Origin of the sequence: Amycolatopsis sp. NBC_01480 (assembly GCF_036227205.1) — a bacterium.
Taxonomy (GTDB): Bacteria; Actinomycetota; Actinomycetes; order Mycobacteriales; family Pseudonocardiaceae; genus Amycolatopsis.
On sequence record NZ_CP109442.1, the window covers coordinates 8576319 to 9037691 of the forward strand.

A 461373-nucleotide genomic window follows, 5' to 3' on the forward strand; every position below is an offset into this window, starting at 1 on the left:
GAACACCAAACCGTCCATTAAGGACCCAAAGATACAGAGCGGCCCTCGTGCGAATATCCGCACGAGGGCCGTTCACCGGGTCGTGGCTCAGATGCCGAGCGCGTGCACCCCGCCGTCGACCATGATCATCGAGCCCGTGGTGGCGGGCAGCCAGTCCGAGAGCGCGACGCAGACGGTCTTGGCCGTCGCGGTCGGGTCGGCGCTGTCCCAGCCGAGCGGGGCGCGGTCGCCCCAGCCGTCTTCCAGCTCGCTGAAGCCGGGGATGGACTTCGCCGCCATCGTCTTCATCGGGCCGGCGCTGACCAGGTTCACGCGGATGCCGCGCGGACCGAGCTCCTTGGCCAGGTACCGGTTCACCGACTCCAGCGCGGCCTTGGCCACGCCCATCCAGTTGTAGACCGGCCACGCCACGCGCGCGTCGAAGTCCATGCCGACGATCGACGAGCCCGGCGCCAGCAGTGGCAGGGCCGCGACGGCCAGCGACTTGAACGAGAACGCCGAGACGTCCACCGCCACCTTCACGTCCTCGCTCGGCGCGTCCAGGAACGGCGCGCCGAGACAGGTCTGCGGCGCGAAGCCGATGGAGTGCAGCACGCCGTCGAGGCCGTCGACGTGCTCACGCACGCGGTCGGCCAGGCTGTCGAGGTGCTCCTGATTGGTGACGTCCAGCTCCAGGACGGGCGCCTCCTCCGGCAGCCGCTTGGCGATGCGCTCGACCAGCGAGAGCCGGCCGAAGCCGGTGAGCACCACCTTCGCGCCCTCCTGCTGCGCGATCTTGGCCGCGTGGAACGCGAGCGAGGCGTCGGTGATGACGCCGGTGATCAGCAGCCGCTTGCCTTCGAGCAGTCCGGGCAACGGGTTCCTCCAGGTCGTGGGGTCAGCTCGGAAAAACGGGACGAGATCAGTGGCCGAGGCCGAGGCCGCCGTCCACGGGCAGCACGGCGCCGTTCACGTAGCCGGCGTCGTCGGAGGCCAGGTACCGCACTGCGGCGGCGATCTCCGACGGCTCGGCGTACCGGCCGGTGGGCACCTGGGCGAGGATCTCCTTCTTGCGGTCTTCGCCCAGCGCGTCGGTCATGTCGGTGCGCACGAAGCCGGGCGCGATGACGTTCGAGGTGATGTTGCGCGAGCCCAGCTCCCGGGCCAGCGAGCGCGAGAAGCCGACCAGGCCCGCCTTCGAGGCCGCGTAGTTCGCCTGGCCCGCCGAGCCGGAGAGGCCGACCACCGAAGAGATGAAGATGAACCGGCCCCACTTGCCGCGCAGCATCCCGCGGGACGCGCGCTTGGCCACGCGGAACGCGCCGGTGAGGTTGGCGTTGATCACGCGCTCGAACTGCTCTTCGGTCATCCGCATCAGCAGCGTGTCGTCGGTCAGCCCGGCGTTGGACACCAGCACCTCGACCGGCCCCTGGTGCTCCTCGACCTGCTTGAACGCGGCGTCGACCTGCTCGGTGTCCGTGACGTCGGCCTCGACGCCGAAGAGCCCTTCGGGCGCGCCGGAGCCGCGGTGGGTGACTGCCACCTGGTGGCCCTGCCCGGCCAGGTCCTGCGCGATCGCCAGACCGATCCCCCGGTTGCCGCCGGTGACCAAGACCGACCGTCCCACTGCGACTCTCCTCTGTTCGACCGAACGTGCCGGCACGAGGCTATCGCCCCGGTCCGGGCGGCTCCGCACCCGCCGCCACCTCAGCCTCCCGGCGCGGCGCGGGTGTCCTAAGGCGAGGTAAGGAACCGCGCTTCGACCTTGATGGTTACCCGCCGGTTGGTCACCGTGAGTCGCGACACAGGAGGTCAAAGATGACTACCCGGATCCACGGCGAGGCCGGCCCCGCGAGCGAGCGGCGGGTCGTGGCGAACGTGCTGCGCGGCTCGATCGGCAATCTCGTCGAGTGGTACGACTGGTACGCCTACTCGGCGTTCACCATCTACTTCGCCAAGTCGTTCTTCCCCGGCGGGGACGCGACGGCCCAGTTCCTCAACACCGCGGCGGTGTTCGCCGTGGGCTTCCTCATGCGACCGCTCGGCGGCTGGATGCTCGGCCGGTTCGCCGACCGGTTCGGCCGCCGCTCGGCGCTGGTGCTGTCGGTGTCGATGATGGCGTTCGGCTCGCTGATGATCGCCGCGACGCCGGGCTACCAGACCATCGGCGTCGCCGCGCCCATCCTGCTGGTGCTCGCGCGGCTGTTGCAGGGGCTGTCCGTCGGCGGTGAGTACTCGACGTCCGCGACCTATCTGTCCGAAGTGGCCACACCGGGCAAACGCGGTTTCTACTCCAGCTTCCAGTACGTGACGCTGGTCGGCGGGCAGCTGCTCGCGCTCGGCCTGCAGCTGATCCTGCAGAGCGTGCTGACCGAGGCCCAGATGGGCGACTGGGGCTGGCGCATCGCGTTTGTCGTCGGCGCCATCGCGGCCGTGGTGGTGATGGCGCTGCGGCGCGGGATGGACGAGTCCGAGAGCTACCAGCGCGTCTCGGCCGAGACGGGCTCGGGCAAGGAGGCCGGGGAACGCGGCACGTTGCGCGCGCTCGTGAAGTACCCGAAGGAGATCGCGCTGGTAGTCGGCCTGACGCTCGGCGGCACGGTCGCCTTCTACACGTACGCGACGTACACACAGAAGTTCCTCGAGAACACCGCCGGCATCCCCCGCCGGACGGTGACCGTGATCCTGTTTGCCGCGCTGCTGGTGTTCGCCCTCATCCAGCCGCTCGCGGGCCGGCTCTCGGACCGGATCGGGCGCCGGAAGCTGCTGATGTTCTTCGGCATCGCGGGCACGGTACTGACCGTGCCGATCATGACCACGATGGCGCACACGAAACAGCCGGTGCTCGCGTTTCTGCTGCTGCTCGGCGCGCTGGTCATCGTCACCGGCTACACCTCGATCAACGCGATCGTGAAGGCCGAGCTGTTCCCGACGAAGATCCGGGCGATCGGCGTCGGCCTGCCCTACGCGCTGACCGTCGCGATCTTCGGCGGCACGGCGGAGCTGATCGCGCAGGCGCTGAAGAAGGCGGGCCACGAGTCGCTGTTCTTCTGGTACGTCGCGGCCTGCATCCTCGTGTCGCTGGTGGTGTACGGGACAATGCGCGAAACGTCGCGTTCGTCCGCCCTCGAACGCGAAGAGGACTGAGGCGGGGGGATGGCCGTGCGGGTGCTGCTCGTGGAGGACGACGCCGGGGTCGCCGGCGCGCTCGCCGAGACGCTGCACGCGCACGGCCACGCCGTCACCAGCGTCGGCCGGGGCGCCGACGCCCTGCACCGCCACCACGGCGCGGACCTGCTGCTGCTCGACCTCGGCCTGCCGGATCTGGACGGGCTGGACGTGCTGCGCAAGATCCGGCAGGTCTCGGGCGTGCCGGTCATCGTGCTCACCGCGCGCGGGGACGAGCGGTCCGTGGTCCGCGGGCTGCGCCTGGGCGCCGACGACTACCTGACCAAACCCGTCCGCCTGGCCGAATTGCTGGCCCGGATGGACGCCGTGGTCCGCCGCGCGCGGGCCCGCGCCACCCCGGCCCCGGACGCGGTGGTGCGGGTCGAGGACGTCGAGATCGACCTGGGCGGGCGGCAGGTGCTGGTCGCCGGGCGCGACATCGGGCTCACCACCAAGGAGTTCGACGTGCTCGCGGTGCTCGCCGCGCGGGCCGGCACGGCGGTCAGCCGCCAGCAGCTGATGGACGAGGTGTGGGGCGACGCCCACCTGGCCGTGTCCCGTTCGCTGGACGTGCACCTGACCCAGGTGCGCGCGAAGCTCGACCGGCCCGGCCTGCTGACCACGATCCGGGGCTTCGGCTACCGGCTCGGCCGGGGCTGAGGCGTGCGCGCCCGGCTGCTGGCCGTGCTGGTGACGCTGGCGCTGCTGGTCGTCGCCGCGTTCGCCGGGCCGCTGCTGTCCTCCACTGCCGAACAACGGACGCAGGAGCTGGTGATCTCGCGCAGCAGCGACGTCGACCGCTTCGTGGTGCTCGCGCAACAGGCGGTCGATTCGCGCGACCCGGCCGCGCTGGCGGCGGAAGCGGCGCAGTATTCGTCGTTATACAGCGAGGCCGTGGTGGTGGTCGACGCGCAGCGGGCGCCGCTGGTGCAGACCGGCGGGATGACCGCCGCGGAGCCCGCCGTGCACGCCCTGGTGGAGGCGACGATGCGCAACGAGCCGCCGCCCCGGGCCGAGGCGCTGAGCCCGTGGTCGGCCACGCCGGTGCTGTTCGCGCGCCCGGTCGGCACTGGGACGCGGGTCTCGGGGGTGGTCGTGCTGCGCGCGTCGGTGACTGCGGCCGCCGCGGACGTCGCGGACGCGTGGAGCGCGATCGCGGCGGGTGCCTTGCTGGTGGCGGCGTTGTTCGTGCTGCTCGCCGTGCTGCTGGCACGGTGGATGGTGCGGCCGCTGCTGGAGCTGGAGACCGGCGTGCTCGCCGTCGCGGGCGGGCACCGGGCGCAGGTGCCCGAGCGCTCCGGCCCCCGCGAGCTGCGGACGCTCGCCGCGTCGGTGAACCGGATGTCGGACGCCGTGGTGGAGGCCGCCGACCAGCAGCACCGGCTGGTGGCCGACACCTCCCACCAGCTCCGCAACCCGATGGCGGCGCTGCGGCTGCGCGTCGACTCCCTCGGCGCCGAACTGGACGACCGGCACGCCTACCACGCGACCGTCGCGGAAGTGGAGCGCCTGGAACGGATCCTCGACGGCCTGCTCGCCCTCGCGACCGCGGAAAGCACGGCGACCCGGCTCGCCGCGGGCGGCGCGGACGACCCCGCCGACCTCGCCTCGGTGATCGCCGAACGCGTCGACGCCTGGCGCCCGGCGGCGGACCAGGCGGGCGCCGACCTGGTGCCGTGCGCCGCCCACGACGAGCCGGTGCTGGTGCGCGCGCCGGAGAACGAGCTGGCCCAGATCCTCGACGTGCTCCTGGACAACGCCGTCCATTACGCCGGCAGGGGCGCCACCATCACCGCCGGCTGGGAAATCCAGGATCGGGCGGTCACCCTGGTGGTGGCCGACAACGGCCCCGGACTGTCCACAACGGACCGCGCCCGCGCGACGGAGCGGTTCTGGCGCGCGGGCGGTGAAGGTGCGCCTCGCGGCACCGGGTTGGGCCTGGCGATCGTCCGCGAACAGACCCGCGCCCGCGGCGGGACGCTGGAGCTGCGGGCCGTCGAGCCGCGCGGGCTGGAAGTCCGGGTCACGCTGCCCGCGGAGGTGACGCCATGAGCATCACCCGCCGCACGGCCCTGCTCGGTGGGCTCGGCCTCGCCCTCGCAGGCTGCGCCACCGGTTACCGCGGGCCGAGCCGGGACGTAACCATCGCCGCCGGCGAACCAGGCGGCTTCTACCTCGCGTTCGCCGAAGTGCTGGCGGCCGAGGTGACCCGCGCGGAGCCGTTGCTGCGCTGCACTGCCGTGCCGACGGAGGCGAGCGTCGCCAACGTCGGGCTGGTGCGGGACGGGAAGGCGGACCTCGGGCTGGTGCTCGCGGACGTCGCGCAGTCGGCGCTCGCGGGCGCGGCGCCGTTTCCCTCGCCGGTGCCGTTGCGGGCCCTCGGGCGGGTGTACGAGAACTACCTCCAGCTCGTCGTCCGCGCGGCCGACGGGATCACCAGCCTGCACGCGCTCGAAGGGCGGCCAGTCTCGCTCGGCGCGAACGGGTCCGGCGCGGCGCAGCTGGGCGAACGGGTCTTCGGCGCGGCCGGCGTGCGCGTCGAAGCGCAGCACTTGCAACTCGCCGACGCCGTCGCGGCGCTGGCCGGCGGGAGCATCGACGCGCTGCTGTGGTCCGGTGGCGTGCCGACCCCCGCGCTCGCCGACCTCAACCGCCGGACCCCGCTGGCGCTGCTGCCGTTGAACGCCGTCATCCCCCAGCTGCGGGCGGCGCACGGGCCGGTCTACGAGCCGGTCCAGGTGCCCGCCGACGCGTACCGCGGGGTGGGCGCGCCGGCCACCATCGGCGTCGCGAACCTGCTGGTCTGCTCCCCCGCCCTGCCCGACGAGGTCGCCGCCGCGGTGGTGCGGGTGCTCGCCGGGCGGGCGGCCGACCTGGTGCCCGCGCAGGCCGTCGGCACGCAGTTCCTCGACGTCCGCACGCTGATCGGCACCCAGCCCGTGCCGTTGCAGCCGGGGGCGGCCGAGACCTACCGGGCGCTGCACGGCTGATCGGCCGCTCGCTAGATTGGACGGATGAGCCCCGCCCGCCGTCCCCTCGCCGAGATGCCGCTGCGCGTGCGCTACCACGAGTGCGACGGCCAGGGCATCGTGTTCAACGCGCACTACCTGGCCTATGTGGACATGGCCGCGTTCGCGGTGGAGAAGGCGCTTTTCGGCTCACACCAGGCGTTCCTGGCCACCGGCATCGACATGGTCGTGGCCGAGTCGAACCTGCGCTACCGCGCGCCGTGCCGCTTCGACGACGAGCTGGTGGTCTCGGTGTTCCTCGGCCACCTCGGCACCACGTCGATCGTCTTCGAGTCCGAGATCCGCCGGGACGGCAAGCTGACCACCGAGGCCACCCTCCGCTACGTCTTCGTCGACCCCGCGACCCTGCGCAAGTCCCCGCCGCCGCCGGAGGTCCGCGAGGCCTACGCGGCGTACCTGCCCGCCCCCGCCACCTCGTAAGGCCAGCCATGTTCCGCGTGCTCTTCTACCACCCCGAGATCCCGCCGAACACCGGCAACGCGATCCGGCTGGCCGCCAACACCGGCTGCGAGCTGCACCTGGTGGAGCCGCTCGGCTTCACCTTGGAGGACAAGCAGCTCCGCCGCGCGGGCCTGGACTACCACGACCTCGCGCGCGTCCGCGTGCACGCCGACATCGAGGCCGCGTGGCACGCGCTGCTGCCGGCCAAGGTGTACGCCTTCAGTGCGTCCGCCACCCGGCTGCACACCGAGGTGGCGTACGAGCCCGGTGACGTGCTGATGTTCGGCCCGGAGTCCGTCGGCCTGCCCGCCGAGGTCCAGCACGCCCCCGAGGTCACCGACCGCGTGCGGCTGCCGATGCTGCCGACCAGCCGCTCGCTCAACCTCGCCAACACCGCGGCGATCAGCATCTACGAAGCCTGGCGCCAGAACGGGTTCGCGATGCCCGAGACGCCGTGAAGGCCTGGGCCCGGATGCTCTGAAGGCCACCTTGAGGGCATCACAGTCCCTCATGGTGGCCTTCAGAGCACGCTCGTCGTCTCGCGCTAAGGGATTCTCTGGCCGATCAGCAGCGAAGCCGCCGCGCCGATCATCAGCACCAGCGTGCCGATGACAAGCCACGGCTTGCTCGCGTCGGCGTCCTTCAGCTCGTAGCCGATCTGGTCGCCGAGGTCGGCGTACACCTTCTTCAGCTCGTCCGCGCTGGCCGCCTTGTAGAACTGGCCGCCGGAGAGCTGGGCGATCTCGCGCAGGGACTCGTCGTCCACGCGCACGTCCTGGGGCCGGCCTTCGATGTCGACCGAGCCGTGGGTGGTGCCGAACGAGATCGACGAGATCGGCGCCTGCGCCTGCTTCGCCGCCTGCGCCGCGGTGTACGCGCCGCGCGGGGCGTACAGGTCCTCGGGCACGGTCTGCTTGCCGTCGCTCATCAGCACGATCCGCGCGGGCGGCGGCCCGTCCGCGCCGCCGACCACGGCGGAGAAGCTCTCGATCGATTGCAGGGCCGCGAAAATGCCCTCACCGGTGGCCGTGGACTGCGCGAGCTTCAGGTCGCTGATCGCCTTCACCACGCCGGCCCGGTCGGTGGTCGGGTTGACCAGGACCGTCGCCGTGCCGGCGAACGAGATCAGGCCCAGGTTGACGCCCGGGGTCATGTTCTTCGCGAACTGGGTCGCCGCGTCCTGCGCCGCCTTGAGCCGGGTCGGCGTGACGTCGGTGGCCTCCATCGACAGCGAAACGTCGATCACCAGCATCACCGTGGCGCGGTTGCGCGGCACCTTCTGCTCGGCGGTCGGCCCGGCCAGCGCGACGGTGAGCACCAGCATGGACAGCACGATCAGCACCGCGGGCAAGTGCCGGATCCAGCCCTGGGTCTTGGGCGCGACCTTGTCGAGCAGCTCCAGGTTGGCGAACCGCATCACGCGCTTGCGCCGCGCCCGCTGGGCGAGCAGGTACGCCACGGCCACCGCGGCGACCGCGATCAGCAGCAGGAACCACCACGGCGCGGTGAAACCGGTCAAACTCATGCCACACCCCCGGACCAGCGGCGCTTGCGGGCCACGACGAACCGCACCATGTCGGCGATCCAGTCCTGGTCGGTGCGCAGCACCAGGTGGGCCGCGCCGGCCCGGCGCAGGGCGGCCGCGACCTCCTGCCGGTGGGCGTGCGCCGCGGCGCCGAACTCCTTGCGCAGCAAGGCGGAAGCGTGCACTTCGCGCTGTTTCCCTGTCTCCGGGTCGGCCAGGACGACGGTGCCCACGTCGGGCAGGTCGATGTCACGCGGGTCGAGGACCTCGATGGCGATCAGCTCGTGGTGCCCGCCGAGCGCGCGCAGCGGCCGCTGCCAGTCCGTGGGCCCGAGGAAGTCGGACATCACCACGGCCAGGCCCCGCCGCCGGGGCGGGCGGCGCAGCTGTTCCAACGCGTCGGCCAGGTCGCCGCGGACGCCCTCGGCCGCGCGCGGCGTCTCGGCCAGCCGCCGGATCAGCCCGCGGGCGTGGGCGAGCCCGCCGCGGGCCGGGATCCGGTCGGTGCGCTCGCCGTTCGACACCAGCGCGCCGATCCGGTTGCCGCCCCCGCCGGTCAGGTGCGCGACAGCGGCCGTCGCGCACACCACCAGATCGCGCTTCTCGCACAGCGCAGTGCCGAAGTCGAGGCTCGCCGACAGGTCGGCCACCAGCCACGTCTCCAGCTCGCGGTCGGCCACGGTCTCGCGGATGTGCGGGGTGGTCGTGCGGGCGGTGACCGCCCAGTCCATCCGGCGCACGTCGTCGCCCGGCTGGTAGATCCGCGCCTCGCCCGGCTCCGAGCCCGGCCCCGGCACCAGGCCGAGGTGATTGCCCTGCAGCAGGCCGTCGAGGCGGCGGCGCACGTCGAGCTCGAGGGTGCGCAGGCCGGCCTCCAGGCGGTCGCCCCGCAGCACCGGCGGCGCCCAGCCCGGGCGCTCGCGCTGCTCCTTCTTCGCCACCGGCCTACCTGACGGGCGCGCCGGCGGGGACCGGGGTGCCCGGCCCGTTCCCGCCCTGCGGCCGGGCGGAGACCTGCGGCAACGGCACGGTCTGCAGCACGCGCGTGATGATGTGCTCCACCGGGACGCCGTCGGCCAGCGCGTCGTAGGACAGCACCAGGCGGTGGCGCAGCACGTCCGGCACGACGTCGACCACGTCCTGGGGCAGCACGTAGTCACGGCCGCGGACCAGCGCGAGCGCGCGGGCGGCGGCGATGATGCCGAGGCTCGCGCGCGGCGAAGCGCCGTACGACACCCAGCCGGCGACGTCGGTGAGGCCGTGGTCGGCCGGCGTGCGGGTGGTCAGCACCAGGCGGACCACGTAGTCGACCAGCGCGTGGTGCACGAACACCTGCGCGGCGACGCCCTGCAGCCGGACCAGCTCGCCCGGGCTGAGCACCTCGTGCGGCACCGGCGGCGTGACGCCCATCCGGTAGATGATCTCGCGCTCTTCCTCGGCCGTGGGGTACTCGACCAGGATCTTGAACAGGAACCGGTCGCGCTGGGCCTCGGGCAGCGGGTAGACGCCCTCGTTCTCGATCGGGTTCTGCGTGGCCAGCACCAGGAACGGGTCGGGCATCGGGAAGGTCTGGCCGCCGATCGACACGTGCCGCTCGGCCATCACCTCCAGCATCGCCGACTGCACCTTGGCCGGCGCGCGGTTGATCTCGTCGGCGAGCACGAAGTTCGCCACCACCGGGCCGAGCTCGACGTCGAACACCTCGGCGCCCTGGCGGTAGATGCGGGTGCCGAGGATGTCGGCGGGCACCAGGTCGGGGGTGAACTGCACCCGGGAGAACGAGCCGCCGACCACCCGCGCGAAGGTCTCCACGGCGAGCGTCTTGGCGACGCCGGGCACGCCTTCCAGCAGCAGGTGGCCCTTGGCCAGCAGCCCGACGAGCATGCGCTCCACCAGCCGGTCCTGGCCGACGATGATGCGCTTGACCTCGAACACGGTCCGTTCCAGCAACTGGGCGTCCCGCGCCGGCGTGCCGGGCTGCTGCCCGTTCGCGCCCTCGGCGTAGCCGGGCTCGGTCACTCTGCCTCCTGTGGTTCTGTGCTTGCGGCTCGCCCCGCGACCGTACTGCTTCGCGGGGACCGTCGTTCGCCCGCCACGCTCACCCAGCCGGAACACGACGGTCCGTCCGGTAATGCAACCGCACCAGCGGTATGACAGCTGTGAAGACGCCCTAGCGGTGGCGCTCCAGGTCCGCCGGCGTGTCGATGTCTTCGCTCTCGCCCGGCTCGGCCGGGACGTCCACGAGGGACAGCCCAGCCAGCGACCGGCGCAGCGACGCGTTCTCCGGCGGCTCCGGGATCGCCTGCCTCAACGCCGGCAGGCGCCAGGCACCGAGCAGCCACTGCCGCTCCCCCGCCGCATCGACGAGCACGGCCCCGTCGGCGTCCGCGAGGGCCGCCCGTAAACGGTCCACTGTGGACTTCCGGACTCCGGGCAGGTCGGCGGCCAGCACGACCACGACGCCGTCCCCGGGCACCAGCGCGAGGCCGGCCGCCAGCGCGGCCACCGGGCCGGTGCCGGGCACAGGCTCGCGCGTCCACCGCACCCCCTCGTGACCGGGCCGCTCCGGGCCGACCACCACCACCGGGTCCGCGCCGTCGACGGCGGCCACCGCCCGGGAAAGCAGGGACGAACCGCCCACGACCAGCCCGGGCTTGTCCACACCGGACAGCCGGCGCGCGGCCCCGCCGGCGAGCACGATCCCCGCGTACGGCATTCGCGCCTCCTGCCCCTTCGGAAAACCGCTCCCCTGGCGGACCCGGTCCACGCTAGCGTCCGGGAATGCCCGACGCCGCGCGGCTGCTCGCCGCCTATGAAGAGCAGGTCCGCCACGCCGAGCTGACGATCCCGGAGCCGGGCCTGCGGCTGGACCCGGACGGCCCGGTGGTCCGGGTGACCGGCGGCCGCCGCGGGTTCGTCACCGGGCGGCCGGACCTCGGCGTCACCGGGCCCGAGCTGGACGAACTGATCGCGCGGCAGCGGGACCACTTCGCCGCCCGCGGGGAGACCGTCGAGTGGAAGACGCGTGGCCACGACCGGCCGGCGTCGCTTCCGGAGCGGCTCCTCGCGGCGGGCTTCGAGCCGGAGCCGCCGGAGACGGTCGTGATCGCGGCGGTCGCCGATCTGGGGCTGGACTCCGCGCCGCCGGACGGAGCGCTGGTGCACGAAGTACGCGGTGAGGCGGACCTGCGGCGGATCGCCGCGCTGAGCGCCGAGGTGTTCGGCACCGACGAGGACGTGCTCGCCGCCGACCTGGTCGGCCGCCCGGACGCCGCAACGCACGTGGTCGCCGAGGCGGACGGCCGGTTCGTTTCGGCCGCGCGGCTGGAGTTCGTTCCGGGCACCGAGTTCGCCGGCCTCTGGGGAGGCTGCACACTGCCCGCGTGGCGCGGCCGGGGCCTGTACCGGGCGCTGGTCGCGCACCGCGCCCGGCTGGCCGCGGCCCGCGGCGTCCGGTACTTGCAAGTGGACGCCTCCGAGGACAGCCGCCCGATCCTCGAACGGCTCGGCTTCACGGCCGTCACCACGACCACGCCGCACGTCTGGAGCCCGTCGGCGAAGGCGGTCCGATGAGCCGCACGCCCGAGCCCACCGCAAGGCTCGCGTTCCGCGAAATGACCCCGGACGACCTCGACGACATGGCCGCGCTCCTCGGCGACCGGGACGTGATGCGGCACTACCCGCGCCCCCGGGACCGGGACGAGGCCCTGGCCTGGATCGACTGGAACCAGCGCCTCTACCGGCGCGAGGGGTTCGGGCTCTGGCTGGTCACGCTCCGGGCCACCGGCGAGTTCGCCGGCGACTGCGGCCTGACCCCGCAGGAGATCGACGGGGCCACCGAGATCGAGGTCGGCTACCACTTCCGCACGGACCTGCAGGGCCGCGGCTACGCCACCGAAGCGGCGGCCGCCTGCCGCGACCACGCCCGCGACGTGCTCGGCGCGAGCCGCCTGATCGCGATCATCCGCCCGGACAACACCCCGTCCCGGCGCGTCGCCGAGAAGATCGGCCTCCCCCACGAACGGGATACCGTGTCCCGCTCGGGCCTGCCCGTCTGTGTGCACGCTGCTGCTCTGTGAACGGCACGGCCGGTGAGCCGCGGGTTCCGCTGACTCCAGCCCGTCCGGCAGGCACAATGGCGGCATGAGCCCCGACCTCGACGAGCTGCGACGGCTGCGGCGTGCCCGCGACCGGATGGACCGCGAGTACGCGCAGCCGCTCGACGTGGCCGCGCTCGCCCGGACCGCGCTGATGTCGGCCGGGCACTTCAGCCGCCGCTTCCGCGACGCGTACGGCGAGACGCCGTACTCCTACCTCATGACCCGCCGCATCGAGCGGGCGAAGTCGCTGCTGCGCCGCGGCGACCTGAGCGTGACGGACGTCTGCTTCGCCGTCGGGTGTACGAGCCTGGGCTCGTTCAGCGCTCGCTTCACCGAACTCGTCGGCCAGACACCCAGCTCCTACCGCGCGGGCAACCACGAGGAGCTGCGGGTGCTGCCGGGCTGCCAGGCGATGGTCCTGACCCGGCCCCGGCGGGTGAAAGCCGGGGACAGCTCCGGAGACGCTCCCGCAGTCGCACCCGCCTGACCTGCGCGCCGCGATCAGCAGAAGGCAGGCGTCAGAGCCAGCCGCTCGTTTCCGCGAGCCGGACGGCCTCCGCGCGGGTGCGGGCCTGGGTCTTGCCGATCGCCGACGACAGGTGGTTGCGCACGGTTCCTTCGGACAGCCCGACGGTCCTGGCGATGTCGGCGACTGTGCCGCCCTCCGCCGCGGCGCGGAGCACGTCCGCCTCCCGGTCGGTCAGCGGGCTGGCACCGCTCGCGAGGGATTCGGCCGCGAGGGCGGGATCCACGAACCGCAGTCCGGCGTGGACCCGGCGGATGGCGTTGACCAGCTGTTCGGGGCGGGAGTCCTTGACCACGTAGCCGGCCGCGCCCGCGGACATCGCGCGGGAGAGGTATCCGGGCCGGCTGAAGGTGGTGCAGATGATCACCCGGCAGGACGGCAGGGCGTGGCGAAGTTCGGCGGCCACGGCCAGCCCGTCCCGGCCCGGCATCTGCACGTCGAGCAGCGCGACGTCGGGCGCCGTCCGCTGCGCGGCGGGCAGCACCTCGGTGCCGGTGCCGAGTTCGGCGACCACTTCGAGGTCGGGCTCGAGCCGCAGCATCGACGCCAGCGCACCGCGCACGAGCGCCTGGTCGTCGGCCAGCAGGACGCGGATCATGCGGGCTCCGTTCCGGCGGCCGAGACCGGCTGGGCAGCCGACTGTGGGACCGGGACGCGGGCCAGCACACGGAACCCGCCGCCGGGAGCCCGGCCGTGTTCGAGCACGCCGGACACCGCGTCCAGCCGTTCGGCGAGACCGGTCAGCCCGTGCCCGGCCACGGCTTCGGCCGAGACGGTGCCGTCGTCGGCGATCTCCACCCAGTCGCGGCCGAGCCGGATGCTGCAGCGTCCGGCATCGGAGTGGCGCAGCACGTTCGTGACCGCTTCCCGGACCACGTAACCGAAAACCCCGTGCAGCCCGGGCAGCGCCTCGTCAGCCGTCGCGGGCAATTCGGCCCGCACGCCGGCCGCGCGCAGGGCCATCCGGGCACCGGCGATCTCACTGGTCAGCGAAACCGTGCGGTAGTCCGAGACGGTGGCCCGCACGTCGGAAAGTGCTTGCCGGCACAGGCTTTCCAGCTCGACGACCTCGGTCATGGCCGGACCGGGGTCGCGGCCGGACTCCAGGATCCGCCGGGTCAGCCCGAGCTTGACGGTCATCGTCGAGAGACTGTGCCCGAGGATGTCGTGCAGGTCCCGGGCGACCCGCTCCCGTTCCTGGTCCACGGCCAGGCGGCGGACTTGCGCACGCGCGGCCCGCAGCTGGCCGATCGTGAAGACCAGCGCGAACACGACGCCGAGGGCGGCGGTCACCGCGGCCAGCGTGGCCACCAGCGCCCAGTTCACCCGGCCGCCGGCCAACTGCATCCAGCCGATCTGGGCCAGGGCGGTGGCGAGGCCGAGCAGCAGGGAGTACCGCAGCGGCAACAGCATCAGCCCGGACGCGATGGCGTACGTCAGGTCGGTCAGGTAATCGGGCGAGCCCAGCAGTACGGCCGGCGCCGCCCCGAGTACGAACAACGCGGCCACGATGGCGATCCGCAGCCGGTGCGACGCCGGCGGCCCGAACCACGGCGCCAGCACGCAGCCCACGCCGTAACAGACGACCAGGCCCAGCGACACGCCGGCGAGCACCGGGTCGCGCCCGCCGTCGGCGACGCCGACGAACCGCGCGATCAGGAAGAGCGAGGAGAGATTCGCCAGCGCGACGACCGCGATCGCCCGGCGGCCGCGCCGCCGCTGACCGTCCAGCGGTTCGCCCCGGAAACTCCAGTCCGGCCACGACCGGATGGAGAACTCCTCGGGTTCGTCTTGCACCACCGCGGTGATGCTACGGGAGCGGCCCGGCGATTCGATCATGCGACAAGCGTCCAGGCTGGACGCCTCCCCGTCCCGCCCATCCGTCACTCGACGGGCCCTGACATCCGGCAGGGGTCTCCCCGGTCGCGTCGTGCTGTCCCCGGCGTGCGTCAACCGGCGCGACTGGCCGACGACGGTTCCGCGTGCCGACGGTCGTAGCCCTGCTGGGAATCCTGGATCTCGCCGGTGTGGGCGACCGTCCAGTCGTAGAGCCGGCCGAACGGCTCGCGCAGAGATTCGCCGAGCGGCGTCAGCGAGTACTCGACCCCGACCGGCGAGGTGGGCAGCACGCGGCGCTCGATCATCCCGTTGCGTTCCAGGCGGCGCAGGGTCTGGGTGAGCACCCGCTGGGTCACGCCTTCCAGGCGGCGCTTGATTTCGTTGAAGCGGTGGGGTTTCTCCAGCACGGCCAGCACCATCATCGACCACTTGTCGGCGATCTGGTCGAGGATCGGGCGGCTGGGGCAGTCGGCCCGGTAGACGACGCCGTCGGGGCCGGGATCGGTCCGGGGACTGGCCATCCGCAGTATCCTCCATGATCCTTGCGATGCTTGAAGTGCGTTATTGACGGCGGAGACCCGCCGTCCCAGGCTAGGTATACATCAGGAACCTAGCAATCGGAGCCCTCCATGCCCCACCCCGCCTACGCGACCCTGCGAGTGAGCCGCGAGGCCGGCATCGTCCGCGTCACCCTCGACAACCCGCCGGTCAACGTGCTGGACGTCGCCCTCATGACCGACCTGCGGCACCTGCTGGCGGCGCTGCGGGACGACGATTCGGCGCGGGTGATCGTGTTCGACAGCGCCGACCCGGACTTCTTCATCGCCCACGTGGACATGTCCCTTGTGGACACCCCCGACGCGTTCGACGGGCTGGCGGCCGGCATTCCCCGTGGTGTCAACGTCTTCCAGGCTCTGGGCGAACTGCTGCGGCACCAGCCCCAGGTGACGATCGTCAAGCTGGCCGGCCTGGCGCGAGGCGGCGGGGCGGAGTTCGTCGCGGCGGCGGACATGGCCTTCGCCGCGATCGGCCGCGCCGGCCTCGGCCAGATCGAGGCGCTGATGGGGATCGTCCCCGGAGGTGGCGGCACCCAGTACCTGGCCAACCGCGTCGGCCGCAATCGCGCGCTGGAGGCGGTGCTGGGCGCCGAGCTGTTCGACGCCGAGACCGCCGAACGCCACGGCTGGGTCAACCGCGCCGTCCCCGCCGAAGAGCTCGACGAGGTGGTCGACCGGCTCGCCCGGAACATCGCCGCCCTGCCGGAAGGCGTGGTCGCCGCGGCCAAGCACGCCCTGACCCCGGACGACCTGGCCGCCGGTCTCCAGCGGGAAAACGACGCCTGGGCCGGCCAGTTCGTCCGCCCCGCGGCCGAGAAGCTGATCCGCGGGGGCCTCGCCCACGGCGCCCAGACCCGCGAAGGCGAACGTGATCTCGAAGGCCTGCTCCGCGGCCTGGCCGGTTGATCAGCGAGAGTCGGCTGAGAGCGTCTTCATGGTGACGTAGCTGGTCACGGCGGCCACGCTGGGCAGGCCGGCCAGGCGGTGGGCGTGGAAGTCCTCGTAGGCGGGCAGGTCGGCGACCTCGACGTGGAGCAGGTAGTCGTAGTCGCCGGTGACGTGGTGGCAGTGCACCACCCCGGGCAGCCGGACGACCGCGCGCTCGAACGCGACCACGTCCGCGCGCCCGTGGCGCACCAGCCGGACCCCGGCGAACACCCGCAGGCCGCGGCCGACGGCGGCGGGATCGAGCACGGCCCGGTAGCCCCGGATCACCCCGGTCTCCTCCAGCCGGCGCACCCGGCGCAGGCACGGCGACGGCGACAGGCCGACCCGCGCGGCCAGCTCCGCGTTGCTGATCCGGCCGTCCGCTTCGAGCACGGCCAGGATCGACCGGTCCACCTCGTCCATGAGGCAGATTATTGCGCGCTCCGGCGCTCTAGCACATCGGACGGCCCGGACGGTGACGCTACTTGCTGCCAAAGTTGCGCCGGATCGTTCCGATGGCGGCCGGTGGCCGGGCACTCTGGTGGGGCCGGTGATCCACTCCGGGAAAGGGGAACCATGCCTGGCCGCAGCACGGTCGCCATCCACGCCGATCGGGACGTCGCGCCCAGCCGCGCGGTGGCCCGGCCGATCTACCAGTCGGCGGCCTTCGCGGCCGAGGACGCCGAGGCGTTCGCCCGGGTCGCGGTGGACCGGCGGGGACACGATTTCTACACCCGGTACGGCAATCCGAACCACGCGCAGGTCGCGGCGGTGGTCGCGGAACTGGAGCACACCGAGGCGGCGCTGGTCACCGCGTCCGGGATGGCCGCGCTCACCACCGCCGTGCTGGGCCTGGTGTCGGCCGGCGACCACGTGATCGGGCAGAAGTCCACCTACGGCGGCACGGCGTCGGTGCTGCTGAACCTGTTGCCACGCCTGGGGATTTCGGTCACGCAGGTCGACCAGACCGACCTCGCGGCGTTCGGCCGGGCGCTGACGCCGCGGACCCGGCTGATCCTGCTGGAGTCGCCCAGCAATCCGCTGCTCCAGATCACCGACCTGGCGGCCGTCGCCGGCCTGGCCCGCGCGCACGGCGCGTTGACCATGGCCGACAACACCTTTGCCACCCCGGTGAACCAGCGGCCGGCCGACCTCGGCGTCGACCTGGTCTGGCACAGCGCGACCAAGTACCTCAACGGCCACAGCGACGTTTCGGCCGGAGTGCTGGCCGGATCGGCGGAGCTCCTGGACCGGATCTGGGACGTCGCGCTGCTGACCGGCGCCGTGCTCGGCCCGTTCGACGCCTGGCTGCTGCTCCGCGGCCTGCGCACCCTGCCCCTGCGGATGCCCCGGCACAACGCGAACGGCCAGGCGCTCGCGGAAGCGTTGCAGGATCACCCGGCCGTCGCGAAGGTGCACTACCCCGGTCTCGTCACCCACCCTCAGCACGCGTTGGCAGCCCAGCGGATGAGCGGCTTCGGCGGCGTGCTGGCGGTCGAGCTGGCCGCCGGTTTCGAGGCGGCGGAAGCGTTTCTGGGCCGCCTGCACTACGCCCGCCGGTCGGCCAGCCTCGGCGGTGTCGAATCGCTGGCCGTGCACCCGGCGTCCATGTGGCGCGGAATGCTCAGCGAGCGGCAGATCGCCGAATCCGGCGTGCCGCTCGGCCTGGTCCGGCTGGCCGCCGGCACCGAGGACACCGAAGACCTGGTCGCCGACGTGCTCGCCGCGGCCGACTCCCTGAACTGACCGAGCCCTGAACTGACCGAGAAAGGCGTTCACCCGATGAAAACCCTGATCACCGGCGGCACGATCCTCAGCCTGGACCCGGCCGTCGGCGATTTCGCCCGCGGCGACGTGCTGATCCGCGACGGCATCATCGAAGCCGTCGCGGAACGGATCGACGCGCCGGACGCCGACGTGATCGACGGGACCGCGCGGATCGTGCTGCCCGGCTTCGTCGACAACCACCGCCACTCCTGGCAGACGGCGTTCCGCGGCATCGGCGCCGACTGGACGTTCGACGACTACGTGACGGCGATGCACGGCACGTTCAAGCCGCACTACCGGCCCGAGGACGTCTACCTCGGGAACCTGCTCGGCCGGCTGGAGGCCCTGCACTCCGGCGTGACCACCATGCTGGACTGGTGCCACGCCGGGCAGCGCCCCGAGCACGCCGACGCCGCGCTGGCCGGTCTCCGGGACGCGCCGGGGCGGTCGATCTTCTGCTACGGCGCGGGTTACCGGACCGCCGACCGGATCGAAGCCGAGCTCCGCCGCGTGCGATCCGGGGTCACCGATAGCGGCCTGGTCACCATGGCGCTGGGACTGCGCGGCCCGGGCGAGGTCACCATGGACACCGTCGCCGGGGACCTGAAGCTGGCGGCCGAACTCGGGCTGCGGACCAGCATGCACGTGATCGGCGGGCCCGCCGGCCGGCCGGTCGCCGAGCTCCGGGCGCACGGGCTGCTGTCGGACACCACGACTTTCGTGCACGCCAACGGGCTCGGCGACGACGAGCTGCGGATGCTGGCCGACGCGGGCAGCTCCGTGTCGATCAGCCCGGACGTCGAGGCGAAGATGGGCTTCGGCTGGCCGGAGACCGGCCGGGTGCTGGCGGCCGGCCTGCGCCCGACGCTGTCCGCCGACGACTGCCCGTCCGCCGCCGGCGACCTGTTCGCCGCGATGCGCACCGCCTTCGCCGTGCAGCGCGGGCTCGACGGCAGCCTGAATTCCCGGGACCTGCTGGACTTCGTGACGGTCGACGCGGCCCAGTCGTGCGGTCTCGGTGCCCGCACGGGAAGCCTCACTCCCGGCAAGGACGCGGACGTGATCCTGCTCCGCGCCGACGACCCGACCGTCTTCCCGGTCACCGACGCCGCCGGCACCGTCGTCACGGCCGGCCACCCCGGGCTGGTCGACACGGTTCTCGTGGCCGGTCAGGTGGTCAAGCGGGACGGCCGCCTGCTCGGCGTCGACCTGCCCGCGCTCCAGGCGCGGCTGCTGGCCTCACGCGACCGGATCGCCGCGGCCGCCGGTGTTCCGCTCGACGGCAGCTGGCGCCCCGGGCCGAGTCGCGGCTGATGCCGCGCGGTCAGCCGATCAGCCGGGTCGCGTACGGCATGATGCCGCCGTAGCGGACGGAGGTCACGCGGACGTACGAGCCGGACTGCGGGGCCTCCACCATCTGCCCGCCGCCGAGGTACAGGGCGACGTGGTGGATGCCGCCGGGGCCGCCGTAGAAGAGCATGTCGCCGCGGCGCATCTGGGACAGCGGCACGCGGCGGCCGGACGTGTACTGGTAGCCGCTGTAGTGCGAGAGGGACTGCACTCCGGCGAAGGCGTAGATCATCAGGCCCGAGCAGTCGAAGCCGATCTTGCGGTAGTCGCCGTACATGTCGGCCACGCCGCCGTCGCGGATGCCGCGGGTCGGGCCGCTCGCGTTGCCGCCGCCCCAGGCGTACGGCAGGCCCACCTGGGCCAGCGCCCGCGCGATCACCGCTTCGATCGAGGAGCCCGCCGCGGGGGAAGGACGGCTGCCGCCGGACGGGCCGTCGTTGCCGCCGCCGCTGTGGCTGGCGGCCAGCGCCGCCTGACGGGCGCGTTCCTCGTCCTCACGCTGCTTCTGCGCGACCCAGTCCTGGTACCGCTGCCGCTGGCCCTGCAGGCCGTTGACCTTCGACTGCGCGGCGTAGAGCTGCTGCTCCACAGAGGACTTGTTCGCCTCCAGCTGCGTGTTCTGGGCGGCCTGTGCCTGCTGCGCCTCGACGGCGGCGGACTGCGCCGCGTCCGCGCCGCTCTTGGCCTGCCGCGCGGCCGCTTGCTTCTGCTGCGCGACGTCGAGGGCCTTGCGCGCGGCGGAGTCCTTGTTGGACTTGTCCGTCTGCGCCTGCTGCAGCCGGTCCAGCGCGTTCAGCCGCGAGCCGCCGATGGAGTCCAGCAGCTGGGCGCGCGCCAGCAGGTCCTGCGGGCTCTGGGCGGTGAGGTACGCGGAGATCGAGCCGATCGTGCTGCCCTGCTCGAAGCTCGCCGCGGCGAACTTCTTCAGATCCTCGCGGGCCTTTTCGATGGCGGCCGCGGCCGTGTCGGCCTGCGTGCGCGCGGACTGGGCGTCCTGCTCCGCCTGCGTGGCCGCGTCCTGCGCCGTCTGCAGGTCGACCAGCGCCTTGTTGGCCTGCTCCTGCTTCAGCTCGAGGTCGTCCTGCAGCGAGCTGAGCTTCCCCTCCGCCTGCGCGAGCTGGTTGGTCAGCCGGCCGACTTCGCCGGCCTTCTCGTTCGCCGCCGCCTTCGAGGAGTTCAGGTCCGAGTCGCTCGGGTTCGGCGGGGGCGGCGGTACCGCCAGACCGGTGCCGGTCGCGCCGAACAGCACCACCAGGGCGAACGTGCCGACGGTCAGGCCGCGCCGCACTCCGGGCCGGGCACCGCGTGCACTCCGGATCGCCACGACCCGCCACCTCCGTTCACAGGGACAACGCCCACCAGGCAAAACTCCGCAGCGTGCACACCGCATGCCACTGCAGTCACACCACTATCACAAGCCTCAGGCGGAACTCACACACCGTAGGTATCAATTCCCCTCATCGGGGGACCCCCGCGGCGCGGCGTGTCCGAATGGCCCAGCTCACTGCGCGTGTCGTCTTGAAGTTAATACAGGACACGCGTACTGTTTGGAGCGACGGACGAGGTGTGCCATCCCGATTCCGGTCCTACGGTGGGGGTGCGCAAGACTCGGTCGTGGTCGGCCCGACGACCCCACAACACACCGAACTGACCCGGGACCCCGGCCCGCGAGGGCGGGGGTCCACGCCACTGGAGTTAGACGTGACTGCACCTGCCAGCAAGGACAGCTTCGGCGCCAAAGACACGCTGAAGGTGGGAGACGCCTCGTACGAGGTCTTCCGCCTCAACAAGGTCGAGGGCTCCGAGCGCCTGCCCTACAGCCTGAAGATCCTGCTCGAGAACCTGCTGCGCACCGAGGACGGCTCGAACATCACCGCCGACCACATCCGCGCGCTCGGCAGCTGGGACCCCAGCGCCGACCCGTCGATCGAGATCCAGTTCACGCCCGCCCGCGTGATCATGCAGGACTTCACCGGCGTGCCGTGCGTCGTGGACCTCGCCACCATGCGCGAGGCCGTCACCGATCTCGGCGGCGACCCCGACAAGGTCAACCCGCTGGCGCCCGCCGAGCTGGTGATCGACCACTCCGTGATCATCGACGTGTTCGGCCGCGCCGACGCCTTCGAGCGCAACGTCGAGATCGAGTACGAGCGCAACCGCGAGCGCTACCAGTTCCTGCGCTGGGGCCAGGGCGCGTTCGACGAGTTCAAGGTCGTCCCGCCGGGCACCGGCATCGTGCACCAGGTCAACATCGAGCACCTCGCGCGCACGGTGATGTCCCGCAACGGGCAGGCCTACCCCGACTCCTGCGTCGGCACCGACTCGCACACCACCATGGTCAACGGCCTGGGCGTGCTGGGCTGGGGCGTCGGCGGCATCGAGGCCGAGGCGGCCATGCTGGGCCAGCCCGTGTCGATGCTGATCCCGCGCGTGGTCGGCTTCAAGCTGACCGGCGAGATCCCGACCGGCGTCACCGCGACCGACGTCGTGCTGACCATCACCGAGATGCTGCGCAAGCACGGCGTGGTCTCGAAGTTCGTCGAGTTCTACGGCGACGGCGTGGCCTCGGTGCCGCTGGCCAACCGCGCCACCATCGGCAACATGAGCCCGGAGTTCGGCTCCACCGCGGCGATCTTCCCGATCGACGAGGAGACCGTCCGCTACCTGAAGCTCACCGGCCGCTCGGCCGAGCAGGTCGCGCTGGTCGAGGCCTACGCCAAGGAGCAGGGCCTCTGGCATGACGCCGCGCACGAGCCGGCCTACTCGGAGTACATCGAGCTGGACCTGTCCACGGTCGTCCCGTCGATCGCCGGCCCGAAGCGCCCGCAGGACCGCATCGAGCTGTCCGACGCGAAGTCCTCGTTCCGCAAGTCGGTGCACGACTACGTGGACGACGACCAGCGCACCCCGCACACCAAGCTCGACGAGGCCGTCGAGGAGTCCTTCCCGGCCAGCGACCCGGCCTCGCTCTCGTTCAAGGACGAGGACGCGGTCGACATCCAGTCCGCCGCGAACGGCGCGTCCGGCCGCCCGTCCAAGCCGGTCACGGTGAAGACGAGCGACCGCGGCGAGTTCGTGCTGGACCACGGCGCCGTGGTGATCGCCTCGATCACCTCCTGCACCAACACCTCGAACCCGTCGGTGATGCTCGGTGCCGCGCTGCTGGCGCGCAACGCCGTCGACAAGGGCCTGACGGTGAAGCCGTGGGTCAAGACCTCGATGGCGCCGGGCTCGCAGGTCGTCACCGACTACTACACCAAGGCCGGCCTGTGGCCGTACCTGGAGAAGCTGGGCTACCACCTGGTCGGCTACGGCTGCACCACCTGCATCGGCAACTCGGGCCCGCTCTCGGACGAGATCTCCGCGGCGATCCAGGAGAACGACCTCACCGCCGTTTCGGTGCTCTCGGGCAACCGCAACTTCGAGGGCCGGATCAACCCGGACGTCAAGATGAACTACCTGGCCTCGCCGCCGCTGGTCATCGCGTACGCCCTGGCCGGCACCATGGACTTCGACTTCGAGCACCAGCCGCTGGGCCAGGACACCGACGGCAACGACGTGTTCCTGAAGGACATCTGGCCGACCCCGCAGGAGATCCAGGAGACCATCGACTCCTCGATCACGCAGGAGATGTTCACCAAGGACTACGCGGACGTGTTCGACGGCGGCGAGCGCTGGAAGGCGCTGCCGACCCCGGAGGGCAAGACCTTCGAGTGGGAAGCCGAGTCCACCTACGTGCGCAAGCCCCCGTACTTCGAGGGCATGCAGGCCGAGCCGGCGCCGGTCGCCGACATTTCCGGCGCGCGCGTGCTGGCGAAGCTGGGCGACTCGGTCACCACCGACCACATCTCCCCCGCCGGCGCGATCAAGGCCGACACCCCGGCCGGGCAGTACCTCACCGAGCACGGCATCGGCCGGAAGGACTTCAACTCCTACGGCTCGCGCCGCGGCAACCACGAGGTGATGATCCGCGGCACCTTCGCCAACATCCGGCTGCGCAACCAGCTGCTGGACGACGTGCAGGGCGGCTACACCCGCGACTTCACGCAGGAGGACGCCCCGCAGGCGTTCATCTACGACGCGGCGCAAAATTATGCTGCGGCGGGCACCCCGCTGGTCGTGCTGGGCGGCAAGGAGTACGGCTCCGGCTCGTCCCGTGACTGGGCGGCCAAGGGCACCTCGCTGCTGGGCGTGCGCGCGGTGATCACCGAGTCGTTCGAGCGGATCCACCGGTCGAACCTGATCGGCATGGGCGTCATCCCGCTGCAGTTCCCGGCCGGCGAGTCGGCCGCGTCGCTGAAGCTGGACGGCACCGAGACGTTCGACATCGCCGGCATCACCAAGCTGAACGACGGCGAGACCCCGCGCACCGTGCACGTCACCGCCACCAAGCAGGACGGCACGAAGGTGGAGTTCGAGGCGGACGTCCGGATCGACACCCCGGGCGAGGCCGACTACTACCGCAACGGCGGCATCCTGCAGTACGTGCTGCGCAAGATGACCCGCAGCTGATTTCCGTTACACCACAAGCGAAGGCCGTCCCGGTTCTCCCGGGGCGGCCTTCGCCGTTGTCGGATGCCCGGCTCAGGCGGGCCGGTACCGCAGCTCGACGGCCCGCAGCGGATCACCGTCGTGGATCCGCTCCCACCGCACCGGGTCGATCCCCGGCGCGTCGAACAGCCGCACCCCGGAGCCGAGCATGACCGGCGCCAGGTGGACGTGGAACTCGTCGACCAGGCCCCGCTCCACGCACTGCCGGGCGATGTCCTGGCTGTGGATCTCCAGGTCCTTGCCCGCCGCCGCGACCAGCCCGATCGCCACCGCCTCGGCCACGTCGCAGTCGAGGAACGTCATGCCGGGGTCCGGGATCGCGTCCCCGGGATGGTGGGTCAGCACGAACACCGGCCCGCTCCACGCGCCGCCGTACGGCTGCCGGCTCGCCTCGCCCGGATGCCGCGCGGCGATCGCGTCGTAACCGCGGCGGCCGCCCAGCACCGCCCCGAGACTGCCGATCGCCTCCTCGTGGCAGCCCGGGCGCACCGTCGTCCCGCCCGCCCAGTCCAGCGAATGCCCGGGCCCGGCCGCGAACCCGTCCAGCGACATCATCAGGTGCCAGCGCACCTTTCCTTTTGCGGTACTGCCCTTTGTGGTGCTGCCTTTTGCGGTGCTGCTCATCGGAGCCTCCCGTGGTTTCGCGTCTTGCCCGGGTAGACCGGGCCGGGCGCGGAAACTCATCGGTGCGCGGGAAACCCCGCGGCCACATCCCAGCGCACGCGGGAGACCGAAGGCTCCAGCGAAAGCCGCGAGACGGCCGACTCCATCTGGGCGTCGTCACGCTGGTCGCCCGCGAGTTCGGCGCGGACCTCGACCGTGCCGTCGGCCGGGCGGTCGACGCTCTCCACCGAAAGCAGGCGGAAGTCCGTGCGGGTCAAGGCTTGCACGAGAAGGGCGCGCACGTGGGCTTCGTCTGCGTCGCGGGTGACGGCCTCGAAGGAGTAGCGCGCCGGAGTCTCGTCACCGGTCTCCGGACGCCGGTCGACGATCCGGCCCAGAGCCCGCAGCAGCACGTTCACCGCGACGACCACGGCGGTCCCGGCCACCGCCACCCGGTACAGCCCGGCCCCCGCCAGCGAGCCGACCGCGGCGGCGCACCACAGCGTCGCCGCGGTGTTGAGGCCGCGGACGTTCAGGCCGTCGCGCAGGATCACGCCGGCGCCGAGGAACCCGATGCCGGACACGATCTGCGCGGCCACTCGCGTCGGGTCGGCGTTCCCGGTGCCGGACAGGCCGCCGAAGCCGTGGGCGGACAGCAGGACGAACAGCGTGGCCCCGACGGCGACCAGCGCGTTGGTGCGCAGGCCCGCCATCCGGGCGCGGTACTGGCGCTCGAACCCGATGACGGCACCCAGCCCGACACCCGTGCCGACGCGCAGCAGCATTTCGAAAGTGGTCATGATCCGGCTCTTTTCCGGCGTGCGCACACAGCCAGACAGGGGCGCGCCGGAGCCGCCCCGCGCTGGATCAGCGCCCGCGAGACCCGCGGGTGAGGGCGATTCCGGTCCGCACAGGACTGTCTTCCGGCATGTGCCGCTCACCTCGCTTCCGTGCTCGTGGACTGATCAACTCGGTCACTGTACGCGCCGGCCCCCGCTTCGGCCGAGGGCCTTGTGACCACCGCCTCGTCTTCCGTCAGCCCTGGTCAGGGGACGACAGCGCCGGTTTTCGGGTCCAGCTTCAGGGTTTTCGCCTTCGGGGACGAGAAGTCGAACATCCCGGTCAACGGCGCGGCGAGCGCGTCGTAGGAGCTGTCGCCGATGCGGCCGAGGTGCCAGTTGTCCTCGATGAACCGGAGCACCGAGGTCTGGTCGGTCATCGTGTGGTCGACCCGGTTGACCTTGCTGTACGGCGAGATCACCAGCAGCGGCAGGCGCGGGCCGTAGCCGCAGCGGTCGGCGTAGCCGCCCAGCTTCACCGGGTGTGAGGTGCAGATCGGCGAGTCCTGCGCGGCGTCGTGCGAGCCGTTCACGATCTTCGGGGCCTGGTGGTCGTACCAGCCGTCGGAGTCGTCGTAGGCGAGCACGATCGCGGTGTCGCGCCAGTGCGGCGAGGCCTGGATCTTGTTCACCTCGGCGGCCACGAACGCCTGCTCGTCCAGCGGGTCCGAGTAACCGGCGTGACCGTCCTGATAGGACGGTGCCTTGAGGAAGCTGACCGCCGGCATGGTGCCCGCGCCGAGGGCGTCGTTGAAATCGCTCACGTCGTACTGGTGGTTGGCCTGGTCGGTCTGGCCGACCGCGTGCAGCGAGCTGGGCGGCAGGTGCTTCGGGTTGGCCGTGGACCGGTAGTACTGGAACGGCTCGTGGTGCGGGCTGTAGTCCACCGACGCCTGGCCGCCGACGTTCGGGTGCTGGGTGCCGCAGACCGCGTACCCGTTGGCGGCACCGGTCGGCTTGAAGCCGCCTTCGAACCAGCCCCAGGTGACGTTGCGGGCGTTGAGCAGGTCGCCGACGTTGCGGCCCTGCAATGCCCCGAGGTTGTCGGTGGCGGTGTGGTTGTTGTCGGAGCAGTCGTCGAACGCCGGGTCCGGGTCGGTGATCATGGTGCCGACGCCCTGGGCGTCCGGCGAGGCGGCCGTCTTCGGGTCCACCTTGGGCTCGCCGGTGACCGAGTCCACCGGCTGGAGGCCGTGGGTCTGGCCGGAGACCAGGTTGACCGCGCCGGGGCTGGACGGGCCGAAGACCGCGTCGAACGAGTTGTCGTTCAGCGCGTAGTGCTGGGCGTAGTTCCACATCGCGGTGACGGTGTTGCCGTCGAAGTAGTCCATCACCAGGCCGGGCTCGCCGAACAGCACCGGCTGCCCGGTGCATTTGTCCTTCTCGGTGTGCTCGACGAACTTGTCCATCTTCCCGCCGTTGAAGGCGGCCTGCTCCTTGTTGTAGTCGTGCGCCTGGTCGCAGGTCAGCGCCTGGTCCGGGCTGAGCCGCTTGGGGTTGTACGCGTTGGGGTTGTCGGTCAGGAGCTTCGGTGTCAGCCCGTTCACCGCCGGGGTGCCGGGCGCGGGCCGGAACGGCGTGCCGTTTTCGTTGGTGGCCTTCGGATAGGTGCCGAAGTAGTGGTCGAACGAGATGTTCTCGCCGAAGATCACCACCACGTGCTTGATCGGCGTCGCGGTGGCGAAGCCCGCCGCGTCCACCGCGTGCCCGGGCACCGGTGCCGCCTCACTGCTCGCGCACGCCGACGCCAGCAGCGCGGCCATGGCCAGCGCGCCCGCGGCGAGCGCCGTCCTCCTCCTGCTCCTGCCCACAACCTGCCCCTTTCCGCCCAGTGGTGCCTAACCCAGTAACGCCCGGCCGAAGTGGTCGGCCGGGCCGGTCACGCCGGGCAGCAGGTAGAAGTACCCGCCCCCGAACGGTGAGACGTAATCGGTGAGCGGCTCGCCGGCGAGCCGCTGCTGCACGGTCTCGAACTGGCGCTCGAGGTCGCGCTGGTAACAGGTGAACACCAGCCCCATGTCGAGGTTGCCGTTCGAGTCCACACCACGGTCGTAGTTCACCGCGCGCCGCAGGATCCGCTCGCCGTCGGTCTGCGGCGTGCGCGGGTTGGCGCGGCGGATGTGGCTGGTCAGCGGGATCACGGTGCCCACGGGGTCCTGGCCGTAACGCGGCTCGTCGGACTCCCGGTCGCCGTCGAGCGGGGCGCCGGTGTCGCGCCGGCGGCCGATCATGTTCTCCCGCTCGGAAAGCGAGACGCGGTCCCAGAACTCGACCAGCATCCGGATCAGCCGGATCACCTGGTAGCTGCCGCCCTCGTCCGTCCACACCAGACTGTCCAAGGCGGGCGGCTCCGGGTTGGCCGTGCCGTCCTTGAAGCCCAGCAGGTTGCGCGGTGTGCCCGACGGACGCGGGGGTGCGGTGAAGCCGTCGATCTTCCAGCGCAGCTGCATCCCGCCGCGGGTGGCGCGAGTGAGGTCACGCAGGGCGTGCAGCACGGTGTCCGGCTCCTCGGCGCTGAGGGTGAGACTCAGGTCGCCGTGGCACCAGGCCGGGTCGAGCGCGTCGTCTGGGAACATGGTCATCGGCTTGAGCTTCGCGGGTTTGCGCGACGCGAGGCCGTAACGGCCGTCGAACAGAGACGAGCCCGCGCCGAGCAGCACTGAAAGCTCTCCCGGCGGCACCTCGGGCCCGAGCACACCGGAGTCGGCGGGCGGGCCGGTGATGCCGACCGCGGCGGGCGCTCCCCCGCGGGTCAGGAACCGGGCCCGGTCGGTCAGCTCGTGGAACAGGCCGGTCAGCTCGGCCCGGTCCTGCGCGACGACGTCGAAGGCCGCGACGATCGTGTGCCGCGGCGGGTCCGAGAGGATCGCCTCCTGCCGCCGGCCGTAAAACGGGGTGCCGCTGGAGCTCGCCGCCGCGCTGCCGGCCATCCCGGCCAGGCCCGCACCGGCGCCCGCGGCCGCCGCCCCGCGCAGGAACGCGCGCCGCCCGAGCGTCACGAGACCCTCCGCGGCTCGGCGATCGCGGCGATCGGCGCCAGGCGCTCGGTGAGTTCCGAGACGTCGGCGTTGACGCGTTCGCGTTGTGGCTGCGCCAGTTCCGCCAGCGAGCTGCCCTCGACGGCCTTGAGGTCGCGCTCGGTCCGGTCGAGCCAGGCGTCGAGGTCCTTCAGACCCGGGAAGCGGGTGGCCAGCAGCGGCCGGAGCACGTCGAGCACGGCGCGGGTGCCGGTGACGTTCGCGCCGGCGGTGGCCAGGCTGCTGCCGCTGCCGTAGTCGGTGCGGCCGGTCAGCTCGGCCTGCAGGGTGTTCTCCATGATCTCGTGCGCGCGCAGGCCGAGGTCGTTCTGGTCGATCTGGGCGTCGGCGAACGCGGTCTTGAGAGCTGACACGTCGGCGTCCAACTGGTCGGCGACCGGGGCCAGGCTGCCGAGGCTTTCGTTGTGCCACAAGCCGTTCTCGAGCCGGTGGAAGCCGGTGAAGCCCGGGTCCGCCGCGCCGCCGGGCAGGCCGTCGGTGGTGCCGTTGATGGCGCCGTCGGAGTCGCCGAACGCGTCGTAAGCGGCGCCGAGGCGCTCGTAGGTCAGGTGCGCGGTGAGCCAGTCGCGCCGGCTCGACTCCCGGTTTCCACTGTGGACGGACCGCTTGAGCGCGGCGGTCTGGCCGGCCAGCGTGCCGAGCCCGTCGGCGACGTAGGCGTGGTACTGCTTGAGCGGGCCGAGCAGGTCGGCGTTCGTCACGGGCACCACCGCGGAGCCCGGCCGGTCCGCGCCGCCGGTGACCTGCACCGTCGCGCCGACGAACGGGGTGCCGTCGTCGGGGATGCAGCGCAGCGCGTAGCCGCCGTTGCCGAGGTTGACCGGGAGCGCGCGCGTGGTGCCGGCCCCGACGCCGTCCAGCTCGCCGAACACCGTGCCGGTGGCGGGGTCGATCACCTCGACCTCCACGGTGACCGCGGCGTTGTTGCGCACCTGCAGCGTCTGCGAGCCGGGCCGCGGCGCGGTCCAGCCGTTGCCGCACACGGACCGCGACACCTCGATCGGGGCGGCCGCGCCGGTCTCGTCCCCCGGCATCAGTGACACGGCCACGGTGGCGCCCACCACCACGACCAAGAACCCGGCAGCACCCAGCAGGACCACCGAGCGCCGCACGTCAACTCCCCTCCGGTGAACTTCTGGCGGCTACTTTGACGGCTTGGTGTCCGGGTGACAAGAGGCTCGTCCCGTTATGCCCGATTTTCCGCCGAAACTAGCTCGGCGCAGAGACGCGAAACCGGGCCGCCCGCTCGGTCGCGGACGGCCCGGTTCGTGCCGCGCTCAGCCCTGGGCGGTCGCCGGGGTCTCGAACGGCTGCGTATCGGGCTGGAAGACCTGGCCTTCGGCAGGCACCTTGAGGTCGGTCAGGTAGTCGCCCGCGGCCTGCTCCACGGTGCGGGAGTTGCCCAGGATGCAGTGGCCGAAGGAGTCGACCGAGAGCAGCCGGGAGTTGCCCAGCTCGGCGGCCATGCGCTTGCCGAACGCGTACTGCGTGGCCGGGTCGTAGAAGTTGCTGATCACGAGCACGGGGACGTCGGTGTTCGCGTGCCACGGGCCCGAGTACCGGTCCGACTTCTTCGCCGACGGCCAGACCGGGCACGCGGCGATGTCGGAGAACACCTGGTAGCGCCCGAAAGTCGGCGACTGCCGGTCCGCCTTCCCGGCGATCCCGGGCACCTGGGACTGGCTGATCCGCATCGGCTTGTCCGCGCAGTTCACGCCGAAGTAGGAGTCGTCACCGGTGTACGGGCTGTCCGGGGCGAGATCGGCCGTGCCGGCGCTGTCGACGAGGCCGTTCTTGGCCGTGCCGAACGTCTTCAGCCCGTGCGACGCCAGGCCCTGCTGCTGTCCGGCCGGCGGGTGGATGGCGTCGTACAGCGTCTGCAGGTCGGCGGCCAGGTTGGCGAACCCGGCCGGCGAGTACAGCGTGCCCGAGACCGTGCCGGTGAAGCTGTTGATGTCCACGGCCGGGACGCCGGGCAGCTGGATGGTGTGCTGGTCGCGGAGGTAGTTCCGCAGCTCGTCGAACTTGGCGCGCGGGTCGCCGGAGCTGAACGCGCACTTTTCGCCGGCCTGGTCGCAGCGCTTGAGGAAGGCGTCGAGCGAGATCTCGAAGCCCTGCGCGCGCTGGAGGTCGTAGGTGACGCCGTCGGTGGTCCGCAGCTGGGGGTCGACGTTGCCGTCGATAACGATCGCGCGGGTCTGCTTAGGGAACATCGCGGCGTACGTCGAGCCGATCAGTGTGCCGTAGGAGAAGCCGACGTAGGTCAGCTTCTGGTCGCCGACGGCGGCGCGGAGCTGGTCCAGGTCGCGCACCACGTCCTTGGTGGACATGTGGTTCAGCAGTGCGCCCGCGTTGTTCTTGCAGAACTGGCCGTAGTCCTTGTACGCCGCGAGCGTCGTGGAGATCTCGCTGCGCGACAGCGGAACCAGCGTGGTCGAGCCGAGCACCTCGTTGGCGTCTTCCGCGGTGGTGAAGCAGCGCAGCGGATTGCTGTCGCCGACCCCGCGCGGGTCGAACCCGATCAGGTCGAACCGGTCCAGCACCGAGCCCGGGAAGTAGGCGGCCCCGGCCAGCGGCATCCGCAGCCCGGACCCGCCCGGCCCGCCGGGATTGAGGAACAACGACCCGATCCGCTGCGCGGGCACCTTCGCCGCGCGCTTGAGCAGGGCGATGTCGATGGTCCCCAGCGCCGCGTCGTCATGGTCGATCGGCACCCGGTAGCGGGCACAGCTGTACAGCTTCAGCTCGTCGGCGGGCACCCCGGCCAACGTCCCCTTGGGGCAAGCGCCCCAGGAAACCCCGGCCACTGCCCCGACCTGCGCCGCTTGAACTCCGGCCGTTGCCGTGTCCGCCCCGGCCGCTGCCGCGGAGCCCGCGCCCGCGAGCGCCACCCCCGCGCCGAGCGCGACCACCAGCGCGGCCGCCCGCACTCTTCTGGATCCCCGCACGCCCTCACACCCTCCCGTTTCACGTCCGCACCCACGCGGGCACGGTCCGTCAGCACGGGCGAGACTCGCACAACCGGTCAAACCGGGGCACCGGCCGAAAGGAGGAGATCACGACACAAAAAGGCCTTGCCCAAGACAACCTCCGGCCACCACGGCCGGGCGCTCCTCAGGAGGCCGGCCAAGCCCGCTCTCTCGCACCCGGCCGGGCCTCGTTGTTCCGCCCCAGCCTTGGTTGCTCCAGCCCTGCCCCACCACCACCCTCAACGGAGGCGCTCCGCGCCCAGCCCTCATTCCACGCACCCAATGTGGCGTTCGGTGCGTTGAGCGCACCGAACGCCACATTGGGGCGCAGTTGCCGTGGCGGGGAGCCGTCGCGGGAACTACTGCGGCGAAAGCACGAACACCGGCAGCGGCCGCCCCGCTGCCACCCGCTCCATCTCGTAGCCGGGCCAGAATTCCAGCAGCTCCGCCCACATCCGCTCGTACTCCTCGCCCTCCAGCTCCCGGACCTTCACCGGCACGACCCGTCCCCGGATGGCCACCTCCGCCTCCGAGAGCGCGCGCAGGTTGAACGTCCAGGCCGGGTTCCGGGGCCGGCCCCAGTTCGAGCCGGTGAGCACGAAGTCCGCGCCGTGCGGGAAGTACAGCAGGTTCGTCGAGCGGGGCAGCCCGCTCTTGCGCCCGACCGTGGTCAGCCGCAGTGAGGGCAGCCCGGCGATCCCGACCAGGCTCACCTTCCCGCCGAACCACCGGTGGAGCTTCTTGTCCGCCCAGATGATGCCGCGGGAGGCCTCCATCACCCAGGGCTGGGTGCCGAGCTTGCGGGCGAGGGTCGCGAGAGGGTTAGCCACGGACAGATCTTGCCAAACTCACCCCGAACCGCTGCTGGGAGTCGGTCCACCACCGTTCCAGGCCGAACCCGGCGGCCTTCAGCTCCGCCTCGACGCCGCCGGGCCGGAACTTCGCCGAGATCTCGGTGCGGATGTGCTCGCCCTCGGCGAACCGCACCTGAAGGTCCGCGCCCGGGATGTCCACGGTCAGCGCCCGCCGCGCGCGCAGCCGCATCTCGATCCACTCGTTTTCGCTGTCCCAGTAGGAAACGTGCTCGAACGCGTCGACGTCGAAGTTCGCGCCCAGCCGGCTGTTGATCACGCGCAGCACGTTGCGGTTGAACGCCGCCGTGACCCCGGCCGCGTCGTCGTACGCGCGCTCCAGCGTTTCGCGGTCCTTCACCAGGTCGGTGCCGAGCAGCAGCCACTCGCCCTCGTCGAGCACCTCGCGCACCGAGCGCAGGAACGTCGCGCGGTCCTCGGGCAGGAAGTTGCCGATCGTGCCGCCGAGGAAGGCGACCACCCGCGGCCGGCCGCCAGGCAGCAGGCCCAGGTGCTGGGTGAAATCGCCGACGACACCGCGGACCTCCAGCTTCGGGTAGGCGGCGGCGATCGCCTCGGTGGCCTCGGCCAGCGCGGACTCCGAAACATCGAGCGGCACGAACGATTCGAGCGTGCCGTGCCCGGTCAGCGCGTCGAGCAGCAGCCGGGTCTTCTCACTCGACCCGGACCCCAGCTCCACGAGCGTGTGCGCGCCGGTGAGCTGCGCGACGTCGCCGGCCCGCGCGGCCAGCACCTCGCGCTCGCTGCGGGTCGGGTAGTACTCCGGCAGCGCGGTGATCCGCTCGAACAGCTCGCTGCCGTCCGCGTCGTAGAACCACTTGGGCGGCAACCACTTCTGCGCCGCGGTGAGCCCGGCGCGGACGTCTTCGCGCAGCTCGCCCGTCACGTCGCTGCGATGGCTTTCCAGGTCGGCCTCGGTCATCAGGGGGTACTCCGATCGAAAGTCAGGGGGAAGAGTTCGGCGCCGGCCGCGGTGACCCGCACGGCGTGCCGGTCCGGGACCGCCGTCCAGCCCGGGTCCGGGTCACACGGCTCGGACGCCAGCACGACCCCGCCGAGGGTGCGGAGCATCGACAGCGCGTGGGTCCACGTGGTCGCGACGAGCGTCTCGCCGTCGGTGAGCAGGAAGTTCAACCGTGAGCCCGGCGCAGCCGCTTCGACCTCGCCGACGAGCGCGGTCACCGCGGCCAGCGGGTCCTGCCCCGCGCGCAGCCGCTCGCGCAGCAACGCCCACAGCAGGGCCGAGTCCGTCGGCGCCTCCAGGGTGAGCAGCTCGGTGACGTCGAGCCCCGCGGCGAGCCCGGCCATCGAGCCGGGCCAGCCGCGGACGACGCCGTTGTGGCTGAACAGCCAGCGGCCCGAGACGAACGGCGCGGCGGCCGCCTCGGTGACCGGCATCCCGGTGGTGCCGTTGCGGGCCGCGGCGACAAACGCCGTGGTCCGCGTCGCGGCGGCCAGCGCGGGCAGCGCCTGATCCGTCCACAATGGACCTTGACGCCGATAACGCAGCGGCGGCGCACCCGGTTCCGGGTACCAGCCGAGGCCGAAGCCGTCGGCGTTGACCGACCCACCGCCCCGCATGTCACGCGGGGCGTAGGACTGCACGAGCAGCGCGTGCGGGGCGGCGAACATCAGCTCGGCGGGCGACGTGGGCGCGCCGAGGTACGCGAGGTGCCGGCACATGCCGCCTAGACCACCTCGCCGGGACGGGGGTCGCGGGCGCAGCGGAAGCCGGCGAAGATCTGCCGCCGGATCGGGTAGTCCCAGTTGCGGAACGTGCCCCGGATCGCCGCGGAGTCGGTGCCGAACGAGCCGCCGCGCAGCACCTTGTACTCCGGCCCGAAGAACACCTCCGAGTACTCCCGGTACGGGAATGCCGAGAAGCCCGGGTAGCCGTAGAAGCTCGTGCTCGTCCACTCCCAGACGTCGCCGATCAGCTGGTGCACCCCCAGCGGCGACGCGCCGGCCGGGTACGCGCCCGCCGCGGCCGGGCGCAGGTGGCGCTGGCCGAGGTTGGCGTGCTCGGCTGTCGGCTCCTCGTCGCCCCACGGGAACCGGCGGGACCGGCCGGACACCGGGTCGTGCCGGGCCGCCTTCTCCCATTCGGGCTCGGTGGGCAGCCGCTTGCCCGCCCACCGCGCGTACGCCTCGGCCTCGTGGAACGACACGTGCACCACCGGCTCGCCGGACGGCACCGGCTCGTGCACCCCGAACCGGGTCCGCCACCAGCCACTGGGTTCGCGGCGCCAGAACCGCGGCGCGGTGATGGCGTGGTCGTTCAGGTACGCCCAGCCTTCTTCGCTCCAGAACCGCGGGTCCCGATAGCCGCCGGACTCGAGGAAGTCGACGTACGCGCCACAGGTGACCGCCGCGGTGTCGAGGACAAACGCCGGCACGTCGACCTCGTGCGCCGGGCGCTCGTTGTCCAGCGCCCACGGCTCGGCCGTGGTGCCCATGGTGAAGCGGCCGCCGGGGATCAGCACCTCGGCGGGCAGCCGGGCCGCGGGCGGGCGCGGCGGCTCCGGCGCCTGCAGCACCGGCTCGCCCTGGCGCAGCTGGTGGGTGGCCAGCATGGTCTCGTCGTGCTGTTGCTCGTGCTGGGTGATCATGCCGAAGGCGAACGCGCTTTCGGTGAGCCGGCTGCCTTCCAGCGGCGCCTTCTCCAGCACGTCGAACGCCTTCTCGCGGACCTCCCGCACATACGCGCGGGCCTCGGCCGGGCCGAGCAGCGGAAGGGACGGCCGGTCGGCGCGCGCGTGCTGGAACGCGTCGTACAGGTCGTCGATGTCCGGGCGCAGCGGCTCGCGGCCGCCGACGTCGCGGACCAGCCATAATTCCTCTTGGCTGCCGATGTGCGCGAGGTCCCAGACCAGCGGCGACATCAGCTTCGAGTGCTGCCGCACCAGGTCTTCGTCGTCGACCGCGTCGGTGAGGGCGATGCTGCGGGCCCGGGCCCGGGTGAGGGCTTCGGCCGCGTGCGCCCGCAGGTTCTGCGGGCTCAGTTCGAGCAGCGGGTTGTGCTCCGGGGTGACACTCATGGTTACTGACTCCTGGATCCGTTCACGCGTGCGCGCACGCTCCCGGTGATCTCCGTGATGGTCTCGGCGGGCAGGCCGGTGGTGCCGAGCTCGGCGATCCCGAGCTCGGCCAGCTCCCGCGCGACGGCGGCGAGGCCGGCGTCGGCCAGCCCCAGCCGGGCCGCGTCGGCCCAGCGCCCCGCCACCGGCGCGCACAGCTGCCGGACCCGGTCCACTGTGGACGGACGGGCGAGCAGGGCCGTGACGAGCGCGACGGGGGGCAGCCACTCGCCGGGCGGCTGGGCGTCGAGGTACCGGATCTCCAGGTACCCGTGCGGCCGCACCGGCGTGAACATCGTGGTGAGGTGGTAGTCGAGGTCCTCGGTCGTCGGACGGCGGAGCATGCCGGCCGCGCCGCGGCCGCCGATCCAGTCCGCGAAGGTGAGGCCCTCGGGCGCGTCCCACGGCCGTTCGCCGCGGGGCAGCACCATCAGCGGGGTGTCCATCATCCGCCGCGCCCACTCCGCCGCCGGGTCTGGCCCCAGCTCGGCCGAGACGGTGCGCACCGGCTCGGTTTCGAGCACGGCGAGCCAGCGCGCGGACGCGAGGCCGGTTTGCCGGCCGGCGTGCACGGCGGAATTGGCGAACAGGGCGAGCAGCGGCGGGCCCATCTCGTGGGCCGCCGCCCAGCGGGCCGCGTACTGGTCGGCCTCACCGGCGTCGACGCAGATCTGCAGGCCCGCGGTGCTGCACATCATGGTGATGCCGCCCTCGCCCAGCGGCGCGAACCGCCGCTCCATCGCCGCGTACCGCGGGGTGCGCAGCGCCCTCCGCGGCGCCCGGTGGGCGTCGATCGCCGACTCGCCGAGCACGAGGCCGTGCCGGGCGAGGAGGGTGACGAGGTAGTCGAGGTCGGCCGAGACGACTGCGTGCAGCTCGCGCAGCGAGGCCTGGGGAAGGGCGGAGATCTCCACCTGGCAGCCGGGCTCGAGGCTCAGGGGCGAACCGGCCGGGAGCGGGGCCGCGGGACTGTCGGGGCGCAATGTCCGCGGGGTGTGCGGGCCGAGCGCCGTGGCCAGGAGGTCGGGGTCAAGGGGGCGGGCCGGGTCGCCGGTGTGGTGCACCGTGAACTCCAGCTCCACGCCGAGCAGTCTCGGTGGGCCGTGTTTGAAACACACCGAGGCGACGTACGCCTCCCCCGCCGCGCGGTCGGAAAGGACCCGCGCGGTCAGGTTCGACGCACTCCCGGATTTCTCCGGAAAATCGTGCACCGTAGTCATCGATCGCCGTCCACTGAATCGTCCTAGGTGAAGGGGTCCGCGGGGTGGGACCACCTGTCTTCGGACGCTACACGGGGGGTCCGACAAAAACAGCGGCACAACGTCGCGAGCGAGATCCATAAGCAGCTCGTAAGGTGCTGTGAGCAGGCAGTTCATCCCGATCGCCGGCACCGCTGCGCCAACCGGATGATCAGGGCAGCGCGGGTTCGGTGCCCAGTCCCAGCTCCGCCGCGGCGGCCTGCACCGCACCGATCACGAGGTGCAGGGACGGCCGCCGGATCTCGGTCCGGCGGTAGGCGATCGAGACCGTCCGCAGCAGTGGCGTCGTCAGCGTCACGACGTCTATCCCGGGCGGGCGCAGCAGGCGCAGGCCGAGGTCCGAGACGAGCGTGACGCCCAGCCCGGCGCCGACCATCGCCATCGCCGTCGACTGCTCCTCCACCTCGTGGTTGATCTTGGGCGAGAACCCGTGCCGGTGGCACGCCATCCGCATCGCGCGGCCGAAGTGCGACTTCGGGCTGGCCAGGATCCACGGGTGCTCGGCCAGCTCGTCCAGCGACGCCGTCCCGGCCGGCACCGCGCCCGCGGGAACCGCCGCGTGCAGCCGTTCCACGGCCACCACCGCGCGCTCGAGGCCGGCGTCCCACTGCATCGGGGCGTCGGAGTAGTCGATCACGAACGACAGGTCCAGCGTGCCGTCGCGGACCGCCTCGGCGGTGTCCTCGGGGGCCAGCTCGCGGGTGCGGACCTGGATGCCCGGGTAGTCGGTGGCGAGTGCGGTCAGCGCCGTGGGCAGCAGCCCGGAGGCCACCGACGCCCACACCCCGGCCGTCAGCCGGACGGACAGCGCGCCCTGCGCCTCTTCCAACGCGAGCGTCGCGCGCTCGACCGACCCCAGGATCTCCTCGGCGTGCTCGGTGAGCAGCACCCCCAGCTCGGTGAGCTGGACCCGGCGGCCGAGCCGTTCGAACAGCTTCGCGCCGACATCCCGTTCCAGCTGCGCAAGCTGCTGCGACACCGCCGAAGCGGTGTAGTGCAGGGACACCGCGGCCGCCGTCACCGTGCCCCGGCGGTGCAGCTCGCGGAGCATCCGCAAGCGGTGCAACGAAAGCTCCATGCAGCAACCCTAAACAACTTCGTGCAGCTTCGTTAAATGGACGCGAAGGCACTTGCGCGCGCACGCTCGTGGAGTGGCGGCCGCGACGGGCCGCCCCGGACTCTTGGAGGTGAGTGGCCTGATGATCTCGCAGAACGCTGAACCGCTGATGAGGCTCACGTGGACCGATCCCGTGACCGGCGCGCACGGTTACCTCGTGGTGCACACCCTGGTTTCCGGCATCGCCACCGGCGGCACGCGGATGCGGGCGGGCTGCACCATGGGCGAGGTCGAGGACCTGGCCCGTGGCATGGCGAACAAGACGGCCACGTTCAACCTCCCCGTCGGCGGCGCCAAGGGCGGCGTCGACTTCGACCCCAAGGACCCGCGCGCATTCGGCGTGCTCACCCGGTTCTGCGAGTTCCTGCGCCCGTGGCTGGATTCGCGCTGGGTGACCGCCGAAGACCTCGGCGTGCCGCAGCACCTGATCGACTCCGTCTTCGAGAAGCTCGGGCTGGAGCAGTCGTACCACGCCGCGATCGGCCGTTCGGCGGACCCGGCCCGCACCCTGCGCCGTGTCCAGGCCGGCCTCAACGCGCCGGTGCCCGGCGGGCTGCTGCTCGGCGACGTGATCGGCGGCTACGGCGTCGCGCAGGCCTGCCTCGGCGCGGCCAGCGCCTGGGGCTGGACGGCGCCGGAGACCACCGTCGCGATCCAGGGCATCGGCACCATGGGCGGCGGCGCCGCCTGGTACCTGCACGAGGCGGGTGTGAAGGTGGTCGCCGTCGCGGACGCCGCCGGCACGCTGTACGACCCCGAAGGCCTCGACATCCCGGCGCTGCTCGAACTGCGCGACCGCTTCGGCGAAGTCGACCGCTCGGAGCTCCCCGAGAATGTGCGTCTGCTGCCGCGCGACGCCGTGGTCTCCACCGAATGCGACATCCTGGTGCCGGCCGCGATCTCGTACGCGCTGCGCGTGGACAACGAAAACCTGGTGAAGGCCAAGGTCGTCGTCGAAGCGGCGAACGCGGCCACGACGCCGGAGGCCGAGGCCTCGCTTTCCGCGCGCGGGGTCGCGGTGATCCCGGACTTCGTCGCGAACGCGGGCGCGGCGGCGTGGGCCTGGTGGCTGCTGCTCGGCGAGGTGGGCGCCGACCCGGCCGACTCGTTCCTGCGGCTGCGCACCGAAATGCAGTCGAAGGTCGCGCTGCTGCTGGCCGAGTGGCACCTGGACCGGGTTCCGCCGCGCGTCACCGGGCTGCGGCTGGCCGAGACGACGCGGGCGGCGCGGGCCGAGGAAGCGATGGCGGAAGAGGGCGCGCCGGCGCTGCTCATCCCCTGACCGGCTCTCCGACGCAGCGGATGACGCTTTCCCCTCGCTCAGCGAAGCGGAAGCGTCATCCGCTGCGTTTTCAGCAGCCCGGACCGGCCGCGAACCGGTCGGTCGCCCCGACCAGCACGTTCTGCATCGCCTCGGTGGACGTGGTGTGCCCGGTGCCGCCGACCAGCACCAGTTCGGCGTCCGGGTACGCCCGCTCCAGCAGCCACGGCGTGCCAGTGAGGCTGCTGAGATCGAGCTGCCCCTGGGCCAGCACGGCGGGAATTCCGGCGAGCTTCGCGGCGTCGCGCAGGACCGCGCCGTCCTCCAGGAAGCAGCCGTTCGAGAAGTAGTGCGTGACCAGTCGCGCGAAAGCGAGCCGGTACACCGGGTCGTCGAACCGGGGCGACGGCAGCACCCCGGGCTGCATCGCCTCCTCCCAGTCGCACCAGGCGCGCGCGGCGCGGTCGTGGACGGCGGGGTCGGGGTCCATCAGCAGGCGGTGGTAGGCCGCCGCCAGGTCGCCGTCCCGCTCGGCTTCCGGGAGCAGTTCGCGGAACCGCGCGAACTCGGCCGGGAACATCCCGCCGAGCCCGCCGGCGAGCAGGGCGATCTCCAGGTGCCGGTCGGTGGCCAGGCCCATCAGGACCAGTTCGGTGACACGCTCGGGATACCGCACCGCGTACGTCAGCGACAGAACCGAGCCCCACGAGCCGCCGAACAGCTGCCACCGTTCGATGCCGAGCGTGGTGCGCAACAGTTCCATGTCGGCCAGCAGGTGCCCGGCAGTATTGGCCGAGAGGTCCGTGACGGGCTCGCCGGCGTGGGGTGTGCTGCGCCCGCAGCCGCGCTGGTCGAACAGGACCACGCGGTACCGGTCGGGGTCGAAGTAGCGGCGCAGGCCCGTCGAGCAGCCGGAGCCGGGTCCGCCGTGGACGACCAGCGCGGGCTTGCCCGCCGGGTTGCCGCAGAGCTCCCAGTAGACGGAGTGGCCGTCGCCGACGTCGAGTTTTCCGTGGTCGTACGGTTCGATCTCGGGATAGAGGCCGGGCACGGGCGAGTCCTTCCGTCGAGTTATGACAGCGCCGTTATATTAGCGCTGTTATAACCCGGCGGGGCTACTGGTTTTCCGTGCCGCTCAGCTGCCCTCTTGGCGGGTCACCAGATCGGCCAGCCGGTCCAGGCCGTCGGCGGCTTCACGCAGCTCCCCCGCAGCCTCGGCGACGCCACTGAAATCGCCACTGCGCTGCGCCTCGGCGAGCTGCACGGCGACCTTGTTGACTTCGAAGATCGACAGGTTGAGCAGGGCGGCGGGCTGGGCACTCTCGGCGGCTTCCACGACGAGCACTCTATCCGTTTCCGCGGCGGGCGCAGGCTGCTCAGCCGGCCAGTCCGGCGGCCAGCTCCCGCAGCGCGCGGCACAGCTCGGCCGGGCCGGCGGGGCCGAGGTGGATCACCGCGTCCGCGCCCTCGCCGACGGTGTAGCTCAGGTAGCGGCCCCAGTCCGTGTCGGCGTAGTGCAGGGGCTCCTCCAGGCAGACGTACCGGCCGAGCTCGTCGCGACGGCCGGCGTACAGCTCGCCGCTGCCGTGGACCGGCCGCTGCACGAGGCTGACGACGTCGGCCAGCGCCGGGTCCAGCGGGTACGCGTCCTCCCCGCGGCGGGCGGCGTCGTCGAGGTCGGAAACCCTTACCGTGCGCGGGTTCCCGCCGCCGGCGACCACGGCGGGCAGCTGCTCGACGAGGGTCTCCACCAGCCGTTGCCGGTCGATCTCCTGGACGCCGACCTGCTCGCCGTCGGACACCGCGAGCACCGCCTGCAGGCCACTCGCCGCAGCCAGGACGCCGTACGTGGTGTCGCCGACGCCCACCCAGCCGTAGTACTCCAGCGACGGTTTCACCAGCAACGGCAGCCAGTCCAGGAAGTCGACGGTGGCGCGGCCGCGGCCGTCGACGAGCCCGGCCACCGCCAGCGCGTCGTCGACCCGCTTGGCCGCCTCGTCGTGCTCGGTGTCGGAGAACCAGACCGGCTCCGGGCGCAGGGTCACGTGCAGCCGCCCGACCTGCTCACGCTCGGCGAGCGCCGCCAGCGCCTCGATCGGAACGTCGACCCGTCCCGCCACCGCGGTCACCGCCTACTCTCCGATGACCGGCGGGCTGGTCCGCTGGTCGGTGCCGAAAATCGCGTCCGGGTCCGCTTCCACGAGGTAGTCCGGGCGCTGGTGCTCCTCGTCTTCGTCGCGTTCGCCGCGGCGACCGCCCGCGCCCATTGGGCCGCCCGCCGCCCCGGCGCGACCCTGCGCCGCCCGAGCCGCCGCGGCCTCCTGCGCCGCGGCACTGCCCATGCTTCCGTAGCCCGAACGCGAGCCCGCGCCACGCTCGGTGGTGCCGGCCACCCCGCCGCGGCCGCCGGGACCGCCCTCGGGATCCGTTACGCCGGAAGGGTTCTGGCCACTGGGGCCGCCGGGCACGAACACGGCCGAGCCGCCGGGACCGGTCGTCCGGCCACTGTCCACACTGGGCGACGGAGGCGTCCCCGGCGGGAACACGGACGGACCGGTCTTGGTGCCCTGCGACGTCGTGATGTCGCCGGTCGTGCCGCCGCCCGCGGTGCCTGTGCTTCCTGTGGTGCCGCCACCCGTCGTGCCTGTGGTGCCGCCGCCGGTCGTGTCGTGGTGACCGCCGCTGGTCACGCTGCTGGTCCCGGTGTGGCCGCCCGATCCCCCGCTGGGCACCACACTGCCGCCCGACGAAGTCCCGCCCTGACCACTGCCGCCGCCGAACTGCGCAGGAGTTCCCGCGCCGGGCGGAGCCACGTGCCCGGGCGCCACCGGCGTCTTCAGCGAAATCGCCGCGCCGTCGGGCTCGAGCGTGCCGTAAACGGTCGGCAGCACGGACTTCGTGCTGGTGGTGACGCCGTTGTACTGGTCCATCACCCGCACGTTGGTCTCGTTCGCGGTGTTGTACCGGTTGAGACTGTCCTGATAGGACTTCTCGTCGCCGGCCGCCATGAACGGCCCGGCGATCGGGATGGCCGCCTTGAGCCCGGTGGTCCAGGGGTTCGGCTTGTCCGGCTTGGGCGGCACCTCGACCACCGAGTGGCTGGAGTCCTCGAAGCTGCTGGCCTGCATGTCCACCGACGCGGTGGTCATGTCGAGTGGGTCGGCGGTGTCGTGGAACGCCAGCTCCAGCGGCCCCGCGCCCGCCTTCGCGGCGTCCGCGGCAGCGCCGGTCCAGGATTTCGCCATCCGGTCCTGCAGGTCGCGGATCCCCTGCGCGCGTTCCAGGTAGGCGGCCGAGAGCTGCTGCACCTGGGTGGCCGCGCTGCGCAGGCCCGCGGTGTTGCCGTTTCTGAAGTTTTCGTAGATCTGCTTGCCGTCCACCTAAGCCCCCTTGAGCGTGCTGACCACCGCGGCCGCGACCTTCCCCGCGGCCTGGCAGGAATCCTGTTGCCCCTGGTACCCCTGCGCGGACACGGAGAACACGAGATCGTCGGCGACGCCCACGTCCAGGCTGCAGTCGCCGCTCGCGCGCCGGTCCCGCAGGTCCGTGTAGACGGCGGGGTAGCCCGCCACGTCCGGCGCCGGCTCCAGGAACCCGACCTGGCCCGAGGCCTTGCCCGCGTACAGCCCGGCGAGCCCGCCGATGCCCCGGTCGCGGTTGCCGGTGAGCAGTCCCACTTGGACACTCAGTCCCTCCGCGCCGGCGATCCAGGCGCAGTACGGCCCGGCCGCGGTGTCCCCGGCGGACCCGGTGTGCGGCTGGCCGGGCGCGGTGTAGTCCAAAGAGGACATCACCGCGGACGGAACCGTGTCGCAGGGTTTTGCCGTGTAGGCGGAGACATCCAGCGGCGCGGCGACCTTGGGCACATTCGGGTCGGCGGACGAGGACGGTGCGGGCGCGGGTGCCGCCGTACCGCCCGTCGTGCCGGAGCAGGCGGACACGCAGAGGGTGGCCAGGACCACGGCGGCCGCACCGCAATACCGCGGCACCACAGTCACTGGGCCCGGCCGAACGACTCGCCGCCGGCCTGGTCGGCCGCGACCGTCTTGTCCCTGGCCGCCTGGAGCTTCTTGATGTACCCCTGCACGTACACCTTCATCGAGTCGTTCTGCTGCTGGAGCGCGGCCAGCGAATCGAGGCCGGTGGTGGTGTAGCCGCCGCTCGCCGGGTCCTGGCCCGGCGGCTTCAGCGCGTCCGAGATGGCCTTGATCGTGACCCCGTCGGCGGTGATCTTCTCCAGCTGGTCCTGCCACAGCCCGATCACCGACGCCAGTTCGGCGGCGTCCATCTCGAACCGGCCGCCGCCCCCGGTCGACCCGCCATACACCGGGCCGCCGGGCCGGACGTCGCCGAAGACCGCCCGTGCCGCCCAGCCCGCTTCGCCGATCATCAAGGCCGTTCCTTTCCCCAGTCTCACTCACCGTGATGGTGCACAGAGTAGTCACGGGTTTCGCCCCTGTCAGCAGTACACGCGCACTGCGCAGCGGGCATGGGACGGCGAAAAGCGCCGATCGGTTCCGGCGACTCCACGTCACAGTACGTACGTACGGATTGCGAGAACCCTGTCGCGGATGTCAGGATTTCAGGATGCCACGGGTCAGCCAGGATCACCTCGACGCACGCCGGCGCCAGATCCTTGACGGCTCGCGCGTCTGCTTCGCCCGCTACGGGTACGAGGGTGCCACAGTACGCCGCCTCGAAGAAGCGACGGGCCTGTCCCGCGGCGCCATCTTCCACCACTTCCGCGACAAGGAGTCGCTCTTCCTCGCCCTCGCGGAGGACGACGCCGTGCGGATGGCCGACGTCGTCGCGGAACAGGGCCTGGTGCAGGTGATGCGCGAGCTGCTGGCCGGCGACAGCGAGCACCCCGCGGACTGGCTCGGCACCCGGCTGGAGGTTTCGCGCCGGCTGCGCACCGACCCCGAGTTCCGCGCGCGCTGGGCCGAGCGCTCCGAACAGCTGACCGTCGCGACCCGCGAGCGGCTCAAGCGCCAGCGCGACGCCGGCAACCTGCGTGACGACGTCGACGTGGACGTGCTCACCGCGTTCCTCGAGCTGGTACTGGAGGGCCTGGTCTCGCACCTGGCCATGGGCCTGCCCGGCGACGACCTCGGCCCGGTCCTCGACCTGGTCGAGGAGACCGTCCGGCGGCACCGGCCCGGCGCCACCCGATAGGTTCCCCGCGCTGCGCCGCCCGCGCGTTCGTGTTGAATGTGCCCGTGGACCTCCTCGACGCGCACGGCCGGGCCCTCGACGTGTTCGACCGGACCGTGCACGAGACCGGCCCGGGCGACTGGCGCCGCGGCACCCCCTGCACCGAATGGTCCGTCCGGGACCTGGTCAACCACCTCGTCGCCGAGCAGCTGTGGGTCCCGCACCTGCTCGCGGGCGCGACGCTGGACGACGTCGGCGACCGGTACGACGGCGACGTGCTCGGCGACGACCCGGTGGCCGTCTGGGAGCAGGCTTCGGCGGCCGCCCGCGAGGCGTGGCTCTCCCCCGGCGCCGTCCAGCGCACGGTGCACGTCTCGTTCGGCCTGATCCCGGCCGAGGAGTACGGCTGGCAGATGGCGCTCGACCTCGCCGTGCACGGCTGGGACCTGGCCACCGCGCTGGGCGCGCCCAACCCCGTGCCGGGCGAGCTGGCCGCGCGGCTGCTGGACATGCTGCGCCCGATGGTCGAGGAGTGGCAGGGACTCGGCGTGTTCGACCCGCCGGTGGCGGTCAGCCGGACCGCGAGCGCGCCCACCCGCCTCGTCGCGCTCCTCGGGCGCCACCCGCGCTGAGCCGCCCGACACACCCCGGTGGCCCCCGCCCGGTGTGCGGAACACGTTAAGATTGTCGGCATCGTCGCAGTACAAGCCGATTTCCTACGAGGAGTGACTCCATACGTGCGCGCTGCGCAGTCGCCCGGTGACAGTACCGGGCCGGGTGAGCAACCCGGCTTCCCGATAGCCGTTCCCCCCGCCACGAAGGGCGGCGCGGCATGACCCACGCCCTGCTTTCCGTCCTCGGCGTGCTCCTGTTCCTCCTGCTGACCGTCGGCACCGGCCTGGCCGTGGCCGCGGAGTTCTCGCTCACCGCGCTGGAGCGCAGCACGGTCGACGCCGACGTCCGCCAGACCGGCGACCGCCGCTCGCTGGCGGTGCAGAAGGCCCACCGCACGCTCAGCTTCCAGCTCTCCGGCGCCCAGGTGGCGATCACCCTGACCACGCTGATCACCGGTTACCTGGCCGAGCCGCTGATCGGCGACCTGGTCCGCCCGCTGTTCGACGGGCTGTCCGAGGCGGTCGCCGAGGGCGTGTCCATCGCCGTCGCGCTGGTGGTGGCGACCTTCCTGTCGATGATCCTCGGCGAGATGGTGCCGAAGAACCTCGCGATCGCGCGCCCGCTGGCCACCGCCCGCGCGGTGACCGGCTACCACTCGCGGTTCTCCGCGCTGTTCCGCTGGCTGATCACGCTGATGAACAACAGCGCCAACTTCCTGGTGCGCAAGTTCGGCGTCGAGCCGCAGGAAGAGCTGCGCTCGGCGCGTTCGCCGCAGGAGCTGGGCTCGATCGTCCGCTCCAGCGCCGAAAGCGGCACGCTCGACACGTCCACTGCGGAACTGCTCGACCGGTCGCTGCGTTTCGGCGAGCGCACCGCGGAGGAGCTGATGACCCCGCGCGTGCAGGTCGAATCGCTGACCGTGGACGACACCGTGGACGACCTCATCGAGCTCTCGCGCCGCACCGGTTTCTCGCGCTTCCCCGTGTACACCGAGGATCTCGACGACGTCCAGGGCGCGGTGCACATCAAGCAGGCCTTCGCGATCACCGCCGAGGAGCGGGCGACGATGCGGATCGGCTCGGCCATGCGGCCGGTGCCGACCGTGCCCGAGTCCCTCTCCGGCGACGCGCTGCTCAACCGCCTGCGCGACTCGCGCTACCAGCTCGCCATCGTCGTCGACGAGTACGGCGGCACGGCCGGGCTGGTCACGCTCGAGGACGTGGTCGAGGAGATCATCGGCGACGTCCGCGACGAGCACGACGAGGGCGAGGCCCCCGCGTCCCAGCAGCTCGGCACCGACAGCTGGCTGGTCTCCGGCCAGCTGCGCGCCGACGAGGTCACCGACGTCACCGGCTTCCGGATGCCCGACGGCGACTACGAAACCATCGCCGGACTGGTGCTGGAACGGCTCGGCCGCATCCCCGCCGAGGGTGACGCCGCCGAGGTCGACGGCTGGCTGCTGACCGTCACCAGCATGGACCGGCACCGGATCGCCGAGGTCCAGGTGCGGCCGGTGGACCGCGCCGCCGAGGCGCAGGCCGACGGGCAGCCGGCCGCCGCGGGACGGGAGGTGCCGGCGTGAACGACTGGCTGAACATCGCGCTCGTCGCGGTCCTGCTGCTCACCAACGCGTTTTTCGTCGGCGCCGAGTTCACCCTGATCTCCTCGCGGCGGGACCGGCTGGAAGCGTTGCTGGAACAGGGAAAGACCCGCGCGCAGATCGTCATCAACGCCAGCCGGCACGTCTCGCGGATGCTCGCGGGCGCGCAGCTGGGCATCACCATCTGCTCGCTGCTGCTGGGCCGCCTCGGCGAGCCCGCGGTCGCGCACCAGCTGTCCGGGCTGTTCGACCTGCTGGGCCTGCCCGAGCAGCTGCTGCACCCGATCTCGTTCGCCATCGCGCTGGCCTTCATCACCATGCTGCACGTGCTGATCGGCGAGATGGTGCCGAAGAACCTCGCCATCGCCGAGCCCGAGCGGCTCGCGCTGTGGCTGGTGCCGGTGCACGTGGGCTGGGTGAAGCTGGCGAACCCGATCATCTGGTTCCTGAACTTCGTCTCGAACTCGCTGCTGCGCGCGGTCAAGGTGGAGCCGAAGGACGAGCTGGAAACCGCGTACACCTCCGACGAGCTGGCGGAGCTGCTGAGCGAGTCCCGCCGCGAGGGGCTGCTCGACCAATCGGAGCACCAGCGGCTTTCGCAGACGCTGTCGTCGGTCGAGAAGACCGTCGCCGACGTGCTGGTGCCCACCGCCGAGCTGACCACCCTCCCTTGTGGACCGACGCTCGGCGACGTCGAGCGCGCGGTGTCCTCCACCGGGTTCTCGCGGTTCCCGGTGTGCACCGACGACGGCACGCTCACCGGCTACATCCACGTGAAGGACGTGCTCGACCTGGTCGGCCAGAACCCGTCGACCTCCGTGCCGGACTCGAAGACGCGCCCGCTCACCGAGCTGTCCTCGGACGCCCGGCTGGACGTCGCGCTTTCGGCCATGCGCAAGGAAGGCAGCCACCTGGCCCGGGCGCTGGACGCCGCGGGCAAGGCGGTCGGCGTGGTCGCGCTGGAGGACCTGGTCGAGGAGTACGTGGGGACCGTGCGCGACGGCACCCACGTGACGGCATGACCGGCCCGGTCGTGTTCGCCGAGCCCGAGTGGCTGGCCCGCGAAAGCGCGCACGCCGAGCGGATGCGGGCCTGGACCGGGCCGCACCAGGAGCGCCGCGCCCGCGGCGAGAAGCACCCCGTGCTGGACTTCCTGTTCACGTACTACTCGCACCGGCCCGGGCACGTGGAGCGCTGGCAGCCGGGCCCGGGGGTTGTGCTCGCCGGCCCGGCCGCGCGGCGGTTCCTCGATCGGCCGGCCTTCACCGAGACCGAAGGCGGTGTGACGCTCGACGCGGCCGCGTTCACCGGACGGCGGGCCCGGACCGCGGAGTTCGTACTGGACCTGCTCTCCGCGACGGCCTCGCGCGCGCCGCGGCTGAGCTGCTTCGGGCTGCACGAGTGGGCCATGGTCTACCGCGAGCCCGCGGATTCGGTGCGGCACGCGCAGGTGCCGCTGCGGCTGGGCTCGGCGGGCACCGACACCGTCGTCGAATCGATGGACATCCGGTGCGGGCACTACGACGCGTTCCGCTTCTTCACCGATCCCGCGCGCCCGCGCAACGGCCTCGCGCCCAGCCGCGAGAACCAGGTCGAGCTGGAGCAGCCGGGCTGCCTGCACGCGAACATGGACCTGTTCAAGTGGGCGTACAAGCTGGACCCGTTCGTGCCCGCCGAACTGGTCGGCGACTGCTTCGAACTGGCCGCCGACGTCCGGGCGCTGGACATGCGCGCGAGCCCGTACGACCTGGCCGCGTATGGTTACCCCGCGGTCCGCATCGAGACGGCCGAGGGACGGGCGGAGTACGTCCGGTCCCAGGCCGCCTTCGCCCGCCGGGCCGAGCCGCTGCGCGCACGGCTGATCTCCCTGTGCCGGGACCTGCTGGGCCGGAATAGCTGAGCTGTACCGCGAAAGCCACGCTCGGTAACGATATTCACGCAGGGTCGCTGGCCTGTTAGAGTGATAACGATGTGATTGCGTAGCTGTGCGTGTGCGCACATACCGAAAGGACAACGATGGGGCGACACAGCCTGGCCGAGGAGCCGGTGCCGCACCCTCTCGACCCCCCGAAACCCCAGCAGGGGCGCAGTGAGACGACCGGCTCGCACCGGATCGTCGCCAAGAAGGCCCCCCGCCGCCGGATCGCCGGCTGGCCGATCGCCGTGGCCGGCCTCGTGGTCCTCATCGTGCTCGGCGTGTTCGGCTGGAACTGGGCCGACAGCGTGCTGAACAACCGCGCGGAGGCCCAGGCGGCGAGCTGCACGGGCGGCCGGGAGCAGATCCGGGTCGTGGTGACCCCGCAGATCGCCAAGCCGGTGCAGACCGCCGCGGCGCGCTGGAACTCCGACCTCACCGTCGTGCACGGCAGCTGCGTCCAGGTCGACGTCGAGACCAAGGACTCGTCCGACGTGCTGAGCGCGCTCACCGGCAAGACCGCGCTGGACAGCATCGGCGGGCTCCCCGACGGCTGGATCCCCGAGTCCTCGTCCTGGTCCCAGCAGCTCTCGGCGGCCAAGCCGGACCTGATCGGCTCGCCGTCGATGAGCGTCGCCTCCTTCGCGCAGTCCGACTACCCGTTCATCGGGCTCGCGGGCGCGTCGATCGACGACACCCAGCAGCGCGGCACGCAGAGCTTCCGCGCCTATCTGAAGGAACCGGCCCAGCAGGCCGACTTCACGGCCGCGGGCATCCGGCCGTACTGAGCCGCTGCGGTCTTGGAAGCGCCGGTTCCCTTCACGGGAGCCGGCGCTTCTCTTGTGCCGAGGGCGATTCAGGCCACCGTGTCCGGGTCCGGCCCGGTGCGCGTGCCATTGTCCAGTTCGGACAGTGCGGCCAGGTCGTCGTCCGCCAGCTCGAAGTCGAACACGTCGAAGTTCTCCCGGATGCGCGAGGGCGTGGCGGACTTCGGGATCGCGATCGTGCCCAGCTGGAGGTGCCAGCGCAGCACCAGCTGGGCGGGGGTCTTGCCGTACTTCGCCGCCAGCGCGGTGATCACGCCCTCGCCGAGCAGCCGTCCGCGGGCCAGCGGAGCCCAGGCCTCCGTGGCGATGCCGTGCTCAGCGTGGAACGCGCGCAGCTCCGTCTGCTGGAGCCAGGGATGCAGCTCCACCTGGTTCACCGCCGGGACGACGCCGGTCTCGTCGAGCAGCCGGCGCAGGTGCGTCACGCCGAAGTTGGACACGCCGATCGCGCGCACCCGCCCCTCGCGCTGCAACTCCCCCAGCGCCCGCCAGGTCTCGACGTAGCGGTCGAGCCGCGGCTGCGGCCAGTGGATCAGGTACAGGTCGAGCTGCCCGAGCCCGAGCGCGTCGGCACTGCGGTCGAACGCGCGCAACGCCCGATCGCGGCCGTGGTCGGTGTTCCACAGCTTGGTGGTGACGAAGAACTCCTCGCGCGGCACGCCGGACGCCCTGATCGCGGCGCCGACCTCCGCCTCGTTGCCGTAAAGCGTCGCGGTGTCGATGCTGCGGTACCCGACCTCGATGGCCGTGGCGATCACCTTCTCGGCCTGGGCGGAGTCCACCTTGTAGACACCGAAGCCGAGTTGCGGGACGGTCACTGCGTTGTTCAGGGTGAGCAGGGGCGGCATGGCCATGGAGGCGGATCCTCACTGCGGTTTCCCGGACGGTCACCGTCGATCCTGCCACCGCCGGCCCGGGCCCACCATCTCGTGGTCCCGGATCGCGTCTCAGCCGACCGCGCGCTCGCGCAGGTACGCCGCCGTCTCCGGGTCCGCCGGGTAGAACGACTCGATCACCAGCTCGGCGACGGTGACGTCGAGCGGGGTGCCGAAGGTCGCCACCGTGCTGAAGAACGTCAGCTCCGTGCCCTGGTGGAGGTAGCGCAGCGGGACGAAGATGTCGCCAGGGCCGGGCAGTTCGACCTCGGGCACCGGCTGGTCGCAGGGATAGCCGCGCAGTTCGGCCAGCAGTTCGGCGAGGCCGGCGTCCGCGGTCGCCTCGACCTGGCGGCGCAGGCGGCCGAGCAGGTGGGCACGCCACTCCCCCAGGTTCAGCACGTTCGGCGCCATGCCGTCCGGGTGCAGGGTGACCCGCAGGACGTTCACCGGCGGCGTGAGCAGTTCCGGCGCGATGCCGTCGACGAGCACCTGCAGGCTCGCATTGGCGTCGACCAGGTTCCAGGCCCGGTCGACGACCGCGGCCGGATACGGTTCGTGCCCGGTGAGCAGCTGGCGCACCGCCTCCCGCACGGCCTTCAGCTCCGGCGCGGCCAGCTCGCTTTCGCCGTACGCGGGCGCGTATCCGGCCGCGAGCAGGAGCTGGTTGCGCTCCCGCAGCGGCACGTCGAGGTGCTCGCCCAGGCGCAGCACCATCTCGCGGCTCGGCCGGGACCGGCCGGTCTCCACGAAGCTCAGGTGCCGGGTCGAGATGTCGGCGGAGATGGCCAGGTCGAGCTGGCTGATCCGCCGCCGGTCGCGCCATTCGCGCAGTAGAACGCCGACCGCGCTGCGCGCCGGGGCCTTCACCGAAGTCGTCACCCCCAGGACGCTACGGCCAACGCGGAACCGGGGCCATTACCTTTCGGGTAATGACCCGCGGGCCGGATCCGGAGCCGCGGGCGTTACCTCCGGCGTAATCGACCCGGTGCCGCGCTCCCGGCAGTCTTGGCGGCAACGAGGACAGCGAACCCGTTGTCCCCCAGGAGGAACAGGAGCAGCACAGTGTCCGATGTGCACAACACGGTCGAGCAGTACATCGCCGTCTGGAACGAGACCGACGCCGAGCGCCGCAAGGCCCTGATCGCGGAGCTGTTCACCCCGGAGGCGACCTACACCGACCCGCTGGGCGCGGTCCGCGGCCACGACGGGATCGACGGTTTCATCGCCGGCGCGCAGGAGCAGTTCGCGGGCCTGTCCTTCCGGCTGCCCGCCGCGCCGGACGCCCACCACGACCTGGCGCGGTTCCAGTGGTACCTCAGCGCCCCGGGGGTGACCGAGCCGATCGCGATCGGCTTCGACGTGGTCGAGCTGGACGGCGGCCGGATCGCCAAGGTGCACGGGTTCCTGGACCGGGTCCCCGGCTGAGCGGCGCCGTTTTCCGGCGGCAGGCCCGAATCCCGGGCCTGCCGCCGGGAAAGTTACGAGGTCTGGACCAGTCAGCTTTACGCCATCTGGTCCAGACCTCGAGCGGCTACATGGTCCAGACCTCGATACAGGAGGTCCGGACCACCTCGCGGCATCAGGAAAGAACGACCCGAAAATCCGCCTGAGACAAGAAAACCCGGCGAGCCGAACGGCTCGAGCCGGGCCCTCCCCGCTCTGTCCGTACCCCGAGGGGCGCCTGAGAGTTTCACCCGCGTGGTGAGCCGGGTTTGCACCGTCGGCGGGATCGGCGGGTGGTCACCTGCCGATCCGCTTTCCAGAGGCGTCTGGTCCGCGCGGTCCGGGGTGCCTGAGAGGTTCCGGGGAGGAGTTGCTCCTTCGGCGCCGAGCTCGTGGATGCCGGCTCGGTCTCTCCCGCGCGGGTTCGTCGACCGCACTTCGTACTCTACCCCCGGCCCGCGGCCGATGATCAGCCGGTGCGGCGGGCGTTGCGGCGCTGGGTGAGCTCGTCCGGCTCGACCGACTCGACGACCCCGCCGTCGGCGCGCTCGGCCTGGAACTCGTGGATCGTGCCGCTGATCTCCTGCATGGCGCCGCTGACCGCGATGCCGAACACACCCTGCCCGCCCTGGAGCAGGTCGACGATCTCCTCCGGCGAGGTGCACTCGTACACCGTGGTGCCGTCGGAGAAGAGGGTCACGCGCGCGAGGTCCCGCACGCCGCGCACCCGCAGGTGCTCGACCGCGACGCGGATGTTCTGCAGCGAGACCCCGGTGTCGAGCAGCCGCTTGACCACCTTGAGCACCAGGATGTCCTTGAACGAGTACAGCCGCTGCGAGCCCGAGCCGTGCGCGGTCCGGATGCTCGGGGCCACCAGTTTCGTCCGGGCCCAGTAGTCGAGCTGCCGGTAGGTGATCCCGGCGATCTGGCACGCGGCGGGGCCGCGGTAGCCGACCAGCTCGTCCGGCAACGAGGCGTCGGGGAACAGCTCGCCCTGCTCGCCGTCGGCGGCACGAACAGGCGGCCTCTCCGGACTACCAGCCTCGACCACGCAAGCCTCCCCTCGCCCGACCTGGCGGCCGGCGAATGACAGCCGGTCGAGCCCAGAGCGGGATCGGCCGGGGAGAACCGCCACGATCGCGCCCCAGTCAGCGAATCACATCGTGGCGATTTACCGCCTTTGACGGTAAGCCCGAGCCGCGGGGCGGTCAACGCGACGCGCGGCGCACCTCAAGCCCGTCTTGAGCCTTTGGTCCGTTCGCCGTACGGATTGCCAGGATTTACTCAGCCGTGTTACTTTTTACTCATGCGAGTAAACTTCGACACGCAGGCCGAACTGGGGCTGAGCGTCACGGAGGCGACGACCCGCGCGCAGATCATCAGCGCCACCATCGCGACGATCGCCGACCACGGGTACCGCCGGACCACCTTCTCGAAGATCAAGGAGCGCGCGGGCCTGAGCAGCACGCGGATGATCTCCTACCACTTCACCAGCAAGGCCGGCCTCATGCAGGCCGTGCTGAGCACGGTGTCCGAGACCAAGACGATGTTCCTGCAGCACCGCAGCGCCGGGGTCGATCCCGGCGACCGGCCGGCCAACCTGCGCGCGCACATCGAGACCTCGGTGGCGTTCCTGCGCGACTATCCCGAGTGCGTGCGGGTGCTGGTGGAGTTCGGCGCGAACGCCGACGACGCGGACGGCTGGGCGATGACCTCGGTGCTGGTCAGCGAGCTGCGCGTCGGCGCCGTGCACCGGCAGCTCAAGCAGGGCCAGGCGGAGGGGGCGTTCGGCGAGTTCGCGCCGGAGGTGATGGCGATGTCGATCGCCCAGGCCATCGACGGCGTGGCGGCGGCGTACGCGGCGGACCCGTCGATCGACCTCGACCGCTACGGCCGCGAACTGGCGGACCTGTTCGAGCGGGCGACCGCGCCGACCGGAAAGAGCTGATCCCGGCGAAGTCCCTGAAGGCCACCATGAGGGCATTTCCGACCCTCATGGTGGCCTTCAGGGCCCTGGGGATCGGGGCCGCCGGCACGGCGGCGGCTCGAAGTGGCGAACGTGTCCGGTCCGGCCGCCTGGCTCAGGTGTCGGCGCCGCGGAAGTCTTCGGGGGACACGGAGTCGAGGAACTCGCGGAACTTCTCGACCTCGTCCTCCTGCTCGTCCGGGATGATCAGGCCGGCCTCTTCCAGCACCGCGTCCACGGCGTGGATGGGCACGCCGATCCGCAGCGCCAGCGCGACGGAGTCGCTCGGGCGGGCGGACACCCGGATGTCGCCGTCGAAGACGAGCTCGGCGAAGAAGGTGCCTTCTTTCAGGTCGGTGATCACGACCTGCTCCAGCTCGCGGCCGAGCGCCCCGATGACCTCTTTGAGCAGGTCGTGGGTCAGCGGCCGGGCGGGACGGACTCCCTGTTGCTCCAAGGCGATCGCGGTGGCTTCGACCGAGCCGATCCAGATCGGCAGGTACCGCTCGCCGTCGGTCTCCCGCAGCAACAAGATCGGCTGATTCGCGGGCAGCTCCACCCGCACGCCCACGACGCGCATCTCGCTCATCGGGCTTCGCCTCCCTCTCGTGCGCACGGGCCGCAGCGCTTCACGACGTACTCGCGCCGATGGTTCCGACGCTACCCGTCCTGCGGGCGCTGTGCTCGCTAGTGGCGGACTTTCTCGGTTCGCGGCGCCGCAAACCGTTCCCTCACGGTACGGCATACGGACGCGAACATTCAGTCATTGACATTCGAAGTAAAAGGGGATCGTGGGCGGGACAACCGGTTCAGCCCCCGGTGACGCCCCGGATCCCGGCTTTGACGAGCAGCGTGTGCAGCGTCACGGTCAGCGCCGCCAGCTCCCGCACCACTTCGTCGGCCCGGGCTTTCGCGCCGGTGTCACGGTGGCGATACACGGGCGTCACAATCTGCTCGAGCAAACCGACTTCGCGATCGGCGGCGGCGCGGAAGGCCCGCAGATGCCGCGGCTCGATACCGAATTCGGTCATCGCCTTCACGGTGCGCGCGACGTGCACCGCGTCCGGGTCGAAGAAGCCGGCCGCGCCGGGCCGCACGAGCCCGTACTGCTGCAGCTCGGCCAGCGTCGCGGCGTCGATGCCGGCTTGCGCCAGCAGCTCCTCCTGGGTCAGCCGGACCTCGCGGTCGGTCTCGAAGTCCGACGGCCCCGGGAGGCCGCCGTTCTCCGCCGGCGCGTCGAGCGGCACCAGTTTCCGCGGCAGCCGCGGAGTGATCGCGGCGGGCTCCGCCCCGGAGTCCGCCGCGTCCAGTTGTTCCTTGATCACCTTGAGCGGGAGGTAGTGGTCCCGCTGCGCGGACAGCACGAAGCGGAGCCGCTCCACGTCCGCCGCGGCGAACTGCCGGTACCCCGAGGCGGTCCGGCCCGGCAGGACCAGGCCTTCCGCCTCGAGGAACCGGATCTTGGAGATGGTGACATCGGGGAAGTCGCCGCGCAGCTGCGCCAGCACCGCCCCGATGCTCAACCCGTCGCGCCGGGCCTCCGAACGACCGGGCTGCCCGGCCGCCGTCACTGCGCCCCCTGGCCCCCGTGACCCGGGCCGGTCAGGAAGACCAGGCGGAACTTCCCGATCTGCACCTCGTCACCGCCGGCCAGCACGGCCTGGTCGACCGGCTCCCGGTTGACGTAGGTGCCGTTCAGGCTGCCGACGTCGATCACCACGAACTCGCCGCCCTCACGCCGGAATTCGGCGTGCCGGCGGGAGACAGTGACGTCGTCGAGGAAGATGTCGCTGTCCGGGTGCCGCCCGGCGCTGGTGGTGTCCCGGTCGAGCAGGAAGCGCGAACCCGCGTTGGGGCCGCGCTTCACCACCAGAAGCGCGGAACCCGGCGGCAGGGCGTCGACGCCCTGGACCGGTGCCTCGGCAGCCGGGGCGGACTCGTGGCCTTCGACGTCGGCCAGGAAGTCGGCCCGGAAGACAGAGGTCCGCTCCGGAGACTGCTCCGGGGGAACGCCGGGCCCGTCGTTCGTGCTCACCTGAGCTCTCCTCTACACAAGATAAAACCATTGACCAAGAACGTGTAGCTGCCAACGTACCGTGCCTGATCGGTTCCGGACCCCGGGGCTCCCCCTTCCGCGAGCGGACGCCCCGGGCCAGGTGCGAACCGGGCTCAGCCGGCGATGAGCGCCTGGTAGGCCTCGGCTTCGAGCAGGGCCTCGAGGCCCGCGCTGTCGTCGAGCCGGATCTCCACGAGCCAGCCCTCGCCGTACGGGTCGGAGTTGATCAGCTCGGGCGACTCGGCGACCGCGTCGTTCACCGCGACGATCTCGCCGTCCACGGGCGCGAACAGCTCGGAGACGCTCTTGGTCGACTCCACCTCGCCGAACACGTCGCCGGTGCCGACCTGCTTGCCCACCTCGGGCAGGTCCACGAACACGACGTCGCCGAGCTGGTCCTGCGCGTACTCGGTGATGCCCACCCGGACCACGGAGCCCGCGCGCGTGGCGACCCACTCGTGTTCCTCGGTGTAGCGGAGTTCTTCCGGAGTGGACAAGGCCGCTCCCCTTCCTCGTGCCGTCTGCTACGGGCAGTCTTCCATCACCGGGGGCGCAGCGCGCGCACGACCTGCACGACGTACAGCACCCCGGACCAGAGGTAGAGCACCCCGCCCCAGATGGTGAACGCGTACGCGATCGGCCGGGCGACCGCGGCCAGGTCCGAGCCGCCCTGGGTGAGCAGCAGGAACGGGAAGGCGTACATCAGCACGAAGGTCGCGCCCTTGCCGATGTAGGTGACCTCGGGCGGCGCGAAGCCGCGGCGGCGCAGCACCAGCACGCAGACCGCGAGCACCAGCTCGCGCAGCACCAGCGGCACCACCACCCACCACGGGATGATGCCGCGCAGCAGGAACGCCACCAGCGTGGCCAGGATGTACAGCCGGTCCGCGGCCGGGTCGAGCAGCTGCCCGAGCCGCGACATCTGGTCCAGCCAGCGGGCGAGCTTGCCGTCGAGCCAGTCGGTCAGCGCGGAGAAGACGAGCACCGCCAGCGCCCAGCCGTCCTCCTTCGGGCCGAGCAGCAGCCACAGGAAGACGGGCACGCCGGCCAGCCGCAGCAGGGACAGCATGTTGGGGACGTTGAACGCCTGCCGCAGCAGGGAAGGCTCCGTCTTGGGCTCGGGGACCGTGGTCACCCGCCCAGCCTAGAGGGGCGGGCAGGCGGGGGAACCGATGGTCACGCGGCCGGGCGCGTCGGCTGGGTGGGGTGCCCGAGGCGCGCGCGGCTGGGCCGCACTGGTCGAGGCGGCGGGGTGCGGTGGGCACGCGCGGGCCGGGATAGCGGCGACGGGGGCCGGTCGCGCCGAGAGGCGTCAGGCGGAGGGATGGTCACGCGGCCGGGGCGCGGGCTCTGCGGCGCCGCGACCCGGCCGCGGGGTTCTGGGGCGTCAGCAGGCGCGGCGGCGGCTGTGGGTCCAGCCGCGGCGCTGGACCTCGGCGCTGCTCAGCGCCTCGGGACGGCCGCGGTAATCGGTGCCGACCCAGCGGGCGCGGCCGGGGCGGCCCTCCAGGACGTAAGGGCGTCCGTCGCACCACACGACGCTGCAGGGGACGGTCGGCGGGGTGGTCGGGGTGGCTGACGGCGGGGCGCTGGGCTCGCTGGCTGCTGAGGTAGTCATCGCTCTCTGGGTTCGGGACGGCGGGACATCGGGGACCACGAACGCTTCAGGCGCTCACCTTGTTCTTCGGCAACCGGGGCGCCCGCGTTAACCGCCCCGGCCCTGATTCGTCCGATCGATTCGGGATGACCGCCCAGTGTTTCCCTGTGTAAACGCGAGATTAATCGTCCACAGTGGACAGTGCGTCAGCGGGACCGGCGCGGCGGGACCACCCGGGCGGCGGTATCTTCGCCCGCCCGCGCCGGGTGTCGGTGCGCCTCGTGTCCGCTCGCGCGGGTCAGAATGACCCGGACGAACCCTTGGCGGAAAGGACTGACGGTGCCCCAGTCGCAGCCTGTGTGGCGGCCGCTGCTCGCGGCGTGGCTCCTGCTGCCGGCGCTGGCCGCCTGTTCGGGTGACCCCGCGCCGCAGTCCTCGCCACCGCCTGTTCCCGCGCCGGTGACGACCTCGTCCGCGGCCCCGTCCACGACCGCCGCTCCCCCGCCGCTGCCGGACACCGCGAAGCCGTCCTCGAGCGCGCCGAAGAAGCCGTCCGCCCCGGCCCCGGCCAAGGCCCCTGGCGCCTGCGGCACGGTCACCGCCGCCAGCGGGCTGACCCTCAACGTGTTCGACAGCCAGGCCGGCGGCGTGCCGTGCGCCGAGGCGATGCGGCTGGTGAAGGAGTTCCACGCGAAGATCGCCGGCCGTCAGGGCTCGGGGTCGAACGACGCGGTGAACGACACCGTCGAGGGCTGGCTGTGCACCTCCGGCCCGCCCGCCGCGCAGGGCGGCACCACCTGCGGCAAGGGCGAGCAGACGGTTTTCGCCGCCGTCGTCCCGTCCGAATAAGCCCCGTCCGAATAACGGCCGGACAGATCAAGCCTTCAGGTCGGGGAAGTCCTCCTCGCGGAACTCGCCCTTCGGCCGGGCGTCGGGGTGCTCGCGACCGCGCAGTTCGACGCGGCGGATCTTGCCCGAGATCGTCTTCGGCAGCTCCGCGAACTCCAGCCGGCGAATCCGCTTGTACGGCGCCAGGTGCTCGCGCGCGTAAGCCAGCACGGCCTTCGCGGTCTCCGCCGACGGCTCGTGGCCGGCGGCGAGCACGACGTACGCCTTCGGCACGTTGAGGCGGATCGCGTCCGGGGCCGGCACGACGGCGGCCTCGGCGACGGCCTCGTGCTCCAGCAGCACGCTCTCCAGCTCGAACGGCGAGATCCGGTAGTCCGAGGCCTTGAACACGTCGTCGGTGCGGCCGACGTAGGTGATGTAGCCGCGTTCGTCGACCGAGCCGACGTCGCCGGTGTGGTAATAACCGCCGGCGAAGGCTTCCGCGGTCCGCTCGTCGTCGCCGGTGTAGCCGGTCATCAGCCCGACCGGGCGGTGCGCCAGGTCCAGGCAGATCTCGCCCTCGGCCGCGCGCTCGCCGGTCACCGGGTCGACCAGGGCGACGGCGAACCCGGGCAGCGGGCGGCCCATCGAGCCCGGCACCACGTCCTGGCCCGGGGTGTTGGCGATCTGGACGCTGCTCTCGGTCTGGCCGAAGCCGTCGCGGATCGTGACGCCCCAGGCCTGCTCGACCTGCTCGATCACCTCGGGGTTCAGCGGCTCCCCCGCGCCGACGACCTTCTTCGGCGGGGTCCGCAATGCGCTCAGGTCGGCCTGGATCAGCATCCGCCAGACCGTGGGCGGCGCGCAGAAGCTGGTCACGCCGCAGCGGTCCATCTGCGCCATCAGGGCCGGCGCGTCGAACCGGTTGTAGTTGTACAGGAACACCGTGGCCTCGGCGTTCCACGGCGCGAACACGTTGCTCCAGGCGTGTTTCGCCCAGCCCGGCGAGGAGATGTTGAGGTGGACGTCGCCCGGCTCCAGGCCGATCCAGTACATTGTGGACAGATGCCCGACCGGGTACGACACGTGCGTGTGCTGCACCAGCTTCGGCTTCGCCGTGGTGCCGGAGGTGAAGTACAGCAGCAGCGGGTCGCCCGCCGGGGTGACGCCGTCCGGGGTGAATTCCGCGGGCTCGGCGTAGGCGGTGGAGTACGAGTGCCAGCCCTCGACCGGCTCCCCGACCGCAATGCGCGTGTAGTCGCCCTCGACGCCTTCGAACTTCGCGGTGTCGGCGGCGCGGATCACCACGTGCTTGGCCTGGCCGCGCTCGACGCGGTCGGTCAGGTCGGCCGGGCCGAGCAGGGTGGACGCCGGGATGATCACCGCGCCCAGCTTGACCGCCGCGAGGATGGTCTCCCACAGCTCGCCCTGGTTGCCCAGCATCAGGATCAGCCGGTCGCCGCGCCGCACGCCGAGGCGGCGCAGCCAGTTCGCGACCCGGTTCGAGCGGGCGGCCATCTCCGGGTACGTCCACCGGTTCTCGGTGCCGTCCTCCTCGACGATCCACAGCGCGTACCGCTCGGCGTTCGCCGGGTCGCGGGCCACCACGTCGAACCAGTCGAGCGCCCAGTTGAACTCGGTCAGCTCGGGCCAGGCGAACTCGCGGACCGCGGTGTCGTAGTCCTCCCGGTGCGCCTGCAGGTAGTCCCGCGCCGCGCGGAACGCCTGATAGCTCTCCGAAGCGCCATTGCTCACGTCGTACTCCCTCGTCCTCGCGGGTCGCCCCCGTTTCTACTCGCCCTTGAACTCCGGCGCCCGCCGCTCCATGAACGCCTGCACGGCTTCGGCGAGATCCTTGCTGGGCAAGAAGGCGGCGTTCCAGGCCGCGACGTACCGCAGCCCCTCGGCGACCTGGCGCTCGGTGTTCGCCGACACCACCTGCTTGGTGCCCTGGACGACCAGCGGCGGGTTCGCGGCGATCTCGGCGGCCAGCTTGCGCGCCTCGGTCAGCAGCGTCTCCTGGTCCTCGTAGACGTCGTTGACCAGGCCGATTTTCTCGGCGCGGGCGGCGTCGATGTCCTTGCCGGTCAGCGCCAGCTCGCGCAGGTGGCCCTCGCCGATGATCGGGGCGAGGCGCTGCAGGCTGCCGATGTCGGCGACGATCGCGACCTTCACCTCGCGCACGCTGAACTTCGCGTCGGCGCTGGCCAGCCGGATGTCGGCGGCGGTGACCACGTCGACGCCGCCGCCGATGCACCAGCCCGAGATCGCGGCGACCACCGGCTTGCGGCACTCGGCGATCGAGCTGACCGCCTGCTGCAGCCGCTGGACCTCGGTGTGGAACTCGGTGCGCGGCCCGGCCAGCGCGTCACCGGCCAGCAGCGGCGCCCAGCCGCCCATCATCGCGGGCAGGTCGAGGCCGTACGAGAAGTGCTTGCCGCTGCCGGTCAGCACGACCGCGCGGACCCGCGGGTCGGCGTCGAGGGCGGCGAAGACCTGGGGCAGCTCGCGCCAGAAATCGGGCCCCATGGCGTTGCCCTTGGACGGGCCGAGCAGGGTGACCTCGGCGACGGGGCCGTCGAGGGCGACCTTCAGGGACACGAGATCGGGCAGGACATCAACGGGTGCGCTCATGGTGGTCATCTTGACTCATCCGGTTGACGCTGTGCCAACGCGGCCGGGAGATGCTTTCCTGGACCAGGAAGCACCGGCCCGACCGCAGCGGAAGAAGGTGGCCCTCATGGCTCCGGCCCAAGCACCGGCGGTGGACGAACCGGCCCCCGAGCCCCGGCCGGTCCGGCGCACCCGCCCGATCGAGCTGTCCGGCTCGTTCCAGCACGAGGGGCAGCGGCTCTGCTACACCGAGTTCGGCGCCGGCGACCGGGTCGTGGTGCTGATGCACGGGATCATGCTGACCCGCCGCATGCACGCGCCGCTGGCCCGCCGGCTGACCCGGTCCGGCTTCCGCGTGGTCACGCTCGACCTGCTCGGGCACGGCGACTCCGACCGGCCCGCCGAATCGTGGCGGTACTCGATGCCGGCGTTCGGGCAGCAGGCGGTGGCGCTGCTGGACCACCTGGGCATCGAGCGCGCGGTGATCGGCGGGACCTCGCTGGGCGCGAACGTGGCGCTGGAGGTCGCCGTCTCGCAGCCCGAGCGCGCGCTGGGGCTGGTGGTGGAGATGCCGGTGCTGGACAACGCGATCGTCGCCGGGCTGCTGACCTTCGCCCCGCTGCTGTTCGCGGCGCGCTTCCTGCCGGTTTCGGTGCGCGGCGTCGCGCTGGCGGCCAACCTGGTGCCGCACGGCAGCCAGTGGGTGGACGTCGTGACGGACACGCTTTCGCAGGAGCCCGCGTCGATGGCCGCGCTGCTGCACGGGGTGCTGTTCGGCCGCATCGCGCCGCCGAAGTCGGTCCGGCGGCAGATCGCCGTGCCCGCGCTGGTGATCGGGCACGAGGGCGACCCGATCCACCCGTTCGGCGACGCGGACACCCTGGCGCTGGACATGCCGCACGCGCAGTTCGTCCAGGCCCGCAGCCCGGTGGAGCTGCGCTTCGACCCGAAGCGCCTGACCACCGCGATCAGCGAGTTCGCCGAGGACTGCTACTCGGACTCGTGAGTGTTCATGACGGTTCTAACCGTCATGAACACTCACGAGCCCAGCCCGGCGACCGGGCCGAACACGATCACCGCAGGCGGACGCACTCCGGCAGCCGCCGCGTCGTCGGCCACCGTGGCCAGCGTCGAGCGCAGCACGCGCTGGGTGCGCATCGTGCCGTCCACGACGACGGCGACCGGGGTTTCGGCCGGGCGGCCGCCTTCCAGCAGTGCCTTGGCGAACTGCGGCAGCCGCTCGACGCCCATCATCAGCACGATCGTGCCGCGCATCCGGGCCAGCAGGGACCAGTCGACGAGCGAGCGGTCGTCCCCCGGGGCGACGTGGCCCGAGACCACCACGACCTCGTGCGCGACGCCGCGGTGGGTGACCGGGACGTCGGCCACCGCGGGCACCGCGAAGGCGCTGGTGATGCCCGGGACCATGGTCACCGGCACGCCCGCTTCGACGCAGGCGAGCACCTCCTCGAAGCCGCGCCCGAACACGTACGGGTCGCCGCCCTTGAGCCGGACGACGAACTTGCCCGCCTTGGCCTTCTCGATCAACGTCCGGTTGATCACGTCCTGGCTCGCCGCGCGGCCGTACGGGATCTTCGCCGCGTCGACGATCTCGACCTCCGGCGCCAGCTCGTCCAGCAGCTCCCGCGGCGCGAGGCGGTCGACGACCACCACGTCGGCGCGCGAGAGCAGCCGCCGTCCGCGGACGGTGATCAGGTCCGGGTCGCCCGGCCCGCCGCCGACCAGCGCGACGCCCGGCAGCTCGGCCTCCTCGCGGCGCGGGGCGCGGCCATCGGCGACCGTGCCCGCGTGCAGGGCGTCCAGCACGCTGTCGCGCACCGCCGCGGACCGCAGCGGCTCGCCGCCGGACAGCACGCCGAACAGCAGCCCGCCGTGGCGGCCGGACGCGGGAGTCACGGCGCTGCCGGACTCGCCCTCGTCGGCGCGGACGCAGAACACCCGCGAGCGCTCGGCTTCGGCGCAGACCGCGGCGTTGACCTCCGGGTCGTCGGTGCAGGCCAGCGCGTACCAGGCGTCGGCGAGATCGCCCTCGGCGTACCGGCGCTGGTGCCAGACGATCTCGCCCGCGTCCGCCATGCCGCTCACCGACGGGCTCGTGTGCGGGGACACCAGTTCCACTCGCGCGCCCGCGCGCACGAGGCGCGGCAGCCGGCGTTGGGCGACGGTGCCGCCGCCGACCATCACGACGCGGCGGCCGGTGAGCTGGAGTCCGGAGAGGTAGTGCGGGTCGTCCATGCCGGGAAGTCTGCCTGGCCGCGCTCGTCAGCGCTCGAGCAGGGCCAGCAGCTCGGTGTTGCCGAACATCGTCGCCGCCTCGATCGCCGACGGCGTGCCCGCTTTCGGGTCCGCACCCCCGTCGAGCAGGGCTTTCACCACGTCCGGCTCGTTCTTGAACACCGCGCCGGCCAGCGGGCTCTGGCCGCGGTCGTTCACCCGGCCCGGGTCCGCGCCGCGCTCGATCAGGGCGGCGACGGCCTCGGCGTGCCCGTGATATGCGGCCAGCATCACCAGGGTGTCGCCGCGATCGTTGGTCAGGTTCGCCGAAATCCCGGCCTCGACGTAGGCGATCAGGCTCTTCGTGTCGCCCGAGCGCGCCATGCCGAACACGCGGGCCCAGAGGTCGAGCAGCTGCGGGTCGATTTCGTCGTCCGGCGTGGTCATGGGCACCAGTTTTCCACAACCGCGGCCGGCCCTCCCGGCGTTCCGGGAGGGCCGGTCCGTCAGCCCCGCGATGACGACGGGTACGGCAGCAGCGCCATCTCGCGCGCGTTCTTGATCGCCGTGGCCACCTGCTTCTGCTGCTTCGGCGTCAGCCCGGTGACGCGGCGGGCGCGGATCTTGCCGCGGTCGGAGATGAACTTCCGCAGCAGATCGGCGTCCTTCCAGTCCACGTGCGTGATCTTGTTGGCGTGCAACGGGTTCGCCTTGCGCCGGAAGACGCGCTCGCGGCTCACCAGCTGGACTTCGAAACGCCGGGCAGCTCGCCGTTGTGCGCCATCTGCCGCATGCGCACCCGGGACAGGCCGAACTTGCGGAGGTAGCCGCGCGGGCGCCCGTCGGCGGTGTCGCGGTTGCGGACGCGGGTGGCGCTCGCGTCGCGCGGCATCTTCTGCAACGCCACCACCGCGTCCGCCTTCTCCTGCGGCGAGGACGCGGGCGAGGCGATGACCGCCTTGAGCGCCCGGCGGCGTTCGACGTAGCGCGCGGCGACGACCTTGCGCTGCTCGTTCTTCGCGATCTTCGACTTCTTCGCCATCAGCGCTCTTCCTTGAACTCGACGTGCTTGCGCGCCACGGGGTCGTACTTGCGCAGGACCATCCGGTCCGGGTCGTTGCGGCGGTTCTTCTTCGTGACGTACGTGTATCCGGTGCCGGCGGTGGACCGCAGCTTGATGATCGGCCGGATGTCGGTGCTCTTCGCCATCTAGAGCTTCACCCCCTTCGCCTTCAGCTCGGCCACGACGGACTCGATGCCGCGCTTGTCGATCGTCTTCATGCCCTTGGCCGAAACCTTGAGCCGCACCGTGCGGCCGAGGCTGGGCACGAAGTAGCGGCGGGTCTGCAGATTCGGCTCCCAGCGCCGCGACGTCCGGCGGTGCGAGTGCGAGACCTGCTTGCCGTAGCCCGGCTTGCGGCCGGTGACCTGGCACACGGCTGACACGGACCCTCCCGAGTTGGTAGTGACATTCGTTTTCAATTACGCTGCCACCGTACCCCGCCCCGTCAACTGGAGCTTCAGTGACCCAACACCCGCGTGTCCCGCTCGTCCTCGTCAGCGGGCTCGCCCCGGAACCGAACGACGAGCTGTCCGAACTGCTGCGCCGGGCCGGCCCCGGGATCGCCGTGGTCCACCACGATTTGCGTCAAATCGGCGACGGCGTCGTGCGGCGGCGAATCCGGCTCGGCCCTCGCGACGAGCTGACCGCCCTCGAACTCGCGCACGGCTGCGTCAACTGCACGCTGCGCGAGGACCTGCTGCCGCTGCTGCGCCGGCTCGCCCGGATGCCGCAGGTGAGCGGGATCGTCGTGCGGCTCGACGAGGCCATGGAGCCCGAGCCGGTGAGCTGGGCGATCCAGCACGTGCTGGTCGGCGACCGGCCGGTGAGCGAGGACGTCGAGATCGAGGCGGTGTTCACCGTCCTGGACTGCGCCACCTGGCTCGACGACGCCACCGGTGACGAGCTGCTCGTCGAGCGCGCTCTGCAAGGCAGCCCCGAAGACGAGCGCACCGTCGCGCAAGTCGCGCTCGCACAAGCCGAATTCGCCGACGTGCTGGTGCTCGCCGGCGCGGCGACGGACGCCTGGAACGCGGCGAAGTCGGCCGCGGTGCTCGATCGCGTCGCCCCGTCGGTGCCGCGCGTCGAGCTGAGCCGGACCGATGTCGCCGGGCTGTACGCCGCTGTTCCTGCCGACGCGCGCCGCGGCGAAGTCGGCGACATGCACGGCGCCCTGCTGCGCGGCCAGCCACCGCTGCACCCGGACTGCGGCATCGAGCTGCTCGTGTTCACCGCGCAGCGGCCGTTCCACCCCGAGCGCCTGCACGACGCGATCGACCTGCTGCTCGACGGCGTCGTGCGGACTCGCGGCCGCGCCTGGGTGGCGAGTCAACCGGACGTGGCGTTCTGGATCGAGTCGGCGGGCGGCGGCCTCGGCATCGGGCACGCGGGGCCGTGGCTCGCCTCCCCCGGCGGCCCCGATTGGGTCGAGGTCTCCCCCGAGCGCCGCACGCTGGCGTCGCTGCGCTGGGACCCGGTGCACGGCGACCGCGCGCAGGAACTCGTGGTGGTCACCGACCAGGCGGCGCCCGAGGAGATCGAGCAGGCGCTGCTCGGCGCCTTGCTGACCGACGAGGAGCTGGCCGAGGGCGAGACAGCCTGGCGCGACTACCCCGATCCGTTCGGGGAATGGCACGAAGACCCGTGCGAGGACACCGAAACCGAGGCGGACCGGCACGCGACGGCCGCCCAGCGAAAGGACGAAACGCAGTGAAACCCGGCATCCACCCCGACTACCACCCCGTGGTCTTCAAGGACACCTCCACCGGCGACGCCTTCCTGACCCGCTCCACCGCCACCTCGGACAAGACCATCGAGTGGACCGACGGGCACACGTACCCGCTCGTGACGGTCGACATCAGCTCGTGGTCGCACCCGTTCTGGACCGGCAACCAGCGGATCATGGACTCCGCGGGCCAGGTCGAGAAGTTCCACCGCCGCTACGGCCGCCGCACGCCGGGCGGTGCCCGCTGATGGCCGTCCCGAAGCGCAAGAAGTCGCGCAGCAACACCCGGTCCCGGCGCGCGCAGTGGAAGGCGGCCGTGCCGGACCTGGTGCCGATCACTGTGGACGGTGAGCGGAAACTGGTGCCACGCAAGCTGATCAAGCACTTCCAGCGGCTGGACCGGTGACGGTCACCGTCCTTTCCGGATTCCTCGGCGCCGGGAAGACGACGCTGCTCAACCACATCCTCGCCAACCGCGCGGGGCTGCGGGTGGCCGTGATCGTCAACGACATGAGCGAGGTGAACATCGACGCCGCCCTGCTGCGCGACAGCGTGTCGCGCACCGAGGAGCGGCTCGTCGAGCTGACCAACGGGTGCATCTGCTGCACCCTGCGCGAGGACCTGCTCGACGAGGTGGCCCGCCTCGGCGCCGAGGGCCGGTTCGAGCACCTGCTCATCGAGTCGAGCGGGATCTCCGAGCCGATGCCGGTGGCGGCCACGTTCGCCTTCACCGGGGACGACGGCGGGCCGGTGCTGCGCGACGCCCGGCTGGACACCATGGTCACCGTCGTCGACGCGGTGAATTTCGGCCGCGAGCTGGCGGGCGGCGACTCGCTCGTCGAGCGGCACCTGGACCAGTACGAGGGTGACGAGCGCACGGTCAGCGACCTGCTGATGGACCAGGTCGAGTTCGCGGATGTGCTGCTGCTGAACAAAACCGACCTGGTGCCGGCCGCCGAGCGGGACCGGCTGGTGGCCGCGCTGCGGCGGCTGAACCCGGCGGCCGACGTGGTCACGTCCAGCTTCGGCCGGGTGCCGCTGGACCGGGTGTTCGGCACCGGGCGTTACGACGCCGAGCGCGCGCAGGAGGCGCCGGGCTGGGTCGCCGAGCTGAACGGCGACCACGTGCCGGAGACCGAGGAGTACGGCATCTCCAGCGTGGTGTTCCGCGCCGGGCGGGCGTTCGACCCGTGGCGGCTGTGGGACTTCGTGACCTCACGGCTCGGTCCCGGTGAGTCGGGCCCGGGTGAATTCGGGACTGTGCTGCGGTCGAAGGGGTTCTTCACGCTCGCCTCCCGGCCGGGCACGCTCGGGCTGTGGTCGCAGGCGGGCAGCGTGGCGCGGTTCGAACCACAGGGGGTCGCCGACGGGCACCGGCAGGAGCTGGTGTTCATCGGCGTCGGCCTGGACGGCGACGCTCTGCTGGCCGCGCTCGGCGGGTGTCTCACCGACGAGCCGGTGAGCGGCGACCCGTTCCCGGAGTGGGCACCGGTCCACGTCCACTGAGTTCCGGGCAAACCGGACCCGGTGTCACATTTCGCGGGGCTGTCCCGTCCCCGGGTGGACAGCCCCGCGGAAAGGACGTCCATGTACGCCGCCTATCTCACCGTCACCCTGCTCACCTCGGTGTTCACCGGCACCGCCGCCACGTTCTACCTGATCCGGCACGACTACCCCTTGGCGCAGGCCGATATGAAGGGCGTTCCGCGGTCGTGGGTGCCGCTGCTCGGCGCGGCGCTGGCGGCGGGTTCGCTGGGGTTGCTGGCCGGGCTCGCGGTGCCGCTGCTGGGCGTCCTCGCCGCCGGCGGACTGGTGCTGTACTTCCTCGGCGCGCTCGCCGCCCACCTGCGGGTCGGCTCCCGTCAGCTCGTCGGCGGGGTCGTGTTCCTCGCCTTGGCAGCGGCTTCCCTGGTGCTGAACCTCGGCTCCCCCACCGTCTGACCGAACTGCGCTTTTCGGTGCGGTCAGGGCGTTTCGTGAAGGTTGATCAACCCAGGTTTATCAGTCTAGGTTGACGATCGTGACGGAGCGGATCGGCAAGGAGCTGCTCCAGGCCGGCACCGACCTGCGGGTGGTGCTCGGGCGGCTGGTGCGGCGGATGCGGCAGGGGTACGTCGTCGGCGAGGCGACGCTGACGGAAAGCTCGGTGCTCTCGCGGCTCGACCGCGACGGCCCGGCCACGCCCGGCTGCCTGGCCGAGCTCGAACGGGTCAAGCCGCAGGCCATGGGCGTGACGCTGGCCGGGCTGGTCGAGCGCGGCCTGGTCTCCCGCAGCCCGGACGCCGCCGACGGGCGGCGCGTGGTCATGTCCGTCACCGGCTCCGGGCGCAAGCTCCTGACCGACCGGCGCTCGCACAACACCCGGCGGCTCACCGAGGCGCTGGCCGGCAAGTTCAGCGCCGACGAGCGCCGCAGGCTCATCGAGGTGATCCCGTTGCTCGAACGGCTGGCGGACGAGCTGTGACCACCACGGCCACGGCGCCGGGCGGCCGCTACAAGTGGGTCGCGCTGTCCAACACCACCCTCGGCGTGCTGATGTCGGCCCTCGACGGGTCGATCGTGATCATCTCGCTGCCCGCCATCTTCCGCGGCATCGGGCTGGACCCGCTGGCGCCGGGCAACATCGGCTACCTGCTCTGGATGATCCTGGGCTACCTGCTGGTCTCGGCCGTGCTGGTGGTGACGCTCGGCCGGCTCGGCGACATGTTCGGCCGGGTCAAGATGTACAACGTCGGGTTCGTCATCTTCAGCGTCGCCTCGGTGGCGCTGTCGTTCGACCCGTTCCACGCCGGCAGCGGCGCGATGTGGCTGATCGGCTGGCGGATCGTGCAGGCCGTGGGCGGGTCGATGCTGACCGCCAACTCGGCCGCGATCCTCACCGACGCGTTCCCGCGCGAGCAGCGCGGCATGGCGCTGGGCATCAACCAGATCACCGCGCTGGCCGGGCAGTTCCTCGGCCTGGTCGTGGGCGGGCTGCTGGCCGAGATCGACTGGCGCGCGGTGTTCTGGGTGAGCGTGCCGTTCGGCATCCTCGGCACGGTGTGGTCGATCCGCAGCCTGCGCGAGATCGGCGAGCCGCGCCGGGCCCGGATCGACTGGGGCGGCAACATCACCTTCGCCGTGGGCACCGCGCTGCTGCTGGCCGCGATCACCTACGGCATCCAGCCGTACGGCGGCGCGGCCACCGGCTGGGGCAGCCCGTGGGTGCTCGGCGGGATCGGCGCCGGGATCCTGCTGCTGATCGCCTTCTGCGTGATCGAGACGCGGGTGAAGGCGCCGATGTTCCAGCTGTCGCTGTTCCGGATCCGGGCGTTCAGCGCGGGCAACCTGGCCGCGCTGCTCACCGCGATCGCGCGCGGCGGGCTGCAGTTCATGCTGATCATCTGGCTGCAGGGGATCTGGCTGCCGCTGCACGGGTACGACTACGAGAAGACCCCGCTGTGGGCGGGCATCTACCTGCTGCCGCTGACGATCGGGTTCCTGATCGCCGGGCCGGTTTCGGGTTACCTGTCGGACCGGTTCGGCGCGCGGCTGTTCTCCACCGGCGGGCTGGTGCTCGTCGCCGGTTCGTTCCTCGGGCTGCTCGCGCTGCCGGTGGACTTCAGCTATCCGGCGTTCGCCGCGCTGCTGGTGATCAGCGGGCTCGGGCAGGGCATGTTCTCCGCGCCCAACACCTCGGCGATCATGAGCAGCGTGCCGGACCACCAGCGCGGGGTCGCCTCGGGCATGCGGGCGACCTTCCAGAACTCCGGCACCGCGCTGTCGATCGGCGTGTTCTTCTCGCTGATGATCGCCGGGCTGGCCGGCTCGCTGCCGCAGACGCTGACCGGCGGCCTGCTGGCCCACGGCGTGCCGGCCGGCGTGGCCACGAACGTCGCGCAGCTGCCGCCGGTGAGCACCCTGTTCGCCGCGTTCCTGGGCAGCAACCCGATGGCGCACCTGCTCGGCCCGGGTGTCCTTTCCGGACTGCCGCCGGCCGACGCGGCCGCGCTGACCGGCAAGGAGTTCTTCCCCGGCCTCATCTCCGGCCCGTTCCACCACGGGCTGGTCACGGTCTTCACGGCGGCCGCCGTGATGGCGCTGGTCGCCGGGCTCGCCTCGGTGTCCCGCGGCAAGCGCTACTTCCACGCCGAACCCGTCCAGGACAGTTCCGCCCAGCAGAAGGAGAACGGATGAACGACACGCTCACCGCGGGCACCGTCACGATCACCGGGCACGGCGGTGACGAGATCGAGGCGTACCTGGCCCGCCCGCTGGACCCCGCGCCGCGCGGTGGCGTCGTGGTGATCCACCACATGCCCGGCTACGACGCCTCGACCAAGGAGATGGTGCGCCGCTTCGCCGCCGAGGGCTTCGCCGCGCTGTGCCCGAACCTCTACTCGCGCGAGGCGCCGGGCGCGAGCCCGGACGACGCCGCCGCGGCCGTCCGCGCCGCCGGCGGGGTGCCGGACGAGCGGCTGGTCGGTGACGTCGAGGGCGCGGCCGCGTACCTCAAGGCGCTGGACAACGCGAACGGCAAGATCGGCGTGATCGGGCACTGCTCCGGTGGCCGCCAGACCTTCCTGACCGCCTGCTCGCTGCCGGTGGACGCGGCCGTGGACTGCTACGGCGCGTTTGTGGTCAACGAGCCGCCACCCGGCATGCCGGCCACGATGAAGCCACTGCTCGGCCTCGCGCCGCGGCTGTCCGCCCCGCTGCTGGGCATCTTCGGCGCCGAGGACAAGTTCCCCGCGCCCGAGGAGACCGCGGTGCTCGCCGCCGAACTCGACCGGCTCGGCAAGGAGCACGAGTTCCACACCTACGACGGCGCCGGGCACGCGTTCTTCGCCGTCGACAGGCCGAGCTACCGCCCCGAGGCGGCCAAGGACGGCTGGGCCAAGATCCTCGAGTTCTACGGCCGCCACCTGGCCGCCTGACCATCCGACCGTCTCACCGTCCGGAAAGGACACTCCGAGCATGTGCACTTACCTGACCGAGAAGATCGCCGTCGAGGGCAGCGGCAAGGGCGCCCAGGGCTGGTTCGGCCTCAGCGAGGCCACGGTGTACGTCGACCACCCCACGCACGCCGGCTACGCGCACACGGTGAACATCGACTTCCTCAACCCGTCGATGGGCCCGTCCGCGCGCGTCGCGCTGGAACTGACCGAAGAGGACGCACTGGCCCTGGCCGACGCGATCCACACCGCGCTGAACGCCGCACCGGCGGGGCTCGCCTCACGCAACCAGTAACCGCCCCGCGCCGGGGTGGGCGCGGGGGACGGGGCGTCAAGGACTCCTTGCCTGCCTTGAGCGCGGGCAAGGAGTCCTTGACGGCCACGGGAAAAGATCTACAGGCCCATGCTCGAGCCGAGGGTGTCCAGCGCCTTGGAGACCAGGGCCTGGGCGTTGGCGTTCAGGTTGCTGTTGCTGCCGTTCACGACCCAGTCCGAGCCGGAGAAGATCACCACGGTCACGCCGTTGTCGACGCCGCCGTCGGTGCCGCTGCTGTTGATGCCGAGCAGCGAGGCCGCCTTCACCGACGCCTCGCCCAGCTCGCGGGAGTCGTTGTCCGAGGTGGTCTGGTCGTTGCCGGTCTGGGTGTCGCCGAAGATCGAGCCGATCACCTTGCCGTTGTAGAACATCAGGGCGAACTGGCGGCCCTTGATGTTGTGTTCCTTGTAGAAGAAGTGCGGGCAGGGGCTGGTGTTCTCGTAGCAGTCGTCGCCCAGCACGTAGAACGGCACGTGGTGCGCGCCAAGGGCTTTGCCGTTGCTGTCGTTGAAAGTCGTCGAGCCCTGGTGGTCGGGATCGGGGTCCGGGTCGCTGCCGTCGGTGTCCACGGCCAGGCTGGAGCTGTAGGCGTAGACGCCCTTGGCCACCTGGTACGCGTTCACGTTCTTGGCCCGGGTCATGGTGTTGATGTGGGGCTTGGAGTTGACCTGGTTCGCCTTCGTGCTGTTCTTCTTGACGCCGGCCAGCACCTGCGCGGCCGTGTAAGACGGGGCGGCGGCGTTGGTGGCTGCCGCTTCCGACGTGACCGCCGTGGCGGCGTCGGCGGACCTGACAGCGAGCGGTGTGGCGAGTGCCAAAGCAGCGCCTACCACCGCGAAACGCCTTCGGGGAGATGACATGACCGGGCGACCTCCAGGGTTCATTAGGAAACCTTCCTAACATAGTGAACCACTTGAGACCCCGGTCACGTAAGAACCTCACGGAGATTTCAAGGAGATGTCCCGCTCTCCGGAGCACGCACGACAGCTTCACCTGGTCGGAGGGAAGGCCGGGGATGACGCCCGCACCGGCGCCATCCCCGCCCGCCGCACCCGCGCCGGATCCGGGCTCAGCCCAGCTGGATTTCCGGGTGGTAGAGGTCGACCCACGTCGCGATGTCGATCGTGCGGTCGAGGGCTTCCCGGGTGCTGTCCGAGATTTCCTTCGGGTCCATCCGCACGACCTCGGCCAGCCAGGCGCGGTTCGTGAACTGGAAGACGGGGTGATCGGCCTCATGGGCCAAGTCCCCGGCCATCTGCTGAAGCTCGGCGGCGTACCGTTCGTCCTGGGTCGAGGGAAACGGGCTCTTCACCCGGTCCCGGACCGAGGCCGGCAGCAGATCGCCCGCCGCCGCGCGCAGCAGGCTCTTTTCGCGACCGTCGAAATTCTTCATCGCCCAGGGTGTGTTGTAGACGTATTCCACCAGGCGGTGGTCGCAATACGGCACCCGCACCTCCAGGCCGACCGCCATGCTGATCCGGTCCTTGCGGTCGAGCAGCATGGGCAGGAACCGGGTGAGGTGCAGGTGGCACATGACCCGCATCCGGCGCTCCTGCTCGCTTTCGGCAGGAAGCGACTCGACCGCGGCTGCCGCGTCGCGATAGGAATCCTTGAAGTAGGTCTCCAGGTCGAGCGCGGCCATCAGATCCGGATTCATCATGTCCATGGCGTTCGAATCGTCCCATTCGGCGAGAACAGGGACCATCCACGGGTAGATGTCGGCGTTCGCGAGCTCGGGAACGTGGAACCACGGATATCCGGCGAATACCTCGTCCGCCCCCTCCCCGGACAGGGCGACCGTGGAGTGCTCGCGGATGGCCTTGAACAACATGTACAGCGGTACGTCGACGTCCGCCATGCCGATCGGGAGATCGCGAGCCGAGATGACCGCCTTGCGATTGTCCCAATCGGCCATGGCGGTATACGGCAGCACGATGTCCCGATGGACCGCGCCGATGTGGTCGGCCACGGCGTGCACATACGGTGAGTCAGGGGTGGCTCGCATCAGGTCGGGCCGGAAGGCTTCGTTGCGGCCGACGAAGTCGACGGAGTAGGTGTGCACGCGTTCGCCTTGAGCGGCCAGCTGCTGGGCCGCCACGACAGTGAGCGAGCTGGAATCCAGCCCGCCGGACAGCAGGATGCACTGCTGCACGTCCGCGACCAGCTGGTGCCCGACAATGTCGTCGAGCAGCTCGCGAGTGGTCGCGATGGTCGCGTCGAGATCGTCGGTGTGCTCGCGAGGCCCGAGCGTCCAGTAAGTGTGCTCGCGCAGACCGGAGCGGTCGACCACCACCAGGCTGCCCGGACGGACCTCCCGCATTCCGGACCAGATCGAGGCCCCGGGGGTATTCCAGCCGTTCAGCAGCTCGCGCAGACCGTCGGTCCCGATCACCCGTTTCGACAGCGGGTGGGCCAGGATGGCCTTCGGCTCCGAGCCGAAGAGCACGCCGTCGGCGGTGGGGTAGAAGAAAAACGGCTTGATGCCCAGCCGGTCGCGGACCATGACCAGTTTGTCGTCACGAGAGTCCCAGATCGCGAACGCGTACATGCCGTCGAGCCGGTCGGCAAGAGCCTCGCCCCACTCGAGATAGGCGTGCAGCACGACCTCCGTGTCGCTCGAGGTCCGGAACCGATGGCCCCGCCCGTGCAGTTCGGCACGCAATTCGGCGAAGTTGTAGGCCTCACCGCTGTAGGTCATCGCCACGGGCCCGTCCGGGGTGTCCACGGTCATCGGCTGCGCGCCGCCGTCGAGATCGATCACCGCCAGCCTGCGGTGACCGAGCGCGACGTGCTGGTCCACCCAAGTGCCCTCGGCATCGGGGCCGCGGCACGCCATCGTCCCGGTCATGGCGCCCACTGCCGTCCGGTCAGTTCTCAGGTCCCGCTGAAAGGACAGCCACCCGGTGATACCGCACATTCTGCCCGCTCCTCTCGAGTGCGGGCGCGAAGTACGCCCGCCACGGACCATTCCACGACGGGAACGGTGAAACTCCCAGTATTCGGCCGGGTCAGGCCGTTCTGGCTTGTCTGGCCAGTTCGGCGATCCGGCGGACCGTGGCGTCGCGAATGATTTCCGGCATCCGCCCGGTGAAGACCCGCTCCCCCGCCGGTCCGACGACCTGGCGGGCCACCATGGCCACCATCGTGATCAGCGAAACCGAGTCGCCGCCCAGGCGGTGGAAGTCGCTCGCACTCTCGATCGCGCCGGTCTCGACGCCGAGCACCTGCGACCAGACCTTGGCGACCTCGCTCTCCACGTCGTCCAGCGGCCCGGTGCCGGTGGCGGCCGGGGTTCCGGCGGTGGCAAACGGATCCGGCAGCGAGCCGACCGCCACCTTGCCGTTGACCGAGCGCGGGATCTCGTCGACTTCGAGCAGCACCGCCGGGACCATGTAGTGCGGCAGCCGCTCTTCGAGGTACGCCATCAGGTCCGGGATCCCGACGTCCGCGACGGTCAGGAAGTACCCGCACAGCGCCTTGTCCTTGCTGCCCGGCCGCGGGCGGGCGACGACCACCGCGCTCGCGACGGCCTCGTGGGTCTCCAGGGTCTGCGCGATTTCCGCCGGCTCGATCCGGTGGCCGTGGATCTTGAGCTGGTCGTCGATCCGCCCGCAGAACTCGACGGCCCCAGACTCCAGGCGCCGCGCGATGTCGCCGGTGCGGTAGACCCGGCTGCCGTCGGCCATCCGCACGAACCGCTGCCGCGTGAGGTCCGGCCGGCCGCGGTAGCCCCGGGCCAGCTGGACCCCGCCGATGTACAGCTCGCCGGTCTCCCCCGGCGCGACGAACTGCCGGTCCGGCGACAGCAGGTGGAACGTGACGCCGTCGAGCGGCTCGCCGATCGGCACGGCCGCGCCGGTGTCGCGTTCGGCGTCGAAGAAGTGGTGGCTGACGCCGATGGTCGCCTCCGCCGGCCCGTACAGGTTGATGATCCGGCAGTCCGGGCCGAACAGTTCCCGCGCCCGCACCGCGACCGAGCGGGTGAACTGCTCGCCGATCACGATCAGCGTCCGGACGTCACGGGGTTCGAGGTCGAGCCGGGTGATCAAGTCCAAATGAGACGGGGTGAGCGACAGCATCGTGGCCCCGTTGTCCAGCACCTCCTGGATCGCGACGTGGCTGAGCTCGTCCTTCATCAGCAGCAGCGTGCCGCCGACCAGGAACGGCAGGATCAGCGAGATCTCCGCGACGTCGAACGACAGCGAGCACAGCAGCGGCAGCCGCGTCGAAGCGTCGATGCCGTGGTCCCGGACGGCCCAGCTCGCGTAGTTGCTCAGGCTCCGATGCTCGATCTCGACGCCCTTGGGCTTGCCGGTGGACCCCGAGGTGTAGACGACGTAGGCGAGGTCGCCGCCCGACGGCGTCCCGTCGATCTCCGGCGGCTCGGACGAGAACGGCAGGTCGTCCAGGACCAGCCGATCGCAGGCCTCCGGCAGGCAATCCCTGCTGTCGTGGGGTTTCTGGACCAGGCAGACCGGGGACTTGGCGTCCTCGAGGAGCGTGCGGACGCGGCCGTCCGGGTGTTTGGTGTCCATCGGCAGGTACGCCGCGCCGGCGAGCAGGACACCCCAGGCGCCGGCGACGGCCGCGACCGTGCGGTCCGCCAGCAGGCCGACCACGGTGTCCCGTCCGATCCCGCGGTCCCGCAGCGCGGCGGCGACCACGCGCGCCCGCCGTTCCAGCTCGGCGTAGCTGATATCGCCTTCGGGGCCGCTGATCGCGACGGCGTCCGGGGTGGCCTTGGCCTGGGCCCGGAACTGGTCGACGACTCCCCGGCCGGCGGGCATCGCCGGGGTTCGAGGCGGTACCGGCGAAAGGATCTCGCTGTAGTCACGGTTTTCCGCCGGTGACAACATTTCACAGAGGTCGTCGAGCAGGGCATCGGCGCGCTTACCCTGTTCGGCGCCCGCCCACCACGCCAGCGTGAGCTCGGTACGGCTGTCCGTCTCGGTCACGGCGAGGCTCAGCGGGCTGGCCGGTTCCTGGCTTTCGAGCAGGTACATCCCCGTGGCTTCGAACTCCCCGGTGCTGAACGCGAGCGGGTCGAGCCTGCCGAGATTGTTGACGTTGACGAGCAGGGAGAACCGGTCGCGGCGGCGCGCGCGGCGGTCGAGTCCCCTGATCACGACCCTCAACGCCGCCAGCGGCGTGCCGAGGATCTCCGGACCGGGCGCGTGGACCTCGCCGGAGCGCTCCGACAGCATGGTGAGCACCTGCGCGTAAGTGGCCTCCCAGCCCTGGCCGGCCGGGATGTCCAGCGCGACGGTCAGGGAGAGGTTCGACGTCGACCGGACCGACTGCACCTGCGGGTGGAACGGCCGCAGGTCGACCGGGAAGCTGATCGAGGCCCGCGGCCGGCCGCTGTTCGCGGCGATCCGGCTGGCGATTTTCGCGGCCAGGGCCGGAAAGGTGCCGTCGATCGTCCGGCGGCGCCACTGCAGCCCGGCCTGCCCGGCGTCGGCCGGTATGCCCAGCAGCGACGGGGTGGTGTGCTCCTCCTTCGAGACGTCGGCCTTGCGGTAGAGCGGGTCTTCCAGGTCCAGAATGGTCACAGTGGACGGTGCGCCGGCCGTCGCTTCGCCGCGCAGCGCCCGGAAGACGTCGGCTATCCACAGCAGCATCCCCCGCGCGTCCATCACGATGTGCGACACGCGGAAGACGAGCGCCGACGACGGGCCATCGAACAGCAGCACCTCGCAGTTGGCCCCCGTGCCGTCCGGCAACGGGGACCGCAGCTCCGGGATTTCGTGCAGCGCCGAGGGATCCAGGTCACGGCCCTCGACGACGCGCACCGGCGGGGTCTCGCCGCTGTCGATCCAGTTCCGTCCACGCAGGCGGAGCCGGGCACCGGGACACGCTTCCGACGCCACGGCCACCGCGTCGCGCAACTGCGCCAAGCCGACCTGCCCGACCCCTTCCACGCAGAAGGTCATCACCGGAGCCATCGACTCGGGAAACGCCAGGTACCAGCGTTCGAACGGCGCCACCGGCCGGGTGAACGGGGCGGGTGCGCTCGCGGGTTCGTTCCTGTCACCGCTCATCCGGGTTCAGCTCCTCAGTCCTCCGACGTGGGGCGCGGCCGGACTGCCCCGAAAGGACTCGACGCTCCGCTCGCCCGAGCGACTATGCCCGGCTGCGACTGCGGTTCTCACTAAACCTCGAAGCCCGACACTAGAAGTAACCCGAGAACTTCGGTGTTACGGCGGCTGGCCGTAAAGCACAGCCGCCTCGCATGATGCCGGTCAAGCGGTCTCAACAGCTCCCCGGACGGCCGCGCTCCCGCCCCCGTTGTCGGAAGGTGACCGTGACGAACACCGAACTCGACCGTGATCTCTGGGTGCGGCACCCGGCGGTGGCTCGTCCCGGTGCGGTGCGGTTGATCTGCCTGCCGCACGCCGGGGGCTCCGCGAGCTTCTACGTGCCGATGGCCAAGCCGCTGGCGCCCGGGATCGACGTGGGCCTGGTGCAGTACCCGGGGCGGCAGGACCGCCGGCGGGAACCGTGTATCGAGGATCTGGGCCAGCTCGCCGACGCCGCATTCGAGGCGCTGCGCCCGGAACTCGACGGCCCGGTGGCGTTTTTCGGCCACAGCATGGGCGCCACGCTCGCGTTCGAGATCGCCCTGCGGATGGACCAGGCCGGTCTGCCCGCCCCGGTCCGGCTGTTCGTCTCGGCCCGGCGCGCGCCTTCCGCGCATCGGGACGAACGCGTCCACCTCAAGGACGACGACGGGATGATCGCCGAGATCCGCGCGCTCAGCGGGACGGACTCCCGCGCGCTGGGCGACGAGGAGATCATGCGGATGGCGATGCCGTCCATCCGCGCCGACTACAAGGCCGCGGAGACCTACCGGTACCTGCCGGGCCCGAAGCTGCGGTGCCCGATCTCGGCGCTCACCGGCGACAGCGACCCCAAAGCCACCGTCGACGAGGTCGAGCGGTGGCGCGAGCACACCACCGCCGAGTTCGACCTGAACGTCTACCGGGGCGGCCACTTCTACCTGACCCAGCACCAGCAAGCGGTCCTGCAGGTGGTCCGCGACCGGCTGGGGACCACCTGACCACCTCGACCACACAGTTGCGGGGAGTTCACCCATGACCGCGATCGGTTCACACCGGCGGCCGATGATCGAAGCCGTCGGCGTCAGCAAGAAGTACGGTTCGGTGCGCGCCTTGGACTCGGTGACGCTCTCCGCTCCGGAGGGCTCGGTCCTCGGCCTGCTCGGGCACAACGGCGCGGGCAAGACCACGCTCGTCAACATCCTCACCGCGATGACCCCGCTGACCTCGGGCACAGTCCGGGTGGCCGGCTTCGACGTCAGCGCCGAGCCGAAGAAGATGCGTGAGGTCATCGGGCTCACCGGCCAGTTCGCCTCGGTGGACGAGAGGCTGACCGGGCGCGACAACCTGGTGCTGATCGCCCGGCTGCTCGGCGCCGACCGCAAGGCCGCCAAGCGCCGGGCCGACGACCTGCTCGAAGCGTTCGGCCTCACCGCGGCCGCGACCCGGCTGAGCCAGACCTACTCCGGGGGCATGCGCCGGCGGCTCGACCTGGCCGCCTGCCTGGTCGGCAGCCCGGAGGTGATCTTCCTCGACGAGCCCACCTCCGGGCTCGACCCGTCGAGCCGGATCAACCTGTGGGAGATCGTCGAAGGCCTCGTCCGCGAAGGCACGACGGTCCTGCTCACCACCCAGTACCTCGACGAGGCCGACCGGCTCGCGGACTCGATCGTGATGCTCTCGGCCGGCAAGGTCGTCGCTTCGGGCACCGCCGCCGAGCTGAAAGAGCAGGTGGGCCGCCGTTCGGTCACCGTGGTGCTCGAACCCGGCCACGAGCCGGGCACCGCCTGCGCCGCGCTGGAGCACGCCGGGATGACGCCCTCGATCGGGCCGGACGGCAGCACGATCATCACCCCGGTCGGCGCCTCGAAAGATCTCGCCGCGGTGATCCGGGCGCTGGACGACGGCGGGATCGAGGCCGCCGAACTGGCCTTCGGCGAACCCACCCTGGACGACGTCTACCTGGCGCTCGCCAACAAGTCCGCGCCCCATCCGGCCCAAGCCTCATGGAGTCCCGTATGACCTCGACCGTCGCCCCCGCCCCAGGAAGCGCGACCCGGGCGCGCTGGCCGGGAAGCTCGGTGGGGGCCCAGATCCTGATTCTCACCGACCGTTCGCTGCGCGCGCTGATCCGGGAGCCGCAGCTCGTGGTTTTCGGCCTCATGCAGCCGGTGATCCTGCTGTTCCTGTTCACCCAGGTGTTCGCCAACCTGCTGATGACCCCGCACTTCCCGCAGGGCATCTCCTACGTCGACTACCTGGTGCCGGCCGTGCTGATCGACAACGCCGTGCAGTCTTCCCTGCAGAGCGGGGTCGGGCTGGTGGAGGACCTGAAGAACGGGGTCGTGTCCCGGCTCCGGTCGCTGCCGATCCAGCCGGCCTCACTGCTGATCGCGCGCAGCCTGTCCGATCTGTGCCGCAGCGCGGTGCAGATCGTCCTCATCCTGGTGCTGGCCATCGCCTTGCTCGGCTACACGCCGAAGGGCGGGATCACGGGCATCCTGATCTCGATCGGCCTCACGCTCGTGGTCAGCTGGGCACTGGGCTGGGTCTTCCTGGCGGTCGGGACCTGGATCCGCAAGGCCGAGCCGATGCAGACCATCAACGGCATCGCGCTCTTCCCGCTGATGTTCGCCTCGAGCGCCTACGTGCCGGTGGCCGATCTCCCGACCTGGCTGCAGATCGTCGCGCGGGCCAACCCGCTGACGTACGCGGTGGACGCGACCCGTGCGGTCGCGTTGGGCATCCCGGGGTCGACCGCCCTGGCGCCCGCGGTGGTGATCAGCTTGGTGATCGTGATCGTGTCGTTCGGCTTCGCAGTGCTGGGTTTCCGCCGTCCGCTCACCGCCTAGATGCTCGTGAGTGTTTATGACGGTTAGAACCGTCTGTTGCAGTTCAGGACTTCGTGGACAGTTGATGTTTCAGGACATCGTGGACACTGACCGGCCTGTCGGCGTGGTGACCAGGGCGTGTGTGGTGATCATGCGGCGATGGGCAGAGCAGGGTTTTCGATGGATCCTGAGTTCGTTGCCGCGGTCGCGCAGGTCGCGGCGGGCGAGAAGGTCAACATTGCGCGGTTCTGCCGCGAGCACGGCGTGTCCCGGGGGTGTTCCACAAGTACCTGGCCCGGTTCCGGGCCGAGGGCGTGGACGGGTTCACCCGCCGCAGCACCGCCCCGCACCACCATCCGAGGGCTCTGGGCGCCGGGGTGGCCGAGGCGGTGCTGCGAGCGCGCAAAGAACTAGCCGGTGAGGGCCTGGACAACGGGCCGATCTCCATCCGCTGGCGGCTCGAGGACACCGGGGTCACCCCGCTGCCGTCGCAGTCCGCGGTCTACCGAATCCTGTGCGAGCACGGCCAGATCGTCCCGGAACCCCGCAAGAAGCCCCGGACCCGGCGCCGGTTCGAATACGCCGACCCCAACGGCTGCTGGCAGATCGACGGCATGGAGCACTACCTCGCCGATGGCACCAAGGTCTGCATCATCCAGATCCTCGACGACCACTCCCGCCTCGACGTCGGCTCCTACGCCGCGGCCAGCGAGAACGGCGCCGACACCTGGACCGCGCTGCAACACGCCTTCGCCGGCTACGGCCTGCCCGTGAAAGTGCTGTCCGACAACGGACTGGCCTTCTCCGGCAAACACCGCGGGAGGACGGCCGAGCTGGAACGCCACCTCGCCGAACGAGGCGTGGCCGCCATCGCCTCCTCGGTCTATCACCCGCAGACCTGCGGGAAAAACGAACGCTCCCACCAAACCCTGCAAAAATGGCTCCGCGCCCGGCCCACGCCCACCACGGTGCCCGAGCTGCAACAACTTCTCGACGAGTACCGGACGATCTACAACCACCGCCGCCACCAAAGCCTGGACGGCGAAACCCCGCAGCAACGCTACGACGCCACCCCCAAAACCGCCCCCAGCACCGCCGCCCACCGGCCCAGCGGCGTCACCACCCGCCCCGTCTCCACCACCGGCGTGATCGCCTTCTCCGGCTGCTCCATCGTCCTGGGCCGCGCCCGGGCCGGCCACACCGCGACCGTTTACTGGCAAGGCGACCGCGTCACCGTCATGATCAACAACACCGTCGCCCGCCACCTCACCCTCGACCGATCAGTACGCTACCAACCACTGACCAGCCACAAACCGTCCACGAAGTCCTGAAACACATCTGTTCACGAAGTCCTGAAACATGACACCCGGTTCTAACCGTCCTAGCCACTCACGAGCTTTTGCGGACAGCACGGCCGCCAGCCCCTCCTGCAGGTCCTTCACGAAATACCCGGGCACCTCCAGCGACGGGAAATGTCCCCCGGCTTCAGGCTGGCGCCAGCGGACGATCTGCCGGTACCGCTCCTGTGCCCAGGGGCGCGGATACCGTTCGATGTCGCGGGGATACATGGTGATCGCGGACGGGACGTCGACCCGGAGTTCCGGATCCAGCGAGTTGTGGCTTTCGTAGTAAATGCGGGCCGCCGAGGCGCCGCTTCGGGTCAGCCAGTACAGGGTGACGTCGTCGAGAATGCGGTCGATCGAAATCGTCTCGAACGGGCTGTCCTCGGTGTCCGACCATTCGGCGAACTTGTCGAGGATCCAGGCCAGCAGCCCGACCGGTGAGTCGACGAGCGAGTAGCCGATGGTCTGCGGCCGGGTCGCCTGCTGCTTCGCGTACGCCGCGCGGTGACGCCAGAAATGGCGGGTTTCCTCGGCCCACTGGCGTTCGAGCTCAGTCAGCCCGTCCGTGCTCGCCCCGGGCAGGCCCTCCGCGAACGTGGTGTGGATGCCGAGCACGTGCTCCGGGAACCGGCCGGCGAGCACCGTGGTGATATTGCCGCCCCAGTCGCCGCCGTGGGCGAGGAACTTGCCGTAGCCGAGCCGGCCCATCAATTCCACCCAGGCGGCCGCGATCTTTTCGGTCCCCCACCCGGTGGTGGCCGGCTTGCCGCTGTAACCGAAGCCCGGCAGCGACGGGACCACGACGTGGAACGCCGGCCCGTCTTTCGGCTCGGCCAGCTCGTCCACTACATCGATGAATTCGGCGATGCTGCCCGGCCAGCCGTGCGTCAGGATCAGCGGGGTGGCATCCGCGCGCGGGGATCGGCGGTGCAGGAAGTGGATGGCCAGGCCGTCGATGGCGGTGCGGAATTGGCCGATTTCATTAAGGCGCTTTTCGAACGACCGCCAGTCGTATCCGGTGCGCCAGTAGTGCACGACGTCGACGAGATCGGCAAGGGGAACGCCCTGGTCCCATCGGTGTGGATCGGGCGCGGGGCGATGGACCGTCTCGGCCTCCGGGAGGCGCGCGGCGGCCAATCGGGCGCGCAGATCGTCGAGGTCGGTGTCGGGTGCGTGGGCTCCGAATGGCTGGACGTCGCTGGTCGGGCTGGGCATGGGGCCTCCTGGTCGTCGTGGAACCGGCTTAGACGGTTCTAACAGACGGCGGCGTTTCGACGCAACCTGCTAAGCTGGTTCCATGCGTGTGGAGTTCCCGGAATTTCGGCTCGGTACCGTGCTGGCGACCAGCTTCACCGGGACTTTGTCGGAGCGTCAGGGCGACGAGGTGGAGCGCATTCCCACGCCGGGCCGGCTCGCCGATTGGCTGGCCTTGAGCGGCCTCTCCGTGGACTCCTGCACCGAGGCTCAACTAGAGCGCGCGCGGGAATTGCGGGAATCGATCCACGCCGCGGCGACGGCGGCCGCGATCCAGGAACCCCTCCCCCCGGCGGCCGTGCAGGTCATCAACGACTACAGCGTTCAGGGCCGGGCCGCGGCGATCCTGACGCCCGACGGCAAACGACGCTGGCAGCTCAGCTCGACGTCGTCGGTGGAAGACGCCCTCAGCGTGATCGCCGCCGACGCGATCAGCATCATTTCCGGTGAGCGCGACGGAAAACTGGCCTTGTGCGCGTCACCGACCTGCCAGGCCGCCTTTTTCGACACCAGCCAGAGCCGCACCCGCAAATGGTGCGAGATGAACACGTGCGGGAATCGTCAGAAGAAGGCACGGTTCATGGCCAACCAGCGTAAAAACCGCAGTTCGGCGGAGTGATCGTCCGACGGCCGGGAGTCACGACAGGCCCAGCTGGTCGTCGAGGAGGCGGAAGACGTCGTCGTCGCTGGCCGTGTCGAAGTCGAACTCGGAGTTCTCGGCGTCCGTCGACCCGGTTCGCAGTGCCGCCCACTTGGCGCGGAGCACTTCCAGGCGTCCTTCGATCTGCTTGAACAGCTTCTCGTCGACGTCCGCCGCGGCGATGGCGCTCTCCAGCTGGTCGAGGGTGCCGATGAGGGAGGTGGATTCCGGGCCCGCCACCACGAGTTCGCCGCGCAGGTGCTCGACCAGCTCGGCCGGGGTCGGGTAGTCGAACAGCAGCGTGGCGGGCAGGCGCAGGCCGGTGGCGGTGTTCATCCGGTTCCGGAACTCGACCGCGGTCAGCGAGTCGAAGCCCAGGTTCCGGAACTCGCGGTCCGGCTCGATCCCGGTGCCGTCGGCGTGCCCGAGCACCAAGGCCGCCTGGCCGCGGACCAGGTCCAGCAAGACCTCGTCGCGGCCGTCGTCGTCCAGGCCGGTCAGACGGCCGACCAGGGTGTCCACCGTGATCTGGCCGGCGGCGGAACGCCGGGACGACGTCCGGATCAGGCCGCGCAGCAGGGCCGGGATCTCGCCCTGCGCCCGCAACGCGGCGAGGTCCAGCCGGGCCGGCACCACGGCCGCCGCGCCGGTGCCCAGCGCCGCGTCGAAGAGCGCGACGCCTTCTTCCGCTGTCAGCGCGGGCATACCCGACCGCTGCAGCCGTTCGAGGTCGGCCTCGCTCAGCGAGCCCGTCATCCCGGCGCCCTGCGCCCACGGGCCCCAGGCCAGCGATGCCCCCGCCAGTCCGTCGGCCCGGCGCCGGGCCGCCAGCGCGTCCAGGAACGCGTTGCCCGCGGCGTAATTCGCCTGGCCGGCACCGCCGAAGGTGCCCGCGATCGAGGAGTACACGACAAACGCCGCCAGCGGGCGCTCGCGGGTCAGCTCGTGCAGGTGCCAGGCGGCGTCGACCTTCGGCCTGAGGACGGCGGACAACCGTTGCGGCGTCAGCGATTCGACCACACCGTCGTCGAGCACACCGGCGGTGTGCACCACCGCGGTCAGCGACGGCACGGTGGACAGCAGCTCGGCCAGCGAAGCCCGATCCGACACGTCACAGGCCGCCACGGTCACGTCGGCACCGTGCTCCGTCAGCTCCTCGACCAGAGTCTCGGCGCCCGAGGCGGCGAGGCCGCTGCGGCTGACCAGCAGCAGGTGCCGGACCTCGCGCTCGGCCACCAGATGCCGGGCCAGCAGCGCGCCGAGCCCACCGGTGCCGCCGGTGATCAGCACGGCGCCGTCCGGATCCCAGGCCACGGCCTCCCCGGCGGCCGCCCGGACCAGCCGGCCCGCGAGGACCGTCTCGTCCCGCACCACAACCTGCGGCTCGTCGGCACCGAGCGCGGCCAGCAGCACGGACCCGGACACCGGCCCGGAATCCAGCAGCCCGAACCGGTCCGGATGCTCCGACTGGGCCGAGCGCACCAGGCCCCACACGGCCGCAGCCGCGACGTCGCCGCCGTCGACCGCGCCTTCGGTGACGAAGACCAGTCGCGAAGCCGCGAACTCCTCCTCGGCCAGCCACTGCTGGACCAGGCCCAGCACCCGCGAAGACAGCTCGTGCGCCGAAGCGGGCACGTCGGCCGAATCACCGCGGACCGGGACCAGGACGACCTCGGGCACCGCACCGTCCACAAGCGACGCCAGGTCGGCGGCAGCGCGCACGTCGTGACCGCTCAGCGCTTCGACGAGCGCGGAACCGTCGGCGCCGAGCACAGTGATCGAGCCGGGAACCACGGGCTCCGCAACGACACTGACCCAGTCCAGCTGGAACAGCGCGTCATCCTCGGCGCTGCGCAGCTGGTCGGCGGCGACCGCGCGGACCAGCAGCGAGTCGACCGAGACGACCGGCTGCCCGGAGGTGTCGGCTACCGCGATGGCCATCGATTCGTTCGAAGTACGCGTCAACCGCACCCGCACCGCGGACGCACCGGAAGCGTGCAGCGAAACCCCTTCCCAGGAGAACGGCAGTCCCCCGCCCTCGCCGTCACCGGTGGCGAGCATCGACGCGTGGAGCGTGGCGTCGAGCAGGGCCGGGTGGACGCCGAACGCGGCCGCATCGGACCCCGCCGCCTCCGGCAGCACGACGTCGGCGAAGATCTCGTCGCCCCGCTGCCAGGCCGCGCGCAGGCCCTGGAACGCCGGCCCGTAAGCGAAACCGGCCTCGGCGAATTCCTCGTAACAGTCCGCCAGCGGCAGTTCCTCGACGTCGGCGGGCGGCCACACGGTCGCATCGAACACGGCAGTGTGACCCGCGACGGCAAGCACCCCGCTCGCGTTCTGGATCCACGGCCGCTCGCCATCACCGTCGAGTCGCGAGTGGACAGTGATCGGACGGCGGCCGGACTCGTCGACGTCGCCGACCCACAACTGCAGTTGCACCGCGCCCGACGACGGCAGCACCAGCGGCGCGGCCAGCGTCAGCTCGTCGACGCGGGCGCAGCCGACCTCGTCAGCGGCCCGCAGCGCCAGCTCGACAAACGCGGTGCCGGGCACCATCGCCGCGCCCATCACCACGTGATCGGCGAACCACGGCTGGGTCCGCAGGGAAAGCCGGCTGGTGAACAGCATTCCGGCCGTCCCGGCGAGCTGGACGGCGGCGCCGAGCAGCGGGTGGCCGGTCACGCCCAGCCCGGCGGCGGTGACGTCGCCACCGGAGAAGTCGGGCGCCGGCCAGAAGCGTTCGTGCTGGAAGGCGTAGGTCGGCAGGTCAACGCGCCGGGCGCCGGGCCAGAACGCGGAGAAGTCCACCTCGGCGCCGTGGACGTGCAGTCCGGCCAGCGCCGTGGCCAGCGACTGCACCTCGGAACGGTCTTTGCGCAGGACCGGAAGGCTGACCTCGGTGCCGGACAGCGTTTCGCCGGCCATCGCCGTGAGCACCGCGGCCGGGCCGAGTTCGAGGAACACCGTGACGCCGTTTCCGGCCAGCGCCTCGACTCCGTCGGCGAAGCGCACGGCCTCGCGCACGTGCCGGACCCAGTAGTCCGGGGTGCCCAGCTCCCCCGGCTCCGCGGGGCGGCCGGTCAGGTTCGAGATGACCGGCACCGCGGGCTCGGCGAACGACACGCCTTCGAGCACCGTCCGGAAGCCCTCCAGCATCGGCTCCATCAACGGCGAGTGGAACGCGTGGCTCACCGGCAGCCGCTTGGTCCGCCGTCCTTCGCCCTCGAAGTGGTGCGCGATCTCCTCGACCACCTCGGTCCGGCCGGACACCACCACCGACAGCGGCCCGTTGACCGCGGCGATCCCGGCTTCCTTCTCCCGGCCTTCCAGCGCGACGGTGACCTCGGTTTCGGAGGCCTGGACCGAAATCATCGCGCCGGTGGCCGGGAGTTCCCTCATCAGGCGGGCCCGCGCGGCGACCACGGCGCAGGCGTCCTCGAGGGTGAACACACCCGCGGCGTACGCGGCGGTGAGTTCGCCGATCGAGTGGCCGCCGAGCTGGTCGGCGGCGACGCCGAAGGACTCCACGAGCCGGAACAGCGCGACCTCGACGGCGAAGAGCGCGGGCTGGGTCCAGCCCGTGTCGTCGAGCAGTTCGGCGTCCTCGCCCCAGATCACCTCACGCAGGGGCCGGTCCAGGTGCCGGTCGAGTTCGCCGGCGACCGCGTCGAAAGCCTGTGCGAATACGGGGAATCGCCCATACAGCTCGCGGCCCATGCCGAGTCGCTGCGAACCCTGGCCCGAGAAGAGGAACGCGGTCTTCCCGCCGAGCACCGATCCTTCGGTCAGCCCGGAGTCCGGCTCACCCGCGGCCAGCGCGGTCAGGCTGCGCACCGTTTCGTCGTGGTCTCCGGCGAGCACCACCGCGCGGTGGTCGAAGCGGGACCGGCCGTTGGCGAGCGAGAACCCGACGTCGACCGGGCGCAGACCGTCCATCCGGGACAGCAGGCGCCCGGCCTGCGCCCGCAGCGCCGCCGGGGTCCGGGCCGAAAGCACCCACGGCACCACCCCGGCCGGAACCGGCTCGGCGTCGACGATCACGGCGGGCACAGTGGGCTCAGTGGGCACCTCGATGATCGTGTGCACGTTCGTCCCGCTGATGCCGAACGACGAGATCCCGGCGCGGCGCGGCCGGTCGGTCTCCGGCCACGCGGCCGGCTCGGTGACCAGCTCGATGTCGCCCGCCGTCCAGTCGACCTCGGCCGACGGCGCGTCCACATGCAGGGTCCGGGGCACCACGCCGTGGCGCATCGCCATGATCATCTTGATCACGCCCGCGACGCCGGCCGCGGCCTGGGTGTGGCCGATGTTGGACTTCACCGAGCCCATCAGCAACGGCGTCGCCCGGTCCTGGCCGTACGTCGCCAGCAGGGCCTGGGCTTCGATCGGGTCGCCGAGGTTGGTGCCGGTGCCGTGGGCCTCGACCACATCGACGTCCGAAGTGGACAGTCCGGCGCTGGCCAGCGCCTGGCGGATCACCCGCTGCTGCGAGGGGCCGTTCGGCGCGGTCAGGCCGTTCGACGCGCCGTCCTGGTTCACCGCGGAGCCGCGGAAGACCGCGAGGATCTCGTGGCCGTTGCGCTCGGCGTCGGACTGCCGTTCGAGCACCAGCATGCCGATGCCCTCGGCCCAGCCGACGCCGTCGGCCGCGTTCGCGAACGCCTTGCAGCGCCCGTCGGGCGACATGCCCTTCTGCCGGGAGAACTCGACGAAGGTGCCCGGCGTGGACATCACCGTCACGCCGCCGGCGAGCGCGAGTGAGCACTCGCCGCTGCGCAACGCCTGCGCCGCCCAGTGCATGGCGACCAGCGAGGACGAGCACGCCGTGTCGACCGTGACCGCGGGGCCTTCCAGCCCGAGGGTGTAGGAAACCCGGCCCGAGGCCACGCTTCCCGCGCTGCCGTGGCCCTGGTAGCCCTCGTATTCGTCGGCCGAAAGGATCGCGCTGTAGTCGTTGTACATGACCCCGGCGAACACTCCGGTCCGACTGCCGCGCAGCGAAACCGGGTCGATCCCGGTCCGCTCGAGCGCCTCCCACGAGACCTCCAGCAGCAGGCGCTGCTGGGCGTCGGTGGTCATCGCCTCGCGGGGGCTCATCCCGAAGAACGCGGGATCGAACTGGCCCGCGTCGTGCAGGAAGCCGCCGGAGCGGGTGTAGGAGGTGCCGTGGTGGTCGGGATCGGCGTGGTAGAGCGATTCCAGGTCCCAGCCGCGGTCTTCCGGGAACCCGGAGATCGCGTCGACGCCGTCGGCGACCAGCTGCCAGAGGCCCTCCGGCGAGTCGACGCCGCCGGGGTACCGGCAGCTCATGCCGACGATGACGATCGGGTCGCCGTCGATCGCGGCGAGCGCCAGCGGCTCGACCGGGGCCTCGCCGCCGAACAACGCTTCGAGCAGATGCTCGGCCAGCGCGCTGGGCGTCGGGTAGTCGAAGACCAGGGTCGCGGGCAGCCGGAGCCCCGCGCCGGCGTTCAGGCGGTTGCGGAGTTCGACGGCGGTCAGCGAGTCGAAGCCGAGGTCGCGGAAGGCGCGGCCGGGGTCGATCTCGCCGGCGCCGTCGTGGCCGAGCACCAGCGCGACCTGCGTGCGCACCAGCTCCAGCAGGTCGGCCCGCCGGTCGGCTTCGGTGAGCCCCGACAGCCGCCGGATCAGCCCGGCCGCGGTGGCCGAACCGGCCGGGCGGCGGGCCGGGACGCGGATCAGGCCGCGCAGCAGCGCCGGGATCTCGTCCTGGGCGCGCAGCACCGGCAGGTCTAGCCGGACCGGGAGGACCAGCGACCCACCGTTGGCGAGCGCCGCCTCGAACAGCTCGACCCCGCGTTCGGCCGGCAGCGGCGGGATGCCGGAGCGGGTGATGCGCTCCAGCTCGGCCTCGCTCAGATCGCCGGTCATGCCGCCGGTCCGGGCCCACGGTCCCCACGCGAGCGAGACGCCCGGCAGGCCTTCGGTGCGCCTGCGCTGCATCAGCGCGTCGAGGAAAGCGTTGCCGGCGGCGTAGTTTCCCTGTCCGGCGCTGCCGAAGACCCCGGCGATCGAGGAGAACACCACGAAGGCGGACAGCGGGAGGTCCCGGGTCAGCTCGTGCAGGTTCCACCCGGCGTCGACCTTCGGCTGCAGGACGGTATGCATCCGCTCGGGCGTGAGCGAGGCGATGACTCCGTCGTCGAGGACGCCCGCGGTGTGGACGACCGCCACCAGCGGATGGTCCTCGGAAATCGCGTCGAGGGTGTGCGCGAGGGCTGCGCGATCCGAGACGTCACAGGCCTCGACGCGGACGTCCGCACCGAGGTCGGTGAGTTCCGCGACGAGTTCGGCCGCGCCCGTGGCGGCGAGGCCGCGACGGCTCAGGAGGAGCAGGTGCCGTACGCCGCGCTCGGCGACGAGATGCCGGGCGAGGACGGCGCCGAGGCCGCCGGTGCCGCCGGTCAGCAGCACGGTGCCTTCGCTGTCCCAGTTCTCGACGGGTGCTTCCGCGGTGGCTCGGGCGAGCCGGGCTTTGAGGACTTGCCCGTCACGCACCAAGAGTTGGGGCTCGTCGGAACTCAGCGCTCGCGTGAGGCGATCGCCCGGGTCAGTGTCCTCGTCGTCGAGGTCGATCAGGCCGAACCGGCCCGGGTTCTCCGACTGTGCCGAGCGGACGAGACCCTGGACGGCGGCTGCGGTGACGTCCTCGCCGGAATTCGCGCCGCGGCTGACGAAAACGAGCCGGGATTCGGCGAACCGCTCCTCGGCCAGCCACTCCTGGAGCAGCGCCAGGGCGTGGGAAGTCGTCGTGTGGACCGATTCGGGGACGTCGCCGGGTGTGCCCGTCAGGGAGACGAGCACCGGTCCGGCCGGTGTGCCGATCGAGGCCAGATCGGCGTACAGGTCGGTCTGCAGGGTGCCGGCGAGGCCGAGGGGGTCGGCGCCGAGCACGATCGGGGTGCCGAGGTCGGCCGTTTCCGCCTTCACCGGGACCCAGTCGAGGCCGAAGAGCGAGTCACGATCGGTGGTGCTGAGCTGGTCGGCGGACAGGGCCCGGACACGCAGCGCACCGACCGACACGACAGGCGCGCCCGACTGGTCAGTGGCGGCGACCGTCATCTGGCCTTCGGCGTCCCAGCCGAGTTTGACGCGGATTTCCTTGGCGCCCTTGGCTTGCAGCGAGACATCGGTCCACGAGAACGGCACCGACTGCCGGTCGCCGGACGTCCGGCCGTCGAAGGCACCGGCGTGCAAGCTCGCGTCGAGCAACGCGGGGTGCAGGCCGAACGCCTCGGCTCCAGAGCCTTCGGGCAGGGCCACTTCGGCGAACACCTCGGCGCCCTTGCGCCACACCGCCTGGAGGCCTTGGAACACTGGGCCGTACTCGAACCCGTCGGCAGCGCGCTGCTCGTAGAAGTCGGCCAGTTCGACCGGTTCCGCTCCGGCGGGCGGCCACACCTCGGTGCCGAAGTCGGCGCTGTACTCGCCGACGGCCAGTGCCCCGGTGGCGTGGCAGGTCCAGGGACCGTCTTCCTCGCCTTCGGGTCGCGAGTAGACGGTCACCGCGCGCCGGCCGGACTCCTCCGGCTCCGCGACCGCGACCTGCAATTGCACGCTGCCCTGTTCCGGCAGGACCAGCGGGGCCGCGAGCGTCAGCTCCTCGACGCGGTCGCAGCCGACCTCGTCCCCGGCGCGGATCGCGAGTTCCAGCAACGCCGTGCCGGGCAGGAGCGCCGAGCCGAGCACGACGTGGTCGGCCAGCCACGGATGCGTCCGAGTCGAGAGGAGTCCGGAGAACAACAGGGCGTCGGACCCGGCGACCCGCACAGCGGCGCCGAGCAGAGGGTGGGCCGGGGCGCCGAGCCCGGCGGCGCGGACGTCGCCGGTCGGGATGCCCGCACCGGACGGCCAGAAGCGCCGACGCTGGAAGGCGTAGGTGGGCAGATCGACCCGCCGCGCCCCCGGGAACAACGACGCCCAATTCACGGTGACCCCGTGAACGTGCAGCTGCGCCAGTGCGGTCAGTGCAGCGAGTTCCTCCGGGCGGTCCTTCCGCAGCAACGGAACCACCACGGTGTCCTCGGGCACCGACAGTTGCGCCATCGCCGACAGGACACCATCCGGACCCAGCTCCACGAACTTGCTCACACCTTCGTCAACCAGCGTTCGCACGCCGTCGGCAAAGCGCACAGGCTCGCGGACCTGCTGGACCCAATACTCCGGCGACTGCCACTCAGCGGTCTGGCCGGTCACCGTCGACACCGCCGCAATCTCCGCGGGATGGAACGAAAGTCCCTCCACCACCGCACGGAACTCGTCCAGCATCGGATTCATCAAGGGCGAGTGGAACGCATGACTCACCTTCAACCGCGACGACTTGCGGTCCGCCAATTGAGCAACCAGCGTAGTGACCTCAGCCTCGTCGCCCGACACCACGACCGAGTCGGGGCCATTGATCGCCGCGATCGACACACCATCGCTCAGCAGCGGCTGAATCTCCTCCTCGGTCGCCTGAATCGCGACCATCGCGCCGCCAGTCGGCAACGCTCCCATCAACCGAGCGCGAGCTGAGACCAAGGTGCAGGCGTCTTCAAGCGACAGAACACCTGCGACGTGGGCCGCTGCGATCTCGCCGATGGAGTGACCAGCGACAAAGTCGGGCCGAACACCCCATGACTCGACCAGACGGAACAACGCGACCTCAATCGCGAACAATGCAGGTTGCGCCGACGCCGTCTCGTTCAAAGCCGAGACGTCTTCGCCCCACATGACGTCCTGCACCGAACCATCCAGCAGCGTCACGGCAGCGTCGAACGCCTCTGCGAATACCGCGAACCGGGCATACAGGTCCCGGCCCATACCGAGCCGCTGCGAACCCTGACCCGAGAACAGGAAGGCCGTCCGGCCAGCGAGGACCGAGCCTTCGATCACGGAAGCGTCCGGCTCCCCCGCGGCCAACGCGGCAAGACCCTGACGAGCCATTACGACCGCGCGATGGTCGAACGCGGCTCGGCTGGTGGCCAGTGAGAAACCGATGTCCGTCGACGATCCGTGGAGGTCGAACTCGCGCAGGCGCGCGGCCTGGGCGCGCAGGGCGTCCGGGGTCTTGCCGGACAGCACCCACGGGACCAGGTCCGGTTCGGCGCTCGGCGCGGGTGCGGGCGTCGGCGGGGCCTGCTCGAGGATGGCGTGGACGTTGGTGCCGCTGATGCCGAACGCCGAGACCCCGGCGCGACGCGGACGGCCGGTCTCCGGCCACGGGATCTGCTCGGCCAGGAGCGTCACCTCGCCGCTCTCCCAGTCCACGTTTGACGAGGGCGTGTCCGCGTGCAGGGTCTTCGGCAGCACACCGTGCCGCAGGGCCATCACCATCTTGATCACGCCGGCGACGCCCGCCGCGGCCTGGGTGTGGCCGAGGTTGGACTTCAGCGAGCCCAGCAGCAGCGGGGTTTCCCGGTCCTGGCCGTAGGTGGCCAGCACCGCCTGCGCCTCGATCGGGTCGCCCAGGGTGGTGCCGGTGCCGTGGGCTTCGACCGCGTCGACGTCCGAAGTGGACAGTCCCCCGCTCGCCAGCGCCTGGCGGATCACGCGTTGCTGGGACGGGCCGTTCGGCGCGGTGAGGCCGTTCGACGCCCCGTCCTGGTTGATCGCGGAGCCGCGGAGCACCGCCAGGATCTCGTGGCCGTTGCGCTGCGCGTCGGAGAGCCGTTCGAGGACGACCATGCCCGCGCCCTCCGCCCAGCCGACGCCATCGGCGTCGTCGGAGAAGGACTTGCACCGGCCGTCGACCGACAGCCCACGCTGGCGGGAGAACTCGACGAACGTGCCCGGGGTGGACATGACCGTCACGCCGCCGGCGAGCGCGAGCGCGCATTCACCGGACCGCAGCGCCTGCGCGGCGAGGTGCAATCCGACCAGCGAGGACGAGCACGCCGTGTCCACGGTGACGGCGGGGCCCTCGAACCCGAAGGTGTAAGACACCCGGCCCGAAGCGACGCTGCCCGCACTGCCGCTGCCCTGGTAGCCCTCGAACTCCGCGCCGTCGAGCAGGGAGCTGTAGTCGTTGTACATCACTCCGGCAAAGACCCCGGTTTGGCTGCCGCGCAACGACTTCGGGTCGATCCCGGCGCGTTCCAGCGCCTCCCACGAGGTTTCCAGCAGCAGCCGCTGCTGGGTGTCGGTGGTCAGGGCCTCGCGCGGGCTCATCCCGAAGAAGCCGGGGTCGAAGCCCGCCGCGTCGTGCAGGAATCCGCCCGAGCGCGTGTACGAGGTGCCGAGGTGGTCCGGATCGGCGTGGTACAGGGTCTCGAGGTCCCAGCCGCGGTCTTCCGGGAACGCCGAAATCGCGTCGGTGCCAGTGGCGACGAGCCGCCACAGGCTTTCCGGCGAGTCCACCCCGCCCGGGTAGCGGCAGCTCATGCCGACGATCACGATCGGGTCGTCGGCGACCGGCGGGAGGGCCCGCAGGGGCACGGCCGTCGTGGCGGCCGAGCCGACGAGCTGGTCCAGCAGGTGCGCGGCCAGCGCGGCGGCCGTCGGGTAGTCGAAGATCAGCGTGGCCGGCAGGCGCAGACCGGTGGCGGCGTTGAGCTTGTTGCGCAGTTCGACCGCGGTCAGCGAGTCGAACCCGAGGTCGGTGAACGCCCGGTCCGGGTCGATCTCGGCGACCCCGGCGTGCCCGAGCACCAGCGCGACCTGGGTGCGCACGAGGTCCAGCAGCGCGTCGGCCTGCTCCTCGGCGCCGAGCCCGGCCAGGCTGTGCGCGAGGGCCGAACCGGTCGCGGTCGCGGCCGTCCGGCGGTTCGAGCCGCGGATCAGCACGCGCAGCAGCTCCGGGATCGGGCCTTGGGCGCGCAGCGCGGCGAAGTCGAGCCGGACCGGCACGACCACGGCTTCGTCGCCGCTAAGCCCGGCGTCGAACAGCGCCAAACCCTGTTCGACGGTCAGCGGCGGCATGCCGGACCGCGCGATCCGGTCGAGCTCGGCTTCGGTGAGGTCGCCGGTCATCCCGCCGGTGCGGGTCCACGGGCCCCAGGCCAGGGACACTGCGGGCTGGCCGAGGGCCTGCCGGTGCCGGGCGAGCGCGTCGAGGAACGCGTTGCCGGCGGCGTAATTGCCCTGGCCCGCGGAGCCGAACGTCGCCGAAGCCGAGGAGTACGTGATGAAGGCGGTGAGCCCCGCGTCCTGGGTGAGTTCGTGCAGGTTCCAGGCGGCGTCCACTTTGGACTTCAGGACGGCGTCGAGGCGTTCGGGGGTGAGGGAGCCGATCAAACCGTCGTCGAGGACGCCCGCGGTGTGCACGACCGCCGACACGGGGTGCCGCGTCAGCAGGTCCGCGAGGGCTTCGCGGTCGGAGACGTCGCAGGCGGCGATCCGGGCGTCGGCGCCCAGCACGGCGAGTTCGGCGACGAGTTCCGCCGCGCCCTCGGCCGCCCCGCCGCGGCGGCTGACCAGCAGGAGGTTCCGGACGCCGTGCTCGCCGGCCAGGTGCCGCGCGAGCACACGGCCGAGACCGCCGGTGCCGCCGGTGATCAGGACGGTGCCCTCGGGGTCCCAGGTGTGCCGCGCCTCGGGGGCCGGGGCACGGTCGAGGCGTGCGGCGGAAATCTCGCCGCCGCGGATCGCCAGATCCGGTTCGGCCGAGGCCAGCGCGCGGGGCAGCGCCGACAGCGACGCCGCGTCGTCGTCCAGGTCGATCAGGCCGAAGCGGCCCGGGTTTTCGGTCTGCGCCGACCGGACGAGCCCGGCCGCGGCGGCTCCGGCCAGATCGGTGCCGGTGGTGGCGCCCTTGGTCACGAAGACCAGGCGGGAGTCCTCGGTCAGCCACTGCTGGAGGTGCCCGAGCACGGCGGTGGTCACCGAATGGGCCGCCGCGGCCGGGTCCGAGCGGTCGCCGATGACCGGGTACAGCACGACGGGCGCGGAGTCCTCGCCGACCACCACCCCAGCCGACCGCAGAGCGTCTTCGAGGCCGAGCGTCTCCGCGCCGAGGATCGACACCGACTCGACTGTGGCGGACTCCGGCACCGTGACCCAATCGAGCCGGAACAGGGCGTCGGCGGTGATGTCAGCGGTCAGCCCATTGGTGGGCAATGCCCGGACGGCCAGCGCCTCGATGGTGGCAACCGGGCCGCCGGTGGTGTCCGCGACCGCGATCGACACCGTGTTGATGCCGGTGCGCACGAGCCGTACCCGTACCGAGGACGCGCCGGTGGCATGCAGCGAGACGCCAGTCCAGGAGAACGGCAGCGCACCGGCCTCGATGTCCAGCCCGGCCTGGGAAATCGCGTGCAACGCCGCGTCGAGCAGCGCCGGGTGCAGGCCGAATTCGCCGGTGTCGACGTCCTCGGGCAGGCTCACCTCGGCGAACGCCTCGTCGCCGCGACGCCAGACTGCCCGGAGGCCCTGGAAGACCGGCCCGTAGGCGAAACCGCCCTCGGCGAACTGCTCGTAACAGGCGGAAACATCAACGGCGACGGCATTCTCCGGCGGCCAGACGGTGGTGTCGAAGCCGACGTCCGGAAGCGCGGTTTCGGCCAGGAGACCGGTCGCGTTCTCCGTCCACGGGCCGCTGGTCCCGGGCCGCGAGTGGACGGCCACCCGGCGGAGCCCGGTCTCGTCGGGCGCGGCGACCGAGAGCTGGACCTGGAGGGCGCCCTGCTCGGGCATGACCATCGGGGCGGCGAGGGTCAGGTCTTCGACCCGTCCGTAACCGACCTCGTCGCCCGCGCGGATCGCCAGCTCCAGCAACGCCGTTCCGGGCACGAGCACGCGGCCGAGCACGGAGTGGTCCGCGAGCCACGGATGCGTGCGGACCGACAGGCTGCTGGTGAACAGCAGGCGGTTGTCGTCGGCGAGTTCGACGGAGCCGGTGAGCATCGGATGGCCGGGCGCGGTGAGGCCGAACGCGGCCGCGTCGCCCTCCGGGAGCTTGTCGGGCCAGAACCAGGTGCGCTGGAAGGCGTAGGTGGGCAGATCGACCCGCCGCGCGCCTGGGAACAACGACGCCCACTCCACGCTGACCCCGTGAACGTGCAGCTGGCCCAGTGCGGTCAGGGCCGCGAGTTCCTCCGGGCGGTCCTTGCGCAGCAACGGAACCACCACGGTGTCCTCGAGCACCGACAGTTGTGCCATCGCCGAGAGGACACCATCCGGGCCCAGCTCGACGAACTTCGTGACGCCCTCGCTCACCAGCATCTGGACACCGTCCGCGAACCGCACCGGCTCGCGGACCTGCTGGACCCAGTACTCCGGAGACTCCCACTCGGCCGTCTGGCCGGTCACTGTCGAGACTGCCGGAATCTCCGCGGCCTGGAACGACAATTCCGTCACCACCGCACGGAACTCAGCCAGCATCGGGTCCATCAAGGCCGAGTGGAACGCATGACTCACCTTCAACCGCGACGACTTACGGCCCTCGAACTGTGCCGCCAACGCCAAGACCTCAGCCTCAACCCCGGACACCACCACCGAGTCGGGACCATTGATCGCCGCGATCGACACACCACCGCTCAGCAGCGGCTGGACCTCATCCTCAGTCGCCAGAATCGCGACCATCGCACCACCGGCGGGCAACGCACCCATCAACCGCGCACGAGCCGACACCAACGCACAAGCGTCCTCAAGCGACAAAACACCCGCGACATGGGCCGCAGCGATCTCACCGATCGAATGCCCGGCCACGAAGTCGGGCCGAACACCCCACGACTCCACCAGACGGAACAACGCCACCTCAATCGCGAACAACGCAGGCTGCGCCGACGCCGTCTCGTTCAAGACCGAGGCGTCCTCGCCCCACATGACCTCCCGCACCGAACCATCCAGCAGCGCCACCACAGCGTCGAAAGCTTCGGCGAATACAGCGAACCGCGCGTACAGCTCACGGCCCATGCCGAGCCGCTGCGAACCCTGACCCGAGAACAGGAACGCCACCTTGCCCGGAAGTACCGAACCCTCGATCGGACCGGCCCCGCTCAGGATCACCGAACGATGCGCGAACGCCGAACGCGTCGTAGCCAGCGAGAAGGCGACGTCCTCGGCCGCCAGCTCGGGGCGTGACTCCAGGTGCGCAGCCAGCCGTCCGGCCTGGGCCTCCAGCGCCTCCGGTGTCTTGCCCGCCAGCACGTACGGGACCAGACCAGTACTCGCCGGCCGTGACGCGACCTCGGCCTCCGGTGCCTGTTCCAGGATGACGTGGGCGTTGGTCCCGCTGATCCCGAACGACGACACCGCCGCGCGCCGCGGGGCGCCGGTCTCCGGCCACGGGGTGCGCTCGGTGAGCAGTTCGACGGCGCCGGCTTCCCAGTCCACATGCGACGATCGTGCGCCGGCGTGCAGGGTCTTCGGCAGCACGCCGTGTCGCAGGGCCATCACCATCTTGATCACCCCGGCCACCCCGGCCGCGGCCTGGGTGTGCCCGAGGTTCGACTTCACCGATCCCAGCAGCAGCGGCGATTCCCGGTCCTGGCCGTAGGTCGCCAGCAGCGCCTGCGCCTCGATCGGATCGCCCAGCGTCGTGCCGGTGCCGTGGGCCTCGACCGCGTCCACGTCCGAAGTGGACAGACCGGCACCAGCCAGTGCCTGTCGGATCACCCGCTGCTGAGACGGGCCATTCGGCGCAGTCAAGCCGTTCGACGCGCCGTCCTGGTTCACCGCGGATCCACGGAACACGGCAAGAATCTCGTGACCGTTGCGCTTCGCGTCGGAAAGCCGCTCCAACACGACCACGCCCGTGCCCTCGGCCCAGCCGACGCCGTCCGCGTCGTCCGAGAAGGACTTGCACCGGCCGTCGACAGCGAGGCCACGCTGGCGGGAGAACTCCACGAAGACGTCCGGATTGGACAGTACGGTCGCACCGCCGGCCAGCGCGAGCGAGCACTCACCGCTGCGCAGCGCCTGGGCCGCCCAGTGCATGGCCACCAGCGAGGACGAACAGGCCGTGTCGACGGTGACCGCCGGGCCTTCCAGCCCGAGCGTGTAAGAGATCCGTCCGGACGCCACGCTCGGCGCGCTGCCGTTGCCTCGGAATCCCTCGAACTCCTTGCCGGACAGCAGATGGCTGTAGTCGCTGTACATGATTCCGGCGAACACACCGGTCCGGCTGCCACGCAGCGACATCGGGTCGATCCCGGCGCGTTCGATCGCCTCCCACGACGCCTCCAGCAGCAGCCGCTGCTGCGAATCCGTCGCGAGCGCCTCGCGGGGGCTCAGGCCGAAGAAGCCGGCGTCGAACGCGCCCGCGTCGTGCAGGAATCCGCCCGAGCGCGTGTAGGACGTGCCGTAGTGGTCGAGATCCGGGTGGTAGAGCGCCGCGGTGTCCCAGCCGCGGTTTTCCGGGAACGCCGAAATCGCGTCGGTGCCGCTCTCGACGAGCCGCCACAGGTCTTCCGGCGAACTCACGTCGCCGGGATAACGGCAGGCCATCCCGACGATGGCGATGGGATCGTCGTCCACCGGCACGAGCGTCGCGGCCGGGACGCCGGCGTCGCTCGTGCCGAGCAGTTCTTCGAGCAGGTAGTCGGCCAGTGCGCCCGGTGTGGGGTAGTCGAACACCAGCGTCGCGGGCAGCCGCACGTCGGCCGCGCCACTGAGCCGGTTGCGCAGGTCGACGGCGGTGAGCGAATCGAACCCGAGGTCCTGGAACGACCGGGCGGCGTCGATCGAGCCGGCCCCGGCGTGCCCGAGCACCAGGGCGACCCGGCTGAGCACCAGGTCGAGCAGGACTTCACGACGGTCTGCGGGAGCCAGCGCGGCCAGTTGCCGGGCCAGTCCCCCGCCGCTCCCCCGTGAGGCCGCCACCGCGCGACGACGCCGGGACGGCACGAGTCCGCGCAGCAGCTCGGGGACATCGCCTTGCGCGCCGAGCACCGGCAGGTCCAGCTTCGCGGGCAGCACCACGGCTTCGGGGCTCGTGATCGCGGCGTCGAACAGGGCGACACCCTGCTCGGGGGTCAGCGGCGGGACGCCGGAGCTGATCATGCGCTCGATGTCGGCGCCGGTCAGGCCGCCGGTCATCCCGGCGTCCTGGGTCCACGGTCCCCACTGCAGCGAAGTCGCGGGTTGGCCGAGGGCCTGGCGATGCTGCGCGAGCGCGTCGAGGAACGCGTTGCCCGCCGCGTAGTTGCCCTGGCCGGCGGCGCCGAACGAGCTCGCCACCGAGGAGAACAGGATGAACGCCGAAACCTCGCCCGCCAGCTCGTGCAGGTTCCAGGCCGCGTCCACCTTGGGCCGCAGCACGGTCTCGACCTGGTGCGGCGTCAGGGAAGCGACGGTTCCGTCGTCGAGGACCCCCGCGGCATGAACCACAGCGGTGACGGGATGGTCGGCGAGCAACGCCGCGAGCGCGTCACGATCGGCGAGGTCGCAGGCGGCGATGGTGACGTCGGCGCCCTGCCCGGTGAGTTCGTCGCGGAGTTCAAGAGCGCCCTCCGCGTTCAGCCCGCGCCGGCCGGCCAGCACGAGCTTGCGGACGCCGCGCGAAACCAGGTGCCGGGCCAGGATCCGGCCGAGACCGCCGGTGCCGCCGGTGATCAGGACCGTTTCGCCGTCCCACGCGGTGGTGTCCGGCAGGGCCGGGAGCCGTTCCAGCCGAGCGGCGAGCACCTCTCCGGAGTGGATGCGCAGGCTCGGCTCGGCCGAAGCCACCGCCTGCGGCAACGCGTCGACGGACGCCGCTTCGGGGTCCAGATCGATCAGGCCGAACCGGCCCGGGTGCTCGGTCTGCGCGGACCGCACGAGGCCCCAGACCGCGGCGGCGACCAGGTCTTCACCGGTGGTCGCGCCGCGCGCGACGAACACCAGCCGGGAGTCGGCGAACCGCTCTTCGGCGAGCCAGCACTGCACTTGGTCCAGCGCACCGGCGACCGCCGTGTGCACGGCTTCGACCGGCGACGAGGCCGTCCCGGCCACCGTGGCCAGCACGACGTCCGGCACCTCGCCGCTCAGCAGGGCGGCGAAATCCTCATGCGGCACAACAAGATCACCGAGGCCCAGCCCGTCGGCGCCGAGCAGCGCCACCGACGCCGCAGCCGCGGAGGGCGGCACCGGGACCCAGCCGGTCCGGAACAGCGAGTCGCGGTGCCGGTCGGCGCGGTGCTCCTCCGGGATGCCCCGGAAAACCAGCGACTCGACCGAAGCGATCGGCTCGCCGGTGGCGTCCACGACGGCCAGCGAAACGGCGTCATCCCCGGCGGGCCGCAGCCGGACCCGCGCCGAGGCCGCGCCGGTAGCGTGCAGTGACACGCCTTCCCACGAGAACGGCATGCCGCTGCGGCCCTCTTCACCGCGCTCGGCGAGGGCGGCGGCCTGGAGCGCCGAGTCGAGCAACGCCGGGTGCAGGCCGAACGCCTCGGCGTCCGCGATGTGGTCCGGCAGCTCGACCTCGGCGAAGACGTCCTCGCCGAGGCGCCACACCGCGCGCACCCCTTGGAACGCCGGGCCGTACTCGAAACCGCCTTCGGCGAACCAGTCGTAGGCGCCGCCGATGTCGACCGGCGTCGCCCCTTCCGGCGGCCAGGTCGCGGTGTCGAACCGTTCGCCCGCACGGCTTTCGTCGGACAGGACGCCGGTGGCGTGCCGCTCCCAGGCCTCGTCCGGCGAGCCTTCGGGACGGGAGTGGATCGTGAAGGTCCGGCGGCCGGACTCCCCCGCGGGCCCCACCCGCAGCTGGACCTGGACCCCGCCCTGTTCCGGCAACACCAGCGGCGCGGCCAGCGTCAGGTCTTCGAGCCGCTCGCAGCCGACCGCGTCGCCGGCGCGGATCGCCAGCTCGACGAACGCGGTGCCCGGCAGCAGCACCCGGCCCCGCACCACGTGATCGGCCAGCCACGCGTGGGAGGCCGGCGACAACCGGCTGGTCAGCACCGCCCCCTCGGCGTCGGCCAGCATCACGGCCGCGCCGAGCAGCGGGTGCCCGGCCGCGTCGAGACCGGCCGCGGTGACGTCCCCGGGCCCGCCGGCCACGGTGTCGGGCCAGAAGTGCTCGTGCTGGAAGGCGTACGTCGGCAGGTCCACCCGGCGCCCGCCGGCGAAGAAGCCGCTCCAGTCCACGGCAAGGCCCTGGACGTGCAGCTGCGCCAGCGCGTCGACCGCGGTCTGCTCCTCCGGCCGGTCCTTGCGCAGGACCGGAATCGCCGTCGCGGCTTCGGACTCCCGTGCCATCGCGGACAGCACGCCGTCCGGCCCCAGCTCCAGGAACGTCCGGACGCCCTCGGCGCTCAGTGCCCGGATGCCGTCGGCGAACCGGACGGTCTCGCGGACATGGCGGACCCAGTAGTCCGGCGAGCCGAGTTCGCCCGCGGTCGCCAGCTGACCGGTCAGGTTCGAGACGACCGGAATGTCCATCCGGCCAAAGGAAATCTCCGCCACGACCGCGCGGAACTCGTCCAGCATGGCGTCCATCAGCGGCGAGTGGAACGCGTGCGACACCCGCAGGCGGGAGGTCTTGCGGCCCTGGTCAGCGAACTGGGACGCGATCGCCGACACCGCGGCTTCGGCACCGGAGACGACCACCGATTCCGGGCCGTTGATCGCGGCGATCGAGACGCTCGCGTCGAGCAGCGGCAGCACCTCACCCTCGGTCGCCTGGATCGCGACCATGGCGCCGGAAGCGGGCAGCGCCTGCATGAGCCGCGCCCGTGCCGCGACGAGCTTCGCCGCGTCCGCGAGCGTGAAGACGCCGGCGACGTGCGCGGCCGCGACCTCGCCGATCGAGTGGCCCGCGAGGAAGTCCGGGGTGACGCCCCACGACGTCACCAGCCGGTGCAACGCGACCTCGATCGCGAACAGCGCGGGTTGCGTCCACGCGGTTTCGTTCAGGATCTCGGCCTCGGCGCCCCAGACGACCTCCTTGAGCGGACGGTCCAGCAGCGGGTCGAGTGCCGCCGCCACCGCGTCGAAGGCCTCGGCGAACACCGGGAACCGCTCGTGGAGTTCGCGGCCCATGCCCAGGCGCTGCGACCCCTGGCCGGAGAACAGGAACGCGGTCTTGCCGCCGGCCACCGAGCCCTCGGCGAGCCCGACGTCCGGCTCACCGGCAGCCAGCGCCGACAGTCCGCGCAATGCGCTTTCCCGGTCGCCTGCCGTGATCACCGCCCGGCGGGAGAACCGGGAACGGCCCGCGAGCGAAACGGCGACGTCGGCGTCGGGCAGGTCCGGCCGCGTCCGCAGGTGGGAGAGCAGCCGCGCGGCCTGACCCCGGAGCGCTTCCGGGGTTTTCGCCGACAGGACCCACGGCACCAGCCCGATGACGTCCGGGACTGGCTCGGGTTCAGTTTCGGGCGCCTGTTCGAGGATCACGTGTGCGTTGGTCCCGCTGATGCCGAACGCGGAGACCGCCGCGCGGCGCGGGCGGTCGGATTCGGGCCACGCCCGCTGTTCGGTCGCCAGCTCCACCGAGCCCGAGGTCCAGTCGACGCTGGTCGTCGGCGTCTCCGCGTGCAGGGTCTTCGGCACCACCGCTTCCTGCAGCGAGAGCACCATCTTGATCACCCCGGCCACGCCCGCCGCGGCCTGCGAGTGCCCGAGGTTCGACTTCACCGAGCCGAACAGCAGCGGGTGCTCCCGGTCCTGGCCGTAGGTCGCGAGCAGCGCCTGGGCCTCGATCGGGTCGCCGAGGCTGGTGCCGGTGCCGTGTGCCTCCACGACGTCGACCTGGTCGGGCGTCAGGCGCGCGTTCTCCAGCGCCGCGCGGATGACCCGCTGCTGCGACGGTCCGTGCGGCGCCGTCAGCCCGCTGCTCGCGCCGTCCTGGTTGACCGCGGAGCCCCGCACGACGGCGAGCACCCGGTGGCCCTGGCGGCGCGCCTCGGAAAGCCGCTCCAGCAGGACGACGCCGACGCCTTCGCCCCACGCCATTCCGTCGGCGCCCTCGGCGAAGGCCTTGCACCGCCCGTCGCGCGACATGCCCCGCTGACGCGCGAACTCGACGAACGCGCTCGGGGTCGCCATCACCGTCGTGCCGCCGACCAGCGCCATCGAGCATTCGCCGCCACGCAGCGCCTGCTCCGCCCAGTGCAGCGCGACCAACGAGGACGAGCAAGCGGTGTTGACCGTGACCGCCGGCCCCTCAAGACCGAGGAAGTACGAGATCCGGCCGGACAGCACGGCGGCCGCGGTGCCGGTCAGCAGATGCCCCTCGGCGGTCTCCGGCAGCTCGGCGGCCGCGCCGTAGGTCGATTCGACCGCGCCGATGAACGTGCCGACATCCTTGCCGCGCAAGGAAAGCGGATCGATCCCCGCGTGCTCGATCGCCTCCCAGGCCACCTCGAGCAGCAACCGCTGCTGCGGGTCCATCGCCAGCGCCTCACGGGGCGAAATCCCGAAGAACCCGGGGTCGAACGCCGCCGCGTCGTGCAGGAAGCCACCCTCCACGACGTAGGTCTTGCCGGGCTGGTCCGGGTCGGGGTCGTAGATCGCGGCCGCGTCCCAGCCGCGGTCGGCCGGGAACCCGGAGATCGCGTCGCCGCCTTCGAGCAGCAGCTGCCACAGCTGTTCGGGTGAGTTCGCTCCCCCGGCGTACCGGCAGCCCATGCCGACGATCGCGATCGGCTCGGCGTGCTTCGCCTCGACCGCGCCGAGGCGCTGCCGGGTCTGCCTCAGGTCGGTGGTGACCAGCTTGAGGTAGTCGCGGAGCTTGTCTTCGTTGCTCGTCATGCGGGTACTGCCTCCCAGGTGAGGGGAACGACGGACGCGGGCCGGCTCAGCCGCGTCCGAGTTCTTGGTCGATGAACGCGAACATTTCGTCGTCGCTCACCTCGGTGAGTTCCTCGGCACCACCGGCCTCCGCGGTGCCCGGCGCCTCGGCGGCCTCCAGCCGCCACTGCAGTGCGGACAGCCGTTTGACCAGCTGCGCCCGGACGGCGGCGTCCGGTTCGGCCGCCGACACCGCCGTTTCGAGCTTCTCGAGTTCGCTCAGGAGCGGGACCGGGCCGGCGTCGGCGCCGAGTTCCGCACCGAGTTCTGCACAGGCGTGGCGGACCAGCGCCAGCGGGGTCGGGTGGTCGAAGATCAGCGTGACCGGCAGGCGGACGCCGAGGTCGGCGGCGAGCCGGTTGCGCAGTTCGACCGCGGTCAGCGAGGTCATGCCGAGTTCGATGAACCCGCGTTCGGACTCGACGTCGTCCGGCGAACCGTGGCCGAGCACCGCGGCGACGTGGCGATTCACCAGTCCCAGCGCCAAGTTCTCCTGCTCGGCCGCGCTCAGCCCGGCCAGCCGGTCGAGCAGACTGGGCCTTTCCGTGCGGCCGGCTTCGCCGCTCGCCCGGCGCACGGAGGCCCGCACGAGCCCCCGGAACAGCGACGGGACGGCGTCGCGGGCGATCGACCGCAGCTCCAGCGGCGCCGTGACCACCAGCGCGTCGTCCACAGTGGACGCCAGGTCGAACAGCCCGAGGCCCTGCTCGGCCGTCATGGCGAGCACGCCCTCACGGCGGAACCGGGCGAGGTCGGTTTCGTCGAGCTGTCCGGTGAGTTCGCTGCGCTGGGCCCAGAAACCCCAGGCCAGCGAGGTGGCGGGCAGCCCGCTGACCCGGCGTTGCTGGGCCAGCGCGTCGAGGAAGGTGTTCGCCGCCGCGTAGTTGGCCTGGCCGACCGCGCCGGAAACGCCGGAGAACGAGGAGAACAGCACAAACGCCGACAGGTTCAGCTCGCGGGTCAGCTCGTGGAGGTTGAGCGCCGCGTCCACCTTGGGTTCGAGCACCTTGTCGACGCGTTCGCCGGTCAGCGCGTCGAGCACCCCGTCGTCGAGCACACCGGCCAGGTGGACGACGCTGCTCAGCGGGTGCTCGGCGGGAATCCCGGCCAGCACTCCGGCCAGCTCGTCACGGTTCGCGGTGTCGCACGAGACGATCTCGACCGCGGCGCCGAGCCCGGTCAGCTCGTCCCGAAGCTCGCTGGCGCCGGTGGCGTCCAGGCCGCGCCGGCTGGTCACCAGCAGGCGGCGGACCCCGCGCTTGCCGACGAGATGACGGCAGAGCAGCGCGCCCAAGGTGCCGGTGCCTCCCGTGACGAGCACGGTGCCGGAGCCGGTGGGGTCGAGCTGCCAGCCCGTGGACTCTTCCGCCGCCTCCGCCCGGACGAGCCGCGGGACGATCGCGGCGCCGCACCGGACGGCGAGCTGCGGTTCATCGGCGGCGACGGCATCGGCGACCGCGGCGACAAGTGCCTTCGCGGAGCTGTCTTCCTCGTCGGTGTCGACCAGGGTGATCCGGCCGGGGTTCTCGGACTGGGCCGAGCGCACCAGGCCCCAGACGCCCGCGTCGGCCAGCCCGGCGACGCTCTCGTCCGATGCGGCGGCCACCGCCTGGCGGGTCAGCACCACCAGGCGGGAGCCGTCGAACCGGGGCTCGCGCAGGAAGGTCTGCACCGCAGCCAGGATGTCGCGGACCGAACTGTGGGCGGCTGCGGCGATATCGCCGGACGGCTCCGAAGCGACGGGCAGCAGGACCAGATCCGGCACCGGCTCCCCCGCCGTACCGAGTTCGTCGAGGCTCGGCACCGCCGCCACCGGGACCCCGGCACGTTCCACAGTGGACACAGTGGACATCGCGCGGCCGGTGCCGACGACCGCCCAGTGGCCCTCCGGCTCGGCGGCTCCGACGGGGGCCGGGACCCACTGGACCTGGAACAGGGCATCGCGGTGGGCCGGTCCGGCGGGCGCGAGCTGATCCGCGGAGATCGTTCCCCGGCGGACCGAGGCCACGGTGAGCACTCGGGCACCGGTCAGGTCTTCGGCCGCGACGGACAGGCCGCCTTGGCCGTCCGGCGAGAGGCGCAGGCGCAGCGCGGTCGCGCCCGTGGCATGCACCTCGGCCCCGTGCCAGCTCGACGGCAGGCCCAGGTCGCCCGCCGTCGCCAGACCGGCGGCCAGCGCGGTCTGCAGGAGCGCCGGGTGCACGGCGAACCGGGCCGCTGCCGGATGAAGGTCCGAGGGGAGTTCGGTTTGCACGAACAGGTCTTCCTCTCGCCGCCACACCTCGACGACGTTCCGGAACGCGGGCCCGGGCTGGTGCCCGGCCGTCTCCGCTGCCGCAAGGAACTCGTCGACGTCGACCCGCTCCGCGCCTTCCGGCGGCCAGGGCGCGGATCCGGTGGGGGCGGCGGCCGTCGCCGACATCGTCGCAGTGGCATGACAAATCCACGGCCCGTCGCTCCGGGAGTACACCGCCACGGCCTGGCGAGCGGATCCCGCGGGCGGCTCGGTGTCCGCGGTGGCCCCGGCGACGACCTGCACCTGGACGGAGTCGCGCCCGTTCAGGACCAGCGGCCGGTGCACGGTCAGCTCGTCGATCACGCCGCAGCCGGCCTCGTCGCCCGCCCGCACCGCCCACTCGGCGAACGCGGTGTCCGGGACCACGACCGAGCCCAGCACGACGTGGTCGCCGAGCCACGGGTGCGACTTCAGCCCGATCCGGCCGGTGAGCACCACCCCGTCGGTGTCGGCCCGGCCCAGCGCGGCACCCAGCATCGGATGGTCCGCCGGCTCCAGGCCGAGGTCGGCCGCGTTCGCCGAGCCCTCCGCCGGCTCGAGCCAGTGCCGTTCGCGCTGGAAGGCGTACGTGGGCAGGTCGACGCGGCTGCCGCCGGCGACGAGGTCGCGCCAGTCGACGCGCACGCCGTGGACGTGGGCCTCGGCCAGCGCGGTGAGCAGCCGGGCGCGGCCGCCGTCGTCACGTCGCAACGAGCCGAGCACCACGGCCTCGGTCGCGCCGGCGGAGTCGATCGTGTCCTGCAAACCGGCGGCCAGCACCGGATGCGGGGACGCCTCGATGAACACGTCGTGCCCGCCGCCGAGCAGCGAACGCACCGCTGCCTCCAGCTGGACGGTGCCGCGGAGGTTGCGGAACCAGTACTCGGCGCCGAGTTCGGCGGTGTCGATCCAGTCGCCGGTGACAGTGGAGAAGAACGGCACGCCGCAGCTGCGCGGCTCGATCGGCGCGAGCGTCGAGGCCAGTTCGTCGCGCAGGGCGTCGACATGCGCCGAGTGGGACGCGTAGTCCACCGCGATCCGCTTGGCCCGCACGCCCTCGGCCTGGCCGGACTCGATCAGCTCGTCCAGCGCGGAGACGTCACCGGAGACGACCACAGTGGACGGTCCGTTGACCGCGGCGACGGAGACCTTGCCGTCCCAGCGCCTCAGGCGTTCCTCGACGTCTTCGTGGCTCGCGGTCACCGACACCATGCCGCCGTGCCCGGACAGCGTCCGCGCGATGGCCTGGCTGCGGACGGCGACGATCCGTGCACCGTCCGAAAGGGACAGTCCACCCGCGACGCAGGCAGCGGCGATCTCGCCTTGCGAGTGGCCGATCACCGCGGCGGGCTCGACGCCGTGGGCGCGCCAGACCGCGGCCAGCGAGACCATCATCGCCCAGAGCGCGGGCTGCGCCACGTCGACCCGACCGAGGTCGGCCGCGTCCTCGTCACCGCGCAGCACCGCGGTCAGCGACCAGTCGGTGAAGGGCCGCAACGCTTCTTCGCACTCCGCGATCCGCGCGGCGAAGGCCGGTGACGCCGTGAGGAGTCCGGCGCCCATGCCCGTCCATTGGGAGCCCTGACCGGGGAAGACCAGGACGGCTCCGCGCGTGCGGGCGGCGGAGCCGACGGCGAGGCCGGGCGCCGGGTCACCGTCGGCGAGCGCCCGCACCCCGGCGAGCAGAGCTTCGCGGCCGGTGCCGACGACGACTGCCCGGCGGTCCAGCGACGCACGGGTGGTGGCCAGCGAGAACGCCGTGTCGGCCGGTCCCTGGTCCGGTGCTTCGGCGAGATGGGCGAGCAGGGACCGCGCCTGGGCCCGGAGCCCGCGCTCGGTGCGGCCGGACAGCAGCCAGGGCAGGACGACGTCTTCCCCGGCGGCGGCCGGGGCAGCGGCAACCGGGGCGGCGGGGGCCTGCTCCAGGATCACGTGGGCGTTGGTTCCGCTGATGCCGAAGGACGAGACGCCGGCGCGGCGCAGGCGGCCGGTCTCCGGCCACTCCCGGCGCTCGGCGAGCACGGAAACCCCGCCGGTCGACCAGTTGACGTGGGTGCTCGGCGCGTCGACGTGCAGGGTGGGCGGCAGCACCCCGTGCCGCATCGCCATGATCATCTTGATCACGCCCGCCGCGCCGGCCGCGCCCTGGGTGTGCGCGAGGTTGGACTTGATCGAGCCGATCCACAAGGGACGATCGGGGTCACGGCCGGGCCCGTACACCGCGAGCAGCGCCTGGGCCTCGATCGGGTCGCCGAGGGTGGTCCCGGTGCCGTGCCCCTCGACGGCGTCGATGTCGGCCGGGGTGAGCCCCGCGTTGGCGAGCGCGGCCTTGATCACGCGCTGCTGGGAAAGCCCGTTCGGCGCGGTGAGGCCGTTCGACGCGCCGTCGGAGTTGACCGCGCCGCCGCGCAGCACGGCCAGCACCTCGTGGCCGTGGCGCTGCGCGTCGGAAAGCCGCTCCACCACCAGGACGCCGACGCCCTCGGACCAGCCGGTGCCGTCGGCCGCGTCCGCGAACGACTTGCACCGCCCGTCCGGCGCGAGCCCGCCCTGGCGGGTGAACTCGACGAACCCGGACGGGGTCGCCATGATCGTCACCCCGCCCGCCAGCGCGAGCGAGCATTCCCCGTTACGCAGGGCCTGCGCCGCCAGCTGCAGCGAAACCAGCGAAGACGAGCAGCCGGTGTCGATGGTGACCGAAGGGCCCTCGAAGCCGAACGCGTAGGAGACCCGGCCCGACAGCACGCTCGCGAGCAGGCCGGTGGCCGCGTGGGCATCCGCTTCCGCCCCCGCGTTCGCCACCAGCTCGCCGTAGTCCTGGCCGGTGGTGCCGACGAACACGCCGGTCCGGCTGCCGTGCAACGACTGCGGGTCGATCCCGGCGCGTTCGAGCGCTTCCCACGACGTCTCCAGCAGGACACGCTGCTGCGGGTCCATCGCCGCCGCCTCGCGCGGGGAGATGCCGAAGAACCCGGCGTCGAAATCCGCGACGCGGTCGAGGAAGCCGCCCTCGGTCGCGCCGCTGCGGTTCCGGCCTTCGCCGCCGAGCGCGTCGAAGTCCCAGCCGCGGTCGTCGGGGAAGCCGCCGACCGCGTCGCGGCCCTGCTCGACCAGGTTCCACAGTGCCTCGGGCGAGGTCACCCCGCCGGGGAACCGGCACCCGATGCCGACGATGGCCATCGGCTCGACCGCGGCGGCGACCAGCTGCTCGTTCTGCCGGCGGAGGCGCTCGACCTCTTTGAGCGACTTCCGCAGGGCCTCGACATAGGGCTCGTCCGTCATCAGTTCCACTCCCGCGTCAGTTCGTGGTGCTCTCGGCGGCCAGCCGGAGCAGGCTCGCGGCGTCCATGTCGTCGATCGAGCCCGGGCCGCCGGGCACCGGGCCGCTCTCGCGGCTGCGTTCGTTCGGGCCCTCGCCGGACAGGCTGAGCAGCATGTCCAGCAGCCCCGACTGCTGCAGCCGGCTGATCGGGATGGCCGCCAAGGCCTGCCGTACCGCGGTTTCCTCGTCGTCGGCCGGCTCGCCGCCGCCGTCCGGAAGAATTTCGGCGAGCAGGTGGCTGCTCAGCGCCTGGGGCGTCGGGTAGTCGAAGACCAGCGCGCCGGGCAGGGCCAGCCCGGTCAGTGCGGTCAGCCGGTTGCGCAGGGCCACCGCCACCACCGAGTTGAGCCCGAGTTCGCGGAACGCGCGATCGGCGGGCACGGCCTCCGCCGAGCCGAGGGCCGCCGCCACCTCCGCGCGGACGACCTCCAGCAGCACGCGGCCGCGTTCGGCGTTCGGCAGATCGAGCAGGCGCCGCTTCAGCGCGGGCTCTTCGGCGGCGTCCGGGGTGTCCGCGACGGTGGCCGCCTCGGGCAGCGCGGCCAGCAGCGGGCTCGGCCGCAGCGCGGTGAACTGCGGGGCGAAGCGTGCCCAGTCGACGTCCGCGACCGTCAGCGTGGTTTCGCCGTCGTCGATCGCCCGGCCGAGCGCGGAGATCGCCAGGTCCGGGTCCATCGCGCTGACCCCGGCACGGCGGAACTCGTCCTGGGCGCCGGTTTCGGCCGCCATCCCGATCCCGGCCCAGGAGCCCCACGACACCGACGTCGCCGGAATTCCTTCGGCGGCCCGGAGTTCGGCCAGGCCGTCGAGGTAGGCGTTCGCCGCCGCGTAACCCGGCTGCCCGCCGCTGCCCCAGATCCCGGCGCCGGAGGAGAACACCACGAACGTTTCGAGGTCGTCAGTGAGTTCGTGGAGGTTCCACGCGCCGGCCGTCTTCGCCCGGAGCACGGTGGCGAGTCCGTCCGGAGTCAGCTCGTCGACCGGGTTGTCGTCGGGGACGCCTGCGGCGTGGAACACCGCGGTCAGCGGGAACTCCGCCGGGATCCGCGACAGCAATTCCGTCACGGCGATGCGGTCACCGACGTCACAGGCTGCCACGGTCACTTGAGCCCCCTCGCTCTCCAATTCGGCACGCAGTTCCTCGACACCCGGCGCCTGCGGTCCGCGGCGTCCGGCCAGCACGACGTGGTCGGCGCCGTTCGAGGCGACCCAACGGGCCACTCGGGCGCCCAGACCGCCGGTGCCACCGGTGATCAGCACGGTCCCGTGTGGACGACGCGTGGCGGAGCGTTCGGAGCTCGCCGGAGCGTGGACCAGCCGTCGGCCGAATACGCCCGAAGGACGGAGCGCCACCTGGTCTTCGTTGTCCACACCGGACAGCACCGTGGCCAACCGGGCCGCTGCACTGCCGTCGAGCACCTCGGGCAGGTCGATCAGGCCACCCCAGCGCGACGGGTGTTCGAGGGCCGCGACCCGGCCGAAGCCCCACAGCGCGGCCTGGACCGGCCGCACCGTGTCCGAGCCGACGGCCACCGCACCGCGCGTCACGCACCACAGCGGTGCGTCGACCTCCAGGTCGCCCAGTGCCTGCACCAAGCTGACGGTGCCGGCAAGGCCCCGCGGCACGTCGGCAAGCGGTTCCTCGACGAGACCGAGCAGCGAAACGATGCCCGCCGGAGTGACCCCGTCGAGTGCGGATTTGACTTGCCCGGCAACGAGTCCGCGGCCGTCAGCGGTGATCACCTGACGCACGACAGCCGCCCCGGCCGCCGTGAGCGCGGCCGCCACCTCGTCGCCGAGTTGGGTATCGGCAGGCTCGGCCAGCAGCCAGGTGCCGCTGAGCCGAGCGTCGCCGACGGTCAGCGGGGTCCACTGGACGCGGTAACGCCAGCCGTCGACTGTCGACCGCTGCTCCGACCGCGCGTGCCAGGCCGAGATCGCCGGGAGCACCGTCTCGAGGGCGGCGAACTCGTCATCGAGGGACAGCTCCCCCGCCAGCGATTTCACGTCACCGCTGCGGACCAGGTCCCAGAACTCCGAGTCCATCGCGGTCCCGGCCGGTGCGGCCGGCGCCTGATCCGCCCAGAACCGGCGGCGCTGGAAGGCGTAGGTGGGCAGGCCGACCGTCCGCGGCTCGCCCGCGGCGAACACGGCCGTCCAGTCGACCGGCACCCCGTGGACGTGCGCCTCGGCGAGCGAGGTCAGGAACCGCCTGGTGCCGCCTTCGTCCCGGCGCAGCGAGCCGAGCACCGCGCCCGGGTCGCCGCCCGTGGACTCGACGGTCTCCTGAACGCCGCCGAGCAGGACCGGGTGGGGACTGGCCTCGATGAACACGTCGTGCCCGTCGGCCAGCAGCGCGCGGGTCGCCCGTTCGAGCTGGACCGTCTGCCGGAGGTTGGTGTACCAGTACTCGGCGCCGACTTCGGCGGTGTCGAGCTTCGCGCCGGAGACCGTCGAGTAGAACGGGACGCTCGAAGCTCGCGGCCGGATCGGGCCGAGGACCCGCAGCAGTTCCTCGCGGACGGCCTCGACCTGCGGGCCGTGCGAGGCGTAGTCCACGACGATCCGGCGGGCACGCACCTCCTGGCGCGCGCATTCCGCGAGCACCGCGTCGAGCGCGGCAGGCGTCCCGGACACGGCCACCGAAGACGGTCCGTTCACCGCGGCGAGCGACACGTCGTCGCCCCACGGCGCGAGCAGTTCAGCCACCCGCTCGGCGGACCCGGCGATCGAGACCATCCCGCCGAGCCCCGAAAGGCTCAGCAGCGCTTGGCTGCGCAACGCGACAACGCGGGCGGCGTCTTCGAGCGACAGCGCGCCGGCCACGTAGGCGGCGGCGATCTCACCCTGCGAATGCCCCATCACGGCGGCGGGCTCGATGCCGTGGGCGCGCCAGACCGCGGCCAGCCCCACCATGATCGTGAACAACGCGGGCTGGACGACGTCGACCCGGTCCAGGATCGCCGCGTCGCCGACCCCCGCGACCACGTCGTACACCGGCCAGTCCACCAACGGTGCGAGGGCGTCGGCGCAGGCCCGCACGCTCTCGTCGAAGACCGGCGAGGTGGCCAGGAGCTCGCGGCCCATCCCCCACCACTGCGAGCCCTGCCCGGGGAAGACGAACACCGGCCGGCTCTCGCTGCCGGCCTTGCCGACAACCACAGACGCGGACGGGCCGTCGGACGCGAGCGCCGCCAGGCCGTCCAGGAACTCCTGCCGGGTTTCACCGAGCACGGCGGCCCGATGCGCCAGCGGTGATCGGGTCGTGGCCAATGACCAGCCGACGTCGACCGGCACCAGGCCGGATCCTCCGTCCACAAAGGATCGCAACCGCGCCGCCTGCTCCCGCAGCGCGGGCTCGGACGCCGCCGAGAGCACCCACGGCAGGACCCCGGTGGTCTCGGCCCGCGGCGTCGGCTCGTCGACGGCCGGGGCCTGCTCGAGGATCACGTGGGCGTTGGTGCCGCTGATGCCGAACGAGGACACCGCCGCGCGACGGGGACGGTCCAGCTCCGGCCACGCCGTCTTTTCGGTGAGCAGTTCCACCGCGCCCGCGGCCCAGTCGACGTGTGAGGTCGGCTCGTCCGCGTGCAGCGTCTTCGGCATCACGCCCGCGCGCAGCGACAGCACCGTCTTGATCACCCCGCCGACGCCGGACGCCGCCTGGGCGTGGCCGAGGTTCGACTTGAGCGAGCCCAGCCTCAGCGGGCGCTCACGGTCCTGGCCGTAGGTGGCCAGCAACGCCTGCGCCTCGATCGGGTCGCCGAGCTTGGTGCCGGTGCCGTGGGCTTCGACGAGGTCGACGTCCGCTGTGGACAGTCCGGCGTCGGCCAGAGCCGCGCGGATCACCCGTTGCTGCGACGGGCCGTTCGGGGCGGTCAGGCCGTTGGACGCGCCGTCGGAGTTCATCGCGGCACCGCGGACCACGGCCAGCACCTCGTGGCCCTGGCTCCGCGCCACCGAAAGCCGTTCCAGCACGAGCATGCCGACGCCTTCGGACCAGCCGGTGCCGTTGGCCTCCTCGGAGAACGCGCGGCACCGGCCGTCCGGGGACAGGCCGCCCGCGCGGGCGAACTCGCTGAAGCTGTCGGAAGTCGCCATCACGGTCACACCACCGGCGAGCGCCATCGCGCACTCGCCGCTGCGCAGCGAACGCACCGCCATGTGCAGCGCGACCAGCGAGGAAGAGCACGCGGTGTCGACCGTGACCGAGGGCCCTTCCAGACCGAGGGTGTACGACAGCCGGCCGGACATCACGCTGGAGGTGTTGCCGGTGAGGATCAGCCCTTCCAGATCCGCGGCCGCGCTGCCCAGCGTCTCGGTGTAGTGGGTGTGGCTGGCGCCGACGAACACGCCCGCGGGACGCCCCTTGAGCGTGTGCGCCGCGATGCCCGCGCTCTCCAGGGCCTGCCAGGTGGTTTCCAGCAGCAGCCGCTGCTGCGGGTCCATCGCCAGCGCCTCGCGCGGGGCGATCCCGAAGAACTCGGCGTCGAAATCGGCGACGTCGTAGAGGAAGCCGCCTTCGCGCGTTTCGCTGCTGCCGGGGCCGCCACTGGCGAGCTGGTCGAGGTCCCAGCCGCGGTTGGTGGGGAACCCCGAGATGGCGTCGGTGCCGGAGTCGACCAGCTGCCAGAGGTCTTCCGGGGACTGGACGCCACCCGGGAAACGGCAGCTCATGCCCACGATGACCACAGGGTCTTCGGCCTGGCCACCTGGCTCGGTCACGGCCGCCGGCGGCTCGGGCTCGGAGGTGCCGACGAGTTCGCCGAGCAGGAATTCGGCCAGCTGCGCGGGTGTCGGGTAGTCGAACACCAGCGTCGACGGGAGCCGCAGGCCGGTGATCTCGGTCAGCCGGTTGCGCAGCTCGACGGCGGTCAGCGAGTCGAAGCCGTGCTGGCGGAACCCTTGCCGCACATCGATCGACCCGGACGACGAGTGCCCGAGCACTGCGGCGGCGTCGTTGCGCACGAGGTCGACCAGGAAGCGCAGGCGTTCCGCGGGGGCGAGGCCGGCGAGCTGGGCCGCGAACGTCGAAGCCGCTCCGGTGGACGAGGTTTTCGCCGCCGTGCGGCGAGCGCCGCCGGCCAGCCCGCGCATCAGCGGCTGGAGGTCGGTCTGCGACCGCAGGGCCCGCGCGTTGATCCGCATCGCGACGACCAGCGGCTCGTCGGCGGCCACCGCGGCGTCGAACAGGGCCAGGCCCTGCGCCGCGGTCACCGGCGGAAGCCCGGCGTTGTCCATCCGGCGGATGTCGAGGTCGGTCAGCCCCGCGGTCATGCCGCTGCTCTGTGCCCACGGCCCCCAGGCGATCGACGTCGCCGGCAGGCCCTCGCGCTTGCGTTGCTGCGCAAGGGAATCGAGGAAGGCGTTCGCCGCGGCGTAGTTGCCCTGCCCCGGGCTGCCCATCACCCCGGCGACCGAGGAGAACACGACAAACGCCGCGAGAGGCAGGCCGCGGGTGGCTTCGTGCAGGTGCCAGGCGGCGTCGACCTTCGGCCGCAGCACGCCGTCCAGGCGCTCCGGCGTCAGCGACTCGACGAGTCCGTCGTCGAGGACGCCCGCGGTGTGGATCACGGCGGTCAGCGGACGCAACGCGGGGATACCGGCCAGCAGGGCGGCGACGGCGTCACCGTCGGAGCTGTCGCACGCGGCGATCGTCACCTCGGCGCCGTAGGAGACCAGTTCGTCACGCAGTTCGGGCGCGCCCGGCGAGTCCGGGCCGCGACGGCTGGTCAGCAGCAGGTGCCGCACGCCGTGCTCGGTGACCAGGTGCCGGGCGAGCCGGCTGCCCAGCCCGCCGGTGCCGCCGGTGATCAGCACGGTGCCTTCGGCGTCCCAGCCGCGCGGCATCGTCAGCACGATCTTGCCGACGTGCTTGGCCTGGCTCATGTGGCGGAAGGCGTCCCGCGCGCGCCGGACGTCCCAGGTCGTCACCGGCAGCGGCGTCAGCGCGCCGAGTTCGAACAGCTCGACGAGTTCCCGCAGCATCTCCCGGGTGCGATCCGGTCCCGCGTCGACCACGTCGAACGCCCGGTAGGTGATCCCGGGCAGCTCGGCGGCGTCACGGATGTCGGTCTTGCCCATCTCCAGGAACCGGCCGCCGGGCGCGAGCAGGCGCATCGACGCGTCGAGCAGCTCGCCGGTCAGCGCGTTGAGGACCACGTCGATGCCCCCGCCGAAGGCCTCCTCGAACTCGGCGGTGCGCGAGGACGCGATGTGGTCGTCAGGGATCCCCATCCCACGCAGGGTGTCCCACTTGTTTTCGCCGGCCGTGGCGTAGACCTCGGCGCCGAAGTGCTTCGCCAGCTGGATCGCGGCCATGCCGACCCCGCCCGCGCCGGCGTGGATCAGGATCGACTCGCCCGCGCGCAGCCCGGCCAGGTCCACCAGCGCGTAGTACGCGGTCAGGAACACCAGCGGCACCGACGCCGCCTCGTGGTCCGACCAGCCCTGCGGGACCACGGTCAGCATCCGCTCGTCGGCCACCGCGAGCAGGCCGATGCCGCCCGCGATCATGCCCATCACGCGGTCGCCGGGACGCACGTCCGTCGCGTCCGGGCCGACCTCGACGACCGTGCCCATGGCTTCGGCGCCGAGCGGGCCGGGCTCGCCGGGGTACATGCCGAGCGCGCTGAGGACGTCGCGGAAGTTGAGGCCGGCGGCCTGCACCTGCACCCGGACTTCGCGGCCGGTCAACGGTTCCGCGGCCGCCGTCACCGGCTTCAGCTCGAGATTGTCCAGACTGCCGCGACGGCTCGTGACCAGGTGCCACGGCTCGCCGCCGGCCGGGGGAACCAGCGCCGGACCGGAAGTGAGCGTGGCCAGGCGGGCGTGGAACACCTGCTCGCCACGCACCACGAGCTGCTGCTCGCCGGACGCGACCAGGCTCGGCACGATCGCCGGGTCGGCGGCCGGGTCGAGGTCGAGCAGCAGGAACCGTCCGGGGTTTTCGGCCTCGGCCGAGCGGATCAGGCCCCACACCGCGGCGGCCGCGAGGTCCGGCGCGTCCTCACCCGCGGCCGAGACGGCGCCCCGGGTGACGAACACCAGCCGGGCGTCGGCGAACCGGGCCTCGGCCAGCCACTGCTGTACCAAGCCGAGCGTCCGGGCCGTCAGCTCGTGGACGTCCTCGGCGGTGGGAGCACCGGCGATCGGCACGAGGACGGCGTCGGGCACCTCGGTCAGCCCGGCGAACGCCGGAACCACAGGAGATCCTTGCGCCAGGCCGAATTCATCCGGTCCGAGGACCGCGAAGGTGGCCGTTTCCCGGCCGGGGCCGGACTCGACCCAGTCGACGCGGAAGAGCGAGTCCAGCGCACCGGTGGCCGTGGTGGTCTCTCCGGTCGGGGCCGCGCGCAGCACCAGCGAGTCCACGGTGAGCACCGGTGCGCCTTCGACGTCGAAGGCGGCCAGGGTGATCGTGTCCTCGGCGATCTTGCCCAGCCGGACGCGGAGCTGCCCGGCGCCCTCGGCGTGCAGCGAAACCCCGTTCCAGGAGAACGGAAGCAGCCGCTCGTCCGCGCTGCCGAGGCCGGCGAAAGTCGTCGCGTGCAAGGCGGCGTCGAGCAGCGCCGGGTGCAGCCCGAACCGGTCGCCGTCGCCGGCCTCCTCGGGCAGTTCGACCTCGGCGAAGACCTCGTCGCCCTGGCTCCAGGCCGCGCGTAGGCCCTGGAACACCGGGCCGTAGGCGAAGCCCGACTCGCCGGCGGCCTGGTAGAAGCCGTCCAGCTCGACCGGGGTCGCCTGCTCGGGCGGCCAGACCGCGGTACCCGACGGCGCGACCGGCCCGCTGGCGATCAAAGTACCGGTCGCGTGCCGGGTCCAGGGCGCGTCGAGGACGGCGGCGGGACGGGTGTGGATGGTGATGGCCCGTCGTCCGGAGTCGTCCGGGCCGCCGACCGAAATCTGAAGCACCACCGCGTCTTCCGGGCCGAGCACCAGCGGCGCGGCCAGGGTCAGCTCTTCGACGCGGTCGCAGCCGGCCTGGTCGCCCGCGCGGATGGCCAGTTCCAGGAATCCGGTGCCGGGGAACAGCACGGTGTCGCCGACCGCGTGGTCGGCGAGCCAGGGGTGGGTCGCCACGGACAGCCGGCCGGTGAACAGCTCACCCTCGGTGCCGGCCAGCGCGACGGCCGCGCTCAGCAGCGGATGCGCCGCGGCGACCAGGCCGGCCGCGGTCACATCGCCGGTGTCCGCCGAAGCCGGCGGCCAGAGGTATTCGTGCTGGAAGGCGTAGGTGGGCAGGTCGATCCGGCGCGCGCCGGTCCCGGCGAAGAACGGCTTCCAGGCCACCTCGGCCCCGGCGACGTGCAGCCGGGCGAACGCCGTGAGCACCGCTTCGCCTTCCGGGCGATCCTTGCGCAGCAACGGAACGGCCACGACGTCGTCGGTCTCGTCGGCCAGTACCTCAAGCGTCAGCGCCGACAGGACACCACCGGGACCCAGCTCCACGAAGCCGTTGACGCCCGCGGCGCGCAGCGTCCGGACGCCGTCGGCGAACCGCACCGCTTCCCGCACGTGCCGGACCCAGTACCCGGGCGTGCGCAGGGCGTCGTCGGCGATCGCGCCGGTGAGGTTCGAAACCACCGGGATCTTCGGCGCCTCGAAGGTCAGGTTTGCGATCGCCCGGCCGAATTCGCCGAGCAGCGGGTCCATCAGCGGCGAGTGGAACGCGTGCGACGCCGCCAGCCGCTTGGTCTTGCGGCCCTGCGCCTCGAACACCGCCACCACCCGGCCGACGGCCTCGGCGGTACCGGAGATCACGACCGCCTCCGGGCCGTTGATCCCCGCGATGGAGACGTCTTCGCCGAGCAGCGGGGCGACCTCGTCCTCGCTCGCGCGCAGCGAAACCATCACGCCGCCCGCGGCCGCCTGCATCAAGCGGGCCCGCGCCGCGACCAACGCGCACGCGTCCGGCAGCGAGAACACACCCGCCACGTGCGCGGCGACGACCTCGCCGATCGAATGGCCCCCGACGTAAGCGGGCTCGATGCCCCACGACCGCGCCAGCCGGAACAACGCCACTTCGATGGTGAACAACGCGGGCTGCGCGAACTCGGTCTGGGTGACCGCGTCCTCGTCGTCACCCCACATGACCTCGCGCAGCGGACGGTCGAGCAACCCGTCGAACTCCGCGAAGATTTCGTCGAGGGCTTCAGCGAACGCCGTGGAATGCGAGTACAGCTCCCGGCCCATCCCGGCCCGCTGGCTGCCCTGTCCCGGGAACAGCACCGCGAGCGAACGCTCCTCGGCCACCCCGCGGACGACCTCGTCGCCGAGCAGCACGGCCCGGTGCTCGAAGGTCGAACGGCTCGTGGCCAGCGAATACCCGATGTCCAGCGAAGAAGCGGCCGGTTCCTTGTCTACAAAGGACTGCACCGAGGCCAGCTGGGCATCCAGCGCCGCCGCCGACCGGCCGGAAACCAGCCAGGGCACAACCGCCGGAGCCACGACCGGTTCGGCTTCCACGGGCTCGACGGCCGGGGCCTGCTCCACGATCACGTGGGCGTTGGTGCCGCTGACCCCGAACGACGAGACCCCGGCCCGGCGCGGGCGGTCCACCGCCGGCCAGGCGACCGGCTCGGTCACCAGCTCGACCGCGCCCTCGGTCCAGTCGACCTGCGAGGACGGGGTGCCCACGTGCAGCGTCTTCGGCACCACGCCTTCGCGCATCGCCAGCACCATCTTGATCACGCCGGCCACCCCGGCGGCGGCCTGGGTGTGGCCGAAGTTCGACTTCAGCGAGCCGAGCAGCAGCGGCCGCTCGCGATCCTGGCCGTAGGTCGCGAGCAGGGCCTGCGCCTCGATCGGGTCACCGAGCCGCGTGCCGGTGCCGTGCGCCTCGACCACGTCGACGTCCCTTGTGGACAGTCCGGCGTCGGCCAGCGCGGCCCGGATCACCCGCTGCTGGGACGGACCGTTGGGCGCGGTCAGCCCGTTCGACGCGCCGTCGGAGTTCACCGCGCTGCCCCGCACCACGCCGAGCACCTGGTGCCCGTGGCGCCGGGCGTCGGAAAGCAGCTCCAGCACCAGCATCCCGACACCCTCGGACCAGCCCACGCCGTCCGCGTCGTCGGAGAAGGACTTGCACCGGCCGTCGACCGCGAGGCCCCGCTGCCGCGAGAACTCGACGAACACCTCCGGCGTCGACATCACCGCGACGCCGCCCGCGAGCGCCAGCGAGCACTCACCGCCGCGCAGCGCCTGGGCGGCCAGATGCATCGTGACCAGCGAAGACGAGCAGGCCGTGTCGACGGTGACGACCGGGCCTTCGAGGCCGAGGGTGTACGCGACCCGGCCGGAAGCGATGCTCGGCGCGCTGCCGTTGCCGCGGAAGCCGTCGAACTCCACGCCCTTGAGCGCCGAGCCGTAGTCGCTGTACATGACTCCCGCGAACACGCCGGTGCGGCTGCCCCGCAACGTCAGCGGGTCGATCCCGGCGCGTTCGATCGCCTCCCACGAGATCTCCAGCAGGAGCCGCTGCTGTGCGTCCGTGGCCAGGGCCTCGCGCGGGGAGATGCCGAAGAACTCCGGGTCGAATTCCCCCGCGCTGTGCAGGAATCCGCCGGAGCGCGTGTAGGAGGTGCCCGGGTGCTCGGGGTCCGGGTCGTAGACGCTCCCGACGTCCCAGCCGCGGTTGGCCGGGAAGTCGGTGATCGCGTCGACCCCGTCGGCCGCGGCCCGCCACAGGTCCTCCGGCGAGCCGACCCCACCCGGGTACCGGCAGCTCATCCCGACGATGGCGATCGGCTCGTGGGCCCGCGACTCGAGTTCGTGGACCCGCTCGCGCGCGCCGCGGAGATCAGCGGTCACGCGTCGCAGATACTCGACGATCTTGTCCTGCTGGTCTTCCACTGGCTTGTCCTCATCACGTCGTAGTCGCGGCAGGGAGTGAAGGGCCTCGGTCTCAGCGTCGGCCTCAGCCGAATTCTTCGTCGATGATCCCGAGCAGCTGGTCGAGCGACGCCGAAGCGATGTCTTCCTTGGGCGCCTGGGGATTCCCGGCCGGCGACGGTGCGGGGCGCCGCAGCCGGGCGATGATCTCTTCGAGCCGTTTCGCGACCGCTTCGTGCTCGGCGTCGTCCGTTTTCAGGGCCGTTTCGAGCCGGTCCAGCTCCTCCAGGGCCGAACCCGGCGGCCGGGCGCCGTCCTCGGGCAGCCGCGCCGAGATGTACGCGGCGACGGCCTCGGGCGACGGGTAGTCGAACACCAGGGTCGAGGGCAGCCGCAACCCGGTGGTGGCGTTGAGCTGGTTCCGCAGTTCGACCGAGGTCAGCGAGTCGAAGCCCAGGTCGCGGAAGTCCTTGGTGGCACCGATGGAAGCCGGTGACGAGTGGCCCAGCACCGCGGCCACCTCGGTGCGCACGAGGTCGAGCACGAACCGCGCCCGCTCGTCACCCTGAAGCCCGGCGACCCGCTGTGCTGCCGTCTCGCCCGTCTGAACCGCCGCCGCCCGGCGTACTGCCGGGACCAGGCCTTGCAGCATCGACGGCACCACACGCTGGGCCCTGAGCGCCGCCGTGTCGATGGCGGCCGGCACGACCAGGGGTTCGCCGGAGCCGACCGCGAGGTCGAAGAGCGCGAGCCCCTGCTCCACGGGCAGCGCGGCGACGCCGTCCCGGTCCAGGCGGGCCAGGTCGGTGCCGGACAGGGTCGCGGTCATGCCGGTGTCCTGCGCCCACGGCCCCCACGCCAGGGACACCGCCGGCAGACCCTCGCTACGCCGTTGCCGGGCAAGGGAATCGAGGAACGTGTTGGCTGCCGCGTAGTTGCCCTGCCCCGGGCTGCCCAGCACGCCCGCGATCGACGAGTACAGCACGAAGGCGGCGAGATCGAGGTCCCGCGTGGCCTCGTGGAGGTTCCACGCCGCGTCGGCCTTCGGGCGCAGTGCGGCATCGATCCGGTCGGGGGTCAGCGCGCCGATCACCCCGTCGTCGAGCACTCCGGCGGTGTGCACGACCGCGGTCAGCGGGTGGTCGGCGGGGATGGCGCCGATCAGGGCGCGCACGGCCTCGGGATCCGCGACGTCGCAGGCGGCCACCGACGCGTCCGCACCCAGTTCGGCCAGCTCCGCCACGAACTTCTCCGCGTCCGGTGAGGCCGGGCCGGACCGGCTGGCCAGCAGCAGCCGCCGTACGTCGTGCTCGGTCACCAGGTGCCGGGCCAGCAGCCGGCCCAGCCCGCCGGTGCCGCCGGTGATCAGCACGGTGCCAGCGGGCGCCCAGCCGAGCGGCTGCGGTGCCATCGACCGCCGTGCCAGGCGGGCGGTCAAGATCTCGTCACCGCGGATCGCCAGCTGCGGCTCGTCCGGGATCGTCAACGCCGTGCCGATGTCCCCCGACGGGTCGAGGTCCAGCAGCCCGAAGCGGTCCGGGTGCTCCGACTGCGCGGTGCGCACGAGGCCCCAGGCCACCGACGCCGCGAGGTCTTCGCCGCTCGTCGCGCCGCGGGTGACGAACACCAGCCGCGACGACCGTTCTTCGGCGAGCCAGCCCTGCAGCAGTTCAAGCGTGCGGGTGCTGAGCGCGTGCGCGGAGTCCACGGGGCGATCGCGGTCACCGGCGAGGCAGATCAGGACGACGTCGGGAACCTCGTCCAGCGCGGCGAAATCTTCGCTCACGGTGGCACCGCAAGCGCGCGCAACGCCGAACGGGTCCTCTCCCAGCAGGGCCACCGACTTCGGCCCGGCAGACTCGGTCGTCACGGGCGTCCAGTCCACTCCGAACACCGTGTCCCCGGCGACCGTGTCCGCCGCACGCAGCTGTGCGCCGGAGAAAGCCCGCGAGACCAGCGATTCGACGGTGACCACCGCAAGCCCGGCGGGATCGGTGATCGTGATCGACATGGTGTCCTCGCCGGTCGGCACCAACCGGACCCGCAGCGAGGCAGCGCCCGTGGCGTGCAGCGAGACGCCCTCCCAGGAGAACGGGACCGCGCCCGTGCCGTCACGGTCGGCGTCCGGCAGCAGCCAGGGGTGCAACGCGGCGTCGAGCAGCGCCGGGTGGAGGCCGAACGAACCGGCGTCGGCCACGACGTGCTCCGGCAGGCTCACCTCGGCGAACATCTCGCTGTCCCGGCGCCAGACCGCCCGCAGGCCCTGGAATGCCGGTCCGTAGTCGAAGCCGAGACCGGCGAAGTCCTCGTAACAGCCCTCGACCGGGACCGGTTCCGCCCCGGCCGGAGGCCATGCCGCGTCCTCGACCGGCGGAGCAACCGCCTCGCGAGAAAGGCTGCCCGAAGCGTGTCGCAGCCAAGACGCGTCGTCGGCACCGGCCGGCCGGGAGTCGATCAGGATCGCGCGCCCGCCGGTGTCGGTGGGCGCGCCCACCGAGACCCGCACCTGCACGGCGCCCTGGCCCGGGAAGACCAGCGGCGACTCCAGTGTCAGCTCTTCGATCCGCGCGCAGCCGACCTCGTCGCCCGCCCGGATCGCCAGCTCGGCGAAGGCCGTGCCGGGCAGCAAAGTCTTGCCCTGCACGACATGGTCGGCGAGCCACGGGTGAGTGCGGGTCGACAGGCGGCTGGTGAACACCACGCCCGCGTCGTCGGCCAGCGCGACAAAACCGTCCAGCAGCGGGTGGCCCACCGACGTGAGGCCGACCGACGCGGCGTCACCGGCCTCGGAAGCCGACGGGGCCGGCCAGTAGCGCTCGCGCTGGAACGGGTAGGTCGGCAGGCTGATGTTCGCCTCGGCTCCGGCGAACAACGACGTCCATTCGACGCCGACCCCGCTGACGTGCAATCGGGCCAGCGCGCGGAGCAGCGCCTCCTTTTCGCTGTGATCGCGGCGCAGCGCGGAAATCACCGTCACCTCGGCCGGATCGACGACGTCGAGCGCCAGGCCGGCGAGCACCCCGCCGGGACCGAGTTCCAAGATGGTGTCCGAGCCCGCGTCGGCCAGCGCGGTCACGCCATCGGCGAACCGGACCGCGTCGCGCACCTGCCGCACCCAGTATTCGGGCGAGGACAATTCGGCGCCGGCCAGCTGCCCGGTCACCCCGGAAACGACCGGGATCCGCGGTTCCCCGAAGGACAGTCCGGCGATCGCCTCGGCGAACCCGGCCAGCATCGGTTCCATCAACGGCGAGTGGAAGGCATGGGAAACGGTCAGCCGCTTGGTCTTGTGGCCCAGGTCTTCGAGCTGCGCGGCTATGTCCGCCACCGCTTCCTCGGTGCCCGAGAGCACCACCGTCTCCGGGCCGTTCACCGCGGCGATCGACACCTCGGCTTCCTGACCCGCCAACAGGGGCAGCACCTCAGCCTCGGCCGCGCGGACGGACACCATCGCCCCCGCGCCGGTCGGAAGGGCCTGCATCAGCCGTGCGCGGGCCGTCACCAGGGCACAGGCGTCGGCCAGCGAAAGGACCCCGGCGACGTGCGCCGCCGCGACCTCACCGATCGAGTGCCCCGCGACCCGGGAAACCCGCACCGCCAGCGACTCCATCAACCGGAACAGCGCCACCTCGATCGCGAACAACGCGGGCTGGGCGTAACCGGTCCGATCGAGCGCCTCGGCGTCGGTGCCCCAGACGATCTCGCGCAACGGCCGGTCCAGGCCCCGCTCCAGCTCGGCGGACACGGTGTCGAAGGCGTCCGCGAACGCGGCGAAGTGCTCGTACAGCTCGCGTCCCATGCCGAGCCGCTGGCTGCCCTGGCCGGAGAACACCACTGCCACCGAGCGTTCCGTGGCCAGGCCCGTCACCACGGCCGGTTCACCGTCCACTCCGGTCAGCAGCACCGCGCGGTGGTCGAACAGCGCGCGGCCGGTGACCAGCGAACGGCCCACGTCGGCCGCGGGGAGTCCGGGATTGAGCCGGGAGAACTCCTTCATCCGGTCGATCTGCTCGTTCAGCGCCATCTCGGACTTCGCCGAGAGCGGCCACGGCACGATGTCGACCGGTCCGGAGTCCTCGGCCTCCGCCGCAGTCGGCGGGGCCTGCTCGAGGATCACGTGCGCATTGGTGCCACTGAGCCCGAACGAGGACACACCAGCGCGACGCGGGCGGTCCACCTCCGGCCACGGAGTCTGCTTGGTCAGCAACGAAACCGCACCGGACGACCAGTCCACATGGGACGACGGCTCACTCACGTGCAAGGTCTGCGGCAACACCCCGTGGCGGATGGCCATCACCATCTTGATGACGCCCGCCACCCCGGCCGCGGCCTGCGTGTGGCCGATGTTCGACTTGATTCCGCCCAGCCACAGCGGAATCTCTCGATCCTGACCGTAGGTGGCCAGAATCGCTTGGGCCTCGATCGGGTCGCCCAGCACCGTGCCGGTCCCGTGCGCCTCGACCGCGTCAACGTCCGCAGTGGACAGACCCGCCCCAGCCAGCGCTTGCCGGATCACCCGCTGCTGCGCCGGACCATTCGGTGCCGTCAAGCCGTTCGACGCGCCATCCTGGTTCACTGCCGAACCCCGCATCACCGCGAGGACCCGGTGCCCGTTGCGCTCCGCGTCGGACAACCGCTCGACGACCAGGACGCCCACGCCCTCAGCCCAGCCAGTGCCGTCCGCGTCGTCCGAGAAAGCCTTGCAACGACCGTCCGGAGCCAGCCCGCCCTGGCGGCTGAACCCGGCGAAACCGGTCGCCGTCGACATCACCGTCACGCCGCCGGCCAGTGCCAGCGAGCACTCACCAGACCGCAGAGCCTGCGCCGCCCAGTGCAGTGCCACCAGCGAAGACGAGCACGCGGTGTCCACAGTGACCGCCGGGCCTTCAAGACCGAAGGTGTAGGAGACCCGGCCGGACACCACACTCGCCGCCAGGCCCGTGGTGGCATGACCTTCCACGTCCTCGGGCGAGTTCTCCATCAGGCTCGCGTAGTCCTGGCCGTTGGTGCCGACGAACACGCCGGTGGACGTCCCGCGCAGGCCGGCCGGGTCGATCCCGGCCCGCTCGACGGCCTCCCACGAAGTCTCCAGCAGCACGCGCTGCTGCGGGTCCATCGCCAGCGCCTCACGCGGCGAGATGCCGAAGAACCCGGCGTCGAATTCCGAGACGTCGTCGAGGAAACCGCCGTGGCCGGTCACGCTGGTGCCGCGGCCCTCACCGGCGAGCGCGGCCAGATCCCAGCCGCGGTCCGACGGGAAGACCGACATCGCGTCGCGGCCCTCGTCGACCAGCTGCCAGAGGTCTTCCGGCGAGCGCACGTTCCCGGGGAACCGGCAGCCCATCCCGACGATCGCGATCGGCTCGTCCGCCATCGCCTGCGTCCGGACCGTGACGCGCGTGTGCCGGTCATCGCCGACCAGCTCGCACAGCAGGTGCTCGGCCAGCGCCGCCGGGGTCGGAAAGTCGAAGACCACTGTGGACGTCAGCGCCAGGCCCGTGACCCCGGCCAGCTGATTGGCGACTTCGACCGCGGTCAGGGAGTCGAAACCGAGATCCCGGAAGGCCGTGTCGGCAGCGACCGCGGACGCCGAAGCGTGGCCGAGCACGGTCGCGGCGTGGGTGCGGACGAGCTCCAAGACCGTCCCGGCCCGGTCGGCTTCAGGCAGCCCGACCAACCGTTCACGCAGCTCGGCCCCAGCCGAGCCAGGAGCCTCGTCCGCCTCGAGCACACGGCGAGCGTCGGGCAGCTCCGAGAGCAACCGGCCCGGCCGCAGCCCGAGCAACGCGGTCAGCAGCATCGGATCGCGCAGATCGGCGATCACCGCGGTCGCCGCCGATTCGGTGACGACCTGGCTGAGCGTGGCCGCCGCCAGGCCCGGTTCGAGCAGGGCCCCGCCCAGCCGCCGGGAGCGTTCCTCGACCCGTGCTTCGTCGGCCATGCCGCCACCGGCCCAGGCCGCCCAGGCGATCGAGGTGGCCACGAGCCCGTCGTCGTGGCGGCGCTGGGCGATCGCGTCGAGCACCGCGTTCGCCGCCGCGTAGTTGCCCTGCCCCGGGCTGCCCACCGAGCCGGCGATGGACGAGAACAGCGCGAACACCTCGAGACCGAGGTCGCGGGTCAGCTCGTCGAGCACCAGCGCCGAGGTGACCTTCGCCCGGAACACGGCGTCGAAACGGTCCGGGGTCAGCGCGTCGAGCACTCCGTCGTCGAGGACGCCCGCGGTGTGCACCACTGCGGTCAGCGGGAGCTCGGCGGGAAGTCCGGCCAGCAGTTCCCGGACCGCGTCCCGGTCCGAGACGTCACACGCTTGAAGCGTGACCTGGGTGCCCAGGGCCGTCAGCTCGTCACGCAGGGCCTCGGCACCCGGCGCGTCCGCCCCCCGGCGGCTCGCGAGCAACAGGTGCGGGGCGCCCTTGGTGGCCAGGTCCCGGGCGACATGGGCGGCCAGCGCGCCGGAGCCACCGGTGATCAGCACCGTCCCGGTGGGACTCCAGGCCGTCACCTCGTCCACGATCGGCGCGGGCAGCAGCCGGCGGCCGAAGACCCCGGAAGCCCGGACGGCGACCTGGTCTTCGGCGTTTTGGTCGAGAACCCCGGCGAACCGTCGTGCCGCACGCTCGTCCAGCAACTCGGGCAGGTCGATCACGCCGCCCCAGGAGCGCGGGTACTCCAACGCGGCCACGCGGCCCAGACCCCAGACACCGGCCTGTGAGACCGCCCGAAGCGGATCGGCGCGGCCGGTCGTGACGGCGCCGCGGGTCACCGCCCAGACCGGGGCCGTGACCTCCGCGTCGCCCAGCGCCTGCAGCAGTCCGGCGGTCGTGGCCGCAGCTGACTCGGTGAAAGCGAGCAGCGAGACCACTCCGGCCAGGCTGTGGGGAACCGAGTCCTGGAGTGCTTCGGTCAGGTCGGCCCGCTCCGTGCCATCGACGTCGAGCCGGACTGCGGCCGGGCCCATCGCTTCGATCACCGACGCGACCCAAGCGTCCTCGGCGAGCTTCCGCGGCACCACGACGAGCCAGGCGCCCAGCGACACCGGCCCGAACGATTCTTCCAGCGGCAGCCAGGTTTCCCGGTACCGCAACGAGTCCATCTTGGACTTCTCCCGGCGCTTGCGGCGCCAGGCCGACAGCGCCGGCACGACCTCTTCCAGCGCGGTCCCGGTGACCCCGAGATCCCCGGCCAGCTCGTCGAGGTCCGAGCCCTCCACCGCGGCCCAGAACCGGTCGTCGGTCCCGATGGCGGCGGAAACCGCACCGGCTTCCGGCCAGAACCGCTCACGCTGGAAGGCGTAGGTCGGCAGGTCCACGCAGTGCGCGCCCGAGCCGGTGAAGAACCCCGGCCAGTCCACGGGCGCGCCCAGCACATGCAGCCCGGCGAGCGCCGCGACGATCGAGTCCTCCTCACCGCGGTCCCGGCGCAGCGCCGGGATGACCACCGCATCGGCCGGCAGGCTCTGCCGGGCCATGGCGGACAGCGCGCCGTCCGGGCCCACTTCGAGGAAGCCCGCCGCACCCGCGTCACGCAGGGTCGTCACGGCGTCGGCGAAGCGCACGGTGTCGGCGGCGTGCCGAACCCAGTAGTCCGGCGAGCAGAGGAGTTCGGCGTCCGCGAGCGCGCCGGTCGCCGTCGAGACCACCGGAAGTGTGGGCGGACGCAGGTCGAGTCCTTCGACCACAGCCCGGAATTCGGCGAGCATCGGCGCCATCAGCGGCGAGTGGAAGGCGTGCGACACCGGAAGCCGTTTGGTCTTGCGGCCCTGGGCGCCGAAGGTGGCCGCGATCGCCGCGACGGCGTCTTCCGCGCCGGAAATCACCACGGCGTCCGGGCCGTTGACCGCCGCGATCGAGACCGTGTCCTCGTGGCCGGCCAGCAGCGGCCGGACCTCGGCTTCGCTCGCCTGCACCGAAACCATCGAGCCCGAATCCGGCAGCGCCTGCATCAACCGGCCCCTGGCGACCACCAGCGTGGCGGCGTCGGCCAGCGAGAGGACCCCGGCCACGTGGGCGGCGGCGATCTCGCCGATCGAGTGACCGGCGACAAAACCGGGCCGGACCCCGAAGGATTCCAGGAGCCGGAACAGCGCGACCTCGACCGCGAACAGCGCGGGCTGAGCCCACCCGGTCTGGTCGAGCAGATCCTTCTCCTCACCCCACAAGACTTCGCGCAACGGACGGTCCAGCTGGGCGTCGACGTGCGCCGCGACCGCGTCGAAGGCCTCGGCGAACGCGGGGAACAGGGCGTGGAGTTCCTGGCCCATGCCGAGCCGCTGCGAGCCCTGGCCGGTGAACAGCACCGCGAGCGGACCACCGGTGGCAGCCCCGCGGGCGATCTCGCGCACTCCGTCCCGCCCCGGGAGCAAGGCCGCCCGGTGGCCGAAGGTGGACCGGTTCGCGACGAGCGAGTAGCCGATGTCCAGCGCGGTCAGGCCCGGATTGGCCTCGGCGAACGAGGTCAGCCGGTCGATCTGGGCGGCCAGCGCCGCCTCGGTCTTGGCCGACACCAGCCACGGCGCCAGCCGCGGTTTCGCGGGCACCCGCTCGCGCTCGGGCGGCTCCTCCAGGATCACGTGCGCGTTGGTCCCGCTGATCCCGAACGACGAGATCCCCGCACGGCGCGGTCCGTCGCCCACCCAGGCCACGGGCTCGTCGAGCAGGGTGATCGAGCCGGCCGACCAGTCCACCTGGGACGAGGGGGTGCCGACGTTCAGGCTGCGCGGGAGTTCACCGTGGCGCATCGCCATGATCATCTTGATCACGCCCGCGACCCCGCCGGCCGCCTGCGTGTGGCCGAAGTTGGACTTGATCGACCCGAGCCACAGCGGACGATCGCGATCCTGCCCGTAGGTCGCGAGCAGCGCTTCCGCCTCGATGGGGTCACCGAGCGCGGTTCCGGTGCCGTGCGCCTCCACGGCGTCCACTTCGGACGGTGACAGGCCGGCACCCTGGAGCGCGGCCATGATCACCCGCTGCTGCGAGGAGCCGTTCGGCGCAGTGAGGCCGTTCGACGTGCCGTCGGAGTTCACCGCGCTGCCGCGCAGCGTCGCGACGATCCGGTGACCGTGCCGCCGCGCGTCGGAAAGCCGTTCCAGCACAAGCATCCCGGCGCCCTCGGCCCAGCTGGTCCCGTCGGCGTCCTCGGAGAACGACTTGCACCGGCCGTCCGCGGCCAGGCCGCCCTGCTTGCTGAACTCGACGAACATCGACGGCTCCGACAGCACGGCCACCCCGCCGGCCAGCGCGAGCGAGCACTCCCCCAGCCGCAGGGCCTGCGCGGCCATGTGGAGCGCCACCAGCGAAGACGAGCACGCGGTGTCGACGGTCAGTGAAGGGCCTTCGAGCCCGAACGTGTAGGAGATCCGGCCGGACATCACGCTGCCGGTGTTCCCGGTCAGCACAAAGCCTTCCGAGCGGCTGGCCTCGGACAGCAGCGACGCGTAATCGCTGCTCGACGCGCCGATGAACACCCCGGTGGCCGTGCCGGCCAGCGATCCGGGCACGATGCCCGCCGCCTCGAACGCCTCCCACGACACCTCCAGCAGGATCCGCTGCTGCGGGTCGGCGGCCAGCGCCTCACGCGGGCTCATCCGGAAGAAGCCGGCGTCGAACTCGGCCGCGTCGGCCAGGAACCCGCCCGAGCGAGTGCTCGACGTGCCGGGCCGCAGGCCGTCCGGGTCGTAGAGGCCGTCGAGGTCCCAGCCGCGGTCGGCCGGGAAGCCGCCGATCGCGTCGCGGCCCGAAGAGACGAGTTCCCACAGCTCGTCGGGCGAGCGCACCGCGCCCGGATAACGGCAGCTCATCCCGACGATGACGATCGGGTCCCCAGCCTCCCCGGAGTGCACAGTGTCGGCCAGCACGGCGGCGGGCTTGACGGGCTCGGCCGGTCCGGTGTCCAGCACCAGCTCGGCGAGCAGATGCGCGGCCAAAGCCTGCGGGGTCGGATGGCTGAACACGGCGGTCGGCGTGAGCCGGAACCCGGTCGCCGCCGTGAGTTTGTTCCGCAGTTCCACCGAGGTCAGCGAGTCGAAGCCCAGCTCCTTGAACGCCCGGCCCGGCTCGACCTCCGCGGACCGGCCGTGCCCCAGCACGGCGGCGGCCTCGGCCTGGATCAGCTCGACCAGTGTGCGTTCACGGTCCTCTTCGGACAGACCACGCAGACGGGCGGCCAACGGTGCCGCCCCGGCAGCGTTGGCGGCGGCCGAGCGGCGGACCGGGGCCCGGACGAGCCCGCGGAACACGTGCGGCACCTGGTCACGCTGCCGGGCCAGGTCCACGGTCGCCGCGACGATCACCGGAGCGGCCGAGCCGAGCGCGGCGTCGAACAGGGACAGCGCCCGGTCCTCGGTGAGCGCGGGCAGGCCTTCCCGGGCCATCCGCGCGAGGTCGGCCTCGGTCAGCGCCGCGGTCATCCCGCTGCCCGGCGCCCAGGCGCTCCAGGCCAGCGCGGTCGCCGGCAGGCCGAGGTCGCGGCGGTGCTGGGCGAGGGCGTCCAGACCGGCGTTCGCGGCCGCGTAGTTGCCCTGCCCGGCGCTGCCGAGCGAGCCCGCGACCGAGGAGAACAGGACGAACGAGGTCAGGTCCGCGGTGAGTTCGTGCAGGTGCCAGGCGGCGTCGAGCTTCGGGGCCAGGACCGTGTCGAGACGGTCCGGGGTCAGGGAGTCCAGCACGCCGTCGTCGACCACGCCCGCCGCGTGGACCACCGCGGTCAGCGGATGCTGCGCGGGGATGCCCGCCAGCAGGGCCGCGACCGCGTCGCGATCGGCGACGTCACAGGCGACCGCCGAAACCTGGGCACCGGACTCGGTGAGTTCGGTGAGAAGTTCTTGCGCCCCTTCGGCTTCCGGGCCGCGCCGGCTCGCCAGCACCAGATGCCGTACGCCGCGTTCGTGCACCAGATGCCGTGCGAGCAGGCCGCCGAGCCCGCCGGTGCCACCGGTGATCAGGACCGTACCGTCAGTGTCCCAGTCGCCCGGGATCCGCAGCACCAGCTTGCCGACGTGCCGGGCCTGGCTCATGTACCGGAACGCCTCGGGCGCGCGCCGCACGTCCCAGGACTTGACCGGCAGCGGCGACAGCACCCCGGCGGTGAACAGCTCCACCAGGACCGCCAGCATTTCCTGGATCCGGTCCGGACCGGCCTCGGACAGGTCGAAGGCCCGGTAGCTGACGCCGGCCGGCTCGCGGATGTCGGTCTTGCCCATTTCGAGGAACCGGCCGCCGGGGGCGAGCAGGCGCAGGGACGCGTCCACGAACTCGCCCGCAAGCGAGTTCAGGACGACGTCGACACCCCGTCCGCTGGTGACGTCCAGGAAGCGCTGTTCGAACTCGGTCGTCCGGGAGGAAGCCAGGTGATCCTCGGCGACGCCGAGCGCGCGGAGGGTGTCCCACTTGCCCTCGCTCGCCGTCGCGAAGACCTCGGCGCCGAGGTGCCGCGCGTACTGGATCGCGGCCATGCCGACGCCGCCCGCCCCGGCGTGGATCAGGACCGACTCACCGGGACGGACGTCGGCGAGGTCGCTCAAGGCGTAACAGGCGGTCAGGAAAACCAGCGGCACCGCGGCGGCGTCCACTTCGGACCATTCGGCGGGCATCGGGATCAGGAATCGCTCGTCGACCACGGCGGCGGGACCGAAACCGCCGTCCACCATGCCCATCACCCGGTCACCCGGCCGGAGCGCCTGCACCTCCGGCCCGGTCTCGACGACCACCCCGGCCGCCTCCGCACCGAGTGGACCGGCTTCGCCCGGATACATGCCGAGCGCGTTGAGCACGTCGCGGAAGTTCATCCCGGCGGCGGTGACCCGCAAGCGCACTTCCCGGCCCTCAGGCGGGGCAACGGCCAACGGAGAAAGGGTCAGCTCGTCCAGGCTCCCCAGGCGCGGACTGTCCAATCGCCACGGAGTTCCGCTGGGCGGCAGCAAACCGGCGTCGGTGGATCCGGCCAGCCGGGCGAGCCGGGCGACCCGGACCTCACCGCCGCGGACGACCGCCTGCGGTTCGCCGGAAGCGACCAGTCCGGCCAGTGCGGCGGCCGAGGCCGGGACCGCGGTTTCGGCATCGAAGTCGACGAGCACGAGCCGGCCCGGGTGTTCCGCCTGCGCCGACCGGATCAGGCCCCACACCGGCGCGGCGGCCGGATCGGTGACCGGTTCACCGGCGGACTGCATCGCGCCGCGGGTGACGACGACCAGGCGGGTGCCGTCGAACCGGTCGTCCGCCAGCCAGTCGCGCACCGTCGAAAGGGTCTCCGTGAGCGCGTCCCGGTAGCCGGACTTCCCGTCGACGGACAGGACGAAAACCGTCGCGCCGTCCACACACGGGTTCGGGTGGCTCTCCACCGAATTCGCGGCCTCCAGCAGGCCGCCCGCCACGTCGTGGGGGTCGGCGCCGAGCACGGTGAAACAGTCCTGCGCCTCCAGGTCGACCGGCAGCGGCGTCCAGTCCAGGCTCCAGAGGTGGTCGAGAGCGCCCTCGTCGTCTCCGGCGAACGATGGCGGGCGCAGGACCAGCGATTCCGCCGAGAACACCGGCGCCCCGGCGGGATCGGTGGCCAGGATCCGCACAGCGTCCGCACCGGCGGGGCTCACCCGCACCCGCAACGCCGACGCACCGGTGGCGTGCAGGGCGACGTCGGTCCAGGAGAACGGCACGGTCCCGGCCGGACCGCTCAGCGCGGGCGCGTGCAGAGCCGCGTCCAGCAGCGCCGGGTGCAGCCCGAACGTCTCCGGCGAGCCGGATTCAGGCAGCTGGACCTCGGCGAAGACGTCCTCGCCGCGCCGCCACGCCGCGGTCAGCCCCTGGAACGCCGGGCCGTACTCAAAACCGGCCTGCACCAGGCTTTCGTAGCAACCGGAAAGGTCGACAGCCGACGCTCCCTCCGGCGGCCAGGCGCCTTCGAACTCGAACGCCGGCGCACCCGAGGCGAGGAAGCCGGCGGCGTGACGGGTCCAGGACGCCGTCGCCGCTTTCCGCGCGTGAATGGTGACGGCCCGGCTGCCGGCCTCGTCGAGCGCGCCGACCGTGACCTGAATCTGGACGTCGTCCTGCTCACCGAGGACCAGCGGGGCTTCCAGGACCAGCTCGGCCAGGCGATCGCAGCCGACCTCGTCCCCGGCGCGCACGGCCAGCTCCACCAGCGCCGTCCCCGGGACCAGGACCCGGCCGAGCACGCGGTGATCGCCGACCCACGCGTGCGTGCGCCGGGAAATCCGGCCGGTGAAGAGGGTTTCGCCCGTTGTGGCCAGTTCGAAGGCGGTGTCCAGGACCGGGTGGTCCAAAGTGGACTTTACCCGTCCGGCGCTGCTGTCGGTCCAGAAGTGGCTGCGCTGGAAGGCGTACGTCGGCAGGTCGATCCGGCGGGCGCCGCGACCGGCGAAGAACTGGGACCAGTCCGGTCCGGCACCGCGGACCTGCAGGGCGGCGATGGTGGCGACGATCGAGGCGGCCTCGTCCTTATCCTTGCGCAGCGCCGGGGCCGCGAAGGTGTCCCCGTCCGCAAGGATCTCCGCGACCATTCCGGACAGAGTGGCGCCGGCGCCGAGTTCGAGGACCGAGGTGACGCCCTCGGCACCCAGCGTCGCGACCGCGTCGGCGAAACGCACCGGCTCGTGGACCTGGCGCACCCAGTACTCGGGCGAGCCGAGGTCCGCCAGCTCGCCGGTCACGGTGGACACCACCGGCAGCTTCGGCTTCCGGTAGGTCAGCACGTCGGCGACCCAGCGCAGGTCGTCCAGCGCGGGCTCCATCAGCGAGGAGTGGAACGCGTGGCTCACCCGCAGCGGCGTGGACTTGATCCCCTGCTCGGACAGTTCCTCTGACAACGCCGAGACGTCGGCCTCTGGTCCGGAAAGGACCACGGCCTCCGGACCGTTGACCGCAGCGACGCAAACCTCACTGCTGTGCCTGGAAAGCAGCGAGCGAACCCGTTCTTCGCTCGCGCGGACGGCGACCATCGCCCCACCGGCGGGCAGGTCCTGCATGAGGCGGCCGCGATTCGCGGCGAAGGCGGCAGCGTCCGGCAGCGACCAGATCCCGGCGACGTGCGCCGCGGCGACCTCGCCGATCGAATGGCCGGTGACGACGTCCGGCCGCAAGCCCCACGACTCCAGCAGCCGGAACAACGCGACCTGGAAGACGAACAGCGCGGGCTGGGTGTACCCCGTCTCGACCAGCAGCGCGGCTTCGGCCGAATCGGGCTCGGCGAACATGACCGACTTCAGCGGCCGGTCGAGGTGCAGGTCCACTTCGGCACACGCGGCGTCAAAAGCCTTGGCGAACGCCGGGAACCGCGCGTGCAGCTCACGGCCCATGCCGAGCCGCTGCGCGCCCTGACCGGGGAAGACGAACGCGAGCCGTCCGTGCTGAGCGGTGCCCTCGTGGACCGACTCGTGCCGTTCGCCCTTGGCCAGCGCGTCGAGGCCGTCGAGACCGGCGTCCACCACCACGGCCCGATGCGGCAGGGCCGCTCGGCTGCACGCGGCGGAAAACGCGAGGTCCAGCGGCCGGGCGCCGGACCGCACCACGTCCCGCACCAGGGCGGCCTGGGCCTGCAGAGCGGGCAGGCTGCGAGCGGAAAGCACCAGCGGCGTCGGGCCGCCCGGGTCCTCGACGTCCTCGGTATCGGGCACCGGCGGGCCCTGCTCCAAGAGCACGTGGGCATTGGTGCCGCTGAAGCCGAACGAGGAGACCGCGCATCGCCGCGGCGCCTCACGCTCGGGCCACTCTTGTGGCTGGGTAAGCAGTTTCAGCGTGCCCGCGGACCAGTCCACGTGCGGGGTGGCGGGATCGGCGTGCAGCGTCCGGGGCAGCACGCCCGCGCCCATCGCCGAGATCATCTTGATCACGCCGAGTACCCCGGCCGCGGCCTGCGCGTGGCCGATGTTCGATTTGACCGACCCCAGCAGCAGCGGCTGCCCGGCGTCGCGACCAGCGCCGTACACGGCCTGCAGCGCGGCGCCTTCGATCGGGTCGCCGAGCGCGGTGCCGGTGCCGTGCGCCTCGACGGCGTCCACATCGGACGGATCGAGGCCGGCGTCGGCCAATGCCTGACGGATGACCCGCTGCTGGGCGAGCCCGTTCGGGGCAGTGAGCCCGGCGCTGGCGCCGTCGGAGTTCACCGCGGAACCCCGGAGCACCGCCAGGACCCGGTGCCCGCGCGCCTTCGCCGTGGACAGGCGTTCCACCAGCAGCATGCCGACGCCCTCGCCCCAGCCTGTGCCGTCCGCGCCCGCGCCGAACGCCTTGCAGCGCCCGTCTTCGGCCAAGCCGCGGACCCGGCTGAACGCCATGAACGAGCCGGGAGTGGCCATCACCGCGACCCCGCTGACAATCGCCTGGTCGCAGTCGCCCCGCCGCAGGGCCTGGGCGGCGACGTGCAGCGCCACCAGCGACGCCGAACAGGCCGTGTCGATCGTCAGGGCGGGACCGTGCAGGCCGAACTCGTAGGCGATCCGGCCGGACGCGATACTGCCCGCGGTCCCGGTGATCAGGTGGCCTTCCGCGCCGTCGCGCGCGTCCTGCATGCCCGGCCCGTACTCGTGGTTCTCCGCGCCGATGAACACTCCGGTGGAGCTCCCGCCGACCGACAGCGGATCGATCCCGGACCGTTCGAACAACTCCCAAGCCAGTTCCATCAACAGGCGTTGCTGGGGATCCATCGCGGCGGCCTCACGCGGGGAGATCCCGAAGAAGTCGGCGTCGAACTCGGTCGCGCCCTTGAGGAATCCGCCGAACCGGGAGTACGTGTGCCCGGGGCGGTCCGGGTCGGGGTCGTAGGAGCCCTCGATGTCCCAGCCGCGGTCGGCGGGGAATTCGCCGATGGCATCCTTGCCCTCGGCGAGGAGCTGCCACAGCTCTTCCGGCGAGGTCACCCCGCCGGGGGTGCGGCAGGCGGTGCCGACGATCACCACCGGGTCGCTGGCGTCGGCCTCGGCTCCCCCGACGACGGTCTGCGCTGCCGATTCTTCGCCGAGAAGGTGCACAGCAAGGCCGTGAGCAAGGCTGCTGGCAGTGGGGTGGTCGTAAATGTCGGTCAGGGGAAAGGAAATCCCGAGTTCGGCCTGGACCAGACGGTGCAACTCGACCGCGGCCAGCGAATTGAGGCCCAGGTCGGCGAAACGGCGGAGCGGATCTTCGACCTCGGCGCGTTCGACCCCCAGCGCCGAGGCGGCGAACCGCTGGACCAGCGCCAGAAGCTTCCGGACGGCGTCACCGCGCGAACCACTCGCCAGCTGCTCGCGCCACGCTTCGGCGGCACCGCCGTCACCCTCGCCGGCCGAGGACACGTTGCAGGCTTCGCTCGTCATATCGCCGCGCCACCAACCTTAGGACCCTGGTCCGGAACTGACTTGGCCCCGATCGTAGAAGTCCGCACCCTGTACTTTTTCCTAGAGGACAGCCCGATTTCCGCACTCCGGCCGCCCGCCGCCGGCAGGACTGGTGTTTTCCCGCGATCGGCTGGGGGACGCTTCGGCGACACCAGGGGCGCGGCATGGAACGCCGGTGCAAGAGACCGGCCCGAGCCATGCCGGCCGCGTTCTCTTCGGAGGGGCACCCGCCATGACCTTGGCCAGCCAGCACCCCATGACCATGTTCGGCCCGGACTTCCCCTTCGCCTACGACGACTGGCTGAGCCACCCGGCCGGTCTGGGCCGGCTGCCGGAGCACCGCCTAGGCACCCCGGTCGCCGTGGTGGGCGGCGGGATCTCCGGCCTCGTCGCCGCGTACGAGCTGATGAGACTGGGCCTGCGGCCGGTGCTCTATGAGGCCGGCGAACTCGGCGGGCGCATGCGTTCGATCGCCTTCGCGGACCACCCGGAGTCACTGGCGGAGCTGGGCGCGATGCGGTTCCCGCCCTCGGCCAGCACGCTGTTCCACTACATCGGGCTGCTCGGCCTGGCCACCCGCCCGTTCCCCAATCCCCTCTCGGCCTGCACGCCGAGCACGGTGATCGACCTCGGCGGCGTCGTCCACCGCGTCCGGACCGCCGACGAGCTGCCCACCGACTACCAGACCGTCGCCGACGCCTGGGACAAGGCGCTGCAGGACCGCGCGGAACTGTCCTCGATGGAGGACGCCATCCGGCGCCGCGACGTCCGCGCGATCAAGTCCATCTGGAACCGCCTGGTGACCGAAATGGACGATCAGTCGTTCTACGGCTTCCTGGCCGCGTCCTCGGCCTTCGAGTCCTTCCGCACGCGGGAGATCTTCGGGCAGGTCGGCTTCGGCACCGGCGGCTGGGACACCGACTTCCCCAACTCGATCCTGGAGATCCTGCGGGTGATCTACACCCACGCCGACGACGACCAGGTCAGCATCGTCGGCGGCGCCCGTCAGGTCCCGGCCGGGCTGTGGACCCGCGTGCCCGAGGAGATGGCGCACTGGCCTGCCGGGACCTCCTTGTCCTCGCTCAACTCCGGCCGTCCTCGCCCGTCGGTGACGCGGCTGAGCCGCGCCGGCGACGCCATCACCGTCGAAGACAGCTCGGGTACGCGGCAGGACTTCGCCGCCGCGGTGTTCACCCCGCACGTGTGGACCCTGCTCGGCCAGATCGACTGCGCGCCGGAGCTGCTCAGCGTTCCGCAGTGGACCGCCGTCGAGCGCACCCACTACATGAACTCCTCCAAGCTGTTCGTCCTCACCGACCGGCCGTTCTGGCGCGACACCGACCCGCGCACCGGCCGCGACGTGATGGGCATGACCCTGACCGACCGCAGCCCGCGCGGGGTCTACCTGTTCGACGACGGCCCCGACCGGCCGGGCGTGATGTGCCTGTCCTACAGCTGGAACGACGACTCCTCGAAGATGCTCACCCTCGACGACGACCAGCGCCTGGCCGTCGTCCTGCGCCAGCTCAAGGCGATCTACCCGGACGTCGACATCGCCTCGCACGTGATCGGCGACCCGATCACCATCACCTGGGAGCGCGAGCCGCACTTCATGGGGGCGTTCCGCGCCAGCCTGCCCGGCCACTACCGCTATCAGCGGCGGCTGTTCACCCAGTTCATGCAGCGCGAGGAGCCGGACGAGCGACGCGGCTTCTTCCTGTGCGGCGACGACGTTTCGTGGACCGCGGGGTTCGCCGAGGGCGCCGTGACGACCGCGCTGAACGCCGTCTGGGGAGTGCTGGACCACCTCGGCGGCGCGACGGCCCCGGGGAACCCCGGCCCCGGGGACCGCTTCGACGAACTCGCGCCGGTGGACCTGCCGTTCTGAGGGCGGTCCCGGAACAATCACTGCACGGGAACGGGTTTTGCTGCCGTCTTCGGCGTCACGGGGATGACGTCGAAGTTCCCGGCCGTCACGTCGAGCCGGTGGAACAGCAGGTCGGGACCCGTCACGTACAGGGTCGAGACGCCCTCGTCCTTCAGCGCCCCGACCACGGCCGGCCAGTGGATCGGCCGATCGAAGGTGTCCAGCAGCATGGTCTGCAGCTCGGCGGCCGAGCCGATCCGGCGGCCGTCCTGGTCGGCGATGACCGGCAGGCTCGGCTCGGCGAGCGGGTAGCGGGCGAACACCTCGGCCGCCTGGACGCGCAGCGGGGCGAACCGCTGCGCGTGCACCGGCGGCCGCATGGTCTGCATGGAATAGCCGCCGAGCGCGCGGACCGCCGCGATGAGCTCGTCCAGCAGCGCCGCCCGCAGGGAGACCAGGTAGGCGCCCTCGTCGAGGTGCCCGGAGATCTCGATCCAGTCCCCGCGGGCGGCCCGCTCTTCGACCAGCGCCAGGAACTCCGGGCCGGGCACCCGGACGAAGCAGTGCGTCACCAGGTCGTCCGGCTCACCGGCGAAGTACTCGTCCTCACAGCGGACGAGGTCGACGGTGAGCCGGACGGCGTCGGCGAAGTCCAGCGCGCCGACGTACGCCGCCGCCGCGCGCTGGCCGACGCTCGCGCCGACGCAGAAATCGGGACGCAGCCCCAGTTCCTGCTCGGCCCGGTCGGCCAGCGCGAGTGAGTTCACCAGGAACGCCACCTGGGCGTTGACGTCGTAAACCCCTTCGGCGGCACGGAAACCCTCGAGCAGCGAACGGCCGAGCACCTCGTCGGCCAGCGCCGTCCGCCGGCGCGCGTAGCGGTCCAGCACCATGAACCGGCCGACCTCGGCGAACGTCGAGGAACCCATCCCGGGGAAGGCCACGGCGACCGCGCCGCGCGGTTCGCTCACGCCGAGACCGCCAGCTCCTGGAGCCGCTTGCTGTCCGGCTTTCCGTTGCCGTTCAGGGGGAAGCTGTCGATGACGACCATCCGGTCGGGCACCTCGTAGTCGGCCAGCGCCGCCCTGGCCACGGCGCGCCAGTGGTCCTGCCCGCGGTCCTCGTCGTCCTCGACGAAAGCGATCAGCTCGCTGCCCCGCCGTTCGCACGGGATGGCGATGATCTTGGCCACGCAGCCGGACTCCGCCATCCGCCGTTCGATCATCTCGGGGTAGAGGGTGTAGCCCATGCGGTGGACCGCGCGCTTGCGGCCGAGGATGACGAGGCTGCCGTCCTCGGTCAGGCGGCCGAAGTCGCCGCTCGGGTACCAGCCGCGGGCGATCGGCTCGATCTCGCCGTCCTCGCCGAGGTAACCGGCCATGACGTCCGGGGTGAGCACCATGACCTCGCCGACCTGGCCGGCGGGCAGCTCGACGCCGTCGTCGTCCACCACGGCCAGCCGCACGCCCTCGACCGCACGGCCGCAGGCGACCGGGTTGTCCAGCGTGGCAAAGGAAACGTTGCCCAGCTCGGTGCTGCCGTAACTGTCGAGCAGGTGGTGCCCGACCTCCTCGGCGTACCGGTCCACCAGGCCCGGGTCCAGCGGCGCGGCGCCGGCGCAGAGCATCCGCGCCTCGGCGAGCACCCGCATCAGCACGGGCCGGCGACGGGCGATGTTGAGCATGCTGCGGTAGGTCGCCGGGGTGGCGTCGAACACCGTCCCCCCGCACAGCCCGGCCATCTGCAGCGCGTGGTCGAGCCGCCGGTACGGGGCCACCACCAGCGAGCACCGGGTGAGCCAGGCGATCAGCACCATGGACAGCCCGTACTGGTGGGAGAACGGCAGCAGCGGCACCAGCACGTCGGACTCCACGTGCCCGACCTGGTTGAGGTTGCGGCGCAGGTTCGCCAGGAACGAGCCGCCGGACTTGACGATCGCCTTCGGCGTGCCGGTCGAGCCGGAGGAGAACATGAGCAGGCCGTCGGGCAGGTCGCACCAGGGCTGCACGTCCAGCTCGGCGGCGGTCGCGCTCCGGCCCGCGGAGTACAGCTGCAGCTCGTAGATGGTGAAGGCCAGGATGTCCAGCTCGGGCAGCACCGTGGTGTCGCCGCTGATGCAGACCTTGACGCGGGCCTGGGCGATCAGCCGGGCGGTGGCCTCGGGCCGCTCCTGGTAGTCGATCAGCACGATGGAGGCGCCGAGGTGCATCAGCGCCAGCAGCGCGGTCAGGTAGCCCGGTGAGTTCTCCGCCTTGAGCAGGACCCGGTCGGACCGGCGCACGCCGCGGTCCCGCAGCTCGCCTGCCATCCGGACCGCGTCGGCTTCCCACTCCTCGAGAGTGCGGACACTGTCGGCGCCGCAGATCTTCGCCATGGCCGAACCTCTTCCTTCGACTTCGAGAGACAACGGCACTCCGGGGTGCCCGGTGCCCAGTGTTCGCGGTCACCACCAAGGAAACCCCCAGAAACCGCGGCCCCGGCACGGGGGATCAGCCGGCACTGGCCCCGTGGCCCTGGCGGGTTTACGCCCTGATGAGGCTTTTTCGCAGTGGGACTCGGGGGTGGGTGTGCCACGCTCGACGTGACACGCAAGCTGACCCTGTTCGCCGGTGTCGTTCCGCGCGCGGAACGACACCGGCGAGGCTGCCGCGCCCTAGGCCCATTCAGGCAGGCGATGGCGGTGCCGTGCCGGTTCCGCGACGCCGCCCCGCGCACCGGCGCGCGCTCGACCACCGCATCAGCGTCGCCACGGCCTGCCGTCACCTGCGCGAAGCCACCACAGCCCTCGCCGATCAGGCCCTGGCCCGGTGCCGCGCCCTGCGCCAACGAGCACACTGCGGAATCACGCGGCGCGGACCCAGTCTCGGGGTCCCTCGCTATGGACCGGGGGTCAGACGTCCCTGGACGTCGAATGTCAAGCGGCGAGGTTGTGGTTACGGTGTGACCATGCGGTTGCTTGGTCGTAGTGGCTGGTGGTTTTGAGGCAGCCGTGCAGGATGCCGACGAGCCGGTTGCCGACCTGGCGGAGTGCGGCGTTGTGGCTGACGTCGCGGGATTTGAGCTGGTCGTAGTAGGCGCGGACGGCCGGGTCGTGGAGGCTCGCGCAGCTTGCTTGGAGGTGGAGGGCGTCAACGAGCCGGTCATTGTGGACGAACCGGGAACCGGCCAACCAGTTCATGGAACCGGGACATCCCGGTCATCCCCTCGGGCAGCCGCACCCGCTTGAGGACTGTCCCGTCCTGATCCTGGACCTCCACATCGTGGTGATCCTCAGCCCAGTCATCCCCGACGAACAGCACCCGAACCTCCATATCCAACAACGGTTGCAGCAGCCCGCAGGAGCCGGTCAGCGACCTAATGGACAAGTGCTCACGCCATCACTCAGCAGGCACGACATCCCATCAGCGATCAAGACCCCTGACCACCGGTGAGGGCACGATCTGACCCTAGGACTCGAAGGTCCAGGCGGCGAGAGTGCTCACTCACCAGCGGCTACAGGCACCGAGTCTGCCAGCACGACTGACCCGACAGCTCCCATTAGGCGGCTGCCTCGTGGCCGGCCCTGGCGTCACCCGCGGACCCTGTCATCCGGCTTTCGTGCAGCGGTGGTGGTTTCGTCGCATACACCCGGCCCGTCGGTGTGGTGATCGTGCCTTCACCGCCGGACATCGAGGTGCAGGTCCAGCCTGGTTCGTCTTTGAGGCGGTGATGTCGCCTACAGCGCGGGCCAAGGTTCTCTTCGGCGGTGTGGCCGCCTGTCGCGAAGTCGCGGGTGTGGTCGATGTCGCTGTACTGCGACGGGCGGTGACATCCGGGATGAGCGCACTCCCGATCGCGCGCCTGGACCAGGTCGGCGAGCGCGGCTGGTGGCCGGTAGCGGGTCCGGCCGACGCTCAGGACCTGTCCGGTGTCGGGTTCGGTGATGATGCGGCGCCATACCGAGCCTGGCTCGGCCGCCAGTTCCCGCCCGAGCCAGGCGGGGATGGTGCCGGTGCCTGCCAGCTCGGCGGGGTCTTCGTTCAACCCGGCCAGGGTCAAGAGATCGAGGTAGACGTAGATGACGGGTGTGATGCCGCTGCCACCCCGTGCCCGGTTCAGCAACCGGTCGACCAGGACATCCGCACGCAACTGGTCCAGCGTCCGGTCCTCGCCGCCGCGACGCAGCCTCCGCGCCTCCTGGTCAAGGGAGGTGTAGATCGCCGACGCTTGTTCCACCGGCAGATCACACAGCAATGTGGACATCGTCTCGTCTTGATGAATCAGGCAGACGTTACGATCGCGCCGCCGCGCCCGGGATCTTCGCTCATATCCTTCGGCATCGACCTTCTGCACCACTCGATTCACCGCCGCCCGCAACGACGACGGATTCTTCCCCGCCAACCGGGCCGAAACAATCGCGTCGACCTGACGGGCCATCTCGTCGGACAGGGCAATAGTCGGCTCGAATACCATCCGCGCTTTGAAAGCGTCGATCTCCCCACGCCGGAACGCCGCGAACGTCTCCGGCAACCGGGTCGTCAGCGCCTGCGCCAAGGCGACATCAGCCCCAGCACGGCGTTCGGTCACCGACAATTCCAACGCCAGCTCGGCCGCCACCGACCGGGCAGACCCCCTGTCGCGGCGAACAATGCGACATCGGCGACTTGCTCGGCTTCCAGTTGCGCCACCCGGACGGCCCGTTCATGAATCCGAGCCAAAACATCGGCTGCGCCGCTTGAAGAAGAATCCCCATAACAACTCACCCTTTAATTTTACCGGCACCACCCATCAAAAACGTCACCACATCGTGTAAGCAAACAGTGCCACATCAACTATCAGATCCGTCCGGAATTCGGTTGACAAGCGGCACTCACCTTCACCCACCACGAACATCGCAGACGCTACCGAGGAAACCTCAATGAGGTTTTCTCAGTAGGGCTGGGTGGGCTGGGTGGTGTGGGTTGAGGCGTGGGGCCGCTGGTAGGACTGGATTTGCGAAGATCGAATCCTAGAGTCCAGAGGCCCCACGTGATTTCCTATGGTGCCACGCTTGATGTGACACGCGAGTTGGCCCTGTTCGTCGCCGAGGTGCTCCGTGCCGAACGCCGCCGCCGGGGCACCCGCCGCGGCCGGCACGCGTTGACCCCGTACCGGCAGGCAGTGCTGGTACTGCGCTGGTTCCGCGACGCGACCCCGGTGCACCGGCTCGCCACCGACCACCACATCAGCATCGCCACCGCCTACCGGTACCTGCACGAAGCCATCACCGCCCACGACGCCCATGCCTCAACCTGCAGCAGGTGCTGACCGAGCGTCACACGGCCGGGACATCCATCTGGTCCTGGACGGGACGTTGATCCACTCCGACCGGGCCGCCGCGACCACGCTCAAAATCCGCTGGCACGCCCTACAACGAGTAACCCTCTGCCCCAAAAAACCGGCACAATCATCCAAGCAGCACTCACCCTCACCCGCCACGAACACCGCAGACGCTACCGAGAAAAGCTCAATGCGGCGTTCAGCGCGTCGAATCGGGGCTCGGTCCGGAGTGCCTCCGCTGGCGGTGGTGACGCTCCGGGCCAGGCCTGAGGCAGCGCACCGTGGCCAGGCAAGGAGGCGGAACCACGCGACACTAGTGATTTGCCGGGCTGCGCCGTGAGACAAAGGCAGGGTCTCGGACTCCGATGCCACCCGCGCAGCGCGGAAAGGTGTGCCCATGGACTCGACCCGCCGGCCGATCCTGTTCGTCAGCTCTCCCGAAAGCGGGCTGCTCAACCCGCTGCTGATCCTCGCCGCGGAGCTGTCCGGCCGCGGGGTGGAGGACCTCTGGTTCGCCACCGACGAGCCCCGCCGCGGGGAAATCGAAGGCATCGGCCACGGGACTCCGGTGGAGTTCGCCTCGCTCGGCGAGGTGGTGCCCGAGATGTCCGCGGTGACCTGGGACGACGAAACCTACCGGGCGGTGACCCAGGCTTCGCGGTTCAAGGCCCACGCCGCGGTCCTGCGGCACACCGTGGACCCGAAGCTGCGCGTGGGCAAGTACCGCGCGCTGGAAACCGCGGTGGACAAGATCCAGCCCGCGCTGATGGTCATCGAGAGCCTCAGCCTGTTCGCGGTCGAGCTGGCGATCACCCGGAAGATCCCGTTCATCCTGAGCGTCCCGTTCATGCCCAGCAACGTGCTGACCTCGCACACCCCGTTCTCGAAGAGCTACACGCCGCCGAGCTTCCCGGTGCCGCATTCGGGGCTGCCGTACAAGATGAGCCTGGCGGAGCGCATCGAGAACCGGCTGTTCAAACTGCGCACGCTGGCCTTGTTCCTCGGCCCCAAGCTGGCCAAGATCGTCTCGCAGGACGGCCCGATCCGCGCGGAGCTCGGGATCGCCCCCGAGGCCCGCGGGCAGATGGCCCGGATCGACGCCGCCGAAAGCATTCTCGCGTACTCGGTCGTCGGGCTGGACTATCCCTTCCCGGTGCCGGAGAAGATGCGGCTCGTGGGCGCTATGGTGCCCCCGCTCCCCCAGGCCCCGGACGACCGCAGCGTCGCCGGCTGGCTCGACGCCCAGGATTCCGTCGTCTACATGGGATTCGGCACGATCACCCGGCTGACCCGGGAGCAGGTCGAATCGCTGGTCGAGGTCGCGCGCCGGCTCGAGGGCGAACACCAGTTCCTCTGGAAGCTGCCGGCCGACCAGCAGGAGTTCCTGCCGGCCGAGCTGCCCGGCAACCTGCGGGTGGAGACCTGGGTGCCGTCCCAGCTCGACGTGCTCGCGCATCCCAGCGTCAAGGTGTTCTTCACCCACGCCGGCGGAAACGGCTACCACGAAGGACTTTACTTCGGCAAGCCGCTGGTGGTGCGCCCGCTCTGGGTCGACTGCCACGACCAGGCGGTGCGGGGCGAGGACTTCGGCATCAGCCTCACCCTCGACCGGCCCGAGACGATCGATCCCGACGACGTGGTCGACAAGCTTACCCGCGTGATCGGCGAGGACTCCTTCCGCGAGCGGGCCTCGCACTTCGCCGTACAGCAAAGGGAAGCGGGCGGACGGGAAGCCGCTGCCGACGTCGTGCTCGCCTCCCCTTCCCTGCACTGACCCCGCTGCAAGAACCCTCGCAGAACCCCGGAAGAACGAGGAGACGATGGCGATCCACTACCCGGTTTCCCAGCCCTGGCTCGAAGGGCGCGAGCTGGAATACGTGACCCAGACCGTCGGCGATGGCTGGCTCTCCTCGCAGGGCCCGTTCGTGAAGCGGTTCGAGCAGGCGTTCGCGGACTACAACGGCATCGCGCACGGGGTGGCCTGTTCCTCGGGCACCACGGCGCTCACCCTGGCGTTGCGCGCGCTCGGCATCGGCCCCGGCGACGAGGTGATCGTGCCGGAGTTCACCATGATCGCCTCGGCGTGGGCGGTGACGTACACCGGCGCCACCCCGGTCTTCGTGGACTGCGGGGACGACCTCAACATCGACGTCTCGCTGATCGAAGCGAAGATCACGCCGCGGACCAAGGTCATCATGCCCGTGCACATCTACGGGCGGCGCTGCGACATGGACGCGATCATGAAGCTGGCGTACGAGTACAACCTGCGCGTGCTCGAGGATTCGGCCGAGGCGCACGGCGTCCGGCCGGTCGGCGACATCGCGTGTTTCTCGTTGTTCGGCAACAAGATCATCACCTCCGGCGAGGGCGGGATCTGCCTCACCGAGGACGCGCGCCTGGCCGGGCAGCTGGCCCACCTGCGCGGGATGGCGTTCGACTCCGGGCACACCTTCCTGCACAAGAAGCTCGGTTACAACTTCCGCATGACGAGCATGCAGGCCGCCGTCGCGCTGGCGCAGACCGAGCAGCTCGACGAGATCCTCGCCCTGCGCACGGACATCGAGAAGCGCTACGACGACGGGCTCGCCGGGATCAACGGGATCACGCTCATGCCGGCGCGCGACGTGCTGTGGATGTACGACCTGCGCGCCGAGCGCCGTGACGAGCTGCGCGAATTCCTGGCCGCGGCGGGGATCGAGACCCGGCTGTTCTTCAAGCCGATGAGCAGGCAGCCCGGGTACCTCGACCCCGGCTGGCCGGCGCTGCACGCCAGCACGTTCAGCGAGGACGGGCTCTACCTACCGACCTACACCGGGCTCACCGAGGCCGACCAGACGTTCATCACCGGGAAGGTCCGCGAGTTCTACGCGGCCTGAGCCAGCCGGTGCCTCCGACGAACCAGGGATACGGGATGACGATCGCCGAGCCGCACACCGTCGACTTTCCGGGCCGCCGGGCGGGTGTCCCCTTCCCGCCGCCCGAGTACGCGGACATCCGCGCGCGGCCGGGGCTGGTCCGGACCTCACTGGGCGCCGACGCGAAGGTCTGGCTGGTGGCCCGGCACGAGGACGTCCGGACCGTGCTCACCGACCGCCGGATCAGCTCCAACCCGACGCACTCCGGCTTCCCGGCGTTCGGGCGGACCGGCGGGGTGCCCGCGCCGGACCAGGTGCCGGGCTGGTTCGTCGGGATGGACCCGCCCGAGCACGGCCGGTTCCGCAAGACGCTCATCCCGGAGTTCACCGTCCGCAAGATCAAGGAGCTGCGGCCCGAGATCCAGCGCGTGGTCGACGGGCGGATCGACGCCATGCTCGCGGCCGGGAACACCGCCGACCTGGTGGCCGACTTCGCGCTCCCGGTGCCGTCGCTGGTGATCACCGCGCTGCTCGGCGTGCCCTACGCCGACCACGAGTTCTTCGAGGCCAAGACCCGCGTGCTGGTCAGCTTCGCCTCGACCGACGACGAGCGCGAAGCCGCCGGGAAGCACATCCTGCGCTACATCACGCGGCTGATCACCATCAAGCAGCAACGCCCGGCGGACGATCTGCTGAGCCGCCTGCTGGCCGCGGGCACCATGACCCCGCAGGAGCTGTCCGGGGTGGCGATGCTGCTGCTGATCGCCGGCCACGAGACCACGGCCAACAACATCTCCCTCGGCGTGATCACCCTGCTGGCCAACCCCGGGTGGATCGGCGACGAGCGGGTCGTCGAGGAACTCCTGCGCCTGCACTCCGTCGCCGACCTGGTCGCCCTGCGCGTCGCGGTCGAAGATGTGGAAATCGGCGGTCAGCTGATCAAGGCCGGCGAGGGCATCATCCCCCTGGTAGCCGCCGCGAACCACGACAGTGGTGCGTTCGCGGGCCCGGCGCAGTTCGATCCCGCGCGGGCCGCTCGGCACCACGTGGCGTTCGGGTACGGGGTGCACCAGTGCCTGGGGCAGAACCTGGTCCGGGCCGAGATGGAGATCGTGTACCGGACGCTGTTCGAGCGGATTCCGACGCTGGAGATCGCTGCTCCGGTTGAAGAGCTGCCGTTCAAGTACGACGGGATTCTGTTCGGGCTGCACGCTTTGCCGGTCAAGTGGTGAGAACCTCCCGCTAGGAAACCGACCCCGGGCCGCTTTCGGCCCGGGGTCGGCTGCTTTCCGGCAAAAGCTCGTGAGTGGCTAGGACGGTTAGAACCGGGTGTCATGTTTCAGGACTTCGTGAACAGATGTGTTTCAGGACTTCGTGGACGGTTTGTGGCTGGTCAGTGGTTGGTAGCGTACTGATCGGTCGAGGGTGAGGTGGCGGGCGACGGTGTTGTTGATCATGACGGTGACGCGGTCGCCTTGCCAGTAAACGGTCGCGGTGTGGCCGGCCCGGGCGCGGCCCAGGACGATGGAGCAGCCGGAGAAGGCGATCACGCCGGTGGTGGAGACGGGGCGGGTGGTGACGCCGCTGGGCCGGTGGGCGGCGGTGCTGGGGGCGGTTTTGGGGGTGGCGTCGTAGCGTTGCTGCGGGGTTTCGCCGTCCAGGCTTTGGTGGCGGCGGTGGTTGTAGATCGTCCGGTACTCGTCGAGAAGTTGTTGCATCTCGGGCACCGTGGTGGGCGTGGGCCGGGCGCGGAGCCATTTTTGCAGGGTTTGGTGGGAGCGTTCGTTTTTCCCGCAGGTCTGCGGGTGATAGACCGAGGAGGCGATGGCGGCCACGCCTCGTTCGGCGAGGTGGCGTTCCAGCTCGGCCGTCCTCCCGCGGTGTTTGCCGGAGAAGGCCAGTCCGTTGTCGGACAGCACTTTCACGGGCAGGCCGTAGCCGGCGAAGGCGTGTTGCAGCGCGGTCCAGGTGTCGGCGCCGTTCTCGCTGGCCGCGGCGTAGGAGCCGACGTCGAGGCGGGAGTGGTCGTCGAGGATCTGGATGATGCAGACCTTGGTGCCATCGGCGAGGTAGTGCTCCATGCCGTCGATCTGCCAGCAGCCGTTGGGGTCGGCGTATTCGAACCGGCGCCGGGTCCGGGGCTTCTTGCGGGGTTCCGGGACGATCTGGCCGTGCTCGCACAGGATTCGGTAGACCGCGGACTGCGACGGCAGCGGGGTGACCCCGGTGTCCTCGAGCCGCCAGCGGATGGAGATCGGCCCGTTGTCCAGGCCCTCACCGGCTAGTTCTTTGCGCGCTCGCAGCACCGCCTCGGCCACCCCGGCGCCCAGAGCCCTCGGATGGTGGTGCGGGGCGGTGCTGCGGCGGGTGAACCCGTCCGCGCCCTCGGCCCGGAACCGGGCCAGGTACTTGTGGAACACCCCGGGACACGCCGTGCTCGCGGCAGAACCGCGCAATGTTGACCTTCTCGCCCGCCGCGACCTGCGCGACCGCGGCAACGAACTCAGGATCCATCGAAAACCCTGCTCTGCCCATCGCCGCATGATCACCACACACGCCCTGGTCACCACGCCGACAGGCCGGTCAGTGTCCACGATGTCCTGAAACATCAACTGTCCACGAAGTCCTGAACTGCAACAGACGGTTCTAACCGGCATAAACACTCACGAGTCAGCGGGCCGCGACCAGCGAGCCCAGCCAGTCCTCCATCACCGCGGCCGTGGTCGCCGAATCCTCCATCGCGAGCGAGAAGTGGTCGGCCTCAATGGTCACCACCTTGTCCGCAGGCACCGGGTTGTCCTCGGGCCTGGCGGCCTCCGCGCCAGCCAGCGGCACCGTGCACCGGACGAGCAGGCTCGGCGCCGTGGAAGGCTGGAGTTCCAGGCCGGCCATCATGCTGAACCAGTGGCTCATCGCCGAGAGCCGGGCGCTGGTGAGGGTCACCGAGGTCGATTCCAGGCCGGACAGGTAGTTGCGGGAGATCTCACCGAAGTCGACCACCTCGTCGGCGCCGTGGCGCAGGCTGAGGGTGTCGAGCATGACCACCGCGTCGGGCCGGATGCCCCAGGTGTTCTCGAGGACTCCGGCGACGGAGCGGGCGAGCGCGCCGGCCGAGGAGTGACCGACGAGCACAAAAGGCTTGCCCTCACTGGCATTCAGCGCGCATTCGGCGATCACCCTCGACGCCGCGGCGGGGGTGGCCGGCAGGCTCTCACCCGCGGCGAACCCGATCAGCGGGAGCGCCGCCAGCCGCCGCTTGCCGCGGAACTGGGCGGCGATGCGGGCGTACTGGTGGACGCCGCCGGTCACCACCGGGGAGCTGATGCAGATCAGCATCGGCTGCTCGGCGCCTTCGGACAGCGTGATCGGGAGCGGCAGCTCGTCCAGTTCGGCGGGGCTGTCGAAGATCGGGCGGAGGGCGGCGACGGCCTTCAGCAGTCCCATGCTCTCCTGGACCCGGCCTTCGTCGAGCGCGCCGAAGAACAGCTTCGCCACGGTGTCGTCGTCGCCGGACTGCGCTACGGGCTTACCTACCGCAGCAGGCGCGGCCTCGAGAGTGCCCGCAATCTCTCCACACAGCCATTTCGCCAGCTGCGCCGGAGTCTTGCTGTCGAAGACCACAGTGGACGGCAGCCGCAGCCCGACCGTCTCGGCGAGCTTGTTCCGCAGTTCCACCGCGATCAGCGAGTCGAAGCCGGATTCGAGAAACGCCCGCTCGGGGTCGAGCTGGGCCGAGTCGCGGAACCCAAGCAGCACGCTGGCGTAGTCCACCACCAGCGCCCGGACCACGTCCTCCTGCTCGGCCGCGCTCAGCCCGCGAAGGCGGTCCTGCAGCGTCGCCGTCGAGACGGCCGTGTCGCCGGCGGCGGCCTTCCGGCGGCTCGTCTGGACCAGGCCACGCAGGAGCGCGGGCACCTCGCCGCGTTGGCCGAGCCCGGAAGCGTCGACCCGCAACGGCACGATGAGCGGCACGTCGGACCCCATCGCGGCGTCGAACATCGCCATGCCCTGCCGGGTGCCGATCACCGGCAGCCCGGCCGAGGAGATCCGCTTGACGTCGTTGCCGGTGAGCGCGCCGGTCATCTCGCTCGCCTGCTCCCACAGCCCCCACGCGAGCGACGTCGCCGGCAGCCCGGCGGCCCGTCGGTGCTGAGCCAGCGCGTCGAGGAAGACGTTCGCCGCGGCGTAGTTGGCCTGGCCGGGGGCGCCGGTCACGCCGGAAACCGAGGAGAACAGGACAAACACGGCCAGCGGCATCCCCGCGGTCAGCTCGTGCAGGTGCCAGGCGGCGTCGGCCTTGGGCCGCAGGACAGCGTCAAGTCGTTCCGGCGTCAGGGAAGCGACGACGCCGTCATCGAGCACACCGGCCGTGTGCACCACAGCCGTCAGCGGATGCGCCGAGGAGACCGACGCGAGCAGTTCCGCGACCGCCTCCCGGTCCGCGGTGTCGCAGGCAGCGATGGTGACGTCGGCCCCGTGCGCGAGGAGTTCTGCTTGCAGCTCAAGGGCTCCCGGCGCGTCCGGGCCACGGCGCGACGCCAGCAGCAGATGCCGAGCACCCCGCTCGGCGACGAGGTGCCGGGCGAGCTGGCCGCCCAGAACCCCGGTGCCGCCGGTGATCAGCACGGTGCCGTCGGGGCGCCACGCGGGTGGAATCGTCAGGACGATCTTGCCGACGTGCTTGGCCAGGCTCATCCGGCGGAACGCGTCCGGCGCCCGCCGCACGTCCCAGGCGGTCACCGGCAGCGGCCGGAGGGCACCGTCGGCGAACAGCCGCAGCAGCTCGCCCAGCATCTCCTGGATCCGGTCCGCCGGGACGGTGCCGAGGTCGAACGCCCGGTAGTCCACCCCCTCGACGTCGTCGCGGATGTCCGTCTTGCCCATCTCGAGGAACCGGCCGCCGGGCGCGAGCACCCGCAACGACGCGTCGACGAACTCACCCGCGAGAGCGTTGAGCACGACGTCGACCCCGCGTCCTCCCGTCGCGGCCAGGAAACGCTGCTCGAACTCGGTCGTACGCGAAGACGCGATGTGGTCCTCGGGGACCCCGAGTGCGCGCAGTTCGCCCCATTTGGCCTCACTGGCCGTGGCGAACACCTCCGCGCCGCAGTGCTGGGCCAGCTGGATCGCCGCCATGCCAACACCACCGGCACCGGCATGGACCAGGACAGTCTCGCCGCTGCGCAGCCTGGCCAGGTCGATGAACGCGTGGTACGCCGTCAGGAACACCAGCGCCACCGACGCGGCCTGCTCGTCCGACCAGCCGTCGGGCACCAACCCGAGGTAACGCTCGTCGGCTACAGCAACCGGCCCGAACCCGCCGTCCATCATGCCCAGCACCCGGTCGCCGGGTTTGAATGCCGTCACCTCGGGCCCGACCTCGGCCACCACCCCGGCGGCCTCGGCGCCCAGCAGGCCGTCGCGGCCCGGGTACATGCCGAGTGCCTTCAGCACATCACGGAAGTTGACGCCCGCGGCCGCCACCCGGATCCGGACGTGGCGCCCGGACAGCGGCTCCGCGACCTCCGGGGCGGGCAGCAGGGCCAGGTTGTCCAGGCTGCCCCGGCTGCTGGTGCCGAGCCGCCACGGCGCGTCGCCGGCGGGCGGCAGCAGGCTGTCTCCGGGCACCAGCCGGGCGAGCCGTCCGGCACGGAACTTTCCTTGCCGTACCAGCACTTGCGACTCACCGTCGGCGAACAGCCCGGCCAGCGCGGGCAGCGCTTCGACGGACTCCTCGGCCTCGTCGAGGTCGGCCAGCAGGAACCGTCCAGGGTTCTCGGTCTGCGCCGACCGGATGAGCCCCCAGACCGCCGCCGCGGCGAGATCGCTGACGTCCTCGCCATCGTCGGCCATAGCTCCCCGGGTCACCACCAGCAGACGGGAGTCGGCGAACCGGTCGTCGGCGAGGAAGCCCTGGATCTGCCCGAGCACCCGCGCGGTCAAGGCGTGAGCCGCGGCCGGGCCGTCGCCCTCAGCAGCGGCCGAGAGCAGGAAAACGTCCGGCACCGGAGCGTCGGCGGGAGAATCCGCGAAGCCCGCGATGGTATGCCCCGCGAGGCTTGCCGCCGGGGCGAAACCGAACGCGTCGCCGCCGAGGATCGTCCAGCGGGTGGCGGACGGCGCGGGGACCGGGAGGTCGATCCACTCCATCCGGAACAGCGACTGCTGCTCACCCCGCGCGCCGGCCGCAAGTCCCGCCGACACCGAGCGCAGGACCAGGGAATCCGCGGACAGCACCGGCGCGCCTTCGACGTCCACCGCGGCCAGCGAAACCGCGTCCGTTCCAGCGCCGGTCAAGCGCACGCGCAGCGTCGAGGCGCCACCGGCGTGCAGCGAAACCCCGCTCCACGCAAAGGGAAGCAGGTTCTTGCCGCCGCCGTCGGGATCAACGAACGACACCGCGTGCAGGGCCGCGTCCAGGAGCGCGGGATGCATGCCGAACAGTTCGGCGTCGTCGGCCGGCGAGGGCAGGCCGACCTCGGCGTAGACCGCGTTCTCGTCCCGCCAGGCCGCGCGCAGGCCCTGGAACACCGGGCCGAAGGTGAGCCGGTCGTAGAAGCCTTCGAGGTCGATCGGCTCGGTGTCCGCCGGAGGCCAGACACTCACGTCGAATCCGGCGTCGCGCTCGCCCGACGCCAGCACGCCGGTGGCATGACAGGTCCACTCCTGCTCCGGCGGCGCGTCGGCCGGGCGGGCGAAGATCTGCAGGTCCCGGCAGTCGTTGTCGTCGGACGCGCCCACGCGCACCTGGACGGCCACCGCCTCCTCGGCCGGCAGCAGCAACGGGACCGAAAGCGTCAGCTCGTCCACGCGGTCGCAGCCGGCCTGGTCGCCCGCGCGGATGGCGAGTTCCAGAAACCCGGTGCCGGGGAAGAGCACCACGCCGCCGACCGAGTGATCGGCCAGCCACGGGTGGGTCGCGAGTGACAGCCGCCCGGTCAGCAGCAGGCCGTCCGATCCGGCCAGCGACACCGCCGCGCCGAGCAGCGGGTGTTCGGCGGACAGCAGCCCGAGCCCGGACGCGTCGGCGCGCGGCGGCGCGGACCGCGGCCAGTACCGCTCGTGCTGGAAGGCGTAGGTCGGCAGGTCGGCCCGGCGCGCGCCGGTCCCGGCGAACACCGACGCCCAGCCGACGTCGACGCCCCGAACGAACACCTCCGCCAGGGAGGTCAGGAACCGCCGCAGGTCACCGTCATCGCGGCGCAGCGTCCCGGCGACCACCGCCGGCCCGCCGACCTCGTCGATCGTCTCGTGGACGCTGCCGGTGAGCACCGGATGGGAACTCACCTCGACAAACGCCCGGTGCCCCTGGTCCAGCAGCGCGCGGAGGGCGGGCTCGAAGCCGACCGTCTGACGCAGGTTGCGGTACCAGTAGCCGGCATCGAGCGCAGTGGTGTCCAGCCAATCGCCGGTCACGGTGGAGAAGAACGGGACGTCGGACTCCCGCGGCGCGAGGCCCGCGAGTTCGCTGAGCAGCTCGTCTTCGAGTTCCTCGACCTGGGCCGAGTGGGACGCGTAGTCCACCGCGATCCGCCGCGCGCGCACCTCGTCGGCCTTCAGTTCCGCCAGCAGCTCGTCGAGCGCCGCGGGCTCACCGGACACGACCACGGACTTCGGCCCGTTCACCGCCGCGACCGAGATGGCGCGCTCGCCCAGCCGCGCCTCGACCTCGGCCAGCGGCAACGCGACGGACATCATGCCACCACGACCGGTCAGAGTGCGGCTGATCGCCTTGCTGCGCAACGCAACCACGCGGGCACCGTCGGCAATGGACAGTGCGCCCGAGGCGACGGCCGCGGCGATCTCACCCTGCGAGTGGCCCACCACGGCATCCGGAATCACGCCGTGGTGACGCCACAGCGCCGCCAGCGCGACCATGACCGCCCACGACGCGGGCTGGACCACGTCGACCCGCTCCAGTGACGGCGCGCCTTCGGCCCCGCGGAGCACGTCGAGCAGCGACCAGTCGACGTGCGGGGCGAGCGCGGCGGCGCACTCGGAGAGGGCGTCGGCGAACTCGGGTGACTGCTCGGCCAGGCGGGCGCCCATGCCGGCCCACTGCGAACCCTGGCCGGGGAAGACGAAAACCGTGCGGCCGTCGACGTCGGCGAGGCCGGTGACCGCGGCCGGTTCCTCACCGGTCAGCTCGGTCAGCCCGGCCATCAGCTCATCACGGGACTCCCCCAGCACCACCGCGCGCCGGTCGAAGGCCGACCGCGTGGAGACGAGCGAGAGACCGACGTCGGCGACCGGAAGACCGTCCACAGCGGACAGCAGCCGGGTGGCTTGAGCACGCAGGGCCGGGACGCTCTTGCCGGAGATGACCCACGGGATCACCCCGGTGGCGACCGGCTCGCTCTGCTCGGTCTTCGAATGTGGCGCTTGCTCCAGGATCACGTGCGCGTTGGTCCCGCTGATGCCGAACGACGACACCCCCGCGCGGCGCGGACGGCCGACCTCGGGCCACTCCGTCGGCTCGGTCAGCAGCGACACGGCCCCGGCGGACCAGTCGACGTGCGTGGACGGCTCGCTCACGTGCAGCGTTTCGGGCAGCACCCCGTGCCGCATGGCCATCGCCATCTTGATCACCCCGGCGACCCCGGCCGCGGCCTGGGTGTGCCCGAGGTTCGACTTGATCCCGCCCAGCCACAACGGGATCTCCCGGTCCTGGCCGTAGGTCGCCAGCACCGCCTGCGCCTCGATCGGATCGCCCAGCACCGTGCCGGTCCCGTGCGCCTCCACCGCGTCGACGTCCGAAGTGGACAGTCCGGCGCCGGCCAGTGCCTGGCGGATCACCCGTTGCTGGGAGGGGCCGTTCGGCGCGGTCAGCCCGTTCGACGCGCCGTCCTGGTTGACCGCGGAGCCGCGGACCACCGCGAGGATCGGGTGACCGTTGCGTTCGGCGTCGGACAGCTTCTCCACCAGCAGCATCCCGATGCCCTCGGACCAGCCGGTGCCGTCGGCGTCGTCGGAGAACGCCTTGCAGCGGCCGTCCGGGGCCAGCCCGCCCTGCCGGGTGAAACCGGCGAAGCCGAGCGAGGTCGACATCACCGTCACGCCGCCGGCCAGGGCCAGCGTGCACTCCCCGGCGCGCAGGGCCTGCGCGGCCAGGTGCAGGGCGACCAGCGAAGACGAGCACGCCGTGTCGATCGTGACGGCCGGGCCCTCGAAGCCGAACGTGTAAGAGATGCGGCCGGAGACCACGCTCGCCGCGAGACCGGTGCCGGCGTGGCCCTCGACGTCCTCGCCCGAGGCCAGCACGAGGTTCGCGTAGTCCTGGCCGTTGGTGCCGACGAACACCCCGGTCCGGCTGCCGCGCACGGCCGACGGGTCGATCCCGGCGCGTTCGACCGCCTCCCACGAAGTCTCCAGCAGCAGCCGCTGCTGCGGGTCCATGGCCAGCGCCTCGCGCGGCGAGATCCCGAAGAACCCGGCGTCGAAACCGGTGATGTCGTCGAGGAAGCCGCCCTCGGTGGTCGCGCTGCGGCCGCGGCCGTCGCCGGCCAGCACGTCGAGGTCCCAGCCGCGATCGGCCGGGAATTCGGCGATGGCGTCCGAAGAGGACGCGACGAGGTCCCACAGGTCCTCGGGCGAGCCGACGCCGCCGGGGAACCGGCAGGCCATGCCGACGATCGCGACGGCCTCCTGGCGGCCCGACTCGGCCTCCTCCAGGCGCTGGCGGGTCTGGTGCAGATCAGCCGTGACCCACTTCAGGTATTCGACGAGTTTCTGGTCGTCCGGCATCGTGAGTGAACCTTTCCTGTCCGTGGCCACGGGTCAGCCGTTACTTCAGCCGTCCGAGCTCCCTGTCGATGAAGTCGAAGACCTCATCGGCGCTGGCCGACTGGATCCTCTCGGTGACGTCCGGCGTGCCGGGCTCGCCCGCGGGCCCGCTCCAGTCGGCGACCAGGCGCCGCAGGCGCAGCGCGACCCCGCCCCGGGTGACGTCGTCGGGTTCGCTGGCGGCCAGCGCGGCTTCGAACCGGTCGAGTTCGGCGAGCAGGGACGGCCCGGCGGCGGGCTCGTCGGTCCGCAATTCGGTGCCGAGGTGCTCGGCGAGCACGGTCGGCGTGGGGTAGTCGAAGGCCAACGTCGCGGGCAGGCGCAGGCCGGTGGCGGCGGTCAGCCGGTTGCGGAGCTCGACCGCGGTCAGCGAGTCGAAGCCGAGTTCGCGGAATTCGCGGGTGGCCCCGATCGCTTCGGGCGAACCGTGGGCCAGCACCGCGGCCACCGCGTTCCGCACGAGGTCGAGCAGGTAGCGCTGCCGGTCGCCCTCGCGCATTTCCGCCAGCTGCCCGGCGAACCCGGCCTGCGAGACCGCGGCTTCGGCGGCCGCCGTGCGTCGTGCCGTCTTGACCAGGCTCCGCAGCACGGCCGGAACCACGCTCTGGGCCTGCATCGAGCCGGCGCCGAGCGCGAGCGGCACCAGCAGCGCCTCGCCCGTCGCGGTGGACCGGTCGAACAGCGCCATCCCCTGTTCCGAAGACAGCTCCGGGAGGCCGGCGCCCGAGATCCGCCGCCGCGACGTGTCGCTCAGCGTGCTGGTCATACCGCTGTCGGACGCCCACGGGCCCCACGCCAGCGACGTCGCCGCCAGGCCCTCGGCGGCCCGGAAGTGCGCCAAGGCGTCGAGGAAGCTGTTGGCCGCCGCGTAGTTGGCCTGGCCCGGGCTGCCCATCACGCCGGCGACCGAGGAGAACAGCACGAACGCCGCGAGATCGCAGTCCTTCGTGAGTTCGTGGAGATGCCAGGCGGCATCAACCTTCGGCCGGGCGACGGTGGCGAGGCGTTCCGGGGTCAGCGAGCCGAGGACACCGTCGTCGAGCACACCGGCGGTGTGCACGACGGCCGTGAGCGGGTGTCCGGTGTGGACGGTGTTGACCAGGTTCGCGACGGCTTCGCGGTCGGCGGTGTCGCAGGCCGCGATGGTCACTTCGGCGCCGAGCGCGAGCAGGTCCGCGCGGAGTTCGTCCGCGCCGGACGCGTCGGGGCCACGGCGGCTGGCCAGCAGCAGATGCCGGACGCCGCGTTCGGCGACCAGGTGGCGCGCGAGCTGCCGGCCCAGGCCGCCGGTGCCACCGGTGATCAGCACCGTCCCGTCGGGATCCCAGGCCCGGCCGCCGGTTTCGGCGTCCGCACGCTGCAGCCGTCCGACGCGGACTTCGCCACCACGTACGACGGCCTGGGTTTCGCCCGCGGCCACCAGGCTGGGAAGCCGCGGGACCAGAGACGCGTCGTCCAGGTCGGTGATCAGGAACGAGCCCGGGTTCTCCAGCTGAGCGGCTCGGATCAGGCCCCACACCGGGGCCGCGGCGAGGTCCGTCACGGTTTCGCCGGCGGCGTTCCGGGTCACGAACAGCAGCCGCGTTTCGGCGAACCGCTCGTCCGAAGCCCAGTCCTGCAGCACTTCCAGGACCCGGGAGGTCGTTGCGAGCGCGGCAGCGGGCAGGTCACCGGCGCCGGTGATCGGGACGAGCACGAAGTCCGGCACGGTCTCCCCGGCCAGATCGGTGAGCTTCTCGCCCGCCGTGACGGTGTATCCGGCGGCCTTCACCGCGGCGGTCAGGCCGAGTTCGTCGGCGCCCAGCACGGCCCACGTCTTTTCCGGCTCCGCCAAGGCAGGCTCGGCGGGAATCCAGCCCAGCCGGAACAGCGAGCCGTCCGACGCGGTGTCGGGCCTCGTGGTGTCGAACGGCCGCAGCCGCAGCGACTCGACCGACAGCACGGGCGAACCCTCAGCGTCCACAGCGGACAGTGAGACGGTGTCGTCCCCGGTGGTGGTCAGCCGAACCCGGAGGACCGCCGCGGCGGCCGCGTGCAGCGCCAGGCCGGTCCACGACACCGCGTCGAGGCCGTTCGCCGCCGGCCCGGTGAAGTTCGCCGTTTGCAGGGCCGCGTCGAGCAGCGCGGGATGCAGGCCGAACGCGGCGACGTCCTCGGTGCCGTCCGGGAGGGCGACTTCGGCGAAGACGTCATCGCCCTGCCGCCACACGGCACGCAGGCCTCGGAACACCGGCCCGTATTCGCGGCCGTCGTCAGCGAACTCCTCGTAGATGCCGTCGAGATCGAGGGCGGTGGCGTCGGGCGGCCAGCTGCCCAGGTCGAACGCAGCCGCGGCGCCGGTGGCGAGGCTGCCGGTCGCGTTCTCGGTCCAGTCGGCATCGTCGGCGGACGAGTGGATCGTGATCGCCCGGCGCCCGTTGTCGTCCGGCTCGCCGACCCACACCTGCACGGCGACGGCGTCCTGCGGGCCGAGCCGGAGCGGCGTGGTGATGGTCAGTTCCTCGACGCGCTCGCAGCCCACCTGGTCCGCCGCGCGCAGCGCCAGCTCGGCGAATCCGGCCGAGGGAAGGGAAAGTCCGCCGTTGACGACGTGCTCGGCGAGCCACGGCTGGGTGGCGACCGAGATCCGGCCGGTCAGCAGCACGCCCTTCGAGCCGGCCACCGCGGTCGCCGCGCCGAGCAGCGGGTGCCCGGCCGCGAGCAGGCCCAGTCCGGCGGCGTCGGCCGCGGGCGTGCCGGGCGTCGGCCAGTAGCGCTCGTGCTGGAACGGGTAGGTCGGCAGGTCCACGACGGCGTCCGAGCCGCTGAACCACGGGCTCCACTCGACCCCCGCGCCGATCACGTGCAGCTCGGCGAGCGCGGCTGCCAGCGCCGCCTCTTCGCCGCGTCCCCGGCGCAGCGCCGGAACAACGGTCACGGTCTCGGGATCAACCAGGTCCAGGGCCAGCCCCGCGAGCACTCCGCCCGGGCCGAGTTCGATCAGCGTGTCCGCGCCCTCGGCGACAAGCGTCGCGACGCCGTCCGCGAACCGCACCGGCTCACGCACGTGCCGCACCCAGTACCCGGGTGAGCACAGCTCCTCGTCCGTCGCCGGTCGCCCGGTGACGAACGGGATCTTCGGCTTCTCGAAGGACAATCCGGAGATCGCGCGGGCGAACTCGTCCAGCATCGGCTCCATCAACGGCGAGTGGAACGCGTGCGACACCGAAAGCCGCTTGGTCTTGCGGCCCGCGGCCGCCAGCTGCCCGGTAATGGCGAGCACGGCCTCTTCGGCCCCCGCCACGACGACGGTGTCCGGGCCATTCACCGCGGCGATCGACACGTGGTCCTCGTGGCCCGCCAGCAACGGCAGCACCTCGGCCTCGGCGGCGCGGACCGACACCATCGCCCCGGCACCCGTCGGAAGGGCTTGCATCAACCGCGCGCGGGCCGTCACCAAAGTGCAGGCGTCGGCCAGCGAAAGGACCCCGGCGACGTGGGCCGCCGCGATCTCGCCGATCGAGTGCCCGGCCACCCGGCCCGGCCTGATCCCGAAGGACTCGACCAGCCGGAACAGCGCGACCTCGATCGCGAACAAGGCGGGCTGGGCGTAACCGGTTTGGTCAAGCAGTTCGGCCTCGGTTCCCCAGACGACCTCGCGCAACGCGCGGTCGGCGCCTCGGTCCAGCTCCGCGGCCACGGCGTCGAAGGCGTCGGCGAACGCGGGGAACCGGTCGTACAGCTCGCGGCCCATGCCGAGTTGCTGGCTGCCCTGGCCGGAGAACAGCACGGCCGTCGACCGTGGCCCGGCGATCCCGGTGATCTGCTCCGAACCGGACAGCAGGACCGCTCGGTGCTCGAACAGCGCCCGGCCGTTGACCAGGGACCGGCCCACCTCAGCCGCGTTCACACCCGGGTTGTCCTCCGCAAAGGACTTGATCCGGCGGATCTGCTCGGCCAGCGCGGTTTCCGACTTCGCCGACAGCGGCCACGGCACCACCCCTCCGGAAGCTGGGTCCACTGCCCGTTCAACGACTGGTGCCTGTTCCAGGATCACGTGCGCGTTCGTCCCGCTGAGCCCGAACGACGACACCCCCGCGCGACGCGCACGACCCACCTCCGGCCACGGCGTCTGCTTGGTCAGCAACGACACCGCACCGGCCGACCAGTCCACATGCGACGACGGCTCGCTGACATGCAGCGTCTCCGGCAGCACCCCGTGCCGGATCGCCATCACCATCTTGATCACACCCGCCACCCCAGCGGCGGCCTGAGTGTGACCCAAGTTCGACTTGATCCCGCCCAGCCACAACGGAATCTCGCGGTCCTGGCCATAAGTCGCGAGGATTGCCTGGGCCTCGATCGGATCACCCAGCACCGTGCCGGTCCCGTGCGCCTCCACCGCATCAACGTCCGCGGTGGACAGACCCGCGCCTGCCAACGCCTGCCGGATCACCCGCTGCTGGGAAGGCCCGTTCGGCGCCGTCAACCCGTTCGACGCACCATCCTGGTTCACTGCCGAGCTACGCATCACCGCGAGGATCCGGTGACCTTTACGTTCCGCGTCAGAAAGCCGCTCGACGACAAGGACTCCCGCACCCTCGGCCCAACCAGTGCCGTCCGCGTCGTCCGAGAAAGCCTTGCAACGACCATCCGGAGCCAGCCCGCCCTGACGGCTGAACCCGGCAAAGCCCATCGCGGTGGACATCACCGTCACGCCACCGGCCAAGGCCAGCGAGCACTCACCCGACCGCAACGCCTGAGCAGCCCAATGCAGCGCCACCAGAGAAGACGAGCACGCCGTGTCCACCGTGACCGCCGGACCTTCAAAACCGAACGTGTAGGAGATCCGGCCCGACACGACGCTGGCCGCGAGGCCGGTGCTGGCGTGACCTTCCACGTCCTCGCGCGAACTCACCACCAGGCTCGCGTAGTCCTGGCCGTTGGTCCCGATGAACACCCCGGTCGGACTGCCGCGCAACGTCCCCGGGTCGATCCCGGCCCGCTCGACGGCCTCCCACGAGGTCTCCAGCAACAGGCGCTGCTGCGGATCCATCGCCATGGCCTCACGCGGGGAGATGCCGAAGAACCCGGCGTCGAATTCCGCGGCGTCGTAGAGGAAACCGCCCTGGCCGGTGATGCTGGTCCCGCGGCCGTCGCCGGCGAGGGCGTCGAGGTCCCAGCCGCGGTCCGAGGGGAAGTCCGACATCGCGTCGCGGCCGTCGGCCAGCAGCTGCCACAGGTCCTCCGGCGAGGCCACCCCGCCGGGGAAACGGCAGCCCATGCCGACGATCGCGATCGGCTCGTCGACGGCGGAGGCACTCCTCGTGACCTCGCCGGAATCGGCCGTGACCCCCAGGAGCTGAGCCACCAGATGGGCGGCGAGCACGGTGGGCGTCGGGTAGTCGAAGACGAGGGTGGCGGGCAGCGTCAGCCCGGTGGCGGTGGCCAGCCGGTTGCGGATCTCGATCGCGGTCAACGAGTCGAAACCGAGGTCCCGGAACGCCTTCTCGGCACCGATGGCGCCCGGCGAGCCGTGGCCGAGCACGGCGGCGGCGTCAACGCGGACGAGATCAAGCACCGCCGCGACACGATCGGCCTCGGACAGTTCCGTGAGCCGGGCGCGCAGTGCGGGCGCGGCGCCGACGTCGGTAACCGGCGCGGCGGCCGAACGAATCCGCTGGGCTTCGGGCAGATCCGCGAGCAGCGGGCTCGGCCGCAGGCTCAGCAACGCGGTCAGCAGCGTGGGGTTCTGCAGATCAGCGATCACCACGGTCGCGAACGGTTCGCTGACGGCCTGGCCGAGCGCCACGAGGGCCGCTCCGGGTTCCAGCACCGAGGTGCCGACCCGGCGCGTGCGCTCCTCGACCTTGGCGTCGTCCGCCATGCCGCCGCCGGCCCACGCGGCCCAGGCGATCGACGTCGCGGCGAGGCCGGCGGCGCGGCGGCGCTCGGCGATCGCGTCCAGCACGGCGTTCGCCGCCGCGTAGTTGCCCTGCCCGGGATTGCCGACCGAGCCGGCGACCGAGGAGAACAGCGCGAACACGTCCAGCCCGAGGTCACGGGTCAGCTCGTCGAGGACCAGGGCCGAGGTGACCTTCGAGCGGAACACGGCGTCGAACCGGTCCGGGGTCAGGCCGTCGAGGACACCGTCGTCGAGGACACCGGCGGTGTGCACGACCGCGGTCAGCGGGAACTCACCGGGAAGTCCCGCCAGCAGCTCCCGGACCGCGTCACGATCGGAGACGTCACAAGCGGAAACGGTGACCGCGGCACCCAGGGCGGTCAGCTCGTCTCGCAGTTCTTCCGCCCCGGGAGCAGACGGCCCGCGGCGGCTCGCCAGCACCAGGTGCGGGGCGCCCTTCGCGGCCAGGTCCCGGGCCGCGTGCGCGCCGAGCGCGCCGGTGCCGCCGGTGATCAGGACGGTGCCGGTGGGAGCCCAGGCCGTCAGTCCTTCAGCCGCCGGAGCAGGAACCAGTCGACGGCCGAAGACCCCCGAGTCCCGCACGGCGATCTGGTCCTCGACGGTGTCGGTGCGGCCAAGCAGTCCGGCGAATCGTCGTGAAGCGCGCTCGTCGAAGACCTCCGGAAGATCGATCAGACCGCCCCAGAGCTCGGGGTACTCCAGCGCGGCCACCCGGCCCAGCCCCCACACCGCGGCCTGGCCGACCTCGAGGAGCCGCTCCGCGCGTCCCGTCGACACCGCGCCGCGCGTCACGGCCCAGACCGGCGCGGCCGATCCGGCGTCACCCAACGCCTGCAGCAGTTCCGTGGTGGCCGAGGCGCCGTTGCCGAGGAACGCCAGAAGGGACACCACTCCGGCGAAGTCGCCGCAGTCCCGCAGCTGCTGGGCCAGTTCGGCCCGGCCGGTCGTGCCGACGTCGAGCCGGACAGCCGCAGGCCCCATGGCTTCGACCACCGACGCGGCCCAAGCGTCCTCGGCGAGCGACTGCGGGACGAGCACCAGCCAGGACCCCCGAGGTCCGCCCGCCTGGAGCCCGGTCAGTGGCGCCCAGCTCTCACGGTACCGCCATGCGTCTACTGTGGACTGTTCCTCGAGTTTACGGCGCCAGGACGCCAGCGCGGGCAGCACCGCGCTCAGGGCCGAGCCGTCAACGCCCAGGTCGGCGGCGAGCCCGGCGAGATCTTCGCGTTCGACCGCGTCCCAGAACCGCCCGTCGATGGTGGTCCGCGCGGGCTCGGGCACTGCTTCGGGCCAATAGCGCTCGTGCTGGAACACGTAAGTCGGCAGGCTGACCCTGCGCGAGGCGGTCCCGGCGTAGTGCGCCGCCCAGTCGACGCTGACCCCGGCGACGTGCAACCGGGACAACGCCGACACGACCGCAGCCTGTTCGCCACGGTTCTTGCGCAGCGCGGGAACGGCCAGCGCACTGTCACCCAGGATGTCCTGCACCATGGCCGAGGCCACGCCGTCCGGGCCGAGTTCGAAGAAAGCCGTCACCCCGGCCGCGCGCGCGGCCCGGACGCCGTCGGCGAACCGGACCGGCTCACGCACGTGCGACACCCAGTACTCCGGCGAGCGCACCAGGTCCGCGGTCGCGATCTCGCCGGTGAGGTTCGAGACCAGCGGGATCACCGGCGTGCTGAAGGTCAATCCGCGAACGACCCGGCGGAACTCGTCCAGCATCGGGTCCATCCGCGGCGAGTGGAAGGCGTGTGACACCACCAGCTTCTTGGTCTTGCGGCCCTGCGCCTCGAACTTCGCCGCGATCGCGGCGACCGCGTCGGCGTCACCGGCCACGACCACCGACTCCGGCCCGTTCACCGCCGCGATCGAGACCCAGCCGGTGAGCAGCGGCCGCACTTCGGTTTCGCCGGCCTGCAAGGAAGTCATCGCCCCGCCCGCGGGCAGGGCCTGCATCAGCCGGGCGCGGGCGGCCACGAGGGTGCACGCGTCTTCCAGCGACAGCACCCCGGCGACGTGCGCTGCCGCGATCTCGCCGACCGAATGCCCGGTGACGAAGTCCGGGACGACGCCCCAGGCCTCCATCAGCCGGAACAGCGCGACCTCGAACGCGAACAACGCGGGCTGCGTGGTCCCGGTTTCGTCCAGCGACGCGGCGCCGGGCTCGCCGAAGAGCGCCTCCCGGATCGGCTCGTCCCACTGCGCCAGCACGGCGTCCAGTGCCTCGGCGAACACCGGGAACGTCTCGTAGAGCTCCTGGCCCATCCCCGCGCGCTGCGCCCCCTGGCCCGAGAAGACCGCGCAAAGCTTCGTCCGCCGGGTAACCTCACCGACGGTCACGCCCGGCGCCGCATCGCCCGCGTGCCACGCCGTCAGCAGGCCACGCAGGTCGGCGGGGTCGTCGGCCGTCACGGCGAGCCGGTGCTCGAAGGCGGCCCGGGTCGTCGCGAGGGAAAGCGCGACGTCGGCGGGACGGAGTCCACTGTCCATTACGGACAGCAAGGCCGCGGCCTGGTCCTTCAGCGCAGCTTCCGTCTTGCCCGAAAGCAGCCAGGAAACGACCGCGGGCAGCGGGCCATCGTCAGCCGAGCCCACGGGCGCCGGCGCCTGCTCGAGGATGGTGTGGGCGTTCGTCCCGCTGACGCCGAACGAAGACACCGCAGCCCGGCGAGGACGGTCCGTCGCCGGCCATTCGCGCCGCTCGGCGAGCAGGTCCACCTTGCCCTGCGACCAGTCCACATGCGACGAAGGCGGGTCCACGTGCAGGGTCTGGGGCAGCACGCCGTGCCGCAGCGCCAGCACCATCTTGATCACGCCGGCGACCCCGGCCGCCGCCTGGGTGTGGCCGAAGTTCGACTTGATCGACCCGAGCAGCAGCGGATGCTCGCGGCCGGCGTCCTTGCCGTACGTCGCAAGCAGGCTCTGCGCCTCGATCGGGTCGCCGAGCGGGGTTCCGGTGCCGTGGGCCTCGACCACGTCGACGTCGGCCGGAGTCAGCTTGGCGCTGGAGAGCGCCTGCCGGATCACCCGCCGCTGCGCGCGGCCGCTCGGCGCGGTGAAGCCGTTGGACGCGCCGTCGGAGTTGACCGCCGAGCCCCGGACCAGCGCGAGGACTTCGTGACCGTTGCGCCGGGCCTCGGAAAGCCGTTCCAGGACCAGGATCCCGACGCCCTCGGCCCAGCCGGTGCCGTCCGCGCCGTCGGAGAACGCCTTGCAGCGGCCGTCGGCGGCGAGCCCGCCCTGCCGGCTGAACTCGACCAGCGAACCGGGGGTGGACATCACGTTGACCCCGCCCGCCAGCGCGAGCGAGCACTCCCCCGCCCGCAGCGACTGCGCGGCCAGGTGCAGGGCGACCAGTGAAGACGAGCAGGCGGTGTCGACCGTGACCGAAGGCCCTTCCAGCCCGAACGTGTACGAGAGCCGGCCGGACATCGCGCTCGCGGCGAACCCGGTGCCGACGTCGCCGGTCGACTCGGCGGGCGCGCGCACCACCAGGTACGCGTAGTCCTGCCCGTTGGTGCCGACGAACACCCCGGTCCGGGTGCCGCGCAGGCGGGTCGCGTCGATCCCGGCCCGTTCGACGGCCTCCCACGAGGTCTCCAGCAGCAACCGCTGCTGCGGGTCCATCGACACCGCTTCACGCGGCGAGATCCCGAAGAAGCCGGGGTCGAACTCGGTGGCCCCGTTGAGGAAACCGCCCTGCTGGCTGACGCCGTGGCCGCGCTCGTCGACCCCGGCCCCGCCGAGCGCGTCCAGCTCCCAGCCGCGGTCGGCGGGGAAGCCCGAGACGGCGTCGGTGCCCGAGTCCACCAGGTCCCACAGGTCTTCCGGCGAGGCCACGCCGCCGGGGAACCGGCAGCTCATCGCGATGATCGCGATCGGGTCCGCGGCGCTGTCGACGAGCTGCCGGTTTTCCCGCCGCAGCCGTTCGGTCTCCTTCAGTGAAGCTCTGAGCGCTGCGACTACCTTCTCGCTGGGCGATGTCATCATCAACTCCGTCAGTCGTTCGACCGGTCGGACTGGCCGTCGAGTGCCGCCTGGACCAGGTCGTCGATCTCCATCGCGTCGATGGACGGCCCGGCATCCTCTGCCGATCCGAGCGGGACTCGGAGGTCGTCGTCTTCGTCGGCGTCGTCCGGGACCGCCTCGCCCGGCAGCATTCCGGCCAGGATGTGCTCGGCGAGCGCGGCCGGGGTCGGATGGTCGAACACCAGGGTGGAGGTCAGGCTCAGCCCGGTCGCGGCGTTGAGCTGGTTGCGCAGCTCCACCGCGCCCAGTGAGTCGAAACCGAGGTCCCGGAACGCCTTCTCCGCGCCGACCTGCTCGACGTCGGGGTAACCCAGCACTTCCGCCGCACGCGCCCGGACCAGGTCGAGCACGGTCTCGAAACGCTGTCCGGCGGCCAGGTCCGCGAGTTTGGCCCGCAACCCGAGCCCGGCGTCCGGCGCGGCCGCGGCGACCAGCTCGTCGTAGCCGGGCATCTCCCGCAGCAACGCGCTCGGCCGGGCGGTGGCGCTGAACCGGCCCGCGTCGACCGCGGCGACCAGCACCGTCGGCTCGTCTTCGGTGACGACCTGTCGGAGCGCTGCGAAGGCCAATTCCGGGTCCATCGCACCGATTCCGGTGCGGCGGGCCGCTTCCTCGGCGTGGGCGTTCGAGGCCATGCCCTCGCCGCCCCAGGCACCCCAGGCGATCGAGGTCGCCGCCAGGCCGAGCGAGTGCCGGCGCTCGGCGATCGCGTCGAGCACCGTGTTCGCCGCGGCGTAGTTGGCCTGGCCGGGATTGCCGACCGCGCCCGACGCCGAGGAGAACAGGGCGAACACCTTCAGGTCCAGGTCCCGGGTCAGCTCGTCGAGCAGGAACGCCGAGCCCACCTTCGACCGGAACACCGCGTCGAACCGGTCCGGGGTGAGGCCGTCGAGCACACCGTCGTCAAGCACACCGGCCGCGTGGACGACGCCGGTCAGCGGGTACTCCGCCGGGACGCTGTCGAGCACGGCCTCCAGGCTGGCGCGGTCCGCGACGTCGCAGGCCGAGATCGTGACCCGCACTCCGGTGGCGGCGAGTTCGTCACGCAGTTCCGCCGCGCCCGGAGCGTCGAGACCACCGCGGCTGGCGAGCAGCAGGTGCTCGGCGCCGTCACGGGCGAGCCGGCGGGCGAGCTGCCGGCCCAACGCGCCGGTGCCTCCGGTGATCAGGACCGTCCCGCTGGGCTCCCAGATCGGTGCGGAACCGTGCGCGGCAGCCTTCCTCAGCCGTCGGCCGAACAGGCCCGAACTTCGGACGGCGACCTCGTCCTCGCCGTCGAGCCCGGCGAGGACCGCGGCCAATCCCTCCGCCGCGTGAGCGTCGGCGACCTCGGGCAGGTCGACGAGACCGCCCCAGCGCTCCGGGTATTCGAGCGCGGCCACGTGGCCGAGACCCCAGACCCCGGCCTGGTCCGGGCGGACCGGTCCTTCGCCGAGGCCCACGGAGATCGCGCCCCGCGTGACACACCACAGTGGAGCGGTGATCCCCGCGTCGCCCAGTGCTTGCAGCGCCTTCGTAGTCGAGACGACCCCGGCAGGCACGCCCGAGGCGAAGTCCGACAAGGCGAGCAGCGACACAACACCGGCGAAGTCCGTACCCGCCACCGCGCTCAGCGATCCGGCCAGCGCTTCCCGGTCTTGATCAGCCGGGACGTCGACGCGGACCACGCCGGCGCCCAGCGCGTCGATCGCGGCCGGGACCCATTCGTCGTCACTCTCGGGGACGAGCGCAAGCCACGTTCCAGTGAGGCCGCCGGTGGGCACGGCGCTGAGCGGAGTCCAGCCGATGCGGTGCCGCCAGCCGTCTACTGTGGACGCCTCCGAGCGCTGCCGGCGCCAGTCCATCAGCGCGGGAAGCACCTTCGAAAGCGCATCGCCCTCGACGTTCAACGTGGCGGCCAGCTCGGCGAAGTCCTCGTTCGCCACCGCGGCCCAGAAGTCGCTGTCGGCTTCGCTGCCGCCGGTCGTCTCAGCCGTGGCCGCGGGCCAGAACCGCTCGTGCTGGAAGGCGTAGGTCGGCAGGTCCACTCGCCGCGCACCCGTCCCGGCGAAGAAGCCGGACCAGGCCGGGCTGACGCCGTCGACCTGCAGCCGGGCCAGCGCGGCAACGGCCGTCGCCTCCTCGTCGCGGTCCTTGCGCAGCAAGGGAACCACCAGCGCGTCGGTCTCGCCGAGGCTGTCCTGCGTCATCGCCGACAGGACGGAGTCCGGGCCGATCTCGAGGAACCTCGTGACGCCATTCCCGGCCAGCGTGCGCACCGCGTCGGCGAAGCGGACCGCCTCGCGGGCGTGGTCGACCCAGTAGGCCGGGTCGCACACCCGCTCCGCGGCGGCCACCTCGCCGGTGACGGCGGAGACGAGCGGCACGGCGGGCGCGGCGTACGACACCTGCCGGGCGATCCGGCCGAAGTCCTGCAGCATGGCGTCCATATGAGCCGAGTGAAACGCATGGCTGACGCGTAAACGCCTAGTCTTTCGCCCGTCGGCGCTGAATCGGCCGGCGATCGCGGTCACCGCGGCTTCGTCACCGGCGATCACCACCGCCCTCGGGCCGTTGACCGCGGCGATCGAGGCACCGGCGGTCAGGCGCGGCGTGACCTCGTCCTCGCTCGCCTGGAGCGACACCATCGCGCCGCCGGCCGGCAGCGCCTGCATCAGCCGGCCCCGCGCCGCGACCAGCGTGCAGGCGTCGGCCAGCGAGAGCACCCCGGCGACGTGGGCCGCCGCGAGCTCGCCGACCGAGTGCCCGGCGACGAAGTCCGGCTCGAGGCCCCAGGACCGCACCAGGTGGTACAGCGCGACTTCGACGGCGAACAGCGCGGGCTGCGTGTAGCCGGTCTGGTCGAGCAGCTCGGCTTCCTCGGTCGCCGGTGCGGCGAACACGAGGTCGCGCAGCGGGCGGTCCAGGTGGGCTTCCAGGTTCGCCAGCACCGCGTCGAAGGCCTCGGCGAAGACCGGGAACCGGCGGTAGAGCGCTGCCCCCATGCCCGGCTGCTGCGAGCCCTGGCCGGAGAACAGGAAGGCGAGCTTGCCGCCACGCCCGGCGGTCCCCCGCAGCGCGATGGACGAGGTGTCGCCCTCGGCCAGCGTCGCCAGCCCGCCGAGCAGCTCGTCGAGATCACCCGCGACCACGGCCGCGCGGTGCTCGAAGACCGAACGCGAGGTGGCCAGCGAGAACGCCAGATCGGTGAGCGCGGGCTGCGGCGCGGTCCGCAGCCGGGCCAGCAGACCGCCGGCCTGGTCCCGCAGGGCCGCGGCGGTCTTGCCGGACAGCGTGACGGGCACGACCCCGGTCTCACGCACCGGCTCGGCCTCGGCCGACGCCGGCGCCTGTTCCACGATCACGTGCGAGTTGGTCCCGCTGGCCCCGAACGACGACACCGCGGCACGGCGCGCCCGGCCCGAATCGGGCCACTGCACGGTCTCGGTGAGCAGTTCGACGGCGCCGCTGCTCCAGTCCACATGGGACGACGGCGCGTCCACGTGCAGGGTCCGCGGCAGCACGCCGTGGCGCATCGCGAGCACCATCTTGATCACGCCCGCGACGCCCGAGGCGGCCTGGGTGTGGCCGATGTTCGACTTGACCGAGCCGAGCAGCAACGGCCGCTCGCGGTCCTGCCCGTAGGTCGCGAGCAGCGCCTGGGCTTCGATCGGGTCGCCCAGCGCGGTGCCGGTGCCGTGGGCCTCGACGGCGTCGATGTCGGTGGCGGTGAAACCCGCGTTCGCCAGCGCCTTGCGGATCACCCGCTGCTGCGAGGGCCCGCTCGGGGCGGTCAGGCCGTTCGACGCGCCGTCGGAGTTGATCGCCGAGCCGCGGACCACGGCCAGCACCTCGTGGCCGTTGCGCTGCGCGTCGGAGAGCCGTTCGACGACCAGCATGCCGACGCCCTCGGACCAGCCCGTGCCGTCCGCGCGGTCGGAGAAGGCCTTGCAGCGGCCGTCGGCGGAAAGCGCGCCCAGGTCACCGAATTCCACGAAGTTGGCCGGGGTGGACATCACCGTCACGCCGCCCGCGATGGCCACCGAGCACTCGCCCGTCCGCAGCGCCTGGGCGGCCAAATGCAGGACCACCAAGGAGGACGAGCAGGCGGTGTCGACCGAGACGGTCGGCCCTTCCAGCCCGAACGTGTAAGCCAGCCGTCCGGACAGCAGGCTCGCGGACTGGGCGGTCTGCCACTGCCCGCTCTCCTGCGCGTTCGGCCGGTAGTCGCCGCTGCCGCCGCCGATGAACACGCCGGCGTCACTGCCGCGCAGGCCGGCCGGGTCGATCCCGGCCCGCTCCAGCGCTTCCCACGCGCCTTCCAGCACGAGCCGCTGCTGCGGGTCCATCACCAGGGCCTCGCGCGGCGAGATGCCGAAGAAGCCCGGGTCGAAGTCCCCGGCGTCGTAAAGGAAACCGCCGCCGCGCGCGGGCGTGCTGCCCGGGCCGTCACCGGTCAGCTCGCCGAGCGGCCAGTTGCGGTCGCCCGGCAGCGCGCCGATCGCGTCGACCTCGCCGGACACCAGCCGCCAGAGGTCCTCCGGGGACCGGACGCCGCCCGGGTAGCGGCAGCTCATGCCGACGATGGCGATCGGGTCGTCGTCCGTGGCACGCGGGCCGGCCACCGTCACCTCGGCGGCGGTCTGCTCGTCGAGCAGCTCGGCACGCAGGTGAGCGGCCAGCGCGGCGGGCGTCGGGTAGTCGAAGGCCAGCGTCGCGGGCAGCGCGAGGCCGGTCGCGGTGGTCAGCTGGCCACGCAGGTCGACCGCGGTCAGCGAGTCGAAACCGAGGTCCTTGAACGCGATGTCGGCCTCGACCGCGTCCGCGCTGGTGTGGCCCAGCACGGCCGCGACCTTCTCGCGGACCAGCGCGAGGACTTCGGCGGCGCGGCCGGCTTCGGGCAGGCCACGCAGCTTCCGCCGGAGCTGGTTCCCGGACTCCGCGTCCTCGGCCGGTGCGAGCGCCGACCGTGCCTCGGGCAGTTCGTCGAGCAGGGTGCTCGGCCGGTTCGCGGTGAAGGCAGGGGCGAAACGGTCCCAGGCGACGTCGGCGACCACCACTGAAGCGTCGGTGTCGTCGGCCATCGCGCGGCCGAGCGCGGCCAGCGCGAGACCCGATTCGAGGGCCGGGACGCCGTTGCGGCTCAGGTGCCCGGTGAGGCTGCCGGAAACCCCGTCGGCCCAAGCGCCCCAGCCGATCGAGAGCGCCGGGACCCCGCGGTCGCGGCGACGGCGGGCGAGAGCGTCCAGGTGCGCGCCGACCGCGGCTTCGCTCCCGCGTCCGGCCGAACCCCACACCCCGGCGACCGTGGTGAACAGGACAAACGCTTCCAGCGGACGGTCGGCGAGCAGCGCGTCGAGGTTCTCCGCCCCGGCGACGGCCGCGCCGACGTCGGCGGTCAGGTCACCGGTCAGCTCGCCGGGCTCGTCGCCGGCGTGGATCACCGTGGTCAGCGGCCCCTCGACGGCGTCCAGCACCGAGGCAAGCGCGTCACGATCACCCGCGTCGCATTGCACGACGGTCACGGCGGCGCCGAGTCCGGTCAGTTCGGCTTCCAGTTCGGGAGCCGAACCGGTGTGCTTCGCGGTGAGCACCAGCCGTTCGGCACCCTGGGCCGCCAGCCAGCGGGCCACCTGGGCACCGACGGCCTGGCCGCCACCGACGACCAGCACGGTGCCGTCCGGCGTCCAAGACCCGGCGTTGTCGTCACGGGCCCGGACCAGGCGCCGCGCGAAGACCCCGGAAGCGCGGACCGCGACCTGGTCCTCCGGGCCGCCCAGGACGGCGGCAAACCGTTCTGCCGCACGGGAGTCCAGCGTGTCGGGAAGGTCGACGAGACCGCCCCACCGGGCCGGGTTCTCCAGCGCGAGCACGCGGCCGAGGCCCCAGCCGGCGGTCTGGTCGGGGTGAGCCAGGTGGTCGGCTGGGCCGACCGAGACGGCGCCGCGGGTGACCCACCAGAGCGGGGCTTCGACACCGGCGTCGGACAGGGCTTGCAGCAGATCCGTCGGCCATCCGGGCACGGCGAGCGCGACGACTGCGGCCACTCCACCTTCGTGGGCTTCGATCAGCCGCGCGGTGAACCCGGTGAGGTCGTCGCCGAGTCCGACGCGCACGACGTCCTCGCCGAGTGCCGCGACCGCGGTGTCCAGCCATGGGTCGTTGTGCTCCGGGACGACCACCAGCCAGCGTCCGGCGGCGGGCGCAGCACCGTGAGCGAGGGGCTTCCAGCTCTCCCGGTAACGCCAGCCGTCCACCACGGACCGGTCGTTGCGCTTGCGCCGCCAGGTCGACAGCGCGGGCACCATCGCGGTCAGCGCGCCGTCGTCGAGGTCGAGGATCGTGGACAGCGACGAGAGGTCTTCCCGCTCGACGGCGGCCCAGAACTCGGCGTCGGCCGGGTCGGCGGAGACCCCGGCAACGTGAGAAAGCGAGGGCTCCGGCCAGAACCGCTCGTGCTGGAAGGCGTACGTCGGCAGGGTGATCCGGCGCGCGCCGGTCCCGGCGAAGAACGCCTCCCAGGCCACCGGCACGCCACGCACGTGGAGAGCGCCGAGGGCGGCGGAGATCGTGGTCTCCTCATCGCGGTTCGCCCGCAGCACCGGCAGGACAGCCTGGCCGGCGCCGTCGTCCAGCACCTGCTGGGTCATCGCGGACAGCACCCCGTCCGGCCCCACCTCGACGAACGTCGACACCCCGGCGTCACGCAGCGCCAGCACGCCGTCGGCGAACCGCACGGTCTCGCGGACATGGCTCACCCAGTACTCCGGCGAGCACAGCTGGTCCGCGGTGGCGAGCGCGCCGGTCACGTTCGACACCAGCGGGATCTGCGGCGCGGCAAAGGAAATCCCGCCGACCACCCGGCGGAAGCCGTCGAGCATCGGGTCCATCAGCGGCGAGTGGAACGCGTGGCTCACCCGGAGCCGCTTGGTCTTGCGGCCCTGGCCGTCGAACCGCCCGGCGATCGCGGTCACCTCGTCCTCGGCGCCGGCGATCACCACCGCGGCGGGCCCGTTGACCGCGGCGATCGTCACGCCCTCGGCCAGTAGGGGGCGGACTTCGGCTTCGGCCGCTTCGAGGGAGACCATCGCTCCCCCGGCCGGCAACGCCTGCATCAGGCGGCCGCGGGCGACAACAAGCCGTACCGCATCAGCCAGCGAAAGCACCCCGGCGACGTGCGCGGCGGCGATCTCGCCGATCGAGTGCCCGGCGACGTGGTCGGGCTTGACCCCCCAGGATTCCAGCAGCCGGAAGAGCGCGACCTCGATCGCGAACAAGGCAGGCTGGGTATAGGCAGTTTCGTCGAGCAGCTCGGCGTCGGAACCCCAAACCACCTCACGCAGCGGCCGGTCCAGTTCAACGTCCAGGTGTGCGAAGACCTCGTCCAAGGCCGCGGCGAAGGCCGGGAACCGGGCGTACAGCTCACGGCCCATCCCGATCCGCTGGGAGCCCTGCCCGGAGAACAGGAACGCGGTCTTGCCCGCGGCTACCGTGCCGCGCGCGGATTCGACCAGGCCGTCCGGGCCCGCGAGCAGCACCGCACGGTGGGCGAAGGCGCTCCGGCCGGTGGCCAGCGAGTAGCTGACGTCCACAGTGGACACATCGGTCCCGGTGGTGAACGCGCCGAGCCGGTCGATCTGGGCCTGGAGCGCATCCCGGCTCTTGCCGGACACGATCCACGGCACGATCGCCGGGGTGACCGTCGCCTCGGCGGCCACCGGCGAGGCGTCCGGGGCCTGCTCGATGATCACGTGCGCGTTGGTGCCGCTGACGCCGAACGCCGAGATCCCGGCGCGGCGGGCGTGCCCGGTCTCGGGCCAGGCTTCCTGCTCTCGCACCAGCGAAACCGCGCCGGCTTCCCACTCGACGTGCGACGTCGGCGCGTCGATGTGCAGGGTCTTCGGCAGCACGCCGTGGCGCATCGCCATGACCATCTTCACGATCCCGGCCACCCCGGCCGCGGCCTGGGTGTGCCCGAGGTTCGACTTGACCGCGCCCAGGCGCAGCGGCTCCTCGCGGTCGCGGCCGTAGGTCATCAGCAGCGCGTGGGCCTCGATCGGGTCGCCGAGCGTGGTGCCGGTGCCGTGCGCCTCCACCGCGTCGACGTCGGCGGTGCCCAGCCCGGCGTCGGCTAGCGCACCGCGGATGACGCGCTGCTGGGAGGGCCCGTTCGGCGCGGTGAGGCCGTTGGACGCGCCGTCGGAGTTGATCGCGGTGCCGCGCACCACGCCCCAGACCTCGTGCCCGTTGGCGACGGCGTCGGAAAGCCGTTCCAGCACCAGGATCCCGACGCCCTCGGACCACGACGTGCCGTCCGCGGCGTCGGCGAAGGGCTTGCAGCGGCCGTCGGGCGCGAGGCCGCTCTGGGCGCTGAACTCGACGAACGAGTCCGGAGTGGACATCACCGAGACACCGCCGGCCAGCGCCAGCGAGGCGTCACCGTCACGCAGGGCCCGGGTGGCCCAGTGCAGCGCGACCAGCGCGGACGAGCACGCCGTGTCGACGGTGACCGCGGGGCCTTCCAGCCCCAGCGTGTAGGACAGGCGCCCGGACATCACGCTGGCGGTGTTGCCGGTGGCGATGTGGCCCTGCACGTCCGCGGCGGCTTCCCGCAGCATGCCGGTGTAGTCCTGGCCGTTGGTGCCGACGAACACGCCGGTGTCGCTGCCGCGCAGGCCGGCCGGGTCGATCCCGGCCCGCTCGAGCGCTTCCCAGCTCGTCTCGAGCAGCAGCCGCTGCTGCGGGTCCATCGCCAGCGCTTCCCGCGGCGAGATGCCGAAGAACGCGGCGTCGAAGTCGGCGACGCCGGTCAGGAAACCGCCTTCGCGGGTGTCGGACGCGCCGGCCGCGAGCGCGTCGAGGTCCCAGCCGCGGTCCGCGGGGAACGACGAGATGCCGTCACGGCCTTCGGCCAGCATCTGCCAGAGGTCTTCCGGCGACGAGACTCCGCCCGGGAACCGGCAGCTGATGCCGACGATGACGATCGGGTCGTCGGCCACCGCGCGGGTGGCGGCGGGGACCACCGGCTCGGCGATCGAGCCGAGCAGCTCGGCCAGCAGGAACTCCGCCAGCTCGGCTGCGCTCGGGTAGTCGAAGATCATCGAGGCGGCGAACTTCAGGCCGGTGGCCGCGGACAGCGCGTTGCGCAGTTCGATGGTGGTCAGCGAGTCGAAGCCGAGGTCCTTGAACGCCCGGTCGGCCTCGACCGTGGCGGCGTCGGCATGGCCCAGCACCAAGGCGATCTGGGTGCGCACGAGTTCGAGCACCGCGGCACCGCGTTCCGCCTCCGGCAGCCCGCCGAGGTACTGGCGCAGCTCGGATTCGGACGACTCCGGGACCGGCGCTTCGAGCCGCTTGATCTCGGGCAGGTCCGACAGCGACGGGTTCGCCCGGAGCATGGTGAAGGCCTCGGCGAACCGGTCCCATTCGACGTCCAGCACGGCCACGGCCGGGTCACCGAGTTCGATCGCGTGCCGCATCGAGGAGATCGCGAGTTCCGGTGCCAGCAGGCCGAAACCGCCGCGCTGCAGCCGGCTGCCGAGCGAGCGCCCGTCGGCCATCCCGCCGTCGGCCCACGGGCCCCAGGCGATCGACGTCGCCGGCAGCCCGGCCGCGCGGCGCTGTTCGGCCAGCGCGTCCAGGGTCGCGTTCGCCGCGGCGTAGTTGCCCTGTCCGGGCGCGCCGAGCGTGCCCGCGGTCGACGAGAACAGCACAAACGCGGACAGGTCCGCCTCGCGGGTCAGCTCGTCGAGTGCCTGGGCCGAAACCACCTTCGACTGCCAGACCGCGGTGAACTTCTCCGGGGTCAGCGCGTCGACGACGGCGTCCTCGACCACCCCGGCGGTGTGGAACACGGCAGTGATCGGGAACCGGTCGAAGACCTCGGCCAGCGTGTCCCGGTCCGCCGCGTCACCGGCCACGATGGTGACCTCGGCGCCCAATCCGGTCAGTTCGGTCTGCAGCGCAGCGGCACCGGGAGCATCCGGTCCGCGGCGGCTGAGCAGGACCACGTGCTCGGCCCCGCCCTCGGCCAGCCAGCGGGCCACGTGCGCACCGAGCGCACCCGTCCCACCGGTGACGAGCACGGTGCCGGACGGCGTGAACGGCGCGATTTCCTGACCGCCGGACGGCCGGTGGGCCAGCCGCCGCACGAAAGAGCCAGAAGCCCTGACTGCGACCTGATCTTCGGCACCGGCCACCACGGAGGCGAGCCGCGACGCGGTGGACTGGTCGAGTTCGACAGGCAGGTCGACGAGACCGCCCCAGCGGTCCGGATGTTCGAGCGCGACCACCCGGCCGAAGCCCCACACCCCCGCCTGGACGGAATCGGTCACCTGCTCGGACTGCCCGATGGCCACCGCGCCGCGGGTGACGCACCACAGCGGCGCGGTAATCCCGGCGTCCCCGAGGGCCTGCACCAAAGTGGCGGTGAGCGTCAGCCCGGCGGGCACGGTCGTGGTCCCGTTGTCCAGGGCCACCAAGGAAAGCACCCCGGCGAACCCCGCACCGACCTGGCCCAGCTGTTCAGCCAGCAGGGCGCGGCCGGTCTCGGTCACCTCGAACCGGACGGTCTCGGCGCCCAGCCCGTCGACCGCGGTGTCGACCCAAGCGTCGGCGCCCGGCGTGGTCACGACCAGCCAGGTGCCCTTCGCACGGTCCGTGATGGCGGGCAGCGGCTTCCACCCGGCCCGGTAACGCCACTCGTCCACTGTGGACTGGTCCCGACGGCGGCGGCGCCAGGAGGACAGCGCGGGCACCATCGCGGTGATCGTGGTGTCGTCCAGGTCGAGCGTCGACGCCAGCGACCCGAGATCCTCACGTTCGACGGCGGCCCAGAACTCCGCGTCGACCGGGTCGGTGTGCTCGAGGACGGCGGGCGAACCGGGCTCGGGCCAGAAACGCTCGTGCTGGAACGGGTAGGTGGGCAGATCGATCCGGCGCGCCCGGGAACCGGCGAAGAACGCGGCCCAGTCCACCGAAACGCCGTGGACGTGGAGCCGGGACAGCGCCGTGGTGACCGCAGCGACCTCGGAGCGATCGCGGCGCAGCGCCGGGACGACCTCGGGCTCCTCACCGAGAACCTGTTGCACCATCCCGGAAAGCACACCGTCGGGACCCAGCTCGGCGAACGTCGTGACGCCCTCGGCGGCCAGCGCGGCGACGCCGTCGGCGAACCGCACCGTGCCGCGGACGTGGGTGGCCCAGTACTGCGGGTCGCACAGCTGCTCGGCGTTCGCGAGAGTCCCGGTCACGGTCGACACCAGCGGGATCACCGGCGCGTAGTAGGTGATCCCGGCGGCGACGGCGGCGAACTCGGCCAGCATCGCGTCCATGTGCGGCGAGTGGAACGCGTGGCTCACGGTGAGCCGCTTCGTCTTGCGGCCGTCCGCCTCGAACCGCGCGGCGATGGCCAGTACGTCTTCCTCATCACCCGAGACGACCAGCGAAGACGGTCCGTTGATCGCGGCGATCGACACACGGTCGGTCAGATGCGGCGTGACCTCGTCCTCGCTCGCCTCCAGGGAGACCATCGCCCCGCCCTCGGGCAGGGCCTGCATCAGCCGGCCGCGGGCGGCCACCAGCGCGCAGGCGTCTTCCAGCGAGAAGACCCCGGCGGCGTGGGCGGCGGCGATCTCGCCGATCGAGTGCCCGGCGAGGTAGTCCGGCCGGATGCCCCAGGACTCGGCCAGCCGGAACAGCCCGACTTCCAGCGCGAACAGCGCCGGCTGGGTGTACGCGGTCGTGTCCAGCAGTTCGGCTTCGGGCGTGCCGGCTTCGGCGAAGACGATCTCCCGCAACGGCCGGTCCAGCTCGACGTCGAAGCAAGCCAGCGCCGCATCGAAAGCCTCGGCGAAGACCTCGAAACGCTCGTACAGTTCCCGGCCCATGCCCGGCCGCTGGCTGCCCTGCCCGGTGCACAGGAACGCCAGCCGGCCGCGAGCCGGAGTGCCCTGGACCAGGCCGGTCGCCGGAGTCCGGTCGCGCAGTGCTGTCAGGCCGCGAACCAGGTCGTCGCGATCAGCCGCGACCACGGCGGCCCGGCGTTCGAAGTCCGAACGCGTGGTGGCCAGGGAGAACGCGAGATCGGCCGGGTGCAGCTCGGGCCGGGCCTGCAGCAGCGAAAGCACCCGGGCCGCCTGGTCACGCAGCGCCTGGTCACTCCGCCCGGACAGCAGGACCGGCACGACACCGTCGGCCGGCTCTTCGACCGGGATCTCGCTCGCGGGCGCCTGCTCCAGCAGCGTGTGGACGTTGGTGCCGCTCAGCCCGAACGACGAGACCCCGGCGCGGCGCGGACGGCCGCTCTCGGGCCACTCGATCTGCTCGGTGAGCAGCTGGATGGCGCCGGACGACCAGTCCACATGCGACGAAGGCTCGTCGATGTGCAGAGTTTTCGGGACCACGCCGTGCCGCATCGCCAGCACGGCCTTGATCACGCTCGCGACGCCGGAGGCCATCTGCGTGTGCCCGATGTTGGACTTGACCGAGCCCAGCAGCAACGGCCGCGCCCGGTCCTGCCCGTAGGTCGCGAGGATCGCCTGCGCCTCGATCGGGTCGCCGAGCGCCGTGCCCGTGCCGTGGCCTTCGAGCACGTCGATGTCCGAAGCGGACAGTCCGGAGTTGGCCAGTGCCTGGCGGATCACGCGCTGCTGCGAGGGACCGTTCGGCGCGGTCAGGCCGTTGGACGCGCCGTCGGAGTTGACCGCCGAGCCGCGGACCACGGCGAGCACCTGGTGCCCGTTGCGCACGGCGTCGGACAGCCGCTCGACGAGCACCAGGCCGATGCCCTCGGCCAGGCTCATCCCGTCGGCCGCTTCGGCGTAGGCCTTGCACCGGCCGTCGGGGGCCATCGCGCGCTGGCGGCTGAAGCCGACGAACGCGCTGGGGGTGGACATCACGCTGACCCCGCCGGCCAGCGCCAGCGAGCTTTCCCCGCTGCGCACGGACTGGCAGGCCAGGTGCAGGGCCACCAGCGAGGACGAGCACGCGGTGTCGAGCGTGACCGCCGGGCCTTCCAGCCCGAACAGGTAGGAGATCCGGCCGGACAGGATGCTCGAGAGCGTGCCGGTGATCATGTGGCCTTCGGAGCTTTCCGCGGCGCTTTCGCCGACGGAGTTGTAGTCCTGGTAGCTGGCGCCGACGAAGGTGCCGGTCCGGCTGCCGCGCAGCGCGGCGGGGTCGATCCCGGCGCGTTCGAAGGCCTCCCAAGCGGTTTCCAGCAGGAGCCGCTGCTGCGGGTCCATCGCCAGCGCTTCCCTGGGCGAGACGCCGAAGAAGCCGGGATCGAAGCCGGCGACGTCGTCGAGGAAGCCGCCCTGGGTCGAGTAGGTCTTGCCCGAGCTGTCCGGGTCGGCGTCGAACAGGCCGTCGCCGTCCCAGCCGCGATCGGCCGGGAAGCCGGAGATGACGTCGGCGCCGCGGGTGACCAGGTCCCACAGGTCTTCCGGCGAGGTGACCCCGCCCGGGTAACGACAGCTCATCCCGATGATGACGATCGGGTCATCGGAATCGCCACCCGACGCCGTCGGCGCGATCGTGGTGACCTGGGCGCCGGCGATCTCCGAACGCAGGAAGGCGGCCAGCGCGATCGGGCTCGGGTAGTCGAACACCATGGTGCTGGGCAGGGTCAGCCCGGTGGCGGTGGCCAGCCGGTTGCGCAGGTCGACCGCGGTGAGCGAGTCGAACCCGACGTCACGGAAGGCTCGCTGCTCCGAAAGCGCTTCTGCAGAGTCGTGCCCCAGTACCGTCGCCGCCTCGCCGCGTACGAGGTCGAGGAGCAGGCGGTCCTGTTCGGCAGCGGGCAGCGAACGCAGCCGGGCGGCGAACTCGCCTTCCCCGACGGCGCCCTGGGTTTCCTCCGCGACTTCGGTGAGCCTGCGGACCTCGGGCACCTCGGCGAACAGCTCCGTGGGCCGGACCGAGGTGTACACGGGGTGGTAACGCGCCCAGTCGACGTCGGCGACCGCGACCGCCGTGTCGCCGGAGTCCAGCGCGCGCCGGAGCCCGGCCAGCGCCAGCGCGGGCTCCATGAACACCAGGCCGCTGCGGCGGATCTGCTCCGGGTCGACCCGGCCGAGTTCCCGGTCGTCGGCCCAGATGCCCCAGGAGATCGAGGTCGTGGCGAGGCCCCGGGCGCGGCGGTTTTCCGCCAGCGCGGCCAGGTAGGCGTTGCCCGCCACATACGCGGCGTGCAGTCCGCTCCCCCACAGCCCCGCGGTCGAGGAGTAGAGCACAAACGCGTCGAGTTCCTCGTCGTCCAGCAGTTCGTCGAGGTGCTGCGCGCCCAGGACCTTGGCCCGGATGACCCGCGCGAACGACGCGATGTCGGTGCCGTCGATCGAGCTGAGTTCGATGATCGCGGCGGTGTGCACCACGGTGCGGACGGTCCGGCCCGCGGACTTCAGGTCGGCCAGCAGCTGTGCGACCGAGTCCCGGTCGGCCACGTCGCAGGCGAGCATTTCCGCGTCGGCGCCGAGTTCGGTCAGCTCGGCCAGGAGTTCGGGCGCGCCGGGCGCTTCGATCCCGCGCCGGCTGGTGAGCACGATGTGCTCGGCGCCCTGCGCGGCGAGCCAGCGCGCCAGGTGCTTGGCCAGCGTCCCGGTGCCGCCGGTGACCAGCGTGGTGCCACGCGGGGTCCAGACGTGGTCCGGCTCTCCGGCCGGAGCCGGGACCACGCGCCGGGCGAGCACACCGGACGAGCGGATCGCGAGCTGATCCTCGCCGGTGGTCCCGGCCAGCACGCTCACCAGGCGCTGGGCGCCGCGCTGGTCAAGGGATCCGGGGAGGTCGACCACGCCGCCCCAGCGGTGCGGGGCCTCCAGCGCCGCGGTCCAGCCGAGGCCGGCCACCTGCGCCTGCACCGGGTTGGGCACCTGGTCCGAACGGCCGGTGGAGACCGCGCCGCGGGTGAGGCTCCACAGCGGAGCATCGATCCCGGCGTCACCGAGCGCCTGGACGAGCGAGACGCTCAACGCGAGACCGAGGGCGAGTTCGGGGTGGAGTTCGCTCGGCTGCTCCGCGAAGGCCAGTAGCGAGACGACACCGGACAGGCCTTCGAACGCGTTCAGGCGGGCCGCGAGCACCTCGCGGTCCATGGCCGTCTCGTCCAGCACGAGCCGTTCCGCTTGCGCGCCATGGCTTTCCAGCACCGTGGTCAGTTCGGCGTCGTCGGTGCCCTCGGCGGACACGACCAGCCAGCTCCCGGACAGCGCGGCCGGGGAAACGCCCTTGACCGGCTTCCAGGCGGCCCGGTAACGCCAGGAGTCCACTGTGGATTTGTCCTGCCGCTGGCGGCGCCAAGAAGACAGCGCGGGCAGCACCGTGGCCAGCGAAGCACCGTCGACATCGAGGCTCGCGCTGAGCGAGTCGAAGTCCTGCTCCTCGACGGCGTTCCAGAACTCGGCGTCGGCGGCGTCCACCGTCGACGCGGCCTCCGGCTCGATCGGGACGGCGTAGAAGCTCTCGCGCTGGAAGGCGTAAGTCGGCAGCGCGATGCGGCGGCCGCCTTCGAACAGGTCCGGCCAGTTGACGCGCACTCCACGCACGAAAACCTCGGCGAGCGAGGTCAGGAACCGGCTCGAGGTGTCCTGGTCGCGCCGCAGCGAACCGCCGGCCACGGCCTTGACCCCGGCCGCGTCCGCGACGTCCTGCACCGGCGTGGTCAGCACCGGGTGCGGGCTGGACTCGATGAAGACGCGGTGGCCCTGGGCCACCAGCTCGGCGATGGCGGGTCCGAACTCGACCCGCTGCCGCAGGTTGCGGTACCAGTAGCCAGCGTCCATCACGGTGGTGTCGAGCCAATCGCCGGTCACCGTCGAGAAGAACGGGACCTCCGAAGCCTGCGGGCGGACCTCGGCCAGCACCCGGGAAAGCTCTTCTTCGAGCAGCTCGACCTGCGCGGAGTGCGACGCGTAGTCCACCGCGATCCGGCGGACCCGGATCTCCTCGGCGGTCAGCTCGCCGAACAGTGTGTCGAGCAGTTCGGGCTCACCGGACACGACCACCGAGTTCGGCCCGTTGACCGCCGCGACCGAGATTCCCGCGCCACGGCCGGAAAACCTGGCCTCGACGTCCTCGACCGGCAGCGCGATCGACATCATGCCGCCGAGGCCCGCCAGCGTCCGGCCGATCGCCTGGCTGCGCAGCGCGACAACCCGGGCGCCGTCGGACAGCGACAACGCACCCGCCACGACCGCGGCGGCGATCTCACCCTGCGAGTGGCCGACCACGGCGTCGGGCTCGACCCCACGCGAGCGCCACAATGCCGCCAGTGAAACCATCACTGCCCAGGTGGCGGGCTGGACGACGTCGACACGGTCGAGCGTCGGCGCGCCCTCGGACTGGCGCAGGACGTCGATCAGCGACCAGTCGACGAACGGCGACAGCGCGGCCGCGCATTCGGCCATCCGCTCGGCGAAGACCGGCGACTCGCCCAGCAGGCGGGCACCCATGCCGGCCCACTGCGAACCCTGGCCGGGGAACACGAAAACCCGGCGGCCGTCGACGTCCGCGATCCCGCTGATGACGCCGGCCGCGGAACCGTCGCGACCCAAAGCATCCAAACCGGACAGAGCGTCGACGTGGTCGCTGCCGAGGACCACCGCGCGGTGCTCGAAGAGCGTGCGCGACGTGACGAGCGAATACCCGAGGTCCCGCAGGTCCGGCTCGGCGTCTACAATGGACTTGAGCGCCACTGCCTGTCCACGCAGCGCGGCCGCGGACTTGCCCGACAGCACCAAGGGGACGATCCCCGCCGGGGCCTCGGGCGCAGCGGCGGGAACGTCTTCCGGGACGTGTTCGAGGATCGTGTGCGCGTTGGTGCCGCTGATCCCGAACGAGGACACGGCGGCGCGGCGCGGGCGGCCGGTTTCGGGCCAGCCCACCGCGTCGTTGAGCAACGAGATGGTGCCCGGCGACCAGTCGATGTGCGGTGAAGCGGTCTCGGAGTTCAGCGTGCTCGGCAGGTGCCCGTGCCGCATCGCCATGACCATCTTGATCACACTCGCGACCCCGGCGGCCGACTGCGTGTGCCCGATGTTGGTCTTGATCGAGCCGAGCAGCAGTGGGTGCTCCGGGTCGCGGTCGCGGCCGTAGGTCGCCTGCAGGGCCTGGGCCTCGATCGGGTCGCCCAGCGCGGTGCCGGTGCCGTGGCCGTCGACGGCGTCGATGTCCGTTGTGGACAGACCGGCGTCGGCCAGCGCCTGCCGGATCACGCGCTGCTGGGACGGCCCGTTGGGCGCGGTCATCCCGTTGGACGCACCGTCCTGGTTGATCGCCGAGCCCCGCACCACCGCGAGCACCGGATGCCCGTTACGACGCGCGTCGGAGAGGCGTTCCACCAGCACCAGCCCGACGCCCTCGGCGAGGATCATGCCGTCGGCGCCGTCCCCGAAGGCCTTGGTACGGCCGTCGGAGGCGAGCGCGCGCTGACGGCTGAAGGCGACGAACGGGCCGGGGTTGGCCATGATGTGCGCGCCGCCGGCCAGCGCGAGCGAGCTCTCGCCGCGGCGCAGCGACTGGCAGGCCAGATGCAGCGCCACCAGCGAAGACGAGCACGCGGTGTCGACGGTGACCGCCGGGCCTTCCAACCCGAACAGGTAGGCCACGCGGCCGGACAGCACACTCGGGCTGGTGCCGGTGACCATCATGCCCTCGGAGCCGCCGAGGTCCGCGCCTGCGCCGTAGTCCTGGTAGCTGGCGCCGATGAACGTACCGGTGAAGCTGCCGTGCACCGTTTCGGGGTCGATGCCCGCGCGTTCGAAGACCTCCCACGCGGTCTCCAGCAGGAGCCGCTGCTGCGGGTCCATCGCCAGCGCCTCGCGCGGTGAGATGCCGAAGAAGCCGGGGTCGAATTCGGCGGCGTCGTGCAGGAACCCGCCCTGGGTGGTGTACGTGCGGCCGGGCCGGTCCGGGTCCGGGTCGTAGAGTCCTTCGCCGTCCCAGCCGCGGTCCGCGGGGAAGTCGGTGACGGCGTCAGCGCCCCGCGAGACGAGGTCCCACAGCTGCTCCGGCGACCGGACGCCGCCGGGGAACCGGCAGCTCATCCCGACGATGGCGATCGGGTCGTCGTCGACCGGGGTGGCGGTGGCCGCCGGGACCAGCGCGTCGCCGGCGCCGAGTGCCTCGTCGCTCAGGGCCTCGGTGCCTAGAAACGTGGCGAGCGCGGCCGGGTTCGGGTAGTCGAAGGCCAGCGTGGCGGGCAGGGCCAGACCGGTGGCTTTGGCCAGCCGCTTACGCAGCTCCACCGCCGTCATCGAGTCGAAACCGGCGTCGCGGAACGACTGCCGCTCGGTGACGGACTCGGCGGAGGCGTGCCCGAGCACCACGGCCGCTTCGGTGCGGACGAGGTCGAGCAGCACGCGGCGCTGTTCGGGCTCCGCCATCGCGCGCAGCCGGATGGCGAACTCCGAGCCGGCGGCATCGGGCTCCGCGGCGAGGGTGGCGCGGGCTTCGGGCAGGTCGCCGAGCAGCGGGCTGGGCCGCAGCGACGTGAAGATCGGGTAGTACCGCTCCCAGTCCACGTCAGCGACCGTGACGGTGACGTCCTCCTGGGCCACGGCCCGGCGGAGTTCGGCCATCGCGGTGGCGGGGCTCAGGAAGGTCAGGCCCCGGCGCGCGAGGTCGTCGGAAACGGCCTGGTCGGTCGCCATGCCGGCGTCGGCCCACGGTCCCCAGGCGATCGAGGTCGCGGCCAGGCCCCGGGTACGGCGCTGCCCGGCGAGCGCGTCCAGGTAGGCATTCCCGGCGGCGTAAGCACTCTGGCCGCCACTGCCCCACACCCCGGCGATCGAGGCGAACAGCACGAAGAAGTCCAGCGGGGTCTCGCCGAGCAGGTCGTCGAGGTTGATCGCGCCGGAAACCTTCGCCGACATGATCCCGGCGAACGTCTCGGCGTCGGTCTCGTGCAGCGGCGACTGCTGGCCGGTGCCCGCGGTGTGCACCACGCCGGTGAGCGGGTATTCGGCCGGGACCCGCGCCAGCACGGCCGTCAGCTCCGCGCGGTCGGCGACGTCGCAGGACACGATGTCGACGCGCGCGCCCAGCGCTTCCAGCTCGGTACGCAGTTCGGCCGCACCGGGCGCGTCCTCGCCGCGGCGGCTGACCAGGATCAGGTTTTCCGCGCCGCTATGGGCAAGCCAGCGCGCGCACTCCGCGCCGAGCGCCCCGGTCCCGCCGGTCACCAGCACAGTGCCAGACGCGGTGAACTCGCCGGGCAGCTCGTCCACGGGGTAGCGCACGAGCCGGCGTCCGGACGCGCCGGCGGACCGGACCGCGACCTGGTCCTCACCGTCGAGCCCGGCCAGGACACTCACCAGGGTCCGGGCCGCGGACTCGTCCAGCGTCGCGGGCAGGTCGACCAGGCCGCCCCATTCCTGCGGGTACTCCAGCGCCGCGACCCGGCCCAGGCCCCACACCGCCGCCTGGTAGGGGCTCGTGACGGGGTCCCAGTGGCCGGTCGAGACGGCGCCCCGGGTAAGCGTCCACAATGGAGCTTCGACTCCGGCGGCGCCGATCGCCTGGATGAGGGCGATGGTCGAGGACAGACCGCGGGACAGCACCGGGAGGGCCGTGTCCGCCTGCTCGTCCGAGGCGAGCAGGGAGACGACTCCGGTCACGCCCTCGGCCGCTTCGGCGAGCCCGGCGCCCGATTCGACGCTGAAGTGACGGACCTCGGCGCCGCGTGCGGTCAGCGCGGCGGTGACCTCCTCGGCGTCAATCGCCTCACTGGTCACGACGAGCCAAGTACCGCTCAGCGTCGGAGTGACGGGCAGCCGCAGCGGCTTCCATTCGAGCCGGTACCGCCACGAATCCAGCTGGGAGCGCTCACGCCGCCCCTGCCGCCACGAGGTCAGCGCGGGCAGCACCGAACCGAGCGAGGAGAGCTGGTCCTCGCGCAGGCCCAGCAGAGTGGCGAGGTGATCGGCGTCGCCGCGCTCCACGGCGGCCCACAGCCGCTCGTCCGCCGGATCAGCGGTGGGCGCGGCGGCGATCTCGGGCCAGAAGAACTCGTGCTGGAAGGCGTAGGTCGGCAGGCCGGTCCGGCGCGCGCCGGTGCCGGCGAAGAAGGTGGGCCAGTCGACCGCGATGCCGCGGACGTGCAGCCGCGCCAGCGCTTCGGTCAGCGCCAGTTCCTCCGGCCGGTCGCCGCGCCGAGCCGGGACGGCTTCGGCCCTCTGATCATCCTGGGCCAGGACGTCCTCGGTCATCGCCGACAGCACGCCGTCGGGGCCGAGTTCGAAGAAGGTGGTCAGGCCCGAGTCCCGCAGCGCGGCCACCCCGTCGGCGAACCGGACCGTGCCGCGCACGTGCTCGACCCAGTACTCCGGGGAACACACTTGCCCGGCCGTGGCGAACCCACCGGTCAGGTTGGACACCAGAGGGATCGCCGGCTCCGCATAGGACAGTCCCTGCGCGACCGCGCGGAACTCGTCGAGCATCGCGTCCATGTGGGACGAGTGGAAGGCATGGCTCACCCGCAGGCGCTTGGTCTTGCGGCCGAGTTCGGCGAAGTGGGCGGCGAGCGCGGTCACCGCGTCTTCGTCACCGGCGATGACCACGGACGCGGGCCCGTTGACCGCCGCCAGGGAAACGCCTTCGGTCAGCAGCGGGCCGACCTCGTCCTCGGTGGCCTGCAAGGACACCATGGCGCCGCCGGCCGGCAGGGCCTGCATGAGCTTCGCCCGGGCCGCGACCAGCGTGCAGGCGTCGGCCAGCGAAAGCACTCCGGCGACGTGGGCCGCGGCCAGCTCGCCGATCGAGTGGCCCGCCACGGCGGCGGGCTTGACGCCCCAGGACTCCAGCAGCTGGAAGAGCGCGACCTCGAACGCGAACAGCGCGGGCTGGGTCCAGCCCGTCTGGTTCAGCAGCTCGGCTTCGTCAGTGCCCTCCTCGGCGAAGATGATCTCGCTCAGGGGACGGTCCAGCTTCGCGTCGAGCAGAGTGGTGACCTCGTCGAGGGCCGAGGCGAACACCTCGTATCGTTCGGCCAGCTCACGTCCCATGCCGGGACGCTGGCTGCCCTGGCCGGCGAAGAGCATCGCGGGCTTGGTGCCGCCGCCGGTCTCGCCTTCGACGAGTCCGCTTGCCGAAGCGTCCGAAGCCAGCGCGCCCAGCGCGGCCAGCAACTCGCCGCGGTCCGCACCGACAACCGCCGCCCGCCGATCGAACGCCGACCGGGTGGTGGCCAGGGACAGCGCGACGTCGGCCGGGCGCAGCTCGGGCCGTGACTCCACAAAGGACTTGAGGGTCGCGGCCTGCGCCCGCAGCGCGTCGCGGGTCTTACCGGACACCAGCCACGGCACAACCAGCTCAGACTGCGGCGGTTCAGGGGCCGGGCTCGCCGCCGGGGGCTGTTCGATGATGGTGTGCGCGTTGGTCCCACTGATCCCGAAGGACGAGATCCCGGCGCGACGCGGCTGTCCGGTGGCCGGCCATTCGGTCTCCTCGGACAGCAGCTCGACCGCCCCGGCCGTCCAGTCCACTTCGGACGAGGGCGCGGCAGCGTGCAACGTCCGCGGCAGCACGCCGTGGCGCATCGCCAGCACCATCTTGATCACGCCGGCGACCCCGGCCGCGGCCTGGGTGTGGCCGAGGTTGGACTTCACCGAGCCCAGCAGCAGCGGCCGGTCCTCGTCCCGGTCCCGGCCGTAGGTGGCCAGCAGCGCCTGCGCCTCGATCGGGTCGCCGAGCTTGGTGCCGGTGCCGTGTGCCTCGACCACATCGATGTCCGACGTGGACAGACCGGCGCTGGCCAGGGCCTGGCGGATGACGCGTTGCTGCGAGGGGCCGTTCGGCGCGGTCAGGCCGTTGGACGCGCCGTCCGAGTTCACCGCGGACCCGCGCACGATCGCGAGGACCTCGTGACCGTTGCGACGAGCGTCCGAAAGCCGTTCCAGGACCAGGATGCCGACCCCCTCGGACCAGCCGACACCGTCGGCCTCGTCCGAGAAGGACTTACAGCGGCCGTCCGGGGAAAGCCCGCGCTGGCGGGCGAATTCGATCAGCGAAGCCGGGGTGGACATGACCGTCGCGCCGCCCGCGAGGGCCAGTGAGCACTCCCCCGCGCGCAGCGCCTGCATCGCCCAGTGCATCGCAACGAGCGAGGAAGAGCAGGCCGTGTCGATGGTGACGGCCGGGCCTTCCAGCCCCAGGGTGTAGGAAACGCGGCCCGAAGCCACACTCGGCGACGTCCCGCTCCCGGCGAATCCTTCGAAGTCACCGCCGGCCAGGATGGCGCCGTAGTCGTTGTACATCACCCCGGCGAACACCCCGGTCCGGCTGCCGCGCAGCGACACGGGGTCGATCCCGGCGCGCTCGATGGCCTCCCAGGAAGCCTCCAGCAGCAACCGTTGCTGCGAGTCCGTCGCCATCGCTTCACGCGGGCTCATGCCGAAGAAGCCCGGGTCGAACTCGCCGGCGTCGTGCAGGAAACCGCCGGCGCGCGTGTACGTCGTGCCCAGGTGATCGGGGTCGGGATCGTAGAGCGAGCCCAGGTCCCAGCCGCGGTTCACCGGGAAGCCCGAGATGGCGTCGGCGCCTTCGCTGACGAGCCGCCACAGGTCTTCCGGCGAGGCCACGCCGCCGGGATAGCGGCAGCTCATGCCGACGATCACGATCGGGTCGTCGGCCACCGCGCGGGTGACCGCGGCCGGGGTGTCGGCCGTGGTCTCCGACTCGGTCAGCTCGCTGAGCACGTGCGCGGCCAGGGCGCTCGAGGTCGGGTAGTCGAAGATCACCGTGGCCGAGGTGCGGAGCCCGGTGGCGCGGCTGAGCCGGTTGCGCAGTTCGATGGCGGTCAGGGAGTCGAAACCGAGGTCGGTGAACGCGCGGCTGGGTTCGATCGCGTCGGCGCCGGAATGCCCGAGGGTCGCGGCGACCTCGGTGCGCACCAGGTCCAGCACAGTGTCGGCGCGGTCGGCCGCGGTGAGCCGGGCCAGCCGCTGCACCAGCGCGGACGCCGTGCCGGTGCCCGCGATCACCGAGCGGCGGCCGGTCTTGACCAGCCCGCGCAGCAGATGCGGGACATCGCCGAGCCCTCGCAGCACAGCCAGGTCGAGCCGGACCGGCAGGACCGCCGCTTCCGGCACCGAGAGCGCGGCGTCGAACAGCGCGACCCCCTGTTCCTCGGTGACCGGCGGCGTGCCCGCCCGCGCCAGGCGCTCCAGCTCGGCGTCGGTGAGCGTGGTGGTCATGCCGCCGGACTGGGACCAGGGGCCCCAGGCCAGCGAGGTTCCGGGGAGGCCTTCGCTGCGGCGGTGCACGGCGAGGGCGTCCAGGAAGGCGTTCGCGGCCGCGTAGTTCCCCTGCCCCGCCGCGCCGAAAGTCCCGGCGACCGAGGAGAAAACGACAAACGCGGTCAGCGGGAGTTCGCGGGTCAGCTCGTGCAGATTCCAGGCGGCGTCGACCTTCGGGGTCAGGACGGCGTCGAGCCGCTCGGGCGTCAGGGCCGAGACGACCCCGTCGTCGAGCACCCCCGCCGTGTGGACCACGCCGGTCAGCGGATGCTCGGCCGGAACCGAGACCAGCGCCTCGGCCAGCGCGGCCCGGTCGGCGACGTCGCAGGCGGCGACTGTGAGTTCGGCGCCGTGTTCGGCCAGTTCGGTCACGAGGTCGGCAGCACCTTCGGCCGCGGCCCCCCGCCGGCTCAGCACCAGCAGGTGCCGCACCCCGTGCGTGGAGACCAGGTGACGGGCGAAGACACCGCCCAGGCCGCTGACGCCACCGGTGATCAGGACCGTGCCGTCCGCACTCCAGGGCGATTCGGCCGGGACGACCGGGGAAACGCGGGCCAGCCGCGCCTGCAGCACCACGCCGTCGCGGATCATCAGCTGCGGTTCGGCCACACCCAGCGCCGTGACGAGCCCGGCGGCCGAGGTGGCCTCCGGGTCGAGGTCAAGCAGCGTGAAGCGATCGGGGTGCTCGTTCTGGGCCGCCCGGAGCAGGCCCCAGACCGTGGACGCGGCCAGGCCGCCGCGGGTCACGAAGACCAGGCGCGACGCCTCGAACCGCTCGTCGGCCAGCCACGCCTGAAGCAGCCCCAGCGCGTCGGCGGCCAGACGGTGCGCCTCAGCGGCGACCTCGGCACCGGTGCCACCCAACGGCACCAGGACGATCTCCGGGACAATGCTTCCGGACCACGTCGAACCAGGTTCGGTCTCGACGTCCAGGCCCGATTCACGAACCGTGTCGGCCAGTCCGAAGACATCCTCGCCGAGCACGCCGACGGAAGCCGTCGCCGTCGCGCGGGTAGTGCGGACCTTCTTCCAGCCGAGGGTGAACAGCGAGTCCCGCTCGATCGAAGAGGACGCGGCCTGTCCCTCCGACGCGCGCAGCACCAGCGTCTCGATCGAAGCGACGGGTTCACCGGCAGTGTCCGCGACCGCTAGGGAAATAGTGTCGTCGGCCAGTCTGGTGATCTTGACCCGCGCGGCCGCCGCGCCGGTGGCGCGCAGCGAGACGCCCTCCCAGGAGAACGGGAGGCCGCCGCCGAGGCCGGCGAAAGCCGAGGCGTGCAGGGCGGAATCGAGCAGTGCCGGGTGGATGCCGAACGAGTCGGCCTCCACGCCTTCGGGCAGCGCCAGCTCGGCGAAGATCTCGTCCCCGCGCCGCCAGGCCGCGGTGAGGCCGCGGAACGCCGGGCCGTATTCGAACCCGCCGTCGGCGAGCCGGTCGTAGTGGCCGTCGAGGTCGATCTCCTCGGCCTCGGCCGGCGGCCAGGCGGCGAAGTCCACATCGGACTCGGCCTCGGTGTCCTCGACCGAGAGCACCCCGGCCGCGTGCTGGACCCAGGGCTGATCGGCCTCGGCGGCATCGGGCCGCGAGTAGAGGGACAGCGAGCAGCGGCCGGACTCGTCGGGCGCGCCGACCCAGACCTGGACCTGGACGCCGCCGTGCTCGGGCAGCACGAGCGGAGCGGCCAGCGTCAGCTCCTCGACCCGATCGCAGCCGACCTCGTCCCCGGCCCGGATCGCCAGCTCCAGGAAAGCCGTGCCCGGCAGGAGAACCGCGCCGCCGACGGCATGATCGGCGAGCCACGGGTGCGACTGCCGGGAAAGGCGGCCGGTCAGCAGGAACCCGTCGGAGTCCGCCAGCGCGACGGCCGCGGTGAGCAGCGGGTGGTGGGCCGCGCCCAAGCCCGCAGCGCGCAGGTCGCCGGCCTCGGCGCCCATCGCCTTAGGCCAGAACCGGCGGTGCTGGAACGAGTAGGTCGGCAGGTCCACCCGGCGCCGGCCGGTTCCGGCGAAAAAGGCGTCCCATCGGACGCGGACCCCGTGCACGTGCAGGCTGCCCGCCGCGGACGCGATCGCCGCGACCTCCGGGCGGTCGGCCCGCAACACCGGGAAAGCGGCGGAGTCTTCCTGCGAAGCCTGGACCATCGCGGACAGCACACCGGCCGGGCCGAGTTCGAGGAACACCCCGGCACCGTGCTCGCCCAGCCAGCCGACGGCGTCGGCGAACCGGACGGTGTGCCGGACCTGGTCGGCCCAGTAGTCCGCGGACCGCGCCTGCTCGACCGTCATCGGCTCGCCGGTCACCGTGGACACGATCGGGATCAGCGGCGCCTGCGCGGAAAGCCCGGCCACCACCGCGCGGAACTCGTCCAGCATCGGTTCGAGCTGCGGCGAGTGGAAAGCGTGCGAGACGTTCAGCTTCCGGGTCTTGCGCTCCAGCGCCGCGAAGTGGGCGGCGATCTCGTCGACGACCGCGCTGTCACCGGACACGACCACCGAAGCGGGTCCGTTGACCGCGGCGATCGAGACCAGGTCTTCCCGGCCCTGGACCAGCGGCGTCACCTCGGCTTCCGAGGCCTGCAGCGAGACCATCGACCCGGTGGCCGGGAGGGCCTGCATCAGCCGGCCGCGCGCGGCCACCAGCGTGGCCGCGTCTTCGAGGCTGAACACGCCGGACACGTGGGCCGCGGCGAGTTCGCCGATCGAGTGCCCGGTCAGGAAGTCCGGTTTGACGCCCCAGGCCTCCATCAGCCGGAACAGCGCGACCTCGACGGCGAACAACGCGGGCTGGGCGTAATCGGTCCGCTCCAGCGTTTCCGGCTGCTCACCCCACATCACGTCCTTCAACGGACGGTCGAGGTGGGCGTCGAGGGCCGCGGCGACCGTGTCCAGCGCGGCGGCGAACTCCGGGAAACGCGTGTGAAGCTCCCGGCCCATCCCCAGCCGTTGCGACCCCTGCCCTGTGAACAGGAAAGCCAGCTTCGGCTTGCCCTGAACGGTTCCCTGGACGAGGCCCGGCGCGGATGCTCCCCCGGCCAACGCCGTCAACCCGGCGACCGCCGCCTCACGGTCGGCCGCGGTCAGCACCGCGCGGTGCTCGAAACTCGACCTCGACGTCGCCAGCGAGAAAGCCAGGTCGCCCAGGTCGACGTCCGGCTGCTCGTCCACGAACGACAGCAGAGCTGCTGCCTGCGCCCGCAGTGCCTCGGCCGTCTTGCCGGAGACCGGCATCGGCACGGCACCGGGATCCACGCGGCTGTCGTCCGCAAGGGGCTCGACGCGCGGTGCCTGCTCGATGATGGTGTGCGCGTTGGTGCCGCTGATCCCGAACGAGGAGATCCCGGCCCGGCGGGGCTCGCCGGTCTCCGGCCAGTCCACCTGCTCGGTCACCAGCTCGACCGCCCCGGCCGTCCAGTCCACATGGGACGAGGGAGTGCCGACGTTCAGCGTGCGCGGCACCACGCCGTGCCGCATCGCCATGACCATCTTGATCACCCCGGCCACCCCGGCGGCCGCCTGGGTGTGGCTGAGGTTCGACTTGACCGAGCCCAGCAGCAGCGGACGCGCCGCGTCGCGCTCGCGCCCGTACGTCGCCAGCAGGGCCTGCGCCTCCACCGGGTCGCCCAGAGTCGTGCCGGTCCCGTGCGCGTCCACGACGTCGACCTCGGCCGCGGACAGCCGGGCGCTGACCAGGGCCTGCTCGATCACCCGCTGCTGCGACGGGCCGTTCGGCGCGGTCAGCCCGTTCGACGCGCCGTCCTGGTTGATCGCCGAGCCGCGGATGACAGCCAGCACCTCGTGCCCGTTGCGCTGGGCGTCGGAAAGCCGCTCCAGGACAAGGACTCCGACGCCTTCCGACCAGCCGGTGCCATCGGCGTCGTCGGAGAACGAACGGCAGTGCCCGTCGACGGCGAGGCCGCCCTGGCGGTTCATCTCGACGAACGTGGCCGGGCTGGACATCACGGTGACACCGCCGGCCAGCGCCAGCGAACACTCGCCCGCCCGCAGCGACTGGGCGGCGAAATGCATGGCGACCAGCGAGGAGGAGCACGCGGTGTCCACGGTCACCGCGGGACCGACCAGACCGAAGGTGTACGACAGCCGCCCGGACATCACGCTGGTCGTGCTGCCGGTCAGCTGGAAGCCCTCGACGCCTTCGCCGGGGCCGACCCGGTAGTCCTGGGCCATCGCGCCGACGAAGACCCCGGTCCGGGTGCCCCGCACCACGGCCGGGTCAAGCCCGGCCCGTTCGAAGGCCTCCCACGCGGTTTCGAGCAGCACGCGCTGCTGGGGGTCCATCGCGAGAGCCTCGCGCGGCGAGATCCCGAAGAAGTCGGCGTCGAATTCGGTGGCACCGCGCAGAAAGCCGCCCGCATCGTTGACGGACGACCCGAGGTCCTCGTGCCCCAGGTCCCACCCGCGGTCCACCGGGAAGCCCGAGATGCCGTCCTCACCGGCGAGGACCATCCGCCACAGATCCTCCGGGCCGGCGACGTTCCCCGGGAAGCGGCAGCCCATGCCCACGATGGCGATGGGCTCGGTCGCGGCTTCGGTGAGTTCGTCCACCCGCCGGCGGGACCGCTGCAGATCGGCGCTGGCCCGCTTGAGGTAGTCCCGGAGCTTCTGTTCGTTGTCCATACCAACTCAACCCATCTCGACCGCAAGCGGCGGCCCGCGTCACAAGTCCCTGTGGCACACTGTGTCCCCCGTGACTGATCCGACGGCAGCCACGGCGGAAACGGGTACTTCTCCGTAAGTCGGCTGCAGCCCGTGCCGCCTACTTTCGGTCGGATCAGTCACCTGAAATCAACGCCAGTCTCGCCCTGCTCCGGCCGGAAAATCCCTAGACTGCCGACAGCGGGCGCGGGCTACCAGGCGCCGGTCAGCGAGAGGTCGTCGAAGCGCTGCTCGCGGGTGGCCTGGCGCAGGTCGGCCTCGACCATCATGCGCATCAGCTCCTCGAAGCTCACGGTGGGCTCCCAGCCCAGCACCTTCCGCGCGAGGCTGGAATCCGCGCACAGCGTCTCGACCTCGGCCGGGCGCACCAGCTTCGGATCGATGACCACGTGGTCCTCCCAGTTGAGGTCCACGCACTCGAACGCGATCCGCACCGCGTCGCGCACCGAGTTCATCTCGCCGGTCCCGACCACGTAGTCGTCGGCCACGTCCTGCTGCAGCATCAGGTGCATGGCGCGCACGTAGTCGCCGGCGAAGCCCCAGTCGCGGACCGCGTCGAGGTTGCCCAGGTGGAGCTTTTCCTGCAGGCCCAGCTTGATCTGGGCCACCGCCAGCGAGATCTTCCTGGTCACGAACTCGGCCCCGCGCCGGGGGGACTCGTGGTTGAAGAGCATCCCGGACACCCCGTAGACCCCGAAGGACTCGCGGTAGTTGCGGGTGATGTAGTGGCCGTACGCCTTCGCCACGCCGTACGGGCTGCGCGGGTGGAAGGTCGTCGTCTCACACTGCGGCGTCTCCATCACCTTGCCGAACATCTCGGAAGAGGACGCCTGGTAGAACCGGATCTGGCCGGTGGCCGGCGGGCGCGAGCTGATCGACAGCCCGCTCACCATCCGGATCGCCTCCAGGATGCGCAGCACGCCCATGCCGTTGACCTCGGTGACCAGCTCGGCCTGCTCCCAGGACATCGGCACGAACGAGATGGCGCCGAGGTTATAGACCTCGTCGGGCTGGATCTTGTCGACGGCCGAGACCAGGCTGGCCTGGTCCAGCAGGTCGCCGTTGACGAAGTTCAGATCGGCGGCGAGCTTGCTGACCCGCGATTTGCGCGGATTCGCCTGCCCCCGGATCAGGCCCCACACCTGGTAGCCCTGTGAAAGCAGGTGCTCGGCCATATACGAGCCGTCTTGACCGGTGATCCCGGTGATCAATGCGCGCCTGGACATGTTTACCCCTATCTCGACCAAGGATGAGTCGCCTCTGTGCGCGGACGAATCCGGCCCGACCGTGACAGGGGCGGCGATGGAGTGTCAACGAATGCCCGGCACACCAAGGATTTTCCGAGACTTCCGGGACTCGATCCGTCCGTTATGGACAGCGGTGCACCGGGCCTACTCCGCGATCTTGGTCCGCTCGCACCAGTGGAACACCGGGAGCACGGCGCCGTCCACCTCGGTGACCTCGCCGCTGTGCGAGAAGTGCTCGTACCCCGAGGCGAACGAGATCTTCACCTTGTCGTCCAGGTTGTCGACTTCCTCGACGCACCCGTCGTGGAGCCGGTCCGGGCCACCGGTGAGCACGATCCGCAAGCTGCCCATGACGATCATCCCTTTCCCGAGCGGAAGAGCCCTGTTTCGAAACAGAGTGCGCTTCACCGCCGGGCCAGGTCCACAGCCGCGGGCCAACACTGGCTTTTCCCCTAGAGCTTCCGCGCGGGGTGGTGTCTACGATGGACAGTGAGCCCGGCGGATCGGGTGTCCTCGAGATCCCCGATCCGCCGAGCAGCCAGCCGCGGCGCTCAAGCCGGGGCGAGGCCGGGTTCGATGGTCACCTTGATGGCCTCGCCGCTGCTGACGATCCGGATCGCGTCGAGCACGCCGTCCAGCGGCAGCCGGTGGGTGATCAGGTCGTCGACCGGGACCGCGCCGGTGGCGATCAGGTCCAGCGCCTGCTTGTTGTGGTACGGCGTGGAGCCGTTGGCGCCGACGATGGTCAGCTCGCGGTAGTGCACCAGGTTCGAGTCGCACGCGATGACCGGGTTGTCCTTCGGCAGCCCGCCGAAGAAGCTGATCCGCCCGCTGCGCGCGGCCATCTTGAGGCCGTCCTCCTGGGCCTTGCCCGACGCCGCCGCCGTGATCACCACGTCGGCGCCGCGGCCCGAGGTCAGCGCCAGGACCTCCTCGACCGCGTCGACCTCCGAGCCGCAGATGGCCGCGTCCGGCTTGACCAGGTTCGCCGCCATGTCGAGCCGGCTCTGGTTCAGCTCGACCAGGTACACCGCCTCCGCCCCGCGGGCACGGGCGAGCCGGACGTGCAGGCAGCCGATCGGGCCGGCGCCCATCACGACCACGACGTCACCGTCCCCGACCCCGGCCAGCGTCTGTCCGTTGAGGACACACGCGAACGGCTCCGCGACGGAAGCCTCGGCGTAGCCCAGGGAATCGGGAATGCGGTTGACACCGTCGACCTTGAGCACGTTCTCCGGGATGATCATGTACTCGGCGAAACCGCCGTCGAAGTGGTAGCCCATGGAGAGCTGGTTGGGACACACGGTCATCCGGCCGCGCCGGCACTCCGCGCAGTCACCGCACGGGATGGCGGCGATGACCTGGACCCGGGCACCCTCCTCCCAGCCGCTCACGCCTTCGCCGGCCTCGACGACCTCGCCGGCGATCTCGTGCCCGATCACGCGCGGCGGGTCGATGTGGTGGTGCCCGTGGCGGAAGATCTTCAGGTCGGTGCCGCAGGTCGAAGTGTTGTGCACCTTGATCTTCAGCTCACCGGCCTTCGGCGAGGGCTCCGGTGCCTCTTCGATGCGGATGTCACCCGGGGCGTAAAAACGCGCGACCTTCACTGATCTGACTCCTCGTTCGTCGACTGCAGAATGCGGATCACCGTTTCGGCGTCCTTAGCCTCGCGGAGCTGGGCGGCGAGCTCGGCGTTCACCAGGACCCCGGCGAGCGAGGCGAGGATGCCCACCTGCTCGTTGCCGTTGGCGGCGATGCCGACGCACAGCCGCACGTCGTTGCCGCCCCAGTCCACGCCTTCGGCGAATTGCAGCACCACCAGCGAGGTGCGCCGGACGTGCCGCCGGGCCTCGTCGGTGCCGTGCGGGATCGCGACACCCTCGCCGACGTAGGTCGACACCAGCCGCTCGCGCTCGTGCATCGCCGGCAGGTAAGCCGGCTCCACCGCACCGATTTCGAGCAGCGTCCGGCCGACCTGGTCGACGGCGTCCGACCGGCTGGTGGCCGTCCGGCCAAACTTGATCCCGGCGGCGTCCAGCAGCGCGTACTCAGTCGGCAAGGTGACCACCGTCCCGGATGGCCGCCTCCACCTGGTCGAACACCGGGTCGCCGAGGAAGCTCTGGAACCCCAGTATCACCGCTTCCGCGGCTCCCTTGCGCGCGCTGGCGACCAGGAAGTCCTGGCACAGGACCAGCCGGGCGTCCTCGGGGATCTCGTTGACCGGGGTGTGCTCGACCTTGACCTTGTACGGCTTGAGCCGCTTCGCGAGCTGCGCCGCGACCATCACGCTGCTGCCCATCCCGGCGTCGCAGGCGATGATGACCTTCTTGATGTCGGAACCTTGAATCGTGCTCATCGACACTCTCCTCGTTGAGGTACAGCACTGAGGTACACGGCTAAGCGGGCGGACTGACGGGTTACGCGGGCAGGGCCCCACCGGCGGAGACCTGCACGGCCTTCTCGGAATCTTCCTTGCCCCGGCCGAACTTCAGCAGCGCCGAGGCGACCACGAAGGACACTCCGGCGGCGACCGCCACCCCGAGGACCACGCCGAGGTAGTTGCCGCTCGGGGTCATCGCGAGCACGGCGATGATGCTGCCGGGCGACGGGGTGGCCACCAGCCCGGCACCGGTGAGGCTGAAGAACAGGACGCCGGAGGCGCCACCGGCGATGGCGGCGAGCACGAGCCGGGGCTGGGCCAGCACGTACGGGAAGTAGATCTCGTGGATCCCGCCGAAGAACTGGATGATGATCGCGGCGGGCGCGGTCGCGCGGGCCGCCCTGGTGCTGCCGAAGAAGGTGATCGCCAGCAGGATGCCGAGGCCGGGGCCCGGGTTCGGCTCGATCAGGAACTCGACGGCCTTGCCGGCGTGCGCGGCCTGCGCGATGCCGAGCGGGCCGAGGATGCCGTGGTTGACCGCGTTGTTGAGGAAGAGGATCTTGGCCGGCTCGACGATCACCGACACCAGCGGCAGCAGGTGCGCGTTGATCAGCGCCTGCACGCCGTTGCCCAGGCCCTGGGTGATCCACTGGACCACCGGCCCGATGCCCAGCATGCCGAGCACCGCCATCAGGGCGCCGATGATGCCGGCGCTGAAGTTGTCCACCAGCATCTTGAACGAGGGCGCGCTGCGGTGGCCGAGGTGCTCGTCGAACAGTTTCACCAGGTAGCCGGCCAGCGGGCCGACGATCATCGCGCCGAGGAACATCGGGATCGACGCGCCGACCGCGATGCCGATGGTGGCGACGGCGCCGACCACCGCGCCGCGCTGGCCGTGGACCATCCGGCCGCCGGTGTAGCCGATCAGCACCGGCAGCAGGTAGTTGATCATCGGGTCGACGAGCTGGGCGATGTGCGCGTTCGGGGTCCACCCGGCCGGGATGAACAGGGCGGTGATCAGGCCCCACGCGATGAACGCGCCGATGTTCGGCATGACCATGCCGGCGAGCCGGCCGCCGAACCGCTGCACCACCACCCGCGCCTGGACCGACCTGCTCGGTGCCACTTCCGTCTTCGTCATCATTGACCCTTCCCAGCGTTGCGTTCGAGCGGACTGGACCACTGCCGCGTTTCGGGCTCGGCAGCGAGGCGGGAACCGGGTGCGGCCGGCCGGTGGCCGGCTGATGCGCCCGGGCAGAACCATGGCGACGCTCTGGCGATCTTCTTCGGCGCGACGGCAGTACCAACTGTCCACAATGGCCGGTCGGTGGCAGCGCGTCGTGGCCTTGGGTGACTTGGACTTCGTTCACGTGGGTTCCCACGTTGGCACGGTTTGCTTCCGCACACATGTTCCGTGGGTATCGTTGAAGAACAAGAGGAATCTGGTGCTCCGATGTAGACGGTTTGTTGCCAAGGCCACAAACACCACATAACCTCACATCCGATACCGCCTCGTGCGGAAGGAGTCGGCCCGTGTACGCGGAGGAACGGCAGCAGGCAATCCTGGATCGGGCTCGCGCCCGTGGCCGGGTCGACGTCGCGGCGCTCGCCGACGAGTTCGCCGTGACCAGCGAGACGATCAGGCGCGACCTGACCATCCTCGAGCGCCACGGGGTGCTCCGGCGGGTGCACGGCGGCGCGATCCCGGTGGAGCGGCTGGGTTTCGAACCCGCGGTCGCGGCACGCGAGTCCGTGATGATCGAGGAGAAGACTCGGATCGCGAAGGCCGCGCTCCGGGAGCTCCCGGACGAGGGCACGATCCTGCTCGACGCGGGTACCACCACCGCGAAGCTCGCGGACGAGCTGCCGAACGACCGTGAGCTGACCGTCGTGACCCACTCGGTCAACATCGCGCTCACGCTCACCGCGCGCCCGAACCTCACCGTGATGCTGGTGGGCGGGCGGCTGCGCAGCCGGACGCTGGCCACCGTCGACGCCTGGGCGCTGCACGCGCTGAGCGACACCTTCGTCGAAGTGGCTTTCATCGCGACCAACGGCGTTTCGCCGGAGCGCGGGCTGACCACCCCGGACGCCGCGGAGGCGATGATCAAGCGGGCGGCGATCGCGAGCAGCCGGCGCTGCGTCCTGCTCGCCGACCACACCAAGGTCGGCACCGATCACTTCACCCGGTTCGCCGAGCTGAAGGACATCGACACCTTCATCACCGACGCCGGCCTCGACGAGCGGATGGCGGCCGAACTCGGCGAAGCGGGCCCGCGCATCGTCACAGTCTGAGGCGTGGCAAGGAAAACTCCCCCGGTCCCGGCGCATGCGGAAAGCCAGGGCGGGCACCCTGGCTTCTCCGGCACGGTTCTGGAGCACAAGACCTCCGAGGGGCAACTACTGTTACTTCACGTAGTCGGGCAGCACGCGCGGCGGCCAGGAGCCGACCCCGAAGATCCCCATCGAATAAGCCTTGGACACCAAGGCCGGGCGGTTCGACACCTTCAGCTTCCGCAGCAGGGTGCTGACGTGGTACTCGACCCCGCCCCGGCTCAGGTACAGCATCGCCGCGAGCTGCACGGTCGACACCCCCGAGGCGACCCCCTCGAGGATGCGCGCGTCCATGGCGGTGAGCAGCTTCTTGCGGCCGGTCAGCACCTGCGGCTCGCGCTCGTACTTCTCCGGGCGGACCATCACCATGATGCTTTCGACCTGCCCGTTCTCCCCGTGCACGGCGATCCCGGTCAGCTCACCGGCGAACGCCGGCTCGCCCGGGCGCACGGCGACCATCCGCTCGGCGAACCGCACCCGCCGCCCCTCGGTCAGCCGCGCGAACTGCTGCTCGACCTTCTCCCGCACGCTGGGGTGCAGCAGGTCGTAGAAGCTCTGGCCGCACACCTCCGTGGCCGAGCGGCCGAACTGGCGGAAGAAGTCGACGTTCGCCTCGACGACCCGGACCCGGGCGTCGAGGCTCGCCAGGCACATCCCCGACCGGTCGAAGAACGGGCGGAACACGTCGACAGAACTTACGGGCCGGGTCTCCGAAATCGCGCGGCTCGTCCGGGGAACCAAGCTGGCTGCGGCGTCCGTACTCATCGATGACCATTCCTCTCTCCACTGAACTGAAGATCCTGTTGTGCTGGGAAGAACTCACCCCATGTCGTTCTTTTCACACTATGGGCGCGCCCGCCAAAACAAGTCAACAAGAAACCAAGAACAAAGCCAAACACTGTGGTTGTGCGCCCCCATGGTTCGGATGCGGGGGGCGGGGTTCGGTGCGGTTCGGTACCCCGAAGATCGCCGGCGTTCGGCCGGATCCAAGGCCCTGACCAGGTTTTATGGCGCAAAGGGCGACGATCTTGCCCGGACGTACCGATGACCGTGAACTGGACGGCGGGCGTTCACCCGCCGGAAAGACAGCGTTCCAACCGCGCGATTTAATCAACAGTGTGGTGTTGATCGAGCGCACGAGGAAAAGCATCGAGCGGACTTGATGCACATTTAACGTTCGCCATTCCGGGGCACTTCACCGGAAGGCCGCGCGCGGAATTTGGCGACAGCCAGTGACGCGGTTCAGCAAAAGGCACCAAAACGTTCAAGGTGAGCAAAGCGGAAACCGGCTCGAGCCGAATGCGGCGAGAACACCGGCCAAACGATGCGCACGGTGACCTGCCCTCACGTGCGCATCCTCCGGACTCGCCCAGGCGGGCCGAAGGCCCTGACCTCCCGGTTCGCTCCCCTTCCGCTTCGCCGCGCCGACCCGAGCTGCCCGCTGCGCTGAGCACTCGATCGGCTCCCTTACGTCACCCTCTCGAGGACAGTAGTGGCCTTGATGTTGGTTCGCAAGCCCTGTGCATGGTTTTACCTTCGTTTAATCCCGTACTGACCAGAAGCCTCCCCTGACACCCCGCCTGACCAGCACGTACCCAAGCCCTCGGCCGGGCCGGCCGACGCCCGGACCTAGCGGGGATAACCGGCATTTGGGATACGGGGGACATCTAGCACAGGGTGACCAGCAGATGTGGAATCTTATTCGCGTTTGACCGCAACACTTCCGCTACGCAAGTAAACGCAGGCCGATGATCCGGACGAACAGGCATAAACCGACATCAAGTGAGTTGCAAACCAACATTGCCCTCATTACAGTGAGGTCCGCACCGCTCGCTCGAACGGGTTACCCATCACCCGCCGCACCCCGCCTGGGAGACGCCGGAAGGGACGTGATCATCTCGGCTCCGCCGATCAGGTCCGGGACAACCGAAACACCGTTGCGCCACCCGGCCGCCCAGCTGCCGGTGACGCCCCGGCCGGTTTTTTCCCACCCGGCGCCGCCTTCACGGACAACGAGGTCCGGCCCCACAGTGGTCCCCACCCGGTCAGCGCCACTGAGCGGACTTCCCCACCCAGCACCGTTTTCCCCGCTCGCGCACCCAGACGCGCCAGCGAGCCAGCCCAGGTCAGTGTAGGTCCGAGACAGGACGGGAGGCGATCATGTCCGAGCCGGCGGTTTCCGATCGCCCTCCGGCAAGAGTGGTGCGCGCGACCGTGAACCTGTCCCCCGCGCTCCTGCCGAACGGCGGCGCGAGCGCCCCCGCCGAGGCCTTGGTGGAGCGCGCGGGCGAAGAGCAGATCTTCCGCTATGCGTTGGCAGCACTGGATTCCGGGCAGTCCTCGGTGTTCACCCTCACCGGGCGCCCGGGCACCGGCCGCAGCGCGCTGCTCCGCCGAACCGTCGCACTGGCGAGGGCCGCCGGTATCCGCTCCCTTCACGTCCGATGCTCGCGCGCCGACGCGGAACTCCCCCACAGCCTCATCGCTCAGCTCACGACCGCGCTCACCTCGAACCGGCGGCCCGGCCCGGCGGACGGCGCGGGTGAGCAACCCGCCCAGATCGACGAATTCCTTGCCCTGTCCCGGAAACAGCCGTTGTTGATCGCGGTGGACGACGCCCAGTGGGCCGATCCCGCGTCGCGGCGGTGGATCAGCTCCCTGATCCGGCGGCTGCACACCACGCCCGCCGTGCTGGTCTGCGCGGTCCGGGGCGACTCACCCGAACTCGGCGACGAACCCGGGGACGGGCCGTGGCCCGCCGACGGCAGCCAGGTGGTGCCGTCGCGCACGCTGAAACTGCGCCCGCTCAGCGAAACCGGCGTCCGCACGCTGATCGAGGCCGAGTGCCCCGGCCCGGTCGACGAGGAGTTCGTCGCGCACGCGCTGACCACCACCGGTGGCCTCCCGGCCGTGCTCAAGTCCGTGGCCGAACGGTTCGCGCTGCTGGGTTTGCGGGCCGGCGCCGACCAGCTGCCCGCCTTGTCGCTTCGCGCCTCCGAAGCCATGGGGCAGTATCTCGACGACCTCACCGGGGACCTTCCCGCGGACGCGCTCGCCCTCCTGCGCGCGATGGCCGTCGCCGGTGATGGCCTCGACTTCGAGCTCGTGCGGAAACTCGCCGCACCACGGGGCACGCCGACCGCCAGGTCGCTCGGGCTCTTGGTCAGCAACGGCCTCGCGTCCTCTTCGGACGGTCCACGCCCCGCCACCGCGCAGATCGCGGCGAAGGTGCTGGCGGGCCTGCCGGTGACCGTCCGCCGGGACCTCTACGCCCGCGCCGCGCACCTCGGGCACCACGCGGCGATCGCCGACCTCGAACTGGGCCGGCTCCTGCTCGACACTTCACCGATCGGCGAGCCGTGGGTGGTCGAGGTGCTGACGCGAGCGGTCGCTCGCAGCCGTCTCGAGGGCCGCGCGTCGGCCACCCCCGCGCTGCTCTACCGCGCGTTGCGCGAGCCGCTGGACCCACCCCAGCGGCGGGCCCTGCTGGTGGACCTCGCCGCGGCCGAACTCCGGGAGTCCCCGGACGGCAGCGACCGGCGGCTGCAACAGGTTCTGCTGTCCACCGACGGCGCGTCCGACGGCGCCCTGCTGGTCCCCGCCGCCGATCTGCTGTTCTCCCGCGGGGACGCGCCGACCTCCGGGCCGGTGATCGCGACCGTCTGCGCGCGGCCCGACCTCGACCCGGCGGCGCTGGCCCCGTTGATCGCGCTGGGCACACTGGCCGAAGAGGACAGTGCCGGCGAGGAGGCGTTCCCGGCCTACTCCCTGCCCGATCTGCCGGACCTGCCGACCGATCCGGCGCAGGCCGCGGTCGTCGCGTTCCAGCTCGCGTGCCGCGGCCGCGGGCGGGCCAGGGCCCGCGCGCTCGCCCGCGTCGGGCTGAGCCGGGACGGCGACCGGGAACGCCCGCTGAGCACGCGCGTGGCCGCATGCGTCGCCCTGATGTACGCCGACGACACGGCCGAAGCGCTGGCCGGGCTGGACCGGGTGCTCGCCGACGCCCGCCGGCGCGATGCCCGGGCGGCGGCCGCACAGGCGCTCGTCGCGCGGGCGGCGGTAGTCCGGCGGTGCGGCCGGCTGAACGAGGCGGCCGACGACCTGGTCGCCGCGCGGGCCCAGCTCCCGCTCAGCTGCTGGGCCCCGCGAGCGCTGACGGGTCTGCTCGGCCTCGAAATCGCGCTGAACCTCGACCGCGGCCAGCTCGACCTCGCCGCGCGCGCGGCCGCCGTGGAACTGCTCCCGGACGCCGAACACGGCATCGGCTGGTCCTATCTGCTGTGCGCGCGCGGAGCCGTGGACCTGGCTTCGGGCAAGCCGGAAGCCGCGTTGCGGGCATTCCAGGAATCCGGGCGGCTGCTCTCGACGCGGCAGTGGACGAACCCGGCCATCGCGAGCTGGCGCACCCTCGCCGCGATGGCCCACCGAGGCTGCGGCGCGATCACCCCCGCGCTCCGGCTGGTCAGCGAAGAACTTCGGCTGGCCAAGGAATGGGGCGCCCCGAGCACGCTGGGTTCGACCCACCTCGACGCCTGGCGGGCGATGAACGGCACCGAGGCCACGAACGACCTCGAGGAAGCCGTGCGGCTGCTGCGCGATTCCCCGGCCCGGCTGCGGTTCGCCGCCGCCGCGACCGACCTGGCCGCGGTCCGGATCGACGCCGGTCAGCTCGACGAAGCGGCCGCGCTGCTCCGCGAAGCCGAAAAGGTGGCTTCGCTGCACTGGGCGGACGACCTCCGGCTCGAAGTGGCTCGCCTGTCCGAGCTGCTCGCCTCGCGGCGGGCGACCCCGGCCGCCACCGCGCCCGTCTCACCGCACGGAACGCTTACCCAGTCCGAAGAAAACCTCGCCACACTGGCCGTCTCCGGCTGGTCCAACGCGGACATCGCGGACTCGCTCTCGGTCACCACCCGGACGGTCGAGCTGCGCCTGACCAAGATCTACCGCAAACTGGACGTCACCGGACGCGCCGGGCTGCGTGCGGCGCTCGAGCGCGAACCCGTGGAACGCTGAGCTTCCCTCCACGATTTCACCCGCGCGTACCGGCGAGCGCTGCGGAAACCCTGTCCAGGCCCGATAACACTAGTGATTTATCGGCGCCCCATGCGCTTGACTTCCTGTGACGGGCGGTGGCGCCGCCGACCGACCGGTCGATCGACAACCACCACCCCCGTCCTTAAGCTGGTGCACTGCCGTCGAATTCCGTGAGGAGTCTGGACCACGTGCTGCTCGAGCGGGAACCCGAAATCGAGTCGCTGACTGCTTCCCTGCGGGAGGCGCGGAGAGGCCGCGGTCAGCTGCTCGTGCTCGGCGGGCCCCTGGGGGCGGGCAAGTCGCACCTGCTCCACGCGATGCGGGAGCACGCGCTCGGCGAAGGCGTGCCCGCGCTGCAGGCCGGCTGCGCGCTGCCGGAACGCGATTTCGCGTACGGAATGGCGCACCAGCTCGTCGATTCCGCGCTGCTGCTCGGCCTTTCCGAGCCGAAGCCCCGGGCGTTCGCCGAAACGGCCGAAGAGCAGGTGCTGGAGAACCTGCACCAGCTGGTCCGCGAATCGAGCGGGCACACTCCGCTCCTGATCCTGGTCGACGACGCGCATTGGGCCGACGACGCCTCACTCGACTGGCTGAACCGGCTGACCGGGCAGCTCGACGGCCTCTCGATCGTCGTGGTGGTCACGGTGCGCGAAGGCGACCCGCTGAGCGGCCGGCCCGCGCTGCGCGAGCTGGCCGGACGCGCCGCCGGGAACGTCACCCTCGGGCCGCTTTCGCCGGTGGCCACGAGGATCGCGGTCGCCGAGGAGTTCGGCGAGCCCGGCGACGACAGCTTCGTCCGCTGCTGCCACGAAACCTCGGCCGGGCGCCCGCTGTTCCTGATGTCCATCCTGGCCGAGCTGCGCCGGCTCGGCTATCACCCGATCGCCGAGCACGCCGAAGCCGCGCGCCTGCTCCGGCCTTCCGCGCTGCGCCAGCGCATCATGGCCTGCCTGCGGTCCCAGCCCGAGCCGGTGCGGCGGTTCGCGCACGCGCTCGCCGTGCTCGGCGAGCGGGACAGCCGCGACTTCCTGTGCGCGCTGGCCGGCCTCGACCCAGCCGGCTGCGACGCGGCGTCGGACTCGCTGACCCGGCTCGGGCTGCTGGGCCACGAGCCCCCGCACCGGTTCGTCCACCCATCGGTCCGCGACGCCGTCGAGCATTCGATGGCCACCGACCAGTGGGCGGCATTGCACTCGAAGCTCGCCGAACTGTTGCAGGGCTGCGATTCCCCGGCCGAAGACGTCGCCGCGCACCTGGTCCACGCCGACCACCCGCCGGCGCCCTGGGCCGTCGACGTGCTGCGGACGGCCGGGCGCTCGGCGGGAGCGCGAGGCGACTGCGGGGCCGCCACCCGGTACCTGCGGCGGGCCCTGCTGAGCTGCCCGCCCGACGACGCCGGCCGGGCCCGGCTGCTGGTCGACCTGTCCGCCGCGGAGCGCCGTTTCGACCCTTTCCTTTCGGCGCAGCACCTGTCCGAGGCGCTGCCGCTGTTCGAGTCCACTCTGGACCGCGGCCGGGCGGCCGTCCGGATCGAACCGCTGACACTCGGCCGGCATCCGGGGCCGGTGGTGGAACTGCTCGAAGGGCTGCGTGCCGAACTCGGCGACCCGGCCGGGCTGTCCGGCGAGTCCCGCGAGATCTCGCTCAAGCTCGAAGCCCGGGTGCGGTACGCGCGCCACCGTGACCCCGCCGACCTCGCCGACGCCGTCGACCGGCTGGCCGGGCTCGGCGAGCAGCCGCCGCAGGACACGGCCGGCGAGCGTGAGCTGATCGGCTCGCTGCTGTTCGCCGCCACGATGTCGGGCACCGGCTCGGCGCGGGTGACCGAACTGGGCGAACGGATCCTCCGGCACGAACCGGCCGCGCTGGAACAGGTCCACACCGCGACCCCGCTGGTCGTGCGTTCGCTGGTCCTCGCCGACGCGCTGGATGAGGCCGGCGCCTGGCTGGACCTGGTCTCCGCCCAGGAACGCGAGGTCGGTGCCCCGGCCGCCCGCGCGTTCGTCGCGGTGCAGCGGGCGCTGATCGCCGTGCGCCGCGGAAAGCCGGACGAGGCGGCCGGCCTCGCCGGGCTGGCACTGGACCTGGCGAACTCCTCGCTCTCGTCGGCGTCGGAGGGCAGCACGCATGCGCTGGTGCTCGCCGCGATGGGCACCGGCGACGCCACCACGGCCGCCCGGCTGCTCGGCCGCTGCGCCGAGTACAACGCCGGTGGCGCGTCCTGGTTGGGCAAGCTGGTGCGCGGCGGAATCGCCGCCACCGCGGGGAATCACGCGGTGGCGCTGGAGTATTTCCATGCCTGCGGCCGTGAACTCGACGCCGCCGGGTGGCGCAATCCCGAGCTGGTGCCGTGGCGCAGCTGGGCGGCGCTGCTGCACCACCGGCTCGGCCAGCGGGCGGCCGCCGAGGAGCTGATCGAACAGGAGCACGCCCGCACCGTCGAGTGGGGGACGCCGCAGGGCCAGGGCCGGGCGCTGCGGGTCTGGGGCACCATCACCGAGGGCACCGCGGGAATCGAGCTGCTCCGGCGCTCGGCCGCGGTGCTCAACGATTCGGTCAACCGCCTGGAGCAGACCAAAACCGGCCGGCTGCTGGCCCAGCGCCTCGGCCAGAGCGACGCCGAATCCCGCCGCCGACGGGAGCAGGACCACGACACTCCCTGGCTCGTCCCCGCCGCCGGAGGAACGTCCCCGTCCCCGGCGCCCCGCGGCGAGCTGACCGGCTCGGAACGGCGGATCGCCGAGTACGCCGCGCAGGGGCTGACCAATCAGCTGATCGCTGAGGAGGTCGACGTGACTCCGCGTACCGTGGAGAAGCACCTCACCAGCGTTTATCGCAAGCTCGGGGTGCCTGGGCGGAGTGCGCTGGCCGCTGCGCTGGACCGGCTTCCGCCGTCTACATCGGACTGATCAGGCAGCCTGCAGCAGCCGTCCGCCATCGGTCCGGGCACAGACATGGCCGGGGTGCCCGGCCACAGGGCGCTGACGGCCGCGCTGGACCGGCCTCACCCGTCCACATCGGACTGATCAACCGGCCTGAAGCAGCCGTCCGCCGTCGATTCGGGCGCGGACCCGGACCGACTCCGGGCGGATGTCGGCGGGCCGGGGCATCGTGCTGCCCGGCAACGACACTGCCGCGGCGCCCCAAGCAACTCCCTGGCGCAGCGCGGAAAACCCGTGGGCCCCGGCCGCGAGGAAACCGGCCAGCGTCGCGTCGCCGGCGCCGACCGAGCTGCGGACGATCGCGGGTGCCTCGGCGTGCCAGACGCCCTCGCCGTCGACCAGGAGGGCGCCGTCGCCGCCGAGGCTGGCCAAGACCGTTCCGACGCCGGAGTCGCGTAGTTCCCGTGCCGCGTCGCCGATGTCGGCGACCGTGGGCAGTTTGCGGCCGACGACCTCTTCGAGCTCCTCGCGGTTCGGCTTGATCAGCGCGGGACCGGCGGCCACGGCCGCGCGCAGGGCGGGTCCGCTGGTGTCCACCGCGACCCGGATGCCGCGGCCGTCCAGGCGCCGGATGACCTCGGCGTAGAACGCGGGGTCGATCCCGGGCGGGAGGCTGCCGGCGAGCACCACCCACGAGGCGTCGGCGATGTTGCCGAGGATGGCGTCGAGCAGGTCCGAAACCTCGGTGTCGCTGAGGGTGGCGCCGGGTTCGTTGAGCTTGGTGACCGTCGCGTCGGGCTCGACCACGCTCACGTTGATCCGCACCGGGCCGGCCGACGGGACCTGGCACACCTCGATGTCGTAGTCGGTGAGCAGCGCGATCAGCTGCCGGCCTTCGACCCCGCCGGTCGGGACGATCGCCCGGGCCGGCACGCCGTTGGACACCAGCGCTCGCGCGACGTTGACCCCTTTGCCACCGGGCTGGACGTGGACGGCGGAGATGCGGTGCACCTGCCCTCGCAGCAGCCCGGCCACCTCCAGGGTCCGGTCGAGGCTGGGGTTCGCGGTCACGGTCACGATCACTTCAAACCCCCGGTCGGGACGTCTTCACAGCCCCTCGGTGCGGCGAGGGTTCGAGCTTGGTTTTCTACGGTATTGGAGGTGATTTTGCATGGTTTCACGTTGCTTTTCAAGTGTCCGCGGGTCTTCCCACATTAATCAAGTGCTTTCGGGCACGGATGCCGCGGGTAGACCAGCTGGACGACGCCGTGAGCCCGGAAGTAGGTATGTTGCGGTCAGGCAGAAAACCACATAAACTCACACGTCACCGAGTCGAGGGGCCAGAGGTGGTGGAGATGTACGCGGAGGAACGACAGCAGATCATCCTCGAACGCGCCCGCGCCAAGGGCCGCGTCGACGTGACCGCGCTGGCCGACGAGTTCACCGTCACCACCGAAACGATCCGCCGCGACCTGACCGTGCTCGAACGCCACGGGGTGCTCCGGCGCGTCCACGGCGGCGCGATCCCGGTGGAGCGCCTCGGTTTCGAGCCTGCGCTGGCCGCCCGTGAAGGCGTGATGATCGCCGAGAAGGAGCGCATCGCCAAGGCCGCGCTCGCCGAGTTGCCCGACGAGGGCACCATCCTGCTGGACGCCGGCTCCACCACCGCGCGGCTGGCCGAGATCCTGCCCGCGGACCGCGAGCTGACCGTGGTGACCCACTCCGTCAGCATCGCGCTGACCCTGACCACGCGCCCGAACCTGACCGTGATGCTCGTCGGCGGGCGGCTGCGCAGCCGCACTCTGGCGTCCGTGGACGGATGGGCCTTGCAGGCGCTTCAGGACACCTTCGTCGAGGTCGCTTTCATCGCGTCCAACGGCGTGTCCGCGGACCGCGGCCTGACCACCCCGGACTCCGCCGAGGCCATGGTCAAGCGCGCCGCCATCGCCAGCGCGCGCCGCACCGTCCTGCTGGCAGACCACACCAAGGTCGGCAACGACCACTTCGCCCGCTTCGCCAACCTCAGCGACATCGACACGTTCATCACCGACGCGGGCATCGACTCCGCGGTCGCCGCCGAGATCGGTGCGGCTGGGCCTACTGTCATCACTGCCTGACTCCAGCTGACCGGGCCTGCGCTCAGTTGCCGGGAACCGCCGAACCGTCGTGTGCGGAGCCGAGCGAGGCGACCTGCGCGACCAGGCGGGACACGCCCGGCTTCTCCGCGATCGCCTAGCGCGTGTCTGAGAAAGCCGGTCTCGCGGCTGCCGCCGGTAGCGGATGACGCTTTCCCTGCACTCAGTGCAGGGAAAGCGTCATCCGCTCCACCGAGCCAGCCCGCCGCACAGCGACCCGCAACCTTTGCCGGACACGCTCTAGCTGGTCAGGTTGCGCAGCACATCCCGGCCCGCCGTCATCACGGCCTGACCCGCGCGCTCAGTTTCCCGAAGCCGCCGGACCGTCGTGGGCGGAGCCGAGTGACGCGACCAGCCCAGCCCGACCGTCCACACCGAGCTTGCGGTAGGAGTTCGTCAGGTGCTTCTCCACCGCCCGGCGGGACACACCGAGCTTCTCCGCGATCTCCGAGTTCGTCAGGTTCCGCAGCACCATCCCGGCCACGATGTTCTCGGCGGGCGTCAACGCCGCCCGGCCCCCGGCCGCCAATCCCGGCGCCGCGGCAGTTGCAGGCGGGGCCACCTCCTTGATCAGCCAGCCTGCCCCACAGGCTTTGGCCAGTTCCTGGCCTTGCCAAAGGTGTTTCGGCCCGTCCGGTCCCCCGGTCTCGACCAGCCGACGACCCAACGTCAGCTGAGCCTTGGCCAGCTCCAGCCGGTCCGCCGATCGGCCCAGGACCTCGACCGACTCGCGGAGCAGGACCACCCCACGGGCGCCGGCGGTGACCATTCCGCGCACCCGGAGCCCGCGGCCGACCGTCGCCGGGGCGCCCCAGGATTCGGCGAGGGCGTGGTGTTCCTCGGCCAGCGCCAATGCGTCGGCTTCGCGGCCCAGGCGGTGGTGGAGGATCGCCGCGCCGGCGCGCCAGTCGTACAGCGCCGGGTTGCGCCAGCCTGCCCGCGCGAGCTGGCGGCCACAGCCGGCGAAGTGGTCCAGAGCGGCTTCCAGATCGCCGGCCGCGGAAGCCAGGAAACCCCGCAGCAGCCGGAAAACGGCACTGGCGCGCGGGTCAGTCCGGTCGTACTGCCACGCCGCGAGGACCTGCTCCCCCAGCGCCGTGTCCGCGGTCAGGATGGCGACGGACGCCTGCGCGGTCAGCGACGCCACGGCGGTCTCCGGCCAGTCGAGGTCGGCCAGCTCCGCCGCGCAGGCCGCGCTCGCCTGGGCCCGGGCGGGCTGCCCGGTGGCCAGGAACACCAGCGCCCGCTCCGCCTGGATCAGCGACTCGGCCGCGACCGCCTGCTGACGCATGGCCTGGGTCAGCGCGAGGTCGAGCCAGCCCGCGATGTCCTCTGTGGAATCCGCCGCGACCAGGATCTCCACCAGCGACGTCAGCGCCGAGTGGACATGCGTGGCCGACGCCGGTTCGCGCTCCAGGATCCGGTGTGCCAGCCAGGACACTTCGGCCGCGGGCAACGCCGCCGAAACCGTGCCGGCCCGCAGCAGCACCACGCCCAGTTCGCGGTCCGCGCCCGTCGACAGCGGCAGCTCCCGGCCCTGCTCCAGCAGCAGCCCGGTCGTGACGGAGACCTCGCGCGGGTTCTCCAGCCGGGCGTGGCGCAGGCGCGCGTCCAGCCGCACCGCGGTCTCCCGGGTCGGGCCGGCCGCGCGGGCCGGATCGCCGAGTTCGGCGGCGACCCCGGACGCGATCCGCGCGGCCGCCGGGTCGTACCGGATCGTGGCCGGCGAGATCAGCACCGCCGCGGCCGCGCGCTCGCCGAGGGTGTCCAGTTCCGGCATCGCCTGGCACACATGGCGAATCGACGACGCCGGGTCCACTCCCCGCTCGGCGACCGCCAGCCCGGCCAGCAGCCGGGCCCGCTCGGACCCGGCACCGGGAACGTGCAGCAGCGCGCGGCGCAGGTACCGCACGGAGTCCTCCGGGCTGCCGCGCCGCAGGCTGATCGCCGCGCCCTGGCGCAGGACGTCGGCCTCCCAGCGGTCCAGCTCCCCGGCGATCGCGCGTACGTGCCCGGCCGCCACCTCGGCCGACGCCCCGGCGGCGTGCAGGGCGCGGGCCGCCGCGCGGTGCAGCCGGTCGTGCCGCTCGACGGACAGCGAGCCGGCAACGGCTTCGGCGATGCGGGAGCAGACGAACCGCGGCGGCTTCCCGTCCACCACCAGACTGAGGCTTTCCAGGGTCAGCAAGGTCTCCGAGACCTCGACCGGGTCCAGCCCGGTGAGCGTGCCGAGCAGGTCCGGCTCGGCCCGGACGCCGAGCACCACCATCGCGCCGGCCAGTTCGCGCACCGAATCCCTGGCGTCTTCGAGCCGGGCCAGGCGCGGTGCCAGCAGCAGTTCCTCGGCCATCGGCAGCACCTGATCGGCGCCGGCCGCGGTCGGCCGGACCCCGGCCGCGGCGAAACCGCCCATCAGCACGGTCAGCAGCTCCGGGTTTCCCGTGGTCATCGCCTGGCACGCGGACGCGAACCCCTCGTCGCAGGGTTCGCCGAGCCAGCCGGTGATGAACTGCGCGGTGCCGGCTGCCGAGAGGTTCGCCGCCCGGACCTCACAGGTCGCGGCCGCCAGTCCGCGTCGCAGCGCCTGGCTCGAGGCGTGCCCGTTGTCCCCGACCGCGCCGGCGATGACCACCCGCAGCCCGTCCAGGCGCTGCGCCAGCCGGCTGAGCAGGTCGGCGGACTCGGCGTCGATCCAGCACAGGTCGTCGATCAGCAGCAGCGTGGTGCGGTCGCCCTCGAGCTCGTCCAGCAGCGGGCCCAGCGAGATCTCCCCGGACGGACCCGGATCCCCGAACAGCTGGCGCACGATGCCGAACGGGAAGCCGTGCTCCGGCTCGGCGCCCACGGCCCGCCGCACCCGGGCTCCCGGCGCGTCCCCGGCCATCCCGGCCAGCGCGTCCAGCAGTGCGGTCCGCCCCGAGCCCCGCGGCCCGCTGACCAGGACCACTGCGCCGGTGCCCGCCGCGGCGTCGCCGACCACGCGGTTCAGCACCGCCAGTTCGGATTCCCGTTCGAGCACGGCCGCCTCAGCCTTCCGCCGACGCGGTGGCGGCGCCGAACAACGGTGCCAGGTCGGCGCGGTTCACCACGCCGAGCTTGCGGTAGACGCTGGTCAGGTGGACCTCCACGGTGCGCAGGGTGACCGAAAGCGTGTCGGCGATCTCGGAGTTGCTCGCCCCGCGCGCGGCGATCCCGGCCACCTTCTGCTCCCGTCCGGTCAGCAGGTCGACCCGGTCGGTGACCCGCGACATCCGGCCGCCGGCGCTGACCAGCAGGGCCCGCGCGGTGGTCGCCGACGCCCAGCCGCCGTGGCGGACCGAAAGGTCGACCGAACGGCGCAGGTGCTCGCGCGCCGCCACCGCGTCGTCGGCCCGCAGCAGCGCCATGCCGAGGAGGGCTTCGGCCCGCGCGTGGTCGGATTTCGCCGGGGTGCCGGCCAGCACCTCGGCGGCCTCGGTGAGCGCGTCCAACGCCCGCGGGCCGCGGGTGATCGTGCCCTTGGCCATCAGCGCGAGCCCCTTCGCCCGGCCGGTGCCCCAGGCCGCGGCCATCTCCTCACCGCGTTCGACCAGCCCGGCGGCCTCGCCGGACCGGCCCAGCCGCGCCAGCAGGCTGGCCGCGTGCAGCCACCACGGGGCGTAGACCGGATTGCTGATCTTGGCCTCGTCCAGGAGCTCGCCGCAGCGCAGGGCGTGGGCCAGTGCCGAGTCGAAGTCCTGGTGGTGCCAGGCCATCGCCGACTTCGCCAGCAGGAAGTAGTGATCGTCCGGGGAAAGCCCGTCGCCGGCCGCCGTCGCTGCCTGGTCGAGCACCGCCTCGGCCCGGTCTATGTCGCCCAGATTGGACAGCACCAGCGCGTGCGTCGCCAGGTGCAGCGTCGTCTTCGGGCCCCACGGCTCCCGCTCGACGATCTCGGCGGCGTCGGCGATGTCGATCGCGGCGTCGGTGATCTCCCCCGCGCCGGCCAGGATCCACGCCCTCGTGCTCAGCGCCAGCAGGTCGGTCCACGGGGCGTCGCGCCGCTCGCCGCCGAGCAGTGCCTTGCCCACCCCGGTGATCGCCTCGTCGAATTCGTCGGCGAGGAACAGCACCGTCGCCGCGCCCGAGGCCGTCCAGCCGGTTTTCGGCTGCGGGCCGCTCAGCGCGCGACGCGCGAAGTCGGCCGCGATGGTCGCGGAAGTGCCGCGCATGGTGGTGATCAGGGCCTGCGCCACCAAGGCCTGACGTTCGGCAGGGGTGTCACCGGGCCGCGCCTGCGGTTCCCGGAGCACGGCGGACGCGGCGGTCCCCCGCAGCCGCACCAGGGCTTCCAGCCGGACCCGCGCTTCGAACTCGTCCGCCGTCTCGGCTCCGCCACCGCCGGTGCCGAGCGCGGCCAGCGCCTCCGACAGCACGACCGTCGGCGCCCAAACCCCGCGCACCGTCAGGGAAATCGCGCCGAGCAGCTCGGCGACCACCGCCCGTGCGTGGGGCTCGCTCACCTGGGGAAGGGCTTCCTCCAGCAACGGCGCCGCCCGCCACGGGTCCACTTCGACCAGCGCCTGCGCGAGCTCGACGCGCGCGCCCACGTCCCCGGGGTCGGTCTCGACCAGCCGGGCCAGGCAACGCAGCGCGAAGCGATTCCCCGTGGCGCGGCCGGCCCTGGCCAGCAGGCCGCGCATCCACGGCTCGTCGAGCGAATCCAGCGCGAGCAGCTGCTCGGCGACGCGCTCGGCCGGCTCCCCCGCGTCGTTGAGGATGCGTGCGGCCCGCCGCCTCAGCTCGCTGCGTTCGGCCTCACCGAGTTCGTCGAGCACTGTCGAAAGGATGTCGAGCTGGCACTCGTCGTCACCCGCGCCGGGAATGGCGTGTCCCTTGAGGAGGGAGAAAGCCGCGACGACCGCCGGGATCGGCAGGCCCGAAAGGCTCGACACCAGCTCGGCGTCGAAAGCCTGCAACACGGCGGCGGCCCGGGCGACCTGTCGCAGCGGTTCGGACCAATGCACCAGCCGCTCCCGCACCGCCACCCGCACCAGGCCGGCGCCGAGTTCGGCGACGCGGGCCGCGCCCGCCTTGTCCGGCCGCACGCCTTCTTCCCGGACCGCGGCGAGCAAACGGAGGAGAAACCGCGGGTTGCCTTCGGATGCCTTGGCGCAGGCCAGGGTGAAGTCCGGGGCCGGCGAGCGGCGCAGCTGCCGCCGGATGACGTCGGCGACGTCATCGTGGCCGAACGGTCCCGGCTCGATCACCTTCGCGCGGCCCGCGGCGGCCACCCCGGCCAGCCGGCGGTCGTACGGGACCGGGCCGTCCGAGCACTCGGCCAGCACCACCAGCAGCGGCAGGTCCGCGCCCCGGCGCAGGAGGAACTCGAACCAGCGCAACGACTTGTCGTCGCAGGAATCGGCGTTGTCGAGCACCAGCACGAGTGGCGCCACGCCGATGCGGGCAAGCGCGAGACGGTGAAGCGCTTGCAGCGCGAGGTATTCGTCGTCGGGAAGCGGATACTCGGGATCGAGCCCCAGCAGCTTCCGGACCGTCGCGTACGGGGCCGGGTCCCCGGAGGCCCGCAGGACCGTGCCGCCGTCGCTGATTCGATCCAGCAGGGCGGTTTTCCCGATCCCCGAAGGCCCGCGCACGATGACCAGCCGGGCGGACCCCGCCCGCGCGCCATCGACCGAGGCGGCCAGCACGGCCAGTTCTCCCGAGCGCCCGATCAGGCCCGGACCGGCTTCCGTGTGACGCGACATGACGGCCCTCCGTCCTATCAGCGCCCTTGGTATATCAGTAAAAAGTGCACACTAAAACAAACCCGGCGCCAAGAGGCAATGATCCTGCACTCACGGGCATTGTCCCGGCCAGGCGGCTGACCACCGGAATTCGAGCCGTTTATGTGCGCTTTTGTCCCCGTCTTCAGAGGATATTCACCGCTGGTTGAGAACAGGGCCATCCGGCGATGCCACGGCCCGAGTTGCCGAGCTACCGCCCGGAGGTTAGCTATCGGCAAAATCGAGTACGGCGCGGCCATTGTGGACGGACGTGGGACGGCGAGACTGTGGACCTCAGGCCAGGCTGGCGCCGTACGCGGCGAGCACGGGCGGCAGCGGCTGGTAGAAGCTGACCTGGCTGTTCCCGCCGGACAGGACGCCGTAGCCGATGCCGCCGGCGAACAACGGGCCGCCGCTGTCCCCGCTCGAGACGGGGATGTCGGTAGCGATCGTGCCGACCACCTGCTTGCCGGCGCCGTAGTCCACGGTCTGGCCCAGGCCGAGCACCTTGCCGCACTTCTTCTTCGTGGTCATGCCGCTGCGGCAGACCGCCTGCCCCACCCGCGGAATGCCCGCGCGCAGGATCCGCTGGGTCCGGCCGTCGTAGAGGTCGACGCTGCTGGGCCCGGAGCCGCCGGCGTCCCTGATGCGGCCGTAGTCGGTCCCCGGGAAGTGGGTGTCCAGGTTTGCGCCGATGTCCTTCCAGTCGAGCCCGTGCTCGGTGCAATGCCCGGCCGTCAGGATGTACCGGACGCCCTTGACGACGATCGCGAATCCCGCCGAGCAGTAGTACGGCTCGCGTCCGGGCCCGGGCGAGACGGTGTACATCGCGTCGCCACCGTGCACAGTGGACTGCTGGTTCGCGCCGGCCGCCGAGGCGACCGGAGAGGCCAGCAAGGTGGCCGTGGCCAAGGAAAGCAGCACCCCGGACAGCCTGCGACCTGAATGGCTGAACATCGACATTTCCTCCCGCTCGGACTTCGGACCCGGCACTTCCGACCAGTCCAGCGGTGGCCGCGCGGCGGCACAATGGTTATCAGTCGGACGAGTGACGCGGTCACCCCGGATCGGGGCCATTACCGCGTCACAGACGGCAATACCGAAATCGACCGCCGGCTATCCGGGAAAGCGCTGTCTGACAAGGAGAACTAACGCGGGCCCGGCGTGTACAGCGCGCCCAGGAACTCCAGCAGCAGCCGCTCACGCAGGGGTTCGGCGGCGGTGGCCAGCAGGGCGTTGATCGGGGCCATCCGGTCGGGCAGGCGGTCGCCGCCGGTCAGGCCCGCCGCGGCGAGCAGGCCGCCGAACTGTTCCGGGGTAAGGGTTTCCGGGTCGAGGGCGGCGACAAACGCGGCCACGTCCGGGTCGACCGGCACCGGTCCGGCCGCCTTGGCCGCGAGCACCGAGGCGGTCAGGTCCGCCAGGAACTCCGTCTCGCTGCCGTGGTTCGCGGCGGTCACGGTCAGGTGCAGGTTCAGCGGTGAGGACCCGTGCGCGAACTGGGGCTGCACGTACCAGCCCCGCGCCTTCATCTCGTCGGCGACGGTGAACAGGTCGAACTCCGCGCCGGCGGCGGTGAAGGCGATCAGGGTCGAGTCCGGGTCGCCGAGGATGCGCAGGCCGTCGATCCCGGCGACGCCCTCGCGGATCCGCGCGACGGCCTCCCGCGTCACCTCGGCCAGGCGCAGGTAGCCCTCGTCGCCGAGGTGGCGGACCACCGCCCACGCCGCGGCGAGCGGGCCGCCGGAGCGGGTGCTCTGCAGCGTCGGGTTCAGCATCGTGTAGCCCGGCCAGTCCGCGCTGGCGAAGTAGTGCGTCCGCCGCAGCCCGGCGTTCGCGTGCAGCAGCACGGAAACGCCCTTCGCGCAATACGCGTACTTGTGCAGGTCCACCGAGAGGCTGGTCACGCCGGGCACGCTGAAATCGAATGGCGGCACGTCGGCGCCGAGCCGCGCGAGGTACGGCAGCACCCACGCGCCGATGCAGCCGTCCACGTGCATCCGGACCCCGCGCGCGGCGGCCGCGGCCGCGATCTCCGGGACCGGGTCGACCACCCCGTGCGCATAGGACGGCGCGCTGGCCACAACGAGCACAGTGGACTCGTCGATCGCCGCCGCCATCGCCGCGGGGTCCGCGCGGAACGTGACCGGGTCCACCGGCACCACGACCTTGCGCACGCCGAACAGGTGGGCCGCCTTGTGGAACGCCGCGTGCGCGGTCTCCGGCAGGACCATATTCGGCGCCGCGAGGCCCGGCCGGGCGTCGCGCGCGGCGAGGACCGCCAGCAGGCAGGACTCGGTGCCGCCGGAGGTCACCGTGCCGACCGTCTCCGCGTCGCCGCCGAGCAGCCCGGCCGCGGTGGCGACCAGGTCGTTCTCCATCCGCAGCAGGCTCGGGAACGCGGTCGGGTCCAGCCCGTTCGCCGAAGAGGCCAGCGCGTACGCCGCCGCGGCAATCTCGTCCACTTCGGACAGACCGCTGTCGTAGACGTACGCGAGCGTGTGCCCGCCGTGGGTCGGGAGGTCGCCGGCGCGCAGCTCCCGCAGCTGCGCCAGCACGTCGGTCACGGCTGCGCGGCCGGCTTCGGCTCCAGCACCTTGCGGCGCAGCAGCGGGCCGGCGAGCGCGACCAGCACGGCCGGCAGCACCGACGACCCGAGCAGGATCGCGGTAACCGCCGAGCCCGGCTGCGCGGCCGTGGCATCGGTGCTGGACACGTAATTGCCCAGCTGCAGCACGATCCCGAACAGCCCGGGGCCCAGCGCCAGCCCGAGCGTCTCCGACGCGGTCCACACCCCGGCCGTGATGCCCGCGCGGGTCTCCCCCGTGCGCTCCTCCTCGGCGGTGATCAGGTCCGGCAGGATCGCCAGCGGGAACACCGAGATCCCGGCGTAGCCCACTCCGGCGAGCGCGACGAAGACCATGGTGACGGCGAACGGCGCCACCTGGGCGAGGATGATCCCGAGCAGCCCCACGGTGAACACCCCGGTGGCGATCCGGAAGCCGTTGAGCTTGCCGTAGCGGCGGCCCAGCCGCGGCCACAGCGGCATGGTCACCAGCGCCGGGCCGACGAACCCGACGAACAGCGCGGTGCGGTAGCCCGGGTCGCCGAGCACGTGCTGCGCGAAATACGGGATCGCCGCCAGCACCGTGCCGACGCCGAGCGCCTGGATGAAGTAGGTGCCCATCAGCCACTTGAACGGCCGCCACTGCGCGATGGTGCGCAGCTGCTGCTTGAAGCTGAGCGCGTTCGGCCGCAGCGAGCCGACCGGCGCCCCCTTCAGGCCGGTGTAGACGCCGATCGTGGCGGCCAGGATGATCACCGCCATCACGATGCCCATCACGCGGTAGCCCGCGACCCCGGCGAGCACGTCGGTGATGGCCGGCGCCGCGCCGCCCGAGACGAGGATGGCGACGGCGAGCACGCCGATCCGCACGCTGGTGAGCTTCGTGCGCTCCTCGGCCGATTCGGTCAGCTCCGCGGGCAGCGCGTTGAACGGCACCTGGAAGAACGCGTACGCGGTGGCGCACAGGAAGAACACGACCACCACGTACGTCGCGTCCGGGCCCGGTCTGCCGAAGCCGGGGTGGGCGAACAGCGCGGCGAACAGGATCGCCACGCCGATGCCGCCGCGCAGCAGGAACCGCCGCCGGCTGCCGGTCTTCACCAGGTCCGCGTCCGACAGCCGTCCGGCCACCGGGTTGAACAGCACGTCCCAGGCCTTGGGCACGAACACGATCACGCCGGCCACCGCGGCGGGCACGGCCATGGTGTCGGTCAGGTACGGCAGGAGGAGCAGTCCGGGCACCGTGCCGAAGGCGCCGGTGACGAACGAGCCGAGCGAGTAGCGGAATCTCGTCCGGCGGGGCAGCGACGCCAAGGGTCCTCCTCGATGGCGGTCCGACGAACGCCATGACTAGTCGATCTTCGCCGGTCCCCGGTAGTGGTCGGGACGAATCGTGCCACCGTCGTAATGCACGGCGCGTACCGGGCCGACCCCGCACCGTCCGCCGCCGCACCGCCCCGGAGTCGCCGCCGCCCGCCCGCCGCCGGTCTTCGCCGGTCAGGACAGCGCGTCGGCCACCTTCGCCAGCGAGCCGGAGTCACCGCGCAGCAGCAGCGTGGTCACCACGGTCTCCTCCCACGCGGCCAGCTCCTCGCGGATCTTCGCGGCCGGCCCGATCAGCGAGGTGTCCTCGACCAGCGAGGTCGGGATCGCGGCGACGGCCTCGGCCTTGCGCCCGGCCAGGTACAGCTCCTGCACCTTGTCCGAGACGTCCGCGTAGCCGAGCCGGGCGAACACGTCGTGGTGGAAATTCACGCCCTTCGCGCCCATGCCGCCGATGTAGAGCGCGAGCGCCGGCTTGATCCAGCTCGCCGCCTCCTCGACGTCGTCGTGCACGATCACCGGGAGCGAGGCCGACACCTCGAAGTCGTCGAACGTCCGCCGGGCGCCCGGGCGCGCGAAACCTTCGGCGAGCGCGGCGCGGTAGAACGCGTCTGCCTTGGGCGAGAAGAACAACGGCAGCCAGCCGTCGCAGATCTCGGCCGCCAGCGCGACGTTCTTCGGCCCTTCCGCGGCCAGGTGGATCGGCAGGTCCTTGCGCAGCGGGTGCACGGTGGGCTTGAGCGCCTTGCCCAGCCCCGCGCCGCCCCGCAACGGCAATTGGTAGAACTGCCCGTCGATCGTCACCGGCTCCTCGCGCGCCAGCACCTTCCGCACGATCTCCACGTACTCACGCGTGCGCGCCAGCGGCTTCGGGTACGGCTGCCCGTACCAGCCCTCCACCACCTGCGGGCCGGAAGCGCCCAGCCCGAGCACGAACCGGCCGCCGGACAGGTGGTCCAGCGTCAGCGCGCTCATCGCCGTGGCGGTCGGGGTGCGCGCGGACATCTGCACGATGTTGGTGCCGAGCTTCACCGTGCTCGTGGACGCGCCGATCCAGGCGAGCGGAGTGAACGCGTCGGAGCCGTACGCCTCGGCCGACCAGACCGAGTCGAAACCCAGCCGCTCGGCTTCGAGCACGGCCTCCAGCGCTCCCGGGGTCGGCCCGCTGCCCCAGTACCCGAGGTGGTAGCCCAGCTTCATGCGCGGTCCTCTCAGACGTTCGGCGAATAGTGCTCCGGCTTCCCCCGCTCAGCGAGCGGCGGCAGGTTCCTTCGTGGAGTCTCGACCAACGGCGCGTCCGCGGCCAGCTCCCCGCGCTCCCGGCGCCAGCCGGCCCGGGCCCGCGGGTGGTAACGGCGCTCGCGCGGGACGAGCTTGAACACCGCGTTGACCAGCTGCCCGGCGCGGCGGTGGCGCCGGGCGTCGCGGGCCGACCAGCGGAAGCCGAGCAGTTCGCGCACCTCCGGGTCGTACAGCCCGACGGTGAGCCAGACGAAGTTCCGCGCGATCAGCACCGAAAGCGGCTTCCACAGCGCGTCCGGCAGCCACGGCAGGAACGGCGGCTTGGCGAGGCCACGCAAGTCCAGCACGTCTCGGGTGGCCTTGTTGTCTTCCAGCACCTCGGCGCACATGTGCTTCCAGTACCGCTGGAAGTCCTCCCAGGACTCCGGGACCGGGCGCATGGTCATGTCGTACATCCGCCACCAGCGGACGTGCTCGTCGAACAGCCGGCGCTTCTCCTCTTCGCCGATGCCGCCCATGAAGTGGTCGGCGATCAGGATGGTGCTGACGAAAAACGTGGAGTGCGCCCAGTAGAAGGTGTCCGGGTCGAGCGCGTGGTAGCGGCGGCCCTTCGCGTCGACGCCCTTGATCCGGTCGTGGTAGCCCCGCACTTCCAGCGCGGTGCGGTGCGCGAGCGGGCCGTCGTAGACCACGCCGCCGATCGGGTAGAGCGAGCGGAACAGCCGCTGCCAGCGTTCCTCGAAGAACCGCGAGTGCTGCTCGACGCCGGCACCCAGGCCCGGGTGCATGTTCTGCATCGAGCCGGCCCACAGCCCGATCAGCAGGCCGCGCCAGTCGCCGAAATAGCGCCACGTCAGCGAGTCCGGGCCCAGCGGCTCCGGTTCGTCCTGGCTCATCGGCGGCTCCTTCGCCCCGTCGGACAACTGACCACGGCTGTTGTCAGGTTAGGATGTGACAACGGACGTAGTCAACTACAGGAGTGCGCATGCCAGGCCGGACGTGGGCGGGCACGACGCTGGACGATCGCCGCGCGGCGCGGCGGGAGCAGCTGGTCGCCGCGGGGCTCGACCTGCTCGGTACCGAGGGCAGCGCGGCGGTGAGCGTCCGCGCCGTCTGCCGGCAGGCGAAGCTCACCGAGCGGTACTTCTACGAGAGCTTCGCCGACCGCGAGGAACTGGTCGCGGCCGTCTACGAGCACGTCGGGGAAAAGGCCCGCGAAGCGCTCGTCGCCGCGGTCCAGGACGCGCCCGACGGCCGGCAGCGGGCCGAGCGCGCCGTCACCGCGTTCGTCGAACTGGTCCTCGACGACCCGCGACTGGGCCGCGTACTGCTGCTCGCGCCGCTGACCGACCCGGCGCTGACCCGCCGCGGGCTGCACCTGATGCCGGTGTTCGCCGCGCTGGTCGGCGAACAGCTCACCCGCGGCGACGAGACCGGCCGCCGGCTGGTGGCGATCGGCCTCGTCGGTGCGCTGACCAACATCTTCATCGCCCACCTCGACGGCACCCTGCACGTCGGCCGCGAGCGCCTGGTGGCGCACTGCGTCCGGCTGGTGCTCGAAGCGGACGAATTCGATCACGGCCACCCCTGACTCGTGAGTGTCTATGACGGTTCTAACCGTCATGAACACTCACGAGTCCTTTTCCTTTCGCAGCCGCAGCGCGATGTCGATGATCATGTCCTCCTGACCGCCGACGTACCGCTCGGCGCCGACGCGGTAGAGGATCTCGTGCGCCGGCACGCCGTAGCGCTCGGCCGCGCGCTCGGCGTGCAGCAGGAAGCTCGAGTAGACGCCGGCGAAGCCCTGCACGATCGACGACCGGTCCATCACCGGCAGCCGGGTGAGGTACTTCTTCACCACGTTCTCGGCCGCGTCCATCAGCGCGTCCTTGTCGACGCCGGTGCGCACGCCGAGCCGTTCGAAGGTCGCCGCGAGCACCTCCGTCGGCGAGTTGCCCGCGCCCGCGCCGAGTGCCGCCAGAGAGCCGTCGATCTGCTTCGCGCCCGCGCGCTGGGCGAGCACGGAGTTGGCCACGCCGAAGCTCAGGTTCTGGTGCCCGTGGTAGCCGACCTGCGCGTCGCCGCCGAATTCCGCGACGAGCGCCGCGACCCGGTCGGACGCCTGCTCCAGGATCAGCGCTCCCGCGGAATCGACCACGTACACGCACTGGCAGCCGGCGTCGACCATGATCCGGCCCTGCTTGGCCAAATCCTCGGGCGTGGACATGTGCGCCAGCATCAGGAAGCCGACCGTCTCCAGCCCGAGGTCGCGCGCGGCGCCGAAGTGCTGGATCGAAACGTCCGCCTCGGTGCAGTGCGTGGCGATCCGCACCGCGCCGGCGCCGAGGTCCGCGGCCGCGCGCAGATCCGTGACGGTGCCCAGCCCCGGCAGCAGCAGGACGGCGATCTTCGCCCGCTTCGCCTCGTCGACCGCGGCCGCGATCAGCTCACGCTCGTCGGTGAGCGAGAAGCCGTAGTTGAAGGTCGAGCCACCGAGGCCGTCGCCGTGGGTCACCTCGATCAGCGAGATCCCGGCGGCGTCGAGGGCGCGCACGGTTTCGCGTACTTGCACCTCGGTGAACTGGTGGGCCATCGCGTGACTGCCGTCGCGCAGCGTGGTGTCGACGAGCCTTACGTCCGGAGCGCCCGATGCCGCCTCCGCGGGAAAAAGAACGTCGGCGGTGGTCATGCCGCAGCCACCATTTCCGCCGCGAAGAGGTCGCCGACGCGGGCCGCCGCGGCCGTCATGATGTCGAGGTTTCCCGCGTACGTCGGCAAATAGTCGCCGTTACCCGCGACTTCCAGGAACACGCCGACGCGTGCCTGTCCCCGCCACTCCGGCCGCGGCGGGTCGAACTGCGGGTCGGCCTTGAGCGCGTAACCCGGCACGTACCGGCGTACTTCGTCGGCCATCCGGTGGATCGACTCGGTCACCGCGGCGAAGTCCACGTCCGGGTCGACCGCGCAGAACACCGTGTCCCGCATGATCATCGGCGGGTCCATCGGGTTGATGATGATGATCGCCTTGCCCTTCGCCGCACCGCCGACGCGCTCCAGCCCGAGCGCGGTGGTCTCGGTGAACTCGTCGATGTTGGCGCGCGTGCCCGGCCCGGCCGAGCGGGACGACACCGAGGCGACGATCTCCGCGTACGGCACCGCGGTGACCCGCGAAATCGCGGCCACCATCGGGATCGTGGCCTGGCCGCCGCAGGTGATCAGGTTGACGTTGGGCAAGTCCAGCCGCTCCGGCGGGTTCACCGCGGGGCAGGTGAACGGCCCGATCGCCGCCGGGGTCAGGTCGACCGCGCGGATGCCCGCCTCCGCGTAGCGCGGCGCGTTCGCCAGGTGCGCCTTGGCCGAAGTCGCCTCGAAGACGATCTCCGGCGGCTCCGCGCGCGCCAGCAGCCAGTCCACCCCTTCGGCCGACGTCTCGAGCCCGAGCTTCGCCGCCCGCGCCAGACCGTCGGACGCCGGGTCGACGCCCACCATGTACCGCACTTCGACCCGCTCGCTTCGCCGCAGCTTCGCCAGCAGGTCGGTGCCGATGTTGCCCGGGCCGACGATCGCGGCCGTGACCTTCCGTTCTGCCATGCCCCGACAGTCCTCGCCCGGATAGGGCACACTCAACCTGTGCGTACCACTGGGCGGAACGACGGCGAGCGGGGTGTCGGCCTCGTCGCGGCCCGGATCGCGACCGTGCTGGGCGCGTTCCGGCCCGGCGACAACACCCTCGGGGTGTCCGAGCTGGCGCGCCGGACCGGCCTGGCCAAGACGACCGTGCACCGCCTGGCCGGCCACCTAGCTGACGCCGGTCTGCTGGAACGCGAGGGGACGTCGCTCCGGCTGGGCCTGCGCCTGTTCGAAATCGGCCAGCTCGCCGTCCGCCGCCGCGGCCTGGTCGACGCCGCCCGCCCCTACCTGGCCGACCTCCGCGAGGCGACGCGCAACACCGTCCACCTCGCCGTGCTGGAGGGCACCGAGGTCGTCTACCTCGACGTCCTGCGCGGCCCGGACGCCCCCGACCTGCCTTCGCGGATCGGCGGCCGGTTCCCCGCGCACGCCACTGGCGTCGGGAAGGCGATCCTCGCGTACTCGCCGGAATCCGTGGTGGCGCAAGTGATCGAGGCTGGATTGCCGCGGGTGAGCAGCCGGACGATCACAGCGCCTGGGCTGCTGCGGCGGCAGCTCACGCGCATTCGTGAGGACGGGATCGCGTTCGAGCGGGAGGAATCCGGGGTGGGGGTGGTGTGTGCGGCCAGCCCGCTGGTGGCTCCGGGCGGGCGCGCCGTTGCCGCGGTGTCGATCTCGGGATGGGCGACGCGGATGCGGACGGAACGGGTGGCTCCGGCGGTCCGGACTGTGGCGCTGGCGCTGTCCCGGACACTGCGCGAAGACGCATGACTGCGCCCTGCTCCGTCAGCTCCAGCCCGGCTCCGCCTCAGCTCGAAGCGCCCCAATGTGGCGTTCGGTGCGCTCAACGCACCCAATGTGGCGTTCGGTGCGTCCAACGCAACCAACGCCACATTGGGGCGGAAGCAGGCCCGAGTCACCCGACGCCAGGTGCGGTCACAACGCCGCCGCGGCTCGCTCCACATTGGCCTCCCGAGCAGCCGACGGCACATCAGCCAGCAGCCCACGGCGCGCGAGTTCCGGACGGACTCCCTCGCCGAACCAGTAAGCCTCCTCCAGATGCGGATAGCCCGACAGCACGAACTCCGACACACCCGCCGCGTGGTACTCCTCGATCAGGTCCGCGACCTCCTCGTGGCTGCCGACCAGCGCCGTGCCCGCGCCGCCGCGGACCAGGCCGATGCCGGCCCACAGGCCGGGATGGATTTCCAGGCCGCGTACGCCCGCGTCGGCTCGGCCGCCGTGGAGGGCGACCATGCGCTGCTGGCCCACGGATTCGCTGGCGCCCAGCACCGCCTGCGACTTCGCCACCTGCTCGGGGCTCAGCGCGTCCAGCAGCTTCTGCGCCTCCGCCCACGCTTCCGCCGACGTGTCACGCGTGATCGTGTGCAGCCGCACGCCGAAGCGCACCGTGCGACCCGCTGCCTCGGCCAGCGCCCGTACCTTGCCGATCTTCTCCGCCACCTGCGCGGGCGGCTCGCCCCAGGTCAGGTAGACGTCGGCGTGCCGGGCGGCGACCGGGAGCGCGGCCGGGGACGAGCCACCGAAGTAGATCGGCGGCACCGGGTCCGGCGCGGCCAAAGTGGTCGCGCCCTCGACCTTCAGGTGCTCGCCCTCGAAGTCGAACGGCTTGCCCGACCACACGCCGCGGACGATGGTCAGGAACTCGTCCGTCCGTGCGTACCGGGCGTCATGGTCGTGCCAGTCGCCGAACCGGCGCTGCTCCACCGCGTCGCCGCCGGTGACGATGTTCAGCAGCACCCGTCCCTGCGACAGCCGCTGGAAGGTGCCCGCCATCTGCGCGGCCAGCGTCGGCGAGATGACGCCGGGCCGGAACGCGACCAGGAACTTCAGCTTCCGCGTCTGCTGGATCAGCGCCGCGGTGGTCAGCCACGCGTCCTCGCACCAGGTGCCCGTCGGCGTCAGCACGCCCTCGAAACCCTGCTGCTCGGCGGCGCGCGCGACCTGCCCGAGGTACTCGAGATCGGCCGGGCGCTGCGCCCGCGGACCCGAGGACTTGCTGGCGTGGAAGCGTTCCACGATCGTCCGGCCGTCTCCGGTGGTCGGCAGGAACCAGTGCAGTTTCAGGCTCATCCGTTGCTCCTCGCGGCTTCGATCTCCGGGCCGTAACGACGGTCGGCGAACTGGGCGAAGTCCACCTTTCCCGGGAGGGTCTTGTCTTCGGTGAAGGCATCCGCCAGCTGCTGCTCAGAAGCGACGACGGAATCGTCCAGCGGCGTCGGCACGTCACGCCCGGCGTCCACCGACTTCTGCGCCACCGCAAGGGAAATCCCGGTCTCGGCGGCCCAGACCTTGGCCCACTCGTCGTGGTGGGAGTTGGACCACAGCTGGGCCTTGACCACCCGCGTCACGAAGTCCTTGATCGCCGCGTTCTTGCCGGGGTCGGCCAGCGCCGCGGTGCTCGCGGTCTCGAACGCGAGCCCGTTGGAGCTGCCGCGGCCGTCGGCGAGCACGCGGGCGTGGGCGTCGATCTGCGCCTGTGCGGTGTACGGGTCCCAGATCGCCCACGCGTCCACCTGGTGCTGGGTGAACGCCGCGTACGCCTCCGAGGGCTGCAGGAAGGAGAGCTTGACGTCCTTGGTCGTCAGCCCGGCGTTCTTCAGCGTGTTCAGCAGCTGCCCGTGCGCGGAGCTGCCCTTGGCCACGGCGATGGTCTTTCCCTTGAGCGCCTGGACATTCGGCAGCGGCGAGTCCGGCGGGACCAGGATCGCCTCACGCTCCACATTGCTCTTCGCGACGCTGACCACGGAGATCTTCGCCTTCGACGCGGCCGCGAAGATCGGCGGTGTGTTGCCCACCCGGCCGAGGTCGATCGCGCCGGCCGAGGCCGCCTCCAGCAGCGGCGGCCCGGAGGTGAACGTCGACCATTCGATCCGGTACGGCACGGCGCCGAGCTGGTTCGCGGCCGTGAGCAAGGACTTCACGCCGCCCTTCTGGTCGCCGACGCGCAAAGTCACCTTCGCCAGGTCGGCCGGGGAAACGGCGGCGGGCACGGGCGCGGGCCCGCTCGCCGCGGTGGTGGACGAGCAGGCGGTCAGCCCGCCCAGCAGCAGCAGGGCCGCCGTCGCCACCACCGTCGAGTTACGCAGGTGCACCTTCGGTCACTCCCAGGTCGGCCAGCACGCGCGTGCGCACGCCGGCGTGGTCGGTCAGCGTCCGCGGCCGGGCGTGGCCGAGGACGTGTTCGGCGACGATCCGGCCCTCGTCGAGCACGAGGATCCGGTCGGCGAGCAGCAGCGCCTCGTCGACGTCGTGGGTCACCAGCAGCACGGCCGGGGAATGCTTGCGCCACAGGTCTTCGACGAGCCGGTGCATCGCGATCCGGGTGAGCGCGTCGAGTGCGCCGAACGGCTCGTCGAGCAGCAGCAGGTCCGGCTCGCGCACCAGCGCCCGGGCCAGCGAGAGGCGCTGGGCCTCGCCGCCGGACAGGGTCAGCGGCCAGTCGTCGGCGTGGGCGGCCAGCTGTACCTCGGCGATCGCGCGTTCGGCGATCGCGCGGTTGCGGGCCTGGGACCGGCCGTCGCGGCGCAGCCCGAGCACGACGTTGCGCCAGACCTTCCGCCACGGCAGCAACCGCGGCTGCTGGAAGGCGACGGACACCGTGCCGTCCACCTCGGCGGCACCCTCGATCTCGCCGTCCAGCCCGGCGAGGACGCGCAGCAGCGTGGACTTGCCGGAGCCGCTGCGGCCCAGCAGCGCCACGAACTCGCCGCGGCCGATCTCCAGGTTCAGTCCACTCAGGACGGTCCGGTCACCGAAACTCTTGGTCAGGCCCCGGACCTCGACCACCGGTGCGGTCAGCGGGCTCGCCATCGCAGGGCCCTCCGTTCCAGCAGGCGCACCAGCGCGTCGGTGACCAGGCCGAGCACCGCGTACACGATGAGGCCGACCACCACCACGTCGGTGCGGAGGAATTCACGCGCGTTGTTGATCAGGTAGCCGATGCCGGCGTCCGCGTTCACCGTCTCGCCGACGATCAGCGCGAGCCACGCGAGGCCGAGGGATTGCCGCAGCCCCACCAGGGCCTGCGGCAGCGCGCCCGGCAGGACCACGTGCCACAGCCGTTCGGCCCGGGTGAAGCCGAGGGCGCACGAGGCCTCGACCAGCCGCTCGTCCGCGGTGCGGATTCCCGAGTGGACATTGAGGTACAGCGGGAAGGCGACGCCGAGCGCGACGAGCACGATCTTCGTCTCCTCGCCGATGCCGAACCACAGGATGAACAACGGGATCAGCCCGAGGAACGGCAGCGTGCGCAGCATCTGCACGGGCGGGTCGACCAGCGCCTCGCCCCAGCGGGACAGCCCGGCGACGATCCCGAGCAGCACGCCGACCGCGGCGCCGAGCGCGAAACCCGCGCCGACCCGGCCCAGCGACACGACAAACGCGTCGCCCAATTCGCCGGTGCGCGCGACTTCGATGCCGCTCTGCAGGACTGTCCACGGTGAACTCAGTTTGTCCGGCGACAGCGCGCCGGTGGCGCTGGCGACCTGCCAGGCCACCAGCAGCGCGACCGGGCTGATCCAGCGGCGCAGCGACGGCAGCCGCCGCCGGGCGCGCCGCGGCGGCGCGCCGGACGCGGCCGGATCGGCGCGCGTCAGCACGCCCGTGGTGGAGACCGACACGGATTTCTCCCGGGTTTTCGGTGCGGGGAAAGGGATTTCGCGCTCAGCGACGGCGACAGGCCGCGCTCGCCTGCTGCCGCAGATCGACGAACAGGCGCCTGACGAGCAGCGCGACGGGGAACATGGCCCCGAGCATCAAGTCACCGGACGGCGAAGTCAATCCGCGACGTCCGGCTCCCACGCAGTGAAACCCCGGCCCCACGGATGCGGCTTTGTTCGGCCGCACCGCGGGAGAAACCGGCCTCAGCCCCCGAACATCCCGAACATCCGATGCCACTCAGCCAGCGAACGCGGCCGGAAGACAAAGTTCGTCTGCTTCACCGACGACAACGTCGCCGACGGCTCAGGCGAGTACTGGTGCCCCGGATACACCACCGGGTCACCCGGCAACGCCGCAAGTGACTGAAGACTGCGGTAGATCGCGTCCGCGTCACCGCCAGGGAAGTCGGTGCGGCCGCAGCCTTCGAGGAACAGCGTGTCGCCCGAGACGAGGCGGTCGCCGACCAGGAAGCACTGGCTGCCGGGGGTGTGGCCGGGGGTGTGCAGCAGGCGGATGCCGATCGAGCCGACGGTCAGGACATCGTCGTGGTCGTGCGGGGTCAGGTCGGTGGCCGAGACGCCGGTGGCGCGGCGGACCCACTCGGCCTCGTCCGCGTTGACGTGGATCGGCACCGGATCGAGGGCGAGCAGCTCGGCGATTCCGGCCACCGGCAGGCCGGTCATCTCGCCGCCGACGTGATCGGCGTGGTGGTGCGTGGCCAGCACGCCGGCGAGCCGCATGCCGTCGGCGGCCAGCACGTCCAGCAGGTCCCGCACCGCGTACGCCGGGTCGACGAGCACCGCCTCGCCGCTCTCGCGGTCGCCGATCAGGTAGGCGAAGTTGACCATCTGCGTCGCGAGGGGGTCGCCCACCGCGAAGTCCCGGCCGGCGAGCAGTTGGCGGAAGTACAGCTGGTCTGCCATGCCGGGCAGCCTATCCGGCGGCGGTCACTCCCCCACTTCGCCGTCGGCCAGCTCGCGCAGCGTGTCGAGATGGCCGACGTGCCGCGCGGTCTCCTGGACGACGTGGGCCAGCACCCAGCGCACCGTGAACTCGCCCGCGCGCCTGGTCCGGTCGCCGGCGGCCAGCCCGGCCAGCGAGGCCGCCGAGTGCGCCCATTCCTCTCGGTAGGCGGCGACGACCGAGGCCGGGTCGTCGTCGGCCGCGAGGTCCCAGCTCGGATCGGGCGAGCCCTCCCACAGCGACGGCAGCTCCGCGCCGCCCGCCTCGATCGAGAGCCACCAGCGCTCGACCGCGGTGAGGTGCTTGACCACCCCCAGCGCGCTCGTCCGGGGTGAGGCCGGCAGCGGTGTCGCCACGGCCTGCTCGCGGGTCAGCCCGGCGAGCTTGTTCACGGCGGTGGCCCGCAGGAAGTCCAGGAACCGGGTCTGCACGGTGAGCTCGTCCCCGCTCAGCGGGTCGGGCCAGGCCCGTTCGACGCTCGAACTGCTGTTCGACATGGCGCAGAGCGTAGCGCAGGCCGCCCGGCATAGGGTGGGGATCATGGTGTGGGGACTGCTGTGCGCGTTGCTTTCCGCGGTGGCTTACGGCGTCGCGTCCGTAATGCAGGCCGTCGCGGCGAAGGCGTCGCCGGACTCGGGGGCGGGCGTCGACCCGCGGCTGCTGCTGCGCGTGCTGCGGCAGTGGAAGTTCGTGCTCGGGCTCGGCTTCGACGTGCTGGGCTTCGTCGCGCAGATCGCCGCGCTGCACGTGCTGCCGCTGTTCGTCGTGCAGGCGGCGCAGGCGGCCAGCCTGGCCGTGACGGCGGTGGCCGCGCGAGTCTTCGGCGTACGGCTCGGGGCGCGCGAGTGGACCGCCGTCGGCGTGGTGTGCGCGGGGCTGGCGCTGCTCGGCGGGTCGGCCGAAAGCGAGGGCTCGACCCAGGTGGGGCTGGGCTTCCGGCTCGTGCTCGCGGGCGCCGTCGTGGTGCTCGGGCTGGCCGGGGTCGCCGCGGGCCGGGCGAGCCGCCGCGTGCGGACGCCGGCGCTGGGCCTCGTCGCCGGGCTCTGCTTCGGGATCGTCGCGATCTCCGGCCGGGTGATGCCCAGCCTGGCGCCGCTCGACCTGCTGACCGACCCGGCGCTGTACATCGTCGCAGTGGCCGGCGGGCTGGCGATGTTGTTCTACGCCACGGCTTTGCAACGCGGCAGTGTCACCACCTCCACCGCGATGATGGTGCTCGGCGAGACCGTGCTGCCGTCGCTGATCGGCATCGTGCTGCTCGGCGACCGCACCCGGCCCGGGTTCGCGCTCGTCGCGGTCGCCGGGTTCGTCCTCGCCGTCACCGCGGCGCTGGCGCTCGCGCGATTCGGCGAGCCCGCGCCGATCGAACCGCAGCAAGAGGCCGCCAGCCACTGAGCCGTCAGGCGCGGTTGCGCCGCCACTGGCTCGAGAGCAGCCACATCAGGTACAGCCCGCCGATGGCGCCGGTCGCGATGCCGACCGGCAGGCCCTGCTCGCCGAACGCCAGCCGGGTCACCAGGTCGCTCGCCACGAGCAGCAGCGCGCCCATCAACGCCGCGGACACCAGCGTCGGCCGCGCCGAGCGGGCCAGCCGCTTCGCCAGCTGCGGGGCCGCGAGCGCGACGAACGCGATCGGCCCGGCCGCCGCGGTGGCGACCGCGCACAGCGTCACGCTGACCGCGATCATGATCGTCCGGGTCCGCTCGACCGGCACGCCGAGGCCCTTCGCCGCGTCGTCGCCCATCTCCAGCAGCGAAAGCCGCCGCCCGTGGCCGAACGCGATCGGCAGCAGGATCACCACCGCGATCCCGACCGGCACGACCTCTTCCCAGCCGCGCCCGTTGAGCCCGCCGACCAGCCAGGCCTGCGCGGAGTAGGCGTCCTGCAGCGACGCGCGGGTGATCAGGTACGAGTTGAAGGCGGTCAGCATCGCGGCCACGCCGATGCCGACCAAGATCAGCCGAAACCCTTGCACCCCACGGCGAAACGCCAGCAGCCCGACCACCAGCGCGGTCAGCAGACCGCCGGCCAACGCACCGAGGGCCACCTCCGAAGACCCGCCGTGCGCCAGCACGATCACCAGCAACGCGCCGGTGGCCGAGCCCTCGGTGAAGCCGATGACGTCCGGGCTGCCCAGCGGGTTTCCGGACAGGCTCTGCAGAACGCCGCCGCTGACCCCGAGCGCGCCGCCGACCAGCAGCGCCACCAGCAGCCGCGGCAGGCGCAGCGTCGTCACGATGAACTCGGTCCCGGCGTCGCCGAAGCCGAACAGCGTCTTCACCACGTCGCCGAACGAAAGCGGGTAGTCCCCGGTGGTCATGCTCACCGCGCTGAGCAGGAACACCAGCACGAACAGCACGATCCCGACGATCAGCGCGCGCGGCGCCACCCGGACCGAAACGCGGCCCGTCCCGATGGGCTTTTCCTTGACCGCGTTCACAGGCGCGCCAGCTTCCGGCGACGGCACAGCGCGATGAACACCGGGGCGCCGAGGAACGCCGTCACGATGCCCACCTGAAGCTCTTCCGGCGGGTTCAGGATGCGCCCGAGCACGTCGGCGCCGATCAGCAGCACCGGCGAAAGCACCATCGAATACGGCAGCACCCACCGCTGGTCCGGCCCGACCAGGATCCGCACCGCCTGCGGCACGGCCAGCCCGATGAACGCGATCGGCCCGATCGCCGCGGTCGACGCGCCGCACAGCAGCGTCACCGCGATCGCGCCGAGCACCCGCGTGCGGCCGATGTGCGCGCCGAGCGCCTTGCCGGTCTGCTCGCCCAGGGCCAGCACGTTCAGCGGCCGCGCGAGCAGCAGCGCCAACACAATGCCCACCGCGATGAACGGCGAGACCTGCACCAGCACGTCGGCGCGACGGCCGCTGAGCGAGCCGACGCTCCAGAACCGGAACTGGTTGAAGGTGTCCGGGTCGATCAGCAGCACCGCGCCGATGTAGGCCTGGAGCACCGCGGTCAGCGCCGCGCCCGACATCACCAGCCGGTCCGGCGTCGCGCCCGCGCGCCCCGCGGTGCCCAGCAGGTAGACGACCACCGAGGCGATGGCCGCGCCGAGGAACGCGAACCAGACGTAGCCCAGCACGCCGCTCACCCCGGCGAACGCGATGGCCGAGACCACCGCGGCGGACGCGCCGTTGTTGACCCCCAGCAGGCCCGGATCGGCGAGCGGATTGCGGGTGAGCGCCTGCATCACCGCGCCGGCCAGGCCGAGCGCGGCGCCGACCAGCGCGCCCAGCAGCGTCCGCGGGATCCGCTGGTCGTGGATGATCACCGCGTCGGCCGAGCCGTCGTTGTGCCACAGCACCGACCAGGTGGACGCGAACGGGATGCCCTTCGAGCCGACCCAGATGCTGACCAGCACGACCAGCACGAGCACGCCGGCCGCGCCCAGCAGGCCGGCCCCGCGCAGGGCCTGGGCCCGGGCGCGCGGCGCGGGCGGATCCGCCCGCGGCACGGGCGGACTGGCGCTCACGACCACGAAACCTCCTCCGGGACCGGACCTCATCGGGAGCCGTTCTTAGACTAGCCTTACCTATCAAGACAGACCGCAGGCGGGATGAACAGGAGGGCGCCGGTGACGACGGCGGCAGCGATCACCGGGCGGGACGTGCTGCGGAGCGCGGTCGCCGGGCAGCGGAAGCCGGTGGTGCTCGCCTCCGTGCTGGCCGCCGGCCACCAGGGCGGCGAGGCACTGGTGCCGGTGGTGATCGGCGTGGTGATCGACCGCGCCGTGGCGGACAGCTCCTTGCTCACCCTGCTGTTGTGGCTGGGCGTGCTCGGCGTGGTGTTCCTCGTCCTGTCCTACAGCTACCGCTTCGGCGCGCGGGCGGCCGAGCGGGCCGCGGAACTCGCCGCGCAGGACCTCCGGCTGCGGATCAGCCGCCGGGTGCTGCACCCGCGCGGCGGCACCGAGACCGGCGCGCTGGCCGGGGAGCTGGCGAGCATCGGGACCTCGGACGCCCGCCGCGTCGGCATGGTCGACTCCATGCTGCCGTTCGGGTTCGCCGCGCTCAGCGGGCTGGTGGTCAGCGCGATCGCGCTGCTGCGCGTGTCCGTGCCGCTCGGGTTGCTGGTCCTGCTGGGCACGCCGCCGCTGCTCTTCCTCGCGCACCTGATCGGCAAGCCGCTGGAACGGCGCAGCGAGGTGGAGCAGGAACGCGCGGCGCACGCGTCGGGGGTGGCGACCGATCTCGTCGCCGGGCTGCGGGTGCTCAAGGGCATCGGCGCGGAGCCCGCGGCGGTCGCGCGCTACCGCCGGACCAGTCAGGACTCCTTGCTGGCCACGGTGAAAGCGGCCCGCGCGCAGGCCTGGCACAACGGCGCACTGCTCGCGCTCACCGGCATCTTCATCGCATTGGTCGCCCTCGTCGGCGGAAACCTGGCGGCGAACGGCGAGATCACCGTCGGCGACCTGGTCGCGGCGGTCGGGCTCGCCCAGTTCCTGCAGGCGCCGTTCTCGATCTTCGCCATGGTCAACGGGCAGCTGGCGCAGGGCCGCGCCTCGGCCGCGCGGGTCGCGACGGTGCTGAACGCGCCGCTCGCCGTGCCCGCCGGTGACGCGGCGCTGCCCTCGCCTGCCGGCGGCCGGGTCGAGCTTTCCGGGGTCACGCACGGGAAACTGCGCGGGCTGGACCTCGCCGTGCCGCCCGGCCAGCTGCTCGGCGTGGTCACCACCGACCCCGCCGTGGCCACCGACCTGCTCGACTGCCTCGGCCGGTTCACCGACCCGGCGGCGGGCACCGTCCGGGTCGACGCCGCCGACCTGTCCACTGTGGACCCGGACCGGGTCCGCGAGGTCGTGCTCGTCGCCGCGCACGACGCCGACCTGTTCGAAGGAACCCTGGAGGAGAACGTGCGAGCGGGAGCCACGGACCTGTCCGACGGCGTACTGTCCGCCGCGGCCGCCGACGAGGTGGCGAGCACGCTGCCGTCGGGCACGGCCACGGCGGTCACCGAGCGCGGGCGGTCGCTTTCCGGCGGGCAACGGCAACGGGTCGCGCTCGCCCGCGCGCTCGCCAAGGACGCCCCGGTGCTCGTCCTGCACGACCCGACCACGGCCGTGGACACGGTGACCGAGGCGCGCATCGCCGACGGGGTCGCCCGCCTTCGCCGCGGCCGCACCACGATCGTCGTCACCACCAGCCCCGCGCTGCTCGCGGCCACCGACCGCGTGGTGCTGCTGGCGGACGGCCGGGCGGTCGCCGAGGGCGAGCACGCCGGGCTGGTCCGCGAGCGCGCCGACTACCGCGCGGCGGTGTTGTCATGAACGGCGGTGCTGTCATGAGCAGTGTTGGCGTGAACGACCGCGAGCTGCTGCCGACGGCCGACGGGCCGCGGATCCGCGCCGTACTGGGCGAATTGCTAGGCCGTTCGAAGGGCCGCGCGCTCGGCTCGTTCGCCTTCATCGTCGGCGCCACGGCGGTCGGGCTACTCACCGCGCCGCTGCTCGGCCGCGTCGTCGACGTGGTCGCGCAGCACCGGCCGGCGACGGACCTGGTCACCCCCGTGGTGACGCTGGTGCTGGTCGCGGTGGTGTCGGCGATCGCGACGGCGCTGGGCGTTTCGATGCTCGCCCGGCTCGGCGAGACGATGCTGGCCGACCTGCGCGAGCGGTTCGTCGACCGCGCGCTGGGGCTGCCGCTGGAACAGGTCGAGAAGGCCGGCTCCGGCGACCTGACCACCCGCGTCACCAACGACGTCGCGGTGGTCGCCGAAGGAGTGCGCGAAGCGCTGCCGGAGCTGGGCCGCTCGGTGCTGACGATCGTGCTCACCCTGGTCGCGATGGCGGTGCTCGACTGGCGGTTCCTGCTCGCCGCGCTGCTGGCCGTGCCGATCCAGCTGCACACCGTGCGCTGGTATGTGCGGCAGGCGAAACCGCTCTACGCCGCGCAACGCGCCGCCGTCGGCTCACAGCAGCAGCAGTTGCTGGACACCATCGGCGGCGCCAAGACCGTGCGCGCGTTCCGGCTGGCCGACGAGCATGTGGAGCGCGTCCGGCAGCGGTCCTCGGGCGCGGTCGAGCTGGCGCTGCGCGGAATCCGGCTGGTGACGCAGTTCTTCGGACGGCTGAACCTGGCCGAGTTCGTCGGCCTGTCCGCGGTGCTCGCGGCGGGTTACCTGCTGGTGGGCGCGAACCTGGCGACGGTCGGCGTCGCCACCGCCGCCGCGCTGTACTTCCACAGTCTGTTCGCACCTGTCAACACCGCGCTGGCGCTGGTCGACGACGCGCAGGCGGCCACCGCGAGCCTGGCCCGGCTGATCGGCGTGGCGGATCTGCCCGCGCTGGCTGAGCCGCGGCGGCCGGGGCGGCCGGTGGACTCCTCGGTCAAGGCGACCGCGGTCAGCCACTCCTATGTGGACGGTCACCCGGTGTTGCGGGAGGTCGACCTCGACCTCTCCCCCGGCGAGCGCGTCGCGCTGGTCGGCGCGAGCGGCGCGGGCAAGACGACCCTGGCCAAGCTGATCGCCGGCATCCACCGGGCCGGCTCCGGCGCGGTCTCGCTCGGCGGCGTCCCGCTCGACGAGCTGGGCCCCGAGCAGACCCGGCGCACCGTCGCGCTGATCAGCCAGGAGGTGCACGTCTTCAGCGGCACCCTGGCCGGCGACCTGCGCCTCGCCCGCCCCGAGGCGAGCGACGACGAACTGCGGGCGGCGCTGACGGCCGTCGGCGCGCTCGGCTGGGCCGAGGCCCTCCCGGACGGGCTCGCCACCGTCGTCGGCGACGGCGGGCACCAGCTCACCGTCACGCAGGCGCAGCAACTCGCGCTGGTCCGGCTGGTGCTGGCCGACCCGCCGGTGGCGATCCTGGACGAGGCCACCGCCGAGGCGGGCAGCGCGGGCGCGAAGACGCTCGAAGCGGCCGCGGCGGCGGCATTGTCCGGACGGACCGGGCTGGTCGTGGCCCACCGGCTCACCCAGGCGGCGGCGTCGGACCGGATCGTGGTCCTCGACGCGGGCGCCGTGGTGGAGACCGGAACCCACGACGAGCTGGTCGCCGCGGGCGGTGCGTACGCGACGTTGTGGGCGGCTTGGTCGGGGCAGCGCGAAGTCCACGGTGAGCCCCAGCCTGGGTAAAGAGAGCCGCAACGTGAGCGGCGCCGCAGTCCTCGTCCTTGCGTCGGCAGCCGAGGACGTCTTAGGTTAGCCAAACCTGATTAATCGAGTGCGACCGTAAAGGACCGATGATGGCCCGCTTCTCCCTCCTGTCCGCCGTGCGCGGGCGCGCCCGGGCCGCCGGGGCGCTGACCTCGGCGCTCCTGCTGGCCGGCGCGCTCACGGCCTGCGGGTCCGGCGCCGACACCGCAGCCACGCCGGGCGGGTCGTCCAGTCCCACGGACCCGGGCGCGTTCCCGGTCACCATCGACCACAAGTACGGCTCGACGAAGATCGAGAAGGCGCCGCAGCGCGTGGTCACGGTCGGCCTGACCGAGCAGGACGCGTTGCTGGCGCTCGGCGTCGTCCCGGTCGGCACCACGGAGTACCTCGGCAACTTCCCCGGCGCGATCGGCCCGTGGGCCAAGGACAAGCTCGGCAGCGCGCCGGTGCCGACCGTGCTGAAGGGCACCGACGGCCCGCAGTTCGAGAAGATCGCCGCGCTGAAGCCGGACCTGATCATCGGCCTGTACTCCGCGCTGACGCAGGAGCAGTACTCGACGCTGTCGAAGATCGCGCCGACGATCGCGCAGCCCAAGGGGTTCAACGACTACGGCATCCCCTGGCAGGACGAGACGAAGGCCGTGGGCAAGGCGGTCGGCAAGGCCAAGGAGGCCGACCAGCTGGTGCAGGGCGTCGAGGACCAGATCGCCAAGGCCCGCGCGGCGCACCCGGAGTTCGCCGGCAAGACGGCCCTGATGGCCACGCAGTACGACGGCTACTTCGTCTACGGCAGCGAAGACCCGCGCTCCCGCATCCTGACCGACCTCGGCTTCAAGCTGCCCGCGAACCTGGACCAGGCCATCGGCGACAAGTTCGGCGCGAACATCAGCGCCGAGCGCACCGACCTGCTGAACGTCGACGCGCTGGCCTGGATCGTCGACACGATCGCCAATGGCCAGGCCACCCTGGCGAAGGACAAGCTGTACTCGGGCCTGAACGTCGCGAAGCAGAAGCGCGAGGTCTTCATCGAGGACGCGAGCACGTACGGCGGCGCGACCTCGTTCGTCAGCCCGCTGAGCCTGCCGTATCAGCTGCAGCGGCTCGTCCCGCAGCTGGCGGCCGCCGTGGACGGGAACCCGGCCACCGAGGTCAAGCCCGCCAGCTGACTCGTTGGAGCGTAAGGAAAAGGCCCGTCCGGAGTGATCCGGGCGGCCTTTTTCCTTGCCGGGCGGCAGCCGTCAGCTTATGCTGACGCCATGAAGACGCAGACCGGGTTGCTGGCGCTGGCCGCGGCGGCCTGGGCGGGTAGTTGGCGCGTGGTCTACCTGGAGGTGCATCGGTGGCACCACATGGATTCACGGCTTCGCTTCACCGGACCGCCGTCCCCGCCCGGCGGCCCCGTCCCACGGGCGGGGCTGCCCGTCCGCGCGGCGCGAGCCGTGGCCGTCGCAGCGCCGATCCTGACCATCGCGCTCCTGCTCAGCGCAGCAGGCCGCTGCCGTACCAGTCCTGATCGCCGCGCACGCCGGGCAGGGTGAAGAAGTAGCCTCCGCCGAAGGGGCGCAGGTAGTCCGCCAGTGGCTCGCCGGCCAGCCGGGCCTGCACGGCTTCGAACTGCGTGGCCAGATTCCGCTGGTAACAACAGAAAATCAGCCCGGAGTCCAGCTCGCCGGTCGGGGCGAAGCCGCGGTCGTAGTTGTACGGACGGCGCAGCATCGCGCTGCCCGCGGACTCGGCGGTGCGCGGGTTGGCCAGCCGGATGTGGGAATCGAGCGGGATGACGGTGCCGCCGGGATCCCGGGCGTAGTCGGGCTTGTCGGTCTCGGCGGAGCCGTCCAGCGGCGCGCCGGTGTCGCGGCGGCGGCCGAACATGCGCTCCTGCTCGGTCAGCGAAACCCGGTCCCAGAACTCGATCAGCATCCGGATCAGCCGGACCACCTGGTACGAGCCGCCGGTTGCCCACTCCGGTTCCTGGCCGTCCGCCGCGACCCACACGACGCCCGTGGCTTCGGCGGGCGCCGGGTTGACGATGCCGTCCTTGAACCCCATCAGGTTGCGCGGCGCGCCGGACGGGCGAGGCGGCGGGACGAACCCGTCGATCCGGTACCGCGGTTGCATCCACGCCCGCGTGTGCTTCATCAGGTCCCGCAGGGCGTGGTGCGCGGTGTCCGCGGTGGTCGCGCAGATCTGCAACATCAGATCGCCGTGGCACGACGCCGGTTCGAGCGCGTCGTCGGGGAAGACGGGCATTGGCTTGAGGTGCAACGGTTTGCGGCCGGCGAGGCCGTACCGCTGGTCGAACAGCGAACTCCCCACGGAGACGGTGATGGTCAGGCCGCCTGCCGGGGCGTCCGGCCCGAGCACCGCACTGTCGGCCGGGGGCGCGCCGACGCCGAGGTCCGGCTGGGGCCCGCCCGCCGTGAGCACGCGGGCGCGGGCGGTCAGGGTCTGCAGCAGCGCCACAAGTCCCGCACGGTCCGGGCTGGTGACGTCGAACGCGGCGAACGTGCCCGCGGCCGGGGCCGGGGTGAGGACGCCGGCCTGGTGGTCGCCGTGGAATCCGACCGGCCCCAAGTCCTGAGTGGACGGTGGGGTGTCGGCGCGGGCGCCGGCGGCGAAGAGTCCTCCGGCGAGTGCGCTGCCGGTGACCCCGGCGCCCGCGCCCTGCAGGAAACGTCGACGGCTCAAGGACATGGGGATGCTCCGGGTTCGGTGAGGCGGCCGGGTCAACCGGCGCGGATTTCGAGCAGGGTCGGGACGGTGGCGAGGCTTTCGAGGATCGCGCCGGTCGCGGCGTCGACGTGTTGCCGCTGCGCGAGCGGGACCGCCGACGGCGCGCGCCAGGCCCCGCCGGCCTGGATGGCGTTCAGCGCGTCACGCAGCGCTTGGGTTTGCCGGGCGAGTACCGGCAACAGCTCCGGGCGGCGGGCAGTGATCAGCCCGCGCAGCTGGTCGAGCACCGCGGTGGTGGCGTCGACGTCGGCGAGGGTCTCGGCGTAACCGGAACCCGATCCCTGGTCCGAGAGCCCGGTCAGGTGCCGGCGGACGGCGTCCTCGAGGATTTCGTGCGCCCGGCGGGGCAGGTCGGCCGGATCGGCTTCGAGCGTGGGCAGTTTGACGGTCAGCGCCTGGAGGTCGTCGACCAGCTTCGCCGCGACGGGCACCAGCGTGGTGGCGGATTCTCCATGCCAGAGCCCGTATTCGAGCCGGCGCAAGCCGGTGAAACCCGGGTCCGCGACGCCGTGCGGCAAGCCTTGGGGCAGCCCCGCGATGGCCACGCCGAGGTCGTCGAACGCGCCGTACGCGGCCCCGGTGCGTTCCCAGGCCAGCTGCGCCGGCAGCCAGGCCGCTCGCGCCCCCGGCAGATCGCCGTGCTGCAGCGCATCGCGCACGTGCTGGGCTTCGACGCCGGTCGTGCGCACCGCGGCGAGGACGTACGCCGCGTTCGCCCGCAACGGCCCGGCCAGGTCCGAAGGGGCGATCGGCAGCACCGGCGCCGCGACCGCGGCCGGTCCGGTGCCCGTCACCTGGCCCGCGGGCGAACGCTGATCCAGCTGCCCCGGCACGACGCAGCGCCACGCGTAGGAGCCCGGCGCGAGGTCCACCGAGATCGACCGGCGGGTGCCGGGCCCGAGCCCTTCGATCTCCCCGACCACCGACGCGTCCGCGGCGCGGACCAGGTAGATCTCCCCGCCGTGGGACGATTCGTTGACCACGGTGAAAGTGCGCCGCCCGGCGCTCGCCCCGGCCCAGTCGTCCGCGCAGCCGCCGGCCGAGACCGTCACCGCGGCCGCCTGCCCGCCGCCGGTGGACGGGGCCGCGAGCACGAAGCCGGCGACCGCGGCCAGCGGCAGGATCACCGCGGCGGCCAGGTACAGCCAGGGCCGCCGCATCGGACGCGGCGAAGCGGTCTTGGCACCAGCCGGTGCCGCGACGGCCTGGGGGCGGAAGTACAGCACCAGCACGGTGACCGCGAACGCCACGTACAGGATCACCTGCGTCCAGGTCATCACCGGCGCCAGGTTGGTGATACCGGTGATGATCGAAACCCACCAGGCGTCCGTGGAAACGACGCGGGACAGATCGAACGCGACCCAGGTGTGCCCGGGGACCAGACCGGCCGACTGGAGTTCGCCGACGCCGTAGGACAGCACGCCCGCCGCGATGATGACCAGCACGACGGCACTGCGGGTGAAAAACTTGCCGAGATCGAGTTTGACGCTGGTGCGGTACAGCACCACGCACAGGCCGAACGCCACCGCGAGCCCCACTGCCGCGCCGATCAAGGGAACCCAGGTGCGGCCCGAGGCCTGCACGGTGGTCCAGACGAATAGCGCCGTTTCGAGCCCCTCGCGGGCGACCGCGAGGAAGGCCGTCAACGCCAGTGCGCCCCCGCCGACCATGACCGCCGCGCCGACCTTCGCCCGCAGCTCCCCCGACAACGCCCGGGCCGCCCGCCGCATCCAGAAGACCATCACCGTCACGAGCACCACGGCGACCAGGCTCAGCACACCCGCGAAGACGCTCTGGGCCTGTGCGGTCAATTCCGCGCGGGAAAAGGTCAGCGCCGCACCGAATCCCAGCGACAGGACCGCCGCGGCCAGCACCCCGGTCCAGAGCGGGCTCGCCGAGGTGCCCGGAGCGGTTTTGCGCAGGGCGGCCAGCAGGATGCTGACGACCAGCCCGATCTCCAGTCCCTCGCGCAGGCCGATCACCAGGTTCGGCACGCCCTCGGCCCACATGGGCACCCGTCCTCTCGTCGGTTTGGCAAGCCTCAGCTAACCAAATTCGCGGTAAGCCGTGGGCCAACGGGAAATAACCCTCCGCTAATCCTGTCCACTGTGGACGAATGACGCAGCCTTCGGTTAACCCGGCGCGAACCCTGCGTTGAGCGGCCCGGACCTACATTCGGGCCATGCGCCTCCTCCTGCCGAAGCACCGGGCCCCCGTGTGGCGATGACCGACTCCGTCCTGCGCATCGGCCTGGTCCTGCCCGACATCCTCGGCACCTACGGCGACAGCGGCAACGCCCAGGTCCTGCAGCGCCGGTTGCAGTGGCGCGGCATCACCGCGACCGTGGCCGGATTCGACCACGGTGAGACACTGCCGTCCTCACTCGACGTGTACCTGCTGGGCGGCGGCGAAGACGACGCCCAGACCCTGGCGGTCAGCCGGCTCCGGGCCCGGCCCGGACTGCACGAGGCGGTCGCGCGCGGGGCCGTGGTGTTCGGCGTCTGCGCCGGGCTGCAGATCCTCGGCACCGAATTCACCACCACCGACGGCGAGCGGCACGCCGGGCTCGGCCTGCTCGACGCGGTGACCGAGCCCGGGCCGCGCCGCGCGGTCGGGGAAGTCGTCGTCGACGTCGGGCCCGAGCTGGGCACGGAACCGCTGACCGGCTTCGAAAACCACCGCGGCCGCACCCGCGTGGGCGGCGGCAGCGTTGTGCTCGGATCGGTGCGCTCCGGGGTCGGGAACGGGGACGGCACCGAGGGCGCGGTCAACGGCCGGGTGCTGGCGACCTACCTGCACGGGCCGGTCCTCGCGCGTAATCCCGCGCTGGCGGACCTGTTGCTGGCGTGGGCGCTCGGCACCCCGCCGTCCGCACTGCCGTTGCCGGAAGTCGGTTCCCTGCGCGAAGAACGGCTGCGCGCGGCGAAACGCGGACGGCGGAAGTAGCCGGTCAGGGCTGCAGCAGCCCGGTGCCCAGCACGGCCAGCAGCGCGACGCCCACGACGATGCGGTAGATGACAAACGCGGTGAACGTGTGCCCGGCGACGAACTTCAGCAGCCACGCGATCGACGCGTAGGCGACGACAAACGACACCACGGTCCCGACCACCAGCGCCACGGCGCCGACGCCGCCGCCGAGGGCGTCCTTCAGCTCGTACAGCCCGGCGCCGGTCAGCGCCGGAATCGACAGGAAGAACGACAGCCGCGTCGCGGCCACCCGGTCCAGGCCGCGGAGCAGGCCGGTCGAGATCGTCGCGCCGGAGCGGGAAAACCCGGGGAAGAGCAGGGCGAGGATCTGTGACGCGCCCACGAGCATCGCGTCCGTCAGCGTCGATTCGGCTTCACTGCGGCGTCCGCTGCCGGCCCGGTCCGCGAACCACATCACCGCGCTGCCGACGATCAGCGAGCCGGCGACAACCCACAACGACGCGAGCGGCCCCTTGACCAGGGATTGGAAGAGCAGGCCCGCGACCACGATCGGCAGCGTCGCGAAGATGACCCACCAGGCGAACTTGTAGTCGTGCTCCTGGCGCGCCCGGGGATTCACCAGGCCGCGGCCCCAGGCGGCGGCGAACCGGACGATGTCGCGGAAGAAGTAGACCAGCACCGCCGCGATGGCGCCGACCTGGATCACCGCGGTGAAGCCGACCACGGACTTGTCGCCGACCGGGATGCCGAGCAGCCCCTCGGCGATCTTCAGGTGCCCGGTGGACGACACCGGCAGGAATTCGGTCAGGCCTTCGACGATCCCGAGGATCACGGACTGGCCGATGTCGATCGCGCTCACGGTGTTTTTCCTTCACCACAAAGGGACAAGAACGGTCAGGAGCCGCCGTCGGGACTCGGCGGCCGAGGGCCCGCGCCCGGCGGGATCATGCGGGCGACCGCCTGGCCCGGCCGGGCCGGGCTTCGGCGCCTCTGCGGTATTTCTACACCGTTGTCGTTTTCGCCCGGGCGCGGGCCCGGTAATCCAGTGCGGCAGCGTGGCCCGGGGTCACGGCAAGCCGGTAGCCGGACTCAGATCCGGCATCGCGTACAGATGCACCGGACGCCCAGCCCGCCCGTACTCGAGATGCAGCCGGATCGCGCCGCGGCGATGGAGTTCCGTGAGGTAGCGCTGGGCGGTGGGGCGGCTGAGGCCGAGTTCCGCGGCGAGGGCGCTCGCGCCGATCGGGCGGGGCGCGGACTGGATGGCCTCCAGGATCTTGCGCATGGTGGGCGGGAGCGCGGCCGCGGGCGGCGATTTCGCGGCCGGGCCCTTGAGCAGGTTGTACAGCGCGTCGACGGTGGCTTGGTCGGCGTCGCCGCTGCCGCTGGTCTGCTGCCGCCAGCGCCGGTACGCGTCGAGCTGGTCGCGCAGTTGCGCGAAACCGAACGGCTTCACCAGGTAGTAGACCGCGCCGAGGTGCATCGCGGTGCGCACGGTCTCCAGGTCGCGGGCCGCGGTGATCACGATGCAGTCCGGGCCGGCGCCGCCGGCGGAATTGAGGCCGCGCAGGATCGCCAGCCCGTCGTCGTCGGGCAGGTAGATGTCGAGCAGCAACAACTCGGGCGAGAGGTCAGCCACCGCCTGCCGGGCCTCGGCCGCGCTGTGGGCCTGCCCGACGCAGCTGAAGCCGGGCACGCGGTCGATGCCGGCCGCGTGGATCTTCGCCACCCGGTAGTCGTCGTCCACCACCAGCGTCCTGATCATCGTCACACCCCCGAGCTCATGGTTTCCGGCGGTTTCACCAAGCCCGCGAGCGGCAGGCGGACCTCGAAGCGGGCGCCCGGGCCCGAGCTGACCTCGACGGTCCCGCCGGCCCGGCGAACCAGGCGGTGCACCAACGCGAGCCCGAGTCCCCGGCGCGGCCCGCCCGGCTCGGTCTTCGTCGAGTAACCGTCCGCGAAAACCGCGCGCTGGGCGTCCGCCGGCACTCCCGGGCCGGTGTCGGTCACGACCAGGTGGAGGTCGTCGCCCACCTCGGCGAGGTGGACGGTCACGGCCCGCGGCGCGGCCCCGCCGGCCGTCGCCTCCACCGCGTTGTCGATCAGATTGCCCAGCACCGTCAGCAAAGCCCCGGCCTCCCCCGCCGGACGGTCCACATGGGACTCGGCGGTCACGGTCAGCCGGACGTCGCGCTCCGCCGCGATCGTCACCTTCGCGAGCAGGAGCGCCGCGAGCTCCGGCGGCGCGATGCGGGCCCGCAGATCGCCCGCCTGGGCCAGCGACTCGCCGGAGATCTCGGCCAGGTACCGGGTGGCCTCCTCCGGCTCGCCGAGGCCGAGCAGCCCGGACAGCACGTGCAGCCGGTTGTTGAACTCGTGCTCCTGCGCGCGCAACGCGGTGGTCAAGCCGGTCAGCGCGTGCAGCTCCCGCACCAGCCCTTCGAGCTCGGTGTGGTCCCGCAAGGTGATCACGTGCCCGGCGGGGCGGCCCGCCAGCACCACCGGCATCCGGTTCACCACCAGCAGGTAATCGTCGGTGAGCACGACCTCGTCCGCACCGGGGCTCTGCCCCGCCACGACGTCGAGGAGGCGGCCGGGCGGCAGCAGCTCCCCGACCGACTGGCCGGCCGCGTTCGCCGAAATCCCCAGCAGCCGGCGCGCTTCGTCGTTGATCACGCTCACGCCGCCGCCGGCATCGACCCCGATGACGCCTTCCCGGATGCCGTGCAGCATCGCCTCCCGCTCCTGGAGCAGGGTGGCGATCTCGGCCAGTTCGAGGCCGAAGGTGGCGCGCTTGAGGGTGCGGGCCAGCAGCCAGGACACCAGCACGCCGATGGCCAGCGCCAGCGCCGAATAAAGCACCACCTCGGGGATCTGGTTCACCAGCTGGCTGGTGACCTGCTCCTCGAGGATCCCCACCGACACCTGGCCCTCGATCGAGCCGTCGGCGCCGGGCAGCGGGGCCCGCCCGTTGGCCGAGCGCCCGAGGCTCCCGTTGTCGATCCCGACGTGCCCCTGGCCGTCGAGCGCCACGACCGGCTCTTCGATCCGTTGCCCGATCAGGGAAAGCTTCGGGTGCGAGTAGCGGACGCCGGACCGGTCGGTCACCACCACGTAGGCCGCGCCGGTGCTGCGGCGCACCTGTTCGGCGATGGCCTGGATGCGGTGGCCGGGGTCCTGCTCGGCCAGCGCGTCGCGGATCGGCTGCATCTGCGCCACGGTCGTGGCGATCCCGAGCGCGCGCTGCCCGTACTGCCGGTCGAGCGTGTCGCCGGTCAGCCGGGCGTAGAGCAGCGCGCCCGCGGCCACCGTCACCAGGAGGATGCCCAGGACCGCGAGCAGGATCTGGGTCGCCAGAGGGCGCTGTCGCCACATGGCCGCTCCGCTCTGCCATCGGTGGTTCACGGCCAATGGCACAACACAGGGGCCACTGGTCGTAGGGGCGCCTCGCATGACATCACGCCGTTCCCACCCTGCCAAGCATTCGCCGCCGAAAGGTCCCGATCGTCCGGATCCACCTGAGCTAAACGAGCTAAATGCAGCGGAACGCACAGCACGACCGGTAACGCACACAACGTTTTCCGCGGCGCGGCACGCACTTAACGTCCTGGCCCGACGACCGAGCGGAAGGAGCGCAGGGTGCGCGATACCAGCCCAGTACCGGGCCAGGGCCCGGCCATCGAACTCGCGGGGGTGACCAAGCAGTTCACCACCGACGGCGGTTTGCCTTACACGGCACTGAAAGACCTCGACGTCCGGGTCGAGCCCGGGGAGTTCTGCGCCGTGGTCGGCCCCACCGGCTGCGGCAAGTCCACGACCCTGACCCTGGTGTCCGGTTTGGAGCGTCCGTCCGCCGGCTCGGTCACGGTGCACGGCGAACCGGTCACCGGCATCACCCCGGGGGTCGGCTTCATGTTCCAGGCCGACGCGATCCTGCCGTGGAAAACCGTGCTGGACAACGTCTCCGCCGGGCCCCGGTTCCGCGGCGTGGCCAAGCGGACGGCGCTGACCGACGCCCGCGACTGGATCCGCCGGGTCGGCCTCGCCGGGTTCGAGGACCGTTACCCGCACCAGCTCTCCGGCGGCATGCGCAAGCGCGTCGCCCTCGCGCAGAACCTGATCAACGAGCCGGAGATCCTGCTCATGGACGAGCCGTTCTCCGCCCTCGACGTGCAGACCCGCGCGAAGATGTCGGACGAGCTGCTGTCCCTGTGGGACCTCACGCGCCCCGCCGTGGTGTTCGTGACCCACGACCTCGAGGAGGCCATCGCCCTCGCGGACACCGTCGTGGTGCTGACCGCGGGGCCGGCCGCCACGGTCAAGGCCCGCTTCCCGATCGACCTTCCGCGCCCGCGGGTGGTGCAGGAGATCCGCTTCGAGCGCCAGTTCGTCGACCTCTACCAGCAGATCTGGGAGGCCCTGCGCGCCGAGGTCGACCTCGCCTACACCCAGACCACCCAGCTGCAGGGGAAGGAGGCGTCGTGACCAACACGAACCTGGCCGCGGGCACCCCGGCCGCGGGCACCCGGCCGGCCGAACTCCAAGCCGCCCACCGCGCGCGCCGCCGCCGGCGTCAGACCCTGGTGCACCTGACCCAGGTGCTGGTGCTGGTCGTGGTCCTCGGCGGCTGGCAGCTGCTCGTCCAAGGCGACCAGCGCGGCATCATCCTCTACGGCCTGCCCTCGGGCATCGTGTCCCGGCTGCAGGCCTGGATCACCGAGGGCACCGCCATCGGCTCGCTCGGCGCCCAGATCTGGACCACGCTGCAGGAGGCCTTGATCGGCTTCGTGATCGGCACCGCGCTGGGCATCGTGTGCGGCATCGCGCTCGGCCGGATCCGGTTCCTGTCGGACGTGTTCGGCCCGTTCATCAAGGTGCTCAACGCGATCCCTCGGATCGTGCTCGGCTCGGTGTTCGTGCTCGCCTTCGGGCTGGGGCTGGAGTCGAAGATCCTGCTCGTCATCGTGCTGGTGTTCTTCGGCGTCTTCTTCAACGCCTTCCAGGGCACCCGCGAGGTGGACCGCAACTTCATCGCCAACGCGAGCATCCTCGGCGCGTCCCGCTGGCAGGTCACCCGCCAGGTGGTGCTGCCCTCGGCGTTCACCTGGATCATCGCGAGCCTGCACGTGAGCTTCGGCTTCGCCCTGATCGGCGCGATCGTCGGCGAGTTCCTCGGCGGCTACGCCGGGCTCGGCGTGCTGATCAAGAACGCCCAGGGCACGTTCGACGCCAACGGGGTCTGGGCCGCGATGGTGATCATGGGCATCGTCGCGCTGCTCGCGGAATGGCTCATCACCCGGCTCGAGCGCCGGCTGCTCCGCTGGCGCCCGGCCCAGCTCGCCGGCCCCGACCTCTGACCCGCCCCCCGCCGAAGAAATCACCGAAGGAGAAACCTGTGTCGAAGAAGATGTGGGTCGCCCTCGCGGCCGCCGCCGCGCTCAGCCTGTCCGGCTGCGCCTCGACCGCGAGCCAGTCCGGGGGCACCAGCAGCTCCGGCGGCTCCGGCACGCCGGTCAGCATCATGGTCGGCGGCCTGAACAAGCAGATCTACCTGCCGTTCATGCTCGCCCAGCGGCTCGGCTACTACCAGCAGCAGGGCCTCAACGTCACCCTCCAGGACGAGGGCGCGGGCGTCGACGCGACCACGAACATGGTCGCGGGCAAGGTCGACGGCGTCGGCGGCTTCTACGACCACACCATCGCCATGCAGGGCCTGGGCCAGTCCATGGAATCGGTGGTCTCCATGCTGACCACGCCCGGCGAGGTCGAGCTGTGCCGCAACGACCTGAAGGACAAGATCAAGTCGCCGGCCGACTGGAGCGGGAAGAACCTCGGCATCACCGACATCGGCTCGTCCACCGACTTCCTCACCCAGTTCCTCGCGCAGAAGAACGGCGTCAACCCGGCGAGCATCCACCGCATCGGCGTGCAGTCCGGCTCGACGCTGATCGGCGCGATGCAGCACGGCAACGTCGACTGCGCGATGACCACCGAGCCGACGGTCTCCACCCTGCTGGCCACGGGCTCGGCCTACATCCTGCTCGACATGCGCACCGCGGCGGGCACTGCGCAGCAGCTGGGCGGCGAGTACCCCGCGACCTCGCTGTACATGAGCACCAAATTCGTGAACGAGCACGCGGACATCGTGCAGAAGCTCGTGAACGCCTACGTCGCGACCCTCAAGTGGATCCAGGGCCACAACGGCACGCAGCTCGCCGACATCATGCCCGCGGACTACTACGCCGGCCCCGGGAAAGCCGCGTATGCCAAGGCTTTCGACAACGAGAAGGGCATCTACAACCCGACCGGGATCATGCCGCCCAGCGGACCGCCGACCGATCTGAAGGTGCTGCAGGCCTTCAACCCCGACGTGAAGGGCAAGGCCATCGACCTGACCAAGACCTACACGGACAAGTTCGTGCAAGCCGCCAAGTGACCCCCATGTCTGTCAGCATATGTTGACGACCGTCCTCCGTCAGCATATGCTGACAGGCATGGAACCCACTGTGCAGATCGCCGAGAGCGCCACCAGCGACGACCCCGATGTGGGGTTGCGCGCGGTGGCCGCTCTGCGCTCACTCAGCGAACGGCTCGAAGTCCTCCAGGTCGAGAACGCGCGGAAGCTGGGCTGGTCCTGGCAGGACATCGCCGAGCGGCTCGGCGTCACCAAGCAGACCGTGCACCGCAAGTACGGCCGCCGGCTCGGGGGGCGATGATGTTCGAGCTCTTCACCCCCGAAGCCCGGACTGTGGTGGTGCAGGCACAGCAGCACGCCGGCCGGCTCGGGCACCGTTACGTCGGCCCCGAGCACCTGCTGCTGTCGGTCGCGTCCGCCGGCGGGCCGGTCGGCGTTGTGTTGCGGGACAACGGGATCACGCCGGACCGGGTCGAGGAGGAAATCGTCCGCCGAGGCGGGCTCGGCGGCGGAACCGGCCTGTTCAGCGATCTCGACCAGGACGCACTGGCAGCCATCGGCATCGACCTCGACGCCGTGCGCGCCCGGATCGAGGCGGCGTTCAGCCCCGAAGTACTGACCCGGGCCGCCGAAACCCTGCATCCGCAGCCGCGCCCGTCCCGGCTCAACCCCCGCCGCGCGATCCCGCCCGGCTTGCGGCGCTGGGCCCAGCGCCGTCGCCTGGCCCTCACCGCGCACCGCGGCCGGGCCCTCCCCGCACCGATTCCGCCGGCGACCGGCCGCTACCACGCCCCGGGCGCGGCCACCCGCACACACCTGCCGTTCACCACGCGGGCCAAGAAGTGCTTGGAGCTGACCGTCCGCGAAGCCAAGGCCCGCCACGAGCAGCACATCGGCGTCGAGCACCTCGTGCTCGGCCTGATCCGGACGAACGGCGGCCTGGTCCCTTCGGTCCTGCTGGCCCTCGGCACTTCCGGCCCCTTGCTGCGCACCGCGATCCTGGACCGCTACCGGCAGGCCGGCTGAGGCGCGATCCGGCTCAGGAGCACCGATCAGTTTTCCGCACCGCGCCCGTCTGTACTTCTGACATCGACGCACGATGAGGCAGGCACGATGCGGAAACTGATCTTCGGCATGAACCTCAGCCTGGACGGCTACATCGCCGCGCCCGGGGACGACATCGGCTGGAGCGGGCCGAGCGACGAGCTGTTCGGCTGGTGGCTCGAGCAGGAGCTGGCGAACGAGCTGTCGCTGTACGGGCGCAAGCTGTGGGAGACGATGAGCTCCTACTGGCCGACCGGCGACCGGCAGCCCGGCGCCACCCCGGCGCACATCGAGTTCGCGCGGAACTGGCGGGACACGCCGAAGGTGGTGTTCTCCTCGAAGATCGAGCAGGTCGACGGGAACGCGCGCCTGGTCACCGGCGACGCGGTCGCCGAGATCACCCGGCTCAAGGCCGAAGACGGCGGCCCGATGGGCATCGGCGGCGCGAGACTCGCCGGGGCGGCCATGCGGGCCGGGCTGATCGACGAGTACGCCCTGGCCACCCACCCGGTCCTGGTGGGCGCCGGCACGCCGTTCTTCACCGCGCTGGACAGCTGGGTGAACCTGAATCTGGTGGAGACGCGGACGTTTCCCGGCGGCGTGGTGCTGACCCGCTACGAGACCAGGCGATGAGGGTGCTCACAGCGTCGGGGGCAGCTCCAGCCAAGGTTTGTCGGTGACGTCGAATCCGGTCAGCTCGGCGATCTTCCCGTCGGCGATGTGCAACACCGCGAGGTTCAGCAACCGGTGCTGCGGGTTGTCCGGGGTGCGCAGGTACAGCACGGCGGCGGGCATGCGGTTGACCGTCGTGGCGACGCAGCGCCAGTCGTCGAGGCCGCGCTGGAAGAGCCCGCCGGAGACCCAGCCGTCCACCGCGTCCTTGGCCGTCCGGAGCACGGTGCCCGGATCCGGCAGCATCGCGAACCGCAAGTCCTCGCGCAGCAAGGACATCAGGCCGTCGAGGTCGTTGCGCTCATGGGCGTCCATGTAGGACTTCACCACTTCGCGCTCGTCGTTCGACAGCTCGCGGGTGGCCGGGCTGCGCCAGTCGAGGCGGCGGCCGGGCAGCTGCTCGCGCATCGTCACCCGCGCCCGCTGCAGCGCGCTGGTGACCGCTGCGACGGTCAGCTCGAGGGCATCGGCGGCCTTCGACGCCGGCCACCCGAGGACGTCGCGCAGGATGAGCACCGCCCGCTGCCGCGGCGGCAGGTGCTGGACGGCGACGATGAACGCCAGCTCGATCGTCTCCCGCGCCACCACCGAATCCTGCGGGTCCTCGGGCAGCATCCGGTCCGGGTACGGCTGCAGGTACGGCAGCTCGGACAGCGCGGCCGGCACCGGCGTGCGGTCGTTGCGCTTGTCCAGGAAGTCGAGGCAGGCGTTGGTCGCGATCCGGTACAGCCAGGTCCGCAGCGCGGCCTGGGCCTGGAACGACTCCCGCTTGTGCCACGCCCGCAGGAACGTCTCCTGCGTCAGGTCCTGGGCGTCCTCGTAGTTCGCGAGCATCCGGTAGCAGTGCACCTGCAGCGCCCGCCGGTGGCGCTCGGTGACCAGCGCGAACCGCGCCGGATCACCGGCGCGGACCGCCGCGAGGAACGTCTCCTCGTCGGCGCCCAGCGGTCTCACGTCGGTCATGGCCGGTCATCCTTCCACCGGTGCCAGGGGGCTGCCAGAACCGGCGACGCGGCGGAGGATTCCTGATCGGTGAGACCGCCGGCGCGGGCCGGGATCAGCCGTGGCCGCCCGGTGCGGGCGTCGGGCTGAACTGGCCCTGCCAGCTCGCCTGCGCCCCGGAGTCGCCGATCCGGTAGATGTCGTAGACCGCCGCGCCCGCGGCGACGACCGACAGCACCGCCACCACGACAGTGACCACAGTGGACGCCGGGGCCAGGAAAGCCCGGCGGGTCAGGGCGGGCCGGGTCGCGAGCTTCGCCGCACCGGGCCCGTCCGACGCGGCGCCGACCGGCACGGCCTCCTCAGGCGCGGCGTCAGCCGGCACCGCGTCGGCAGCGGCAGTCCGGACGAATTCCCGCTGCCGCCACCACACGATCAGCGCGAGCACCGCCACCGGGATCGCGACGAACAGCGCGGTGTCCCCGAGGTCGGTGTGCGCGCGGACGAGCGGGGTGGACGCCACCCGGTGCTCCAGCCAGTCCCCCGCGTCGGTGGTGATCGGGACCAGAATGAGGACCAGCACGGACAACAGCGCGTTCGGGCCGGCGAGCTTCCGGCGGGCCGCGGGCCAGAGCGCGCTCAGCACCAGCAGCAGCGACGCCAGCGGCAGCAGGACGACGATCGCGTGCACGAGCAGGACGTGGGCGGGCAAACCGTTCAGGGTGGTCATGAAGTCCTTCTGGAGTCAGGGTTTCGGGTGACAGGCCGGGCCGGAAACGCGTCAGGGATCAGGCCCGACGGCGAAGGCCTCGTAACCGGGCGCGCTCGCCCGCACCCAGCTCTCGACGTCGCCGCCGCGCGCGAACGCGGCCGTGGCGAAGACGTCGGCCCACAGCAGGCTCGGGCCGGTCACCGTGACCGAAAGCAGGGCGTCCGGCCGGGCGCCGGTGTGCGGGTCGACGATGTGCGCTCCGCGCGCGGCGCTGCCCGACGTGGCCACGCCGCCGCTCCTGACCTCGCGCACCGCGACGAGACGCGAGCGGTCCCGCGGGTCCTCGACGCCCACCCGCCACGCGGGCGAAGCGGCCGAGCGGACCGCCGCCACGATGTCACCGCCCGCGTTCAGGCAGTAGTCGAAACCCTCGAGGTCCGCCAGCGCGGTTATGGACTGTTCGACGGCCCAGCCCTTCACCAGCCCGGACGGGTCGAAGCCGCCCGGCAGACGGGCGTCGAAGTAGCCGTCGGTCCGCTCACGGGCCAGCTCGCACAACGCGAGCACCTCGGTCACCCAGGGATGCCCCGACGGACTCTCGCCCCGCCGGATCCGGCTGACCTCGCTGTCCTCGCGGTACGGGCTGAACATCCGGTCCGCGAACCGCAGCCGCCCGAACACCACCGGCACCGCGCGCCGGACCGCGGGAGCCGACCTGGCCCCTTCGCCGCGGACGTGCAGGCTGACCGCCAGGCCCATCACCGGCAGCACCCAGGAGCGGCGCTCGATCGCGGCAGCCGTCACCGGTGGGCCGCGTCGATCGCCGACTGCAAGGACTGCGCGTACCCCTCGGAGGTGTAGGTGGCACCGCTGACGGTGTCGATCTGCGCGCTCTGCGCGGTCAGCGCCTCCTGGTTCAGGATCGGCACGGCGGCGGAGTTGATCCGCACGTCCCGGTTGCTCTCCTGGGGGACCTGCAGGGTCTGGGCCGCGGTGATCCGCCCGCCGGACACGGTGATCTGCACCTGCACCGGGCCGTACTGGGTGTCGGCGGGGTCGCCGGTGAAAGTCCCGCTCGCGCCGGAAGAACCGGAAGACGGCGCGGGAGACGCCCCCGAGGACGGCCCCGTGGACGGCGCGGCCGGGGAGCTGGGCGCGGCGGTCCGGACCACCGGCCGGGGCTGGCCCACGGCCACCGGCAGCCCCCCGGAGTCGGTGCTGGTGTGATAGCTGAACAGCAGCACGACGATCGACACGGTCGCCGCGACCGCGATGGCGATTCTGCGCATGGAAGCCTTCTCCCCTACCAGCCGAAGCGTTCGAAGTGGATCCGCCCGGCCGCGACGCCGGCCCGGCGCGCGGAGCCGATCACCGCCTCGGTCCAGCGGGCGGGGCCGCACACGAACACGTCGTGCTCGGCGATGTCGGGCACGAGATGCCGCAGGACGACGTCGTCCGGGACCGCCGCGTACCGGTCGGGCAGCCAGGAGTCCCGGTCGCGCGCCCGCCGTCCCGGCAGGTAGTGCACCCGCACCCCGCGACGCGCGGCGAGGGCCTCCAGCTCGTGCCGGAACAGCAGCTGCGCCTGGGTGCTCGCGCGGTAGAGCAGCACCGCTTCGCCGGGGCGGTACCGCATTTCCTCCAGCAGCGCCCGCAGCGGTGTGATCCCGATGCCCGAGGCGAACATCGCCACCTTGGGTCCACTTCGGACGGACGAGGTGAGCCGGCCGTACGGGCCTTCGAACAGCGCCCGGGTGCCGACGGGCAGCGTCGCCAGCCGCGCGCTGCCCTCACCGAGGTCCTTGGCCGTGATGCGCAGGCGGCGGCCGTCGGGCGCGGCCGAGAGCGAGAACGGGTTGCCGCGTGTCCAGCCGGGGCCGTCCCGGAACCGCCAGACGAAGAACTGGCCGGCCGCCACCGGCAGCCGATCGAGCGCGCGGCCGCGCAGCCAGACCGACACCGCGCCGTCGCCCTCGGGCACGACCCTGTCCACGACCAGCTGGTGGTATCCGTTGCGCCACAAGGGAAGCCCGATCCGGAACACCAGCACCGCGCCGGCCGCCGCGGCGTACGCGCCCCACCAGAACACCGTCGCCACCGGCGAGGCGGTGAAGTCGGCGCCCGTCCAGAGCTGGTGCGGCAGGGCCAGCCCGGCGCCCAGGTAGGCGTAGAGGTGCAGCAGGTGCCACGACTCGTACCGCAGCCGCCGCCGCGCCGCCTTGATCGAGGTCATGGCGACGAGCACGAGCGCGGCGGTGCCGGCGGCCGCGAGCAGCATGCCCGGATAGGTGGTCACCAGGTCCCAGACCTCGGCCACCAGCCCGGACCGGTCGGTCGCCGCGTAGCCGAGGCTGATCAGCGCGATGTGCGCCAGCGTCAGGGTGAACGAGGTGAAGCCGACCAGCCGGTGCCGGCGGGCCAACTCGTCCTGGCCGTAGCTGCGCTCCACCCAGGGGATGCGCGCCATCAGCAGGAGCTGGACCAGCAGCAGGTCCGCGGCCACCAGCCCGGTGAGCCGTCCGGTCGAGGTCAGCAGGCCGGCCAAGCCGGACAGCTGCTGCAGGCCCCGGCCCGAAACCCACAGGGCCACCACGAACAGCAGGCTCAGCCAGGCGGTCAGCCCGGCGGCGTCGCGCCACCACCGGCGGACCGGCGCGGGCCGGCGGGACAGCGGCGGCCGGCGGAGCGGCAGGGTGGTGGCGGACATCGGTCTCCCGGTGGTGAGGCAGCGCTCCTCGATCCGAGGCGTCGCCACCACACTGGCCGAGCCCGGTTAGTCCCCGGCGTGATCAAGTTGTGAATGCGGTAAGAGAACCTCGGCGCCGATGGTGAACCCGACCACCGCGCCGCCGCCCGGGCGCGGCCCGGCGAACACCTCGCCACCGTGCGTGCGCGCGACCTCGCGGACGATCGCCAGGCCGAGCCCCGATCCCGGCAGCCCGCGAGCGCCGTCCGCGCGGTAAAACCGGTCGAAGACGCGCTCGGCGTCCTTGTCGGCGATGCCCGGGCCGCGGTCGAGCACCTCCAGCCGGCCGTCGCGCACTTCCACCCGCAGCGGCCCGGTCCCGGCGTCGAACTTGACCGCGTTCTCGAGCAGGTTGGACACGGCCCGTTCGAGGCCCTTGGCCCGGCCGTTCACCGTGGTGCCGTCCGCGTCGACGACCACGGTCCGGCCCGAGCGGCGGCGCACCCGTTCCGCCGCGCGCTCGGCGACCGCGCCCAGCTCGACCGGCGCGGCCTCCTCCTCGTCGTGCCGGCGGGTGGCGAGTTCGACCAGCTCGTCCACCAGGTGGGCCAGCTCGCGCGTCTCACCGTCCACATCGTCCACGAGCCGGCCCCGCGCGGGGGCGGGCAGCTCGTCGAACCGGCGCAGCACGCTGGCGTTGGTGCGCAGGCTGGTCAACGGCGTGCGCAGCTCGTGCGCGACGTCCTGCACCAGCCGCTCCTGGTCCTCGCGGGCGCTCGCCAGCCGGCCGAGCATGCGGTCGAACGAGGCGGCCAGCCGCGCGACCTCGTCCCGGCCGCCGGTCGGCACCGTGGCGTCGAGCCGCCGTCCGGCGCTGACCTGCTCGGTCACCCGGGTCAGCCGGACCAGCCGGCGGGTGATCTGGCGGGCGATGAGCCAGCCGGCCAGCGCGGCCGCGAGCAGGACGACAACGCTGGCGCCGGCGATCCGCATGGCGAGGTCCTGGAGCACGTGCCGGGTCTCGTCGACGTCGATGCCGAGCTGGATCGCGCCCCGGCCCGGCCCGAGCGCGACGACGATCACCCGGTAGTCGTCCGGCGGCACCGTCAGGTCCTCGTAGCGGCGGCTGCCCGGGGTCCCGGTCGCCGCCAGCGCCCGGTCCTCGCCGTCGACCGCCAGCCGGACCGGGCGGCCGCCGATCGGCCGGACCGAGCCGTCCGGCGCGATCGCCTGCGCCACCATGGGCTGGGCCTCGTCGTGGTCGTTGTCGTCCGGGCCGCGGGTGAGCGGATTGGGCGCCAGCAGCTGCGTCGCCCCCGCGGCGATCTCCGAGGACGAGGCCAGCAGGGAGCGGTCCAGCTCTTCGCTGACCCGCCCCGACGCGGTCTGGTAACTGAACGCGCCGACCAGGATCGCCGACGCCGCGCCGACGCCCGCGAACGCGACGGCCAGCTTGCTGCGCAGGTTCACGCCGGCCGCACCGAGTAGCCGACGCCGCGGACGGTGTGGATCAGGCCGTCCGCACCGGCCTTCTCCAGCTTCCGGCGCAGGTATCCGATGTAGACGGCCAGGTTCTTCGACTCCGGCCCGAACTCGTAACCCCAGATCCGCTGGTAGATGGTGGCGCGGTCGAGCACGATCCCGGCATTGCGGACCAGCAGCTCCAGCAGGTCGAATTCGGTCTTGGACAACGGGATCTCGCCGCCCTGCCACCACACCTGCCGCGCGCCCGGGTCCACCGCCAGCTCCCCCAGCCGGAGCACGCGCTGGGCCGCCCCGCCCGGGTCCGGCACACCGCGGCGCAGCAGCGCGCGCAATCGCGCGAGCAGTTCGTCCAGCTCGAACGGCTTCGGCAGGTAGTCGTCCGCGCCCGCGTCCAGCCCGGCCACCCGGTCGGCCGTCTCGACTCGCGCAGTGAGCATCAGGACCGGGGTCGGGTCGCCGTCCGCGCGCAGCACCCGGCACACGCCGAGCCCGTCCACGCCCGGCATCATCACGTCGATGATCAGCACGTCGAACTCCTCCCGGCGGGCGGTCGCCAGCGCCGCGACCCCGTCGGTCACCTCGGTGACCCGGTAGCCCTCCAGCTCCAGCGCGCGCACCAGCGACTCCCGGATGGCACGGTCGTCGTCGGCGAGCAGTACGCGGTGCGGCATGCGGCCATCATGTCCGATCGCGCCGGGGTACGGCACTTCGGCGTTTCCCTTGGCGGCCAGGCCGGTCAGCCGCTGATCAGTCGTGACCGAAGGAGTCGGGGCCGTGTCCCTCGTCGGTGATCCCGTGCACCGCGAGCATCAGCCCGGCGACGACGGCGAGCACCACGAGCGCGATCAGCAGCGCTCGCCGGCGGGCCGAGGTGAGGGACATCAGCTCCGCGGTGACCTGGTGGCCCAGCCCGGTGAGCACCGGGCGCCAGCCGGTGGCGGCGGCCGGCTCGGGGGCCGGCAGATCGGCGACGACGGCGTCGAGTTCGTGGCGGTACCGGGCGGCGTAGATCGCCGTGGTCCGCTCCTCGACTTCGGACAGGGACAGCCGTCCTTCGCCGACGGCCTGGTGCAGCGCCGCGGCGGTCCGCTCGCGTTCGGCGTCCGAGCAGCGCACGGCCGAAGTCGCGGACCCGGTCACGGGATCGTCCGATGTCATGGTTCCCTCCGCATCAGCAGTAATCGGGCTCGGGCGAGCCGCGGGACCACGGCGAGGCCGAGCAGCCCCACCGCGAGCCCGATCACGAAGCCCGCCACGACGTCGTGCGGGTAGTGCGCGCCGATGTACACCCGCGAAATCCCCACCAGCACCGCGAAACCGGCCGACCACCAGCCCCAGCGCCGGTTCACCAGCAGCATCGCGCCGGCGAACGCGGCCACGATCACCGTGTGGTTGCTGGGAAACGCGTAGTCCGTCGGCGCGTCACACGGGAGCAGGGTGTGCACCCCGGCGACCACCCGGCACGGGCGCACCTCGGCGAAGGCCGACTTCAGCAGCGTGTCCAACGCCAGCGCCACCGCGACCGCGACCGGCACCCACAGCGCCGCGGCCAGCTCGGCCGGACCGCGGCTGCGCGCCCGCCAGATCAGCGCAAGGATCACCGGCACGATCAGGAAAACCCCGTACTCGCTGAACGCCACCACGGGGCCTGCCAGCCAGCCGACCGACCCCGCGAAATCGGTGACGTCCTTGTACAGCCCGGCATCGAAGAACATCAGGCCCGCCCTCGACGGGCCCGGATCACCTCGACGACGAGCGGGCTCAGCGAGACCAGCACCACCACGGCGATGATCGGCAGCAGGTAGCTGTCGATGTTCGGCACCGAGGCGCCGAGCGCGTAGCCGGCCAGCGTCACCCCGACCGTCCACAAGAGACCGCCGAGCAGCTGCCACAGCGCGAACTGCCGCGCGGGCATCCCGGTGACGCCCACCAGCGGATTCAGCACGGTCCGCACCACCGGGATGAACCGGGCCAGCACCACGGCTTTCCCATAGCCGTAACGGGAAAGCATCGCCGAACCACGCGCGACGCCTTCGTGCACATGACGGTTCTTCACCCGCGAGAGCACCGCGCTGCCACCGCGCCGGCCGAGCAGGAAGCCGACCTGGGCGCCCGCGACCGCCCCCACCGCCGCCGCGACGATCACCGCCGGCAACGACACGTGCAGCGCCGAGCCCGCGCCGGTCGCCGCGAGCACGCCCGCGGTGAACAACAGCGAGTCGCCGGGCAGGAAGAACCCGATCAGCAGCCCGGTTTCGGCGAACATCACCACGAACACCCCGAGGGGCCCGAACGTGGCGAGCAGCGACTTCGGGTCGAGCAGGCTGCCGCCCAGCGACTCCCGCACCGCGACAGCGGCATGCACAGCGAACCCCACGGACCACTCCTCCAGCTTGCTTCTACGTTGATGTAGAAATTCTACACCAATGTAGAAGTAGGCCGGTTCACTGCTCCAGCGGCAGCAGCAGGGTGAAAACGGCGGGCCGGAGCCGGCCCAGCCGCAGCCGGCCGCCCTCGGCCTCGGCGAGCCGCCGCGCCAGCGCCAGCCCGATCCCGGTCCCGTGCGCGCCCGGCGAGCGCCGGCTGAACACATCGGTGCCGCTCTCGACGCCTTCACCCTCGTCGCCGACGTCGACCGCGAGGGCGCCGCCCGCGTCGCGGACCGTGATGGTCACCGTGCCGCCGCCGTGGCGCGCCGCGTTGTCCAGCAGCACCGTCATGATCTGCCGCAGCACCGGGCCGGACAGCCGGGCGTCCGCGACCGCGGGCTCGACCGTCAGCACGAGGCTGCGGCCACGGCCGGCGAACGCCGGGGCCCACTCCTGCTCGATGGCGGCCAGCTCTTCGCCGACGGCGGCGGCGTCCCGGACCGGCGGGGTGTCGCGGGCCAGCGCGAGCAGATCGGTGACGGTCCGGTCGAGCCGGCCCGTGGTGCCGATCCCGGCCAGGACCACCTCGCGCAGATCGGTTTCCGGGTCCTCCAGCGCCGCTTCCAGTTGCAGGCGCAGACCGGCGAGCGGCGTCCGCAGCTGGTGCGAAGCGTCGGCCGAGAACGCGCGCTCGCGGGCCAGCAGGTCGTCCAGCCGCACCGCCGTCGAGTCGAGGGACTCGCCGACCGAATCGATCTCCGGGATCCCGGCGCGCCCGGCCCGGATGGAGAAATCACCGTCGCCGAGGTCGCGGGCGGTCGCGGACAGCCGTTCCAGCGGGCGGGCCAGCCGCCGGGCCTGACGCCGGGCGACGACGTACGCCGACAGCAGCGCGACCGCGGCGAGTCCGGCCATGCCCAGCCAGGTGAGCACCGTGCGCTGGAACACCTCGGTCCGCGCGGTGGCGGCCCGCACCAGCGCCACCACCGTCCCGTCGTCGCTGATCGGCACGAGCACCACGAGTTCGTCGCCCGTGTCCGCGACCACGACTCCGCCCGCCCGCACCGCGTCGTCCGCGTTGTCGAGCGTCTGCGGACCGGCCCCGGCCAGCTGCGCGCCCGCCGGGGTGTAGACGGCGACGAACGTGGGGTCCTCGGTCGCCGGCACCTGGTCCGGGGCGCGGTGGCGCAGGATGTCGGCGGAGACTTCGAGCGCGTACCCGTCCGCGGCGCGCTCAAGTTCCGCGCGCTCCGCGGTCACGTAGTACTGCGAGACGGCGACGGCCAGCGGGATGCCGAACAGGCCGATCGCGACCAGCGCGGCGAGCAGGGTGGTCGCGACGATGCGGCGGCGCACCCGTTCAGTCCTCCGGGGCCTCGAGGCGGTAACCGTGCCGCCGCAGCGTGGCGATCTCCGGCATCGGGCCCGCGCCGCCCGCTTCGGCGAGCTTGCGGCGCAGCGCGGCGATGTGCACGTCCAGGGTCTTGGTGGAGCCGAACCAGTGCGCGTCCCACACGTCGGCCATCAGCGTCTCCCGGCTGACCGCGGTGCCCGATTCGGCCGCGAGCCGTTGCAGCAGCTCGAATTCCTTCGCCCGCAGGCTCACCTCGGCACCGTCCACAGTGACCCGTCGCGCGGCCGAGTCGATCCGCAGCCGGCCGAGGCTGACCTCCGCGGGCCCGCGGGCGACCGAATGGCGGCGCAGGTGGGCGCGCAGGCGGGCGTGCAGCTCACCGAGCGGCACCGGCTTCACGAGGTAGTCGTCCGCGCCGGCTTCGAGGCCCACGACCACGTCCATTTCGTCGCCGCGCGCGGTGAGCATGACGATCACGCAGGCGGGCTGGAGGCCGCGCAGCTCGCGGCACACCTCGGCGCCGTCCAGGTCCGGCAGGCCGAGGTCCAGCAGCACCAGCTCGCACGGCCGCTCCCCGGCGTCACGCAGCGCCGCGCGGCCCTCGGTGAACCAGGCGACCTCGTGCCCGTGCTGGGTGAGGCTCGTTTGCAGGACACCGCCGATGGTGCGGTCGTCTTCGACGAGGAGGACTCGGGCCATGCCCCGAGACTATCCGCCGTTTGCCGGATTCGCCGTTGCCCCTGGCCGGCCGCGATCATTTTGCCTTCCGCTAACCGGAAATCACCCGCATTCTCACCGCCGTCACCGCATTTCCGGGCTGGAATGCGTTTTTCCCCGGCTCTAACCTCGACTTTTCCGGGCGTGCACCAGGCCCGGAATAACTTTCGGTCATGTCCGTCGATCACCTCGTCCCGCCTACGGTCAGTCCGCGCCCGAAGCCCCGTCGCCGCCGCCGGATCGCGGTGCTGCTGATCGCGGCCCTGCTGTGTTACCCGGCGGGGACGTACGGTTATGCGCTCACCTATCCCGGCGACGCGAGCTTCGCCGTCCGGACGGTCGACTGGCTGCGGGACCTCGGCCTCGGCGGCTTGGTCAACACGGTGGAAAACTGGTGGTACACCCGGCATCCGCCGTCGACCGCCCCGCCCCCGGCGCGCGAACTGCCGCCGGCGGGCAGCAGTGCCGGGGCCACGGCCGGGCTCCGGCCGCCGGACCTCCCGGTGGGCCGGTTCGCCCCCGCGGGCGAAGGCGTGTGGACGGCCGGCGCGCATACCGGCACCCAGGTCGCCGAGTACACCACTTTCGTGCAGCCGGACCCGGCGCACGCCAGCGTGGTCGCCGGAGTCGCGTGGCTGAACCAATCCCTGGTGCGCACCCGGCTGTTCTCCGGCACGAAAGACCCCGGCGGCCCCGGCCCGGCGGCGATCCCGGACTCGCTGCGCGGCACGCTCGTCGCGGCGTTCAACTCGGGCTTCAAGCTCAAGGACTGCCAGTGCGGCTATTACCTCGACGGCACCACCGTCGCCCCGCTTCGTGACGGCGTGGCGTCGGCCGTGATCGACGACACCGGCCGCGTTTCGGTGGCGCAGTGGGGACGCGACGCCACCATGGGCCCGCACATCGCCGCCGTGCGGCAGAACCTGGACCTGGTGATCGACCACGGCGCCCCGGTGCCGGGCCTCGACCTGAACCCGGCCGGGCACTGGGGCAGCGCGTCCAACCAGTTCCAGTACACCTGGCGCTCGGGCCTGGGCACCGACCGCGACGGCAACCTGATCTTCGTCGGCGGCGGCGGGCTGACGCTGCACACGCTCGCCGCCGCCATGGTGCAGGCGGGCATCCAGCAGGGCATGGAACTCGACATCCACTCGCCGATGGTCACCTTCAACAGCTACCGGCCCGATCTCGCTGGTTCCTCACCGCACAAGCTGCTGCCCGCCATGCCCGGTCAGGTGGACCGCTACCTCAGCGCCGACCAGCGCGACTTCTTCGCCACGACCTTGCGGTTTCCGCCGCCGGTCACCGGGTGAACCATGACACCGGTGTAGATTCGCAGGTATGCGCAGAGGACCTGGAGAGCTGGAGGCCGAGGTGCTGGCCGTGCTGTGGCAGCGCCATGAACCGGCGTCCGCCGAACAGGTGCGGCAGCAGCTCGAGGGCCCGCTCGCGTACACCACCGTGGTGACGATCCTTTCGCGGCTGCACGAGAAAGGCGTGGTCACGCGGGAGAAGCAGGGCCGGTCGTTCACCTACAGCCCGGTGGACGACGAGCCCGGGCTGGCCGCCCGGCGGATGCGCGCGGTGCTCGACAGCGAGGACGACCGCGACAGCGTGCTGGCCCGTTTCGTGTCCAATCTGCCGGCCAGGGACGAGCAGGCGCTGCTGGAACTGCTGCGGCGCGATGTGGTGGAAGGCTGACGGCATGGGACCGGACCTGCTCGTGCCGCTGCTGCTGCCACTGGCTTCCTGGCCGGTCGCCCGCTGGCTGGCCCCCCGGGTGGCCCCGCGGTTCGCGAGCGGGCTGTTCACCGTGATCGCGCTGGTGCTCGCCGGCGGGAGCACGGCGGCGCTGCTGGTGGCGGCCGCGGCCGGGCTGTCCCAGCTGCCGCTGATCGCGCAGCTCGGCGAGTTCTCCCCCACCGCGTTCCGCGCGGCCACCGCGGTGTCGATCCCGGTCGCGATCGCGAGTGGCGCGCTGCTGGCCGCCGTCGCGTCCGAGGTGGTCCGCGCGGCGATCCGGTACCGGCGCTGGTACCGGCGGGTGCACGCCGAACTCGACGGCCAGACCCTCGACGGCGGCGTGGTGGTGCTGCCCGGCACCGAGCCGATCGCCTTCGCCATCGCCGGCCGGGGCGGCCGGATCGCGCTCTCCAGCGGCATGCTCGCCGTGCTGGGTCCCGACGAGCGCGTCGCCCTGCTGGCTCACGAGCGCGCACACCTACGGCTTCGGCACCCCGTGTACGCGGCGGCCGCCACTCTCGCCAGCGCGCTCAACCCCTTCGTCCGTCCACTCGGGACTGCGGCGCGCTTCGCGATGGAGCGCTGGGCCGACGAGGCCGCCGCCTCACGGGTCGGCGACCGCCGCCTGGTCGCGACCGCGGTCGCGAAAGCCGCGCTGGCGGGCCGGAACGAGGCCGCGTACGCACTCGCGGCGACCAGCGGCCCGGTGCCGCAACGGGTTCACGCCCTGCTGGACAAGCCGTCAGCCCGGCCCGGCCGCGGCCCGCTCGCCGCGCTGGCGGTGGCCTTCGTGCTGGGCTGCTCCGCGTGGTCGGCGGTCGCCAGCCTCCAGGCCGCGGCCGATCTGCACGCCGGGATCGAATCCGCGCAGCGGGCGGAATGCCGGCCCGTGCTCACGCAGGGGACCGACGATCAGGCCCTGCTCACGGCAATCCGCGAGGATCACCGGGACTGCGCCGAGCGCTGAGCGCCAGGACCCGACCGCGGCGGCGACGTCGGAGTCGTGCAGCAGGATCGTGCCACCGGGTTTCAGTCCCTTGTGGACGATTGCGGCGACCGAGGACGGTGTCGCGCGGGCGGTCCAGTCTCGGCCCCAGGCGGTCCACAGCACCGGGCGCAGGTCCAGCTTGTGTGCCGCGAGCAGGGATCCGGCCGAGAACACTCCGTAGGGCGCTCTCAGCCAGGCCGGGCGCGCGCCGGTGATGCGGGTGGTCAGCTCCACGGTGCGCGCCAGGTCGTCGTACAGGGCTCGCGGACCTCGGCGCAGGAAACAGCGGTGATCCCAGGCGTGCACGGCGATCTCATGGCCGCCGTCGACGATCGCTCGCCCTAGGTCGGGGTTGCGCGCGAGTTCGCGGCCCAGCACGAAAAACGTGGCTCGGGTGTCGTGCCGGGCCAGCAGCCTGAGGAAGTGCGGGGTGGACCGGGGGTGCGGGCCGTCGTCGAAGGTCAGCGCGACGTGGCCGGGGTCGCCGATGCCCGCGAGGCCTGGGGCCAGCGCGGCGCGCACTGGCGGGAGGAAGAGCGCGGCCGGTGCGGCGTGCGTGAGGAGCGCGGCTGCTGCCGCTGCACGGATCATCCGGCCACCTCCACCGACCGCACCACCGGCGTCACCGCTCCGGTCGTCAGCGCGGCCCGGACCGCGTCGCCGAGGCCGTCCGGCGAGCGCACCCACGGGACGGTGCCGTCCTGGTCGAGTACGGCGGCGTTGGCGCGGCCGTGGCCCGGCAGGCAGCGGTAGGTGAAAACCGGCAGCCCGGTCGCCAGGGCCTCCGAGGTGGTGAGGCCGCCCGCGTTCTGCACCACGACGTCGCAGGCGCGCATCAGGTCCGCCATCCCGTCCACCCAGCCGAACACGTGGCGGAGGCCGGCTCGTTCCAGGCGGCCGCGCAGGGCGTCGTTGCGGCCGCAGACGACCACCGGCTCGGCGGTGCCGTCGGCGGCCAGGTCGGCGACCGTCCGTTCGACCTCGCCGACGCCCCAGGAGCCGGAGACCACCAGCGCGAGCGCGCGGTCCGCCGGGAGGCCGTGCGCCAGCCGCAGCCGCGCTCGTTCCGCGGTGCCGGCGACCGGCCGGAACGCGGGCGCGACGAGCGGCGGCGTGACCATCGTGCGGACCGCGCCGAACGCCCGGGCCTGCTCGGCCGCGATTTCGTTGGGGGCGATGGTCAGATCGGCCCACGGGCTGACGCAGAGCCGGTGCACCGACGGGTCCGTCAGGTACGCCACCAGCGCCGGCCCGAGCCGCCCCCGCGCCCGCAGCCGGGCCGCGGCGTGGGTGGCGAGCGGATAGGTGGACAGCACCAGCTGCGCGTCCCCGGCCGCTTCCGCGAGGCCGGGCGCGGCCAGCGCCGAGAAGCGCCGGGCGGCCGCCGCGGGCGCCGGCGAGCCGAGGGCCCCGAGCAGCCAGTCCCAGCTGCGCGGGGCGATCTCCAGCTGCCGGTGGTAGGCCCCGCACAGCGCCCGCCCGAGCCGCCCCGGCAGCAGGTCGAGGAAGTCCACCCGGCCGACGTGGATCCCCCGCTCCCCCAGCCGCCGCGCCAGCTCCCGGGCCGCACCGTCGTGCCCGGCGCCGACCCGGGCGGACACGATCACCACACGCTCCATGCGCTCGCCTTCCGAAGTGTCTACAGGCACGCAGTAAATCTACATACTTGTAGATTGTTCGGCCGAGCGGGGCGGCCGGAAATCCGGGGATCCCGGTAAGTTTTCACGCGGGTTCACTGTTCCGCCCCAATGTGGCATTCGGTGCGCTGAACGCACCGAATGCCACATTGGGTGCGTTGAGCCTGGATCCACCGATGAGTTTGTTGGTGATCTTGGTGTGGGTTGGTGATCTTGGGTTGGGGTGTGGGCGTGCTGGGTCGTGCTGGCTGGTCCAGCGCGTCCACGTGTGGTTTCCGGTCAGGCCCTGTTTTCGGGGTGGGGCGGGTGGGGTTCAGGCTGGGTGTGGTGGTGGGTGGGTGCTGGTGAACAGGGTGGTGAAGGGGGCTGCCCAGGGCCAGTTGCGGGGCAGGTGCAGCACGATCTGGCCGGAGGGGGTGCGGGTGATGTGGGAGGCGAGGTGGATGAGGTGGCGGCGGATGGTGCCGGTTCTGGCTTTGGCGTGGAAGGTGGAGGCGAGGTGGCCTGCGGCGCGCAGGAGGTTGTGGGTGAGGGCGGAGAGGGTGAGCCAGGCGGCGTTGGCAGCGAAGCGGCCGGAGGGGAAGTGGGCGAGGGCGGCGTCGGACAGGTCGGCGAAGACCTGCTCGATGGCCCCGGCGCGGGCGCGGTGGTGGGCCTCGATGGCCGCCGGGCCGGCGGGATAGTTGGTGAAGATGGCCTGGTAGCGCCAGGCGGTGAACAGTCCCGGCGCCTCTTCTGGGGTGTGGGCGGGGGTGCGGCGCACGACCAGGTCGGCGGTGATCCGTTGTCCGCGCTGGGTGGTGGGATTCGTGAACGCGGTGTAGCGGGTGAGGGCGATCTCGGCGGTGTGGATCCGTGTCCCGGTCTCGCCGTCGTGGACCGGTTGGTCGTAGGTGATGGTTGTCCAGGCGGTCTCGGGGATCGCGGCGATCGCGGCGCGGATCGGTTGGCGTTGCGGCGCGGTGACGCTGAACCAGTGCCCGGCGTCGGTGACGGTCTTGATGACTTTCCCGACGTAGAACCCGGAATCCATGCGCACCCACAGTTTCTGTCCTGTCCCCAGGGCGTGGGCCGCGGTGGTCAGGTTCTGCCGCAGGAACGACGCCGCGCCGCGGCGGGTGTCGGCGTTGCCGCCGCGCAACCGGGTGCCGGTGATCACCGGCGCGCTCCGGTCCCGGCCGCCGGAGAGGGTGGCGGCGAGGAAGTTCAGCCCGCGGACCTTGGTATAGCCGAACGCCGCGCCTTCTTTGCTCCGCCCGAACACCTGGCTGATCTTGGAGTCCAGATCGAGGAACACCGGCCGCCCGGCCGCCTCCGGCACCGGCAGCACACCCGGGGCCAGCTCACCGAGACGGGCCAGGACCTGCCCGGCCGTTCTCTCCAGCTGCGCCACGTGCCCGATCGTGAAATGCCGCAGGAACGTGCCCAGCGTCGACGGCGCCCGGATCCCGCCGAACAGGGCCGGTAACCCGCCGTGGCGCAGCACATCCAGATCGTCGATCGAGTCCGCGCCGGCGACCATGCCCGCCACGATCGAGGCGATCTTCGCCCCCGCGTTCGACCCTTTCGTGCCACCCAGGGTCAGCAGCTCGTCGGCCACATCCGCCAGCCCGGCGTGCTCGGCCAGCCGCATCACCGGAACCACACCAGCCTGCGACACGAGATCCGGATCATCACAGCGCACCGACAACGCGCCAGCCATATGAGACGATCGCATCAGCAGATGCCCTCCCACTCGTGGACTCTTGTTCCGTCGCAAGAACAATCATCCCAAGTCAGAGGGCATCTGCGCATCCACGACACGACCCACCACCAAGATCATCGGTGGATCCAGGTTGAGCGCAACCAATGTGGCATTGGGGCGTATCCCACCGGTCACAGTGAGAGCGGAACGGCCGGAATCCCGGGCGATCAGGAGCGCGCCGCCTCCAGGACCGATTCGGCCGCAGCGGGGTGCAGCGCCGCCGGACGGTAGAGGTCTTCGAAGGTACCGAGGGTGCCGGCGAGGTCGTGCCGGGCGACCAGCGTCCGCCCCGCCGCGCCCATCGCCGCGCGCCCCTCCGCGTCTTCCGCCAGCTCACCAAGCCGTGCGGCCAGCGTCAGAACGTCACCCGGCGGGTAGAGGAAACCGTTGTGCCCGTGGTGAACCAGGTGCGGCAGCGCCATCGCGTCGGCCGCCACCACGGGCAGGCCCGCGGCCATCGCCTCCATCGTCGCGAGGCTCTGCAGCTCGGCGGTGCCCGGCATGCAGAACACCTGGCAGCAGGCGTAGATCCGGACCAGTTCGGCGTCCGGGACGAAGCCGTGGAAGCAAACCCGGTCCGCCACGCCCAGTTCCGCGGCCAGCGCGGTGAGCGCGGCCCGGCAGGAACCGTCGCCGACGATCTCGGCGCGGAGCCGCGGCACGCGCGCGACGGCGCGGATCAGCTCGTCGACGTTCTTCTCGGCGTCGAGCCGCCCGACGAACAGCACCGCCGCGTCATCGCCGGCCGGGGTGGCCCGCGCGGCGTAGTGCTCGAGGTCCACGCCGCAGGAGATGACCGTGACCGGGCGTCCGAGTCCGTTGCGCGCCAACAGGTCCGCGGCTCGCGGCGTCGGGGTGGTGATCGTGTCCGCATTGCGGTAGACGCGGACCAGGTCGCGCCACGCGAAGCGGATCAGCGCCTCGCGGACCGCCGACGGCAGGCGGACGTAGCCGAGCAGGTTTTCCGGCATGAAATGGTTCGTCGCGACCGTCGGCACGCCCCGGCGGCGGGCGGCCGAAAGAAGCGCGCGCCCGACCGCGAAGTGCGACTGGACGTGCACGACGTCCGGGCGGATCCGGTCCAGCAGCTCCTCGGCGGCCCGGCCGACGCCGCCGGGGCGCCCGATCCGGAACGTCGGGTGGAACGGCGTGCCCAGCGAAGGGGCGTCGTGCACGGTGAGCGGGCCGTGGTCGGTCGCGTCGGTGCGCGGGCGCGGCCGCAGGACGTGCACGTCGTGGCCGAGGCCGGCCAGTCCGTGGGCGAGCCGGGCGGTGAAGTGCGCGGCCCCGTTGATGTCGGGCGGGAACGTGTCGGCGCCGAGCAGGATCCGGAGTCCGGCAGTGGGAAGCGGGTCGGCCATGAGGGGTTCCTTGTCGAGGTCGGGCGGATCGCTGAGCGAACCGGCCAGCACGAGCACACCCGTCACGGCGAGCAGCGCCAGGACGAGGCGGGCGACGGCCATGGCCGGCACGAGGTGGGGTGTTTCGCCGAACAGCAGCTGGTCGGCGGTCACGGCGGTGAGCGGGTCGAGCACCGTCGTGGCGCCGACGACCACCGCGGTCGGCCCGGCGGCGTGGGCCTGCTGGAGCAGCCAGCCGCCGGCCGTGAGCAGTGCCGCGCCGGCGAGGGCGAACCCGGCGGCGGTGACCACAGTGGACAGTTCGAGGGCCGCCGCGCGCAGCACGGCCGAGCCGAGTCCGAACAGGACCGCGGCCGCGGCGGCCAGCCCGGCGCACCGGCCGCGGCCCCGGCAGCTCAGCCCGGCGGCAGCGACCACCGGCCCGGCGAGCACGGCCAGCAGGACCGCGCCGATCGTCACGTGCGGCGAAGCCGAGCCGCCGGACACCGAGACCAGGACGAAGCCCCCGACCCCGGCGCACACGGCGAGCGCGGCGATCCGGACCCGGCGCGTCGCCGTCGCCCGTCCCGCGAGCACGGTCAGCACCAGGCTCAGCACCCCGAGCGGCTGCACGATCGCCAACGGCGCCAGGGAAAGCGCGGTCAGGTGCAGCCCAGTGCCCGCGACGCCGAGCAACGCACCCGCCTGCCAGGTCCGCGACCGAGCCAGGCGGGCCAACCGGACCGCACCGTTTCGCTGCGCTCGGACGGCATCGTGCTGGAGGGCGACCGAACCAGCGAAGAAACAGGCCCCGACCAAGGCCAAAGCAATCGCGAGAACGGTCATCGCGTCGCCGTCCGTACGGCCAGGGCGGTGGTCACCAGCATGCCCAGCTCGGCCGTCAGCGCCAGCCGTTCCAGCAGGCCTTCCGGCAGCGCGGGCACGAACTGCGCGAGGCCGAAGGACGCCGCGGTGTACAGCGCCAGCGCCGCGCACCAGCGGAGCCGCCCGGCGTGCGCCGACCACCGTGGATCCGCGCTCAGGGACCGGGCCAGCGAGCGGCCGGCGAAGGGGAAGCAGCCGAACAGCACCGCGCCCCCGAAGCGGTGGATCTCGCCGTGCAGGGTGACCACGGTGGTGCTCGGGTTCTCCCGGAACAGCACCACGACGAGCAGGCCCGCCCCCCACAGTCCGAACAGGACGATCACTCCGCGGCTGCGCGGCAGCCCGGCCAGGCGCGCGGCCACCGCCAGCGCGATCCCGCCGGCGAGCACCAGCGCCACCGCGATGAGGAACGGCGCGCGGCCCCAGCGTTGCAGCGCGTAGTCGCTGACCGGGTCCCGCCACGGGTCCACCCGCTGCGCGAGCCCCACCGCCAGCCCGCCCATCAGCAGCTGCGCGATGCCCCACATCCCGATCGCCGTCCACAGGAGCGGCGCGGGCCGCGTGGGCCGCGGCAAGGTCGTGGTCACCTCGCCCACGATCGTGCGCCTGGATGAGAACTCGATGAAGATCCGCCCGGGATTGGTTAAGAAACCCCGTCCCGCGGCAAAGTCACCTCGAACCGCGCGCCGGCCGGCTCCCCGTTCGCGGCGGTGACCCGGCCGTCGTGCTGGAGCACCACCTGCTCGACGATCGCCAGTCCCAACCCCGAACCCGGCAGCGCGCGGGCGGACGCGGCCCGGTAGAACCGCTCGAACACGTGCGGCAGGTCGGCCTCGGCGATGCCCGGGCCTTCGTCCGCCACCACGAGCCGGGCCACCCCGTCCTCCGCCGCCAGCGTCACGGTCACCACGCCGCCCGGCGGGCTCCACTTCGCCGCGTTGCCGAGGATGTTGAGGACCGCCCGTTCCAGCGCCGCGGGACGGCCGCGCACCACGGCTTCGGCCGCCGACAGCTCGAACCGGACACCCGGCGCACGCGGCCGGGCCCGTTCCACCGCGGCCCGCACGACGTCGCCCAGCTCCACCGGTTCGACGGTCTCGGGCGAGCGGTCCCCCGTCGCCAGCTCCACCAGCTCGCCGACCAGGTCGGTCAGCTCCGCGGACTGCGCGTCGAGGTCGGCCAGCAGCCGGGTGTGGTCGTCGGCGGGCAGGCCGGAGCTGCTCTGCACGTGGATCAGCAGCTCGATGTTGTTGCGCAGGCTGGCCAGCGGCGTGCGCAGCTCGTGCCCGGCGTCCTCGACCAGGCGGCGCTGGTCGTCGCGGGAGGTCGCGAGCGCGGTCAGCATCGCGTTGAACGACTCGGCCAGCAGCGCGAGCTCGCCCCGTCCCGTGACGGTGATCTCGGCCGACAGGGCCTGGGTCCGGGCCACCTCCCCGGCCGCCGCGGTCAGCGTTTCCACCGGCCGCAACGCCGTTCTCGCCACCGCGCGCCCGATCAGCGCCGCGGCGAGCACTACGCTGAAGCCGACCCCGAACTCCCAGAGTCCCAGCTCGGCCAGCGTGCGCTCGACCCCCTCGGAGTCACGGGCGACCTGCACCGCGCCGCCGCCCGGCCGCGCCGCGATCCAGACGCGGTAACGGTCCGAGCCGATCTTGTCCTCCTCCGACCCGACCGTGACGGCACCGGCGGCGACCTGGTGCGCTTCGGGGCCGACCGGGATGGCGGACGCCTCTCCCCCGACGGCGGTGGGCTTGCCGGCGGCGTTGAGGAACTGGACGGTGAGGCCGAGGCCGTGCCCGGTGTCCCCGCCGTCGTGGTCGGTCGTTCGCAGGGCCGTCAGCGCTTCGGCCGGTGTCGCGGACTTGGCCGCCACCTGCGCGTACGCCTGCAGCTGCGCGTCGAACTGCCGGTACAGGTTCGCGCGCGTCACCAGCCACGACGTGAGCGAGACCGCGACCACGGCGACGGCCACCGCGGAGACCACCAGCACGGTCAGCCGGGCCCGCAGCGTCAGGGCCCGGATCCGTGGTCTCACAACGGATCCTCGCGCAGCACGTAGCCGACGCCGCGAACCGTGTGCAGCAGCCGGGGCTCCCCGTCCGCTTCGAGCTTGCGGCGCAACGAGCCCACGTACACGTCGAGGCCGTTGGACGCCGCGCCGAAGTCGTAACCCCAGACCTGCTCGAACATCACCGCCCGGGTCAGCACCAGCCGCGGGTGGCGCAGGAACGTCTCGAGCATCGAAAACTCGGTCCGGGTGAGCCGCACCGGACGGTCCCCGCGGGTGACCTCGCGGGTGCCGGGATCCAGGGTCAGGTCGGCGAACTCCAGCGAGGACGGCCCCTCCGCCTCGGCCGCGGAGCCGTACTCGGTGCGGCGCAGCAGCGCCCGGACGCGGGCCAGCAGCTCCTGCAACGCGAACGGTTTCACCAGGTAGTCGTCGGCGCCCGCGTCGAGCCCGGCCACCCGGTCGCCCACCCCGGTACGGGCGGTGAGCATCAGGATCGGCACGTGGTTGCCCTCGGCGCGCAGGAGCCGGCAGCTGTCGAGCCCGCCGAGCACCGGCATGGTGACGTCGAGGATCACCCCGTCCGGCCGGTCCGAGCGGATCAGCTCCAGCCCGCTGGCGCCGTCCGTCGCGACGGAGACCGTGTAGCCCTCGAAGCGCAGCGTGCGCGACAGCGAATCCCGCAGCGCGGCCTCGTCATCCACGATCACGACGTGCACTCGAAACCTCCGTCCCTACGGCCGGAAGCTACCAACGCGAAGCTGAACGCCGGGTTAGCGCCAGGCCAGCGCGCGGCAAATCCGGTTCGGGTCCGGAGCCCGTCGCGCGGCTCAGCCGACCACCGGGGGCGTGTGGCCCGCGTGAGCCGAGCCCGCCCGCGCCCCGGCGGAGACCGGGACGCGGGCCGGGATCACTGCCGTCCGAGCCCGGGCAGCACCCGCGTGCCCTCGGCGCGCACCGCGGCGAGCGAGCGCGGGTCGAGGTTCAGCAGCCGCAGGATCGTCGGGGCGATCTGCGTGGTTTCGACCGCGCTGCTCACCACGGCGCCGCGGCCGGTGCCGCTCACCACCAGCGGCACGGCCCGGTCGTCCGCGGACGCCCCGCCGTGCTCGGCGATCTTCGACTTGCCCCCGGTGAACACGACCCCGGGCACGACCACGCCGACCAGGTCCGGGACCCGGGCGTCGCCGGGGCGGACACCGAAGTAGCGGGCCGCGTCGGCTCCCGCGTGGACGGTCGCCAGTCCGGAGTGGACGAACGGCTTGGCCGCGCCGGTGATGCCGTTCCCGTTGCCCGACTGGGCGAGCAGGTAGTTCTTGGCGAAGGACGTCGCCGTGGGCGAGCGGTCCGAGAGCCACAGCAGCATGGCGTCGTCGTCAGTGGACTGTGCCACCAGGTCCGGCGTGCCCGGGTGCGCGGCGCGCCAGGCGGCGTTCAGCCCGTCGAGGAGGGCGCCGTCGTCGATCCGGGTGAGCGCGGCCGGGTCGATCGGCGACTGGCCGTGCTTGGCCGAGAGCACCACGGTGGTGCTCCGGTCGAGGTGACGGCGCTTCAGCTCGGCGGTGAACGCCCCGACCTGACGGTCGACGAAGTCGAGCGCCGAGCGCAGCAGCGGTCCCGGCACGCCGCCGGGCAGGTAGCCGCCGGCCAGCCCGTCGGACACCGGGAGCTTCTGGGCGGTGGACACCGACTGGAAGTTCAGCCCGAACACCGCCGGGGTGCCGGTCTGCGTGGTGCGGCTGTGGTCGTAGCCGTCGATCTCGTTGAGCACCGCCTGGGCCTTGTACCCGTCGTAGCGCTGGGTCGCGGCGTTGTCCGTGGTCCAGTCGCCGCTGCCCACCACGCTGTTGATCTCCGGCGTGAACAGGTCCTGAACGCCGGTCCCGGACGGGCCGCTGAGCATTTCGTACGCGGGGTGCTTGTCGGACCACGCGGTCCGCAGCCCGGCCTGGCGCGCGACCTCGAACACGGTGTTGACCCGCAGATACTGGTGCGGGTAAACGGGTTTGCAGGTCTTCGGGTCGACCGGCAGCTTCGCGGGATCGATCAGCGTGCCCGGGTTCCCGGTCATCTTCAGCACGCCGTCGGGCAGGTTCGGCAAGCCCTGCCCGGCGTCGACGGAATCCTTGTTCCGGTCCAGGTCCTCGGTGTAGTCGACGAGGACGCCGGGCTGCGCGCCCGCACAGTTCTTCGTGCCCGCGGGAAGCAGCGCGTGGTTGTAGGTGGCGTCGTAGTAGACGCCGGTCGTGGCCGGGTTGCCGCCGGTGACCTGGGCGACCATGCCGGGGAACGAGTCCGACGGCACCGGCGTGCTCGCGTGCGTGTACGACGTGCCGTGCCCGGTCAGCGCCGCCAGCGCCGACTGCGGGTGCGCCGCGGTGTACCAGGCGAGGTCCGACTGGTGCAGCCCGTCGACCGAGACGAGCAGCACGTGCCGCTGCTCAGGCTGGGCCGCCGTCGCCGGCACCGCGGTGGCGAACAGCCCGGCCGCGGCAAGAACCGAGCATGTGCGAATTCTCGACACGAATCTCCTCCTGCTCCTCCGGCGCCCGGGGAACGGGGCGCCCGCCGTATTCCAGGCGGCCGAAGCGGATCCTGGGCGACAGCGGAACGAACATCGTGTGAACGCGATTCCGGCACCAGAGCTGGAAGAACGGCGGCACAATACCGTCCCGAAGGTTAGCGGCAGGTTCGCCCGCGGTTATCTTTCCGCCATCGCGAAACCGGCAAAACCAGCAACCGGAACACCGCCGGAACAATCATTCCAGTCATCGGCGGAACGCGCCCGGCTGAGAGAATTCCGCCATGACTTCAGCAGAACTGCGGGCCGGCGGCCCCGTGGCCGGCCGCGCCGCCGCCAGCAAGGTCCCGGAGGTCACGGCGCTCTTCTGGGTCGTCAAGGTGCTGACCACCGGCATGGGCGAGACGACGAGCGATTTCCTCGCGCACCTGATGGACCCGGTGATCGCCGTGGCGCTGGCCGGGCTGGCGTTCGCCGCCGCGCTCGCCGCGCAGTTCCGCGCCCGCGCCTACATCCCGTGGGTCTACTGGACGGCCGTGGTGCTGGTGAGCGTGTTCGGGACCATGGCCGCCGACTTCCTGCACGTCGGGCTCGGCGTGCCGTACGCGGTGTCGACGGTCTTCTTCGCGGTCGTTCTCGCTGCTGTTTTCCTTGTGTGGCACCGGATCGAGAAGACGCTGTCGATCCACAGCATCACCACGCCGCGCCGGGAGCTGTTCTACTGGCTCGCCGTCGTCACCACGTTCGCGCTCGGCACCGCTGTGGGCGACCTGACCGCGACGACCCTGCACCTCGGCTACCTGGGCTCGGGGCTGATGTTCGCGGTGGCCATCGCGATCCCGCCGCTGGCCCGCCGGTTCGCCGGGCTCGACGCCATCGCGACATTCTGGGCCGCCTACGTCCTCACCCGGCCGCTGGGCGCCTCGTTCGCCGACTGGCTCGGCGTGCCGCCCGTGCGCGGCGGGCTGGACCTCGGCACCGGCCTGGTCAGCCTGGTCCTGCTGCTGGTCATCGCCGCTCTCGTCGGCTGCCTGACCGCCACGCGGCGCACGACAGTCCACAGTGAAGTTCCCCAGTGACAATCCCCCACTGATATTCCACAGTAGAGCGGCAACGACTATCCGGGGAATTGTTTACCGCACACTTACCGTCACCGAGCCGGTACCTCATCAGCCACCCCCTACCGTCTGACGGGTCCTGACGCGATCTTGCGTCGGAAACCCGCCGGCCGAAAGGGATCATGACCACGCACCGCACCCTCGAGCAGGACACCCGGCTCCTCAACAAGGTCCCGGAGGTCACCCTCTACTTCTGGATCGTCAAGGTCCTCTGCACGACGGTCGGCGAATCCGCGGCCGACTTCCTGAACGTGAACCTGAACTTCGGCCTGACCGGCGTTTCGGTTCTCACCGGCGCGCTGCTGGTGGTCGCGCTGGTCTTCCAGTTCCGGGCGAAGCGGTACGTGCCGGCCACGTACTGGCTCACGGTGGCGCTGGTCAGCGTCTTCGGCACGCTGGTGACCGACAACATGACCGACAACCTCGGCGTCCCGCTCGAAACGAGCACCCTGGTCTTCGCCGTCCTGCTCGCCATCACCTTCGTGGCCTGGTACGCGAGCGAGGCGACGCTGTCCATCCACTCCATCGTCACCCGGCGGCGGGAGGCGTTCTACTGGCTGGCGGTGCTGTTCACCTTCGCCCTCGGCACGGCGACCGGCGACCTGATGGCGGAGGTGCTCGGGCTCGGCTACCTGGTGACCGGCGGCATCGTCGCGGGACTGATCGCGCTGCTGGCGATCGCCTGGCGGTTCGGCATGCACCCGGTGCCGGCCTTCTGGTTCATCTACATCCTGACCCGCCCGCTCGGCGCGTCGATCGGCGACTACCTGGCCCAGTCCCCCGGCCAGGGCGGGCTCGGCCTCGGCACGACCGTCACGAGCCTGATCTTCGTCGTGGGCATCCTCGCGGTCGTGACCTACCTGTCGGTGACCAAGACCGACGTCATCCCGGCCGACGCGCCGGAGCCGGGCCGGGGCGGGCTCTGGCAGACCGCCGTGGTGCTCGTCGTGGTCCTGGCCGCCGCGGTGACAGGGTACTCCCTCCGGATTTCCGCGCTGCAGGGCGATTCCTCCACGCCCGTCGCCGCGGGCGCGCCGGCCGGCGTGCCCGGTGCGCCCGCGGCCGCCGGGAACACCGGGCGGGTCTCCCCGCTGGGCGACCTCTCGGAGTTCCGCACCATCACCCAGGACACGCTGGGCAAGCTGAACGCCGGGGACCAGTCCGGCGCGACCAGCCGGGTCGACGACCTCGAAACCGGCTGGGACAACGCGGAAGCCCGGTTGAAGCCGAAGAACGGGGCCGAGTGGACCACCGTCGACGGCAAGATCGACACGGTCCTGCGCCGGCTGCGGGCGACCAGCCCGGACCCGAACGCGGAGAAGGCCGCGCTCACCGATCTGCTCACCTCGGTCAGCTGAGCAGTCCGGCGAAACGGCGTAACCCGAAAAGGAGCGCGCCCAGCGCAAGGACGGCGCCGCCCGCGACCACTGAGGCGAGCGGCAGCGCGAAGGCCAGCAACACGCACCCGGCAAGGCCGGCCGCCGGCACCACTCTCGGCGGTCGGCCTTCCGCCGGGGTGAGGGTCCACGCCGAGGCGTTCGCGATCGCGTAATAGGCCAGCACGCCGAACGACGAAAACCCGATGGCAGCACGGACATCGGTCGTCGCGGTGAGCACCACGACCACGGCGCCGACGGCGAGTTCGGCCCGGTGCGGCACGTCGAACCGGGGGTGGATCGCGGCCAGGGCCGGGGGCAGATGCCGGTCGCGCGCCATCGCCAGGGTCGTGCGGGAGACCCCGAGGATCAACGCCAGCAAGGAGCCCAGCGCTGCGGTCGCGGCCCCGATCCGCACCACCGGGGCCAGCCGGCCGGCCCCCGCCGCCCGCACGGCCTCGGCGAGCGGATCGACGGCCGCGCCCAGGCGATCGGGGCCGAGCACGGCCAGCACCGCCAGCGCGACCGCGGCGTAGACCACCAGCGTCATGCCCAGCGCGAGCGGGATCGCGCGCCGGATCGTCCGCGCCGGGTCCCGGACTTCCTCGCCGAGCGTGGCGACGCGGGCATACCCGGCGAAGGCGAAGAACAACAGCCCGGCAGCTTGGAGGACACCGCCGACACTGACGCCATCGCCGAAACCGAACCGGGCCGCGTCGGCCGCCGGCGAGGTCAGGCACGCCACCACCACCGCGGTCAGCACGGCCAGGACAACGGCGACGATCGTCCGGGTCAGCCAGGCGGACTTCCGGATCCCGAAGTAGTTGACCGCGGTCAGCGCGACCACCGCGCCGGCCCCGACCGCATGCGCGTAGGCCGGCCACAGGTAGAAGCCGACGGTGAGCGCCATCGCCGCGCAGGACGCCGTCTTGCCGGCGACGAAGGCCCATCCCGCCAGATATCCCCAGAAATCGCCGAGACGTTCGCGGCCGTAGACGTAGGTTCCGCCCGAGGACGGGTAACGCGCGGCCAGGCGGGCCGACGAGGTCGCGTTGCAGTAGGCCACGATCGCGGCCAGCGCCAGCCCGAGCGGCAGCCCGCTCCCGGCGGCGGCCGTCGCCGGCCCGAGTGCCGCGAAAACGCCCGCGCCGATCATCGAGCCCAGCCCGATCACCACCGCGTCGCGTACGCCGAGGCGCCGCTTCAGCTGGGACTCCTTCCGTGCCAAGGACTCGTGAGTGTTTGTGACGGTTCTAACCGTCACAAACACTCACGAGCTTTTATTCGGAGTCGGCCGACGGGATGGCGGCGCCGGGCACCTGGTCCGGCGTGAAGATCTTGTTCTCACCAGGATAGGGCTGAGTCCACCCGTGCGTCTGGTACCAGGTGAAGTGGTTCATCTGCGCGGGGTTGGCGTAGTCGGCCGTGGCGTTCGGCCCGGTCAGGCGCTGGCTCTTGGTCCACTCCTGCCACTGCGCCGCGACCGGCTTCTGCTCCGCCGGCACCACAGTGGACGGTGCGGGCGCGGTGGTGTCCGCGCCGCAGGCCGGCGGCGTCGGCAGGCCCCCGGTCAGCGAGGTGCGGTTCGGCACCGCGTTGAACGGCGTGTAATCGGCCTTGTTCGTGAAGGCGCCGGTCATCGGGGTGGCCGCGCTGTCCTTCTGGTTCATCGGCTGGACCCCGAGGATCTGCTCGATCGTGCGGATCATCGTGATCTGCGAGTAGTAGTGGTTGTCGACCGCGGCGTGCTGGGCCCAGGGGCTGATGATCTGGATCGGGGCGCGGTGCCCGTCGACGTGGTCCAGGCCGGCCTGGGAGTCGTCCTCGACCACGAAGATCGCCGAGTCCTTCCAGTACGGGCTGTGCGAGATGGTGTCGACCATCTTGCCGACCGCGAGGTCGTTGTCGGCGACCTGGGCGGCCGGGCTGGGCGGGCCGCCGGTGTGGTCGCTCGAGAGCCAGAACATGTTCAGGTTGGCCGGCCCGTTCTTCTCGAAGTCCTGCTTCCAGATCTGGTACCGGTACTGGTCCGGGATGCCGGTGTCGAACTTCGGGAAGGAGTGCACGGTCACGTCGTTCAGCGACGGGATCGGCGAGGAGGTGACCGTGGGCAGCGCGGTGGGCTCCCCGGTCGCGGCCATGTTCTTGGCGTCGCAGTAGAACGACTGCCAGTTCGACCCGGCCGGGGTCGTCTCGAACTGGTTGAACTCGCCGAAGTCCCGCACCGTGTTCCCGGTGGCCTGGGCCCCGCTCCAGAGGAACCCGGAGCTCTGGTGGCCGAGCGCGTCGTCCTCGGTGTCGTAGCTGCGCAGGTACTCACCCGCCGAGGACTCGGTGTACTCCGGGTTGTCGGCCTGCATCAGCCAGTTGTGTCCCTCGGCGGAGTTCGTGCCGATGTCGTAGGTGTTGTCGTACAGCCCGAACTGACTCGTCAGCGCGTGCTGGTTCGGCGTCACGTTCGCGCCGAACTGCGCGAGCGCCGGGGCGCCGTCACCGGCCGGGATGTCGCCGAAGAGCTGGTCGTAGGTCCGGTTCTCCTTGACGATCAGGAACACGTGCTTGATCGTCGACGGGTCGCCGAGCCGCGCGGGCACCGGCACCGGCCGCTTGCCGCCCTTGCCGTTCGAGACCTGGACCGAGCCCGGGGTCCAGCCGTTCTGCTGGAACACCTTGGCCGTGTCGGCCCGGATGGTGCGGTCGTCCGGCAGGGTGAACCGCTGCAGGCTCGCCGTGGTGTCGTGGGTGCCGTGCCCGGCGGCGGTGGTCGGGCGGCGGGCGTCGATGCCGCGGGTGTTGGAGATCAGCACGTTTTTCCCGACCGTGGTGACGGCGGTCGGGAAGTAGTCCGTCGGCAGCAGGCCGACGTAGCTGACCGGCTCCTTCGGGGAGGAGTAGCGGTACACGGCCAGTGCGTTCGCGCGGCCGAGGGTCACCAGCAGGTGGCCGTCGGGGGTGAGGGTGATGCCGTCCGGCTCGTAGCCGACGGTCGCCTCCGGCCACGGCTGGGTGGCGATGGTCTGGATCACCTTGTTGCGGCCGGTGTCGATCACGGAAACGTTGTTGCTGTTGGTGTTCGCGACGAACAGCGTGCCGTTCTTGGCGTACAGCGCGGTCGGGTGCAGCCCGACGTCGATGCTGCCGACCGCGGCCGCCGGCCTGGCCAGGTCGATCACGCTGACCGTGCCGGTGGTGGTGGAGCCGGTGACCGGGTCGGCCGGCACCTGGGTGTTGTACGAGTTGATCGTGGTCTCGCCGGGCCGCGGCAGGCGCCCGCCCTCGTTGCCGACGTAGAGCCTCGAGCCGACCAGCGCCAGGTCGCGCGGCGCGACGCCGACGTTCCAGCTCTGCTGGACGTCCCCGGTGCCCGCGTTGATCGCGACCACGCGGTTCTGCCCGTTCACGGCGGCGTACACGGTCTTGCCGTCGGGCGAGAACACCGCCTGGGCCGGGAGCCCGTGCTTGGGCCCGTCCGCCGGGATCGGCACGAAGGACGGATTCGCGACGGTGCCGTCGGGGTTCACCGGGAACCGGCGGTAGCCGTCGGTCTGGGCCATCCACAGCGTTTTGCCGTCGGGCGAGTACGAGGGCCCTTCCTGGCCCACGTCGTTCCCGGGGATGCGCAGGTTCGCCGTCGCGGAGTTCCCCACGAGCTGCTGCACCTTCCAGCTCTTGAGGTCCACGATGGTGAGCGCGATGCCGCCGTCGGTGGTCAGCGCGGCGAGGTGGCCGCCGTCCGGGCTGACCGAGGACGCCATGATCTTGCCGTTGTTCACCACCAGGCGATCGCCGATCGGGGCGATGTACTGGTCGCTGGACAGGACCAGGCCCCGGTCGGTGTTCTGGCCGACCTGGTCGGTCCCGAACCCCTGGGTCGAAGCGGACGCGACGCCGGTGCCGGCGACCACGGCGAGAATGGCGGCGCCGGTGGTCGTCAGGCGGACCCGGCGGCCGAGTTTTCCGCCGGACCGGGCCTTCCCGGCCCGTCGATGGCGCATTACCTGCATGGGGTCATCCCTTCGGGGAGGTGGAGAGAAGATCGACGTTCGCGTCGAACTGCCAGAGCGGGTTGGGCTGGTCCCCGTCCGGGGTGTGCAGCTGGAAGTAGCCGTTGACTTCCTTCGGCCCGTCACCGTCGGCCACGTAGTGCCCGTCCGAGGTGACGTCGAGCTGGTAGATGGCCTGGCCGGTGGCCTCGACCCCGGGCAGGTGCCAGGAAACGACGCAGCGCCAGTCGTTTCCGGGGCCTTCGGCGGCGATCAGGCCGCCGCCCTTGGTGCACGCCGCCGTCGCCGCCAGCTGCGCTTCGGTGACGTCGGGCCGGTGCAGTTCCCGGGTCTGGAGCCGATAGAGGTGCGCGAACGCGGTGGCGAGCGAGGCCTGCACCTTGTCCTGGTCGATGCCCGAGCCCGTCGCCGGGGTCACCACGGCGAAGAGCGCCGCGGCCACGGCAACAAGCCCGACCAGCGGCAGCCCGGCGACGGCGGCCGTGCGCCGCCCGGACCCGTCGTAACCGGAGCTGGTGAAGTCACGCCGGAGGAACAGCCGGTACGCCAGCGCGGTCGCGACCACGGCCCAGACCAGGCTGACCCCGATCCCGATCAGCAGCGGGCCGAGCTGGGCCGGGCTGGTGAACAGGCCGTTCCACGAAATGAAGGCATAGCTGGGCAGAGCGAGGCGGACCGCGACGGGCAGCGGCAGCATCTGCGCGAGCAGCAACACGATGGCGACGACGACCGGCAGCAGCAGGCCCATCGGTGAGCGCCCCCAGGCGACGGACCCGAGCAGCCCGATCGCGGCCAGCGCCAGCGCCGGGGCGAGCACGCAGACCCACGCGAGCAGGACCTGCCCGGCCGCGTCGCCGGGCGTGAGCTGATGGCCGTCGAGCCCGGCCAGCGGACGGCTGCCGACCGCCAGGATTCCGCCCGCGGCACTGGAAACGGCCATCCCGGCCACCAGCACGAGGATCACCGTCAGGCTGGCCAGCGCTTTCGCCGCGAAGATCCGCCGCGGCGAGCGGACCGCGACCAGCAGGTGGCGCCAGGTCCCGAGCCGGTCCTCGGACGCGAACACGTCTCCGGCGACCACCGAGGTCAGCAGCGGGAGCGCGTACGTGCCCGCGAAGCCGAGCATCACCAACGGCCCGGCCCAGCCCGTGGCGTTCATCCAGCGGCCGAAGAGCGTGTCGACGGGCAGGTCGCTCTGCTGGCTCACCACGGCGACGAACAACGCCGGCGCGATCCAGCAAGCCAGGACCAGCAAGCGGATCCGCCATTGCGCGAGCAGCTTCACCAGCTCGAAGCGGAAGGAACGGGCCACCGAAACCGGGCGGGCGGGCGCGTCGGTGCCGGCGAGGGTCGCGGTCATCGGCTGGTCTCCCGCTGTTCGGTCAGGGCGAGGAAGGCGGCCTCGAGCGGCGACACCACGGGGGCGAGTTCGCGCACGGCCACGCCCTCGCGCACCAGCCGCACCACCAGTTCGTCCAGCGCGGGCACCGGCCCGCTGACGACCAGCACCTCGGCGTCCGGGGCGTCCTCGGCGATGCGGAGCCCGGGCGCCCCGGAGGCCAAGCGGCGCGCGGCGGCCGGGTCGGAGGTGCGCAGCCGGTAGTCGAGCTCACCGCTTTCGGCCGACAGCTTGGCCAAGGGGCCGGTGAAGACCACGCGTCCGGTGGACACGATGGTGACCTCCGAGCACAGGGCCTCGAGGTCGTCCATCCGATGGCTGGACAGCACCACCGTGGCGCCCTGCTCCGCGAGCCGGGTGAGGACCCCGTGCACGTGCTTCTTGCCGGCCGGGTCGAGGCCGTTGGCCGGCTCGTCGAGCACCAGCAGCCGCGGCCGGGTCAGCAGCGCGGCCGCCAGCCCGAGCCGCTGGCGCATGCCGAGGGAAAACCCGCGCACCCGGTCGTCGGCGACGTCGGTGAGCCCGACTTCGCCGAGCACGTCGTCGATCCCCGCGGTCCGCGCGCCGCCGCGCAGGGCGGCCAGCGCGGCGAGATTCTGCCGGGCGGTGAGCGAGGGGTAGAGGCCGGGCCCGTCCACGAAACCGGCGACGCCGTCGGGAGCGGCCAGCGCCCGGTCGACCGGCGTGCCCAGGATCTCCAGGCTGCCCTGGTCCGGGACGGCCAGGCCCAGCAGCAGGCCGAGCAACGTGGTCTTGCCGGCGCCGTTCGGGCCGACCAGCCCGTGGATCTGCCCCGGCGCCACGTCCAGGTCGACCTCGTCGAGCGCGACGACGTCGCCGAAACACTTGGTGATCCCTTGAGCCCGGACCGCGGCAGGTCTGCCCATAGCTCCCTCGCCCTGGTAACGCGATGTGCGTGAGCAACCTAGGGAGAGCACATGACTTCGGCAGGCGTGCCCGGTGAACGGGAGCCGAACGGGACCTGGCGGAAACCTTCCTTCCGAATGGAATGTCGGAGTTAAACCGTGACCTTGCCGGGCGTTAACCCAGCGATTGCCTTGGCCGCCGGGGCCCGCAGGTCAACGCCAGGTTCGCTGAAGGCAAATTATGTTTTTGCTTAACCGTTCTTCGACGAAAGTCGCTACTTTCTCCCCGCCGGGCCTGACACCATCCCGACCGATCTCCGCCGTGCTCGACCCAAATGCCGTGCTCGACCCGGAACAGGAGCCCGAATGTCCCTGTCATCCACGAAACGCGCCGCGTCCGGCGCCCTCGTGCTGATCGCCGCCACCGCGCTCACGACCGCCACCGCCAGTGCGGCCACGCACGCCGCCGTCCCCCGGCCGGACCACATCGTCGTCCTGATCGACGAGAACCACGCCCAGGGCGAGATCGTCGGCAGCCCGGACGCGCCGTACATCACCGCTTTGTCCCAGCAGGGCGCCAACTTCACGAACTCCCACGCGATCACCCACCCCAGCCAGCCCAACTACCTGGCGCTGTTCTCCGGGTCGGCGCAGGGCGTCACCAACGACACCTGCCCCAAGAAGGCCTTCACCACCGCCGACCTCGGCGGCGAAACCCTCGCGGCGAACCTGACTTTCGCCGGCTACTCGGAAAGCATGCCGAGCGACGGCTACACCGGCTGCACCTCGGGCAGCTACGCGCGCAAGCACAACCCGTGGGTCGACTTCGCCGACGTCCCGGCGGCCGACAACCTCACCTTCAAGAGCTTCCCGACCGACTACACGAAGCTGCCCGCGGTGTCGTTCGTCGTCCCGAACCTCGACAACGACATGCACGACGGCACCGTCGCCCAGGGTGACAGCTGGCTGAAGCAGAACCTCGACGGCTACGTGCAGTGGGCCAAGACGCACAACAGCGTCTTCGTGCTGACCTTCGACGAGGACGACAACGGGCCGGACAACCAGATCCCGACCATCATCACCGGCGCCGGCGTCACCACCGGCGACTACAGCGAGAACATCAGCCACTACAGCGTTCTGCGCACCATCGAAGACGCGTACGGCCTGCCGCACGCGGGCCAGAGCGCCTCGGCCACACCGATCACCGACATCTGGGGCTGACTCCGGCCGCGCCCGGGTCAGGGGCTGACCCGGGCGCGCACGTCAGCGCGCGTCGGCTTCCATGGCCTCGATCAGCGACTTCGGCCGCAGGTCGGTCCAGTTCCGCTCGACGTGGTCGAGGCAGTCCTGACGGGGCCCGGGCCCGAAGACCGTGCGCCAGCCCGCCGGGACGGCGACGAACTCGGGCCACAGGCTGTGCTGGCCCTCGTCGTTGACCAGCACCAGGTAGCTGCCGTCGGGGTTCTCGAACGGGTTGGTCATCTCTTTTTCCTTTCCCTGTTTCAGTTTTCGTCCGGTTTGGTATCCAGCACAGCGGCGGCGCGGCGGATGAGTGCCTCCAGCGCGCGGAACCACGTTTCGGCCAGATCGCGGACGGCGTCCGGCGAGGTCACGGCCGAGGGCCACGACCAGTAGGCCGCCAGCGAAGGCCCTTCCGGCTTGTCCTCGGTCAATGCGTTGACGGTCAGCGCGTGCGAGACGCGCTTGCCCGGGTCGGCGCCGAGGTCCGCCGCGTCCGCCTCGGGCGCGTACGCCCAGTCGGCCGCGTCGGCGTGCCCGAACCGGCCCATGTAGTTGAACTCGATCTCCGGCCGCGGCAGCGCCGCCAGCTCCGGCCCGGTCACCGGGTTCAGGTGCCGCAGCAGCCCGAACCCGGTCCCGCCCACGGGCGGCGCGTCCAGCTCGGCTCGCACCCGCTCCAGCGCGGCCCCGGCCGCCGGGCCGCCCGCCAGCGCGTCGGCCACGTCGACCGCGCCGAGGTCCAGGCACACCGGCACCACGCTGGTGAACCAGCCGACGGTCCGGGCCAGGTCGGCCCCGCCCGCCAGCTCGTCCTCACGGCCGTGGCCCTCGAGGTCGACCAGCGTCGCGGCCCCCTCGGAACCCCGGCGACGGCGCCAGTCGGCGACCGCCAGTGCGAGGCCGGTGAGCAGGACGTCGTTCACCGTCGCCCGGAACGCCGCGGGCACGCGGCCCAGCAGCGGCCCGGTCAGCTCGGGCGGCAGGGTCAGCGCGAGGCTGTCCAGAGTGGACTCGACGTCGCGGGCCGGGTCGAGTGGACGGTCCAGCGGAAGCGGCACGCCACTGCCCAGCACCGCGCGCCACCGGTCCAGCTCCGCCTTGCGCTCGGGCGAGGTCGCCCGCGCGGCCAGCTCCTCGGACCACCGCCGGAACGAAACGTCCACAGTGGGCAGTGACACCGTCCGTCCCGCCGAGACCGCTTCCCACGCGGCCGCGAAGTCCGGCAGCAGCACCCGCCACGAGACGCCGTCGATCACCAGGTGGTGGATCAGGACCAGCAGACGTCCGGTGCCCTCGCCCGCGTCGAACCAGGTCGCGCGCAGCATCGCGCCGGCGTCCGGGTCGAGCCGCGCCCGGGTGGCCACCGCCTCGGCCGCGATGACCGGCTCCAGGCCGGTCATGCCTCGGACGTCCACTGTAGACACCCAGTCGCCGACATCCACTGACCCCGGCACTTGCAGCGCCCACCGGGCTGTGGAGCGGTCCAGCCGCGCGCGCAGCATCGGGTGCCGGTCGACGACGGCCTGCAGCACCGCGGTCAGCTGGTCACCGGTCATGCCCGCGGGCGTCAGCAGCAGCGCCGCCTGGTGGTAGCCGGCGATCGGGCCGCCCAGCTCGCGCATCGCGTGCATGATCGGCGTCAGCGCGGCCGTGCCCGTGCCGTCGTCGGAGACCGCCGGGGCGACCACCTCGGTCGCGACCTCCGCGAGGCCGGCCACGGTGCGGTGCCGGAACACCTCACGCGGCGAGATCCGCAGCCCGGCGGTGCGGGCGCGGCCGACCAGCTGCATCGCGACGATGCTGTCGCCGCCGAGGGCGAAGAAGTCGTCGTCGACGCCCAGGCCCGGCACCCCGAGCACGTCACCGAACATCGTGCACAGCGTCCGTTCCCGGTCGGTTGACGGCGCGCGCCCACCGACCAGCTCCGTGAAGTCCGGCGCGGGCAGCGCGGCCCGGTCGAGCTTCCCGTTCGCCAGCACCGGCAGGGCTTCGAGCACCACAAACGCAGCGGGCACAAGGTAATCCGGCAGCGTCTCGGCCGCATGCCGCCGCAGCTCACCGGCGTCCACTTCGACCGATGGCACCACGTACGCCACCAGTTGTTTGACGCGGTCCTCCCGCACCACGACCACGCTCTGCGCGACGGCCGGATGCCGGTCCAGCGCCGCCTCGACCTCCGCGGGCTCCACCCGGAACCCGCGGATCTTCGCCTGGTCGTCGGCGCGGCCGCCGAAGTCGAGCCGCCCGTCGGCCGTCCACCGCGCGAGGTCGCCGGTGCGGTACATCCGGGCGCCGGGCGGGCCGAACGGATCCGCGACGAACCGCTCCGCCGTCAGCTCCGGCCGGCCGAGATAACCCCTCGCGAGTCCGCCGCCGGCGAGGTACAGCTCGCCCGTGACGCCCGGCGCGACCGGCCGTAACGCCCCGTCCAGCACGTACGCGCGGGTGTTCGCCACCGGGCGGCCGACGAGCGGGCGCTCGCTGTCGCCGATCCGCGCCACCAGCGCGTCCACAGTGGACTCGGTCGGGCCGTACAGGTTGAACGCCTCGGTACCGGGCAGCGCGGCCAGGCGCCGCCAGAGCGCGTCCGGCACCGCCTCACCGCCGACCCCGACCACGGCGAGCGGGCAGCGGTCGCCGTCCAGCAGCCCGGCATCGGCCATCTGCGCGAAGAACGACGGCGTGACCTCGATGAAGTCGAACCCGTCGCGGCGGATCTGCTCGGCCAGCAGCTCCGGGTCCCGCCGCGCCTCGTCGCCGACGACGTGGACGGCGTGCCCGTCGAGCAGCCACAGCTGCGGCTGCCAGGACGCGTCGAAGGAGAACGACCAGGCGTGCCCCACATTGAGGTGCGCCCGCCCGGTCCGTTCGACGGCCGGCCGGTACAGCGTCTCCCGGTGGCTGTGGAACAGGTTCACCACGCTCGCGTGCGTCACCACCACACCCTTCGGCGTGCCCGTGGAGCCGGACGTGTAGATCACGTACGCCGGGTGGCCGGGCAGCAACGGCCGGAGCCGGTCGTCCTGGCCGAGGTCCGTGTCCGGCAGGTCGACGGCCAGTAGGTCCGGCAGCAGCACGGTGTTGGTGATCTCGGGCAGCGCGGGCCGCAGCTCCGGCACGGTCAGCAGGAGCGCGGGCTGGGCGTCGACGAGCATCGCGGCCAGCCGCTCGGCCGGGTAGTCCGGGTCCAGCGGCAGGTACGCGGCCCCGGCCTTGTGCACTGCCACGATCGCCAGCAGCATCTCGGCCGAGCGCGGCAGCGCCAGCGCGACCAGGCTTTCCGGTCCGGCGTCCAGCTCCACCAGTGCCCGGGCGAGCCGGTTGGCGCGCTCGTTCAGCTCGCGGTACGTCCACTTCGCGCCGCCGACGACGGCCACTGCGTCCGGTGTGCGGCGGACCTGTTTCTCGAACAGTCCCGCGACGGTATCCGGCTCGACCTCGAGCGCCGTGTCGTTCCAGTCGCGCAGGATCCGTTGCCGGTCCGGTTCCGGCAGCACCTCGACCGTCCCGGCCGGACAGTCCACATCGGACACCATCGCGGCCAGCAGCCGTGTCATCCCGGCGAGCAGCCGGACGGGAGTGTCCTCGGTGAACAGGTCGGAGCGGTACTCGGCGGTCAGCCGCAGCCGCTCCCCCGGCTCGACCGCCCAGGTCAGCGGGTAATGCGTGGAGTCGCGGTGGTCCACGATCTCCGCCCGCAGGCCGTCATCGTCCGGCTCGTCGTCCGCGCCGGGGTAGCTCTCGAACACCATCAGCGTGTCGAACAGCTCGCCCAGCCCGGCCTCGCGCTGGAGGTCGGCGAGCCCGACGTGCTGGTGGGCCAGCAGCGCGGACTGCTCTTCCTGCACCCGGTCCAGCACCGCGCCGAGCGGCTCGGCCGGGTCGAACCGCACCCGCACGGGCACGGTGTTGATGAATAGCCCGAGCATCCGCTCCACGCCGGGCAGCTCCGGCGGCCGTCCCGCGACAGTCGCGCCGAACACCACGTCGGTGCGCCCGGTCTGCGCGGCGAGCAACAGGCCCCACGCGGTCTGGACCAGCGTGTTCACCGTCAGCCCGCGCTCGCGGGCGAACGCGGTGATCTCCTCGATGGGGAGCTCGGCCGTGACCCTTGAGGGCAGCGCCGGAGCCCGATCGGGGTCAACCGGGGCGAGGTGGGTCGGCTCGGCGAGACCGTCCAACGCGGCCCGCCACGCGCCCGTCGCCGCCTCGCGGTCCTGATCACGCAGCCAGCCGAGGTAATCCCGGTACGGCCGCGCGGCCGGCAGCGCGCGTCCCGCATACAACGCGGACAGCTCCGCCAGCAGCCGCGGCACGGACCATCCGTCGAGCAGCAGGTGCTGGTGCGAGACGACCAGCCGATGCCGGTCCTCGCCGGACCGCACCAGCAGGAACCGCAGCAGCGGCCCGGCCGCGACGTCGAACCGGCGCCGCTCGTGGGCCAGCTCATCCTCCAACGCATTGCCCGTGCTCTCCCGCCATTCGGGCTCAGCCGAGCGTGAGACGAGTGCGACCGGGCGGCCGGAGCCGAGGTAGCGGTAGCTGGTGCGCAGGTTGGGGTGCCGCGCAAGCAGCTCGCGCACGGCGTCGCGCAGCCGCGCCGGGTCCAGCGGTCCGGCGAGGTCGAAGCCGAACTGGACGGTGTAGACGTCCGGGCCGTCGGTGTCCACAGTGGCCAGGAACAGCAGGCCGGACTGCAACGGCGTGAGCGGCCAGACCTCGGCGGCATTGGGCGCCACCGTACGAAGCTCGGCTCGCTCGGCCTCGTCCAGTTCCTGCAGCGGCCGGCCGTCCCCGGTTGCCGGGGTGGCGAGTTGTGTTCCCGCGGCATCGGCGAGCCCGGTGACGGTGCGGTGCCGGAACACGTCCCGTGGGCTGAGTACCAGCCCGGCCGCGCGGGCACGCGCCACCAGCTGCATCGCGACGATGCTGTCCCCGCCGAGGCGGAAGAAGTCGTCGCGTACGCCGACCTTCGGCAGACCGAGCACTCCGGCCATCAGCTCCGCCAGGGTGCCCTCGTCGTCGGTGGCCGGAGTGTCGTCGGTGACCTCGAACTCCGGCGCGGGCAGCGCCCGGCGGTCCAGCTTGCCACTCGGGCCGAGCGGCAACCGTTCCAGCGGGACAACCGCCGCGGGCACCATGTGCTCCGGCAGCGTCCGGGCAGTGTGGGCCAGCAGCTCCTCGATGTCCACGGTCTCCCTGGCCGGGACGACGTACGCGACCAGCTGCCGTCCATCGTGGACGATCACCCGCGCCTGCGCGACTGCCGGGTGTGCGGCGAGCGCCGCGTCGATCTCACCCAGTTCGACGCGGAAGCCGCGGAGCTTGACCTGGTCGTCGGCGCGGCCGAGGAACTCCAGCTCCCCGTCTGGGGTCCAGCGGGCCAGGTCGCCCGTGCGGTACATCCGCTCTCCGTCACCGAACGGACTCGCGACGAACCGCTCGGCCGTCAGACCCGGCCGTGCGAGATAACCCCGCGCCAGCTGGACACCCGACAGGTACAGCTCACCCGCCACGCCCACCGGAACCGGACGCAAGTGGGCATCCAGCACGTGAGTGCCGGTATTCCACACCGGACGTCCGATCGGGACCCGTCCGGACGCCGCCACCCGGGCCGGTGCCGCGGTGACATCGACCGATGCCTCGGTGGGACCGTAGAGGTTGTGCAATGCGGCGGGCAGGTGGAACCTGGCCACCAGGTCGGCGGGCAGCGCCTCACCGCTGCACAGCACGCGACGTAGTCCGATGCAGTCCGCAGCCTTCGGCTCGGCGAGCCAGACCTCCAGCATGGACGGGACGAAGTGGACAGTCGTGATCTCGGCGGTCCGGATCAGGTCAACCAGGTATGCCGGGTCCTTGTGCCCGTCCGGCTTGGCCACCACGAGGCTTGCCCCGGTGATCAACGGCCAGAAGAACTCCCACACCGACACGTCAAAACTCGACGGAGTCTTCTGCAACACCCGATCATCCGCCGTCAGCCGGTACTCGTCCTGCATCCACAACAGACGGTTCACGATGCCCGCATGAGGCACCACCACCCCCTTGGGACGCCCCGTCGAGCCCGACGTGTAGATCACGTACGCCGGAGCCGACGGGTCAACCCGAACGTCCAGATTGGAGTCGTCATAAGCGCTCACGTCCACCGGCCCATCCAGGACCACGGCCGGGGACGCGTCCGAGAGCATGAACTCCCGACGCGCCGCCGGATAGTCCGGATCCAACGGAAGATAAGCAGCGCCCGCCTTGTGAATCGCGTACAACGCAACCACCAACTCAAGCGACCGCGGCAACGATACCGCGACCACTGACTCCGGACCAGCACCCCGTTCACGAAGCCACCGCGCGAGACGGTTCGCCCGTGCATTGAGCTCCACATAGGACAGAGTCGTGCCCTCGAACACCACCGCAGCAGCATCCGGCGTCCGCGCCACCTGAGCCTCGAACAACTCCGGCAACGTCACCCGCGGCACCTCACGCGCGGTCGCATTCCACGAAGCCAGCCGCGACGGTTCGTCGTCGCTCAGCACGTCCAGTGACCCGACCGCCGCGGCCGGGTCGGCCACCACCTGTTCCAGCACTCGCACCAGCCGACGGCCGAACGCCTCGGCCGTGGCGTGGTCGAACAGGTCGGCGCTGTACTCGATCGCACCGGCGATGCCGCCGTCCGGCTGTTCCAGGAAGCCGAACTCGAGGTCGAACTTCGCCGCCCCGGACGTCACGTCCTCACGGGCCACGCTGAGCCCGGGCAGCTCCGGCAGCCCACCCGTCTCGGGCAGGTACACGACCATGACCTGGAACAACGGGTGCCGCGCCAGCGACCGTTCCGGATCGGCCAGCTCGACCACCCGGTCGAACGGCAGGTCCTGGTGGTCGAACGCGGCGAGGTCGGCCGTGCGCACCCGGCGCAGCAGCTCGCCGAACGCCGGGTCGCCGGTCAGGTCGGTGCGCAGGACCAGCGAGTTCACGAAGAAGCCGACCAGGTCGTTCAGCCGCTCGTCGGACCGCCCGGACACCGGCGCGCCGAGCGGGATGTCCGTGCCCGCGCCGAGCCGGTGCAGCAGCACGGCGACGGCGGCCTGGGTGAGCATGAACATGCTGACGTCGTGCCGTCGGGCAAGGGCCCGCAGGTCCGCCGCGAGCCCGGCGGGCACCGGGAACGTGACGGTGCCACCACGGTGACTCGCCTCCGCCGGCCGTGGCCGGTCCGCGGGCAGCTCCAGCTCGTCCGGCAGCCCGGTCAGCTGGTCGCTCCAGAAGGCGCCCTGTCGTTCCTCCACATCGGACAGAGCGTCCCGGTGCCACAGCGCGTAGTCCGCGTACTGGACGGGCAGCGGTGTCCACTTCGGAGCATCACCGTCGAGCCGGGCGCGATAGGCCACGGCCAGGTCGGCCAGCAAGGGATCTTCCGACCACTCGTCGGTGACCACGTGGTGCAGCAGCACCAGCAGCACGTGCTCCTCGGCACCCAGCTCGTAGAGGCGCACTCGGACGGGCGGCTCCTCACCGAGCTGGAACGGAATCTCCACTTCGGCCCGAATCCGAGCCTCAACGTCGTCCGTGTGCGCCATGGTGAAGTCCACCGCGACGTGGTCCAGGATCCGCTGCGCCGGGACACCGTCCTGCTCGGTGAACACCGTCCGCAGCACCTGGTGCCGCGCCACCACATCGCCGAACGCGGCCCGCAACGCGCCGGCGTCGAGCGGCCCGGTCAGCCGCCAGGCGTACGGGATCGAGTACGTCGTGGTCGGACCTTCCAGCTGGTGCAGGAACCACAGCCGTTGCTGCGCGGCCGAAAGCGGCAGCACCTCCGGCCGCTCCCGCGGCTCCAGCTCCGGCCGTGCCGCGGCCGCACCGAAGCGTTCGACGAGCCGCGCGACGGTCGGCGCCTCGAAGACGTCGCGCACGGTCACCTCGGCGCCCAGCACCGACCGGATCCGCGAGACGAGCCGCATGACCAGCAGCGAGTGGCCGCCGAGGGCGAAGAAATCGTCGTCGATCGACGGCGCGGGCACGTCGAGCAGGTCGGCGAAGAGCCCGGTCAACGTCCGCTCACGGTCGTCACGGGCTACCCGGCCGCCGCCGGCGGTGAACTCCGGGTCCGGCAGCGCCGCACGGTCCAGCTTGCCGCTCGGGCCGAGCGGCAGTTCGCCGAGCACCACGATCGCCGCCGGCACCATGTGCTCGGGCAGCCGCCGCGCGACCTGCGCCCGCAACTCGTCGACAACAACGTCCGCGCCGGTCACGTATGCGATCAGCCGGTCCTCCCGGGCAATCACCGCAGCGGTCCCGACCGCGCTGTCCGCAGTCAGAGCCGCCTCGATCTCCCCCAGCTCAACGCGGAACCCGCGCACCTTGACCTGATCGTCGGCGCGGCCGAGGAACTCCAGCACCCCGTCCGCCGTCCAGTGCGCGAGATCGCCCGTGCGATACATCCGCTCACCGTCACCGAACGGACTCGCCACAAACCGCTCAGCCGTCAACCCCGGCCGCGCGAGATAACCCCGCGCCAGCTGGACACCCGACAGATACAACTCCCCCGCCACACCCACCGGAACCGGACGCAGATGGGCATCCAGCACGTGAGTGCCGGTATTCCACACCGGACGTCCAATCGGAACCCCCGCACCCGCGAACGGCCCGCTGGCCGGGAACGCCGTGACGTCAACCGACGCCTCCGTGGGCCCGTACAGGTTGTGCAATCCAGCGGGCAACAGCTCCCCGAAGCGCAACGCCAGCTCCGACGGCAAGGCCTCGCCGCTGCAGATCACCCGCCGCAGACCAACACACCCAGCGGCGGCAGGCTCCTCCAGGAACAGCCGCAGCATCGATGGAACAAAGTGGACAGTCGTCACGCCCACGGTCCGGATCACCTCGGCCAGATATGCCGGGTCCTTGTGCCCCTCCGGCTTCGCCACCACCAGCGTCGCCCCGGCGATCATCGGCCAGAAGAACTCCCACACCGAAACATCAAAACTCGACGGGGTCTTCTGCAACACCCGGTCATCACCGGTCAGGCCGTACTCGTCCTGCATCCACAACAGACGGTTCACGATCCCCGCATGAGGCACCACCACCCCCTTCGGACGCCCCGTCGAACCCGACGTGTAGATCACATACGCCGCAGACTCCGGCGAAACCCGCACACCCAGATCCGAGCCGTCGTAACCAGTCACGTCCACCGGCGCGTCCAGCACCACCACCGGGTCCGCGTCCACGATCATGAACTCCCGACGCGCCGCCGGATAGTCCGGATCCACCGGCAAATACGCCGCACCCGCCTTGTGAATCGCGTACAACGCAACCACCAACTCAAGCGACCGCGGCAACGACACCGCGACCACCGACTCCGGACCAGCACCCCGCTCACGAAGCCACCGCGCAAGCCGGTTCGCCCGCGCATTGAGATCCACATAGGACAGAGTCGTGCCCTCGAACACCACCGCGGCAGCATCCGGCGTCCGCGCCACCTGAGCCTCGAACAACTCCGGCAACGTCACCCGCTGCACCTCACGCGCGGTCGCGTTCCACGAAGCCAGCCGCGCGGGCTCGTCCTCGGCCAGCACGTCCAGCGCGCCGATCCGCACGGCGGGGTCGGCCGTGACCTGGGCCAGCACCGAACCCAGGCGGGCGAGCAGGCGCGTCGCGGTGTCCTCCGAGCACCGGTCCTCGGCGTACTCCAGCATCAACGTCAACGGCCCGGACGGTGCCTCGTCGACCAGGGTGAAATGCAGATCGAACTTGGCCGTCGCCTGGCCGGCGTCGAGCCATTCGGTGGGCAGGCCGAGCACGTCCGGATCGCCGCCGGGCCGGTAGTGGTAGCCGACCATCACCTGGAACAGCGGGTTGCGGCCGGGCACCCGCGGCGGGTTCAGCTGTTCCACGATGCGCTCGAACGGCAGGTCCTGCTGGGAGAACGCGGCCAGGTCGGCCGTTTTCACGCGGTCGAGCAGGTCCCGGTAGGCCGGGTCGCCGGACACGTCGGTCCGAAGCACCAGCGTGTTCACGAAGAAGCCCACGAGGTCGTCCACCGCCGCGTCGGTGCGGCCCGCGATGGGCGCGCCGAGCGGGATGTCCTCCCCCGAGCCCAGCCGGCTCAACAACGCCGCGACCGCCGACTGCAAGACCATGAACAGGCTCGCCCCGGCCTTGGTGGACAGCTCGCGCACGGCCGCCGTCAACCCGTCCGGCAGCGACACGCGCGCCTTGCCGCCGCGTCCGGTCGGCCGGGCGGGACGGGGGCGGTCCAGCGGCAGCGGGACCTCGTCGGGCAGTCCACGCAGGACGTCCGTCCAGTACGCCAGCTGCTCGTCCCCAGTGGACGCGAGGAAATCGCGTTGCCACAGTGTGTAATCCGCGTACTGAACGGGCAGCGGTGTCCACTTCGGAGCCTCACCGCCGAGCCGAGCGCGGTAGGCGGTGGCCAGGTCGTCCAGGAACGGCCGGTCCGACCATTCATCGGTGACGCCGTGGTGCAGCAGCATCGCCACCACATGGTCGTCGTCCGCGACCCGCAGCACGTCAAGGCGCACCGGCAGCTCACGGGCGAGGTCGAAACGCCGCTCGACGAGCCCCGCCACGTCCGCGACCGACCCATCGGCCACGGTGAACGGGATCTCCGGCGAGGCCTGGATGTCCTGGTACGCCGTGCCTTCGTGGTCACCGATCACGGTGCGCAGCACCTCGTGCCGCTGCAGCACGTCGCCGAACGCCATCCGCAGCGCGTCGACATCAAGCGCCCCACGCAGCCGTACGAACAGCGGGTACGTGTACGCCGCGGCAGTGGTGCCCAGCTGGTCGAGCAGCCACATCCGCTGCTGCGCGAACGACAGCGGGATCCGCTCCGGCCGTTCGACCGGCACCACCGACGGCCGCGCCGGCGCACCCGCACCCGCCCGTTCCGCCAGCTGCGCCGGGCTCGGCGCCTCGAACAGGTCCTTGATCGCCAGCTCGGCGTCCAGCTCCGTGCGGGCCCGGCTGATCAGCCGGGTGGCGAGCAGCGAGTGCCCGCCGAGGTCGAAGAAGCTGTCCTCGACCCCCACCCGGTCCAGGCCCAGCACCTCGGCGAACAACGCGCAGAGCATCTCCTCCTGCACGTTCTCCGCGTCCCGGCTCTCCGCCAGCGAGACGGCGGGCTCGGCATCGGGCAACGCGCGCACGTTCAGCTTTCCGTTGTCGGTCAACGGAAGGACGGCGAGCGTCACGAACGCGGCCGGGACCATGTAGTCCGGCAGCTGCCGCTTCAGCTCCTCGCGCAGCACCTGCACCAGCTCGCTGCCGCCCCGCGCGGCCGTCGGGCTGTTCGCGAACCGAGTGAGGTCCGAGCCGGTGGCCGCAGGCACGTACAGCCCCGAGACCAGGTCCGTCAAGGCGTGCGGGACGAACACCGCGTCGAACACCCCGTCCACGCCGCTCGACCATGTCGTGTGGACGCGGAAGCCGAGCCGTTCGCCGAGCTGGTGCACGGCCTCGGGCTCGATTCCCCCGGAGTGATCGTGGAACCGGGCCAGGACGTCGAGCAGCGGCACGCCTGAGTCGAGGGCGCGCATGGCGGCGAACTCTGCCGCGAGCCGCGCGTCGGGAATCCGGCTCACCCGCAGCGTTTCGACCCCCGCAGTGAGGCGCTGTTCCAGCTCGTCAAACGAGCCCAGCTCATCCCAGAGCGCCCGCGGAGCCTGCGCCACCGGCACGGAGGCTGTGTCCTTGGTCAGGGCGACGTCGTAGCGGTACCGGCTCAGCTCGTTGTGCAGCGCGGCCCGCTTCACCCGGACCAGCGCCTCCACCCCGGGCAGTTCGTGCGCGAGCGCGACGAAGTAGTCCGGGTCGAGCAGCAGCTCCTTCTCCAGCGCCGCACCACGTTCGACGGCCCGGCGCACCTGCGCGACGTCGGACGTCGCGTCCGCGCGGGTCAGCTGGATCGCGGTGTGGAACGAACGGGCCAGCCGCAGGTTCCGCACGTCGCCGACGAACAGCGACCCGCCCGGCGCGAGCAGCTCAAGCGCCTGCCGCAGCACGCCGCTCAGGTAGTCGACGCTCGGGAAGTACTGGATCACCGAGTTGATCACCACGGTGTCGAAGTGCCCGCGCGGCAGGCCGTCGAACACGTGCGCCGGCTGGGTCCGCAACGTCACCTTCGCCGCCAGCACCGGGTCCTGCGCCAGCTCGCGCGTCAGCTTGCCGATCACCGGCGCGGCCAGGTCGGTGCCCCAGTACTCCTCGGCGGCCGGCGCGAGCTGCCCCATCAGCAGCCCGGTGCCGACGCCGATCTCCAGGATCCGCCGCGGCGCCAGCTCGCCGATCCGCGTCACGGTCGCCGAACGCCACTCCCGCATGTGCGCCGGCGGAATCGGCTCGCCGTCGTAACTCGAGTCCCAGCCGGCGAAGTCCTCGGTGAACAGCGCGGTCGGGATCTCGGTGTACTCGTCGGAGTAGATCTGCTCCCACTCGCCGACCTGGTCGGCCTCGGCCGCGTCCCGCGCGTCGCTGCTCAGCTCCGCGGGCACGACGTAGCCGACCAGCCGTTGCAGGCCCGGCGCCGACGGGTCCGGCCGCGCGATCACCGCGGCCTGCGCGACCTGGGGGTGCCGGCTCAGCGCCGTCTCGATCTCGCCCAGCTCGACCCGGTAGCCACGGATCTTGACCTGGTCGTCGGTCCGGCCGAGGAAGTCCAGGTTCCCGTCCGCGCGGCGGCGCACCAGGTCGCCGGTGCGGTACATCCGCGAGCCGGGGGCGCCGAAGGGGTCGGCCACGAACCGCTCCGCGCTCAGGCCCGGCCGGCCGAGGTACCCCCGGGCCAGGCCGGTCCCGGCGATGTACAGCTCCCCGGGCACGCCGTCGGGCACCGGCCGCAGCCAATCGTCCACAATGTACGCGCGGGTGTTCCGGATCGGCTTCCCGACGGTCGGCGACGCGCTGTCGGTGGTGCCGCCGCCGAGCGTGTTGATCGTGTACTCGGTGGGGCCGTACAGGTTGTAGCCGTAGGTGCCCTCGGTATCGCGCAGCCGGTGCCACACGGACTCGGACACCGCCTCGCCGCCGAGCAGCACCAGCGCGGGCCGGTGGCTGCCGGCCCCGTCGTCGAGCAGGCCCTCCTCGATCAGCAGGTGCGCGTACGTCGGCGTCACGTTGACCACGTCCACCTGCTGCCGATCGCAGTACGCGACCAGCGCGCGGGCGTCACGGCGCAGCTCCTCGTCGCAGACGTGCACCTCGTGGCCCTCGACCAGCCACAACAGCTCTTCCCACGACATGTCGAAGGCGAACGAAACGGTGTGCGCGATCCGCAGCCGCCGCCCGCCGGCCGACGCGATTGCCGGGCCGAAGATCGCCTCCTGGTGGTTGAGCTGCATGTTCGTCAGCCCACGATACGGCGTCACCACGCCCTTGGGCTTGCCCGTCGAGCCGGACGTGTAGATCACGTACGCCGGGTGCTCCAGCCGTCCGGCGCGGTCGCGGGCGAACCGCGGGCGCTCGGCGTCGGCCAGCTCCGCACCGGACATCGCGGCCAGCTCGGCCCGCGTCTCCGCGGTGTCGATGAGCACCCGCGGCAGGTCCGCGGGCAGCGAACCGGCCACCGCCGTGGTCGTGACCAGGCAGAGCGGGCCGGCGTCGTCGAGCATCATCGCCAGCCGGTCGGCCGGGTAGTCCAGTTCCAGCGGCAGGTACGCCGCGCCGGTGCGCAGCACCGCGAACAGCGCCACGACCATGTCGATCGACCGCGGCAGGCCGAGCGCGACCACCTGCTCCGGCTCGGCGCCGCGGGAGAGCAGCAGCCGAGCCATCCGGTTGATGCGCTCGTCCAGCTCCGCATACGTGAGGCGCTGCTCGCCGAAGACGAGCGCGGTCGCGTCCGGCGTCGCCGCGGCCTGCGTCGCGAGCAGGTCGGCGATCGTGTCACCGACCATCGGGTGCTCGCTCGCCGACCAGACCTCCGCCAGCTCTTCCCGGCGCTCGGCCGACAGCGTCTCCAATGCGCCCACGGGGGCTGTGAAGTCGCCGACCAGTTGCTCGACCAGCGACGTGAACCGGCCGAGCAGCTCGTCCGCTGTGGCCGCGTCGACGATGTCGTCGCGATAGGACAGCGTGACGCGCATGGAGTTGCCCGGCGTGACGACGAGGGTCAGCGGGTAGTGCGTGGCGTCCACATTGACCAGTCCGGTGATGCCGTGCCGGTGCTCCAGACCGGCGGTGCGCTCGTCACCGTCGTTGCCGCGCAGCACGAACAGCGTGTCGAACAGCACACGGTGCCCGGACTCGCGCTGCAGCACGCCGAGGCTCATGAACTCGTACTGCGTCAGGTCCATCCGCTCGGACTGGACGCGGCGCAGCAGGTCCAGCACCGGCTCGTCCGGCAGGAGCCGCACGCGCGTCGGCACCGTGTTGAGGAACAGCCCGATGGTCGTCTCGATGTCCGGCACCGCGGCCGGGCGGCCCGCGACGGCGGCGCCGAACACCACGTCCTGCCGTCCGACCACAGTGGACAGCACAATTGCCCACGCCGCGTTCAGCACGGAGTTCACGGTCAGGCCGTGCCGCCGCGCCTCCTCCCGCACCCGGCCGGTCAGCTCCGGCGAAAGACTCGCGTCGAGGTTGCCCGGCGTGACCGGCTCGAGGCCACGGGTGTCCGGGCCGATCAGCGTCGGCTCGGCCAGCCCAGCCAATGCCTCCCGCCAGGCCGCGGCCGCGACCTCGGTGTCCTGTCCGGACAGCCACTCCAGATAGTCCACATAGGAGCCCGAAGACGGCAGGCCGCGGTCGTCGCCGCCCAACTCGTAGAGCGCGAACAGCTGCTCGATGAACAGCCACGCCGACCAGCCGTCCCACAGCAGCAGGTGCCGGTTCAGCACCACGCGGTCACGCCGTTCGCCCAAGCGCACCAACGTGATCCGGAACAGCGGCGGTGACGCCAGGTCGTGCCGGGCCGCCCGGTCCTCGGCCATCAGTTCGGCGAGCCGCGCCTCACGGTCTTCTTCGGACAGTTCTCGCAGGTCCACTTCGGTGACCGGCGGGGTGAGCGCGGCGGTGACGAACTGGACCGGACCGCGCAGACCCTCGCTGGTGAAGCCGGCCCCGAGGCTCGGCGTCCGCCGGACCAGGGCTGCGCAGGCCGCGCGCAGCCGGTCCGCGTCCAGGTGCCGGTCGAGGTCGATCGCCTCCTGGATGGTGTAGATGTCCACTCGCGACTGGTCGTAGCTGGAGTGGAAGAACAGGCCTTCCTGCAACGGCGACAGCGGCCAGATGTCCAGCAGCGGCAGCGGGCTCAGCCGTTCCACCCGCTCGATCTCGTCCTGGGCCAGGTCGATCAGCTTCAGGTCCGAAGTGGTCAGCCCGGAGGCCGGCGGGACGGCCGCGGCCAGCATCTCCAGCGCGGCCCGCCACGCGTCCGCCAGCTCGGCTCCGCGCCCGATGAAGGTGGCGACGAGTCGTGGCCCGTCCCCGGTCTCCTCGCAGCTGACGCCGATGCGCAGCGCGTGAGCCCCGGCGGGCGCACCCGGTCCCTCGACGAACGTCCAGTCCCCGGTCCCAGCGGGAGTCCGGCCCGCGTAACGCAGCAGCACGCCGGGTGTCGCCAGCTGGGCGAACAGAGGTGTGGCCTGCGGGTTCAGGTAGCGCAGCAGGCCGTAACCCGCCGCGTCGGGGGCCGCGCGGACCAGCTCCTTGACCTGCTTGAGGACGTCGAGCGGCGCGCCGGTTCCCGGCAGCCGGACCGGCCGCGTGGTGTGGAGTGCGCCGACCGTCGCGGGGAGTTCGGTGAGGCGGTCCTGGACGTCGACGATCAGTTCGCCGCCCGCGATCGCCAGCGCGGCCAGCAACACATCGGTGACGTCACCGTGGACGGCGGCCGGAAGCCGGTCAACCAGTGCTCGTGTGTCCTCAATGGACATTGTGACCGTGCGTTCGCCGTCTTCGCCGCCTGCAACGGGAGCGGGAGCGAGCACTGAAGCCCAGTGTGCGAGGTCGGCCAGCAGTTCGGGGTTCTGCGCGCGTTCGGTGACCTGTCGCGCGTATGTGCGCAGCGACGTCTCGACCACGGCGAACACCGGCGTCCGCCCCGCCTGTACGGCAGTCCACGCCGTCGCGAGGTCCGCGGCGAGCGCGTGCCACGAAGGCGCGTCAACGAGCAGCGGGTGCGCGACCAGCAGGAGCCGGTCCTCGTCCTCGAACCACACGGCCTGCAGCAGAACCCCGGCGTCCGGGTCGAGCCGGGACGCGGCGGCGTTCACCTCGTCAGTGCCTTCGGCCCGACGCAATACGTCGGCCGCCGCCAACGTGCCAGGCGGGCGGATTTCCAGCGACCACAACAGATCCGGCAGTCCCGGCACCGACGCGACCCCGCCGCGCTTCAGCCGCAGCCCGTCGTGGTGGTCCAGGACGGCCTGCACCGCGACGGCCAGCGCCTCGATGTCGGCGCCCGCGGGCGTCCGCAGCAGCACCGACTCGGCCGTGACGGCGTCACCCAGTTCCCGCAGACGGTGCACCTCGGGCAGCAGCGGCACCTCGCCGATCCCGTCCGGGTCCGCCTCGGGCCCGCCGGTGACCACCGGTTCGCCGCCGAGCGCGGCCAGCGCCGCGGGCGTGCGGTGGGTGAAGACGTCCTTCGGGCTCAGGTCGAACCCGGCGCGCCGCGCACGGCTGGACACGCTGATCGACGAGATGCTGTCGCCGCCCAGCAGGAAGAAGTCCCCTTCGGCGCCAACCTCAGCGAGGCCGAGCACGTCGGCGAAGATCGCCGCGAGCGCGCGTTCACGATCGTCGTCCGGCGCGGTACCTGAGGCAGCCGGCTGCGGCAGCGCAGGCGCGGGGAGCGAGCGGGTGTCCAGCTTGCCGCTCGGGCTCAGCGGGAACTCGTCCAGCACCACCAGCGAGTTCGGCACCATCGGCGCCGGAAGCGCCTCGGCCAGCGCGGCCCGCAGCGTGTCGACGTCGGCGGCACCCGCCGCGTAACCGACCAACGCGCCGTCACGCACCAGCACGGCGGACGCCGTCACCCCCGGCTGGGCAGCCAGCACGGCCTCGATCTCACCCAGCTCGATCCGGTTGCCACGGATCTTCACCTGACGGTCGGTGCGGCCGAGGTACTCGACCTCCCCGTCCGCGCGCCGGCGCACCAGGTCGCCGGTGCGGTACATCCGGGCGCCCGGCTCGCCGAACGGATCGGCGACGAACCGCTCGGCCGTCAGGCCAGGCTGCCCGTGGTAACCGCGCGCCAGCTGCACCCCCGCGAGGTACAGCTCACCCGCGACGCCGTCCGGCACCGGCCGCAGACAGGTGTCCAGCACGTGCAGCCGGGTGTTCCACACCGGACGTCCGATGGGGACAGTCCGCTCCGGACCACCGCGGAAGGCGAAGAAGGACACGTCGACCGCGGCTTCCGTTGGGCCGTAAAGGTTGTGCAGCGGCACGCCGGTCAACGCGCGCCATCGGCCCGCGACGTCACCGGGAAGGCCCTCGCCGCTGGCGAACACCCGGCGCAGGCTTTCCGCCCAGCGCACGTCTTCGGTGACCTCGTCCACGGAAAGGAACGCGCCGAGCATCGACGGGACGAAGTGCAGCGTGGTGATCCGCTGCTCCCGGATCACCTGCGCGAGGTAGGCCGGGTCGCGGTGCCCGTCCGGGCGCGCGAAGACCACTGTCGAGCCTTCGGTGAGCGCCCAGAAGAACTCCCACACGGACACGTCGAAGCTCGACGGCGTCTTCTGCAGCACCCGGTCGCCGGCGTCGAGCCGGTACTCGTGCTGCATCCACGCCAGCCGGTTGACGATCGAGCGGTGGCTGACCAGCACACCCTTCGGCCTGCCGGTGGAGCCGGAGGTGTAGATCAGGTACGCCGCGTCGTCTGGCCGGGCCGCCGCACCGGGCACCTCCACTGCGTCCGGACCGTCGACCGGCACCCGCACCGGCCCCGCCGGAAGCCGCGTATCCCGACCAGTCACGACCAGCCCCACACCGGACGCGCTGAGCATGTACTCCAGCCGCTCGGCCGGGTAGTCGAGGTCGAGCGGCAGGTACGCCGCCCCCGACTTCAGCACCCCGAGCAGCGCGACCATCAGCTCCACCGACCGCGGCACGGCGACAGCCACGACCGCACCGGGCCGGGCGCCCTGAACCCGCAACCGCCGGGCGAGCGCCTCGGCCCGTGCGTCAAGATCCACATAGGACAGCGACTCGTCCTCGAACACCACCGCGGTAGCGTCCGGTGTCTTCGACACCTGCTCGGCGAACGCGGTGACCAGACTCCACTCCGGCACGGCGACGGCGGTGGCGTTGAGCTCACCGAGCCGTTCCAGCTCGGCGGCCGAGACCAAGTCCACTCGGGACAGTCGGTCGTCCGGCGCGGCAGCGAACGCGTCCAGCACCCGCACGAACCGCTCGGCCAGCTGCTCGGCCGTCCGCGCGTCGACCCGGGCGCCGTCGAACTTGAGGCTGAACTCCAGCGCGTCCCCCGGCGTCGCGATCAGCGCGACCGGGTAGTGCACCGCGTCGACCACCTCAACACCGGTGACCCGCAGGCCGCCGGTGTGCTCGTTCTCCCGCGGGTAGTTCTCGATCACCACGAGCGTGTCGAACAGTTCCTCAGTCCCCGCACCGGCGAGGCGCTGCAGCTCGGCGAGCCCGAGGTGCTGGTGGTCCAGCAACGCGGCCTGCTCGTCCTGCAGCCGCCGCAGCAGCCCGGCCACGGTGTCGCCGCCGGACCAGCGCACGCGCACCGGCAGGGTGTTGATGTAGAGCCCGACCGCGTCCTCGATACCGGGGACGCCCGGGTCGCGGCCGGACACGGTGCTGCCGAACAGCAGGTCACCCCGGCCGGTCAGCCGCCCGAGCAGCAGGCCCCACGCACCGTGTAGCACAGTGCCCAGCGTCAAGCCGTGCTCCCGCGCGACAGCCCGCACTCGCGCCGTCGCCTGCTCGTCCATCGTGAAGTGGATCTTCGACGGCCGGCGTTTCCCGATCCCCGCCGGCTTCTCGACCAGGCGGGTCGGCTCGCTGATGTCCGCGAGCGCGTTCCGCCAGGCCTGCCGGGCGGCATCGTCGTCGCGCCTGGCGAGCCGGCGCAGGTGCGCCTCGCGCGAACTCGGCTCCGGGATCACCGGGCCGGTGACGCCGTAGCGCGCCAGGATCTCCCGCACCATCACCACCACCGACCAGCCGTCGGCGACGATGTGGTGGAAGGTCAGGGCCAGCCGGTTCCGGGTCCCGCGCACCAGCGTGGCCCGCAGCAGCGGCGGCCGGTCCAGCGTGAACCGCCGGGTGCGTTCCGCCTCCAGCGCAGCCGCCGCGTCCTCCGCATCCACCTCTTGCCACGGCAGCTCAACGCGCGGCGCGACGACCTGGACCACCCGGCCGTCGTTGAGCTGGCGGAAGCCGGAACGCAGCGAACTGTGCCGGTCCAGCAGATCCTGCACCGAGCGTCGCAGCTGCTCCGGGTCGAGCGGCCCTTCGAGGTCGAAGATCTCCTGGACGGTGTAGACGTCGTCGTCCTCGTACGCGGCGTGAAAGAAAAAGCCCTGCTGCAGCGGCGTCACCGGCAGCACTTCGGCGTACGGGCCGAGGGCGGCGGAGTCCGTTTCGGACAGTTCCAGCAGCGGCACTCCAGAATGATCCACAGTGGTCACTTCACCGGCGCAGGCGGCGAGCGCCTCGGCGGTGCGGTGCTGGAAGACCTGCCGGGGCGTGATCGCCAACCCGTGTGCGGCGGCCCCGAGCACCAGCCGGATCGAGGAGATGCTGTCGCCGCCGAGGGTGAAGAAGTCGTCGTCAGCGCCGACCGTCGGCACGCCGAGCACGTCGGCGAGGACACCACACAAGGCGATCTCACGCGGCGTACGCGGAGCGCGTCCCTCGGCGAGCGCGCCGAAGTCCGGCATCGGCAGCGCGGTCCGGTCGAGCTTGCCGTTGGTCATCACCGGCAGCCGGTCCAGCGGCACGAAGGCGGACGGCACCATGTAGTGCGGCAGCGCCTCCTCCACGAGGCCGCGCAGCTCCTTCATCAGCGACGCCGGGTCGCGGTACACCACCGGCACGTTCGCGAGTGGACCGTCCACATCGGAGTGGAATGTCGCGGTCAGCTCACCACGGGACAGCACGAGGTCAAACGCGGTCGCCTCGCCCGACCAGGTGGCGGCCGCGCGGTAGCCCGCCGCACCGGCCAGCTCGGCCAGCACGTCCGGGTCCATCGCTGCTCCCGGCCGGGTCGGCACTTCGCCGCCCAGCGCGCGCAACGCGGTCAGGTCCGGGATCAGCCGCTCGTTCGGGATCGCCGTCACCCGAAGGCTTTCCGGCCCGCCGGTACGGAGATACGAGGCCAGCGCGGCGGCCGAACCCAGCTCCGTCCACGCCACCGACACGGGCGACGCGGCGGCGGTCGCGCTCGTGCGCAGGACCACGTCGTACCGGTAGCGGCTCAGCTCGTTGCCGTACCCCGCCCGCTTGAGCCGGACGTCCACCTCGGCGATACCGGGGATCAGCTCCGGCAGCGCCGCGAAGAAACGCGGGTCCAGCAGCAGTTCGTCCTCGCGCGCGACGGCCGTGTCCACCGCCGCCAGCGAGGTGCCGCCCTGCGCGGACTCGACGCCCGCACGCAGCACTCGCAGCAGCCCGAGGTTCCGCACGTCGCCGACGAACACCGTGCCGCCGGGCGCGAGCAGGTCGATCGCCTGGCGCAGTACATCGACGAGGTAGTCCGCGCCCGGGAAGTACTGGACGACCGAGTTGATCACCACGGTGTCAAACCCGCCCCGCAGCCCGGCCAGCTCGTGCGCCGGTCGCGCGGACAGGTGCACCTTCCCGGCCAGCGCGGGCCGCTCGGCCACCCGCGCCGAGAGCAGGCGCACCACCTCCTCGGACAGGTCGAGACCCCAGTACTCCTCGGTTCCCGGCGCCAGCTTCGACATCAGCAGCCCGCTGCCGACGCCGATCTCCAGCACCCGCCGAGGCGCTCGCCCGTGGAATCCCAGCGCCTGGATGGCGTCCACTGTGGCCGCCCGCCAGGCACGCATTTCCTCCAGCGGCAAGGGATGGCCGTCATAGCTGGAGTTCCAGCCGGTGAACCCCTCGTCGAACGGGTCGCGGTCGGCGACCGAGTAGAGCAGCTCGTGCACGTCCTTCCACCGGCCGACCTGCGCGGCCTCGCGCGCCGCATCCCGCGCGTCCGGTCCGGCGGCTTCGGGCACCACGTACGCAACCAGCCGCCGGTCACCCGGCTTCACCTCGCGCGGCACCACGGCCACCCGCGAAGCAGCGGGGTGCGCGGCGAGCACCGACTCGATCTCGCCCGGCTCGATCCGGAAGCCGCGGATCTTCACCTGGTGGTCGGCGCGGCCGAGGAAGTCCAGGTTCCCGTCGGCCCGCCAGCGCACCCGGTCGCCGGTGCGGTACATCCGTTCCCCGGGCCCGGCGAACGGGTCGGCGACGAACCGCTCGGCCGTCAGCCCGGCCCGCCCGACGTACCCGCGTGCGAGCCCGCGCCCGCCGACGTACAGCTCGCCCTCGACGCCGACGGGCACCGGGTTGAGCGCGGTGTCCAGCACGTAACAACGGGTGTTGGGGTCGGGCCGGCCGATCGGGATCGGCCCGGTCCAGCCCGGCTCGGCCGCCCAGAGGGTCGAGTTGACGGTCGCCTCGGTGAGGCCGTACGCGGCGACCACCCGCAGGTCTTCCGCCCAGCGCGCGATCAGCTCCGGCGGCACGGTCTCGGTGCCGACGAGCAGCACGGCGCCGCGGGGCAGCTCGCACTCCGGCGGCAGCGCGGCGACCAGCGACGGCGGCAGGATCATGTGCGTGGCGGCGTTTTGGGTGATGTACCCGGTCAGCTCGACGCCCGCGACGCGGCGGTGCGCGGGCACCACGATCACCCGCCCGCCCACGCACAGCGACATGATCAGGTCCCAGACCGTCACGTCGAACCCGACGGAGGCGAACTGCACCACCCGACTGTCCGAGGTGATGCCGATCCGCTCGGTGGCCGTCGAGATCAGGCTGCCGACGCCGTCGTGCGACAGCACCACGCCCTTCGGCTGCCCGGTGGAGCCCGAGGTGTAGATCACGTACGCGGCGCGGTCCAGCTGGAGTCCAGTGACATCCACAGTGGACGAGTCCAATGCGGACAGTTCTGCCCGCACGGCCGGATTGTCGACCGGCACACGTCCGACGGAATCCAGCTCCGGCAGCTGCGCGGACAACTCCACAGTGGACAGGACGGCGCGCGCACCGGCGTCGGAAAGCATGTACGCCAGGCGGTCCTCGGGGTGATCGAGGTCCAGCGGCAGGTAGGCCGCGCCGGCCTTCAACACGCCGAGCAGCGCGACGACCAGCTCGATCGAGCGTGGCAACGCCACCCCGACCACGTCCTCGGCACCGACCCCGCGGGCGGCGAGCAGCCGCGCCAGGCGGTTCGCAGCCGCGTCCAGCTCCGCATAGGTGAGCTGATCGTCCTCGCATACAACGGCGACGACATCCGGTCGCTGCGCCACCACCGCGCCGAACGCCGCGGGCCACGACAGCTCGGGCGACTCGGCGGGCGAGGTGCCGAACTCGACGAGCACGCGCTCGCGTTCGGCCGGGGTGAGCAGGTCGATCGAGGCGATCGGACGGTCGGGCTCAGCCGCCAACGCGTCGAGGACCGCGGTCAGCCGGCCCTCGTGCTCGGCCAGCGCGCCGGCGTCGCCCAGTCCGGCCAGCTCGATCCGTAGCGGGCCGCCCGCGCCGGCGTCGTGCGCCGTGATGGCGAGGTCGGTGACCGGGCCGAGCGCGAGGCTGCGCACGGACGCGACCGCCCCGCCGAACTGCACCGGCGCGTCCGGCAGGAAGTTCAGGCTCAGCCCGGTCAGCTCCAGCACGCCGCCGGGCAGTCCCAGCTCGCGCGCGAGGTCTTCGCCGCGGTAACGGCCGTGCTCCAGCAGTTCCGCGACCGTGGCCGTCACCGAGGCCAGCAGCTCCGCCGGGGTGGTGTCCGGGCGCACAGCCAGCCGCAGCGGCAGCACGTTCGACACCATGGCGGGCCGGTCGCGCAGCTCGGCCTCGGGCCGCGCGGCCACCGGCAGGCCGAAGATCAGGTCCTCGGCCCCGGTCACGCGGTGCGCGTACGCCGCGACGGCCGCCAGCGCCACCCGCGAAAGCCGGGTCCCGTGGTTGCCCGCGAACTTGCGCAGGCCGTCGGCCCGCGCGGGCGAAAGCGTGAACGAATGCCGGACGACCGCGCCGCCGCCGGAAGCCAGCCGGACGGGATCCGGTCGTCCGGCCAGTTTTTCGCGCCAGTACGCCTGATCGGCCCCGTACAACGCCGACTCCCGGTACGCCGCCTCGGCGGCGAGCACCGGCTCCGTCGACCAGTCCACTGTGGATGTTTCGCCGCCGTAAACCGCGGCGGCACGGCGGGTGAGCGCCGCCTGGCCGTGCGCGTCGATGACCAGATGGTGGTACTGCTGCGACCAGAGCACCCGCTCCGGGCCCAGCACCAGCAGCGCGTGCGCGGTGAGCGGGCCGCGGGCCAGGTCCGGGACCCCGGCCAGCCCGGCGCGCATCCACTCGTGCGCCGCGCGGTCCGGGTCCGGCTCGCCCGAGAAGTCCACCACCGGCACCTCGGCCGCAACGGGTGCCGGGTACAGCCGGGGCACCCCGGTCTCGTCGACGTCCGCCGTCACGTGCAGGCCTTCGGCCTCGTCGAGCACCTGGCGCACAGCGGCACCGAGCCGCTTCAAGTCCACCACACCGGAAACCTCGGCGTACCAGCCGATCTGGTACGCCGGGTCCGCCGGGGCGATCCGCTGGGCGAAGAAGACCCCGGCCTGTGCCGCGGTCAGGGGGGAACCGGGCACGACGCCGGTCATCTGCGAGCCTCCACCGTTCACTGAAGCTGGTCACCTGGACACCAGGGCTCGTGAGTGTTCATGCCGGTTAGAACCGGCATGAACACTCACGAGTCAGCGGGTGCCACTCACCGCGTACTCGGGCCGTTCGACCACCGCCGCCCGTCGGTCCACAATGGACCCGAGAATCTCCCCCACCCGCACCGCCGTGTTCGACAACAGCGAAGACGTGATCCCGTGCGTGTGCTCAGTCCCACCTTGCAGGTACAACCCGCCGCGCACCACGGCATCCGTAGTGATGCGGTAATCGCGCTCCACCCGCAACCGCCCCGCACCGTCCCGCAGGCACGAACCCGCCAGATCCCCGAGCAACGGCGTCGGGTCGGCAGGCAGGTAACCCGTGGCGTACACAACGGCGTCGGCGTCCAGCTCCGTGCGCTCGCCGGTGGTCAGCGACTCGACCGTCGCGCGCACGTGCGTGCCGTGGTCGGTCACCTCCACCGGGCGCGAGACGTTGAGCAGCCGCAGCCGTTCGACGCCCTGCACCTTCTCGCGGTAGACGCGCCGGTACAGCTCGTCGATCAGCTCGAGGTCGACCGCGGAGTAGTTGGTGGCGCCGTGGTAGCGCATCAGGCGCTCCTTGACCGGCTCGCTCGCGGCGTAGAACTGGTCCACCGCCTCGGGATCGAAGATCCGGTTGGCGAACGAGCTGTCGTCGGCCGGGCTGTAGCCGTACCGCGAGAAGACCGCGCACACCTCGGCGCGCGGGAACTCGTCGTGCAGCAGCGCCGCGACCTCGGCCGCGCTCTGCCCGGCGCCGACCACCACGAACCGGCGGGGGTCGGCCTCGCGCAGCTCCGCGACCCGGTGCAGCAGCCCGCTGTTGTGCCAGATCCGCTCACCCGCGGTGATCCCCGCGGGCAGGTTCGGCCGCAGGCCGGTGCCCAGCACCAGGTTCCGCGCGCGCAGCTCCGTCGTCTCGCCGCCGGAGCGGGCGACCACGTCGAAGTAGACGACCTCGTCGCCTTCGAGCACCGGCTTCACCGACAGCACCTCGGTGCCGTACGACACCAGGTCGTCCACCTTCGCCGCGGCCCACTCGAAGTAGTCGTGGAACTCGATGCGCAGCGGGAACAGGTTCTTGTGGTTGATGAAGTCGACCAGCCGGTCCTTGGCGTGCAGGTAGTTCAGGAAGCTGAACTCGCTGGTCGGGTTCCGCATCGTCGCCAGGTCCTTGAGGAAGGACACCTGCATGGTCGCGTTGTCGATCAGCATCCCGCGGTGCCAGCCGAACCCGTTCTGGCGCTCCAGGAAGTGCGCGGTCACGGTGTCCGCGCCACTCGCGTTGTGCTCGGTCAGGGCGATCGCGAGGGCCAGGTTCGACGGGCCGAAGCCCACCCCGGCCACGTCGTAAACCGGCACCTGGCCACCGACCACTGCTCGTGACATGAAAGTCCCCTAGCGCGGCACTGCCGCATCTCGGTTCTCGACGACGAAAAGACGAGGAAACCCTAACCTAACTTAGGTGAGGCTCAGCTAGTACCTTGTGGGTGATGTTCATCCCTCGACGATGAAAGGGCACAGCCGATGCGCGTGGCCATGTTCGGCTACCAGACCTGGGGGCACCGCACCCTGCGAGCGCTGATCGACGCGGGCCACGAGGTCGCCCTCGTCGTCACGCACCCGAAGAGCGAGCACGCCTACGAGAAGATCTGGTCCGACTCCGTCGCCGACCTGGCCGAGGCGAACGGCATCCGCGCGCTGCTGCGCACCAGGCCGGACGACCCCGAGCTGCTGGCCGAGCTGAAGGCGGCCGACCTGGACCTGATCGTGGCGAACAACTGGCGGACCTGGCTGCCGCCGGAGATCTTCGCCCTGCCCCGGCACGGCACCCTGAACGTGCACGACTCGCTGCTACCCGCGTACGCCGGCTTCTCGCCGCTCATCTGGGCGCTGATCAACGGCGAGCCCGAGGTCGGCGTGACCGCCCACATGATGAACGCCGAACTGGACGCGGGCGACATCGTCGTGCAGCGCGCGGTGCCGGTCGGCCCGAAGGACACGACCACGGATCTGTTCCACCGCACCGTGGACCTGATCGCGCCGATCACCACCGAGGCCATCTCACTGATCGAGACGGGCAACGTGGTCCCGATCGCCCAGGACCGTTCGAAGGCGAGCTTCTTCCACAAGCGCGCTCCCCGCGACAGCCTGATCGACTGGACCTGGCCGGCGGAGGACATCGAACGCCTGGTGCGCGCCCAATCCGACCCGTACCCCAACGCGTTCGCCTACCACCGCGGCGACCAGCTGCGGATCGCCGCCGCCTCGGTCTCGGCCGGCCACTACGGCGGCACGCCGGGCCGGATCTTCATCAAGGAGGGCGACGGCGTGGTGATCGTCGCCGGCCCCGAAGCCCGGCGCGGCCACTCCCCCGGCCTGCTCGTCGAACGCGTCCGCACTGCCGACGGCACGGAACTCGCCGCAGCCGACTACTTCACGACGATGGGCGGGTACCTCACCGACCGTCCCTGAACCGCTCGTGAGTGTTCATGACGGTTAGAACCGTCATAGACACTCACGAGGCTTCAGGCCTCGGTCACCTTGCCACCGTCCACTTCGAGGCGGCGGGTGACCGCGACGGCGTCGAGCATGCGGCGGTCGTGCGTCACCAGGAGCAGGGTGCCCGGGTAACGGTCCAAAGCGGACTCCAGCTGCTCGATCGCGGGCAGGTCCAGGTGGTTGGTCGGCTCGTCGAGCACCAGCAGGTTGACGCCGCGGGCCTGCAGCAAGGCCAGGGCGGCGCGCGTGCGCTCACCCGGCGAGAGCGTCTCCGCGGAGCGCAGCACGTGCGCCGCCTTCAGGCCGAACTTCGCCAGCAGGGTCCGGACTTCCGCGTCGGGCAGCGAAGGGACTTCGCGGGCGAAGGCGTCCGAAAGCGGTTCGTCGCCGAGGAAGAGCCGCCGTGCCTGGTCGACCTCGCCGACCACGACGCCCGGGCCGAGCGCCGCGCTGCCCTCGTCCAGCGGCAGCCGGCCGAGCAGCGCGGCCAGCAGCGTCGACTTGCCCGCGCCGTTCGCGCCGGTGATGGCGACCTTGTCCGCCCAGTCCACCTGGAGGTCGACCGGGCCGAGGGTGAAGCCGTCGCGCCGGACGACGGCGCCGCGCAGCGTGGCCACCACCGCCCCGGCGCGCGGGGCCGCGGCGATCTCCATCCGCAGCTCCCACTCCTTGCGGGGCTCCTCCACCACGTCCAGCCGCTCGATCATCCGGTCGGTCTGACGGGCCTTCGACGCCTGCTTTTCCGTGGCCTCACTGCGGAACTTGCGCCCGACCTTGTCGTTGTCAGGCGCCTTGCGCCGCGCGTTCTTGACGCCCTTCTCCATCCACGCGCGCTGCATGCCCGCGCGGGCCTCCAGCGCGGAGCGGGTGCTGGCGTACTCCTCGTAGTCCTCGCGCGCGTGCCGCCGCGCCACCTCGCGCTCCTCGAGGTACGACTCGTACCCGCCGCCGTACGCGCGGACCTGCTGCTGCGCCAGGTCCAGCTCGACCACCCGGTCCACAGTGCGCGCCAGGAACTCGCGGTCGTGGCTGACCAGCACGGTCGCCGCGCGCAGGCCGGTGACGAACCGCTCGAGCCGGGCGAGGCCGTCGAGGTCCAGGTCGTTGGTCGGCTCGTCGAGCAGGAACACGTCGTACCGGCTCAGCAGCAACGAGGCCAGCCCGGCGCGCGCGGCCTGCCCGCCGGACAACGACACCATCGGCTGATCCAGGTCGACGGCCAAGCCGAGGTCCGCGGCAACTTCACCCGCGCGCTCGTCGAGGTCGGCGCCGCCGAGGGCGAGCCAGCGGTCCAGCGCCGTGGCGTAGCTGTCGTCGGCGCCGTCTTCGCCCGCGGTGAGCGCTTCGGTCGCGGCGTCCAGCTCGGCCTGCGCGGCGGAAACCCCGGTGCGGCGCGCCAGAAACTCGCGAACCGACTCCCCCGGCCGACGCTCCGGCTCCTGTGGCAGATGGCCGACGGTGGCCGTCGGCGGGTTCAGCCGCACCGCGCCCGACTCCGGCCGCTCCAGCCCGGCGAGCGTGCGCAGCAGGGTCGACTTCCCGGCGCCGTTCACCCCGACGAGCCCCACCACGTCGCCAGGGGCGACAACCAGGTCGAGGCCGGAAAACAAAGTGCGGTCACCATGGCCGGCAGCCAGGTCCTTCGCGACGATCGTTGCGCTCATTTGAGGCCCGAGTCTACGGGTGCCCGGTTCCACCGAATCGATCGCGGGCACTTCATCAGCGCTGGCCATGGTTGTGGCGTGCGTGCTGGTCGTCGCGCTCGCCGCCCGGGGCTGCTGAACAGACGAATGCCGCCCGCGTCAGGTCGTTTCCGGTCGCAGGGCGACCAGCCAGCACAGGCAGAACGGGTGCCCGGCCGGATCGGCGTACACCTGGAAGTCTTCCCCTGATGTGCTTCCCTCGGCAGGCTTCAGCACGGTAGCGCCGTGCGACATCACCTGCTCGTGCGCTTCGGCGAAGTCCTCGACCCACAGATCGAGGTGCACCTGTTGCCGGGTCGGCCCATCGGGCCACTCCGGCGGCACATGATCCGGCGCGAGCTGCACGCCGATCCGGGGCGCCCCGGCCACGGTGACCATGTGCCACTCGTCGTCCTCGTCCACCTCGCCGTCCAGCACTCCCGCCCAGAAACGGCTCTCCGCGGCCATATCGGCCGCGTCAAAGGCGACGACCTGGTGTTTGATTCGCATCGCCGAAGTCTGCCAAGAACCGGCGAGCCGCGCACCGCCTCGGGGACGCGGCCGTCTCCGGGTTATCCAGGGAAACAAAAAAGCCACGTTCACCTGCGTGAACGTGGCCTGTCCGGTCGGGCTGACAGGATTTGAACCTGCGACCCCTTGACCCCCAGTCAAGTGCGCTACCAAACTGCGCCACAGCCCGGACCCGTACTCCATGGAGTGCGATGTGATTACTTTAGCGGGTCGCGATCAGGGCAGTACATGCAGGTCACCTTAGAACGCTGACCTGCGGAAACCCGCTCCGGCGCCAGGAACCGGAGCGGGCCGGGCCGTCAGTTGGGGTTCGAGGCGTGGGTGAGGGTCTGCCATTCCACGAACAGGTTGTTGGTGCCCGCCGGGCGTTGCTGCTCGGTCAGGGTCTGGGTGTTGGCCATGGCGATGCCGAGGCGGGTGTTCAGGGCGTTGAAGCCCACCTCGGTGACCGGGCCGAGGCCCAGGGTGAGCTTGCCGCCGCACAGGTTGCTCGGGACGGCGGCGCCCAGCTGGTACTTCGACTGGAAGCCCAGGGCCTGGCGAAGCCGTTCGCCGACATCAGTGCCGTACAGGTCCTGGCCCTGGATGCGGGAGGTTTCCGCGACGTCGGCGATCGAGGCGATGCCGTAGCCGGTGTGGACGAAGTCGCGGCAGGTTTCCTGGGTCAGGCCGGTCATGAAGGTGCCCTGGCCCTGCCAGTAGCTGACGATCTGGTCGCGCGTGTTCAAGCCGCTGCCGGGCACCGTCTTGGGCAGGGAACCGTCGCTGGACAGATAGACGTACGCGGCCACGCGGTTGCGGTAGCGGGCCATCGCCGAGTCGTAGCTGGACTGGTCGTCGAGGAAGACGGAGATGCCGACGGCGGCCTCCATCATCACCAGCTCCCAGTTCCCGTTGCTGTTGCTGCCGCCGATGATCTTCGACAGGTAGACGTTGCGCAGCATCGTCGCGAAGCGGCCGGCGTTGGGCCAGCTGGTGTACGTCGACTTGATCAGCTCGGCCGCCCGCGACCACGACGAGCCCGCCCAGCCGGTCTGCAGCGGCGCGTTGCTGTTGGTGTGATTGGTGATCGTCGCCGACCACGCGTCCATCAGCTCGATCGCCTTCTTGGCGTAACGGTCGTCCTGCGTCAGATACCAGGCGAGGGCGTCGGTATACGCGGCGATCGCGTCTTCCCGCTCATCGGTACAACCGAGATTCGGATTCGAATAAGGGCCGCATTCGACGACCGAACGCGGTTTCGCGGTACGGGAAAGGGAGGCGTACGAACTGCCCATCATCTGGTCGTACGCGCTCTTCCACGGCTGGGCGCCGGAATTGACCTTCGTGCGGACGAAATCCAGTTGTGCGCGGCTGACCAGCACCCCGGGGTGCGTGAAAGCCGCAGGTGCGGCCGGGGTGGGCGTGGCCGGTGCCGGAGTGGCCGCCAGTCCCAGCAGGACTGGCAGCATTGCCGTGAGGGTGAGGAGTTTCCTCACCCGGGAACCTCGTGCGGACATGGCTCTCCTCGGTGGGGGGCGGAGGGATAGTGATCTGCATCACTGGTGAGCGCTGTGTCCTAGTTTCATGGTCCAGACCAGAGTCGTCAAGACCGGGCAAAAACTTTCTTCGCGTTCCGAAGGAACAGTTCCCGCATAAATTCAGCCCGCTGAACGGAGGGCTATTTCCATTCAGCGGGCTGAACAATTCAAGGAGCCTCAGCGGCCGGTGAACGTCGCCTTCCCGGGGCCGTCGGCGAGGAACGACTTCACCGCGCCGCGCAGGTCGGCCGTGTCGAAGAGCCCGGCGGCGATGGACGTGACGTGGGCGTTCGCCTCCGGCACGCCGCCGTGCTCGAAGTGCGCGAGCACGCGCTTGGTGGCCGCGTGGGCCTGCGTCGGCCCCGCTGCCAGGTCCGCGGCGAACTTCCGTGCCGCGGCGTCGAAGCCGTCGTCCGGGAGCACGCGGTTGACCACGTTCCAGCGTTCGAGCGTGGTCGCGTCGTAGGTGTCGCCGGTGTAGACGAACTCCTTGGCGCGTGCGACCCCCGCCCGCGCGGCGAGGCGCTGGGTCCCGCCCATCGTCGGGGTCAGCCCGACCACCTTCTCCACCAGCCCGAACCTCGCGCGCGACGCCGCGAGCAGCAGGTCGCAGGCCACCGCGACCTCGAACGCCCAGGTCAGGCACAGGCCGTGTGCGGCGAACACCGTCGGGAACGGCAGTGCGGCGAGGCGTTCCGGGACGGTGAGCAGCCGGTCGAAGAAGACCTTCGCCTCGGCGGCCGAGCCCTGAGCGTCGAAGAGGGAGACGTCGACGCCACCGCTCACGATCTTGCCCTCGGCGCGGATCAGCAGCGCCCGCGCGGGCTCGGCTTCCAGCGCGGCGATCGCCGTGAGGAGGTCGTTCTGCAGCTCGGTGGTGTACAGGTTGAGCGGGGGCGCGTCGATGGTCAGCACGGCCAGGCCGTGCTCGTCCCGGTCCAGGCGGGTCATGCCTTCTCCTCCTTCTGGAGCAACTCGTCCCAGTGCCGCTGCGCCTCCGGCCGCCAGTCGACGTGCTTGCGGTGGAACAGTTCCGCGGCCTTCGCCCCGCTCCACTCGGCCGGCAGCAGCTCGGCGGGCAGCCGCGGGTCGAGGAACGGGAAGCGGCGCCACTCGTGCACCAGTTCGGTCTGCGCGCGCAGCGCCGGTCGGCCGCCGGCGGGCTGCAGGCCGGTGAACCGGTCGATGAAGTCCTCGTAGCGGTCGGTCAGCTCGGACAGGTCCCACGAGCGGGCGACCATGCTCTCCTGCTCCCCGACCTCGCCGTACGCCGCGGTGAACGACATGGCCTGCGCGTCGAGCCCCAGCTCGGAGACGATCTGCTGGGCCTCGCGCTGCCGGCTCGGGTCCGGGCTGACCCAGACGCCGGCCACCGGCGAGCCGAAGCCCGCCCAGGTCAGCCGGGTGCGCAGGCGGTGGCGCAGGTCGCGCTTGGCCTCCGGCACCGAGACGATCAGCATCAGCCACCGGCCGTCCCAGCTCAGGCCGGCGCGGCCGAACTCGTAGATCCGCTCGGCGCCCTCGGTGAGCAGCCGCCGCCCGGGCGGGGTGAGCGACCAGCGCACGCGCCGCCCGACGCGCTCGGACACCAGCCACCCTTCGGCCGAGGAGCGCGCGAGCGCTTGGCGCGCCGACTTCTCCTCGACGTCGAGCACGCCCAGCACGTCGACGAGCATGGAGGTCCACACCGGCCGGTCCCGCGGCAGCACGTACTCGCCGAGGACCGTCATCAGCAGGGAGCGGGCGCTCGCGTGGCTGACCTCGCGCCTCCTGCTGACCGTCGGCCGTGGCGCCGCGGCGCGGGGGTCCCGCGGCTTCGCCCGCTGGCCGAACGCGACCGGGGTGGCGGGTTCCGCCATGAGTTTCACCGACCTCACTGCTCCCTAGGATCGACAACCCGCCCAGGGTACCCACTCCGAGTGACCGTGACGACACTCGACACACACACGGCAGGGTCGGGTCTGGGGCGTGCCCCAGCTGACAGCGCTGTCGCGGCTGGACCGCTCGGGCCGTCCACGATCAGCTCGGGTCGCGGCGCCCTGGTCGACCGGGTCGCCGACGTGCCGGCCGAATCCTTCACCAGCGAAACCGGGACCACCGACGACATCCTCGCGCTGCTCTGAATTTCTCCCGAGCGGCGTCAGGCCCGGGCCGCGGCGTGCAACGCGGGTTCGAAGTCGGTGCCGCGGATGTTGGTCACCATCAGGTTGGTCGCTCCGGCGGTCCGGTAGCGGTCCAGGGACTTGACTACCGCGGGCTGCTCGCCGATGGCGCACAGGTCGTCGATGAAGGCGTCGCTGATGGCGGACATTTGGCGGGGCTCGTCGCCGGTGGCGGCGTCGTAGGCGGTGATGTCGGGGGTGTAGCCGGCTGTCGCGAACATGGCGCGGTAGAAGGGCAATCCGAAGTAGCGGTGGAGTTCGGCGCGGATTCCGGCGTGGGCGTGGGCCACATCGTCGGTTGCGGCGGTGGGGATTGCGGCCACGATGTCGAAGCCCGCGAGATCCTTCCCGGCGGCACGGCGCGCCTCGGCGATTTCCGGCACCACGACGTCGCGGACGTAGGAAGACGGGCAGGCCCACAGCACGATCCCGTCGGCGATCTCGCCCGCGAGCCGGATCATCTTGCGTGACAGCCCGGCCAGGTAGATCGGGATGCCGGGCCGCGGCGAGAATCCCGCGAACGCGAACTGCGAGCGCCACCGGGCGCCGTCGGGCGCCGGGTGGCCGGCCAGCAGGGACCGCACCACGGACACGTACTCGCGCATTTCCGCCAGCGGGTTCCCGATCTCCTGGCCGTGCCAGGCCGCCATCGTCACGCGGTGCCCGCTGCCGAGGCCGAGCCGGAAACGGCCGCCCGACAGGTCGTCCAGTGTGGCGGCGGTCTGCGCCATCGACGCCGGCGAACGGTGGTAGATCGGCGCGACGGCCGTGCCGAGGCGGACGCGCGGGGCGACGGTGGACAGCGCGGCGAGCGTGGTGAACGAGTCCCGCGCCGAGATGTGCGAGCAGTTGATCGACTCGTAACCCAGCTCGTCGGCGAGCCGCGCGTGCCGGGCGATCGTGGCGAAGTCCCCGGTGGTGGGAATCAGCGCGCTCGTCTTGGCCATTTCGCTCATCGTTGCCGGCCCACGGCCTGGCGCACGGCGGCCAGCAACTCGGCCGTGCTGCCCTCCTCGATCCGGCGGGCGCGCCAGGCCACGTGCCGGTCCGGCCGGACCAGCACACACCCGGTCGTCTCGACCTCCCGGCGGGCGGACCATTCGCCGTACGGGTCGAGCAGGCCGCCCGGCCCGCCGATGACGTGCACGTCGACCCGCACACCGGCCTCTTCGGACACTGCCGCCGCGGCGGCGGCCCACTGCTCCCCACCGCATCCGGTCAGCAGCGCGAAACCCAGGCCGTCGACCAAGTCCAGTGTGGACAGTGCCTCGCCGTCGCGCTCGAGCAGGGCGTGCGGCACCCGGGTCCCCGGCCGGGAGCTGGGCCGGTAGAACAGCTGCGGATCCGCCTCGGACGCCGATTCGACGCCGTCGTCGGCCAGCACCCCGCTTTCGTACCGGTAGCCCAGCTCGACCCCGTGGGCGTTGAACTGGTAGTTGCTCAGCTCGACGGCGGCGCGCAGGGCCGCGCGACGTTCGTCGCCCGCGATCCCGGGCTCGTACAGCACCTCCAGCTCCTTCCAGCCGTCCTCAGTGGACTGTCCCGGTTCGAAGCCGAGTGCCGCGTCGACGGCCGCACCCTCGTGCAGGCTGGTGATCGCCCGCCGGACGCCGGCCGCTCCCACCGGCTGGCGCTCCTCGCTGTAGCTCTCGAGCAGAGCCGGCCCAGCGTGCCCGCCGAGGCTCAGCGCGAGTTTCCAGGCGAGGTTGTCCGCGTCCGCGACCGACATGTTCAGCCCGAGCCCGTTGGTCGGCGGGTGCCGGTGCACCGCGTCCCCCATGCAGAACACCCGGCCTTGCTGGTACCGCGGGGCCACCTGGGCGTTCACCTGCCAGCCGGCCACGCCGAGGATCTCGGCCTCGACCGGCTCCCCCACCACGGCGTCGATGCGGGCCCGCAGCTCGGCCGCCGACAGCTCTTCCAGCACGGTCACCGCGGGGTCGTACAGGAACGCCAGCACGAACTCGGTGAACGGCTTGTGGCAGATCAGCGTGCCCAGCCGCAGCGGCGGCAGCGGTCCCGGCATCACGTTCCAGGTCAGCACTCCCGGGCGATGCGCGAGGTATCGCGTGAGGTCGGCCCGGAACCAGACGTTCACGGCGCGGGCGAGATCGGCCTGCCCCTCGACCTCCAGCCCCGCCTGCGCCAGCACCCGGCTGCGGGCACCGTCGGCCCCGACGACGTACTGCGAGCGGACAGTGGTGACCGCGTCCGTCCGGCGGTCCCGGACCGTGCTGGTGACCCCGTCCGCATCCTGCTCCAGTTCGAGGAACTCGGTCTCGAACCGGATGTCGGCGCCGGCTTCCCGAGCCGCCTCCAGCAGCAGCGGCTCGAGCACGGTCTGCGGGCAGTTCGCCATCGGCTCGGGGCTCGAGGCCAGGTACTCGCCGAGCCGGTCCGCGCCGGTCCCCCAGGCCTCCGACCGGGCCACCTCCCGGCCGGCCAGCGTGGTCACCCAGAGGTTGTTGCGCATCATCCGCTGCGGGGTGGCGGCGGCGTGGAACCGCTCGCTGACGCCGAGGTGCCGCAGGATCTCCACCGTGCGCTGATTGACGATGTGCGCGCGGGGTGTGTGCGCCGTGCCCGGGTGACGCTCGACGAGCAGGTGGTCGATTCCGTAGTGGCGCAGCGAAAGCGACAGCGCCAGGCCCGCCGGGCCGGCCCCCACCACGAGGACCGGCACCTCGACGTCGGCTTCCGGTGCAGAGCGGCGATTCGGCATCGTTCCTCCTGGAGATCCGGCACCGCGGAAGCCCCATCCCACCTCCTGGAGCGCACCCCGGTCTCGGCCGAGGACGGCAGCTTCAACGAGGAATGGTCGGTCCGGCACCGCGACTTCCACCGCGCGCTCCTGGCCGGCTGCGGGAACGCGCGGCTGGAAGGGGTCGCGAACGCCTTGCGCGACAGCGCCGAGCTGTACCGCCGCTGGTACTGGGTGCTCACCGACGACCACCACCGCGACATCCCGGACGAGCACCGCCGGCTCAAGGACCTCGCCATCGCGCGGGATCAGGATTCCGCGGTCGAGCTCCTGACCGCCCACATCGAACGAGCACCCCACCAGCTGATCGCCTACGCCCGGGAGCACGGCGTCGACCAGCTGCACAACCGCCCGGAGTCTAACCTCGATCTTTCATGGGGTTGTGGGGTTCGGTGGATGTTTCTGTGGTGGCCTAAATTTGGTCGGAAGCGGTGGTGTGGGCATGGTTGCGAGCCGGTTGTCGCATCGGCGGGCGGGGTCCGGGGGTCCTTGGTTGTCGGGGTGATGGGTGCGGAGTCAGTCAGGCCAGGGCGCTGCGCGCAGCCGGGTGAAGGCGTCCGCGAGGTGTTCGGCCCAGGGCCAGTCGCGGTCGAGGTGCATGCTGTGCTTGCGGGCGGTGCGGGTGAGTTTCGCCGCGACCGCGCAGATCTTGTAGCGGAACGTCGCGGGTTCGCAGCGGGCCAGGTCATCGGTGAAGCACAGCGTCTGGGCCCAGGTGAGCAGGTCCGCGGCGGTCAGGGCCAGTTCCAGCCAGGCTTTGTTCTCGGCGTAGCCGCGGCAGGGCAGGTTGCGCAGGCCGGTGGCTTTGCCGCAGCGGATGCGGTCTTCGACGCGGGCGTGGGATCGGTGGTGGGTTTCGAGGTCGGCGAGTTGCCCGCCGGTGGTGTCGGTGATGAACGCGGTGAACCGGTGCCCGTCGGTGTCGGTGAACCGTAGCTGAGCACCGGGGTGTGGTCGTTCCCGGCGGATGATGACCCGTGCACCAGTTGGCCATGTCGTCAGGTCGAGCATGTCGGTGATCTCGGCGACCCATGCCCCCTTGCGTGGCCGGCCGTCGAGGTCGTAGGCCGGGACCCACGCGTCGGCGGGAATGACGAGGACCGCGGCCTGGACCTCGGCGGCGATTGAGAACCCGAGGGAGAAGCCGCATCCCGCGGCGCGCACGGCAGCGGCGAAGGCGTGGGTCGCGCCGGCGGCGTCGGTCCGCACCACCACGCGGGGCGTCTCGGGATCATCGGGGATGGGCCGGGCGTGAGCGGGCAGCGCGGCCAGGGCCATGGTGAGGATCTCGATATGGTCAGCGGCGGTGTTCGACCCGGCCCGGCCGGGCCGCAGGATCCCGGCCAGCGCTTCCCCACCGGCAACGTCGGGGCGGTCCAGGTAGGCCAGCAGCGGGTGGAACCCAAACGTCTTCTTCCAGGTTTTCGCCGCGTTCTCTTTCTCGCTGTGCGCGATGGTGATCATCGCGTCGATGTCGATCACCAACCCGTCCTCGATATCGGGACCGGCTCCGGCGGCCCAGGCCCGTTCCCGCGCGCTCGCGCGGACCGCGCGCAGCCGGGTGAGGTGTTCCTCGTCGACCCGGTCCAGGACCCGCCACGCGGTGGCATCGCTGGCCACCGGCCCGAACAATTTGTCCTGGTCCCGCAGCGTCGCCAGATGCGCGAGTGCGTCACCGCCGTCGGCGATCATCACCGACAGATCAGCCAGCACCCGCCCCGGAAGATGGACCGGCATCCCGTCGTAGGTGTCGAGAAGCGCTTCCGACCAGCCGGTTCCCAGACCGGTGTTGATCGTCAGCTCCCGCAGCAGCGCCACCCCGGCCCGAGACACCAGACCCGCACCGTCCGCGGTGACCTCGACCCGCGACTGCTTGCTATCCTGCACCAAGGGAGTGCCTTCCTGCTCGTGGAACCTGATGTCTTCGCAAACACCATTTTCCCTTACAAGACAGGCACTTCCTCCATTTCAAACCCTGATTTACATCACACTGCGCGAAAGACCCAGGCTAAGAGCCGTACTGCGCGCCCCTGATCGCGGACGGCGCGAAGAGCACGTTGAGCGCGGCGACGTCGTCCGCGCTGAGCGGGACCGCCGTCGCGCCGAGGTTCTCCCGGACGTACGCGATGCGTTTTGTGCCCGGGATCGGGGCGACGTCCATCGGCTGGGCCAGCAGCCAGGCGAGCGCGACTTGGCCGGGCGTGCACCCGCGCTGTTCACTGAACGCCCGCAGCGCCTCGACCGGCCGGAGGTTGTGCGCGAGGTTGTCACCCTGGAATTTCGGCACGGTGGAACGGAAATCGGTGTCGCTGAACGTCGCGTCACGGCCGATCGTGCCGGTCAGCATCGCGCGGCCGAGCGGGCTGTACGGCACGAGCGTGATGCCCAGCCGACGGCACGCGGGCAGGACCTCGGCCTCGATCGCCCGCTCCCACAGCGAGTATTCGCTCTGCAGCACGGAAATCGGGGCCACCGCGGCGGCCCGGCGGACGAGGTCCGCGGGCAGGTGGCTCAGCCCGAGCGCCCGGACCTTGCCCGCCGTGACGAGCTCGGCCATGGCCCCCGCGGTCTCCTCGACGGGCACGCCCGGGTCGAGCCGGTGGTAGTAGTAGACGTCGATCCGGTCGGTGCCGAGCCGGGCCAGGTTCGCGTCGCAGGCGGCGCGGACGTACTCCGGGCTGCCGTCGAAGGTGCTCCCGCTTTCGCCTGGCCTGGCGGAGAACTTGGTGCCGATCACCACCTCGTCGCGCCGGCTCCGGACGGCCTCGCCGAGCAGCCGCTCGTTGTGCCCGAACCCGCGGTTCGGCTGGCCCGCCACCGGCGTGGCCGCGCCGTACACGTCGGCGGTGTCGAAGAAATCGACGCCGAGGTCGATCGCCGCGCGGATGGTCGCGATCGACTCGGCGCGGTCGGCCTCGCCGTAGAACTGGGACATCCCCATGCAGCCGAGGCCGATGGGCCGCACCCGCAGGCCGGAATCCCCCAGCGGGACCGTGGCCGTTTCTTCGTGCTGCACGGCTGCGCTGTTCGTCATCAATGCTCCCTGTCTCAGAGGGCGTCTGAGAACTTCGGTGGGTGTCTGCGTGTAGTGCTCGGGAATGGGGCGAGCTCCCGGTAGGACTGGTGGTTCTCTACGCCAACCGGTCCGCCAGGAGCTCGCGTGTCAGTGTCGCCTACCTGCCGATGTTTGTCATGCCCAGCCCATGGTGGGCCGCTGACCGCACCGGTGCCGTGTCCGTTCTACCCGTCCTCGTCGATGTCTGACTCTCAGTGGGCACTCATCGCGTCGTTGCTGCCACCTGCGGGTAACACCGCCGGCAAGGGTGGTCGACCGGAGAAGCATCCACGCCGTATCGTGCTGGACGCCATCTTCTACGTGGCCCGCGGCGGGATCGCCTGGCGACAGATGCCCAGCGACTTCCCGCCCGCGATGACCGTCTACGACATCTTCCGCCGATGGTCCAAAACCGGTGTGTGGCACCAAGTTCACGACGCACTACGTGATCTGGTTCGCCTCCGCGCCGGACGTGACCCGCTGCCCACCGCCGCGATCATCGACTCCCAGACCGTGCGCGGCGCCGACACCGTGGCAACAGCCAGCGCCGGCTACGACGCCGGGAAGAAGACCAAGGGCCGCAAGCGGCACATCGCCACTGACACCCTGGGCCTGCTACTCACCGTCGTAGTGACTGCCGCGTCGATACAAGACCGCGACGGCGCGCACCGGTTGCTGGTCGACCTACGCGCCCGCTTCAGCACCATCGCCCACGTCTGGGCCGACGGTGGATACGCCGGACGCCTGCTGAGCTGGGCGAAAACCGTACTGTCGCTCACCGTCGAGGTCGTCAAACGCACCGACAAGATCACCGGATTCGTGGTCCTGCCCCGCCGCTGGGTCGTCGAGCGAACGTTCGGATGGATCACCAAACACCGCCGCTGCGTCCGCGACTACGAGACCCTGCCCGACCACCACGAAGCCATGGTCTACATCGCCATGATCATGACGATGTCCCGCCGACTCGCCCGCACCGCAGACCAGTGACCTCAGTATTCAGACGCCCTCTCAGACGGCGATGGTCTGGTACTCGAAGTACTGGTTGAGGCCCGTGGCCCCGAATTCCCGGCCGATGCCGCTGTTCTTGAAGCCGCCGAAGGCGCCGTTGCCGGTCGCGGGCGCCCCGTTGACGGTCAGCCAGCCGGCCCGGATCCGGCGCGCGACGGCCAGCCCGCGCTCCGGGTCTCCCGCCCACACACCGCCGCCGAGGCCGTACTCCGAGTCGTTGGCGATGCGGACGGCTTCGTCCTCGTCGTCGAACGGGATGACCACCAGGACGGGCCCGAAGATCTCCTCGCGGGCGATCCGCATCCTGCTGTCGACGTCGGCGAAAAGCGTTGGCTTGACGTAGAAACCGCCTTCGAGACCGGCCGGCGTTTCGGGCCCGCCGGTGACCAGCCGGGCACCTTCCCCGAGGCCGATCCGGACGTAGTCCTGGACGCGACGCTGCTGGTCGGCGCGGACCATAGGCCCGATGAACGTCTCCAGGTCCGCGGGGTCGCCGACCTTCAGACCGTCCATCATGGACTTCAGCGCGCCGACGACCTCTTCGTACCGGCTGCGCGGGGCGAGGATCCGGGTGTGGGCGACGCAGCTTTCGCCGTTGTTGCCCAGGGACAGGCCCTGGAGCCCGGCCACGGCCGCCGTCAGGTCGGCGTCCTCGAGGACGATCGAGGCGGACTTGCCGCCCAGCTCCAGGCTGACCCGCTTGAGCTGCTCCCCCGCCAGCGAGGCGATGCGCCGTCCGGCCGCGGTGGACCCGGTGAAGGCGATCTTGTCGACGCCCGGGTGCGAAACCAGGTGCTCGCTCGTCTCGCGGCCCGCGGGCAGGATGCTCACCACACCCTCGGGAAATCCTGCTTCGCCGAAGACCTCGGCCAGCGCGAGCGCGTCCAGCGCCGTTTCCGGGGAGGCCTTGAGGATCACCGTGCAACCGGCGAGCAGCGCGGGCACCAGCTTGACCAGCGCCGACTGGTGCGGCGCGTTCCACGGGATCACGGCGGCCACCACGCCGACCGGTTCGCGGCGCAGCAGCGTCCGGGAATCTGTGCCCACCTGCTCCTCCCAGTCGAGCGCCGCGGCGGCGCGCAGGTACGCGTCCGTCTGCTCCGGGAGGCCGGAGCGGAACGTCCAATTCGTGAACCACCGCGGCGTGCCGTTCTCGGCGGTGACCAAGGCCGCGAACTCCTCCGCGCGGGCCGCGTGCAGCTTGGCGAACCGCTCCACCACCGCACGCCGATCCTGCGGGCTCATGCGCGGCCAAGGCCCTTCGTCGAACGCCCGTCGCGCGGCGGCCACCGCGGCGTCGACGTCGGCGGGAGCGGCGTGCGGCGCGGTCCCGACCAGCGACCGGTCGTGCGGCGAACGCACCTCGATGACGTCGGGACCGGCCGGAGCGAGCCATTTCCCGCCGACGTACAGCTTGTCGTAAGTGATCATGGTTTCCCTCATTAGATTCCAGTGGACCCTTATAGCTCGACTATAGCTGTCCAGTGGCCACTTAACAAGGCGACGGCTATCCTGGAGGCGTGACGGAAGACGTGGAGGTGCCGGCCTTCCAGCGGGCGAGGCGGCCGGAGCAACGCGAGCTGCGGCGGCAGGAGATCCTGGACGCGGCGGAGGCGTTGCTGGCCGAGGTGCCGGCGGAGGAGATCAGCCTCCGGGAGCTGGGACGGCGCCTGGGCGCGTCCAAAACCCATGTGGTGCGGTACTTCGAGACGCGCGAAGGCGTTTTCCTGGAGCTGCTCAACCGGCTGCGGTCGTCCTGGCTGGACGCGCTGGTGAGCGAGTGGCCCGCCGGCCCCTGCGAGCCCGACCGCGTGATGCAGGCCTGGGCCGATTCCCTTGCCGCACGGCCGATCCTGTGCCAGCTGTGGAGCCTGCTGCCGAACGTCCTGGAGCGCAACGTCTCCGCGGACACGGTGCGCGCGTACAAACTCGTCGACCTGGAGCACCGCACCGCGCTGGCGGGTCAGGTCCGGGAGCGGGTGCCTTCGCTCAGCGCGGCCGACGCACTCACGCTGACCGAGTACGCAGTCGTCGCCCTGGTCGGACTCTGGGCCTTCAGCAACCCGACGCCGACCATCGTCGAAGCCACCGCCGACCCCCGCCTTGCCAGCGCCCGCGTCGACTTCACCACCCGGTACGGCGCGATCCTCCAGACCACCCTCACCGGCCTGCTCAGTCGGGCCGGCGAAACACCCGGGTAGCCCGCTGGGTCAGGACGGTCGCCGGTCGAGCCCGGTGAGGCGTTCGCTGAGCCGCCAGAGCTTTTCGACCGCCTCGGGTTCCACCGCCGCGGCCGCGGATTTGGCGGGCAGCCGTCCGTCGTAGAAGCAGCCGTCGAGGACCTTCGCGCCGGGATCGGCGAGGCGGGCGACCACTTCCCCGCCCTCGATCGCCGGGCGGCTGCGGTGGCCGTAGTGCTTGAGCATGCCGGTGGCGATGATGCCGGGGTGCACGCTGACCGCCTCGCGGACCTTCGGCTCCAGCTCGGTGAGCGCGGCGGTGAACATGGTCAGCGCGAGCTTCGACTGCGCGTAGGCGGCGCCGCGGTTGTACCGCCGCTTCCAGCTCGGATCGGTCCAGTTGATCCGGCCGGCGCGGTGCAGCGAGGAGCTCACGTTCACCACCCGGCCGACCGGCGACGCGCCGATCCGGTCCGCCAGCAGCCGGGTCAGCAGGTACGGGGCGAGGTAGTTGACCTGGAACGTCAGCTCGTGACCGTCGGGGGTGAGCGTGCGGTGACCGGTGCCCCCGGTGCCCGCGTTGTTGACCAGGACGTCGAGCCGCGGATAAGCCGCACCGATCGCGGCGGCGAGGCCGGCCACCTGGCGCAGGTCGGAAAAATCGGCGACGGCGGGCTGCAGCCGCCGCGGATCGGCACCGGAGTTGACCAGGCGCTGGAAGGCCGCGGCGCCCTCCTCCTCAGTCCGCGCGTGCACCACCACGGTGACGTCGCCGGCGGCGAGCAGCCGCGCCGTTTCGTAGCCGATGCCGCCGGTGCTCCCGGTGAGCAGGACGATCGGCCCCTCGGGCACGGACCGTCCACAAAGGATCAAGGGCGTCGGTGCGGCCATGCCGACGAGCGAAGACCACCCGCCGCTCCCCCGCAAGGACGGCAGCCCCGGACTTACGCTTTCCTTGCGGGATCCCCGCTCGGCACGGCCCCGATCACGGGCCGCATGGCCAGATAGTAAAGCGCGCCCCCGACGATCGTCCCCAGGATCCACGAGATGTCGGCACCGCCCACCAGCGCGACCAGCGGTCCGGTGTAGAACGTGGTGCTCATGAACGGGATCTCCACCCCGATGGCGAGCAGGTACGGGATCAGCGCGCGCCAGTTGGCCCGGCCGTATTCGCCGTCCGGGTCGAAGATCGCCTTGATGTCGTAGCGCTCCTTGCGGACCGCGTAGAAATCGACCAGGTTGATCGCGGTCCACGGGATCAGGAAGTACGCGAGGAACAGGATGAAGTTCTCGTAGTTGGCCAGGAAGTCGCCGCGGCCGGCGATGGCGACGGCGGTCGACACGACCGCGGCGGCCACGATGTAGCCGATCCTGGTGCGCCGCGTGATGGCGTGGCGGCGCAGCGCGGTCAGCGTGGTCGCGGTGGACATGAAGCAGCCGTACAGGTTGAGCACGTTGATCGCGATGATGCCCAGGACGATGATCGCCGCGAACAGCCCGTGCGCGCCCGGGGCGAGGTCGACGACGAACTGGATGGAGCCGCCGTCGAAAGCCTGCTCGGCGACCGAGACCGCGATCGCGCCGAACAGCATCATCCAGACCGAGCCGAGCACCGAACCCGCGTACGTCCACCAGAACGTCGAAGCGACGGACGTGCGGCTCGGCAGGTAGCGGGAATAGTCCGCGACGTAAGGCGCGTAAGTGATCTGCCAGGTCGCGGCGACCGCCACCACCAGCAGGAAAACACCGGCCGACCCGCCGCCACCGTGCCAGGCCTTCGCCACGTCGCCGGCCTGGAACAGCCGGACCGTGAGGTAGCCGAAGCCGAGCGCGCTGAGCAGGCTGATCCACCGGTCCGCGCGGTGGATCAGCCGGTAGCCGAACACCGCGAGCACCATGCACACGGCCGCGACGAGCACGATCGCCACGTCGACGTTCAGGCCCGTCGCGCCGGCCAGCGCCTGGCCGCCGAGCACCGCGCTGGTCGCGAAGAACCCGACGTACATCACCATCACCAGCAGCAGCGGCAGCACCGCGCCGTGGAACCCGAACTGCGCGCGGCTCTGGATCATCTGCGGGATCCCGAGTTTCGGGCCCTGCGCCGAATGCAGCGCCATGAACACGCCGCCGACCAGGTTGCCGACGACCAGCGCGAGCACCGCGGCCGGCAGCGGCAGCCCGAGCACCACGCCCAGCGCGCCGGTGACGATCGTGGTCACCTGCATGTTCGCCGCGAACCACACCGCGAACAGGCCGATCGCCCGGCCGTGCCGTTCGGACTCCGGGATGAACTCGATCGAACGGCTCTCGACCTGCAGCGCCGCACCGTACTCAGCCATGGCGATCATTGAAGGCAGGACCGGCGCCGGGCGCCAGGACCGATCCGGAACGGGTGTCTGGGATTTCAGACCACGGCGAGTGCTCAACCACCGTGCCGCCCGGATCGGCCACAGACAGCGACACATCTTTGACGGTGTGTGGCCTGACTTTGACACGCCGTTGATGCCGCCCCGCCCCGATCGACTCGTCGCCGGGCACCCACTGTCGTAGGGTGGCCGTGGCGCGCCGGGAAGTCTGGTCGGCATCGGAGACGGGCGAGGAGAGCCGATCATGCGCGGGGTCGAGACAGTGCTGTTCCTGGTCGTGATCGCCACCGTCGTGGCGACTTTCGCCAACCGGCTCCGGATACCGGCGCCCTCGCTGCTCGTCGTGGCCGGTGTGGTGGTCGGGCTGCTGCCCGGGGTGCCGCCGATCGCGGTGACGCCGGACGTGATCAGCCTGATCGTGCTGCCCCCGTTGCTGTTCGCCGCCGGGGAGGAGCTGCCGTGGCGGGACCTCCGCGCGGTCGGGCGCCCGGTCGCGGCGCTGTCGGTCGGGCTCGTGCTGCTCTCGGCCGCCGCGGTGGTCGGGATCGTGGTCGCGGTGACGCCGATTCCGGTCGGCCTGGCGTTCGTGCTCGGCGCGATCCTCGCCAGCACCGACCCGGTCGCCGTCACCGCGCTGGCGCGCCGGCTCGCCCTGCCGCCCCGGGTGCAGGCGCTCATCCAGGCCGAAAGCCTGTTCAACGACGCGACCAGCCTCCTGCTCTTCCGCGTCGCGCTGTTCATGGTCGTGGCCGGCGGGGCCGTTTCCTGGGGCCGGACCGCGGGCGAGTTCGCGCTGCTCGCCGGGGGCGGCCTGATCGTCGGCGTGCTGACCGCGGCCGGCGCCTTCCTCATCCGGCGGCGCACCGAGGACCCGGTGTTGGAGGCCGTGGTCGCGCTCGTCACGCCGTACGCGGGGTATGTGCTCGCCGAGTCCGTCGGCGGGTCGGGGGTCACCGCGGTGGTCGTCGCGAGCGTCCTGCTCGGCACCCAGGCCGAACGGCTGACCACCGCGCGGATCCGGCTCCAGGTCGGCGCCGTCTACCGGACGGTCGTGTTCCTGCTGGAGAGCGTCGTGTTCGGCCTGATCGGGCTCCAGCTGCCCTCGCTCGTCCGGCAGGCCGCGGGCAACGGGGCCTGGTGGCTGCTGCAGGCGCTGGCGATCGCGGCGACTCTCGTGCTGGTGCGGCTGGTGCTGGTGTTCGCGCTTTCCGCGCTACGCCAACGCCGCGGCGGGCAACGCGTCTCCTGGCAGGTCCCGGCCGTGGTCTCGTGGGCCGGCGCCCGCGGTGTGGTGCCGCTCGCCGCCGCGCTGTCGCTGCCCGTCGTCGCGCTCGACGGCTCGGCGGTGCCGGACCGCGACCTCGTCCTCCTGCTGACCACCGCGGTCATCGTGCTCACCCTCGTCGTGCAGGGGTTCACGCTCGCCCCGCTCGTCCGCCGCGCGGGCATCGCCCTCGACCCGGCCGACATCCACCAGGAGCAGACCGAGGCCCGGCTACGGCTGGCCGAAGCCGGGCTGGACCACCTCGAACAGCTCGCCGAAACCGAGTCCGCGCCCGGCTTCGTGCTCGACCAGCTCCGCGCCAGCTGGCAGGCGCGCATCAACCGGATCCGCCTCGACGAGGACACCGAGCCCGCCGACACCACCCGCTACGACGCCTATCGCGCGATCCGCCAGGAAACTCTCGCCATCGAAGCCGTCGAACTCACCCGGCTCTTCGAACTCGGCACCATCACCGACGCCACGCGGCGCCGGGTCCAGCGCCTGCTCGACCTCGAACTCGCCGGTCTCAGCGACGACGAGTGAGCCGCGGCCGTCAGTCCCCGGCCGGCCCCGGCCCGGTGAGGTGGGTCTGGGCGTACTTCCGGAACGCCGCCAGCAGCCGGCCGTGGTCCCCCGCACGCGTGGCGAGCACGACGTGGCACGGCTCGATGCCTTCGAGCGGGATGGTGGTCAGGTCGTTGCGGAAGGCGCAGCCCAGTGAGCCCGCGATGATCGCCACGCCCCCGCCGTCGGCGATCACCTCGAACTTGTCCTCGATGGCCTCGATGAACGGGCCGTCGGGGGCCCGGCTGCCGTCCGGGCGCGGGTCGACGCGCCAGAACGCGCTCCAGGCCGGGTCGGACTCCCGCAGCCGGGGCATCGGCTCGTCGGCGATATCGTCCAGGGTGATGGATTCCTTGCCCGCCAAGCGATGCGTGCGCGGGACCAGGAGCACGCGCGGCTCGTCGTAGAGGACGGTCACGTGCAGCCCCTCGGTCGGCATCGGCAGCCGGGTCACCACGGCGTCCACCCGGTGTTCGAGCAGCGCCGGCCGCACCTCGTTCCAGGCCAGGTACGAGGCGATCACCTCGGCGTCCGGCTGCCGGCGGCGCAGCTCCCGCACCGCCGGGGTGACGATCATGCCCATCGAGTACCCGATGGTGAGCCGGCTCGGCTGCGCGGCGGCCCGGGCCCGGGCGGCGGCCTGCGCGGACGAGCGCAGCACCGATTTGGCCAGCGGCAGGAAGACCTCGCCGGCCTCGGTCAGCCGGCTGCCCTGCGGCGTGCGGTCGAGCAGGCGCGCGCCCAGCTGCTGTTCGAGCCGGCTGAGCTGCCGGCTCAGCGACGGCTGGGTGGTGTGCAGCGCCGCGGCCGCCCGGCCGAAGTGCCGGTGCTCGGCCAGCACCAGGAAACACCGCACCAGCCGCAGGTCGAGGTCGGCCGGGGGCAGTGAGTCGGTCATGCCTTCAGCGTAGCTCGCACCTGAGCGCGTTGTCTCACAGCTGACCAGCGGTGATACGGCGGGCGTAATACCGGATGCAGAACATTCATTGGCGCCGCGGCCCGGCCGGCGAGCAGGCTGGAAGCACCCGCCGACCCTGCTTCCGAGGAGAATTCCCATGAACACCACCGAGATCGAGGCGGCCCGCAAGGCGCTGGGCCCGGTCGGCGTGTGCCTGCCGGTCGAGTTCACCACCGCGCTCGACGTCGGCGCCCAGCGCGACGCCGTGCGCCGGCTGGAAAGCGCGGGTTACGGCGCGGTCTGGACCAACGAGGTGATCGGCGGCAAGGACGTGCTGGTGCAGCTGGCCGTGCTGCTCGCGGCCACCGAGCGGATGGTGTTCGGCACCAGTATCGCCAACATCTGGGCCCGGGAGCCGCAGACCGCGCACGGCGGGGCGGCGCTGCTGGCCCAGGCCTACCCCGGCCGGCTCGTGCTCGGGCTGGGCGTCGGCTACCCGGAGCAGGCGGCGGGCACCGGCCGGGAGTTCGGCCGCCCGCTCGCCACCATGCGCGACTACGTGACCCGGATGGACGCCCAGACCTGGCCGCCCGCGCCCGCCGCGGACTACCCGCGGATCATCGCCGCGAACGGCCCGAAGATGCTGGCGCTGGCGGGCGAGATCGCCGACGGCGCGCTGCCCGCGGGCGCCCCGGCGGAGCAGACGGCACTGGCCAGGGCGGCGCTCGGCCCGGACAAGCTCCTGGTCGTCGGCCTCTCCGCGTCGCCGGACGACGACGACGCCGCCCGCGCCCGGGAAGCGGCACGCGAGCAGGTGGCCCGCATGCTGGACCGGCCGGGCACCCGCGCGAGCCTGGCCGGGCTCGGCTTCTCCGAGGAGGACGTGAGCGACGTGAGCGACCGGCTCGTCGACGCGCTCATCGCCCACGGCGGCCCGGCCGCCATCGCCGCCAAGGTCCGCGAGCACCTCGCCGCGGGCGCCGACCACGTGACGATCCTGCTCGCCCCCGGCACCGAATTCGCCACCGGCGTCGACCGGCTGGAACAGCTCGCCCCGGCGTTGACCGAGGTCACCCGCCCGGCCTGACCCGCACAACCATCCACATCGGACCCCTGCTCCGCCCGGCCCCGGCACCGTCCACATCAGACCCAGCCCGCCCCGCGGCCCCCGATCCGCCCCAATGTGGCGTTGGTTGCTCCAGCCCTGCCCCACCACCGCCCTCAACGGAGGCGCTCCGCGCCCAGCCCTGATTCCACGCACCGAACGCCACATTGGGGCGCATGGCCCGCTGCCACCCGCGCCCCGGTGACCGGCGAGATCCGGCGTTTCATCGGGATTTCATCGGCCCCCGCTAACTTCCGGCGGGGGCCGGAAGTCGGCCCGTGGGCGCGCGAAGGTAGGGCTATGGCCAGCGGAACCGGTGGGGGAACGATGATCGAGGCGGCGTCGGCCGGGGTGGAGGGACTGGCCGACGCCGTCACTTCCGGGCTGGACCGCGCCGGCCCGGCGGGTGCGGTGGCGACCCCGGTCGTCAACGCGCTGCGCAACGTCTGGGAGGGCTACTTCGGCGCTCCTGTCCCGCCCGGCGGGACCAACTGGAACGCCTACTCCCACCAGCAGCTTTACCAGATGCTGTGGGACAACGCCGACGTCGGCGACGTCAGCACGGTCGCCGCCGAGTGGCAGCGGCACGGGTCGGAGATGTCGTCGCACGCCGAGACCCTGCGCGGCCAGCAGGGCTCGCTGCGGGAGAACTGGACCGGCGACGCCGCCGACCACGCTTCCGGACGGCTGGGCCAGCTCGGCGAGCGCGCCGACAGCGCCGGGACGCGGGCGGGCACCGTCGGGCATGCCACGCAGCAGGCCGGCGACTCGCTCGCCGTCGCCCGCAACACGATGCCGAAGCCGCCCGGCGACCCGACCGGGCAAGCGGTCGCCGCCGCGGCGGCCGGCGGCGCGGCGGGCGCCGTGATCGGCGGGGTGCTCGGGGCGGGGGCCGGCGGGATCGGCGCCGGGCCGGGCGCGCTGATGGGCGCCGCGATCGGCGCGGTCGCCGGTGGCGGCGCGAGCCTGTTCCTGTCCAGCGTCCAGGCGTCGGAGAAGAAGGCCGAGGCGGTGCACGTGATGGAGCGCTACGAAACCGGCCTCCACTCCAGCTCGCGCGCCATCACCCCGGGCGGCGGGACCACCGTCGATTCCTACGGCGCCGACGACAGCACCTCCGCGTCGAGCTACATCGGCTCCACTGCCGGCAGCACCACCGGCGGGATGCCGTGGCCGCAGTCGTCCGCGAGCTCGCTCGACCCGAACCTGACCGCCGGACTGCGCTCGGGCCTCGAAATGGAAACCACGATGCTCGCCCGCAACGCCGCGATGGCCGAGATGGCCGCGGCTCGCGCGGCCTCGGGCAGCGGCATGCTGCCCCCCGGCGGCCGGCCGAACGGCTCGGAAGAAGAAGAGCAGGAGCACCAGAACAAGATGCCGGTGCTCGACCAGGCCCTGCTCGCCCCCGAGGAACTGACCAGCAGCCCGGTGATCGGGCTGTGAACGACAGGAGTGCCCCGATGAACTCGCCCGGCCACCAGGTCGCGCCACACGAGCTGGCCCAGCAGGTCTCCGCCCTCACCCGGCTCGGCAAGCAGACCGGCGAGCTGGTCGGCTCGGCCGGGCGGCTGGCCGAGCGCACCCCGCAGCTCGGCACCGCGCCGCCCGCGCTGCACCTGGCCCAGCGGCTGCGTGAGGCCGCCGGGGAAACCGGCCTCACCGGTGAGATCGGCGCCGCCGACACCGAGCTGAACGGCTTCCACAACGCGCTGCAGACCACCGTCAAGCGTTACCTGGAGCAGGAAGCCGAGGCCGAGGACGCGCTCAAGCAGGTCGGGCGGTCCGCCCGATGACCGCCGTGCTGCCCCGCGCCGAGCCGGAGACCGTGCGCCTCGGACTGGTCGAAGCCGACCTGCTGGCCGCACACGCCGGCGCCGGCTGGCCGTTCCCGTTGCGGGTGCCCGCGTTCGGCCGGATCGCCGGGGAACGCGAACTCCTGCTGGACGTCGCCGCCCAGACCCTCCAGGCGCGGCGGCTCGCCGACGACGCCGGTCCCGAAGGCCTGGCCGCCGAGGCGGTCACCGCGCTGCGCGAAAACCGTGGTGTGGTCCACCTGGTGGTCACCGGGGCGGAAGGCACCACCGGCGTCGCCGCCATCGTCTACCGGTCGGCCGCGCTGATCTGCCGCCAGACGCTGGACGACGACCCGGCCGGCACGCTGACCCTGCGGCGGGTCCCGGAAACCGCGTTGATCGACGCGCTGATCGACGAGATCCCGAAGGTGGACCCGGCCCGCGCCCTGCCGATCACGGTGCCCGCGGCCGCCGTCGACGCCGCGATGGCGCTCGGCGAAGACCCCGAAAACTCCGAGGACGACGCCTCCCGTGTCCGGACCCTGCGGGCGCTCGTGCGCGATCACGGCGGCGACCCCGAGGCGCTGGACCACCTCGTCGGCCTGCTGGTGCCGGTGGCCGGGCGCGGCCAGCTCGGCGCGACCCGCGACGGGCGCACCCCGGCCGGCGCCGAACTGTCCTGGGTGGACGGTCCGCGCGGGCGGGTCCGGGTGAACCGGCCCGGTGACGGCTGGCTGAGCGTCAACCCCGTCCGCGCCAACGATGTGCGCTTCGCCCTCGGCGAGCTGGCCACCCTCGCCCGGCGGCCCCGATGACCACCACCGAACGATCAGGAAGGAATCCCGTGGACGCAGCACCGGTGGACCCAGAGCAGTGGCTCGCCGATTACGACCGGACCCTCGCCCGCGCCGCCGCGAACGCCCAGGCGGCCAGCGAAAGCCTCAGCCGCGCCGGCGGACGGGCGACGTCCCCGCGCGGCGAGGTCGAGGTGGAGGTCGGGGCCAGCGGCGCGCTGACCGGCCTGCGGCTGAGCCCCGCCGCCCGCGCGCTCGAGGCCGACACGCTCGCCCGGCTGATCCTGAGCACCGTCCAGCAGGCCCACCGCGCGGCCGGGGCGCAGGTCGTGGAGATCATGACCGAGTACGTCGGCGACGGCCCGGCGCTGCAGCTCGTCCGGGACAACATCCCGGCCGACCCGGCCGCCGCCCCGGCTCCCGCCCGGGACGAGGACTACTTCACCAACCCGCCGGGGATCGTCGGATGACCGCCGGATTCGGGGTCGACCCCGCCCAGCTGCGCCGGCACGCGGCCACCGTCGGCGACCTCGCCGACCGGCTCGGCACGCTTTCGCGCAGCGCGCCGGCCGGGCTCGGCGACCAGTCGCTCGGCGCGTTTGTCCAGTTCCTCACCACGGGGCTGCAGAGCGCGGCCACCAGTGCCACCGACGCGGTGTCGCACGCTTCGTCCACAGTGGACAAGGTCAGCGAGAACCTGACTCGGGCCGCCGAAGGCTACGAACGCCGCGAACAGCACAACGGGGCCGTATTGCCTGGGGAGGGCCTCCGATGACCAGCACCACCAGCGACACCAGTAGTAGCAGTGGCAGTTTGAATGCCGGGCAGCTGCTCTCCGACTTGAAGTCGACCACCCAGGCAGTGCAGAATAAGGACTGGCTCTCGGCCGGTCTCGGCGGCGCCAGCACGGCGGTCGACCTGCTCAGCGCTTCGTCGGATCCCTTGGCCGCGCTCACTTCCGCCGGGTTCGGCATGATCACGGAGCTGATCCGGTTCCTCGAAGAGCCGATGAAGCAGCTGCAAGGCGATTCGAGCTCGGTGTCCTCGCACTCGCAGGGCCTGAGCGACACGGGCAGCCAGGTCTCCTCGGTCGCGAACGACTACCGCCAGTCCACCGGCCCGGAGACCTCCAGCTGGTCCGGCCCGGCGGCGTCGGGCTACCAGGACACCAGCTCCCAGCACGCCGACGGCGTCGACGCGGTCGGCACCGCGAGCACTGCGCTGGCCAGCGCCGTCTCGGGCGCCGGGGAGGTGGTCGGGAAGGCGCAGGCGGAGGTCGGCGGGCTGATCTCCGAGGCCGTCGGGCAGATCATCCCGCTGATGACGCAGGCGGTGGCCGCCGCACCGGCCACCTTCGGCGCCAGCATCGCCGCGGCGATCCCGCAGGCGGTCACCATCGCCACCCAGTACGGCGGGCAGATCGCGCAGAAACTCGGCGTGCTGCTGTCGGACTCGAAGAACCTGTTGCAGCTCATCACTTCCGTGACGAAGGGACTCCAGGCGGTCACGCAGCTGATGAGCGCGCTCAGCGAGGGCTCAAGCCAGAGCGACGGGTCCTCGGCCGATTCCAGCTCCAGTCAGAGCAGCGCGACCTCGACCGGCACCGGCACCAGCCAGAGCAGCTCCTATCAGAACGGAACCAACCAGAGCAGCTCGTACCCGGCCGGCACCGACCAGAGCAGTTCGTACTCCGACGGCACCAATCCGGACGGCACGAGCTCGTCCGACCTCGGCACGACCCCGTACCAGACCACCGATCCGGGGGCGACGAAGGCGGTCAGTCCGGCGTAAGGGCGGTCCGCAGCTCGCGGTCGAGGTCCGCGCCGGGCTCGACGCCGAGGTCGAGCCGCAGCCGTTCGCGGACGCGCCGGTGCACTGCCAGCGCGTCCGCCCGGCGGCCCGCCGCGCGCAGCGCCCGCATCAGCAGGACCGCCAGCGGTTCCCGGTGCGGGTGCACCGCGAGCAGCGCGGAAAGCTCGGCGATGGCGTCGTCGGCGCGGTCCAGCCGCAATTGCAGCGCCGCCTTGTCCTGGACCAGGGTGAGCCGCCGCTCGTTCAGCCGCAGCCGTTCCCCCTCGGCGAACGGCCCGGGCAGGCCGGCCAGCGGCTCGCCCCGGAACAGTCCGAGCGCTCCGGCATACGCGTCCACCGCGGCGGCGACGTCACCGCCGCGGGCCGCCGTGCCCGCGTCGGCGATCCTCGCTTCGAGTTCCCTCAGGTCCAGCGAAACGCCTTCGCCGGTGAACCGGTAACCACCACGGTCGCTGCCGATCACCGAGGCGTGTGTGGGTTCGCCGGACGCGCGCAGGCACTTGCGCAGCCGGTGCACGTACACCGGCACGACCCGGCCGCCGGTGCCCGGCGGCTCCAGCCCCCACACGCCGTCGAGCAGTTCGGTGGTGCTGACCGTGACGCCCGGGCGCAGCACCAGCCCGGCGAGCAGCGCCTGCTGGCGCACCGGGCCGAGGTCGAGCGCCCGCGGGCCACGCCACGCCCGCAGCGGCCCGAGCACGCTGAAACGCAAGCCGGACAAGGATTCCGGCGCCTGATCCGCCGGCGGCTGCTGCGGCGCGGCACCGCTCCGGCCGGGCACGACGAGGCCGTGGTCGAAGGCGTAGACGATGGCCGCGGCCCGGTCCCGCACCCCCAGCTTGGGGTACATCGCGGCGAGGTCGCCGCGCACGGTGGCCTCGGAAACCGCACAGCCGAGCGCGATCTCGACGTCGCTGAGCCCGCGGCCGACGGCGGTGAGCACGTCCAGCTCACGCGGCGTGAGCAGTCCGGACGGCAGGACCGGGCGGTCGTCGGACGCGTGCCGGTAAGTGGTCAGCACCCGCCCGGTGACCGCGACGTCCAGCCAGGCGTCGCCCGCCGCGACCGCGCGCACCGCGCGGATCAGGTCCTCGGCCGGGGAGTCCTTGAGGACGTAGCCCACTGCGCCCGCCCGCAACGCGCCGGCGAGCAGCTCGTCGTCGTCGAACGTGGTCAGCGCGAGCACCGGCGGCCGCGGCCCGTTCGCGCGCAGCCGCCGGGTCGCCTCGATCCCGTCGACCTCGCGCATCCGCAGGTCCATCACCACGACGTCGACCGGGCCTGCGGCGGCGAGCGCGGCCGGCACCTCGGCGCCGTCCGCGCACTCCCCCGCGATGACAAAACCGTCGCGGGCGCGCAGGATGCCGCGGAGCCCGGAGCGCACCAGCTCCTGGTCGTCGACGAGCAGCACCCGTGTCACGACTCGGCTCCCGGGGCCAGCGGCACGGTGACCTCGACGACCCAGTCCTCGCCCTCGGGCCCGGCGAGCAGCCGCGCGCCCAGCTGGTCGGCCCGGGCGGACATCCCGGCCAGGCCGGACCCGTCCCCGGCCGTCCTCGTGTCGGTGGACCGTCTATTTCGGACGGTCAGCCGCGCTTCAGCCGGTTCGATCCGCAGCCGCATGGCCACGGTCGCGGCCGGGGCGTGCTTGACGACGTTGGCCAGTGACTCCTGCGCGATGCGGTAGAGCCCGAGCCCCGCCGCGGCGCTGACCGCGCCCACATCACCCTCCTCGGTGTACCGCGTGTCCAGTCCGGCCGCCTGGGTGTCCGCCACCAGTTCGGCGATATCGCTGGCGTCCGGCAGCGGCTGGGTGCCGGACGATTCGCGGGCCAGCAGCCCGACCGTCCGCCGGATGTCCGCCATCGCCGCCCGGCCGACCCGCTCGGCCTCGGTGAGCGCGGCCACCGCCTCGTCGATGTCGCGGTCGGTCCGCAGGCCGTGCCGCGCGCCGGTCAGGTGCAGCAGGGTGATGCTCAGCGAATGCGCGACGACGTCGTGCACCTCGCGCGCGATCCGCTGCCGTTCGGCCAGCATCGCCTGGTCCCGCACCGCTTCCTGTTTGCCGCGCTCGGCGTCCAGCGCCCGCACGTACCAGCGCAGGGTGAACCCGGCGCACAGCCCGAGCAGCACGGCGAGGGTGTACACGGGGAAGCCGACCAGCCCGACGGTCGCCGAAGCGACCCCGAGCACCCCGATCCCGGCGCCGGCCACCACGAACGCCAGCCAGCCCGCCGCGATCGCCGAAACCTCCGCGGTCAGCACGGCCAGCATCACCGGCGCGAAGTCCGGCACCACCGGGTACGCGAGCAGCACCGTCACCGAGGCGAGCACCGCCAGCGACTTCGCCCAGGACGGCGCGATCCGCCCGGTCACCGCCCAGAGCATCGCCGACCCGGCGGCGAGCAGCACGGCCGCCGTCATCGCCAGCGGCGGCCGGCCGTCGCGCTCGGCGATCGCGACCACCAGGGGCAGCCCGGTGAACGCGCTGATGCCCAGCGGCGCCCACCAGGGCAGCGTGATCCCCGACCGGCTCAGGCCGTCGCCCAGCCGGGCCCGGAACGCCTCCGCCGCTTTCCCCCACATCCGGATCAGCTTAGTGCCGTGTGCCGGAAGGGCTCGTGAGTGGCTATGACGGTTCTAACCGTCATGAACACTCACGAGCCCTTCTCGGTGCTGGCCCGCAGGTGCGCGCGCATGCCCTGGAGCCCGAACAGGATCAGCAGCTCGACCGCGCCGCCGTCGGCGCTGCCCAGCCAGTGCGGCACGCTGGTGTCGAACTCGGCGGCCTCGCCCGGCGGCAGGGTCAGGTCGCGCTCGCCGAGCACCAGCCGGAGCTGTCCGTTGAGGACGTACAGCCATTCGAAGCCTTCGTGCGTCTGCAAAACCGGTTCGAGCGGCGCCGGCCGGGCGGGGATGATCATCTTGAACGACTGCATCCCGCCCGGCCGCCGGGACAGCGGCACGAGGACCATGCCGAACCGCCGGATCGGCTTCAGGTGGATCCTCGGGTCGCCGGTGCGCGGGGCGCCGACGAGGTCGTCCAGCGGCACGTCGTAGGTACTGGCCAGCGGCAGCAGCAGCTCCAGGGTCGCCCGGCGCTGCCCGCTCTCCAGCCGGGACAGGGTGCTCTCCGAGACCCCGGTCGTCGCGGCGAGGTCGGCCAGGGTGATGCCGCGCTGGCGGCGCAGCGCTCGCAACCGGGGGCCGACCGCGCCGAGCACCTCGTCCATTCGATGGTCCACGCGCCCAGCTTGCCAGAACCGCAAGTTCCCATGCCAGAACCGGGCGGGCCGGGCAACACTGACCGCATGCCGAAACCCACCCGCCGCCTCGACACTCCGCCGCCCCGCACCGGGAACAGCGAAGCGGAAACCCTGCGCGGCTTCCTCGACTATCTGCGGACCTCGATGGCCGCGAAGGTCGACGGCGCGCCCGAACCGCAGGTCCGCACCGCCGGGGTGCCCTCGGGCACGAACCTGCTGGGCCTGCTCAACCACCTCACGTTCGTCGAGCGCGCGACCTTCCTCGGCGAGAAGGTGACCAGCTGGCCCGCGACGTTCCGGGCCGCGCCCGCCGACACCGTCGCCGACGTCCTCACCCGCTACCGCGAAACGGTCTCGCGCGCGAACGACGTCCTCGACGGGTGCACCGACCTCGGCGCCCCGCTCCCCCGGCCGGGCGCACCCAGCGTCCGCTGGGCCCTCACCCACCTGATCGAGGAGACCGGCCGGCACGCGGGTCACGCGGACATCCTCCGCGAGCTGATCGACGGCGCCACCGGGCGGTGAAACCCTTACCGGAAAAGGACTTCATGATTGCCGCACCCCGACGGTCCGCGCTGGCGGCCGTCCTGCTCGCCTTCCTCCTGACGATCGGCACCGCCTGCGCCGCGCCCGCGCCGCCGCCACTCAGAACGACCCGACGTCCACCAGCACCTTCCGGCACGAGTTCGCCGACGGCGGTGGCGTCCGGATGCACTACGTGACCGGCGGCCACGGCTCGCCCGTGGTGCTGCTGCACGGCTGGCCGCAGACCTGGTTCGGCTGGTGGCCGGTCATGCCCGCTCGCGCAGCAGCACACCGTCTACGCCGTGGACCTGCCCGGCCTCGGCGACAGCACCGGCTCCCCGACCGGCTCGGGGTGCGGGATGCCGCCGTCATCGGGCACGATCTCGGTGCCGCGGTGGCTTTCCACGTTGAGCTGGCACATCGCTTTCCACTCGCAGCCGCGTGTTCCGGAGGCGGTGGTCGGCGACCACGTCCGTGAGTACCTGGCGCTGTTCTACCCCCAGGTTTCCTTTGGTGGCACGGCCTTCGGTGGCACCTCGGACCGATCTCCGTTCACCAGCGGCGAAATCGACGAGTACGCCCGGACTTACAGCCGGCCCGAGGTCTTGTCCGGCGGCTTCGACCTCTACCGCTCGCTCGACCAGGACGTGCGCGACACCGTCTCCGCGCGTTTCGCCGACATCGTGCGCGCGGTGGACGTGCCGCACGCGGGTCATTGGCTGGTTGAGGAAAACCCGCGGTTCGTCACGGCGGAGCTGCTGCGTTTCCTGGCCGGGTGAGGCGCGGGCCGGGGTTGCGTCTGGGGCAAAGTATCAGTGCCGACTACGCATTGGACATCAAGTCCAGGCGGCCCGAGACTGGATTCATGACCAGCACCGAAGAAAACCCCACGGCCCGGATCGTCCGGCCGATCGCTTACGGCAGCCCGGAAAACCTCGCTGTCTTCGACACCCCGGTGCCGGAACCATTGCCCGGCGGCGTGGTCGTCGAGGTCCGCGCGGCCGGGGTCAACCCCATCGACTGGAAGCTCTACAGCGGCGCCTTCCACGCCGTCGCCGACAAGAACAAGGACTCCGCCGGGGTCGCTGAAAACACACTGCCCGCGCTCGGCCTGGAATGCGCGGGCGTGATCACCGCCGTCGGCGCGGAGGTGACCGGCGCGAAGGTCGGCGACGAGGTGCTCGTCTACCCGGTCACGGCCGCGTACGCCGACTACGTCACCGCGCCCGTCACGTCCCTGATCCCCAAGCCCGCCACGCTGGGCTGGGCCGAGGCCGGGGGCTTGCTGCTCGCCGGCACCACTGCCGTCCACGTGCTGCACGCGGCCGGCGTCGACGAGGGTGACACCGTGCTGGTGCACGGCGGATCCGGCGGAGTGGGCCTGATGGCCGTGCAACTGGCGGCCGCCCGGGGCGCGACCGTGATCGCCACGGCCGCGGAACGCAACCACGACCTGTTGCGCGACCTCGGCGCCATCCCGGTCGCCTACGGTCCCGGGCTGCTCGACCGCGTCCGCGCCGTCGCGCCGGGTGGGATCACCGCCGCCGTCGACCTCGTCGGCACCGCCGAAGCACTCGACACCTCCCTGGAACTCGTCGCCGACCGTCAGCGCATCGCCTCCATCACCGGCACCGAACGGCGCGCGGCCGCCGGCATCAAGGTGCTCGGCAACGGTCCCGGCCAGGACACCGGCACCGAGATCCGCAATGCCGCCCGCGCGGACCTGGCCGAGCGCGCGGGCGCGGGCGAGCTGCGGGTGGTCGTCAGCATCGTCTACCCACTGACCGAGGCTGCGAAGGCGCACGAGGCCGGGATCGCCGGGCACACGCCGGGCAAGCTGGTGCTGGTCCCCTGACTCGTGAGTGTTCATGCCGGTTCTAACCGTCATGAACACTCACGAGCCCTGACTGTCCACAGTGGTCAGGCGCCGCACGTCGCCTGCTTCACCGCGAACACGTTACGGCTCCCCCCGTTCGCGCTCAGGGTGAACTGGCCGGCCGGCAGGGTCGTCGGGCCGGCCGCGGCGAAGGCCGGCGCGGCGACCAGCGCCCCGGCCGTGACCAGCGCCAAAACGAGCAGGGAAAAACGGCGTACTGACATGAATCCCCCAGGAGCCGAGTCAACCCCGCCACGCCAGGGCTCCCCTGAGCGGCCGCGCAATAGCCCGTCCGGGAGGCCGGGTTCGCGGCTGCTGAGTGCGTCGGGCCCGGCGGGTTACGGCGCGGGCTCGGCGAGCGTCAGCACGGCGCGCGCCTGCTCGACCATCGCGACGTCCAGGAACGTCCCGTCGGCCAGCGCGATCGCGCCGACGCCCGCCGCCGTGGCCCCGGCCACGCGGGCCAGGACTTCCTTGGCGCGCAAGACTTCCCGCGGCGTCGGCAGGAACGCTTCCCGAATCGTCGCCAGCTGCGCGGGGTGGATCGCCGTACGGCCGCGGAACCCGAGCGCGCGCCCGGCCCGGCACGATGCTGCCAGTCCTTCGAGGTCACGGACGTTCGGGTACACCGACATCGCGGGCGGCGGCAGGCGCGCGGCCCGCGCCGCGACGATCACCCGGCTGCGCGGCCAGGACAGCGCGGCCTCGTCGTCGACCTGCAGGTCCGAGCGCAGGTCCGCCTCCCCGAGCGAGATCGAGGCGATCGCGGGTGACGCCGTCGCGATCTGCAACGCCCGCTCGACGCCCAGCGCGGACTCGATCAGCGCGTGCAGCGCCCGGCCCGGCAGCGCCGCCGCGAGGGCCAGGATCTCCTCCGGTGACTCGACTTTCGGGATCCGCGCGCCCACCGCGAGCGGAAGGCCGGCGAGCGCCGCGAGGTCTGCTTCGTGCCACGGCGTGCTCGGGTGGTTCACGCGCACCTGCACCGAGCGTGTGCCGGACGCGAGCAGCCGCACCGCGTTCGCCCGCGCCTCCTCCTTGTGCGCGGGCGCGACCGCGTCCTCCAGGTCGACGAGCACCACGTCCGCAGTGGACTCCAGCGCCTTGCGCACCCGCTCCGGCCGGTCGGCGGGCGTGTAGAGGAAGGTCAGCGGCGGGGTCATACCGCTCCCCCGTCACGGAGTTCGGCGACGCGCGCGGCCGAGAACCCGAGTTCGCGCAGCACGGCGTCGGTGTCCGCGCCGTGCGGGCGCCCGGTGAACCGGATGACGCCGTCGTTGCCGGACAGCCGGAACAGCGGGCCCTGCATCAGCATCGGCCCGAGTTCGGGGTCCTCGACCTCGTGGATCGTGCCCAGCGCGCGGAACTGCGGGTCCTCGACGATGTCGGCGGCGGTGTAGATCGGGGCGACCGCGGCCTGGGCCTCCTCGAACGCCGCGACGACCTCGTCCCGCGTGCGTTTCGCGATCCAGCCGCCGACGGCCTCGTCCAGTTCGTCGGCGTGCTTCGCCCGGTCGGCCCCGCGCGCGAACCACGGCTCGTCCACCAGGTCGGGCCGGCCGACCAGGCGGACCACCCGCTCGGCCACCGACTGGGCCGAGGTCGAGACCGCGACCCACTGCCCGTCGACAGTCCGGTAAGTGTTGCGCGGAGCGTTGTTGATGGAGCGGTTTCCGGTGCGCGGCTGGACGCTGCGCAGCTGGTCCCAGCGGGTGATCTGCGGCCCGAGCATGGCCAGGATCGGCTCGATGATCGCGGTGTCGACCACCTGCCCCAGCCCGGTGGTGCCGCGCGCCGCGAGCGCCACCATCACCGCGTACGCCGTGGCCAGCGACGCGACCCCGTCCGCGAGCCCGAACGGCGGCAGCGTCGGCGGGCCGTCCGGCTCACCGGTCGTCGCCGCGAACCCGCTCATCGCCTCGGCGAGCGTGCCGAACCCGGGCCGCGAGCGGTACGGGCCGAACTGCCCGAACCCGGTGACGCGCGCCAGCACGAGCCGCGGGTTCCGGACCGACAGCTCGTCGTAGGACAGTCCCCAGCGTTCCAGCGTGCCGGGCCGGAAGTTCTCGATCACCACGTCCGCGGTGGCGGCCAGCGCGAGGAACACCTCACGGCCACCGTCACTGCCGAGGTCGATGGTCACCGTGCGCTTGTTGCGGCCGAGCGTCTTCCACCACAGGTTCACGCCGTCCTTGGCGGCGCCGTGGCCGCGCGAGGGATCGGGCCGGTCCGGGTGCTCGACCTTGATCACGTCCGCGCCCATGTCGCCCAGGTGCATCGCGGCCATCGGGCCGGCGAACAGGGTGCACGCGTCGACCACGCGGAGCCCGGCCAGCGCGCCGGCTTCCGGATCACGGGAGACGGTCACGACGTCACCTCCGGAAGGTCCCAGGCGCAACGGAAGCCGACCGTCGCGCTGCGCGCCAGGCCGAGCCCGGGCAGCAGCAGCTTCACGCTGTAGTCCGGCGCGTGGCGGCCGCCCTCGACGTACCACTCGGAGCCCTCGGCCCGGAAATCGCTCCCGCCTTTGAGCATCACGAACCGCGTACGGCCGTCGGAGTGCTCGCTCTCGGTCCAGTTCCACACCGCGGGCTCGCCGCGGCGCAGGCCGCCGGACTGCCCCGCCAGCTGCCACTCGTCCTCGGTGGGCAGACGCCCGCCGCGCCATGCGCAGTACGCGCGCGCGTCGTCGAGGTCCACATAGGTCACTGGCGCGTCCGCGTCTCCCCTAGCGGACGGGGCCCGATGGCCGGTGGCCGCGACGAATTCGGCGAACTGCGCGTTCGTCACCTCAGTCACCGCGACCGCGACGGGCGTGGCCAGCTCACCTTCACGCTGGAGCGTCCGCGGGTCGTGCAGCCGGGGCGGCAACGGCTTCCACTCGTCGACGTACGGCGCGCCCTGGTACATCCCGGTCTCGCGGGCGCGGTACCGGACGGTCAGCACGTACGGCCCGGCCGGAACGACCACGGCGTCCACCTCAGGCTCGCCGTATGTCCTTTGTGGAGCAACGCGAGTGGCCAGCCGGTGCGGGAAGCGGGCGTCGGGATCGTGCCGCATTCCGGCCAGCGCCTCACGGAGTTCCGGCAGCCACGCGGGTTCGTCCGTGAACTCGAGGGCCGCGCCGATCCCGCGGGCCGGCACCCCGCCCAGGAGGTCGATGCCCGGCAAGGGGCCTTGGTAGCCGGTCTCGCCGCGGTTGACGAGTGTCCACAGTGTCACGCCGTCCAGCTCCCAGCTCGACGCGTAGATCCCGGCCGCTTCGAAGGGCAGCTCGGCGAGCGGGGTCCACGAGCCGTGCAGCAGCAGCTCGCTCGCCGCGCGCTGGACCGTGACCATCCGCCGCACGGTCGCTGAGTCGCGGGGCGACCAGCCGACCCAGACTCCGAAGACGACCTCCCAGACCATCACCCCGACACCGTTGAGCCACGCGGATTGCAGTTCCTCCGAGTGATCACGGTGCCAGCGCCGGACGTGGTGCTGCATGTGCCGCCGCTCGTACCAGTGCGAGCGCAGCACGCCGGGCACGGGCGAGTCGGCGAAGAACTGGGCCCACGACGCGGCGTGGTCCTCGATCCGCTCGACCGCGAGCTTGGACTCGCCCTCCAGCACCAGCCCGGGCCGGGCCGCCTCCAGCCGCGCGACGAACTCCGGCTCGGCCTTTTTGAGGGTGTCGAGGAAAACTCCGTCCACGCCGAGGTCCGCGACCAGCGCGGCCAGCTCGGTGCGGTCGTCACCGGCCCGGCGAGTGCCGACGTCCCACGGGTTGTAGTCGACGAACACGTGCAGGCCCGCTTCGTGCAGCGCGGTGATCAGGGCCGCCAGCCCGGGCACGTCGCGGTAGAAGTCCCACTGGTTGCGCTCGTCGAGGCCGATCACCGGGTACGCGTGCCAGAGCACCACCGCATCCAGGCCGCCGAACCGATCCCGCGCGTCAGCCAGGAACCGCTCCGGCGTGAACTCCGCTTTTTCGAAGGAGTACAGGAGTTCGTCCCACAGCCACACCTGCGCGACGGCGTAGCAGGTGGCCGCCCACGCCCCGGCCGGACGCTCGTACGCCGCGCCCGTGTAGCCGTGACGCCGCCGCGCTTCTTCGCGCCACACCCGCAGGTTCTCGCGCCACGCGGGCCAGTCGGCCGGCTCGGCGGGCGCGGCGAAGATCTTGGCCTCGTCCAGCGCGGCCAGTGCTTCCTCGGTAAGCACGGCGGGCACCTGCGAAGGCCGGTCGATCGGACGCGGGACCAGCGGATCGAACGGGACGGTCATGACACCTTTCCTCCGGCCGCCGCGGCGACCTCCTCGGCAGTCGGGACGCCCGCTTGCGCACCCGGGCGCGTGACCGCCAGCGCACCGGCCACGCAGGCCTGACTGGCGGCGTCGGCCAGGCCCGATCCCCGCGCCAGCGCGGCCGCGAGCACCCCGCAGAACGTATCCCCGGCACCGGTCGTGTCGACCACGTCCACGCCGATTCCCTTGACCCGCAACGGTTCCCGATCCCGTTCCAGGATGAGGCAGCCCGCTCCGCCGAGGGTGACCACGGCCGACGGAACCCGCTTCAGCAGTTCCTCCGGAGCGCCCGCGAGGTCGGCGGCCTCATGCTCGTTCACGACGAGCACGTCGACCGCGGCCCACAGATCGTCGGGCAGCTCACGCGACGGCGCCGCGTTCAGCACCAGCAGCGCTCCTGATCGACGGGCTGCCGCGGCGGCCGTCACCACTTCCAGCGGGATCTCCAGCTGGGCCAGCACCACGTCGGCCTCGGCGATCCGCTCGGCCTGCGCGGCGCCGAGCCGCAGCCGTTCGTTGGCGCCCGGCGCGACGACAATCGCGTTCTCACCGTCCGGGGCCACGCTGATCAGCGCGGTCCCGGTGGGCGCGTCGGCCCGCTCGACGAGGTCGGTCCGGACCCCGGCCCCGCGCAACGACGTGAGCAGCAGGTCCGCGGCCTCATCTTCGCCGAGGGCACCGAGGAACGTCGTGTCCGCTCCCCCGGCCCGCGCGGCGGCGACGGCCTGGTTCGCGCCCTTGCCGCCGGGGTGACGGCGCAGCCCGCCGCCGAGGATCGTCTCCCCGCCGCGCGGCGGGCGGGGCACGTCGACCACCAGGTCCACGTTGGCCGAGCCGACCACCACCACCCGGCCGATCACGAAGCGCCCCGGGCCGCCAGCGCCGTCGTGCGCGCGGCAAGGTCCACTATGGACTGCTCGCCGCCGGGAAGCGAGGTCGCGATCCGGCCGTCCAGCGGTGTGGTCCAGTACTCGCCGATGCCGTCCGGTCCCAGCAGCGCGCCTACGACCCCGCCGACGGTCGCCGCCGCCGAGTCGGTGTCCCAGCCGGCCGTGACCGCGATCGAGACGCTCGGGCCGAACTCGCCGCCGCCCTTGGCCAGCGCGTACGCGATGACCGCGGCGTTGTTGAGCACGTGTACCCAGTGCAGGTCCCCGTACGCCGCGTGCAGCCGGTCGAGCCCAGCGCGAACATCGCCTTCCGACGCCGCTTCACGCCCGAACCGCACCGCCGCGGCGAGCCGGCTACGAGGCGGGATCACCGCGAAAGCCGCGTCCAGAACCTCGTCGACGGTGCCGCACACCATCGCCGCTGAAGCGAGCGCCGCGGCCCACAGCGCGCCGTACACGCCGTTGCGCGTGTGGCTGAGCCGGGCGTCGGCCCAGGCCAGCCGCGCGGCAGCGCGCACGTCGCCCGGGCAGACCCAGCCGAAGACGTCGGCGCGGATCAATGCGCCGATCCACTCGCGGAACGGGTTCTGGTGCGTCGCGGTCTCCGGCACCGGCCGGGCGTCGAGGATGTTGCGGTAGGCCGCGCGTTCCGCGGTGAAGACCCGGCCCGCGGGGAGGTGATCGAGCCACAGCTGCGCGACGTCGTCGGTGCCGAAGCCGCGGCCGTGGGTTTCGAGCAGGGTGAGCGCGAGGATCGGGTAGTTGAGGTCATCGTCCTCGGGCATCCCGTGGATGTTCTCCTCGAGCGAGGTCGGGGCCGAACGCCGGTTCCACGGCCACCGCGCGGCCACGTCCGCGGGCAGCCCGGCGGCGGTGAACCACCGGTCGAGCGGCCAGCGCCCGGTCGCGCGCAGGATCTCCTCGATGCCCTCGCGGGGGACCTTCTCCACCGGCTTGCCGAGCAGGCACCCCGCGGCCCGGCCGGTCCAGGCCCCGAGCACCCGCTCGTCACCCACGAGGTCCGGTAGCTCCGGCGCGGGCGGCAACGAAGCGAGGATCGCCTCCCAGCCGTCCGGCTCGTCCGGCGCCGGGGCGGCGGGCAGCGCGTCCAGCTGGTCGAGCAGTTCCCGGGCCAGCGCCCGCAATTCCGGGGACGCCGGACGCGGGCCCGCCCCGCTCACCGCGGGCACGAGGTCACCACCGGCGGCGGCCCAGCGCGCGCGGATCCCGAAGCTGTCCTTGCCCTCCACAGTGGACTGGACCAGCTCGTGCGCGAGCAGGTCCTCGGGCTGGGCCCAGGTCAGCCTCACGCCGGCTCCCCCACGGCAACGGCGGCGAGCGTGTCGAGCGCACTGAGCCGGGCCAGCGCCCGCTCGCGGTCGGCGCGCAGGATGTCGGCGGCGGCCGAGCCCAGGAGCCGGCCGGTCTCGCGCAGGTCCGTGCGGCTGGCGTCGCCGATCGCGTCGACCCACTCCGCGGGCACCACGTCGGTCCCGCCCAGCCCCGCGCAGATCGCGCCGGCCATCACGGCGATCGAGTCCGCGTCGCGGCCGTAGTTGACGGCGGCAAGCACCGCACCCCGGAAGTCCCCCTGGTGCGCCAGCACAAACGCCAGCGCGGCGGGGAGCTCCTCAATGGACTTCGTCCGCGACGGGCGCCGCGCGTCCATCGACATCTGCCGGTACTCCGGGCCCACCGAGTCGAACGGGGCGACCGTCTCCCGGACCAGCCGGGCGAGCGCGCGTTCCTCGTCCTCAGTGGACGGTGGCGGGGTCCGGCCGCCGAACCGGTCGACGACCGCCCGCAGTGCCGCCGCGGTCCCGTCGTGCGCGACGTCGAGCGCGGCCTTCACCACGTCGTCGAGGCTCGCGCCCGGAGCGACGCTGGCCGCGACCATCGCGGCCAGCACCCCGGCCGCCTCGCGCCCGTAACTCGACTGGTGCGCGCCGGTGAGGTCGATCGCCTCGGCGTACGCGCCACGCGGGTCGCCGGCGTTCACGATCCCGACCGGCGCGACGTACATCGCCGCGCCGCAGTTGACCACGTTGCCCACGCCCGCCTCACGCGGGTCGACGTGCCCGTAGTGCAGCCGCGCGACGATCCACTTCTCCGCGAGGAACACCCGTTGCAGCAGCAAAGCCGTCGACTCCAGCTCCGGCACCCAGCGCGGTTCCCCGATCATCAGCGGCACCAGGTCCTCGGCCATCGCGTACGCGTCGAGGTGCGCGCGGCGCTTCGCGTACACCTCGACGAGCGCCCGAGTCATCAGGGTGTCGTCGGTGATGTGCCCGTCGCCCTTGTGGTACGGGGCGATCGGGCGGGCGTCCTGCCAGTTCGGGTACCAGGGGCCGACGATTCCGGTCACCCGCCCGCCGTGCCGCTGTTCGATCTGCTCGGGGGTCCAGCCCTCGACGGCGCCGCCGAGCGCGTCGCCCACCGCCGCGCCGGTGATCACCGCGACGGCCCGGTTTTCCAGCCAGGTCAAGAATCCGCTCCTGTCCGCTTCACTTGCTGACGCTCTTCCAGCCGTCTTCGAGCTGGCTCTTGAGCCCGTTCGCGTCGACCTGCTGCGCGAGGAACCGCTGGTACGCCGGGGTCGCGACGGTGTCCTTCCACTGCGCGTACTTGCCGGCGAACAGGTACGGCGCCGACGTCAGGTACTGGCCCGAGGCGAGGATGGTGCCCCAGCCGTTCTTCGAGCCGAGCTTGGCGGTCAGCGCCTGCCGCGCCGAGGTGGTCGGCGGGATCAGCGCGTCGGCCTCGTTCATCGCGGCCAGGTTCTCCGTGTCGGTGAAGAAGTCCACGAACTGCGCGGCCTCCTTCACGTGCGCCGAGTCCTTGTTCACCGACAGCGTCTGCGGGTTCGCGGCCTGCTCCGGTCCGGACGGGCCGGCCAGCGGCGGCAGCACGATCCAGTCGAAGCCCTTCGGCGCGTCCTTCTCGATGTTCACCGCCTGGTAGGAGCCCTGGACGGTCATCGCCGTCTGGCCCGCGTAGAACGGCGCGAGCGCCTTGGTGCCGGACTGCGTCAGCGTGACCGGGAGGATCGACTTGTCCTGGTACGCCATCGAGTTCACCAGCTGGGGCAGCGCCATCTCACCCTGGCCGACCGAAAGCGACGCGTTGTCGCCGGTGCCCTGGAAGTACTTGCCGCCGAAGGCCGGTGCCAGCGCCACGAACGCCGCGGTCGGGCTCGACAGGCCCCAGCCGAGGCCGTACTTGCCGTCCTTGGTGGTGGCCTTGGCGATCTGGCGCAGCTGGTCCCAGGTCATGGTGGCGCCGGTCGGGATCGCGACACCCGCCTGTTGCAGCTGGGTCTTGTTGGCGAAGACCACATAGGACTGCAGCTCGGTCGGGACGGCGACCACCTTGCCGTCCACCGTCACCGAGTCGAGCACGCCCTTCGGGATGTCCGCGCGCTTCTGCCCGGACAGGTACGGCGTCAGGTCCGCGAGGTAGCCGTCGCTGGCGAACGGCGCGATGCCCGCCGCCTCGTAGTGCACGATGTCCGGCGCCGAGCCGGCGTTGAACTGGGTGACCAGCTTGTCGTAAACCCCGTCCCAGCCGGCCGGCACGATCTTGACCTGCACGTCCGGGTGCGCCTTGTTCCAGTCGCCGACGATCTTCTGCGTCTGCGCGATCGCGGCCGGCTGGTCGGACAGGGATTGGAAGGTGAGCGTGACCGGCCCGCCGCTGTCCCCGCTGCCGCCGCCGCACGCGGCGAGCAGCAGACTGGTGACCAGCAGGCAGGCGGCGACCACCGCGCGTCGTGTCTTCATCGACCGACCTTTCGAGCGTTTTCCATCGGGGGACCGGGTCATCCCTTCACCGCCCCGGCCATCAGGCCGCTGGTGAGCTTCCGGCGAAGGATGCTGAAGAAGACGATGCTGGGAATGGCGGCCAGCACCGCGCCCGCCGCGAGCGGGCCGAGGGCGACCTTGCCTTCACCGCCGACGAACATGTTCAACGTGATCGGCAGGGTGTAGTTCTCCGGCGACTGCAACAGGACCAGTGCGAAGAAGAACTCGTTCCACGAGGACACGAAGCTGAACATCGCCGTCGCCACCACGCCGGGGGCCAGCAGCGGGAAGACGATCGTGCGCAACACCGTCAGCCTGCTCGCGCCGTCCATCGCCCCGGCTTCTTCCAGCTCCACCGGGATCGCGGCCACGTAACCCTGAAGCATCCACAGCGCGAACGGCAGCATGTACGTGGTGTGCACCAGCGTCAGCCCGACGAGGTTGTCGGCCAGCCCCAGTGTCCGCAGGATCAGGAACAGCGGCAGGATGATCAGCACCACCGGGAACACCTGGCTGACCAGGATCCAGCCGACGCCGGCCACCCGGACCTTGCCGCGCAGCCGGGCCAGCACGTACGCCGCGGGCACCGCGATGAGCACCGAAAGCGCGGTGGAGGCCAGCGCGACCACGAGGCTGTTCCACGCCGAATGCAGCAGGCCCTGCTTGGTGAACGCCTCCGCGTAGTTCTCCCAGTGCCACTCGTGCGGCAGCAGGCTCGCCGAGAGCGAGTTCAGCTCACCGGACGATTTCACCGAGGCGGAAATCAGCCACAGCAAGGGAAAACCGAGGAACAGGATGTACAGCGCGAGGGCCGCGTACTGGGCCGGGCGCAGGAGCAGGCGCATCGGTCACCGGCCCTTTCGGACGTCGGCGGCGCGGTCGTCGCGGAACTGTGACCGCAGGTAGACCGCGAGGATCAGCACGACCACCACGACCAGGACCATGCCCATCGCCGCGGCGTAGCCGATTTCGCGGTTCTTGAACGCCTCCAGGTAGACGAACAGCACCGGCACCATGGTCTTGCCGCCCGGCCCGCCCGCGGTGAGCACGTAGACCAGCGAGAACGAGTTGAAGTTCCAGATGAAGTTCAGCGAGGTGATCGAGGTGACGATCGGCCGCAGCGCCGGCCAGGTCACCGCGGTGAACCGCCGCCACGCGCCCGCGCCGTCCACCGCCGCGGCCTCGTGCAGCTCCGCCGGGATCTGCTGCAGCCCGGCCAGCAGCGTCACCGTGGTCTGCGGCATGCCGACCCACACCCCGACCACGATCACCGCGGGCAGCGCGGTGGAGAAATCGCCCAGCCAGTTCGTGTCCGAGGGCAGCCCGACGCTGCCGAGCACGGCGTTCAGCGGGCCGCCGTTGGCCGAGTAGATCATCTGCCACATGATCGCCACCACCACCGGCGGCATCGCCCACGGCACCAGCGCGAGCACCCGGGTCAGGCCCTGGAGCTTGAGGCCGGAGTTCAACAGCAGCGCCAATCCCATCGCGGCGGCGAGCTGGAGCACGGTCACGCCGACTGTCCAGATCAGGCCGATCCGCAGCGAGTCCCAGAACAGCGTGTTGCCGGCCAGGCGGGTGAAGTTGTCCACCCCGGCGAAGCCGTAATCCGGGTGGCGCACCAGCCGCGCGTTCGTGAAGGCGAGGAAGACGCCTATCAGCAACGGCGCCACGCTGAGCACGAGGATCGGGATCAGCGACGGCAGCACCAGCCCGACAGCCTCGCGCCGCCGGGTCCGCGCCGCTTGCCCTCGCGACGCCGGTTTTCTTGACGGCTTTTTCGGCGCCGCTTGGGGCAGCAGGGTGTCCGTGCTCATCACTCGCCTCCTTCCAGCACCGTGGATTCGACCGATGTGGATTCGCGGATTCGCAGCGCCGGGCCGACGTTCACCTGCTGCGCGGGCTGGTCCGGGTCGTCGGCCAGTTGCAGCATCAGCCGGGCCGCCGCGCGCCCGCGCTCGGTCGAGCCGAGCGACACGCTGGTGAGGCTGGGCTGGAAAACGCGGCCGAGCTCGGTGTCGTCCATGCCGGTCACGGCCACGTCCCCTGGCACCGACAGGCCCAGCTCGCGCACCGCGCGGATGGCGCCGATGGCGAGCAGATCGTTCGCCGCCACGAGCGCGTCGAGCTGCTGCTCGGGCCGGCGGGCCAGCAGCCGCCGGGCGGCCTCGAGCCCGGCCGTGACGGTGAAGTCGCCGGCGATCTCCTGGTCGAACCGCTCCGCTTGACCGTGGTCCACGGCGTCGAAACCGCGCTGACGGGACGAGCCCGGGGTCGTGTCGAGCGGGCCGTTGAGGAACCCGATGCGGCGGCGGCCGATCCCGTACAGGTGCCGGACCGCCTCGGCGATGCCGCCGGCCGAGTCCGTGGAGACCGAGCTGATGCCGCGGTCGTCCATCGCCCGGCCGATCACCACCACCGGCACCGGGGCCCGCTGGATCTCGGCGATCAGCCGGTCGTCGGTGCGCAGCGGGCTGACGATCAGCCCGTCGACGAACCCGCTGTTCAGGCTCCGCACCAGCTCGGCGGTCGAGGTCGCGGTGTCCCCTGTGGACATCACCACCACCCGGTACCCTTGGGGCGCAAGGACTTCGTGGATCGCCCGCATCATGTCGACGTACACCGGGTTCCCGATGTCCGCCACCGCGAACGCGACCTGGAACGTCTTCTTCATCCGCAGCGACCGCCCGGTCGCGTCGACGCTGTACCCCAGCTCCGCGGCCGCGGCGACAACCCGCTCCACCATCGCCTTGCTCGCGCCGCTCCCGTGCAGGGCGCGCGAAGTGGACGCCAGGGAGACCCCGGCCCGCTCGGCCACCTGCATCAGCGTGGCGCGTGTTGACGTCATCGTCGTGGGTACCTCGGTGGCTAGGACTGGGGACTCGGCGGGTTGGAAACGTTTACAAGTGCTGATTCACTGGTTGAAAACGTTTCCAACGGAGTGTTTCTGAATACTGACACCCGGGGAACGGGCGTGTCAACAACACCCTCTGTGCAGCCGCGCAGGCACTGTGCGTGGCCAGCTTCGGCGCCACACGGGTCGGCCGTTAAGGACTCCTTCACCGCGTGCGACGCCGGTAAGGCCTCCTTCGCAGCGCACCACGCCGGTAAGGAGTCCTTAACGGCATACGACGCGGGCAAGGCCTCCTTCACCGCGTTTGCGACGCCGGTAAGGAGTCCTTGACCGGCGGGCCTGAGTCCCGCGCAGCGAACCCCGGCGGTCAGACGACGGCGAGCCGGTCCACCAGCAGTTCCACCCGCCGCTCGGCGTCCCCCGGCGGCAGCCGTCCGGCCCGGGTCAGGGTGGCCAGCCCGTGCAGGGAGGCCCAGAACACCTCGGTGAACAGTCCCGGGTGGACACCGTCCCCAGCCGCCTCGCCCAGGCTTTCCAGCAGGGCCGCGAAAGCGTCCTTCAGCGGTTCCGGGGTGTCGTCGTTCGCGAAGGTCAGGCCGCCGTCGAGCTGGAACATGGCATCGTAGACCGCCGGATTGCGCTCAGCGAAGCCGAGATAGGCGCGGGCGAGCGCGGTGACGCGGGTGCGCGGGCCGTCCGCGGCGGCGGTCGCGGCGCGCACTGCCGCGGCCATCTCGGCCGCCCCGTCGAGGGCGACCGCGCCGATGATCTCGCGCTTGCCGCGGAAATGGCTGTAGAGCACGGGCTGGCTGTACTCGATGCGCTCGGCGAGCCGGCGGGTGGTGACCGCGTCCCAGCCCTGCTGCTCGGCGAGTTCGCGGGCCGTCGCCACGATCAGGCGCTCGCGGTCCGACCGTTCGCGCTCCTTGCGTTCCTGTACCGACATGATGCGACTCTAGCATCGCTAGACAAACGAGCGACAGTAGCGCTAGCGTTGCACCATCAGCTAGCAACGCTAGATTTCAGGAAGGTCATCATGCTCAGCACCCTCGAGGTCTTCACCACCGTGGTCGTCGGACTGATGGTCGGGGTGGAGTTCGCCGTCGCCTTCGTCCTCAACCGGATCTTCAACGCGCTCCCCGAAGACGCCGACCAGCTCGGCCGCGCGCACGGGGGCCGGATGCTCGGTGCCCTCATGCCGTTCTGGTACATCGGCTCGCTCATCCTGAGCGCGGTCTGGGCCATCGCCGGCTGGCACCACCCCGGCAGCGTGCTGGTGGTCGTCGCCGCCGGGCTGCTGATCGTGAGCGTGCTCATGTCGGTCCTGCTGCTCGTCCCGATCAACAACCGGGGCAAGAACTGGACCCCGGAAAACCGGCCCGCGGACTGGAAGGAGCAGATGAATCGCTGGGACCGCTACCACTACGCCCGCGTCGCCGTGATCGTCGCCGCCTTCGCGCTGCTGGCCACCGCTCTTGCCCAAGGCTGAGCGGGAACTCCCGGCGACGGCGGCTGAGCACCGTCGCCGGGAGCCGGCAGGAAGGACCTCAGGCGGTGACCGCCTCCGCGTTGTTCAGCAGCGCCGACGGCGGCTGGAGCAGAGCGTCCGAAGCCAGTGCCCGGCGCCGGGCCGCGCTGACCCCGCCGAAGCTCTCGGTGATGGCGGTCAGCCGCGCGGAGTGGTGGCCGACCTCGGACTCGTAGGTCATGCCGATCCCGCCGTGCAGCTGGACGATCTCCTCGGCCGCCGTGGTGGCCGCGTCGGCCACGAAGACGAACGCGTCGTCGGCCACCGTGGCCAGGTCCACGTCCGCGCCGTTGTCGTGCGCCTCGACGGCCGCGGTCGCCCACAGCGCCATCGAACGGGCCAGCTCGACCTTCGCGTACAGGTCGGCCGCGCGGTGCACGAGCGCCTGGAACGTCGCGAGCGGGACGCCGAACTGCTTGCGCGTCTTGAGGTATTCGACGGTCAGCGCCAGGCCGGTCTCCATCAGCCCGACCGCTTCGCCGGTCACCGCGACCCGCGCGCGGGAGAACGCGAGGCGCAGCGCGGCCGCCGCGTCCGCGTCACCGGAGCCGAGCAGCACCGCGGGCGTGCCGGCGAACTCGACCTGCGACGCGTGGCTCCAGTCGGCGGACCGGCCGTCGGTGCGGGTGATCCCCGCGGCCGAAGCGTCGACCAGGTACACCTGCGTCCGGCCGTCCTCGCCGGTCGCGGTGACCAGGAACCGGCCGGCCTGGTCGGCGTGGCGCACCGGCGACTTCACGCCGGTGAGCGCGGCCGATCCGGACCCGTCCGCGGCAGCGGTGACGGCGCGGGCGGCGCCCCAGGGCCGGCCCGGCTCGGCGTGCGCGACCGCGATGGTCGTGCCGCCGGCCGCCAGCTCGGGCAGCAGCTGCTTGGCCTGCTCCGCGGTGCCGAGCCCGGCGATCAGCCAGGACGGCAGGAAAACGCCGTCCAGCAACGGTTCCGCGGCGGCGTGCTTGCCCATCGCCTCCAGCGTGGCGTAGACCTCCACCGGTCCGGCGCCGACGCCGTCGAGCTCCTCGGCGACGGTCAGCCCGGTCAGCCCCAGCTCGCCCAGGGTCGCCCAGACCTTCTCGTTCCAGCCCAGCTCGGTGGCGGTCGCGGCGGCGCGCCCGCCCGCGGGGTAGCCCCGGCCGACGGCCGAGTCCACGGTCTCGAACAGCAGCCGCTGATCTTCGTTGAATTCGAGGTTCATGATCGCTGTGTCCTTAGAGCCCGAGGATCGTCTTGGCGATGACGCCGCGCTGGATTTCGTTGGAGCCGCCGAAGATCGACAGCTTCCGCTGGTTCAGGTACTGCTCCGCGGCGACCACCGCCGCGTCGTCGGCGCTCAGCTCGCCGTCGGCGTCCAGCAGCATCCCGTCCGGGCCCGCGACGCGCATGCGCAGCTTGCTCAGAGCCTGCAGCGCCTGGGTGCCCTCCATCTTGAGCAGGGACGACACCGGGCTGGCCGCGCCGTTCTCGGACGCGCCGGTCACCCGCATCTGCGTGGCCTCGAGCGCCAGCAGGGTGGTCTTCGCGGTGTGCATGGACGCGCGGAACTGCGGGTCCGCGGCGAGCGGGCCGTCCTCGGTCTCGATGCCCGCGGCCGCCGCCGCGAGGTCGCTGTAGACCCGCTGGCTGGTGCCGACCTGGGCGATGCCGTTGCGCTCGTTGCCGAGCAGGAACTTGGCGTAGGTCCAGCCCTTGTTCTCCTCGCCGACCAGGTTCTCCGCCGGGATCTCGACGTTGTCGAAGAAGAACTCGTTGACCTCGGAGCTGCCGTCGACCAGCTTGATCGGGCGCCGCTCGATGCCCGGCGTGGCCAGGTCCAGCAGCAGGAACGACAGGCCCTGCTGCTTGCGCGGCGCGTCCGGGTTCGTCCGCGCGAGCACGAACATCCACTCGCCGAACTGGCCCAGCGTGGTCCAGGTCTTCTGGCCGTTCAGCACGTACGTGTCGCCCTCGCGGCGGGCGGTGGTGCGCAGCGAGGCCAGGTCCGAGCCGGCCTCCGGCTCGGAGAAGCCCTGCGACCACCAGATGTCCAGGTTCGCCGTGGCAGGCAGGAACTTCTGCTGCTGCTCCTCGTTGCCGAACTCGGCGATGATCGGGCCGACCATGCTGACGTTGAACGCCAGCGGCTGCGGCACGGCGTTGCGCTGCAGCTCAGCGGCGTAGAGGTGCGACTGGGTGGGGGTCCAGCCGCGGCCGCCCCACTTCTCCGGCCAGTGCGGCACCGCGAGCCCGTGCTCGTTGAGGATGCGCTGGCTGGTGACGATGTCGTCGCGGGTGATCCGGTTCAGCGCGGTGCGCCGGCGGATGTCCTCCGGGATGGCGCCGAGGAACACCTCCCGCAGCCCGTCCCGGAACGCGATGTCCCCTTCGGAGAGTTCCAGATCCATGTCCTTCGGTTCCCTTTCGGCGAGCAGTGATCACCCGGCCACCCGAACATAAGGGGCGGCGGGCGGATCCGCGCAGCCGGTACCCCGACGAGCAGTGGTTCACCACTGACGCTAAGGAATCACCGGGCGTAAGGGAATGACCGAGTCCCTCGGATCGGTGTGACCATGGCGATCACACCGGCGCCGACGTCACACCGCCTTCGCGGTCCAGGCGAGCAGGTCCGAGATCACCTCGGCGCGGTTGGTCTCGTTGAGGATCTCGTGGCGCGCGCCGGGGTAGACGTGGGTGGTGACGTCGGTGAGGCCCGCGTCGCGGTAACGCTGGACGAGCGCATCGAACAGCGCCAGGCCGCCGTTCACCGGGTCCTGCTCCCCCACCGCGATGCAGAGCGGCAGGTCGGAGCGCATGCCGGAAACCGCCGTTGGGTCGGCGAGCCGCCGGGCGCCCTCGAACATGGCCTTCGCCGCGGTCTGCTCGAGCCCGAAACCGCAGAGCGGGTCGGCGACGTACGCGTCGACCTGGGCCTCGTCGCGGCTGAGCCAGTCGAACTCGGTGCGCGCGGGTGCGAACGGCGCGTTGAACATCGAAAGGTCCAGCGGCTGGTCGAGGTCCAGGGCCGGTTCGAGCACGTCCAGTGCGGCGGTCCCGGTCAGGATCACCGCGTCGACGTCGCCGCTGTGGTCGAGCAGGAACTGCTGCGCGGCGAAGGAGCCCATGCTGTGGGCCAGCAGCACCAGCGGGAGTCCGGCCTGCTCGGCCCGGATCACCGCGGCCAGCCGGCCGATGTCGTCGACCAGCCCGGGCCAGCCGCCCTCGCCCAGGTTCCCGAGCTCCGCGGCGGAACGGGCGGTTGCACCGTGCCCGCGGTGGTCCTGCCCGTACACGACGAACCCCCGCGCGGCGAACGCCTGGGCGACCTCCTCGTACCGCCGGACGTGCTCCCCCATCCCGTGGGTCAGCTGCACCGCCCCGGCCGGGGAGCCCACCGCGTCCCACCGATACGCGACGACGGCCAGCCCGTCCGCGGCCTCGTAGGTGAAGGTGGCACTGGGCACGGTGGGCATTGCGGGCTCCTTCGCTCCGGCGATCCGACGGCTCACCGTCCCCCATGGACCGGCGGGCGTCGACGCCGCCGGGTTCCGCGGCCGCGGCGTGCTGTGCGGCCGCGGAACCCGGGACGCTCAGTAGCGAATCGGTGCCTGCGGCTTCGCCTGGCTGTGGTGGCTGTGCGCCTGGGCGAATCCGCCGGTCATGGAGAACGCGCCGTTCGACAGCGGGCTCGGCTGGTAGCCGCCGCTGTCCAGGCCCTGCGGGGAATACGTGTCGAAAACCTGGCCGTTGACCGTGATTCCGGAGAAGTCCAGGGAGGAAAAGGACGGATAGCTCTGCGAGGGCGATTCGATGACGGCTTCCGCGCTCACGTCGGAGGCGCCCAGGTTCTGCGTCGTGTGTTCCGTCCAGCCCGCGGTGTCGTCGGTCAGCGTGATGTCGTAGTTGCCGCCGCCGGTGTCTTCGACCTTGCCGGTGAAGTGGTCGCCGGCGCTCACGGCGTCGTCCCAGTAGACCGGCGCCGCGGGTACATCTCGTACCAGGCGCGGTAGGCCGGTGAGCCGTTCTCGCAGTTGGTTTCCACGCCGGTCTGCTCGACGGTCTGCGAGCCGTAGCCGTCGACGCCGACCCACGGCGCGAACACGTCGTTCTGGGAGTTGCAGGTGACCTGGGGCTCCACCCAGGAGCCCGAGATCACGGTGAAGTTCGAGCCGGTCGCCACGTATCCGCCCCAGACATTGTCCTGCGGTGAATACGGGCCGAAACTGCCGGCCGAAGCCGTCGCCGGGGCGGCCAGGAAAACGACCGACAATGCGGCAGTGAGTGTGATCGTATCCCGTCTTCTCATCGAACTGATTCTCATGGAATCGCTCCTGTGAACGGTTGGGCCGAAAGGATCGCCTTTACGGCGCGATTCATTCACGGTAGCGAGACACCCGGACCGGCGGCACCTACGGAAGTGCTGAGCTGAACCAGCCGAAACGACGTGCGGGCAGAGCGCCGGCCGGCACCCTGCCCACACGTCGTGTCATTTCCTGCTACGGACGCAGTACTTCACGTCCGCTTATTGTTCAGTTCTCACGCCGCGAAAGCAGCGGTGCCGTTCGGGGTGCCCAGCCCGGTCGGGCCGTCCCATCCGGTGCCGGCGTTGCACTGCTGGCTGGCGCTGCAGGAACCGTTGCTGCCGCTGGTCACGTCGAACAGACCGTCACTGTGGGCGTACGGGTAGGAGTTCGGGCTGTCCGAAGCACCCGGGGCGCCCGCCAGCGCGTAAACGCTGGCGATGATCGGCGAAGAAGCACTGGTGCCACCGTAAACGGCCCAGCCGTTGCCACCGTAGGTCTGGTAGACCGCGACACCGGTGTTCGGGTCCGCGACCGCCGAGACGTCCGCCTCGCCGCGCTTGTCGCAACCGGTGTCCACGCTGGACTGGAACGACGGCTTGGCAACGGAAGTGGAGCAGCCGCTGCCGGCGCCGCTCCACGCCGACTCGCTCCAGCCGCGGCTGGAACCGTCCGCGGTCAGCGAGGTTCCGCCGACCGCGGTGACGCCGGCGCCGGTCGCCGGGTAGCTGGCGCCGTAACCGCTGTCACCGGTGCTCGCGGTGACCGCGACGCCGGGGTGGGTGTAGTACTGCGAGTCGTAGCTGGCTTCCGACCCGTCCTCGCCGCCGCCGTAGCTGTTCGAGACGTACTTCGCCCCGAGCTTCACCGCGGTGTTGACCGACTGGCCGAGGTTGTCGATGGTCGCGCTGTCCGCTTCCACCAAGAGGATCTTGCAGGCGGGGCAGGTGGCGGAGACCATGTCGACGTCGAGCGAGATCTCACCGGCCCAGCCGCTGTCCGCGGTCGGCAGCGGGCTGGCCTGGCCGTTCTGGTTGACCTTGCTGAAGCAGCCGTTCGCCGTGGAGCACTCGGGCAGGCCGAACTGCGAACGGTAGGCCGCCAGGTCCGACTCCGCGTTCGGGTCGTCATTGGCGTCCACAATGGCCACTGTCTGGCCGGATCCGCCGTCACCGAGCTTGTAGGCGGACTTGATGTCCGACGGCCCCAATCCGGACGGGGCCGCGTGCGGTGCGAGAACCGCCGGTTGCTTGATGTCGGTCCGCTTGAGCGCGAAGCAAGTCGCGTAACCAGGCTGCACGTTCTGGTTGCAGGCATGGGTCGTGTCGGGCTGCAGGGGCGCCGCGGCCGGGCTGGCCTGCGCCGGCAGCGATCCCCCCAATACCAAGACGAACGACGCGAATCCGACAATTGCGGACAGGCCTCGCATAGTTCTGCGCATAGCGCCTCCAAGGTTTTCGCTCGATCCTTGAGGAATTCAACTCAGCCGGTGGAAAGTAATCAACCCGTCGTAAGTCGGGAATGTTTCTTGCCGAAGATCGCATTCATTCGGCCGAATGGAGCAGTCACATACTCCATTCGACGACCCTAAACGCTTTTACCGAAATTGCCGGCACACGGCCACACGCAGGCAAAACGTCCGAAATCGCCCAATTGACCCGACCTCCCCGCGCCCGGAAATGAAATTTGCCGATCGATATCCCCGAGATGGCCTTTGGAGGGTGTCGCGTGGCCGGTAAACGCGGTATACCTGTTCGCCGCGGCGTCTGACTGTGATTCTCCAACCACTCTGGGCACCCCCGCTGGTACCGCGGTACTACCGCCGGCCCGCAGTTCCCCCTGCGGTACCACCGATCCCGGCCGCCGGGCTCCTAGCGTTGCGGAGGAGACGCGCCGGGCAGCCCGGCGCGCGGAGGCAGGGGCAGACATGATCGAGGCACACCAGCTGACCAAGCGGTACGGGGAGAAGACGGCGGTGGACCGGCTGGACTTCACCGTCCGGCCCGGCATCGTCACCGGGTTCCTGGGCCCGAACGGGGCCGGCAAGTCCACCACGATGCGGATGATCCTCGGGCTGGACGCGCCGACCAGCGGGTCGGTCACCGTCAACGGCCGCCGGTACGCCGAGCACAGCGCCCCGCTGCAGGAGGTCGGCGCGCTGCTGGAGGCCAAGTCCGTCCATCCCGGACGGTCCGCTGTGGACCACCTGCTGGCGCAGGCCTACACCCACGGGATCCCGCGCCGCCGCGTCGACGAGGTGATCGAGCTGGCCGGGCTGCAGTCCGTGGCGAAGCAGCGGGCCGGCAAGTTCTCCCTCGGCATGGGCCAGCGCCTCGGCATCGCCGCGGCGCTGCTGGGCGACCCGGCGACGGTGATGCTCGACGAGCCGGTGAACGGGCTCGACCCCGAGGGCGTGCTCTGGATCCGCAACCTGCTCACCGGGCTCGCCGCCGAAGGCCGCACCGTTTTCGTGTCCTCGCACCTGATGAGCGAGATGGCGCTGGTCGCCGAGCACCTCATCATCGTGGGCCGCGGCCGGCTGCTCGCCGACACCACTGTGGACGAACTGGTCCGCGAGGCCGGCGGCGACACGGTGCAGGTCGCCACCGCCGACCCGGCGCGGCTGCGCGAGGTGCTGGCCGGACCCGGCGTCGGGATCACCGGCCAGTCCGGCTCCGAGGAGCTGCAGGTGACCGGGCTGACCGCTCGCGCCATCGGCCTCAAGGCCGCCGAGCACGGCATCGCGCTGTTCGAGCTCACCGCGAGGACCGTCTCGCTGGAAGCGGCTTTCATGGACCTGACCCGGGATTCCGTGGAGTACCACGGCACCACCACCGGCATCGAGACGCTCGGGAGGGCGGCATGACCACCACGACTCCGGCCCCGCCCGCGCCGGTCCCCGCGCAGGCTTCCCGCCCGGTCTACAAGGTGACCGGACGGCGCGTGCTGCGCTCGGAATGGGCGAAGCTCTGGTCGCTGCGCTCCACCTGGATCACCCTCGGCCTCGGCCTGGTGCTCCTGGTCGCGATCGGCCTGATCGCCGCGGCCCAGTACCACTCCCGGATCACCTCCGGCGAGCGCATGGACCGCGACTTCGCCCAGGCCACCGCGGTCAGCCTCTCGCTGTTCGGCATCACCTTCGCGCAGCTGGCCATGGGCGTGCTGGGCGTGCTGGTCACCGCCGGCGAGTACTCGACCGGCATGATCCGCTCCACGCTGGCGGGCGTCCCCCGCCGGCTCCCGGTGCTGTGGTCCAAGGCCGCGGTGTTCGGCCTGGTCGCCCTGGTGGTCGCCCTCGTCGGCGTGTTCATCACCTTCGTCTTCGACAGCGGCATCGTCTCCGACACCCACGCGGCGATGACGCTGTCCGGCACGGGCGTGGTGCGCAGCCTGCTGGGCGCGGGCCTCTACCTCGGCCTGGTCGGCGTCCTCGGCGTGGCGCTGGGTGCCCTGCTGCGGTCGGTCGCGGGCGGCATCGCGGTGCTGGTCGGCCTGCTGATGCTGATCCCCGGCCTGATCTCGCTGCTCCCGACGAGCTGGCAGGGTGACATCAGCCCGTACCTGCCGAGCAACGCCGGCGAGTCGATGTTCGCGCTGACGCACGACTCGACCACGCTGTCCCCCACCACCGGGCTGCTGGTCTTCCTCGGCTGGACGGTGCTGGCCCTGGCCGGCGCCGCCTACCGGCTGAAGCGGACCGACGCCTGACGCGAGTCCCCGCCGGCGCGGTGTCGAGTGCACCGCGCCGGCGGGGACTCGTCCACAATGAGCAGGTGAAAGCCGTGAGCAGCGACGACGCCGCCGGACCGGGCCCCGGGCCCGCACCGGTGGCGACCCATCCGCTGCTCACCCGGCTGACCCAGGCCGGCCAGCGCCTGCGGCAGGCGGACGGGCGGCATCGGTGGGTGCTCGACACGGCCGTCACGATCGCCGTGTTCCTGATGACCTGCCTGCCGGACCTGATCCATGACGGCGATGTCGTCGAGCCGCGCGGTCCGCGCGAACTGCAGATCGCCTTCGCGCACCTGCCCCTGGCCGGCACGCTCGCGCTTCAGATCGCGCTCGTGCTCCCGCTGCTGTGGCGGCGCCGGGCGCCGGTGCCCGCGTTCGGCGTGATCGCGGCGGCGTTCCTCGTCCAGTGGTCGCTGGACGTGTTCCTGCGCGCCGATTTCGCCCTGCTGATCGCGTTGTACAGCGTCGCGGTGCACGGCCGGCTCCGGCAGCTGCCGTGGGTGTGCGCCGCCACGCTCGGCGTGATGGTCCCGCTCGCGGTCAAGGTCTCCGCGGTCTTTTCCTTGTGGGAGTCCCTTTTCCTGGTGCTGTGCGCGGTGACCGCGGCCGCCGCGCTCGGCCTGGCGGTGCGGATCCGCCGCACCCAGCTGGCCAGCCTGCGTGAGCGCACCGCCATCCTCGAACTCGAACGCGACCAGCGCAGCAAGCTCGCCGCCGCCACCGAGCGGGCCAGGGTGGCCCGCGAGATGCACGACATCATCGGCCACAGCCTGTCGGTGATCATCACCCTGGCCGACGGCGGCAGCTACGCGGCGGAGACCCGTCCCGACCGCGGCAAGGAGGCGCTGCGGCTGGTCGGCGACGCCGGACGGCAGGCGCTCGGCGAAATGCGGCGCATGCTCGGCGTCCTGCGCGAGCAGTCCGACACCCCCGAGCTCAACCCGCAGCCCCGCATCGCCGACCTCGACGCGCTGTGCGCCCGGATCCGCGCGGCCGGCCCCGTGGTCGTCTACCAGTCGGGCGGCGACCTCGACGCGCTGGACCGCGGGGTGCAGCTGATGGCGTACCGGATCGTCCAGGAAGCGCTCACCAACACGCTCAAGCACGCCGGGCCGCGGACCCACGCGCACGTCCAGCTCACCGCGGAGGACACCCGGCTGAGCATCCGCGTGCACGACACCGGGACGCCCGACCAGGACGGGCCGCCCGCGCGCTCGCCGGTGGAGGGGCACGGGCTCGCCGGCATCCGGGAACGCGCGGCGCTGTACGACGGCACCGTCTCCGCCGGGCCGGGACCCGGCGGCGGCTGGACCGTGCAGACCGTCCTGGACCTCAGTCCTCGTGCTTCCGGTGGTGCGGCGTGACCACCGTCCTGATCGTCGACGACCAGCCTTTGCAGCGCTTCGGTTTCCGCATGCTGCTGGAGGCCTCGCCCGACACCGAGGTGGCCGGCGAGGCCGCGCACGGGGCCGAGGCCGTGCGCCGGACCGCCGAGCTGCGTCCCGACGTCGTGCTGATGGACATCCGCATGCCCGGCATGGACGGGATCGAGGCGACCCGGCACATCGTGGCCACCGGCGGGCGGTCGCGGGTCCTCGTGCTGACCACGTTCGACCTCGACGAGTACGCCTATGCGGCACTGCGCGCGGGCGCCAGCGGGTTCCTGCTCAAGGACGCGCAGCCGGAGGAATTGCTGGCCGGCATCCGGGCCGTCGCCGTCGGGGACGCGGTGATCGCGCCCGCCCTCACCCGCCGGCTGCTTGACACGTACGCCCATCGCCTGCCCGACGGCACCGACGCGCGGGGAGGCCGCGACGATCCCCGTTGGCTGGCTCTCAGCGAACGCGAGCGGGAGATCCTGGTCGCCATCGGGCAGGGCTGGACCAACGGCGAGATCGCCGAGCGCCTGGTGCTCTCGGAGTCCACGGTGAAGACCCACGTCGGCCGAGTGCTGGCGAAAATCGGGGCCCGCGACCGGATCCAGGCCGTGATCGTGGCCTACGACCTCGGCCTGACCCAGCCCCGCGGGCCGGCCTGACCGGGCTCGTGCTTACTGAGCGGCCGATCCCGTTGTGGCCGATTTCCCCGGCCACAACGGGATCGCCGGTCATTCCGCGGAGACCGCGCTGAGCGCCGAGGCGAGCCCGTCGGCCTTCAACGGCCGGGAAACGTACAACTGCGCGTACAGCCAGCCTTCGGACTCGAGCCCCTCCGGGTCGACTCCGACGCCGTCCAGCGTGGCGAGGATCTGGGTCTGCTCCTCGTCGGAGGCGAAGCGCCGCTGCCGGAAGACGCCGTCGATGCCCGCCGTTTCGTAGCCCAGCTCGGCGAGGCGCTCCGCGACCGGCTCGTAGGAGAACATCCGCAGCACGAAATGCGCCATCCACGGCCGTGAGCCGCGGGCGATCCGGTCGATCGTCCGCTCGGTGACGTAGCCGACGCAGCCGGTCGACACGACGAGGTCCACCTGGTCCAGCAGCGCCTGCTGCGCCGGATCCGCGTCGTCGCGCTCGAAGTCCGCGCGGATGGTCTCGTCGAGGAATCCCGCGGACTGCGCGTATTCCAGCGCCGGTCCCGACGCGTCGAGGCCGAAGAACCGGGCCCCGTCGGGGGTCGCGTGGGTCCGCACCAGCCGTCGATCGCGCTCGAGCAGTGCCGGGCGGTCGAGGTCCGCGACGCCGGGTTCGGTGTACTGCGCGTAGAGGTCGTCCAGGCTGGTTTCGCACCGCAGCAACGCGGCGTTGACGCCGTACGAACAGCCGACGTCGAGCACCGTCGGCTGCGGAATTCCGCGCTCTGCCTGATATTCCTCGATCAGTTTCGTGAAATACGGCTTCGCGAGCTGAGGAATCTGGTAATCCACGCGATTCAGCGTGCCGAAGTACGGTCGCGGGTCGGGCGCGGTGTAGATGTGGTCGAACGAGATCTTGCCGGTCGAGTCTAAAGGCACGGGCCAGGCTCCTCGATCTGGTCGAACAGGGCGTCGCCCCACACAGCCTGACCAGCAGGATTCCGGGCCGGACCCTCACCTGGCCGGCTCCGGGCTGCCGCTCACGCCGGGGCGCTCGCTGACGGCGAAGGTCGCGGGGTCCCAGCGATCCGCCAGTACCACCGTACTGACCGGGGGCAAGTCTTCGGTCTGATCAAGGCTCTTGTGCCGGCCGACGCCAAACGCTAGGGGCAGGGCGGCTGGTAAGCCCGCTCGGGCAAGAACTGGTGCCAGTCCGCGGCGGTGATGGCGGGAGTGGTCTGGCAGATGCGGCGGGCGGCGGAATCGAGGTCGGTTTCGCGCAGCAGCGCGGTTCCATCGTCGCTCGCGGTGGCCGCGGTGTGGCCGTCCGGGCCGAACGCCACCGACCAGACGCGGTTGGAGTGCCCGGTGAGCGCGGCCAGGAATTGTGGTGACCGAAGGTCGGAGACGTCCCAAAGCCGCACGGTGTGGTCGTCGCCGGCGGTCGCCACAGTGTGTCCGCCAGGGCTGAACGCGACGGAGTAGAGGTGGCCGGTGTGGCCGGTGAGGGTGCTCAGCGCTTGCGGGTGAGCGGCGTCGGTGATGTCCCAGAGCCGGCCGGTCCGGTCGTCTCCGCCGGTGGCCATGGTCCGCCCGTCCGGGCTGATCGCGACCGACCAGACCGGGCCGGCGTGCCCGGTGACCCCGGCCAGCTGACGCGGCCGGCCGGGGTCGGTGACGTCCCACAGCCGGACTGTGGCATCCCATCCCGCGGTGGCCATGATCCGCCCGTCCGGGCTGACGGCCGCCGAGTAGACGGGGCCGACCTGGCCGGTCAGGGTGGCCAGCGGATGGGGGGACGCGGGATCGGCGATGTCCCAGAGCCGGACCGTGGCGTCGCTGGAGGCCGTGATCACGAAGCGCCCGTCCGGGCTGAACACCACCGCGTTGACGGTGTTGCTGTAGCCGGTCAGAGTCGCGAGCGCCCGCGGGTGGGCCCGGTCGGCGACGTTCCACAGCAGGACGGTGTGGTCGTCGCTGCCGGTCGCGAGCAGGCGCCCGTCCGCGCTGAAAGCCACCGATTGCACCTGGCCGGTGTGGCCGGTGAGCACCGCGAGTTCCGCGGGATGGGCCGGGTCGGCGACGTCCCACAGCCGCGCGGTGTGGTCGGCACTGCCGGTGGCGGCGGTGCGCCGGTCCGGGCTGAACGCTGCCGAGTAGACCGCGCCGGCGGAACCGGCCAGTGCGAAGGCGGGGCCGGGGTGATGCGGGTCGGCGAGGTCCCAGAGCCGGACCGTGCGGTCCCAGCTGGAGCTGGCCAGGGTGCGCCCGTCCGGGCTGAAGACCGCGGACCAGACGATTTCGGTGTGGCCGGTGAACACGGCGCCGGTGTGCGGGTTCCGGGGGTCGGTGACGTCCCAGGTCCGGACGGTGCGGTCCTGGCCGGCGGTGGCCAGGGTGCGTCCGTCCGGGCTGAACACCGCCGAATAGACCTTGTCCGTGTGGCCGGTGAGCGTGGCGAGCCAGTGTGGCTGGGACCGGTCGGCGACGTCCCACAGCCGGGCCGTCCGGTCCTGGGACGCGGTGGCCAGGGTGCGCCCGTCCGGGCTGAACGCCACGGCCCGGACCCGGTCGGTGTGCCCGGTGAGGGTGGCGAGCAGCCGGGCGTGGGGCGGGTCGGCTACCTCCCACAGCTTGGCGGTGCCGTCTCCGCTCGCGCTGGCCAGCGTCCGGCCGTCTGGGCTGAAGACGGCCTGGTACACGCGTTCCGAGTGGTCGGTGAGGGTGATCAGCGACTGCGGCCGGTCGACATCGGTCACGTTCCACAGCCGGATGGTGTGGTCCTCGCCCGCGGTCGCGACGAACCGCCCGTCCGGGCTGAAGGCCACCGAGTAGACCCGGTCGGTGTGGCCGGCGAGCTCGGCCCGCTCGCGCGGGTGGGCCGGATCGGTGATGTCCCACAGGCGGACGAGATGGTCCCGGGCAGCGGTGGCGAGGATCCGTTCGTCCGGGCTGAACGCGACCGAGTAGACCTCCTCGCGGCCGTCGAGGGTGGCCAGCTCGCGCGGGTGATGGGGATCGGCGACGTCCCACAACCGCGCGGTGCGGTCGTCACTGGCCGTGGCCAGCAGGTGCCGGGTGGGGCTGAAGGCCAGCGCGTTGACGCCGTCGGTGTGGCTGGTGAGCTGGGTGGCATACGGCGCCGCGAAGGTGCTGAGCACGGTGCCGCGGGCTTCCGCGGTCGGCGCGAGGCGGTAGGCGGCGAGCCCGAGCTGCGCGGCGAGCGCGGGGTTCGCGGTGCGCAGCGCATCGCTTTGGCCGGCGACTCGCTGGGAGATCGCGATGTCGCGTTCCGCGGAGGCCTGATTCTGCGCGTGGACGGCGTACCCGGTGGTGGCGGCGGCCAGCAGGAGCAGCACGGCGAGGAGCGCGACCAGCTGCCGGAGCCGGCGGTTGCGGCGCCGGGCCGCCGCCTGATCGGTCTCGTCGGCGGTGATGCTCGCCCGGAGGAACTCGCGTTCCCTCGCGGTGAGGGACAGGTCGCCGGCCCGGTCTTTCGCGATGCCCAGCCGGGTGCCCCGGTAGAGCACTCCGGGATCGCGGCCCAGTGACTCCCAGACGGCGGTGGCCTCGGTCAGCCGGCGGTGGACGCGCAGGCTCTCCCGGTCCTCGGTGAGCCACTCGCGCAAGCGCGGCCAGGCGGTGACGAGGGATTCGTGGGTGAGGTCGACCGTGTCGGCGTCGATGGTGACGAGGCGGGCTTCGGCCAGGCGGGTCAGCACGGCGCCGGTGGCGTCGTCGGCCGGCTCGAGTTCGCTGCGGTGGATGCGGCGCTTGGTGTTCCCGGTGCCGTCGCCGAGGGTGGTCAGGCGCAGGAACAACTGCTTGACCAGCCGCTGCTGCCCGGCGTCGAAGTCCGCGTGGATGTCCTCGGCGGTCTGCGCGAGCGCACCCTGGATCCCGCCCGCCGCAAGGTATCCGGCCAGCGTCAGCGTGTTTCCCCGTCTTCGGCGCCAGGTCTCCAGCAGCACGTGGGACAGCAGCGGCAGCACGCCCGGCCGTCCGCCCGCCTCCGCCACCAGTTCCGCCAGCAGCGCGCCTTCCACGGCACAATCGGCGTGGACCGCGGGCTGGACGATCACGTCCCGGAGCTCGGCGGTGGTCATCGGCCCGACCAGCACCTGCGCGGCGGAAACGGCGGCCGCCAGCTCGGCGTGCTCCGCGCAGTGCAGGTAGAAGTCCGCGCGCATGCCCACGACGATCCGCATCCGGCTGCCCGCCGCCGTGGTGCGCAGCAGCGCGTCGAGGAAACCGGCCCGCTCGGCCGGATCGGCGCACAGCGTGAACGCTTCCTCGAACTGGTCCACGATGAGGACGAACTCGGCGCCCTCGGCCCGGCCGGTCAGCGCCTGGGCGGCGAGCCGGCGCAGGTTCCGGGGATCGTCCGCCAGCTCGGCGAGCACGGCCGCGACGGTCGACCGCACCAGCGGCGCCAGCCGGATCGCGCATTCCTCCAACGGATGCGCGCCAGGCGACACCAGCACGACCTCGGCGCCGGCACCGAGCCGCGGGACCAGCCCGGCGCGCAACAGCGAGGACTTCCCCGCCCCGGAAGCACCGACCACGGCCACGAACCGATGCCCGGCGAGTTTCGCGTCCAGCTCGTCCAGTAGCCGGTCCCGGCCGAAGAACCGGTCCACGTCCGCGGGTTGCAGTGCCACCAATCCGGCGTACGGCGCCACTTCACCGGCGGCCTCCGTCGCGACCGAGCCGCCGCCCGCCACCTCGGCCGCGACGGCATGCCACCGCCGTTCCCACTCGCCGACGTCACCGTGACAGGCCCGGACATACGCCAGCGCCACCGCCAAAGTCGGCAGCCGCCGGCCCCCGGCGGCGTCGGACAGCGTTCCCGCCGCGTAGTGCGCCCGCTGCCCCAGCTCCCGGTAGGTCGGGCCGCCCGCCCTTTCCCGCAACCGCCGCAAACCTGCGGCGAACTGGGAAAGCACATCCCCGCCCGGATCCAGCGGACGCTCACGACGTGGCACGACCGGCCCCCTCACCCCGGCGTTCATTGTTCGGACCTTGTTGTTCCGGAGCCAGCCATCGACACAGAACAACCCGGAAGCACTACACAGAGGCTCTGCCCGCTACGGGCTGCGACCGAGATAGTGCGCAGGGGGCATTGTCATCGGTTGGCATCGCACCGGCCTGACCGGCAGCCGCCGGATTCCGAACACCGTATGAAGGGGAGGATTCGTATGTTGAGACGCATGAGCTTCGCCGTGGGCCTGCTCGCCCTGATCGGCTTGGCGCCATCAGGAGTCGCCGCGGCGTCGAGTGGCGGCACGACGGCCCCGCAAGAGGCCTGCGCGGTCACCAGCGCCTACGGCCACTCGGGCTACTACCTCTGTGGCTCGACCCCCGTCGAATTCCAGTGGGACACCGGGCTGGTCGAAGATGTCGTCGTCGGCTCCGACTATCACGTCTACCACGACCCAGGCTCCGGCTGGGCCCGCATAGGGAATGGGGAGGCCAGCCACACCCTGCCGCCCGCCAAGGTGGGGATCGGCACAAACCACAGCAACACCATCGGGGTATTCGGCACAACTGGCCTCCATTACTGCTCAACCGGCAATGGCTACGGAGGCTGGACTGGCTGGGTCTACTGCCCATGAAGACGATCCACAGGCGAGCCTGGATGATGCTCGCGGCAACCACGATCTTGACCGGCAGCACCACAGTGGCGGTCAGCACCCCTGCGGCAGCCGCCGGCTACTGCGGCCAAGGGTGGCAGGACAGCCAGACCGTGGCCGGCGGCATCAAGATCGATTCCGGCTTGCGGACAGGTGCAGTGCTGAGCTGTCACATCAACGCAATCGCCTACACAACTGACGCAGGGATAATCTTCGACTGCACGTCTGCCGGATGGACCTTCGTGGACGACGAATACCAGCAGCATGCACGAGGGTGGGTGCCCAACGGCAATCTCTACTTTTACGAAGGACTGCCCGGCTCTTGCTGATGGCATGACAGTGCACCTCACGAGACCAAACTGACGGAGACGGCAGAAACCCGGACCGCCAGGCGCATCGGCGCCTGGCGGTCCTTTGTCATGCCGGCCCGCTGGAGCCGGCGGATTCCGGACAGCGGTCGCTGATCTACCAGCGAACGGCGCCGGGCCTCAACGACGTGATCACCACACCGTTGCGCACGGGTGTTGCGGGGAAGGTGATGATCGTCGGGGTCTACCTCGGCACGGTCGGTGCGCTCTCCCCCACTGACGTCGGGGTGGTCGATTTCTGGGGCCTGGCCAACCCGGTCGGCGCCCGGTTCACCTTCCCGACGCTGAAGCCGGGCCACTCCAAACCGCTCGGCAACGCGTGGCTGCTCGCCGATTACGCGGAACCGGGCGCGCCACTGGATCCCGCGGGCAACTTCATGCTGCGCGGCGACGTCACCGCGCCGCAGGTGGCCGCGGCCCGGCACGCGCTCGGCTGCGGGGACCTCGCCGAGATCCAGCGTTCGACCCGGGAACCCTTGTCGTTCAAGCGGTTCTGGGACAACCTGACCGGCGCCTGGCACCGGAGCCAGGTCACCGTCCCGCCGGACCCGTTCGAAGCCGAGCGCACCTTCTGCGGACGGCCGTGACTCCCCGTCAGTCGCCCCCGCGCCAGCGGAGAACCTCAAGGGCGACACCGACTTCCAGCGGATGCTCGGCGAGCGGGCGGGGCAGCAGCCGGTCCGCGCGGTTGAGCCGCCGGAGCAGGGTGTTGCGGTGGGTGAACAGGCGCGCGGCGGCCTTCGAGGTGTTGCCCTGCTCGGCGATGAACGTGCGGACTGCCTCGGTGACCTCCGGCGCCGCGCCTTCGAGGTCGCCCAGCGTCCGCTTGACGAAGCGGTCGGCGCGGTCCGGGGCGCTGGTCAGGAGCGCGACCAGCTCGACCTCGTCGTGTGAGGCCAGCCGTTGGACCGAGGTGAGCCGGGCCAGCATCTGCTGGGTGGTGAGGGCGTCGAGGTGGCTGCGGCGGAAGCCGTCCACCCCGGGCGCGGCCGGGCCGAGGGCGATGCGCACGGCCGGCAGCTGATCCAGCGCGGCCCGCACCTCGTCGATGTCCGGACGGCCGTGCACCCACACCCACCGGGACGCGGCACTCGCGAGCACGCTCAACGGGCGCATCTCGCCGACGGCCGCGGCCAAGGCGTCGGCGGCGCGGTCCAGCTCGCGAAGATCGGCGTCGGGATCGTCGGTCCAGATGACGGCGGCGGTGTGCGTGCGTTCCAAGGCGTAGCCCAGCCGCGTCTCGGCGCGCAGGCGGGTGATCGGCGCGCCGTCCAGCAGCAGGGCGACGATCTCGCGGCGTTCGGCGTGCGTCCCGCGGGTCAGCTCGCCGCGCTCGGCTCGCATCCGGGCGGAGATCGAGGCGACGGTGGCGTCGACGAAGGCGGCGATGGACCGCAGTGAGACGTCGAGGAGGGCGCGTAGTTCTTCGGTGTCCGTGGTGAGCGAGCAGGCGATCTGGATCCAGAACCGCTCCGCCACGCCCTGGCCGATCCGGTAGGCGTCGAGCGAGGATTCGTCGAGGCCGCGCCGGACGAGGTCGCGGGCCACCCCGAGCGGTGCCTCGCCGTCGTTCGCGCGGACCGGCACGCCCGGCGCGCGGAGGTTGGCGGCCGCCCAGAACACCAGGTTGGACCGGTTCGTCCGCCGAGTCGCGGCGGCGAGCACCGGATCACTGGCGATCGGCTCCATGGCCGCGCTGGTGAGCGTGGCCTCGTCCAGCTCGTCCAGCCACTCCGGCGGCGGCCGGAGCGCGATCTCGGCACCCCGGCGGATCAGCTCCTGCACCCGGGGCGACGGCGGGTCCCACGACATGGGGCCAGCATAGCGGTGCATTGTGCACCATAAGACGGTTGACAGAGTGCAGATTGTCCGCTCCGGACTCTGGCTTGGCTCCGGGGTCCCGGATCGGGTGGTCCGGGCCGCCGGGCCGACCAGTCGCAGGCTCGCGGGACTCGGGTGACCCGGTCCCCCGGGACGACCGGTCGTAGGCTGGCGGCATGCAGATCGGATTCGGCGCTTCGGTTTCCGGCGCCTGGGCCACCGCGGACAATCTGGCCCGCTTCGCCGAGCGGGCGGAAGAGCTGGGCTATGCGTCACTGTGGACTTTCCAGCGCCTGCTCGTCGGCACGGACCAGAAGCTCGCGCCGGTGTACCAGAGCGTGCTGGACCCGTTGGTGGCACTGGGTTTCGCCGCGGCTCGCACGTCGCGCATCCGGCTTGGTGTCTCGGTGCTGAATCTGCCGTTCGTGTCGCCGGCCTACCTGGCCAACCAGGCCGCGACCCTGGACCTGCTGTCGGGCGGACGGCTGGACCTGGGCCTCGGCGTCGGCTGGTCGGCCGCCGAATTCACCGCGACCGGCGGCTCGACCGCCCGGCGCGGCGCACGCACCGAGGAGTACCTCCAGGTGCTGCACACGCTCTGGGCGGACGAGGTCAGCGAGTTCGCGGGCGAGTTCTACACCGTGCCGCCAAGCCGCATGTTGCCGAAACCCGTGCAACGCCCCGGCCCGCCCGTCCTCCTCGGCGGCGCTGTTCCCGCGGCGGTAGCCCGAGCCGGCCGGATCTCCGACGGCTGGCTGAGCGCCAGCGGCACAGACCTCACCGGCATCAGCGCCCAGATCGACATCGCCCGCGAAGCCGCCTCCGAAGCCGGCAAGGACCCGGCCGCCCTGCGTTTCGTCTGCCGCGGCGCGGTCCGCGCCGGCGCCCCGGTCGCCACCCCGGACGGCACGCGCCAACGCCTCTCCGGCAGCTACGAGCAAATCCGCGAGGACGCCGCCTGGCTCGGCGAGCAAGGCGTCACGGAACTGTTCTACGACCTGAACTGGGATCCCCAGATCGGCACCCCGGCCGCCGACCCAGCCGCGGCGACCGCCCGAGCGGAGGAACTCATGCACGAACTCGCTCCCGGCAACGGCTGAACCACAGCTCGACCTGCTCGCGGCTTCCACCGGCCGTCGCGGATCTCCGTCGGATGCCCTGAAGGCCACCTTCAGAGACCTGCATGCCGTCATGGTGGCCTTCAGGGCGAAGCTGCCGGCTGGTGCACTGTGCACCACGATCGGGTGAAGCCTGAGGCCGATTCCCCTTGGCCAAGAGCCGCCGGACACCGCACGATGCAAGGGCCGACCACCACTGCTGGGAGTTGCCGCCGATGTCTTCTGCCTCCACGTCGCCTGTTGCCGAACACTTCGACGTCTTGATCGTCGGGGCCGGGATCTCCGGGATCGGCGCGGCGTACTACCTGCAGCGGGATCATCCGCATCGCTCGTTCGCGCTGCTCGAGGGGCGCGGCGCGATCGGGGGGACCTGGGATCTGTTCCGGTATCCCGGCATCCGGTCGGACTCCGACCTCTACACGTTCGGCTACGAGTTCAAGCCGTGGCGGGACGCGGACTCGATCGCGGACGCCCACAAGATCCTCGCCTACCTGCGGGAGACCACTGCCGAGCACGACATCGACCGGCGGATCCGGTTCCACCACAAGGTCGTCGGCGCGTCCTGGTCCTCGGAGCAGGCCCGCTGGACAGTGGACATCGAGCGCACCGACACCGGCGAACGCACCCAGCTGACCTGCGACTGGCTGTTCAGCGCCGGCGGCTACTTCCGCTACGACGAGGGGTTCACCCCGCAGTTCGAGGGCCGCGAGCGCTTCGCCGGGACCATCGTCCACCCGCAGCAGTGGCCGGAAGACCTCGATTACGCGGGCAAGCGCGTCGTGGTGATCGGCAGCGGGGCCACCGCGGTCACCCTGGTGCCGGCGATGGCGCCGACCGCCGGGCACGTCACCATGCTGCAGCGGACCCCGAGCTACGTCCTGCCGGTGTCGAAGAGCGACGCCCTGGCCGTGCGGCTCAAGAAGATCTTCGGGGACGAGCGCGGGCACGCCATGGCCCGCTCGTTCGGCGCCTTCCGGCAGCGGGCGATCTGGCGGTTCACCCAGCGGTTCCCGAAGGCCTCGCGGCGGCTGATCCGCTGGATCACCGCCAAGCAGCTGCCCGCGGGCTACCCGGTCGACGTGCACTTCAACCCGCCGTACGACCCGTGGGACCAGCGGTTGTGCCTGGTCCCGGACGGCGACCTGTTCCGCTCCATCCGCACCGGCGAAGCCGACATCGTGACCGACCGGATCGCCACCTTCACCGAGAAGGGCCTGCTGCTGGAGTCCGGCCGGGAACTCGAGGCGGACGTCATCATCACCGCCACCGGGCTGAACCTGCAGCCCTTCGGCGGGCTCGACCTGACCGTCGACGGCGAGCCGGTGCGCCTCGAGGACACGGTGACCTACAAGGGAATGATGCTCTCCGGGGTGCCGAACCTGGCCTACTCCATCGGGTACACCACCTCGTCGTGGACGCTGAAGGTCGGCCTGCTCTGCGAGCACTTCTGCCGGCTGCTCACGCACATGGACGCCCACGGCCACACCGTCTGCCGCCCCGAGCCCGCCGACCCGGACATGCCGAAGCAGCCGTTCATCAACTTCGGCGCCGGCTACGTCCGGCGCGTCGTGGACCAGCTGCCCCGGCAGGGCAACCGCGCGCCGTGGCTGACCTCGATGGACTACCACTCCGACGCCAAGCAGCTGCGCCAAGGCAGCGTGGCCGACCCCGAGCTGCACTTCTCCCGCGCCACCCAGCCCGCGCCCGTCGCGCGCCCGGCCGACGCGGTGACCGGCTGATGCCCGCCGCCACCGGCGACCGGTTCGCCGACCTCCCGGCCGGACCCCGTCTCTGTTACCGCGTCGAAGGTCCCGAGGACGGGCCGCCGCTGCTGCTGATCGCCGGGCTGGGCCTCGACCTCACCTCGTGGCCGCAGCAGCTGGTCGACGGGTTCACCGGCCACGGCTTCCGTGTCATCCGCTTCGACAACCGCGACGCCGGACGGTCGAGCCGCATCGCCACCCCGGCGCCCGGCCGCCTGCGGCAGTTGCTCGCCCGGCCCCGGCCCGGCGCGTACGACCTCGGTGACCTGGCGGCCGACACCATCGGACTGCTGGACCACCTCGGCGTCGAACGCGCGCATCTGGCCGGGATGTCGATGGGCGGCATGATCGCCCAGACCGTCGCGGCCCGGCATCCCGAACGCGTCGCCACGCTCACTTCCATCTTCTCCACCACCGGCCACCCACGCGTCGGACAACCTGCGCGGTCGACGATCCTGCGCCTGGCCAAGCCGCCGGCCCGGACCGCCGAGGAGTCGGCCGAGCGGCACCTTTCGCTGCTCTCGCACATCGGCTCGAAGACGTTCCCGCCCGACGAGGCGCTCGAACGGACCTGGGCCACCGGCGCCTGGGAACGCAGTGGCGGCGTCAATCCCGGAGTGCCGCGCCAGATCAGCGCCATCCAGGCCTCGGGTGACCGCACCGCCGAGCTGCGCCGCATCACCGCCCCGACGCTTGTGGTGCACGGCGACGCCGACCTGATGGTCCACCCGAGCGGCGGCCGGGCCACCGCGCAGGCCATCCCGGGCGCCCGCCACGTCGAAATCACCGGTCTGCGCCACCATCTCCCGCCGGGGGTGCTCGACCGCCTGGTGGAACTGACCACCGGCCTGGCGCAGACCGCCGAAGCGCCGAAAACCCGTTCAGGAGGCACCCGATGAGCAGCGTGCGCGGCAAGGTCGCCGCCGTGACCGGCGCCGGTTCCGGCATCGGCAGGCAGCTGGCGTTCGAACTCGCCCGCCGCGGCGCGCGGCTCGCGGTCTCCGACGTCGACGACCTCGGCCTCGGCGAAACCGCGGACCGCGTCAAGGCGCTCGGGGCCGAGGTCCACACCGCGCATCTGGACGTCAGCGACCGCGCCGCCGTCGAGGCCTACGCGTCGGCCGTCGCGGAGCATTTCGGTGTGGTGCACCAGATCTACAACAACGCCGGGGTCAGCGGCGGGCGCGGCGGGGTGCTCGACAACGACTGGGCCGACTACGAACGGGTCATCGGGATCAACCTCTTCGGCGTCATCCACGGCACGAAGGCGTTCCTGCCGCACCTCATCGCGTCCGGCGACGGGCACGTGGTGAACGTCTCCAGCCTCAACGGGATCATGGCGCAGCCCTCGCTCAGCGACTACTGCGCCGCCAAGTTCGGCGTCCGCGGCTTCACCGAGAGCCTGCGCGCCGAGCTGCTGCTCGCCCGCCACCCGGTCGGAGTCAGCGTGGTCCATCCCGGCGGGGTCAAGACCAACATCGCGAACGCGAGCGTCGAGCGTGCACGCAAGCAGGGAAACCTGACGCCACGCGCCGAAGCACGAGCCCGCGTCTACAACGAGAAGCTGCTGAAGATGCCCGCCGAAGAGGCCGCGAGCATCGTGCTCGACGGCGTCGAGGCGGGCCGCCCGCGCATCCTGGTCGGCAACGACGCCAAGGCCATCGACCTGCTCGTGCGGCTGTTCCCGCGGCTGTATCCGAAGGTGGCCGTCCGCTTCGAGCGGCGGACGATGACGTCCTAGGGAGGCGAGTTTCGGCTGCCAGGTCCGGCACGGAGGCGAAGACCCAGGCGATCAGTGCCACGCCGAGCGCCGCCATCACGCCGAACGTCGTGTGCCGGCTGGTTGCGTCCCCAAGACGGTACCCGCGAGAAGCCCCAGGGACAGGGCCGCCGGTGTGCCGGGGCAAGGCGACTGAGATCGCCTTGCCCCGGGCGTTCTCGGGGACCAGCCGGACGATGCTCGCGCAGCCGACGGTCTTGATCCTCGGGTCAGCGGCCCGCGGATGCGCTCTCGGGCTGTCGGGATCGGCGCAGGATGTCGAGCGCCGCCGTCCGGGATACGACCGGCCGGTAGCCGAGGTCCTTGACGGCCTTGTCGGTGCGCAGGGTGCAGGTCTGCCCGATGAACCAGCGTGCAGGCACCGGAACGGCCTGGGCCGCGGTGTCGAGGTCGATGTCGGGAATCGGGGTGTCGACGCCGTAGATGTCGAAGACGGTCTGCATGAACTCGCGGAAACGCACGGGTTCCTGGTCGGTGATGAAGTAGGCCTGGCCGGGCTCGCCGTGCTGCCAACCCCGGAGCAGGCCCTCGACGGCGTTGTCGACGAAGGTGATGTCGGTCGTGTGGCGGCCCCCGTCGATCCACGAGAACTGGCCTGCCTCAGCCATGGCGGCGAAGCCGTCGGTAACCGGGCTTCCGGCACCCCAGACGAATTTGGGGCGGATGGAGACCGTGGTGAAGTCCTGCGTGTTCGCGTCCAGCACGATGGCCTCAGCCCGCGCCTTGACTGCGCAGTACGCCGCGGGTGAGTCCGGCCGCAGGGGCGCTGTTTCATCAACATCGACGAGCGGGGCGCCGGCCAGCAGCGCGGCCTCGCTCCCACAGTTCACGAAACGGGCAACCTGGGCATGGCGTGCGGCTTGCAGCGCGGCCCGGGTCCCCTCGACGGTCACCAGCTGATGCCTGGCGAGGTCGGCGTCGAGATCGGTCTCGGCCGCCAGGTGGAACAGCACCTCGCTGCCTGACACCGCGTCGCGCCATGAAGCGGGCTCGGTCAGCTCGCCCCGCACCGGTTCCGCGCCCAGCGCCGCGACAGTGCCCGCTGCCGTCGCGCTCCGGACAAGAGCTCGCACGCCGTGTCCCTCGTCCACCAGCCGACGGATCAGCGCTCGCCCGATGAACCCCGACCCGCCGGTGACGAAAACCTGCGCCATTTCAACCTCCTGATTGCGTTCGTGCACAGCGCCCGATGCGGGCGCCCGAGGTGTTCAGCGACCAGCGGCCTCCGGACCTTCCCATCGCGATATTCATAGTTCCGAGACTTGGCATAGAATCTGTGTATGGCATCCCTTCGTGCGCTCGAATGCCTGGTCGCGGTCGTCGACTGCGGATCGATCACCGAAGCCGCACGGCTGCTGCACCTGACCCAGCCTGCGGTGTCGCACCAGCTGGCCGAGCTGGAACGCGAGACGCGAACCGCGCTGCTCAACCGCCGTCCGCGCGGGGTAAGCCTGACCCCGGCAGGAAACGCCGCCCTCCCGCATGCCCGCCGGACGCTCGAGGCCGCCGCGTCGGCCGTGCGCTCGGCTCGCGCGGTCGGCGACGGCACCGGCGGAAGCCTGCGCGTGGCGTGCGCCCAGAGCCTCACCGTGCCCCTCGTCGCCCCGGTCCTGCGGGAATGGCACCGCAGACGCCCGCACATCGTCGTCAGCCTGCGCGAGTCCGCCGTGCTCGCCGAGCTGCTCGGCTCCATCGACACCGGCGCAGTGGACATCGTGCTGCTGCCCGCGCCGGTCCCGCAGGGCTACGTGACCAGCATGGTCGCCGAGGAGGAGATCGTCCTGACGGCACCAGCCGAGCACCGTCTGGCCCGGTCGGGCGACGTACGTCTGCAGGAACTCGACGGCGTGCCGCTGGTGCATTTCGCGCCGGACAACGGACTGCGCGATTGGCTGGACCGCTCATTCGCCGATGCCGGGGTGCGACCCGAGCCGGTGATGAGCACCGCGATCACCGCAGCCGCGCCCCAGCTCGCAGCCGCCGGCCTGGGCGTCTGCGTCACCCCGGTGAGCGCGGTGAGCGCCGGCCTTCCCGCCGCGATCCGGTCCTTCTCGCCCAAGTGGGTCAGGCAGCTGATCGCGGTGACACCGGCCCGGCCGGATCCGCTCTCCGCCCGCTTCATCACCGACCTGCGCACCCGCGGCGTACGCGTGCCCCGCGACGTCGCCCGACAACTTGCCGGCGGCGACCACGACGCCGACGCTCACACCTGATCGAACCCGCAGAGGCGCTGGACCGGCGCCCTCAAGCCGTCGCCTCCACAAGCCCGACTGCCGTACTGGGGCCTGGCGCAGTGGCTGGAATGCCGCGCGGGAATGTCGCGCCGGAATGTCGCGCGGGAATGTCATAGTGGAGTGGTGCACGAACTCCTCTTGGACCATCCGGTCGTCGCGAGTGTCAAGGACGAGGCCGGGCTGCGCGCGGTCACCGAGGTGGAAGCACCGGTGGTGTTCCTGCTCTTCGGGTCGATCCTGACGCTGCCCGGGCTGGTCGAACGGCTGCGCGCGGCCGGGAAGACCGTGCTGGTGAACGTGGACCTGATCGAGGGACTGGTCAGCCGCGACATCGCAGTGGACTTCGTGGCCGAGCGGACCGAGGCCGAAGGCGTGCTCAGCAGCAAGGCGGCCATCGTGAAGGCCGCGAAGGCGCGCGGCCTGCTCGCGGTGCACCGCTTCTTCCTGGTGGACTCGTTCTCGTACCACAATCTCGGCAAGCAGCTGGCGATCTCCCGGCCGGACTACATCGAGATCCTGCCCGGCTGCGTGCCCCGGGTGATCACCTGGCTGCGCGCCGACACCGAAGTGCCGATCATCGCCGGCGGCCTGGTCTGCGACAAGGACGACGTGCTGGCCGCGCTCGGCGCCGGCGCGACCGCGATCGCTTCGTCCAATGTGGACGTCTGGTCCATGTAGGGACCCCGGCGGTGCCTCCGAAAAGCGGGCCGCCTCACTCCCCCTTCGAGGCCAGCCAGGTGAACAGCGGGTCGGTGTGGCCGGGCAGCTCCCGGTACACCTCGCCCAGGCGCCGGTAACGCTCGTGGGTCGCCGGGTCCGGCACGAACTCCGCCCCCGGCGCGACCAGCGCCGCCGCCGCCTCGTCGAAGCCGCCGAACAGGCCGAGGCCGACACTCGCGCAGATCGCCGCGCCCAGCTCCACCCCGCCCTGCGCACGTCGCGCGGGCCGGTCGAAGGCGTCGGCGACGATCTGCATCAACACGTCCGAGCCCGCGCCGCCGCCGGAGACCAGCACCCGGGAGAACTCCGTGCCCAGCTCCGCCGCCATGGCGTTCCCGTTGCCGTGCAAGGTGAGCGCGATCGCCTCCAGCACGGCCCGGTACAGGTGGAACGGCCCCTGCCGGCCGTCGAACCCGAGGAACGCGCCACGCCGGAACGACGCCTCGACGGGTGCGAGCCAGTCCAGCACCGCGATGAGGCCATCGGACCCCGCGGGCACGGTCGCCGCGCCCGCGTTCAGCCACTCCTCGTCGCCCAGCAGGTCGCGCAGCCAGCTGACCGTCCACATGCCACGCCGGATGCCCTCGCTCTCGTACAGGTACGAGTGCGGCCGGCAGGCGAAATTCGTCCAGAACGCCTTGGCGTCACGGACATTCCGCGCGCCGGTGGTCATGCCGGCGATGTAGGTGCCGAGGGACAGCAACAGGGTGCGGTCGTCGGCGAGACCGCTGCCCAGCGCCTCGACTGCCTTGTCGTTGGCGGTGGCGAAGACCGGCAGCCCCTCCGGCAGCCCGGTGTGCGCGGCCGCCGCGGCCGTCACAGTGCCGAGCCGGTCGCCGGGCTGCACCAGCTCGAACAGCATTTCGCGTGGGACCTCCGGCTCCGGCACCCAGTCCCAGGTGTCGGTGTCGATCGGCCACACGCCCTGGTAGTTCGCCGCGGTGTCGCGGAACTGCCCCGTCATCCGCGCGGTGATGTAACCCGACGAGGTGGTGACGTAACGGACGTCCGGGTTCGTGTGCTCGTACGGCCGCGACACGCGCTCGTCCATCCAGCTCAGCACGGGCTGGGCGAGCGTGCCGTCGGCGCGCAGCATCGCGCGGCAGAACCGGATCGTGCACAGCCCGACGCCGAGGATCTCTTCGGGCCGCCCGTCGAACGCGTCCAGCGCCGCGCGGGTGGCCGCGCCGATCGAGTCCCACAGGTCGTCGTCCGGGTGCTCGACCACGCCCGGTCGCGGGGTGTCGTTGGGCCGCAACGGAACCCTGGCCCGGGCATGCACCCTGCCGTGCTCGTCGAAGACGGTGACCTTGGTGCTCTGCGAGCCGTTGTCGATCCCGAGCAGGTAGCCGGTCATCACCGGTCCCCGGCCGGGAAGATGGTGCCCGGGTTCATGATCCCGTTCGGGTCGTAGGCCTCTTTCAGCTTGCGCAGCACCGGGTACGCGCTGCCGTGCTCCTGCTCGGTCCACGGCGCGCGGTACTTGCCGATGCCGTGGTGGTGCACCATCGAGCCGCCGCGGGCCAGCGTCTCCTCGACGATGATCGCGTTCAGCGGGATGTGGTACTTCGTGATCTCCTCGCGCGGCTCGCAGTTGATCCGGTAGTCGTAGACGAAGTACATGTTGGTGCCGGTCTGGTAGCTGTGCGAGGAGTGCCCGCCGAGCATCGTCAGGTCCTCGAAATGCGGGTACTCCTTGGTGATCCGGGAGATCACCGCGTCGTAGACGTCGCCGACCACCGACCAGTTCGCCGACACCTCGGTGGTGTAGCCGAGCCGGTGCTCGGCCAGCATGGTGTCCTGCTCGGCCTTGATCTTGTCCGGGCCCCAGTTGAGGTTGGCGAACCACGCGCGGATCAGCTCGGGGTCCACCCGCTCGTGCTGGTACCGCCCGACGATCTCGTCGATCGCCGTGCTCGTCGCGTCCGCGAGCGGGGCGGGCCCCTCGGCGAGGAAAACGGCCACGCACTTGCCGTTCGCGAAGTGGGAGAAGTGCTGCGCGGCGTCCTGCTCGGAGTAGACCCGCGCGACCGACGGGTGGTAGCCCTCGGTGATGACCTGGCGCAGGATCTCGATCCCGGTCCGCACGTCGTCGAGCAGGTAGCCGTGGAAGCGGTTGTTCTCCGGCTGGTACTTGAACAGCTTCACGGTGACCTCGGTGACGAAGCACAGCGCGCCCTCGTTGCCGATCACGACGTGGCGGATGTCCGGCCCGGCCGCGCGGCGCGGCACGTTCTTGATCCGGCTGACCGTGCCGTCCGGGAACACCGCCTCGAGACCGACCACCATGTCCTCGATCCCGCCGTACAGCGTGGAGAACTGGCCGATCGAACGGGTGGCGACCAGCCCGCCCATCTGGGCCAGCGGCTTGGACTGGGGCGAGTGGCCGGTGGTGAGGCCCAGCTCGCGCACCCGGTCTTCGAGCACCTGGAGCGGGACGCCGCACTGCGCGGTGACCTGCATGTCGACCGGGTCGACGTCGAGGATCTGGTCCATTTCGGACCCGTCGAGCACGATCGTGCGCTCGAAGCTGGTCTCGAGGCCGCCCTCGGTGCCGGTGCGGCCGGTGCGCGGCACGATGTTCACGCCGTGCTCGTTGGCGAAAGCCAGCACCGCGGCGACGTCGGCGGTGCTGCCCGCGCGCACGATCGCCAGCGGGAACGGGCCGTCGTAGATGTCGTGCACGGCGGTGTACTTCTTGAACCGGTCGACGCTCGCCTCGCGCAGCAGCCGCTCGTCGGTGTCCACGCGCTCGGGGCCGGCGATCTCGCGCAGCCGGTCGATGATGGCGGTCGTGTCCATGGTTTCCTGTGCTCCGTTCTGGGTGGGGTTCATCGGGTGAGGTAGCCGCCGTCGACGGTGAGGACGTGCCCGTTGACGTAGTCCGAGGCCCGGCTGGCCAGGAACACCACCGCGCCCATCAGGTCGCCCAGCTCGCCCCACCGGCCGGCCGGGATGTGGTCGAGGACGCGCTGGTTGGTCACCGCGTCGGCGCGGGTCTGCTCGGTGATCGGGGTGGCGAAGTAGCCGGGGGCGATGGCGTTGCACTGGACGTTGCTCGAGCCCAGCTCGTCGCAGTACGCCTTGGTGAAGCCGACGATGCCGTGTTTCGTCGCCGCGTACGCCGGGGACATCTGCCCGCCGAGGAACGAGAACAGCGAGGCGATGTTGACGATCTTGCCGTGCCCCTGCTTCGCCATCAGCCGCCCGGCGAGCCAGCCGAGTTCGAACGGCGCGGTCAGGTTGAGCGCGACCATCGGGTCCCACTGCTCCCGACCGAACTCCTCGACCGGCGCCACGTTGCTGATGCCGGCGGAGTTGACCAGGATGTCGACCGAACCGAACGCGTCCACACAGGACTGGACGACGTGGGCCGGCGCCCCCGGCTCGGTGAGGTCGACCTTCACCGTCTCCAGCCGGGTGCCCGCAGCCTCGACCAGGCGCCGGGTCTCGCCGCCGTCGTCCACCACCGTCGGCCCGAACACGTTCGCGCCGGCCTTGGCCAGCGCCACGGTGAACGCCCGCCCGAGCCCGGTGTTGCCACCGGTGACGATCGCGTTGCGGCCGCGCAGCGAGAACAGGTCGAGGGAGAAGTCCTGGATTTCCAACGGAAGGGCCTTTCTTCAGGTACGGGAGTTCAGGCGAGGGCGCTCGCGCGTGGCAACGGTTCTTCGGCCGGCTCACGGCGCTGCACCCACAAAGTCAGGGAGGTCAGGGCGATCCCGATCAGGCCGGCGGCGGTGAGGACGCCGAACAGCGTGCCGTAGCCGCCGTACGGGGCGGTGTTCGTGGACGCGTCGCCGATCCACCAGGCGACCAGGCCGGGCAGGAACGCGTCGGGCAGGTAGGCCAGCCCCGAGGCCAGGCCGATCACGCCGCCGCGCTGGTCGGCCGGGATGCGCGCCTCGGTGATGCTCGCCCAGTAGACCCCGCGGCTGGCGAAGACCATGAACGACAGCACGAACATCAGCGTCAGCGCGGCCCACTGCAGCGCGGGCGCGCCCGGCAGGAACAGCAGGACCGCCACGCACAGCGTCGCGCCGGCGAAGGCGAGCCGCAGGAACCGCGGCGTCGAGTGGGTCACCTTGTCCACGGCGAACCCGCCGAGCGGCCCGGCGACGAACTGGAAGACGTAACTGCGCACCACGCCGAGCACGCCGATCAGCCCGGCCGTGACACCGAAGTTGTGTTGCAGCAACGGGGAAAAGTAGCCGAGCGTGGTGTAGAAGCAGTACATCAGCATGATCGAGCCGCCGAGCAGCCAGGTGTACTTGTTCCGCGCGGCCGCGAGCAGCTGGCGCACCGACAGGGCCGAACGTTCACCAGCCGGAGCCTCGTCGGCCTGGCCGCGCAGCGCAAACCAGATCAGCGCAGCCAGCACCAGGCAGAGGGCACCGTAGACGGCGATGAGCGTCAGTACCCCGACCGTCGGCGCCAGCACGGTGCCGATCAGCAGCGCGCCCACCCCGCTGATCACCGTGGAGGTGACGCCGCGGATCGCTTCCAGGAAGCCGAAAAGCCGGCCTTGCTGCTCGGTGGGCCCGAACGAGCCGATCGCCTTCACCAGCGCGGGCCAGTACAGCGCCATGCCGGCGAAGGCCATCACGATGTGCGCCAGCAGCACCGTGGCGTAACCGGGCGAAATCGTCAGCGAGAGATCGGCGACGCCGGTGATGGCCAGCGCCGCGACCACCAGCGTGCGCGGGGCGAACCGATCGGCGAACCAGCCGCCGGCGAAGTACATGACCGCGGCCACGGCGCCGAACACCGACATGATGTCGCCGTACTCCTGCGAGGTGAGGCCGAGGGCGTGGTAGGTCGGCTCCAGGAAGACGAACCGGATGTAGGCGACCTGGAAAATGACACCGCCGGACGTGCACAGCAGCAGATAACTCAGCCGCCTCCGCGCACCACTCACTTTCGACCACCTCACTGTGGAATACCGTGGAAAAATAACGTCAGGGGCATCAGGGCACAAAAAAAGAGAACAGCAATCCCCTGCGATGAAATGGGGTTACTGTTCTCTGAGGTCTCTAGTAACTGAAGTATTCGGTTGTGGTCAGACCAGCGTAACCACAGGTCTCCCCGGCTGTCAAGCGCCGTCCACCCGACGGGTTTGCCCTGTTCGAGACCGGTCTTGCGCCGTCCGAGCGAGCGGCGAACCCCGCCCCGCCGGACCTATTGACACCCCGGGGAAGCCGTCCTCATACTCGACGCCGGCCCAAGGGGAACGCGTTCCACATATGGAACAAACACCGTTCGGGTGGCCCATCTTCATTACTCCGCAGACTTGCCTCACGAGGAGCTACTCGAATGGAAACTCTTGCTGCCGTTCTCGAGGAGACCGGCGGTCCGCTCACCTTCCGCACGCTCACGCTCGACGACCCGGTGCCCGGCGAGGTCGCCGTGAAGATCGCCGCGACCGGCGTGTGCGCCAGTGACGCGCACACCATCAGCGGGCGGATCCCCTCGCCCCTGCCGACCGTCCTCGGGCACGAGGGCGCGGGTGTGGTCACCGCGGTCGGCGCCGGGGTCGCGCACGTCGCCGTCGGCGATCACGTCGCGCTGTCTTGGCTGCCGAGCTGCGGCCGGTGCCGCTACTGCCAGGCGGGCCGGCCGGTGCTCTGCGCCGCCAGCGCCCCCGCGCTGCTCGGCGGCACCCTGCTCGACGGCACCGTCCGCCTGCACGACCGCGGCCGGGACGTCTACCACTACTCGTTCCTGTCCACCTTCGCCGAGCACACCGTGGTCCCCGCCGCGAGCGCGATCAAGATCCCGGATTCGGTGCCCCTGCCGGTCGCCGCGCTGGCCGGCTGCGGTGTGGTGACCGGGTACGGCGCCGTGGTCAACCGCGCGCGGGTCGCGCCGGGCGACGCGGTGCTGGTGTACGGCGCGGGCGGCGTCGGGCTCAGCGCGATCATGGCTGCGCAGCTGTCCGGCGCGGACCACATCGTGGTCGTGGAGCCGCACCCGGGCAAGCGGGACGGGGCCACGGTCTTCGGCGCCACGCGGGTGCTGAGCCCGGACGACAACGTGGTCGCCGAGGTCCGCGCGCTCACCGGCGGGCAGGGCGCCGACGTGACCATCGACGCCGTCGGCCAGGAAGGCTTGCTGGAACAAGCTTTCGACGCGACCGCGCCGGGCGGCACCGTCGTGTGCGTCGGAGTCCCCGCCGCCACGGCGTACGCGAGTGTCCCCGCCGCGCGGTTCGTGCGCGAGGAGAAGTACCTGACCGGCAGCCTCTACGGCTCCAGCCGCCCGACCCAGGACATCCCCAAGCTGCTCAACCTGTTCCACACCGGCAAGCTGCCGATCGACAAGCTGATCTCGAAGACCTACGCGTTCGACGAGATCAACACCGCGTTCGCCGACCTGACCGGCGGGTCCAACCGCCGTGGCGTCGTGATCGTCGACGAGGAGCTGGCCGGCCGGTGAACCCCGAAGCAGCCGGGGTGCCGGCGGAGCGGGAGCCGGGCAAGCGCAGTCCCGCCGTCGCGCAGGCGTTCGCGGTCCTCGACGCGCTGGCTGAGCGACGGCGCGGCCTGCGGCTGAGCGAGCTCGCGGTGGCCGTCGGCGCGCCGAAGAGCTCGGTGCACCGGCTGCTGGCCACGATGGGCGAGCTGGGCGTCACCCGCAAGACCGGTGACGGCCGGTTCGTCGTCGGGCCCCGGATGGCCGCCTACGCCGAGCCCGCCGGCGGGGAGCTGGCCGGCCTGCTCGGCATGTTCTACACCTGCGCGGAGCAGATCCGGGACCGCCAGGACGAGACCGTCCAGCTGGCGGTGCTGTCCGGGGCCGAGGTCACGTTCATCGCGCACGTCGACACCACGAAGCCGGTGCGGCTGCAGACCCGGATCGGCCGGCAGCTGCCGGCGCACGCGTCCGCCAGCGGCAAGGCGATCCTCGCCTACCGCGGTGAGGAGGACCTGCGGCCGGTCCTGGCCACCGGGTTGCCGCGGCTGACCGGGGCCACCGTGGGCGACGAGCGGGCGCTGCGCGCCGAACTCGCGCTGGTCCGGGAACGCGGCCACGCCACCGAAGTCGAGGAGATGACGGCGAACCTGTCGTGCTTCTCGGCGCCGGTGCTGGACGCCGAGGGCCGCGCGGTCGCCGCGGTGACCGCCTGTGTGCCCGCGAACTCGGTGTCGCCCGACCGCGCCCGGACGCTGATCGAGGAGGTCCGCTGGGCCGCGGGCGAGCTGGGCCGCCACCGATGAATCCTGAAGCGAAAGTTGAAGCGATGCAAGGAAAACCGTTCGGCTGCACGTCGGCGGCCCACGGAAAGGACTCACCATGACCGACCTCGACGGCCGCACCGCGCAAGCGTGGGGCGGCACCAATCCGGACGGCGTCCACCTCAACGTCGTGCTCGCCCGCCGCGGCTCCCCCACCGCGGCGGCCATGACCGGCGCCTTCGCCTCCCCCACGGCCGGGTTCACCCCGATCCTGGTGTGCGCCGGCGAGGACCAGCCGTCGTACCGGACGATCCACCCGCCGACGATCATGCTGAACAAAACGGAATCCCCCACCGAGGCGCTGGTGAACCTCGTGTCGGGCGCCTGCCAGGTCGGCATCGCCCAGGGCGTCCTGGATTCCGTCGCCGACGGGGTGCTCGCCGGGGACCAGGAAACGCTGGTGTTCGCCGCGGTCTGGCTCAACCCGGAGGCAACCAGTGGCGACGCCGTCCGGGCCGCCGCGCGCGAGGCGATGCGCAAAGGCGTGCGCGAGGCGGCACAAGGACACGACTTCACTGCGGAACTGGTCGCCGGCCGAGACCGGGTGACGCATCCGTTTTATGCGCCCTGAAAGGAGGTTCTCGCCCTCCTCTCGATCACCGGTTACGGTGCTCCCATGCCGGACACCCCGATCGTGCTCGTCCACGGTTCCTACCACCAGCCCGCCCATTACGCCCCATTGGTCAGCCGGCTGACCGAAATCGCCGGGAACGTGAGCGTGCCGGACATCGGCCTGCTGCCGTTGCCGGAAAGCATCAAGCTCGTACAGGACATCGTGGACCGGGCCGCGGCGCCGCCGGTGGTCGTGGGGCACTCGTTCGGCGGGGCGGTGGCCGGTGCACTGCACGGCGTCCGGCGGATGGTCTTCCTGTCCGGGTGGGTGCTGGACGTCGACGAGACGGCCGTCGGACGGCTCGCCGAGGCACCCGCCAACTCGGAATTCGCACAGGCACTGCGGTTTTCCGGGGACGGGGCCCAGGCGTGGATCGATCCCGCGGCGGCGACGAGCCTCTTTTACGCCGATTGCCCGCCCGACGTGGCAGCGCGCGCGGTCGAGCTGCTGCGCCCCGACACCGTGCTCAACTTCCAGCTGAGCCCGACCGCCGCCGAGTGGAAACACACCCCGTCCCTCTACATCGCGACGCGTCAGGACCGCACCTGGCCACCGGCCCTGGCCACGGAATTCTCCCGGCGCTGCACCGAAATCGTCACCGTCGACACCGGACACTCGCCGTATCTCAGCGCTCCGGATCGGATCGCCACGATCATCGGTGACTGCCTGGAATGAAGCTCACGGGGGACCTTGACAGGGTCCCCCACGCCGTCCGTTCCGCCGTTAGCATCGGATCCGAAATCGTGCCGCTTGGCGCACGAACCGAGATATCCATGCGAAATTCCGGCGAAGGGATCCGACCGTGCGCCGTACGCTCTGGCGAATCGCGCTGACCACCGTCACCACCTTGGGGCTGACCACCGCCTGCTCGGCCACACCGACCGAATCGGCCCCGGCCGGCCCGGCCCAGCTCATCCAGCCGATGACCAAGGTGAGCGCGCAGCCGCGCCAGGGCTACTACTCCGATCCGTACCCCGTCCGCACGGTCAAGCCGGGCCCGCAGACGTTTTCCGGGACCACCAGCGAACTCCTGAGCTGCGCGGGAACCCCGGCCAAGGAATGCTTCCAGCCCACCCCGATGACGGTGTCGATCGGGCCGTCGCTCACCGCGCAGCTGGCCGGCTCCACCCCGCGGAACCGGATCAACAACAACGTCTTCCAGGACGATTCGGGCGCCTGGCAGCTGGCCGTCACCTATTACGTGTCCAATCCCCGCTTCCCCCAGGCGAAAGCGTGGACCGTGGTCGTGCACGGCCGTCCCGCCAAGGAGCCCGCGGGCACCGCGGTGCCCACGGACTGGATCGCCGACGCCCTGGTGGCCGGCGACCTCACCCAGCCCACCAAGGCGAACTACGACGGGAAGTACTTCCAGGACAAGGGAAAACTTTACCTCGTCTACAGTGAACGGCTGGGCGACAAGCCCGCGCGGGACGGGATCGTCGCGCAGCCCATGGCCACCGCGGCCATCCCCGCACCCGGCAAGCCCACCGTGCTGCTGGCCCCCGGCGACTTCCGGTCCGAGCTGTTCTTCGGGCTGAACCAGCCCAACACGTTCAAACTGATCGAAACCGGGAACATCACCCAGGTCGACGGCAAGTACGTGATGGCCTACTCCACCGGCGAGTACGACGCTCCGGGTTACAAGATCGGGCTCGCCTGGTCGGACACCTTCCTGCCCGCCGCCGGGGCCGGCTACCGGAAGCTGACCATGCCCGACCCCAACGGGGTCTGGGGCACCCCGAACCACCCGGAGGTCCGGTACCTGCTGCAGTCGCAGGAACCGAAGTGGCCGAACTACATCGCCAAGACCGTGGTCGCGCCCGGGGTGCCCGCGGTGATCCGGGACAACGGGCGCTGGTACCTGACCTTCGCCGGATACCAGCCGGCGGACGCGGTGGCCGACCCGGAGACCGGGCTGTTCCCGCCGTCCTCGCGCAGGCCGTTCTTCGCGCCGGTGTCCGTGCTCATCCCTCCTAACGCGACAGTGGGCAGCACCTCCGAAACCGATCTGGCCGACTGGATTACGATCAGCGCGGCTTCGTAGAGCCGCCGGAAAAGGAGACCCAGGTATGCGGCGACGGCACTCCACCGCGTTCCGCACGGCGGCGCTGCTGCTCGTCACCGCCGGTGCCCTGTCCTCCTGCTCGACCGGCCCGCCGCCGGCCCCGGCCACCGACGCTTGCGGGGCGGCGGCACCGGCCGGGCCGGTCGACACCTGGACCGCGGCACCGGCCCGGCTCAGCGGCCCGTACCAGGACAAAACGATCCGCGAAGTGGTGCACACCTCGATCGGCGGCACGTCCGTCCGATTGCGACTGTCGAACGTCTTCGGCACCACCGCGGTGCGATTCGACTCCGTGTGGGCCGGCGCGCAGTCGGACGGGGCCGGCCTGGTCGCGGGCTCGAACCAGCGCGTGCGCTTCGGCGGGGCGGAAGCGACCACCGTCGCGGCCGGGGCCGAGGAGGTCAGCGACCCGGTGGACCTGACCGTGCGGCCCGGGGAAAACCTGACCGTGAGCATCCACGTGGACGGCGGCACCGGTGACGTCACCGGGCACCTGCGGGCCCAGCAGCACGGCTGGTACGCGGACGGGGACGCCGGTGCCGACCCGTCCGCGGCGCGGTACGCCCACCAGGTCGACCGCTGGTTCTGGCTGGACGCCGTCACGGTGCAGCCGAGCCGGCCCGCGCGCACCGTGGTCGCGCTCGGCGATTCGATCACCGACGGCTTCCACTCCACAGTGGACGCCAACCACCGCTGGCCGGACTACCTGGCGGCCCGGCTGGGGCCGTGCGGCCGGTTCGGTGTCGCGAACGAGGGCATCGCGGGCAACCGGGTCACCGCCAACGGCTCCGGCGTCAGCGCCGAAGCCCGGCTCCAGCGTGACGTCCTGGCGCAGCCGGGCACCGGCACGGTGATCTACCTCGAAGGCATCAACGACATCGACAGCACGGTGAAGGCCGCCGATCAACTGATCCAGGCCGACCAGAAGATCGTGGCCCGCGCGCACGCGGCCGGATTACGCGTCATCGGCGGCACCATCACCCCGTTCGACGGCTTCCACACCTATTCCGCCGCGACCGAGGGAATCCGCGAGAGCGTCAATTCCTGGATCCGCGACAGCAAGACGTTCGACGCGGTGGCCGATTTCGACGCGGCCCTGCGCGATCCCGCGGACCCGCACCGATTGCTGGGACGGTACGACTCCGGCGATCACCTCCACCCCGGCGACGCGGGCTACCAGGTGATGGCCGGCGTCGTCCCGCTCGACGCCCTCGGCTGATTTCCGCTGGTCGAGGGGGACCCTGCCAGGGTCCCTCCGACAAGGACTCCCAGTCCCCGCCCGAAGCGTGTTCCCCTTTCACCAGAGTTCGGTTTCAACTCATCCGGAGGGGCAGAGCCATGAACAATCCCGTAATGAAAATCGGCCGTTATCTGATCGGCGGACTGGTGATCGGCGGATTCTGGTATCTCAACAAAAGCAGGCCGGCCTGGGAAGAGGCGCTGCGCACCATCGTCGTGTTCACCGTGGCGATGATCCTGGTCAAGGCCCGGCTCAAGAGCAAGCCGGTGACCATCCACCTGGTCCCGCTGATCGCTTCGAAGGCGACGCTGGTCCTGATCGCGGCCGGGGTCGAGGAGGCGCTGCGGACCTCGCACTCGGTCAGCGACCCGGCGCTGGTGGTCGCCATCGGGCTCGGCCTGGCCGTGATCCTCGTCGGGAGCCTGTTCCACCGGTTCTTCTTCACCGTCAACGCACCCCGCCGCCCCTACGAAAACCAGGCGCGATGACCGAGACCACGTTCCACCTCAAGGAGAACTACGTCCCGGTCACCGACGAGCTGACCACGTTCGACCTGCCGGTCAGCGGCGCCATCCCGCCCGAGCTGAACGGCTGGCACCTGCGCAACGGGCCCAACCCGCGCACCCCGACCCAGCACTGGTTCTTCGGCGACGGCATGCTGCACGGCGTGCGGCTGGAGAACGGGCGGGCCGCCTGGTACCGCAACCGCTGGGTCCGGACCGAGAGCTTCGACGCGCCCCGGCCGCCCGGCCCGGGCGGGAAGCCGGACCTGCGTAATTCGGCGGCCAACACCCACATCGTCAACCACGCCGGCAAAACGCTCGCGCTCGTCGAAACCGCGCTTCCCTACGAGGTGACCACGGACCTGGACACCGTCGGCCCCTACGATTTCGACGGCCGGCTCGCCACCCCGATGACCGCGCACCCCAAGATCTGCCCGGAAACCGGGGAGCTGCACTTCTTCGGGTACGCGCGGGAGCAGCCGTATCTCACCTACCACCGCGCGGACGCCCACGGCGTGCTGCGGCTGAGCCGCCAAGTCGAGGTGGGCGGGCCGACCATGATGCACGACTTCGCGCTCACCAGCCGGCACGTCGTGTTCCTCGACCTGCCGCTGGTGTTCGTGCCGGGCGGCCGCGGCATGCCGTTCAGCTGGGACCCGGACTACCCGGCCCGGATCGGGCTGCTGCGCCGGGACGATCCACAAGGGACGGTCCGCTGGTTCCCGATCGAGCCGTGTTACCTCTTCCACACGCTCAACGCGCACGAGGCCGGCGACGAGGTGGTGCTGTACGGCGTGCGGTACGCGCACCTGTGGTGGCAGGGCCACGAAGGCGTGCCGGGTACGCTGTGGCGGTGGCGGCTCAACACCCGCACCGGCGCCGTCCGCGAGGAGCAGGTGGACGACCGGGACTGCGAGTTCCCGCGGATCGACGACCGGCTCGCGGGCCTCGACGTCCGCTACGGGCACGTCACCACGGACACCTCGCTGATCCGCTACGACCTGCACACCGGCTCGGCGGACGTGCACGAGTTCGGGCCGGGCCGGACCCCCGGCGAGGCCGTGTTCGCGTCCCCGCGGTGGCTGATCACCTACGTCTACGACCGCACCCGCGGCGCCTCCGACCTGGTGATCCTGGACGCCACCAACCCGGCCGCCGCTCCGGCCGCGACGGTGGCGCTGCCCGCCCGCGTGCCCGAGGGCTTCCACGGGAACTGGATCGCCGACGCCTAGCGCGTGTCTGAGAAAGCCGATCTCGCGGCTGCCGCCGGTAGCGGATGACGCTTTCCCTGCACTCAGTGCAGGGAAAGCGTCATCCGCTCCACCGAGCCAGCCCGCCGCACAGCGACCCGCAACCTTTGCCAGAAACGCCCTAGCCGCACCGTCGGAGGCGGGGCCGGTCGCATCCATCGCGACCGGCCCCGCTTTCGCCTGCTCGCCCGTTTGACATAGTGCTCATTATTCGAATAGTGTCGACTATGTGAGTAGCGAAGAAGCGCAACCCCGGCGTCTGACCCGGGCCGAGACGAAGGCGCGTACCCGGGCACAGCTCCTGGACGCCGCCGCGCAGGTCTTCGCGCGCAAGGGTTTCGCCGGCGCCTCGGTCGACGACATCGCCGCGCAGGCCGGCTTCACGACCGGCGCCCTGTACTCGCACTTCTCCAGCAAGGAGGAGGTGTTCATCGAGCTGCTGGCCAGCCGGAGCCGCCACCGTCTGGTCGAGGCCGTCGAGATCGTCGCCGACGCGGGCCGCAGCCTGGACGAGACCCGGTCCGCGATGTCCCGGCTGGTGGCCGACGTCGCGGACCACGACACCGACTTCGCCTTGCTGCAAGCGGAATTCTGGCTGTACGCGATCCGGCGGCCCGAATTCCAGCAGCACCTGGCCGGGCAGTTCCGCGCGAACCGGGACGCACTCACCGCTGTGCTCGCCGCTCGCGCCGAAAAGCGGGGCGAGGGCGGTGAAAGGCCGTTCGAAGAGCTGTCCACCGTGCTGCTGGCGTTGTTCCAGGGCCTGGTGCAGCTGCGCCGCACGGACCCGGACCTGGTGCCGGAGTCGCTGTACGGCGAGGCTTCCAGCTGGCTCTTCTCCGGCCTCGCCGCCCGACGCTGACCCGGGAAAGCCAGATGGATATTCGGTCCGAGATCAAGGATTTCCTGACCGCCCGGCGCGCGCGCATCAGCCCGGCGGAGGCCGGCCTCCCGACGTACGGCGCGCGGCGGGTCCCCGGGCTGCGGCGCGAGGAGGTCGCCGTGCTGGCCGGCGTGAGCGTGCCGTATTACAAGCGCCTGGAACGGGGCCAGGCCGGCGGGGTGTCCGACAGCGTGCTCAACGCGCTGGCCCGGGCGCTTCAGCTGGACAAGACCGAGCGTTCCCACCTGTTCGCGCTGATGCGCGCGGCGGCCGGCCCGGCTTCGCGCCCACGGCCGCGCGTGCACTCCGTCGGCCCCGAACTCCAATCGGTGCTCGACTCGATCACCGCCGCGCCGGCGTTCGTGCGCACCCGGCATCTCGACGTCATCGGCGCCAACACCCTCGCCCGCGCCCTGTTCTTCCCGGCTTTCTCCGGCACGGCCGGCCCGGTGAACTCGGCCCGGTTCATCTTCCTGGACCCCCGCTCGCGCACGTTCTACGGCGACTGGGACGAGATGGCGAACGAGGCCGTGGCCGCCCTGCACCTGGCGACCGCGCAGGACCCCGGCGACCCCGGCCTGAGCGACCTGGTCGAGGAGTTTTCCTTGCTCAGTGAGGACTTCCGCACGCGCTGGTCCCGCCAGGACGTCCGCCGCCCCGGCCGCGGCACCAAAGTCCTGAGGCACCCGGAGGTCGGCGCGATCGAACTCGCCTTCGAACCCCTGGACGTGATCTGCGACGACGGCGTCACCCTGTTCACCTGCACCCCGCCACCCGGCACGTCGGCGGCCCGCGCACTCCGGCAACTAGGCGACTGGGCCGGAACCAAGGACCTGGAGTACCCGCCACGCGCGACGGCCCGGCTCGTGACGGCCTGAAGGTTCAGCGGGGTTTGGGGGCGTTGGGGATGATGAACCACAGCAGCAGGTAGAGCAGGAACTGCGGGCCGGGGAGGATGCAGGAGATCACGAACAGCAGCCGCACCCGGTACGGGGTCGAGCCGTAGAATTCGGCCAGCCCGCCGCAGACCCCGCCGAAGACGTAGTGCTCGCGGGAGCGGGTGAGCTTGCGCCGCGCGGGAACGGCCGGGTTCGGGCTTTCCGGTTGAGTCATGGGGAATCCTCTCTCGAGCCGGACTGTGTCCGACGGCCTGGCGATGCGGTGCAGGTGAATCCGGGCGCCATGGGGCGGCCCGGGAGGTGTTCCAGCTTGCGGCGCCGGCGAATCCGAGCGCAGCCCGGAACCCAGCCACAACCCCAACTTCAGCAGCCCGGCCCACGCCCCGGATGCCGGGCCACCCGATCAGACGCGGCGCCGGGCCGCGGCCCGCAGCAGGATCGTGAACGCAGTCACCAGACCGGCCAGTTCGATCAACCCGCCGAGCAGGAACACCATCGGCCCCACGCCGCCAGCCAGGGCGTGGCCGAGCAGCAGCAGCGCCCCGGCCACCAGGATCGCGGCGGGCCAGAGCAGGGTGCCCGCCCATTTCTCCCGGGTGGTCCAGCGCGGGCCGTTCCACAGCATCACCACGCCGGCGATCCAGCCCAGCACGGGGACCACGAACCCGGCGAGCAGCAGCACCACCACCGTGCCCACGTCGTAGGCCAGCTCCCCGCCACCCGCGCGAGCCGGCGCAGCAGCCAGACCACCAGCCAAACCACTGGCCGGGACCCCGGTTTCGGCCGCAGCCGCGGCGGCGATCTCCTCGGGGGTGCCCAGCTCGTCCAGGACCTGGCGGGTGCGGGCCTCGTCCGCGCCCGGGCCGGCCGTCTCGGCCAGGTGCGCGGCGATGTCGTCGAGCAGCTCGGCGCGAGTGGCGGGTGCGAGGCCCGCGGCGGCCCGGCGCAGGCGGTCCAGGTACTCGGCGATCAGCAAATCGTTGGCGGACAACAGCTCACTCCTCACCACGCTCGTGGTGGTCGGTTCGGCATTCATGACGCTCCCTTCGTCAGCAGCAGGTCGACCGCGTCGCGGAACTGCGCCCACTCGCCGCGGAAGGCTTCCAGCGACCGGCGCCCGGCCGGGGTCAGCCGGTAGTACCGCCGCGGCGGCCCCGCCGGGGACTCCTTCCAGGTCGTGACCACCAGCTCGTCCTCCCGCAGCCGGGACAGCAGCGGATAGATCGTCCCCGCCCCGGCCGCCAGCGCCTGGCTGTCGGTCAACGCGCCGACCAGCTCCACCGCGTAACGCTCCCGCTCGTCGAGCAGCGCGAGCACGCAGAACGCGATGGTGCCGCGCCGCAGCTCGGTCATCGGCTTCCTGCTCGCGCCAGCTACCATGCCACACATAGTACCTGGTGCCGCCAGATCGTGCGCGGCGGTGGGTGATCTGTCCCGTTCTGTCAGTGACAGTCGGAAAATAACCCCATATCCTGATTCATGGTTCGGACCAATGCCCTGTCACCCGAGGCCCTGTCCCCGAGAACCCCCGAGGCGATCATGCGCAGAGTCCTGATGCTGGTGTGCGCCCTGGCACTGGCCGCGGCCATCCCGTCCCCCGCCCAGGCCCGCCCGACGGCGCCGGCCGACCCACCGGCCACCTGGCAGGAGCACTGGTTCGAGCACAACCAGCTCCTGCAGCGCGTCGCGTTCAACGACACCGTCGCGCTGTACTTCGACAACGACGTCGACAAGAGCGCGCAGGACTGGCTGATGCCGTACTTGACCGATCTCTGGCAGTACGCCCAGCGCACGTACGGCAACTCCGGCAACAAGATGACCGCCGACCGGCTGTACTCGATCCACCACGAGGGCAAGTACTCCGGCGGCCACCCGTCGACGATCTACGACGCCTCCCACGACTTCCGCAACGTCAGCGACGTCGGCGGGAGCAACTGGACGACCCCGCAGTACGAGGTCGCCACGCACGAGACCGGGCACATCGTGGAGTCCATCGCCGCGGGCAAGCACGGCTCCCCCGCGTTCGGGCTGTGGGGCGACAGCAAGTGGATGGAGTTCTACATCTACGACGCCTACACCGCGCTCGGCATGACGGCCGAGGCCCAGGACTTCTACGACCGGATGATGGACGGCAGCCACACCGACGACTTCCCGCGCGCGGGCACGCACTGGTTCCGCGACTGGTTCTACCCGCTGTGGCGCGACCACGGCCACGCGCAGATGATGGTCCGGTTCTTCGGCCTGCTGGGCCAGTACTTCCCGAACAACGGCACGGACTTCACCCGCGACCTGAACTGGGGCGAGTTCGTGCACTTCATGAGCGGCGCGGCCGGGGTGAACCTCAAACCGCTGGCCACCACGGCGTTCGGCTGGCCCGCCGACTGGGACGCCCAGTTCAATCAGGCCCGCGCCGATTTCCCCGGGATCACCTACAGCTGAGTGGACGCATCAGCCGACCGGGGCGCCGATCAGCTGGCCGATCCCGTAGGTGACGGCGACCGCGAGCGCGCCCAGGATGAGCTGACGCAGGCCGGAATGCAGCAGGGGCCGTCCGGTCAGCTTGCCGACGACCATGCCGCCGGCCAGCAGCGCCAGCCCGGTGAGCACCAGCGACACCACCAAAGTGCTGGCACCGAACAGATACGGCAGCAACGGCAGGAGCGCGCCGAGGGAGAACGCGGCGAACGACGCCCCGCCGGCCAGCAGCGCGGAAGGCAGATCCTGCGGGTCGACGCCCAGCTCCTCACGGGTGTGCAGCCGCAACGCCTGGTCGGGGTCGCGCGAGACGGCCTCGGCCATCCGCCGGGCAGTCTCGGCGTCGGCGCCGTAGGAGGCGAACCGCTCGACCAGCTCGTCCTGCTCCTGCTGCGGGAAGCGGGCGTGCATGTCGGCTTCGAGGGCGACCTCGGCGTGCACCAGCTCGTTCTGGTTGGTGACCGACACGTACTCGCCGGCGCCCATGGAGAACGCGCCGGCGACCAGCCCGGCCAACCCGGTCAGCACGATCGTGTGCGGGGCGACGCCGCCACCGCCGACGCCCGCGATCAGCGCCGCGTTGGTGACCAGCCCGTCCACCGCCCCGAACACGGTGGGGCGCAGCCAGCCGCCCGAGACGTCGCGATGCCGGTGCGTCCAGCCGGCCGGGCGGGCGCGCTCGGCCGGGGCCGGGTCCTGTTCTTCGGTCACGCGCGTCATTCTCGCCTGGCCAAGCTGATCCCGCCGCCGGACGACCCGGCCGGGTGGTCCCGTTATCCGGACGCCGCCGGAACGGTGCACGTCGGGTGGGTGGGATGATCACCGGATGTCTGAACCCGGATCTGCCGAGGTGCCCGCGTCGCCCCCTCGCCGGCGGCCCCATCCCGGCGCGGTGCTGGTGCTCATCGCCGGAGCGCTGCTGATCGCCGGCGCGTTTTTCGACCTGTGCACCGTCAACCCGGTCGCGGACGGCGGCACCAAAGACCTCATCCACATCTCGGCGTGGTCGATCACGCTCGGGGACACATCGTTCCCGACCCCGCGGTATTTCGGCTGGCCGCTGCTCGCGGTCGGCGCGGTGGCGATCGTGGCGGCGGCGGCATCGATGTTCCGCCGGGCGACGGAACGGACCGCGGTGCTCGGGGGCGGTATGGTCGCCGCCGCCGTGGCGTTCATGGTCGCCCACGTCTACAGCGAGATCGCCCTGTTCACCGGGCAGCCCATGGGCAGCACCCCGCCCCAGATCGGGACGAGCATCGGCGCGGGCACGGAGCTGCTGATCGGGGCCGGGGTGGTCGCGATCGTCGCGCTGGTGATTCTGTTCCGCAAGCGACCCGAGCCGCCGGACAGTGTCCCCGTCGCCGAGCCGGACGTCGTGATCCACGAGCTGCCACCGGACGAGTATCCCGGCCGGCCTGGCTGACCGGAGTCCTCAGTGGACTCGCGGGCGCTCAGGCGGCGCGTCCCCAGCCCTTCGCCGCCAGCTGCTCGGCGACCGCGGTCATCTCCTCGTTCACCCGGGAATTGGCGCCCCGGGCCATCGCAGTGATCGCCGGCCCGGCAGTCTCCGGTGTGCCGGCGTCGAACGGCGGCGCGGGGGCGTACTCGAGCATCAGCTGGGTCATCTTGGCGACGTCCTCCCCCAGCAGCCGCGCGAGCACGACGAGGCCGAAGTCGAGACCGGCCGTGACGCCGCCGCCGGTGATCCGGTTCCGGTCGGTCACCACCCGGCCCTCGGCGTAGTCCGCGCCGAACAGCGCGAGTGCCTCGATGCCGCTCCAGTGCGTGGTCGCCCGGTAGCCGCACAGCAGCCCGGCCGCGCCCAGGATCAGCGAACCGCCGCAGACGGACGTGACGTACCGGGCCCGCGCGCCGCGGTCGGCGAGGAACTCCAGAACCTCCTCGTCCGCGGCGACCGGCGCCTGGCCGAGCCCGCCGGGCACGAACAGGACGTCGAGATCCGCCGGGCAGTCCGCGAAGGTTGTCGTCGGGTGCAGGACCACGCCGGAGTCCGACAGCACCGGATCGGCCGTCTTCCACACCAGATGGGTCTCCATCGTGGCGGCGAACGCGGCGTGCGGCGCGATCAGGTCAAGCGGCGTCAGCCCGGGGTAGAGCAGCATCGCCACCTTCGGGCGGACTGGGTCGGTCATCGCGATTTCCTTTCCTACGACGGGTTTTTTCCCGCGCCGTGCTGGACGGAATCCACGCTAACGATCACCCGCGCCGCTCGACAGTGGCCTTCAGGCCAGTAGTGAACGTGTTCTCGCCAGGCGATTTCCGGTTCGCCTCAAGGAGAAGCTCACCGCGTTTCCCGGCTGAGCGCGCCGTCGAGCAGGGTGCCGAGATAACGATCGGCGAGCCCGGGGTCGGCGCGGTCGGGAGAATGCCTTACGGCGAAGCCGATCCCGCACAGCAGGGCCATCACGTCGGCCGCCGTGAGGTCGGGGCGGAGCCCGCCGTCGGCGGCGGCCCGGGCCAGCAGCCCGCGGAGCCCCTCCTGCAGCCGGTCGCGCAGGTGCTGGAGGTCGGGCGTGGCCGGATCGGGGTCGATGACCGCGGCCGCGAAGGTGTCGTCCTGCAGATAAGCGGCGACCGCCGCCTTCAGGAACACCCGCAACGCCTGCCCGGCATCGGGCGATTCGGCGGCTTCTTCCGCTTGCCGCAGCAGCGACGTGAACTGGTCCATGGCCACGGCCTCGACCAGGGCTTCCGGGCTCGGGAAGTGGCGGTAAACGGTGCCGACGCCGACGTCGGCCGCCCGGGCGACCGCGTTCAGCTGGATCGGCTTCCCCTTGCGCGCCAACGCCCGCGCCGCGTCCACGATGCAGCGCCGGTTGCGCGCGGCGTCCTTGCGGAGCACGGGTTGCGGACCGGCGGGCACATCCTTCATGGCTCCAGCCTACCAGCCGAACCGGATCGGGTGTCCATTCGGATAACTCATCCGATTAGCGCTACAGTGGGGCCATGAGCACGACCTCCGAGATCACCGTGACCCCCGAGTCGGTCACGGTCGACGGCCGGACTCGCACGCTGACCGTGGTGCACCACCAGCACGCCGGCGCGGGCCCGGTCCCGATCGTCCTGGTCTTCCACGGCTCCATGCAGACCGCCGCCGCGATCCGCTCGTTCACCGCGGGCACCTTCGACCGCATCGGGGCGCAGTCCGGGGCCGTCGTCGCCTACCTCGACGGCCACAAAAAGCATTGGAATGACGCCAGAATCACCAACACCTCGGCGGCGCGCACCGACGGCGTCGACGACGTCGCCTTCGCCAAGGCCGCGATCGACCTCCTGCAGCGCCGTTACGGCGGCGACCGCGCGCAGGTCCACGCGGTCGGCTTCTCCAACGGCGGGCAGCTGGTCGTCCGCCTGATCCACGAAGTCCCCGAGGCCCTGGCCGGTGCCGCCATCCTGTCGGCGACCCAGTCCGTCCCGGAGAACTTCGCCCCGGACTCGCCGCGGCAGCAGCCACTGCCCGTGCTGCTCGTGCACGGCACCCAGGACCCGATCGTCCCGTACGACGGCGGGATGGCCAAGATGTACCGGTTCCGGCCCCGCGGGCTCGGACTGTCCGCACCGGACACCGCCGCCTATTACGCACGGCGCAACGGCATCACCGCCGCGCCCGTGGTCACTCCCGCGAGCCCACCGTCGCAAGTGGACCGCACCGAGTACCGTCAGCCGGGCCACCAGCCGGTGACCCTCTACACCGTCCGCGAAGGCGGGCACACCATCCCGGGCCCCAAAACCGCCCGCCCGCGTTTCCTCCTGGGCCGGACCGACACCACCTTCGACACCGCCGGGGCGATCAACGATTTCTTCGGTTTCCCGGCCCGCTGAACACCCACCTGTCAACCAGCTCAGAAAGGACCGAGCAAGTCATGCCCACCGACTTCACCGTGAAGGCCATGAACGCCATCCACCGCGGCATCCTCAAGATCAGCGGCGGCAAGGCCGGGTGGCACGTCTCGGACATGCCCGTGCTGAAGCTCACCACGATCGGCCGCAAGTCGGGCCAGCCGCGCACGGTCATGCTCACCTCGCCGATCCAGGAGGGCTCCACGATTGTCGTCGTGGCTTCCCGCGGCGGCGACGACATCCACCCGGCCTGGTTCCTCAACCTCCGCGACAACCCCCAGGTCGAGGTGAGCTACCGCGGCGAGCCCACCCGGGGAATGCACGCCAGGGTCGCCACGGCGGAGGAACGGGCCCGGCTGTGGCCGCTGGTCGTGGCCGACCACAAGAACTACGCCGAATACCAGACCAAGACCACGCGGGAGATTCCGCTTGTGCTGCTGGAAGAACCGGCGAGCTGACCGCCCCAATGTGGCGTTGGTTGCGCCCAACGCACCCAATGTGGCGTTCGGTGCGTGGAATTAGAGCTGGGCGCGAAGCGCCTCCGTTGAGGGTGGTGGTGGGGCAGGGCTGGAGCACCGAACGCCACGTTGGGGCGCTTTCAGCGCCGGCCCGGCCGGGCCACGGGGCGTCAGAGCACCGCCACCAGCGCGGCCACCAGAAGGCCGACGTACGTCACCGCGTGGACCCGGTCCGGCAGGCGCCCGGCGAACCGCCGGACGATCGCGATCGTCGGCAATGAGCCGGCCAGCAGGGCCGCGGCCGCGAGGGGATCGACGTAACCCGCCGGTCCGGGGCCGGTGAAGGCGTAGACCACGGACGCGACCAGTGCGACCGGCAGGCTGAGCGGGTTGGCCAGCGCCACCGCGTCGGTCATCGGCAGGCCCTTGCGCCGCAGGAGCGGCACCGTCATCACGCTGCCGCCGACGCCGAGGAAGCTCGCCACCGCGCCGATGCCGAGCCCGCCGGCCGTCGCCGTCACCGGTCCCAGCGGGGTGCGGTCCTCGGGCGGGCGGAGGAAACCCTTGCGCAGCAGGCTGTCCAGGATCGTCACCACCAGGTACGCGGCGAACAGCAGGCGCAGCAGGCCGTCCGGCGCCCAGGTCGCGGCGAACGCGCCCAGCACCGCGCCGAGCCCCACGAACACGGCCAGCGGCCACAGGTACTCCCGCCGCACCCGTCCGGCCCGCAGCCCGGCGATCGTCGCGCCGGCCGAGTTCACGAGCATCACCACGGCCGAGGTGGCGACCGCGACGTGCAGCGCGTCGCCGCCGCCGACGACCGCCGCGATCACCGGCACCGTCACGAAACCGCCGCCGAATCCGAAAAGGACAGTGGTGACGCCGCTAAGGCAGCCGAAGGCGAACAGGATCAGGAGCGAGGTGAGCACCGCTCGAACCTAGAAGACCGGCGTCCGGCGCGCATTCGAAAGTCCGCCAGGTTCTTTCGCGGATCGGACAGGCCTCGGTTAGGCTCGGCCGCGTGCGCAATGTCCCGCTCGACCAGGTCGACGGCCTCGACCGCGCGGTGCTGGCGATCAGCACCGACTACCCGCCCGAGCACCGGCTGCCCCGGCATCGGCACCGCCGCGCCCAGTTCCTCTACGGCGCCACCGGGTCCATGCGCGTGGAGACCGCGGACGGGACCTGGACCGTGCCGACCCGGCGGGCGGTGCTCATCCCGCCGGGCACCGACCACGCCGTCACGATGCTGAACGTCAGCACCTGCAGCCTCTACCTCGAACCGTCCGCCGTGCCGTGGTTCCCGCGGCGCTGCCGGGCGGTGGAGGTGACGCCGCTGCTGCGGGAGCTGCTGCTGGCGGCCGTCGACATCGAGCCCGAGTACCCGGCCCACGGCCGCGACGCGGCACTGAACTCCTTGCTGCTGCACGAAGTCTCGCGGTGCCTGCCGCTGCCGCTGGAGCTGCCGCTCCCCCGTGACGAACGGCTGCGTGCGCTCTGCGAGTCCTTCGCGCGTTCGCCGGACGTGCACGATCCGCCCGCCCGCTGGGCCGCCCGGCTGCACCTGAGCGAGCGGACGCTGAACCGGCTGTTCCGCGCGGAAACCGGATTGAGCTTCCTCCAGTGGCGCCGGCGGGCCTGTGTGCTGCACGCGCTGCCGCTGCTGGCCGCGGACCGGCCCGTCGCCGAGGTCGCGGCGACGCTCGGCTACGAAAGCCCGGCAGCGTTCTCCACCATGTTCACCCAGCTGCTCGGGGCCCCGCCGAAGGACTACCGCGACCCGGTCCGCTGAGCCTGTCCACACTGGTCAGCGCGCCGGACTCGGTGGTGTGCAAGCGAATCCGGCCGGTGTAGCTCGTACGTGTGGACGTCCGGGGCGCCGCCGGGTTGCCCCGTTGCGGGTGATCTCACGGTGACGCATCGCCGGCACCCCCACGGGCATCTCTTCTGGTGAGTCGATCAACGAACCGAGGAGATGAACCCGATGGGCAACCTGACGAAGCGAGTGGCCGCGACCGTGGCGGCCGGCGGCGTGGTGGCGGGCGGGCTCCTGCTGGGTGCCGGGGCCGCCAGCGCCAATCCGTCGGACACCCCTTGCGGCACGGCCGATGTGCAGGTCGGCGTCACGGCCGACCCGACGCACGCCGCGGGTCACGAGGCGTACGTGCTCACCTACACCGCCGCCGCGCCGACCACGAACTGCAAGCTCGAAGGCACGCCGGGCGCGCTGGCCTTCACCGCCGGCGGGCAGCCGATCGCGGGCGTCGCCGTGACGCCGGACGGCGCCACCGGCGGGCCGGTGAACCTGCGAGCCGGGCACCCGGCCGAGTCCCGGATCGTGCAGCAGGCCGACGCGTTGCCGAACGCGGTCACGCCCACCGACGTGTCGTTCCAGCTGCCTTCCGGCCAGCCGGTCAGCGCGGCTTGGCCCGCCGGAGCGCCGCTGAAGGGCACCGGCGTTCAGGTCACCGCCATCAGCTGAACCGCACTCCCCAAAGACATCTGAACTGAACAGCCCGCTGCCCCGTGTCTGCATTGCACAGTCCACGGTGCACATCTCGAGGAGGAGAAATCATGGTCAACGTCGGAGTGAAGCGAGTTTCCATCGGTGCCGCGGCGATCGCGGGGGCGTTCGCGCTCGCGGCCTGCGGTTCCGGCGCGAGCCAGCCGGCCGCCAACTCGGCGAACACGGCGGTGGGGGCCGGTGCCGTGGGCGGTGCGGGCGGCGGTGGCGTCTCGGACGTCTCGAAGCAACGCTCTGACGCCGCAGGGAAGTCCGGCACCGCGCCGAAGTCCGCGGCCGACAGCACGCCGCGCTGCACCACCGCCGACCTCTCGGCCTCGCTCGGCTCGCCGACGCAGCACCAGGACGCGGCGGGCCAGTTCGACGTGCCGCTGAAGTACACCAACACCTCCTCCCATTCCTGCGCGCTGCACGGCGTCCCCGGCGTCGACCTGGTCGGCCCGGACGACCCGAACGGCACCACCTACCACCTGCCGCGCATCGACAACGGCGTGCCGATGAACGTGGTCGAGCCGGGCCAGTCGGCGACCGCGACCGTCACGGTGCTGACCCAGACGCCGGGCTCCGTCGGCAGCCTCGGCTCCACCGGCTGGACGCCGACCCGGCTGGTGACCATCCCGCCCGGCCAGACCCAGCCGCTGACCGTCGCCTGGCCGTCCTCGCTGACGGTCATGCGCCAGGACTCCGCCACCCACCCGGGCAGCTTCGTCAACGGCATCCTCGCCGACCCGTCCTGACCTGCCCTGATCTGAAGCTGACGGCCGGCGCGTTTGAACGCGCCGGCCGTCGCCGCTTTCCGGGTCTTCAGAGCTGCGAAGCCCCGCCGTCCACCGGAAGTTCCGCGCCCGTCGTGTAAGTGGCGTCGAACGCGAGGAACGCGACCGCGCGGGCGACTTCGGCCGGATCGCCGAAACGCAGCATCGGGTTGGCCTCCTTCATCTCCGCCTGCATCGGCGCCACGGCCTCCGCGGGCATCGATCGCTCGAGGATGCCTGTGTCGATCGGCCCGGGGCTCAGCGCGTTGACCCGGAGCTGCCGCGGTAGCAGTTCGCGGGCGAGGCTTCGGGTCATCGAGCGCAGCGCCGCCTTGCTGGCCGCGTACGCGCTGACCATCGGAATGCCTTTGACGTTCACGACCGAGGTGGTCAGCACGACGCCGCTGCCCGCGTTCAGCAACGGCGCGAGCTTCTGCACGGTGAAGTACGGCCCCTTGGCGTTCACCGCGAGCAGGTGGTCGTAGCGGTCTTCGGTCATCGCTTCGAACGGTACGAAGCCGGTCACCCCGGCGTTGACGAACAGCGCGTCGAACGTGCCGAACTCGGCCTTCACCCGGTCCGCCAACACATCTGTGTCGGTCAGCGACGCGGCGTCGCCGAGGACCGCCACCGCGTTGCCGCCGAGCTTGTCGCGCGCGGAGTCCAGCGTGGCCCGGGTGCGCCCGGTGATCAGCACGCGCGCCCCGCCGTCGGCGAACAGCCTCGCGGTCTCGAAACCGATGCCGCTGCTGCCGCCGGTGATCACCACGCTTTTTCCCGTGTACCGGCCGTTTGTCCTGAGGTCTTCACTCATGCCATCAAGTCAAGAACGCGCCGTGACGGCTGTCCAAGACCGCTTTCGCAGGTCGTCATGCCGCCGCGGCATGACGCGTAAACTGGGTTCGTGCCCGAAACCCCGGACCTCGACCTGCGGCTGGTGCGGTACTTCACGGTCGTGGCCGAGCACCTGAACTTCGGCCGGGCCGCGGCCGCGCTGCACCTCGCGCAGCCCGCGCTGAGCCGGCAGATCCAGCGGCTGGAGCACCAGCTGGGCGCGCGGCTGTTCGACCGCACGCCGCAAGGCAGCCGGCTCACCGACGCGGGCCGGATTTTCCTGCCGCGGGCGCACGATCTGGTCGACACCGCCCATGAAGCAGCGCTCGCCACGAGGGCCGCGGCTTCTCCCGGCGCGCTCACCGTCGGATACGTCGGCGACCTGGTCGTCACCCCGGCCGTGCGGGAGCTGCGCCGACGGCACCCGGGCGCCGAGATCACCACCCGGCACCTGGACTGGCAGGACACCTCCGCGCTGCCGGAGCGCCGCGTCGACGCGCTGGTCGCCCGGCTGCCGCTGCCGTTCCCGGCGGACCGTTTCCGCGTGGAGCCGCTCTACGACGAGGCCCGGGTGCTGGTCGTGCCGGCGTCACATCCCTTTGCGGGCAAGGAATCGGTGGCGCTGGACGACCTCGGTGGCACAGAGCTGGTCGCCTGCACCAGCTCCGCCGCGATCTGGAGCGCCGGGGCCCAGCCCACCGCCGACGACAGCTTCGAAGACAAGCTCGAACTGATCGCCGAAGGCCATGGCGTCGCGATCCTGCCCGCGGGCGACCGGCGGCCCACCCTGCGCGAGGACCTGGCCACGATACCGTTCGAGGGCCTCGGTCCCTGCCGGGTCGTCGTCGCCACCCGCTTCACCGACCACAACCCGCTGGCCGGCGACTTCCGGGAGATCGCCCGGAGCCAAAACAGCTCGTGAGTGTTTATGACGGTTCTAACCGTCATAAACACTCACGAGCCCTAAGCGCAGCCAGCTCCCCCGCCGCACATACCCCGCCACGCCCACCACCACGGCGGCGATCAGGTAACCCGCGACCAGCGCGACGGCCCCGCCGCCCGCCGGTGGCAGCACCAGCGCGAGCACCGCGCTGACCCCGGCGAGGATCCAGCGGGTGCGCTCGGTCGTCAGGCTCACCGCGAGCAGAGCGACCATCCACAGCAGGTACCACGGCTGCACGACCGGGCCCAGCACGAGCATCGCCGCGAAGGCCAGGCCGGCGCCGAGCAGTGGGTGCAGCTTCCCGCGGTAGGTCAGCCACAACAGCCGCGCGCCGACGATCAGGCCGGCCACCGCGCCGACGGCCGAGAACACCTTGATCGCACCGTCGGTGAGGTCCAGCCCGGCCAGCTTCCCGATCCCGCCGACCAGGAAGCCCAGCTCGTTGGTCGGTGCGAGCCAGCTGTGCACCGCGCCGGAGGAGACCCCGGCCAGCGCCCGGACCCAGCCGAAGCCCAGCCCGCTGCCGAGCGTGATCACCACCGTGACCAGCGCGAATCCCGCAGGCAGCCCCAGCAGCACCGCGACCTTCCCGGCCGGACGCGCACGCCGGGCCAGATCGATCCCGACGAAGCACAGCGCCGCGACGGCCACGATCTTCACGTTCGCCCCGGCGCTGACCAGCACCACGCCCGCCGCGATCAGCGCGGGCCGTGCGACCCCGACCCGCGAGGCCCCGAGGTAAACCAGCTCCAGCCCGGCCACGGTCAGCCCGATCATCAGGCCGTCGTTGTGCACGCCGACGACCACGTGCCACAGCACCAGCGGGTTCAGCAGCCCCAGCCACACCGCGACGGACGGCGGCACCCCGGCCCGCCGGGCCAGGCGCGGCAGCGCCCACGCGAGCAGCACCACGCCGATCAGTTCGAGGAGCCGGTGCAGCAACACAGTCCCGACGACGCTCTCGCCGACCAGGTGCGCGATCCCGCGCGACAGCCCGACAAACGCCGGCCCGTACGGCGCCGGCGTGTCCTGCCAGTAGTGGCTGACCTGGAGGGTCACCGGCGAAGCGGCGCCCAGCGCGGCCGCCGGGCCGAGCGCGTACGGGTCGAGCCCCTTGGCCGCGATCACGCCCTGCGCCAGATAGCTGTAGACGTCGCCGCTGAACAACGGGCGCGCCGCCAGCAGCGGCAGGCTGACCAGGCCGGTGATCGTGTACAGCGTTCGCACGGAAACGTCGGCGGCGCGGCGGCCGAGCAGCAGCCAGGACACGACAAACGCGGCCATCCCGATCACGCCCAGCGCCACCACGAGCACAGCGGGCAACGGCAGCCAGGTCGCGAGCACCAGCACCGCGACCCCGGCGAAGCCCGCCCAGTGCAGCCCGGGCGCCTTGACCTCGACCGGCGCCGGCTCGAGCATGACGTTCTGCATCAAACGGTCTCCCCCTCGACGAAAAACGAAGCTACCAAAAGGAAAAATCGGGCTCCGCGCGGGACGGGGAACGTGGGCGACGGGGCCGGAAAGCGGCCCGAAAGACCCGTGAACAGGCCTTTTCGCTCCCCTGTGGACCGTCCTGAGTGGTCACCGGCCGGGGTGGCCGCACCGGGGAAACGGGCATACCGGAATCCTGGCGGCTACCCCCGGGCCGCCGGATCGGCAATACGGCCGGAATCCTCGGCCGATCGGCCGAGGCGCCCGCCGAAGAAGCCGCCGAGCAGCGGGAGCAGGGCGTCCGGCCGGTCGAGCGGGACGAGGTGGCCGCAGTCCGGGATGACCTGGCCGGTGAGGTCGTCGGCGATCGGCCGGAGCTGCCGTTCGAGAGCATCGCCCACCGGATGCGCGCCGACGGCCAAGGTCGGCACCCGTAAACGCGCGCCTTCAGCGGCTTCGATGATCTGCCGACCGGTTTCCGGGAACGCGCGATAGTGCCCGAACGCGCTGCGCAGGGCGTCGGATCCGCTGTACGCCTCAAGGAATGAGGCCCGGACCTCGGGCGGGACGCCGTCGGCGCGGGTGCCGATGTCCAGGAACCAGCCGATGTACTCGGCCTCGTGCCCGGCCACGACGGTCTCCGCCAGCCCGGGCACGGCGTGGAAGCCGAACCACCACGGCGCGGCGAAGCCCTCCGCGCCGGGCAGCGCGCCCAGCACAGCCTCCATCAGCACCAGCCGCCGCACCCGCTCGGGGCGGCGCATCGCCAGCAGGAACGCGGGCGCGGCCCCGAGGTCGATCCCGGCGACCGCGGCGGACGGCTCCCCCAGCGCGTCGAGCAGCGCTTCGGCGTCTGCAGCCAGCGTGCCCGCGTCGTAACCCTGCTTGGGACGGCTGGTCGCGCCGAGCCCGCGCAGGTCGGGGGCGATCACCCGGTGGTCGCGGGCGAGCCGCGGGATGACGTGCGCCCACAGCCGCCAGGTGTGCGGGAACCCGTGCAGCAGCAGGACGGCCGGCCCCTGCCCGGCGATCGCGACGTTCACCTCGAGCCCGTTCGCCGGGACCCGGTGTTCCGTGATCGTGGACATGCGACCTCCTTGGTGGTTACCTTTGGTTACCTGATGAACATAGGTAACCAAAGGACGCCCGCCAAGAAGGCACTTCGACGAAAGGTGGTGACCCCCGGGTGACCCCCTCCGCCCGCCGGGGCGACCTGTTCGACCCGGCCTGCCCGACCCGCCGCCTGCTCGACCGGATCGGCACGAAGTGGTTCTCCATGGCGGTCAAGGTGCTCTCCGAGGCCGAGCCGGACGAGGTCGGATTCGCCGAGTTACGCCGCCGGATCCCTGGTATATCCCAGAAAATGCTGTCCTCGACGTTGCAGAGCATGGCCGCCGACGGCCTGCTCACCCGCCGCGTCGAAGCCACCAACCCGCCCCGCGTGCACTACCGCCTGACGGAACTCGGGCTGTCCCTGGACGCCCCGCTCGCCGCCGTCCGCGCCTGGGCCGAGGAGCACATGGCCGAAATCGACGCGGCGGCCGGATGAACGCTCAGGCCGGCAGCCGCGCGGCGACCACCGCGGCCAGCGATTGCGCGCGGGCGCAGATGACGTCGAGGCGCCCCTTGTCGGCGTCGTCGGTGAACTCGACCAGGACCACCTCGTCACGCCGGCCCGGCGCGCCCTCGAGGGAAGGCAGCACCGGCGTGTAGGTGCGGTACCGGACGGTCACGTCGCAGGTGTTGCCGTCGGACTCGTGCGGGTCGACGTACGCGAGGCGGCCGCCGACGGTGGCGCGGGTCTGGCCGTCCGGCGGGTCGGTGGCCAGCGGCCACTGGCGGTCGTAGTACAGGTCCAGCGATTCCGAGTCGTGGCCCCAGGCGCAGGCCCAGTTCCCGAAGTACCGGTCGACCGGGTAGTCCGGGCCGACAGCCGGACGCAGCGTCGCGTCGTCGACCAGGGTGCAGGCGTCGATCAGCGCGAGCGAGCCTGGAGGGAAGGCCTGCGCGCGCCGGGCGATCGGGCCGCTGACCACCTTCGCGTAGGCGTCGCCGACCACCGCGTCCGACATCGCGCACAGCTGCGGGGCGTCGGCCCCGTCGGCGCGGACCGAGCTGACGCTGACCAATTTCAGGTCGGGCAGGACGAAGTAGCGCCGGCATTTCCCGGAATCGGCGTTGGGGCGCTGGATCTCGCCGAGCCGTCCGGCCACCGGCGGCACCGCCGGGTACTCCTCGGGCGCCGTCAGCTCCAGGCTGGTCACGATCGTGCCGCCGCCGGCGGGCAGGGTGGTGTCCAGATCGCAGCGGGCGAACGTGCCGAGGTTCGGCTCGAGGAACACTTTCCCGTACTGGCTCAGGGAATTCACCGTCAGCAGGGCGCACGGGTCGGCCGTGTGCGGGTCGCCGACCAGGTCCGCGGCGGCGTTCGCGGGCGGCGGGCTGTCCCGGGTGAACACCAGGAACCCGGTGACCAGCAGGACCACCGCGACGAGCACCCCGGCGGCCAGCGCCTTCCGGCGGGACCGGGGCTTTCGACGCCGGGTGGTCGTGTTCCCCGCGGGCATGGGCGCGCCGCCCAGCAACGCCTCCGCTTCCGCCGCGCTCGGCCGTTGCGCGGGCCGGCTGCTCAGCAACGCCTCCAGCACCGGGGCCAGCGAACCGGCGTTCCGCGCCGGCTCGAGCGTGCCGTCCGCCGCGCGCCGCAGCTGCGCGAACGGCCCGCGTTCCCCGCTGTCCCAAGGGGAAACGCCCTCGACGGCGGCGAACAGCGTCGCGCCGAGGGAGAACACGTCGGCGGCGGAACCGGCCTCGTAGCCGTTCGCGACCTCCGGCGCGAGGTAGCCCGCCGTGCCGCCGACCTGCGCGCTGCCGGTGAGCGTGACCTCGGCCCAGCGGGAGATGCCGAGGTCCGCGAGCTTGGCCGTGCCGCCGTCGGCGACCAGGACGTTGCCGGGCGTGATGTCGCGGTGCACCATGTCGCGGGCGTGCATCGCGGCCAGCGCCGAGGCGATCTGCGCCCCGACGGCCGCGGCCCGCTCCGGCGCCAGCACCCCGTCGGCGCGCACGATCTCTTCCAGGCTGCGGGCCGGCAGGTACTCCATCACCAGCCAGCGGTCGTCGCCGTCGGCGACGGAGTCGAACACGGCCACGACGTGCGGGTGGTGCAGCGACGCGCCGAGCCGCGCCTCCCGGCGGATCTGGCCCGTGTCGCCGTCCAGCGATCGCTTGAGCGCCACGGTCCGCCGCAGCTCCAGGTCCGTCGCCCGCCAGACGACGCCCATCCCCCCGGCGCCGAGCCGCTCCTCCAGCCGATAACGCTCGGCGATCACCTGGCCGGTCACCGGGGGAGCATAGCGGCCGGGATACGCGCGGTGACCGGGATTCGCCGAGTCGTGACCGCGCTGGCTCACACTGGCGTGCTGGGGACGTCAGCCGAGGCGCGTGGCGAACTTCGCGGCGAACGTGTGGACGTCGCCGGGCCAGCGGGCCGAGACGTAATCGCCGTCCTCGACGACGAAGGCCGGGCCGTCGTCGTCAGGGCGATCGCGGGAACGGCCGCTGGTCTTTCGGGCAGATTCGCCCGCGGCGTCGAGGAAGTCCGCCGGGGCCGCGAGCGCCCGGGTCACCTCCTGCTGCACGGACATGTACCCCTCGGGCTGCCCCGGCTCCTCGCGGTAGGTGCGGTAGTAGTCCGGGTCCCAGAACCGGCTGCGGCGCGCGACCTGCCACGCGGTGCGCTCCAGCTGCCAGGTCAGCGCCGTCGTCCGGCGGCCGTGCAGCACCGAGCGCCCGGTCGCCGGGTCGACGCTGCGCGCGGCCAGCAGGACCCCGTGGCAGATCGCCCCGACCGGCAGGCCGCGACGGAACGCGTCGACGACCAGCCCCTGCAACACCGGGCTCTCCAGGTACTCGCACATCCCCCGGGCCCGGTGCCCGCCCGGCAGGACCAGCCCGTCGAACGCTTCGGTGCCGTCGAGCGTGATTTCCTGCCACGCCAACGGTTTCCGCCATGCCGGGTCGTCAAGCAGCGCACGGTGCGCCGCCCGGGCCACCGCGTCCGCACGCAGCACCCGGCCGAGCACAACGAGCCGCCGCAGGCCCGGCACCCGCCCCCACGGGTCGAGCCCGCGGCCGGTCACCATCAGCTCGTCGCAGACGGCCGGCGCACCTGTGGGCGTCGCGAACCGCACCGTGTGCCCGGCCCCCGTGAGCACCCGCCAGGTGACCGCGACCTCCGACGGGTCCGAGTCCCGGGCCGGCACCGGGATCAGCACATTCGCCACCACGTCCTCCTCGCGCTCGCCACCGAGGATGCCAGCCGTCCTCGGCGCCTCGTCCCGCGGGCCTCATGACCACTGTGGACAGACGAGCACCCGCCAGACTACGCCATTCGGCGCACTCCGACCGCCACTTGGCGTACGTTGACACTGACTCAGGGCGACCGTACTGTCCCGAAGCGCACCCCACTGATCGCTCAGGGGTGGTGCTCCGCCGCAGATTTACAACGTTGTAAATCTGCTGCTCCGCGCCGGGGCAGCAGGACTCCAGCCGCTACGAGAACCGCCCTCCGCGCGCCCACCCGGCCCGCGGCGGTGGGAGGACGCCGTGTTCAACGATCGTCGTGCCGCCACTCTCCCCACGCCCGGCCGTACCGGCCGGCCAAGGCCGAAAAGCGCAGCCGCGCCGTTTGCCCGCATCACCCGACGAGCGCGGACCCGTTTCGCCGCCGCGGCAGTGCTGCTGGCGTCAGCCCTCCTGCTCCCCGTCTCCGGCGCCGCCGCCACCCCGGCCACCGGCGGCACCTCGTTCCTGAACCACGCCGCCCTGCTCGGCAACACCGAAGACCCCGCCTGGTACGAGGCGAACATCCCGTTCCTCGACGTGCCCGACCAGCAGATCCAGTCCGTCTACTACTACCGCTGGCAGACCTACCGCGAGCACCTCGTCTACACCGGCCCGGTGTACGGCTGGATGTCCAGCGAGTTCCTGCAGCCCGCCGATTACGGCGCCCCGTACGGCGGCATCGACGCCGCGGCCGGGCACCAGATCACCGAGGGCCGCTGGCTGCGTGACCAGCAGTATGTGAAGGACGACATCGACTACTGGCTCGCCGGCCCCGGCCAGTTCCCCAAGCCCCGCAACGACAACGTCAACCCCGACACCGACGACTGGGCGCACGAGTACAGCTTCTGGGCCGCGAGCGCCGTCTGGCAGCAGTACCTCGCTGCGGGCGACCTCGGCTTCACCGCCGCCGAGCAGCAGGCACTCATCAAGCAGTACAACGGCTGGGACAGCCATTACGACACGAGCCTCGGCCTCTACTGGCAGGTCCCGGTGTGGGACGCGACGGAGTTCACCCCCTCGTCCTACGAATCCGGCGACGGCTACCGCGGCGGCGTCGGCTTCCGGCCGACCATCAACGCCTACCAGTACGGCGACGCCACGGCCATCGCGCAGATCGCCGCGCTCACCGGCGACTCCGCGACCGCGAGCGACTTCACCGGCCGCGCCGCGAGCCTTCGTTCCGCCGTGCAATCGCAGCTGTGGGACCCGTCGCGGCAGTTCTTCTACGGCATGCCCCGCGACAACAACCCGTCCCACGCCCTGACCGGCACGCGCGAGGAAATGGGTTTCGTGCCATGGATGTTCGACCTGCCCCAGACCGCCGACACCGGGGCCTTCGCCCAGCTCAAGGATCCCGGGGGGTTCGCCGCCCCGTTCGGCCCGACCACCGCCGAGCGGCGCAGCCCGTGGTTCATGCACGAGGCCGCGGACTGCTGCCGCTGGGACGGCCCGTCCTGGCCGTACGAAACCTCGCAGACCCTGACCGGCGCCGCGAACCTGTTGCAGGACTACCCGCCGCAGTCCACTTTTACCGCCGCCGACTACCTCTCACTGCTGCACACGTACGCGGCGACACAGTACCGCGACGGCCAGCCCTACGTCGCCGAGGCGCACGACCCCGACCAGGACCGGTGGATCTACGACGGGCACGCCCACAGCGAGGACTACAACCACTCCACCTACAACGACAACGTCATCTCCGGCCTGATCGGGCTGCGCGGCCAGTCCGGCAACACCCTCACGCTCAAGCCGCTCGCCCCGGCGAGCTGGGACTACTTCGCGCTGGAAAACACGCCGTACCACGGGCACAACGTCACCGTCCTGTGGGACCGCACCGGCTCGCGCTACGGCCAGGGCGCGGGTCTGCACGTCTACGTGGACGGCGCCCAGGTCGCGCAGCAGCCCGGGCTGGAACCGCTCACGGTGCCCGTCGGGCCGGCCGTGACCCAGCCCGATCCGTCCACAGTGGACATCGCCGCGAACGGTCAGCGGTTCGGCTACGGGCCGCAGCCCAGCGCGTCCTACACCTCTCCGTACGACAACGTGTGGAACGCCGTGGACGGCATCGTCTACCGCACCGCGGTGCCGCAGAACAGCCGGTGGACCAGCTACGGCTCTCCCAACCCCACCGACAGCTACCAGCTCGACTTCCACCGCGGGATCTCGACCGGCGACGTCCGGCTGTGGTTCTACGACGACGGCGGCGGGGTGAGCACACCCGCGTCGTACGACCTGCAGTACGACACCGGCAACGGCTGGGCCACCGTGCCCGGCCAGTCCCGTAGCCCGGCCACAGTGAACGGCCCGACCGACATCACCTTCCCCGCGCTGACCACCAGCCGGCTGCGGGTCGTCGCACCGAACGCCGGCGGCGGCACCGGCTGGGGGCTGCAGGAGTTCGAGGTGCACAGCGCGCCCGTCTTCCAGCTGTCGAACGTCAACAGCGGTCTGCTGATGGGCGTCTCGGACATGTCCACTCAGGACAACGCCCCGGTGGTCCAGTTCCAGGACAACGGCACCCCGGACCACCTCTGGCAGCTGGTCCCGGCCGGGGGCGGGCAGTACAAGATCCGCAACGGCCACAGCGGGCTCGTGCTCGGCGTCGACGGCATGTCCACCCAGGACAGCGCCGCGATCGTGCAGTTCCACGACACCGGCACCCCCGACCACCTCTGGACGCTCATCGACGCGGGCGGCGGGCAGTTCAAGATCCGCAACGCGCACAGCGGACTGCTGCTCGGCGTCGCCGGAATGTCCACCCAGGACAGTGCCCCCGTCGTCCAGTTCCAGGACAACGGCACCCCCGACCACCTCTGGCAGTTGCTGCCGGCGGCCTGACCCACCCCACCGTGAAAGGAGTTCCAGCGTGCTCTCCCGACCAGTCCCCCGCCGGCGAAGAATCATCCTCGCCGTCATCGCGCTGATCTTCGGCGTGCTCACCAGCCAGCCCGGCACCGCGCAAGCCGCCGCCTCGCTCCCGTGCGACATCTACGGCTCCGCCGGCGCCTCGTGCGTCGCCGCGCACAGCACCACTCGCGCGCTCTACAGCTCCTACAACGGGCGCCTGTACCAAGTGCAGCGCGCCTCCGACAAGGCGACCACCGACGTCGGCACGCTCACCGCCGGCGGTTACGCCAACGCGTCCACACAGGACTCCTTCTGCGCCGGGACCAGCTGCATCATCACCGTGGTCTACGACCAGTCCCCGCGGCACAACGACCTGACCATCGAGGGCCCGGGCACGGCCGGCGGCCAGGACGTCGGCGCGAACGCGGCGGCGCTGCCCGTCACCGCGGGCGGGCACAAGGTCTACGGCATCTACATCGCGCCCGGCACCGGGTACCGCCACTACGTCGGCGACGGCGTGGCCCGCAACGGCCAGCCCGAGGGCATGTACATGGTCGCCAGCGGCACCCACGTCAACGGCGGCTGCTGCTTCGACTACGGCAACGTCGAGGCCACCATCAACGACACCGGCAACGGCCACATGGACGCGGTCAACCTCGGCACCACCTGTTATTTCGGGCCGTGCACCGGGATCGGCCCGTGGGTCGCGGGCGATCTGGAGAACGGGCTGTTCCAAGGCCACGGCTCCAACACCGCCAACCACGGCAACGCCACGCCGTACGTCACGGCAATGCTGAAGAACAACGGCCAGACCACCTTCGCACTCAAGGGCGGCAATTCCCAGTCGGGCGCCCTCACCACCTGGTACGACGGTGCCCTGCCCTCGGGCGGGTACACGCCGATGCAGCAGGAGGGCTCCATCGTGCTCGGCACCGGCGGTGACAACAGCAACGCCTCCGTCGGCTCGTTCTTCGAAGGCGTGATGACCGCCGGCTACCCCACCGACGCGGCGGACAACGCGGTGCAGGCCAACGTGGTCTCCGTCGGTTACGCGGGCGCCACCGGCACCGCTCCCGTCGGCGGCCGGGTGCTCGGCGCCAACGGCAAGTGCATGGATGTCAACGGCGACGACAACGGCGGCAACCTGACCCCGGTCCAGCTGTGGGACTGCCAGGCCAACGCCGCGGACCAGTCCTGGTCGCACAATCCGAACGGCTCGCTGTCGACGCTGGGCCGGTGCCTGGACGTCGTCGGCAACGGCACCGCCCAGGGCGCGAAACTCGAGCTGTACGACTGCAACGGAGTCGGCGGCCAGAAGTGGCTCCAGCAGGGCGACGGCTCCCTGCGCAACCCGCAGTCCGGCCGTTGCCTCGACTCCCCGGACAGCGGCGCGGCGAACGGCACCCAGCTCCAGCTGTCGGACTGCAATGGCTCCGCGGCGGAGAAGTTCTCGGTGACCGGCGGCGGCCCGATCGTCGGCGTCGGCGGCAAATGCGTGGATGTCGCGGGCGACGACAACGGCGGGAACGACACTCCCGTCCAGCTGTGGGACTGCCAGTCGTACGCGGTGGACCAGCACTGGTTCCACAATCCGAACGGCTCCCTCTCGACACGAGGCCGGTGCCTCGACATCGTCGGCAACAGCACCGCCCAGGGCGCCAAGGTGGAGCTGTACGACTGCAACGGCGTCGGCGGCCAGAACTGGGTCCAGCAGGCGAACGGCTCCCTGCTCAACCCCCAGTCCGGCCGCTGCCTGGACTCCCCCAAGGGCGCCACCGCCAACGGCACCCGGCTGGAAATCTGGGACTGCAACGGAAGTGCCGCCCAGTACTTCCCGCTGAGCTGATGATGCGCCCCACTGTGGCGTTGGTTGCGTCCAACGCACCCAACGCCACATTGGGTGCGTCGAGCGCACCGAACGCCACATTGGAGCGGAAGCCGACTATCAGTGGGGCCGGATCCCGTCGAGCACCGTCTGCACCAGCCGGGCCCGCCGGTCCGGATCGGGCGGCAGCTGCCCGTCGACCCAGGCGATGGCGGCGGCCAGGTGCCGCACGTCGTTCGAGTCGGTGTCCGGGCGCAGGGCGCCGGTCCCGGCCGCGCGGCTGATCAGGTTCATGCCCACCAAGATCGCCCTCCAGCAGGTGCTCTGCTCGTCCGCGGCGGCCGGCGGATTCGCCAACGTCCGGGCCAAACCCTGGTATTTGCCGCTCTGCTCGATGTAGGCGTCCAGCCAGCGGTGGACCACCTTCAGCTGATCCGGCTCGTCGAGCAGCTCGACGCCGAGCCGGTACAGGTCGGTCAGCCCGTCGTCCATCACCGCCAGGACCAGCTCGTCCCGGGTCGGGAAATGGCGGTACAGCGTGCCGGGCCCTACGCCGGCCGCGCGCGACCTCGTCCAGCGACGCGGTGACGCCGTGCCGGGCGAACGCGTCACGCGCGGCGTCGATCCGAGTTTCGGCCGCCCAGTCCCGGGTGCTTCCGCCGGCACCGCAGCACTCCCGCAACCGGCCTGCCATGGCTTCCGGCCCTAGCCGATCTTGCTGGCACCTCGGTACTGCTGAACAGCGGCTTCCGGCGCCTGGTCCTAGCCGAGGTCACTGGCACTTCGGCGGTTCCGGTGCCGTCGAGCAGCGGGTTCGGGCGTCTGGGCCGAATCGGACTCCCCTAGTTTCGCGCCACAGTCGCTGCGTGAGCGCTGGGCACAATTCCCACCGCCGCCGCGGAGATGGTGGACATTGTCCGACCTCGATCCGCACCAACGGTCGGCGAGGGAGACTCAGCCTGCCGCCACCTTGAGGTTGGCTGGCCCCTCAGTCCGAGCTGGTGCTGACGATCTCATCTGGACCCGGCCCCGCCACCCCGCCGGGAAACCGAGCGCGCGCTGTGCCGGAGCGTCGGTCCCGGACGGTGAGCCGGCCGCGGCCCAGCGGCGGTGCCGACCCGCGCGGCCGAGGCCGCGCAGCAGGCTGCGCCACGGCCGCCCGCCCCGGTGGCGGTTGCCGCCGGTTTCCGGGAGGCGGCCGATGAGGTCGGCTGCGGAGACGAGGCGGGCGCCGACCAAGCGGGGGACGTCACTCTCGGCGAGGGGGAGGCGGCCGCCGCCGACGTCTTCACCCACTACTACGCCGATGCGGACCAGCACCCGGCCCGGCGCGCCCGCGGCACGGTCGAGGAACGCGACTCTCGGACCGTCCACAAAGGCGCGGTTTTCCCGGCTCGCGCGGGGCAACGGCACAGTCGTCATGTTTCGTCCAGTTTCTCGGGTCACAGGTGGGAACCACACCGCCGGGGCCAGGACGGGTACTCCGAACACCGGCAGCGTTGCCAGCCGGTGACGACGCTACCCGGACGCTCAACCCTGGCCCGGTTGAACGCCGACGTTCACCTGATTGTGCGGCATCCTTCGGCCATACTCACCCGGACAGTGTCCAAACACCACCACGATCACCCATTCGCGAGTAGACGGCGCATCAAAAGCGTGGCCGTCCGGAATCGGCCGATTTCCTTGACGGGGCGCCATTACGGCCGCAAAGTCCTGAAACGTTTCATGCTTTCGCCGAAGCGACACCGGATCGATGGGTCAGCGGAGACAAGAAAACCGGCTACGACTTGGTTTCCGATCACCGGAACCGGCCGCGAGTACGACAATCCGCCGACACGGAGTACTACCGCCCTGACCACAGTGGATCAGTTGCTGCCGAGCCGAGCCGGACCGAACCGGCCTGGAACCTGAAGTTCGACACCAGCGTCCACCCCACCCGAAGTCCGGTAGCACGTTCCCGCCCGACCGCGGTCCCGGTTTCTTGCGACTACTGGAGTATTGCGATCACGTGATCAGCTGATTACAGTCTGAAGACAGCAAGGATTGAAACGTTTAAATCCCCCGCTGTCCCCAGTCCGTCGTTAGGGAGCCCGCATGCTGCCCTCGCACCTCTGGCGAACGACCGCCGCCGCGCTTGCCGCGGTATTGGCCCTGTCCGCCGCCTCCGCCCCGCCTGCCGGTGCCGCGCCGCCGGTCCAGCTCACCGGCGCGCACTGGGTCTGGTACCCGGAAGGCTCGCCCCGCGTCGCCGCGCCCGCCGCGAACCGGTACTTCCGCAAGGCGTTCACCGTGCCCGCGGGCGCGGTCAGCGACGCCCGCTTCGTGGTGACCGGCGACGACCTGGTGGACGTCTGGCTGAACGGCACGCCGCTCGCCTCCTCGGCCCGCACCGAAGGCGCGTGGCGGACCGCGATGTCGGTCGACCTGCGGCCCGCGCTTCGCCCTGGCGCCAACACGATCGCCGTCTCCGTGCGCAACACCGGCGGGGCGGCCGGGCTGCTCGGGCACCTGCGGGTCACCACCGGCGCGGGCACGACGGACCTGATCACCGACGGCAGCTGGAAGACCGCGAAGACGGTGCCCGAGGGCTGGGAGCAGCCCACCTTCGCCGACGCGGGCTGGACGAGCGCCCGTGACCTCGGCGTCTACGGCACCGCTCCGTGGGCCCGCACCATCGCGGTCCCCGATCCCAACGCGGCGTCACCGCTGATGGTCGCGAACGGGACCGTCAATCAGCAGAGCAGCCCGCTCGGTATCGATCCCGCGCAGGCGCGGTTCGGCTGGCAGCTGGGATCCGGGACGGCGGCGGAACGACAGTCCGCGTACCAGATCGTGGTGTCCGCGAAAGGGCGCGACGTCTGGGACAGCGGCCGGGTCGAGTCCGCGCAGCAGGCCGACGTGGCGTACGGCGGGCCCGCGCTGACGTCGCTGACCGCGTACACCTGGCGCGTGCGGGCGTGGGACAGCCAGGGCCGCGCCGGTCGCTGGAGCGCGACGCAACGGTTCGAGACCGGTCTGGCCGCGCCGGCCACGGAGTGGACGGGTGCGTTCATCGGCCGCGCCGGCACCGGCCCGGACCTCGCCGGGGCGAGCTGGATCTGGTACCCGGAGGGCGATCCGGCGGGCGGGATCCCGCCTGCGACGCGCTTCTTCCGCCGCACCCTCGACCTGGCCACGGCGCCGTCGAAGGCCACGCTCGTGGTGACCGGCGACGACAGCGCCACTGTCTGGGTCAACGGCGTGCAGGTCAGCGCGTCGCCTCGCGTCACGGATTCGTGGAAGCAGGCCGCCGTGGTGGACCTCGGCGGGAAGCTGACCGCCGGGACCAACACCATCGCGGTGCAGAGCGAAAACACCACACAGAGCCCGGCCGGGCTGATCGCCAAGCTGACCGTGCCCGGCGGACCCACCGTGGTCACCGACGGCGGCTGGAAGGCGAACCAGACCGGCCCGGACGGCTGGGAGAAGAGCGGCTTCGACGACAGCGCGTGGACCGCGGCGCGCGCGGTGGCCGCGTACGGCACCGGCCCGTGGGGCACGAACGTGACCGTCAGCTCCCCCGCACCGTTGCTGCGCAAGGGTTTCACCGTCACCAAACCGGTCGCCACCGCGCGGCTGCTGACCACCGCGCTGGGCCTGCAGGAAACCCGGCTCAACGGCGCGAAGGTCGGCCAGGACGTGCTCGCCCCGGGCTGGACCGACTACACGAAACGCCTGCAGTACAAGGTTTACGACGTCACCGGGCAGATCCGCCAGGGCGAGAACGCGCTCGGCGCCTCACTCGGCAACGGCTGGTACTCCGGCAGCCTCGGCATCGCCGGCTCCCAGCGTTACGGCACCCAGCCGTGGTACTCGGCGCAGCTGGAGCTGACCTACACCGACGGCAGCAGTTCCGTCGTCGCCACCGACGGCAGCTGGAAGACGGTCGACGGGCCGATCCGCGCCGACGACCTCTACCAGGGCGAGACCTACGACGCCCGCCAGGACGTCGCGGGCTGGGACAGTCCCGGGTTCGACGACCAGGCCTGGGCGAACGCCGGGGTGCGTACCGGAGCGAAGCCGAACCTGGTGTCCCAAGTGGACAACGGCGTGACCGTGCAGCAGGACTTCCACCCGGTCGCCATCACCCAGCCCAAACCGGGCGTCTGGGTGCTCGACATGGGCCAGAACTTCAGCGGCTGGAACCGGCTCTCGGTGACCGGGCCGGCGGGCACCACCGTGACCATGCGCCACGCCGAGGTGCTCAACCCGGACGGCACGATCTACACCGCCAACCTGCGCGCGGCCCAGGCCACCGACCGGTTCACCCTGGCGGGCACCGGGAAACCGGAGACCTACGAGCCGCGGTTCACCGTGCACGGCTACCGGTACGTCGAGCTGACCGGCCTGCCCTCGGCGCCCACCGCGGACACCGTCACCGGGCGCGCGATGTGGACCACCGGCGCGCAGACCGGCACGTTCACCTCGTCGAACCCGATGGTGAACCAGTTGCAGCACAACATCCTCTGGGGTGAGCGCTCGAACATGCTGTCCATCCCGAGCGACTGCCCGCAGCGCGACGAGCGGCTGGGCTGGACCGGCGACATCGGCATCTTCGCCGGCACCTCGACGTTCAACCTCGACGTGCACAACTTCCTCGGCAAGTTCGCCGACGACCTGGTCGACGCCCAGCACGACGACGGCTCGTTCACCGACGTGGCGCCGGGCGTGCTGAGCGGCTCCGGCACGGCGGGCTGGGGCGACGCGGGCGTCATCGTGCCGTACACCCTGTGGCAGCGCTACGGCGACACCAGCGTGATCACCGAGCACTTCGACGCGATGGTCAAGTGGGTCGAGTACCTGCGCGCCACCTCGGGCAGCGACCTGATCCGCGACCACCCGACCTACGGTGATTGGCTCAACGTCAACGACAACACCGCGCAGGACGTCGTCTCCACCGCGTTCTTCGCGTGGTCGGCGCGGCTCGTTTCGCGGATGGCGGCGGCCACCGGCCACACCGCCGAAGCGACGAAGTACGGCACGCTGGCCGATCAGGTCGGCGCGGCGTTCACCGCGAAGTTCGTCGCCGCGGACGGGACGGTCGGGGCCAACACCCAGACCGCGTACGTGCTGGCGCTCGCCTTCGGTCTGCTCCCGGCGGACCGCGTCCAGGCATCGGCGGACAAGCTGGCGGCGAAGGTCGCGGCCACCGGCGGGCACCTGAGCGTCGGGTTCCTCGGCGTGGAGAACCTGCTGCCGGTGCTGGCCGACCACGGTCACGCCGACGTCGCGTACCAGGTGCTGCTGCAGCCGGACTTCCCCGGCTGGGGCTACATGATCGGGCACGGCGCGACCACGATCTGGGAGCGCTGGGACGGCATCAAGCCGGACGGCTCGTTCAACGACCCGGGCATGAACTCGTTCAACCACTACGGCCTCGGCTCGGTGGGCGACTTCCTCTACCGCGAGGTCGGCGGCCTGTCCGCGGCCGGCCCGGGCTACTCGTCGCTCCTGGTGGCGCCGCGGCCCGGCGGTGGCCTCACCTCGGCGAAGTCGGCGTACCAGACCCCGTACGGCGCCGCGTCCAGCGAATGGTCGGTCTCGGGCGGGAAGCTCACCCTGCGTGTGACGGTCCCGGCCGGGGCCTCGGCCACGGTGAAGGTGCCGACCAGCCGCCCGGACGCGATCGGCTACCCGGCCGCGGCGGTGCCCTCGGCGCCCGGCACGTTCTTCGTGCCCGGCGGTTCGTACGTGTTCAGCGCCCCGGCGTGAGCCGTCAAGGCCTCCTTACCCGCGTCCCACGCGGGTAAGGAGGCCTTGACGGACCTTCCTGTGACCCGAGTCACCACATGGTCATGCAACCCGCTGAGGGCCCGGAGACCTGTACCCGGTGTGGAGCCGGACGCGGGGGCGCGGTGGGAGGACGAGTTCGTCGCGTACGTCGCGGCTTCCTCGGCCTACCTGCGCGCGACTGCGTTTGTCCTCTGCGGGGACTGGCACCGCGCCGACGATCTGCTGCAGGTCACCTTCCTCAAGCTGTACCGGGTGTGGCCGCGGCTGGTCCGGCGCGGTGAGCTGGACGGCTACGCGCGGCGGATGATCGTGCGCGCGTTCCTGAGCGAGAACCGGCGGAAGTGGCGCTCGCGCGAGCACCTGCCCGGCGAGCTGCCCGACGGGCCGGCGGCGCCGGAATCCGACCACGCCCAGCGCCTTTCCGTGCGCGCGGCGCTCGACGGCGTGCCCCCGAAGCAACGCGCGGTCCTCGTGCTGCGTTATTGGGACGACCTCAGCGTCGAGGAAACCGCCGCCGTCCTCGGCTGCGCGACCGGGACTGTGAAGAGCCAGTCCGCGCGCGGCCTGGCGACGCTGCGCAAGCTCCTCGACCCCCATCAGCTCGGGTACTTCCCCAGCCTCGCACCCCAGGAGGAGCGCGCATGAACGACGAAGAAGCACGCGCGGTGATCCTGCTCGCCGGCCCGGTGGACGAGCCGCCGCCCGGCGTGGACCCCGAGCGGCTGCTGGCGGCAGGCCGAAGACAACGTCGTCGGCGCAGCTTGGCGGTGGTCGGCGGCAGCGCGCTCGCCACGGCGTTGTTCGTGGTCCTGGTCGTCTCGGCGACGGTCAGCCAGGCCGGGCCTGCGCCCACGCGACCGGCGGTCCAGCCGCTGACCACCGCTCCTGCGCCCGTCCCGACGACCGCCCTCGGGCCGACCACGGCGCCCAGCACGACCGGCGAAGCGCCCACCACCGGCCACTCGTCCGGCACCACCACCGGACACCCGCCGTCGAGCCCCACCGGCGCCCCCCACACGACGGCCACCGGCGGCAAACCCACCGGCACCACCACGCCCCGCACGACCACCGGCGCACAGGGACCACCGACTTCCACCGGTGCCTTGCCCACCCACACGACGTCCACCAGCCGGCACTGACCCGGCCCACGCACCGTCACCGACCCCACCGGTGTCCCGGCCGCACCTCGGCCGCCGGTATCTTCGCAGTTGCCCGCACCACCAGGAAGACCTGCCTTGACGACACTCGCAGAACCGGCCGCCCCTGCCCGTCCGGTGATCCGCTGGTACCAGCGGCCGTATGTCCGCACGATCGGCGTGTACCTGCTCGTGCGCGCGTTCGGCGTCGCCGTGCTCGCGATGTTCGCCGCGAAGACCGGGCAGCCGCTGATGGACCGGCTCACCGCGTGGGACGGGCAGTGGTACCTGGACCTGGCCAACCACGGGTACTTCGGCATCACGCGCGGCCTCTACGACGCGGCCGGGAACTACGCGCCGAACACCCCGCTCGCGTTCTTCCCCGCCTATCCGATGCTTGCGCGGGTCCTCGCGCCGGTGACGTTCTCGAGCACGCTGGTGGCCGAGCTGCTGCTGAGCGCGATCGCCGGCTGCCTGGCCGCGTGCGCGATCTTCCGGCTGGCCCGGCTGGTCGACGGGCGCGAGCGGACCGGGCTGCTGCTGGTGGCGCTGTGGGCCGGCGCGCCGATGGCCATCACGCTGTCCATGACCTACACCGAGGCGCTGTTCACCGCGTTCGCCGCCTGGGCGCTGGTCGGGGTGGTCGAACGCCGGTGGCTGCTGGCCGCCGCGTGCTGCGTGGCCGCGGGGCTGACCCGGCCGACCGCGACGGTGCTCGTCTGCGTGGTCGGGCTCGCCGCGCTGATCGCCTTCTTCCGCACGCGCGACCGCTGGCAGACGCTGGTCTGCGTCGTGCTGTGCCCGCTCGGGCTGTTCGGCTTCTGGACCTGGGTGGCGATCGAAATCGGCAACCCCACCGGCTGGTGGGACCTCGAGCGAAACAACTGGTGGACCCACTTCGACGCCGGTCGTGAGGCGGCGCAGTTCGCCTGGGCCAAGCTGGTCCCCGGCGCCTCGGTGATGGAGACGATGACCGTCTTCATCGTGCTGGCCGGGGCGGTGCTCGCCGTGCTGCTGTTCCGGACCATGCGCCCGCTGGCGCAGTGGTGGCCGCTGGCCGCGTACGGCGCCGGGATGCTGGTGCTCGTCATCGGCACCGCGGGCCTGCCGTCCGCGAAGGTGCGGTTCCTGCTGCCCGGCTTCATCCTGCTGTACCCGGTCGCCCGCGGCCTCGCCGCCCGCCGCCCGGGCACCGCGATCGCCACGGTCGCGGGCTTCGTGGTCCTCGGCAGCTGGTTCAGCGCGTACGCCCTCACCGGCTGGCACTACACGATCTGAGCGCGCGGAAACGGGCAGGGAGTCGGCTTCCCTGCCCGTTTCCGCGTTACCGGGTCAGCTCAGGGTCACCGCCAGGTCGTCGAGGACGAAGGACGTCTGCAGGGACGCGTCCTCCACGCCGGTGAACTTGAGGGCGAGTGTCTGGCCGGCGAACGACGACACGTCAACGGTCTTCGTGGCGTAGCCGCTGACCTGGTCGACGTTCGAGTAGCTGGCCAGGGTGGTGCTGCCGCCGGCGACGGTGAGCTTGTCGTAGGCGGTCGACCCCGTCTCGGCGGTGTCGATGTGCAGCGAGTACGTCAGCGTGGCGTGGCAGCCGGCCGGGATGCTCACCGACTGGGCGAGCGTGTCGGTGTGCGACTGGCCGTAACCGTCGAGCCAGGCGTTCCAGGTGCCGCCGTGGGCGGGCTGCTGGGTGCCGTTCTGCGCGATCACGCCGCTGGACGCCGTCCAGCCGGTGGCACCGGATTCGAAGCCGGGGTTGACCAGCTTCTGGCCGGAGCAGCCGGTGGAGGTGCCGACCGTCCAGCTGAACGTCGCGGTCCCGCTGTGGGCCGCGCTGTCCTTCGCGGTCACCGTGACGTTCGACGTGCCCGCCGTGGTCGCGGTGCCCGAGATGGTGCCGGTGGAGGCGTTGATCGACAGGCCGGCGGGCAGGCCGGTCGCGGACCAGGTGTACGGCGCGGTGCCGCCGCTGGCGGTCAGCGGCAGGTTGACCGCGGTGCCGGTCGCCGTGGACTGGTTGCCCGGGCTGGACACCGTGACCGTGCCGGTCGCGCTGCACGTCGGGTCACCCGACTGCGCCGGCACGCTGATCGCGGCCCACGCCGCCTTCACGGTGTTGAACTGGGTGCAGCTGCCCGGGAACAGGTTCTTCGCCGCGGTCAGCGTCCAGGTGCGGTACTTCAGGTACGAGCTCGCCGTGGTCTTCAGCAGCATCGCGTTGTAGAAGATCTTGACCGCGTCCTGCACCCCGAGGCCGGTGATCGTGGAGCTGTTGCAGGTGGGGCTGGTCGGCTGCCCGTTGGTCGGGTTGGTGCCTTCGGCCAGCAGGTAGAACCAGTGGTTGCCGGGGCCGGCCGAGGCGTGCACCTCACCGCCCGGAACGGAGCTGTCGTAGCAGTTCTTGTCCCCGAGCGCGGACGGGTTGTACATGTTGCGGATCGGGCCGCTGCCGACGAGGTTGACCTGCTCGCCGACGAGGAAGTCCGGCACGTCGTAGGGCGAGGGCTCGTTGGCGAACCACTCGGTCGAAGCGCCGAAGACGTCGGCGACGAACTCCTGGGTGCCGTTGCCGGAGATGCCGCCCGGGGTGTGGTCGTCGATGCCGTGCCCGTGCTCGTGCGCGGCGACGTCGATCGAGCCGATCCACTGGTTCGCGGTGTTGTGCCCGATCTGGACCTGGGACCCGTCGTAGTAGGCGTTCTCGTCGGCCAGGCCGACGCGGATCGGCCAGCCGCCGCCGTTGCCGTCGAAGCTGTTGCGCCCCAGCCATTGCGTCAGCATCTTGTTCTCGGTCTGCACGGCGAACAGCGCGTCGACGCAGCCGGTCTCACGGCTGGTGGCGTCGCCGTTGCCCCAGTGGTCGCTGGACTTGGTGAAGGTCGTGTTGTTCGCGGCGTCCTGGCAGCTGACATTGGTCAGCGTGGGGTCCTTGAGGCTGTACGTGGAGCCCGATTGCGTGGTGTTCAGGGGAACCGGGTTCGGCCCGTTCCACGCGCTGTTCCCGTCGCCGTGCAGGACGTGCTGCTGGGTGTGCAGGACCTTGCCGGTGGCGGCGTCGACAACCACGTCGAGGCGGCTCGGGCCCTCGGCGTCACGGCCGACGACGGTGCTCTCCCAGGCGAGCCGGGGCGTGCCCAGCGCGTAGGTGACCAGGTGCGCGGCGCCGACACTGTCCACTGTGGGCACCTGCTGCCGGGCGGTCGCCTCGGCCTGCGCCTTGGGCACCGACGGGGTGGTGCTCGGCAGGTTGATGGTGGCGTCCTGCGCGACCGAGGTGCCGACGACCTGGCCGGTCGAGTCGGTGGCGACGACGAAGTCACCGCCGACGACGGGCAGGCCCCGGTAGGTCCGGTCGTACGGGACGTACTTGAGCCCGTTGGTGGAGGAAATCACGGTGTGCGGCACGAAAACGTCGTCCGCGCTGGCGTGCAGGGCGGCCGGCCGGGAGGCCACCAGCCCGGCCGCGGCGCTGACGGCCATCGCGTCGGCGGTCTGCGCGGCGGCGGCGGGCGCCGCCGGCTGCGCCTGGGCAGTCGGAGTGACGGCCAGCGCGGCCGCCAGGACACCGGTCGAACCGAGAACGGTCAAACGTCTCAGTTTGTTCATCAAGAAGCTCCTCCGGGCAGGACGGACACGGCCCGGGATCACCAGGCCGTGCACTGTCGGGGTGAAGACCTGTCGGGGTTGGGGAAACTCACTGTGTGAAAACGGGGTGAAGTGGAGCGTGGAACGGAAATCAGGATCCGGCGCGGACACCGGGGAAACAAGCGACGAAGGTAGTGATCTCATCAGTTGACGACAATAAGTCACATAAAGGATATTTCGGGAGTGCCGATCAGCGGAAAGTGTTGGCATGACTGAAGACCAGGCCGCGCAGGACTACGCCGAATGGCGTCGGCGCCCGCCCCGGCGTGAGCGGGGCAGGCACCGGGACCGTCGTGGAAACGCAATCGGGGAAGGCGCGGCGAAACAAGTCCCGGCACTGAGCGCCAGGTCAATTTTCCCGCCGGATCAGTTTTCGCGCCGGGTCGCCTTCCGGACGGCGTCGATCGCCTCGCTCTCCGCGTGGGTGCGGCGCTGGGCTCCGAGGCCGAGGAATCCGCCTTCCTGGTTCGCGTCGGCGACCACGGTCGCGACCTCGACCAGGAACTCCCGGAAATCCGGCAGTTCCGCCGGCGCGGTGCGGGCGACGATGGCGGCGGCCGAGCTGATCGCCTCCAGCGCCGGCGGCTGGTAGTCGGCGTACTTGATTCCCGGCCGCAGCCCCGTTTCGAAGGTGCACGCCGCGGTGAGCTCGCGAATGAGCCGTCTCGGGTGCGTGACGCTGGCCTCGCGCAAAGTCTTGATCAGGGCGAACATCTCGTCGGAGTCGACGCCGCCCACGGCGAGGGCCGCCAGCATTCCCGCCGACATCATGGCCCGCTGCAGGACCTCCCGCTCTTCAGCGGTGAAGTCCGCTTCTCCCGCGCCGTCCCGGGCTCGTCCGTCACGGACCACCTGCATGCCCACACTCGCCACCAGGCCGGGAATGCCGCGCGCCACATGCAGCCGCCTCGCCCGCGTCTGCTCGGGAAGCTGGTCCCAGGGCGCGAGATCGGGCAGCATCCGGTCCCGGGGCTCATTTGGCGGGACGGACGGCTGGTCGGCCAGCCATCGTTCGTGCTCCTGCCGGGCCAGCAGCGCCACTTCGCCCTCGTCGAGAGTGATGGTCAGGGCCGAGTCGAAGGCGGGCACCATCACGCAGCCGACGGTGGCCAGCTGTTCCCCGAGCTGCCGGGCCTGTGCCTGGGCCATCGCCTTGCGCTCCGGCGGCAAGTGGTCCCACCGCGGCGGCAGTGGGCCGCGGTAACGGGCTCGCAGCCCGGCTCCGCGTTTCGTTTCGTGGCCGGCATGGCTGTCGGCGTCGTGAAACGCCCGGGCGAGGTCCTCGATCAGCTCGCCACGGGTGTAGCGGCTGAGGTCGTCGATGAGGCGGTCCTGCGCGACCAGCCGCGCCTTCATCCGCCCGCACTCGTGCAAGATCGCCTCGCCGTTGTAGAACGTCTGCTCGGAGCGGCGGTCGCCCGCCCGGCCGAGCACCCCCTGGCCGACCATGATCACGATCATGAAGATCAGCTGGGCGAGGGTGGACAGGAAGGACATGAACGCGAACGGGTAGGGATCGAACCGCTGCACGCCCAGCGCCGCCAGCCCCATCCAGATCACCTGGGTCCCGGCGGCCGCGTAGAAGGCGGCCATGCTGCCCAGCCGCTGGGTCAGCCACGCCGCGACGCGGTCGTTGGCGGTCACCTGCTGGTCCAGCGCCTGGGCCGGGGGCTGCACCTGGTGCCGTTCGATCCACGGGTGCGGGCTCGACTCCAGCAGGCTGACCCCGCGGCTGAGCGCCTGGTCGTGCCGGTCGAGGTGCTGCTGAAGGTCCGCGATCCGGGCGAAGATCGCTTCGGCGTTCTCGTAGGTCTGCACCGAACGGCGGTCCGCGGCCCGGCTCAGCACCCGTTGCCCCACCAGGATCACCAGGCACAGGACGAGCTGCACGACGTTGTCCAGGAACAACAGGAACGCGAACGGATACGGGTCCGCCGCGTGCAACGGGCCCCAGGTCGCCAGCGCCATCCACCCCGCGACGACGACCAGCACCACGTACAGCGCGGGCATCGAGCCCACGACCCGGGTCAGCGCGGCCGCCATCGCGCCGTTGAGGCCGACCCGCTCATCCGCGGTGGTGACCGGATGCTGGCGCGACCGGGCCCGGCGGCCGGTGTTGCTCACAGGTTCTCCCCATCTGGTCAGAAAATCGCGGCGACTTCTCGTCGTCGCGAAGCCCTGCCATTGTGGACCCCGCCGGGAATTGCCGCAGCCACCACCGGCGGCGCGTCGGCGAAAGGGGAGGTGAAGAAGATACCCGTTGTGCCACAAGCCCAACCCGGAGAAACGACCGGATAGCGGCCGGTGTCCGATCGTTGCAGGGAGACATTATCCGGAAAGTGCTGACAGGACGCTGAGAGAGCTTCATGGGCGCACGCGGCTTGACCCGGTAGCGTTCCGGTGCAGCGAGAAACCGCCTCGGGGTCCGGAGCTCGATCGGCCGCGGGCACGGGCGAACTCGCCAGGGACGACGATGGAATCGCATCGAGCGGCGCCCGTCGTGGCAGAGGTGAGGCGGTGAGATGCGCGGCAACCGGACGGCGGCACTCGCGGCGGCGGGCTTGATGACAGGCTTGGTGGCGCTGACGGCCGGATGCTCGGCGCCCGCCCCGCGGCGGCGCCACCGCCGACGTCCACTGTGGACCCGCTCGACCTGTCCGCCTTCCGGGACGCGCCGTGCGGCCTCCCCGGCGACGCGGAACTCGCCCGTTTCTTCCTGGCCGTGCCCGGGCGCCTCACCCCGGCAGCCGCTCTCACCGAATGCGAATGGGCTTCGGCCAATCCGCGGGCCCCTCGCTACCAGGCCGCCGTCGACCTGAATTCCGGCGGCCTCCCCGGTTTACGGCGCCGGACGCCGTTCGCGCCGGACGGCCCGGCCGCCATCCACGGCTACCCGGCGGGCCACGTGGCGGCGGGCCGGACGGCCGGCTGGTGCACAGTGGACGTCGGGGTCGCGCCGGACACCGTGCTCCAGGTGAGCGTCACCATCCCCGCCCCGGGCGTCCTTTCGGACGACCCGTGCACCGACGCCGACCAGTTCGCCGGCGCCATCATCGGCTTCCAGGGCCACCGGGCGCCGTGACCGTCCGGTGAGCGCCGGCCACGGCCCGCGCTCGCCGGCCACGCTCCGCGCCGGCCACGGCCCGCGCTCATCTGAGCGGCCCGGCCCCGCCCGTGCCCTAAATCCGGCTCAAGTCCATTTCGCTCGCGCGGCCATAGTGCTAGACCTGGCCTGCCAAGTTCGCGAGTTGCCTCGAGGTGTCGCGGCCGCCAAGGTCCGGCGGGCGGGCACGGACCGGCCGCCTCGCCCCGGGAAGGGATGCTCATGCGTACCAGCAGGAACTTCAGAGCCGCGGTGTCGATCGGCCTGGTCGCCGGTCTTGCCCTGGTCTCGGCCGCGGCGCCGGGGTCGGCGCAGCCCGCGCGGCCGCTGCCCGCCAAGCAGCCGGTCGCCGAGGGGTCGGGCGGCGCGGTCGTGTCCGACACCGCCGAGTCGACGCAGGCCGGCATCGACGTCCTGCGCCGGGGCGGCACTGCCGCGGACGCCGCCGTCGCGGTGGCGTCCACGCTCGGCGTCACCGATCCGTACGTGGCCGGGCTGGGCGGTGGCGGCTACTTCGTCTACTACGACGCCAAGACGAAGAAGATCTCCACCATCGACGGCCGTGAGGCCACTCCCGCCGCCGACAGCCCGACGATGTTCATCGACCCGGCCACCGGCAAGCCGTACGCCTTCGAGACCGCCGTGGAGAGCGGCCGCTCGGTCGGCGTGCCCGGCATGCTCGCGACCTGGGAGCGCGCCCTGCAGCGGTGGGGCCGGTTCAGCCTCGCCGACAACCTGCGCCCCGCCGAGGAGGTCGCCGACCGCGGCTTCGTGGTCAACCCCGCCTTCGCCCAGCAGACGCAGCAGAACGCGCAGAAGCTCGGGCACTTCAGCTCCAGCGCGCAGCTGTTCCTGCCCGGTGGCAAGGCCCCGGCGGTCGGCTCCGTGATGCGCAACCCCGACCTCGCCGCCACCTACCGGCAGATCGCCCGCCAGGGCACCGGCGCGTTCTACGGCGGCTCGATCGGCCGTGACGTGGTGGGCACCGCGCAGAACCCGCCGCTGGCGCCGAACGCCCCGATCCAGAAGATCACCGGGCCGATGCAGCTGTCGGACCTCAAGGCGTACCAAGCGCTCGACGGGACGCCGACGCACATCAACTACCGCGGTTACGACGTCTACAGCATGGCGCCGTCGTCCAGCGGCGGCATCACCGTCGGGGAGTCGCTCAACATCCTCGGCAACTACGACCTCGCGCACATGGACCGGGTCCAGGCCCTGCACCACTACCTGGAGTCCAGCCGGCTCGCCTTCGCCGACCGTAACCGCTACATCGGCGACGCGCGTTACGTGAACGTTCCGCAGCAGCAGTTGCTCTCGAAGTCCTTCGCGGCGACCCGGGCCTGCCAGATCGACCCGGCCAAGGCGGGCAAGAGCCCCGTCGCCCCCGGTGACCCGTACTCGACGACCGGTGGCTGCAAGACCGTGCCCGCCGCGTCATCGGACAGCAACGAGCAGCACACCAACCACTTCGTGGTGTCCGACCGCTGGGGCAACGTCGTGTCGTACACGAACACGATCGAGCAGTCGGCCGGCAGCGGCATCACCGTGCCGGGCCGCGGGTTCCTGCTCAACAACGAGCTGACCGACTTCAACTTCGCCCCGACGCAGGGCACCGCGCCCGACCCCAACCTGCCCGCGGGCGGGAAGCGGCCGCGCTCGAGCATGTCGCCCACGATCGTGCTGCAGGACGGGAAGCCGTTCCTGGCCGTCGGCTCGCCGGGTGGCGCGACCATCATCACCACGGTGCTGCAGGTGCTGGTCAACCGGCTCGACCTCGGCATGACCCTGCCGCAGGCGATCGCCGCGCCCCGCGCCTCCCAGCGCAACGCCGCGACCAGCGACGCCGAACCGGCGTTCATCGCCCAATCCACGACGGCGGGGCTGCAGGCCCTCGGCCAGAGCTTCACCGACGTCGGCAGCATCGGCGTCGCGGCCGGCCTGGAATTCCTGCCCCACGGCCGGATCCTCGCGGCAGGCGAGCCCTCCCGCCGCGGCGGCACGGCAGCGGCGGTGGTCTCCCGGCACTGACCCTGACCCGCTGACCCGCACTCCGATCGGACCCGCAACCCGGGCCGACCCAGCGGGCAGCCGGTCGGCCCGACATCCGGGCCGACCCTCGGACCCGCCGTCCGGCCCGCTTCCCCGACCGGGCCGGACGGCGCCCCGGCCCTGTCCGCCCGCGTGCCTCACCGGCCGCGGGCGGGCGGGGCCTTCCACATTCCGGCTCCGCCTGATCCGGCGTTCGCCCGGTCCGCCTTGTCCATTCGGCCGTCCCGGCCCGCGCCTCCCCCGCCGACCTGCGGGCAGATCCACAGCACCGCGGGAATAACCCGCCGCCGCGCGGTGATTGCACTGTGCATGAGAGCTGTCACTTACCGCAGTCCCGGTGGTCCCGAGGTGCTTTCCCTGTCCACTCGCGAGGCTGCCGAGCCCGGGGCCGGCGAGGTGCGGGTCCGCATCGTGGTGTCCGCGGTGAACCCGACCGACTGGAAGCAGCGCCAGGGCGGGGGTGTCGTCGCCGCGGGCGAATCCGGGGAGACGGTGCCCAATCAGGACGGTGCGGGGGTCGTCGACGCGATCGGGACCGGGGTGACCGGCATCGAGGTGGGCGACCGCGTCTGGGTGATCCTCGCGGCCGCTTACGGGCCGGCGTCCGGCACCGCGCAGGAGTACACCGTGCTGCCCGCCGACCACGTCCTGCCCCTGCCCGACGGCGTCGGGTTCGACGAGGGTGCCAGCTTCGCCATTCCGGGCCTCACCGCGCACCGCGCCCTGACCGTCGCCGAAGGCGGGCCGGACCGGCTCTCCCCGGGCGCGCTCGAAGGCACCACGGTCCTGGTCGCCGGGGGCGCCGGCGCGGTCGGGAACTCCGCCATCCAGCTGGCGCGCTGGGCCGGGGCGACGGTGATCACGACCGTCAGCACCGAGGCGAAGGCCGCGCTCGCGAAGGCGGCCGGCGCCCACCACGTCCTGCGCTACACCGAGCCCGGCCTCGAGGACACGATCAAGCAGCTCGCGCCCGACGGCGTGGATCTGATCGTCGAGGTCGCCGCGGGTGTGAACGCCGAGCTGGACTCACGGGTGCTGCGGCCCCAGGGCACCGTCGCGATCTATGGCGACGACGGCGGGAACGGCACGGTCGGCCTGTCGTTCCGGGCCAGCGCGTGGGTCAACGCGCGCTACCAGTTCGTCATCCTCTACACCCTCGGGATCGGCGAGCTCCGCGCCGGCGCCGAGTCGATCTCGGCCGCCATGGCCGGCGGAGCCCTCGCCATCGGCGAGAAGACCGGGCTGCCGATCCACCGATTCCCCTTGGCGGACACCGCATCCGCGCACGCGGCGTCGGAGAACGGGGCCGTCGGCAAGGTCCTGATCGACGTCACCCCCGCGGGCTGAGCCCCGGGTGGCCGGTACGAGGGGTGCCGGCCACCCGGAACCCGGCGCGGTGGCGGGGGCAGCAGAAAGGCCGCCTCCCCGGAGCGGATCCGGGAAGGCGGCCTGGGTTCTGCGACGAAATCCGTCAGTGCATGACGGACGGGGTCACGGGTAGTTCGTGACGTTCACCGGCTTGGTGCCGTCCGGCGTGACGTCACCCGTGTCGTTGACGACGTGCGTGATCGTGCCCCGGTGGTTGAGCGAGACCGTGAGCAGGCTGTGCAGCTTCACCCCGGCGTTCTGCGGGACCTCGAACGCGTGGGCGCTGGCCACCGCGGGGTTGGTGTCGAAGAAGCAGTAACTGCCCAGGCCCCAGGCCTCGTGGGAGGTCACGTTGTCGCCCACCTTGTACGCCGCGTAGCCGGTGACCCCGGGCGCCGAATTCCACGAGCCCTGGTCGGGCACGTCGTAGGGCATCTCGTTCTGGAAGAAGATCGTCTTGCCGCCCTGGCCGTTCCAGATCACCTGGAACTTCTGGTAGTGCTCGACGAACAGCCCGGTCGCCTCGACGTTGTCGCCGTTGACCAGCACGCCGGTGTCGGCGGTGTTGGTGGTCCAGCCGACCGTGCCCGGGTTGCCGTGGTCGGCGCGCCAGGCCCAGACGTGGTCGATGATCGTGTTGTTGCTGTTGACCACCAGGCTGGTGGTCGCCTTGCCGGCGATCTGCCCGCCGACCCGGAAGAACACGTCCTGCAGCGTGGCCGGGTCCTTCGAGTGGTCCGCGGACCCGCCCTGGTAGCCCACGGTCAGCAGGGAGTTCGAGTTGGCCGTGCCCGCGTCGAACAGCAGGCCCTTGACCCGGACGCCGTCCACGTCGGCGACGTGCATCGCGTCCACGCCGTTGTCCGGCACCAGCGTCGGGTAGCCGACGCCGAGCACCACAGTGTCGGGCCGGGTCACGTTCAGCGTTTTGTCCAGGTGGTAGGTGCCCGGGGTGAAGAACAGGTTGCAGCCCGAGGAAAGCGCGTTGTTGATGGTGTCCGCGGTGTCGCCGGACTTGACCACGTAGAACTGGGTCATCGGCACCGAGTCACCCGGGGTGTCGCCGTTCGCCCAGCTCGGGCCGGAGGCGTTGGTGCGCAGCGCGGGGCGGAACACCTGGTAGTTACCGCTGCTGTCGACATAGAGGTACGGCACGTCGCGCGAGACCGGCGTGGTGTCGAGCGTCGTTTCCGGCGGGGTCGGGAAGGTGTTCGCCGGCGCGCCGCTGGTGCCGGAGAAGACCATGTTCCAGACGCCGCCGTCCCAACTGCCCAGCGCGGAATCCCGCGTGTACCACTGCTGCTGCGAGATCGACGCGGCCTGGCCGGAGACGCGGGTGTCGGCGAGGTAGCCGCCGCTGGCGTAGCCGTAACTCGCCGGGAAGAGCTGGAGCCCGCCCTTGATGTCCATCCGGCGGAACGGCGCGGCCTGCGAAACCGCCCACCGGTCGTTGCCGCTGGACGGGGTGACCGCCATGTTCTCGGCCGAGCGCCAGAAGTTCTGCAGCGCCGAGCCCTGGTCCGACGGGTTGAACGCGTCCACGGTGATGTCACCGTTGATCTGCACGTCGTCCGGGTTCTTGCCCAGGCCGGCGACCGAGGTGTAGTAGCCGACGTTGTCGTGCACACCGTAGGTGCCCGGCTTGAACAGGTGCGCCACGCGGCCCTCGGAGAACTGCGCGGTCTGCGTGTCCTTCTGCGCGTCGAAGTCCTTGTCGAGCTGCGCCTGGATGGTCGCGGCGGGCATGCTCGGGTCGAACACGTGCACGTTCGGGCCGAAATCCGGCTGCGCGGGCTGACCGGTGCAGTCCGCCTGCGTACCGTTCCCCGCCAGAGGCCGGTCGGCCTCGGCCGCGGCGCCCGGGATGCCGAGTCCCGCCGCGGCCAGCAACGCCGCAGCGGTCAGGGCGACCGCGGCGACCGGGCCACGGCGGCCGCGCAGCAGCCGTCCCGGTAGCCGTCCTCGTTGTGACTGTCCAAAGGTCCGGTCCACGCCGTGACACCTCCGCCGTTGGGGATTCACCGACCATATATTTGTTGTTCGCGACAACAAAGTAGCTTCCGGGGAGGAATCCGGCAGTCACGGTTGGGTAACATTTGTCTGGACCAATGATCGAGAACGGGCTCGGCGGTGTTTGCCGTGGCCACGGCCGTACCAGCCGCGCGGAGATCACGTTCACCCGGCCCGGCGGGAATAGTGACTGTCCGCGTCGGGTTGACTTCGGGCATGGCCGATGAGAAAGCGGAGCTCAGCCCCACGGGCTGGGTTCAGGACCAGACGAAGACCATCCTCGAGACCGGCACCACGGAGGGCCTGCAGGTGGCCGGCTCCCCGATCGTGCTGCTGACCCTGCGGGGCGCGAAGTCCGGCAAGCTGCGCTACACGCCGGTGATGCGCGTGGAGCACGAAGGCAGTTACGCCGTGGTCGCCTCCAAGGGCGGCGCGGACGAGCACCCGGTCTGGTACTACAACATCAAGGCGCACCCCGAGTTCCCGCTCCAGGACGGGACCGTGACCAAGGACTACGTGGCCCGCGAAGTCGAGGGCGAAGAGCGTGCCGCGTGGTGGGAGCGCTCGGTCGCGGCCTATCCCCCGTACGCCGATTACCAGAAGAAGACCGATCGTCAGATCCCGGTCTTCGTGCTCGAGCCCAAGGCCTGATCCACGGTTGGCGCCCCGCGGTCCCTTTCACGGGGCCGCGGGGCGCTTTGCTTTTTCGGCTGGGTTTCTGGGCCAGGGCGTGTCTGGCAAAGGTTGTGGGTCGCTGTGCGGCGGGCCGGCTCGGTGTAGCGGATGACGCTTCCCCTGCACTCAGTGCAGGGAAAGCGTCATCCGCTACCGGCGGCAGCCGCGAGACCGGCTTTCTCAGACACGCGCTAGTCGACGGTCAGCAGGCCGTCGGGAATCCCGTCGAGGCCGACCTCGACCCACCTCGTCCGCCAGTTCTCGACCTCGTGGAAGCGGCGCAGTTCGGCCAGGCCGGCGAGCGCGCCGAGCCAGCCGTCGTACGGCGGCCGGGCCTCGTCGAATCCACTGTGGACGAACGTCAGCCGGGTGCGCCCCGCCGAGTCGTCCAGCTCCCAGGACTGGACCATCTCGCCCCAGTCGACCGTCATCGAACGGCCCGGCTGGAGGTCGACGATGTGCGCTGGGGTGTTGTTCGCCTCGAACCCGCCCATCGCCCAGCGGCCGCCCGGGCGCAGCTCGGCCTCGACCTTCGCGCCGAACCACCGCGAGAACTGCTCCGGCTCGGTCAGCGACTCGTAGACCGCGAGCCGATCGGCGTTGATCACGATCTCGTCGCGCAGCACCGAGCTGGTGAAGTCGCACAGCGCGACCGGCTCCCGCCCTTCGGCGTGGTCAGCCAGGTTGACCAGGGCCAGCGCCCAGTAGGTGTGCATCAGGCTGCGGTCGCCGGGGGTGCTCAGCGCTTCGGGCCAGCCGATCACCTCGGTCTGGGTGAGCGTCAGGAGAGTGGACCCGGCCGGCTCGGCGGTCAGTCCGATGTCGACGGTGGTGGTGACGCCGTCGAGGTCCCACTCGAAGCGCAGCGAGCTTTCATCGACGTGCAGCAGTTTTTGGTGTGGCGCCTCGCCGTTCGGGGTGAAGCGGCCCCAGAACCGGAACTGGCCGGAGTCGGCCTCGGCGTGCTCGGCGAGCCAGACCCGCAGCGCCGCCGGGTCGGTGAGCGCGCGGTGCACCTCGGTGGGCGGGGCGGCGATCCGGATGCTCTTCTTCAACGTGGCCATCAGTCTTCTCCCGGTGAGCTTGAGTCGTCCTCGTTGTGGGGGCGGTCGGGGTAGCAGGCGACGGCGAGTTTGAACGCGTCGCCTTCGGCACCGCCGTACTTGGTGAAGAGGTCCTGCAGAGCGGACTTGAGGTCGGCCATGAACTCGGGCCGCCGGTCCGGCCGCACCCGGATCGCGCCGGAGACCCCGAGCGACGGCAGGTCGGGCTCTTGCTTTTCCGGCTCGACGGCTCGCTGGGCCGCTTGTACGTGGAGCGCGGCGACGTCGGACTGGACCTCTTCCATCAGGTCGAGCAGGTAGCCGAGGCTGGCCTCGTCCCGGTGCTGACGCCGGCCGATCCGCCCGACCAGGCGGGGGGAAAGCCAGTAGGCCCGCGCGGTGGCCTGGTACACGCCCTCGTTGATCCCGCGCACCCGCCGCTCGTCGACCCGGGTGACCAGTCCCTGCTCGACGAGCCGTTTGACGTGGTAGTAGACGCGCTGCTGCGTCTGATCCAGCCGAGCGGCGACCTCAGTACAGGACCGCGGCTCGGCCAGCTGCCGCAACACCTCGATGCGCTGCGGCTTGAGGAGCGTCTCGGCCTGCTCGACGCGCTCCAGGTAGAGGAGGTCTCTCATCACAAAAATCATCTTGTACGTACAAAATCTTTTTGCCAATAGGCCGTGAGCGACTTGGGTCGGAGGTTGCTGCTGCGTCAGGACCGGCGATCGGGCCACTGCCGGCGTGCCTTCGCAGCCTGCCCGGCTACGGCGTCCTGCCTGATCGGAGCCGCTGCCCACCCACCCCGGCACGGCTTCGTGGCCTGCCCGGCTTCGGCACCCGGCCGAGTCGAGCCTGCTGCCCACCACCCGGCACGGCCTCGTGACCTGCACAGCATCGGCGCTCGGCCTGGTGCTGTGACTCGGACGGTCGGCGGGGTTTGGTCAGGGTGGTCCGCTCGCCGTCAAGGCCTCCTTACCCGCGTCCGACGCGGGTAAGGAGGCCTTGACGGACTCTCCGGCTGGGGACCTGAGCTAGCAGCCAACGTGCGCGGCGCGGCCTAGGCGGAGCCGAACCAGCCGCTGTAGTGGTTCGCGCGGCGGGGCCTCGGGGCCGGCGCCTGGCGGGGGATGCGTTTCGGCAGGCTGTGGCGCGGGATGACCAGGGTGTCCTGGTCGAGCCAGCGCGGGAAGCATTTCGCGCAGCGTTCGCAGCCGGGGCCGTCGGCGTCCAACGTGCACACGGCTCCGCAGGCGGCGATGCCGAACACCTTGCCGTCCACGCGCAGCTGGTCCGAGCCTCCGTAGACGTCGTGCAGCACACCGCAGTGCAATACCGCGCGCCACACGCCGCTTTCGAGCCGATCTCTTGTTCTCCCCATTTCCCTGCCCGTAATCAACGGCGCGACCTGACCCGGGCGATTATGGGAATAATCGCCGCGCCCGCGCGCTCCGGTTGTTGTCCGATAACCCCTGGTGAACGGCGGCCTAGCCCACTGGGGAAACTGTGGTTTCCCGAACTGGCCTGCGGAGATCATCGTTCACGCGGTTACCCCCTCGACGGTCGATACCGCCCCAGAATCACCCATCGGCCGGACGGTGGGTACCTCCTAATGGGGCTCTCTTCACTGCTCGGCGCCATTTGTTCCGACGGCACGAAGCCGCGCCGTGAGACACAGCTATACCCCGTTCACCGGCGGCTGAACGGGGCATGGCCGCAATCGGCCAAATGCCCGCACTCAGAGCGCGACAGGCGCGGCGCAGACGGTGAAGCCGCCGCCGAGAGGGCCGCCGTCCAGCTCCGCGCGGCGGCGTTCGGTCTCTTCCCGGGTCAGGTGGACGCTCAAGACCGACGGCTCGGGGACCTGTCCGACCACGACGTAGACGTACCGGTACCGCTCCCGGTCCACCACCGGCCCCTCCCCGCGGCGATCACCGCGGCCAGCTCCTCGACGCCGGCCAACGGCGTGCCGAAACCGCCGTTCACCCCGAACAGCGCGGTCGCCGCCCACGGCGACGCGGGCGGGAGCATGGACGAAGGGTCGGCTCGTCCCCCAGCCGCTCGTCGATGGTCCGGCCGAGAATCATCCCCGCCTCACCGGAGTGCCGGGCGGAGGAGTCAGGCGGTGCCGGCGGCAGTGAAGTGCCAACCCGTGGCGCCGTCCGGGACGGTGCGAGCACAGGCGGCGACACGCTGTGTCCCGGCAACCTGGTCGTCCACAGTGGACATCCAGCCGGAACGGAACCGGCAACCGCCCGGCAAACCAAAAACCGCCCGCCGCCCGAAACAACTCAGGCGGCGGGCCCAGTTCTCAGACGCCCCAGTCCGGCCGCAGCGGCAGGTGCGCTTCGCCGTTCGGCTCGACCTTCACGCCGAGGACCTGGTGCAGCTCGATCTCACGGCGTTCGAACGCCAGGCGGCAGGCGGCCATGTACAGGGCCCACACGCGACTGCGCCCGGCGCCCGCCTCGGCGACCGCCTCGTCCCAGTGCTCGTCGAGGTTCGCGCACCAGCCGGCGAGCGTGGAGGCGTAGTGCTCGCGCAGGTTTTCCGAGTGCCGGACCTCCAGGCCGCTGTCGTGCATGGCCGTGACGATCTCGCCGACGGCCTCCAGCTCGCCGTCGGGGAAGACGTAGCGGTCGATGAAACCGCGCGAGTGGTGCGCGACGCTGGTGTCCGGGTTCGTGATGCAGTGGTTCAGCAGCCGGCCGCCCGGCTTGAGCCGCTTGGCCAGGAAACCGAAGTAGGAGTCCAGGTTCCGGGCCCCGATGTGCTCGGTCAGGCCGATCGACGAGATCGCGTCGAAGCCCGTCTCGGTGATGTCGCGGTAGTCGGAGTGGCGGACCTCGGCGCGGTCCGCGAGCCCCTTCGCCACGATGTCCTTCTGCGCCCAGCTCGCCTGCTCCCGCGACAGCGTGACGCCCAGGACCGTGACGCCGTAGTGCTCCGCCGCGTGCTCGGCCATGCCGCCCCAGCCGCAGCCGACGTCCAGCAGCCGCATGCCCGGCTTCAGCCCGAGCTTGCGGCAGACGAGGTCGAACTTGTTCGCCTGCGCCTCTTCCAGCGAGGCCTCCGCCTTGGGGAAAACCGCGCAGGTGTACGCCATCGACGGGCCGAGCACCAGCTCGTAGAACCGGTTGGACACGTCGTAGTGGTTCGCGATCGCGCTGCTGTCACGCGCCTTCGAGTGCCGGAATCCTTGCACCGTACGGCGAAGGCGGCTCGGCAGCTCCTCGGCGGGCGGCGCCACGCGGCGCAGGTGCGTCGGGCCGAGTTTGCGCAGCAGCCAGACGCGGTCGGCCGTGGTCAGCTGGTCCACCTGGGAGGCCAGCGCGTGCAACGCGGTGTACAGGTCGCCCTTGACGTCCAGCGCGCCCGCCACGTACGCGCGGGCCAGACCGAGGTCGCCCGGCGAGGACATCAGGTACGTCAGCGCCAGCGGGGAGCGCACCTCGATCGCCACCGGGGCGTCCTCGGGGCCGCTGCGGCTGTCGTCGTACGCGGTGATCGACACCTCCGCGCTCGGGCCGAGCAGCCGCGTGAAGACCTCGCCGACCGGGGTCTGGACCTTGTTCATGTTCGTCATCTCTCTTCTCAGGCCAGTGGGGTCAGCGCCGCCGGACGCACTTCTCGTGCAGGTCCAGCAGCCGGCTGTCCGGGTCGTAGGCTCCCTTGAGCTTGCGGTAGGCGTCGCCGTTGTAGAGCCGCCAGAACTCGTCGGCTTCGTAGAAGCTGTCCGAGTACAGCGACTTGCGGCCGCCGAGGGCGGTGACCTCGGCCTCGATCATCCGGTTGTGCGTGTCGGCCGCCTCGCCCGGATCGAGCGGCACGGCCGACCAGAACCCGAAGTTGACGTACAGCGCGTCCGGGTTCATCTCGTACAGCGGCCAGCTCACGCCGCCCGGGCGCCCCTTCAGCGGGCACACCCAGACCGGGTTGATCGGGATCTCGCGTTCGAAGAACTCCAGGAACTCCGCGGCCCGCTCCAGCGGCACCTCGATGTCCTGGACCACCGTCTCCTCCGGCGGCAGGCCGCGCGCCGTCAGCAGCCGCTCGGCGAACCGGAACCGGCGGTCCAGCGCCACCAGCTTCCAGTACACCGAAGAGCGCAGCAGCCGGCGGCCGAGCAGCAGCCGCGGCAGCCGGCTCTGGACGCCGAACGCGCGTGAGCACCAGAACCAGTCGGTGTCCCACCGCCACAGGTAGTCGCGCACGGTGAGGTGATCGGTGCGGCGGCTCTGGATGGAGCGGTAGTAGATGCCGAGCCAGGTGTAGTCGCTGGTCTCGGGCGCGGTGTCGGTGAACGTGCCGAGCGTCAGGTACAGCTCGTCCGGCCCGAACACGGTGCCGTCCACGAAGTCGACGGCCTCGCCCTCGTGGGCCTGCGCGCGGCAAGCGTCGCCGAGCGCCGTGAAGTAGCTGTCCCGGTCGTGGTAGCGGACGTGGCGCAGCCGGACGTACGGCTTCACCGGCTCCAGCTCGATCCGCAGCCGCAACGCGTAGCCGAGGGTGCCGTAGGAATTGGGGAAGCCGTGGAACAACTCGCGGTGCTCGTTGTCCGGCCGGGCCACGACCACCCGCCCGTCGCCGGTGAGCAGCTCCATCTCCAGCACCGACTCGTGCGGCATGCCGTTGCGGAACGAGGAGGACTCGATGCCGAGCCCGGTCACCGCGCCGCCCAGGGTGATGGTCTTGAGCTGCGGCACGACCAGCGGCATCAGCCCGTGCGCCAGGGTGGCGTCGACCAGCTGCTCGTAGGTGACCATGCCCTCGACCTCGGCCGTGCGGGCCTCCGGGTCGACGCGCAGCACGTGGGTGAAGCCCGAAACGTCCAGCCCCGGGGTTTTCGTCGCGGCCCGCGAGCGGAACAGGTTGGAAGTCCGTTTCGCCAGCCGGACCGTACCGTGGCGAGGGATCGCCGCCAGCTGCTTCAGCAGCTCCGCGACGCGCAGCTCGTGCGCCGGGAAGTCCGGGCGCACGGGCCGGGTGGTGGGGTCACTCGTCATGCTTGATCGCCATCACTCCATCGTGCCCCACGGGCGACGCGGGCGCAGCTACGGCTTCGTCTCACTGCCTTTCCCACACTGCGGAACAAGGCGTTAGTTCTTCACGAGGCAGTTCTTTTCTCAGGCGCTGGGCCCGTCCATCACCGCGATGTGGCGCTCCCAGCTGCCGCTCAGGTGCTGCTCCATCGCCTCGGCCGCGCGGTCCGGGTTGCGGCGCAGCACGGCCCGCAGCACGCGATCGTGTTCGTCCACTGTGGTCAGTGCGTCGCCGGGGGCGGTGTTGAGGCGGAACATGTGCAGGTGCGTGTGGAGCCGCTGCACCGCCTGGGCCAGCAGCGGGCGGCCGGACGCGGCGGCGAGCGTGTCGTGGAACTCCTGGTCCAGCGCGGCGAACCGGCGGTAGACCAGGTACCGCTCGCCGGTCACGGGGTGGCTGCGCATGCCCTCGACGGTCGTCTCGAGGTGGTCCAGCTGCTCGTCGGTGGCGTGGGTGGCGGCCAGCGCCGCGGCCCGCGGCTCCAGCAGGCGCCGCATGTCGAACAGGTCCACCAGGCCGTCGACCGACAGCAGCTCGGTGGCGCGGTAGCCGGCCTGCGAACGCTTCGTCACCAGGCCGTCGGATTCCAGGCGGGCCAGCGCCTCCCGCACCGGGGTCGGCGAAACCTCCAGCCGCCGCGCCAGGCTTTCGATGCCCACCCGCGCGCCCGGCTCGATCTCGTGGTCCATCACCAGGGCCTTGATCTCCTCGTAGACCCGGTCGGTGAGCCCCCGGCGGCCGCTGTCCTCCACATGACGGGACTCTAGCGGCCCGGCCACCACGTGACCCGACCCTATAGGTTTCGTCGACGCCGACATCGGCCCCTCTCACGGCTGCTTAGGCCAGACGGTTCGGAAAATCCAGGTCTTGACACTACCAAGGCCACTCTGGCTAGAGTCCTCTTCGCAGAGATCCTATAGGAAATTCTGCGCCGTGCTCCCCCAGCTGTCTCAAGCCGTCCCCAACCGCATCGCACTGTCGCGAGACCGGAGGCCGATCGCCCGTGCCGGACCGGACCATCCTGCAGCCCGCACCAGCCACCGCCCGCATGCCCCGCTTCGTCGCCGTCGTGGCGGTGCTCGGCGGCATGGCCGGGCTGCTCTACGGCTACGACTCGGGCGCGATCTCGACCGCGCTCCCCTTTGTCACCAAGCAGTTCGGCCTCAGCTCCACCGCGCAGGGGCTGGTCACGAGCCTGATCCTGCTGGGCGCGCTGCCCTCGATCGTCGCGGGCACGCTCGTCGCCCGTCGTTACGACCGGCGCGCGCTGCTGCTGGTCGCGGGCATCATCTTCATCGTCGGCTCGGTGGGCTGCGCGGTCGCGCCGAGCGTCGGCTGGCTGCTGCTCGCGCGGTTCGTGCTCGGCCTCGCCGTGGGCCTGGCCAACATGTTCGGCCTGATCTACCTGACCGAGCTGGCCCCGAAACGCACCCGCGGCATGATCAGCGCGCTGTACCAGCTGGGCGTGAACATCGGCATCCTGTGCGCGTACGCCGCGGGCGACGCGCTGGCCGGCTCCGAATCGTGGCAGTGGATGCTGGGGCTCGGCGCCGCCCCGGCCGCGCTCTTCTTCGCCGGCATGCTCGCCAGCCCGCGCAGTCCCCGCTGGCTGATCCTGCGCGGACGCGACGCCGAAGCGGTCAGCGTGCTGACCCGGCTGCGGCCCACCAAGGCCGACGCCGTCAAGGAAGCCGGCGAGGTCAACGCCAGCCTGTCGGTGCAGGAGGCCCGGCTGGGCGACCTGTTCCGCCGCTACCGGCCCGCGCTCACGATCACCCTGGTGCTCACCTTCTTCCAGGTGTTCACCGGCATCAACGCGGTCGTCTACTACGCGCCGACGGTGTTCCAGGGCCTGGCCGAGCACACCAGCGACACCGGCATCATCGCGAACTACAGCGTCGGCGGCGCCCTGGTCCTGTCCACCGCGCTGTCACTGCCGTTCATCGACCGGCTGGGCCGGGTGAAGCTGCTGGCGATCAGCCTCGGCGTCCAGGTGGTGCCGCTGCTGCTGCTCGCGCTGTTCCCGCACCAGAGCACGCTGGACGTGGTCTGCGTGTTCGTCTACACCTTCGCGTTCGGGTTCGGCCTCGGGCCGGTGTTCTGGCTCTACGTGCCGGAGGTGCTGCCGCTGCGCGCCCGGGCGATCGGCATGGGCGTGGTGACCTTCACCCAGTACATGTTCAACTTCCTGTTCTCGCTGACCTTCCCCGACCTGCTGAACGCGATCGGCTTCTGGGTGTTCGGCATCTACGCGGTGCTGTCGCTGCTCGGCCTGGTCTTCGTGCTCAGGAAGGTGCCGGAGACCTCGGGCCGCTCGCTCGAGGAGATCGAGGCGAACTGGCGCACCCGGAAACCCTTGCGCGCCTGAGTGTCCGGGCCGCGACCGCGCGCCCGGGGTGACTCGAAACGGAGGATCGATGCGGATTTCTTCGAGACGGATTCCTTCCAGGCGACCGGGGGCCGTGGCGCTCGCCGTGGCCGCGCTGTTCGCGAGCGGCGTCGCGGGCGCACCGGCGGCGTCGGCGCAGCCACCCGCTGCGCAGGCCGAACCGCTGGACCTGGCGTTCGGCACTCAGGCCACGCAGAGCAGCACCGACTACGGCGGCACCGCCGATCGCGCGGTCGACGACGGGACCAACGGTGCCTTCTCCGGCAACTCCGTCAGCCACACCACCGAAGAAGCCCAGCCCTGGTGGCAGACCGACCTCGGCTCGGTGCGGGACACCTCGCGGATCGTGGTCTGGAACCGCACCGACTGCTGCGCCGGGCGGCTCTCGGACTTCTGGGTGCTGACCTCGGACCGGCCGATCACCGCGAAGACCGTCGACGAGGCCCGCGCCCAGCCGGGGGTCGAAGCCCAGCACGTCGGCTCGCTCACTGGGCCGTCGGTCGCGCTCAGCGTCCAGCGGCCCGCGCGTTACGTCCGGGTGCAGCTGGCCGGCACCGGTTACCTCTCCCTCGCCGAGGTGCAGGTGTACGGGCGCGAGACGATCAGCCCCTCGCCGTTGGCCCAGCGCTGGGTCAAGCAGAACCCGTTCGGGCTGTTCCTGCACTACAACATGTCCACTTACGACAATCAGCAGTGGGCCAATCCGCAGGCGCCGGAGTCGGAGTTCGCGCCGACCGCGCCGGTCGACCCCGATCAGTGGGCGGCCGCGATGAAGTCGGCCGGCATGACCTTCGGAGTGCTGACCGCCAAGCACCACGACGGCTTCGCGCTGTGGGACACCGCGGCGTCCACTCACGACATCGCCGCCAGTCCGTACCACAAGGACCTGGTGCGCCAGTACGTCGATGCCATGCACCGCAACGGTTTGAAGGTCGGCCTCTACTTCTCCATCTGGGACCGGCACACCGGCGACAGCCTGCAGCTCGTCCAGCAGCAGCTCACCGAGCTGCTCACCCGGTACGGCCCGGTGGACTACCTGTGGTTCGACGGCTGGGGCTGGCAGGTCCCGTACTCCGTGGTGCCGTACGCCCCGGTCCGGAACCTGATCCACCGGCTCTCGCCGAACACCGTGGTGGCCAACAACGACCACAACGGCACCCTGCAGACCAGCGACGTCGTCGTCTACGAGGTCCCGGTGCAGGGCGCCCCGCCGACGACGAACACCCGGCCGGTGGACGCCAGCGACACCCTGGACACCAACTCCACCTGGTTCCACACCACGGCCACCGGCGCGCCCCGCCCGGCGGCGGAGATCGCCGACATCCTCAAGAAGGTCAACGCCGGCAACGGTCTCTACCTGCTCGACGCCGGGCCGGACCTGGCCGGGCGGATCCCGCAGGACTACCTGGACCGGCTGGCCGAGATCGGCAAGCTGCGCAAGTCCTGACCAGACCACAGGGGAGCCCCCGCCCGGCGCGAACCGGACGGGGGCTCCCCTGTGGACACCTCGCTACCAGGTGAAGGTCGCCGAGGTGTGGCCGGGCAGGTTGTAGGTGAAGGACTGCCCGCCCCAGTTGACCCGGACGCTCTGGGCACTGGTGCTGGAGTTGTAGGCGATCAGCGCCTTGGACCCGTCGGGGTTCTTCCACGCGACGTTGCGCACCGTGGAGTTGTCGTTCGAGTCGATCCGGACCGCGCCGGGCTTCACGAACTTCGTCAGGTGGCCCATCGTGTAGTACTCGACGGTGTAGTCGACCTGGCCGCTGCGCGAGTCTCCGTTGTGGACGGTGATGAACCCGGTGCAGGTGCCGCAGCCCCCGTTGTGCGGGCCCATGTTCTGGTCCACCGCGAGGCTCCACTTGGTGACCGTGCGGCTCCAGTTCCGCGTGTAGTCGACGATGTTGTTCATGTCCTCGGCCTGCTGGTTGCCGACCCAGGTGCCACCCGAGTGCTCGGTGGAGTAGGCGTTGACGTTCGGGTACTGGTTGTGCACGGTGGTCTGCTGGCCGACGTCCCCGCCGTACCCGTGCCAGGCCATTCCGCCGAAGTTGGGATCGGTCCGGATCGCGGAGTCGTCCATCGTCGGGGCGGCGTAGGACTGGTACTGGTCCCAGTTCCAGTCCAGCGCCAGCACCTTGGTCGACAGCCCCGCGCTGTGCAACGCCGGCAGCAGGTTGTTCTTCGTGAAGTAGGCCAGGCCCGAGCCGTTCCAGTTGGTGGACGGGTAGCCGTTGCAGCAGGTCGGCTCGTTCTGCACGGTGAGGTAGTCGATCGGCACCCCGGCGTTTTTGTACGCCTGCAAGTACTTCACGAAGTACTGGGCGTAGTTGTTGTAGTACTGGGACTGCACCCAGCCCAGGTTGTAGCTGTCGTTGTCCTTCATCCACGGCGGCGCGCTCCACGGCGACGCCATCAGCTTCAGCTGCGGGTTCAGCTGCTTGGCCTGCTGGGTCAGCGGCAGCACGTCGGCCTGGTCGTGCGCGATGGAGAAGTGCGCCAGAGAGGGGTCGGTCTGCCCGGCGGGCATGTCGTCGAACGTGTAGCTGTAGCGCGCCAGGTCGGACGCCCCGATCGGGTTCCGCACGAAGCTCAGGCCGATCCCGGAGTTGGGGTCGAACAGCTTCTGCATCACGGCGTTGCGGGTGCTCTGCGAAAGCGCGCCGGAGGAGTTCATCAGCCACGCCGCGGTGTCGGTGAACGAGGCGCCACCACCCTCGAACTGCTGGTAGGTGGTGTTGTCGTTGACCGTGATGGTCTGCTGGCCGGTGCCGGTGCCCGCGGAGAACGCGATCGGAGTCTGCTTCTCCAAGCCTCGCGTCACCGTGCGGCCGCCGCCGTCACTGGTCGTGGTCAGCCAGATGTTCACCGGCTCGTTGGCCGCCTGCGCGGTCGGCACCAGCATCGTCGAGACGGCCAGCGCCGCGACGCCGATCAGCGGCAGGAAGTGTCTTCTTCTCATGCGGGGACACCGCCCGCAGCCAGGGGGAAGGGGGAGATGGACACCGTTGTCACCTCTCTGCCGGGGCGCGCCGGGCGCGCCCGCACGGATCGACCGGAACGGGCGACGGAGAGCCGTCGAGAGGGGGCGAGGACGGTGAATAACCGACGACTTCGCTGTGCCCGCGAGAAAGTATGCATGCTCGCCGGCGGCCGGGCAATCCTTCACGGCTATTTTCTTCTCGACTCGAATTAAGGTGCGAACCTCCGCGACGGCCCGCACCTGCGTGGCGGGAAGACTCGGCGGGGCCGGCTCGCCCGAGCCGGAGGACCGCTCACCGGAACTCGTTCGCTGCGCCGGTCAGGCCGGAGACGGAGAAACCGGGGTGCCGCGTCCTTTGTGGACACGGCACCCCGGTTCCGGACCGGCGTTCCGCTGAGCGGGAAAGACCTCAGCCGTTCACGCGCTCCAGCAGCGCGAACAGGTTCTCCCAGTGCCGCCGCTCGCCCTCTTCGTGGTACGCCGCCGTGTCGGTCATGGTGTAACCGTGGGGCGCGCCTTCGTAGACCTCGGAGGTGTAGCGCACGCCGGCCTCGTCCAGCGCGGCCTCCAGGGTCTTGATCTGCTCCGCCGTCATCGCGTGGTCCTGGTCGGCGTGGCCGAAGTACAGCTCGCCGGTGATCGCGCCGACGGCCAGGTGCGGGCTGTCGGGCTCGTCCGTGGCGAGACGGCCGCCGTGGAAGCTGCCGACCGCCTTCACGCGGTCCGGGAACGCCTCGATCACGCGCAGCGCGTTGGTGCCGCCCATGCAGTAGCCGGTGATCACCACCGGGCCCGGGTCGACGCCCTCCTGCGCGGCGAAAAAGTCGAGGTAGGCCCGCGCGTCACGGGTGATCGCGGCCGTGTCGAGGCCCTGGATCAGCGGCATGATCTTCCCGAAGATCGCGCCGCGCTTGTCCGGGTCCTCGAGGCCGGCCAGGTCGATGTCCCCCGCCGGGCCGCCGCGGTAGAGCAGGTTCGGCGCGAGCACGGCGTACCCGCCCTCGGCGATCCGGTTCGCCATCTCCTCGATCCGGGGGCGCAGCCCGAACGCGTCCGGGAACAGCAGCACCCCGGGGTGGGGACCGCCGTCCGGGACAGCCAGGTACGAGTCGGCGGTGCCGTCCTCGGTCGGGACGTCCACCTTCGCTGTGCGCATCCGTTGTCACTCCCATCGCTTCACATGACCGGGCTTGTGATCGCCAACCTACTCGCGGCGGGAGGGACCGCGGCGGCGGTGGTGGAAGTTCGGCGGCGCCGGCGGGTGATCCACTCCCGCCGGCGCCGCCGGTCCCCCGCCCCCGGGGGTCAGGTGCGGTAGACGCCGAACTCGTACAACGAGTAGCCGTACGTCGTGCCGCGCTGGGTGGCGGACATCCGGACATAGCGCCCGGTGCCGCTGATCGCGAGGTCGTCCACGCCGCCGTCGCCGGTCGTGGTGGTGTAGACGCTGTGCCAGTTGGTGCCGTCGTCGCTGACCTGGATCTCGTACGCCTTGCCGTAGGCCGATTCCCAGATCAGCTGCACGTGGTCGAAGGACTGCGAGTGGCCGAGGTCCACCTGGAGCCACTGCGGGTCGCTCCAGTCGCTGGCCCACCGGGTGGCCGCGTCGCCGTCGGTCGCGGCCTGCGGCGGGTACGGGGCACCGGGGCCGTCGGCCTGGTAGCTGGACGCTGTGGTCACGGCGCCGCGCGCGATGTTCGTGCCGCTCACCGGCGGCGCGACCACCCGCAGCGAGCGGGTCTCGATGCCGACGTTGCCGTGGCCGTCCCGGGCGTAGAGGTAGAGCTTCCACACCCCGAGCGTCGACGGCGCGGTGACGGTGAACGGGCCGCCGCCGGTGAACTGCGCCGGGATCAGGCCGCCCGCGCCGTTGATGTACTTGCTGTTATAGCCCATCGTGTACGTGATCGGGTCGCCGTCGGGATCGGCCACGGCGGCGGTCAGGGTGAACGTGCCGCCGGCCGGGACGTCCGTGGTGCGGCTCAGGTCCATCGAGCTGATCACCGGCGGGGTGTTGCCGTCGGTCCGTCCACTGTAGAGCTTGCGGACGGCGTACCAGGAGAGCCGCTTCTCGTTGCCGGTGGTGATGTTGAACCACACGCCGCCGAAGTCGCCTTCGCTGCCGTAGTGGAACAGCGTCGCGCCCAGCGCCACGCCGGGATGGCCGAGGATGCAGTTCCACGCGTTTACGTAGCCGTCGCGCTTCTGCACGTCGGTCGGCTCGGCAGGCACACCGTTCGCGTCGTTCGGCACCTCCCACTCACCGGCCGGGCCGGTTTCGGTGACGATGTACGGCTTCGTGTAACCGCCGGCGTTCCAGTCCTGTTTGACCTGGCAGATCTGCTTGTAGGCGTTGACCGAGTACAAGTCCAGGCTCGGCGCGTACGCCTTGTAGTACGGCCAGGCCCCGGTCCACGCGTCGGTGGAGGTGACCGGGTGGTTCGCGTCGATCGCGTGGATCGCCTGCGCGGCCTGCTCGACGAACTGGGTGTACGCCACGCGCTCCTGCTCCAGCTGGGTGCCGGAGTAGCAGTTCTGCATGCCGAGGATCGACTCGTTGCCGACGTTCCACATCAGCACGCCCGCGTTGTCGCGGTACTCGGTCACCCAGCGCTGGATCTCGCCGAGCATGGTGCTCTTGTAGTTCGTGTCGGTGAGGTAGTCGACGCAGCCGCCGCTGCCCGGCCCGCCGCCGGGCTGGAGCCAGAAGCCGTTGATCACCTTGAGGCCGTTGGCCGCCGCGGCGTCGAGCAGCGGTTTGGTGGTGCCGTCGGTGCCCCAGGTGCGGACGGTGTTGACGCCGGCGTCGTGCAGCTCCGGCATCCGCGTGGCGGCCTCGCCGACCGGCGGGCCCCAGGTGAGGCCCTTGACCACGTACGGCGCGCCGTCCACGGTCAGCTGCCAGCTGCCCTGCGAGCCGGTCACCTTCACCACGCCGGGCCCGGCCGGGGTGGTGCCGCCGAAGCTGCCGGAGACCTGGAACTCCCAGAGCGAGTAGCCGTAGCCGCCGACGCGGTGGGTGCCGTACATCCGGACGTACCGGCCGGAGCCGCTGACGTTCAGCGTCTGCACTCCCCCGGCGCCGGTGGTGGTGCTGTAGACCGGATGCCAGTTCGCGGCGTCGTCGGAGACCTGGATCTCGAACGCCGTGGCGTAGGCCGATTCCCAGTTCAGGGTGACCTGGGTGATCGACGCGGTGGCGCCGAGGTCGACCTGCAACCACTGCGGATCGGCGTGGGCGGGGTCGGCGAACGCGCTCGACCAGCGGGTGCCGGTGTCGCCGTCGACCGCGGCGGAGGCGGGGGTGCCCGCGCCTTCGCTGGACGACGCGGTAGCCGGCTTTCCTTGAGACAACAGGCTCGCGGCCCGGGCGGCGGGCGGGACGGCCAGCCAGCAGAGCACGAGCAGGACGGCCAGCGCCAGTGCGGAACGGGGGCGCACGGTCACGGGCAACGGTCGGTCCACGATGACTCCCGCGGCAGGGGACAATGGGAGAGCGCTCTCCAGTGCGCAGGGAAGATTCGCGCCGCTGTCCCGCCGTGTCAAGGGTTTTGCCGAAACCAGGCCGAAACTGGACAGAAACCGACTAGTCGTGACACCCGGGTGCTTCTTGACAGGAGCCCGGCCCGGTCACATGCTTTCTGGAGAGCGCTCTCCCACATCGGCCCCCTCACCGTGGAGGACTCTTGTCTTCGAAACTCGCGCTCCTCGCTTGCGCGGCCGCCGCGGCCCTCACCGCCGCGTTCCTGACCGGCACGGCCGGCCCCGCCGGCGCGGACGACGTCGTGACGCACCACGAATTCCAGGTCAACTGCTCGCCGAGCCACCACCAGCCCGACGACCCGATCGTCTACCCGGGCCTGCCCGGCGCCTCGCACGACCACACCTTCCTGGGCAACAACACCACCAACGCCAACACCACGACGGAGTCTCTGCTCGCCGCGGGCACCGGCAACACCACCTGCCTCGCGCCCGACGACCTGTCCGCGTATTGGTTCCCGACCGTGCTCAACGGCGACCAGGTGGTGCTGCCGAACTTCGCGCAGGTCGTCTACTACAAGTCCGGGGTGCTGGACTACAAGAGCGTCAAGCCGTTCCCGCAGGGGCTGCGCTACCTCGCCGGCAACATGAACGCGACGCAGGACGAGTTCCAGCACGCGCCCGGCGCCATCGAGGGCTGGGAGTGCGGGGAGAGCTTCCACAACTGGGACATCCCGGTGACCTGCACGCCCGGCAGCCAGCTCAACATCCGTTACCAGGCCCCGAGCTGCTGGGACGGCGTGCACCTGGACTCGGCCGACCACCGCAGCCACATGGCCTACCCGGACCCGGTTTCGCTGACCTGCCCGGCCGATCACCCGGTGCCGGTGCCGATGCTGGAGTTCAAGATGGCGTTCCCGGTCTCCGGTGACATGTCCGGGGTGCACCTGGCCAGCGGCCGCGGGTACTCCTGGCACTACGACTTCTTCAACGCCTGGGACCCGGAGACGCTCGCCGCGATGGTCACCCACTGCATCAACGGCGGCCTGCAGTGCGACCCGCGCGGGTTCGACGTGTACAAGCCGGACCGCGGCGGCGTGCTCGGCCCGAACTACCGGCTCCCCGGCCGGCCGTGAAAGGCGCCGTCGCGCTCGTGGTGGTGGCGCTGCTCGCCGCCGGTTGCGCCACCACCACCGCGGCGGCCCCGACCGCCGCCCCCGCGCCCGCTTCCGCCGCTGCCGCGTTCAACCAGACCGACGTCGCGTGGCTCGAGCTGACCGTGCCGATGACGGAGAACGCCGTGGCCGCACTGGAACTCGCGGACTCCCACGGCGCCGCGAGCGCCGTCACCGGGCAGCTGCTGGACGGCCAGCGCAAACTGCTCGACCGGCTGCAGACGGTGCGCACCCGGGCCGGCCTGGCCGACGTGAACATCCACAGTGGACACCGGCTGCCCGGCCTGATCACCGAGGCGGACCTGGTGGTCCTGCGCGGCGCGCAGGGCGAGGACTTCAGCCACCGCCTGCTCCCGCTCGTCGGCGCCCACCTGGCCCAGCTCGGCGTGCTCTCCCGCGGCGAGCAGCAGTCCGGCGCCGAGCCGTCGGCCCGCGCATTGGCGGGCGAGGTCTCGAAAGTGGCGCAGGAGCACCAGAACCTGGTCCGCGGCTGACGCGGCTGGCCTGCGGGCTGACGTGTTGCGGGTTGCGGGTTGCGGGTTGCGCCCCAATGTGCGTTGGTTGCGTTCAACGCAACCAACGCCACATTGGGTGCGCTGGACGCACCGAACGCCACATTGGGGCGCTTCGGGCCAGGCCGGAGGCGGAGCAGCGGGACCGGGCACGCGAAGCGTGGCCCGGCCGGGTAAGGGAAAGCGTGGCCCGGCAGCGGCAGTCAGCCCGAGTCGCGTTCGATCAGGATCGGGTCGAAGACTCGGGAGACCGCGCGCAGGTCCGGGTCGGCCATCCGGTCGAGGACCATCCGCACCATCGCCGCGCCCATGTCCTCGACCGGCTGGCGGACCGTGGTCAGCCGGGGGCGGCAAGTGAGCGCTGCCGGGCTGTCGTCGAAGCCGATCACCGCGACGTCGTCCGGGACGCGGCGGCCGCGCTCGCGCAGCACCGACAGGGCGCCGTAGGCCATCAGGTCGTTGGCGACGAACAGCCCGTCCAGCCCGGGTTCCTCGGCGAGCAGCCGTTCCATCGCCTGCTCGCCGCCGAGCTGGGTGAAGTTGCCCTCGGCGACGGCGACATACGCGTGCCCGTGCCGCGCCATCGCGTCGCGGAAGCCGGCCAGGCGGTCCTGGCCGGCCGCGGTGTCGGCGGGGCCGGCGATCGTCGCGACCTGACGGCAGCCGCGGGCGACCAAGCGGTCGGCCGCGAGGCGCGCGCCGTCCTGGTGCGCGACGTCGACCCAGCACACCGGCGCGGGCCGCGTGGGCCGGGCGAACAGGGCGGTGGGCATGCCCGCGTCGGTGAGCATCCGGGGCAGCGGATCGGTGCCGTGCAAGGAGATCATCAGCACCCCGCCGACGTTCTCCTGCCGCAGCTTGCCCACCAGCTTCGCCCGCTCGTCGTCGCTGTCGACGACCATCAGCAGCGGGTGCCGGCCGTGCGGGCGCAGCTCGGCGAGCGCGCCGTCGAGCACCCGGCCGAAAAACGGGTCGCCGAACACCCCGCCGCCGAACTCCTCCTGACCGATGTGCCGGTCGGGCTCGGAGACGACCACCGCGACCGTCGCGGTCCGGCGGTTCACCAGCGACCGCGCGGCCTGATTCGGCACATAGCCGGTCTCCGCGATGGCGCGCTCCACCGTCTCCCGCAGCCGCGGGTCGACGTTGCGCACCCCGTTCACCACTCGCGAAACAGTGGCGCGCGAGACGCCGGCCACGCGCGCCACGTCCTCCAACGTCGGCGGCTGCTGCGTGGTCACGTGTTCTTTCTAGCATGTGTGAGAGCGCTCTCCCACTCGGCGTGCGACGATCACCCATGAGCGTCGGCAACCCAGGGAGCACCCGTTATGACCGAGCACCGCCTCGAACCCGCGCCCGGCACGACCGTGGACTACTTCAGCCGCGAGACCCCGCCCGTGCTGACTGTGGACGCCGGCGACACCGTGGTGGCGGGTTCCCTTGACGCACACGGGTTCCTCGAGCGGCAGCGCACGGCCGGCGAGCAACGGCCGCGGATGTTCGAGCCGAGCCGCGGCCACTGCCTCACCGGCCCGATCGCCGTGCGGGGCGCCGAGCCGGGCACCGTGCTCGCGATCAGGATCGAAGACCTGCGCCCCGGCGAGTGGGGCTGGACCCTGGCCGCGGCGAAGGACAACTGGCTCACCCGCCGGCTCGGCGTCGCCGACGGCCCGCCCGGGCAGCTGCTGTGGGAGCTGGACGCCGACACCGGCACGAGTGACCGCGGCCAGACCGTGGCGCTCGCGCCGTTCCTCGGGGTGCTGGGCCTGCCGCCGGCTGAGCCGGGCGAGCACTCCACCATCCCGCCGCGGTCCGAGGGCGGCGGCAACATCGACTGCCGCGAACTCGTCGCCGGCTCGACGCTGTACCTGCCCGTGACGGTCCCGGGCGCGCTGCTGCACCTCGGCGACGGCCACGCCGCCCAGGGCGACGGCGAGGTCGGTGGCACCGCGATCGAGTGCCCGATGACCACCCGGCTGACCCTGGACGTCGTCCCGGCCCAGCAGCGCCCGGTGCCGGGCGTGCACGCGGAGACCCCGGCCGGCCGCGTCACGTTCGGCTTCCACGAAGACCTCAACGAGGCCACCGCCGAGGCGCTCGGCGCGATGCTCACCTGGCTGCAGGCATTGCACGGCCTCGACCGCCCGACGGCGCTGGCGCTGGCCAGCCCGGTGGTGGACCTGCGGGTCACCCAGATCGCCAACCAGACCTGGGGCGTGCACGCCGTCCTGCCCACCGGCGCCCTTCGCTGAGCCCTCCCCCGCGGCCCGGCCAGGCGATCCGCGGCACCGGCGTCCACCCGTTACCTATCCGCCTTAATTCGAGTCGAGAATTAACAAGACTTCCGAAGGGTCCGGACCTATTGACGGCTTCCGCTTTGTCCGGTCAGGATCGCCTGGGCCCTCCCGGGCCCGCTCGCCGCCTCTTCAGAACGGACTGTAGATGGCCAGAAGATCCCCCGGGTGGTCCCGGGCTCGCCGGACCACATTCGCCGCACTCGCCAGCCTCACGCTGCTCGGCGGTGTCGCCCACGCGGCGCCCGCCCCCGTGACGGCACCCGCCCCCGCCGCGCAGCCCGAGGTCGGGGCGCCCGCCCTCGACAAGAACGGCTGCGCCCGCATCGAACAGAATCTGCCGACGCTTTCGGACTGGCCGAAGGTCGACAGCCAGATCGCCAAGAACCCCAAGGACGAGCAGCGCATCGCCCAGATCGTCGCCGGCATGACGCTGGAGGAGAAGGTCGGGCAGATGACGCAGCCCGAGATCTCCGCGATCACGCCGGACGAGGTGAAGCAGTACGCCATCGGCTCGGTGCTCAACGGCGGCGGCTCGTGGCCGGGCGCCAACAAGCACGCCACCCAGCAGGACTGGCTGAACCTGGCCGACGCCTACTGGACCGCCTCGAAGTCCACCCGCACCCGGATCCCGGTGATCTGGGGCATCGACGCGGTGCACGGCAACAACAACGTCTACGGCGCCACCGTCTTCCCGCAGAACATCGCGCTCGGCGCGGCCCACGACTCGTGCCTGGTCCGCGACGTCGAGAACGCGACCGCCCGCCAGATCCGCGCGACCGGGCAGGACTGGGCGTTCGCGCCGACGCTGGCCGTGGTCCAGGACGACCGCTGGGGCCGCACCTACGAGGGCTTCTCCGAGGACCCGCGCATCACCCGCGCCTACGGGTACGAGGCCATCAACGGCCTGCAGGACGGCGCGACCAAGCGCATCGGCTACAACGGCGTGATCGCCACCGCCAAGCACTTCATCGGCGACGGCGGCACCACCAACGGCCAGGACCAGGGCGTCAACGCCTCGTCCGAGGCCGACATGATCAACATCCACGGCCAGGGCTACTACGGCGCGCTCGCCGCCGGCAGCCAGACCGTGATGGCGTCGTTCAACAGCTGGACCAACCCCGACCTCGGCATCAACGAGGGCAAGATCCACGGCAGCGACAAGGCGCTGAACCAGATCCTCAAGGGCAAGATGGGCTTCGACGGCCTGGTCGTGTCCGACTGGAACGGCATCGGCCAGGTCACCGGCTGCACCAACGCCAGCTGCCCGCGCGCGATCAACGCCGGCATCGACCTGGTGATGGTCCCGAACGACTGGAAGGCGTTCATCACCAACACCGTCGCCCAGGTCCGCGACGGCGAGATCGCCCAGTCGCGCATCGACGACGCGGTCACCCGCGTCCTGCGGGTGAAGCTGCGCGCCGGGATCCTGGACGAGCAGAAGCCCTCGGACCGCTCGTACGCCAACTCCGGCGAGGCGCTGAAGGACAACTGGCTCGCCCGCGACGCCGTGCGCGAATCGCAGACCCTGTTGAAGAACAACAACAACGTGCTGCCGCTGAAGCCGAAGTCGAAGGTGCTGGTGGTCGGCAAGAGCGCCGACAGCATCTCGAACCAGACCGGCGGCTGGACGCTGTCGTGGCAGGGCACCGGAAACACCAACGCCGACTTCCCCAACGCCACGTCGATCCTCGGTGGGCTGCAGCAGGACCTCGGCGCCGCGAACGTCACCTTCGACCCCACCGGCACCGTGGACCCGAAGGGTTACGACGCGGTCATCGCGGTGATCGGTGAGACGCCGTACGCCGAGGGTGTCGGCGATCTGCAGCGCAAGACGCTGGAGGCGGCGAAGCTCTACCCCGAGGACCTGGCGACGCTGGACAAGGTCAGCGGCAAGGGCACCCCGGTCGTCACGGTCTACGTCAGCGGCCGCCCGCTGTACGTGAACAAGGAGCTCAACCGGTCCGACGCGTTCGTCGAGGCCTGGCTGCCCGGCACCGAGGGCGGCGGCGTGGCGGACATGCTGGTCAAGGGCAAGGACGGCACCGGGTTCCAGGGCAAGCTGTCGTACTCCTGGCCGAAGAGCGCCTGCCAGACGCCGCTGAACCCGTGGAGCCCGAACTACGATCCGCTGTTCCCGCTCGGCTACGGCCTCAAGACCGGGCAGCACGCCACCGTCGGCACGCTCGACGAGACCGCGGGCCCGGCCACCTGCGGGTCCACCGGGGGCGGCGGCACCGCGACCGAGGACCTGCCGATCTTCGACCGCACGGATGTGGCCCCGTACAAGAGCTTCATCGGCTCGGCGGAGAACTGGGGCGGCACCGAGATCGGCCCGGACGGCACCGCCGCGCACTCGGAGATCAACGTGGTCCCGGCCGACGTCAACGTGCAGGCGGACGGCCTGAAGGCGACGTGGACCGGCACCGGGGCGGCGCAGCTGTACTCACAGAACCCCAGTGGCACCAACGATCTGCGGAGTTACCTGAACGCGGATTCGGCGCTGGAGTTCGACGTGATCGTGAACTCGCCACCGGTGAACCGCACGGTGGTGAGCATGCACTGCGTCTACCCGTGCTTCTCGGAAGTCAACGCCACCAAGCTGTTCACGGACCTGCCCACGGGTCAGAAGGCGACGGTGAAGATCCCGCTGTCGTGCTTCGCGAACGGGCTGGACTTCCAGAACGTCAACACCCCGTTCCTGGTCTACACCGACGGCGCGTTCTCAGCCTCGTTCGCGAATGTGCGGTGGTCGCCCGGCGGGGCCAAGGATCCGGACGCGAAAGCGTGTTCGGATCTGACTTAGCGTTGCCGCGTTGTCCGTCAAGGACTCCTTGCCTGCGTCCGACGCGGGTAAGGAGTCCTTGACGGACGGGCGGTCAGGTGTCCGCCTGGAGCTTTCCGGCCAGCTCGGTCACCTCCGCGGCCGCTGTGGCGAGCGACTCCGCGGCGAGGGCTTCCATGCCTGCGAGCGCGGGGTTCTCGCGTACGCGCGTCAGCTCCGCCTTCACCACCGAAAGCCGCTCCGGCGTCACCCCGAGGTTCGTCAGGTACGCACGCAGGTACGGCAGCTGGAAGTCGAAGGCCTCGCGCGGGGTGCCGGGGCCGTAACCCCCGCCGCGGGCGGCGACCAGCACGAAGTTCGTGTCGCGCAGCACCCGCTCCCCGTTCGCCGGGCCGGTGAAGGCGCCCGGGAACGTAACCCGGTCGATCCACGCCTTCAGCGAGGCCGGCACGGTGAAGTTGTACATCGGCAGGCCCAGCAGGACCGTGTGCGCGTCGCGGAGCTGATCGATCAACGGGCGGGTCAGCGCCCATTCGCGCAGCTCGGCTTCGTCGGCGGCCAGCCCGGCGACGTCGTCGAGCGCGATCGCCCCGTGCCGCTCCACGCGACGGCCGAGCGTCGCGTACGGCGCGCGGATCAGCGGCACCGGCTCCTCGGCGAGGTCACGGCGTCGCACCGGCCCGCGCCAGGCCGCCGCGAACAGCGCGGTCAGCCGCCGGCTCACGGACTCGGCCCCGTCGGCACTGGAGTCGAGGTGCAGCAGCGGCGCCTCGGTTAGCATGTCGGTCATCCGGTTCGGTTCCCCTTTTCGTTGCTGTCGTCGGTGGTCCGGTCTCCCTGCCGAACCCGACGAAGCAGGACGAGGAAAGGTGACCGATGCCCGAGGACAACACCGTGGCGCTGCGGTTCGAGGCGGAACGGCCGCGGTTGCGCGCGCTCGCCCAGCGGCTGCTGGGGTCCGCGGCCGAAGCCGAGGACGCGGTTCAAGAGGCGTGGCTGCGGCTCGCCCGGCAACCCTTGGGTGTCGGAGCTGCCGACGTCCCGGAGACCGCCGGTATCGCGAACCTCGCCGCTTGGCTGACCACGGTCGTCTCGCGGGTGTGCCTCGACGTCTTGCGTGCCCGCCGCGAAACGCCCGTCGAGCAGGTGCCGGAGCACGGCGTCCAGGCCGGGCCGGAGGACGAGGTCGTGCGCGCAGGCGAGGTCGGCCGCGCGCTGCTGGTCGTGCTGGCCACCCTGAGCCCCGCCGAACGGGTCGCCTTCGTGCTGCACGACCTGTTCGCGGTGCCGTTCGACGTCATCGCGCCGATCGTGGACCGCACCCCCGTCGCGGCGAAGAAGCTGGCCAGCCGGGCCCGGCTACGGGTGCGTGGCACTCCTGCGCTTCCGGAGGCCGAGCTGACCCGGCACGCGCAAGTGGTCGAGGCCTTCCTCGCCGCGGCCCGCGGCGGCGACCTGGCCGAACTGCTGCGAGTGCTGGCCCCGGACGTCGTCCGGCACGCCGATCCGGCCGCCCTGCCCACGGGCGCTCCGCCGGTCCTGCGCGGCGCGGACGCCGTCGCCCGCGGCACGCAGTTCTTCAGCGCCCGGGCCGCGTTGGCCGAACTCGCCCTCATCGACGGACGCCCCGGCCTGATCCTCGCCCCCGCGGGCCACCTCACCGCCGTCCTCCGCATCACCGTGACCGACGGCCGGGTCACGGCCTACGACGTCATTGCCGACCCGGCCCGGCTGGCCGAGGTGACCGTCGCGATGCCCCAGCGCACCGATGAGTGGCTGTATATGTCGTTATACATTCAACTCGCGTGATCAGTGCCCGTCCGGGAACGGCCACTCGTTCGGCACGCAAGTCAGGTGGTCGGCCGGCACCGCGCCGCGGTCGCCGCCCGGGACGTCGTTGAGCCGGGCCACGTAGTCGTCCGAGACGCCGAATGACTGTTGCATCATCACCGGCGCGGGTTGGCCGTTGCCGCCGCAGCCGACGTGGGAATGGCCCAGCGCGTGGCCGACCTCGTGGTTGATCGCGTACACCCGGTAGCCGCTCAGGTTCGGGCCGTAAGCCTTCGCGCCGCGGACCCAGCGGGCCAGGTTGATCAGCACGCGGTGCTTGCTGCTGCGGAAGCAGGACGCCTCGTAGGTGATGGAGAACCCGCAGGTGTCCGGGCGGTGCGTGGTGCTCGGCGTGGTCAGGCTGACCCGGAAGTCCGGGCGCGCCGAGACGCCGTCCACCCGTTGCAGCGCGAGCTTCCCGTCGGCAGTCCAGCTCTTGGCGTCCGACAGGATGCCCTGCACGGCGCTCGCGAAGCTGTCGTCGCCGGCGTAGCTCGACGGGTCGATGCCGTCCTCGACCTCGACGGTGTAGCGGTAGAGCCGCCCGGTGCCGACCTTGTCCCCGGAGCCGGGCACGACGTGCCAGTTCCCGCTGCCGGACTCGGTGAAGTCGCCGCCGTTCGGCAGGACCGCGGTCTCCCCGTTCAGGTCCACCGGGGCGGCCGGGTTCTCCGGGATACCGGCCGACGCCGTGACCGGGCCGCCGGCCTGTGCCGGAGCCGCCTCCGACTGCGCGGTCTGCGCCGATTCGGCCGACGGCGCCGGGGCCGTCGCGGACTGGACCACGACCAGGACCGTGACCACCGCCAGCACCGGCAAGGCGTACACCCG

Annotated in this window: 321 protein-coding genes, 1 tRNA gene, 3 pseudogenes and 2 riboswitches (2 of these 327 running past the window's edge); of the genes and pseudogenes, 133 read left to right on the forward strand and 192 right to left on the reverse strand. The window is 71.6% G+C overall.

Annotation, left to right across the window (positions count from 1 at the left end; genetic code table 11):
* Positions 1 to 21, forward strand: the end of a protein-coding gene (locus OG371_RS40400) for a Cmx/CmrA family chloramphenicol efflux MFS transporter (protein WP_329061846.1). The gene continues 1173 nt to the left of window position 1, outside the view; only the last 21 of its 1194 coding nucleotides appear in the window; its start codon lies off the left edge, out of view; its stop codon occupies positions 19 to 21.
* Positions 22 to 87: 66 nt separating this feature from the next.
* Here the strand turns inward: OG371_RS40400 and fabI are convergent, their stop codons facing one another.
* Complete coding sequence (fabI, locus tag OG371_RS40405; RefSeq protein ID WP_329061848.1) at positions 88 to 855, reverse strand: enoyl-ACP reductase FabI; 768 nt, start codon at positions 853 to 855, stop codon at positions 88 to 90.
* Positions 856 to 901: 46 nt separating this feature from the next.
* Positions 902 to 1606, reverse strand: a complete 705-nt coding sequence (locus OG371_RS40410) for a beta-ketoacyl-ACP reductase (RefSeq protein ID WP_329061851.1) — start codon at positions 1604 to 1606, stop codon at positions 902 to 904.
* Positions 1607 to 1797: 191 nt separating this feature from the next.
* Between OG371_RS40410 and OG371_RS40415 the strand changes: the two genes are divergently transcribed.
* From OG371_RS40415 to OG371_RS40440, 6 genes are read left to right on the forward strand one after another with little or no spacing between them, the layout of a single operon-like run.
* Complete coding sequence (locus OG371_RS40415) at positions 1798 to 3126, forward strand: MFS transporter (protein WP_329061853.1); 1329 nt, start codon at positions 1798 to 1800, stop codon at positions 3124 to 3126.
* Between the two features lie 9 nt (positions 3127 to 3135).
* The gene (locus OG371_RS40420; protein ID WP_329061856.1) at positions 3136 to 3807 is read left to right on the forward strand and encodes a response regulator transcription factor; all 672 of its coding nucleotides are present in this window, start codon (positions 3136 to 3138) and stop codon (positions 3805 to 3807) included.
* A 3-nt stretch (positions 3808 to 3810) separates the two neighbouring features.
* On the forward strand, positions 3811 to 5199 hold the full coding sequence (locus tag OG371_RS40425) for a sensor histidine kinase (RefSeq protein WP_329061858.1): 1389 nt from the start codon (positions 3811 to 3813) through the stop codon (positions 5197 to 5199).
* Entirely contained in the window at positions 5196 to 6137 is a 942-nt protein-coding gene (locus OG371_RS40430; protein WP_329061860.1) for a TAXI family TRAP transporter solute-binding subunit, read from the forward strand. Before OG371_RS40425 ends, OG371_RS40430 begins: the two co-directional genes overlap by 4 nt.
* A gap of 24 nt (positions 6138 to 6161) precedes the next feature.
* The gene (locus OG371_RS40435) at positions 6162 to 6596 is read left to right on the forward strand and encodes an acyl-CoA thioesterase (protein WP_329061862.1); all 435 of its coding nucleotides are present in this window, start codon (positions 6162 to 6164) and stop codon (positions 6594 to 6596) included.
* A gap of 8 nt (positions 6597 to 6604) precedes the next feature.
* Positions 6605 to 7075, forward strand: a complete 471-nt coding sequence (locus tag OG371_RS40440) for a tRNA (cytidine(34)-2'-O)-methyltransferase (RefSeq protein ID WP_329061864.1) — start codon at positions 6605 to 6607, stop codon at positions 7073 to 7075.
* 86 nt (positions 7076 to 7161) lie between these two features.
* On the opposite strand, the gene OG371_RS40445 is transcribed toward OG371_RS40440, so the two are convergent.
* The 4 genes from OG371_RS40445 to mobA all read right to left on the reverse strand — a co-directional run bounded on the left by OG371_RS40445 (position 7162) and on the right by mobA (position 10858).
* On the reverse strand, positions 7162 to 8142 hold the full coding sequence (locus OG371_RS40445) for a VWA domain-containing protein (RefSeq protein ID WP_329061866.1): 981 nt from the start codon (positions 8140 to 8142) through the stop codon (positions 7162 to 7164).
* Entirely contained in the window at positions 8139 to 9083 is a 945-nt protein-coding gene (locus OG371_RS40450) for a DUF58 domain-containing protein (RefSeq protein WP_329061868.1), read from the reverse strand. Before OG371_RS40450 ends, OG371_RS40445 begins: the two co-directional genes overlap by 4 nt.
* A gap of 4 nt (positions 9084 to 9087) precedes the next feature.
* The gene (locus OG371_RS40455; protein WP_329061870.1) at positions 9088 to 10161 is read right to left on the reverse strand and encodes an AAA family ATPase; all 1074 of its coding nucleotides are present in this window, start codon (positions 10159 to 10161) and stop codon (positions 9088 to 9090) included.
* A gap of 151 nt (positions 10162 to 10312) precedes the next feature.
* A complete protein-coding gene (mobA, locus tag OG371_RS40460) occupies positions 10313 to 10858 on the reverse strand; it encodes a molybdenum cofactor guanylyltransferase (RefSeq protein ID WP_329061873.1) in 546 nt (181 codons plus the stop codon).
* Positions 10859 to 10923: 65 nt separating this feature from the next.
* On the opposite strand from mobA, the gene OG371_RS40465 reads away from it, so the two are divergent.
* The 3 genes from OG371_RS40465 (at position 10924) to OG371_RS40475 (ending at position 12729) form a co-directional block, all read left to right on the forward strand.
* Positions 10924 to 11715: a GNAT family N-acetyltransferase gene (locus OG371_RS40465; RefSeq protein WP_329061875.1), complete on the forward strand. Its 792-nt coding sequence runs from the start codon at positions 10924 to 10926 to the stop codon at positions 11713 to 11715.
* Positions 11712 to 12221: a GNAT family N-acetyltransferase gene (locus tag OG371_RS40470; RefSeq protein ID WP_329061877.1), complete on the forward strand. Its 510-nt coding sequence runs from the start codon at positions 11712 to 11714 to the stop codon at positions 12219 to 12221. Before OG371_RS40465 ends, OG371_RS40470 begins: the two co-directional genes overlap by 4 nt.
* A gap of 64 nt (positions 12222 to 12285) precedes the next feature.
* On the forward strand, positions 12286 to 12729 hold the full coding sequence (locus tag OG371_RS40475; protein WP_329061879.1) for a helix-turn-helix transcriptional regulator: 444 nt from the start codon (positions 12286 to 12288) through the stop codon (positions 12727 to 12729).
* 31 nt (positions 12730 to 12760) lie between these two features.
* Here the strand turns inward: OG371_RS40475 and OG371_RS40480 are convergent, their stop codons facing one another.
* The 3 genes from OG371_RS40480 to OG371_RS40490 all read right to left on the reverse strand — a co-directional run bounded on the left by OG371_RS40480 (position 12761) and on the right by OG371_RS40490 (position 15128).
* The gene (locus OG371_RS40480; protein ID WP_329061881.1) at positions 12761 to 13366 is read right to left on the reverse strand and encodes a response regulator transcription factor; all 606 of its coding nucleotides are present in this window, start codon (positions 13364 to 13366) and stop codon (positions 12761 to 12763) included.
* A complete protein-coding gene (locus tag OG371_RS40485) occupies positions 13363 to 14568 on the reverse strand; it encodes a sensor histidine kinase (protein WP_329061883.1) in 1206 nt (401 codons plus the stop codon). Before OG371_RS40485 ends, OG371_RS40480 begins: the two co-directional genes overlap by 4 nt.
* A gap of 149 nt (positions 14569 to 14717) precedes the next feature.
* Positions 14718 to 15128: a winged helix-turn-helix transcriptional regulator gene (locus OG371_RS40490; RefSeq protein WP_329061885.1), complete on the reverse strand. Its 411-nt coding sequence runs from the start codon at positions 15126 to 15128 to the stop codon at positions 14718 to 14720.
* A gap of 108 nt (positions 15129 to 15236) precedes the next feature.
* Between OG371_RS40490 and OG371_RS40495 the strand changes: the two genes are divergently transcribed.
* Positions 15237 to 16070: an enoyl-CoA hydratase/isomerase family protein gene (locus OG371_RS40495; RefSeq protein ID WP_329061887.1), complete on the forward strand. Its 834-nt coding sequence runs from the start codon at positions 15237 to 15239 to the stop codon at positions 16068 to 16070.
* On the opposite strand, the gene OG371_RS40500 is transcribed toward OG371_RS40495, so the two are convergent.
* A complete protein-coding gene (locus OG371_RS40500) occupies positions 16071 to 16514 on the reverse strand; it encodes an Lrp/AsnC family transcriptional regulator (protein WP_329061889.1) in 444 nt (147 codons plus the stop codon).
* Between the two features lie 153 nt (positions 16515 to 16667).
* On the opposite strand from OG371_RS40500, the gene OG371_RS40505 reads away from it, so the two are divergent.
* Together OG371_RS40505 and OG371_RS40510 are read left to right on the forward strand one after the other, a co-directional pair.
* Positions 16668 to 17837: a trans-sulfuration enzyme family protein gene (locus tag OG371_RS40505; protein WP_329061891.1), complete on the forward strand. Its 1170-nt coding sequence runs from the start codon at positions 16668 to 16670 to the stop codon at positions 17835 to 17837.
* Between the two features lie 36 nt (positions 17838 to 17873).
* A complete protein-coding gene (locus tag OG371_RS40510) occupies positions 17874 to 19172 on the forward strand; it encodes an amidohydrolase family protein (protein ID WP_329061893.1) in 1299 nt (432 codons plus the stop codon).
* Positions 19173 to 19182: 10 nt separating this feature from the next.
* Here the strand turns inward: OG371_RS40510 and OG371_RS40515 are convergent, their stop codons facing one another.
* Entirely contained in the window at positions 19183 to 20532 is a 1350-nt protein-coding gene (locus OG371_RS40515; RefSeq protein ID WP_442876035.1) for an NlpC/P60 family protein, read from the reverse strand.
* Between the two features lie 377 nt (positions 20533 to 20909).
* On the opposite strand from OG371_RS40515, the gene OG371_RS40520 reads away from it, so the two are divergent.
* A complete protein-coding gene (locus OG371_RS40520) occupies positions 20910 to 23720 on the forward strand; it encodes an aconitate hydratase (protein WP_329061895.1) in 2811 nt (936 codons plus the stop codon).
* A 72-nt stretch (positions 23721 to 23792) separates the two neighbouring features.
* Here OG371_RS40520 and OG371_RS40525 read toward each other — a convergent pair whose 3' ends face one another.
* The 12 genes from OG371_RS40525 to OG371_RS40580 form a co-directional block, all read right to left on the reverse strand.
* Complete coding sequence (locus OG371_RS40525; protein WP_329061897.1) at positions 23793 to 24383, reverse strand: dihydrofolate reductase family protein; 591 nt, start codon at positions 24381 to 24383, stop codon at positions 23793 to 23795.
* Positions 24384 to 24439: 56 nt separating this feature from the next.
* Positions 24440 to 25162, reverse strand: coding sequence for an MgtC/SapB family protein (locus OG371_RS40530; RefSeq protein WP_329061899.1), 723 nt, complete (start codon positions 25160 to 25162; stop codon positions 24440 to 24442).
* A gap of 245 nt (positions 25163 to 25407) precedes the next feature.
* Positions 25408 to 26964 carry a phospholipase C gene (locus tag OG371_RS40535; protein ID WP_329073398.1) on the reverse strand — a complete coding sequence of 519 codons (1557 nt, stop codon included), beginning with the start codon at positions 26962 to 26964 and terminating at the stop codon, positions 25408 to 25410.
* Positions 26965 to 27039: 75 nt separating this feature from the next.
* Positions 27040 to 28200 (reverse strand): Dyp-type peroxidase, encoded by a 1161-nt coding sequence (locus OG371_RS40540; RefSeq protein WP_329061901.1) that lies wholly within the window; start codon positions 28198 to 28200, stop codon positions 27040 to 27042.
* Positions 28197 to 29351: an EfeM/EfeO family lipoprotein gene (locus OG371_RS40545; RefSeq protein WP_329061903.1), complete on the reverse strand. Its 1155-nt coding sequence runs from the start codon at positions 29349 to 29351 to the stop codon at positions 28197 to 28199. Before OG371_RS40545 ends, OG371_RS40540 begins: the two co-directional genes overlap by 4 nt.
* Positions 29352 to 29516: 165 nt before the next feature.
* Positions 29517 to 31169 (reverse strand): alpha/beta hydrolase, encoded by a 1653-nt coding sequence (locus OG371_RS40550; RefSeq protein WP_329073399.1) that lies wholly within the window; start codon positions 31167 to 31169, stop codon positions 29517 to 29519.
* A 398-nt stretch (positions 31170 to 31567) separates the two neighbouring features.
* The gene (locus OG371_RS40555) at positions 31568 to 32038 is read right to left on the reverse strand and encodes a nitroreductase family deazaflavin-dependent oxidoreductase (RefSeq protein WP_329061906.1); all 471 of its coding nucleotides are present in this window, start codon (positions 32036 to 32038) and stop codon (positions 31568 to 31570) included.
* Entirely contained in the window at positions 32031 to 33002 is a 972-nt protein-coding gene (gene egtD, locus OG371_RS40560; protein ID WP_329061908.1) for an L-histidine N(alpha)-methyltransferase, read from the reverse strand. Before egtD ends, OG371_RS40555 begins: the two co-directional genes overlap by 8 nt.
* Entirely contained in the window at positions 33002 to 33763 is a 762-nt protein-coding gene (gene egtC, locus OG371_RS40565) for an ergothioneine biosynthesis protein EgtC (protein WP_329061910.1), read from the reverse strand. The genes egtD and egtC overlap by 1 nt, the downstream gene beginning before the upstream one ends.
* 5 nt (positions 33764 to 33768) lie before the next feature.
* Entirely contained in the window at positions 33769 to 35118 is a 1350-nt protein-coding gene (egtB, locus tag OG371_RS40570) for an ergothioneine biosynthesis protein EgtB (protein WP_329061912.1), read from the reverse strand.
* Positions 35119 to 35120: 2 nt separating this feature from the next.
* Positions 35121 to 36377: a glutamate-cysteine ligase family protein gene (locus OG371_RS40575; RefSeq protein ID WP_329061914.1), complete on the reverse strand. Its 1257-nt coding sequence runs from the start codon at positions 36375 to 36377 to the stop codon at positions 35121 to 35123.
* Positions 36378 to 36567: 190 nt separating this feature from the next.
* The gene (locus tag OG371_RS40580) at positions 36568 to 37494 is read right to left on the reverse strand and encodes a LysR family transcriptional regulator (protein ID WP_329061916.1); all 927 of its coding nucleotides are present in this window, start codon (positions 37492 to 37494) and stop codon (positions 36568 to 36570) included.
* A gap of 121 nt (positions 37495 to 37615) precedes the next feature.
* Between OG371_RS40580 and OG371_RS40585 the strand changes: the two genes are divergently transcribed.
* Positions 37616 to 38815 carry a Glu/Leu/Phe/Val dehydrogenase dimerization domain-containing protein gene (locus OG371_RS40585; RefSeq protein WP_329061918.1) on the forward strand — a complete coding sequence of 400 codons (1200 nt, stop codon included), beginning with the start codon at positions 37616 to 37618 and terminating at the stop codon, positions 38813 to 38815.
* A gap of 70 nt (positions 38816 to 38885) precedes the next feature.
* On the opposite strand, the gene pip is transcribed toward OG371_RS40585, so the two are convergent.
* The 6 genes from pip to OG371_RS40615 all read right to left on the reverse strand — a co-directional run bounded on the left by pip (position 38886) and on the right by OG371_RS40615 (position 43184).
* Positions 38886 to 39845 (reverse strand): prolyl aminopeptidase, encoded by a 960-nt coding sequence (gene pip, locus OG371_RS40590; protein WP_329061920.1) that lies wholly within the window; start codon positions 39843 to 39845, stop codon positions 38886 to 38888.
* An 84-nt stretch (positions 39846 to 39929) separates the two neighbouring features.
* On the reverse strand, positions 39930 to 40130 hold the full coding sequence (locus OG371_RS40595) for a hypothetical protein (protein ID WP_329061922.1): 201 nt from the start codon (positions 40128 to 40130) through the stop codon (positions 39930 to 39932).
* Positions 40131 to 40170: 40 nt separating this feature from the next.
* Positions 40171 to 40923, reverse strand: coding sequence for an ESX secretion-associated protein EspG (locus OG371_RS40600; protein ID WP_329061923.1), 753 nt, complete (start codon positions 40921 to 40923; stop codon positions 40171 to 40173).
* Between the two features lie 3 nt (positions 40924 to 40926).
* Positions 40927 to 42174 carry a hypothetical protein gene (locus OG371_RS40605; RefSeq protein ID WP_329061925.1) on the reverse strand — a complete coding sequence of 416 codons (1248 nt, stop codon included), beginning with the start codon at positions 42172 to 42174 and terminating at the stop codon, positions 40927 to 40929.
* Positions 42175 to 42792, reverse strand: coding sequence for a DUF3558 family protein (locus OG371_RS40610; RefSeq protein ID WP_329061927.1), 618 nt, complete (start codon positions 42790 to 42792; stop codon positions 42175 to 42177).
* Positions 42789 to 43184: a hypothetical protein gene (locus OG371_RS40615; protein ID WP_329061929.1), complete on the reverse strand. Its 396-nt coding sequence runs from the start codon at positions 43182 to 43184 to the stop codon at positions 42789 to 42791. The genes OG371_RS40610 and OG371_RS40615 overlap by 4 nt, the downstream gene beginning before the upstream one ends.
* A gap of 197 nt (positions 43185 to 43381) precedes the next feature.
* Between OG371_RS40615 and OG371_RS40620 the strand changes: the two genes are divergently transcribed.
* The 6 genes from OG371_RS40620 to OG371_RS40645 all read left to right on the forward strand — a co-directional run bounded on the left by OG371_RS40620 (position 43382) and on the right by OG371_RS40645 (position 48866).
* Positions 43382 to 43969 carry a TetR/AcrR family transcriptional regulator gene (locus OG371_RS40620; protein WP_315658040.1) on the forward strand — a complete coding sequence of 196 codons (588 nt, stop codon included), beginning with the start codon at positions 43382 to 43384 and terminating at the stop codon, positions 43967 to 43969.
* Between the two features lie 44 nt (positions 43970 to 44013).
* Entirely contained in the window at positions 44014 to 44580 is a 567-nt protein-coding gene (locus tag OG371_RS40625) for a TIGR03086 family metal-binding protein (protein ID WP_329061933.1), read from the forward strand.
* Positions 44581 to 44780: 200 nt separating this feature from the next.
* Entirely contained in the window at positions 44781 to 46145 is a 1365-nt protein-coding gene (locus OG371_RS40630; protein ID WP_329061935.1) for a hemolysin family protein, read from the forward strand.
* Positions 46142 to 47185 carry a hemolysin family protein gene (locus tag OG371_RS40635; protein ID WP_329061937.1) on the forward strand — a complete coding sequence of 348 codons (1044 nt, stop codon included), beginning with the start codon at positions 46142 to 46144 and terminating at the stop codon, positions 47183 to 47185. Before OG371_RS40630 ends, OG371_RS40635 begins: the two co-directional genes overlap by 4 nt.
* On the forward strand, positions 47182 to 48063 hold the full coding sequence (locus tag OG371_RS40640) for a 3-methyladenine DNA glycosylase (RefSeq protein WP_329061939.1): 882 nt from the start codon (positions 47182 to 47184) through the stop codon (positions 48061 to 48063). The genes OG371_RS40635 and OG371_RS40640 overlap by 4 nt, the downstream gene beginning before the upstream one ends.
* A gap of 116 nt (positions 48064 to 48179) precedes the next feature.
* Positions 48180 to 48866, forward strand: a complete 687-nt coding sequence (locus OG371_RS40645; RefSeq protein WP_329061941.1) for a hypothetical protein — start codon at positions 48180 to 48182, stop codon at positions 48864 to 48866.
* A gap of 68 nt (positions 48867 to 48934) precedes the next feature.
* Here OG371_RS40645 and OG371_RS40650 read toward each other — a convergent pair whose 3' ends face one another.
* Together OG371_RS40650 and OG371_RS40655 are read right to left on the reverse strand one after the other, a co-directional pair.
* Positions 48935 to 49759: an aldo/keto reductase gene (locus OG371_RS40650; protein WP_329061943.1), complete on the reverse strand. Its 825-nt coding sequence runs from the start codon at positions 49757 to 49759 to the stop codon at positions 48935 to 48937.
* Positions 49760 to 49852: 93 nt separating this feature from the next.
* A complete protein-coding gene (locus OG371_RS40655) occupies positions 49853 to 50668 on the reverse strand; it encodes a helix-turn-helix domain-containing protein (RefSeq protein WP_442876206.1) in 816 nt (271 codons plus the stop codon).
* 177 nt (positions 50669 to 50845) lie between these two features.
* Between OG371_RS40655 and OG371_RS40660 the strand changes: the two genes are divergently transcribed.
* Positions 50846 to 51208 (forward strand): nuclear transport factor 2 family protein, encoded by a 363-nt coding sequence (locus OG371_RS40660; RefSeq protein ID WP_329061946.1) that lies wholly within the window; start codon positions 50846 to 50848, stop codon positions 51206 to 51208.
* 224 nt (positions 51209 to 51432) lie between these two features.
* Positions 51433 to 51552, reverse strand: a riboswitch (glycine riboswitch).
* A riboswitch (glycine riboswitch) is annotated at positions 51553 to 51653 on the reverse strand.
* Between the two features lie 42 nt (positions 51654 to 51695).
* Here the strand turns inward: OG371_RS40660 and OG371_RS40665 are convergent.
* Positions 51696 to 52277, reverse strand: coding sequence for a MerR family transcriptional regulator (locus OG371_RS40665; RefSeq protein ID WP_091613270.1), 582 nt, complete (start codon positions 52275 to 52277; stop codon positions 51696 to 51698).
* A 255-nt stretch (positions 52278 to 52532) separates the two neighbouring features.
* Here OG371_RS40665 and OG371_RS40670 point away from each other — a divergent pair, with 255 nt between their 5' ends.
* Positions 52533 to 53174 (forward strand): TetR/AcrR family transcriptional regulator, encoded by a 642-nt coding sequence (locus OG371_RS40670; RefSeq protein WP_329061950.1) that lies wholly within the window; start codon positions 52533 to 52535, stop codon positions 53172 to 53174.
* A gap of 133 nt (positions 53175 to 53307) precedes the next feature.
* Here the strand turns inward: OG371_RS40670 and OG371_RS40675 are convergent, their stop codons facing one another.
* The 6 genes from OG371_RS40675 to OG371_RS40700 form a co-directional block, all read right to left on the reverse strand.
* A complete protein-coding gene (locus OG371_RS40675) occupies positions 53308 to 53781 on the reverse strand; it encodes a bifunctional nuclease family protein (RefSeq protein ID WP_091613264.1) in 474 nt (157 codons plus the stop codon).
* 220 nt (positions 53782 to 54001) lie between these two features.
* Positions 54002 to 54763: a transcriptional regulator FtsR gene (gene ftsR / locus OG371_RS40680; protein WP_329061953.1), complete on the reverse strand. Its 762-nt coding sequence runs from the start codon at positions 54761 to 54763 to the stop codon at positions 54002 to 54004.
* Positions 54760 to 55227, reverse strand: a complete 468-nt coding sequence (garA, locus tag OG371_RS40685; RefSeq protein ID WP_091613262.1) for a glycogen accumulation regulator GarA — start codon at positions 55225 to 55227, stop codon at positions 54760 to 54762. Before garA ends, ftsR begins: the two co-directional genes overlap by 4 nt.
* A 134-nt stretch (positions 55228 to 55361) precedes the next feature.
* Positions 55362 to 55745 carry a glycine cleavage system protein GcvH gene (gene gcvH, locus OG371_RS40690; RefSeq protein WP_329061956.1) on the reverse strand — a complete coding sequence of 128 codons (384 nt, stop codon included), beginning with the start codon at positions 55743 to 55745 and terminating at the stop codon, positions 55362 to 55364.
* A 44-nt stretch (positions 55746 to 55789) separates the two neighbouring features.
* Positions 55790 to 56383, reverse strand: a complete 594-nt coding sequence (locus OG371_RS40695; RefSeq protein WP_091613257.1) for a CDP-alcohol phosphatidyltransferase family protein — start codon at positions 56381 to 56383, stop codon at positions 55790 to 55792.
* Between the two features lie 252 nt (positions 56384 to 56635).
* Complete coding sequence (locus OG371_RS40700; protein WP_329061960.1) at positions 56636 to 56866, reverse strand: hypothetical protein; 231 nt, start codon at positions 56864 to 56866, stop codon at positions 56636 to 56638.
* A 318-nt stretch (positions 56867 to 57184) separates the two neighbouring features.
* Here OG371_RS40700 and OG371_RS40705 point away from each other — a divergent pair, with 318 nt between their 5' ends.
* Positions 57185 to 57694, forward strand: a complete 510-nt coding sequence (locus tag OG371_RS40705; protein ID WP_329061962.1) for a hypothetical protein — start codon at positions 57185 to 57187, stop codon at positions 57692 to 57694.
* Positions 57695 to 57721: 27 nt separating this feature from the next.
* Here OG371_RS40705 and OG371_RS40710 read toward each other — a convergent pair whose 3' ends face one another.
* Entirely contained in the window at positions 57722 to 59428 is a 1707-nt protein-coding gene (locus tag OG371_RS40710) for an AMP-binding protein (RefSeq protein ID WP_329061964.1), read from the reverse strand.
* Positions 59429 to 59464: 36 nt separating this feature from the next.
* Complete coding sequence (locus tag OG371_RS40715) at positions 59465 to 60307, reverse strand: crotonase/enoyl-CoA hydratase family protein (protein WP_329061966.1); 843 nt, start codon at positions 60305 to 60307, stop codon at positions 59465 to 59467.
* A 106-nt stretch (positions 60308 to 60413) separates the two neighbouring features.
* Between OG371_RS40715 and OG371_RS40720 the strand changes: the two genes are divergently transcribed.
* On the forward strand, positions 60414 to 61292 hold the full coding sequence (locus tag OG371_RS40720) for an alpha/beta fold hydrolase (protein ID WP_329061968.1): 879 nt from the start codon (positions 60414 to 60416) through the stop codon (positions 61290 to 61292).
* Between the two features lie 32 nt (positions 61293 to 61324).
* On the opposite strand, the gene cobA is transcribed toward OG371_RS40720, so the two are convergent.
* Genes cobA through rpmB form a run of 6 tightly spaced genes read right to left on the reverse strand, consistent with a single transcriptional unit; the run spans position 61325 to position 63967 of the window.
* Positions 61325 to 62542, reverse strand: a complete 1218-nt coding sequence (gene cobA / locus OG371_RS40725; protein WP_329061970.1) for a uroporphyrinogen-III C-methyltransferase — start codon at positions 62540 to 62542, stop codon at positions 61325 to 61327.
* A 27-nt stretch (positions 62543 to 62569) separates the two neighbouring features.
* Positions 62570 to 62968 (reverse strand): ankyrin repeat domain-containing protein, encoded by a 399-nt coding sequence (locus OG371_RS40730; protein WP_329061971.1) that lies wholly within the window; start codon positions 62966 to 62968, stop codon positions 62570 to 62572.
* Positions 62969 to 63027: 59 nt separating this feature from the next.
* A complete protein-coding gene (rpsR, locus tag OG371_RS40735) occupies positions 63028 to 63261 on the reverse strand; it encodes a 30S ribosomal protein S18 (protein ID WP_329061973.1) in 234 nt (77 codons plus the stop codon).
* Complete coding sequence (gene rpsN / locus OG371_RS40740) at positions 63258 to 63563, reverse strand: 30S ribosomal protein S14 (protein WP_329061975.1); 306 nt, start codon at positions 63561 to 63563, stop codon at positions 63258 to 63260. Before rpsN ends, rpsR begins: the two co-directional genes overlap by 4 nt.
* Positions 63563 to 63730 (reverse strand): 50S ribosomal protein L33, encoded by a 168-nt coding sequence (gene rpmG, locus OG371_RS40745; RefSeq protein WP_005149953.1) that lies wholly within the window; start codon positions 63728 to 63730, stop codon positions 63563 to 63565. Before rpmG ends, rpsN begins: the two co-directional genes overlap by 1 nt.
* A complete protein-coding gene (rpmB, locus tag OG371_RS40750; protein WP_329061978.1) occupies positions 63731 to 63967 on the reverse strand; it encodes a 50S ribosomal protein L28 in 237 nt (78 codons plus the stop codon).
* Between the two features lie 77 nt (positions 63968 to 64044).
* On the opposite strand from rpmB, the gene mrf reads away from it, so the two are divergent.
* The 9 genes from mrf (at position 64045) to OG371_RS40795 (ending at position 70536) form a co-directional block, all read left to right on the forward strand.
* Positions 64045 to 65295, forward strand: a complete 1251-nt coding sequence (gene mrf / locus OG371_RS40755; RefSeq protein WP_329061980.1) for a ribosome hibernation factor-recruiting GTPase MRF — start codon at positions 64045 to 64047, stop codon at positions 65293 to 65295.
* Positions 65292 to 65555 carry a type B 50S ribosomal protein L31 gene (locus OG371_RS40760; protein ID WP_329061982.1) on the forward strand — a complete coding sequence of 88 codons (264 nt, stop codon included), beginning with the start codon at positions 65292 to 65294 and terminating at the stop codon, positions 65553 to 65555. The genes mrf and OG371_RS40760 overlap by 4 nt, the downstream gene beginning before the upstream one ends.
* Entirely contained in the window at positions 65555 to 65713 is a 159-nt protein-coding gene (gene rpmF, locus OG371_RS40765; protein ID WP_329061984.1) for a 50S ribosomal protein L32, read from the forward strand. The genes OG371_RS40760 and rpmF overlap by 1 nt, the downstream gene beginning before the upstream one ends.
* Positions 65710 to 66813, forward strand: a complete 1104-nt coding sequence (locus OG371_RS40770; protein WP_329061986.1) for a GTP-binding protein — start codon at positions 65710 to 65712, stop codon at positions 66811 to 66813. Before rpmF ends, OG371_RS40770 begins: the two co-directional genes overlap by 4 nt.
* An 81-nt stretch (positions 66814 to 66894) precedes the next feature.
* Positions 66895 to 67248: a DoxX family protein gene (locus OG371_RS40775; RefSeq protein WP_329061988.1), complete on the forward strand. Its 354-nt coding sequence runs from the start codon at positions 66895 to 66897 to the stop codon at positions 67246 to 67248.
* 79 nt (positions 67249 to 67327) lie between these two features.
* The gene (locus OG371_RS40780; protein ID WP_329061989.1) at positions 67328 to 67771 is read left to right on the forward strand and encodes a MarR family winged helix-turn-helix transcriptional regulator; all 444 of its coding nucleotides are present in this window, start codon (positions 67328 to 67330) and stop codon (positions 67769 to 67771) included.
* Entirely contained in the window at positions 67768 to 69483 is a 1716-nt protein-coding gene (locus OG371_RS40785; RefSeq protein WP_329061992.1) for an MFS transporter, read from the forward strand. The genes OG371_RS40780 and OG371_RS40785 overlap by 4 nt, the downstream gene beginning before the upstream one ends.
* Positions 69480 to 70223: a dienelactone hydrolase family protein gene (locus tag OG371_RS40790; protein ID WP_329061994.1), complete on the forward strand. Its 744-nt coding sequence runs from the start codon at positions 69480 to 69482 to the stop codon at positions 70221 to 70223. The genes OG371_RS40785 and OG371_RS40790 overlap by 4 nt, the downstream gene beginning before the upstream one ends.
* A 40-nt stretch (positions 70224 to 70263) precedes the next feature.
* Complete coding sequence (locus OG371_RS40795; RefSeq protein WP_329061996.1) at positions 70264 to 70536, forward strand: DUF6295 family protein; 273 nt, start codon at positions 70264 to 70266, stop codon at positions 70534 to 70536.
* A 98-nt stretch (positions 70537 to 70634) separates the two neighbouring features.
* On the opposite strand, the gene OG371_RS40800 is transcribed toward OG371_RS40795, so the two are convergent.
* From OG371_RS40800 to OG371_RS40810, 3 genes are all read right to left on the reverse strand, one after another.
* Positions 70635 to 71375: a glycoside hydrolase family 75 protein gene (locus tag OG371_RS40800; RefSeq protein WP_329061997.1), complete on the reverse strand. Its 741-nt coding sequence runs from the start codon at positions 71373 to 71375 to the stop codon at positions 70635 to 70637.
* A 251-nt stretch (positions 71376 to 71626) separates the two neighbouring features.
* Entirely contained in the window at positions 71627 to 73474 is a 1848-nt protein-coding gene (gene asnB, locus OG371_RS40805) for an asparagine synthase (glutamine-hydrolyzing) (protein ID WP_329061999.1), read from the reverse strand.
* A gap of 91 nt (positions 73475 to 73565) precedes the next feature.
* Positions 73566 to 76598, reverse strand: a complete 3033-nt coding sequence (locus OG371_RS40810) for a non-ribosomal peptide synthetase (protein ID WP_329062001.1) — start codon at positions 76596 to 76598, stop codon at positions 73566 to 73568.
* Between the two features lie 263 nt (positions 76599 to 76861).
* Between OG371_RS40810 and OG371_RS40815 the strand changes: the two genes are divergently transcribed.
* The 4 genes from OG371_RS40815 (at position 76862) to OG371_RS40830 (ending at position 80778) form a co-directional block, all read left to right on the forward strand.
* On the forward strand, positions 76862 to 77617 hold the full coding sequence (locus OG371_RS40815) for a thioesterase II family protein (RefSeq protein ID WP_329062003.1): 756 nt from the start codon (positions 76862 to 76864) through the stop codon (positions 77615 to 77617).
* Positions 77618 to 77651: 34 nt separating this feature from the next.
* A complete protein-coding gene (locus OG371_RS40820) occupies positions 77652 to 78638 on the forward strand; it encodes an ATP-binding cassette domain-containing protein (RefSeq protein WP_329062006.1) in 987 nt (328 codons plus the stop codon).
* Positions 78635 to 79468, forward strand: coding sequence for an ABC transporter permease (locus tag OG371_RS40825; RefSeq protein WP_329062008.1), 834 nt, complete (start codon positions 78635 to 78637; stop codon positions 79466 to 79468). Before OG371_RS40820 ends, OG371_RS40825 begins: the two co-directional genes overlap by 4 nt.
* A gap of 254 nt (positions 79469 to 79722) precedes the next feature.
* On the forward strand, positions 79723 to 80778 hold the full coding sequence (locus OG371_RS40830; protein WP_329062010.1) for an integrase core domain-containing protein: 1056 nt from the start codon (positions 79723 to 79725) through the stop codon (positions 80776 to 80778).
* A 69-nt stretch (positions 80779 to 80847) separates the two neighbouring features.
* On the opposite strand, the pseudogene OG371_RS40835 reads toward OG371_RS40830, so the two are convergent.
* Positions 80848 to 82005 (reverse strand): annotated as a pseudogene (locus OG371_RS40835) (epoxide hydrolase family protein); the annotation flags it as partial.
* 82 nt (positions 82006 to 82087) lie between these two features.
* Between OG371_RS40835 and OG371_RS40840 the strand changes: the two are divergent.
* Positions 82088 to 82663 (forward strand): CGNR zinc finger domain-containing protein, encoded by a 576-nt coding sequence (locus tag OG371_RS40840; RefSeq protein WP_329062012.1) that lies wholly within the window; start codon positions 82088 to 82090, stop codon positions 82661 to 82663.
* Between the two features lie 18 nt (positions 82664 to 82681).
* Here OG371_RS40840 and OG371_RS40845 read toward each other — a convergent pair whose 3' ends face one another.
* From OG371_RS40845 to OG371_RS40860, 4 genes are all read right to left on the reverse strand, one after another.
* The gene (locus OG371_RS40845) at positions 82682 to 103300 is read right to left on the reverse strand and encodes a type I polyketide synthase (RefSeq protein ID WP_329062014.1); all 20619 of its coding nucleotides are present in this window, start codon (positions 103298 to 103300) and stop codon (positions 82682 to 82684) included.
* Between the two features lie 46 nt (positions 103301 to 103346).
* A complete protein-coding gene (locus tag OG371_RS40850) occupies positions 103347 to 108899 on the reverse strand; it encodes an SDR family NAD(P)-dependent oxidoreductase (RefSeq protein ID WP_442876207.1) in 5553 nt (1850 codons plus the stop codon).
* Positions 108900 to 108912: 13 nt separating this feature from the next.
* Positions 108913 to 119790, reverse strand: a complete 10878-nt coding sequence (locus tag OG371_RS40855; protein WP_329062017.1) for a type I polyketide synthase — start codon at positions 119788 to 119790, stop codon at positions 108913 to 108915.
* Between the two features lie 64 nt (positions 119791 to 119854).
* Entirely contained in the window at positions 119855 to 136075 is a 16221-nt protein-coding gene (locus OG371_RS40860; RefSeq protein WP_329062020.1) for a type I polyketide synthase, read from the reverse strand.
* Between the two features lie 253 nt (positions 136076 to 136328).
* Between OG371_RS40860 and OG371_RS40865 the strand changes: the two genes are divergently transcribed.
* Complete coding sequence (locus tag OG371_RS40865; protein WP_329062021.1) at positions 136329 to 137984, forward strand: flavin monoamine oxidase family protein; 1656 nt, start codon at positions 136329 to 136331, stop codon at positions 137982 to 137984.
* A gap of 17 nt (positions 137985 to 138001) precedes the next feature.
* On the opposite strand, the gene OG371_RS40870 is transcribed toward OG371_RS40865, so the two are convergent.
* The 4 genes from OG371_RS40870 to OG371_RS40885 all read right to left on the reverse strand — a co-directional run bounded on the left by OG371_RS40870 (position 138002) and on the right by OG371_RS40885 (position 142559).
* Positions 138002 to 138934: an ACP S-malonyltransferase gene (locus OG371_RS40870; protein ID WP_329062023.1), complete on the reverse strand. Its 933-nt coding sequence runs from the start codon at positions 138932 to 138934 to the stop codon at positions 138002 to 138004.
* Positions 138931 to 140337 carry a class I adenylate-forming enzyme family protein gene (locus tag OG371_RS40875; protein ID WP_329062025.1) on the reverse strand — a complete coding sequence of 469 codons (1407 nt, stop codon included), beginning with the start codon at positions 140335 to 140337 and terminating at the stop codon, positions 138931 to 138933. The genes OG371_RS40870 and OG371_RS40875 overlap by 4 nt, the downstream gene beginning before the upstream one ends.
* A gap of 540 nt (positions 140338 to 140877) precedes the next feature.
* Complete coding sequence (locus OG371_RS40880; protein ID WP_329062027.1) at positions 140878 to 141141, reverse strand: hypothetical protein; 264 nt, start codon at positions 141139 to 141141, stop codon at positions 140878 to 140880.
* Positions 141142 to 141500: 359 nt separating this feature from the next.
* Positions 141501 to 142559 (reverse strand): DUF222 domain-containing protein, encoded by a 1059-nt coding sequence (locus OG371_RS40885; protein WP_442876036.1) that lies wholly within the window; start codon positions 142557 to 142559, stop codon positions 141501 to 141503.
* 438 nt (positions 142560 to 142997) lie between these two features.
* Here OG371_RS40885 and OG371_RS40890 point away from each other — a divergent pair, with 438 nt between their 5' ends.
* From OG371_RS40890 to OG371_RS40905, 4 genes are all read left to right on the forward strand, one after another.
* Positions 142998 to 143249: a hypothetical protein gene (locus tag OG371_RS40890; protein ID WP_442876037.1), complete on the forward strand. Its 252-nt coding sequence runs from the start codon at positions 142998 to 143000 to the stop codon at positions 143247 to 143249.
* 409 nt (positions 143250 to 143658) lie between these two features.
* Complete coding sequence (locus OG371_RS40895; RefSeq protein ID WP_329062029.1) at positions 143659 to 145035, forward strand: glycosyltransferase; 1377 nt, start codon at positions 143659 to 143661, stop codon at positions 145033 to 145035.
* Between the two features lie 46 nt (positions 145036 to 145081).
* Complete coding sequence (locus tag OG371_RS40900; protein ID WP_329062031.1) at positions 145082 to 146137, forward strand: DegT/DnrJ/EryC1/StrS family aminotransferase; 1056 nt, start codon at positions 145082 to 145084, stop codon at positions 146135 to 146137.
* Positions 146138 to 146172: 35 nt separating this feature from the next.
* Positions 146173 to 147348: a cytochrome P450 gene (locus tag OG371_RS40905; RefSeq protein WP_329062033.1), complete on the forward strand. Its 1176-nt coding sequence runs from the start codon at positions 146173 to 146175 to the stop codon at positions 147346 to 147348.
* 132 nt (positions 147349 to 147480) lie between these two features.
* Here OG371_RS40905 and OG371_RS40910 read toward each other — a convergent pair whose 3' ends face one another.
* The 10 genes from OG371_RS40910 to OG371_RS40955 form a co-directional block, all read right to left on the reverse strand.
* Positions 147481 to 148572, reverse strand: a complete 1092-nt coding sequence (locus tag OG371_RS40910; RefSeq protein ID WP_329062035.1) for an integrase core domain-containing protein — start codon at positions 148570 to 148572, stop codon at positions 147481 to 147483.
* 214 nt (positions 148573 to 148786) lie between these two features.
* Complete coding sequence (locus OG371_RS40915; protein ID WP_329062036.1) at positions 148787 to 155860, reverse strand: SDR family NAD(P)-dependent oxidoreductase; 7074 nt, start codon at positions 155858 to 155860, stop codon at positions 148787 to 148789.
* 40 nt (positions 155861 to 155900) lie between these two features.
* Positions 155901 to 165806 carry a type I polyketide synthase gene (locus OG371_RS40920; RefSeq protein WP_442876208.1) on the reverse strand — a complete coding sequence of 3302 codons (9906 nt, stop codon included), beginning with the start codon at positions 165804 to 165806 and terminating at the stop codon, positions 155901 to 155903.
* Positions 165803 to 193681: a type I polyketide synthase gene (locus OG371_RS40925; protein ID WP_329062040.1), complete on the reverse strand. Its 27879-nt coding sequence runs from the start codon at positions 193679 to 193681 to the stop codon at positions 165803 to 165805. Before OG371_RS40925 ends, OG371_RS40920 begins: the two co-directional genes overlap by 4 nt.
* Before the next feature lie 230 nt (positions 193682 to 193911).
* Entirely contained in the window at positions 193912 to 194946 is a 1035-nt protein-coding gene (locus OG371_RS40930; protein ID WP_329062041.1) for a GDP-mannose 4,6-dehydratase, read from the reverse strand.
* Positions 194947 to 195111: 165 nt separating this feature from the next.
* On the reverse strand, positions 195112 to 195318 hold the full coding sequence (locus tag OG371_RS40935; RefSeq protein ID WP_329062043.1) for a DUF5988 family protein: 207 nt from the start codon (positions 195316 to 195318) through the stop codon (positions 195112 to 195114).
* Positions 195319 to 195518: 200 nt separating this feature from the next.
* Positions 195519 to 196574: a zinc-dependent dehydrogenase gene (locus OG371_RS40940; RefSeq protein ID WP_329062045.1), complete on the reverse strand. Its 1056-nt coding sequence runs from the start codon at positions 196572 to 196574 to the stop codon at positions 195519 to 195521.
* A complete protein-coding gene (locus OG371_RS40945) occupies positions 196571 to 197035 on the reverse strand; it encodes a PTS sugar transporter subunit IIA (protein WP_442876038.1) in 465 nt (154 codons plus the stop codon). Before OG371_RS40945 ends, OG371_RS40940 begins: the two co-directional genes overlap by 4 nt.
* On the reverse strand, positions 197016 to 197324 hold the full coding sequence (locus tag OG371_RS40950) for a PTS lactose transporter subunit IIB (protein ID WP_329062049.1): 309 nt from the start codon (positions 197322 to 197324) through the stop codon (positions 197016 to 197018). The genes OG371_RS40945 and OG371_RS40950 overlap by 20 nt, the downstream gene beginning before the upstream one ends.
* Before the next feature lie 61 nt (positions 197325 to 197385).
* Positions 197386 to 198489, reverse strand: a complete 1104-nt coding sequence (locus tag OG371_RS40955; RefSeq protein WP_329062051.1) for a PTS mannitol transporter subunit IICB — start codon at positions 198487 to 198489, stop codon at positions 197386 to 197388.
* Between the two features lie 392 nt (positions 198490 to 198881).
* Between OG371_RS40955 and OG371_RS40960 the strand changes: the two genes are divergently transcribed.
* Positions 198882 to 199643 carry a DeoR/GlpR family DNA-binding transcription regulator gene (locus tag OG371_RS40960; RefSeq protein ID WP_329062053.1) on the forward strand — a complete coding sequence of 254 codons (762 nt, stop codon included), beginning with the start codon at positions 198882 to 198884 and terminating at the stop codon, positions 199641 to 199643.
* A gap of 111 nt (positions 199644 to 199754) precedes the next feature.
* Here OG371_RS40960 and OG371_RS40965 read toward each other — a convergent pair whose 3' ends face one another.
* Positions 199755 to 200366 (reverse strand): helix-turn-helix transcriptional regulator, encoded by a 612-nt coding sequence (locus OG371_RS40965; RefSeq protein ID WP_329062054.1) that lies wholly within the window; start codon positions 200364 to 200366, stop codon positions 199755 to 199757.
* Between the two features lie 1530 nt (positions 200367 to 201896).
* On the opposite strand from OG371_RS40965, the gene OG371_RS40970 reads away from it, so the two are divergent.
* Positions 201897 to 204695 carry an AAA family ATPase gene (locus tag OG371_RS40970; RefSeq protein WP_329062057.1) on the forward strand — a complete coding sequence of 933 codons (2799 nt, stop codon included), beginning with the start codon at positions 201897 to 201899 and terminating at the stop codon, positions 204693 to 204695.
* 191 nt (positions 204696 to 204886) lie between these two features.
* Positions 204887 to 207625, forward strand: a complete 2739-nt coding sequence (locus OG371_RS40975; protein WP_329062058.1) for an ATP-binding protein — start codon at positions 204887 to 204889, stop codon at positions 207623 to 207625.
* Between the two features lie 117 nt (positions 207626 to 207742).
* On the opposite strand, the gene pfkB is transcribed toward OG371_RS40975, so the two are convergent.
* A complete protein-coding gene (gene pfkB, locus OG371_RS40980) occupies positions 207743 to 208675 on the reverse strand; it encodes a 1-phosphofructokinase (protein WP_329062060.1) in 933 nt (310 codons plus the stop codon).
* A 278-nt stretch (positions 208676 to 208953) separates the two neighbouring features.
* Between pfkB and OG371_RS40985 the strand changes: the two genes are divergently transcribed.
* Complete coding sequence (locus OG371_RS40985) at positions 208954 to 209715, forward strand: DeoR/GlpR family DNA-binding transcription regulator (RefSeq protein ID WP_091614502.1); 762 nt, start codon at positions 208954 to 208956, stop codon at positions 209713 to 209715.
* Between the two features lie 319 nt (positions 209716 to 210034).
* On the opposite strand, the gene OG371_RS40990 is transcribed toward OG371_RS40985, so the two are convergent.
* The 7 genes from OG371_RS40990 to OG371_RS41020 all read right to left on the reverse strand — a co-directional run bounded on the left by OG371_RS40990 (position 210035) and on the right by OG371_RS41020 (position 221504).
* On the reverse strand, positions 210035 to 212752 hold the full coding sequence (locus OG371_RS40990; protein ID WP_329062063.1) for a helix-turn-helix transcriptional regulator: 2718 nt from the start codon (positions 212750 to 212752) through the stop codon (positions 210035 to 210037).
* A gap of 7 nt (positions 212753 to 212759) precedes the next feature.
* Entirely contained in the window at positions 212760 to 215459 is a 2700-nt protein-coding gene (locus OG371_RS40995; RefSeq protein WP_329062065.1) for a LuxR C-terminal-related transcriptional regulator, read from the reverse strand.
* Between the two features lie 312 nt (positions 215460 to 215771).
* Positions 215772 to 216434 (reverse strand): S1 family peptidase, encoded by a 663-nt coding sequence (locus OG371_RS41000; RefSeq protein WP_329062067.1) that lies wholly within the window; start codon positions 216432 to 216434, stop codon positions 215772 to 215774.
* Positions 216435 to 216625: 191 nt separating this feature from the next.
* Entirely contained in the window at positions 216626 to 218044 is a 1419-nt protein-coding gene (locus OG371_RS41005; RefSeq protein ID WP_329062069.1) for a pyridoxal phosphate-dependent decarboxylase family protein, read from the reverse strand.
* On the reverse strand, positions 218041 to 219357 hold the full coding sequence (locus OG371_RS41010; RefSeq protein ID WP_329062071.1) for an MFS transporter: 1317 nt from the start codon (positions 219355 to 219357) through the stop codon (positions 218041 to 218043). Before OG371_RS41010 ends, OG371_RS41005 begins: the two co-directional genes overlap by 4 nt.
* Positions 219358 to 219540: 183 nt before the next feature.
* Entirely contained in the window at positions 219541 to 220566 is a 1026-nt protein-coding gene (locus OG371_RS41015; RefSeq protein WP_329062073.1) for an LLM class F420-dependent oxidoreductase, read from the reverse strand.
* An 11-nt stretch (positions 220567 to 220577) separates the two neighbouring features.
* Positions 220578 to 221504, reverse strand: coding sequence for an oxygenase MpaB family protein (locus tag OG371_RS41020; protein ID WP_329062075.1), 927 nt, complete (start codon positions 221502 to 221504; stop codon positions 220578 to 220580).
* An 89-nt stretch (positions 221505 to 221593) separates the two neighbouring features.
* Between OG371_RS41020 and OG371_RS41025 the strand changes: the two genes are divergently transcribed.
* Complete coding sequence (locus tag OG371_RS41025) at positions 221594 to 222199, forward strand: TetR/AcrR family transcriptional regulator (RefSeq protein ID WP_329062077.1); 606 nt, start codon at positions 221594 to 221596, stop codon at positions 222197 to 222199.
* Positions 222200 to 222238: 39 nt separating this feature from the next.
* Here OG371_RS41025 and dmpG read toward each other — a convergent pair whose 3' ends face one another.
* On the reverse strand, positions 222239 to 223297 hold the full coding sequence (dmpG, locus tag OG371_RS41030) for a 4-hydroxy-2-oxovalerate aldolase (protein WP_329062079.1): 1059 nt from the start codon (positions 223295 to 223297) through the stop codon (positions 222239 to 222241).
* Complete coding sequence (locus tag OG371_RS41035; RefSeq protein WP_329062080.1) at positions 223294 to 224199, reverse strand: acetaldehyde dehydrogenase (acetylating); 906 nt, start codon at positions 224197 to 224199, stop codon at positions 223294 to 223296. Before OG371_RS41035 ends, dmpG begins: the two co-directional genes overlap by 4 nt.
* 39 nt (positions 224200 to 224238) lie before the next feature.
* Here OG371_RS41035 and OG371_RS41040 point away from each other — a divergent pair, with 39 nt between their 5' ends.
* Positions 224239 to 225009 (forward strand): IclR family transcriptional regulator, encoded by a 771-nt coding sequence (locus OG371_RS41040; RefSeq protein ID WP_329062082.1) that lies wholly within the window; start codon positions 224239 to 224241, stop codon positions 225007 to 225009.
* A gap of 165 nt (positions 225010 to 225174) precedes the next feature.
* Here the strand turns inward: OG371_RS41040 and OG371_RS41045 are convergent, their stop codons facing one another.
* The 6 genes from OG371_RS41045 to OG371_RS41070 all read right to left on the reverse strand — a co-directional run bounded on the left by OG371_RS41045 (position 225175) and on the right by OG371_RS41070 (position 230381).
* Complete coding sequence (locus OG371_RS41045; RefSeq protein WP_329062084.1) at positions 225175 to 226332, reverse strand: LLM class flavin-dependent oxidoreductase; 1158 nt, start codon at positions 226330 to 226332, stop codon at positions 225175 to 225177.
* Entirely contained in the window at positions 226329 to 227354 is a 1026-nt protein-coding gene (locus OG371_RS41050) for an ABC transporter substrate-binding protein (protein WP_442876039.1), read from the reverse strand. The genes OG371_RS41045 and OG371_RS41050 overlap by 4 nt, the downstream gene beginning before the upstream one ends.
* Complete coding sequence (locus OG371_RS41055) at positions 227341 to 228072, reverse strand: ABC transporter ATP-binding protein (protein WP_329062086.1); 732 nt, start codon at positions 228070 to 228072, stop codon at positions 227341 to 227343. Before OG371_RS41055 ends, OG371_RS41050 begins: the two co-directional genes overlap by 14 nt.
* A complete protein-coding gene (locus OG371_RS41060) occupies positions 228057 to 228881 on the reverse strand; it encodes an ABC transporter permease (RefSeq protein WP_329062088.1) in 825 nt (274 codons plus the stop codon). Before OG371_RS41060 ends, OG371_RS41055 begins: the two co-directional genes overlap by 16 nt.
* 243 nt (positions 228882 to 229124) lie before the next feature.
* On the reverse strand, positions 229125 to 229844 hold the full coding sequence (locus OG371_RS41065; RefSeq protein WP_329062090.1) for an MBL fold metallo-hydrolase: 720 nt from the start codon (positions 229842 to 229844) through the stop codon (positions 229125 to 229127).
* A 24-nt stretch (positions 229845 to 229868) separates the two neighbouring features.
* Positions 229869 to 230381, reverse strand: coding sequence for a DinB family protein (locus tag OG371_RS41070; protein ID WP_329062092.1), 513 nt, complete (start codon positions 230379 to 230381; stop codon positions 229869 to 229871).
* Between the two features lie 43 nt (positions 230382 to 230424).
* Here OG371_RS41070 and OG371_RS41075 point away from each other — a divergent pair, with 43 nt between their 5' ends.
* Positions 230425 to 231279, forward strand: a complete 855-nt coding sequence (locus OG371_RS41075; RefSeq protein ID WP_329062094.1) for a DMT family transporter — start codon at positions 230425 to 230427, stop codon at positions 231277 to 231279.
* A gap of 4 nt (positions 231280 to 231283) precedes the next feature.
* On the opposite strand, the gene OG371_RS41080 is transcribed toward OG371_RS41075, so the two are convergent.
* Positions 231284 to 232324 (reverse strand): FecCD family ABC transporter permease, encoded by a 1041-nt coding sequence (locus OG371_RS41080; RefSeq protein ID WP_329062096.1) that lies wholly within the window; start codon positions 232322 to 232324, stop codon positions 231284 to 231286.
* Positions 232321 to 233403, reverse strand: coding sequence for a FecCD family ABC transporter permease (locus OG371_RS41085; RefSeq protein ID WP_442876040.1), 1083 nt, complete (start codon positions 233401 to 233403; stop codon positions 232321 to 232323). The genes OG371_RS41080 and OG371_RS41085 overlap by 4 nt, the downstream gene beginning before the upstream one ends.
* Before the next feature lie 69 nt (positions 233404 to 233472).
* Here OG371_RS41085 and OG371_RS41090 point away from each other — a divergent pair, with 69 nt between their 5' ends.
* The 3 genes from OG371_RS41090 (at position 233473) to OG371_RS41100 (ending at position 238159) form a co-directional block, all read left to right on the forward strand.
* A complete protein-coding gene (locus OG371_RS41090) occupies positions 233473 to 235164 on the forward strand; it encodes an ABC transporter ATP-binding protein (protein WP_329062100.1) in 1692 nt (563 codons plus the stop codon).
* A gap of 14 nt (positions 235165 to 235178) precedes the next feature.
* A complete protein-coding gene (locus tag OG371_RS41095) occupies positions 235179 to 236972 on the forward strand; it encodes an ABC transporter ATP-binding protein (RefSeq protein WP_329062102.1) in 1794 nt (597 codons plus the stop codon).
* 110 nt (positions 236973 to 237082) lie between these two features.
* Positions 237083 to 238159 carry an iron-siderophore ABC transporter substrate-binding protein gene (locus tag OG371_RS41100; RefSeq protein WP_329062104.1) on the forward strand — a complete coding sequence of 359 codons (1077 nt, stop codon included), beginning with the start codon at positions 237083 to 237085 and terminating at the stop codon, positions 238157 to 238159.
* A 313-nt stretch (positions 238160 to 238472) separates the two neighbouring features.
* On the opposite strand, the gene efeB is transcribed toward OG371_RS41100, so the two are convergent.
* Together efeB and efeU are read right to left on the reverse strand one after the other, a co-directional pair.
* Positions 238473 to 239687 carry an iron uptake transporter deferrochelatase/peroxidase subunit gene (efeB, locus tag OG371_RS41105; protein WP_329062106.1) on the reverse strand — a complete coding sequence of 405 codons (1215 nt, stop codon included), beginning with the start codon at positions 239685 to 239687 and terminating at the stop codon, positions 238473 to 238475.
* 32 nt (positions 239688 to 239719) lie between these two features.
* On the reverse strand, positions 239720 to 241735 hold the full coding sequence (gene efeU / locus OG371_RS41110; protein ID WP_329062108.1) for an iron uptake transporter permease EfeU: 2016 nt from the start codon (positions 241733 to 241735) through the stop codon (positions 239720 to 239722).
* A gap of 214 nt (positions 241736 to 241949) precedes the next feature.
* Here efeU and OG371_RS41115 point away from each other — a divergent pair, with 214 nt between their 5' ends.
* Positions 241950 to 242672 carry a type 1 glutamine amidotransferase gene (locus OG371_RS41115; RefSeq protein ID WP_329062111.1) on the forward strand — a complete coding sequence of 241 codons (723 nt, stop codon included), beginning with the start codon at positions 241950 to 241952 and terminating at the stop codon, positions 242670 to 242672.
* Positions 242673 to 242676: 4 nt separating this feature from the next.
* Here the strand turns inward: OG371_RS41115 and OG371_RS41120 are convergent, their stop codons facing one another.
* The 3 genes from OG371_RS41120 to OG371_RS41130 form a co-directional block, all read right to left on the reverse strand.
* Entirely contained in the window at positions 242677 to 243513 is an 837-nt protein-coding gene (locus tag OG371_RS41120; protein ID WP_329062113.1) for an undecaprenyl-diphosphate phosphatase, read from the reverse strand.
* Between the two features lie 207 nt (positions 243514 to 243720).
* A complete protein-coding gene (locus OG371_RS41125) occupies positions 243721 to 244419 on the reverse strand; it encodes a response regulator transcription factor (RefSeq protein ID WP_329062115.1) in 699 nt (232 codons plus the stop codon).
* 2 nt (positions 244420 to 244421) lie between these two features.
* The gene (locus OG371_RS41130) at positions 244422 to 246029 is read right to left on the reverse strand and encodes a sensor histidine kinase (RefSeq protein ID WP_329062117.1); all 1608 of its coding nucleotides are present in this window, start codon (positions 246027 to 246029) and stop codon (positions 244422 to 244424) included.
* 264 nt (positions 246030 to 246293) lie between these two features.
* On the opposite strand from OG371_RS41130, the gene OG371_RS41135 reads away from it, so the two are divergent.
* The 6 genes from OG371_RS41135 to OG371_RS41160 all read left to right on the forward strand — a co-directional run bounded on the left by OG371_RS41135 (position 246294) and on the right by OG371_RS41160 (position 250746).
* Positions 246294 to 247139 carry an ABC transporter ATP-binding protein gene (locus OG371_RS41135; protein WP_329062119.1) on the forward strand — a complete coding sequence of 282 codons (846 nt, stop codon included), beginning with the start codon at positions 246294 to 246296 and terminating at the stop codon, positions 247137 to 247139.
* Complete coding sequence (locus tag OG371_RS41140) at positions 247136 to 248011, forward strand: ABC transporter permease (RefSeq protein WP_329062121.1); 876 nt, start codon at positions 247136 to 247138, stop codon at positions 248009 to 248011. The genes OG371_RS41135 and OG371_RS41140 overlap by 4 nt, the downstream gene beginning before the upstream one ends.
* Before the next feature lie 38 nt (positions 248012 to 248049).
* On the forward strand, positions 248050 to 249090 hold the full coding sequence (locus tag OG371_RS41145; protein ID WP_329062123.1) for an ABC transporter substrate-binding protein: 1041 nt from the start codon (positions 248050 to 248052) through the stop codon (positions 249088 to 249090).
* Positions 249091 to 249148: 58 nt separating this feature from the next.
* Complete coding sequence (locus OG371_RS41150; protein ID WP_329062125.1) at positions 249149 to 249370, forward strand: AsnC family protein; 222 nt, start codon at positions 249149 to 249151, stop codon at positions 249368 to 249370.
* A complete protein-coding gene (locus OG371_RS41155; RefSeq protein WP_329062127.1) occupies positions 249367 to 250095 on the forward strand; it encodes a Clp protease N-terminal domain-containing protein in 729 nt (242 codons plus the stop codon). The genes OG371_RS41150 and OG371_RS41155 overlap by 4 nt, the downstream gene beginning before the upstream one ends.
* A gap of 87 nt (positions 250096 to 250182) precedes the next feature.
* Complete coding sequence (locus tag OG371_RS41160; RefSeq protein ID WP_329062129.1) at positions 250183 to 250746, forward strand: dihydrofolate reductase family protein; 564 nt, start codon at positions 250183 to 250185, stop codon at positions 250744 to 250746.
* Between the two features lie 6 nt (positions 250747 to 250752).
* On the opposite strand, the gene OG371_RS41165 is transcribed toward OG371_RS41160, so the two are convergent.
* The 12 genes from OG371_RS41165 to OG371_RS41220 all read right to left on the reverse strand — a co-directional run bounded on the left by OG371_RS41165 (position 250753) and on the right by OG371_RS41220 (position 261032).
* On the reverse strand, positions 250753 to 251748 hold the full coding sequence (locus tag OG371_RS41165; RefSeq protein ID WP_329062131.1) for an RNA polymerase subunit sigma-70: 996 nt from the start codon (positions 251746 to 251748) through the stop codon (positions 250753 to 250755).
* A 94-nt stretch (positions 251749 to 251842) separates the two neighbouring features.
* Positions 251843 to 252457 carry a hypothetical protein gene (locus OG371_RS41170; protein WP_329062133.1) on the reverse strand — a complete coding sequence of 205 codons (615 nt, stop codon included), beginning with the start codon at positions 252455 to 252457 and terminating at the stop codon, positions 251843 to 251845.
* Positions 252458 to 252508: 51 nt separating this feature from the next.
* Positions 252509 to 253243: an FAD:protein FMN transferase gene (locus tag OG371_RS41175; protein ID WP_329062135.1), complete on the reverse strand. Its 735-nt coding sequence runs from the start codon at positions 253241 to 253243 to the stop codon at positions 252509 to 252511.
* Positions 253240 to 253728 carry an FMN-binding protein gene (locus OG371_RS41180; RefSeq protein ID WP_329062137.1) on the reverse strand — a complete coding sequence of 163 codons (489 nt, stop codon included), beginning with the start codon at positions 253726 to 253728 and terminating at the stop codon, positions 253240 to 253242. The genes OG371_RS41175 and OG371_RS41180 overlap by 4 nt, the downstream gene beginning before the upstream one ends.
* A 14-nt stretch (positions 253729 to 253742) precedes the next feature.
* Positions 253743 to 255146 (reverse strand): ferredoxin reductase family protein, encoded by a 1404-nt coding sequence (locus tag OG371_RS41185; RefSeq protein ID WP_329062139.1) that lies wholly within the window; start codon positions 255144 to 255146, stop codon positions 253743 to 253745.
* A gap of 66 nt (positions 255147 to 255212) precedes the next feature.
* Positions 255213 to 256595, reverse strand: a complete 1383-nt coding sequence (locus OG371_RS41190) for a HAMP domain-containing sensor histidine kinase (RefSeq protein ID WP_329062141.1) — start codon at positions 256593 to 256595, stop codon at positions 255213 to 255215.
* On the reverse strand, positions 256592 to 257281 hold the full coding sequence (locus OG371_RS41195; RefSeq protein ID WP_329062143.1) for a response regulator transcription factor: 690 nt from the start codon (positions 257279 to 257281) through the stop codon (positions 256592 to 256594). The genes OG371_RS41190 and OG371_RS41195 overlap by 4 nt, the downstream gene beginning before the upstream one ends.
* Positions 257282 to 257357: 76 nt before the next feature.
* A complete protein-coding gene (locus OG371_RS41200; protein ID WP_329062145.1) occupies positions 257358 to 257768 on the reverse strand; it encodes a DUF1707 SHOCT-like domain-containing protein in 411 nt (136 codons plus the stop codon).
* Positions 257765 to 258325 carry a phosphatase PAP2 family protein gene (locus OG371_RS41205; RefSeq protein WP_329062146.1) on the reverse strand — a complete coding sequence of 187 codons (561 nt, stop codon included), beginning with the start codon at positions 258323 to 258325 and terminating at the stop codon, positions 257765 to 257767. The genes OG371_RS41200 and OG371_RS41205 overlap by 4 nt, the downstream gene beginning before the upstream one ends.
* On the reverse strand, positions 258325 to 258987 hold the full coding sequence (locus OG371_RS41210) for a DedA family protein (RefSeq protein ID WP_442876041.1): 663 nt from the start codon (positions 258985 to 258987) through the stop codon (positions 258325 to 258327). Before OG371_RS41210 ends, OG371_RS41205 begins: the two co-directional genes overlap by 1 nt.
* A 67-nt stretch (positions 258988 to 259054) precedes the next feature.
* Positions 259055 to 260335: a sensor histidine kinase gene (locus OG371_RS41215; protein WP_329062148.1), complete on the reverse strand. Its 1281-nt coding sequence runs from the start codon at positions 260333 to 260335 to the stop codon at positions 259055 to 259057.
* A 4-nt stretch (positions 260336 to 260339) separates the two neighbouring features.
* A complete protein-coding gene (locus OG371_RS41220; RefSeq protein ID WP_329062150.1) occupies positions 260340 to 261032 on the reverse strand; it encodes a response regulator transcription factor in 693 nt (230 codons plus the stop codon).
* 191 nt (positions 261033 to 261223) lie between these two features.
* On the opposite strand from OG371_RS41220, the gene OG371_RS41225 reads away from it, so the two are divergent.
* The 3 genes from OG371_RS41225 to OG371_RS41235 are packed head-to-tail and all read left to right on the forward strand — an operon-like array spanning position 261224 to position 263760.
* Positions 261224 to 262363, forward strand: coding sequence for a phosphodiester glycosidase family protein (locus OG371_RS41225; protein ID WP_329062152.1), 1140 nt, complete (start codon positions 261224 to 261226; stop codon positions 262361 to 262363).
* A gap of 28 nt (positions 262364 to 262391) precedes the next feature.
* Positions 262392 to 262751, forward strand: coding sequence for a BlaI/MecI/CopY family transcriptional regulator (locus OG371_RS41230; RefSeq protein ID WP_329062155.1), 360 nt, complete (start codon positions 262392 to 262394; stop codon positions 262749 to 262751).
* Between the two features lie 4 nt (positions 262752 to 262755).
* Complete coding sequence (locus tag OG371_RS41235) at positions 262756 to 263760, forward strand: M56 family metallopeptidase (protein ID WP_329062157.1); 1005 nt, start codon at positions 262756 to 262758, stop codon at positions 263758 to 263760.
* 156 nt (positions 263761 to 263916) lie between these two features.
* Here OG371_RS41235 and OG371_RS41240 read toward each other — a convergent pair.
* The 8 genes and pseudogenes from OG371_RS41240 to OG371_RS41275 all read right to left on the reverse strand — a co-directional run.
* Positions 263917 to 264372, reverse strand: a pseudogene (locus OG371_RS41240) (polysaccharide deacetylase family protein); the annotation flags it as partial.
* On the reverse strand, positions 264369 to 265430 hold the full coding sequence (locus tag OG371_RS41245; protein ID WP_329062159.1) for a hypothetical protein: 1062 nt from the start codon (positions 265428 to 265430) through the stop codon (positions 264369 to 264371). The gene OG371_RS41245 and the pseudogene OG371_RS41240, both read right to left, overlap by 4 nt.
* Before the next feature lie 301 nt (positions 265431 to 265731).
* Positions 265732 to 267120 carry an IS1380 family transposase gene (locus OG371_RS41250; RefSeq protein ID WP_329062161.1) on the reverse strand — a complete coding sequence of 463 codons (1389 nt, stop codon included), beginning with the start codon at positions 267118 to 267120 and terminating at the stop codon, positions 265732 to 265734.
* Positions 267121 to 267329: 209 nt separating this feature from the next.
* A complete protein-coding gene (locus OG371_RS41255) occupies positions 267330 to 269240 on the reverse strand; it encodes a glycosyltransferase (protein ID WP_329062162.1) in 1911 nt (636 codons plus the stop codon).
* Positions 269241 to 269344: 104 nt separating this feature from the next.
* On the reverse strand, positions 269345 to 269974 hold the full coding sequence (locus OG371_RS41260; RefSeq protein ID WP_329062164.1) for a DUF998 domain-containing protein: 630 nt from the start codon (positions 269972 to 269974) through the stop codon (positions 269345 to 269347).
* 56 nt (positions 269975 to 270030) lie between these two features.
* Positions 270031 to 271422 carry a HAMP domain-containing sensor histidine kinase gene (locus tag OG371_RS41265; RefSeq protein ID WP_329062166.1) on the reverse strand — a complete coding sequence of 464 codons (1392 nt, stop codon included), beginning with the start codon at positions 271420 to 271422 and terminating at the stop codon, positions 270031 to 270033.
* Positions 271419 to 272114, reverse strand: coding sequence for a response regulator transcription factor (locus tag OG371_RS41270; protein ID WP_329062168.1), 696 nt, complete (start codon positions 272112 to 272114; stop codon positions 271419 to 271421). The genes OG371_RS41265 and OG371_RS41270 overlap by 4 nt, the downstream gene beginning before the upstream one ends.
* Positions 272115 to 272305: 191 nt before the next feature.
* On the reverse strand, positions 272306 to 273919 hold the full coding sequence (locus OG371_RS41275; RefSeq protein ID WP_329062170.1) for an alkaline phosphatase family protein: 1614 nt from the start codon (positions 273917 to 273919) through the stop codon (positions 272306 to 272308).
* A 281-nt stretch (positions 273920 to 274200) separates the two neighbouring features.
* Between OG371_RS41275 and OG371_RS41280 the strand changes: the two genes are divergently transcribed.
* Both OG371_RS41280 and OG371_RS41285 read left to right on the forward strand, forming a co-directional pair.
* Positions 274201 to 274995: a COG4705 family protein gene (locus tag OG371_RS41280; protein ID WP_329062172.1), complete on the forward strand. Its 795-nt coding sequence runs from the start codon at positions 274201 to 274203 to the stop codon at positions 274993 to 274995.
* A gap of 161 nt (positions 274996 to 275156) precedes the next feature.
* The gene (locus OG371_RS41285) at positions 275157 to 276392 is read left to right on the forward strand and encodes a COG4705 family protein (RefSeq protein WP_329062174.1); all 1236 of its coding nucleotides are present in this window, start codon (positions 275157 to 275159) and stop codon (positions 276390 to 276392) included.
* Here the strand turns inward: OG371_RS41285 and OG371_RS41290 are convergent.
* The 4 genes from OG371_RS41290 to OG371_RS41305 are packed head-to-tail and all read right to left on the reverse strand — an operon-like array spanning position 276385 to position 282700.
* The gene (locus OG371_RS41290) at positions 276385 to 277638 is read right to left on the reverse strand and encodes an APC family permease (protein WP_329062176.1); all 1254 of its coding nucleotides are present in this window, start codon (positions 277636 to 277638) and stop codon (positions 276385 to 276387) included. The genes OG371_RS41285 and OG371_RS41290 overlap by 8 nt on opposite strands.
* 52 nt (positions 277639 to 277690) lie before the next feature.
* The gene (locus tag OG371_RS41295; RefSeq protein WP_329062177.1) at positions 277691 to 280414 is read right to left on the reverse strand and encodes a bifunctional YncE family protein/alkaline phosphatase family protein; all 2724 of its coding nucleotides are present in this window, start codon (positions 280412 to 280414) and stop codon (positions 277691 to 277693) included.
* 4 nt (positions 280415 to 280418) lie between these two features.
* Positions 280419 to 281774 (reverse strand): ABC transporter permease, encoded by a 1356-nt coding sequence (locus OG371_RS41300; protein WP_329062179.1) that lies wholly within the window; start codon positions 281772 to 281774, stop codon positions 280419 to 280421.
* Positions 281771 to 282700, reverse strand: coding sequence for an ABC transporter ATP-binding protein (locus OG371_RS41305; protein WP_329062181.1), 930 nt, complete (start codon positions 282698 to 282700; stop codon positions 281771 to 281773). Before OG371_RS41305 ends, OG371_RS41300 begins: the two co-directional genes overlap by 4 nt.
* A gap of 345 nt (positions 282701 to 283045) precedes the next feature.
* Here OG371_RS41305 and OG371_RS41310 point away from each other — a divergent pair, with 345 nt between their 5' ends.
* Entirely contained in the window at positions 283046 to 283900 is an 855-nt protein-coding gene (locus tag OG371_RS41310; protein WP_329062183.1) for an alkaline phosphatase family protein, read from the forward strand.
* Between the two features lie 42 nt (positions 283901 to 283942).
* On the opposite strand, the gene OG371_RS41315 is transcribed toward OG371_RS41310, so the two are convergent.
* From OG371_RS41315 to OG371_RS41325, 3 genes are all read right to left on the reverse strand, one after another.
* Positions 283943 to 284161, reverse strand: coding sequence for an MbtH family protein (locus OG371_RS41315; RefSeq protein WP_329062185.1), 219 nt, complete (start codon positions 284159 to 284161; stop codon positions 283943 to 283945).
* 20 nt (positions 284162 to 284181) lie between these two features.
* Positions 284182 to 307743 carry a non-ribosomal peptide synthase/polyketide synthase gene (locus OG371_RS41320; protein WP_329062187.1) on the reverse strand — a complete coding sequence of 7854 codons (23562 nt, stop codon included), beginning with the start codon at positions 307741 to 307743 and terminating at the stop codon, positions 284182 to 284184.
* Positions 307744 to 307836: 93 nt separating this feature from the next.
* Complete coding sequence (locus OG371_RS41325) at positions 307837 to 309171, reverse strand: lysine N(6)-hydroxylase/L-ornithine N(5)-oxygenase family protein (RefSeq protein WP_329062189.1); 1335 nt, start codon at positions 309169 to 309171, stop codon at positions 307837 to 307839.
* A 138-nt stretch (positions 309172 to 309309) separates the two neighbouring features.
* On the opposite strand from OG371_RS41325, the gene OG371_RS41330 reads away from it, so the two are divergent.
* Positions 309310 to 310257 (forward strand): methionyl-tRNA formyltransferase, encoded by a 948-nt coding sequence (locus OG371_RS41330; protein ID WP_329062190.1) that lies wholly within the window; start codon positions 309310 to 309312, stop codon positions 310255 to 310257.
* Between the two features lie 53 nt (positions 310258 to 310310).
* Here the strand turns inward: OG371_RS41330 and OG371_RS41335 are convergent, their stop codons facing one another.
* The 6 genes from OG371_RS41335 to OG371_RS41360 form a co-directional block, all read right to left on the reverse strand.
* Positions 310311 to 311948 (reverse strand): ABC-F family ATP-binding cassette domain-containing protein, encoded by a 1638-nt coding sequence (locus OG371_RS41335; RefSeq protein WP_329062192.1) that lies wholly within the window; start codon positions 311946 to 311948, stop codon positions 310311 to 310313.
* A gap of 138 nt (positions 311949 to 312086) precedes the next feature.
* The gene (locus OG371_RS41340) at positions 312087 to 312476 is read right to left on the reverse strand and encodes a VOC family protein (RefSeq protein ID WP_329062195.1); all 390 of its coding nucleotides are present in this window, start codon (positions 312474 to 312476) and stop codon (positions 312087 to 312089) included.
* A 116-nt stretch (positions 312477 to 312592) separates the two neighbouring features.
* A tRNA-Pro gene (locus OG371_RS41345) sits at positions 312593 to 312666 on the reverse strand.
* A gap of 130 nt (positions 312667 to 312796) precedes the next feature.
* Positions 312797 to 313948, reverse strand: coding sequence for an alginate lyase family protein (locus tag OG371_RS41350; protein ID WP_329062196.1), 1152 nt, complete (start codon positions 313946 to 313948; stop codon positions 312797 to 312799).
* A gap of 246 nt (positions 313949 to 314194) precedes the next feature.
* The gene (locus OG371_RS41355; protein ID WP_329062199.1) at positions 314195 to 314968 is read right to left on the reverse strand and encodes an enoyl-CoA hydratase/isomerase family protein; all 774 of its coding nucleotides are present in this window, start codon (positions 314966 to 314968) and stop codon (positions 314195 to 314197) included.
* Positions 314965 to 315876 (reverse strand): PaaX family transcriptional regulator, encoded by a 912-nt coding sequence (locus OG371_RS41360; RefSeq protein WP_329062201.1) that lies wholly within the window; start codon positions 315874 to 315876, stop codon positions 314965 to 314967. The genes OG371_RS41355 and OG371_RS41360 overlap by 4 nt, the downstream gene beginning before the upstream one ends.
* Positions 315877 to 315936: 60 nt before the next feature.
* Between OG371_RS41360 and OG371_RS41365 the strand changes: the two genes are divergently transcribed.
* Positions 315937 to 316140, forward strand: coding sequence for a hypothetical protein (locus tag OG371_RS41365; RefSeq protein WP_329062203.1), 204 nt, complete (start codon positions 315937 to 315939; stop codon positions 316138 to 316140).
* Positions 316141 to 316157: 17 nt separating this feature from the next.
* On the opposite strand, the gene OG371_RS41370 is transcribed toward OG371_RS41365, so the two are convergent.
* Both OG371_RS41370 and OG371_RS41375 read right to left on the reverse strand, forming a co-directional pair.
* Complete coding sequence (locus OG371_RS41370; protein WP_329062205.1) at positions 316158 to 317126, reverse strand: LLM class flavin-dependent oxidoreductase; 969 nt, start codon at positions 317124 to 317126, stop codon at positions 316158 to 316160.
* A gap of 5 nt (positions 317127 to 317131) precedes the next feature.
* Positions 317132 to 318901 (reverse strand): FAD-dependent monooxygenase, encoded by a 1770-nt coding sequence (locus OG371_RS41375; protein WP_329062206.1) that lies wholly within the window; start codon positions 318899 to 318901, stop codon positions 317132 to 317134.
* Here OG371_RS41375 and OG371_RS47555 point away from each other — a divergent pair.
* Positions 318800 to 319216 (forward strand): annotated as a pseudogene (locus tag OG371_RS47555) (FCD domain-containing protein); the annotation flags it as partial. The gene OG371_RS41375 and the pseudogene OG371_RS47555 overlap by 102 nt on opposite strands.
* A 240-nt stretch (positions 319217 to 319456) precedes the next feature.
* Here OG371_RS47555 and OG371_RS41380 read toward each other — a convergent pair.
* Entirely contained in the window at positions 319457 to 320830 is a 1374-nt protein-coding gene (locus tag OG371_RS41380; RefSeq protein WP_329062208.1) for an IS1380 family transposase, read from the reverse strand.
* A 118-nt stretch (positions 320831 to 320948) separates the two neighbouring features.
* Positions 320949 to 321974: an aldo/keto reductase gene (locus tag OG371_RS41385; protein WP_329062210.1), complete on the reverse strand. Its 1026-nt coding sequence runs from the start codon at positions 321972 to 321974 to the stop codon at positions 320949 to 320951.
* Between the two features lie 222 nt (positions 321975 to 322196).
* Between OG371_RS41385 and OG371_RS41390 the strand changes: the two genes are divergently transcribed.
* A complete protein-coding gene (locus OG371_RS41390; RefSeq protein WP_329062211.1) occupies positions 322197 to 322982 on the forward strand; it encodes an IS5 family transposase in 786 nt (261 codons plus the stop codon).
* A gap of 21 nt (positions 322983 to 323003) precedes the next feature.
* On the opposite strand, the gene OG371_RS41395 is transcribed toward OG371_RS41390, so the two are convergent.
* On the reverse strand, positions 323004 to 324434 hold the full coding sequence (locus OG371_RS41395; RefSeq protein ID WP_329062213.1) for an aldehyde dehydrogenase: 1431 nt from the start codon (positions 324432 to 324434) through the stop codon (positions 323004 to 323006).
* Between the two features lie 89 nt (positions 324435 to 324523).
* Between OG371_RS41395 and OG371_RS41400 the strand changes: the two genes are divergently transcribed.
* The gene (locus tag OG371_RS41400; RefSeq protein ID WP_329062215.1) at positions 324524 to 325204 is read left to right on the forward strand and encodes a TetR/AcrR family transcriptional regulator; all 681 of its coding nucleotides are present in this window, start codon (positions 324524 to 324526) and stop codon (positions 325202 to 325204) included.
* 9 nt (positions 325205 to 325213) lie between these two features.
* Here OG371_RS41400 and OG371_RS41405 read toward each other — a convergent pair whose 3' ends face one another.
* On the reverse strand, positions 325214 to 326074 hold the full coding sequence (locus OG371_RS41405) for an SDR family NAD(P)-dependent oxidoreductase (protein WP_329062217.1): 861 nt from the start codon (positions 326072 to 326074) through the stop codon (positions 325214 to 325216).
* 53 nt (positions 326075 to 326127) lie between these two features.
* Positions 326128 to 327522 (reverse strand): purine-cytosine permease family protein, encoded by a 1395-nt coding sequence (locus OG371_RS41410; protein WP_329062219.1) that lies wholly within the window; start codon positions 327520 to 327522, stop codon positions 326128 to 326130.
* A gap of 271 nt (positions 327523 to 327793) precedes the next feature.
* Between OG371_RS41410 and OG371_RS41415 the strand changes: the two genes are divergently transcribed.
* A complete protein-coding gene (locus tag OG371_RS41415; protein ID WP_329062221.1) occupies positions 327794 to 329356 on the forward strand; it encodes a Na+/H+ antiporter in 1563 nt (520 codons plus the stop codon).
* A 10-nt stretch (positions 329357 to 329366) separates the two neighbouring features.
* Here OG371_RS41415 and OG371_RS41420 read toward each other — a convergent pair whose 3' ends face one another.
* Positions 329367 to 330275 carry a LysR family transcriptional regulator gene (locus OG371_RS41420; protein ID WP_329062223.1) on the reverse strand — a complete coding sequence of 303 codons (909 nt, stop codon included), beginning with the start codon at positions 330273 to 330275 and terminating at the stop codon, positions 329367 to 329369.
* Positions 330276 to 330432: 157 nt separating this feature from the next.
* On the opposite strand from OG371_RS41420, the gene OG371_RS41425 reads away from it, so the two are divergent.
* From OG371_RS41425 to OG371_RS41455, 7 genes are all read left to right on the forward strand, one after another.
* The gene (locus tag OG371_RS41425) at positions 330433 to 331362 is read left to right on the forward strand and encodes a TIGR03620 family F420-dependent LLM class oxidoreductase (RefSeq protein WP_329062225.1); all 930 of its coding nucleotides are present in this window, start codon (positions 330433 to 330435) and stop codon (positions 331360 to 331362) included.
* Between the two features lie 318 nt (positions 331363 to 331680).
* Positions 331681 to 332823, forward strand: a complete 1143-nt coding sequence (locus tag OG371_RS41430; protein WP_329062227.1) for a WXG100 family type VII secretion target — start codon at positions 331681 to 331683, stop codon at positions 332821 to 332823.
* Between the two features lie 17 nt (positions 332824 to 332840).
* On the forward strand, positions 332841 to 333173 hold the full coding sequence (locus OG371_RS41435; RefSeq protein WP_329062229.1) for a hypothetical protein: 333 nt from the start codon (positions 332841 to 332843) through the stop codon (positions 333171 to 333173).
* Positions 333170 to 333988: an ESX secretion-associated protein EspG gene (locus OG371_RS41440; RefSeq protein WP_329062231.1), complete on the forward strand. Its 819-nt coding sequence runs from the start codon at positions 333170 to 333172 to the stop codon at positions 333986 to 333988. The genes OG371_RS41435 and OG371_RS41440 overlap by 4 nt, the downstream gene beginning before the upstream one ends.
* Positions 333989 to 334017: 29 nt before the next feature.
* Positions 334018 to 334437, forward strand: coding sequence for a YbaB/EbfC family nucleoid-associated protein (locus OG371_RS41445; RefSeq protein ID WP_329062233.1), 420 nt, complete (start codon positions 334018 to 334020; stop codon positions 334435 to 334437).
* The gene (locus tag OG371_RS41450) at positions 334434 to 334742 is read left to right on the forward strand and encodes a type VII secretion target (RefSeq protein WP_329062236.1); all 309 of its coding nucleotides are present in this window, start codon (positions 334434 to 334436) and stop codon (positions 334740 to 334742) included. The genes OG371_RS41445 and OG371_RS41450 overlap by 4 nt, the downstream gene beginning before the upstream one ends.
* A complete protein-coding gene (locus OG371_RS41455) occupies positions 334739 to 335758 on the forward strand; it encodes a hypothetical protein (RefSeq protein WP_329062238.1) in 1020 nt (339 codons plus the stop codon). Before OG371_RS41450 ends, OG371_RS41455 begins: the two co-directional genes overlap by 4 nt.
* Here OG371_RS41455 and OG371_RS41460 read toward each other — a convergent pair.
* The 3 genes from OG371_RS41460 to OG371_RS41470 all read right to left on the reverse strand — a co-directional run bounded on the left by OG371_RS41460 (position 335745) and on the right by OG371_RS41470 (position 339012).
* Complete coding sequence (locus tag OG371_RS41460; protein WP_329062240.1) at positions 335745 to 337199, reverse strand: BTAD domain-containing putative transcriptional regulator; 1455 nt, start codon at positions 337197 to 337199, stop codon at positions 335745 to 335747. The genes OG371_RS41455 and OG371_RS41460 overlap by 14 nt on opposite strands.
* Positions 337196 to 338365: a sensor histidine kinase gene (locus tag OG371_RS41465; protein WP_329062242.1), complete on the reverse strand. Its 1170-nt coding sequence runs from the start codon at positions 338363 to 338365 to the stop codon at positions 337196 to 337198. The genes OG371_RS41460 and OG371_RS41465 overlap by 4 nt, the downstream gene beginning before the upstream one ends.
* Before the next feature lie 71 nt (positions 338366 to 338436).
* Positions 338437 to 339012 carry a helix-turn-helix domain-containing protein gene (locus tag OG371_RS41470; protein WP_329073403.1) on the reverse strand — a complete coding sequence of 192 codons (576 nt, stop codon included), beginning with the start codon at positions 339010 to 339012 and terminating at the stop codon, positions 338437 to 338439.
* A 78-nt stretch (positions 339013 to 339090) separates the two neighbouring features.
* On the opposite strand from OG371_RS41470, the gene OG371_RS41475 reads away from it, so the two are divergent.
* The 3 genes from OG371_RS41475 (at position 339091) to OG371_RS41485 (ending at position 341425) form a co-directional block, all read left to right on the forward strand.
* Positions 339091 to 339570, forward strand: a complete 480-nt coding sequence (locus OG371_RS41475; RefSeq protein WP_329062243.1) for a DinB family protein — start codon at positions 339091 to 339093, stop codon at positions 339568 to 339570.
* A gap of 302 nt (positions 339571 to 339872) precedes the next feature.
* Positions 339873 to 340349, forward strand: a complete 477-nt coding sequence (locus OG371_RS41480) for an alpha/beta fold hydrolase (RefSeq protein WP_329062245.1) — start codon at positions 339873 to 339875, stop codon at positions 340347 to 340349.
* A gap of 86 nt (positions 340350 to 340435) precedes the next feature.
* Positions 340436 to 341425: an NADP-dependent oxidoreductase gene (locus OG371_RS41485; RefSeq protein WP_329062247.1), complete on the forward strand. Its 990-nt coding sequence runs from the start codon at positions 340436 to 340438 to the stop codon at positions 341423 to 341425.
* 65 nt (positions 341426 to 341490) lie between these two features.
* Here the strand turns inward: OG371_RS41485 and OG371_RS41490 are convergent, their stop codons facing one another.
* The 12 genes from OG371_RS41490 to OG371_RS41545 all read right to left on the reverse strand — a co-directional run bounded on the left by OG371_RS41490 (position 341491) and on the right by OG371_RS41545 (position 354223).
* Positions 341491 to 341670, reverse strand: a complete 180-nt coding sequence (locus tag OG371_RS41490; RefSeq protein ID WP_329062249.1) for a hypothetical protein — start codon at positions 341668 to 341670, stop codon at positions 341491 to 341493.
* A gap of 114 nt (positions 341671 to 341784) precedes the next feature.
* Entirely contained in the window at positions 341785 to 342609 is an 825-nt protein-coding gene (locus OG371_RS41495; protein ID WP_329062251.1) for an HpcH/HpaI aldolase/citrate lyase family protein, read from the reverse strand.
* The gene (locus OG371_RS41500; RefSeq protein ID WP_329062253.1) at positions 342606 to 343814 is read right to left on the reverse strand and encodes a CaiB/BaiF CoA transferase family protein; all 1209 of its coding nucleotides are present in this window, start codon (positions 343812 to 343814) and stop codon (positions 342606 to 342608) included. The genes OG371_RS41495 and OG371_RS41500 overlap by 4 nt, the downstream gene beginning before the upstream one ends.
* Positions 343811 to 345712 carry an SUMF1/EgtB/PvdO family nonheme iron enzyme gene (locus tag OG371_RS41505; protein ID WP_329062255.1) on the reverse strand — a complete coding sequence of 634 codons (1902 nt, stop codon included), beginning with the start codon at positions 345710 to 345712 and terminating at the stop codon, positions 343811 to 343813. The genes OG371_RS41500 and OG371_RS41505 overlap by 4 nt, the downstream gene beginning before the upstream one ends.
* On the reverse strand, positions 345709 to 346593 hold the full coding sequence (locus OG371_RS41510) for a ribokinase (protein ID WP_329062256.1): 885 nt from the start codon (positions 346591 to 346593) through the stop codon (positions 345709 to 345711). Before OG371_RS41510 ends, OG371_RS41505 begins: the two co-directional genes overlap by 4 nt.
* Entirely contained in the window at positions 346590 to 347933 is a 1344-nt protein-coding gene (locus OG371_RS41515) for an ADP-ribosylglycohydrolase family protein (RefSeq protein ID WP_329062257.1), read from the reverse strand. The genes OG371_RS41510 and OG371_RS41515 overlap by 4 nt, the downstream gene beginning before the upstream one ends.
* On the reverse strand, positions 347930 to 349108 hold the full coding sequence (locus tag OG371_RS41520; RefSeq protein ID WP_329062259.1) for an ADP-ribosylglycohydrolase family protein: 1179 nt from the start codon (positions 349106 to 349108) through the stop codon (positions 347930 to 347932). The genes OG371_RS41515 and OG371_RS41520 overlap by 4 nt, the downstream gene beginning before the upstream one ends.
* A gap of 19 nt (positions 349109 to 349127) precedes the next feature.
* Positions 349128 to 350402: an ABC transporter substrate-binding protein gene (locus OG371_RS41525; protein ID WP_329062262.1), complete on the reverse strand. Its 1275-nt coding sequence runs from the start codon at positions 350400 to 350402 to the stop codon at positions 349128 to 349130.
* Between the two features lie 38 nt (positions 350403 to 350440).
* Positions 350441 to 351268, reverse strand: a complete 828-nt coding sequence (locus OG371_RS41530; protein WP_329062264.1) for a carbohydrate ABC transporter permease — start codon at positions 351266 to 351268, stop codon at positions 350441 to 350443.
* Between the two features lie 3 nt (positions 351269 to 351271).
* Complete coding sequence (locus tag OG371_RS41535) at positions 351272 to 352240, reverse strand: carbohydrate ABC transporter permease (protein ID WP_329062266.1); 969 nt, start codon at positions 352238 to 352240, stop codon at positions 351272 to 351274.
* On the reverse strand, positions 352240 to 353271 hold the full coding sequence (locus tag OG371_RS41540) for a LacI family DNA-binding transcriptional regulator (RefSeq protein ID WP_329062268.1): 1032 nt from the start codon (positions 353269 to 353271) through the stop codon (positions 352240 to 352242). Before OG371_RS41540 ends, OG371_RS41535 begins: the two co-directional genes overlap by 1 nt.
* Before the next feature lie 373 nt (positions 353272 to 353644).
* Positions 353645 to 354223, reverse strand: coding sequence for a TetR/AcrR family transcriptional regulator (locus OG371_RS41545; RefSeq protein WP_329062270.1), 579 nt, complete (start codon positions 354221 to 354223; stop codon positions 353645 to 353647).
* A 90-nt stretch (positions 354224 to 354313) separates the two neighbouring features.
* Here OG371_RS41545 and OG371_RS41550 point away from each other — a divergent pair, with 90 nt between their 5' ends.
* A complete protein-coding gene (locus tag OG371_RS41550) occupies positions 354314 to 354766 on the forward strand; it encodes a DUF1772 domain-containing protein (protein ID WP_329062271.1) in 453 nt (150 codons plus the stop codon).
* A gap of 58 nt (positions 354767 to 354824) precedes the next feature.
* Here the strand turns inward: OG371_RS41550 and OG371_RS41555 are convergent, their stop codons facing one another.
* From OG371_RS41555 to OG371_RS41580, 6 genes are all read right to left on the reverse strand, one after another.
* Positions 354825 to 356000 carry an acyl-CoA dehydrogenase family protein gene (locus OG371_RS41555; protein WP_329062273.1) on the reverse strand — a complete coding sequence of 392 codons (1176 nt, stop codon included), beginning with the start codon at positions 355998 to 356000 and terminating at the stop codon, positions 354825 to 354827.
* A gap of 13 nt (positions 356001 to 356013) precedes the next feature.
* Positions 356014 to 357186: an acyl-CoA dehydrogenase family protein gene (locus OG371_RS41560; RefSeq protein ID WP_329062276.1), complete on the reverse strand. Its 1173-nt coding sequence runs from the start codon at positions 357184 to 357186 to the stop codon at positions 356014 to 356016.
* 189 nt (positions 357187 to 357375) lie between these two features.
* Positions 357376 to 358251 (reverse strand): alpha/beta hydrolase, encoded by an 876-nt coding sequence (locus OG371_RS41565; protein WP_329062278.1) that lies wholly within the window; start codon positions 358249 to 358251, stop codon positions 357376 to 357378.
* A gap of 117 nt (positions 358252 to 358368) precedes the next feature.
* Positions 358369 to 358734, reverse strand: a complete 366-nt coding sequence (locus OG371_RS41570; RefSeq protein WP_329062280.1) for a hypothetical protein — start codon at positions 358732 to 358734, stop codon at positions 358369 to 358371.
* Positions 358731 to 359084 (reverse strand): G1 family glutamic endopeptidase, encoded by a 354-nt coding sequence (locus OG371_RS41575; protein ID WP_329062281.1) that lies wholly within the window; start codon positions 359082 to 359084, stop codon positions 358731 to 358733. The genes OG371_RS41570 and OG371_RS41575 overlap by 4 nt, the downstream gene beginning before the upstream one ends.
* Positions 359085 to 359314: 230 nt before the next feature.
* A complete protein-coding gene (locus OG371_RS41580) occupies positions 359315 to 360466 on the reverse strand; it encodes a S53 family peptidase (protein WP_329062283.1) in 1152 nt (383 codons plus the stop codon).
* Positions 360467 to 361006: 540 nt separating this feature from the next.
* Here OG371_RS41580 and OG371_RS41585 point away from each other — a divergent pair.
* The 4 genes from OG371_RS41585 (at position 361007) to OG371_RS41600 (ending at position 364849) form a co-directional block, all read left to right on the forward strand.
* Positions 361007 to 361945 (forward strand): ABC transporter ATP-binding protein, encoded by a 939-nt coding sequence (locus OG371_RS41585; protein ID WP_329062285.1) that lies wholly within the window; start codon positions 361007 to 361009, stop codon positions 361943 to 361945.
* Positions 361942 to 362787 (forward strand): ABC transporter permease, encoded by an 846-nt coding sequence (locus OG371_RS41590; RefSeq protein WP_329062287.1) that lies wholly within the window; start codon positions 361942 to 361944, stop codon positions 362785 to 362787. Before OG371_RS41585 ends, OG371_RS41590 begins: the two co-directional genes overlap by 4 nt.
* 74 nt (positions 362788 to 362861) lie before the next feature.
* Positions 362862 to 364175 carry a sensor histidine kinase gene (locus tag OG371_RS41595; protein ID WP_329062289.1) on the forward strand — a complete coding sequence of 438 codons (1314 nt, stop codon included), beginning with the start codon at positions 362862 to 362864 and terminating at the stop codon, positions 364173 to 364175.
* On the forward strand, positions 364172 to 364849 hold the full coding sequence (locus OG371_RS41600; RefSeq protein WP_329062292.1) for a response regulator transcription factor: 678 nt from the start codon (positions 364172 to 364174) through the stop codon (positions 364847 to 364849). Before OG371_RS41595 ends, OG371_RS41600 begins: the two co-directional genes overlap by 4 nt.
* Before the next feature lie 69 nt (positions 364850 to 364918).
* Here the strand turns inward: OG371_RS41600 and OG371_RS41605 are convergent, their stop codons facing one another.
* Together OG371_RS41605 and OG371_RS41610 are read right to left on the reverse strand one after the other, a co-directional pair.
* A complete protein-coding gene (locus OG371_RS41605) occupies positions 364919 to 365761 on the reverse strand; it encodes a class I SAM-dependent methyltransferase (protein WP_329062294.1) in 843 nt (280 codons plus the stop codon).
* 224 nt (positions 365762 to 365985) lie between these two features.
* Positions 365986 to 369807 (reverse strand): nSTAND1 domain-containing NTPase, encoded by a 3822-nt coding sequence (locus tag OG371_RS41610; protein WP_329062296.1) that lies wholly within the window; start codon positions 369805 to 369807, stop codon positions 365986 to 365988.
* A 225-nt stretch (positions 369808 to 370032) separates the two neighbouring features.
* Between OG371_RS41610 and OG371_RS41615 the strand changes: the two genes are divergently transcribed.
* From OG371_RS41615 to OG371_RS41625, 3 genes are all read left to right on the forward strand, one after another.
* Positions 370033 to 370437, forward strand: a complete 405-nt coding sequence (locus tag OG371_RS41615) for a hypothetical protein (RefSeq protein WP_329062299.1) — start codon at positions 370033 to 370035, stop codon at positions 370435 to 370437.
* Positions 370434 to 370784 (forward strand): hypothetical protein, encoded by a 351-nt coding sequence (locus OG371_RS41620; RefSeq protein ID WP_329062301.1) that lies wholly within the window; start codon positions 370434 to 370436, stop codon positions 370782 to 370784. The genes OG371_RS41615 and OG371_RS41620 overlap by 4 nt, the downstream gene beginning before the upstream one ends.
* Positions 370785 to 370951: 167 nt before the next feature.
* A complete protein-coding gene (locus OG371_RS41625) occupies positions 370952 to 371410 on the forward strand; it encodes a hypothetical protein (protein ID WP_329062303.1) in 459 nt (152 codons plus the stop codon).
* 7 nt (positions 371411 to 371417) lie between these two features.
* Here the strand turns inward: OG371_RS41625 and OG371_RS41630 are convergent, their stop codons facing one another.
* Positions 371418 to 372635 (reverse strand): PucR family transcriptional regulator, encoded by a 1218-nt coding sequence (locus OG371_RS41630; protein WP_329062305.1) that lies wholly within the window; start codon positions 372633 to 372635, stop codon positions 371418 to 371420.
* A gap of 185 nt (positions 372636 to 372820) precedes the next feature.
* Here OG371_RS41630 and OG371_RS41635 point away from each other — a divergent pair, with 185 nt between their 5' ends.
* The 4 genes from OG371_RS41635 (at position 372821) to OG371_RS41650 (ending at position 377266) form a co-directional block, all read left to right on the forward strand.
* Positions 372821 to 373744: a TIGR03619 family F420-dependent LLM class oxidoreductase gene (locus tag OG371_RS41635; protein ID WP_329062307.1), complete on the forward strand. Its 924-nt coding sequence runs from the start codon at positions 372821 to 372823 to the stop codon at positions 373742 to 373744.
* A 233-nt stretch (positions 373745 to 373977) separates the two neighbouring features.
* Positions 373978 to 375501 carry a flavin-containing monooxygenase gene (locus OG371_RS41640; protein WP_329062309.1) on the forward strand — a complete coding sequence of 508 codons (1524 nt, stop codon included), beginning with the start codon at positions 373978 to 373980 and terminating at the stop codon, positions 375499 to 375501.
* A complete protein-coding gene (locus OG371_RS41645; protein ID WP_329062311.1) occupies positions 375501 to 376424 on the forward strand; it encodes an alpha/beta fold hydrolase in 924 nt (307 codons plus the stop codon). Before OG371_RS41640 ends, OG371_RS41645 begins: the two co-directional genes overlap by 1 nt.
* Positions 376421 to 377266, forward strand: a complete 846-nt coding sequence (locus OG371_RS41650; RefSeq protein ID WP_329062313.1) for an SDR family NAD(P)-dependent oxidoreductase — start codon at positions 376421 to 376423, stop codon at positions 377264 to 377266. The genes OG371_RS41645 and OG371_RS41650 overlap by 4 nt, the downstream gene beginning before the upstream one ends.
* A gap of 248 nt (positions 377267 to 377514) precedes the next feature.
* On the opposite strand, the gene OG371_RS41655 is transcribed toward OG371_RS41650, so the two are convergent.
* Entirely contained in the window at positions 377515 to 378486 is a 972-nt protein-coding gene (locus tag OG371_RS41655) for an NAD-dependent epimerase/dehydratase family protein (RefSeq protein ID WP_329062315.1), read from the reverse strand.
* 99 nt (positions 378487 to 378585) lie between these two features.
* Here OG371_RS41655 and OG371_RS41660 point away from each other — a divergent pair, with 99 nt between their 5' ends.
* Both OG371_RS41660 and OG371_RS41665 read left to right on the forward strand, forming a co-directional pair.
* Complete coding sequence (locus tag OG371_RS41660; protein WP_329062316.1) at positions 378586 to 379518, forward strand: LysR family transcriptional regulator; 933 nt, start codon at positions 378586 to 378588, stop codon at positions 379516 to 379518.
* A 144-nt stretch (positions 379519 to 379662) separates the two neighbouring features.
* On the forward strand, positions 379663 to 380217 hold the full coding sequence (locus tag OG371_RS41665) for a glycerol-3-phosphate responsive antiterminator (RefSeq protein ID WP_329062318.1): 555 nt from the start codon (positions 379663 to 379665) through the stop codon (positions 380215 to 380217).
* Between the two features lie 34 nt (positions 380218 to 380251).
* Here OG371_RS41665 and OG371_RS41670 read toward each other — a convergent pair whose 3' ends face one another.
* The 4 genes from OG371_RS41670 to OG371_RS41685 are packed head-to-tail and all read right to left on the reverse strand — an operon-like array spanning position 380252 to position 385177.
* Positions 380252 to 381616 carry an FGGY-family carbohydrate kinase gene (locus OG371_RS41670; RefSeq protein WP_329062321.1) on the reverse strand — a complete coding sequence of 455 codons (1365 nt, stop codon included), beginning with the start codon at positions 381614 to 381616 and terminating at the stop codon, positions 380252 to 380254.
* Positions 381616 to 383061: an FAD-binding oxidoreductase gene (locus tag OG371_RS41675; RefSeq protein ID WP_329062323.1), complete on the reverse strand. Its 1446-nt coding sequence runs from the start codon at positions 383059 to 383061 to the stop codon at positions 381616 to 381618. The genes OG371_RS41670 and OG371_RS41675 overlap by 1 nt, the downstream gene beginning before the upstream one ends.
* Before the next feature lie 29 nt (positions 383062 to 383090).
* The gene (locus OG371_RS41680) at positions 383091 to 383867 is read right to left on the reverse strand and encodes an SDR family oxidoreductase (RefSeq protein WP_329062324.1); all 777 of its coding nucleotides are present in this window, start codon (positions 383865 to 383867) and stop codon (positions 383091 to 383093) included.
* A gap of 29 nt (positions 383868 to 383896) precedes the next feature.
* On the reverse strand, positions 383897 to 385177 hold the full coding sequence (locus tag OG371_RS41685; RefSeq protein ID WP_329062326.1) for an MFS transporter: 1281 nt from the start codon (positions 385175 to 385177) through the stop codon (positions 383897 to 383899).
* Between the two features lie 395 nt (positions 385178 to 385572).
* Between OG371_RS41685 and OG371_RS41690 the strand changes: the two genes are divergently transcribed.
* The 10 genes from OG371_RS41690 to OG371_RS41735 all read left to right on the forward strand — a co-directional run bounded on the left by OG371_RS41690 (position 385573) and on the right by OG371_RS41735 (position 394926).
* Positions 385573 to 386694, forward strand: a complete 1122-nt coding sequence (locus OG371_RS41690) for a Zn-dependent alcohol dehydrogenase (RefSeq protein WP_329062328.1) — start codon at positions 385573 to 385575, stop codon at positions 386692 to 386694.
* Positions 386691 to 387476: an IclR family transcriptional regulator gene (locus OG371_RS41695; RefSeq protein ID WP_329062330.1), complete on the forward strand. Its 786-nt coding sequence runs from the start codon at positions 386691 to 386693 to the stop codon at positions 387474 to 387476. Before OG371_RS41690 ends, OG371_RS41695 begins: the two co-directional genes overlap by 4 nt.
* A gap of 76 nt (positions 387477 to 387552) precedes the next feature.
* Complete coding sequence (locus OG371_RS41700) at positions 387553 to 388065, forward strand: formaldehyde-activating enzyme (RefSeq protein ID WP_329062332.1); 513 nt, start codon at positions 387553 to 387555, stop codon at positions 388063 to 388065.
* A gap of 45 nt (positions 388066 to 388110) precedes the next feature.
* On the forward strand, positions 388111 to 388782 hold the full coding sequence (locus tag OG371_RS41705) for an alpha/beta fold hydrolase (protein ID WP_329062334.1): 672 nt from the start codon (positions 388111 to 388113) through the stop codon (positions 388780 to 388782).
* A 127-nt stretch (positions 388783 to 388909) separates the two neighbouring features.
* Positions 388910 to 390151, forward strand: a complete 1242-nt coding sequence (locus OG371_RS41710) for a hypothetical protein (protein WP_329062336.1) — start codon at positions 388910 to 388912, stop codon at positions 390149 to 390151.
* A 25-nt stretch (positions 390152 to 390176) separates the two neighbouring features.
* Positions 390177 to 391391, forward strand: coding sequence for an SGNH/GDSL hydrolase family protein (locus OG371_RS41715; protein ID WP_329062338.1), 1215 nt, complete (start codon positions 390177 to 390179; stop codon positions 391389 to 391391).
* A 119-nt stretch (positions 391392 to 391510) separates the two neighbouring features.
* Positions 391511 to 391900: a hypothetical protein gene (locus OG371_RS41720; protein WP_329062341.1), complete on the forward strand. Its 390-nt coding sequence runs from the start codon at positions 391511 to 391513 to the stop codon at positions 391898 to 391900.
* The gene (locus OG371_RS41725; RefSeq protein WP_329062343.1) at positions 391897 to 393147 is read left to right on the forward strand and encodes a carotenoid oxygenase family protein; all 1251 of its coding nucleotides are present in this window, start codon (positions 391897 to 391899) and stop codon (positions 393145 to 393147) included. Before OG371_RS41720 ends, OG371_RS41725 begins: the two co-directional genes overlap by 4 nt.
* A gap of 247 nt (positions 393148 to 393394) precedes the next feature.
* Positions 393395 to 394027: a TetR/AcrR family transcriptional regulator gene (locus OG371_RS41730; RefSeq protein ID WP_329062345.1), complete on the forward strand. Its 633-nt coding sequence runs from the start codon at positions 393395 to 393397 to the stop codon at positions 394025 to 394027.
* Positions 394028 to 394041: 14 nt separating this feature from the next.
* Positions 394042 to 394926, forward strand: coding sequence for a helix-turn-helix transcriptional regulator (locus tag OG371_RS41735; RefSeq protein ID WP_329062347.1), 885 nt, complete (start codon positions 394042 to 394044; stop codon positions 394924 to 394926).
* A 4-nt stretch (positions 394927 to 394930) separates the two neighbouring features.
* On the opposite strand, the gene OG371_RS41740 is transcribed toward OG371_RS41735, so the two are convergent.
* From OG371_RS41740 to OG371_RS41750, 3 genes are all read right to left on the reverse strand, one after another.
* Positions 394931 to 395161, reverse strand: a complete 231-nt coding sequence (locus tag OG371_RS41740; RefSeq protein ID WP_329062349.1) for a PspC domain-containing protein — start codon at positions 395159 to 395161, stop codon at positions 394931 to 394933.
* A gap of 189 nt (positions 395162 to 395350) precedes the next feature.
* The gene (locus tag OG371_RS41745; RefSeq protein WP_329062351.1) at positions 395351 to 395983 is read right to left on the reverse strand and encodes an HAAS signaling domain-containing protein; all 633 of its coding nucleotides are present in this window, start codon (positions 395981 to 395983) and stop codon (positions 395351 to 395353) included.
* Positions 395980 to 396300 carry a PadR family transcriptional regulator gene (locus OG371_RS41750; RefSeq protein WP_245787564.1) on the reverse strand — a complete coding sequence of 107 codons (321 nt, stop codon included), beginning with the start codon at positions 396298 to 396300 and terminating at the stop codon, positions 395980 to 395982. The genes OG371_RS41745 and OG371_RS41750 overlap by 4 nt, the downstream gene beginning before the upstream one ends.
* 186 nt (positions 396301 to 396486) lie before the next feature.
* Here OG371_RS41750 and OG371_RS41755 point away from each other — a divergent pair, with 186 nt between their 5' ends.
* Complete coding sequence (locus OG371_RS41755) at positions 396487 to 397386, forward strand: hypothetical protein (RefSeq protein WP_329062356.1); 900 nt, start codon at positions 396487 to 396489, stop codon at positions 397384 to 397386.
* Positions 397387 to 397395: 9 nt separating this feature from the next.
* Here the strand turns inward: OG371_RS41755 and OG371_RS41760 are convergent, their stop codons facing one another.
* A complete protein-coding gene (locus OG371_RS41760; protein WP_329062357.1) occupies positions 397396 to 398133 on the reverse strand; it encodes a VIT1/CCC1 transporter family protein in 738 nt (245 codons plus the stop codon).
* A 115-nt stretch (positions 398134 to 398248) separates the two neighbouring features.
* Here OG371_RS41760 and OG371_RS41765 point away from each other — a divergent pair, with 115 nt between their 5' ends.
* A complete protein-coding gene (locus OG371_RS41765) occupies positions 398249 to 398845 on the forward strand; it encodes a hypothetical protein (protein WP_329062359.1) in 597 nt (198 codons plus the stop codon).
* 28 nt (positions 398846 to 398873) lie between these two features.
* Here OG371_RS41765 and OG371_RS41770 read toward each other — a convergent pair whose 3' ends face one another.
* Together OG371_RS41770 and OG371_RS41775 are read right to left on the reverse strand one after the other, a co-directional pair.
* Entirely contained in the window at positions 398874 to 399575 is a 702-nt protein-coding gene (locus OG371_RS41770; protein WP_329062361.1) for a DJ-1/PfpI family protein, read from the reverse strand.
* 149 nt (positions 399576 to 399724) lie between these two features.
* Entirely contained in the window at positions 399725 to 400315 is a 591-nt protein-coding gene (locus OG371_RS41775; RefSeq protein ID WP_329062363.1) for a TetR/AcrR family transcriptional regulator, read from the reverse strand.
* A gap of 74 nt (positions 400316 to 400389) precedes the next feature.
* Between OG371_RS41775 and OG371_RS41780 the strand changes: the two genes are divergently transcribed.
* Complete coding sequence (locus OG371_RS41780; protein ID WP_329062365.1) at positions 400390 to 401265, forward strand: alpha/beta hydrolase family esterase; 876 nt, start codon at positions 400390 to 400392, stop codon at positions 401263 to 401265.
* 41 nt (positions 401266 to 401306) lie between these two features.
* The gene (locus OG371_RS41785; RefSeq protein WP_329062367.1) at positions 401307 to 401741 is read left to right on the forward strand and encodes a nitroreductase/quinone reductase family protein; all 435 of its coding nucleotides are present in this window, start codon (positions 401307 to 401309) and stop codon (positions 401739 to 401741) included.
* Between the two features lie 170 nt (positions 401742 to 401911).
* Here OG371_RS41785 and OG371_RS41790 read toward each other — a convergent pair whose 3' ends face one another.
* Entirely contained in the window at positions 401912 to 402670 is a 759-nt protein-coding gene (locus tag OG371_RS41790) for a sulfite exporter TauE/SafE family protein (protein WP_329062369.1), read from the reverse strand.
* A 92-nt stretch (positions 402671 to 402762) separates the two neighbouring features.
* Here OG371_RS41790 and OG371_RS41795 point away from each other — a divergent pair, with 92 nt between their 5' ends.
* The 3 genes from OG371_RS41795 to OG371_RS41805 all read left to right on the forward strand — a co-directional run bounded on the left by OG371_RS41795 (position 402763) and on the right by OG371_RS41805 (position 405002).
* Positions 402763 to 403533 (forward strand): AraC family transcriptional regulator, encoded by a 771-nt coding sequence (locus OG371_RS41795; RefSeq protein ID WP_329062370.1) that lies wholly within the window; start codon positions 402763 to 402765, stop codon positions 403531 to 403533.
* A gap of 192 nt (positions 403534 to 403725) precedes the next feature.
* The gene (locus tag OG371_RS41800) at positions 403726 to 404223 is read left to right on the forward strand and encodes a DUF4232 domain-containing protein (RefSeq protein ID WP_329062372.1); all 498 of its coding nucleotides are present in this window, start codon (positions 403726 to 403728) and stop codon (positions 404221 to 404223) included.
* 92 nt (positions 404224 to 404315) lie between these two features.
* Complete coding sequence (locus tag OG371_RS41805; RefSeq protein WP_329062374.1) at positions 404316 to 405002, forward strand: DUF4232 domain-containing protein; 687 nt, start codon at positions 404316 to 404318, stop codon at positions 405000 to 405002.
* A gap of 67 nt (positions 405003 to 405069) precedes the next feature.
* Here OG371_RS41805 and OG371_RS41810 read toward each other — a convergent pair whose 3' ends face one another.
* Positions 405070 to 405834, reverse strand: a complete 765-nt coding sequence (locus OG371_RS41810; protein WP_329062376.1) for an SDR family oxidoreductase — start codon at positions 405832 to 405834, stop codon at positions 405070 to 405072.
* Positions 405835 to 405924: 90 nt separating this feature from the next.
* On the opposite strand from OG371_RS41810, the gene OG371_RS41815 reads away from it, so the two are divergent.
* Entirely contained in the window at positions 405925 to 406776 is an 852-nt protein-coding gene (locus OG371_RS41815; RefSeq protein ID WP_329062378.1) for a LysR family transcriptional regulator, read from the forward strand.
* Positions 406777 to 406791: 15 nt separating this feature from the next.
* On the opposite strand, the gene mptB is transcribed toward OG371_RS41815, so the two are convergent.
* A complete protein-coding gene (mptB, locus tag OG371_RS41820) occupies positions 406792 to 408228 on the reverse strand; it encodes a polyprenol phosphomannose-dependent alpha 1,6 mannosyltransferase MptB (RefSeq protein WP_329062380.1) in 1437 nt (478 codons plus the stop codon).
* Between the two features lie 203 nt (positions 408229 to 408431).
* A complete protein-coding gene (locus tag OG371_RS41825) occupies positions 408432 to 409316 on the reverse strand; it encodes an alpha/beta fold hydrolase (RefSeq protein WP_329062382.1) in 885 nt (294 codons plus the stop codon).
* Between the two features lie 98 nt (positions 409317 to 409414).
* On the opposite strand from OG371_RS41825, the gene OG371_RS41830 reads away from it, so the two are divergent.
* Entirely contained in the window at positions 409415 to 409777 is a 363-nt protein-coding gene (locus OG371_RS41830) for a winged helix-turn-helix transcriptional regulator (protein WP_329062384.1), read from the forward strand.
* 4 nt (positions 409778 to 409781) lie between these two features.
* Here the strand turns inward: OG371_RS41830 and OG371_RS41835 are convergent, their stop codons facing one another.
* Both OG371_RS41835 and OG371_RS41840 read right to left on the reverse strand, forming a co-directional pair.
* Positions 409782 to 411572, reverse strand: a complete 1791-nt coding sequence (locus OG371_RS41835; RefSeq protein WP_329062386.1) for a serine/threonine-protein kinase — start codon at positions 411570 to 411572, stop codon at positions 409782 to 409784.
* Positions 411573 to 411659: 87 nt separating this feature from the next.
* Complete coding sequence (locus OG371_RS41840; RefSeq protein WP_329062388.1) at positions 411660 to 412514, reverse strand: type 1 glutamine amidotransferase domain-containing protein; 855 nt, start codon at positions 412512 to 412514, stop codon at positions 411660 to 411662.
* Between the two features lie 451 nt (positions 412515 to 412965).
* Between OG371_RS41840 and OG371_RS41845 the strand changes: the two genes are divergently transcribed.
* Positions 412966 to 415413, forward strand: coding sequence for an MGH1-like glycoside hydrolase domain-containing protein (locus OG371_RS41845; protein ID WP_329062390.1), 2448 nt, complete (start codon positions 412966 to 412968; stop codon positions 415411 to 415413).
* Positions 415414 to 415441: 28 nt separating this feature from the next.
* Positions 415442 to 417268 (forward strand): arabinofuranosidase catalytic domain-containing protein, encoded by a 1827-nt coding sequence (locus OG371_RS41850; protein ID WP_329062392.1) that lies wholly within the window; start codon positions 415442 to 415444, stop codon positions 417266 to 417268.
* Between the two features lie 99 nt (positions 417269 to 417367).
* Here OG371_RS41850 and OG371_RS41855 read toward each other — a convergent pair whose 3' ends face one another.
* Both OG371_RS41855 and OG371_RS41860 read right to left on the reverse strand, forming a co-directional pair.
* Complete coding sequence (locus tag OG371_RS41855; protein ID WP_329062394.1) at positions 417368 to 417859, reverse strand: TetR/AcrR family transcriptional regulator; 492 nt, start codon at positions 417857 to 417859, stop codon at positions 417368 to 417370.
* A gap of 342 nt (positions 417860 to 418201) precedes the next feature.
* Entirely contained in the window at positions 418202 to 418669 is a 468-nt protein-coding gene (locus OG371_RS41860; protein WP_329062396.1) for a hypothetical protein, read from the reverse strand.
* Between the two features lie 672 nt (positions 418670 to 419341).
* Between OG371_RS41860 and OG371_RS41865 the strand changes: the two genes are divergently transcribed.
* The 4 genes from OG371_RS41865 to OG371_RS41880 all read left to right on the forward strand — a co-directional run bounded on the left by OG371_RS41865 (position 419342) and on the right by OG371_RS41880 (position 425433).
* Entirely contained in the window at positions 419342 to 422998 is a 3657-nt protein-coding gene (locus OG371_RS41865; protein ID WP_329062398.1) for a family 78 glycoside hydrolase catalytic domain, read from the forward strand.
* 120 nt (positions 422999 to 423118) lie between these two features.
* Positions 423119 to 423664, forward strand: coding sequence for a SigE family RNA polymerase sigma factor (locus OG371_RS41870; RefSeq protein ID WP_329062400.1), 546 nt, complete (start codon positions 423119 to 423121; stop codon positions 423662 to 423664).
* Complete coding sequence (locus OG371_RS41875; protein ID WP_329062402.1) at positions 423661 to 424158, forward strand: hypothetical protein; 498 nt, start codon at positions 423661 to 423663, stop codon at positions 424156 to 424158. The genes OG371_RS41870 and OG371_RS41875 overlap by 4 nt, the downstream gene beginning before the upstream one ends.
* Before the next feature lie 96 nt (positions 424159 to 424254).
* Positions 424255 to 425433, forward strand: a complete 1179-nt coding sequence (locus OG371_RS41880; protein WP_329062404.1) for a hypothetical protein — start codon at positions 424255 to 424257, stop codon at positions 425431 to 425433.
* A gap of 54 nt (positions 425434 to 425487) precedes the next feature.
* Here OG371_RS41880 and OG371_RS41885 read toward each other — a convergent pair whose 3' ends face one another.
* Both OG371_RS41885 and OG371_RS41890 read right to left on the reverse strand, forming a co-directional pair.
* On the reverse strand, positions 425488 to 427764 hold the full coding sequence (locus tag OG371_RS41885) for a M4 family metallopeptidase (RefSeq protein WP_329062406.1): 2277 nt from the start codon (positions 427762 to 427764) through the stop codon (positions 425488 to 425490).
* 405 nt (positions 427765 to 428169) lie between these two features.
* Positions 428170 to 429927, reverse strand: a complete 1758-nt coding sequence (locus tag OG371_RS41890; protein WP_329062408.1) for a DUF1003 domain-containing protein — start codon at positions 429925 to 429927, stop codon at positions 428170 to 428172.
* 469 nt (positions 429928 to 430396) lie between these two features.
* Between OG371_RS41890 and OG371_RS41895 the strand changes: the two genes are divergently transcribed.
* The 3 genes from OG371_RS41895 (at position 430397) to OG371_RS41905 (ending at position 434305) form a co-directional block, all read left to right on the forward strand.
* On the forward strand, positions 430397 to 430885 hold the full coding sequence (locus OG371_RS41895) for a DUF3558 family protein (RefSeq protein ID WP_329062410.1): 489 nt from the start codon (positions 430397 to 430399) through the stop codon (positions 430883 to 430885).
* A gap of 243 nt (positions 430886 to 431128) precedes the next feature.
* A complete protein-coding gene (ggt, locus tag OG371_RS41900; protein ID WP_329062413.1) occupies positions 431129 to 432937 on the forward strand; it encodes a gamma-glutamyltransferase in 1809 nt (602 codons plus the stop codon).
* Positions 432938 to 433267: 330 nt separating this feature from the next.
* Positions 433268 to 434305, forward strand: a complete 1038-nt coding sequence (locus tag OG371_RS41905) for an NADPH:quinone reductase (protein WP_329062415.1) — start codon at positions 433268 to 433270, stop codon at positions 434303 to 434305.
* A 144-nt stretch (positions 434306 to 434449) separates the two neighbouring features.
* On the opposite strand, the gene OG371_RS41910 is transcribed toward OG371_RS41905, so the two are convergent.
* Positions 434450 to 436318 carry a hypothetical protein gene (locus OG371_RS41910; RefSeq protein WP_329062417.1) on the reverse strand — a complete coding sequence of 623 codons (1869 nt, stop codon included), beginning with the start codon at positions 436316 to 436318 and terminating at the stop codon, positions 434450 to 434452.
* 234 nt (positions 436319 to 436552) lie between these two features.
* Between OG371_RS41910 and OG371_RS41915 the strand changes: the two genes are divergently transcribed.
* Positions 436553 to 436987, forward strand: coding sequence for a nitroreductase family deazaflavin-dependent oxidoreductase (locus OG371_RS41915; RefSeq protein WP_329062419.1), 435 nt, complete (start codon positions 436553 to 436555; stop codon positions 436985 to 436987).
* Positions 436988 to 437202: 215 nt separating this feature from the next.
* Here the strand turns inward: OG371_RS41915 and OG371_RS41920 are convergent, their stop codons facing one another.
* The 7 genes from OG371_RS41920 to OG371_RS41950 form a co-directional block, all read right to left on the reverse strand.
* Positions 437203 to 438075: an SRPBCC domain-containing protein gene (locus OG371_RS41920; protein WP_329062421.1), complete on the reverse strand. Its 873-nt coding sequence runs from the start codon at positions 438073 to 438075 to the stop codon at positions 437203 to 437205.
* Complete coding sequence (locus OG371_RS41925) at positions 438075 to 438692, reverse strand: helix-turn-helix domain-containing protein (RefSeq protein WP_329062423.1); 618 nt, start codon at positions 438690 to 438692, stop codon at positions 438075 to 438077. Before OG371_RS41925 ends, OG371_RS41920 begins: the two co-directional genes overlap by 1 nt.
* A 422-nt stretch (positions 438693 to 439114) precedes the next feature.
* Positions 439115 to 439435 (reverse strand): hypothetical protein, encoded by a 321-nt coding sequence (locus tag OG371_RS41930; RefSeq protein ID WP_329062425.1) that lies wholly within the window; start codon positions 439433 to 439435, stop codon positions 439115 to 439117.
* A gap of 357 nt (positions 439436 to 439792) precedes the next feature.
* Positions 439793 to 439966, reverse strand: a complete 174-nt coding sequence (locus OG371_RS41935; protein ID WP_329062427.1) for a hypothetical protein — start codon at positions 439964 to 439966, stop codon at positions 439793 to 439795.
* Between the two features lie 399 nt (positions 439967 to 440365).
* Complete coding sequence (locus tag OG371_RS41940; RefSeq protein ID WP_329073404.1) at positions 440366 to 441631, reverse strand: cyclopropane-fatty-acyl-phospholipid synthase family protein; 1266 nt, start codon at positions 441629 to 441631, stop codon at positions 440366 to 440368.
* 31 nt (positions 441632 to 441662) lie between these two features.
* Complete coding sequence (locus tag OG371_RS41945) at positions 441663 to 443060, reverse strand: FAD-binding oxidoreductase (RefSeq protein ID WP_329062429.1); 1398 nt, start codon at positions 443058 to 443060, stop codon at positions 441663 to 441665.
* Positions 443061 to 443180: 120 nt separating this feature from the next.
* Complete coding sequence (locus OG371_RS41950) at positions 443181 to 443849, reverse strand: GntR family transcriptional regulator (protein WP_329062431.1); 669 nt, start codon at positions 443847 to 443849, stop codon at positions 443181 to 443183.
* 251 nt (positions 443850 to 444100) lie between these two features.
* On the opposite strand from OG371_RS41950, the gene OG371_RS41955 reads away from it, so the two are divergent.
* Together OG371_RS41955 and OG371_RS41960 are read left to right on the forward strand one after the other, a co-directional pair.
* Positions 444101 to 445465, forward strand: a complete 1365-nt coding sequence (locus OG371_RS41955; protein ID WP_329062433.1) for a sugar porter family MFS transporter — start codon at positions 444101 to 444103, stop codon at positions 445463 to 445465.
* A 94-nt stretch (positions 445466 to 445559) separates the two neighbouring features.
* Positions 445560 to 446933 (forward strand): alpha-L-fucosidase, encoded by a 1374-nt coding sequence (locus tag OG371_RS41960; RefSeq protein ID WP_329062435.1) that lies wholly within the window; start codon positions 445560 to 445562, stop codon positions 446931 to 446933.
* A 63-nt stretch (positions 446934 to 446996) separates the two neighbouring features.
* On the opposite strand, the gene OG371_RS41965 is transcribed toward OG371_RS41960, so the two are convergent.
* The 3 genes from OG371_RS41965 to OG371_RS41975 all read right to left on the reverse strand — a co-directional run bounded on the left by OG371_RS41965 (position 446997) and on the right by OG371_RS41975 (position 451931).
* Complete coding sequence (locus tag OG371_RS41965) at positions 446997 to 448445, reverse strand: glycoside hydrolase family 30 protein (RefSeq protein WP_329062437.1); 1449 nt, start codon at positions 448443 to 448445, stop codon at positions 446997 to 446999.
* 430 nt (positions 448446 to 448875) lie between these two features.
* A complete protein-coding gene (locus tag OG371_RS41970; RefSeq protein WP_329062439.1) occupies positions 448876 to 449622 on the reverse strand; it encodes a dienelactone hydrolase family protein in 747 nt (248 codons plus the stop codon).
* A 149-nt stretch (positions 449623 to 449771) separates the two neighbouring features.
* Entirely contained in the window at positions 449772 to 451931 is a 2160-nt protein-coding gene (locus OG371_RS41975; protein ID WP_442876042.1) for a discoidin domain-containing protein, read from the reverse strand.
* 221 nt (positions 451932 to 452152) lie between these two features.
* Between OG371_RS41975 and OG371_RS41980 the strand changes: the two genes are divergently transcribed.
* Positions 452153 to 453082, forward strand: coding sequence for a DUF1996 domain-containing protein (locus OG371_RS41980; protein WP_329062441.1), 930 nt, complete (start codon positions 452153 to 452155; stop codon positions 453080 to 453082).
* A complete protein-coding gene (locus OG371_RS41985) occupies positions 453079 to 453615 on the forward strand; it encodes a DUF305 domain-containing protein (RefSeq protein ID WP_329062443.1) in 537 nt (178 codons plus the stop codon). Before OG371_RS41980 ends, OG371_RS41985 begins: the two co-directional genes overlap by 4 nt.
* Before the next feature lie 221 nt (positions 453616 to 453836).
* On the opposite strand, the gene OG371_RS41990 is transcribed toward OG371_RS41985, so the two are convergent.
* The gene (locus tag OG371_RS41990) at positions 453837 to 454874 is read right to left on the reverse strand and encodes a LacI family DNA-binding transcriptional regulator (RefSeq protein ID WP_329062445.1); all 1038 of its coding nucleotides are present in this window, start codon (positions 454872 to 454874) and stop codon (positions 453837 to 453839) included.
* An 87-nt stretch (positions 454875 to 454961) separates the two neighbouring features.
* Between OG371_RS41990 and OG371_RS41995 the strand changes: the two genes are divergently transcribed.
* Together OG371_RS41995 and OG371_RS42000 are read left to right on the forward strand one after the other, a co-directional pair.
* A complete protein-coding gene (locus OG371_RS41995; RefSeq protein ID WP_329062447.1) occupies positions 454962 to 455885 on the forward strand; it encodes an acetamidase/formamidase family protein in 924 nt (307 codons plus the stop codon).
* 190 nt (positions 455886 to 456075) lie between these two features.
* Positions 456076 to 458733 (forward strand): glycoside hydrolase family 3 protein, encoded by a 2658-nt coding sequence (locus OG371_RS42000; protein WP_329062449.1) that lies wholly within the window; start codon positions 456076 to 456078, stop codon positions 458731 to 458733.
* 73 nt (positions 458734 to 458806) lie between these two features.
* On the opposite strand, the gene OG371_RS42005 is transcribed toward OG371_RS42000, so the two are convergent.
* Entirely contained in the window at positions 458807 to 459502 is a 696-nt protein-coding gene (locus OG371_RS42005) for an FMN-dependent NADH-azoreductase (RefSeq protein WP_329062452.1), read from the reverse strand.
* A gap of 86 nt (positions 459503 to 459588) precedes the next feature.
* Here OG371_RS42005 and OG371_RS42010 point away from each other — a divergent pair, with 86 nt between their 5' ends.
* A complete protein-coding gene (locus OG371_RS42010) occupies positions 459589 to 460521 on the forward strand; it encodes a sigma-70 family RNA polymerase sigma factor (protein ID WP_329062454.1) in 933 nt (310 codons plus the stop codon).
* Here OG371_RS42010 and OG371_RS42015 read toward each other — a convergent pair whose 3' ends face one another.
* A protein-coding gene (locus OG371_RS42015) for a DUF3152 domain-containing protein (RefSeq protein ID WP_329062456.1) crosses the window boundary here: on the reverse strand, positions 460522 to 461373 show its 3' portion. Its footprint extends 102 nt past the window's final position; 852 of the gene's 954 nt are visible here — the last part of the coding sequence; its start codon lies off the right edge, out of view; it ends in the stop codon at positions 460522 to 460524.

Bases quoted from the DNA above. Each gene is read 5' to 3' on its own strand.
- OG371_RS40820 (WP_329062006.1), top strand. From the start codon at position 77,652: ATGACCGCGATCGGTTCACACCGGCGGCCGATGATCGAAGCCGTCGGC.
- OG371_RS40445 (WP_329061866.1), bottom strand. From the start codon at position 8,142: ATGAGTTTGACCGGTTTCACCGCGCCGTGGTGGTTCCTGCTGCTGATC.
- OG371_RS40880 (WP_329062027.1), bottom strand. From the start codon at position 141,141: ATGAACTGGTTGGCCGGTTCCCGGTTCGTCCACAATGACCGGCTCGTT.
- OG371_RS41865 (WP_329062398.1), top strand. From the start codon at position 419,342: ATGCTGCCCTCGCACCTCTGGCGAACGACCGCCGCCGCGCTTGCCGCG.
- OG371_RS40925 (WP_329062040.1), bottom strand. From the start codon at position 193,681: ATGGACAACGAACAGAAGCTCCGGGACTACCTCAAGCGGGCCAGCGCC.
- OG371_RS41420 (WP_329062223.1), bottom strand. From the start codon at position 330,275: ATGACCGACTCACTGCCCCCGGCCGACCTCGACCTGCGGCTGGTGCGG.
- OG371_RS40480 (WP_329061881.1), bottom strand. From the start codon at position 13,366: ATGATCCGCGTCCTGCTGGCCGACGACCAGGCGCTCGTGCGCGGTGCG.
- OG371_RS41825 (WP_329062382.1), bottom strand. From the start codon at position 409,316: ATGTCCACGATCACGGAACACCGGGTCCCGGCGAACGGGCTCGAGGTG.
- OG371_RS41370 (WP_329062205.1), bottom strand. From the start codon at position 317,126: ATGGCCAAGACGAGCGCGCTGATTCCCACCACCGGGGACTTCGCCACG.
- efeB (WP_329062106.1), bottom strand. From the start codon at position 239,687: ATGTCCTTGAGCCGTCGACGTTTCCTGCAGGGCGCGGGCGCCGGGGTC.
- OG371_RS41160 (WP_329062129.1), top strand. From the start codon at position 250,183: ATGCGGAAACTGATCTTCGGCATGAACCTCAGCCTGGACGGCTACATC.
- OG371_RS40730 (WP_329061971.1), bottom strand. From the start codon at position 62,968: ATGACCACGCCGGACGACGAAATCGACCCGCAGCTGCTCGACCTCTGG.
- OG371_RS41415 (WP_329062221.1), top strand. From the start codon at position 327,794: ATGCGCGGGGTCGAGACAGTGCTGTTCCTGGTCGTGATCGCCACCGTC.
- OG371_RS41070 (WP_329062092.1), bottom strand. From the start codon at position 230,381: ATGTCGAACAGCAGTTCGAGCGTCGAACGGGCCTGGCCCGACCCGCTG.
- OG371_RS40950 (WP_329062049.1), bottom strand. From the start codon at position 197,324: ATGAGCACGATTCAAGGTTCCGACATCAAGAAGGTCATCATCGCCTGC.
- OG371_RS41920 (WP_329062421.1), bottom strand. From the start codon at position 438,075: ATGGCCACGTTGAAGAAGAGCATCCGGATCGCCGCCCCGCCCACCGAG.
- OG371_RS41755 (WP_329062356.1), top strand. From the start codon at position 396,487: ATGCGCAGAGTCCTGATGCTGGTGTGCGCCCTGGCACTGGCCGCGGCC.
- OG371_RS40720 (WP_329061968.1), top strand. From the start codon at position 60,414: ATGGCTCCGGCCCAAGCACCGGCGGTGGACGAACCGGCCCCCGAGCCC.
- OG371_RS40790 (WP_329061994.1), top strand. From the start codon at position 69,480: ATGAACGACACGCTCACCGCGGGCACCGTCACGATCACCGGGCACGGC.
- OG371_RS41525 (WP_329062262.1), bottom strand. From the start codon at position 350,402: ATGAAGACACGACGCGCGGTGGTCGCCGCCTGCCTGCTGGTCACCAGT.
- OG371_RS41045 (WP_329062084.1), bottom strand. From the start codon at position 226,332: ATGAGCCTGAAACTGCACTGGTTCCTGCCGACCACCGGAGACGGCCGG.
- OG371_RS41780 (WP_329062365.1), top strand. From the start codon at position 400,390: ATGAGCACGACCTCCGAGATCACCGTGACCCCCGAGTCGGTCACGGTC.
- OG371_RS41640 (WP_329062309.1), top strand. From the start codon at position 373,978: ATGTCTTCTGCCTCCACGTCGCCTGTTGCCGAACACTTCGACGTCTTG.
- egtC (WP_329061910.1), bottom strand. From the start codon at position 33,763: ATGTGCCGGCACCTCGCGTACCTCGGCGCGCCCACGTCGCCCGCCGAG.
- OG371_RS41155 (WP_329062127.1), top strand. From the start codon at position 249,367: ATGATGTTCGAGCTCTTCACCCCCGAAGCCCGGACTGTGGTGGTGCAG.
- asnB (WP_329061999.1), bottom strand. From the start codon at position 73,474: ATGTGCGGTATCACCGGGTGGCTGTCCTTTCAGCGGGACCTGAGAACT.
- OG371_RS41095 (WP_329062102.1), top strand. From the start codon at position 235,179: ATGAGCAGTGTTGGCGTGAACGACCGCGAGCTGCTGCCGACGGCCGAC.
- OG371_RS40500 (WP_329061889.1), bottom strand. From the start codon at position 16,514: ATGGACGAGGTGGACCGGTCGATCCTGGCCGTGCTCGAAGCGGACGGC.
- OG371_RS41590 (WP_329062287.1), top strand. From the start codon at position 361,942: ATGACCACCACGACTCCGGCCCCGCCCGCGCCGGTCCCCGCGCAGGCT.
- OG371_RS41325 (WP_329062189.1), bottom strand. From the start codon at position 309,171: ATGTCACGAGCAGTGGTCGGTGGCCAGGTGCCGGTTTACGACGTGGCC.
- OG371_RS41390 (WP_329062211.1), top strand. From the start codon at position 322,197: ATGTCTGACTCTCAGTGGGCACTCATCGCGTCGTTGCTGCCACCTGCG.
- OG371_RS41715 (WP_329062338.1), top strand. From the start codon at position 390,177: ATGCGGCGACGGCACTCCACCGCGTTCCGCACGGCGGCGCTGCTGCTC.
- egtB (WP_329061912.1), bottom strand. From the start codon at position 35,118: ATGAGTGTCACCCCGGAGCACAACCCGCTGCTCGAACTGAGCCCGCAG.
- OG371_RS41300 (WP_329062179.1), bottom strand. From the start codon at position 281,774: ATGACCGCGACCCTCGCCGGCACCGACGCGCCCGCCCGCCCGGTTTCG.
- OG371_RS41165 (WP_329062131.1), bottom strand. From the start codon at position 251,748: ATGACCGACGTGAGACCGCTGGGCGCCGACGAGGAGACGTTCCTCGCG.
- OG371_RS40415 (WP_329061853.1), top strand. From the start codon at position 1,798: ATGACTACCCGGATCCACGGCGAGGCCGGCCCCGCGAGCGAGCGGCGG.
- OG371_RS40995 (WP_329062065.1), bottom strand. From the start codon at position 215,459: ATGTCGCGTCACACGGAAGCCGGTCCGGGCCTGATCGGGCGCTCGGGA.
- OG371_RS40715 (WP_329061966.1), bottom strand. From the start codon at position 60,307: ATGAGCGCACCCGTTGATGTCCTGCCCGATCTCGTGTCCCTGAAGGTC.
- OG371_RS41490 (WP_329062249.1), bottom strand. From the start codon at position 341,670: ATGTCAGTACGCCGTTTTTCCCTGCTCGTTTTGGCGCTGGTCACGGCC.
- OG371_RS40915 (WP_329062036.1), bottom strand. From the start codon at position 155,860: ATGCCGGACGACCAGAAACTCGTCGAATACCTGAAGTGGGTCACGGCT.
- OG371_RS41385 (WP_329062210.1), bottom strand. From the start codon at position 321,974: ATGACGAACAGCGCAGCCGTGCAGCACGAAGAAACGGCCACGGTCCCG.
- rpmG (WP_005149953.1), bottom strand. From the start codon at position 63,730: ATGGCGAAGAGCACCGACATCCGGCCGATCATCAAGCTGCGGTCCACC.
- OG371_RS41810 (WP_329062376.1), bottom strand. From the start codon at position 405,834: ATGAGTGAAGACCTCAGGACAAACGGCCGGTACACGGGAAAAAGCGTG.
- OG371_RS41230 (WP_329062155.1), top strand. From the start codon at position 262,392: ATGCGCAGAGGACCTGGAGAGCTGGAGGCCGAGGTGCTGGCCGTGCTG.
- OG371_RS41675 (WP_329062323.1), bottom strand. From the start codon at position 383,061: ATGGACACGACCGCCATCATCGACCGGCTGCGCGAGATCGCCGGCCCC.
- OG371_RS41295 (WP_329062177.1), bottom strand. From the start codon at position 280,414: ATGCAGGTAATGCGCCATCGACGGGCCGGGAAGGCCCGGTCCGGCGGA.
- OG371_RS41350 (WP_329062196.1), bottom strand. From the start codon at position 313,948: ATGCTGCCAGTCCTGCTGGGACTGGCGGCCACTCCGGCACCGGCCACG.
- OG371_RS41905 (WP_329062415.1), top strand. From the start codon at position 433,268: ATGAGAGCTGTCACTTACCGCAGTCCCGGTGGTCCCGAGGTGCTTTCC.
- OG371_RS40875 (WP_329062025.1), bottom strand. From the start codon at position 140,337: ATGGCGAAGATCTGCGGCGCCGACAGTGTCCGCACTCTCGAGGAGTGG.
- OG371_RS41015 (WP_329062073.1), bottom strand. From the start codon at position 220,566: ATGAAGCTGGGCTACCACCTCGGGTACTGGGGCAGCGGGCCGACCCCG.
- OG371_RS41250 (WP_329062161.1), bottom strand. From the start codon at position 267,120: ATGGCTGGCGCGTTGTCGGTGCGCTGTGATGATCCGGATCTCGTGTCG.
- OG371_RS40845 (WP_329062014.1), bottom strand. From the start codon at position 103,300: ATGACGAGCAACGAAGACAAGCTCCGCGACTACCTCAAGCTGGTCACC.
- cobA (WP_329061970.1), bottom strand. From the start codon at position 62,542: ATGGACGACCCGCACTACCTCTCCGGACTCCAGCTCACCGGCCGCCGC.
- OG371_RS41075 (WP_329062094.1), top strand. From the start codon at position 230,425: ATGGTGTGGGGACTGCTGTGCGCGTTGCTTTCCGCGGTGGCTTACGGC.
- OG371_RS41560 (WP_329062276.1), bottom strand. From the start codon at position 357,186: ATGGATCTGGAACTCTCCGAAGGGGACATCGCGTTCCGGGACGGGCTG.
- OG371_RS40490 (WP_329061885.1), bottom strand. From the start codon at position 15,128: ATGGCCAGTCCCCGGACCGATCCCGGCCCCGACGGCGTCGTCTACCGG.
- OG371_RS41440 (WP_329062231.1), top strand. From the start codon at position 333,170: ATGACCGCCGTGCTGCCCCGCGCCGAGCCGGAGACCGTGCGCCTCGGA.
- OG371_RS40670 (WP_329061950.1), top strand. From the start codon at position 52,533: ATGCGAGTAAACTTCGACACGCAGGCCGAACTGGGGCTGAGCGTCACG.
- OG371_RS41930 (WP_329062425.1), bottom strand. From the start codon at position 439,435: ATGGGGAGAACAAGAGATCGGCTCGAAAGCGGCGTGTGGCGCGCGGTA.
- OG371_RS40465 (WP_329061875.1), top strand. From the start codon at position 10,924: ATGCCCGACGCCGCGCGGCTGCTCGCCGCCTATGAAGAGCAGGTCCGC.
- OG371_RS41435 (WP_329062229.1), top strand. From the start codon at position 332,841: ATGAACTCGCCCGGCCACCAGGTCGCGCCACACGAGCTGGCCCAGCAG.
- OG371_RS41775 (WP_329062363.1), bottom strand. From the start codon at position 400,315: ATGAAGGATGTGCCCGCCGGTCCGCAACCCGTGCTCCGCAAGGACGCC.
- OG371_RS41470 (WP_329073403.1), bottom strand. From the start codon at position 339,012: ATGGACGAGGTGCTCGGCGCGGTCGGCCCCCGGTTGCGAGCGCTGCGC.
- OG371_RS41575 (WP_329062281.1), bottom strand. From the start codon at position 359,084: ATGAGAAGACGGGATACGATCACACTCACTGCCGCATTGTCGGTCGTT.
- OG371_RS41915 (WP_329062419.1), top strand. From the start codon at position 436,553: ATGGCCGATGAGAAAGCGGAGCTCAGCCCCACGGGCTGGGTTCAGGAC.
- OG371_RS40840 (WP_329062012.1), top strand. From the start codon at position 82,088: ATGCGTGTGGAGTTCCCGGAATTTCGGCTCGGTACCGTGCTGGCGACC.
- OG371_RS41035 (WP_329062080.1), bottom strand. From the start codon at position 224,199: ATGGCAGAACGGAAGGTCACGGCCGCGATCGTCGGCCCGGGCAACATC.
- OG371_RS41630 (WP_329062305.1), bottom strand. From the start codon at position 372,635: ATGTCGTGGGACCCGCCGTCGCCCCGGGTGCAGGAGCTGATCCGCCGG.
- OG371_RS41425 (WP_329062225.1), top strand. From the start codon at position 330,433: ATGAACACCACCGAGATCGAGGCGGCCCGCAAGGCGCTGGGCCCGGTC.
- OG371_RS41455 (WP_329062238.1), top strand. From the start codon at position 334,739: ATGACCAGCACCACCAGCGACACCAGTAGTAGCAGTGGCAGTTTGAAT.
- OG371_RS41285 (WP_329062174.1), top strand. From the start codon at position 275,157: ATGACCACGCACCGCACCCTCGAGCAGGACACCCGGCTCCTCAACAAG.
- OG371_RS40475 (WP_329061879.1), top strand. From the start codon at position 12,286: ATGAGCCCCGACCTCGACGAGCTGCGACGGCTGCGGCGTGCCCGCGAC.
- OG371_RS41670 (WP_329062321.1), bottom strand. From the start codon at position 381,616: ATGACCGGCTACCTGCTCGGGATCGACAACGGCTCGCAGAGCACCAAG.
- OG371_RS41220 (WP_329062150.1), bottom strand. From the start codon at position 261,032: ATGGCCCGAGTCCTCCTCGTCGAAGACGACCGCACCATCGGCGGTGTC.
- OG371_RS41925 (WP_329062423.1), bottom strand. From the start codon at position 438,692: ATGAGAGACCTCCTCTACCTGGAGCGCGTCGAGCAGGCCGAGACGCTC.
- OG371_RS41130 (WP_329062117.1), bottom strand. From the start codon at position 246,029: ATGTGGCGACAGCGCCCTCTGGCGACCCAGATCCTGCTCGCGGTCCTG.
- rpmF (WP_329061984.1), top strand. From the start codon at position 65,555: ATGGCCGTCCCGAAGCGCAAGAAGTCGCGCAGCAACACCCGGTCCCGG.
- OG371_RS41565 (WP_329062278.1), bottom strand. From the start codon at position 358,251: ATGCCCACCGTGCCCAGTGCCACCTTCACCTACGAGGCCGCGGACGGG.
- OG371_RS40495 (WP_329061887.1), top strand. From the start codon at position 15,237: ATGCCCCACCCCGCCTACGCGACCCTGCGAGTGAGCCGCGAGGCCGGC.
- OG371_RS40810 (WP_329062001.1), bottom strand. From the start codon at position 76,598: ATGAGCGGTGACAGGAACGAACCCGCGAGCGCACCCGCCCCGTTCACC.
- OG371_RS40675 (WP_091613264.1), bottom strand. From the start codon at position 53,781: ATGAGCGAGATGCGCGTCGTGGGCGTGCGGGTGGAGCTGCCCGCGAAT.
- OG371_RS40585 (WP_329061918.1), top strand. From the start codon at position 37,616: ATGATCTCGCAGAACGCTGAACCGCTGATGAGGCTCACGTGGACCGAT.
- OG371_RS41485 (WP_329062247.1), top strand. From the start codon at position 340,436: ATGACCAGCACCGAAGAAAACCCCACGGCCCGGATCGTCCGGCCGATC.
- OG371_RS41645 (WP_329062311.1), top strand. From the start codon at position 375,501: ATGCCCGCCGCCACCGGCGACCGGTTCGCCGACCTCCCGGCCGGACCC.
- ggt (WP_329062413.1), top strand. From the start codon at position 431,129: ATGCGTACCAGCAGGAACTTCAGAGCCGCGGTGTCGATCGGCCTGGTC.
- OG371_RS42005 (WP_329062452.1), bottom strand. From the start codon at position 459,502: ATGACCGACATGCTAACCGAGGCGCCGCTGCTGCACCTCGACTCCAGT.
- OG371_RS40580 (WP_329061916.1), bottom strand. From the start codon at position 37,494: ATGGAGCTTTCGTTGCACCGCTTGCGGATGCTCCGCGAGCTGCACCGC.
- OG371_RS41585 (WP_329062285.1), top strand. From the start codon at position 361,007: ATGATCGAGGCACACCAGCTGACCAAGCGGTACGGGGAGAAGACGGCG.
- OG371_RS41180 (WP_329062137.1), bottom strand. From the start codon at position 253,728: ATGCGCAGAATCGCCATCGCGGTCGCGGCGACCGTGTCGATCGTCGTG.
- OG371_RS41750 (WP_245787564.1), bottom strand. From the start codon at position 396,300: ATGACCGAGCTGCGGCGCGGCACCATCGCGTTCTGCGTGCTCGCGCTG.
- OG371_RS41195 (WP_329062143.1), bottom strand. From the start codon at position 257,281: ATGCCGCACCGCGTACTGCTCGCCGACGACGACCGTGCCATCCGGGAG.
- OG371_RS41970 (WP_329062439.1), bottom strand. From the start codon at position 449,622: ATGCGCACAGCGAAGGTGGACGTCCCGACCGAGGACGGCACCGCCGAC.
- OG371_RS41805 (WP_329062374.1), top strand. From the start codon at position 404,316: ATGGTCAACGTCGGAGTGAAGCGAGTTTCCATCGGTGCCGCGGCGATC.
- OG371_RS40795 (WP_329061996.1), top strand. From the start codon at position 70,264: ATGTGCACTTACCTGACCGAGAAGATCGCCGTCGAGGGCAGCGGCAAG.
- OG371_RS40895 (WP_329062029.1), top strand. From the start codon at position 143,659: ATGGACTCGACCCGCCGGCCGATCCTGTTCGTCAGCTCTCCCGAAAGC.
- OG371_RS40615 (WP_329061929.1), bottom strand. From the start codon at position 43,184: ATGATCGGCGAAGCGGGCTGGGCGGCACGGGCGGTCTTCGGCGACGTC.
- OG371_RS41895 (WP_329062410.1), top strand. From the start codon at position 430,397: ATGCTCGGCGCCCGCCCCGCGGCGGCGCCACCGCCGACGTCCACTGTG.
- OG371_RS41635 (WP_329062307.1), top strand. From the start codon at position 372,821: ATGCAGATCGGATTCGGCGCTTCGGTTTCCGGCGCCTGGGCCACCGCG.
- OG371_RS41765 (WP_329062359.1), top strand. From the start codon at position 398,249: ATGTCTGAACCCGGATCTGCCGAGGTGCCCGCGTCGCCCCCTCGCCGG.
- OG371_RS41540 (WP_329062268.1), bottom strand. From the start codon at position 353,271: ATGACGTCAACACGCGCCACGCTGATGCAGGTGGCCGAGCGGGCCGGG.
- OG371_RS41945 (WP_329062429.1), bottom strand. From the start codon at position 443,060: ATGACGAGTGACCCCACCACCCGGCCCGTGCGCCCGGACTTCCCGGCG.
- OG371_RS40930 (WP_329062041.1), bottom strand. From the start codon at position 194,946: ATGTCCAGGCGCGCATTGATCACCGGGATCACCGGTCAAGACGGCTCG.
- OG371_RS40860 (WP_329062020.1), bottom strand. From the start codon at position 136,075: ATGACGAGCGAAGCCTGCAACGTGTCCTCGGCCGGCGAGGGTGACGGC.
- OG371_RS41280 (WP_329062172.1), top strand. From the start codon at position 274,201: ATGACTTCAGCAGAACTGCGGGCCGGCGGCCCCGTGGCCGGCCGCGCC.
- OG371_RS40825 (WP_329062008.1), top strand. From the start codon at position 78,635: ATGACCTCGACCGTCGCCCCCGCCCCAGGAAGCGCGACCCGGGCGCGC.
- OG371_RS41065 (WP_329062090.1), bottom strand. From the start codon at position 229,844: ATGGCAGACCAGCTGTACTTCCGCCAACTGCTCGCCGGCCGGGACTTC.
- rpsN (WP_329061975.1), bottom strand. From the start codon at position 63,563: ATGGCGAAGAAGTCGAAGATCGCGAAGAACGAGCAGCGCAAGGTCGTC.
- OG371_RS41740 (WP_329062349.1), bottom strand. From the start codon at position 395,161: ATGACTCAACCGGAAAGCCCGAACCCGGCCGTTCCCGCGCGGCGCAAG.
- OG371_RS41225 (WP_329062152.1), top strand. From the start codon at position 261,224: ATGTCCGTCGATCACCTCGTCCCGCCTACGGTCAGTCCGCGCCCGAAG.
- OG371_RS40865 (WP_329062021.1), top strand. From the start codon at position 136,329: ATGACCTTGGCCAGCCAGCACCCCATGACCATGTTCGGCCCGGACTTC.
- OG371_RS41020 (WP_329062075.1), bottom strand. From the start codon at position 221,504: ATGAGCCAGGACGAACCGGAGCCGCTGGGCCCGGACTCGCTGACGTGG.
- OG371_RS41410 (WP_329062219.1), bottom strand. From the start codon at position 327,522: ATGGCTGAGTACGGTGCGGCGCTGCAGGTCGAGAGCCGTTCGATCGAG.
- OG371_RS40440 (WP_329061864.1), top strand. From the start codon at position 6,605: ATGTTCCGCGTGCTCTTCTACCACCCCGAGATCCCGCCGAACACCGGC.
- OG371_RS41310 (WP_329062183.1), top strand. From the start codon at position 283,046: ATGTCCCTGTCATCCACGAAACGCGCCGCGTCCGGCGCCCTCGTGCTG.
- OG371_RS41475 (WP_329062243.1), top strand. From the start codon at position 339,091: ATGCCGAAACCCACCCGCCGCCTCGACACTCCGCCGCCCCGCACCGGG.
- OG371_RS42000 (WP_329062449.1), top strand. From the start codon at position 456,076: ATGGCCAGAAGATCCCCCGGGTGGTCCCGGGCTCGCCGGACCACATTC.
- OG371_RS41025 (WP_329062077.1), top strand. From the start codon at position 221,594: ATGCCAGGCCGGACGTGGGCGGGCACGACGCTGGACGATCGCCGCGCG.
- OG371_RS41055 (WP_329062086.1), bottom strand. From the start codon at position 228,072: ATGGCGAGCCCGCTGACCGCACCGGTGGTCGAGGTCCGGGGCCTGACC.
- OG371_RS41690 (WP_329062328.1), top strand. From the start codon at position 385,573: ATGGAAACTCTTGCTGCCGTTCTCGAGGAGACCGGCGGTCCGCTCACC.
- OG371_RS40645 (WP_329061941.1), top strand. From the start codon at position 48,180: ATGGGGCGACACAGCCTGGCCGAGGAGCCGGTGCCGCACCCTCTCGAC.
- OG371_RS41770 (WP_329062361.1), bottom strand. From the start codon at position 399,575: ATGACCGACCCAGTCCGCCCGAAGGTGGCGATGCTGCTCTACCCCGGG.
- OG371_RS41115 (WP_329062111.1), top strand. From the start codon at position 241,950: ATGACCGACTCCGTCCTGCGCATCGGCCTGGTCCTGCCCGACATCCTC.
- OG371_RS41785 (WP_329062367.1), top strand. From the start codon at position 401,307: ATGCCCACCGACTTCACCGTGAAGGCCATGAACGCCATCCACCGCGGC.
- OG371_RS40505 (WP_329061891.1), top strand. From the start codon at position 16,668: ATGCCTGGCCGCAGCACGGTCGCCATCCACGCCGATCGGGACGTCGCG.
- egtD (WP_329061908.1), bottom strand. From the start codon at position 33,002: ATGACCGAGGCCGACCTGGAAAGCCATCGCAGCGACGTGACGGGCGAG.
- OG371_RS41965 (WP_329062437.1), bottom strand. From the start codon at position 448,445: ATGAGAAGAAGACACTTCCTGCCGCTGATCGGCGTCGCGGCGCTGGCC.
- OG371_RS41235 (WP_329062157.1), top strand. From the start codon at position 262,756: ATGGGACCGGACCTGCTCGTGCCGCTGCTGCTGCCACTGGCTTCCTGG.
- OG371_RS41305 (WP_329062181.1), bottom strand. From the start codon at position 282,700: ATGGGCAGACCTGCCGCGGTCCGGGCTCAAGGGATCACCAAGTGTTTC.
- OG371_RS40775 (WP_329061988.1), top strand. From the start codon at position 66,895: ATGTACGCCGCCTATCTCACCGTCACCCTGCTCACCTCGGTGTTCACC.
- OG371_RS42010 (WP_329062454.1), top strand. From the start codon at position 459,589: ATGCCCGAGGACAACACCGTGGCGCTGCGGTTCGAGGCGGAACGGCCG.
- OG371_RS41000 (WP_329062067.1), bottom strand. From the start codon at position 216,434: ATGTTCAGCCATTCAGGTCGCAGGCTGTCCGGGGTGCTGCTTTCCTTG.
- OG371_RS41505 (WP_329062255.1), bottom strand. From the start codon at position 345,712: ATGACCGTCCCGTTCGATCCGCTGGTCCCGCGTCCGATCGACCGGCCT.
- OG371_RS40900 (WP_329062031.1), top strand. From the start codon at position 145,082: ATGGCGATCCACTACCCGGTTTCCCAGCCCTGGCTCGAAGGGCGCGAG.
- OG371_RS41330 (WP_329062190.1), top strand. From the start codon at position 309,310: ATGCGCGTGGCCATGTTCGGCTACCAGACCTGGGGGCACCGCACCCTG.
- OG371_RS41995 (WP_329062447.1), top strand. From the start codon at position 454,962: ATGACCGAGCACCGCCTCGAACCCGCGCCCGGCACGACCGTGGACTAC.
- OG371_RS41550 (WP_329062271.1), top strand. From the start codon at position 354,314: ATGCTCAGCACCCTCGAGGTCTTCACCACCGTGGTCGTCGGACTGATG.
- OG371_RS40575 (WP_329061914.1), bottom strand. From the start codon at position 36,377: ATGACTACGGTGCACGATTTTCCGGAGAAATCCGGGAGTGCGTCGAAC.
- OG371_RS41340 (WP_329062195.1), bottom strand. From the start codon at position 312,476: ATGCGAATCAAACACCAGGTCGTCGCCTTTGACGCGGCCGATATGGCC.
- dmpG (WP_329062079.1), bottom strand. From the start codon at position 223,297: ATGACCACCGCCGACGTTCTTTTTCCCGCGGAGGCGGCATCGGGCGCT.
- OG371_RS40640 (WP_329061939.1), top strand. From the start codon at position 47,182: ATGACCGGCCCGGTCGTGTTCGCCGAGCCCGAGTGGCTGGCCCGCGAA.
- OG371_RS41885 (WP_329062406.1), bottom strand. From the start codon at position 427,764: ATGAACAAACTGAGACGTTTGACCGTTCTCGGTTCGACCGGTGTCCTG.
- OG371_RS41355 (WP_329062199.1), bottom strand. From the start codon at position 314,968: ATGACCCGCCTGGACCGGGACGAGCACGGCCTGGCCGTGCTGACCATC.
- OG371_RS41335 (WP_329062192.1), bottom strand. From the start codon at position 311,948: ATGAGCGCAACGATCGTCGCGAAGGACCTGGCTGCCGGCCATGGTGAC.
- OG371_RS40510 (WP_329061893.1), top strand. From the start codon at position 17,874: ATGAAAACCCTGATCACCGGCGGCACGATCCTCAGCCTGGACCCGGCC.
- OG371_RS41495 (WP_329062251.1), bottom strand. From the start codon at position 342,609: ATGACCCCGCCGCTGACCTTCCTCTACACGCCCGCCGACCGGCCGGAG.
- OG371_RS41860 (WP_329062396.1), bottom strand. From the start codon at position 418,669: ATGACGACTGTGCCGTTGCCCCGCGCGAGCCGGGAAAACCGCGCCTTT.
- OG371_RS41545 (WP_329062270.1), bottom strand. From the start codon at position 354,223: ATGTCGGTACAGGAACGCAAGGAGCGCGAACGGTCGGACCGCGAGCGC.
- OG371_RS41615 (WP_329062299.1), top strand. From the start codon at position 370,033: ATGAGCTTCGCCGTGGGCCTGCTCGCCCTGATCGGCTTGGCGCCATCA.
- OG371_RS41720 (WP_329062341.1), top strand. From the start codon at position 391,511: ATGAACAATCCCGTAATGAAAATCGGCCGTTATCTGATCGGCGGACTG.
- OG371_RS41430 (WP_329062227.1), top strand. From the start codon at position 331,681: ATGGCCAGCGGAACCGGTGGGGGAACGATGATCGAGGCGGCGTCGGCC.
- efeU (WP_329062108.1), bottom strand. From the start codon at position 241,735: ATGTGGGCCGAGGGCGTGCCGAACCTGGTGATCGGCCTGCGCGAGGGA.
- OG371_RS40985 (WP_091614502.1), top strand. From the start codon at position 208,954: ATGTACGCGGAGGAACGACAGCAGATCATCCTCGAACGCGCCCGCGCC.
- OG371_RS41700 (WP_329062332.1), top strand. From the start codon at position 387,553: ATGACCGACCTCGACGGCCGCACCGCGCAAGCGTGGGGCGGCACCAAT.
- OG371_RS41735 (WP_329062347.1), top strand. From the start codon at position 394,042: ATGGATATTCGGTCCGAGATCAAGGATTTCCTGACCGCCCGGCGCGCG.
- OG371_RS41150 (WP_329062125.1), top strand. From the start codon at position 249,149: ATGGAACCCACTGTGCAGATCGCCGAGAGCGCCACCAGCGACGACCCC.
- OG371_RS40630 (WP_329061935.1), top strand. From the start codon at position 44,781: ATGACCCACGCCCTGCTTTCCGTCCTCGGCGTGCTCCTGTTCCTCCTG.
- OG371_RS40700 (WP_329061960.1), bottom strand. From the start codon at position 56,866: ATGACTACCTCAGCAGCCAGCGAGCCCAGCGCCCCGCCGTCAGCCACC.
- OG371_RS41100 (WP_329062104.1), top strand. From the start codon at position 237,083: ATGGCCCGCTTCTCCCTCCTGTCCGCCGTGCGCGGGCGCGCCCGGGCC.
- mptB (WP_329062380.1), bottom strand. From the start codon at position 408,228: ATGCAGAACGTCATGCTCGAGCCGGCGCCGGTCGAGGTCAAGGCGCCC.
- OG371_RS41405 (WP_329062217.1), bottom strand. From the start codon at position 326,074: ATGGCCGCACCGACGCCCTTGATCCTTTGTGGACGGTCCGTGCCCGAG.
- OG371_RS41170 (WP_329062133.1), bottom strand. From the start codon at position 252,457: ATGACCACCCTGAACGGTTTGCCCGCCCACGTCCTGCTCGTGCACGCG.
- OG371_RS41660 (WP_329062316.1), top strand. From the start codon at position 378,586: ATGGCATCCCTTCGTGCGCTCGAATGCCTGGTCGCGGTCGTCGACTGC.
- OG371_RS41745 (WP_329062351.1), bottom strand. From the start codon at position 395,983: ATGAATGCCGAACCGACCACCACGAGCGTGGTGAGGAGTGAGCTGTTG.
- OG371_RS40650 (WP_329061943.1), bottom strand. From the start codon at position 49,759: ATGGCCATGCCGCCCCTGCTCACCCTGAACAACGCAGTGACCGTCCCG.
- OG371_RS41705 (WP_329062334.1), top strand. From the start codon at position 388,111: ATGCCGGACACCCCGATCGTGCTCGTCCACGGTTCCTACCACCAGCCC.
- OG371_RS41085 (WP_442876040.1), bottom strand. From the start codon at position 233,403: ATGAGGTCCGGTCCCGGAGGAGGTTTCGTGGTCGTGAGCGCCAGTCCG.
- OG371_RS40935 (WP_329062043.1), bottom strand. From the start codon at position 195,318: ATGGGCAGCTTGCGGATCGTGCTCACCGGTGGCCCGGACCGGCTCCAC.
- OG371_RS40535 (WP_329073398.1), bottom strand. From the start codon at position 26,964: ATGGCCGCGCTGCTGGCGTCGGCGTGCGCGAGCAGTGAGGCGGCACCG.
- OG371_RS41200 (WP_329062145.1), bottom strand. From the start codon at position 257,768: ATGACATCGGACGATCCCGTGACCGGGTCCGCGACTTCGGCCGTGCGC.
- OG371_RS41185 (WP_329062139.1), bottom strand. From the start codon at position 255,146: ATGTCCGCCACCACCCTGCCGCTCCGCCGGCCGCCGCTGTCCCGCCGG.
- OG371_RS40955 (WP_329062051.1), bottom strand. From the start codon at position 198,489: ATGACGAAGACGGAAGTGGCACCGAGCAGGTCGGTCCAGGCGCGGGTG.
- OG371_RS41875 (WP_329062402.1), top strand. From the start codon at position 423,661: ATGAACGACGAAGAAGCACGCGCGGTGATCCTGCTCGCCGGCCCGGTG.
- OG371_RS41535 (WP_329062266.1), bottom strand. From the start codon at position 352,240: ATGAGCACGGACACCCTGCTGCCCCAAGCGGCGCCGAAAAAGCCGTCA.
- OG371_RS40430 (WP_329061860.1), top strand. From the start codon at position 5,196: ATGAGCATCACCCGCCGCACGGCCCTGCTCGGTGGGCTCGGCCTCGCC.
- OG371_RS41205 (WP_329062146.1), bottom strand. From the start codon at position 258,325: ATGTTCTTCGATGCCGGGCTGTACAAGGACGTCACCGATTTCGCGGGG.
- OG371_RS41530 (WP_329062264.1), bottom strand. From the start codon at position 351,268: ATGCGCCTGCTCCTGCGCCCGGCCCAGTACGCGGCCCTCGCGCTGTAC.
- OG371_RS41360 (WP_329062201.1), bottom strand. From the start codon at position 315,876: ATGGCGGAACCCGCCACCCCGGTCGCGTTCGGCCAGCGGGCGAAGCCG.
- mobA (WP_329061873.1), bottom strand. From the start codon at position 10,858: ATGCCGTACGCGGGGATCGTGCTCGCCGGCGGGGCCGCGCGCCGGCTG.
- OG371_RS41125 (WP_329062115.1), bottom strand. From the start codon at position 244,419: ATGATCAGGACGCTGGTGGTGGACGACGACTACCGGGTGGCGAAGATC.
- OG371_RS41395 (WP_329062213.1), bottom strand. From the start codon at position 324,434: ATGATCACTTACGACAAGCTGTACGTCGGCGGGAAATGGCTCGCTCCG.
- OG371_RS41725 (WP_329062343.1), top strand. From the start codon at position 391,897: ATGACCGAGACCACGTTCCACCTCAAGGAGAACTACGTCCCGGTCACC.
- OG371_RS40905 (WP_329062033.1), top strand. From the start codon at position 146,173: ATGACGATCGCCGAGCCGCACACCGTCGACTTTCCGGGCCGCCGGGCG.
- OG371_RS40525 (WP_329061897.1), bottom strand. From the start codon at position 24,383: ATGAGCAGCACCGCAAAAGGCAGCACCACAAAGGGCAGTACCGCAAAA.
- OG371_RS41650 (WP_329062313.1), top strand. From the start codon at position 376,421: ATGAGCAGCGTGCGCGGCAAGGTCGCCGCCGTGACCGGCGCCGGTTCC.
- OG371_RS41375 (WP_329062206.1), bottom strand. From the start codon at position 318,901: ATGCCGAATCGCCGCTCTGCACCGGAAGCCGACGTCGAGGTGCCGGTC.
- OG371_RS40620 (WP_315658040.1), top strand. From the start codon at position 43,382: ATGCCACGGGTCAGCCAGGATCACCTCGACGCACGCCGGCGCCAGATC.
- OG371_RS40530 (WP_329061899.1), bottom strand. From the start codon at position 25,162: ATGACCACTTTCGAAATGCTGCTGCGCGTCGGCACGGGTGTCGGGCTG.
- OG371_RS41940 (WP_329073404.1), bottom strand. From the start codon at position 441,631: ATGAACAAGGTCCAGACCCCGGTCGGCGAGGTCTTCACGCGGCTGCTC.
- OG371_RS41450 (WP_329062236.1), top strand. From the start codon at position 334,434: ATGACCGCCGGATTCGGGGTCGACCCCGCCCAGCTGCGCCGGCACGCG.
- OG371_RS41320 (WP_329062187.1), bottom strand. From the start codon at position 307,743: ATGACCGGCGTCGTGCCCGGTTCCCCCCTGACCGCGGCACAGGCCGGG.
- OG371_RS41800 (WP_329062372.1), top strand. From the start codon at position 403,726: ATGGGCAACCTGACGAAGCGAGTGGCCGCGACCGTGGCGGCCGGCGGC.
- OG371_RS41465 (WP_329062242.1), bottom strand. From the start codon at position 338,365: ATGTGGGGGAAAGCGGCGGAGGCGTTCCGGGCCCGGCTGGGCGACGGC.
- OG371_RS40435 (WP_329061862.1), top strand. From the start codon at position 6,162: ATGAGCCCCGCCCGCCGTCCCCTCGCCGAGATGCCGCTGCGCGTGCGC.
- OG371_RS41555 (WP_329062273.1), bottom strand. From the start codon at position 356,000: ATGAACCTCGAATTCAACGAAGATCAGCGGCTGCTGTTCGAGACCGTG.
- OG371_RS40470 (WP_329061877.1), top strand. From the start codon at position 11,712: ATGAGCCGCACGCCCGAGCCCACCGCAAGGCTCGCGTTCCGCGAAATG.
- OG371_RS40420 (WP_329061856.1), top strand. From the start codon at position 3,136: ATGGCCGTGCGGGTGCTGCTCGTGGAGGACGACGCCGGGGTCGCCGGC.
- OG371_RS41315 (WP_329062185.1), bottom strand. From the start codon at position 284,161: ATGACCAACCCGTTCGAGAACCCCGACGGCAGCTACCTGGTGCTGGTC.
- OG371_RS41620 (WP_329062301.1), top strand. From the start codon at position 370,434: ATGAAGACGATCCACAGGCGAGCCTGGATGATGCTCGCGGCAACCACG.